This window comes from Mucilaginibacter sp. SMC90 (genome assembly GCF_022811725.1).
In the GTDB taxonomy this organism is placed as follows: domain Bacteria; phylum Bacteroidota; class Bacteroidia; order Sphingobacteriales; family Sphingobacteriaceae; genus Mucilaginibacter.
On sequence record NZ_CP094527.1, the window covers coordinates 1729815 to 2191187 of the forward strand.

At 44.0% G+C, this 461373-nt stretch carries 348 protein-coding genes, 2 tRNA genes, 3 pseudogenes and 2 riboswitches (2 of these 355 running past the window's edge); of the genes and pseudogenes, 251 read left to right on the top strand and 102 right to left on the bottom strand.

Features of this window, described 5'->3' with window-relative positions; genetic code table 11:
• Together MTO98_RS07575 and MTO98_RS07580 are read left to right on the top strand one after the other, a co-directional pair.
• Positions 1–246: the 3' portion of a hypothetical protein gene (locus MTO98_RS07575; RefSeq protein ID WP_243485999.1), read on the top strand. The gene continues 183 nt to the left of window position 1, outside the view; 246 of the gene's 429 nt are visible here — the last part of the coding sequence; the start codon falls outside the window, past its left edge; it ends in the stop codon at positions 244–246.
• A gap of 132 nt (positions 247–378) precedes the next feature.
• On the top strand, positions 379–990 hold the full coding sequence (locus MTO98_RS07580) for an SOS response-associated peptidase (RefSeq protein WP_243486000.1): 612 nt from the start codon (positions 379–381) through the stop codon (positions 988–990).
• Between the two features lie 326 nt (positions 991–1316).
• On the opposite strand, the gene MTO98_RS07585 is transcribed toward MTO98_RS07580, so the two are convergent.
• The 3 genes from MTO98_RS07585 to MTO98_RS07595 all read right to left on the bottom strand — a co-directional run bounded on the left by MTO98_RS07585 (position 1317) and on the right by MTO98_RS07595 (position 4289).
• Positions 1317–1748: a DUF1003 domain-containing protein gene (locus tag MTO98_RS07585; RefSeq protein WP_243486001.1), complete on the bottom strand. Its 432-nt coding sequence runs from the start codon at positions 1746–1748 to the stop codon at positions 1317–1319.
• A 52-nt stretch (positions 1749–1800) separates the two neighbouring features.
• On the bottom strand, positions 1801–3765 hold the full coding sequence (locus tag MTO98_RS07590; protein ID WP_243486002.1) for a PAS domain-containing protein: 1965 nt from the start codon (positions 3763–3765) through the stop codon (positions 1801–1803).
• 116 nt (positions 3766–3881) lie between these two features.
• Complete coding sequence (locus tag MTO98_RS07595; protein ID WP_243486003.1) at positions 3882–4289, bottom strand: PleD family two-component system response regulator; 408 nt, start codon at positions 4287–4289, stop codon at positions 3882–3884.
• Positions 4290–4599: 310 nt separating this feature from the next.
• Between MTO98_RS07595 and MTO98_RS07600 the strand changes: the two genes are divergently transcribed.
• The 5 genes from MTO98_RS07600 (at position 4600) to MTO98_RS34420 (ending at position 6966) form a co-directional block, all read left to right on the top strand.
• A complete protein-coding gene (locus MTO98_RS07600; protein WP_243486004.1) occupies positions 4600–5151 on the top strand; it encodes a lipocalin family protein in 552 nt (183 codons plus the stop codon).
• Positions 5152–5212: 61 nt separating this feature from the next.
• Positions 5213–5599, top strand: a complete 387-nt coding sequence (locus MTO98_RS07605) for a TraR/DksA C4-type zinc finger protein (protein WP_243486005.1) — start codon at positions 5213–5215, stop codon at positions 5597–5599.
• Positions 5600–5823: 224 nt separating this feature from the next.
• Positions 5824–6264 carry an Hsp20/alpha crystallin family protein gene (locus tag MTO98_RS07610; protein ID WP_243486006.1) on the top strand — a complete coding sequence of 147 codons (441 nt, stop codon included), beginning with the start codon at positions 5824–5826 and terminating at the stop codon, positions 6262–6264.
• 71 nt (positions 6265–6335) lie between these two features.
• Entirely contained in the window at positions 6336–6629 is a 294-nt protein-coding gene (locus tag MTO98_RS07615; RefSeq protein ID WP_243486007.1) for a hypothetical protein, read from the top strand.
• Positions 6622–6966, top strand: coding sequence for a hypothetical protein (locus MTO98_RS34420; RefSeq protein ID WP_371825443.1), 345 nt, complete (start codon positions 6622–6624; stop codon positions 6964–6966). Before MTO98_RS07615 ends, MTO98_RS34420 begins: the two co-directional genes overlap by 8 nt.
• On the opposite strand, the gene MTO98_RS34425 is transcribed toward MTO98_RS34420, so the two are convergent.
• The gene (locus tag MTO98_RS34425; protein ID WP_371825411.1) at positions 6856–7125 is read right to left on the bottom strand and encodes a DUF3072 domain-containing protein; all 270 of its coding nucleotides are present in this window, start codon (positions 7123–7125) and stop codon (positions 6856–6858) included. The genes MTO98_RS34420 and MTO98_RS34425 overlap by 111 nt on opposite strands.
• Before the next feature lie 291 nt (positions 7126–7416).
• Here MTO98_RS34425 and MTO98_RS07625 point away from each other — a divergent pair, with 291 nt between their 5' ends.
• The 4 genes from MTO98_RS07625 (at position 7417) to MTO98_RS07640 (ending at position 11512) form a co-directional block, all read left to right on the top strand.
• Positions 7417–7866 carry a PA2169 family four-helix-bundle protein gene (locus MTO98_RS07625; protein ID WP_243486008.1) on the top strand — a complete coding sequence of 150 codons (450 nt, stop codon included), beginning with the start codon at positions 7417–7419 and terminating at the stop codon, positions 7864–7866.
• 78 nt (positions 7867–7944) lie between these two features.
• Positions 7945–9954, top strand: coding sequence for a hypothetical protein (locus MTO98_RS07630; RefSeq protein WP_243486009.1), 2010 nt, complete (start codon positions 7945–7947; stop codon positions 9952–9954).
• A 115-nt stretch (positions 9955–10069) separates the two neighbouring features.
• On the top strand, positions 10070–10912 hold the full coding sequence (locus tag MTO98_RS07635; protein ID WP_243487920.1) for an inorganic diphosphatase: 843 nt from the start codon (positions 10070–10072) through the stop codon (positions 10910–10912).
• A gap of 57 nt (positions 10913–10969) precedes the next feature.
• A complete protein-coding gene (locus MTO98_RS07640; RefSeq protein ID WP_243486010.1) occupies positions 10970–11512 on the top strand; it encodes a ferritin-like domain-containing protein in 543 nt (180 codons plus the stop codon).
• Between the two features lie 858 nt (positions 11513–12370).
• Here MTO98_RS07640 and MTO98_RS07645 read toward each other — a convergent pair.
• The 4 genes from MTO98_RS07645 to MTO98_RS07660 are packed head-to-tail and all read right to left on the bottom strand — an operon-like array spanning position 12371 to position 15342.
• Positions 12371–12745, bottom strand: a complete 375-nt coding sequence (locus MTO98_RS07645; RefSeq protein WP_243486011.1) for a two-component system response regulator — start codon at positions 12743–12745, stop codon at positions 12371–12373.
• 41 nt (positions 12746–12786) lie between these two features.
• Positions 12787–13863 carry a spore photoproduct lyase family protein gene (locus MTO98_RS07650; RefSeq protein WP_243486012.1) on the bottom strand — a complete coding sequence of 359 codons (1077 nt, stop codon included), beginning with the start codon at positions 13861–13863 and terminating at the stop codon, positions 12787–12789.
• A gap of 19 nt (positions 13864–13882) precedes the next feature.
• Complete coding sequence (locus MTO98_RS07655; RefSeq protein WP_243486013.1) at positions 13883–15163, bottom strand: Gfo/Idh/MocA family protein; 1281 nt, start codon at positions 15161–15163, stop codon at positions 13883–13885.
• On the bottom strand, positions 15163–15342 hold the full coding sequence (locus MTO98_RS07660) for a hypothetical protein (protein ID WP_243486014.1): 180 nt from the start codon (positions 15340–15342) through the stop codon (positions 15163–15165). The genes MTO98_RS07655 and MTO98_RS07660 overlap by 1 nt, the downstream gene beginning before the upstream one ends.
• A 395-nt stretch (positions 15343–15737) precedes the next feature.
• Between MTO98_RS07660 and MTO98_RS07665 the strand changes: the two genes are divergently transcribed.
• Entirely contained in the window at positions 15738–15908 is a 171-nt protein-coding gene (locus MTO98_RS07665; RefSeq protein WP_243486015.1) for a DUF4142 domain-containing protein, read from the top strand.
• 31 nt (positions 15909–15939) lie between these two features.
• Here the strand turns inward: MTO98_RS07665 and MTO98_RS07670 are convergent, their stop codons facing one another.
• Genes MTO98_RS07670 through MTO98_RS07685 form a run of 4 tightly spaced genes read right to left on the bottom strand, consistent with a single transcriptional unit; the run spans position 15940 to position 19946 of the window.
• Entirely contained in the window at positions 15940–16929 is a 990-nt protein-coding gene (locus MTO98_RS07670; RefSeq protein WP_243486016.1) for an SDR family oxidoreductase, read from the bottom strand.
• A gap of 5 nt (positions 16930–16934) precedes the next feature.
• Positions 16935–17981: a glycoside hydrolase family 130 protein gene (locus MTO98_RS07675; RefSeq protein WP_243486017.1), complete on the bottom strand. Its 1047-nt coding sequence runs from the start codon at positions 17979–17981 to the stop codon at positions 16935–16937.
• Positions 17978–18421, bottom strand: coding sequence for a DUF2938 domain-containing protein (locus tag MTO98_RS07680; protein ID WP_243486018.1), 444 nt, complete (start codon positions 18419–18421; stop codon positions 17978–17980). Before MTO98_RS07680 ends, MTO98_RS07675 begins: the two co-directional genes overlap by 4 nt.
• Positions 18411–19946 (bottom strand): FAD-dependent oxidoreductase, encoded by a 1536-nt coding sequence (locus MTO98_RS07685; RefSeq protein WP_243486019.1) that lies wholly within the window; start codon positions 19944–19946, stop codon positions 18411–18413. Before MTO98_RS07685 ends, MTO98_RS07680 begins: the two co-directional genes overlap by 11 nt.
• 111 nt (positions 19947–20057) lie before the next feature.
• Between MTO98_RS07685 and MTO98_RS07690 the strand changes: the two genes are divergently transcribed.
• From MTO98_RS07690 to MTO98_RS07725, 8 genes are read left to right on the top strand one after another with little or no spacing between them, the layout of a single operon-like run.
• A complete protein-coding gene (locus tag MTO98_RS07690; protein ID WP_243486020.1) occupies positions 20058–21266 on the top strand; it encodes a zinc-dependent alcohol dehydrogenase in 1209 nt (402 codons plus the stop codon).
• Complete coding sequence (locus tag MTO98_RS07695; RefSeq protein WP_243486021.1) at positions 21266–22075, top strand: SDR family oxidoreductase; 810 nt, start codon at positions 21266–21268, stop codon at positions 22073–22075. Before MTO98_RS07690 ends, MTO98_RS07695 begins: the two co-directional genes overlap by 1 nt.
• On the top strand, positions 22075–22920 hold the full coding sequence (locus MTO98_RS07700) for an SDR family oxidoreductase (RefSeq protein WP_243486022.1): 846 nt from the start codon (positions 22075–22077) through the stop codon (positions 22918–22920). Before MTO98_RS07695 ends, MTO98_RS07700 begins: the two co-directional genes overlap by 1 nt.
• A gap of 30 nt (positions 22921–22950) precedes the next feature.
• Positions 22951–23127 carry a DUF6496 domain-containing protein gene (locus MTO98_RS07705; protein ID WP_243486023.1) on the top strand — a complete coding sequence of 59 codons (177 nt, stop codon included), beginning with the start codon at positions 22951–22953 and terminating at the stop codon, positions 23125–23127.
• Positions 23128–23148: 21 nt separating this feature from the next.
• Positions 23149–24153: an SDR family oxidoreductase gene (locus MTO98_RS07710; RefSeq protein WP_243486024.1), complete on the top strand. Its 1005-nt coding sequence runs from the start codon at positions 23149–23151 to the stop codon at positions 24151–24153.
• Positions 24150–24650, top strand: coding sequence for a DUF4142 domain-containing protein (locus tag MTO98_RS07715; protein ID WP_243486025.1), 501 nt, complete (start codon positions 24150–24152; stop codon positions 24648–24650). The genes MTO98_RS07710 and MTO98_RS07715 overlap by 4 nt, the downstream gene beginning before the upstream one ends.
• A 5-nt stretch (positions 24651–24655) precedes the next feature.
• Complete coding sequence (locus MTO98_RS07720; protein ID WP_243486026.1) at positions 24656–25603, top strand: amidohydrolase family protein; 948 nt, start codon at positions 24656–24658, stop codon at positions 25601–25603.
• Positions 25600–26346, top strand: coding sequence for an STAS/SEC14 domain-containing protein (locus MTO98_RS07725; RefSeq protein ID WP_243486027.1), 747 nt, complete (start codon positions 25600–25602; stop codon positions 26344–26346). Before MTO98_RS07720 ends, MTO98_RS07725 begins: the two co-directional genes overlap by 4 nt.
• A 179-nt stretch (positions 26347–26525) precedes the next feature.
• Here the strand turns inward: MTO98_RS07725 and MTO98_RS07730 are convergent, their stop codons facing one another.
• The 8 genes and pseudogenes from MTO98_RS07730 to MTO98_RS07765 all read right to left on the bottom strand — a co-directional run bounded on the left by MTO98_RS07730 (position 26526) and on the right by MTO98_RS07765 (position 33614).
• Positions 26526–26951: a DUF1810 domain-containing protein gene (locus MTO98_RS07730; protein ID WP_243486028.1), complete on the bottom strand. Its 426-nt coding sequence runs from the start codon at positions 26949–26951 to the stop codon at positions 26526–26528.
• The gene (locus MTO98_RS07735) at positions 26948–27391 is read right to left on the bottom strand and encodes a hypothetical protein (RefSeq protein ID WP_243486029.1); all 444 of its coding nucleotides are present in this window, start codon (positions 27389–27391) and stop codon (positions 26948–26950) included. The genes MTO98_RS07730 and MTO98_RS07735 overlap by 4 nt, the downstream gene beginning before the upstream one ends.
• A gap of 112 nt (positions 27392–27503) precedes the next feature.
• The gene (locus MTO98_RS07740) at positions 27504–28673 is read right to left on the bottom strand and encodes a GAF domain-containing sensor histidine kinase (protein ID WP_243486030.1); all 1170 of its coding nucleotides are present in this window, start codon (positions 28671–28673) and stop codon (positions 27504–27506) included.
• A 19-nt stretch (positions 28674–28692) separates the two neighbouring features.
• The gene (locus MTO98_RS07745; protein ID WP_243486031.1) at positions 28693–29481 is read right to left on the bottom strand and encodes an HAD-IIA family hydrolase; all 789 of its coding nucleotides are present in this window, start codon (positions 29479–29481) and stop codon (positions 28693–28695) included.
• A gap of 29 nt (positions 29482–29510) precedes the next feature.
• Positions 29511–32033: an excinuclease ABC subunit UvrA gene (uvrA, locus tag MTO98_RS07750; RefSeq protein ID WP_243486032.1), complete on the bottom strand. Its 2523-nt coding sequence runs from the start codon at positions 32031–32033 to the stop codon at positions 29511–29513.
• Positions 32034–32190: 157 nt separating this feature from the next.
• Positions 32191–32511 carry a hypothetical protein gene (locus MTO98_RS07755; RefSeq protein WP_243486033.1) on the bottom strand — a complete coding sequence of 107 codons (321 nt, stop codon included), beginning with the start codon at positions 32509–32511 and terminating at the stop codon, positions 32191–32193.
• 5 nt (positions 32512–32516) lie between these two features.
• Positions 32517–33251 (bottom strand): acyl-CoA desaturase, encoded by a 735-nt coding sequence (locus MTO98_RS07760; protein WP_243486034.1) that lies wholly within the window; start codon positions 33249–33251, stop codon positions 32517–32519.
• 165 nt (positions 33252–33416) lie between these two features.
• Positions 33417–33614 (bottom strand): annotated as a pseudogene (locus MTO98_RS07765) (cold-shock protein).
• Positions 33615–33744: 130 nt separating this feature from the next.
• Here MTO98_RS07765 and tal point away from each other — a divergent pair.
• Together tal and MTO98_RS07775 are read left to right on the top strand one after the other, a co-directional pair.
• Positions 33745–34851: a transaldolase gene (gene tal, locus MTO98_RS07770; protein ID WP_243486035.1), complete on the top strand. Its 1107-nt coding sequence runs from the start codon at positions 33745–33747 to the stop codon at positions 34849–34851.
• A gap of 17 nt (positions 34852–34868) precedes the next feature.
• Positions 34869–35642 (top strand): DNA-formamidopyrimidine glycosylase family protein, encoded by a 774-nt coding sequence (locus MTO98_RS07775; protein ID WP_243486036.1) that lies wholly within the window; start codon positions 34869–34871, stop codon positions 35640–35642.
• A 124-nt stretch (positions 35643–35766) separates the two neighbouring features.
• Here the strand turns inward: MTO98_RS07775 and MTO98_RS07780 are convergent, their stop codons facing one another.
• The gene (locus tag MTO98_RS07780) at positions 35767–36126 is read right to left on the bottom strand and encodes a DUF4385 family protein (protein WP_243486037.1); all 360 of its coding nucleotides are present in this window, start codon (positions 36124–36126) and stop codon (positions 35767–35769) included.
• A 156-nt stretch (positions 36127–36282) separates the two neighbouring features.
• Here MTO98_RS07780 and MTO98_RS07785 point away from each other — a divergent pair, with 156 nt between their 5' ends.
• The 4 genes from MTO98_RS07785 (at position 36283) to MTO98_RS07800 (ending at position 37411) form a co-directional block, all read left to right on the top strand.
• On the top strand, positions 36283–36444 hold the full coding sequence (locus MTO98_RS07785) for a DUF3606 domain-containing protein (protein ID WP_243486038.1): 162 nt from the start codon (positions 36283–36285) through the stop codon (positions 36442–36444).
• 60 nt (positions 36445–36504) lie between these two features.
• Positions 36505–36726: a hypothetical protein gene (locus MTO98_RS07790; protein WP_243486039.1), complete on the top strand. Its 222-nt coding sequence runs from the start codon at positions 36505–36507 to the stop codon at positions 36724–36726.
• A gap of 82 nt (positions 36727–36808) precedes the next feature.
• Positions 36809–36997 (top strand): hypothetical protein, encoded by a 189-nt coding sequence (locus MTO98_RS07795; RefSeq protein WP_243486040.1) that lies wholly within the window; start codon positions 36809–36811, stop codon positions 36995–36997.
• 93 nt (positions 36998–37090) lie between these two features.
• On the top strand, positions 37091–37411 hold the full coding sequence (locus MTO98_RS07800; RefSeq protein WP_243486041.1) for a DUF1810 family protein: 321 nt from the start codon (positions 37091–37093) through the stop codon (positions 37409–37411).
• 21 nt (positions 37412–37432) lie between these two features.
• Here the strand turns inward: MTO98_RS07800 and xth are convergent, their stop codons facing one another.
• The 6 genes from xth to MTO98_RS07830 all read right to left on the bottom strand — a co-directional run bounded on the left by xth (position 37433) and on the right by MTO98_RS07830 (position 40705).
• Positions 37433–38206: an exodeoxyribonuclease III gene (gene xth, locus MTO98_RS07805; RefSeq protein ID WP_243486042.1), complete on the bottom strand. Its 774-nt coding sequence runs from the start codon at positions 38204–38206 to the stop codon at positions 37433–37435.
• Between the two features lie 5 nt (positions 38207–38211).
• Entirely contained in the window at positions 38212–38637 is a 426-nt protein-coding gene (locus MTO98_RS07810; protein WP_243486043.1) for a hypothetical protein, read from the bottom strand.
• 1 nt (position 38638) lies between these two features.
• Positions 38639–39409, bottom strand: a complete 771-nt coding sequence (locus tag MTO98_RS07815; protein ID WP_243486044.1) for a Ku protein — start codon at positions 39407–39409, stop codon at positions 38639–38641.
• Entirely contained in the window at positions 39406–39678 is a 273-nt protein-coding gene (locus tag MTO98_RS07820) for a hypothetical protein (protein ID WP_243486045.1), read from the bottom strand. Before MTO98_RS07820 ends, MTO98_RS07815 begins: the two co-directional genes overlap by 4 nt.
• Before the next feature lie 15 nt (positions 39679–39693).
• A complete protein-coding gene (locus tag MTO98_RS07825; protein WP_243486046.1) occupies positions 39694–39960 on the bottom strand; it encodes a hypothetical protein in 267 nt (88 codons plus the stop codon).
• Positions 39961–40243: 283 nt separating this feature from the next.
• Complete coding sequence (locus MTO98_RS07830; RefSeq protein ID WP_243486047.1) at positions 40244–40705, bottom strand: GNAT family N-acetyltransferase; 462 nt, start codon at positions 40703–40705, stop codon at positions 40244–40246.
• Positions 40706–41009: 304 nt separating this feature from the next.
• On the opposite strand from MTO98_RS07830, the gene MTO98_RS07835 reads away from it, so the two are divergent.
• From MTO98_RS07835 to MTO98_RS07870, 8 genes are all read left to right on the top strand, one after another.
• Positions 41010–41795, top strand: coding sequence for a serine aminopeptidase domain-containing protein (locus tag MTO98_RS07835; protein ID WP_243486048.1), 786 nt, complete (start codon positions 41010–41012; stop codon positions 41793–41795).
• Positions 41796–42832: 1037 nt separating this feature from the next.
• The gene (locus MTO98_RS07840; RefSeq protein WP_243486049.1) at positions 42833–43384 is read left to right on the top strand and encodes a ferritin-like domain-containing protein; all 552 of its coding nucleotides are present in this window, start codon (positions 42833–42835) and stop codon (positions 43382–43384) included.
• A 2-nt stretch (positions 43385–43386) separates the two neighbouring features.
• A complete protein-coding gene (locus MTO98_RS07845; RefSeq protein ID WP_243486050.1) occupies positions 43387–45588 on the top strand; it encodes a catalase in 2202 nt (733 codons plus the stop codon).
• A 134-nt stretch (positions 45589–45722) separates the two neighbouring features.
• On the top strand, positions 45723–46073 hold the full coding sequence (locus tag MTO98_RS07850) for a hypothetical protein (RefSeq protein ID WP_243486051.1): 351 nt from the start codon (positions 45723–45725) through the stop codon (positions 46071–46073).
• A 45-nt stretch (positions 46074–46118) separates the two neighbouring features.
• The gene (locus tag MTO98_RS07855; RefSeq protein WP_243486052.1) at positions 46119–47825 is read left to right on the top strand and encodes an FAD/NAD(P)-binding protein; all 1707 of its coding nucleotides are present in this window, start codon (positions 46119–46121) and stop codon (positions 47823–47825) included.
• Positions 47822–48379: a DUF1543 domain-containing protein gene (locus MTO98_RS07860; protein WP_243486054.1), complete on the top strand. Its 558-nt coding sequence runs from the start codon at positions 47822–47824 to the stop codon at positions 48377–48379. The genes MTO98_RS07855 and MTO98_RS07860 overlap by 4 nt, the downstream gene beginning before the upstream one ends.
• A complete protein-coding gene (locus MTO98_RS07865; RefSeq protein ID WP_243486056.1) occupies positions 48376–48921 on the top strand; it encodes a hypothetical protein in 546 nt (181 codons plus the stop codon). The genes MTO98_RS07860 and MTO98_RS07865 overlap by 4 nt, the downstream gene beginning before the upstream one ends.
• A 214-nt stretch (positions 48922–49135) precedes the next feature.
• Positions 49136–49624 carry a hypothetical protein gene (locus MTO98_RS07870; protein WP_243486057.1) on the top strand — a complete coding sequence of 163 codons (489 nt, stop codon included), beginning with the start codon at positions 49136–49138 and terminating at the stop codon, positions 49622–49624.
• Positions 49625–49739: 115 nt separating this feature from the next.
• Here MTO98_RS07870 and MTO98_RS07875 read toward each other — a convergent pair whose 3' ends face one another.
• The 4 genes from MTO98_RS07875 to MTO98_RS07890 form a co-directional block, all read right to left on the bottom strand.
• Positions 49740–50192, bottom strand: coding sequence for a cold-shock protein (locus tag MTO98_RS07875; protein WP_243486059.1), 453 nt, complete (start codon positions 50190–50192; stop codon positions 49740–49742).
• Positions 50193–50515: 323 nt separating this feature from the next.
• Positions 50516–50989, bottom strand: coding sequence for an ankyrin repeat domain-containing protein (locus MTO98_RS07880; RefSeq protein ID WP_243486060.1), 474 nt, complete (start codon positions 50987–50989; stop codon positions 50516–50518).
• A gap of 259 nt (positions 50990–51248) precedes the next feature.
• Complete coding sequence (locus MTO98_RS07885; RefSeq protein WP_243486061.1) at positions 51249–51404, bottom strand: lmo0937 family membrane protein; 156 nt, start codon at positions 51402–51404, stop codon at positions 51249–51251.
• Positions 51405–51745: 341 nt separating this feature from the next.
• The gene (locus tag MTO98_RS07890; protein ID WP_243486062.1) at positions 51746–51982 is read right to left on the bottom strand and encodes a helix-turn-helix domain-containing protein; all 237 of its coding nucleotides are present in this window, start codon (positions 51980–51982) and stop codon (positions 51746–51748) included.
• 184 nt (positions 51983–52166) lie between these two features.
• Between MTO98_RS07890 and MTO98_RS07895 the strand changes: the two genes are divergently transcribed.
• The 3 genes and pseudogenes from MTO98_RS07895 (at position 52167) to MTO98_RS07905 (ending at position 54221) form a co-directional block, all read left to right on the top strand.
• On the top strand, positions 52167–52400 hold the full coding sequence (locus MTO98_RS07895) for a helix-turn-helix transcriptional regulator (RefSeq protein WP_243486063.1): 234 nt from the start codon (positions 52167–52169) through the stop codon (positions 52398–52400).
• A gap of 531 nt (positions 52401–52931) precedes the next feature.
• Entirely contained in the window at positions 52932–53387 is a 456-nt protein-coding gene (locus MTO98_RS07900) for an alcohol dehydrogenase catalytic domain-containing protein (RefSeq protein ID WP_243486065.1), read from the top strand.
• Between the two features lie 111 nt (positions 53388–53498).
• A pseudogene (locus tag MTO98_RS07905) lies at positions 53499–54221 on the top strand (SDR family NAD(P)-dependent oxidoreductase).
• 472 nt (positions 54222–54693) lie between these two features.
• Here MTO98_RS07905 and MTO98_RS07910 read toward each other — a convergent pair.
• From MTO98_RS07910 to MTO98_RS07930, 5 genes are all read right to left on the bottom strand, one after another.
• A complete protein-coding gene (locus MTO98_RS07910; protein WP_243486066.1) occupies positions 54694–54900 on the bottom strand; it encodes an Arm DNA-binding domain-containing protein in 207 nt (68 codons plus the stop codon).
• A gap of 435 nt (positions 54901–55335) precedes the next feature.
• The gene (locus MTO98_RS07915; RefSeq protein WP_243486068.1) at positions 55336–56100 is read right to left on the bottom strand and encodes a retropepsin-like aspartic protease; all 765 of its coding nucleotides are present in this window, start codon (positions 56098–56100) and stop codon (positions 55336–55338) included.
• Positions 56101–56784: 684 nt separating this feature from the next.
• Positions 56785–58341 (bottom strand): phosphoenolpyruvate carboxykinase (ATP), encoded by a 1557-nt coding sequence (gene pckA, locus MTO98_RS07920; protein ID WP_243486069.1) that lies wholly within the window; start codon positions 58339–58341, stop codon positions 56785–56787.
• Between the two features lie 4 nt (positions 58342–58345).
• Positions 58346–59188: an RNA polymerase sigma factor RpoD/SigA gene (locus tag MTO98_RS07925; protein WP_243486071.1), complete on the bottom strand. Its 843-nt coding sequence runs from the start codon at positions 59186–59188 to the stop codon at positions 58346–58348.
• A complete protein-coding gene (locus MTO98_RS07930; RefSeq protein ID WP_371825412.1) occupies positions 59185–60237 on the bottom strand; it encodes an NAD-dependent epimerase/dehydratase family protein in 1053 nt (350 codons plus the stop codon). Before MTO98_RS07930 ends, MTO98_RS07925 begins: the two co-directional genes overlap by 4 nt.
• A 347-nt stretch (positions 60238–60584) precedes the next feature.
• On the opposite strand from MTO98_RS07930, the gene fbp (MTO98_RS07935) reads away from it, so the two are divergent.
• Both fbp (MTO98_RS07935) and MTO98_RS07940 read left to right on the top strand, forming a co-directional pair.
• Entirely contained in the window at positions 60585–61631 is a 1047-nt protein-coding gene (fbp, locus tag MTO98_RS07935; RefSeq protein WP_243486075.1) for a class 1 fructose-bisphosphatase, read from the top strand.
• A gap of 1 nt (position 61632) precedes the next feature.
• Positions 61633–62103 carry an Lrp/AsnC family transcriptional regulator gene (locus MTO98_RS07940; RefSeq protein ID WP_243486076.1) on the top strand — a complete coding sequence of 157 codons (471 nt, stop codon included), beginning with the start codon at positions 61633–61635 and terminating at the stop codon, positions 62101–62103.
• Between the two features lie 660 nt (positions 62104–62763).
• On the opposite strand, the gene MTO98_RS07945 is transcribed toward MTO98_RS07940, so the two are convergent.
• The 5 genes from MTO98_RS07945 to MTO98_RS07965 form a co-directional block, all read right to left on the bottom strand.
• Positions 62764–64044: a site-specific integrase gene (locus MTO98_RS07945; protein ID WP_243486078.1), complete on the bottom strand. Its 1281-nt coding sequence runs from the start codon at positions 64042–64044 to the stop codon at positions 62764–62766.
• A gap of 184 nt (positions 64045–64228) precedes the next feature.
• A tRNA-Arg gene (locus tag MTO98_RS07950) sits at positions 64229–64302 on the bottom strand.
• 141 nt (positions 64303–64443) lie between these two features.
• Positions 64444–65250, bottom strand: coding sequence for a polysaccharide deacetylase family protein (locus MTO98_RS07955; protein ID WP_243486080.1), 807 nt, complete (start codon positions 65248–65250; stop codon positions 64444–64446).
• Positions 65231–66199: a glycosyltransferase family 2 protein gene (locus MTO98_RS07960; protein ID WP_243486081.1), complete on the bottom strand. Its 969-nt coding sequence runs from the start codon at positions 66197–66199 to the stop codon at positions 65231–65233. The genes MTO98_RS07955 and MTO98_RS07960 overlap by 20 nt, the downstream gene beginning before the upstream one ends.
• Before the next feature lie 253 nt (positions 66200–66452).
• Complete coding sequence (locus tag MTO98_RS07965) at positions 66453–67634, bottom strand: glycosyltransferase family 87 protein (protein ID WP_243486082.1); 1182 nt, start codon at positions 67632–67634, stop codon at positions 66453–66455.
• 111 nt (positions 67635–67745) lie between these two features.
• On the opposite strand from MTO98_RS07965, the gene MTO98_RS07970 reads away from it, so the two are divergent.
• A complete protein-coding gene (locus MTO98_RS07970) occupies positions 67746–68675 on the top strand; it encodes a Nif3-like dinuclear metal center hexameric protein (protein WP_243486083.1) in 930 nt (309 codons plus the stop codon).
• 329 nt (positions 68676–69004) lie between these two features.
• Positions 69005–69865 (top strand): N-acetylglucosamine kinase, encoded by an 861-nt coding sequence (locus MTO98_RS07975; protein ID WP_243486085.1) that lies wholly within the window; start codon positions 69005–69007, stop codon positions 69863–69865.
• Between the two features lie 381 nt (positions 69866–70246).
• On the opposite strand, the gene MTO98_RS07980 is transcribed toward MTO98_RS07975, so the two are convergent.
• Entirely contained in the window at positions 70247–70939 is a 693-nt protein-coding gene (locus tag MTO98_RS07980; protein ID WP_371328320.1) for an NUDIX domain-containing protein, read from the bottom strand.
• Between the two features lie 129 nt (positions 70940–71068).
• On the opposite strand from MTO98_RS07980, the gene pfkA reads away from it, so the two are divergent.
• The 5 genes from pfkA (at position 71069) to MTO98_RS08005 (ending at position 77879) form a co-directional block, all read left to right on the top strand.
• Positions 71069–72055: a 6-phosphofructokinase gene (gene pfkA, locus MTO98_RS07985; RefSeq protein WP_243486086.1), complete on the top strand. Its 987-nt coding sequence runs from the start codon at positions 71069–71071 to the stop codon at positions 72053–72055.
• Between the two features lie 7 nt (positions 72056–72062).
• Positions 72063–72911: a hypothetical protein gene (locus MTO98_RS07990; RefSeq protein ID WP_243486087.1), complete on the top strand. Its 849-nt coding sequence runs from the start codon at positions 72063–72065 to the stop codon at positions 72909–72911.
• A 6-nt stretch (positions 72912–72917) separates the two neighbouring features.
• Positions 72918–73913 carry a type I glyceraldehyde-3-phosphate dehydrogenase gene (gap, locus tag MTO98_RS07995; RefSeq protein WP_243486089.1) on the top strand — a complete coding sequence of 332 codons (996 nt, stop codon included), beginning with the start codon at positions 72918–72920 and terminating at the stop codon, positions 73911–73913.
• A gap of 386 nt (positions 73914–74299) precedes the next feature.
• Positions 74300–76537 (top strand): ATP-binding protein, encoded by a 2238-nt coding sequence (locus MTO98_RS08000; protein ID WP_243486091.1) that lies wholly within the window; start codon positions 74300–74302, stop codon positions 76535–76537.
• A gap of 667 nt (positions 76538–77204) precedes the next feature.
• A complete protein-coding gene (locus MTO98_RS08005) occupies positions 77205–77879 on the top strand; it encodes a class I SAM-dependent methyltransferase (protein WP_243486093.1) in 675 nt (224 codons plus the stop codon).
• Between the two features lie 182 nt (positions 77880–78061).
• Here the strand turns inward: MTO98_RS08005 and MTO98_RS08010 are convergent, their stop codons facing one another.
• Together MTO98_RS08010 and MTO98_RS08015 are read right to left on the bottom strand one after the other, a co-directional pair.
• Positions 78062–78262, bottom strand: coding sequence for a YqaE/Pmp3 family membrane protein (locus MTO98_RS08010; RefSeq protein WP_243486094.1), 201 nt, complete (start codon positions 78260–78262; stop codon positions 78062–78064).
• A 52-nt stretch (positions 78263–78314) separates the two neighbouring features.
• Positions 78315–78866: an acyl-CoA thioesterase gene (locus MTO98_RS08015; RefSeq protein ID WP_243486096.1), complete on the bottom strand. Its 552-nt coding sequence runs from the start codon at positions 78864–78866 to the stop codon at positions 78315–78317.
• Positions 78867–79423: 557 nt separating this feature from the next.
• Between MTO98_RS08015 and MTO98_RS08020 the strand changes: the two genes are divergently transcribed.
• The 17 genes from MTO98_RS08020 to MTO98_RS08100 all read left to right on the top strand — a co-directional run bounded on the left by MTO98_RS08020 (position 79424) and on the right by MTO98_RS08100 (position 100692).
• The gene (locus MTO98_RS08020; protein ID WP_243486097.1) at positions 79424–80002 is read left to right on the top strand and encodes an RNA polymerase sigma factor; all 579 of its coding nucleotides are present in this window, start codon (positions 79424–79426) and stop codon (positions 80000–80002) included.
• 174 nt (positions 80003–80176) lie between these two features.
• On the top strand, positions 80177–81343 hold the full coding sequence (locus tag MTO98_RS08025) for a FecR family protein (RefSeq protein ID WP_243486099.1): 1167 nt from the start codon (positions 80177–80179) through the stop codon (positions 81341–81343).
• 223 nt (positions 81344–81566) lie between these two features.
• Positions 81567–85001, top strand: a complete 3435-nt coding sequence (locus tag MTO98_RS08030) for a SusC/RagA family TonB-linked outer membrane protein (RefSeq protein WP_243486100.1) — start codon at positions 81567–81569, stop codon at positions 84999–85001.
• Positions 85002–85010: 9 nt separating this feature from the next.
• Positions 85011–86504 (top strand): RagB/SusD family nutrient uptake outer membrane protein, encoded by a 1494-nt coding sequence (locus tag MTO98_RS08035; protein WP_243486101.1) that lies wholly within the window; start codon positions 85011–85013, stop codon positions 86502–86504.
• A 20-nt stretch (positions 86505–86524) separates the two neighbouring features.
• Positions 86525–87379 carry a DUF4843 domain-containing protein gene (locus MTO98_RS08040; protein WP_243486102.1) on the top strand — a complete coding sequence of 285 codons (855 nt, stop codon included), beginning with the start codon at positions 86525–86527 and terminating at the stop codon, positions 87377–87379.
• Between the two features lie 11 nt (positions 87380–87390).
• On the top strand, positions 87391–88827 hold the full coding sequence (locus MTO98_RS08045; protein WP_243486103.1) for a PKD-like family lipoprotein: 1437 nt from the start codon (positions 87391–87393) through the stop codon (positions 88825–88827).
• 22 nt (positions 88828–88849) lie between these two features.
• A complete protein-coding gene (locus MTO98_RS08050) occupies positions 88850–89602 on the top strand; it encodes a basic secretory family protein (protein WP_243486104.1) in 753 nt (250 codons plus the stop codon).
• Between the two features lie 71 nt (positions 89603–89673).
• Positions 89674–89904, top strand: a complete 231-nt coding sequence (locus MTO98_RS08055; protein WP_243486105.1) for a hypothetical protein — start codon at positions 89674–89676, stop codon at positions 89902–89904.
• Between the two features lie 6 nt (positions 89905–89910).
• A complete protein-coding gene (locus MTO98_RS08060; RefSeq protein ID WP_243486106.1) occupies positions 89911–91788 on the top strand; it encodes a protein-disulfide reductase DsbD domain-containing protein in 1878 nt (625 codons plus the stop codon).
• Positions 91789–91800: 12 nt separating this feature from the next.
• Positions 91801–92346 (top strand): TlpA disulfide reductase family protein, encoded by a 546-nt coding sequence (locus MTO98_RS08065; protein ID WP_243486108.1) that lies wholly within the window; start codon positions 91801–91803, stop codon positions 92344–92346.
• Positions 92347–92736: 390 nt separating this feature from the next.
• On the top strand, positions 92737–93555 hold the full coding sequence (locus MTO98_RS08070; RefSeq protein WP_243486110.1) for a sugar phosphate isomerase/epimerase: 819 nt from the start codon (positions 92737–92739) through the stop codon (positions 93553–93555).
• Between the two features lie 18 nt (positions 93556–93573).
• Complete coding sequence (locus tag MTO98_RS08075; protein ID WP_243486111.1) at positions 93574–94407, top strand: phosphogluconate dehydrogenase C-terminal domain-containing protein; 834 nt, start codon at positions 93574–93576, stop codon at positions 94405–94407.
• 69 nt (positions 94408–94476) lie between these two features.
• The gene (locus MTO98_RS08080; protein ID WP_243486114.1) at positions 94477–95514 is read left to right on the top strand and encodes a Gfo/Idh/MocA family protein; all 1038 of its coding nucleotides are present in this window, start codon (positions 94477–94479) and stop codon (positions 95512–95514) included.
• A 1-nt stretch (position 95515) separates the two neighbouring features.
• Positions 95516–96988, top strand: coding sequence for a sugar ABC transporter ATP-binding protein (locus MTO98_RS08085; protein ID WP_243486115.1), 1473 nt, complete (start codon positions 95516–95518; stop codon positions 96986–96988).
• Positions 96989–96993: 5 nt separating this feature from the next.
• A complete protein-coding gene (locus MTO98_RS08090; RefSeq protein WP_243486116.1) occupies positions 96994–97938 on the top strand; it encodes an ABC transporter permease in 945 nt (314 codons plus the stop codon).
• The gene (locus MTO98_RS08095) at positions 97928–98959 is read left to right on the top strand and encodes a substrate-binding domain-containing protein (RefSeq protein ID WP_243486118.1); all 1032 of its coding nucleotides are present in this window, start codon (positions 97928–97930) and stop codon (positions 98957–98959) included. The genes MTO98_RS08090 and MTO98_RS08095 overlap by 11 nt, the downstream gene beginning before the upstream one ends.
• Positions 98959–100692, top strand: a complete 1734-nt coding sequence (locus MTO98_RS08100; protein WP_243486120.1) for a hypothetical protein — start codon at positions 98959–98961, stop codon at positions 100690–100692. Before MTO98_RS08095 ends, MTO98_RS08100 begins: the two co-directional genes overlap by 1 nt.
• Here MTO98_RS08100 and MTO98_RS08105 read toward each other — a convergent pair.
• A complete protein-coding gene (locus MTO98_RS08105) occupies positions 100669–101586 on the bottom strand; it encodes an AraC family transcriptional regulator (protein WP_243486121.1) in 918 nt (305 codons plus the stop codon). The genes MTO98_RS08100 and MTO98_RS08105 overlap by 24 nt on opposite strands.
• Positions 101587–102191: 605 nt before the next feature.
• On the opposite strand from MTO98_RS08105, the gene MTO98_RS08110 reads away from it, so the two are divergent.
• The 7 genes from MTO98_RS08110 (at position 102192) to MTO98_RS08140 (ending at position 112740) form a co-directional block, all read left to right on the top strand.
• Positions 102192–105287: a TonB-dependent receptor gene (locus MTO98_RS08110; RefSeq protein WP_243486123.1), complete on the top strand. Its 3096-nt coding sequence runs from the start codon at positions 102192–102194 to the stop codon at positions 105285–105287.
• 20 nt (positions 105288–105307) lie between these two features.
• Entirely contained in the window at positions 105308–106771 is a 1464-nt protein-coding gene (locus MTO98_RS08115) for a RagB/SusD family nutrient uptake outer membrane protein (RefSeq protein WP_243486125.1), read from the top strand.
• Between the two features lie 66 nt (positions 106772–106837).
• On the top strand, positions 106838–108196 hold the full coding sequence (locus tag MTO98_RS08120; protein ID WP_243486126.1) for a glycoside hydrolase family 140 protein: 1359 nt from the start codon (positions 106838–106840) through the stop codon (positions 108194–108196).
• A 7-nt stretch (positions 108197–108203) separates the two neighbouring features.
• On the top strand, positions 108204–109514 hold the full coding sequence (locus tag MTO98_RS08125; protein ID WP_243486128.1) for a glycoside hydrolase family 140 protein: 1311 nt from the start codon (positions 108204–108206) through the stop codon (positions 109512–109514).
• A gap of 7 nt (positions 109515–109521) precedes the next feature.
• Positions 109522–110538, top strand: a complete 1017-nt coding sequence (locus tag MTO98_RS08130; RefSeq protein WP_243486129.1) for a nucleoside hydrolase — start codon at positions 109522–109524, stop codon at positions 110536–110538.
• Positions 110539–110682: 144 nt separating this feature from the next.
• Positions 110683–111672, top strand: a complete 990-nt coding sequence (locus tag MTO98_RS08135) for a glycosyl hydrolase (RefSeq protein ID WP_243486131.1) — start codon at positions 110683–110685, stop codon at positions 111670–111672.
• A gap of 270 nt (positions 111673–111942) precedes the next feature.
• Entirely contained in the window at positions 111943–112740 is a 798-nt protein-coding gene (locus tag MTO98_RS08140) for a carboxypeptidase-like regulatory domain-containing protein (protein WP_243486133.1), read from the top strand.
• A 312-nt stretch (positions 112741–113052) separates the two neighbouring features.
• Here the strand turns inward: MTO98_RS08140 and MTO98_RS08145 are convergent, their stop codons facing one another.
• Positions 113053–113280 carry a hypothetical protein gene (locus MTO98_RS08145; RefSeq protein ID WP_243486134.1) on the bottom strand — a complete coding sequence of 76 codons (228 nt, stop codon included), beginning with the start codon at positions 113278–113280 and terminating at the stop codon, positions 113053–113055.
• 291 nt (positions 113281–113571) lie between these two features.
• Here MTO98_RS08145 and MTO98_RS08150 point away from each other — a divergent pair, with 291 nt between their 5' ends.
• On the top strand, positions 113572–115716 hold the full coding sequence (locus MTO98_RS08150; RefSeq protein WP_243486136.1) for an alpha-L-fucosidase: 2145 nt from the start codon (positions 113572–113574) through the stop codon (positions 115714–115716).
• A 68-nt stretch (positions 115717–115784) separates the two neighbouring features.
• Positions 115785–117440 (top strand): alpha-L-fucosidase, encoded by a 1656-nt coding sequence (locus tag MTO98_RS08155; RefSeq protein ID WP_243486138.1) that lies wholly within the window; start codon positions 115785–115787, stop codon positions 117438–117440.
• Between the two features lie 70 nt (positions 117441–117510).
• On the opposite strand, the gene MTO98_RS08160 is transcribed toward MTO98_RS08155, so the two are convergent.
• Positions 117511–118461: a Smr/MutS family protein gene (locus tag MTO98_RS08160; protein WP_243486140.1), complete on the bottom strand. Its 951-nt coding sequence runs from the start codon at positions 118459–118461 to the stop codon at positions 117511–117513.
• Positions 118462–118615: 154 nt separating this feature from the next.
• Between MTO98_RS08160 and MTO98_RS08165 the strand changes: the two genes are divergently transcribed.
• Together MTO98_RS08165 and MTO98_RS08170 are read left to right on the top strand one after the other, a co-directional pair.
• Positions 118616–119122: a DUF892 family protein gene (locus tag MTO98_RS08165; protein WP_243486142.1), complete on the top strand. Its 507-nt coding sequence runs from the start codon at positions 118616–118618 to the stop codon at positions 119120–119122.
• A gap of 278 nt (positions 119123–119400) precedes the next feature.
• Positions 119401–121266, top strand: coding sequence for a M1 family metallopeptidase (locus tag MTO98_RS08170; protein ID WP_243486143.1), 1866 nt, complete (start codon positions 119401–119403; stop codon positions 121264–121266).
• 71 nt (positions 121267–121337) lie between these two features.
• Here the strand turns inward: MTO98_RS08170 and MTO98_RS08175 are convergent, their stop codons facing one another.
• Together MTO98_RS08175 and MTO98_RS08180 are read right to left on the bottom strand one after the other, a co-directional pair.
• Positions 121338–121724, bottom strand: a complete 387-nt coding sequence (locus tag MTO98_RS08175; protein WP_243486144.1) for a YtxH domain-containing protein — start codon at positions 121722–121724, stop codon at positions 121338–121340.
• A 187-nt stretch (positions 121725–121911) separates the two neighbouring features.
• Positions 121912–122106 (bottom strand): cold-shock protein, encoded by a 195-nt coding sequence (locus MTO98_RS08180; RefSeq protein WP_090533335.1) that lies wholly within the window; start codon positions 122104–122106, stop codon positions 121912–121914.
• 412 nt (positions 122107–122518) lie between these two features.
• On the opposite strand from MTO98_RS08180, the gene MTO98_RS08185 reads away from it, so the two are divergent.
• Together MTO98_RS08185 and MTO98_RS08190 are read left to right on the top strand one after the other, a co-directional pair.
• Complete coding sequence (locus tag MTO98_RS08185) at positions 122519–123172, top strand: HAD family phosphatase (protein WP_243486146.1); 654 nt, start codon at positions 122519–122521, stop codon at positions 123170–123172.
• Between the two features lie 86 nt (positions 123173–123258).
• On the top strand, positions 123259–124023 hold the full coding sequence (locus tag MTO98_RS08190; RefSeq protein ID WP_243486149.1) for a hypothetical protein: 765 nt from the start codon (positions 123259–123261) through the stop codon (positions 124021–124023).
• A 1-nt stretch (position 124024) separates the two neighbouring features.
• On the opposite strand, the gene lysA is transcribed toward MTO98_RS08190, so the two are convergent.
• Together lysA and MTO98_RS08200 are read right to left on the bottom strand one after the other, a co-directional pair.
• Complete coding sequence (gene lysA / locus MTO98_RS08195) at positions 124025–125185, bottom strand: diaminopimelate decarboxylase (protein WP_243486150.1); 1161 nt, start codon at positions 125183–125185, stop codon at positions 124025–124027.
• A gap of 122 nt (positions 125186–125307) precedes the next feature.
• Positions 125308–126618 carry an aspartate kinase gene (locus MTO98_RS08200; RefSeq protein ID WP_243486152.1) on the bottom strand — a complete coding sequence of 437 codons (1311 nt, stop codon included), beginning with the start codon at positions 126616–126618 and terminating at the stop codon, positions 125308–125310.
• A gap of 283 nt (positions 126619–126901) precedes the next feature.
• Between MTO98_RS08200 and MTO98_RS08205 the strand changes: the two genes are divergently transcribed.
• Genes MTO98_RS08205 through MTO98_RS08215 form a run of 3 tightly spaced genes read left to right on the top strand, consistent with a single transcriptional unit; the run spans position 126902 to position 128408 of the window.
• Positions 126902–127447, top strand: a complete 546-nt coding sequence (locus MTO98_RS08205; RefSeq protein ID WP_243486154.1) for an RNA polymerase sigma factor — start codon at positions 126902–126904, stop codon at positions 127445–127447.
• Complete coding sequence (locus MTO98_RS08210; protein ID WP_243486155.1) at positions 127428–127700, top strand: hypothetical protein; 273 nt, start codon at positions 127428–127430, stop codon at positions 127698–127700. The genes MTO98_RS08205 and MTO98_RS08210 overlap by 20 nt, the downstream gene beginning before the upstream one ends.
• 12 nt (positions 127701–127712) lie before the next feature.
• The gene (locus MTO98_RS08215; protein WP_305852741.1) at positions 127713–128408 is read left to right on the top strand and encodes a ClpP family protease; all 696 of its coding nucleotides are present in this window, start codon (positions 127713–127715) and stop codon (positions 128406–128408) included.
• A gap of 112 nt (positions 128409–128520) precedes the next feature.
• On the opposite strand, the gene MTO98_RS08220 is transcribed toward MTO98_RS08215, so the two are convergent.
• The 5 genes from MTO98_RS08220 to MTO98_RS08240 form a co-directional block, all read right to left on the bottom strand.
• Positions 128521–129393, bottom strand: coding sequence for a creatininase family protein (locus tag MTO98_RS08220; protein WP_243486156.1), 873 nt, complete (start codon positions 129391–129393; stop codon positions 128521–128523).
• Positions 129394–129499: 106 nt separating this feature from the next.
• Complete coding sequence (locus tag MTO98_RS08225; RefSeq protein ID WP_243486158.1) at positions 129500–131365, bottom strand: ATP-binding protein; 1866 nt, start codon at positions 131363–131365, stop codon at positions 129500–129502.
• Between the two features lie 215 nt (positions 131366–131580).
• Entirely contained in the window at positions 131581–132282 is a 702-nt protein-coding gene (locus tag MTO98_RS08230) for an NUDIX domain-containing protein (RefSeq protein WP_112567744.1), read from the bottom strand.
• A 168-nt stretch (positions 132283–132450) separates the two neighbouring features.
• Positions 132451–132873 carry a secondary thiamine-phosphate synthase enzyme YjbQ gene (locus tag MTO98_RS08235; RefSeq protein ID WP_243486159.1) on the bottom strand — a complete coding sequence of 141 codons (423 nt, stop codon included), beginning with the start codon at positions 132871–132873 and terminating at the stop codon, positions 132451–132453.
• Positions 132874–132981: 108 nt separating this feature from the next.
• Complete coding sequence (locus tag MTO98_RS08240) at positions 132982–133299, bottom strand: hypothetical protein (RefSeq protein WP_243486160.1); 318 nt, start codon at positions 133297–133299, stop codon at positions 132982–132984.
• A 176-nt stretch (positions 133300–133475) separates the two neighbouring features.
• On the opposite strand from MTO98_RS08240, the gene MTO98_RS08245 reads away from it, so the two are divergent.
• Positions 133476–133886 carry a VOC family protein gene (locus tag MTO98_RS08245; protein ID WP_243486161.1) on the top strand — a complete coding sequence of 137 codons (411 nt, stop codon included), beginning with the start codon at positions 133476–133478 and terminating at the stop codon, positions 133884–133886.
• Between the two features lie 2 nt (positions 133887–133888).
• Here the strand turns inward: MTO98_RS08245 and MTO98_RS08250 are convergent, their stop codons facing one another.
• Positions 133889–134281 carry a hypothetical protein gene (locus MTO98_RS08250; protein WP_243486163.1) on the bottom strand — a complete coding sequence of 131 codons (393 nt, stop codon included), beginning with the start codon at positions 134279–134281 and terminating at the stop codon, positions 133889–133891.
• A 208-nt stretch (positions 134282–134489) separates the two neighbouring features.
• On the opposite strand from MTO98_RS08250, the gene MTO98_RS08255 reads away from it, so the two are divergent.
• From MTO98_RS08255 to MTO98_RS08265, 3 genes are all read left to right on the top strand, one after another.
• On the top strand, positions 134490–135362 hold the full coding sequence (locus MTO98_RS08255) for a sugar phosphate isomerase/epimerase (RefSeq protein ID WP_243486164.1): 873 nt from the start codon (positions 134490–134492) through the stop codon (positions 135360–135362).
• A 241-nt stretch (positions 135363–135603) separates the two neighbouring features.
• A complete protein-coding gene (locus tag MTO98_RS08260; protein ID WP_243486165.1) occupies positions 135604–135777 on the top strand; it encodes a hypothetical protein in 174 nt (57 codons plus the stop codon).
• A gap of 45 nt (positions 135778–135822) precedes the next feature.
• Positions 135823–136074: a hypothetical protein gene (locus MTO98_RS08265; protein WP_243486166.1), complete on the top strand. Its 252-nt coding sequence runs from the start codon at positions 135823–135825 to the stop codon at positions 136072–136074.
• Between the two features lie 29 nt (positions 136075–136103).
• On the opposite strand, the gene MTO98_RS08270 is transcribed toward MTO98_RS08265, so the two are convergent.
• Entirely contained in the window at positions 136104–136493 is a 390-nt protein-coding gene (locus MTO98_RS08270; RefSeq protein WP_243486167.1) for a response regulator, read from the bottom strand.
• A 407-nt stretch (positions 136494–136900) separates the two neighbouring features.
• On the opposite strand from MTO98_RS08270, the gene MTO98_RS08275 reads away from it, so the two are divergent.
• Positions 136901–137845, top strand: a complete 945-nt coding sequence (locus tag MTO98_RS08275; protein ID WP_371825413.1) for an acyltransferase family protein — start codon at positions 136901–136903, stop codon at positions 137843–137845.
• Positions 137846–138357: 512 nt separating this feature from the next.
• Positions 138358–138939 carry an RNA polymerase sigma factor gene (locus MTO98_RS08280; RefSeq protein ID WP_243486168.1) on the top strand — a complete coding sequence of 194 codons (582 nt, stop codon included), beginning with the start codon at positions 138358–138360 and terminating at the stop codon, positions 138937–138939.
• A gap of 25 nt (positions 138940–138964) precedes the next feature.
• Here MTO98_RS08280 and MTO98_RS08285 read toward each other — a convergent pair whose 3' ends face one another.
• Entirely contained in the window at positions 138965–139765 is an 801-nt protein-coding gene (locus MTO98_RS08285) for an SDR family NAD(P)-dependent oxidoreductase (RefSeq protein ID WP_243486170.1), read from the bottom strand.
• Positions 139766–139936: 171 nt separating this feature from the next.
• The gene (locus MTO98_RS08290; protein WP_243486171.1) at positions 139937–143317 is read right to left on the bottom strand and encodes an ABC transporter permease; all 3381 of its coding nucleotides are present in this window, start codon (positions 143315–143317) and stop codon (positions 139937–139939) included.
• A gap of 389 nt (positions 143318–143706) precedes the next feature.
• On the opposite strand from MTO98_RS08290, the gene MTO98_RS08295 reads away from it, so the two are divergent.
• The 6 genes from MTO98_RS08295 to MTO98_RS08320 all read left to right on the top strand — a co-directional run bounded on the left by MTO98_RS08295 (position 143707) and on the right by MTO98_RS08320 (position 156245).
• Entirely contained in the window at positions 143707–144918 is a 1212-nt protein-coding gene (locus MTO98_RS08295; protein WP_243486173.1) for a FecR family protein, read from the top strand.
• Positions 144919–145146: 228 nt separating this feature from the next.
• On the top strand, positions 145147–148677 hold the full coding sequence (locus MTO98_RS08300; protein WP_243486175.1) for a TonB-dependent receptor: 3531 nt from the start codon (positions 145147–145149) through the stop codon (positions 148675–148677).
• A 15-nt stretch (positions 148678–148692) separates the two neighbouring features.
• Entirely contained in the window at positions 148693–150552 is a 1860-nt protein-coding gene (locus MTO98_RS08305; RefSeq protein WP_243486176.1) for a RagB/SusD family nutrient uptake outer membrane protein, read from the top strand.
• Between the two features lie 34 nt (positions 150553–150586).
• Positions 150587–153427, top strand: coding sequence for a SusC/RagA family TonB-linked outer membrane protein (locus MTO98_RS08310; RefSeq protein WP_243486177.1), 2841 nt, complete (start codon positions 150587–150589; stop codon positions 153425–153427).
• A gap of 24 nt (positions 153428–153451) precedes the next feature.
• Positions 153452–155137, top strand: coding sequence for a RagB/SusD family nutrient uptake outer membrane protein (locus MTO98_RS08315; RefSeq protein ID WP_243486178.1), 1686 nt, complete (start codon positions 153452–153454; stop codon positions 155135–155137).
• Between the two features lie 76 nt (positions 155138–155213).
• A complete protein-coding gene (locus tag MTO98_RS08320; RefSeq protein WP_243486179.1) occupies positions 155214–156245 on the top strand; it encodes a DUF1735 domain-containing protein in 1032 nt (343 codons plus the stop codon).
• Positions 156246–156964: 719 nt separating this feature from the next.
• Here the strand turns inward: MTO98_RS08320 and MTO98_RS34430 are convergent.
• From MTO98_RS34430 to MTO98_RS08330, 3 genes are all read right to left on the bottom strand, one after another.
• A complete protein-coding gene (locus tag MTO98_RS34430) occupies positions 156965–157276 on the bottom strand; it encodes a hypothetical protein (RefSeq protein ID WP_371825425.1) in 312 nt (103 codons plus the stop codon).
• 62 nt (positions 157277–157338) lie between these two features.
• On the bottom strand, positions 157339–157707 hold the full coding sequence (locus MTO98_RS08325; RefSeq protein ID WP_243486181.1) for a hypothetical protein: 369 nt from the start codon (positions 157705–157707) through the stop codon (positions 157339–157341).
• Positions 157708–158342: 635 nt separating this feature from the next.
• Positions 158343–159713: a hypothetical protein gene (locus MTO98_RS08330; RefSeq protein WP_243486182.1), complete on the bottom strand. Its 1371-nt coding sequence runs from the start codon at positions 159711–159713 to the stop codon at positions 158343–158345.
• Between the two features lie 326 nt (positions 159714–160039).
• On the opposite strand from MTO98_RS08330, the gene MTO98_RS08335 reads away from it, so the two are divergent.
• Entirely contained in the window at positions 160040–160261 is a 222-nt protein-coding gene (locus MTO98_RS08335; protein ID WP_243486183.1) for a hypothetical protein, read from the top strand.
• Between the two features lie 9 nt (positions 160262–160270).
• Here MTO98_RS08335 and MTO98_RS08340 read toward each other — a convergent pair whose 3' ends face one another.
• On the bottom strand, positions 160271–162376 hold the full coding sequence (locus tag MTO98_RS08340; protein WP_243486184.1) for an AAA family ATPase: 2106 nt from the start codon (positions 162374–162376) through the stop codon (positions 160271–160273).
• Between the two features lie 281 nt (positions 162377–162657).
• On the bottom strand, positions 162658–164940 hold the full coding sequence (locus MTO98_RS08345) for a glycoside hydrolase family 3 N-terminal domain-containing protein (RefSeq protein WP_243486186.1): 2283 nt from the start codon (positions 164938–164940) through the stop codon (positions 162658–162660).
• 534 nt (positions 164941–165474) lie between these two features.
• On the opposite strand from MTO98_RS08345, the gene MTO98_RS08350 reads away from it, so the two are divergent.
• A tRNA-Gly gene (locus MTO98_RS08350) sits at positions 165475–165547 on the top strand.
• Between the two features lie 36 nt (positions 165548–165583).
• Here MTO98_RS08350 and MTO98_RS08355 read toward each other — a convergent pair.
• The 3 genes from MTO98_RS08355 to MTO98_RS08365 form a co-directional block, all read right to left on the bottom strand.
• Positions 165584–166384, bottom strand: coding sequence for an AraC family transcriptional regulator (locus MTO98_RS08355; RefSeq protein WP_243486187.1), 801 nt, complete (start codon positions 166382–166384; stop codon positions 165584–165586).
• A 43-nt stretch (positions 166385–166427) separates the two neighbouring features.
• Entirely contained in the window at positions 166428–167453 is a 1026-nt protein-coding gene (locus tag MTO98_RS08360; RefSeq protein WP_243486188.1) for an SDR family NAD(P)-dependent oxidoreductase, read from the bottom strand.
• A gap of 265 nt (positions 167454–167718) precedes the next feature.
• Positions 167719–167961: a hypothetical protein gene (locus MTO98_RS08365; protein ID WP_243486190.1), complete on the bottom strand. Its 243-nt coding sequence runs from the start codon at positions 167959–167961 to the stop codon at positions 167719–167721.
• Positions 167962–168095: 134 nt separating this feature from the next.
• Here MTO98_RS08365 and MTO98_RS08370 point away from each other — a divergent pair, with 134 nt between their 5' ends.
• Positions 168096–169166: a YncE family protein gene (locus MTO98_RS08370; RefSeq protein WP_243486192.1), complete on the top strand. Its 1071-nt coding sequence runs from the start codon at positions 168096–168098 to the stop codon at positions 169164–169166.
• A gap of 306 nt (positions 169167–169472) precedes the next feature.
• Positions 169473–173114 (top strand): family 78 glycoside hydrolase catalytic domain, encoded by a 3642-nt coding sequence (locus tag MTO98_RS08375; protein ID WP_243486193.1) that lies wholly within the window; start codon positions 169473–169475, stop codon positions 173112–173114.
• Between the two features lie 73 nt (positions 173115–173187).
• Here the strand turns inward: MTO98_RS08375 and MTO98_RS08380 are convergent, their stop codons facing one another.
• Positions 173188–173598 carry a cupin domain-containing protein gene (locus MTO98_RS08380; protein ID WP_243486195.1) on the bottom strand — a complete coding sequence of 137 codons (411 nt, stop codon included), beginning with the start codon at positions 173596–173598 and terminating at the stop codon, positions 173188–173190.
• Between the two features lie 153 nt (positions 173599–173751).
• Positions 173752–176199, bottom strand: a complete 2448-nt coding sequence (locus tag MTO98_RS08385; RefSeq protein WP_243486196.1) for an outer membrane beta-barrel protein — start codon at positions 176197–176199, stop codon at positions 173752–173754.
• 223 nt (positions 176200–176422) lie between these two features.
• On the opposite strand from MTO98_RS08385, the gene MTO98_RS08390 reads away from it, so the two are divergent.
• The 3 genes from MTO98_RS08390 (at position 176423) to MTO98_RS08400 (ending at position 177759) form a co-directional block, all read left to right on the top strand.
• Positions 176423–176695 carry a hypothetical protein gene (locus tag MTO98_RS08390; RefSeq protein ID WP_243486197.1) on the top strand — a complete coding sequence of 91 codons (273 nt, stop codon included), beginning with the start codon at positions 176423–176425 and terminating at the stop codon, positions 176693–176695.
• A gap of 15 nt (positions 176696–176710) precedes the next feature.
• Positions 176711–177322 carry an alpha-ketoglutarate-dependent dioxygenase AlkB gene (locus MTO98_RS08395; RefSeq protein WP_243486198.1) on the top strand — a complete coding sequence of 204 codons (612 nt, stop codon included), beginning with the start codon at positions 176711–176713 and terminating at the stop codon, positions 177320–177322.
• Positions 177323–177384: 62 nt separating this feature from the next.
• The gene (locus MTO98_RS08400; protein WP_243486200.1) at positions 177385–177759 is read left to right on the top strand and encodes a hypothetical protein; all 375 of its coding nucleotides are present in this window, start codon (positions 177385–177387) and stop codon (positions 177757–177759) included.
• Between the two features lie 206 nt (positions 177760–177965).
• Here MTO98_RS08400 and MTO98_RS08405 read toward each other — a convergent pair whose 3' ends face one another.
• On the bottom strand, positions 177966–179153 hold the full coding sequence (locus MTO98_RS08405) for a VCBS repeat-containing protein (RefSeq protein ID WP_243486201.1): 1188 nt from the start codon (positions 179151–179153) through the stop codon (positions 177966–177968).
• A 292-nt stretch (positions 179154–179445) separates the two neighbouring features.
• On the opposite strand from MTO98_RS08405, the gene MTO98_RS08410 reads away from it, so the two are divergent.
• The 3 genes from MTO98_RS08410 to MTO98_RS08420 all read left to right on the top strand — a co-directional run bounded on the left by MTO98_RS08410 (position 179446) and on the right by MTO98_RS08420 (position 184041).
• Positions 179446–180234: an alpha/beta hydrolase gene (locus tag MTO98_RS08410; protein ID WP_243486202.1), complete on the top strand. Its 789-nt coding sequence runs from the start codon at positions 179446–179448 to the stop codon at positions 180232–180234.
• 245 nt (positions 180235–180479) lie between these two features.
• Positions 180480–183341: an ATP-binding protein gene (locus tag MTO98_RS08415; protein ID WP_243486203.1), complete on the top strand. Its 2862-nt coding sequence runs from the start codon at positions 180480–180482 to the stop codon at positions 183339–183341.
• 70 nt (positions 183342–183411) lie between these two features.
• Positions 183412–184041, top strand: a complete 630-nt coding sequence (locus tag MTO98_RS08420) for a response regulator transcription factor (RefSeq protein WP_243486204.1) — start codon at positions 183412–183414, stop codon at positions 184039–184041.
• 272 nt (positions 184042–184313) lie between these two features.
• Here MTO98_RS08420 and MTO98_RS08425 read toward each other — a convergent pair whose 3' ends face one another.
• Positions 184314–185042, bottom strand: coding sequence for a GntR family transcriptional regulator (locus MTO98_RS08425; protein WP_243486205.1), 729 nt, complete (start codon positions 185040–185042; stop codon positions 184314–184316).
• A gap of 256 nt (positions 185043–185298) precedes the next feature.
• On the opposite strand from MTO98_RS08425, the gene MTO98_RS08430 reads away from it, so the two are divergent.
• From MTO98_RS08430 to MTO98_RS08515, 18 genes are all read left to right on the top strand, one after another.
• Positions 185299–187110 carry a class I mannose-6-phosphate isomerase gene (locus MTO98_RS08430; RefSeq protein ID WP_243486206.1) on the top strand — a complete coding sequence of 604 codons (1812 nt, stop codon included), beginning with the start codon at positions 185299–185301 and terminating at the stop codon, positions 187108–187110.
• Positions 187111–187115: 5 nt separating this feature from the next.
• Positions 187116–188561 carry a sugar porter family MFS transporter gene (locus MTO98_RS08435; RefSeq protein WP_243486207.1) on the top strand — a complete coding sequence of 482 codons (1446 nt, stop codon included), beginning with the start codon at positions 187116–187118 and terminating at the stop codon, positions 188559–188561.
• A gap of 61 nt (positions 188562–188622) precedes the next feature.
• On the top strand, positions 188623–191799 hold the full coding sequence (locus tag MTO98_RS08440) for a TonB-dependent receptor (RefSeq protein WP_243486208.1): 3177 nt from the start codon (positions 188623–188625) through the stop codon (positions 191797–191799).
• Between the two features lie 18 nt (positions 191800–191817).
• Positions 191818–193449, top strand: coding sequence for a RagB/SusD family nutrient uptake outer membrane protein (locus MTO98_RS08445; protein WP_243486209.1), 1632 nt, complete (start codon positions 191818–191820; stop codon positions 193447–193449).
• Between the two features lie 30 nt (positions 193450–193479).
• Positions 193480–194607, top strand: a complete 1128-nt coding sequence (locus MTO98_RS08450) for a SusE domain-containing protein (protein ID WP_243486210.1) — start codon at positions 193480–193482, stop codon at positions 194605–194607.
• A gap of 94 nt (positions 194608–194701) precedes the next feature.
• Positions 194702–195922: a glycoside hydrolase family 76 protein gene (locus MTO98_RS08455; protein ID WP_243486211.1), complete on the top strand. Its 1221-nt coding sequence runs from the start codon at positions 194702–194704 to the stop codon at positions 195920–195922.
• 40 nt (positions 195923–195962) lie between these two features.
• Positions 195963–198329, top strand: a complete 2367-nt coding sequence (locus MTO98_RS08460) for a GH92 family glycosyl hydrolase (protein ID WP_243486212.1) — start codon at positions 195963–195965, stop codon at positions 198327–198329.
• Positions 198330–198394: 65 nt separating this feature from the next.
• A complete protein-coding gene (locus MTO98_RS08465) occupies positions 198395–199576 on the top strand; it encodes a glycoside hydrolase family 76 protein (protein WP_243486213.1) in 1182 nt (393 codons plus the stop codon).
• A gap of 238 nt (positions 199577–199814) precedes the next feature.
• Positions 199815–200408 (top strand): HD family hydrolase, encoded by a 594-nt coding sequence (locus MTO98_RS08470; protein WP_243486214.1) that lies wholly within the window; start codon positions 199815–199817, stop codon positions 200406–200408.
• A 47-nt stretch (positions 200409–200455) separates the two neighbouring features.
• Positions 200456–200962 carry a hypothetical protein gene (locus MTO98_RS08475; RefSeq protein WP_243486215.1) on the top strand — a complete coding sequence of 169 codons (507 nt, stop codon included), beginning with the start codon at positions 200456–200458 and terminating at the stop codon, positions 200960–200962.
• A gap of 221 nt (positions 200963–201183) precedes the next feature.
• Positions 201184–201906: an SDR family NAD(P)-dependent oxidoreductase gene (locus MTO98_RS08480; protein WP_243486216.1), complete on the top strand. Its 723-nt coding sequence runs from the start codon at positions 201184–201186 to the stop codon at positions 201904–201906.
• Positions 201907–202146: 240 nt separating this feature from the next.
• Entirely contained in the window at positions 202147–203163 is a 1017-nt protein-coding gene (locus MTO98_RS08485) for a LacI family DNA-binding transcriptional regulator (protein WP_243486217.1), read from the top strand.
• A gap of 189 nt (positions 203164–203352) precedes the next feature.
• The gene (locus MTO98_RS08490; RefSeq protein WP_243486218.1) at positions 203353–206430 is read left to right on the top strand and encodes a TonB-dependent receptor; all 3078 of its coding nucleotides are present in this window, start codon (positions 203353–203355) and stop codon (positions 206428–206430) included.
• An 18-nt stretch (positions 206431–206448) separates the two neighbouring features.
• Entirely contained in the window at positions 206449–208164 is a 1716-nt protein-coding gene (locus MTO98_RS08495; protein WP_243486219.1) for a RagB/SusD family nutrient uptake outer membrane protein, read from the top strand.
• Between the two features lie 10 nt (positions 208165–208174).
• Positions 208175–209548, top strand: coding sequence for a sugar porter family MFS transporter (locus tag MTO98_RS08500; protein WP_243486220.1), 1374 nt, complete (start codon positions 208175–208177; stop codon positions 209546–209548).
• A 30-nt stretch (positions 209549–209578) separates the two neighbouring features.
• Positions 209579–211054, top strand: coding sequence for a family 43 glycosylhydrolase (locus MTO98_RS08505; RefSeq protein ID WP_243486221.1), 1476 nt, complete (start codon positions 209579–209581; stop codon positions 211052–211054).
• 6 nt (positions 211055–211060) lie between these two features.
• Positions 211061–212029 (top strand): ROK family protein, encoded by a 969-nt coding sequence (locus MTO98_RS08510; RefSeq protein ID WP_243486222.1) that lies wholly within the window; start codon positions 211061–211063, stop codon positions 212027–212029.
• A 352-nt stretch (positions 212030–212381) separates the two neighbouring features.
• Positions 212382–213506, top strand: coding sequence for a glycosyltransferase family 4 protein (locus tag MTO98_RS08515; RefSeq protein WP_243486223.1), 1125 nt, complete (start codon positions 212382–212384; stop codon positions 213504–213506).
• Positions 213507–213531: 25 nt separating this feature from the next.
• Here MTO98_RS08515 and MTO98_RS08520 read toward each other — a convergent pair whose 3' ends face one another.
• Entirely contained in the window at positions 213532–213993 is a 462-nt protein-coding gene (locus MTO98_RS08520) for an Lrp/AsnC family transcriptional regulator (protein WP_243486224.1), read from the bottom strand.
• A gap of 176 nt (positions 213994–214169) precedes the next feature.
• Positions 214170–214353, top strand: a riboswitch (cobalamin riboswitch).
• Positions 214354–214537: 184 nt separating this feature from the next.
• Between MTO98_RS08520 and metE the strand changes: the two genes are divergently transcribed.
• A complete protein-coding gene (metE, locus tag MTO98_RS08525) occupies positions 214538–216844 on the top strand; it encodes a 5-methyltetrahydropteroyltriglutamate--homocysteine S-methyltransferase (protein ID WP_243486225.1) in 2307 nt (768 codons plus the stop codon).
• Positions 216845–216998: 154 nt separating this feature from the next.
• Here metE and MTO98_RS08530 read toward each other — a convergent pair whose 3' ends face one another.
• The gene (locus MTO98_RS08530) at positions 216999–217223 is read right to left on the bottom strand and encodes a hypothetical protein (RefSeq protein ID WP_243486226.1); all 225 of its coding nucleotides are present in this window, start codon (positions 217221–217223) and stop codon (positions 216999–217001) included.
• Positions 217224–217937: 714 nt separating this feature from the next.
• Here MTO98_RS08530 and MTO98_RS08535 point away from each other — a divergent pair.
• Entirely contained in the window at positions 217938–218945 is a 1008-nt protein-coding gene (locus MTO98_RS08535; protein WP_243486227.1) for a substrate-binding domain-containing protein, read from the top strand.
• On the opposite strand, the gene MTO98_RS08540 is transcribed toward MTO98_RS08535, so the two are convergent.
• The gene (locus MTO98_RS08540; RefSeq protein ID WP_243486228.1) at positions 218940–219971 is read right to left on the bottom strand and encodes a GntR family transcriptional regulator; all 1032 of its coding nucleotides are present in this window, start codon (positions 219969–219971) and stop codon (positions 218940–218942) included. The two genes, MTO98_RS08535 and MTO98_RS08540, sit on opposite strands and share 6 nt — an antisense overlap.
• A 214-nt stretch (positions 219972–220185) precedes the next feature.
• Here MTO98_RS08540 and rhaM point away from each other — a divergent pair, with 214 nt between their 5' ends.
• The 16 genes from rhaM to MTO98_RS08620 all read left to right on the top strand — a co-directional run bounded on the left by rhaM (position 220186) and on the right by MTO98_RS08620 (position 249467).
• Entirely contained in the window at positions 220186–220500 is a 315-nt protein-coding gene (gene rhaM, locus MTO98_RS08545; RefSeq protein ID WP_243486229.1) for an L-rhamnose mutarotase, read from the top strand.
• A gap of 92 nt (positions 220501–220592) precedes the next feature.
• Positions 220593–224252 carry a DUF4450 domain-containing protein gene (locus tag MTO98_RS08550; protein WP_243486230.1) on the top strand — a complete coding sequence of 1220 codons (3660 nt, stop codon included), beginning with the start codon at positions 220593–220595 and terminating at the stop codon, positions 224250–224252.
• A 173-nt stretch (positions 224253–224425) separates the two neighbouring features.
• Positions 224426–225769 (top strand): rhamnogalacturonan acetylesterase, encoded by a 1344-nt coding sequence (locus MTO98_RS08555; RefSeq protein WP_243486231.1) that lies wholly within the window; start codon positions 224426–224428, stop codon positions 225767–225769.
• A 38-nt stretch (positions 225770–225807) separates the two neighbouring features.
• Entirely contained in the window at positions 225808–227028 is a 1221-nt protein-coding gene (locus tag MTO98_RS08560; protein ID WP_243486232.1) for an oligogalacturonate lyase family protein, read from the top strand.
• 13 nt (positions 227029–227041) lie between these two features.
• Positions 227042–229900, top strand: a complete 2859-nt coding sequence (locus MTO98_RS08565; RefSeq protein WP_243486233.1) for a glycosyl hydrolase — start codon at positions 227042–227044, stop codon at positions 229898–229900.
• Between the two features lie 171 nt (positions 229901–230071).
• On the top strand, positions 230072–233287 hold the full coding sequence (locus tag MTO98_RS08570; protein WP_243486234.1) for a TonB-dependent receptor: 3216 nt from the start codon (positions 230072–230074) through the stop codon (positions 233285–233287).
• 19 nt (positions 233288–233306) lie between these two features.
• Positions 233307–234830 carry a RagB/SusD family nutrient uptake outer membrane protein gene (locus MTO98_RS08575; RefSeq protein WP_243486235.1) on the top strand — a complete coding sequence of 508 codons (1524 nt, stop codon included), beginning with the start codon at positions 233307–233309 and terminating at the stop codon, positions 234828–234830.
• Positions 234831–235019: 189 nt separating this feature from the next.
• A complete protein-coding gene (locus MTO98_RS08580; RefSeq protein ID WP_243486236.1) occupies positions 235020–236429 on the top strand; it encodes a glycoside hydrolase family 28 protein in 1410 nt (469 codons plus the stop codon).
• Positions 236416–239343 carry a sugar-binding domain-containing protein gene (locus MTO98_RS08585; RefSeq protein WP_243486237.1) on the top strand — a complete coding sequence of 976 codons (2928 nt, stop codon included), beginning with the start codon at positions 236416–236418 and terminating at the stop codon, positions 239341–239343. Before MTO98_RS08580 ends, MTO98_RS08585 begins: the two co-directional genes overlap by 14 nt.
• 1 nt (position 239344) lies before the next feature.
• A complete protein-coding gene (locus MTO98_RS08590; RefSeq protein WP_243486238.1) occupies positions 239345–240112 on the top strand; it encodes a rhamnogalacturonan acetylesterase in 768 nt (255 codons plus the stop codon).
• Positions 240113–240125: 13 nt separating this feature from the next.
• Positions 240126–240935 carry a rhamnogalacturonan acetylesterase gene (locus MTO98_RS08595; protein WP_243486239.1) on the top strand — a complete coding sequence of 270 codons (810 nt, stop codon included), beginning with the start codon at positions 240126–240128 and terminating at the stop codon, positions 240933–240935.
• A gap of 16 nt (positions 240936–240951) precedes the next feature.
• The gene (locus MTO98_RS08600; RefSeq protein WP_243486240.1) at positions 240952–242025 is read left to right on the top strand and encodes a glycoside hydrolase family protein; all 1074 of its coding nucleotides are present in this window, start codon (positions 240952–240954) and stop codon (positions 242023–242025) included.
• Positions 242026–242035: 10 nt separating this feature from the next.
• The gene (locus tag MTO98_RS08605; RefSeq protein ID WP_243486241.1) at positions 242036–244177 is read left to right on the top strand and encodes a hypothetical protein; all 2142 of its coding nucleotides are present in this window, start codon (positions 242036–242038) and stop codon (positions 244175–244177) included.
• Between the two features lie 45 nt (positions 244178–244222).
• Positions 244223–245368, top strand: a complete 1146-nt coding sequence (locus tag MTO98_RS08610; protein WP_243486242.1) for a glycoside hydrolase family 88 protein — start codon at positions 244223–244225, stop codon at positions 245366–245368.
• Positions 245368–247839, top strand: a complete 2472-nt coding sequence (locus MTO98_RS08615; protein WP_243486243.1) for a glycoside hydrolase family 31 protein — start codon at positions 245368–245370, stop codon at positions 247837–247839. The genes MTO98_RS08610 and MTO98_RS08615 overlap by 1 nt, the downstream gene beginning before the upstream one ends.
• 20 nt (positions 247840–247859) lie before the next feature.
• The gene (locus tag MTO98_RS08620; protein ID WP_243486244.1) at positions 247860–249467 is read left to right on the top strand and encodes an arylsulfatase; all 1608 of its coding nucleotides are present in this window, start codon (positions 247860–247862) and stop codon (positions 249465–249467) included.
• A 52-nt stretch (positions 249468–249519) separates the two neighbouring features.
• Here MTO98_RS08620 and MTO98_RS08625 read toward each other — a convergent pair whose 3' ends face one another.
• Complete coding sequence (locus tag MTO98_RS08625) at positions 249520–249858, bottom strand: hypothetical protein (protein ID WP_243486245.1); 339 nt, start codon at positions 249856–249858, stop codon at positions 249520–249522.
• A 543-nt stretch (positions 249859–250401) separates the two neighbouring features.
• Between MTO98_RS08625 and MTO98_RS08630 the strand changes: the two genes are divergently transcribed.
• From MTO98_RS08630 to MTO98_RS08700, 15 genes are all read left to right on the top strand, one after another.
• Positions 250402–252057, top strand: coding sequence for a glycoside hydrolase family 28 protein (locus MTO98_RS08630; protein WP_243486246.1), 1656 nt, complete (start codon positions 250402–250404; stop codon positions 252055–252057).
• Entirely contained in the window at positions 252057–253049 is a 993-nt protein-coding gene (locus MTO98_RS08635) for a pectinesterase family protein (protein ID WP_243486247.1), read from the top strand. Before MTO98_RS08630 ends, MTO98_RS08635 begins: the two co-directional genes overlap by 1 nt.
• Positions 253050–253054: 5 nt before the next feature.
• On the top strand, positions 253055–254956 hold the full coding sequence (locus MTO98_RS08640; RefSeq protein WP_243486248.1) for a glycoside hydrolase family 88 protein: 1902 nt from the start codon (positions 253055–253057) through the stop codon (positions 254954–254956).
• A gap of 25 nt (positions 254957–254981) precedes the next feature.
• A complete protein-coding gene (locus MTO98_RS08645) occupies positions 254982–256475 on the top strand; it encodes a tagaturonate reductase (protein ID WP_243486249.1) in 1494 nt (497 codons plus the stop codon).
• 12 nt (positions 256476–256487) lie between these two features.
• Entirely contained in the window at positions 256488–258140 is a 1653-nt protein-coding gene (locus MTO98_RS08650) for a UxaA family hydrolase (protein ID WP_243486250.1), read from the top strand.
• 173 nt (positions 258141–258313) lie between these two features.
• Positions 258314–259327, top strand: coding sequence for a zinc-binding alcohol dehydrogenase family protein (locus MTO98_RS08655; protein ID WP_243486251.1), 1014 nt, complete (start codon positions 258314–258316; stop codon positions 259325–259327).
• Positions 259328–259533: 206 nt separating this feature from the next.
• Positions 259534–261081, top strand: a complete 1548-nt coding sequence (locus tag MTO98_RS08660; protein ID WP_243486252.1) for a glycosyl hydrolase family 65 protein — start codon at positions 259534–259536, stop codon at positions 261079–261081.
• 221 nt (positions 261082–261302) lie between these two features.
• Positions 261303–264050: a hypothetical protein gene (locus MTO98_RS08665; RefSeq protein WP_243486253.1), complete on the top strand. Its 2748-nt coding sequence runs from the start codon at positions 261303–261305 to the stop codon at positions 264048–264050.
• 5 nt (positions 264051–264055) lie between these two features.
• Positions 264056–266920 (top strand): glycoside hydrolase N-terminal domain-containing protein, encoded by a 2865-nt coding sequence (locus MTO98_RS08670; protein WP_243486254.1) that lies wholly within the window; start codon positions 264056–264058, stop codon positions 266918–266920.
• Positions 266921–267262: 342 nt separating this feature from the next.
• Positions 267263–270745: a malectin domain-containing carbohydrate-binding protein gene (locus tag MTO98_RS08675; protein WP_243486255.1), complete on the top strand. Its 3483-nt coding sequence runs from the start codon at positions 267263–267265 to the stop codon at positions 270743–270745.
• Between the two features lie 9 nt (positions 270746–270754).
• Positions 270755–273517: an alpha-L-rhamnosidase gene (locus MTO98_RS08680; protein WP_243486256.1), complete on the top strand. Its 2763-nt coding sequence runs from the start codon at positions 270755–270757 to the stop codon at positions 273515–273517.
• A gap of 320 nt (positions 273518–273837) precedes the next feature.
• Positions 273838–274959 (top strand): glycosylase, encoded by a 1122-nt coding sequence (locus MTO98_RS08685; RefSeq protein ID WP_243486257.1) that lies wholly within the window; start codon positions 273838–273840, stop codon positions 274957–274959.
• On the top strand, positions 274960–277359 hold the full coding sequence (gene galB / locus MTO98_RS08690; RefSeq protein ID WP_243486258.1) for a beta-galactosidase GalB: 2400 nt from the start codon (positions 274960–274962) through the stop codon (positions 277357–277359).
• A 313-nt stretch (positions 277360–277672) separates the two neighbouring features.
• A complete protein-coding gene (locus MTO98_RS08695; RefSeq protein ID WP_243486259.1) occupies positions 277673–279229 on the top strand; it encodes a sodium:solute symporter in 1557 nt (518 codons plus the stop codon).
• 12 nt (positions 279230–279241) lie between these two features.
• Positions 279242–280165 carry a dihydrodipicolinate synthase family protein gene (locus MTO98_RS08700; RefSeq protein WP_243486260.1) on the top strand — a complete coding sequence of 308 codons (924 nt, stop codon included), beginning with the start codon at positions 279242–279244 and terminating at the stop codon, positions 280163–280165.
• A gap of 89 nt (positions 280166–280254) precedes the next feature.
• On the opposite strand, the gene MTO98_RS08705 is transcribed toward MTO98_RS08700, so the two are convergent.
• A complete protein-coding gene (locus tag MTO98_RS08705) occupies positions 280255–281148 on the bottom strand; it encodes an AraC family transcriptional regulator (protein WP_243486261.1) in 894 nt (297 codons plus the stop codon).
• 436 nt (positions 281149–281584) lie between these two features.
• Between MTO98_RS08705 and MTO98_RS08710 the strand changes: the two genes are divergently transcribed.
• The 24 genes from MTO98_RS08710 to MTO98_RS08820 all read left to right on the top strand — a co-directional run bounded on the left by MTO98_RS08710 (position 281585) and on the right by MTO98_RS08820 (position 324510).
• A complete protein-coding gene (locus MTO98_RS08710; RefSeq protein WP_243486262.1) occupies positions 281585–282250 on the top strand; it encodes a DUF3826 domain-containing protein in 666 nt (221 codons plus the stop codon).
• Between the two features lie 106 nt (positions 282251–282356).
• Positions 282357–285554: a TonB-dependent receptor gene (locus MTO98_RS08715; RefSeq protein WP_243486263.1), complete on the top strand. Its 3198-nt coding sequence runs from the start codon at positions 282357–282359 to the stop codon at positions 285552–285554.
• A gap of 13 nt (positions 285555–285567) precedes the next feature.
• Positions 285568–287397 carry a RagB/SusD family nutrient uptake outer membrane protein gene (locus MTO98_RS08720; RefSeq protein WP_243486264.1) on the top strand — a complete coding sequence of 610 codons (1830 nt, stop codon included), beginning with the start codon at positions 285568–285570 and terminating at the stop codon, positions 287395–287397.
• Positions 287398–287456: 59 nt separating this feature from the next.
• The gene (locus tag MTO98_RS08725) at positions 287457–289118 is read left to right on the top strand and encodes a polysaccharide lyase family 1 protein (RefSeq protein ID WP_243486265.1); all 1662 of its coding nucleotides are present in this window, start codon (positions 287457–287459) and stop codon (positions 289116–289118) included.
• A 171-nt stretch (positions 289119–289289) separates the two neighbouring features.
• Positions 289290–289415, top strand: coding sequence for a hypothetical protein (locus tag MTO98_RS34245; RefSeq protein ID WP_256464368.1), 126 nt, complete (start codon positions 289290–289292; stop codon positions 289413–289415).
• Positions 289381–292500: a DUF6298 domain-containing protein gene (locus tag MTO98_RS08730; RefSeq protein ID WP_243486266.1), complete on the top strand. Its 3120-nt coding sequence runs from the start codon at positions 289381–289383 to the stop codon at positions 292498–292500. Before MTO98_RS34245 ends, MTO98_RS08730 begins: the two co-directional genes overlap by 35 nt.
• A 322-nt stretch (positions 292501–292822) precedes the next feature.
• Positions 292823–294208, top strand: a complete 1386-nt coding sequence (locus MTO98_RS08735) for a glycoside hydrolase family 140 protein (RefSeq protein ID WP_243486267.1) — start codon at positions 292823–292825, stop codon at positions 294206–294208.
• A complete protein-coding gene (locus tag MTO98_RS08740) occupies positions 294209–295159 on the top strand; it encodes a glycoside hydrolase family 43 protein (protein WP_243486268.1) in 951 nt (316 codons plus the stop codon). It begins immediately after the preceding gene.
• Positions 295152–296987 (top strand): exo-alpha-sialidase, encoded by a 1836-nt coding sequence (locus MTO98_RS08745; protein ID WP_243486269.1) that lies wholly within the window; start codon positions 295152–295154, stop codon positions 296985–296987. Before MTO98_RS08740 ends, MTO98_RS08745 begins: the two co-directional genes overlap by 8 nt.
• A gap of 2 nt (positions 296988–296989) precedes the next feature.
• Positions 296990–298444 carry a sialate O-acetylesterase gene (locus tag MTO98_RS08750; protein WP_243486270.1) on the top strand — a complete coding sequence of 485 codons (1455 nt, stop codon included), beginning with the start codon at positions 296990–296992 and terminating at the stop codon, positions 298442–298444.
• Positions 298445–298452: 8 nt separating this feature from the next.
• Positions 298453–301239 (top strand): glycoside hydrolase family 2 TIM barrel-domain containing protein, encoded by a 2787-nt coding sequence (locus MTO98_RS08755; RefSeq protein ID WP_243486271.1) that lies wholly within the window; start codon positions 298453–298455, stop codon positions 301237–301239.
• Positions 301240–301242: 3 nt separating this feature from the next.
• Entirely contained in the window at positions 301243–303999 is a 2757-nt protein-coding gene (locus tag MTO98_RS08760; protein ID WP_243486272.1) for an alpha-L-rhamnosidase, read from the top strand.
• A gap of 12 nt (positions 304000–304011) precedes the next feature.
• Positions 304012–304737 (top strand): DUF3826 domain-containing protein, encoded by a 726-nt coding sequence (locus MTO98_RS08765; protein ID WP_243486273.1) that lies wholly within the window; start codon positions 304012–304014, stop codon positions 304735–304737.
• Between the two features lie 7 nt (positions 304738–304744).
• Complete coding sequence (locus tag MTO98_RS08770) at positions 304745–305875, top strand: exo-alpha-sialidase (RefSeq protein ID WP_243486274.1); 1131 nt, start codon at positions 304745–304747, stop codon at positions 305873–305875.
• 134 nt (positions 305876–306009) lie between these two features.
• Complete coding sequence (locus MTO98_RS08775; RefSeq protein ID WP_243486275.1) at positions 306010–307410, top strand: S9 family peptidase; 1401 nt, start codon at positions 306010–306012, stop codon at positions 307408–307410.
• A 4-nt stretch (positions 307411–307414) separates the two neighbouring features.
• The gene (locus tag MTO98_RS08780; protein WP_243486276.1) at positions 307415–308299 is read left to right on the top strand and encodes a sugar phosphate isomerase/epimerase; all 885 of its coding nucleotides are present in this window, start codon (positions 307415–307417) and stop codon (positions 308297–308299) included.
• A 10-nt stretch (positions 308300–308309) separates the two neighbouring features.
• Positions 308310–310232: a hypothetical protein gene (locus MTO98_RS08785; RefSeq protein WP_243486277.1), complete on the top strand. Its 1923-nt coding sequence runs from the start codon at positions 308310–308312 to the stop codon at positions 310230–310232.
• Complete coding sequence (locus MTO98_RS08790) at positions 310229–310942, top strand: L-rhamnose mutarotase (RefSeq protein WP_243486278.1); 714 nt, start codon at positions 310229–310231, stop codon at positions 310940–310942. Before MTO98_RS08785 ends, MTO98_RS08790 begins: the two co-directional genes overlap by 4 nt.
• Position 310943: 1 nt before the next feature.
• A complete protein-coding gene (locus tag MTO98_RS08795) occupies positions 310944–312023 on the top strand; it encodes a Gfo/Idh/MocA family protein (RefSeq protein WP_243486279.1) in 1080 nt (359 codons plus the stop codon).
• 8 nt (positions 312024–312031) lie between these two features.
• Positions 312032–313621: a sodium/solute symporter gene (locus tag MTO98_RS08800; RefSeq protein ID WP_243486280.1), complete on the top strand. Its 1590-nt coding sequence runs from the start codon at positions 312032–312034 to the stop codon at positions 313619–313621.
• Positions 313622–313624: 3 nt separating this feature from the next.
• Positions 313625–315823: an alpha-L-rhamnosidase C-terminal domain-containing protein gene (locus MTO98_RS08805; protein WP_243486281.1), complete on the top strand. Its 2199-nt coding sequence runs from the start codon at positions 313625–313627 to the stop codon at positions 315821–315823.
• Positions 315820–319131 carry a glycoside hydrolase family 2 TIM barrel-domain containing protein gene (locus MTO98_RS08810; protein ID WP_243486282.1) on the top strand — a complete coding sequence of 1104 codons (3312 nt, stop codon included), beginning with the start codon at positions 315820–315822 and terminating at the stop codon, positions 319129–319131. The genes MTO98_RS08805 and MTO98_RS08810 overlap by 4 nt, the downstream gene beginning before the upstream one ends.
• The gene (locus tag MTO98_RS08815) at positions 319128–322463 is read left to right on the top strand and encodes a glycosyl hydrolase (protein WP_243486283.1); all 3336 of its coding nucleotides are present in this window, start codon (positions 319128–319130) and stop codon (positions 322461–322463) included. The genes MTO98_RS08810 and MTO98_RS08815 overlap by 4 nt, the downstream gene beginning before the upstream one ends.
• Before the next feature lie 4 nt (positions 322464–322467).
• Positions 322468–324510 (top strand): glycoside hydrolase family 127 protein, encoded by a 2043-nt coding sequence (locus tag MTO98_RS08820; RefSeq protein WP_243486284.1) that lies wholly within the window; start codon positions 322468–322470, stop codon positions 324508–324510.
• A gap of 212 nt (positions 324511–324722) precedes the next feature.
• Here MTO98_RS08820 and MTO98_RS08825 read toward each other — a convergent pair whose 3' ends face one another.
• From MTO98_RS08825 to MTO98_RS08855, 7 genes are read right to left on the bottom strand one after another with little or no spacing between them, the layout of a single operon-like run.
• The gene (locus tag MTO98_RS08825; protein WP_243486285.1) at positions 324723–327035 is read right to left on the bottom strand and encodes a DUF5703 domain-containing protein; all 2313 of its coding nucleotides are present in this window, start codon (positions 327033–327035) and stop codon (positions 324723–324725) included.
• A 1-nt stretch (position 327036) separates the two neighbouring features.
• Positions 327037–328458 (bottom strand): sialate O-acetylesterase, encoded by a 1422-nt coding sequence (locus tag MTO98_RS08830; protein ID WP_243486286.1) that lies wholly within the window; start codon positions 328456–328458, stop codon positions 327037–327039.
• Between the two features lie 9 nt (positions 328459–328467).
• Entirely contained in the window at positions 328468–330033 is a 1566-nt protein-coding gene (locus tag MTO98_RS08835) for a sodium:solute symporter (RefSeq protein WP_243486287.1), read from the bottom strand.
• Entirely contained in the window at positions 330030–331196 is a 1167-nt protein-coding gene (locus tag MTO98_RS08840) for a four-carbon acid sugar kinase family protein (protein WP_243486288.1), read from the bottom strand. The genes MTO98_RS08835 and MTO98_RS08840 overlap by 4 nt, the downstream gene beginning before the upstream one ends.
• Positions 331197–331200: 4 nt before the next feature.
• On the bottom strand, positions 331201–332241 hold the full coding sequence (gene pdxA / locus MTO98_RS08845) for a 4-hydroxythreonine-4-phosphate dehydrogenase PdxA (RefSeq protein ID WP_243486289.1): 1041 nt from the start codon (positions 332239–332241) through the stop codon (positions 331201–331203).
• Positions 332238–333170, bottom strand: a complete 933-nt coding sequence (locus MTO98_RS08850) for a dihydrodipicolinate synthase family protein (RefSeq protein ID WP_243486290.1) — start codon at positions 333168–333170, stop codon at positions 332238–332240. Before MTO98_RS08850 ends, pdxA begins: the two co-directional genes overlap by 4 nt.
• 9 nt (positions 333171–333179) lie before the next feature.
• Entirely contained in the window at positions 333180–334346 is a 1167-nt protein-coding gene (locus MTO98_RS08855; RefSeq protein ID WP_243486291.1) for an iron-containing alcohol dehydrogenase, read from the bottom strand.
• Between the two features lie 420 nt (positions 334347–334766).
• On the opposite strand from MTO98_RS08855, the gene fbp (MTO98_RS08860) reads away from it, so the two are divergent.
• The 22 genes from fbp (MTO98_RS08860) to MTO98_RS08965 all read left to right on the top strand — a co-directional run bounded on the left by fbp (MTO98_RS08860) (position 334767) and on the right by MTO98_RS08965 (position 375705).
• On the top strand, positions 334767–335810 hold the full coding sequence (gene fbp, locus MTO98_RS08860; RefSeq protein WP_243486292.1) for a class 1 fructose-bisphosphatase: 1044 nt from the start codon (positions 334767–334769) through the stop codon (positions 335808–335810).
• Between the two features lie 139 nt (positions 335811–335949).
• Complete coding sequence (locus MTO98_RS08865) at positions 335950–338415, top strand: TonB-dependent receptor (protein ID WP_243486293.1); 2466 nt, start codon at positions 335950–335952, stop codon at positions 338413–338415.
• Between the two features lie 647 nt (positions 338416–339062).
• Positions 339063–341276 (top strand): alpha-N-acetylglucosaminidase, encoded by a 2214-nt coding sequence (locus MTO98_RS08870; RefSeq protein ID WP_243486294.1) that lies wholly within the window; start codon positions 339063–339065, stop codon positions 341274–341276.
• Positions 341276–342448, top strand: a complete 1173-nt coding sequence (locus tag MTO98_RS08875; protein WP_243486295.1) for an acyltransferase family protein — start codon at positions 341276–341278, stop codon at positions 342446–342448. Before MTO98_RS08870 ends, MTO98_RS08875 begins: the two co-directional genes overlap by 1 nt.
• A 503-nt stretch (positions 342449–342951) precedes the next feature.
• On the top strand, positions 342952–343911 hold the full coding sequence (locus MTO98_RS08880; RefSeq protein WP_243486296.1) for a family 43 glycosylhydrolase: 960 nt from the start codon (positions 342952–342954) through the stop codon (positions 343909–343911).
• A 14-nt stretch (positions 343912–343925) separates the two neighbouring features.
• On the top strand, positions 343926–345908 hold the full coding sequence (locus tag MTO98_RS08885) for an alpha-L-arabinofuranosidase C-terminal domain-containing protein (RefSeq protein WP_243486297.1): 1983 nt from the start codon (positions 343926–343928) through the stop codon (positions 345906–345908).
• A 37-nt stretch (positions 345909–345945) separates the two neighbouring features.
• Positions 345946–348087, top strand: a complete 2142-nt coding sequence (locus tag MTO98_RS08890; RefSeq protein WP_243486298.1) for a family 43 glycosylhydrolase — start codon at positions 345946–345948, stop codon at positions 348085–348087.
• Between the two features lie 343 nt (positions 348088–348430).
• Positions 348431–349246: an AraC family transcriptional regulator gene (locus MTO98_RS08895; RefSeq protein WP_243486299.1), complete on the top strand. Its 816-nt coding sequence runs from the start codon at positions 348431–348433 to the stop codon at positions 349244–349246.
• A gap of 72 nt (positions 349247–349318) precedes the next feature.
• Entirely contained in the window at positions 349319–349699 is a 381-nt protein-coding gene (locus MTO98_RS08900) for a nuclear transport factor 2 family protein (RefSeq protein ID WP_243486300.1), read from the top strand.
• Between the two features lie 148 nt (positions 349700–349847).
• Complete coding sequence (locus tag MTO98_RS08905; protein ID WP_243486301.1) at positions 349848–350624, top strand: isocitrate lyase/phosphoenolpyruvate mutase family protein; 777 nt, start codon at positions 349848–349850, stop codon at positions 350622–350624.
• A 395-nt stretch (positions 350625–351019) separates the two neighbouring features.
• A riboswitch (SAM riboswitch) is annotated at positions 351020–351132 on the top strand.
• 109 nt (positions 351133–351241) lie between these two features.
• Positions 351242–351808, top strand: a complete 567-nt coding sequence (locus MTO98_RS08910; protein WP_243486302.1) for a TlpA disulfide reductase family protein — start codon at positions 351242–351244, stop codon at positions 351806–351808.
• Between the two features lie 373 nt (positions 351809–352181).
• Complete coding sequence (locus MTO98_RS08915; protein ID WP_243486303.1) at positions 352182–355364, top strand: SusC/RagA family TonB-linked outer membrane protein; 3183 nt, start codon at positions 352182–352184, stop codon at positions 355362–355364.
• 6 nt (positions 355365–355370) lie between these two features.
• Positions 355371–356807 (top strand): SusD/RagB family nutrient-binding outer membrane lipoprotein, encoded by a 1437-nt coding sequence (locus MTO98_RS08920; protein WP_243486304.1) that lies wholly within the window; start codon positions 355371–355373, stop codon positions 356805–356807.
• Positions 356808–356884: 77 nt separating this feature from the next.
• Positions 356885–357829: a bestrophin family protein gene (locus MTO98_RS08925; RefSeq protein ID WP_243486305.1), complete on the top strand. Its 945-nt coding sequence runs from the start codon at positions 356885–356887 to the stop codon at positions 357827–357829.
• Between the two features lie 86 nt (positions 357830–357915).
• Positions 357916–358458, top strand: a complete 543-nt coding sequence (gene idi / locus MTO98_RS08930) for an isopentenyl-diphosphate Delta-isomerase (RefSeq protein ID WP_243486306.1) — start codon at positions 357916–357918, stop codon at positions 358456–358458.
• 159 nt (positions 358459–358617) lie between these two features.
• Positions 358618–362805: a two-component regulator propeller domain-containing protein gene (locus MTO98_RS08935; RefSeq protein WP_243486307.1), complete on the top strand. Its 4188-nt coding sequence runs from the start codon at positions 358618–358620 to the stop codon at positions 362803–362805.
• 479 nt (positions 362806–363284) lie between these two features.
• Positions 363285–366482: a TonB-dependent receptor gene (locus tag MTO98_RS08940; protein WP_243486308.1), complete on the top strand. Its 3198-nt coding sequence runs from the start codon at positions 363285–363287 to the stop codon at positions 366480–366482.
• Between the two features lie 13 nt (positions 366483–366495).
• Complete coding sequence (locus MTO98_RS08945; protein ID WP_243486309.1) at positions 366496–368202, top strand: RagB/SusD family nutrient uptake outer membrane protein; 1707 nt, start codon at positions 366496–366498, stop codon at positions 368200–368202.
• Positions 368203–368277: 75 nt separating this feature from the next.
• Positions 368278–369780 carry an RICIN domain-containing protein gene (locus MTO98_RS08950; protein ID WP_243486310.1) on the top strand — a complete coding sequence of 501 codons (1503 nt, stop codon included), beginning with the start codon at positions 368278–368280 and terminating at the stop codon, positions 369778–369780.
• A 54-nt stretch (positions 369781–369834) separates the two neighbouring features.
• Positions 369835–371370, top strand: a complete 1536-nt coding sequence (locus tag MTO98_RS08955; protein WP_243486311.1) for a glycoside hydrolase — start codon at positions 369835–369837, stop codon at positions 371368–371370.
• 21 nt (positions 371371–371391) lie between these two features.
• Positions 371392–373824, top strand: coding sequence for a glycoside hydrolase family 2 TIM barrel-domain containing protein (locus tag MTO98_RS08960; protein ID WP_243486312.1), 2433 nt, complete (start codon positions 371392–371394; stop codon positions 373822–373824).
• A 45-nt stretch (positions 373825–373869) separates the two neighbouring features.
• Positions 373870–375705, top strand: a complete 1836-nt coding sequence (locus MTO98_RS08965) for a beta-galactosidase (protein WP_243486313.1) — start codon at positions 373870–373872, stop codon at positions 375703–375705.
• A gap of 104 nt (positions 375706–375809) precedes the next feature.
• Here MTO98_RS08965 and MTO98_RS08970 read toward each other — a convergent pair whose 3' ends face one another.
• From MTO98_RS08970 to MTO98_RS08990, 5 genes are all read right to left on the bottom strand, one after another.
• Positions 375810–376652 (bottom strand): hypothetical protein, encoded by an 843-nt coding sequence (locus tag MTO98_RS08970; RefSeq protein ID WP_243486314.1) that lies wholly within the window; start codon positions 376650–376652, stop codon positions 375810–375812.
• A gap of 355 nt (positions 376653–377007) precedes the next feature.
• A complete protein-coding gene (locus MTO98_RS08975) occupies positions 377008–379953 on the bottom strand; it encodes an ATP-binding protein (protein ID WP_243486315.1) in 2946 nt (981 codons plus the stop codon).
• A 220-nt stretch (positions 379954–380173) separates the two neighbouring features.
• Positions 380174–380353 carry a histone H1 gene (locus MTO98_RS08980; protein ID WP_243486316.1) on the bottom strand — a complete coding sequence of 60 codons (180 nt, stop codon included), beginning with the start codon at positions 380351–380353 and terminating at the stop codon, positions 380174–380176.
• A 151-nt stretch (positions 380354–380504) separates the two neighbouring features.
• Positions 380505–382907: a beta-L-arabinofuranosidase domain-containing protein gene (locus MTO98_RS08985; RefSeq protein ID WP_243486317.1), complete on the bottom strand. Its 2403-nt coding sequence runs from the start codon at positions 382905–382907 to the stop codon at positions 380505–380507.
• 26 nt (positions 382908–382933) lie between these two features.
• A complete protein-coding gene (locus MTO98_RS08990) occupies positions 382934–385303 on the bottom strand; it encodes a glycoside hydrolase family 127 protein (protein WP_243486318.1) in 2370 nt (789 codons plus the stop codon).
• A gap of 347 nt (positions 385304–385650) precedes the next feature.
• Between MTO98_RS08990 and MTO98_RS08995 the strand changes: the two genes are divergently transcribed.
• The 14 genes from MTO98_RS08995 to MTO98_RS09060 all read left to right on the top strand — a co-directional run bounded on the left by MTO98_RS08995 (position 385651) and on the right by MTO98_RS09060 (position 410742).
• Positions 385651–388677 (top strand): SusC/RagA family TonB-linked outer membrane protein, encoded by a 3027-nt coding sequence (locus MTO98_RS08995; RefSeq protein ID WP_243486319.1) that lies wholly within the window; start codon positions 385651–385653, stop codon positions 388675–388677.
• A 26-nt stretch (positions 388678–388703) separates the two neighbouring features.
• Entirely contained in the window at positions 388704–390101 is a 1398-nt protein-coding gene (locus tag MTO98_RS09000; protein ID WP_243486320.1) for a SusD/RagB family nutrient-binding outer membrane lipoprotein, read from the top strand.
• A gap of 121 nt (positions 390102–390222) precedes the next feature.
• Positions 390223–391161 carry a dihydrodipicolinate synthase family protein gene (locus tag MTO98_RS09005; protein WP_243486321.1) on the top strand — a complete coding sequence of 313 codons (939 nt, stop codon included), beginning with the start codon at positions 390223–390225 and terminating at the stop codon, positions 391159–391161.
• Between the two features lie 6 nt (positions 391162–391167).
• Entirely contained in the window at positions 391168–392169 is a 1002-nt protein-coding gene (locus MTO98_RS09010) for a 4-hydroxyproline epimerase (RefSeq protein ID WP_243486322.1), read from the top strand.
• A gap of 172 nt (positions 392170–392341) precedes the next feature.
• A complete protein-coding gene (locus MTO98_RS09015; RefSeq protein ID WP_243486323.1) occupies positions 392342–393586 on the top strand; it encodes an FAD-binding oxidoreductase in 1245 nt (414 codons plus the stop codon).
• Between the two features lie 427 nt (positions 393587–394013).
• Positions 394014–394916 carry an AraC family transcriptional regulator gene (locus MTO98_RS09020; protein WP_243486324.1) on the top strand — a complete coding sequence of 301 codons (903 nt, stop codon included), beginning with the start codon at positions 394014–394016 and terminating at the stop codon, positions 394914–394916.
• 36 nt (positions 394917–394952) lie between these two features.
• Positions 394953–396752, top strand: coding sequence for a DUF885 family protein (locus MTO98_RS09025; protein WP_243486325.1), 1800 nt, complete (start codon positions 394953–394955; stop codon positions 396750–396752).
• Between the two features lie 66 nt (positions 396753–396818).
• Positions 396819–398252 (top strand): APC family permease, encoded by a 1434-nt coding sequence (locus MTO98_RS09030; RefSeq protein ID WP_091210983.1) that lies wholly within the window; start codon positions 396819–396821, stop codon positions 398250–398252.
• Positions 398253–398262: 10 nt separating this feature from the next.
• A complete protein-coding gene (locus MTO98_RS09035; protein ID WP_243486326.1) occupies positions 398263–400485 on the top strand; it encodes a putative Ig domain-containing protein in 2223 nt (740 codons plus the stop codon).
• Positions 400486–400680: 195 nt separating this feature from the next.
• Positions 400681–402162, top strand: a complete 1482-nt coding sequence (locus tag MTO98_RS09040; RefSeq protein ID WP_243486327.1) for an aldehyde dehydrogenase (NADP(+)) — start codon at positions 400681–400683, stop codon at positions 402160–402162.
• Between the two features lie 90 nt (positions 402163–402252).
• A complete protein-coding gene (locus MTO98_RS09045; RefSeq protein WP_243486328.1) occupies positions 402253–403653 on the top strand; it encodes an aminopeptidase P family protein in 1401 nt (466 codons plus the stop codon).
• Between the two features lie 324 nt (positions 403654–403977).
• On the top strand, positions 403978–406275 hold the full coding sequence (locus MTO98_RS09050) for a S9 family peptidase (RefSeq protein WP_243486329.1): 2298 nt from the start codon (positions 403978–403980) through the stop codon (positions 406273–406275).
• 15 nt (positions 406276–406290) lie between these two features.
• The gene (locus MTO98_RS09055; protein ID WP_243486330.1) at positions 406291–409893 is read left to right on the top strand and encodes a family 43 glycosylhydrolase; all 3603 of its coding nucleotides are present in this window, start codon (positions 406291–406293) and stop codon (positions 409891–409893) included.
• Between the two features lie 237 nt (positions 409894–410130).
• Complete coding sequence (locus MTO98_RS09060) at positions 410131–410742, top strand: hypothetical protein (protein WP_243486331.1); 612 nt, start codon at positions 410131–410133, stop codon at positions 410740–410742.
• A gap of 373 nt (positions 410743–411115) precedes the next feature.
• Here the strand turns inward: MTO98_RS09060 and MTO98_RS09065 are convergent, their stop codons facing one another.
• Positions 411116–411253 (bottom strand): hypothetical protein, encoded by a 138-nt coding sequence (locus tag MTO98_RS09065; RefSeq protein WP_243486332.1) that lies wholly within the window; start codon positions 411251–411253, stop codon positions 411116–411118.
• A 117-nt stretch (positions 411254–411370) separates the two neighbouring features.
• Between MTO98_RS09065 and MTO98_RS09070 the strand changes: the two genes are divergently transcribed.
• The 14 genes from MTO98_RS09070 (at position 411371) to MTO98_RS09130 (ending at position 423124) form a co-directional block, all read left to right on the top strand.
• Positions 411371–412543, top strand: a complete 1173-nt coding sequence (locus MTO98_RS09070; RefSeq protein ID WP_243486333.1) for a sensor histidine kinase — start codon at positions 411371–411373, stop codon at positions 412541–412543.
• An 11-nt stretch (positions 412544–412554) separates the two neighbouring features.
• On the top strand, positions 412555–413250 hold the full coding sequence (locus MTO98_RS09075; RefSeq protein WP_243486334.1) for a LytTR family DNA-binding domain-containing protein: 696 nt from the start codon (positions 412555–412557) through the stop codon (positions 413248–413250).
• A gap of 101 nt (positions 413251–413351) precedes the next feature.
• Positions 413352–413729 (top strand): response regulator, encoded by a 378-nt coding sequence (locus MTO98_RS09080; RefSeq protein ID WP_243486335.1) that lies wholly within the window; start codon positions 413352–413354, stop codon positions 413727–413729.
• 71 nt (positions 413730–413800) lie between these two features.
• Entirely contained in the window at positions 413801–414043 is a 243-nt protein-coding gene (locus MTO98_RS09085) for a PqqD family protein (protein ID WP_243486336.1), read from the top strand.
• A gap of 5 nt (positions 414044–414048) precedes the next feature.
• On the top strand, positions 414049–415101 hold the full coding sequence (locus MTO98_RS09090; RefSeq protein ID WP_243486337.1) for an ATP-grasp domain-containing protein: 1053 nt from the start codon (positions 414049–414051) through the stop codon (positions 415099–415101).
• 9 nt (positions 415102–415110) lie between these two features.
• A complete protein-coding gene (locus MTO98_RS09095; RefSeq protein ID WP_243486338.1) occupies positions 415111–416469 on the top strand; it encodes a hypothetical protein in 1359 nt (452 codons plus the stop codon).
• Positions 416466–418622: an urea transporter gene (locus MTO98_RS09100; protein ID WP_243486339.1), complete on the top strand. Its 2157-nt coding sequence runs from the start codon at positions 416466–416468 to the stop codon at positions 418620–418622. The genes MTO98_RS09095 and MTO98_RS09100 overlap by 4 nt, the downstream gene beginning before the upstream one ends.
• Positions 418604–419782, top strand: a complete 1179-nt coding sequence (locus MTO98_RS09105; protein ID WP_243486340.1) for a M48 family metallopeptidase — start codon at positions 418604–418606, stop codon at positions 419780–419782. The genes MTO98_RS09100 and MTO98_RS09105 overlap by 19 nt, the downstream gene beginning before the upstream one ends.
• Positions 419770–420390, top strand: coding sequence for a tetratricopeptide repeat protein (locus tag MTO98_RS09110; RefSeq protein WP_243486341.1), 621 nt, complete (start codon positions 419770–419772; stop codon positions 420388–420390). The genes MTO98_RS09105 and MTO98_RS09110 overlap by 13 nt, the downstream gene beginning before the upstream one ends.
• 15 nt (positions 420391–420405) lie before the next feature.
• A complete protein-coding gene (locus MTO98_RS34250) occupies positions 420406–420531 on the top strand; it encodes a hypothetical protein (protein ID WP_256464369.1) in 126 nt (41 codons plus the stop codon).
• A 151-nt stretch (positions 420532–420682) separates the two neighbouring features.
• Entirely contained in the window at positions 420683–421036 is a 354-nt protein-coding gene (locus MTO98_RS09115; RefSeq protein WP_243486342.1) for a DUF488 domain-containing protein, read from the top strand.
• Between the two features lie 100 nt (positions 421037–421136).
• On the top strand, positions 421137–421988 hold the full coding sequence (locus tag MTO98_RS09120) for a methylated-DNA--[protein]-cysteine S-methyltransferase (protein ID WP_243486343.1): 852 nt from the start codon (positions 421137–421139) through the stop codon (positions 421986–421988).
• A gap of 405 nt (positions 421989–422393) precedes the next feature.
• Positions 422394–422576, top strand: coding sequence for a hypothetical protein (locus tag MTO98_RS09125; RefSeq protein ID WP_243486344.1), 183 nt, complete (start codon positions 422394–422396; stop codon positions 422574–422576).
• A gap of 122 nt (positions 422577–422698) precedes the next feature.
• On the top strand, positions 422699–423124 hold the full coding sequence (locus MTO98_RS09130; RefSeq protein WP_243486345.1) for a hypothetical protein: 426 nt from the start codon (positions 422699–422701) through the stop codon (positions 423122–423124).
• A gap of 64 nt (positions 423125–423188) precedes the next feature.
• Here the strand turns inward: MTO98_RS09130 and MTO98_RS09135 are convergent, their stop codons facing one another.
• Positions 423189–423548, bottom strand: a complete 360-nt coding sequence (locus MTO98_RS09135; RefSeq protein WP_243486346.1) for a nuclear transport factor 2 family protein — start codon at positions 423546–423548, stop codon at positions 423189–423191.
• Between the two features lie 345 nt (positions 423549–423893).
• Here MTO98_RS09135 and MTO98_RS09140 point away from each other — a divergent pair, with 345 nt between their 5' ends.
• The 3 genes from MTO98_RS09140 to MTO98_RS09150 all read left to right on the top strand — a co-directional run bounded on the left by MTO98_RS09140 (position 423894) and on the right by MTO98_RS09150 (position 426445).
• Positions 423894–424310: a hypothetical protein gene (locus MTO98_RS09140; protein ID WP_243486347.1), complete on the top strand. Its 417-nt coding sequence runs from the start codon at positions 423894–423896 to the stop codon at positions 424308–424310.
• A 53-nt stretch (positions 424311–424363) separates the two neighbouring features.
• Complete coding sequence (locus MTO98_RS09145) at positions 424364–424957, top strand: penicillin-binding protein activator LpoB (RefSeq protein ID WP_091210957.1); 594 nt, start codon at positions 424364–424366, stop codon at positions 424955–424957.
• Positions 424958–425020: 63 nt separating this feature from the next.
• Positions 425021–426445, top strand: coding sequence for a COG3014 family protein (locus MTO98_RS09150; RefSeq protein ID WP_243486348.1), 1425 nt, complete (start codon positions 425021–425023; stop codon positions 426443–426445).
• A gap of 285 nt (positions 426446–426730) precedes the next feature.
• Here the strand turns inward: MTO98_RS09150 and phnN are convergent, their stop codons facing one another.
• Positions 426731–427288 carry a phosphonate metabolism protein/1,5-bisphosphokinase (PRPP-forming) PhnN gene (phnN, locus tag MTO98_RS09155; RefSeq protein ID WP_243486349.1) on the bottom strand — a complete coding sequence of 186 codons (558 nt, stop codon included), beginning with the start codon at positions 427286–427288 and terminating at the stop codon, positions 426731–426733.
• A 92-nt stretch (positions 427289–427380) separates the two neighbouring features.
• Positions 427381–428178, bottom strand: coding sequence for an endonuclease/exonuclease/phosphatase family protein (locus MTO98_RS09160; RefSeq protein ID WP_243486350.1), 798 nt, complete (start codon positions 428176–428178; stop codon positions 427381–427383).
• 221 nt (positions 428179–428399) lie between these two features.
• Between MTO98_RS09160 and MTO98_RS09165 the strand changes: the two genes are divergently transcribed.
• From MTO98_RS09165 to MTO98_RS09185, 5 genes are all read left to right on the top strand, one after another.
• On the top strand, positions 428400–429065 hold the full coding sequence (locus MTO98_RS09165; protein ID WP_243486351.1) for an O-methyltransferase: 666 nt from the start codon (positions 428400–428402) through the stop codon (positions 429063–429065).
• Positions 429066–429329: 264 nt separating this feature from the next.
• The gene (locus MTO98_RS09170) at positions 429330–430355 is read left to right on the top strand and encodes a LacI family DNA-binding transcriptional regulator (RefSeq protein WP_243486352.1); all 1026 of its coding nucleotides are present in this window, start codon (positions 429330–429332) and stop codon (positions 430353–430355) included.
• 117 nt (positions 430356–430472) lie between these two features.
• Complete coding sequence (locus tag MTO98_RS09175) at positions 430473–431522, top strand: family 43 glycosylhydrolase (protein WP_243486353.1); 1050 nt, start codon at positions 430473–430475, stop codon at positions 431520–431522.
• 181 nt (positions 431523–431703) lie between these two features.
• Positions 431704–432561 (top strand): SDR family oxidoreductase, encoded by an 858-nt coding sequence (locus MTO98_RS09180; protein ID WP_243486354.1) that lies wholly within the window; start codon positions 431704–431706, stop codon positions 432559–432561.
• Between the two features lie 67 nt (positions 432562–432628).
• Entirely contained in the window at positions 432629–433210 is a 582-nt protein-coding gene (locus tag MTO98_RS09185; protein WP_243486355.1) for a Crp/Fnr family transcriptional regulator, read from the top strand.
• Here MTO98_RS09185 and MTO98_RS09190 read toward each other — a convergent pair.
• Positions 433207–433797, bottom strand: a complete 591-nt coding sequence (locus tag MTO98_RS09190) for an HD domain-containing protein (protein WP_243486356.1) — start codon at positions 433795–433797, stop codon at positions 433207–433209. The two genes, MTO98_RS09185 and MTO98_RS09190, sit on opposite strands and share 4 nt — an antisense overlap.
• A gap of 165 nt (positions 433798–433962) precedes the next feature.
• Between MTO98_RS09190 and MTO98_RS09195 the strand changes: the two genes are divergently transcribed.
• Together MTO98_RS09195 and MTO98_RS09200 are read left to right on the top strand one after the other, a co-directional pair.
• Positions 433963–434403 (top strand): DoxX family protein, encoded by a 441-nt coding sequence (locus MTO98_RS09195; protein ID WP_243486357.1) that lies wholly within the window; start codon positions 433963–433965, stop codon positions 434401–434403.
• A 26-nt stretch (positions 434404–434429) separates the two neighbouring features.
• On the top strand, positions 434430–434870 hold the full coding sequence (locus MTO98_RS09200; RefSeq protein WP_243486358.1) for a carboxymuconolactone decarboxylase family protein: 441 nt from the start codon (positions 434430–434432) through the stop codon (positions 434868–434870).
• 26 nt (positions 434871–434896) lie between these two features.
• Here the strand turns inward: MTO98_RS09200 and MTO98_RS09205 are convergent, their stop codons facing one another.
• The 3 genes from MTO98_RS09205 to MTO98_RS09215 are packed head-to-tail and all read right to left on the bottom strand — an operon-like array spanning position 434897 to position 437661.
• Entirely contained in the window at positions 434897–436447 is a 1551-nt protein-coding gene (locus tag MTO98_RS09205; RefSeq protein WP_243486359.1) for an FAD-dependent monooxygenase, read from the bottom strand.
• Positions 436448–436503: 56 nt separating this feature from the next.
• Positions 436504–436743, bottom strand: a complete 240-nt coding sequence (locus MTO98_RS09210) for a hexameric tyrosine-coordinated heme protein (RefSeq protein WP_243486360.1) — start codon at positions 436741–436743, stop codon at positions 436504–436506.
• 45 nt (positions 436744–436788) lie between these two features.
• On the bottom strand, positions 436789–437661 hold the full coding sequence (locus tag MTO98_RS09215) for a helix-turn-helix domain-containing protein (protein WP_243486361.1): 873 nt from the start codon (positions 437659–437661) through the stop codon (positions 436789–436791).
• 590 nt (positions 437662–438251) lie between these two features.
• Between MTO98_RS09215 and MTO98_RS09220 the strand changes: the two genes are divergently transcribed.
• The 14 genes and pseudogenes from MTO98_RS09220 (at position 438252) to hmpA (ending at position 448606) form a co-directional block, all read left to right on the top strand.
• Positions 438252–439217 carry a sensor histidine kinase gene (locus MTO98_RS09220; RefSeq protein WP_243486362.1) on the top strand — a complete coding sequence of 322 codons (966 nt, stop codon included), beginning with the start codon at positions 438252–438254 and terminating at the stop codon, positions 439215–439217.
• Between the two features lie 162 nt (positions 439218–439379).
• Positions 439380–439793, top strand: a complete 414-nt coding sequence (locus MTO98_RS09225; protein WP_243486363.1) for a hypothetical protein — start codon at positions 439380–439382, stop codon at positions 439791–439793.
• On the top strand, positions 439793–440140 hold the full coding sequence (locus tag MTO98_RS09230) for a hypothetical protein (RefSeq protein ID WP_243486364.1): 348 nt from the start codon (positions 439793–439795) through the stop codon (positions 440138–440140). The genes MTO98_RS09225 and MTO98_RS09230 overlap by 1 nt, the downstream gene beginning before the upstream one ends.
• 20 nt (positions 440141–440160) lie before the next feature.
• Positions 440161–441279 carry an ATP-binding protein gene (locus MTO98_RS09235; RefSeq protein ID WP_243486365.1) on the top strand — a complete coding sequence of 373 codons (1119 nt, stop codon included), beginning with the start codon at positions 440161–440163 and terminating at the stop codon, positions 441277–441279.
• An 85-nt stretch (positions 441280–441364) separates the two neighbouring features.
• On the top strand, positions 441365–441802 hold the full coding sequence (locus MTO98_RS09240) for an Rrf2 family transcriptional regulator (RefSeq protein WP_243486366.1): 438 nt from the start codon (positions 441365–441367) through the stop codon (positions 441800–441802).
• Positions 441803–441921: 119 nt separating this feature from the next.
• A complete protein-coding gene (locus MTO98_RS09245) occupies positions 441922–444072 on the top strand; it encodes a cbb3-type cytochrome c oxidase subunit I (protein WP_243486367.1) in 2151 nt (716 codons plus the stop codon).
• 5 nt (positions 444073–444077) lie between these two features.
• A pseudogene (locus tag MTO98_RS34435) lies at positions 444078–444519 on the top strand (cbb3-type cytochrome c oxidase subunit II); the annotation flags it as partial.
• Positions 444504–445124 carry a cytochrome c gene (locus MTO98_RS34440; RefSeq protein ID WP_371825426.1) on the top strand — a complete coding sequence of 207 codons (621 nt, stop codon included), beginning with the start codon at positions 444504–444506 and terminating at the stop codon, positions 445122–445124. The pseudogene MTO98_RS34435 and the gene MTO98_RS34440, both read left to right, overlap by 16 nt.
• 19 nt (positions 445125–445143) lie before the next feature.
• On the top strand, positions 445144–445410 hold the full coding sequence (locus tag MTO98_RS09255; protein WP_243486369.1) for a hypothetical protein: 267 nt from the start codon (positions 445144–445146) through the stop codon (positions 445408–445410).
• Positions 445407–445814: a cytochrome C gene (locus tag MTO98_RS09260; protein ID WP_243486370.1), complete on the top strand. Its 408-nt coding sequence runs from the start codon at positions 445407–445409 to the stop codon at positions 445812–445814. The genes MTO98_RS09255 and MTO98_RS09260 overlap by 4 nt, the downstream gene beginning before the upstream one ends.
• Before the next feature lie 362 nt (positions 445815–446176).
• Positions 446177–446563, top strand: coding sequence for a group III truncated hemoglobin (locus tag MTO98_RS09265; RefSeq protein WP_243486371.1), 387 nt, complete (start codon positions 446177–446179; stop codon positions 446561–446563).
• 198 nt (positions 446564–446761) lie between these two features.
• On the top strand, positions 446762–447055 hold the full coding sequence (locus MTO98_RS09270) for a cupin domain-containing protein (RefSeq protein ID WP_243486372.1): 294 nt from the start codon (positions 446762–446764) through the stop codon (positions 447053–447055).
• Position 447056: 1 nt separating this feature from the next.
• Positions 447057–447353: a hypothetical protein gene (locus tag MTO98_RS09275; RefSeq protein ID WP_243486373.1), complete on the top strand. Its 297-nt coding sequence runs from the start codon at positions 447057–447059 to the stop codon at positions 447351–447353.
• 38 nt (positions 447354–447391) lie between these two features.
• Positions 447392–448606, top strand: a complete 1215-nt coding sequence (gene hmpA, locus MTO98_RS09280) for an NO-inducible flavohemoprotein (protein ID WP_243486374.1) — start codon at positions 447392–447394, stop codon at positions 448604–448606.
• A 351-nt stretch (positions 448607–448957) separates the two neighbouring features.
• Here the strand turns inward: hmpA and MTO98_RS09285 are convergent, their stop codons facing one another.
• Entirely contained in the window at positions 448958–450298 is a 1341-nt protein-coding gene (locus MTO98_RS09285; protein ID WP_243486375.1) for a polysaccharide deacetylase family protein, read from the bottom strand.
• A gap of 382 nt (positions 450299–450680) precedes the next feature.
• On the opposite strand from MTO98_RS09285, the gene MTO98_RS09290 reads away from it, so the two are divergent.
• Positions 450681–457148, top strand: coding sequence for an alpha-2-macroglobulin (locus MTO98_RS09290; RefSeq protein WP_243486376.1), 6468 nt, complete (start codon positions 450681–450683; stop codon positions 457146–457148).
• A gap of 212 nt (positions 457149–457360) precedes the next feature.
• Here MTO98_RS09290 and MTO98_RS09295 read toward each other — a convergent pair whose 3' ends face one another.
• The 4 genes in view from MTO98_RS09295 to MTO98_RS09310 are tightly spaced (at most 46 nt apart) and all read right to left on the bottom strand, a layout consistent with a single transcriptional unit that may run on beyond the window.
• On the bottom strand, positions 457361–457915 hold the full coding sequence (locus tag MTO98_RS09295; protein ID WP_243486377.1) for a carboxymuconolactone decarboxylase family protein: 555 nt from the start codon (positions 457913–457915) through the stop codon (positions 457361–457363).
• A gap of 16 nt (positions 457916–457931) precedes the next feature.
• Positions 457932–458477, bottom strand: a complete 546-nt coding sequence (locus MTO98_RS09300; protein ID WP_243486378.1) for a carboxymuconolactone decarboxylase family protein — start codon at positions 458475–458477, stop codon at positions 457932–457934.
• 46 nt (positions 458478–458523) lie between these two features.
• Positions 458524–459777 (bottom strand): MFS transporter, encoded by a 1254-nt coding sequence (locus MTO98_RS09305; protein ID WP_243486379.1) that lies wholly within the window; start codon positions 459775–459777, stop codon positions 458524–458526.
• A 5-nt stretch (positions 459778–459782) separates the two neighbouring features.
• Positions 459783–461373, bottom strand: partial view of a TonB-dependent receptor gene (locus tag MTO98_RS09310; protein WP_243486380.1) — the 3' portion only. Its footprint extends 1178 nt past the window's final position; the window shows 1591 of its 2769 coding nt (coding positions 1179–2769); its start codon lies off the right edge, out of view; it ends in the stop codon at positions 459783–459785.

Sequence of the window (461373 nt, forward strand, 5' to 3'; positions counted from 1 at the left end):
ACTTTTTACCCACCCGATGAGAAGAAGCAGCATATTGATGAATTTGTACGCAAGGTTTGTAAGGTGATCCACCAAAACATGACTAGTTCGGGGCGGAATGATCTCACCATTACCATCACGGTTAGGCACATGATCTCGGAGGTTAGCCATTGGCATACGTTCTTTATAAGTGAAACCTTTAATACGGATAAGGTTATACCGCTTGCTAAGAAAGAAACGGATTGGCATTATAAGCTTAGTAAATAGGTACTGCGCTCCTTAGTTACTGGCGTGCTTTCGCATGGCGACGATGCCACAGGTAACGGATATGATCGTTTGAGTTAAATTATTAAGTTAATTGCTAAAATATTTAGTATTTTTGATCGTTATTTATTGATTATGTGTGGACACGTAGAAATAGGCGAACAAAAAGATTTGAAGATCATTAAGCGTGATGGTAGCGCTTACAATGTAAAATCAAATACTTCAGGTAACCCGGGCAGCATGCTTCCTGTGGTTACCGATGCAATACCTAACAAGGTACAGCAGTATAGATGGGGATTATTGTCGTTAGATGATAATCGAATGCACAGCAAGAATAAACACGCCCGCATTGAATCTCTGTTTTTAGTACCGCTTTGGAAAGAATTAATCGGTCGGCATCATTGTGCTGTACGTATTCAGGCATTCTTTGAGTATAACCCGGAACATCAGAAAACTTATAAGATTGAACGCGTGGACGGTCAGCCGTTTTATATTGCCGGGCTATGGGATATTTGGATGGATATTAAAACAAACATTCTAATTCCCAATTTTGCAATGATCACCGTACCACCAAATTCTGCAATGTCGAATATACACGATCGTATGCCTGCCATTTTAGAGCGCAAAGATGTGAAGCTATGGATTAATCGCAACCTGACCGGCGCGGAGCGGGTGAATTATTTGCGTATCAACCGTTGTCCTGCGGAAAACCTAAAGATCAGCGTATACAAAGATCATCGAGTTTAATAGCTATACGCTCCTAAGAAAGCTGCACAACTATCTCGTAAACAGGTTGATTGGCTTTGAATTGTCAAATCAATTGATCAGGTTATAACCAACCTGAACAATCATGAAAAAACCTCTCGTTATTCTATTCCTGGCTGCTGGAACTCTTATGAGTACAACCAACTTTAATCCTTCTACGCCATCAATAAACAAAACTTTGCTACCTGTAAAGTTGAAAATCCTTGTCGAGCTTGCAAAAACTGATCATTGAAAAGCATGGCGGCGAGATAGGTGCTAAAAACGTATTGGGTGAAGCAGCACCTTTTGGTTTACCCTGCCTGCCTGATTTAATCTTTTTTGGCTTCGCGGTGCAAGTTTTCCAGGTCGGTGTTTTTTTTCATTTGTTCCAGTTCGACATCCGGCTCGTCAACACCCAGTTTTTTTTGAATGACCTCCAGCATATGAAGGATTTTGGTGATCTCGCTTTCCGCGCGGACATTGATCTCAAATTCCACTGCCTCTCGCACTTTTTCTATTTGCCGCTGTCGGTGCTGGCTGATCAGTACGGTAACGGAAAGAAAGATCGCAAAGATGGAGACCCCCAGCTCCAGGCCGCCAAAAGGATAATGTTCGATCGGCTGCAGTCCGAGCAGGCCCGCATTCCAAAGAAAATACAGCAGAATAAAAGCAAAGCAAGCGCCTAAAAAACGCAGGCTGCCCAACAGGTCGGTGATGTGCGCACTTAGCCGGTCCTGGGGTGAGATTGTAGATTTTTTCATGGTCGTCGATTTGATACGCTAAAGCAAATAAATACCATGCCGCAATTGTTGCTTATAGCGGCAACGTGAACCAAAAGCTGCTACCTTGACCCACGGTACTTTCTACGCCGATCTCCCCGCCATGCTTTTCAATGATCTCGGCGCAAATGTATAAACCGAGACCCAGGCCGGAAAGCTCACCACCGCTGCGGTCGGCCTGGTAATAGCGTTCAAAAATATGGCTGGTCTGGTCAGCGGGGATGCCCGGTCCCTGGTCGGTCACGGTTATTTTAACCGCTTTAATTTGCCGTTCGACATTGATGATGATCCGGCGGGATTGCGGGGCGTATTTGACCGCGTTATTTAGCAGGTTAACCAATACCTGGTCGATTTGCTGTTCATCTGCGGTAATTTGCATTTCCAGGTCACCTTGCCGGATAATTTCATGGCTGCCCGCTGATAAAATATGTTGGCAACAATCCTGGAGCAACGCACTAATAGGAAAAGTGGTTTTATTGACCAGAAAACGTCCCTGGCTAATACGGTTGCTATTAAGTAAACTAGTGATCAGGTCGCTGAGTTTATTTAAACTCCGGTTGGCCTGTGCCAATAATTTGGCCAGTACCTCCGGTGTGATATTGCCCTGCATGCGGTCCAGCAATTGCAAGGCGGCTTTCAGGGACGTGACCGGCGTACGTAGTTCATGACTGGCCACGCTGATAAAATCTTCCTTTTGCTGTAATAGTTTACGCCGGGCGGTTACATCTGTAAAGCTGATGATTCCCCCGTTGATCTGCCCCTCCAGGCCAGTCAGCGGTGCGGCATTGACGGAAATGAAGATCTTTTCCCCGTCCGGCCAAACAATACCGATCTCCTGGTCGAATACCGCCAGACCGGTTCGCATGACTACGTACATCGGGTGCTCTTCACGGGGCAGCGGCGTACCGTCGATGCGTTCGTTATGCCATTTGGTGTCGTTATAAGTGCGGTCATGAAATTGTTCTTCGGAAATACCCATGATCTGCTGCGCCATTGTGTTGGCATAGGTAGGCTGGCCGGAAGCGTTGACAATCACTACGCCTTCCGCCATCGTATCTAGAATGCTTTGCAAACGTTGTTCGTTGGCTTCCAGATTTTTCCTTGCTAAAACTTGTGCGGTCACTTCAACGGCTACATCCATCACCCCAATTATCTTTCCCTTCTCCAGCAACGGACGATAGCTGAAATTGAAATAACGGGTTTCGATAACGCCGTTGGTCATGATCGGGACCGGCTCTTCGTTACCGTCGGATGCTTCACCAGTTTGGAAGACGTGGAACAACTGATCGACCGCCGGCGCGCCTTTGATCTCCGGTAAACCTTCGAGCAGGGGTTTGCCTATAATGGAAGCATCATGACCCAGGATCTCCAGCATGGCCAGGTTGACCAGGTCGATCACCATATCCGGCCCGCGGAATACCAATATCGCTACGGGCGCCTGTTCCACCAGCCGCTTGAAATCCGTTTCGGATTCCTGCAATCGCAGGTTCAGTAAATGAATATTTTTATTGGAAAGAAGTAGTTCGCTGTTTAATAGCGATAAGTCTGTGTTCGCAGTTTGCATTTCGCGATTAGCGCCAGTCAACCGGTCATTTAATGCACCGATCTCGTTCCGAGCCCTGGCCTGCAGGGTATTTTCGACCACCCAGACCGCGATCTTCACGACCTTACCCGAATCATCTTTGATAGGATTATAAACAAAGGTTACGACCACCTGCTCTTCGCTGCCATGACGGATCAAGACCATTTCTACCTCGTTGGCATGATAGGCCTCACCTGTCAGCGCTACGTTTTTCAAGGCATCCTCATACAGTTCCCGAACCTCGGCAAAGGGTTCCCAGTAGAACTTACCGATGATCGCTTCCCTGGGCTTTCCCGCTACTTCCAGGAATTTATCATTCAGCAGCTCGGTAACCATCGTCTTGGCATCCAGCAGGCAAATGCCGATGGGTGCCTGCAGCACCATATTTTGAAGGTTTTGGAATTCGGTTGGGTGCATTCAGAACTTTGCTTGGGGTACCCTCAAAGTTAAAAAAATCTATTAAAAGTAGAATGCCTGCGTTATTTATTTGACCTGTTTTCGTCCGGTAACGAATCATTGCCTTAAAAACAGGGCTACACCAGCTGCGCTTTTATTTTAGCCAATAAAATATCTAAGTCAAAAGGCTTGGCCATAAAATCATTCGGTGCCCCCTGCTGGTGCAGGGTAGCAGCCAGGTCATGCGTACCCGAGATCAGGATCACCGGTATATGACTGGTTTCCAGCGTATCCTTTAAGTGCCTGCAAATCACCCGTCCATCCAGGTCGGCCAGCATCACATCCATCAAAACCAGCGCAGGATCAAACTGCTGAATGGCCGCTGCGACCTGGTGACCGTCAGCAAGCACCTTCACTTCGTAACCATCTTCCGTTAAAATGTAAGTTACGATATCTAAAATATCCTGATCATCATCCAGCACCAATATCCGCTTGCCCATAGTTTTCTTATCAATTCCTAACAGTTCTGACGAATACAGTGCCACAAAGCTTTACAAAGACTACATCTATCATGGATAGGACATCTTTCACAGACTTCTACCGGTTTTGGGTTGACCATTTCGGCAAGCGTATCGTTATTCCACTTTCCCAGCAGCATATAGATTACCACAAAGATCACAATAGTAGACAAACAGCCCCCGCCCAGTTTTTTGGCGCCACAGGCGGCAATTAAACCACGAAAAATTATTCATCGGACTCTTGGTTTTGGTGCTTCGTAGGTTGTGAACCGAACGAGGAACAACTATTTCACCACCAGAAAGGGAAACATCCCAACGCTTCAACCGTTATTTATATATGAAACTAAAAAATTGGGAGGTCGGCCTCGCTGCCGGCCTAGCCGCAGCTACCGTTGCGGTATTATTAAATTCCTGCGTTACTATTCCAAAGGACGCTAAAGCCGTACGGCCCTTTAACCAGCAGCGTTATCTCGGAACCTGGTACGAGGTCGCGCGTATGGACTTTAAATTCGAGAAGAACCTGTCGGATGTGAGCGCAACCTATTCGCTGAACGCTGACGGCTCGATCCGGGTGGATAATAAAGGCTATAATTACGTCCAGCAAAAATGGAAGGAAAGTATCGGCAAAGCCAAGCCTGTGAAAGACGCCGGGACAGGCCGTTTAAAAGTATCTTTTTTCGGTCCGTTCTATGCCGGTTATAACGTGATCGCGGTCGATCTGGATTATCGCTACGCGCTGGTGGCCGGAAATAACCTGAACTATTTATGGCTATTGTCCCGTGAAAAAAGTATTCCGACCGCCATCCAAACTGCCTATCTTAAACAGGCCCAAGCCTTAGGCTACGATGTCTCCAAGTTGGTGTGGACGAAGCATGAACATGTTAATTAAAAGATTATCAGTTGACCATCACTATCAGCAAACTATCTGGCTTTTCTGTTGTTGAAAGCACATGCAAAACGAATACAACAAGACCCGTTACAGTGATAGCGAGCTGCAGGAATTTCAGCAGCTTATAGAAAATAAGATTAGGATGGCCCGGGAAGAACTGGCCGAATTGACTGCCGCTTTAAGTTCATCTAACAGCAATGGCGATGATGCGGCTATTGCCGGGAAAACACTGGAAGACGGTTCGGCGACCTACGAAAAGGAACAAACGAATCAACTGGCGGCCAGGCAGAAAAAGTTTATTGAACAGCTGGAAGCCGCGCTGGTCCGCATCCAAAACAAAACCTATGGTATTTGCAAGGTGACAGGAACATTGATCCCGGCAGAACGCCTGCGCGCCGTACCTCATACCACCATGAGCATGGAAGCGAAAATGAAACAGGCCTCCTGAGATCGGTCATCATAACGATCATCGATTCCACTCTGGGTGAATGCAGGATGTCTTGGTTTACGCTTCCTGTTTAAATGTCATTTTGAGGCTGTAATTTTTTCAGTTGCGGTGAAATTTTTTCAGTTATTTCGGTCTGTTTTGGCTGTGGCCCAGGTTTTGAAATAAGCTGACCAGTTTAATTAATTATAAGTTTTAATCATTATTAAATTAAGGAGGACAGACCTATGACACTGGTTAAATTCGATCCCGCTCAAAAAAACAACACATTATTGCCAGGCTTTAATGATGTATTTGATTCCATTTTTAATGACACCTTTTTTAACGACCGGATGGTTGCCCGGGTTCCCGCTGTAAACATCAGCGAATCTGAGAACAACTATCACGTTGAGTTAGCGGCCCCAGGTTTGAAAAAGGAAGATTTTAAGATCAGCCTCGACCGCAACGTGCTTCATGTTTCGGTTGAACAACAAACCGAAAATACGAAGGAAGAAAAAAATTACAGCAAACGGGAGTATGCCTATAATTCATTTGTGCGTTCGTTCACGCTGCCTGAAAGTGCCAATGCGGAAAGTATCGAAGCGACCTATACCGATGGTGTGCTGAAGATTGATATCGCTAAGCGCGAAGAAGCGAAAATGGTGCGTCGTCAAATCGAGGTCAAATAAATTTAAGTGTATTAGTTTTGAAAAGAGGCCCTGCTGTGCGGGGCCTTTTAGGCTTAGCGAGATTTGATGGTATGGAAGACCGCTTTTCCTTATTGCTCAGCTTGAAAACGCCGACCGGCTTTGAAGTGTTCGGCGAGTTTGGCATCGGCGATGACCGGGTGGCCGCGGCCGCATTATTTGACAGTCTAAAGGGTAGTGAGCGACTGGCGGAAACGGCTGTGCTACACGTTGACCTGATGGAAACAGATGGCTTATTGCCGGCCAAAGTGCGTACTAAATGCTGCCGCCTGGATGAATTGGCCGCCAACTGCAAACTGATCACGCGGGAAGTATTCCGCCGAAGAAACCTGAAGAGCTATGAATAATAAAACGATCGTGCTACAAGCATTATTGATTGTTCTCGTCATCATAGCCATTGTCTGGGAGGTGACGCGATATATCACGGAACATCGCTTTGCTGAGATGCCCAAACAATTGATGGGTGCGGTGTTTCTCTGTTGGCTGGTTTATATCTTATCCCGCACGCCGCAGGACGATGATGACTGGGCAGGTCAGTATCAAAAAAAAGCAGCCAATAATGGCTGCTTTTTTTTAATCATTTTCCAGACCACGGCCGGTTTTGTGCTGCAGTTCCTCTATACGTTTGGAGGCTTCAGCCTTGGTCAGGTTCTCATCGAACGCTTCACCGGCTTCAGTGCTTAAAGTCGTTAAATAGGAATGTTGGGCACCGGTCATCTTTTCATCACCGGTTGTCCAGTTATCCGGATCTTTGACGGTATTTGAACCTTTATTTTCCGTCTCACTGCTGAGGTTTTCGTCTCCCCGAAAAAGTTTTTCCTCATTATCGTTGCTTGGTATCATACATTTACTAATTTATTTAGCAACAATTAAAATTACCATTGGGTTTTAAAAGAATGATCAATTAATGGCCGAGCTTGTACAGTTTCATATACGCGTGTTCGCTCGAGCATCCAGCCGTAACGATCATTTTTAGATGTTTCCAAGAATACTTCTGAGCACTCTATGTTATCGGGATGGTAATTTACTCATTATTAACTATGTGTAAGTGGTCTGCCTCGTTTTTATAAGTTTAATTCGTTACTGGCATAGAATTGGTTTACAGTTTAGCCTATCTAAATAAAGAGAAACATTATGGAAACTACACAAGCAACAGGCGTATTGAACGACCTGATCGAAATCAACAATGATCGCGTAGCGGGTTTTGAAAAAGCTATCGCTGATATCAAAGATGAGAATATTGACCTGAAAGAGATTTTTCAGGGTTACGCCGAACAAAGCCGCAAAAACGGCCAGGAACTGGCTGCTTTGGTTGGCGATGCGGGCGAAGTGGAAACCGGAAATAGCGTGAGCGGTACCCTGCACCGCGCGTGGATCGACGTGAAATCATTATTCGGCGGCAGCGACCGGGAAAGTATTTTGTCTGAGGCGGAACGCGGCGAAGATGCCATTAAAAAAGCGTACCAGGATGCATTGTCGAACGAGGACCTTGGCGCTGATGCCATCGCCGTGGTACAAAATCAAGCGCAGGAGATCAATGCTGCCCACGACCGTATCAAAGCACTGCGCGACATTTCAAAATAATTTAAGCTTCACTAAAAAAAGCTGTCCGGTTGGGCAGCTTTTTTTCTTTTACGCCCAGCTTATTCGCCCAACGACCATTTGGAGCTGGGTAAACTCAAACCAGACGATAAAGGGATCACGATCAATCTCCAGGCCGGCATCGGTCTTTATCAAGTCCGCCTGGAATTTCCGGCAAAGGATAAACCGTTGCTCCGCTATACCACGACGCTGACGGCCAGCGAACCTATACTGATACCTTTCTGGCCGCGGGATATGGTGATCACCGGACCGGATAGCAGCAACCGCGATACAAAAGGCACTATCCTGGTAAGCCAGGTTGGTACCCGTTCCGGTCTGCAATACCTCACGCTGGATGAACCAAAAGCAGGAGCATTATTGTACTTCCAGAACCTGACGGCATTGAACGCTTATGCCCAGGCGACCGAAACTTCTTTAGGCAATTCCGTCGGCGGCAACTGGCCGGAACTGGGTTTTGCCCTGCCGCCAACGCTTAAAGACAAACCTATGCCGGCACACCAGGAGATCACTATTTCCGATGCCTTTATCGCTTTTAGCCCGGAACATCCTAAAAACGAAGCGGCGCAGGCCAAACAATTTTTGAATTTACTGGCGGAAGTTTACCTGGTTTTGCCAAAACCCGGAACCAACTATTATGCCTGGCCGGAAATGGTCGATAAAGGGTTACATGACCTGGAGTTTAGCCACGGCTGCTGGTCGCATGGCGCGGAACAGGATTACCTGAACGCCTATGTGGCCGATTACCAGACTCCGCCCGAACTCATGGTGCAGCTGGCCGTACTAATGCCCCTGACCGATTACTACGACTGGTGCAAAACCGAACTGCCCGCCATTCAAAAGATACAAAACGGCCTCGATTCCTTTTATAATCAGGACCTGCAAACCGTTGTGCGTTTCCTGCCCGCCCTGGCCAAAGACCTAAGCGGCGATGAAGAACAGCTACAGCCCAATGTGATGGATTCCTGGTACCTCCACCACCCCTTATTAAACCTCGGTCGGCTGGCTATCCGCGGTGATAAACAGGGAAAAAAACTGTTCCTCGATTCGCTGGACTTTACTATTCGGGTAGCTCGTCGTTTTAATTACGAATGGCCGGTGCTCTACAACATGGAAACGCTGGAACCGGTGAAAGCAGAAACACAGCCTGGTAAAGGCGGCGAAAAAGACGTGGCAGGGCTTTATGCTTCTGTCATACTGCATGCCTGGGAACTGACCAGAGAAAATAAATATTTATTGGAGGCAAAAAAAGCCGCCAAAACCCTACACGGGAAAGGCTTTGACCTGTTCTACCAGGCTAATAATACGGCTTTTGGTGCCAATGCTATGCTTTGGCTCTATAAAGAAACCAAAGACCGTCAATACCTCGATCTGGCTTACTTATGCCTGGCTGGCATATTTAAGAACACCCAGCTTTGGGAATGCGAGTATGGCTATGCCAAAAATTACCCGACCTTTTTTGCGATGTTCCCTTTAAATGATGCGCCCTATACGGCGGCTTACGAGGAACAGGAAGTATTTGCCGCTTTACATAATTTTTTATTGTACGCTGAGGACGAAAATATTTTACCATCGGTCAGTTTACTGATTCCCGAGTTCCTGAAATACATCGTCAACCGCGCACCTTTTTATTACCCGCCAAACTTGCCGAGGGAAATGCTGTCCGACGAGGTCAAGACCGGGCAGGTCGATCACCAGCTCTGGATCGCCATTGAAGACATCCATGATGGCTGGGAACAATCGGGTACCGTCGGCCAGGAAGTTTACGGCGCCGGCGTCGCCTTTGGTATTATCCCGAGGCATTTTTACCGGGTACCGAACGAAGATTTCTGGATCTTTCTGGATTACCCGACGGCCGATTACCGGCATCGTAAGGGACAGGTTAGTTTAAATGTTAAAGGCGACGATCGGCTAAACTGTCGGATGCTGATCCTGAAAAACGGCAGCAAGGCCTTACCCGACTTTAAGGTTAAAACGCCAACCATCGAGATCACCGGCAAAAAGGTCAAAGACGGCAATCTGGAATTCGAGGTCAGCGGCAATCAGGAAATCAAAATCAACTGGCAACGATGAAAGCAGCAAAAACAATTACCGTCCTGATTGAAAGCCCCAAAGGCTATGGTCAAAAATTTGACTATGACGAAAAGAAAACCGTTTTCGTCTCAACAAGATCCTACCCGCCGGCCTGATATTTCCCTTTGACTTTGGCATGATCCCCGGCACAAAAGGCGAGGATGGCGATCCGCTGGATATCATCGTGTTAGCCGAACACGGCACCTTTCCGGGCTGCCTGATCGATTGCCGCATTATCGGCGCTTTTCAGTGCGAGCAAACCGAACGCGATGGCCAAAAAATCTGTAATGACCGGTTGGTCGGTTTCCCGGATGTTTCGCAATTGTTTCCGGATGTCAAAGAATTGAGCGATCTGCCAGAAAGTATCCTTAATCAGCTGGAGCATTTTTTTAAGAATTATAATGAACAGGCCGATAAAGTTTTCGAAGTCACTGCAAGACTGAAAGCGGCACCGCCCCTAAAACTGATTGCAATGGAACTCTTCCTTAAACTTTTTGGCGAAGGCGAACACCTGGATAACTTACAGATGAGCTGCCGCGGCGCGGCGATGTTTCTCATCATGTTGGTACTGATCCGCATTTCAGGACGGCGCTCTTTCGGCGTTCGTACTGCGCTGGATAACATAATCGCCGTGTCACTCGGCGCCATCATGAGCCGCGCCGTCGTCGGTGCCTCACCCTTTGTACCTGTGGTTTGCCGCTGTTTCGTGATCGTCCTGCTGCACCGCGGCACCGGCCGGCTGATCGCCGGCAACAAGAAGTTCAGCCGGGTAATCGAGGGACAAGAGATTTTGCTGTTCGAGGACGGTGTGTTTATTAAAGCGCACATGAAAAGAGCGCTGGTCTGCGAGGAGGATGTGATGCAGGGGGGCCGCGAAACGGCTTTGACAGAAGATATGAACCAGATCCAAAAGGTTTATATCGAACGCAACGGAGAAATCAGCGTGGTCAAAAAATAAACAACTTTTCGGAATGGTAATTGCAAGGCTTGAGTACATCATTAAAATCTAAAGACTATGAAAACTAAAACAAGCAAAAACACCAACCGCACACCCAAAGAGGAAAGCGCTTTAAAAGAACTGTTTGTAGATGAATTAAAAGACATCTATTGGGCGGAAAAACATTTAGCAACTGCTTTGCCTAAAATGATTAAAGGCGCGACTTCAGAAGATTTGAAAAATACCATTTCAACTCACCTGGAAGAAACCAAAGGTCAGATTACCCGCCTGGAAAGCGTATTTGAATCCATCGGTGAAAAAGCCGCTGCCAAGAAATGTTTAGCCATGGAAGGCCTGCTGAAAGAAGCCACCGAATTACTGGAAGATACCGATAAAGGCACCGAAGTACGTGACGTAGCGATTATCTCAGCAGCCCAGAAAGTGGAGCATTACGAGATCGCTTCATATGGTACGCTGCGTACCTTAGCCGGAACATTGGGTTTTACGGAAGCGCAAAAATTATTGGACGAAACCTTGGGCGAAGAGAAAAATGCGGATTCCCTGTTGACCCAGGTCGCCGAGAATTACGTGAACGAAGCTGCCGCGGCAGAAGTAGAATAATTAAAATAAACAAATTGTGATGAAAGGGACGCTGCAAGGCGTCCCTTTTAATTCAAAAGAAACGTTCAGTCCTTTTTTTCAGCACTTTTAACGCAGTTCGGCACGGTCTTCCCGTCCTTCTTTTTCATCCCTTCTTTTTTATAACCCGACCAGCAGGGGTCTTTTTTCTTTTTGATTGCCATAAAAATCTGTTTTAGATGAACTGTAGCGCAAGTATCATTCCAGCCGGACCAATGCGCTGTAATTAACGCTGAGGACGTTAACCGCGGTTTTCCCGCACACGCTGCACCGATTTGGCATCGGCAAAACAGACCGTTATTCTGGCCCTGTATGATACTGTCGTCCAACGCTTTGATCGCGCGTTAAGCTCCGGCCTGATCGGGCATCGTCACACGTCATAGCCTTTGGGCTGGCCGGTTACCTAATTGGTGATCAGGGTCAGGGTGTTCACCGTGCCGTACAGGCTAAACATTTCCACCAGCGCGATCTGCTGGAAATGTTTGGGAAACCCGACAATAAATAGTTTGGCCATTAGGAGTAAATATAGGATTGACAGTCCTTTAATCAGGTCAGGCCGCCTGGCGGGTAAAGGCCTGAACCCACTGGCATAGTAATTGAACTCTGTCAATTATGAAAATAGTCGCCTTAAAAACTGCCGCCCCAATTAAAAATTCAATAAGTATCAGAAATCTGTTGACTGAGCTGTTGAAGAAAGACCTGGATGCCTTTAAAACGACCAATCTGCGTTTTCTGCAGAATAATCCCGATTATTATTACGAGACTCGTAACGGTCTGATCGCTTGATAGCAGCTATTTATGACCAATTAAAAGATCAGATGGCACTCATCATTACGTCAATTAAGTTATGTGTGTTTGCCCAGTCAATTCACTGATTTTTGAGGCCAGTTCTGCCAGGTCAAAAGGCTTGGCAATAAAAGCATCCCAGCCGTAATGGCCCAGAGATTCGATTACTCTTTGATGCGCAGAGAGCATGATCACCGGGATATGCTGCGTTCCCCCGTTCTTTTTGAGCTGGGCGCAATATTCGCCGCCATTGATGCCGCCCAGTAAATAATCCAGTAAAACCAGATTAGGTCGCACTTCCTCCGCCAGCTTAACAATATCATCTACCTGTTGACAAGTGATAACCTCGTAACTTATGGCGCTTAGCCAATCCGTCAGCACTTCGGTGATGTCGGCGTTATCTTCTAGTATTAAAATCTTAAGCTTCACGTTATTTGTTTCTTTTCGTTTTAAACTAATTGATGCGCACTCTAAAACGCATAACGAATCTGGCAATGCGGTATCATTTGAGTACACAGGTTGATTAATTCATCAACCAGTTCCCGTTTTAAATTGTTTTTGTAACGCACATTACGCTGACCCGTCTGGCTGTATTTTACCTGCTGGATATCCGGCCGCCAAAGTACTTCTTCAGCTTTCGGGTGCCAAAGCATATTTACGTTATGTAGCGGTTCATTATGTGTCAAAAAGATAATCTCCGTCGCCAGTTGTTGTTTCACCTCATCGTTCAGCACCTCGTTCATTTCTGAAAATAACTTGCGCCAGTCATCCAGCCAACCCTCATAATAAATCACCGGGGCAAAACTTACATTAACCTCATAACCCGCCTCGTAAAATTCATTTATGACCGCTATACGGTCGCTGATTGGGGTCGTCCGCACATCCACGAGTTTGGACATCGCGTGCGGCATCAGGCTGAACCGTATTCGCGTTTTGCGCTGCGGTTCATAACTCAGCATATCCCGGTTAACGAATTTCGTAGCGAAAGTCAGTTTGGCGTTAGGCAAGTCCCTAAACAAGCCTATCAGGTCTTTCACATTATTGCAAATCGCTGCATCGGCCGAGCAATCCCCGTTTTCTCCGATCTCGTAGACCCAGTATTCCGGATCAATTGCGTCCGGCAATAACTTTTTGCCCTGCCTGCCTGCATGGCGCGACAGGTAGCCCATAATCTGCTCGATGTTGACGAAAGTTGTAATCGGGTTGGCATAGCCTTTTCTCCGCGGCACGTAACAGTACGAGCAGGACATCGTGCATCCATTGGACTGCGAAGGCGCTACCCAATGTGAACTACGTGTATTTGGCCGGGCGCTTAAGGCTTTTTTGGTTCCTAATATCAGCACATTTTTCTTGTTCCACAGCCAGTCCTCCACCGAACCCTCGAAGCCAAACAATTCGGGTATCTGGTTGTGCGAAACAACCTCGATCAGTTTAGCATCCTGGTATCGCTCCAAAATTTCATGACCACGCGCATATTCGCGTACATTGGGTTCATGGTAGATCTCGTGGATCGTTAATAAATGGTCAATCGTCTTTTCGTGCAGCATATCCTAATATGGTTTCAGTCTAAGCATCTTCTTTGGGCGGCGTGCCGCGAAAAGTATCCAGCGAAGTGATAGCCTGTAATTTTACCGGCCTGCCGGCTTTAGCAGATTCGTAAATTGCTTCCATGATTTTTTGGTCCTGTAAACCTTCTTCTCCGGGTGTATAGGGTTGCTTGTTTTCCAGGATACACTGTGCAAAATGGTCCAGTTCCAGTGCGAACTGCTGCGCTTCTTTGATCGAAGGTGACACTTTCACTTCCTGTTTGCCGTCCGCATGCGAACCTTCCATCTGTAATCGCTGGTATTCAAAAGCCGGGTCCAGGCCGAACCAACCGCCCTTATCGGCATAACAACGATAGCGCCGGGATTGATGAACCCCGTAGCTACTGGAGGCATTTACCATAACGCCGCTTGGGAACTGCAGCTGCCAGAGCACCGTTTCTTCCACTTCGTTGAAACGCTCGTCATTCGGTGTGCTGTAAATGCTGGCCGTTACCGTATGCGGTTCTTCGCCCAGAACAAAGCGGGCCGTATTTAAACAGTACAAACCAATATCGGGTAAAGAACCGCCGCCCGACAATGCTTTTTTTAATCGCCATTGTGAAGGGTCGCCGATATTCTGCGAGTTATGCAGCTCCATGAACTTTACCTTACCGAACTTCTGCTCGCGCGCCCATTGCATCGCTAAACGGTTATGGGGTTCATATTGAATACGGTAAGCGACCATCAGTTTTTTACCGGCTTGTTTGCAGGCATCGATCATGTTCTGGCAAGCCTTAACGCTGGGCGCCATTGGTTTTTCGCATAATACATGCTTGCCCGCTTTGGCCGCCCTTACCACAAACTCTTCATGCATGCTATTGGGTAGCACAATGTAGACCGCATCAATCTCGGGATTGCTTCGGATGTTATCGAAATTCTGGTAATTATAAATATTTTTAGGATCTATACCATATTGCGCAGCCACTTTTCTGGCTTTATCGGCATTGCCGCTGACCAGCGCCACCGGCTTGGCATATTTGCTGGCACCGAAGCCCGGCAGGATTTGCCCTAAGGTCAAATTCCCCAGGCCTACGATGGCGTAACCTATACGTTTATCCTTCGGCATGGCTATAGATGAAACTGCCTGCTCTTTTTCAGTCGGCTGCTCCAGCGGCGGCAGCTTGATCGTAATCAGGTCGCCCATATTTTTGTCTGTTAAATCACCTGTACTCATGCTTTTACCGCTTAAGGGCAGGCCGCTCACCAAAGCCGCACCCGCCAGGCCCGTACCGGCCTTATTGATAAATTCTCTGCGTTCCATCACTGTTGGTTTAAAATGACCTGCATGCCTTTCGGGCAAGTCACCGCGATCCAAAGCGAATTGCCTAAACGGTGCACCCGGAAAGTGTAGCCGGCCATCTCCCGGGTATAAAGCGCCGGCAGGTCCTGCCCGTGAAAAAACTGTTTGACGGCCGCAGCCCAGGGTGAAATTCCGCTCATTGTATGCTTAGGCGTTAAGGTTGATCATTGCGTAGGATAACTCCTCCCTTATTTTTTTGTTTTGAATTTTACTGTCACTTAAAAATCTCAATTCAAAACATAGCGGCCCGGTTCGGTTGAACAAACACGATCCTTCTTGATTCAGCCCTTTCCGCACTCTGTTTCAATCCACAATATTATCTACCATTTAATTGCTTACCTATATTTTACAATTCAACGTGCGTGTAACCCGCCCTGACCCACGCTTTGCCAACTTATTATTTAAAACAGTTTGGTGGCGAGAACGGCGAGCTGGCTGCGGCCATGTAGTACTTCACCCAGGCTTTCGGCGCTAAAGTGCCGCAACCGGACAAATACGATATGCTTGCAATACGGCCGAAGTAGTTTTAGGCAAAATGGCCACTGCCAAAGACAGCAGTAAAGAAGTCAAAGATTTCAGTAATATGATGCAGTCGGAAGCCGCTAATGGTAAAGATGCGAAATTGAAAGCTCTCGCAGCTAAAACCGCGCCTGTGGTACAGCATCAGTTGGATGAAATTACCAAAATTCAGGCTGGTCTAAAATAATTTTTAAACTAACGACATTTTCAAGCCGTTCTCAGGAGCGGCTTTTTTGTTGACTGATAAACAGGCAGCCTAACGCCAACCCGGTCAACAATGCACCCGCAATATATTTGCGGTGTGCTTTGGGCTCCCCGGGCAGGCCGAAACCGCCATGGGTGCTCATGCCATAATCAACGGTGCTGAACACATTGCCGTCGCTCAGGGCGATGGGGTCGGCGGTTTTAAAATATTCGCGCATGACCAGGCCGGTCATTTTGGTCATGAGTTCCGGGAAGACAGCATGCCCTAATTTGAGTAACATCGAAACACTGCCAACATAGGTATTTGCGCTGGGATAAGCCGCCACTTTAACCATGGCCTGCGCCACTCTTACCGGATCATAAACAGGCGGCGCAGGCTTCAATACTTTACCTGTATAATTGCCGGCATGCTGGATGCCCGGCGTATCCAGAAAGGCGGGGAAGACGTCGCATACGTAGATGTTTTTCCAGGTACTTAGTTCACCTTTTAATGCTTCCGACCACCCGCGCAAACCGAATTTGGCGGCGGTATAACCCGCGCCATAAGGCACCGGCAGGAAACCGCCCATGGATATATTATTGATAAGAGTGCCGTAGCCCTGCGCTTTGAAGATCGGCATCACGGCATGTGCGCCATTCATATAGCCCAACAGGTTGGTTTTGATGACCTGCTCGTGCACGGCCATTGGCGTTTTATCAAAATCACCCGCTGCGAGTACGCCGGCATTGTTGACCCAGACATCGATCAAGCCCTGCCAGTCGTTGGCGGCATTGGCCAGCGCGATCATGGCTTTGGCATCGCTGGTATCGGTGGGTACCACCAGCGCCTGCGCGCCCAATGCTTCGCATTCGGCTTTAACTTCCTGGAGCACGGCCTCATTACGCGCAGCCAGCACCAGTTTCGTTTGATATTTGGCAAACTCCAGTGCCGCTGCCCGGCCCGCACCGCTGGACGCCCCGGTAATAACGATGGTTTTACCTTGTATTTTTTCTGCTTTGGTCATGTTGTTTAACTTAAAAGGTTAAGGATCTCCTGAAGGGAAAAATGCGCGCCGCAGACGAATTCATCGGCTGCGCCATAATAAATCGTTAACTGATCGCCATTGACGATATGGCCGTTGGTGAAAACCACGTAGCCAAAGAAACCGCTGAGTTCGTACGCTTCGGTGGGTACCATGATTGGGTTTTTAGTGCGTCCGATAATCTTGGACGGGTCGTTGAGGTCCATCAAAAAAGCGCCCAAGCAATATTGATCTTCGGCGTTCGCACCGTGATAAATTTCCAGCCAGCCGCGTTCGGTACGGATGGGCGCGGCACCGGCACCGACTCTGGTGCTATCCCACATTCCCGGACGGGTCTTGATGAGGCACTGGTGATTGCCCCATTGCCGGGTATCGGAGGACTCGGCCAGCCAGATATAGTTGCCGCCGATCTCCTTGCTGCTGGGGCGGTGCAGGCAGTAATATTTATCATTCACCTTTTTCTCAAAGATGGCGCAGTCTTTATTGTGCGGCGGCAGGATCATCCCGAAACTTTCAAAATGCTGCCAGTCGGTGGTCGTCAGTAGACTCACGCCGACACCGCTGTCGGAAACTGCGGTATAGGTCAGGTGATAGGTATTGTCGATCTGGGTCACCCGGCAGTCTTCGATGCCGAAGCGTTCCAGGTAACCTTTGCCGAATAAAGCAGGATAATCCGGGTCATCGCTGAAATGGATGCCGTCGCTACTGGAAAGCAAACGCAGGTGGGATACGGTGGTCAGGTAGTCCAGCCCGTTATAATTGATTACTCTTGCATCGGTAGCGATCAGGTCAGGGTCGTTCAGCGGTACTTCGATGATCTCGGTATTGCCAGTGGAATTCAATGCGGGGAAGAACAGAACGCCTTCCTTTTGAGCCACGCCTTCAGCAACCCGTACGATCAGCCAGGTTTTATCATGAAAGCGGAAAACGCCAGGATTGAGCAGGCTGATGATCTGCAGGCCGTCGCGGCTGGGCGGCAAATCTTTGGGCAATAGTAAGGGATTTTCGGGGAAACGCTGGGCGATGTCTTTCATTTGCTGCGGGTCAACTGGTAACCGATACCTGAGAATACCGCGAATACGATATGCGCAGGCACCAGTTGTATGTAGTATTTGTCAAAACTGAGTTTGGGCGGTAGCGGATGCATTTTGAAGGTGGCTTTCCAGATGGCTACGGCGACCAGGCCGCTGATGCCGCCCAACCAAAGGTTGGTTCTCCAGTCGGGTTTCAGTTTTCCTTTGCGCCACAGTTCAACATACACCAATGCGAAGAGCAGACCGATGCCGTAATGACCCAGCCAGCCTAATGCCTGGCTTTGAGTCTTGTCCAGCTTGGGGATGAGGCGGTGCGCCAGCTGGCCTAAACGTTCGGATTCGCTGAAATTCTCTCCGTCCGCTACAGAAACCAAATAGCTGAACAATGTCATGAATGTGGTGCCGGTCACGCCGGCTAAGAGTAGTTCCTTAGTTTTCATCGGCATTAATCTTTAATAGATCTTTGGTAGCGGGGCCGGTCAAGACTTTGCCGTCAATATCGAAGCGTGCGCCGTGGCAGGGACAGTCCCAGCTTTTTTCCTGGCCGTTCCAGTTAATGATACAGCCGGCATGGGTACACACAGGGTTCAGCGCATGGATCTCGCCGGTCTCGTCCTTATAGGCGGCGATTTTCTCGCCGTCTATCTCCACTACCTTCCCGGTACCGGGCTGTAACCTTTTCAGCGAATCGCTTTTGTGGATACCGAAGCGGTCGGCGACAAAATGGTAAGCCACATCGGCGTTTTCTTTGATAAATTCGGAAAAGCCGTCCACAGGTTTAATGCGTCCGGGACTGAAGACTTTTTCATATTTCGATTTCTTTCCCAAGATCAGGTCGGCCAATATTTTGGCGGAGATGCTGCCCAGCATCATACCGTTGCCGTTGAACCCGGTAGCGCAGTAAATGCCGTCGATATGGCCGATGTAAGGAAAGCCGTCGACGGGGATGTAATATTGAGATGACCATTTATAGCCTACTTCGGCGACCTTGTAATATTTGCGCACGTATTTTTCCAAATCGGCAAATTGTTTTTCAGGATCGTCATGACCGGTCTTGTGGTCGTTTCCGCCAACGATCAGGTATTTTTGATTGTCAATGGTATGCGTCCGGAAGTAATGGTAAGGTTCCTGCAGGTCGTAAATTAGCGCATCGGGGTAATTGTCATCTTTGAGTTTTACGCCCAGCACATAACTGCGGTATGGCGCGCAGCGGAAACTAAAAATGGTGATGCCCGGCGGCACGTGGGTAGCATAGATGACTTTGACCGCCTTAAAGGTCTGTTCACCGGCTTTGGCCAGGTGGATCTTGTTTTCGATTTTAACAGATTCGATGCGTGTATGGGTGAGCAATGCGCCACCGGCTTGGAGGTACGCTTTTTCCAGGCCCTGTAAGTATTTCAGGGGCTGGAACTGCGCCTGCTTCTCCATCACAACCGCGGCCTGGTGCGGTACGGGAACCGGGATATCTTCATTATAGTTACAATCCAGCCCGACATCCAGCATTCCTTTACACAGCTCATCCAGTTGTTTGACCTGTTCCGGGTCTTCCGCATAAACATATCCCTTTTTGAATTCGAAATCGCAAGCGATCTTATAGGTATTTATATTTTCTTTAATGAGTGCAAAACCTTCATTGACGGCATCGGCGAATAATTTCGCGCCCTCCCTTCCAAACGCGCTTTGCGCCTCCGCGTAGGTAGTATCGGCAAAAGTATTGATATGGGCGCTTGTGCCGCCGGTGGTGCCGAAGCCGGGTGTTTCAGCTTCTACCACGAGACATTCTTTGCCGGCTTTTTGTAAAAGCAGGGCGGCCGTCAGCCCGGTAATGCCGGCGCCGATGATTACGACATCATAGACCTTTCCGGGTGCGTGTTTTTCCGTGTGATGTGCTGGATTGATACCGGCCTGCCAGGGGCTTTTAAGAGCACCGTCACGGGAACTGATTGGAGTAGAATGTTTTGCCATGGTATTACTACAAATGCCCGGGCATCTGTGTTTGAAACTATCTCACTTATTATTAAACAAAAAAATTTACTTCAAGTTAAATAGATATATCAAAACTTAATAAATCTACTTATGAAAGCAGCAGTATTTCACAAACCCGGCGACATCCGCTATGATACGGTCGAAGACCCGCGTCTCCTCGAAGATTCGGACGTTATTTTAAAAGTTACCTCCACCGCGATCTGCGGTTCCGATCTCCACATTTTGAGCGGCGGCGTGCCCCAACCCAAACCTATGGTGATGGGCCATGAGTTCATGGGCATTGTCGAAGAGGTTGGCAAGGGCGTCAAAAATCTGAAGAAAGGCGACCGCGTGGTGGTGCCCTTCCCAATTTCCTGCGGGCATTGTTTTTTCTGCCAGCATGATGCGTCGCCCGCCTGCGAAAATTCCAATTACAAACATTACGGACCGAATGGCGATATGGCCGACCAAAAAGGCGCAGCCCTTTTCGGTTATACCGACCTCTATGGCGGTTATTCAGGCGGCCAAGCCGAGTATGTGCGTGTACCCTATGCCGACATCAGCCCTCGTGTGGTGCCTGATAACATGACTGATGAACAGGTCTTATTCCTGACCGATATTTTCCCTACCGGCTGGTCGGCCATCGACTGGGCGCAGTTAAAGGGCGGCGAAGTAGTTGCCATTTTTGGATCAGGCCCTGTCGGCCTGATGGCCCAGAAAGCGGCCTGGCTGAACGGTGCCAGCCGCGTGGTCGCGATCGATCCGCTCAACTACCGCCTGGAAAAAGCCAAAGCAGTAAATAAGGTCGATACGCTGAACCCGCATGAAGTAGATGTGGTGGAAGCCATCCGCGAAATGACCGGCGGCCGCGGCGCGGATGTTTGCGTGGATGCGGTGGGTTTCGAGCCGGAACGAGATTTATTAGACAAAGCGAAAGCGATGTTCAATTTTGAGGTTGGTAGTATGAAGGTTTTGGATATGGCCTTTAAAGCTGTACGCCGCATGGGCACGGTTTCCATCATGGGCGTCTATGGCTCGACCTATGATAATTTCCCGCTGCACCGGGTATTTGATAAAGGCATTACCCTTAAAATGGGCCAGGCGCCGGTGTTGAACTATATCGATCACCTGATCGAACTGGTGAAAACCGAAAAGGTAGTGCTGGATGACATCATTACCCATACTTTACCATTAAGCGAAGTAACCCATGGCTATGAGATATTCAACAAGAAAGAGGAAGACTGCGTGAAAGTGGTACTCAAACCCTGGGAACAACGCAAGGAAACTGAAAATAAGGAACCTGTAAAAATCGAGAACTAATGGAAAATCAACGGAAAACAGCTTTGATCACCGGCGGAACGAGCGGGATCGGCAAAGAACTGGCGAAACTATTCGCCAAGGACAATTATAATTTGATCATCGTGGCGCGTGAACAGGACGAACTTGACAGTACCAAATCGGAACTGGAAGCCTCCGGCATCCAGGTTCAAACCATTGTCAAAGACCTGTCGGACATGGAGCAGGCTAAAGCGCTCTGCAATGAGATCACTACCCCGGTAGACGTGTTGGTCAACGATGCGGGACAGGGCGTTTACGGTTTGTTTAAAGACAATGAGCTGGAACGTGAACTGGGCATCATTCACCTGAATATCTGCGCCACGGTGATACTAACGAAACACTTTGTTAAACAGATGGCCGAACGCGGCGAGGGCAAAATATTGAACCTGGGTTCTGTTGCAGGCAAACTACCCGGGCCGTGGCAGGCAGTTTATCATGCGACCAAGGCATTTGTTCTATCATTCACCACTGCCATCCGCGAAGAACTGAAAGATTCGGGCGTCACTTTTACGGCATTGATGCCGGGCGCTACCGATACGGATTTCTTTAACAAAGCTGGTATGCTTGACAGCAAGATCGCGCAGGATAAAAAAGCGCTGGCGGATGCTGCTGACGTAGCGAAAGAAGGCTACGAAGCTTTAATGGCGGGTAAGGACCGGGTGATCGCCGGCTGGAAGAACAGCCTGGAGGTGCACGCCGCTAACCTGATGCCGGACAGCGCTGTAGCGCACACGATGTACGAACAGCAGCAACCAGTTGAACAGGAACAGCAAAAACAATCCGGCAGCTAATGGCAAAGACACCCGCAAAACAAAACCGGCAGCCCGGCATTGAGGCTAAAATGGACCCTGCGCCGGAATATATCAAAAGCAGCTATATCGGTTCCGGTAAGCTGCTTGATGAAGTAGCATTGATCACTGGTGGTGATTCCGGCATTGGCCGCGCGGTCAGTATTCATTTTGCCCGCGAAGGCGCGGATATAGCCATTGTTTATTTAGACGAAGATATCGACGCAAAAGAGACCAAACGTTTAGTGGAAGCGGAAGGCCGTAAATGCCTGTTGATTAAAGGTGATGTCAAACGGGCCGCTTTTTGTAAAAAGGCAGTGGCCGATACTGTAAAGAAACTGGGAAAACTGAATATCCTGGTAAATAACGCCGGTATGCAGTTCCCGCAAAAAGATCCCAAAGAGATCGACGAAAAACAACTGGAAAATACTTTCCGCACAAACATCTTCGCTTATTTCCATTTTGCCAATGAAGCGCTGGAGCACCTGGGTGAAGGCGATTGCATCATCAACACGACCTCGGTAACCGCTTACCGTTCCTCACCCAATCTGATAGACTATTCATCGACTAAAGGTGCAATTACGAGTTTCACGCGTTCACTGGCAACCAACCTGACCGATAAAAAGATCCGGGTAAATGCCGTAGCGCCGGGCCCTGTTTGGACGCCGCTGATCGTGGCCACTTTCGATGAAGAAAAGATCAAAACTTTCGGTAGTGAAACCGCGATGAAACGCGCTGGCCAGCCCTCGGAACTGGGTCCGGCTTACGTGTTCCTGGCTTCGGATGATGCTTCATTTATTACCGGGCAGGTGATCCACGTTAACGGCGGGGAGGTCGTTAACGGTTAATCCAATAGTGAAATCAAATTATCATATACCATGTCAAAATACTCAGAAAAAGCACAAGACAAGGTTCACAAGGCTTTACACGAAGAAAAAGAAGGCACGCTGAAAAGCGGCAGCGGTAAAAAAGTAACCAGTAAAAAACAGGCGGTGGCGATCGGTTTATCGGAAGCCCGCAAAGAAGGCGCGAAAGTGCCGAAGAAAAAATCATAATTCAATCTATCTACACTATCTATGGAAAACGAACATAAAATGACCCGGCGGCAGGCTGTCGCCGGTTTAGGCACTACACTGGCAGCTGTTGCGGTATCGCCAGTATTGGGTGCTTCCAATAAGCCGTCCGTCGCCGACGGCGCTGCAAAAATCAGTGATCCGACCAAACTTTACCCAAAACCGCCATTCAAAAGCCAGCCGCAACCCTGGCCGGGCCTGCAAAGCAAAATGGATCCGGTTCCTGATTGCGGGGAAACAAGCTATAAGGGCTCCGGCCGTTTGATGGGCCGCAAGGCGCTGATCACCGGCGGGGATTCGGGTATGGGACGGGCAGCAGCCATTGCTTACGCCCGCGAAGGTGCGGATGTAGCGATCAACTATTATCCGACTGAAGAACAGGACGCGCAGGAAGTTATTGCGCTGATCAAAAAGGAAGGACGAAAAGCTATTGCCATTCCCGGCGACCTGCGCAGCGAAGACTTCTGCAAGTCTCTGGTGCAAAAGGCTATTGCCGGTTTGGGCGGGCTGGATATTATCGTCAGTAATGCAGGCCGTCAGCAATCGATCAATTCAATTGTCGATGTGACTACGGAAGAATTTGATTCGACCATGAAAACCAATATTTATGCGCCTTTCTGGATCATCCGGGAAGCGTTGCCGCATTTGCAGCCGGGTTCGGCCATTATCGGCACAACGTCAGAGCAAGCTTATGATCCTTCACCGGATCTGTATGCTTATGCGCAGACCAAGGCAGCGACCATGAACTATGTGAAATCACTGGCGAAACAGTTGGGGCCGAAAGGCATCCGTGTTAATGGCGTAGCGCCGGGCCCGATCTGGACGGCCTTACAGATCAGCGGCGGAGCGCAGCCGGAAAAACAGCAGATGTTTGGTAGCTGGACCGTGCTGGGCCGGCCGGGACAGCCAGCCGAACTGGCTTCGATTTATGTGCAGTTGGCTGCGGCCGATGCCAGTTTTGCCAGCGGTCAGGTTTACGGTTCATCGGGAGGTGTGGGTCAGCCATGAGAAAGCTATTGCTATTCGCTTTGCTGGGTTTTGGGACGGTTGCCAAAGCCCAGATCCCCCAGCCCGATCCGGATACCACGGCCAAACATTTTCTGATCGTGGCCAGCATCAAGAATTTGCAGGAGGTTAGTTCGGGGCAGTTAGCTGCGCAGAAGGCCACCCGCGCCGATGTAAAAATGTTCGGCCAGATGATGGTGAAAGATCATGGCGATGCGGAACAAAAGCTGCTGGCTTTAGCTAAAAGCCACGGTATTGCCTTGCCGCCCGCTGCAACCGGCGGGATCAAACCTGATCTGGCATTGGTCAACGCAGGCGCTAATTTTGACAAGCTGTATGTACACGGTATGGTTAGCGGCCATGAAAATACGGTGCAGGTGTTCGAAAATTATGCGACAGTAGGTAAAGACCCGGCGGTAAAAGCATTTGCCCAGCAAATGCTACCTACACTAAAACATCACCTTATGGAGATCAAAGCCATTGACGAAAAACTCAAATAAAAATTATGCGCACCATCACGTTAGAAGAACATTTTGCCACGCTACTCTTTATCGCGGGTCCCGGCCAGGCTATTAATAAACAACCTGAGATCGCAGCGCAGCTGTTAGAACTGGGCGAAAAGCGTATCGCAGAAATGGACAACGCAGGTATTGACCTGCAAGTGCTGTCCATCAATGCGCCGGGCGCGGAACAAAGCCCCGCCGCCGAAGCGGTAACTTTAGCCAAGGAAAGCAATGACCGGCTGGCGCTTGCCATCCAAACATACCCGGAACGTTTCGCCGGATTGGCGGCCATTCCTACAGCTAATCCTAAAACCGCAGTAGAAGAAATGGAGCGAACAATTCAATTGGGTTTTAAAGGCGCGGTCATCAATGGTCATGTTCACGGCCGCTACTTAGATGACTCTTATTTTCAGCCCATTTTTGAAGCGGCGCAAAAACTGAAGGTGCCCATTTACCTGCACCCGACCAAACCGCCCGAAGCGGTCAGCAAAATTTACTACAGTGGGTTCTCGCCGCAGGTAGATGATTTGTTCGCCCGCGCGGGCTATGGCTGGCATATCGAAACGGGCGTGCATGTGCTGCGTCTTATCCTCGGTGGGGTATTCGACCGCTTCCCGGAACTGCAAATCATCATTGGTCATTTGGGCGAATCATTGCCATATATGCAGGAACGCCTGGATAAGGTATTAGTTCCTAGAGCGACAGGGCTACAACATGAAATCAGTTATTATCTGAAAAAGAATATTTACTACACGATCAGCGGCTTTAACTTCCAGTCACCATTTCAAACCATGCTGGCGGAAGTTGGCGCAACAAGAATTATGTTCTCCGCCGATTATCCTTATGCACCAATGGATGCCGCCAGGAAATTCCTGGATCAATTACCGGTTAGCGAGGCTGACCGTCACCTTATCGCGCATGGTAACGCGGAAAAACTGTTAAACTTATGATCTCCCTCATTAACGACTTACCTGCTCATGTGCTGGGCGTGCGCGCCAGCGGCGAAGTAACCAAAAACGATATGAAAACGGTATTGCTGCCGGCACTGGATGAAGTGGCCGGCCGCACCGGCCAGTTGAATTATTTACTGGTACTGGACACGGATGTCCAAAACTTTACGGCGGCGGCCTGGTGGCAGGACATGATCGCCGGCCTGAAACATTTTACCGACTGGAACCGCATTGCGGTGGTGACCGATCAAAAAGCGGTAGAAATTTTTACGGATCTCTTTGAACTCGGCGTACCGGGAAAATCCAAAGGTTTTTTACCAGATCAATTAGCGCAAGCCAAGACTTGGGTAAGCGAAACCTGCAAGACCTCCACGATCAAAAAAGTTGCCCGTATCGCTTTAGGTGCAAACCTGGTCATCGCCGGAATCAGTCATTTGACCTTTGCCCGTAAGACGTTTCGTGCGCAGGTGCCCGATTGGGTACCATTGTCCAAAGATGATACGGTCATTTATTCCGGGCTAGCCGAGATCGCTCTGGGGAGTGCCCTGATCATCTCACCAAAAGCCGGTAAAATGGCGGCTGGTTTTTTTGCCGCGGTATTCCCCGGCAACATTTCTCAATACGCTCATCACCGCAGCGCCTTTGGACTGGATACGGATAAAAAAAGACTTGCGCGTTTATTTTTCCAGCCCGTGCTGATTGCCTGGGCTTTGGCCAGTACATCGACCTCCAAAAAATCATAAGCGGAAAGAAAGGTGTTTTAGACTGCCAAGAACTGTACAGATAGATTCAAAGTTGCAGTCCAAGCTCCGTTACAAAAAAAGGCCTGAAGCAGTATGCAATTCCGCCAACAAAACAATCGACTGTTCGACCGTGGTTTTGTTCATGATGGTCATACGAGGCCGGTAAACTGCCCGGTTCGTTAGCGGCTTTGTTTTAACAATTCAAGTGCGAGCTGATCCGTTTTGCCGTCAAAAAACTTATCCAACACCTGGCTGAAAACAGGAAAGGTTGCCGGTACTGCATCAAAGAGGGTCATAGAAGAATGAAGTTTAAGATCGTCAGGACTGCCGAATATGGTATGAGCATCATTAGTATCCAGCTGTAACAAGGCTTTGCAGATGTTTACCAATTTCATTCCGAGTTCTTTATCCAACAGGAACGCCTCAGCTTCGCTAATGCCCTCTATGGCATAATGACGGGATGTGTCGGTCTTTCCCAAACCTGCAACCTGCGGAAAAATATACCACATCCAATGTCCGCATTTTTGTCCTGCCTGGATTTCGGTTAGGGCGATATCGTAATCGCGTGTCTGAGCGTCAGTAAAGCGTTTCAGGTTGTAACTCATGATTTTTTTCTTAAGGCGTACATAACTGATCCGGCTACCAAACCGCCAATGGTGTACCAGGCAACTGTCATCAATTTTGTTGGGATGGTGCGTGTTACTGGGGCATCGCTTAAGCCCAGGGGTTTAGTCAGTTTTACTGCGCCGATACCTGCGGCCAGTCCGCTGGCAGCCCCTGCCAGTAAAAGGTTTTTCTTTTTGCCAAAACCTATCAGGCCGTAATAAGCGGCGTTGCTAATGAGGTCAGCGGCCATCGTTGTGGAGAACAAGGCATTGCCGGTAGGCGGCTCAACGCCGATCTTTTCCAATCCTTTGGAAAGTGCTTCTTCACCGACGAAGTCTACACGGGGCGCATCATGCGCAAATTGCTTCACCGCCTGGTGTAATATATTCAGGGCGGCCGCACCGGCCAGGCCACCTATCAGGCTTGAAATCATTTTCATATGACTGATGGTGCTATAATCGTACCACGATTCTCCGAATCCGTTTAAATGCTAGGCTTGGATACAATAATTTACCACAATAGCAAAGGCAGTGTTTAGGTAAGGTCTTATTTTAAACGGCTACTGGCAAGGTCAACCAAAAAATACAGCCTTGCCTAAATTCGGATATCACACCGATTTCGCCACCATGTTGCTTAACAATCTCAGCGGCGATATACAGGCCCAGGCCAAGACCCGTTTGAATTCCCTTAGGATCCAGGCGGTAATAGCGTCTAAAGATGAGGGGAAGTTTGTCGGCAGGGATACCCGGCCCCTCGTCAATAGTACTCAATTTTACATAACCTGGCAAAGTCTCTGTTTGTAAAATGATTGGTGAGCTTGGGGCATATTTCAGAGCGTTCTGAATCAGGTTGATCAGAACCCGTTCTACCTTTTCACGATCAGCGCTTAATTTGATCTGATTGTCGCCTTCAATGATCAGTTCTTTTTTGCCAACGAGCCGGATGTGGTCCCGGCAATCTTTAATGAGTGATTCAAGTATGAACGAAGTGCGATTGAGGTCAAAGCTGGTTTTGGTCAGACGCATGGTATCGAACATGTCGTTGACCATACCGGATAGTTTTTGGACACTTTTATCGATCTGCGCAACCATGCCTGTACCTTCCGGGTATTTCTTTCCCAAGATCTGGGCGGATGCTTTTAAGGCAGTGAGCGGTGTACGCATTTCGTGGCTGGCGATCTCAATAAACCGGTCGCGCTGTTCTACCAGGTTAATATTGTCATTGCGAAGTTCTGTCTGTTCCATGACAACCCTGGCCAAGTGTTGCAGCAACTCGCGCTCCTTGTCATTTAGTTTGCGTGGTGTGCGGTCGATCAGGCATAGGGTACCAATGATAAAACCGTCAGGTGTAATGACCGGTGCAGCGGCATAAAAACGGATCATGGTCTCGCCGCTTACATACGGGTGATTGGCAAATACCGGGTTCTCACTGGCATCTTCGATGAGCATCACTTCAGGCTGAAGAATCGCCAGGGCGCAAAATCCTTCGGCTCTGCCAATTCGCTCTAAACCATCCATTCCCACTTCGGCTTTGACATATTCCGTATCAGCATCGAGAAATGAGATATGACTGATGGGAACGGAAAATAGTTCGCAGGCTAACCTGCATATGCTGTCGAACGCAGTTTCCTTCTGCGACCCGGCGATCTGGTAGCGTTCCAGTGCGGCGATGCGCTCAGGGTCGTTCTCAGGAATAATGTTAATGCCTCCGATAGTATCCATTGTAGACGCTAAGCTACGATTACTTCCACCATTTCAAAGGAAACTCAATTTCTCCTACCGAACGAACAACCAGGTCCGGCTTATAGCCATAACGGATCAAACCATCTTCATCCGCTATCCCTGATAGCGCCAAAATAGTCCGGAAGCCCATATAGATGCCGCCAATGATATCCGTTTCCATGGTATCGCCGATGATGGTGACCTGTTCCGGCTGCAAGTCCATATAAGCTGCTGCCGAGCGCATCATCACGGGGCTGGGTTTACCAATTACGAATGGTTCCCGCCCGGTAGCTTCTTCGATCATAGCTGCCGTAGCGGCAATGCCCAGGTTATTCCAGCCCTCGCGCCGTGGCGAAGGATCGCGGTTTGTAGCAATAAAACGCGCACCGGCCAGGATCATATCGACCGCCTGGTGTACCTTATTCAGACTGAACTCGTGGCCCTCACCGAGAATGACCAGGTCCGGTTTTTTGTCGACCATACGGATGCCGGCATTTTTCAGGCTTTTCAATAAGCCGCCTTCGCCCAGCACATGAACGCTGCTATCGGGATAATGCTCGGTCAGAAAAGTAGCCGTCGCCATGGCACTGGTATAGATATGTTTTTCCGTAACCTTTATCCCCAGCTTCGCGAGTTTTTCTACGGCATCGGCGCGGCTCTTGGAACTGTTATTAGACAGAAAGGTAAAGGGTATCTTGTCTTTCAGCAGACGCTTTATAAAAACGTCGGCCCCCTTGATCAGATCCTCGCCGGCGTAGATCACGCCGTCCATATCGATCATTAAACCATGCTTTATTTTACTTCCCATATTGTAAATACAATGTCAGGCCCTGATTGTTATTTCAGATGTTTAGCCAGATAAGGTGCGGTGCGGCTGGCGGTATGCCGGGCAATTGCCGGGGGTATCCCGGTGGCGACGATCTTTCCCCCGTCTTCACCGGCTTCAGGGCCGATATCGATCACCCAGTCACTGGCCGCGATCACCTGCATATCATGCTCTACCAGAATAACCGTGTTGCCGGCATCAACCAATCGGTTCAGTTGCAGCATCAGCCGTTCGACATCCGAAGGGTGCAGCCCGGTGGTTGGTTCGTCTAGGATATATAGCGTTTGCCCGTGCTGCGCGCGCTGCAATTCGGTGGCCAGCTTGATGCGCTGCGCCTCGCCGCCGGACAGTTCGGTTGCCGGCTGCCCTAAGCGCAGGTAGCCGAGTCCTACTTCGCGCACGACTTCCAGCGCCCGGCTAATGGCGGATTCTTCATCAAAGAAATTGGCTGCCTCGTCAACGGTCAGGGCCAGCACTTCGGCAATGTGTTTGTCCTTATATTTAACTTCAAGTGTTTTGGGATCATAGCGTGTACCACCGCAGGTCGGGCAGGGCGTGTAAACGCTGGGCAGGAACAGCAGTTCGACCATTACAAAGCCTTCGCCTTCGCAGTGCGGGCAGCGGCCTTTAGCCACGTTAAAGGAGAAGCGACCGGCATCGTATTTCTTAGCTTTCGCCATCGGGGTAGCGGCGAACAGTTTCCTGACATGGTCGAATAGGCCGGTGTAAGTGGCAAGGTTGGATCGCGGCGTGCGGCCGATGGGTTTTTGGTCGACCACGACCAGCCATTTGAGGTCATCCATGCCGGAGCTGATCTTTCCCCCAAGCGTTTGGACTTCGGTTTGTTCGAGCGGGTCAGCATCGGTTTCACCGGTGATATTCACCTGTACGCCTAAATGCGCGGCGACCAGTTCCACCAGTACCTGGCTGACCAGGCTGCTTTTACCAGAACCGGATACGCCAGTCACGCTGGTCAGTACCCCCAGCGGAAATTCTGCATTTAATTGGTTGAGGTTGTTCCGGGTGACGCCTTCCAGTTTTAACCAGCCTTTGGGTTCCCGGGGATCACTAGCCGCTTTGGCTGTTTCCCCGTAAATATAGTGCCGGGTCACCGACGCTTCAACCTTTTTTAATCCTTCCGGTAAACCGCTGTATAAAATGTGCCCGCCTTTTTCGCCCGCAGCGGGGCCGACATCGATGATCCAGTCGGCATGGCGGATCACATCGATCTCATGTTCGACGACAAAGAGCGAATTACCGGAAGCCTTTAACTTATCCAGCGCGCGGAGCAAAGCTTCCGTATCGGCGGGATGCAGACCTGCTGAAGGCTCGTCCAGCACATAGACCACACCAAACAGATTGGAGCGCACCTGTGTGGCCAGTCTCAACCGCTGCAGCTCACCCGGAGATAAGGTCGGCGTACTCCGTTCGATCGTCAGGTAGCCCAAGCCAAGATCCAGCATAACCTGCAGCCGTGCCAGAAAATCTTCGGCGATACGTTTGGCGACGATCACTTTTTCCGGGTTTTTCGCCTCCAGTTTTTTCAGTGCCAGTGCATCGCCCTTGGCATATGGCCGGAAGATGGTCGACAGTTTATTGAGAGCCAGGCCGGAAAGTTCGGCGATATCATAACCGGCAAATTTGATGTTCAGTGATTCCTGCTTCAGTCTTTTGCCCTGGCAAAGCGGGCACTCGCTGCTAAGCATATATTGACTGACGCGCTTTTTCATCAGCGCGCTTTGGCTGTTGGCAAAAGTATGGCGCACATAACGGCGGGCCCCGGTAAAAGTGCCCATGTAATCCGGCTGGTGCTTGTTTTTGATGAAACGCTGGATCTCTTCATAGCTGTAGCCCGAATAGACCGGCACCACCGGTTGCTCCTCGGTGAACAGGATCCAGTCCCGGTCTTTTTGGGGGATGTCCTTCCAGGGGATATCGATATCGTAACCCAGTGTAGTAAGGATGTCGCGCTGGTTTTGTCCTTGCCAGGCGGAGGGCCAGGCGGCGATCGCCTTTTCCCGGATGGTCAGCGTGTCATCCGGCACCATGGTTTGCTCAGTGATCTCGTAAACCCTGCCGAGCCCGTGGCATTCCGGACACGCGCCTTCGGGTGTATTGGGTGAAAAGGATTCGGCATAAATAATGCCCTGTCCCTCGGGATAATCACCTGCACGGGAATAGAGCATACGCAAAAGATTGGATAAGGTAGTTACGCTGCCGACCGAGGAGCGAGTACTCGCCGAACCCCGTTGCTGCTGCAGAGCCACTGCCGGCGGCAATCCCTCGATCTCATCCACTTCGGGGATAGCCATCTGGTTGAACAGGCGGCGGGCATATGGGGACACCGATTCAAGGTAACGGCGCTGCGCCTCGGCATATAAGGTGCCAAAGGCCAGCGATGATTTGCCGGAACCGGAGATGCCGGTGAATACCACCAGCGCATCACGGGGAATTTCCAGGCTGACATTTTTTAAATTATGCTCCCTGGCACCATGGACCCGGACAAATCCGTTAAACTGATCTTTTTCACGCATGTAAAAGGAACAGGGTGACAGAATCATTGTTTCAAGCGGCCTAAACTAACCTCGCGCCGAAGGAAGCCGAAGATTGTCCATCATTGTGTTGGCCCGATATGCAGGTAAGTTATTGTGACAAGTAATGTAAAGCGATGTCCAAATTCTTAGTGCCAAATTAATTGCGCCGACGGCCGGCACTGAAAGCGACGACGTATTGCAGCTCTTGCTGACGGATCATTTTTGCATTTGGTGCGGTTTCTTTATTAATTTTTTGATGTAGTTTCAGCCTAATCAGGCCAAGCAATTCCACGAGACTATCGGGCATCGTTTTTAATGACACCGCCGGGAAGTATTGTTTTTCCAGTAATGTTTTTTCACGCGCCGAAGCCAGTGTAACTTCCCAGTTTTCATCAGTTTTGAAACCGAATTCGCGTGCGCAATTCTGTAGGTCGTAAACGTAAATGCGGGCCTGGAATTCTATCGTTTGTTCTGCCATAATTTTTAGTAAGCCTTTCGAATTTTAATAATGCGCAGCCAATGCATCATTTTCATTACCGGGTATACGGGGTCGATCTCAAACCAGCGTTTGCCAAAGTTGGCGCTATTGGGATGCTTATGGTGGTTGTTCTGAAAAAGTTCGCCCAGCATCAGGAAGTCGAAGGGTGTGGTGTTTTTAGATTTATCGTTATTATCAAAATTCTGATAGCCGTACTTGTGTCCGCACCAGTTAACGATCGCCCCATGGATCGGACCCATCATAAAATGGACAGGTAATAACAGGAACAGCCACCAGTGCGTGGCAAAAAAGATATAGAATGTAGTATAAGCTGCACCAAAAAGAACCCTGGATAAAATAGAAGAACCCATTCGGTCTATCAGCGGCCATTCCGGGTAATGCCCGGGAAACTGTGCCTCCGGATCCTTTACCCGTTTGACATAATCGCTAAATGTGCTGATGGTATGTTTCATCATCTGAAAAACATCCACGAAAAAATGCGGCGAATGCGGATCATGCTCGGTATCACTATACGCATGATGCGCGCGGTGCATGAGCGCGTAAGCGCGCGGATTTAAAAACGAGGCGCCTTCGAACAGGTAGGCCAATAAATAAAACACGCGCTCCCAGGCCTTGCTGGTGGTGAACATGCGGTGCGAGGCATAGCGGTGCTGGAAAAAGGTCTGGAAAAACAAAGAGCCGAACCAGTGAGCTATAAAGAAGATGAATATGATGAACATAAAATTTGCATTAATGGTAAAATAACAGGCATGGCTTTTCCAGTCTGTTGAAGTAAAATTGGGAAGGGAATGGGTGAGGGCAGTTGCCGGCGTTGGCGGTAGCCGGTAAAAGAAAAGCACCCGTCCTCGAACGGATGCTTTTACGATAATTTTATAGCAGGCTAATTAGATTACTTTAACATTGATCGCGTTAAGACCTTTACGGCCTTCTTCGGTATCAAATTGAACCTGATCGTTCTCATGGATCTCGTCAATTAAACCGGTTGAGTGTACAAAAAAATGTCACTCCTGTCATTAGATTGTGACATAAATCCAAAAGCCTTTCTCGGCATTAAAAAATTTTACGGTTCCTTCTTTTTGCATTATATGTTTTTAATATGTCTGCAAGGTACGATTAATACTTGATAGATTTTACTAATTGTTAAAATATATAAATTATAGGTTAAATGGAACAAGCCATGCCGTCACTTGTTACCATAGAAAAAGAAATGACATGGCTGACAATAAAGTAAAAGAAATATATGAATTTAGACAAAGCATCTGGCTGGATTTTATAGACCGCGCCATTATGCGCACGGGTAAGCTGCAGCAGATGATCGATCAGGACGGCTTACGGGGTGTAACCTCCAACCCGGCAATATTTGAAAAGGCATTCGCTTCCAGTGCCGATTACGATGAGGATATAGCTGCCCGTGCGGACAGCGAACTGAGTGATGAGCAAGTATTTTACGAATTGGCCATCAGCGATATTCAAAAGGCGGCTGATCTGTTTGACGGCGTTTACAATGACAAAGTGGTGGGTGCCGATGGATTTGTGAGCTTGGAAGTATCACCTGAACTGGCGCTGGAGACAGAGAACACGATCCGCCAGGCACTGGACCTTTGGAAAAGAGTTGACCGGAAAAATGTTATGATCAAAATCCCGGGCACCAAACCCTGTTTGCCTGCGATCCGCAAAGCTATTGCTTCGGGTCTGAACGTCAACGTAACATTGTTATTCGGATTAGAGCGCTACAAAGCCGTGACTGATGCCTATATTAGCGGACTGGAAGACAGGCTGACAAAAGGAGAAACCATTAACGGGATTGCCTCGGTCGCGAGTTTCTTTTTAAGCCGTATCGATATTCTGGTAGATCCGATGCTGGAAGAAAAGGGATTTAAAGATTTGAAGGGAGAGACAGCCATTGCCTTGGCAAAAGCAGCTTACGCTATTTATAAGCGCGTGTTTAGCGGGGAACGCTGGCAGAGATTGGCTGAACAGGGAGCTAAACCACAGCGCTTGCTTTGGGCTAGCACCGGCGTGAAGGATCCTGCGGTTAAAGACACCAAATATATTGAGGCACTGATAGGTCCGGACACCGTTGACACTGCGCCATTGGATACCATCAATGCTTTCCGCGATCATGGCATCGTAAATCCCACTCTGGAAAGCGGATTAGAAACTGCAGGCAACACGTTGCGCCAAGTAAAAAATGCAGGGATTGACCTGGAGGTCATAAGTCAGCAATTAGAGTCCGAAGGCATACAAAAATTTAAGGAGCCGTATCAAAAAATGCTGCAGGCTATTGCAACAAAAAGGAAGAAGAAACAGGAAGTATAATTTAAAAACAAGTCATTATGCCCGAAATACCTGACCTGAATATATTCTGTGATAATTTAGGCAAACGCCTGGTGGGCAAAAAGCTCACAAGCATCCGCATCCTAGTAGACCGCAGGCTTAAACTGCCGGGAACTGCGTTTATAGAGGCGCTGGAAGGAAGGGAGCTAACTGCGATCAACCGCATAGGCAAGCAGTTGTACTTCGTCTTTGGAAAAGCGCATACGTTAAGTGTTCAATTGATGCTGTACGGCTCGATGCATTGGTATGAGGGTAAGAACGAAAATAAGTTTACCCTCGCTGAGTTTGTGTTCTCCGATGAAATCGGACTGGCCATTACGGACTGGCAGAAAGCAGTGATCCTAACACTTGATCCGGAGATATCGGAGGTGCCGGACGCAATGCATTTACCTGGTGATCATCTTACCAAGGCGTTAAAGGAGATCAACAAACCAATCAAAACTGTACTACAGGAGGGGAAGTTGGTCCAGGGAATAGGCAATGCCTATGTCGACGAAATCCTTTACGAAGCCAACATCTCTCCATTTTCCATAGCCGGCAAGATCCCTGAAAAGAATATTCATATCCTGACGAAAGCCATCGGAAAAGTGCTTACCGATGCTGAAACGCATATTCGCAAGAACTTTCCGGAAACCATTACCGAAAAAGAACGCGACTTTTTAAAGGTACACCTGCCCAGACATAAGGTCACACCGAAAGGCGAAGATATCCTGGTGACGGAGATTGCCAAACGGAAAACATATTACACGGCAGGCCAGGAACTGTTTGAATAAAGATATCAACGGCGTCGTTCCCAATGCTCATCAGCCGATACGTCAGTTGTACACAGGTCAGCGCATTTTAAAGTTCATGAGTATGTACTTCCGCGGCTATATCTTCCGGGGTGTATAGTATTCTTCAAGGAGGCGTATTTTCCGTTTGCTTCTGCGGTTTTCCAAAGTCGAAAAAATACACTGTCTGCTTCCGCTTTTCGTGTTCACCCGTACCCCGCTCTAGTACAGCATAATCATGCGTCGCATCATATTTCTCACAACCTCTATAATTTGCGTAACGCCGGGCCCGGGTATAGCATATCTGCAAGTATTTCCGTGCCATATCCGCGCCTACAAAATTACCATTGTCAAGATATTGCTCAAATAGATCAAAAATAAGTTGACTGCTTTTTTCGGCTATAGTCTTTGTGCGGAACCCGCCAATGGTGTCCGACATCACTTTGTATGGTTCACAGATCAAAACACCCTGTTCTCCTTTGCCCACCTGATATGGTTCAGGATGCTTCTGGTCATCAACGCCGGCCTTCCATGGATTATTTGTACCATCAAAATCAACAGCTAAATCAAGGCCCTGTTTCGGTTTAGCAAACTTGTTGGAATAAAATTTGTTAAGTTTTAAGAAAACATAAAAGCATTACCTATGAGCACACGAGGAAGTAAAGTGGAAAGAAATTCGGTATCGGATCAGCCACACGAAATCAAGTATGAAGCAAATAAAGAAGGGACAAGCCGGCAGACAATAAAGGATGCTAAAAAATCTGCTGGTAATCAGCGGGGTGCTATCGAAAAGAAAATTATATAACTTACGTTTTAAACTAACGCAAAGCCCCGTTCTAAGCGGCTTTGCCGCCTATACAAAAAAATGAGTAGTGCATTTGTGAAAGAGGGTGACTCCGAACAGTTAAAGGACATCGCGCCGAACATGGCCTCATTGTTGATATTTTTAAAGCGCGAATACGGCGGGCCAATGCATGAGTTACGTGCCCATGTTCATGAAAAATTCCGGAAGGAAGTACACGAAATGAGCGATGGTTTGGGCTATATGATCAATGACGACAACCAATGGCAAATTGTTTTTGACTAGTAATATGCAAAATGACGTGTTTTAAGCGATCTCAGCTAACACAAATTTAGTCAATCACTTGTTGATGGTGAAAAGGAGTATTATGCCATGGTATAACGGGGATTATCCGCCATCTTATAAGAACCAGCCTAAGAAGATCAGGGAAAAGGCTACAGAAATTGCCAATGAGGTGTTGAAAACAACGGGAAACGAAGGCGAAGCCATCGCCACGGGGCTTAAGCAGGCCCGGAAACATTTTGCAAACGAAAAGAAAGCAAAATCCGATGATTAAGGTGACCGGTCTTGAAAAGTTTCTGGAAGCGCAGGAACGGGATTACCATATGCTTTTGCCGAAATTAAAACAGGGCGTAAACGCAGCCATTGGATGTGGTATATCTTTCCGCAGATCGAACGGCTCGGGGGTAGTAGTATGTCCCGGCGTTTCGCGATTGGGGATTTGAATGAAGCTACGGCTTACCTGGCACACCCTGTACTTGGACGCAGGTTGATCGACATCAGCAATGCACTATTGGATTTACCCGGTTATAACGCGACTGAGGTCATGGGAAGCCCTGATGACGTGAAACTTAGATCTTCCATGACCTTGTTTGCCCTTGTTCCCGGCACAAACCAGGTATTTGAAGCAGTGCTCCAAAAATACTTTCATGGCGAAAAGGATAAGGCGACTTTAGAATTGGTAAAATAGTAGTTAGCCAAAGAGAATTGATCAGTCCTCAAGTGTTACCCACACAGGTGCGTGATCACTGCTGTGCTCCAATCCGCGTATATGCCGATCGATTCCCGCTGATGATACCCTGGCAAGCACTTGCTCATTCATTAGAAAATGATCCAGGCGAAGCCCTGCATCCCGATTATAGGCGTTACGAAGATAATCCCAAAAAGTGTAAACCCGATCATCCGGATATAGTTTGCGGATAACGTCCGTCCAGCCTTGTTTTAACAGCGTCTCGAATAGCTTACGTACTTCAGGCCTGAACAAGGCATTGTTCCTGTACTTTTCCGGCTTATAAGTATCCAAGTCTGTTGGTATGATATTAAAATCCCCAATCAGGGCAACAGGCAATCCAAAACTTAGCAGTTTTTTAGTATGAACTATCAGTCGATTGATCCACTTTAGTTTATAATCAAATTTGGGCCCTGGATAGGGGTTGCCGTTAGGAAGGTACAGGCAACCAATAACAACGCCGTTGATAAAAGCTTCGATGTACCTGCTATGTGTATCTTCAGTGTCGTTGTCCAGCCCCCGCCTTGTTTCTTTGATTTCGCCGTATTTCGAAAGGATAGCCACCCCGTTCCAGTTTTGCTGACCCAGCCAGATCGCATGGTAGCCAGCCTCAAGCAGGGCTTGCCTTGGAAACCGGTCGCCCGGAGTTTTCAGCTCCTGCAGGCAGACTACGTCAGGTCTTGCTTCCGCAAGCCAATACAACAGGTTCGGTAGTCGCCCATTGATACCGTTGATATTATAAGTTGCGATCTTCAAAGACCTTAACTTAAACTTCCGGGATTTAAAGGCAGATCTTCAGGCGGATTAGCGCTTTCGGGAAATTCATCATGGAGAATATGATTTTTCTGCTCCTGGTCCGGAGACCGGTAATTCGTAATAAATTCCACTAATGCAACCTGCTCATGATGCGAAAGCAGGCTGCCTTCATATTTCCATGCAGTGGCTGATAGCTGGATCTTTCCTAAATAATCAGGATTCCGGTCATCCGGAAGATCATCAGCCTGACCCTCGTTTTCTGCCGGTTCCGTAAACAGATGCGTTTCATCAGCAAAAGCGTCTTTATAAATTTTGAAAAGCCCGGTAGGATGAAGCTTTCCCTTAGCGTCTTTGTGCAATGCCGGTTCGATGATCACATAACGGTCACTGCCGTCAGCGAGGGGAATATGAGTTTGGACTGGGTTGATCATATTAAGCTTGTTTTTTACTTTGCAGACTGTTCATCAGTTGTTCGTAAAGGTCATCATTTTTAGAAGCTTTCGGTTTCAACTTTTTGATGGTTGGTCGTTTGCCTTTTGCTTTGGCTTCAATGATCTTTAATAATTCCGTATGATACTCATCTTTATATTTGGAAAGGTCCAGCTTTTCGGCATATTGGTTGATCAGCGCCAGTCCCATGTCTAGTTCTTTTTTTGTCACTTCGATCTTATCATCAAGATTCAGTTCGCTTTGGTCTCGGATCTGCTGCTGGAAACGGATTCGGGTAACGACAATATCTTTTTCAACAGGGTGAACGATGCAAAGGCTTTCGGTGCTTCGCAGCACGAATCGCGCTAAACCCGCCTTTTTAGATTTTTTAAGCGCTTCCAGCAGCAACGCGTATGCCTTGTTTTTTTTTGTGGCAGGCTCTGTATAATAGGAGGATTCGTAATACATCGGGTTAACCGAATCAATATCAACGAAACTTTCGATCTCGATCACTTTGCTTTTCTCTGGGGCTGCCGCCTGGAAGTCGGCATCTTCAACGATCACATAATCATCATCATATTTATAACCTTTCACAATCTTATCATAGGGGACTTCTTTTTTGGTATGTTCGTTTACCCGCATAAATTTGATGTTCGCATGGTCCCGGCTGTCCAGCATATCCAGGTCTAAAGAAGAAGTTTGCACGGCCGAAAATAGTTTAATGGGAATGCTCACCAGCCCGAAGCCAATCGAGCCTGTCCAGATTGATCTCATAACTTTATTTTTTTAATGTTATCGTTAACGCCGTAAGGATGGTGAGATTCTATCTGCTCCGCCAACAAGTGGAGAAAAGCTTCCTCTATGCGGCTGGGGTTTTGACAGATGTGCAGGAACTGGTGATCGTCAGGTTCGAAACTGGCTACAAATTTCCCTTCCTCAAAAACTTTAAACTTGCAGTTTTCGCCGTCATGATGGAGGTATTCACCAACCTCGAACTGCCTTACTTCTTTGTTTTTACGGATAGTTATCAAATAATTTTCCATTGTCCTTCTCTGATATTAAGCGGCAGGTTTTAGCCGATGAATAGCAGTAACCTGATCCAAAAGCATGTAGGCACTGGTATGCTCAATCCTTTTCAAAACGTCGCGGATAACAGGGTCGATGATATCGCCTGACCCGGCATACGTCCAGCTATGACTGTTCTCCCTTCGGGCCAATACGACTTCGGAACCTTCTCTGATCAGAAAGTATAACTCTTCTTTGTCGGCAAGTGCGGTTATCTCGAACTCATGCCTTTTATTTTTATAAACGGTTTGTAATAACATGATGATAATAATTATGGTGTATTAATATGGTGCATTAAAAGGATACTAATAATGTGCCATAGCCTCCGGCTTACGTGTAAGAAGTTATTAATAAAAGATTTATGGTATCATTAGTGGTCAGGTCGCCCACATTTGACTACACAGTACATCGGTAAATAAAAAATTGAGTTAGCAATTGATGAAAACTGTTTTAGTAGTGGTCATGAACCGCAATTGTAACCAGCCTATACAAGCATCAGTAATTATTATTGACTATGAAGGCGATGGCCGTCAGGAAAGCAAGCTATTGAAAACCGGTTCGGGTAAGCACCTTTATCGCAGCAATATTTCGACGGTTGACCACAGCACCTAACTCAATGATCTCACGGTTCCCAAGCTTTCCGATCAGATCAGGCAATATGCTGGACATGATCTTTTTACCTCTTTCTGTTCCTGAAAGATAAAACTCAATGAAATATGGATAATTGTCCAGCCGATAATTATCCATAGCCACTTCCGGCGATAAAATATCTATTATTCCAAGTAGCTTACCGGATATTCTATCAGTTATAAAATGGATAAAGTTACGGCCGCAGTGAAAATTTAGAATAGCTGCCTTAAGCCACGTTTCAGCATCAGCCAGCGCGTTTATCCTTTTTTCCGGGATATAATACAGGGTATCATCATCTGATAGCAGCTGATAAATTTCCTTAACCAGCTTATCATACGTTTCATGTCTTCCGATCCGAACGGATGGATAAGGCAATTTTTGTTTTCAAGGCAAACAGGTTGAAGCATGGGTGCAAAATAAACAGGGCAAATATACTGAGCAAGTTATTTTACTCACATTCGATATTTTGTATCGGTCATATAAATTGAAAATCATTCTCCGCAAAAATGCGGAGAATAATGCCGTTTTTCACCGCAGGGCATAGAAAGGGCGTCTCATCGTTAAATTGTTCTTCTGCGGATGTTCAGGCTTTTAGCTCTAATTTACAGTTCGCTTTTTCTATTAATTTGCATAACTTTATAAAACACGCTAACTTATCGCAGCCTGATTTGCCACAGCTATGAAAACGACGACATTTCTTTTTTTGCTCTCCCTAAGCTGTCATTTTACTCAGGCGCAAGATTTCGATCGATATAAAAAAGCCACCTTTATCAAAGGTGCTGATACCTTACGTTACCGAATCCTGTATCCTGAAAATTATGATCCTGCAAGATCATATCCTTTGGTGATGTTCCTGCATGGCGCAGGGGAAAGGGGGCGGGATAACGGGCAGCAACTGAATAACCTCAGTGCTTTGTTTTTGAAGGATTCGACACAAAAAAAATATCCGGCCATTGTGGTTTTTCCGCAATGTCCTCCGGATAGTTTGTGGAATAGGTTTCCCGCTCCAAGGCCTGACACAACGACCGCTTATAACCGGGGTATGAATAAACTGGGGCTTTCTACGCCCGAACGTTTGGTAAAACTGCTAATGGATAGCCTGGTCAAAGCTAAAATCGCTGATAAAAGAAGGATTTATATCGGTGGCTTGTCTATGGGAGGCTTCGGAACCTATGATCTTATTGTCCATTACCCAACATACTTTGCTGCTGCAATTTCAATTTGCGGGCAAACCAATGTCCAATTATACCCCGAAAAAGCTGCTGGTGTACCATTGTGGATCTTTCATGGTGGAGATGATAATGTGATCGATCCGGGCCCGAACCGTCAGTTGGTCAAAGCCCTAAAAGCCACAGGTGCAAAAAATGTCAGATACACTGAATATCCGGGAGTCATGCATAACAGCTGGAATAATGCTTTTGAGGAACCGGGTTTGCTGCCTTGGTTATTTTCCTTTAAAAAATGAAGCGGCTATAGGTTTATCTGTGATCGGTCAGCTAAACTGTCCGCGGCTTGAATTGGTCTGATCGAAGGGAATAATAAAAGTTGTCACTTTTGATCAGGTGCCAGCCGTTTGAGATGTCCAGCGTCCAGCCGTCGCCTGAATTTCGGTTAAAAATTTTGTTTCTAATTTGGTATTAATATCTCATAACTTAACTGAAATCAGCTATACATCACTTTTTGGATGCATAAGTTAGTTCCCTAGATATCCCATTCATACAACTCTACCTACTGGATATCCAGAGGCCCCAGTTCCAAACTGCTATGTTCAATTTCCTGAACAGCTGTCGCGCCACTGATCAATTTATAACACGGTTGCGTTTGCCATTGCCATCGAAGCATACTTAAGGATTTCGTTAACAAGTAATTGTGACGTTGAAGTTTTATGACAACTGGTCTAATATTTCGTTGTAAGTCAAAACCACAAAATTACTATTGCTATTGGATATCCCTTTAATGGTAAATTGAGCCTGAGTCGCAAATAGCTGTGCGGTCTTATTAGTGACGCGGTGCCCTTCTAAATAATTAACAAAATTTTCAAATTCTTTCTGTAGAAGGGGAACGACATAAATTTTCATTTTAGCTCCCGATAGGTAATGATTGCCGGAAGTTTCGCTTTTTTTATTACCGCCTCGTCAAATGTCATTGAACAACTAAGTTAAATTTTTGAATTCGCCTCTTACAATGGCTTCTTCGAATAAAAAGCTAAAACACGTCAGGGGAATGCAAATCGCAAGGCACGTTTATTTTGCCAATAATGATCAGCCGATATCGTATACTTCTCGTTCACATTCAACTTTCATTCTAATTGTGTTTGATGGATCTTAAAAGGATAGTCGATTCGTGCACATGCGTAACACGCTTGTTTAGGTCGCTCTCTTTTTCTCTTTATTCAATATTGTGAAGTAATTTAAAAATTAAACTAAAAATTAAAACAAGTCGAGGTTTTATAACTTATTAATTTGATTGATTCTATCATCAATACACAATCATTTACCTGTTATGAAGAACGAAACCAATACTGAACCCGGGTTTAGTACAAAAACTTCTGCCAAGGAGGAACCAGCTTTACTGGAACTTTTTAAAGATGGCATTATGGACATTTACTGGGCCGAAAACCACCTGGTCAAAAACCTGCCGAAAATGATTCGGGCCGCTACTTCGGCCGAACTTGTCAAAACCATTGAGGATCATCTCGAACAAACCAAAGGTCATGTAAGCCGCCTGGAACAGGTATTTGGATTACTGGATGAAAAACCACTGGCAAAAAAATGCGATGCGATGGAAGGTCTGACCAAAGAAGGTGAAGGTATTATAGAAAGCACGGAGTCTGGGACCTCTACCCGTGATGTAGGTATTATCCTGGCCTCACAAAAAGTCGAACATTACGAGATTGCCACCTACGGCGGATTAACACAACTGGCCCAAACGCTCGGACTGGATGATGTAGCGCAACTGCTGTATCAAACACTTGCAGAAGAAAAAGCAGCCGATCAGTTGTTAACTGTTGTGGCGGAAAATAATATTAATTACAAAGCATCTGAAGAAGCGTAACCATGGCAAGCAAAAAAATTACTGAAAAAGGAAAAGACGCTACAGGCGATACCAAGAATTTAGATAAGGGTGTTCAGGGCGATAATGCCAAAACAGAGAACCTGGCGCCGCATACCGCTGATTCGACCGGTGAGTTCTTGACCACCAATACCGGGCTGAAGATCAACGACGATCAGAATTCCCTGAAAGCAGGTGATCGGGGAGCTACCCTGTTGGAAGATTTTATTCTCCGTGAAAAGATCACGCATTTTGACCACGAGCGGATTCCCGAGCGGGTAGTGCATGCCCGCGGATCCGGTGCTCATGGCGTATTCAAGTTATATGATTCTTTAGCGCCCGTTACCAAAGCGCTATTCCTGAATGATACTAAAACGGAAACGCCGGTTTTCGTGCGTTTCTCGACAGTCGCCGGATCAAAAGGATCGACAGACCTGGCCCGTGATGTGCGAGGTTTCGCTGTGCGCTTTTACACGCAGGAAGGGAATTTCGACTTGGTTGGCAACAATATGCCGGTATTTTTTATACAGGATGCTATTAAGTTCCCTGATTTGATCCATGCTGTCAAGCCCGAGCCGGATAACGAGATCCCGCAGGCTGCTTCAGCCCATGATACTTTCTGGGATTTTATCTCGCTGACACCGGAATCTTCACACATGATCATGTGGGCCATGAGCGACAGGGCCATTCCGCGCAGCTTGCGCATGATGGAAGGCTTCGGCGTCCATACTTTCCGCTTCGTCAACGCTGAAGGTGTGGCCAGTTTTGTTAAATTTCACTGGAAGCCCTTATTAGGCGTACATTCCGTGGCCTGGGATGAGGCGCAGAATATCTCCGGTAAAGATCCCGACTTTCACCGCCGCGATCTTTGGGATGCCATCGACAGCGGTGCTTTCCCTGAATGGGAATTGGGCGTTCAGATCGTTCCGGAAAAAGATGAGTTTAAATTTGAATTTGACCTGCTGGACCCGACCAAACTCATTCCAGAGGAACTGGTGCCTGTACAACGAATAGGTAAAATGACCCTGAACCGCAACCCGGATAACTTCTTTGCGGAAACCGAGCAGATAGCTTTTCACTTAGGCCATGTGGTACCGGGCATCGACTTTAGCAACGACCCGCTGCTCCAGGGCAGGTTATTCTCTTACACCGACACACAGCTACTGCGCCTGGGCGGTCCCAATTTCCAGGAAATCCCAATCAACCGGCCGCTTGTACCTGTGCACAATAACCAGCGCGATGGCCACATGCGCCAAACGATCAACAAAGGGAAAACGAGTTATTCGCCTAATTTCATTGGCGGCAATGATCCGCGGCAGGCCAAAGAAGCAGAAGGCGGGTTTGTTACTTACCCGGAAAGGATCTCGGCCAGTAAAGTAAGGGCCAGGAGCAAAAGTTTTTTTGACCATTTTAGCCAGGCCAGATTGTTCTTTAACAGCCAGTCTGATCCGGAAAAAAATCACATTACCGATGCATTAAGTTTTGAATTGGGGAAAGTGAAAACAGTTGCCATCCGCGAAAGGATGCTTGCTGTTTTGGCTCAGATTGATAAGGGGCTGGCGGCAGAAGTAGCGTATTCGCTCGGCCTCCATATCCCTGAAAATATCGGCGAACAACTTAACCAAAACATCCCGGCCGATGGTGATCCTGCCGATTACGCTTCGTTACAGGTAGAAGGTTCGTTATCCAAATCCGACGCCTTAAGTATGGCCAACACCATTAAAAACAGTATCAAAACCCGTAAAGTGGCCATATTGGCCGCCGACGGTGTTGACGGCAAGACCTTGAATACCCTGAAATCTGCTATTGAGGCTGAAGGTGGAATAGTGGAAGTGATTGCCCCAAGATTAGGTTTCCTCACTTCGGTGAACGATGAAAAGATCCATGTGGACGAAAGTTTACTGGGTGCGGCTTCTGTACTGTTTGATGCGGTGTATGTTCCGGGTGGTACCAATAGCGTAGCCACTTTAGCTGCGGATGCTGACGCCGTGCATTTTTTGAATGAAGCCTTTAAGCATTGTAAAGCAATCGCAGCAGATGGGGATGCCATTCAGGTTTTGGAAGCAACGTATTTCAGTAAAAAAATAGAAAACGATGAGGGGGTGATTGTACGCAAGAATATCAGAGATTTATCTGCCCAATTTATAGCAGCGATCAAACAACATCGTTTTTGGGAGAGGGAAAAGCCGAGAAAGATTCCTGCATAACCAGGTAATGAAATTTAAGATTATGCCTCCTGCGATTGCAGGAGGCTTTTTTGGCAAATTTTTGCACGCACGAAGTTTTGTTTAACAGGCAAACTAAAGAAAAGCATTTGTAGAAAATCTATAATATTATAGGCATGAAACCCTTATTTTTTCAACTCGAACAAGGTTATCCCTTGATGGTTATCCCGGATACCGCTGCCCATTTGGATGGCCACACCATCATTACCCATACCTACAGTATTTTTCTGGATATAGGTGCAGGCAATCCGCTGTTAAGCAGAAGCAAGGAAAGCACCCTGCACCTGGAACGAATTAAGGATCCCGAGTATTTCGGTTATATCACCTTTGAATTGCCCGGCAAGCTTTTTACATATACAGCAGATGGCCAGCGGGAATTAAATAATGATGAAGTTCATGAGCTTATTGAACACCTGAGTAATATCCGCGATAATCCTGCACTTTGGAACCAAATGAAAGATAATTAGCCGCGAGTTTAACTAACCTTATCTATTTCCATAAACCTGAGTAAATTGGAAAATAAAAAACACATCGCCATACTGGGCGGAGGCCCGAGCGGCTTGTTCATGTTCAAACGCCTGGTAAATACCGGGAATACGGATCTCAGTATCACCATCTTCGAGCGGAAAAATAAATTAGGGGCCGGAATGCCATATAGTTCTGAAGGGGCTAATGATGAGCACATTACCAATGTATCAGGTAACGAGATCCCGGTTTTAGTTACTTCTTTGAATGATTGGGTTAAAACCGTCTCCAAAGACACGCTCGATAAATACCACATAGATGCCTCGCGCTTTAACGAGTACAAGGTGCTGCCACGCTTATTGTTCGGCCAATACCTTACCGCGCAATTTGACCTGCTGCAAAAACAAGCCCGGGAAATGGGTATTGCTTATACGGTCTGTTATAACACAACCGTAACCGACATTATTGATCAGCCTGAAAAAGGCCTGGTGATTGTAGAAACCAGCGACGGTGAACAAACCGAATTTGATCATGTGATCATTTGTACCGGACATAACTGGCCGCGAAAGCATGAGGGTAGGGTAGCTAACTACTTCGAATCTCCATATCCTCCTGTCAAGCTGGCCCTGGAACTAAACCACCCGGTTGCCATTAAAGGTTCATCACTCACCGCGGTTGACGCTATCCGGACGCTGGCCCGGCATAACGGAACCTTTGATAAGGATGAGGCCGGCAGGTTGTTCTATACACCTTACTCCGGACGTCCTGACTTTAAAATGGTGATGCATACCCGGAATGGCATGCTGCCCGCGGTTCGGTTCCACCTGGAAGATTCCCATTTATCAAACGATAGCCTGTTGAGTAAAGAGCAGATCAAAGCCCACATCAAAGCCAACAATGGTTTTTTGTCGCTGGATTATATTTTTGAACGGGATTTTAAATTGCCAATACAGGCTAAAGAACCGGAATTTTACGAAAAGATCAAAGACATGCGGCTGGAAGAATTTGTGGATGCGATGATGGCTTTGCGCGAAGAACTTGATCCTTTTCAATTGTTAAAGGCAGAATATGCCGAAGCAGAACAGTCCATTAAACGGAAAAAATCTGTTTACTGGAAGGAAATGCTCGGTGTATTAAGTTTTGCTTTAAACTATCCTGCCAAACATTTATCTGCTGAAGACATGCAGCGTTTGCAGCAATCCCTTACGCCGCTGATCTCTATCGTAATTGCTTATATTCCGCAGAGTTCCAGCGAAGAATTATTGGCCTTGCACCAGGCGGGTGTACTGGAACTGGTCCCTGTTGGCGACGAAAGCAGGGTGGAACCACATGAAGATGGCGGCGCTGTATATCATTATACAGATGAAACCGAGAACGCGCAAAGCGTACATTACCAAACCTATGTTGATTGTGTTGGTCAACCTCATTTAGCCTTTGAAGAACTTCCTTTCCAAAGCCTGATCGATGGGCGTACTGTCACACCGGCCAAACTCAAATTCAGCTCTGCAGACGAAGGGCTCAAGGCTATGAATGGCGGTAAGCCGGTATCAAGGGACGAACATGGCGATTATTACCTGAAGGTTTCCGGCATCACCATTAATGACCATTTTCAGGTGGTGGATGCCTACGGTGCTTATAATGAACGTATCTATATGATGGCAGTTCCGTATATCGGTGGTTATAACCCCGATTATTCCGGCCTCGATTTTAGTGAGGAGGCATCTGGTATCATTATTGAAAGATTAATGGCATGAAGTTATACCTGTTATTATTAGGTGCCGAAGCCCCCGGCAGGGTAGTTGAACAACATGATTATTTCTTTGGCATCGCTGAAAACTTGTCCGACTTAGTTCCCGAAGTAAAGTCATTCTGGCCGGAAGCGGGTGGCAGCCTGCACATTGACGGCTGGCGGGAGGTGACTAAAGCAGGTGATTTTGCGGTGCGGGTTGTACCCCTGTATGATGAAAGTCCTGTCTCAGACAATAAACTCTTCTTTTTAAACCTGGGCGGCTACACCGGCGGGAAACTGGAAGAACAGCACTATACGGTGCTTACGGTGCAAAACAGTCGTCAAGCCGCTATCCAATCCGCAAAGAAAAGCCTTTTCTTTAAAACCAATTCGCTAAAGGGGATCGCTACTGCGCACATCGATGAGAAATACGGCGTTGACGTAGATAGTGTGCACCACATTGAAGATCTGCTTTCCCCGGCCCTGAAGGCGCAATACCGTATTGTGTTCAGTAGCGGAAAGGATATGCCGGAGGACGAGATCCACTTAGGTTATTTTAAACTGGATAAGCTTAAATGAACCGCGCCGGCAAACTACTTCACTGGATAGGGCAGCGGCACGAAGATCAACTGATCAGGCGTACGGCCGAGCCCTACATCAACCATCTGGTTGCGGTTGCCGAATTGGCATCGGTCAGTCCTTTGGGTTACGAGACCGGCTTATGCCATGATCTTTTTGAGGAGACCGAAACAACGAAAAACGAACTACATTCAGCACTGACCGGATTTGGTTATAAAGATCAGGAAGCGAACCTGATCGTTGATTGCTGCATCGAACTGACCGATGTATTCACCAAGAAAAACTATCCTGATTTAAAGAAAAAAAAACGGAAAAAGAAAGAAGCGGAGCGATTGGCCACGATCAGTCCTGTTTCGCAAACTGTAAAATATGGCGATGTGATCTATAATGTCGGTTGGGTTTTAAAATACGATCTCAAACACGCCAGAAAATACCTGCGAAAAAAACAATTGCTATTAGCATCCATGAAAAACGGCCAGCAGGATCTGCATCAGCAGGCTGTCCAGACGGTCGGTGACGCGCTTTGTTACGTGAAGCGTTAATGTAATAATATTTGCTGTGAACAGGAATAGATGGCCTTAAGGTAACATCAGGAAAATAGAACGTTGATCATTAAATTATGGATATTTGGCAGCTCTGCCGGATGTTTGACGGATTGCGAGTATCGGATTTAATCTTCATGCTGAAACAAAGTACGCTTGTACGAGTTTTCCCAATGGCCATCTTTGATAAAAGCCTTAAACTGAAAGCAAAATAATGTGCAAACCTGAAAAAATACTGTTGAGTGGGTTTATGGGTACGAACTTCATGACCGCTTCCAGCTACCTGATGTCGGTGCTTGCTGCTGAAAACTTCCGGGAACCCGAGCACCTGGCAACCATGATTGGAAGGCTTGCACCCGGTTTGTCAAAACATGCTAAGGTTATCGCTGGTTGGGCGGCCCATTATGGTATGGGCATAATTTTCGCTGCTGTATATGTGGAGCTTTGGGAAAGCGGCAAGATCAAACATACCATCGGGAACGGGATAATGCTGGGTGCCGTCAGCGGCTTTTTCGGCTTCCTGATCTGGAAGATGACGTTTAAAGTTCATCCCCTGCCGCCCCGGGTCGACTTCGGAAAATATTACCTGCAGCGCATCCCAGCACATATCGTATTTGCTGTTTTTGCTACGATTACTTACCGTTTGATCCGCGCGCATGAAGATTCGCTAATACAGGAAAGTCCATACGGCAAATCGTTATAATACTTTTCCAATCAAACTATTCGTGAATCCGGTACCCGCAGTTTGGAACTTTGAAATAACTCAAGCAGGTCTCGTCGATATAAGCTACAAGCGATTAATAGGGTGGGTAATCTATTTATAGCTTTTTAACATTAATCGCATTTAGTCCTTTAGCTCCCTGCTCGGTTTCGAAAGTCACTTTATCGTTCTCCTGAATGGCTTGTGTCAGACCATTGGCATGTACGAAAATACTTTCCTGGCTGGCAAAATCTTTGATAAATCCATAACCTTTCGATTCGTTGTAAAAAGTAACGATGCCGTTTCGCAGAGAATCAGCAAATGCCGGGCTTTCCTTCTTAGGAATGCCAATCTGGATATTTTCGGCATTCATTATTTTCCTTTTATTCGGATCAGGAGGGCTCGAAGAAATGTCGCCGTTCTCATCAATATAAGCCATCATGTCTTCAAGGCTTTTTCCTTTGTTTGAATTTGCCTTTCTGTCTTCTGCTTTGTCTTTTTTATCGAGTTGTTTCTTGAATTTTTTCTTTTCTCGTTCCTTTTTACTGAATGTTTCTATTGGTTTGCCCATGAACGTTAATATACGAGAAAAAACGGATAAAAATAGCCATTTTGAAATTTCATTTTTAGAAGATGATTATATCCGCGGCTTGCAACATAAAAATCGAGAGCTTCGTAAAACAGCGTAAGTAACTAAGCATATGACTAAACAGAGCACGGCGATATTATGGCAGGTAATAATAGCTGTTGCCATAATTGTGCTGTTAATAGTATTGGGATTTTATCGCAAAGCTTAACCAGCTGATCTTTTGGAATTGTTGTTCGAAATAAGGTTGGGTACAGATCGTGCTTTTATGCATAATTGTTTTCTTTAAATACAGCAGTCTTTGAAAATTAATCGGCAAGCAAGCCGATAGCTTCTTCATTCCCCTGTTGTATGGCGAGATCAAGTACCGTTAAACCTCTCGAATCCAGGATGCTTTTATCCGCCCCTTTATCTAAAAGTAATTTGACCATTGCATTGCGACCAAACATGGTTGCAAACATCAACGCGGAGCCACCGTTCCCGTGCTGAAGGTCTATATCGGCACCATGATTCAATAACAGTTCCGCAATATCAGTGTGTCCTTTAAAAGCCGCGCCCATCAGCGCCGTATTACCCCCAAAATCAGCGGCATTCACGTCGGCACCAAGATCCAATAAAAGTTTGGCTGCTTCGGGCTGGTGGTTGTAACAGGCAATAACTAAGGGTGTATATCCTTTCACGTCTTTGCTGTTCACGTCTGCGCCTTGTTTAATGGCTTCCTGTAAAACTTCGATATTGCCCTGGCGGGCAGCTACGGTCAGCACCTGGTTCAGTTGCGTCATTATCTAATTGATTAAAGTTTGGGTTTTGCTTAAAACCTGTTCATATCCCTTAATAAACTACCGCTAACCGGCTTTTACTTCAAGATCATATTTTTCGGCATATGCACCAATAATGGTTGCCATTCTTCCGATTTGCCAAAAGTGATCAGGCCGTCGATTATACAGTAGCCCCGAATGCCAATGCTGCATGGTTGCAGGGGGCTGTTGACCTGGCCATTTCGCCGGTAATAAACCTTATTTAACTTTATTTGGCTGTTTTTTACACCACTGTGTCACGACGCAAAAATCCTAATACAACCGATATGATAGCAATGACCAGCAGAATATGGATCAAACCGCCTGCATTGTATGCAAATTCTCCTATTGCCCAACTGATTACCAGAATCACGGCTACGATATACAATAATGATCTCATGTTTATCTTTTTAAGGTAAATAATACAACACCATTTCAATTAACATACCAAAATGTTTTCCGCTTAGGATTCTATTACTCTAATGATAAATTGTTCCGAAAAACAGATAAAGTGACTATATAAATGAATTATGCTGACGCGAAAAGCAATCGCGATATGACTGGAGTAGGTTGACTTTAATGGATTTCTACAATTCTTTATGCTATGAGCTTAAGCGAACAATATGTGTTGTCGTTTTTTATTGCCTCACCGCCGTATTTCAAACTTGGCAAATGACGAGATAAATATGAAAAGCCTGCCGAAACTAAGGCCCGGTTAACATGCAAAAAATCGTAACTTTGTTAATTTACTGCAGCGAGGTCATGCAATGCTTTATCGTCGAGCAGTTCGGAAGGAGGGATTTCCAGGACTTTAGCAATTTCGAGGAATCTGCCAAGTGTCAATTTTACATAGCCTAATTCGATTTTACTAAAAGTATTCTGTGAAATATTTAATTTATAGGCTATGTAAAACTGGCTGTAGTTTTTGGCTTCTCTTATGGTCCTGATACGGCCGGCAACAACTTTTTCGTTAAGCATGATTTTAATTAAGGTGTTCTATATTAACGAAAAATGTATGTCAGCAGATTCCAAAAGTCACTAATTAGATGAAGGTGTTTAATCTATGTATAATGGATATGAAATTTTCACATGTTTTGCGATTCAATCGCTACGATCCAAGACATAATAAAACTTTGGCTATCGAAAATCGTATGTATATGATATGATCGCTACCTCTGTTTTTCGAGTTATCAATAATATTCGGGTTATTCGGGAGCATAGAAATGTTTCAAAGCTTGCCTTAAGCGAAAAATTAGGTTTGAGTGAATTTGCCTATGACCTTATTGAGCAGGGTGAACGAAAACTGACTCTGGAGGAACTGTTCATGATCGCGTACATACTCGATGTTGATTATACATTATTGCTGGAAAATAATTTAGTCATGTTGTTGACGTAATACGGATGTACAAAGTTTTGTAGGGTTGGTTTTTGTTGAAGCATTTTGACGTTCACTACCGTAACTTTATTACAGATGGATATTTATCTATATGAAAAATAAGTAGTGCAATTACTTAATGTAATCTTTGCTAATTCATCAGTAAGCGTCCAGCCGGGGATAAAAATAATGGCGTCGGCCCAACGATCACCCGCAGACGTAGAACTCCGGGAAGCCCAGACAGATTTTATATGTTTTAAGCCATTGTCCATCGCTTAACACTTTCAGCCGAAATGTATGGATGCAAGGATGGATTTGATCCTTGCCCGGCAAAATCGAGGGCAGCAGGCATTCCTGCGCCATTCAATCTGCATTAATATAATAACAGTTTTTTCTGTAAAAAATAGTCCCTTTACAGGCAATCGAGCTTTGCAGGAAAGCGAATTTTACATTAGTGAGTTTTAAAATTAATTAAAAGATATTAACTATAATTTAAAAATTCAAACCTTAAAAGTAGTCCGCTGTTGATCTAATACATCATACCATCTACTTATGAAAGCAGCGGTATTCCAGAATCCCGGCCAGAATGCTTATGATACGATCGAAGAGCCGTGCATCGAATTTGCAATGGAGGTTATTTTAAAAGTTACAGCGTCTGCAAGCTGCGGATCCGGGCTGCATAACCTAAGCAGCGCAGTACCGCAAAAAGAACCGATGACCATAAGGCACAAGGTTACTGGCATAGTTGAAGAAGCCGGCAAGAAGGCGAGGAATACCAAAAGAGGCGACTTGGAACGATTGTTTGATAAAGGCAGTACTTTAAAGATGGGGCAGGCACCGGTATTAAATTATATCGATCACCTGATCGAGATAGTAAAAACTGAGAAAGTTAAACTATACGATATTATAACCTACTGCCTGCTGCTGACTCAGGTAGAACATGCCTATAAAATATTCAATGAAAAAGAAGAAGACTTTGTGAAGGTCATCCTTGATCCCCTCAGTTAAATAGATATTATAATTAAATGATAACGGCGCTATCCTAAAATTCCTAATAACTTAAGAATCATGGCAAAAAAACCCGCAAAACAAAAGAGGCAACCAGGTATCGAGGCTAAAATGGACCCGGCACCAGAGTATATCAAGCGGAGCTATGCCGGCTCCGGTAAACTGAAAGATAAAGTAGCACTGATCACTGGCGGTGATTCGGGTATCGGCCGCGCGGTAAGTATTCATTTCGCACGGGAGGGCGCCGATGTGGCTATCGTTTATTTGAATGAGGACATAGATGCCAAAGCGACGAAGGCACTGGTGGAAGCCGAGGGCAGAAAATGTATGCTGATCAAAGGTGACGTCAAAATAGCCGGATTCTGTTAAGAGGCGATCAAAAATACGGTAGATAAGCTCGGTAAACTGAACATCTTGGTCAATAATGCCGGAATGCAGTTCCCCCAGAAGGATCCGAAGGCAATTGACGAAAAGCAGCTTGAAGATACATTTCGCACCAATATCTTCGCCTATTTTCATTTCGCGAACGAAGCGCTGGATTATTTAAAAGAGGGGGATTGTATCATCAATACCACTTCGGTAACGGCTTACCGTTCTTCGCCCAACCTAATCGATTACTCGTCTACAAAAGGTGCAATCACCAGTTTTACCAGGTCGCTGGCCACGAACCTGACGGATAAAAAGATCAGGGTGAACGCCATCGCACCTGGGCCGGTCTGGACGCCGCTGATCGTAGCGACTTTCGATGAGGAAAAGATCAAATCGTTCGGCACTGAAACGGCCATGAAACGCGCCGGACAACCGAGCCTGTTTTTTAAGAATTTATTCAGATGAACAGCATTAAAAAATGGAACTCTGGGCATCATCAAAATAAAACAATAAACATTTAAATATTTTTGATGTGTAATAGATTTGGCGTTGTAAACGCATTCGAATATTTATTTTAACTTAAGAAACACTTGTGTTTTGAGTCAATCACCTATCTATGAGCGTAGCATATTTTAAACCCTGTGATCGCTTCGATTTTACAAAGGATACTTTTTGGATATCGGCAATCCCTTACAATGGGACAGATCGCATTTTTTAAAACACTTTTTTAAAAGAGTGTTTGCCATTCCAGAAGACCGCATAGAAGAATTTTATCAGCGCCACTGGCCTATTATTTATCCCGACGTACCGATGGTACAGAGGAAATCTTCTTTAAATATTTCTCGTCGCTCATTGAACGGCAATTAAAAGCGCAGCAATAGATGTATTCCGGCGGACTAAGGATGTTTATATGGTGCAGAAGATAATGGGATACTCTTCAGTGGTATTTTGTTCCAGCGGTTTGCGATTGTTGTTGAAATACGCGGGCGCCGTTCATTTTCTGGTCATCACCGTTCCTGCGTTCAGGTTTGATATACCTGCGGGTGGTGAACTCAACACGGTCCCCGGCAACAGTTAACCTGAGATAAATAGGAGCGGTTCCGTCGTTTAGGTTTTGCTTTTTTTCAAAGAAAAGTTTATGCAAACAGTTCTGATCATCGCTTTAACAATTAGAGGTTAATAAATAAACATTTAGCGGTTTAGTGGAAATTCCGGACTCGTTGACCAATGCGTTCCGGAAAAGAGTTCGGAGCGTTCTGCAACACTTTGACCATGCTATCTACTTGAAGTAGATATTTTAATTTAATATTCATCAACACAACTCGATGCTCAAATGGGCACGGAAGAGCATGGTGAAGCATACCGGAATATCCAGTTAAGCACTTCATTCATTTGAGCATCTAACATCGTTGTATAATGGGCTGATGTAAGCCCCCTGAAGTCGTTGCGTAGAAAAAAAACGCCAGAAATGTGCTCTGATGCCGGATCACTAAATACACTATCGGAATGGTCAAATCATTTCCAGGCTAATTAACTGTAAAGGCAGGGATACAAGTGACTAAGTTATTTGGGGGGGCATTTACATAACAATCATCTCCTGTTTCTTCAGGTCAAAAGTAATTTGTTTTCCTATCCAGTTTAATGATAATATTCCGTCATAGATCAGGCCGCCGATAAACGAGGTTTTTATGTTCTGTATCTGTATAGCCGGACAAGCTGTTGCTGTTATGGATTTGACATTGGTTTGGTAGATGACAGATTTAAGCCGGGGATTGAATTCACTTGGGATGACAATTTTATTGGCCTTTGACGTATCAATTCCCAATGCCGGAATGTATTTTGCATTAATGCGGTAGACGTCACTGCCCGCGCCGCTGTCAATACAAAATTGTAATGTTAGTTTATTGTTTACTGTAAAATAAGTAAATATGGTTAGTGACTTGTCTCTTGATTGTTCTAACTGCAATGGGATCTGGTGCCCTGTCTTCCGGATAGCAGACATGCTTTTAGCTGTTTCAAAAATTATTTTTTTACGGGTGTAATCAATCGTAAAAGGATGTTCTTTAAAAGTCATGAGGGAGACCAGCCCATCATAAACGCCAAGGTTAGCATCAAAAATTGTTAATTCGGGGTTAGACGCGGTAAAGCTTCCTATGGTTAATGCGTCTGCATTATATAATTCGGCTGTCAATTGCTCTCCTGTGGCGCGAAAAGCGGTGTAGCTGCCGTCCTGTTTATGCAGCATGCCCAATTTTTCCGAAAAGGTTTTTGTAATAAGGGTTAACCCTGCGCCGGTATCAAATATAAAGTTACCCTCAACTCCGTTAATTTTTGCCTTTATCATTATATGGCCTTGCGGTGTGAGTTCAAAAGGTATGAATGATTGGGCATTGCTTGTAACAGGTATGAGCAATATGAATAGGAATAAAAACTTTAATAAGGGTTGGGTAGCAGACAGCATGTTATGTTTAATATTTGTGCAGCTAATAATAGAGAATGTTTCTTAAAAAAGAAAAGTTACTTCTGAAATAGCGGTATTTCGTTATTGCGTGTGTTGTGATCCGATGACTGCCGCAATGTTGTTACCATATTACCTGAACTCTTTTATAAAGGTTTTATAGTTAGAGGTAGCTTTGATTTAAGTTATTGATTTTTAATGTTATAATAAGTTTGGCCCGGAAGTCTGGCCCGCAAAGGCGGTATGCTCAACGATGGATGTGTCCCCGCAGCTTTCATGCAATAATGCCGGGGAATGCTCATTGTCAGTGACCACTGGCTGAAAGGCGCCAAAGCCGACGCTTCGCCAACTTTTTTATACGTTTGCTGTAAACCGGAGTTCTTCCTGTAACCAGGGAGATACCCCGGTGTCTTATGAACTGAAATGTGTTTATAACACGTTTAAACATAGGTTTTTAATCCGTCGCTGCCTTGTACTTGTTGCTCCACTGGTTTTATAAACAAACTTCAACGATAGTTGCTACGGTTCTTCAGGGGTTGTATTTTCCTGAAAAGCAGTTGTTGGTAATTCTTACACGGTTACTCCCGGACTATGCTTTTCTTTAAACTGCAGGAAGTTGCTGCTGAATTTTTCCTGCAGTTTACTGGCTGCGAGGTCGTAATCGCCGGGGTTGGTCCATGTTTTTTTAGGGTCGAGTAATTCGGCGGCGACTTCCGGGCAGCGTTGCGGTATGAGCAGGCCGAAAGGTTCATGGGTATGGTAAGGGACGGCATCCAGTTTGTCGCTGAGTACCGCGGTGATCATGGCCCTGGTATGGCTTAACTTGATCCGGGTGCCGGTTCCGTACGGCCCGCCGGTCCAGCCGGTATTGATCATCCATACGCTGGTCCCGTATCTGGTGATTTTTTCCAGGAGCAGCCTGGCGTAGACTTTTGGTGCAAGTGGCAGGAAAGGCGCGCCGAAACAGGTGCTGAAGGTGGCCTGCGGTTCGAGGACGCCGGCTTCGGTGCCTGCAACCTTGGCGATGTAGCCGTTCAGAAAGTAATAGGTGGCCTGTTCGGGGCTGAGTTTACTGAGGGGCGGCAGAACACCGTACGCGTCGCAGGTCAGGAAAAAGATATGCCGGGGTATGCCGGAAACAGCAGGCTTTTTGGCCTGGGGAATGAAATCAAGCGGGTAACTTACCCTGGTGTTTTCGGTGATGGTGCCGTCGCTGAAATCTATCCGGTTTGTCCCCTGGATAAAGCGGGTGTTCTCTATGAGCGCACCGGGGCGTATGGCGCGGAAAATGGCCGGCTCCTGCGCCTCGGAAAGGTTGATCACTTTGGCATAACAGCCGCCTTCAAAGTTAAAAATGCCGGTATCGTGCCAGCCGTGTTCGTCATCACCGATGAGCCTGCGTACGGGATCGGAACTAAGCGTGGTCTTCCCTGTGCCGCTTAAGCCGAAGAAGAGGGCGCAGTCGCCGTCAGTGCCTTCGTTCGCACTGCAATGCATGCTCAGGACGTTGTGCTCCAGGGGCAGCAGGTAGTTGAGTATGGTAAATACGGCTTTTTTAAGTTCTCCGGTATAACCGGTGCCGCCGATCAGGATGGTATTATGGCTGAAAGAGACGACTGTGAAATTTCCCTGCCGGGTGCCATGCGTACCTGGATCGGCATGGAAGCCTGGGGCATGCAGCAGGTGCCAGTCCGGCGCAAACCCTTTCAGTTCCCCGGCTTCGGGCGGGATGAACATATTGGCTGCGAAATGACTGGCGGCCGGTGTTTCGGCGATCGTTCTTAGCCGGATGCGGAGGGCCGGGTCATCACAGGCATAAGCATCCCGTGCCCATAGTTCCGGCAGGTGGCCGAGGTATTTGGTCATGTCCTGCAAAAGCCTGTCAAACTGGTTTTCAGCAATGGGGTTATTGAAACGGTTCCAGTCGACGGTTTCATCCGTAAGGCTGTCCCTGACGATGAATTTATCAGCGGGACTTCGGCCGGTGAACTTACCGGTTTGGATCACAAGGGCACCGGTATCGCTGAGTTCGCCTTCTTTTCGCGAAAGTATTTGTTTTCTTAGTTGTTCGGCGGAAAGCTGGTAATTGGCACCGGCTTTCAAAAATAGGTCTTCGTGGATGTACATGTGTTCAGTCAATTTGTTTGCTGTTGCGCAGTTTCCGGATGGCTGCTTTCCTGATTTGCCTGACCCTTTCCCGGGTCAGTCCGAGCCTGACGGCGATATCTTCCGGGGGGATTTCGCTGCCACCTGTCAGGCCGAAGGACATATCGATCACGGAGCGTTCCCGTTCGTTCAGCTTTTGGAGGATCAGCCGGATCTCCAGCTGTGCATCTTCGGCCATCAATGCCCCGTCCGTTGGCTCTCCATGGAGGCAGAGGCGGTCATAAGGGGAATAATCATCGTCTTCACCAAATGGGTTGTCAAGCGAACTGACCCTGGGTGCCGCTGCTAAAATTCCGTCCACTTTTTCTGTGGTCATCCGGAGGAAGCCGGCCAGCTGCGCTGCCGACGGCCGGTGGCAGAGTTCCTGTTCCATTTCGGCAACGGCCTTGTTCAGCTTTGAAATATCATTGATCTTATTCATTGGCAGGCGGATCATCCGGGAATGTTCCGTTAATGCGGCAAGGATGCTCTGCCTGATCCACCAGACCGCGTAGGAGATGAACTTGAACCCGCGTGTTTCATCGAATTTGCGGGCGGCCTGGATCAGGCCGAGGTTGCCTTCGCTGATCAGGTCGCTGAGGGGGATCCCCTGGTGCTGGTATTTCTTGGCGACTGATACGACAAAGCGCAGGTTGGCCTGCACGAGGCGGTCCAGGGCGGCATGGTCGCCCTGCCGGATGCGTTTCGCCAGGTCGATCTCTTCGTCTGCGCTGATCAGGCGCAGCCTGCCCAGTTCCCCCAGGTAGGCCTCTACGGCCCTGCTTTCTTTATTGGTAATGTTCTGGGTGATGTTCAGGTCTCTCATCATGCCTCATCGATCCTGGTAAAACAATATTGATCATCAAATGAAAATGCAGGTACCGGCTCCGGTACCTTTTGCAGGGGATGGCCTTGTTTCAGCATATCGGCAACCATTGTGCTTAGGCTGAAAGCGGGCCTCCATAGCCAGTCACGTCTTGCAGCCTGGTCGTCGACGCTGACCGGCAGGTTGTTGGCCAGGGCCTGCCGGCTGTCCGGTTCATAGCCCGGCCTGAAGCCCGGGAGATATTTCCTGATCTCCGCAGCCAGGTCGCAGGGTGAAAAGCTCATGCCGGCAAGGTTATAAGCTGTTCTGACACGGAGTTTGGATGCCGGTGCATCCATCAGCATGAGCACTGCGCGGACGGTATCAGGCAGGTAGATCGCGGGAAGGCAGGTGTCCTCCCGGAGGTAGCAGGTATAAGGTTTGTCATCGAGTGCATGCCGGATCATCTCAGCTGCATAGCTGCTGAGGTCTCCGGGGGATGTTACGGATGGAAAAATCAGGCCGGGAAGACGGATGCTGCGGACATCCAGGCCGTGTTTTTCAAAATAATGGTTGCACCAGTATTCGCCGGTAAGCTTACTGATACCGCAGACGGAGACAGGCCTGTTCGCGGTGTCTTGCGGGCAGGAGTGCCTGGGCTGGCCTGGTCCGAATACTTCATTACTGCTCGGCCAGAAGACTTTGTCCAGTGCATGTTCCGATGCTGCCTGAAGCACATGAACGAGGCTGGTCACATGCTGTTCCCAATCCGAAGGGCCGCCTTGTCCCGGGCCGCCTGCGCAGTTACCCGGGAGCAGGCAGATCTGTGTGATCTGTTCCTGCCGGATAAGGTCGCTCAGCATGGTCTTATGGAGCAGGTCCAGCTGCCGGCATGGGCCTTGCCCGCTGGCCAGGGAGCGTTCATCGGCTGCGATGACGCTGTCCTGTCCGTACAGGGAACGCAGGGCTATGGTTAATCCGGGGCCTATACCTCCACAGGCACCGGTCACCAGAATTTTGGGTTTTGGGCTCATTGGTTTAAAGGGGTTGCGGGTGACGGGCACCCTAGTCATTGGTTGTTATTGGTTGCTGCAAAGGTTGCTTTATTTGGTTTTGGAAGCTATAGGGTAGCTGTTATTTGGGAAACAGAACCGGCAAATGCCTTATTTATGGTGCGTTGGACTGTTGGTCGGTGTTTTGCGCTGCTTTTTTAGAAAAAACTTCTTTTTTACGGCTTTTTTTTGTTCCGGAAGAAGGGGTTTGGTAGGTGTTATTTTACACTTAGTCTATTTTTTCAGATAAGGGGTGTTTGGTGCTGTTTTTTATATTTATAGCTGAATATTTGTTATTTAGCTATAAATCTGTTTAACTTGGCCGCACCAATTATTGTTTATTTTGCTGTAAACTATACACTAAGCCTATGCCGAAAGTAAAGACTTTAGGACAATTTATCATTGAAAAACAGGCTGACTTTCCTTATGCGAAGGGGGAACTTTCCAGGTTGCTCCGGGATATCGGGATCGCCGCGAAGATCGTAAACCGGGAGGTCAATAAAGCAGGACTGGCGGATATCCTCGGGCAGGCCGGGAGTACGAATATCCAGGGGGAGGGCCAGCAGAAGCTGGACATCTTCGCCAACGATCAGTTCATATCCGCATTGAAAGCGGGAGGTGAGTGCTGTATTATCGCCTCAGAGGAAAACGAGGATATTATCCGGGTCAGTTCCGGTGTGTCAAAAAACGCGAAGTATATCGTAGCGATCGATCCGCTGGACGGTTCTTCCAATATCGATGTCAATGTTCCGGTCGGAACGATCTTTTCCATTTACCGCAGGTTACCGGGCGAAGGTCCTGCGGGCCTTTCAGATGTCCTGCAAAAAGGTACGGAACAGGTCGCGGCGGGTTATATCGTCTACGGTTCATCGACCATGCTGGTTTATACGACCGGCCGGGGGGTGAACGGGTTTACGCTCGATCCTTCCATCGGCGAGTTTTGTTTGTCCCACCCGGAGATGAAGATCCCTGCTGTGGGGAGCATCTATTCCGTGAATGAGGGGAATTATGTCCATTTTCCGAAGGGGGTCAAACAGTATATTAAGTACTGCCAGGCAGAAGACGGGCAAACCGGGCGGCCGTACACGTCCCGTTATATCGGTTCGATGGTGGCCGACCTGCACCGTAACCTGATCAAAGGAGGTATTTTTATTTACCCGGTTACGGCCTCCGCGCCGAAGGGCAAGCTCCGGCTGGTATACGAATGTAACCCGATGGCTTTTATCGTGGAACAGGCAGGGGGAAGGGCGACCGATGGTTGTGCGCGTGTTCTGGAGTTGGCCGTGAATGGCCTGCACCAGCGCTCACCTATATTTATCGGCTCGGAACAGATGGTACTTAAGGCGGAATACTTCATGCAGGAGGCAGGGGAACTGTCATTTCAGGACGCAGAACCTTTTTTAACAAATTCGTAAAATGCTGAACAACAAACTGGACAAGGAAGACCTGGTGATCCTGGAAATGCTGCAGGAGGATGCCCGGGTTACACACAAGGAAATCGGGAACAGGCTGCATAAAAGCGTGACGCCGATCCACGTAAGGGTGAAGCGGCTGGAGGAGGAGGGGTATATTAAAAAATATGTGGCCATCGTTGATCCGGTCAAGGTTGGACGCGGATTGATCGCCTATACACAGGTGCAGCTTAAAGAACACTCCCAGGCGGCGCTGGCGTCATTTCAGCAGGAGGTGGTGAAGTTACCGGAAGTACTGGAATGCTGTCACATGTCCGGAATATTCGATTTCCTGCTCCGGATCGCGATAAGTGACATGAATGCGTATAACGAATTGCTGATGACGAAACTATCCAGGCTGCCGGATGTGGGCAACATGCAAAGCTTTTTTGTGCTGTCGGCAGCGAAGCAGGAGACGGCCTACCCGGTTGGCTGACCGGTCGTTGGTCTCGCGTCGTTTACGGCCGGTGGCAACTCCGTGGGGCCGGGACCCGGAAATTCTGCCATTTTTAGTTCGTAAATGATATTCAGGCGGGCGAAGGCAGAATGCTACTGAGGTGGATAGCATTTTTTTAAATTTTAAAGCTTTAGGGTGATCATGTCTCTGCGCCGGAAAAACCGGTTCACCTGTGCTTTGCGCGCTCTGCTACGGTTCGCCCGTTTTTCCGGCTGCTGCAACAGCCGCGGTTTTGGTTACGCTTCGCCGGTGCAGGCGGCTGAAGCGCTGCCTGCGCCGACCAAAACAACGGCAGTTGCTGTTCTGTTTTTTTGAGTTGATTTTGAGGTTTTAGCAGAAGGTTTCGCTGCTGCGTTCCTCAATATACACCCTGCCCTGGGATGTAACATGGTAGCCGTAATCAAAGCAGAATTTGAATAACAGGCCGCCAATTTCGCATTCTCTGTGCGGAAATTTTTCAGGAGCCCTTATTTGAAGGAATTCGATTCAGTATTCAAAGCAAATGCAAGTTTTTAATAAATCAGGATATATCTAACAACACCAAAAATGGGTCGGAAATTAACTACAACATTGGAATATAAGTACTGAAATCTTTACATATGCGAATCTAAAAGAATTGGCATCAATCTTTAAAAATGATTAACCGCCATTCAAAACAACTTTCTTGCTTTTTGATAAATTTCGATTTAAAAGCTTCATAACATTCAATTGCACCTCATCCACTATTTTCCAATCTTTGGCAATATAAATATCTGTAGTTCTATGTCCATTGTCAACATGGTTAAGTGCAAGTGCGATATCATCCTTGCTGATTCGGCAATCGTTGCGGGCGCAATTTGCGAACGAATGCCTGGCCCAGTAATACGTAATTTCAGGAATTCCTGTAATCTCACGCAATTTTTTCATGCCTTTGCTTAAAGCCCCGTCAAAACCTTTGCTTGATGAATAGCGATTCCGTAATTTTTCGATGTACTTTTCTAGTAAAGGAGCAGCGTCATTGATAATCTTAATACTTATAAAAGCATTGTCCTTACGTTTCCCTTTTGTTTTTGACCGATTATATTCAAGCCGTCCCTTTTTTACATTAGCTTTAGTAATATGGTATAGGTCAACTGCATTGATTCCACAAAGATAGAATGATAATAAAAACAACTCCTTTGCCAATTCTGCTCTACTGTTTTTAGGAACTTTGCATTCAAGAATTTTAACGAGAAGCATCATTGAAATATTCCTTTTCCTTGTATCTGGAGGTGTGCCTACTTTATATTTAGTAAATGGATAATGGGTAATTCTTATTATTCCCAGATCTTCGTCATTGTATTTTTCCCTCGCAGCGTTAAATAAGGTTCTTAAATCCCTCATGTAGTTATACAAACCGGCATCAGTAACTCCGTCGCATTTTGTTACAACTACCCTTCTTAATTGATTCGCTCTTGAGATTATTCGGGCGCTACGTAAAAACTTCTCAAAAGATTTAAGCATTGACGCTGTGATTTCAGTCACCATTACTTTTTCCCTCCCAAAATAATCAACCAAACTATTTCGAACCGTTGTGTGATTTCCTGCAGTACCTTTTCGGTTAGACTCTTTCAATTGCAGGATGTGACTATCACAAAATTCAATAAAATCAATTTCCTTTTTATTTGTTAAAAGAAAATCTCTGATCCCGTCTGCATCGAAAAAGTCTAGCTTTTCGCTTATACTGCTTATGGCAAGCCGATACTCGTCTATTTTTAAATTGACAACTCGGTTGATGAAGGCGTCTTTTACGGCAAAGCTTTTCGAAAGCTGTTTTGACGTGACAAAATGCTCCGTGTCAATGTACCTCTTTTCCTTTTTATGAGTAATCCTAATTTTTACGTTGTAAGTTCCATCATTTTTTAAATGGTGTTTTAAAACCATTGCACAAATAGTTGCCATACTAATTTTTTAGCACCAAAAAGTTTGTACCATATTTGTACCACCTTTTAGTGAAATTCAACAAAAAAACGTGTAAAACTTGACGATACGACGGTTGTCGATTCAAGATCTGGCGAGCCCTCAAAAGTGCCCTCATGCAAAGGAAAAGCCGTTTCTTGGTGTATGAAACGGCTTTTTTTCTTAGTGATCCCATTTGGATTCGAACCAAAGACCTACAGATTAGAAATCTGTTGCTCTATCCAGCTGAGCTATAGGACCATCGCATTCTCATTACAAATATACACATGGTTTCGAACCCATGGCATACCACATAATTTTTTGCGGTGCAAATATGCAAAATTATGCTGAAAATAACAATCAATTTGATAATTGAATTGCTATCAACTGTTTAACAGTATGTTAATGCGAAATAAGTTCCTGCTTATTCCTGTTTTTGATCCTTTCACAAAAGGCGTCCGTTCGTTCAAATGTGTAATGCTTGTCCGTAGCCCAGTCGATAAAATCAGCTATCCGGGCGGCAAAAGCTTCGCCTGAGTTTTTTGAAACATAGGCCGGGAAACCAAATTTCTCTTTATCATGCAGATCTGTGAACTCCCAGGGGTGGAAATACAAATTCAGGTAGCCATCTTTTTTGTGTGCTGCCGAAGCTATTCTTTTTAACAGCGATAGTGGTAGATTATGAAAACTTAACCAAAACAGCGGAAAACGGATCAATGGCGAAACAGAAGCAGGGATCTGGAGCACATCGTGATCGTAAAACCAACTGCGTGGTTTATTAAAATTGTTGTATCTCCCCGGCAGCCACGTTGGGTTTATGGATGAGTTATAGTCATAACCAGCCTTTGCTATCTCAGCCTCATCTACCGGCATCATCCGGGCCATACGGAAGCCTGTTACCCTGGTTCCTGATATCGCCTCCAGTGCCAGCTTTGACTGCCTTAAATGCTCGGTTTTGAAATCAGAATGATAATATCCGTGAGATGCTATCTCATGCCCTTCGGATACCATCCTTTTGATGATGTCTGGCTTGTTGTTAGCATAGTTAGCAGTGCAAAAAAAAGTAACTTTTACACCTTTTGCTTTCAGTAAATTGAGGATAATATTAGTACCCCTTGTTGAAATCTCAAGCTGCTCATTAAACGATATCGATTTACCGTACTCAAACGGCATATCAAACTCCTCAACATCAAACCCTAATAAAATCATTATCTACAATAACAACGTTTGATGAACGGATAATGTAATGCGGGCGATGTTTAGACTGCATAAATATTTTGCCCACGTACACGCCTATAACACTCATTACAAGCAACTGCAAACCGCCAAAAAAGGCTATGGTAGCAACAATTGACGCCCAGCCCGAAACCGCATAACCTAAAAAATAACTTACCAGCACGTACGGGATGTACAAAATAGCCAGTGAGGAAAAAAACAAGCCGATTAATGATACGATATAAAGCGGCCTCGCACTAAATGCTACAATGCTGCCCACGGCAAGTTTAACCAGTTTGGGAAAAGAATAGCTTGCCTCGCCGGTATGCCGTTTGGATGGTACGTAAGGGATGCCTATTTGCTTATAACCGGCCCACTTAATTATCCCCCTGAAAAATATCTCGTATTCGTCAATAAGCTTAAGTTGCTTCACTACCTTCTCATCAATAAGCCTGAAATCGGCAGTACCGTTTTCCATCTTGATATCCGAAAGCATGTTAAGACCTTTATAAAACAGCCTTGAAGTAACCTTTTGATAACCTTTGCCATGTGGGTTTTCGCCTTCGCGATAGGTATAAATAATATCGTTGCCGTTTTCCCACAGTTTTAACATCTTCAGGATCAGCTGCGGCGGGTGCTGCAAATCAGCATCCATGGTTATAACTGCGTTACCATGAGCCATGGCAATCCCCGCTTTAAGGGCATAATCTTTGCCAAAATTGCGCGATAGCTCAACATAAAAAACGTTAGGGTGCAGCTCGGCATTGATCTTGAGCTCATTCAGTGTATTATCACGGCTGCCATCGTCAACAAAAATCAGCTCATAGGCGTATCCTGTGGGTGAAAGTGTTTCGCGAAGTTGCTCAATTAAATAACTAATGTTTTTTTCCTCGTTATGGGAAGGTATAACAATAGATATTTTTTTACCGGCAAAGTATGTCATAGTTATACTATGGAAATTTTAATTGTAACAGGTGGTGTTTAGTAATTAAAGTTTATATTTGAATGCTTTTCAGCTCTTACTTTCTTTACTTAAAAAACCTTACGTTAACTCTTTACAAAACGTAACTTTAACAACCAGTTTTAGTTAAAAAAAGCAGAATATTTCAAATGTAACTTTCTTGTTACAAACATAAATAATAATTATTTATCTAGCTCCAAATCTTTCTGTTTATTGAAGAAATAATTCTTTGAATTTATACCATCTTCGGTTTCAATATAACTTCATCTTGCTTAACAAAATTTCTGGTTAGTGTTTCGTAAACTATTTTGAGCCAGATCAAAAAGCAGGGTATCGATTTTAATTTATAAGGAACTATATATTGGGTGCGGATGTAAGACGGAAAAAGATCTGAAGGCGAAAGGCTTGTTATCAATAGTGCCAAAACAAGCATTGAAATATCGAAGCCGGTAACAGGGCGGTTCAAATTCATGAACCAAACGGCTACGCCAACAAAAGCAATGATATAGGTTGACGATTCGGCCGAGCTGCTGAATATAACTGCGAAGATCAGTACCGATGAAAGGATTAGCAGCTGATATTCCAAAACCTTATAAGCGCTGATGCGGAGGTATGACAAACCGAAAAGCACCAATGCCGGCCCTATTACATACATGTTTTTAAGGTCATCAATATGAAAAGCCTTGCGGATAAAACCTGTAACACAAATTTCCTGCATTACCGAATGTTGATTCCCCGAATTTTTCATCACCAGGTCGGCATACCAATCATGATAGGTTTGTATAATAAATGAAGGAGATGAAATGGCCATTGGCAATACAAATAACACTGCCGACCAAAATATAAAGCTCAGCACAAACTTTGGTTTGTTTGTTGAAAACACAAAGAACGCCAAGCCAACTATTCCATACAATTTTATAAACGCGCCAAGGGCTATCATGAGCGCGGCCCAAAAATCCTGCTCCCGCTTTATAAAATTAAAGCTTAAAATAATCAGCGCCGCTATCATTGGGTTGCTTTGTACGTTGGCCGATGCTGTCATTAATTCGTGGGCGCAAAGCAGTAATACTATAACGTACTGATCTTTTTTAAGCGGCAGTAGCTCAATGGCCTTAAACAGGATAAACGCGTTAAACAGCACCCACAAAATAACGCCTATACTATCGGGCAGGATAGAGAATGGTGCCATGATTATTGAAAATATTGGCCCGTAGTGGTTCAGGTCGTAATAATGCCCGGGCTGAAAAGCATACAGGTTATGCTGATGGATGGTATTTAAAAAGTTATATTTAAATATGGTGTAGTTGTTAAACCCCTGATGGGCCAATACGCCTTTAATTACCAAAAATAGACTTAAACCAAACCATAAAGAATAAACAAAAGGTTTGTTAGTGATAAGCTTAGCAAGTTTTTGCAACGTTTAGGGGATTTATAAATTTACGCGAAGATATAAATACGTCACACAATTATTACAAACCATTAAAATTAACTTGAGCTATGGTATCTTTGACAAAACCCAATCATGACCATGAATACAAACCCCTTCTCCGTTAATCATAATACCAATCGCCGTAAATTTATTGGCCAAATAAGTGCTCTGGCAGGTACTGCGGCATTATTATCAACTCCCTTTGCTGCCGATGCCATAGCGCTTACAAAGCCCGCTGAAAACGTTACCGTGGGCCAAATCATCGACTTGTTTATGAAACAGGTACCCGGTGCTCCGTTTCCAAATACTGTTGATACCTTAAAATCGGGCAACCGCGACATTGTTGTAACCGGCATTGTTACCACCATGTTTGCTACCATCAATGTTATTGAAAAGGCTATAAGTTTAGGTGCCAATTTTATAATAGCACATGAGCCAACTTTTTATAACCATGCCGATGAAACAACTTGGCTTGCAGGTGACGATGTATATCAATATAAAAAGCAACTGCTGGATAAGCATAATATAGCCGTTTGGCGTAATCATGATACCATACATAGCCTTAAACCCGATGGCGTTGGCATAGGTTTGTTAAAACAGCTTGATTGGGTGAGCTATTACAAACCCGAAACCGGTAACCTGCTAAACATCCCATCAACATCATTAAGTTCACTTATTGAAACCCTTAAAAAGAAACTGAAGATTGAAAAGGTACGCTACATCGGCAATCCATCGCAAAGCTGCCAGAAGGTATTGCTGTTACCCGGGGCTGCAGGCGGCAAAAGGCAGATCACCGAAATGAGCACCAAAAAGCCCGATGTGCTGATCTGCGGTGAAATTTCGGAATGGGAAACTGCCGAATACGTTAGGGATGCCCAGGCTAAAGGCGATAAGCTTTCGCTCATTGTATTAGGCCATATTGCCAGTGAGGAACCGGGCTCTGAGTTTATGATTGGCTGGTTGCAGCAAAATATACCCGGCATTAAAGCCACGCACATCCATCCGGGCAATTCCTTATCGTTTATGTGATATATTGTGATACAAAATCCACGTTTTAGCATTAATTAAAGTCAATATTTTGCTAAATATGGTAACATTACGTACAATTGTAAATTACTCTGTTTTTAAGTTGTAGAGTACAGGGCTTATCTGTAAACTTTACATTTAAAAAATGGTATAATTTGCCTGATTAATTATTGATAGTGTTGGAACGAAAGTGTCATTAAAAGTTTAATTTATATTAAAAAGTAGGCTTAAAGTAAGTAAAAATCGCAATTTTCATTTTTTGAATTACTAAGTGTTTTTTTTACAATAAGTAAATCCTACTTTTAACCGATTTTTAAAAAAAACAAAAATTTATGATCATAATTGCTGACGGTGGCTCAACCAAAACAAATTGGTGCCTGGTTACCGAAGAGGGAAAAAAAGTTTACTTTAATACCGAGGGGTACAACCCATACTTTTCAAGTACAGAGTATATTATACAGTCACTGAACGAGAGCCTGCCAACCGATCTTGAAAAAAATCAGATCACAGAGGTAAATTATTACGGTGCAGGTTGTTCAACCCCCGAAATGCGCAAAATTGTTGAGGAAGCTATGAAAGTGGTTTTCACCGGCGCTAAAGTTAATATTGGCCATGACCTGCTTGCTGCCGCCCGCGCCCTGCTTGGCAACACCGAAGGTTTTGCTGCGATATTAGGTACCGGAACCAATACCTGCATTTATGATGGTAAAGAAGTAGTTCAAAATATTGATTCAGGTGCTTATATCCTTGGTGATGAAGGCAGCGGTTGCTACATCGGCAAAAAGCTGTTAACTGATTACCTGCGCGGATACATGCCGGAGCCTGTGCGTAACCTTTTCTGGGAAACATATAAGCTTACACCAGATGATATCAATGAGCAGGTTTATACCCAGCCCCGTGCAAACCGCTTTTGCGCAAGCTTTAGCAAATTTGTTTACGATAACAACGTACACCTTGAATATTCACGTAACCTGGTACGCACTTCGTTCGAAGATTTTTTCCGTAACCTGGTAACCCACTATCCTGATTATCAAAAATATACTTTCAATTGCATTGGTTCGGTAGGTTATAACTTCCGCAACGTGCTTGAAGAAGTAGTTACCGAAAATGGTATGGTTGTTGGCAACATCATCCGCTCACCTATAGATAACCTGGTGAAATACCATTTGGAATTAGCACCTTCTTCTTTATAAGAGCGAGAGAGAGTCAAGACGTCAAGAATCAAGACCTAAGACCTTAAGATTTTAAGATAAATGAAGGGCTGGAAGATTTTCCGGCCCTTTTCTTTTTAGTATTCTCTAACAAATCATCACATAACATTGTCGTCCGTCCGTATACCTGCCACCGTACTTACGGACAATGTACGGACGCGGCTCTCCTCCCCGTCATTATAAGGTACGAAGCAATCGCGAACTATGCATAGCCGCTCTGTAAGTAGGGGATTGCTTCGTACCTCGCAATGACGGGGTGAAGAAGATGTAAAAAAGAAAAGGGTTGGAAAATCTCCCAACCCTTTCTTTTATCTCAAAAGAACTTCCTGACTCTTGAATCTTGACTTCTTGCCTCTCTAAAAGCTACACCAAATTCATCTCTCCCTGAAAAATCTTGCCGTACTTGCGTTTATCAAATTTGTAAAGCTTGGCAGCGCGGTATGAAACACCTTTTTGCTTCTCGTCCAGCTCTTTCAAAAAGCCGTAGCTGAGCATCTTTTTTCGGAAATTTCGTTTATCAAGTTTTTTATCCAACACCGCCTCGTACAGCGACTGCAGTTGTGTTAACGTGAATTTTTCCGGTAGCAGTTCAAACGCAATTGGCTGGTAGTGCAGCCTGCGTTTTATTTTATTAAAGCCAGTTTTGAAGATCTCACTATGGTCAAAGGCCAGTTTGGGTAATTCGCTAACGGGATGCCAGAACGCTTTTTTTGCATATTGCGTTACCGGGCGTAATTCCTTTTGTCCGTTTATACGGATCAGCGCGTAGTAGGCAACTGTAATTACACGGCCCTGCGGGTGACGGTTTACCTCGCCAAAGGTATGGAACTGCTGCATGTGCAAATCGCGTAAACCTGTAAGTTCATACAAAATACGCTCGGCGGCATCATCAATGCTTTCGTCCTGCTCAACAATGTAGCCGGGCAGTGCCAGCCAGTCTTTGTAGGGCTCCTCATTCCTCTCAATAAGCAAAATTTTAAGCTCGCCGGCTTCAAAGCCGAATATCACGCAGTCAATTGAGAATACGGAATCAAACTTGGGTAACATTAGTTCCAAACTATTAGTGAGATTTAGTTAATAAGTTTAAATATATAGCCTTAATCTCTAATCCAAAAAAAAATAAATAAAATTTAATGGTGTAATTTACACACAGTATCTTCGTAGCGTAAAATTAAGGAGTGAAAGATGCGTAAAATATCAAAAATAGGGGTTTTAACTTCAGGTGGTGATGCCCCCGGAATGAACCCTTGTATACGTGCCGTAGTTAGGACTGCACTATATAACGGACTGGAAGTTGTGGGTGTAAGGCAGGGTTATAAAGGTCTTATTGACAACGACATGTACGAGATGGACAGGCGCTCGGTAAGTAACATCCTTAACCTTGGTGGTACCATTTTAAAAACCGCCCGCTGCCTGCCCTTCAAAACAGATGAAGGTATGGAGCTGGCTTATAAAAACGCTAAAGCCCGCGGTATTGACGCCCTGGTAGTTATCGGCGGCGACGGTACCTTTACCGGTGCTCTGCGTTTTTCGCGCAAATACCCGGATATTGCCGTAATGGGCGTACCAGGTACAATTGATAATGACCTTTGCGGCTCAACCTATACCCTTGGCTTTGATACGGCCACCAATACTGTTATTCAGGCTATCGATAAAATCCGCGATACTGCCGATGCGCACGACCGCCTTTTCTTTATTGAAGTAATGGGCCGCGATTCGGGAGCTATTGCTTTGCGTGCCGGTATTTCATGCGGGGCCGAAGCTATTTTACTGCCCGAGCGTGCTACAGCAATTACCGATCTTATCGCCAACCTGAAAGAAGGGCACATGAATAAAAAGTCATCGAGCATTGTAATTGTTGCCGAAGGTGATAAAAATGGCGGTGTTTATGACGTGGCAAAAGCTGTACAACAGGAAGTTAAAAATTACGATATAAAAGTTACTATCTTAGGCCACTTGCAAAGGGGCGGTGCGCCATCAAGCTTTGACCGTATTTTGGGCAGCAGGCTTGGCTTTGCAGCAGTTAACGCTTTAGTTGCCGGCGAGTCGCAAAAAATGGTAGGTTTGCAAGCCAATCATATTTTGCTAACAGACCTTGAAGCAGCACTTAACCAGCATGAGTTTAAGCTTGAGGACGACCTTTTACAAATGATGAATATATTATCGATATAGATTATTAATGATTGCAGTTGTTTATAGCGGATCGTACTTTGCACATTGGAGGCTTACTGATAAAGGAAGAACTGTTGCTTCCTTTAAAACCAATGGCATAAATCCCTATTTTAACGACGAGAAGCATATCCTTCAGCTCCTCAATAAAAACATCAATCTTATTCATCATGCCGAAGAAATAAAACGCATTTATTTTTTCGGTGCCGGTGCTTCGTCAGACGAGCGGAAGAATATTGTACACAAGGCATTTTCAACGTTTTTTAAATTCGGCAAAGTTTCTGTTGAGCATGATATTGCAGGGGCTGCTATAGCCTGTTGTAAAAATGAGCCGGGCATTATCAGTATTTGCGGCAGTGGTACCAACGCTGCCTGGTATGATGGCAAACGCGTTTGGCCTAACAATTATGGTTTAGGGTATATCCTGGCCGATGAAGGCTCAGGCAACTGGCTGGGGCGCCAGCTCATTAAGGAATTCATGAACGATACCCTGCCTCCATCTATCCGTAAAAAGTTTATCCATAAGTATGATGCCGACCGTAAAAACCTGCTCGAAAAGGTTTACCGGCAAAAGCAGCCAGCTTTATTTTTAAGCTCATTTACCGATTTTTATCTCGATAACAAAAACGATCATCATCTGCAAAACGTCATAAAAAAAGGATTTAGCAAGCTAATTTCCACATATTTGTTACCTTTATATCAGCAACACCCGGGTACGTCTGTGCACTTTGCAGGATCTGTTGCTTTTAATTTTCAGGAACACTTGTATGAAGCCGCCGCCGAAGCTGATCTGCAAATCACTAACATAATTAAAGAACCCATAAATAATTTATTAACCTACTATTCAAGTAAAAATTAAAAAATCATGAAAATAGGAATTAACGGTTTCGGCCGTATTGGCCGCCTGGCATTCAGGGCTGCAATTGAAAGACCAGACATTGAAGTTGTTGGTATTAATGACCTTGTTGAGCCAGATTACATGGCTTACATGTTAAAATACGATTCAACCCATGGTCAGTTCAAAGGTACTATTGCTGTTGAAGGCGGTCATTTGGTTGTTAACGGTAAAACCATCCGCGTTACTGCCGAAAAAGATCCTGCTAACCTTAAATGGAATGAAGTAGGTGCTGAGGTAGTTATCGAATCAACCGGTTTGTTCTTAACTCAGGAAACTGCTCAAAAACACATCGACGCCGGTGCTAAAAAAGTAGTAATGAGCGCCCCTGCAAAAGATGATACCCCTACATTTGTAATGGGTGTTAACCATAAAGAACTGAAAGCCGATCAAAGCATCGTTTCAAACGCTTCATGTACCACCAACTGTTTAGCACCTATCGCTAAAGTATTGGATGATAACTTTGGTATCGAAGAAGGTTTGATGACTACTGTACACGCTGTTACTGCAACTCAAAAAACAGTTGACGGCCCATCTGCAAAAGATTGGAGAGGTGGTCGTGGTGCTTACCAAAACATCATCCCTTCATCAACAGGTGCCGCTAAAGCAGTTGGTTTAGTTTTACCTCAGTTAAAAGGTAAATTAACAGGTATGTCATTACGTGTACCGGTTGCCGACGTATCTGTAGTTGACTTAACTGTACGTTTGAAAAAAGGTGCATCTTACGAAGCCATCAAAGCAGCTATGAAAGCAGCATCAGAAGGCGAATTAAAAGGCATCCTTGGTTACACTGAAGACGAAGTTGTATCGGAAGACTTTAAAGGCGATGCACGTACATCAATTTTTGATGCTAAAGCAGGTATCGGTTTAAATGATAACTTTGTTAAAGTTGTTTCTTGGTACGATAACGAGTGGGGTTACTCAAACAAACTGATCGACCTTGTTCAGGAACTTGGCAAATTATAATTGCTGATTTTATCAGATATAAAAGCGCCCTTCGGTTAGCCGGAGGGCGTTTTTTTGTTTGAAGGGCATTAGGCCATCGTCCCCCATGTCATTGCGAGCGCAGCGTGGCAACCGCATGCTATACAGAGCCGCCGTTGCTTCGCCACCGTTCACCTAACCTCTCAATACGGGCGTTCCCGTTAGCCAACGGGCCGGGCTTTACGTTGCAGGTCCTCGCCTTGCCTGCCCGCAATGCCTGCACACGCTGTGGGTTTTACACTGCAATCCCTAACGCGGTCTGTGCGCAAGGCTTGGTGTACGTCCGTCCGTAGAGTTGGGTTACTGTGTTTACGGCAAGAAGGTAAGGCAGTGTTGTAATAAGTTCATTAATCCTATCTTTAAGGTTTATGAATAATTTCGATTTTTCAACGCTTAATAGTTCCGACCTGGAAGATCTCGTTTGCGATTTGCTAAACGCTGAACAGCATGCACTACAGACTCGTATTCGTTATAAAACATTTAAAGAAGGCAAAGATCAGGGCATCGATTTTATGTACGACGCAGGGATGGCTACCGGCATTTTGGTCATCGGTCAGGTCAAACACTTTTTTCAAAGTGGTTACAAGGCGTTGCTGAATAAACTGAAAGAAGAGAAATTTAAAGTCGATAAATTAAAGCCAACAAGTTATATTGTAGCTACGTCAGTTAACCTTACTGTAAAACAATGTAAAGAGATTTTCGACCTTTTTAACCCTTACATCAAATCGCTGAACAATATTTACGGCAAGAAAGATCTTAACCGTTTATTAGATGAATATCCGGAAGTTCTGAAGGCGAGTTATAAGTTATGGTTTTCAGGTACGGCAGTCCTCGAAAAATTGATCCGGTATCACCTGCACGGTCGATCTGAAGAATTTGTAGAAGAGGAATTGAAAAGACGGTTGCGGCTGTATGTGAAGACCCCCATTTTTGACAGTTGCCGGTTTACGCTGCTGAAGAATAAGTTCATCATCATTACGGGGGAACCTGGCGCGGGTAAAACGACCTTGGCTGAATTGCTTTTATATAATTTCATAAAGGATGATTACCAACTAACCTACATCTACGACAATATTAAGGAAGCGGAAGAAGTACTCAAAGATGATGATAGCAAGCAGGTTTTTTATTTCGACGACTTTCTTGGGCATAACGAAATAGAGATTATTCGTGCCAAAGGGTTGGAAACGTCTTTAACAAAGGTTTTGCAGCGGATCAGTCGTGGGCGTAATAAGTTCTTCATTCTCACAACGAGGACTTTCATTCTGAGCGCCGCGATATTGGAGTCGGAGCGCCTCCGCCTCTTCAACTTGAAGGCGAAAGAAAGCATCCTTAAACTGAGTGAATATTCCTTACCGGTACGCCAGCAATTGTTGCGTAACCATATTGAAGAATCGACTATCCGTGATGAGTTGAAACAGGTGTTAGAAAAGCCATCGATTCAAAAATTCATCACTAGGCATCAAAACTTTTCTCCAAGGTCGGTACAGTTCATTACGACTCCGGATAAGGTCGAGTTGTTTGGCCCTAACGAGTTTGAAAACTTTATCATCGGAAACTTTGAGAGTCCTTCCGAAATCTGGCGGCATGCCTATGAACGGCAGATCAATGATTACGACCGCTTTTTAGTAAATACGCTGCTTAGCTTCGGCGATCACGCAGAATTAAAGGAACTGGAAACGGCCTTCAATGCGAGGCTGGATTACGAAATTAAAACCAATAATTACCCCAGGCCAATGCACGCATTCAAAAATGCGTTTACCCGGCTAGAAGGAGGATTTATTATTGAGGACTATGAATATAACGAGCTGGAAAGTCAACGGTTTTTCACTTTCATCAACCCATCATTAATGGACTTCCTAATCGGTTTGCTAAGGGAAGATCAGGACGAGGTTAAACGTATCGCATTGTCGGCAACTTATCTGATTCAACTAACCAAACGACTTTACCGTTTACTGGAGACCCCGGATAAAATAAGTATGTCGGCTGAACTGTTGGACAAGCTTATTAATTTACCCGGTCATTTCATTAAATTAACAACAGAGAATGCCGATCACATAACGCTGGCTATAATGCTTCACAAGTATGCGCCTGCAAAGACAGGTCTTTGTTTTGAACATTTGAATGCTGTGAATGATTGGGGTGTCTCCGACGATCTTGCTTTTCAGCTTAACGCTTACGCTGAAGAAATACGGGATATTAAATCAGTCGAACATTTTTCCCAGCTTGGCTACGGGCCGTTTGCGGCAATCTTACAAACAAAGGATGAATTTGGTGATGCTTTTTTATGTCTGGAATTTTTGGAGCAGAAATTCGGCATTAAGCCGGCATTTATATTTGCAAATGACGCAGTCCATGACTGGAGCGAACGCTTTACGATTCTTTTGGAAGAAAAGATCACAAAAGACGGTGAATATTGGGTCGCAAATCATGGTGGTGATGAAGATGAACTGGAAAAAATTGTAAGAGAAAATATCGATCTAAAACGAAAACTTGAAAACCTCGGACTCACCATTTCGGTAAGTTTCTATGAAATGAATAACTTGGATGCGGCTCAAGTCAAAACGAGCCTACGTTGGGAAGACAAGGGCATGCCTCCGGTGGATTAACAACGAGCAGAACAACAACTCATTTAAGGTGGTGAGGGGTTTGCGAGACCGCCCTGTATAGTTCCTGATTGCTTCGTACCTTATAATGACGAGGTGGTGACCGGCCCCCCGCTGCCGCAAGCGTCCTCGCTTGTGGCCTGCGTTTAGGTATACAACCTGATGAGCCGCTCGCATAGCTTGGCATGATGCCCACAAGCGAGGACGCTTGCGGTAGCGATGGAAGCTAAAAGCTTCGATCATACTCAACCACGGGTTACGCTGCGCTAAACCCGCGGCAGATGAGAAACCGGAATTTACAGGATTCCCCAACTGGCTCGAATATGTAACGTAGGGAAAAAGCATAGCGTATTCGTGACTTTTTAACCTGCCAGATACTAAAACCATGCGTTAATTATCTATGAACTGATTTTGTTGTTTATTCATCTCCAAAAAGGGGAGTGCCCTTAAATTGTGAAATAAGCGGATGAGATAGTTAGTTAAATTTTAACCACTTATTAATACCCGGATTTCACAATTAAGAACGGTTATCATAGCGGAAATAAGCGGTTTATTAACCTGCCTGCACAATTTTTACACTTTTTGTGAATTTTTTTGTAAATCATATTGTACCTCATTTTAAACTGTAAATTAAGTAATTGCAGTACATTCGATGTAATAAAATGACTGTATGAAAAAGGTTAACAATAAAACAATAATTGCCTGGGACGTAGAAAACTGGTCAAGAGCACTCACTTTTTGGGAAGAGCATTGTCCTGTTACCAACAAAGAATTTAACTGCCTTGAACTGGGTTCGAGCAAAGGGGGCTTATCACTATGGCTTGCATTAAAAGGCAACAATGTTTATTGCACAGATCTTAACGGCCCCGAACAAGCCGCACATGACATTCATAATGCATATGATTGCGGATCGAGGATTACCTATGGTAATGTTGATGCTACTAATATCCCGTTCGAAAACAGCTTTGACATCATCGTTTTTAAATCGATCATGGGCGGTATCAGCTTCACCGACCCCGAAAACAAACAGCGCATTATTGATCAGATTTATAAGGCATTAAAACCGAACGGCCGATTGCTTTTTGCTGAAAACCTGGAATCGACTTTTATGCACAGGTTTTTTAGAAAGAAATTTGGCACACGTGGCTGGAATTACTTAACGATAGACGAAGTAGATGGGATTTTTTCATCCTTTAAAAGCTTTAACTATACCACTACCGGCTTTTTCGGTTGCTTTGGCCGTAACGAATGGCAGCGCAATGTTCTGGGTAAAATTGATAAGGCTTTTGAATACTTTATCCCCTTTAAAAATAGGTATATCATTGTAGGGCAGGCTGTGAAATAGTGAAGCAAGCGTGTAAATAAAGCTGTTATTAACGGTTTTTAACCGAACCCCGAAAACTAAATTTTAATTGTTTTAATTATAGAAAATGCCCTTCGGATATCCGGAGGGCATTTTGTTTTATAAATAATATCCTTGATTTTTAACCACCTTTTAAAAAAATGTGATGGCAAAAAAGTTATAGGTTACCACCTTGCGCGCCTTGTTGCCCGCATCAGCTGGCGATGGCGTTTGGCATCATAATAATCGCTGGTTACAAGTATGGAGTGGATCACGCCTGGAATCCAGAAAAAAAGTGTTAAAAATATATTCAATATAAATGCGCCTATCCTGCCTGTGGTTAGTATGGCAAGCGGCGGCAGTAAAAAGCACAAAAAATATCTCATGGCTGTAGTCTTAATGTTTAACTATTATTTAGACTATAGGCGGGTAAATTTGTTACTGTTTTATTTCTTCACCCAAGTTTGGCGGCAGCTGGTCGCCATAAAACAGGGCTTTAAGTTCGGTAGCATCGTTGGGGTTCATCTTTCCACCCAATATCAATCGCAGTTGACGGCGGCGAAGCGCACCTTCAAACAGGGATATTTCCTTTTCGGTTTCGGGTATCAATTCGGCAACTGCCGTTTTTTGCCCGTCGTTATCCAAAGCAACAAAGGTGTAATAAGCCTCGTTACTTTTTACTTTGGTTCCGGAAGGTATGTTTTGGGCCCAAACATCCATTCTCACCTCTACCGAAGTAGTGAAGGCCCGTGTAACCTTAGCCTCAATGCTTATCACATCGCCCAGTTTTATTGGTGCTTTAAATGATACATTATCTACCGAAGCGGTTACCACAATGCGGTTGCAATGTTTCTGTGCCGAAATAGCCGCTGCAATATCCATCCAATGCAGCAGGCGGCCCCCCATGAGGTTATTTAATGTATTGGTATCATTGGGTAATACCAGTTCGTTCATGATGGTGTATGATTCCTGCGGCGATTTTCCGGTCATAAGTCAGTCGTTATTTGGGGTAAAGATAAGAAGCCCCCTTGAAACGGCGTAGCCGTAATCAGCACAAAAGCAAATTAACAGCAGATGCCGTGCTGAAAATCGACTAAACAGGATGTGTTTAATAATCAATAACATAATTAAGATAGGGGTAAGCTGAGCTTGTCGAAGCATAATGGGCAAGCCTTTACGCATGAGTCTTAGACAGACCCAGACCGACCGGCCCTCTTTTGTCATTTCACCCCCAGATTCAAATACTCACAATAGCTGCTTTTATATGTTTTTAAACAGCTGTTAAATAAAATGTTCAAAAATGCTATTGAGCCCAATTGTGCAGGCGGATTTGGGCTGAAGCCTGCTTATCGCTTCTCATTATTCCATTGGTTTCAACCAACGGCAATGAAGTTTTATGTACCTGTAAACGATATCTATCAATTTTAAACAGCTGCTAAGCTTTTTGCAAGAAATTTTTATCTTTGGATTGATACATAAGCTAAAAGCATACAACCACCATGATGTTTGTGTAGTTAACCTGATTGATATAGGATTTGAAATAACACATGGCCCCCTTAAACTTGTTGGCAGATGATGCTGAACTACTGAGTCTTATTAGTGAAGGTTGCAAACCCGCTTTCGACGCTATATATAACAGGTATTGGAAACATGTTTATAATACAGCATATCAACGGCTCAATGATACCGAACGCGCGCAGGATATAGCGCAGGATGTATTTGTGCAGTTGTGGATACGTGGATCAAAAGCGCCAATTGAAAACCTGCCTGCTTATTTGCTTGTTGCTGCCCGTAACGGTGTTTTCAAGTTTATGGAAAAGGAATCGCGCTATGCGGCCCTGCCTGATGCGGCCCAGGAAATTGAAAGTACTTTAGGCCGCGCCGATGCCAATGTGCTTCATGACGAATTTTTGAAAGCTTTTCATGAACTGATAGATACTTTACCTCCACAGCAGCGCATTATATTCCATTTGCGCTTTGATGAAGGCCTCTCAAGTCAGCAAATTGCCGATCAGCTGCAAATCTCTCCTAAAACTGTACGAAACCAAATGGGCAAAACTCTTGCTACACTTCGTAAGTCACTTTTCCTGCTCCATATAGTGCTTTATTTTTATCAAAAGGGTTGATGTAGCATTTTTTATTTGATGTTACCGCGTTATTTTTATCAGCTATGCTAACTTATTGCAGCTATTTTATCGCCCAACTTTAAACGTGTGTTATTTTTAAATAAAACATTAAAAATATTTTCAATTAACATGGGCTATTTACATTTTGCCGACTCATAGGTATAAAGGATGTAAATGGACGAGGCGAACAAACAATATTTTGTACAAATATTAAAAAGATACAGGCTTGGTGAGGCAACTCAGGAAGAAATTAAGTTCCTTGAGTCGTACTATAACCTGTTTGATTTAAATGATGCCCTCATCACCGATGAAAACGAGGCCGACTATGCGCACCTGAAAGATGCTATTAAAGCTACGGTTGATCAAAGAATAGCGCAGTACGAAAAAAAGCCCGTTACGTTGCCTTCAAGGTCTGGCTGGATCAGGTATGCCGTGGCAGCCTCAATTTTGTTGTTTATTTCGGTTGGTGCTTACTTTCTTATCCGGAGCAATCATAAGGCCGATAATTTAACGGTAAATACTTATAAAGGGATAGTGCCCGGTACTAATAAGGCTACCCTTACTTTAGCTAACGGCGCAACCATATTGCTTGACGATGCTAATAACGGGCAGATAGCTAAGCAGGCGGGCGTGAAGATCACTAAAACTGCCGACGGACAGATTGTTTACCAGGCCGATACTGACGCACAGCAGCAGGCTGTACAAAATACGGTTACAACACCTAAAGGCGGCCAGTATAAGATCATCCTGCCCGATGGCACTAATGTTTGGCTCAACGCAGCTTCATCAATAACCTATCCAACGGTTTTTAAAGGAGCACAGCGCGAAGTAACACTTAATGGCGAAGGCTACTTTGAAGTGGCTAAGAATAAGGCAATGCCTTTCAGGGTAAAATCGACCCTGCAAACTGTTGAGGTGCTGGGTACTCATTTCAATATAAACGCTTATGCAGACGAAGCGCTGGTTAAAACCACGTTGCTGGAAGGCTCGGTAAAGGTGATATCGGCAGCAAACTCAACGCTTATTGTTCCGGGCGAGCAGGCCGTAATAAACCGCGGGGGCAATGGTGCTATCAGCAGGCAACAAGTAAACATTGATAAAGAAGTGGCCTGGAAAAACGGTGTATTCTCATTTGCAGATGAGGATATTCGTGAAGTAATGCGCCAAATAAGCCGCTGGTATGATATTGATGTGATTTACGAAGGTGATATGCCCAACGAAAAGTTCTTCGGCGAAATTTCAAGAAGCAGCAACCTGGCTGATGTTTTCAAGATCCTGGAACTTAACAACATGAAATTTACGGCAGAAGGCAAAACGGTAAAGGTATCTTACAGCAAATAATATTTAACCTTAAACTTTATACTAACAACTAAACAAAACTAAATGCTAATCACTAAAAAAATGCTTGATGGATAAACTACTACGATAAACCTCAGACAGATCTCATATTAACAGACCAAAATTAACCGGAAGCCTCTCACCGCTTCCGGTCTTAAATAGGTCAGGCAGCACAAGATGTCGAAGCCCTGGGCTGCATTTTATTAACCCAATCTTATTCAAAAATATGAAATTAACTTTTCTTTACAACGCCGTATGCGCTATACGGGGGGTAAAGTTCAAATTCTTATTAGTATTGAAACTCACCACTATACTGTTGCTTGTCGGCGCGTTACATTTATCCGCAGCAAGTTATTCTCAAACGGTAACTATATCCGGTAAAAACAAAAGCCTCGAGTCGGTTTTTAAGGATATAAAGCGTCAAACCGGCTATTTGTTTTTTTATAGCGGGAAAGTGAATTTAAAAGGCAAAACAATTGATGCCGATTTTCATGATACACAGCTTGTTGATGCGCTTAACGCGTGCCTTAAAGACTTTGATCTGAGTTTTACCATCGTGTCTAAAACCATTGTAATTCAGAATAAAATACCCGAACCGAGACCTTCGCCGGTTGTTTCGATGAGCAAAATTCCGGTAAGTGGCCGCGTGCTGGATTCGGTAAGTAAAACCACTTTACCGGGCGTAAATATTGCCGTTAAAGGCGGTAGGGGTGTAATTGGCCAAACTAATGATAAAGGCGAATTTAATGTACAGGCCGATGCAGGGCAAACATTAGTATTCTCATTTATGGGCTACAAATCGGTAGAAGCTAAGGTGGTAGCAGGCCAATCGATTGTAGTAAAGCTTTTGCCTGATATTAATAACATTAAAGATGTTGTTGTAACCGGGTACCAGGTTATCAAAAAAGATAACTATACGGGCAACGCCATTACGGTGAGCGGTGCCGATCTGAAGCGTAATAATCCGCAAAATGTGATCAAGAGTATCGCCTCATTTGATCCGTCGTTTAAAGTGCTTGATAATAACTTTGCAGGTTCTGATCCAAATAGGCTGCCAAAGATAAATGTAAGGGGCGCTACAGCCATTCCTTCCATCAATGATAATATACTTGACCGTAATAACCTTTCAAGCAATTATAACCTGCCGGCTTTTATTCTTGATGGTTTTGAGGTATCGCTTCAAAAAGTGGTTGACCTTGATATCAATCGTATCGAATCGGTTACGTTGTTGAAAGATGGTGCCGCTACAGCGGTTTATGGTTCAAGGGCTGCCAACGGAGTAATGGTTATCACCACCAAAGCGCCGGTTGCCGGAAAGCTGCAGCTGTCATACAATTATGAGCTTACTTTTAACGGGCCCGATTTGTCAGATTATCATGTGCTTAATGCCAAACAAAAAGTTGCCTATGAGCAGTTGGTTGGCCTTTATGATACCAAAACATCCACCAGCGGTGATACCAAGCAGGACGATCTTAATGCCCAGCTGTTTACCCGGTTGAAAAATGTGGCAAGTGGTGTTAATACCTACTGGTTATCGCAACCGCTAAGAAATGCCTATCAGCAAAAACATTCAGTATATGCCCAGGGCGGCGATCAGTCATTCAGGTATGGCATCGATTTGCGTTATCAAACTCAACCCGGTGTTATGAAGGGGTCTGACAATACGCGTTATAGTGGTGGCGTAAATTTTACATATAACCCAAGCTCAAGGCTTATCATCAGGAATGATCTTACCATTACGCAGGTTAACCAGGCAAACTCCCCGTATGGTGATTTTTCTACTTATGTAAATGCCAATCCATATTTTCCGATACGGGATAGTACAGGCAGGCTGGTGCAGGAACTTGCTAACTGGCGTGTAAACACTGGTCGCCTGGGAACCGATCAGTACGTTACCGAAAATGTATTTAACCCGTTGTATGAAGCCAGCCTGAGCAGCTTTGATAAAGATGCATATACAGAAATACTGGAGTCATTCTCGGCCGATTATAAAATATCAAAAAGCCTGCGGTTAAGGGCTTTGATGAGCGTAAATAAAAACAATTCAACATCTGATAAGTATGTATCACCGTTGAGCAGTGTCTTCTACAACACTGCATCTGATCAGTTAAATAACCGGGGTACTTATGACTATGGTACCAACGCCAGCCTTAATCTCGACGGAAACGTAACCATCAGCTACAATAAACAGCTGGGTGGGCACTATTTCAACCTTGTTTTGGGTGCCAATATTTTGGCTTCAAAAGCTGATATTAAATCTTTTTCGGCCCAGGGCTTTTCAAATGATAGGTTTACCAACATAGGCTTTGCCCGTACCTATAAAGAAAACTCGGCCCCGTATGGCGATGTAACCAAGTCAAGAACGGCAGGTACTTTCTTTTCTGGTAACTATGCATTCCAAAACAAATATCTTTTAGATGCTTCGGTAAGGGTAGACGGGTCATCCGCTTTCGGGGCCGACAGGCGTTATGCGCCCTTTGGCTCGTTGGGTATTGGCTGGAACATTCATAAGGAAAGCTTTTTTCAGGGTTCAAACGTAATAAGCCAGCTGCGCCTTAAAGGAAGTATCGCTACACTGGGCTCTATCAGTTTCCCGGCATACCAGTCTCGTTCAATTTATTTGTATGATACACAACACTGGTATTCAACAGGTATTGGTGCTACCATACTGGGTTATGGAAACAGCAACCTTGAGTGGCAAAAAACCCGCACAACTGATGTGGGAATGGATATTGGTTTGTTTAAAGACAGGATAGTAATATCGCCAAGATACTATTACAAGCTTACCAAAGGGCTTATCACCGATATTAACCTTGCGCCATCAACAGGTTTTAATACCTATAAAGATAACCTTGGCGATATGTCAAATAAAGGATATGAACTTTATCTCGTAGCGCAGGTTTTCCGCACAACCGACTGGAACATAAACCTGACCGGTAATCTTGCTCATAACGTTAACAAAATAGTTAGTATATCTGATGCATTGAAGGCCTTCAATAACAACATCGATAATTTCCAAACCGATAAAACTAAAAATGCTTTTTCAACACCGTTAACCCGGTATGTTGAAGGTAAATCGTTGAATACAATTTATGCCGTAAAATCATTAGGTATCGACCCCGAAAACGGTAAAGAGATACTTGTGAAAAAAGATGGCAGCCTGACTTATATATGGGATGTTAAGGATGTACAGGATGTAGGCAATACCACACCAAAGGCCGAAGGCTTTTTTGGCAGCACAGTATCATACAAACGGTTTATGATGAGCTTTAGTTTCCACTACCGTTTTGGTGGGCAGGCGTATAATCAAACCCTTATCGACAGGGTTGAAAACGCCGACCCGCGCTTTAACGTTGACAGCCGGGTATTGGAACAAAGGTGGAAACAACCAGGTGATCACACGTTTTTCAAAAACATTACCGACCTCACTGATACTTACGTGTCATCACGGTTCATACAAAAAGATAACCTGATCGAACTACAGTCACTATACTTTTCATATGATTTTAATCCGAAAGCTATCCGCCGTTTGGGGCTTCAAAACCTGCGCCTGGCAACCACAGCAAACGATGTTTTCAGGGCTTCAACAATTCAGGCAGAGCGGGGTATCAGTTATCCCTTCGCCCGCAGCATAACATTTTCATTACTGGGTTCATTTTAATACATAACCATGAAGAGATATTTAATTTTTATAATCCCGTTGCTGGTGTTTACCTCATGCAAAAAGTTTTTGGATGTACAGCCAGAATCTGATGTGGCTAAAGAACAGCTGTTTACCACCGAGGATGGTTTTGAGGAGGCGTTAAATGGTGTTTACACCAGGTGCACAAAGGCGGATTTGTATGCCGGAAACCTTACGTTCAGCAACCTTGATATCATGGCGCAGAACTATTCATTCTCCAATACAGATTTTCAGAAGATAGCGTCATTTCAATACAAGGAAAGTATTTTAAAAGATAAGAACAGCCAGATCTGGTCGGCAGTTTATAATGCTATCGGCAATTGTAATGAGATATTGCAGGTAATAGATAAGCAAAAGGCGGTGTTTTCGGGCAACAACTATGCTATCATTAAAGGAGAAGCGCTTGCCCTGCGTGCGTACCTGCATTTTGATCTTTTGCGCATGTTTGGTGCTTCGTACAAATACAACCCAAATGCCAAAGGCATTCCGTACGTAACTAATGTTAGCATTAAAAGCACACCTTTTTCATCAGTAGCTGATGTAATTAACTATGCCATAATTGATCTGCGCAATGCACGTACGCTGCTAAGTAATACAGATCCTATTATTTCAGCCGGTTATATTGTAGGATACCCTAATAAAAGATACCCTGATGGTTATACCGGACCAAAGCAAACAGAAACTACAAGCAATACATTGTTTCTGCAAAACCGCAGGCACCGGCTTAATTATTATGCAGTATGCGGCGAGCTTGCAAGGATCTACCTGTACAAAAATGATTACCAGAATGCCCTTTCCAACGCTAATGATGTAATAAACGCCAATAAATTTCCCTGGACTCAAAAAGATGATGCCTTTAATAACAACGTAGAGCAGAAAGACAGGGTATTTTATAACGAGTTGGTATTTGGCTGGTATGCGCCGCTTGCTAATGATGACAATGCACTTGTTACCTTGTTTAGTGCGGTCAATACCGCGCAGTATCAGCCCACACCCTTACAGTTAGATAATATTTATGAAAAAAGCACTGTAGGTGCCGAGGACTGGCGCTACAGGCAATGGTTTTTTACAGCTACAGATGTAACGCCTAATCGCAGCTATTTGGTTAAATATTTAGTTAACAGCTCGCCGCAGGTAAACTTGCACCCGATAATGGCACCCGCGTTTCGTTTAGCCGAAGCATATTACATAGCGGCAGAGGCAAGTTACGACAGCAACCCAACCAAAGCCATTGAATATTTAAATACCGTACGTACGCACCGCGGTATTATTGACCCGTTGCCGACCACTTTAGGCAAAACAGCTTTTTTGAATGAGCTGGTTAAAGAAGCCCGTAAAGAGTTTTACGGTGAGAGCCAGATATTTTACATGTATAAGCGGTTAAATCTTGATATAGTGGCCCCCAGTGGCCAGATCTATCCGGCATCAAATAGTATTTACGTGTTCCCGGTTCCTGACGACGAAATAGCTTACAATAATTGATCTCAATACCATTTATAACAATGAAAAGAAATTTATTTTATGTTTTAGTGGTCGTTGCAGTTCTTTTTGGCTGCAAAAAAGACCAGTTACTCACATATGGCTCCAGGGATAATATCTATCTGAATTATAAGGATAAAGACAAAAATCAGGATACCTCGGTATTAACTTATTCTTTTGCTTATAATCCTACCCTGGCCCAGGATACCATCTGGTTACCGGTAATAATTTCAGGGCAAAGGTCAAAAACTGAACGGAAGTTTGCAATAAACGTAGTTGACACGGCTACCACAGCCAAAGCCGGTTTGCATTATGAAGCACTTAAGCCATCTTACATAATGCCTGCAGATTCGGGCACAGTAAAAATACCGGTCATCATTAAAAACAGCGACCCTGAACTGGCAAATAAATCTGTGATGCTCACTATCCAGGTTTCGGGGGGACAGGATTTCAACTCATCGTTACCGGCAAATTTAAGGACAAAATCTATCCTTTACTCTGCACGTTTGGAGCAGCCGGCATGGTGGATCTACTGGATGGGTAACCTTGGCCCTTACAGCAGGGTAAAGCACGAGTTGTTCCTGATCTCTTCAGGTACTACCGATCTGGTTGACATGTCAAAGCCAAATGCTTACCTCCAGATCCCGCGTACGTTGTATTACATTGACAACGTAAGGACATTTATTAACGACCCATTTGCCTGGGTAGCGCGATACCCGGAAAAAGGTTATGTGCTTACCCAAAGGGCCGGTGGAAGTAAGGATTATGATTTTTATAATTCTTCCTCGCCCGATAAGAAGTTTTACCTCAAGTATTACGATCAGGCAGACAGGTATTTTTTTGTTGATGAAAATGGTCAACAGGTTATTATCAATTAAACACTTAGGTCATGAAATTTAAATCGATAGCTATATTGGCGCTCATAACGGTACTTTATACTTCATGTAAAAAAGACCTGGGCAATTATGTATACTCGCCACCTTCTGAACCGGTAGTTGCCGGTATTAATAACGCCACAATTGCAGCCCTGTTGGGTGATACCCTTATTATAAACCCCAAAGTTACTCTTGCCGGTGCCGATCCGCTTAAGGATCTTGATTTTGAATGGCATATCACAGTTCAGGAGGAGCTCCGGGAAGCGGTTTACAAAGGTTACCCGCTTAAAATGGTTTACAATTTAGGCCCTGGCGATCGTGCCTGCAAGCTTATAATTACTGATAAGCGGAATGGGTTGTTTTACAATTTTCCTTTCAAAATAGAGGGTACAACCCAGTTTTCGGCGGGTAGTATAGTGTTGAGTAATGATAACGGGGTTACTAAACTGTCATTTGTAAAACCCGATAAAACGATATTGGGTGATATCTATAAAGCGCTTAACAAGGATGACCTGCCTATCAATCCGGTTGAACTGTATTACTCAAAACCACTGACTTACCAACCCAATACCAAAGAGGAATACTGGGTATTAAGTAATGATCCTAATAAAAGCGGGGTAGTGCTTGATGCCAGTACATTATTGAAGCGGACAGATTTTTCAGCACAATTCTTCTCGCCACCTGCAGTGGTCAGCGCAGGATATCTTGAACCGTTTTTGGGCCCGGTACAAATGGGGACAATACCAACAGGCGTAATTAACGGTAAGCTATACGTTGGTGTTTCATCAACGGCCCCGTTTGCTGATGACTACGGTAAGTTTGCAAATGCGCAAGCCGGCGACTATACGATGTCGAAATATTTTACGCATGGCAGCTCGTTTTTTATTGGTTACGATCTTAAGGGAAAAGTATTTATCACATTTGGTGCCGATGGTACTTACTCGGGTACTAACTACAAAACTGATACTGCAAGCACCGGTTTTGATCCCAAAAATGTAGGGTACGATAATCTTTTGTTCATGAAACCTGTAGAGGGCGGCGCATCTTATGCTTTCTTTAAAACGGCAACAGGCACCATAACCGAACTGAGTTTCAGCTATCCTATGGGGGGCGACAGAACCTTTAGGGGTTTGGGTAAACGCACATTTAAAGGCAGCGCCTTAGTTGATGACGATACCAAATGGGTGGTTAATAGCTTGAACGTGTTCTATTTTTCATCAAAAGGAAAAATATACCGCTATAATCCTATAAACGAAGATATAAGACAGCTTGATGCAGATTTTGGCGGCAAAAAAATATCGATGATCAAGATCAGTTTGGATGATAATACGCTTACCGTTGGTGCAAGCGGAGCCGTTTATACCCTTGATGTGAGCGTTTCCAAAACGGGCAATATCACCAAAACAATAAGTGGAATACCCGGCGAACCAATTGACATTGTGAGCAGATAAAAAATTAACCTATCAAAACTGTATGAAAAAAGTGAATAACTGCATGAAAGTTTTTATGCTGATGGCCACAACCATGGTTTTAACCAGCGCCTGCTATAAAAATAAACTGGCTGAAGATCAGGGCCAACCGCAGGTTAAGCCGGTTTTTCATGATTACCTGTCGCAGGATTCGGTAACCAAAGGGCCGTATACCCTGATATTTACTAACTACTCGCCTGATTTTGCTACCGATGCGGGAAATAAAGTTAAAGAAAGGATGATGGATGCATTTTTTAAGGTTTATCCTGAAGAAGCATCAATTTATAATCCCCAAACAGCTAAAAAGGTTCATTTCAACATTGATCCGTCCTATACCGGTGCAGCCGAAACAGCAAATGCCATCACCCGTTTTAACCCAAAATTGATGCTTGCTATTCCTACTGATGTGGATGTGGTTACCCATGAAGTAATGCACATTGTACAATCCTATAACGGCAATAATCCTGCCTGGCTGGTTGAGGGAATAGCCGACTATGCCCGCTATACGCTTGGGGTTGATAACGCTGCTGCCGGCTGGTACTTGCCCGAATATAGTGCAGATCAAAACTATACCGGTAGTTATAAAGTAACAGCCCGCTTTTTAGCTTGGCTTGATAAGCATGTTAAGGCCGGGATAGTAAAGCAACTGGATGCTGCCTGCCGCGATAATACCTATTCAGAACAAACCTGGAAAACATTGACCGGCAAAACGGTTGATGACCTTTGGGCTGCTTATAGTAATAATCCGGCCCTTTAATATCAGCGCCCGGAGCGGTCCTGGCTCCGGGTATAATTCGGTTAAGTGCTTTAAAGCTCAAAAAATAGAAAATGAAACTAAAATTATCAATGCTGACTTTGCTGTTGCCGTTCGCAGCATCAGCTCAGAAAATCAGCTTTTGCGTTGCCGGCCATATAGGTAAGCTGTACAAACCCGGCAAAGTATGTATTGATTACACGGATAATGGCACAAGCCATGAATACTCATGTGTGGTGAACATCATTGGCAATACCCTGTGTTATGAATCCCTGAACATCAAACTTGCTGAAATTTTTAATTAAGTGGATATGAAGAAGATTACTTTGACCTTGCTGCTTTTTTGTGCGTTTAGCGCAGTAACATTTGGCGGTGTAGTAACAAACGGAGCTGGTAAAATAGCGCTCCACGTTTTATACGTAGGCTATGATCCGGCAAAACCTAAGCCGGAACACGTAAACTATTACAGTACGGCAGCCGCTGCCATTGACGATGCCTGGAAAACCCGCATGGCCGATTTTAAGGCATTTTTAGAGCAAAGATTTGAAAAGGCGGATGTTGTGGATGTAAGGGATTACGATGCTGTTATGTCTGAAAAGGTAGATGTTACCATTCTCGATGCTGGGCCTGTAAAATTGCCTGCCGGCTTTGACCGCCCAATGATCCTGATGCACGAGATGGCCCCTAATGTAGGTTTGCCTATAGGCCTTAAGTTTGATTGGTATTGCCAGTGTTTGGAGGATGACGCGCTGAACATTAAAACAAGTCATGCCATATTTAATACGCCAGTAAAAGTTAAGCTAACGTTGGTTAACAGGCCTACACCCGGATCGTTTTTTAATGGTTATCAGGGAGCAACCACGCCAAAGGAGCTGCCTATGTGGAAGGTGATTAAAGAGGATCCCGCTGCAAAAGATAAGTATATTATAGGCATGGTAGCCCACGGCGAGGGTTTTAATGATTCGCCGGATGCCGAGGCTATAAGCGGTGGTGTTTGTTTAAAAAACGCCGAAGCGGTGGCTTTGGGTCGCCAGGGTAATTATTTTATGTGGGGGTTTTCAGGCTCACCTAACCACATGACTGATGAGGCTAAGGATGTTTTGGTGAACACTGTTTGCTACATCAAAAAATTTGATCATCAGAAACCTATCATGAAAAAGGTGCAGATCGAGAACCGTGAATGGGTAAATGAGATGATCTACCGCACCGATAAAACTTTGTATGAACAGGCGCTCATATCGCGCAGGGAAGGAAATATTCGCCTGCAAAAAATGCAGCAGGAGCTTAAAGACCGCAAGGCTAAAGGAGAGGATATTGGCCGTGGAAACGAAATGTTTTTGAAAATGCCGGTTACCAACGATACGCAAAGCTTTGACGATTATCTGAAAGGCTGGGCCGGTAGTGGTATGTATGATATGTTTGGAACCAATACGGCAGCTTACCATAAATATTACCTTGCCAACCTTGAATACTTCTATCCGCTGGATGCATACTCGTTACAGGTTGATGAAGATGCCAAAAAGCTGGGGATCTCTAACCGTAAAGTTGAGTTACTTGAAAAATGTATCAAAATGCTCGAAAAGGGGGAGGAGACAGTATTGGCCCAAAGAGTACTGGAAAGATATACCAGCGAGAAATTTTTATCGGCTAAGGAATGGCGCGATTGGTTCATCAAAAACAAGGCTAATCTTTATTATACTGAATCGGGCGGTTTCAAATTTATGGTGAATACTTATAAAACCGAAACAGCGGCGATAGCCCCGGCAGCATCCGGCGGGATCAAAACAGCAAATACGGCTATACCAACTCTTTCCGATCCTGTAGCGATCAGCGCTAAGCTGATTGATGGCGCGGCCGGGAAAAAGGAAGTGGTGATTGATGCTGCTATTTTAAACGGATGGCATATATACGCTTATGTACCTAAAGATAGCCCGTTTATACCAACCCAGGCAGTTATTGAGTTACCAACCGGTTTAACAAACAGCGACTGGCAAAGTTCGGCAGGTATACCGTTTACCGGGGGCGAAGGCATGTTTGTATGGGAAAACAAAGCCACTTTCAAAACCGAGATAGATGCGGCCTCGCTAAAACCGGGCATGGTGATTAAATGCGGCCTTTATTACCAGGTTTGTGACAATAACAAATGCTTTCCGCCAAAAAGGAAACTGGTTGAACTGCAGGTTCTATAGCGTATGGTTGTTATGAAAAAAAAGATATTAATTATATGTGCAGCAGCAATGTTGAATATAGCAGCAACAAAACAAGCGTACGCCTTTGTTTCACAACTTGCAGATACGGTAGCAGTTAATCCCAATTTGGTAACCGGCAAAACGTTACCCCAATTTACGGTGCAAACCGATGCTGGCAACGCATTAAAACTATCGTCATTAAAAGGGCGCGTGTTACTCATTGATTTCTGGGCGTCATGGTGTATGCCCTGCCGGGCGGCTATTCCCCATCTTAAAGAGTTGTACAAAAAGTATCATGCCGAAGGTTTTGAGATTTTAAGTATTTCGATAGATCAGAATAGTAAGGCCTGGAAAAACGCCATGCTTAAAGAAGGGATGCCCTGGCAGCAGGCAATTGATAAGTACGATGAAGGTAAAGACGCTTCAGTAATAATGGAGGCTTTGTCTATCCAGTCTGTGCCATTTGCCATCGTACTTAATGCCGATGGTAAAGTTGCACTGATCAACCCGGCAAGTGCCGATGTAGACAGGCATCTGAAAAAGGTGTTTAATAAATAAAAGATATTAGGAGGATAGCATTTAGCGAACCTCAAAGAAGCTTTCGGGCGTTTTTATCAGTTTAGTTAAGTTAACCCGACGAGCCGGCTTATTGCCGGCTTTTCGTTTTAATAATGACGGGGAAGGTTGCACATAGCAAGCAAATTACTGGTTGATCATAATGGCTTACATCCAGATAAAGCTGTATTATTGAAATTTTAAATGCCACAGCAAGCCGGATCTGCCGATATACATCGTACTGTCGCTTGGTGAGCGCGATTTTTCAGGCCGATGCTCACCAAAATGGCAATATTCTCTCAGCAAAATAACGGAGATATTTAGCAATATACAGGAATGATATGGAGCCATTAACAATTAATATTGCTTAAACCGATTATTAATTGCTTCATCATGATTCTTGGGATTAGCAGCTTTACTTATGGGTGGTCTGTAGGCGGCCGTTCGGAAGACGGTGCCGCTATTGTAGATGAAAATATCCTGATTGACCGGGTTTTGCAATTTGCATTGCGCTGCCTGCAGATAGGGGATAATTTGCCGTTACATCTGTTTGATAAAGAACGGATTGGACGGTTCTGTCAAAGGCTTCGGAAAAATGATATACGTACGGAGCTGGGGGCCCGCGGACTTACCGAAGGGCATCTTGATCGGTATATCTCACTTGCCGAAAAATTGAATGCACCGTTGTTGCGGTTTGTAATTGACGCGCCTGGGTTTGAGCCGGATAGCGGCACTGTCATTGCGACCGTTAAAAACGTGGTTTCAACGCTAAAAAGTAAAGGTATAGCCCTCGGTATAGAAAACCACGATAGGTTTAAAGCACGCGAACTTGCCGGTATTATTGACGCAGTTGGGGACACCAGTGTAGGTATATGCCTCGATTGTGTCAATTCAATAGGTGCGGGCGAAGGGTTGGAGCACGTTTTGCAGGTACTTGCACCTTACACAGTCAACCTTCACATTAAAGACTTTTTGATAAAGAGACTGCCGCATCAGATGGGCTTTACTGTTACCGGCAGCCCAGCCGGAAAAGGTATGCTGGATGTTGACACTCTGGTAGATACGTTGAGTCGCTACAGCCTGTGCCAAAGCGCGATACTGGAACAGTGGGTAGTACCCGAAGACACAGTTAAGGCCACCATGTTAAAAGAGCAGCAATGGGCAGAAGCAGGTATTGACTTCTTAAAAAGCACAAAATATTTTTCTATATAAATAAAAGCTAAATAAATTATGGCATTAAAAATTGTATTGGTTGGGGCCGGAGGTAAAATGGGGCTTCGTATTACAGATAACTTTTTAAAAAGCCCGCATTACGAGGTTATGTACCTGGAAGTAAGCCAGCAAGGTAAGGATGCGTTGGCGCAAAAAGGTATCAGCATTGCACAGCAAACAGAAGCAATACCAGAGGCTGATGCGGTGATCCTCGCACTCCCTGATATTGCCATCGGGAAGCTGTCGGAGGAGATGATTCCGCTCATGAAGCCGGGTGCGTTAGTGCTCACACTTGACCCTGCTGCCCCTCTTGATGGTGTTATCCATCATCGCGATGATCTGGGTTATGTTATTGCACACCCATGCCATCCTTCAGTGTTTAACTGGGAACCTGCCGAGGCAGCTTTTAAAGATTTTTATGGGGGTATAAGTGCAAAGCAATCTATTGTAGTAACATTGATGGCAGGCGCCGAGCATTACTACAATTTGGGAGAGCAGATAGCCAAAGATATGTACCAGCCTGTTAAAGATGCGCACCGCATTACGCTGGAGCAGATGGCTATTCTGGAGCCTGCCATGGTAGAAACCCTTGCCCAAACCTGCATGGAAGTTGTGAAAGAAGGCTATGACAAAATTATTGAGCTTGGCGTGCCCGAAGCAGCTGCTCGCGACTTTGTATTAGGGCACCTGCGTATACAAATAGCTGTATTATTTAAGGAAGTAAACGGCACTTTTTCTGATGCTGCTTACAAAATAAGCAAACGTGCCAGACCTATCCTTTTTAAGGAAGGTTGGGAACGGATATTTGACATGGATGATATAAAACAGCAAGTGCGGGACATCACAAATTAATTGGTTAAACAAATATATTTCAATTTACATCATAAGTTCTAACTTGCAAAAAAGCCTTGTTTATCCCTCATGAAGAAATTTAAATTTGCTGTTATCGGCACGGGTTTTTGGGCCAATTATCAGATACCCGCATGGCTGGAACTTGACAATGTTGAGCTTGTGGCGGTTTATAACCGTACGCAGGCTAAAGCAGAAGCACTGGCACAAAAGTATGGCATCCCATCTGTATATGATAGTGTAGAGCAATTGCTTGAGCAGGAAGAGCTTGATTTTGTAGATATCATCACCGATGTAGATACACATGCTATTTTTACTACCCTGGCAGCCAGTAAAGGGGTAGCGGTGATTTGCCAGAAACCCATGGCACCTGCATTGGATACCGCCGGTAAAATGGTCAAGGTATGTGAAGCTGCCGGGGTACCATTATTTATTCATGAAAACTGGCGCTGGCAAACTCCTTTACGCAAATTAAAATCGTTATTGAACGAAGGGATTATTGGCAAAGTATTTAAGGCCCGCGTTACTTTTTGCTCAGCGTTCCCAGTTTTTGATAACCAGCCCTTTCTTGCAGACCTGGAGCAATTTATCCTTACAGACATAGGTTCGCATATTTTAGATACCTGCCGTTTCCTTTTTGGAGAGGTGAGTACGCTTTATTGTCAAACAGCATCAATTAACCCGCTTATTAAGGGAGAGGATGTGGCTAACGTGATGATGAGTATGCAGAACGGTATTACCTGCTATGCGGAAATGTCATACGCGTCCGTTTTAGAGCATGAATCATTTCCGCAAACCTATGTACTGGTTGAGGGGGCAGCAGGGAGCATTCAGCTAACCAGCAATTATGAGATCCGGATCACCACACGTAACGGTACAAGTTCGATAACTGCAGATCCACCTGTATATTCATGGGCCGATCCTGATTATCTGCTAATTCACTCCAGTATAGTTGATTGTAACCGTGAGATATTGGCATCATTAACAGATGGTACGGTATCTGAAAATGCCGGTGCATCAAACTTTGAAACAGTAAAACTGGTACACGCATCTTATGCTTCTGCTAAAGAAAATAAACTGATTGATATGCCATCATTTTACGCTGGTTGATATGAATACAGATCTGCGGTTAAGTTTACAGGATATTACCAGGGAATTTCCGGGCGTAAAGGCGCTTGATGCAGTAAGCCTTGACTTGTACCGTGGAGAAGTGCTTGCCCTTTGCGGCGAAAATGGTGCCGGCAAAAGTACGCTCATGAATGTCCTTTCGGGTAACCTGCAACCAGATAAAGGGCATATTTTGCTTAATGGCCGGCAAATCAACATAACTCATCCTCAGCAGGCTTTTGAGCATGGTATCGCTATTGTTTACCAGCATCTCAGTTTAATAGAAAGCCTAAGCATTGCCGAAAATATATATGCCAATCAGCAGCCTTGTAATAAAGCCGGATTTATAGATTTTAAAAAGTTGATCAGTAATACGGCCGGTCTTCTAAAACGCCTACGCATCGATCTTGACCCGAAAGTACCTGTAGGCAGGCTTTCTGCAGCGCAAAAACAAATGGTTGAAATAGCCAAGGCATTGGTTAAGGAACCCCAGATAATGATACTTGACGAGCCCACCGCATCTTTAACCGAAAGGGAAACTGCTATCCTGTTTGATATTATTGCGGGGCTTAAAGCAAAAGGAGTTTCAGTGATTTACATATCGCACCGCCTTGACGAGATCTTTTCTATCGCCGATAGGGTAGCCGTTCTTAAAGATGGCAAAATGCAGGGCGCTTTTACCCGAAGTGAACTTTCCCGCAACCAGCTGATCAAACTGATGGTTGGCCGTGAAATTAGGCAAATTGAAAGGCAGTCGTTTATCAGCAAGGATGTGCTTTTAGAAACGGTGCATTTAACCGGTAAAGGTTTTACTGATATCGGCTTTAAGCTGCACGGCGGAGAAATACTTGGTTTTGCCGGGTTGGCCGGTGCAGGCAGAACAGAACTGGCAAGGGCGATATTCGGTGCTGATGAAAAGAAGGGCGTTGTAAGGCTAAAAGGGACAGAAGTAAATATCAGTCATCCCCTCGGGGCCATAAAACACGGGATAGCTTATGTACCTGAAGACAGGAAGCAACTGGGCCTGTTCCTTGATATGTCTGTTACAGATAATATTGGATGTTTGTTATCCTGCGCAAATAATGCCTGGACATTTAACCGTGACGAAGCCACCAAAACGGCCAAAAAGTTTATTGAAAAGCTTCACATTGTCCCCGCTAATGAAAAAAGAAAAGTGCTAAACCTAAGTGGCGGTAACCAGCAAAAAGTGGTGCTTTCCAAATGGCTCAATACCAATCCGGAGATATTTATTGTGGATGAGCCAACGCATGGTATCGATGTCGGCGCAAAATTCGAGATATATAGCATCCTTGCTTCCCTGGCCCAAGAGGGTAAGGGCGTCATGATCATATCAAGCGACATTCCCGAACTACTTGGCGTTTGTGACCGCATCATAGTACTTCGCGAAGGTGTAATAGCCGGAGAGCTATTAGCCGGCGATGCATCCGAAGAAAAAATACTTGCCTTAGCTACCTGATTGTTATGTTAAAAAAACTATTTGAAAACCGGCTATATTCATTTGCAGTGATATTAGTGATCATTGTTGCCATGGCAAGTATGGTTTATCCTGCAATATTCCCCACGTTTGATAATTTTTCGCAAATATTATTAAACCTCTCCACTGATACCATCGTGGCCGTTGGTATGATGATGTTGCTCATTTCGGGTACGTTTGACCTGTCTGTAGGTTCAACCGTAGCTTTTACGGGTTGTTTTACGTCATACCTCATGTTCTTCGGCCATGTTCCGGTACCTATTGCCATAGCCGCAGGGCTTGCGTGCGCATTACTTATCGGGTTTATAAATGGTTATCTTATCGCTTATCAAAAAATCAATGCCATGATACAAACCCTGGCTATGATGGGCATTGTACGGGGTGCTGCGCTTATGGTAAGCGGTTCGGGCATTCAGGGGCTGCCATACTGGTTCAATGCCATTGGCCAGTCGCGGCTGTTGGGCTTGCAAATGCCGGTTTGGTATATGCTGATAACCGTGGCATTGTTTACAGTTCTTTTTAGTCGCACGGTGATTTTCAGACGATATTATTACATCGGCGGAAACGAAAAGGCGGCAGAGCTTTCCGGAATCCGTGTAAAACGCATGAAGATGCTGAGCTTTGTTTTATCGTCTTTTTTAGCGGGCGTTGCAGGGATACTCCTAACATCGCGCATGGGGGCCGCCTTGCCCACCATGGGGCGGGGGCTGGAGCTAAAGGTAATTACAGCTGTAATACTTGGCGGTGCCAGTTTAAGCGGCGGCACAGGCAAAATGCCCGGCGCTTTGCTTGGTGCCTTGTTTATGGGTGTTATTGGTAACATCATGGTGATCTCAAGGGTTTCGGGTTACTGGCAGGATATTATATTAGGTTTAATATTGATAGCTATTTTATGGCTCGATAAATCATTGCAAAAGAAATATGCGTTATAATTTCAAACCCCGCCACAATATTTTTATTGTCTGTTTATTGGCAATGGTTTCATCGTGCCAGTTACCCGCCCGCAATGAGGCGCAGTCGGCCCGGTTAACTTACGATGACGGGCCTACAGATACAAAGCTCAGCAACGAGGAGTATGTGATGGTAACAACCTCAGTTACGATGCCCATGTACGTTAATCATGATCAGGCCGCATTTTTAAAATGGGGAAAGGAGAAGGGCGTAAAAGTATCCATCCTCGGCCCGGCCGAGTGGGATGTAGCCGGACAGATCAATACTATTGAAGAAGTGATCAACTCCAGGCCCACGGGGCTGTTGATAAATGGAACCGATCCTTCGTTGGCTCATGCCATAAATAAAGCTGTTGAGGCAGGCATACCTACAGTAGTTTATGATTCAGATATTCCCAACTCAAAACGGAATGCCTTTTTGGGTACCGATTGGTATGAAATTGGTAAAATGCAGGGCGAAGAGATCGTAAAATTACTGCACGGCAAAGGCAAGGTAGCCTATATGGGGATACTTGGATTAAACAATATGGAAGCCGGCTTCAGCGGGTTGTTGGATGTGTTCAAAAAATACCCGGGGATACAAGTTGTCGGCAAGTTTGATGATAAGGCCAATGTTGAGGAAGCCGCTAAGATCACTTCCGACTTATTGGCCGCACACCCTGATATAGCCGCGTTTGCCGGCTTTGATTCCAATTCGGGGCCTGGTATAGCTTTGGCCGTGAAAGAGGCTGGTAAGGCAGGGAAAATCAAAATTACCACGGTAGACAGGGAGCCTGAGCATCTTGCCCTTGTGAAACAGGGGGTGATACAAATGCTTGCCGGGCAAAAAAGAGAACTTTTTACCTGGTACGGCGCTCAGTTTTTGTATGATATGGCACATCATACCAACAAGCTTTCGGGTAATGACAGGAAGGCTGGCATAACAGATGTTCCTTATACTGTAAATACCGGCTTATTAAAGATAACGAGTGAAAATATAGATCAGTTCATTAACGTTCATTAATGGAGATGCAGCTAAAAGCAGGAGAGATATCAGTACGTTATGAAAATGGCTTTTTGCGTTACATTAATTATGGTAATGCAGAGGTGCTTCGTATGATCTACTTTGCTCTGCGCGACGGTAACTGGGGGACACTGGATGCTGTGATCAGCAATGAACATATCGTATCGGGAGATAGATCATTTACCATTCATTATGATTGCAAGCATCGCTATCAAAACACGGATATCTGCGAATGGAAGGTGAGTATTACAGGCAAAGAAAATGGCGAAATAGCATACGGAATCTCAGGGCAATACCTTGTTGATTTTAAAAAGAACAGGACAGGCCTTTGTGTTCTTCACCCTGCAGATGGAGAACAAGCGCAGGAGATCATAATTATCCATACCGATGGCTCTTATGAACACACTTTTCTGCCTCAATTTATAGCTCCTCAGGATCTTTTTAAACAGATAAGATCGTTGAGGGTAAAAAAAGACGAACATTGGTACAGGGTAGATTTTGAAGGCGATATATTTGAAACGGAAGACCAGCGAAACTGGACTGATGCGTCTTTCAAAACTTTCTGTACACCGCTTGATCTGCCTTTCCCGGTTTCTGTTAAAGCGGGAGACAAGGTACATCAAAAAGTAACCTTCGTTCCCGAAACTGTTTTGCCGGGGTTAAATAAAGATGCATCTGATACTCTGATCATAACTTTTTCAGATTATTTGAGGGCAATGCCTGAGATTGGTGTCGGCAAATCAACAACAATTGATCATATACTTTCTGTCGAATCTGTTGACCTGTTAAAAAAGCTTCAGTTACAACACTATCAAACCGATGTGGATATGACTATACCACATTGGGCCAATGTTTTTGAGGTTGATGTTGCAAACGCCCGGTATTTACACTTACCGCTAACGGTAAGCCTGGTCCTTAGCGATGATTTTGAAAAGGATTACGATGATTTTATCCGTTTTTGTACCAAATATCAGGTCAATCTTCACGCTGTATTATTACTATCCGCCGGTAAGCTGGTAACCAGTAGCGGAGTAGCTGCTTCCGCAGCAGCGTTTTCGAAACAATTAATGGATGTGGATACCGGTATTGGTTCTCATTATAATTTTACGGAGATCAACCGGCATTGCTTAACGCCGGTTGATGGACAGTTTATCAGCTATGCTATACATCCCCAGGAGCATGCATTCGATGACCTGACAATGGTAGAGAATATTGCGGGCCAGGCAGCAACGGTGAAAACCGTCAAACATGCTTTTGGTGAAAGTGTGCCGGTTCACATTACCCCACTTACCTTACGCCGCAGGTTTAACCCTTATGCTAATGATCCGGCTGCTAAACTATGGTCATCTGAGCAACGTGCAGATCCCAGACAAAAAAACGCGCTTGGTGCACTATTCCTGCTGGGTAGTTTAAAGGGCTTGTCAATATCCGGTGCTAAAAGCGTTACCTGTTTCCAAACAATAGGAGATGAAGGGCTGATAACTGCAGATTTAAAAGCTTTCCCAGTTTATGATGCTTTGCGTGCTCTTGTGCAAATTGGCTCAAAACAAATAGTTGATACACGCTCAAGCCATCCCTTAATGGTTGATTGCATGTTATTTGATAATGGCAATATGCTGGTATGGAATTATACCAACGAGGAACAACGGGTGCAGTTTCCTGGCCACCGCCTTATCAGCCTGCAGCCGCAGCAGATTCTGTCGTTGCCATCAGGCTTTGCGCAATACCTCTGATATCTTTTTCTTCCCTTTTTCGCGGTACGCACTTGGCGTCAGTTTTACTATTCTTTTAAACAATTTATGAAAATTGGACAAACTGTTAAACCCACTGGAGAAACATATTTCGCTAATATCTAAATGGTTCTCCATCAACAACTCGCAGGCATATGAAATTCTTACTTCTGATAGATAATCGAAATAGCTTTTGCGGGTGTGCATTTTAAAATACCGGCAAAAGGCAGATGGTGTAAGGTTAATAAGGTCGGCTACGGATGCAAGTGACACCGGTTCTTTAAAATGTTGTGCGGTGTAAACGTATACAGTATTTACCTTCCATGAATGCAGATCGCTCACCTGTTTCATGTTCACCACCGGATTGAGCAGGATAAAATCATCAGATCGGGCAATCGTATCTAATACCGATAATAGCTCGATAATGGCTGTTGTTTCGTTAAGGTTAGCCATCTCTGTTAATTTTCGTTTTATTTCATCAAGCAGGCTGCCCTTTAATTTTATACCTTGTTGCGCCCTGTCAAGCAATTGCCTTATATGCGCAAATTCTCTTACTGAAAAAAAATCGTCACCTAAAAAATTCTCTTTAAACTGGATAACTATCGTCCTTATATTTTCATCAGGATGGGCGCGGTAATAGTCCTTATCTCTTTGCCGTGTGTGCGGCAGGTTTTTGCCCAGCAATAATATTTCTCCTTCTTCAATAGGGTTAATATAGTTACCAATAAAATTTGTCCCTTTTGCGGTGATGCAATAAAGCAGTTCAATTTCCGGATGAAAATGCCATGGATTGTTCCACACGATCTCATCGCCTTTTATGATGATCGAATTGCCCGGCGAGGGTATGATTTTTAATAAATGAGGTTTTTGCGCAATGCGCGATTGTGCTAAAGCCATCTTATGTACAAATTCAGGTTATTAATTGGAGCCGATATCCTAAAGTAAGGAAAGTTAAATCAAAAACAAAAACCTTCAATTGAACACATGATGATGTAAAGTTGCAGAATGCGGGCCTATAACCCCGGTTGGGTTTATAGGGGCAAAAAGGGGCTTGCAATTGGCTAAAATAGCATCTACAATGACCAATATAACGGATGTGCATTTCTGTGCCCCGGCTTAATTTTATCTAATCGCGGGTAGGCCGCTTTTTATAACCAATTGAACAAGTGTACGGTAGCCAATATCAGATAACACAGGCCGCTTTAGGGCTAAAGGAATAATTGTACTGCCCGATGAGGTTCTGCTACAGATGGTTGTTGTAAGCGACCTGGTTTTTAAATATTTGCTTAAATCAAAAGTTATGGGAAAATTCTATAAAACAATTATCGGTCATAAAACAACATTATACTTCAATAAAAACTCCGGCATAAGTGATTATCCGTACCGGTAGAATTGCTGCCGGATATTAAATAATGAAACGCCCGGCCTGACCTTCAAATACCAGGTGACCTTACGGGCTAATTATATAAACCCAACATACCAATTAAATCAATTTAAAGATCATGAGAAGATTAAAGATCACGACATGTTCATGCATTCTTTTGTGCAATTTTATTGCACACGCGAGTGATGGACGGGCGTCTGCGCCGGGAATAACAACCGGCTGGACTAACAGGCCCGAAGCTAACTATCCACTTTCTGCCACGGCAATAATAAAAATTACCGGCAAGGTAACAGATAGCAAGGGAGCACCCTTACCGGGTGTTAATGTTATTGTAAAAGGTGTTGCCGGTGGTACGGTTACCGATGTAAATGGCAGCTTTAATATCGATGTGCCTAATCAGTCTGCTGTGCTGGTGTTCAGTTTTGTAGGTTTTAAATCGCAGGAAGTGACAGTTGGCACGCAAACTGCAATTAATGTTCAACTCACCGAAACCAATAATTCGCTCGATGAAGTGGTTGTGATAGGTTACGGAACACAACGGAAAACCGATCTTACAGGTTCAATAGCGTCTGTTTCATCTAAAGACTTCGCGCAGCAGCCTGTTAGTCGTATTGACCAGGTACTTAGCGGGCGTGCTTCGGGCGTACAGGTTACCAATGCCAGTGGTGCCCCCGGTGCCGACGTCAGGATCCGGGTACGCGGATCAAATTCTGTTTTGGGTGATAACAGCCCGCTTTATGTTATAGACGGTTTTGTGGGCGGTGATTTTAGCATTATTAATCCTAATGATATTGAAAATATACAAATACTAAAAGACGCGGCTTCTACCGCTATATATGGCAGCCGGGGTGCCAACGGCGTGGTAATTGTGACCACAAAAAAAGGGATCAACGGTTTCAAAGTCACTTACGAGGCTCAGGGCTCAACCTCTTCTGTTCCCAAAAAATGGAATGTGCTTAATGCCTATGATTATGCAACTATTGCCAATGAACGTGCTGCGGCGCTTAATAGCGGTGCATTGTTTACTGAAGATCAGTTGAATTCATTTAAGAATAACCCCGGAACGGATTGGCAAAGCCTTGTGTTCCGGCAAGCTTACGGGCAGCAGCACCAGCTTACTTTTTCGGGTGGCAGCGATAAAACAACCTATCTGGTGTCTGCCAACTATTTAAATCAAAATGGTATAGTTGAAAACACCGGTTTTAAACGCTACAATTTTAAAACCAACCTTAATGCCCGTCCATCGGATAAATTTACTCTTCGTTTTAACGTTACAGGCTCAAGAATTGAGAACCATAACAATAATTTAAAATCAGGAAGCGGTAACCCTATTGTACAGGCGCTTTCATGGGCGCCAACAACCCCTGCCCGCGACGGAAATGGCGATTATATCACCCAGGATCCAACAGGTTCTGTAGGTATAAGCCCGCTGGTGCAATTATATGATGCCGTAAATGATGATAACCGTAATTTACTGAATACAATAGGCGGAGTAAACTATAAACTCCCGGTTGAAGGTTTGGCCCTTGACCTGCAGTACGGTATTAATTACCTGGGCTTACAGGATGGTTCATGGGGAGGCAGCTATGTTACTTTAGGGAATCCTTTTGCTAACAGGAGCACCCTCGAAGAGATTACCCAGCAAAGCACCAGTCAATTAAGTTACGACCGTATATTCAACAAAGATCATCATCTTAGTGCCGTACTGGTGTTTGAGACGCAAAAAACAGTAGATAACAGTTTTTCGGCTACAGGCAACACGTTGTTTTTTCCTAATCTTGGTTATTATAACCTGTCGCTTGCTAATTCCTTTGCAGTGGGTGCAGGTTACAGCAAATATTCATTAACATCTTATTTAGGTCGTGTTAACTATTCCTATAAGGATAAATACCTGTTATCCTTGGCGGTAAGGAGAGATGGTTCTTCGAAATTTGCGCCGGGCAACAAGTACAGCACCTTTCCATCTGTGAGCCTGGGTTATAACCTGGCGCAGGAGAGCTTTGTTAAGGATATGAATTTCTTTAATACCTTGAAAATAAGAGGAAGCTGGGGTAAAACAGGTAGTCAGGCTATAGGTCCTTATGCTACGCTGTCTACTTATACAACAGGGGTTCCCGGAGCGTTCAATTATTCGGGGGTTATATATGGTATTCAGCTCGGAAACCCGGGTAACCCTAACCTGCGGTGGGAAACAACCAAGCAAACAGATATTGGGCTTGAATTTTCGGTGCTTGACGGACGCCTGTCTTTTGAAGGTGATTATTTCGTAAAAAATACCAGCGATCTTTTGCTTAACCAGGCACTGCCCGAGTACGTAGGCGGTGGTGTACAAACCAAAAACGTTGGCGCTGTACGCAATAATGGCTTCGACCTGAATTTAACTGCCAACCTGATGAAAAGCAGTGGTTTTAACTGGACAAGCGGTATCAATTTTTCTTATGTAAAAAACAGGGTGACAAGCCTGGGCGGCATTGCACCAAGACTTGCTTACGGTACAGGTGTTGGTGGTGGGATGTCAACCACTAACGAATTTGAGGTGCAGCCAGGCTACTCACTGGGTTCATACTGGGGGCTTAAATATTTAGGTACCTGGAAGCCGGGCGAGGCTGCTGAAGCTGCAAAATACAATGCCAAACCAGGTGATTCACGTTACCAGGACCTGAATGGCGACGGCCAGATCAATGGCGATGACTTTCAGATCATTGGTACTGGGATCCCTACTACTACAGCCGGTTGGAACAACACATTTACCTATAATCGTTTCACGCTGAACATATTTTTGCAAGCAGTTTTTGGTGTTGATAAACTGGATTATACACGTGCAGTGGCAATGTCGGGCAGTGGGGATGCCCGGCAGTATATCCTGTCGGAAATTAAGGACCGCTATATTCCCGGAACAAACGAAAGTTCAGATATTCCCGCATTCAGCAGTACTAACCAAACGTTTACGCAATCGAGCAGGTTTCTGGAAAACGGCAGTTTTGTCCGTGTAAAAAATGTTAGCTTGTCTTACAACTTTCCGCATGTTGTAAATAATAAAGGCAACATCAGGTTATTTGTAAGCGGTACCAACCTGTTCACCTTCACTAAGTATAAAGGGCTCGATCCGGAAGCAAATAATATCGGCTCCGGAACAGATACTGCACAGGGTATTGATTATGGTGCTTATCCCAACGCAAGGATTTATACAGCCGGTATCTCTTTATCATATTAATTTTAGTAATCAAGAAGGACATGAAAAAACTATTCATATATACATTAACGCTGACTGCACTTTTTGGGGCAGGCTGTAAGAAATTCCTGAATGAGGATGTGAAAGGCGCACTGCTCGGGGCCGATGCGTTAAAAAGCCAGGCCGGACTTGAAGCCGCACTTACCGGTGCTTATGCCGGTTGGCAAAGTTCCTTTAATACCGGTTTCATACATGCAACCGCTATTGGTGCCACCATGGGCGGCGATGATGTGACTACACATAAGGCCAGTAACAAGGCAGATTTTCGCGAATTTGATCAATTCAACGTTTCTGCTACTAACCAGCGTACGCAAGCATTATATGCAGGATGCTATAAAGCAATACAAGGGGCCAATAACATTATTGCCAATTACAAAAATACCACGGGTGATGCCGCTACAATTACAGCAATAGCCGGCGAAGCTTATTTTGTGCGCGCGGTTTCGTACTATTGGCTTGTCCGTTTATACGGTAAGATCCCGCTCATAACAGATCCTAACTTTAATGAATCGCAGCTGACCATGAAATCATCGGAGGCTGCTGATATTTACAAACTGATAGAAGCCGACCTGGCTGCAGCGGAAGGTATGGTGCCCGATACAAAACGTGACCCCGGCAGGCCCAACAAGGGTAGCGTTAAGGCTTACCTGGCCGATGTTTATCTTACAGAAGCCGGGTGGCCGCTTAAGCAAACCGCCAAGTATGCCCAGGCCGCTGCAAAAGCAAAAGAGGTTATTGACGGCAAAGCAACCTGGGGATTTCAGCTACTGGACACCTATGCGCAGGTTTGGGCCAATGACCCTACTGCCAATGGTACAGCAGAAACCGTTTTCCAGATATCCACTTCAAAAAGCTCGGGCCCTACAACCAGCGCCAACTATGGCTGGTCGGCCATGCCGGGAGAAGAAGGTGGTTGGGACGATTTCTTCTCAGAGCTGAAGTTTTACAAAACATTCCCTCCGGGCCCGCGTAAAGATGCAACATTTGATACCCTGTTTACCCAAAGCAACGGCACCAAGGTTTTTTACGCGCAAAGCCAAACCCAACATCCTTATTACCGTAAATACTACATCAAAGGAAACGAGGGTAATTATCAGTCGTCGGTGCCTGAGTCAATGATGCGTTATGCCTATGTGCTTACAGTATATGCAGAAGCTGAGGCCAGGGCAACAGGCACGCCCGATCAGCTTGCTTATGATTGTATCAATGCTATCCGCAAAAGGGCAGGGTTACCGGTTTTAAACGGCTTGTCGGGTGCGGCGTTTGCAAATGCCGTAGTACAGGAACGTGCCTGGGAATTTGCGGCCGAGCGTACGCGCTGGTTTGACCTTGTTCGTTTGGAAATGGTAGAATCAGCTAACGCGAATAAAGATCCCAATGACCTGCAACCGATAGGTACAATTACAAAGGCAAAATACGTTTTTCCGTTGCCTTACAGCGAAACTTCAGTTAACCCAAATCTCTGATTTTAGAAAAATGCAATTTACCGCTGCAGAAGAGGTGGTAAATTGCATTTTCTTATATGATACTATATGCCAATGATAAGTATGCACAGGTTCGCTATTTTCCTGCTGGTCCTTTTCTGCACACAGCAGGTAAAAGCACAGTTTAGGGTAAGCGAGAACCAACATTACATCCTTAAAAATAACAAGCCGTTCTTTTGGATGGGGGATACCGCCTGGGAGTTATTTGCACGCCTTAACCGGGAAGATGCGGATAAATACCTTAAAATGCGGAGCGAGCAGGGCTTTACCGTGATACAGGCTGTTGCACTTGCAGAGCTTGATGGCTTGCATGACCCTAACCCTTATGGCGATAAGCCCCTGATAGATGATGACCCGGCAAAACCGAATGATAAGTATTTTCAGCATGTAGATTATATTATTGACAGGGCCGAAAGCTATCATCTCAATATAGCCCTGCTGCCAACCTGGGGTGATAAGCTGTTCAAAAATAGCTGGGGTACCGGTCCTGAGATTTTCAATGCACAAAATGCAGCTATCTATGCTACATGGCTGGCAAAGCGTTATAAGAATAAGACCAATATTATCTGGATCCTCGGCGGCGACCGTAATCCGCGGGATGAGAAGGATATTGCCGTATGGCGTGCTATGGGCAAAGCCATCATGAAAGCAACCGACAATAAAGCGCTTATCAGTTATCATTGCCAGCCTAATGAGTTAGGTTCGGCACAATGGTTCAGGAATGAAGACTGGTTCAGTTTCAATTGCTTTCAGAACGGACATTGCCGTAATGAACCCATTTATGATAAAATGACAGCATCTTACAAGGCTTTGCCGTTAAAGCCCTCTATTGATGCTGAACCTATTTACGAGGACCATCCGGTATGTTTTAATGCTCAGGACCTGGGTACTTCAAGCTCATATGATGTCCGTAAATATGCTTATCTCGATCTGTTTTCCGGGGCCTTTGGTCATACTTATGGCTGCCATGATGTATGGCAGATGTACTCTGCTAAACATGAAGGGGTTAACGGCCCGCATTTTTATTGGTATGACGCCTTAAAGCTGCCGGGAGCAAGCCAGATGCAATATGTGCGTAATTTAATGGAATCGCATCCGCTTACAGACCGCATTCCCGATCAATCTGTCATTAAAGAGAATAGCCTGGCCGCGGCAGAGCGAATACAGGCCACGAGAGGTACTGACTACATTTTTGTTTACTCGTCGGCGGGGTTGCCGTTCACGGTTTTACCGGCAAAAATTAAAGCGGCGCAACTTAAGGCCCGCTGGTACAACCCGCGCGATGGTAAGGTAAGTCCGATAGGTATCATATCAAACGCACCTAAAAAGTTTAACCCGCCTACCAGGGGCTACGGCAGAGATTGGGTATTGATACTGGATGACGCTACCAAACAATATAACTTATAAACGCAATATGAGAAAAATCATTTTTTTCGCCGTTTTGGTAATGATGGTTAGCAGTGCGGGTGCTCAATTTAGTGTGAGCACCGATAAACGCTACCTTTTAAAAGATAATAAGCCCTTTTTTTGGATGGGGGATACTGCCTGGCAGTTGTTTAACACCCTTACCCGGGAAGAGGCCGATAAATATTTGCATATACGAAGCGAACAAGGCTTTACTGTTATACAGGCCGTAGCAGCCAGTATGCACAGTGGTGGTAGTGTAAATGCTTATGGCGATTCTTTATTGATCGATAATGATCCCGCTAAGCCTAACGATAAGTATTTTAAGATGGTGGATGATGTGATTGACCGGGCTGCATTTTATCATTTAAACATTGCATTATTTATTACATGGGCCTCTGGCCCGCAGACCTATACGGTTGAAAATGCGGCCGCTTATGCAACCTGGGTAGCAAAGCGTTATAGGAATAAAACAAATCTGATATGGATGCTGGGCGGCGATAACACACCTCCTAAAGAAGACTTGCCATTTTGGAACGCAATGGGAAATGCCATCATGAAAGAGACAGGTGGCAAAGCTGTTATAAGCTATCACTGTAAGCCAAACGACAAAGGCTCGGCAGAGTGGTTCAGGAACGAGCCTTGGTTTAGCTTCAATTCCTTTCAAAATGGCCATTGCCGCGACCAGCCGCTTTATGACAAAATGAGCACATCATACAATGCCTTGCCCGTTAAACCGCAGATAGATACAGAACCCATTTACGAGGATCACCCGGTTTGTTTTGATGCAGAAAACGAAGGCACATCCAATGCTTATGATGTTCGTCAATATGCTTATATCGAGTTGTTTGCAGGTGCTTTTGGGCATACCTACGGCTGCCATGACGTATGGCAAATGTATTCGCCCAAACGCCCGGCCATTAACGGTGCACACTTTTACTGGTACGATGCACTTGAATTGCCCGGTGCCAGGCAAATGAAATTTGTTCGCCGTTTAATGGAGTCGCACCCTATATTGGATAGAGTGCCTGATCAATCCCTGATTGCAGAACGTAATAATTGCGCTGCCGAGCGCGTTCAGGCCACGCGCGGGAAGGATTACATTTTTGTTTATACCACTGCGGGTAAGTCGTTTACCGTAAACCCTGCAAAATTAAAAGCCAGTAAGTTGAAGGCCAGTTGGTACGACCCGCGCAATGGCGATGTAAAAGACGTCGGTATCATCCCCAATAAAGCAAAGCGTTTTACGCCGCCTTCGCAAGGTTACGGTAAAGACTGGGTGCTGGTGTTGGATGATGCCGCCAGAAACTACAAGATATAACCCTCAAATGCAGAAACATATGCCGAAACCATTGCCACTACTGATGTTCATAGTATGCACAGGTTTGCTGATCAGTAGTTTTTCGCAGGAAAAAAGGCCGGTGAAAAGTAAGTTTAAGTTGCCCTATGATCATACCAACCCGGTTATTTATGACAATGATTACGCTAATGATGAGGTAGACTGGTATTTGATGGCGGTTGCCAGTTTAGGCCAGCTTAAATATGAAGGTATTACTACTTCATCTGCGGTTGCTCCTTTTGTGCCGGGGCTGGCTTTGGATACATTTAAAAGGTGTATAAGCGGCCGCAGCAGGATAGTGAAAATTGGTAGGGCATCAGGATTTAGGAATGTTCCTGATCCGGTACAGGGCGTTATTGGTAACCTGGTACCACCCGCATCGGGCAAAATAGATGATACTGCACCCATTAATTCATCGGGCACGCAGCTAATTCTTGAAGCTGCCCGAAGGGCCACAGCAAAGAAGCCACTGGTGATCTGTATGGGAGGCCCCCTGACCATTGCTGTTGATGCTTATCTTAAAGATCATTCCATTGCAGATAAAATGGTTATTGCCTGGACAGGCGGCCGATACGATAGTATGAAAGATTACAACGGCTGGGTTGACCCATGGGCTGCCTATATTGCTTTGTCGCGTTTGCGGTTAATACAGTTTCCTGTAGATCCTCCCTTGTTTCCCGGGGTGTCAAAAAAATGGATAAAAGATAATTTTCCCGATAATCCGGCAAAGGCATTTCTGGTACCCCTAAAGCTTGATGTGATCAATGGTGATGATCTTGACGGCGATGGAATGCCGGCCATATCCGTAACAACACCGGGCTATGTTGAGCAAGCAAAACATGTATCCTTTGCAGGGTGGGAAACCTATAACGGTCATCAGATGCCAACTTTTAAAGATGACCCGAAGGGGAAAGCTGTTGTCATTACAAAAGTGAACAGCGAGCTTGCGCATTCGGCTTACAAAAAAGTGTTTTCAAACCCGGCTATATGGGCCGGTAAGAATTAAAGGCACAGCAACCATTACAGCATTGATTGATTAGTTGATTTCCGAATCGCGTTCCGGAGTGAGATCCGGAGCGCTTTTATAAGGGCCAGCAATCAGCCAGGTCATTTAAAATCATAAAATATATAGCTATTAACATAAAAGGGTATGAATAAGCTTTCGCATAAAATAATTGGTACGCTCATTTTATCGATAATTGTATCGTTTTCATGGCTTTCTGTATATGCGCAACCGCGTATGCTGGTTGGCTGCAGCGGAAAGTCTATTGAGGAGTATGGTATCAAAAGAGAGGTTTATGGCACCTGGATGGCAAGATCATCATGGGATGATTTAAAAAAGGGGAACTGGCTGTGGGCAGAGGTAAGTGGTTTACCTCAATGGAAAAAGGAACATTTTGATCGTGCTACGGATGTTGGTGTGCCGCTTATACCTACAGACGGCGGGCGCAATCTGGATTCATTGCTGAAGGAAGTTATTAACGGGAGCCAGGATAGTGTTTATTTCCAACTTGGGCGTATGCTTGCAGTACATGGCACAAAAACTGTATTTGCCAGGTTATGGTGGGAGTTTAATATGTATCCCGTAAAGCAAGATCCAAAACTGTTTACAGCAGCCTGGAAGCACGCTGTGCCATTAATTCGGCAAGGGTTTTCTACAAAGGCCGTAAAAGGGCAAACAATGGAAGTTGTTTGGTGCACAAATTCCGGGGTACCAAACCCTGTACCTTTTTACCCCGGCGATGATGTTGTCGATATTATCGGTTCTGACACCTACGGAATGGTTTGGGGTAAAAGTAACCCCACCAAAGCGCAAATTTTACGGCGAATATTTAAAGATCCGTATATGTTGGAATGGCAGTCTGCCTTCGCCCTTAAACATAAAAAGCCGGTTTGTATCGGCGAATGGGCTAATGTTGCTTCTAAGCCCGCCGGAAATGATGATACACGCGGAGCACGTGATTTTCCTGAATATATTGACGCGATATTTGACTGGGCAAAATCAAACAAGTATGGCTGCCGCTATTTAAACTATTTTAACCTGGTAGATGGAGGCATACTTATTTCCCTAGATGATACACCAAAGTCTTTGGCAAGACTGAAATCAAGATGCGCATTATTAAGCAGCGTGGCAAAATAATAAGTTTGGATGTATTGAAAGGTGATGTTGAAGGTTTAAGAAATTTGTCAGAAGCTGTTTTAATAAATGTAGAGACGCATCACATGCGTCTCTACAATAAACTTTCATTCGTTTTTAAACAGTTTCTCCGCAATTTTATAAATATTCAACTTCGGTAAGTTAAAAAAAAAGGCGCGATTGGCAGCAAGTGTTAATGTTTGTTAAAAACATATAGCTTAATATTTTATATGTATATTTAGTTAACCTACTTACCTGTTAACTGAACCCGTCATGAAAACATTGAAACTTACCTTTACAGTGATATTGATGCTCCTGTCAATAAACTTGTTTGCTCAGCGTGTTAAAGGGATTGTGATTGATAAAACTACTTACCTGCCGGTGGCAAATGCTTTTATTGGCACTCCGGCATCAAAAAGTATAAGTAATGCCGAAGGAAAATTTACCTTAACCAATGTGAAGCCCGGTGACACTTTAAGAATCAGCAGTATAGGTTACAAGCCATTTAAACTTGTTGTTAGTTTTTTAAAGCTTGACACTTTAAGATGTTACATTTCACCTGATGCAACTGTTTTAAGCGAGGTAAAAATCAGGGCCAAACGTAATGCCAAGGCCGATTCATTACGCAACAGGAGAGAATTTGCCTCTGTTTTTGCCTATCACGGGGCAACCATAAAGGATATGTTTATAACACGTTCGCCCGACCTTGATTTTGGTAAACCCAGCGATCATATACATGCAGATAAAAGTACCGCAAGTATTTTAAGCATCAACCTGCTTTCGGTAATTGACATGCTGGGTAAAAACAAAGCTCCTCAATCAAAGCTGCAAAAAATATTGCTCAAGGATGAAGATGAGGAATATGTGGATAGATTTTTTTCGCCGGAAAGGGTAAGCTCAATAACCAATCTTAAAGGTGATTCACTCCAAAACTTTATGAACCAATATCATCCCGATATTAAGAAAGTGAAAAAGATGAGTGATTATGATATGGTTAGCTACATTAAAAAAAGCTATGCCGAATATGTAAAATCAGGAAGTAAACAAACAACACCACTTTTCGGAAAATAGTAATGTGCCTGCCTGATTATTGATTTTTTTACCTTTCCAATACCAGGTACTTTTTGTTGCAGTTGTAGCAAAAATACCTTTTAACCGGTAGCCAAAAGGTCAATAACTTTAACAGGCGCGGCCTATGGATCCTTTGACCTGTGTTGGTTTGGCATGTTGGACAAAGCGTGCGTCTATGCCTTTTTTTTGAAAGTTCATTTTCAGTATCTACAATGTGCATAATATGAATACAATTAGATCCATTGTATCCTCATAGCCGGTTTTATTGATTAACACCCAAATAAAAAATGTATTCCTTTCTTGGGAAAGCTTTTATGAGGCTTTGCTGTTATATGGAGTACTTGTAAGTACAGGCGATTTTTTATTAAACCTATTCCATTCGTCAATATTTACCAGGCCAGGAGCAGTTGCATAATGCTTTTTACTCGTAGGACAAGCAACTATAAAGCCTTTACGGCTTTGTTCAATTACCGGACGGGCACCGCATTCTTTGCAAGGCTCACAATGGATATTCGACTGGATTTGTATAGGTTCTGCCATTTCTTTTTTTAAAGGTTAAGTAAACTCCTGTCGCCCGACAAGATTTTTTTCATTATGAATTAGGGCTTTGGTCGCGTTGTTACAAAGGTGCAAATAATATTTTTATTAAAAAAATACGACCTGATAGGAGGATTTCACAATTATATTACACATTTATTGATAAAAGTGTAAAGTTTATAAGTGAATGTGTGAAAATGTGTGCAATTGTCAGTTTACAACAGGCTGCTTTAAATTTTGATTTTTTTGTTTATTAACAACTTTTTTACACTTTAAACCATCGAAATCTTTACCATGAAAAAAATTATATACTTCCTGTCGTTAGTGATTTTTGCCCATCCTGCGTTTGCTCAACCATCCACATCTTCTGTAAAACAATGGCAGGATCAAAAATTTTCGATGTTTATTCATTTCGGAGGTATTTACTCGGTATTGGGAGGTGTTTGGGATGGTAAACCCGTTACCCGTGGTTTAAGCGAACAGATTCAGGCCCACGCCGGTATTTACAGTGATACATACGCCAACCTGGCTAAAAATTTTAACCCTGCAAACTGGAATGCCGATAGTATTGCCCTGCTGGCTAAGGCTGCAGGGATGCGCTCAGTTGTGCTTACCTCAAAGCACCATGATGGATTTTGCATGTTTAAAACAGCAACAACAGATTTTAACGTGGTAGATGCAACGCCATTTAAGCGCGATGTGGTAAAGGAAATGGCCGAAGCCTGTAAAAGGCATGGCTTAAGGTTTGGTTTATATTTTTCGCTTATAGACTGGCATTATCCGCAGGCATCGCCCATATCAAGCCATAACTCAGATTATGTAACGTCTGAGCATCACGAGTACAATAAAAAACAGGTAACAGAACTGCTGTCAAACTATGGTACCATATCCGAACTTTGGTTTGATATGGGGTCGCAAAGTCCTACGCAAAGCCGGGAACTCTACCAGCTGGTACATCGCCTGCAGCCTGATTGTATGGTGAGCAGCCGTTTGGGTAATGATCAGGGTGATTTTGCTGTTATGGGCGATAATCAGTATCCTGATTATTCTATTGGTGTGCCATGGCAGTCGCCGGCTTCTTTTTTTGATGAAACATGGGGCTACAGATCATGGCAAAAGCGCGGCAGTGAGGACGAAAAATACAAAGAGAAACTGGAAAGCCTGATCCGCGTAATTAGCAGGGGAGGTAATTATCTGCTCAATATCGGCCCCAAAGGTGATGGCTCTGTAGTTAGTTTTGAAAAAGATATATTGTTAAAAATAGGCACCTGGCTCAACAAAAATGCAGAAGCAGTTTATGGTACCACTGCCGATCCGTTTTTTACCGCCTTTAAATGGGGTAACATAACCAGTAAACCCAACAAACTTTATCTTTTTGTAACCTCGGTTCCGGCTGATGGCCTGATCACTTTACCAGGCCTCGAAGGTAAAATAAGTAAGGTATCTGTTTTGGGCGAGCAGCAATCTCTTAACTTTAAGCAAGTTGCCGATGCCGCTGTAATAACCTTGCCTGCAGGTTTTGATAATGAAAAACAGATTAAAGTAGTGGCTGTAGATATTGCTGAGGGTTATAAAGTACAGCCTGTTTATATTATTAAAAGTAGTTACGGCCACATGGAACTGGATGAGCATAACGCTTATAATTATTACAGCTCTTCGGGCATCGATTACAACAGTAACTACCAAAGTACGGTAAAGCAGGCCTGGACAATTAAACCAACTGCAACGGGTAAATACCGCAGCTCTATCAATTACACCAACGAAGAAAAAGGTAGTGTAATTGATCTTACCGTTAACAATGTAACTACTACGCTCACACTTGATGGCGATAGGTTGATGAAGTATAAATCCGATACTGCTAAATTAAAGTGGGGGCCGCTTTACATTACCGGGCCGTATTCAGCAGGTTTGGGTGGTTTAAATGGAAATACCGATAAAATTGATATAACCAAACCCTACACTGCCGATCCAGATAAACACTGGCAGCCCATAGATGGCTATAAAAATGGCCAGCTTATTAACTTGCCTGCCAGTATGGATAATGCTTATTATATTTTGCAAAACATCAATGTGAAGCAAGGTTTAATTTACGCGCAGGTTAAAATTACAAGTGGTGATGGAATAATTATCATTTTTAACGGGAGGCAAATGCTTATCAACAACAATCCGGCTAAGGCCGAATCTGTAGATCATGTTATTGGTTTAAATTTGATGCCGGGCAATAATCAGTTATTGATAAAGGTGTTCAACAACTTCAAAAAAAGTATCCCTTTTGCTATCAGCCATAGCATTCCGCAAAGTATCTATATAAAAGATCTTGATGTGAAAATTTTTGAGGCAAATAAACTATACCCTGTGAGTTTAAAGCTGCATAGCCCGGCATCGCCGCATCAAACTTTAAAGCTGCCCAACCTTGAAGTTTGGTTTGCAAAAAAATAAAAAAGTAAAAAGATTATCTCTTAAATTGCATCTTATTAAGTGTTTAAATAACAATTAATTATAAACCTATGAGGAGAAGAGATCTGTTAAAGGGTATGGCGGCAGCTGTACCTGCTTTTTACTTGTCAAAAGCTTTTAGTGCACTTGCGGACAATCGCGCTCCCCGCATTGCTGATGGCCCGTTTAAGCCTGATTGGGAGTCGCTTAAGCAGTATGCTGTGCCCGATTGGTTCAGGGATGCCAAATTTGGTTTGTGGGCGCACTGGGGCCCGCAATGTCAGCCCGAGCGGGGCGATTGGTACGCCCGCGGCATGTACCAGGAGGGCAGCGATCAATATAGCTATCACATTGAAAAATACGGGCATCCTTCAAAGTTTGGCTTTAAGGATGTTATAAATGAATGGAAGGCCGAAAACTGGCAGCCGGGCGAGTTGCTTGATTTATATAAGCGCGCCGGAGCTAAATATTTCATGGCATTGGCCAACCATCACGATGGTTTTGATTTGTACAATAGTACCTATCAGTCATGGAACTCTACCAAAATGGGGCCTAAAAAGGATCTGATAGGTGGATGGGCAAAAGCGGCAAAAGAACGCGGCTTACCTTTTGGTGTAACCGTACATGCCGCCCACACCTGGACCTGGCTGGAAGTTGCCCAACGCGCCGACAAAGCAGGGCCAATGAAAGGAGTTCCGTATGATGGTAAACTTACCAAAGCCGATGGGGCCGGTAAATGGTGGAGCGGCTATGATCCGCAGGAACTGTATGCTCAAAACCATGAACTGAGCAAAGATAGTTTGGATGACCATGCCATACACCGCGAATGGAACTGGGGGAATGGAGCTTCTGTTCCGAGCAAAGCCTATTGCGATAAATTTTTAAACCGTACTATTGAGCTCATTGATAAATACGGCCCCGATCTGATATATTTTGATGACACTGCGCTGCCGCTTTGGCCCGTTAATGATGCCGGGTTGAAAATAGCTGCCCACATGTATAACACCAGCATTAAAAAACACGGTAAATTAAATGCTGCCCTGTTTGGAAAGATATTGGACGAGCAACAGCGTAAATGTATGATCTGGGATATTGAACGTGGGCAAAGCAACCAGATTGAGCCCGAACCATGGCAAACGGATACTTGTATTGGGGGCTGGCATTATGACCGCCGCATTTTTGATAACAAGGGTTATAAAAGTGCGAAAACAGTTATTCACACCCTTGCGGATGTGGTAAGCAAGAATGGTAACCTGTTGCTTAACATCCCGGTAAAAGGTGATGGTACTATTGACAGCGAGGAACGTAAAATTGTAGAAGGTATAGCCGCCTGGATGCAGGTTAACAGTCAGTCTATTTATGGTACCCGCCCCTGGACGGTATTCGGTGAAGGCCCGGCAATTGAATCGGCGGCCCCCTTGAGTGCACAGGGCTTTAATGAAGGTAAAGGCAAGCCTTTTACAGCCGACGATATTCGGTTTACTAAAAAGGGTAACACACTTTATGCTTTAGCCTTAGGCTGGCCAGGCGAAAAAGGCAGCGTAATTAAAGCGCTCGCGAGTGCATCACCACAATTATCTGGCAAAAAGATCAGTGACGTAAGTATGGTAGGCTATCCAGGTAAATTAACCTGGGAACAAACTGGCGAGGGGCTAAAGATCAAAACTCCGGCTACGAAGCCGGATGAAATTGCTGTAGTTTATAAAATTGAAGGGGCAATAGGGTAGAGGGCTTGCATTCCTGATTATAAGCCTTACGAGGTTTTCAAAACTTCGTAAGGCTTATAGCTATAAGAAGTTATTTCAGCAGTACCTTAGTAGCGCCATAGCCAAATTTCTCTTTACGCGCATCCATAAACGTTTGTACTTTTTTATGCCGGCCCAGTTGCTTATGCAACTCATTGCGTAGCGTGCCGTTGCCTGCGCCATGTATAAAAGTAATATCGGGCAGTTGATGCACAATAGCCGCGTCCAATGCCTTGTGGAAATGTGCCAGCTGAATCTCCATGATCTCCGAACTGCTTAAAAACTGGTAATCATCCCGTAGTTTTTCTATGTGCAGGTCAACCTCGCTAACGGGTTTTTCAATCACTATTTTTTCGGTGGGGCTTTCAAAAAAGCTCTCTTTTAATTTTTGAGCATCTATAACCAGTTCAGGTTCATCAAGTCTGATAAGCCAGCCCGGTTGATTAAGTAATGGTATGTTCTTTTTAGTGGTCGAAAAATCCTTCGCCTTAAACTTTTCGTGTATGGCTAAAGGTGCAGGCGGTTCAATATTTTGTTTGGTGCTATATAAAACGCTGAAAATAAACTTAGGCCAAACCTGCAAATCGGCCAGTTGTGCCGAATACATGTTTTCTGTTGATTTTGGCGCTATTATCCCGGCGAACTCGCCTTTAAATACCTGCTGCTTATCGGTTGTTAAAGTAACTAATAACTGAAACGATGTTTCGTTAATGAGGTGAAAATGAACAACGGAGCTGGCTCGTGTATCGGTAATTACGCCTATATAAACACCTTTTTGCACAAACTCGCCTGCTGTTAAAGGTTTCTCGCTGGTAGTATTGTTGCTTTTTGTTGTTCCGGCCGGCTGGTAGCCATGAACATAAGTTACTTTACTGGCCAATACCGGAATCTCAAAATCATCATCTCCGGTAACGCCTATCATTTGCTCATCGATGATGCGGGTTACAAAACCTTCCATTTTTTCATCAACAAACCGAACAAAATCGCCTAATTTATATTTCATAGCATTATGTTATTACCGTGCAAAGTTAATTTATCCGTGCACATCTGCCCTGATAATAAAACTTACTTATTTTTAACGTAAGTTTAATAGGTAATTATATGATTAATAGCTTTTAAGAAATATCAATTTTAACTATAAACATTTAAATCATACCATGAGCAACAGTACCCCTAAAAAATTGGACAGCGATTTGTTAAAACAGGTATTTGTCCACAATCTGAACCGTATTTATTTTGGAAAGTGCTATCTCGATAAACACCTTCAACATTTAAAAGGCCTTGCTTCGTTTACAGCATTGCAGCAGGCAATACAGGAGTTTTGGGACGATATCAAAAAACAAATAGCACGGATGGACAAGGTTTACACTTTGATCAATGAAATTCCGTCAGATAAAAACTGTAACCCAATAAAATCCATTATTAAGGATGAGTTTTGCCTTGATGAAGAGCAGGCTATACCGGTATTACTGGATATGGATATTATGATGTATCTGCAACTGCTTGAGCATATTAATATAACCTCGTGCCATATGCTTATCATGGCCGCTAAGGAGTTGGATTATACCGAAGCCGAGCAATTGCTTACCGAATGTAAAGACGAATCAATTGATAATGACGAGCTTTTTAGGCTCATTACCAAAGAGTATGTTGTTGCCGATTAGGTTTTTATCAAAAAAGAAAGCCATCCGCATAGCGCAGATGGCTTAAATGTTAGTTATTTAATACCCCTATTAAAATAACTGATAACAAAGTAAAAAAAATATATCCGATAGCACAAAATATTTATTCATAAATAATCTTTGTGACAGCTTTGTTACATATGGCGTGATGCTATAACGATTTATCATTGAAGTTTTTTAATCAGATGTATCGATAAATGTTTCCCGCATATCGTTATTTAGTCCAATTGATTTAAATTGGCTGCTGAAATTTAAGACGAATGATCAGACCCATTATTTTATCTGCCTTATCCTGCATGGTATTTGCACAGGTTAAGGCTCAAACTTTGTATATGCCGCGCGATATACAAAAGGCATTTAAAAACGAAACCCGCTCGCCAGATGGCCGTCCCGGGAAAAACTATTGGCAAAATCACGGACGCTACGTTATCAGTATCACAGCCGTGCCCCAAAACCGTACTGTGAAAGGCTCAGAGCAGATCACTTATGTGAACAATAGCCCGGATACTTTGAAAAGGCTCAACATGAAGCTTATTCTGAATATTCATAAGCCCGGTGCTGCCCGTTTTGGCGATGCCGCGGCAGATTATCTTACGCCCGGGATACAGTTCGATAGCTTTTTGATCAATGGCGAAGCAAAAAAAGTTCAGTCGGCATCAACAAATCAATTGGTGAGCCTGAGCAAACCCTTAATGCCGCATGATTCGGTTAAACTTGATATTGGCTGGCATTTTGAAATTTCCAAACAAAGCGGCCGCGAGGGAATGATAGATTCCACTACCTGTTACCTGGCTTATTTTTACCCGCGTGTATCTGTATATGATGATTATAACGGCTGGGACAGGTTGCCTTTCTTAGACGCACAAGAGTTTTATAACGACTTTAACGATTATACCCTGCACGTAACGGCGCCTAAAAACTACGTAGTTTGGGCTACAGGCACTTTGCAAAACCCTAACGAAGTTTTGCAACCCGAGTATGCAAAACGATTGAAAGCGTCATTCACCAGCGATTCTACCATTCACGTTGCTTCGGCGGCCGAAATGGCCGCGCAGAAGGTAACCGCTCAAAAGGACATGAACACCTGGACCTGGACTGCTAACGATATCAGCGACATGGCTGTAGGTATTAGCGATCATTATGTATGGGATGCTGCCAGTGTTGTTGTTGACGATGCTACAAACAGGAGGGCCAGCATGCAAGCTGCTTTTTTAGATAGTTCGGAAGATTTTCATCATGCTGTACAGGCTGGCCGTAACTCATTGGGCTGGCTTTCGCATAACTGGCCGGGTGTTCCTTATCCGTTCCCAAAAATGACATCGTTTCAGGGTTTTGCGGATATGGAATACCCAATGATGGTTAATGATAGCCATACTAATGATATTCACTTTTCGCAATTTGTGCAGGATCATGAAATAGCGCATACCTATTTCCCATTTTATATGGGTATTAACGAAAGCCGCTATGCCTTTATGGACGAAGGTTGGGCTACCACTTTTGAATTATTGATAGGAGCATCTGAAGTTGGCAAAGAAAAAGCCGAAGCGTTGTATAAAGACTTTCGTGTTGACAGATGGATCCACGATGCCTCAACAGCCGAGGATCAGCCGGTTATTACGCCATCGAGCGAGTTAAGGGGCGGTTATGGCAATAACTCATATGGTAAACCTTCATTAAGTTATTTCGCCCTGAAAGATATGTTGGGCGACGTATTGTTCAAAAAAGCTTTACACGGTTATATGGACCGCTGGCATGGTAAGCACCCAATACCATGGGATTATTTTAACTCCATGAGTAATATCACCGGTAAAAACCTCGATTGGTTTTTCAATAACTGGTTTTTCACCAATTACTATATTGATCTGTCGTTAAAAAGCGTAACCAAAACAGCAGGAGGCTACACAGCAACTATAAAAAACGTAGGGGGCTTTGTTGTACCATTTGATGTAAAGGTTACTTATGCAGATGACTCAAAAGAAAGTATGCATCAAACCCCGGCAGTTTGGGAAAAAAATCAAAAGCAAATTACGGTAGATATTAAAACGACTAAAGCCATTAAATCGGTTACTTTAGACGGCGGTATATTTATGGATGCCGACGAAAGCAATAATACCTGGAACAAATAATTAAAAAATGTTTATAAATAATAAAACCCGGCCATTGGTCGGGTTTTATTATTTTATGATAGTACTAAATATTATGCATTTTGTACAGAATTGTTCCAATCATCGGCGGTTGCCTTAACTTTAGCTTTAGCATCGCTGGCAGCGTCGCCGGCTTTATGTGCAATATCATCTGCTTTTGATTTAGCGGCATCAACAACTTTATCTTTAGCATCCCAAAGATCACTAACAGTACCACTAAATTTGGTTTTTGCTTTATCAATTACATTATTGCTGTAATCTTTGATTTCTCCGGCTGTGTTTTGTGCTTTGGTTTTGGCTGTATCAACCAGGTCATTTATATAGTCAGCAATATCGCCTCTTAACTCAGTGCCTTTTTCAGGAGCTAACAATAAACCCAAAGCCGCGCCCGCTGCTGCACCTACCAATAGTGCTGCTATAATTTTTGCTTGATCTTTCATGTTCTTTCTTTGTTTTATGTGTAGTCGATTTATGATATTATAGTTTAAACAACAACAATGCCAGTTTTATTTGAAAGTAGCATTCAAATATTAAGTTGAAGTATGAGGCAGATTAACAAAAAAATAAGGCAACAAAAAAGGCACTCAAAAAATTGAGTGCCTTGTAGGCTTAATGATTATATTATAATTATATAACTTTTACATTTACCGCGTTAAGACCTTTACGGCCGTTTTCAACTTCGTATTCAACGGTATCGTTTTCACGAACTTCGTCAATAAGGCCTGTTGAATGAACAAAAATATCCGGACCACCATTGCTTGGTACTATAAATCCGAAACCTTTTGTTTCATTAAAAAATTTTACTGTTCCTTGATTTTGCATTATTTTATTTATTAATGCGGCCAAGTTAGCTATAATTTACCATAATAAAGCAATACCATGGGTGTAATTTAGCTGGGGGATGAACAGGTTTACCGCTGGCCGAACCAACAAATGGTTAGGCTTCAAGACGCTATAGCTAAATGCAACTCATGTAAATGTTTTTTAAATAACAAAGCATGGGGGGATCTACACAAGCTCCTTACATCGATATACTTACTAAAAAGGTGATCTCAATAAATAGCCTCAAATGCATGTCTGATTTTTTAGCCACTTGTTTTCTATCAAAAGTTATCTGCCGATGTGTTAAATGAATAATATCTGGCTGCACAGGATTTTTAGTTTTTAAAAAGTTTAAGTTTGCAACAGTAACCGCGATTGTGGTTGGTACCCTTATAAAAATAGAATAATACAGATGAAGGCCTTTATATTTGACCTTAACGGCACCATGATCAATGATATGCCGTTCCATACCAAAGCCTGGCAATACCTTTTAAATACCGACCTGGGTGCTAATTTTACCTGGGATGAAGTAAAACCACAGATGTACGGTAAAAACCAGGAAGTACTGGTACGTATGTTTGGTCCCAGCCGTTTTACCACCGAAGAAATGGATAGGCTCTCCCTTCTTAAAGAACAGCGTTACCAGGACGAGTTTTTGCCCCACCTGGCGCTTTTACCCGGATTGCAGGAGTTTTTGGAGAAAGCTTATCAAGCCGGGATCCCGATGGCCATAGGCTCGGCGGCGATTCCTTTTAATATTGATTTTGTGCTGGATAATCTTAACATCAGGCATTATTTTAAGGCAATAGTAAGCGCCGATGACGTAGTATTAAGTAAGCCGCATCCCGAAACTTTTTTAAAGGCTGCCGAATTGCTGAATACTTTACCTGTTGATTGCCTGGTATTTGAAGATGTACCCAAAGGTGCCGAAGCTGCTGCTAATGCCGGTATGAAGGCTGTGGTACTCACCACCACCCATCAGCAGGATGAATTCGAAGCGCTGCAAAACATTATTCATTTTGCCGGTGATTTCACCGATGATTTTATTGGTAGTTTGGTGCAATAAATCAGTTGGCTTTGTTATTTTATTGTTTGTTTTAACGTATTATTGTTCAGTATCCTGTTTATAAACCAATTCTGAACCTTTTTGCGATGAAACTTAAATTTAGCTTGCTTTTACTATTGGGCGGCATGATCATCGGCTCATGCAGTGATCATATTTACGCGCCGGCCATGCACCACAGCGATATTGCCTATCTCCCTAAACCTGTATCTGCTGATGCTGTTAAAGCTGCAAACTATATTTCGGGGGCATTGGTAGTTGATGAAAGCCCTAATTACCAGGACGAGCTGGTAAGTGCACAACTGAATTTTAGCCGCGGACATGTATTCGATCATTTTAACCTTGCTTACGGCGCTTTCGGCGCATTAGGAAATTATCATAATAGCGAATTACAGCCGCAAGACCCCAACTATTTTAAAAATAAGTTTTTTGGAGCAGCGGGAGGGAGGCTATCTGGCAACTTTTTTGTGAGCGGCAAGCATATTGATTTTCGTTTTATCGGCTTCGAAGCGGCTTACAGCCATGAATTTGGCGATTATCTTAACTTCAGGAGGGCTGTTACCGATAAACCTGGTTTTTATACCGATCCTCGTGCTGATCTGTTTACTTTAGGAGGCACAAGCGAGATCATATTTCACACCAACAGGGTTGCCAACCAGTTTGGGTTCCGGCTTTTTTGGGGCGGTACGTTTGGCAATGATAATATATACCGAAATAAAAACAGCGATTACAATTACAGGGTTTATAATCCTGGTATTGTAACCGCTGCGTATTTTATGCAGATCAAAAACTTTATAGGCATTGTTGAAGCCGGTAACTATGTGCAGTTAAGACTTGGCTACAGGCTTAAATAGCTTATTCAGAATAAACGCTGCCAACCCTGTCCCGCAGGTTATAGCCAGATGCCATTACTTCGCCATAAGCGCCCGCTGTACGTACAGCTATCAGGTCGCCACGGAATGATTCTGGTAATGCTACATCTTTCTGAAAACAATCAGTGCTTTCGCATATCGGGCCTACAACATCGTATTTCAAACTTTCAGACTTGCTCACTTCAGACTTCCGGCTTAGGTTTTCTATCTGATGGTAAGCCTGGTAAAGCATCGGACGAATCAGTTCGGTCATGCCGGCATCAAGTATCAGGAAATTCTTTTTCTGCCCGTTCTTAACGTACAGTACCCGCGATATCAATGAGGCGCTTTGCGCTACCAATGCGCGGCCAAGTTCAAAGTGTACTTCCTGGCCGGGCTTAACGTTCAGGAAGCTTTTAAATACCTGGAAGTAAGCTTCAAAATCGGCAATATTGGTGTCGGGATTATAATAATCAACGCCTAAACCGCCGCCTGTGTTCAGTACTTTTACCGGGAAACCACGATCCTCAAACCAGTCCTGCATTTCGTTTATGCGGGTACAAAGATTTTTGTAAACTTCCAGGTCGGTAATTTGTGAACCGATATGGAAATGGATGCCTAAAAACTGCAGGTTATCACATTTACGCAAAGCCGCAGCCACATCGGGTAATTGCCAGGTATTGATCCCGAACTTATTTTCATCAAGACCGGTGGTGATAAAGTGATGGGTATGGGCATCAACATTAGGGTTAATGCGGATAGCTACACCCGCTTTTTTATTTTTTGCTTTGGCAAGACCATCAATAATAAACAGCTCCTGAATTGATTCCACATTGAAGCAGAAAATATCGGCATCAAGCGCCAGGTTTATTTCCCGGTCAGATTTACCTACACCGGCAAACACCACTTTGCCTTTATCAAAGCCATGCTCAATAGCCGCTTTAACCTCGCCGCCACTCACGCAATCGGCACCAAAGCCGTAGGTTTGGATAGTATCAATAACCTTTGAGTTAAAGTTGGCCTTCATAGCATAATGCACATGAAAGCCATGCTTTGCAGAAGCATCGCGGCAGGCGCTCAAAGTATTTTTCAATACCTCAAGATCGTAGTAATAAAACGGGGTATCTAAGCCGTTAAATTTATCTATAGTTTTACTTGTGAACATTGTAGTATATCATCAAATCATGCTGAACTATGTATCTTGTGAATTGCTTCGTTCGCGCAATGATGTTTAAATTTAAAATCTCAAATAAATTAATTCCAAAATCGAAAGTCCCAGATCCGAAATTAAAATAACCTGTTATGTAAGCTCCTTAAAGTTTCAACCTTATCTTCGGTTTTCACCAGTAATGACAGGTTGTGATCGCTGCCGCCGTATGATATCATCCTTAACGGGATATGTTTAACAGCTTCCAGCACACGGGCAGCATAGCCATGTTTTTCGGCACCAAAATCACCTACTACACAAATGATGGTTTGATTCACATCAATCTCTACCGAACCGTAAGTATTCAGCTCTTTGGTGATATCACCGAGATAAGTAGTATCATCGATGGTTACAGATACGCCCACTTCGGATGTAGTGATCATATCGATAGATGTTTTATAGCGCTCAAACACTTCAAACACTTTGCGTAAAAAGCCGTGTGCCAAAAGCATCCTGCTCGATTGGATCTTGATAGCAGTAATGGCATCTTTGGCGGCGATTGATTTGATCTTATCCTTTTCGCTGGTATTGGTGATCAGCGTGCCTTGTGCTTTTGGATCCATGGTGTTCAATAAGCGAACCGGGATCTTATATTTTTGCGCAGGGAACACACTTTGCGGGTGCAGGATCTTAGCACCAAAATAGGCAAGCTCGGCAGCCTCGTCAAATGATAACTGGGCAATTGGCTGTGTGCCTTTAACTATACGCGGATCGTTATTGTGCATCCCGTCAATGTCCGTCCATATCTGTACTTCCTCGCTACGGATGCCGGCACCAATTAATGATGCGGTATAATCGCTGCCGCCACGGCGCAGGTTATCTATTTCGCCATAAGCATTGCGGCAAATATAGCCCTGGGTAATAAACAGGTTTACTTCGGGATGTTTGTCAAGCAGTGGAAGCAGGTTTTCGGTAATGTGGTCAACAATAGGTTCGTTGTCCTCATCAGTCTTCATGAAATCCAAAGCGGGCAGCAGTACCGATGGTACGCCAATCTCCTTTAAATAAACATGATAAAGGGTAGTTGAAAGCAACTCACCCTGTGCCACAATGATCTTATCTTCAATATTGGTAAACAGATCATTGGCCAGGTTGCTCAGCAGCGAAAAATGATAGTCGATAACTTCTTTGCCCTGGGCTAAAAACTCGGGCTTGACAAACAATTCCTTAATAAAAATTTCGTACTTATCCTTCAGGATAGTAATAAGCTGAGCCGCCTTCTTTTTATCTCCGGCGAGGTATGCTTGTCCAATTTCTACGAGGCTGTTTGTTGTGCCTGACACTGCCGACAGCACCACCACCTGGCGCTCGGCCGGGTTAATGATGTCAAGCAGCGCTTTCATCCGGGCGGGGCTACCTACTGATGTCCCACCAAATTTTAAAACTTTCATTTTTATGTTGCTGTTAACCTTGTTTGAACTGATGTTGAGCTATCATTTTGCTGATTTTCAAGCATCAATATTTGAGGCGCTAAAAATAGTGTTTTATAATGCTTATCTGTAATATGAACTGAATTAAAATTTGCAAACCGAGTTATGATATTTGTCATTTGTCATCCTGAGCGATAGCGAAGGATGGCAACCTTTTTACATATATCCATCATCAAATAATTTTTTTCTAACTTCACGGTGATATATCATCCGTTTTTCGCACTTACTATTAAACGCATTGATCATGGTACATGAAATAGTTTTTGATGGTCCTGCAGCACAAAGGGAAAAGCTTATTGCATCGCTCTACAAAAGCGCTTTCCCCGCGGTAGCGAAATATGTAAGTAAAATGGGTGGCTCTTTTGATGACGCAAAGGATGTTTTTCAGGATGCGCTTGTTATTTATTACGAGAAGGCTGTTAACGGCGGGCTCTTTTTAAACACCGGCGAAAAAGCTTACTTGTTAGGTATTGCCAAGCACCTTTGGTTTAAAAAATTCAGGGATGGTAGTAATAACCTGCCATTTGATAGTTGCGAATTTGATATTGCGGATGAAGCCGACGAACAGCCATCTGCCAATAAACTGATGCACTACCTGGAAACGGCTGGTAAAAAATGCATGGAGCTGCTGAGTGCCTTTTACTATCATAAACTGACGATGAAGGAGGCTGCAAGCTTGTTTGGCTATGCTGGCGAGCGCTCGGCCACTGTGCAAAAGTATAAATGCATTGAAAAAGTAAGGGAAACTGTTAAAGAACAATCATTGGCTTATGAGGACTTCATTGAATGAGATAAAGGCAATTGATGATCATGTTTTGAAACAGGCAGCACCTGACGAGGCGTTACTATTTGAGGCTAAACTGATCATTAATCCCGGGCTTAAACAACAGGTGGCCTGGCATGAGCAAACCCTTAGCCTGGTGCGGCAGTACGGGCGTAATAATTTCAGGGCCGAGATCGAGGCCGTGCATCAAAAACTATTCAGCCAGCCCGAACATGAGGGTTTCAGGCAAAAGATCATGCGTTTATTTCGCAAACGCTAAAAGCAAAATTTTATGAATATCAATCAAAATGAGTTCCGCAAATACGCGGTGGGGCATCGCCGTGTGCAAAGTTTATATGTCGACAGGTTTATCGGGCAGGTAAATAACAGCAAAATAAATATGGGTATGACGCCCTATATTATGGAAGAGCGCCAAATGAACATTTCACAAATGGATGTTTTTTCGAGGCTGATGATGGACAGGATTATTTTTCTGGGGACGGCTGTTGATGACAATATAGCCAATATCATACAGGCACAATTGCTGTTCCTGCAATCGGCCGATGCCAAAAAGGATATCCAGATCTACATCAATTCGCCGGGAGGTTCAGTATATGCGGGCCTGGGTATCTATGACACCATGCAGTTCATTTCGCCCGATGTGGCTACCATATGTACCGGGCTGGCGGCCTCTATGGCTGCTACATTGCTTTGTGCCGGGGCTAAAGGCAAAAGGGCGGCGTTATCGCACTCGCGGGTGATGATGCACCAACCATTGGGAGGGGCGCAGGGGCAGGCTTCGGATATTGAAATAGCCGCCATACAGATAGCCAAAATGAAAAAAGAACTTTATGATATAGCAGCTAAGCATACAGGTCAAAGCTATGAACGAATTCATGAAGTATCCGATCGTGACTATTGGATGATAGCCAAAGAAGCCAAAGCTTTCGGTATGATTGATGAGGTTTTGGGAAGTAAGGAGGATTAAAAAAAAAATGTCATTGCGAGGAGGGACGACGAAGCAATCGCATGTTATACAGGGCGGATATGCTTCCGTGCGATTGCCACGCTATCGCTCGCAATGACATTTTTTTATTTATTTACTTATTCAACGCATCCACCTTGTCAAAAAACTCGTTTTGTAATTTGATCGTGCTGGTATCGGCCTTGATAGCTTTGAGCGCCTGTATAAAAGAGGCTATTTCGTGCTCTGCTATAAATTTGCCAAATTCGGGTGTGGCTTTAGCTCCTTCGCCGGCGTAGTGGTTAGAATAAGCAGCGTACCACCATATAGGGGTATAAACATTGGTTAGGTTTAAACGGTGCTGGTTATCGCCAGATTGCGATGCCGCCCTGTCCATCTTCATTAGATCCGGGCGATAGTAGAGCATTGACGCGGTTTCACTTTCGCCTGCATGCTGGTCATTTTCCATGGCTGATTTATGCATTTTGCGGTATTGGGTATTGTATTCCTTATCACGATCTTCAGGATTGTAAAAGTACACTGCATAATTGTGCCGTTTGTTAAGCAGCGATTGCATAAAGAATTGGATAAACTCGGGGTTTCCGCCATGCCCGTTCAGGATCACAATTTTATCAAACCCGTTGCGGGCAATTTCATCGCAGGTGGCTTCCAGCAAATCCCATATTACCTTACTTGGCAAGGCGAAGGTGCCGGGTTGGTGACGGGCTTCATTGATCTGCCCGTAAAAATAATCAGGAAATACAACAGCATATTCCGACTTAACAGCATGGGCAGCCCACTCACGTACATGGATCAGGTCGGTGCCAAGAGGCGAGTGCGGGCCATGCTTCTCGAGGATACCAATGGGGAGGATACAGGTTTTTGATGATTTTTCGAGCGCCGCCGGAAAATCCGATGCAACAAGCTCATCCCAGCGGGCAGGTATTTGCTGGGCAAAAGAATAAGCAGAAAGCAGCAGCGCTGCAAGCAGTAACAGGTAAGTTTTCATAAATTAAAGGTTTGGTAACAGGTTTATAGCAAGCTGTATTTGCCTTGAAATTTACGAACTTAAGCTGTTGTTTTTCAACTGATAATTTAAAAGTTACAATAAATTATCAGCGCATGTTGGGTAGTGAGTAGCAGAAAGCCGCTCCCTTTACCCGGTTGTTTTCAACCCAGATGCGGCCATTCATCTTTTCGGTGAAATCTTTGCAAATCATAAGTGCAACGCCTGCCCCTTTTTCTTTTTCATTACTGTACTGCATATTAGCTTTGAAGTTAAATAGCAGCTGAAGTTTATCGGGTGAGATGCCTTTGCCTTCGTCCTGTACGCAAACAGTTACATCTTTACCACTTGATGCGCTTATGGTAACGGTTGAATTATCGGGCGAGAACTTGATGGCATTATGTATGAAATTTCGGTGTATGAACTGAACCAGTTCTTTATCGGCATAAATTATAATAGCCGGATCAATCGTATTGATAAACTTAAGGCCACGATCTTTACCTAATAAGGTGAATGGTTGCAAAGCCTCCTCAATAAGTTCATTTAAAGGCAACGGAACAGCTTTATAATCAAAGCCCGAAAGTTGTTGTTTGATCCACTGCAATATGTTTTCAAAAATTTCCAGCGAGATATTTGAAGAATGCTCCATGGTATCTACCAGGTCCATTAACTCTTCGCGCGTAAAAGAATCAGCATCTTTAAGCACAGTTGCCAGTGTTTTAAGTGCGCCTATCGGCTGCCTGAAATCATGCGCAAGGATGGATACCAGCCGGTTGTTAAATTCGTGATCTATTTCCAGTTTATCATTTCGTAACTGTACAGTACGGTTTAGTTCTTCAAGTGTAAGACCATGCTTTTTCTTGAGATTATAAAGCCGGTAAGTAAATATTACGGTTATGGCTGTTATGATAAATAAAATACCCAGTACAATGGCCAGTATCTGCCTGTTTTGGCTTCGGATGGTGATGGCCTCAAGTTGTTGATCTTTCAGGGCATAGTCTATGTAGTCAAAGCCCGATGTATTGGTGTATTTTTCTTCGTCGTCATACAGTTTCAGCAGCTTTTCGCTGTAACGCTGCACCTCACTAAGATTGTTCTGAGCGATGTAGATATCATACAATTTTTTTCCAAAGATCTTTTGATAATAATGGTAACCGCTTTTTTCGGCAATGGAAAGGCCTTGTTTATAATAAGCAGTGGATTTTGCCGTATCGTTACCCATATACAGATCGCCAAGGTTCATAACAATGTCGAGGCTCAAATAATAAAGCTCCATGGCTAAGCCGTTGCTGGCAGCCTGTTGTAATAACGCAGCGCCTTTTTCGCGTTCGTTATTTTGAAGGTACAATAATCCCTGAACCTGATCAGCTTCAATCAGCGTGCGCTTATCTTTAAATCGGGTACCTATTTCGCGGGCTTTATTTAGATAAATTTCAACGGAGTCTTTTGGCACCTGATCGGGGTACAGGAGGAGGTAATTACATAATGCCAGCGACATGATGGAGTCGCGATGCAAGGTTTTACCAATGTTTATAGCACGTTTAAAAAAATCTATCGCTTTTTTATCCTCATTGTTTTCATTAAACACCAGGCCTATGTTCATTAGTCCCTGCACAACATTTGAGGTGTCTTTCAATTCCTGGTACAGGTTATAAGCCTCGTTGTAATAACGTAATGAAAGCTGCAAATTACCTTTCAGATCGTAAACAATTCCTATTGCGTTAAGTGCATCAGCTTTACCTGCCTTGTAGTTAAGCCGCTCGGCTATAGTTCTGGCTTTTTTTGCATAGTAAAAAGCACTGTCGATGTTTTGCTCATACATGAGCATGCCCAGCCGGTTTAGTGTATTTACATATTGTATACTATCGCGAAGGGATGGCAGAACTTTTTTTAAGTTACTAAGCTCTTTTGACTGACCGAAACATACGGATACAGCAAGCAAAAGCAGTATTAAGAAGCTTACGGTTTTTTTCATTAACTGATGTCAGCAAACAGGTTTTGTAGTTGAAAATTTAGCCTAAAGCCGTTATACGTATGAAAAAACAGTATTGTTGGAAAATATTAAATAAAAATATGCCGGCTACCGATGGCTCACACTGTGTTTAGTACGATATTAAGCTTATTTATAATAATACCTGTTATTTGATAAAGGTTTGGTTATTTTCAGTTGAACGTTTTACCTCGTATTCATTATAATGAATCGGGGTTGGGTATAAAATTCATAAACGCCTGGAACTTGGCATAATAGTTTTGCATGTTTAGCTGATAATAATAGGCACCACGTTTTGAACCTGCTTTATCTTTATCGGCCAGTTTAATAAGCAAACCGGTTGCCAGTACCCTTTTACTGAAATTACGCTTATCAATAGTAGTATTAAATACAGATTCGTAAAGCGTTTGCAATTGTGGTATGGTAAACTTGGTAGGCAAAAGCTCAAATAAAATAGGGTGCATGGCCGCTTTGTAGCGGATGCGCTTGCGGGCCTGTTCAACCATTTCCTGCTGATCAAATATCAATTTAGGTGCGCGCTTAAGCTGAAACCACTCGGCCTGGTAATCATCACTGATCTGGGCTTCATACTTATGGATGTCAACCAGTGCAAAGTATGCCACGGATACGGTACGCTCAATAGGGTCGCGCTGGGGTTGCCCAAAAGTATATAACTGTTCAAGGTACACGCCCTCCAGTCCGGTTAGTTGCTTCAGGATACGGTTGGCGCTCTGGTCAAGGCTTTCATCGGGCTGAACAAATCCACCCATCAAACTCCAGTTTCCCTTTTCGGGCTGGAAACCTCTTTTTATAAGTAAAATTTTTAAAACCTCGCCATCAAAGCCAAAAATGATACAATCAACAGCTAATAATAACCTTGTTTGCTTAGAGTACTTGAGCATTTATAAACAGTAATAATTTTATGGTAGAAACAAATATAGAATAACAATTGATATAAGCAGACAAATTTGCTATGTTATCCCGGTTAAAAAAGTATTAATTTACAATAGTTAGTCAAATGTGTAAATTAATTGTGCTTTTTACAATAATAGTTGCCGATTATTCATTATTTATTCTCCCCAGGCTGATATTACAAGCATACGGTTTCCACCATAGTTGCGGTGCTCGCACAAATAAATTCCCTGCCACATGCCTAAAGCCAGTCGCCCGTTGCGGATTGGGATGGTTACCGAACTGCCAAGCATTGCAGCTTTTAAATGGGCCGGCATATCATCAGAGCCCTCGTCATCATGTAAATAATCAGGATCATTTTCGGGCACAGCTTTGTTGAAATACATCTCAAAATCCAGCCTTACGGTTGGGTCGGCATTTTCATTGATAGTTAACGATGCCGATGTATGCTGGATAAATACCTGGCAAATACCTGCTTTTAACTCCTGTATTTGAGGCAGTGCGTTAGTTACTTCGGCTGTGATAAGGTGAAACCCTCTTTTTCGTTCCCTGAGCTGAAGCGTTTGCTGAAATATTTTCATAAATAGTTTGCGTTATAGCATTACTGCAAACATATCTATAAAGATTGTTTGGTTTTTGTTTTTGCAGGGCTTACAATATTTAAAGTTGTTTAACGCTTTTGTAAAGTTTTATCCAATAATAGCGGGGTTTAGTTGTGTGCCGGGAGTAGTGAACAACCTGTTGATGAATGCTTTTATTTTTTCGATAAAGCTCTTTCTGGTTGATTTTTGAATAGCTTGAATTTGATCATCATCCGGAGGCTTTGGGTTATCTGCATCCTGCATTTCTTCCAAAACAATCTCACGAATGTCGGGGTCACGGTTCACGATCTCATCCAGTTCGCTAAGCTCGTTGAAGGTAGCAGTGCCATTTTTTTGCCGCTTTATAAGTATTTCAAAACGGTCCTGATTGAAAGTACGCCTTTCCAGTTGCTTGCCGTGTTTCATAACATTTATAGTATCTTTTTTATAAACTCAAATTAAGTGCCATGTATTTATTGTGTTGATTTACAGTATTTTGATTTTGTTTTTGATTTTTGAATTTGCATCATTTTGACACACGGATCGTTCGTTTTCGTGCAGTGGGAATGTGTAACTTTATAATAAATCAGGCTGATAAATGAATGGATAATCTCACAAAACAGATCCAGGGCTTAGCTCCCTTACTCCAAGTTTTTGATATGCCTGTCGCTATAGGCTTTTACCGCGACGTGCTGGGCTTTGAAGTAGTACAAGCATCGGGTAAAGGGGATGATGTTGACTGGGTTTTAATCAAACTCAACAATATAGAACTGATGCTCAACACGGCCTATGAAAAGCCGGACCGACCTCCCGAACCTGATGAGCAACGCACAGCAGCCCATACTGATACTTCTCTATATTTTGGCCATCCGGATATTGATCAATTATATAGCTATTTATTGGGTAAGGGAATGCACCTTAAAGAGCCCCAAATTACAGGCTACGGCTGGAAGGCTATTTATTTGCTTGATCCTGACGGTTACCTGTTATGTTTTCACTGGCCCATGAAATAGTGTTATAACTTTTCGTAATGGTCTTCAGGCCCGTCGGCCGCCACGGGTACCGTGCCATAAAATGTAAGTATTTGGCCTTCTATCCTAAAAAATGTGGTATTACCGGTTGAAGTATCATTATCAAACATGATCTGTTCATGTGTATTATCGAACCTGCGGGTGCGATAAGTGCCGCTTTTTATCAGGGTATCCTTATGCGTCCGTTTGTAGGTATTGGTAGTGAAGGTTATAATATTGCCATTGCCAGGTTTTACCAGATTGGGATTAGGAGGTGTGCAGTAGCAGCTGGTGCCACGGTATTCCCATTTGCCAATCAATTGGTCATTATTAGGGGTTTTATCCTTTTTACAGCTTAATAAAACGGCGAGTACGCCGAATAAAAATAGCTTTTTCATACCTTAAGGTTTATTATACTTTACGGTGCTGCAAGGCTAAACGCTACAAGTAAACCGTTATTGGTAACAGTTTCAATACACAATTTGCGGGCATCAATTAATTGACTACTTTGGTGTAAACCAATCTATTCTCCTATAAATCACGAAACAGCATAACTTATCAAGGCGCAGGTTTATCAGCAGCGCAGCACTCGCCTCGGCCGGATTTTTGGCATTTTCAAAATCATCATTTGCAGGCGCAATTTTAACCAAGGCTAATAAACCTAATTCGCTTATTAACGGTGTACAAATAGGGGTTATTACTTATTCGTTCAGAAGCATGCCCGATACTATTGATGACTTGCTGAAGTATTGTATCGACTGTAACATCAATGCAATTGAACTCATGGGCGATGCTGCCGAAATTTATGCGGGCGCTCCTAAACGTGAAGCCGGCGAAGACTGGGCAGTATTTGGTAAAAAAATAGCCGAATGGCGTGCCACTGCCCCGATAGATAAGTTTAAGGAGATCCGCAAAAAATATAATGATGCGGGAGTAAGTATTTATGCCTGGAAACCTAATGCACTCGGCTCTAAAAACAGTGATGCCGAAATTGATTATGCCTTTAACGCAGGTAAGGCCCTTGGTGTAAACCACGTAACGGTTGAGCTACCCGACGAGGCACAAACAAAACGCCTGGGTGATATTGCTGCCAGGCATAAAATGATGGTTGGTTATCATGCCCATACCCAGGCCACACCAACCCTTTGGGATACAGCCTTAAGTCAGTCAAAATATAATGGTATTAACCTTGATGTTGGTCATTATGTGGCAGGTACCAGCAGCAGTCCGATACCGTTTATTGAAAAATATCATGATCGCATAACAAGCATGCATATCAAGGACCGTAAGTTTCATGACGGGCCTAACCAGCCCTGGGGGCAGGGCGATACCCCAATAAAAGAAGTGCTGCAGCTTTTAAAAAACAATCACTATAAATTCCCGGCTACTATAGAGTTGGAGTACAAAATTCCGGATGGATCAGACGCGGTGAAAGAAGTAAAAGTTTGCCGCCAGTTTGCTGCGGATGCGCTGGCGTAGATTAGGGCAATAATCCGGAGGAATGGTGTTTAAATAATTCGATCTGTTTTATTAAATCACATACTGAAAAATTTCTACACTGATGCTTTGCGAACTCTCGATACGTAAAAATTAGTGTGGGGATTTTTCAATTACCGTTTTCTATTTGCATTTGGTTGAAAACGATTTCCCCGGGCAGTAATTCAGTATGCTGTTATTTGCGGGTTGTGTTTTGTAAATTTATATTTATTAAAAAACAGATATGGATAACTCATGCAAACTGAAGCTGGAATGGATTCCTGCTGCTTATAGTGCAATAGGCAAAGATGGTAGTGATACACCAGTTGGCAAACCGAAACAGGTGCAGCCTGTAAACGGGATTTATCAGGGCGGCAGTGGTTTTGCAAAACATAGGGCTTATAAAAAGAAACATTAAAATGGTATTTTGCCCTGGGTTGGTATAATGGCCTATCTTTATAAAATGGAATCAAAAATATTTTCGTACAAGGTAGACGGCATCGCGCTTAAACCTGTTAGCGACCAGCTAAATATTAGCCCGGTGTTTGATCGTAAAGAGCTGCTGAGTAAATTGAAAGATCTTTTTAAAGACGAAGAGTACAAAGTAGACGAGCGTACCCTCGACTATAAAATTAAAGACGGACAACTTTATATTGAAGGAGTGGTTACTAAACAGGAAGCTGCCAAATCGATAGGGTTTATGAGCGGGAAATAGGCCGCAAACTTTATAAATTATGCTGCCTGTTAATTAATCTTAAAACTCGTAAACGTTTCCCTGGTAACAGGTTTTGTATAGTATGATTTTACCTGCTGATACTGCTTTGAACGTATCAGATCTTTTGGAAGTATCGAAAAGCTAACAATATAGATCTCAATGGTTTTCCCAATCAGGTGTTGTATTTTCATAAACTCATCCAGGAATTCCCATCCGCTAAAAGGGTTCATATAAATATCAAGAAAAATGACATCAGGAAGTTCATCCTCATTTTGCAGATGTTCCCTAATATAGCGGATAGAATACTCGGCATCGGTACTGTAAGTAACAGCATCAAAAGCCAGGTATTTGTCCTGCATCCCTTTCATAATGGCAATATCTATTTGATTGTCATCAATGTATAAAAGCGTTTTGGCCATTTAGGTTAGATTTAGATTATACTAATATATAGCTAAAAGCTATATTGATAGCTTGGGAGCGGGCATACATCAACGTATTTGTGTAGAGTTGAGAAAGGTGTGGTATTCTTAATTATCTGATTTTTAATTTTTTATATTCCTGTTTTGGGGGGATTTCTCATTTTTGTACAATTTTATATTTGAATAAAGCAAGGTGCCGTCGGTTATTTGCAAAATCTATCGGCCAGGTCTTTAAGCTCTCGCCGAAAGAACGCTGTTTTTATCGTAATAGCCGTAAATCGTATCATTTTTTCTTCAATTCATCTCAAAGTGGTAGCCGGGTAAAATGCTGCATAAAAATTTTATGATGTTTGCCATTGCACCAACCCGCAGCTTCTGTCAAGCTGCGGAGTTTGAATAAATAACCAATGGAATTAGCAGAACCTGTAGTATCAACACCAATATTAAAAACTAAACAACATTTCGAAATTTTAGATGGCCTTCGTGGTATTGCAGCCATTGCCGTTGTAATATTTCATTTTATGGAGTTTGTTGTGCCTGATTACAGCAAAAGTTTTATTGCTCATGCGTATCTCGCCGTCGACTTCTTTTTCTGTTTGTCGGGGTTTGTAATAGCTTATGCTTATGATAACAAACTGAAGGGCTTGGGTAATAAATCGTTTTTTAAATTGCGGCTCATTCGCCTGCATCCGTTGGTCGTTATCGGTTCGGTTATCGGCTTGCTTGCGTTTGTATTTGATCCGTTCAGTAACCTTTACGCTACCTATGGCGCAGGGCAAACTTTGCTTATGTTTTTGAGCTCATGCCTGCTTATCCCGTATCCTATCGTACATGAGCGCTATTTTAACCTGTTCCATCTCAATCCGCCAACATGGTCGTTGTTTTGGGAATACGTTGCCAATATTGTTTATGCGCTGGTGCTGGTTAAACTTCGTAATAAAATGTTGTGGCTGCTAACCGCAATTGCTGCCGGGTTACTTGGTTACGAAGCTTTAAAGGCGGGTTACCTTGGGGTGGGCTGGGGAGGAGACAGTTTTGGCGGCGGTGCAATCCGTGTTTCCTTTTCGTTTTTAGCCGGAATCTTAGTGTTCCGTTCAAATTGGATAATTAAGTCGCGCCTGGGTTTTTTAGTTATTGGTCTGTTACTGTTAATTGCGTTTCTTGTACCTTTCTCTGATAAGGCAAATCATATAACCGACCCGCTTATAGTGATCTTTTATTTCCCGTTTTTGGTAGCGTTAGGGGCGGGGGCGGGGTTGCATACCCGGTTTGCTAAACTTTGTAAGTTTTTGGGCGATATTTCATATCCGCTTTACGTTATTCATTATCCGTTTTTTTGTGGCTGTTTTTGAGCTACCTTGAAGCTAAAAAGCCTTCGATGGCTGAAATGATAATCATGATCCCTGTTGGCGTGTTGTTACTAACCGCTTTAGCTTATGTAATTATGATTTATCTCGATCTTCCAATCCGTAACTATCTGAAAAATAAAATGCGGAAAGGGCGGGGGATTAGTAAAGTTAAAGCTTAGGCTGCTACGCCACTCTGGGCTGCCGGATGTTTATGTAAAATTACTGTTGCATGTTGATTTTTGGATAAATTATGATGGTTTTTTTACTGATTGGGCAATAAAAACTAATTGGTTACGTTAATAGTTTTCCACAAAGCGCAGTATCATGCACCAAGATGTGCCGTTTTTCGATACGCTAAATTAATGTCTTTTGCGTTGATAATCAGTTGTTAAAGTATAATGTGTTGTTAAGAAAGTACCACTACAACAACACTACTTCAATTTATTGTCGTGTTTTAGCTGTGTTAAATTAGAATTTACTTTTTACTTTTATCTCACCAATTATATTAAACTACAGTGGGTAAGAGTATTAACAGCAGTCATATCCAACAATTGATAGCGGGCGATGAAGCCGCTTTCGATTTGATTTATGAAGTGTACAGCAGCAAAGTTTACCGGCTGGCATTCCGGTTTCTGAAGGATGCACAGCAGAGCGAGGAGATTGTGCAGGAGTGTTTTATAAACCTTTGGACAAGCCGCGAAAAATTGAATGCCTCAGGCGATATCTGGCTGTACCTTTACGTTATCGCAAAACGCTTATCGTTGAATTCATTAAGGCAGGTGTTCCAATCGCGGGAGCTTTCAGATAAACTGGCTAACCACATCGCCACCGCTCATAATGATACCGAAGAGGATTTGCTGGTTAGCGACCTGGAACAATTTACAGAACGGATAATTAATAAGCTTCCACGCCAGCAGCAGCTTATTTTTAGGTTGAGCAGGGTTGAACACCTTACTCACAAAGAAATTGCTGATCAGTTGCAGATTTCGCCCAATACGGTAAAAAATCATATGGTTGAGGCGCTGAAAACCCTCAAATCGCAACTGCAGTATTCCGACCTTATTTTTATGCTTGCCTTATTCTTCTGGATCAATTAAAGGCGATCCTCTTTCCTAAACCTTTTCAATCAAGTCTGCTTACCCTGTAATTTAATGCCGCCGTTGTGCCGCCGGTTACATCGATGGTTACGCCTGTTATTTGACCTGCAAGGTCTGATGCCAGGAAAACCGCTGTGTTAGCGATATCGGCCATTAGTGGAAGCTTTTTAAGCATAGTATCAGCTTCCATTTTTTTTAAGATGGGATCCATAATATCAGGCATGGTATCAATGGCATTTTTAAATATCCGTGAATCGGGCGAGCCTCCCGAACGGATATTTACAACACGGATGCCGTAAGCGCCCAATTCAGACGCAAGTGTACGTGAAAAACTTTCAACCGCACTGCATGCTGGGCCAAAGCCGCCTGTATGCGGGTAACCGATACCGCCTGGCGTAGCAGTGAGTGACAAAATTACACCCGATTTTTGTTTCATCATTACCCTTGCGGCAGCAATAGCCGTCATGAAGCGGGTTTGCATGGTTAGGGTAATGGGTTTTACAAAATCTTCGGCTGATATTTCGGCAAGGGGAATGTTTTGCACTACATCAACACCAACGGCATTAAAGGAAATATCAACGGTTCCTGCATGATCTGTAATTTGCTGCAAATGCCCGTCGATTGCTGTTTCGTTAAATGCATCCACAATAGCTATTTCGGCCCGGCCGCCTGCAACAATAATTTCATCAGCTACTTTTTTTATTGTTTCCTGATTAGGGCCGGTTAAAAATACCGTTGCACCGGCAGCAGACATTGCCTTTGCTACCGCGCCGCCCAATGAGCCTCCTGCTCCGTATATTACCGCATTTTTGTTTTGCAAAATCATATGCTTTTTTGACTAAAGATAATATCTCAAATGCCAGATTACATAGCAAACATACTGGTAAATATTACTTTAGTTCACAGCTTAAAGGTGACAAGCAGAGAAGGAATGATCTGGAGGGTATGGAACCAACCGGCTAAAACCAGTATATGCCGCGCAACCCGGAGATCATGACTACTCGCTTCGTAAGCTTTTTACCGGATTGGCCAGAGCAACTTTAATGATCTGAAAGCTGATGGTGATCAGCGCGATAAAAATGATCACACCAGCCGAAAGTGCAAACAGCCACCATTGCAGCGGTACACGGTAAGCAAAACTTTGCAGAAAGCCGTTAGTGGCATACCAGGCCAGCGGCATGGCAATGGCGATGGCTATAACGATCAGCACAATAAACTCGCGTGATAAAAGGATAAATAAGGTGTTTACACCTGCGCCAAGCACCTTGCGGATACCGATCTCCTTAAACCTTTGTTCGGCGGAGAACATAACGAGGCCGAGTAGCCCGAGGCAGGAAATGAAGATGGCAAGTATCGCGAAGGTATCAGCCAGCCGGTTAATGATCTGGTCATTTTGGTATAAATGTGCATATAGCTGGTCTGTAAAGTAAATGACCGGCGGGAAAGCCGGGTTCAGCCGTTTGCTCAACTGCTGAATTTCTGCCAGCACGATTGGTGTTTTACCGGGTTGTATCCTGATCAATATTACACCACCCTTTTGGTTTTCGCCAGAGGCCAGCACCATTGGGCTTACGGTTTCATGGAGGGAGTGAAAATGAAAATCCTTGACAACGCCCACAATCATGCGCTTTTTGCCCAGCCAGGTAAATGGCTGACCTACCGGATGCTTATATCCTGTAAGCTTAACAGCCGTTTCGTTCAGGATATAGCCCGAGGTATCTGCCGGATCATCAGCAGCAAACTCATGGCCGGACAGCAGCGTCAATTTCATCGTTTTGAAGTAATCATAACCGATAGCCGCATGGGTAAACAGCGTGTTCATCGTTTGATCATGACCGATCCAGTCTACCGCCGCACTGCTGCCATAAATATCGACCGGTGCCATGTTGATGCGGCTGACTGCCTGTATGCCGGGCTGGTTTAACAGTTCATTTTTAAAGACCGCGTATTTGGCGTCAAGTTCACCCTCGACTGGCAGATAGACCACGTTCTCGCGGCTATAGCCCAGGTCTTTCGACTCCATATAGCGCATTTGACGGGAAACGATGACCGTGCTGGTAATCAGGAGGACAGCAAGTATAAACTGGAATACGACCAGTCCTTTACGCAGCAGTAAGGTGCCGGTATCCAGTTTGATGGTACTTTTTAATACCTTGACCGGTTTAAAAGCGGACAGGAACAAAGCAGGGTATAAGCCTGATAGCAGGCCGGTGACCACCGTGATACCCAATAGCTGCAACCAAAAGAGGGGCTGGCCGAAAGGTAGCCCGATCTGTTTCTGTACCAATCCATTAAACCAGGGCCGCGCCAGCATTAACAAGGGCAAAGCCAAGGCCACCGCCAACGCGGTCACGATCAGGGCTTCCCAAATAAACTGGCTGACAAGTGCAGGTCGCAAGGCACCTATCGCCTTGCGTACGCCGACTTCCTTCGCTCTTTTTATCGACCTTGCCGTCATCAGGTTCATGAAATTGATACAGGCGATCAGCAGAATAAAAACGGCGATGAGGCTGAAAAGGCGCACATATCGGATACGACCACCATCGGGCTTGCCGTTTTGAATGTTGTTGTTTAAATAGGCATCGGCATAGGGTTGCAGCGCCAGGTCGGTGTAAGCGATAGCCGTTTTCCGGTTGATATGCCAGTACAGGTCAAAGAAGCGGGCGATCTTGGCGTTTACGGCTTCTGCATTCGCCTGCTGTCGCAACATCACATAAGCGTTAGGCCCGTTATTGCCCATTTCTTTGGCCCAGGGATTATTCTCCAGGAAGGTGTCCCAGTTGAGCAAAAAATCAAAGCTTTGCGATACGTTCGGTGGCAGGTCGTCGAACACAGCGCTGACTTTGAAATTCTTCCGGTTCTGGTAGCGAATCATTTGGCCTATGGCCTGTTCAGGGCTACCGTAAAATATCCCGGCCATTTTTCTGGATATCGCAATAGATGATGGTGAATTCAGAGCGGTTTGTGCGGTACCGGCCAGCAAGCGGTAACTGAACATGTTAAAGAAATCTGCACCTGCTGAATTGCCGATCATTTTAACGACTTTATCACCGGTCTGGAAAGTGCTCGTTTCAACAAAACCCATATTGGTGGCATATTGGATGTCCGGATAACTCCTTTTTAATTCATCGGCCAGGATGCCTGGCATTTCATAACTGCCGGTTTCCGCCTTGTTATAAAAATCACTTTTGTACACTTTAAACAAACGTTCGCTACCTGCAAAGAAAGCATCCGTGCTGTACTCGTTCTGTACCCATAACAGGATCAAAAGGCTACAGGCCAGCCCGACAGCGAGCCCTGAAATATTAATGACACTTTGCGATTTATTCCTTAGTAAACCGCGCCAGGCGGTTTTGATATAATTCCTGATCATAAAATAGCGTTTGATTTCTGAACGCAATGATACCTGCTTAAGCCGCTGCGGAAGGCCCGGATTATAACCTGGGCGCTGTTTTTCCAACTCATTTTTGTATTCGGCGGCGCTTTTCCTGGTCACAGCTCTAAAAACCCGGTTAAAAGTTGTCTTAGAATTGAACCCCGATTCGTAGGCTATCCCCAGCAGGGTGAGCTGGTCATAAGCGGGCTGACGCATTTTCCGGGATACTTCCTGTACCCTCAATTCATTGATAAAATCGTTGAAGTTCTTTTTGAGTCCCAGATTGATGATGCGTGATAACTCATGTACCGGAACGGTCAGTTCGGCGGCCAGCGCTGGCAGGTTCAGTTCGGGGTCTTCATAAAGTCGTCGTTCCTTTACGGTTTGCTTCAGCCATCGGCCTTTTTCACGCAGGTCGTCCCGATTCCGATTTGGCTGCGGTGTAGCAATAACAGCGCCCGGCTTTACAATCACCTGCGCTGCCATAACAACAAGTACAGCGGCGGAAGTTACCACGAAAGCCTCGCTAAACAACCATAACAAAACGCTAAAAGCAAACAAATACAAAAACGTTTCCAGCCGCCGGAACGCAAAACGTGGCCTGTCCATTAATATGGGCTGCATGCGATTGTAAAATTGCTGTACTGCCCGGTGAGAAAGATATAGGTAAACGAGGATAGAAACGGATACCAACCAGGCGGGCACCAGCGGGCTGATGAACACGACACCGAAATGAGCCCAGTCTTTGCTGCGGAAAAGCTGCTCGGGCCGCACTGTTTTGCGTGTAAAAAAATAGAGCAAGGGACCCAATGTCAGTGAAAGGTTTACTGATAACTGCGCCAAATGCAGGGCAACGACCACAAGGGCGGCGCTTAACCACAGGCCGGCAGCCGGCACTTGCTTTCTGGCAAATACTAACAATAAGGCCAGCGTAAGTGCGCTGACTATAGCCGCCAGGCCAAGCAGGTCATAAACGCCGATATGAAATATGAAGGAATGCAAGTGCGTTTATAAGTCAATTTTTATTCCAAACCTATAAATAATTGACCGATAGTGAATTACTTTAATAAGAATTACAAACTGTAACAGAAGCGAACGCCTGTATGTACGGTTTTAGTCATTCCCGTCATTCGCCAAAACACTATTGAAAGGTGCAACACTATTTGGTTTCGATATAGCCTGCCGGGTTTGAGTTGCATTAACGAGCGTTGAATGACCAACGACGATCATCCAACCGCTGATTACACCATTATGATAGAAATAGTGCGCCACCAGAAGAAGAAAAATACATTTTTTTTAAAATATTTCACATTCGGGTAGTCCTATGCTTTGAGTTGTGTGTTCTATACACAAATGCCCCTATCTGGGAGATTTGTATATAAACCAAAAACATGAATAACAAAAGGCTCAGGAGTTTACTTGAACAGTATTTTAACGATGCTATAAGCGATACAGATCGTACGGAGCTGCTCAGTTATCTGAACGACAATCCCGGCGAAGTATTTAGCAGTGTTGATGAAGAAATGCTGAACCTTGAAGGCGCTCCTGAGTTTGATAATGTCCGTGCACAAAAGGTACTTGCCGATATCAAGGCTGATTCACGATTTAAAGATGAGGCTATTGTTCCGCTGCCTGTTATCCGCAAAAGCAATATTATAAAATTATATGCCGGTTGGGTAAAGGTTGCAGCTGCTGTTTTAATTTTCGCGTCGGTAGGGTTTTACTTTGTGCACCGCCAAAAAATGGGGACAGCTAAAAACCAGGTTGCTGCCAATGTCTCTGCCAAAATTGTTCCGGGGAGTAATAAAGCTATACTTACGCTGGCTACCGGTAAAAGTATAGTATTAGATAGTGCTGCTAACGGCGCACTTGCCAATTCGGGAAAAAGCCAGGTAAATAAAGTGGGGGATGGCAAACTGGTTTACGATGTATTGCCAAATGCCACTCATGCAGGTGTTAATGCTGTTTTATACAATACACTCACTATCCCGCCGGGTGGCCAGTACCAGGTGGTGCTGCCTGATGGTACACAGGTATGGTTAAACTCATCATCGTCATTAAGCTATCCAACCGAATTTGCCGGTAACAGCCGTACAGTAAAACTTACGGGTGAGGCTTACTTTGAAGTAGCAAAAAATAAAGACAAGCCTTTTTATGTAGAGATGAACAACGTGCAGGTAAAAGTACTGGGTACGCATTTCAATATTTCGGCTTATGCCGATGATAATGATTTGACCACCACACTGCTTGAAGGCTCGGTGCAAATCAGCAAAAATGGTAGCCTGGCTTTATTGAAACCGGGCCAGCAGGCTGTGATTGGTAATAGCGCTAATGCCATTACGGTTTCAAAAGCACACATCAATGAGGCTATGGCCTGGAAAAACGGTTACTTCATGTTTAATGATGATAACATCGTTGACATCATGAAAAAGGTATCGCGCTGGTATGATGCCGATGTTGAATACAAGGGCAATTTTGCTGATCAGCGTTTCGGCGGCATGTTTACCCGCTCAAAAAGTATAAATGACCTGCTGAAAAATCTTGAACAAATAGGTAATGTGCATTTTAAAATTACAGGAAGGAGGATCACCGTTATGCAATAGATCTACATTCCTCATTATCCCAACCAATTATCTATCAGCATAAAAAATAAAAGCCAGGAGCGTTTCGGACCGCCCCTGACCTAAGCCATGTTATGGCAATGCCAGATAGTAAAACTAATTGCAGCGATTACAACCACTTATTAATAAACTGACATTCAAATGTATAAAAATTTTACTGCATTTACTTGCGGCAAACATCGTGGGCGCCTATATAAACCTGTGCTTATTATGAAACTGACACTTATCTTGCTAACAGTTACCTTTTTACAGGTGTCTGCCGCAACTTATGCACAGAAAGTTACTTTAAAGGTTAAACAAACAACTTTAAAAGAAGTTTTTGAACAGATCAGAAATCAAACAAATTATGATTTCCTGTACAATTCTGACGATATTAAGTTAGCTAAACCTGTAACTGTTGATCTTACCAATGCATCCATAACCCAGGTTATGGATCAGTGTTTAAGCAACCAGTCGTTGACTTACACTATTGATAACAAAACCATCCTCATCCGTAAAAAAACAGCGGCCGAGAGCAATGCTCCTAAAAAGATCGGCGGTAAAGTTATTGATAGTAAAGGTTTGCCTTTACCTGGTGTAACTGTTAAACAGAAGGGCGCTGCTGCTGCCGCTATAACCGATTTAAATGGTAATTATACCATTAATGTAACGGAGGCAAATGCTACCCTGGTTTTCACCTTTGTTGGCTTCAGATCAAAAGAAGTTGCTGTTAACGGCCGCTCGGAGGTGAATGTTACGCTTGAAGATGCGCCGCAAGATCTTAACGAGGTTGTTGTTGTGGCCTATGGCGTGCAAAAGAAAGAAACGGTAACCGGTTCTATATCTTCTATCGGCACTAAAGACCTGGTACAGTCGCCGGTTGCTAACCTGAGCAATGCACTTGCCGGTCGTTTATCTGGCTTAACCGTAACACAAACCAGCGGTAAACCGGGGTCGGACGGGGCAACACTGTACGTACGCGGTGTTGGTACTTATACCGGCCAAACAGCCCCGTTGATCATGGTTGATGGTATTGCCCGCGATAGCTATAATGATATTGACCCTAACGAGGTTGAATCTATCAGTATCCTTAAGGATGCTTCGGCTACAGCCGTGTATGGTGTGCGTGGTGCAAACGGTGTAATCCTGATCACCACCAAGCGTGGTAAAGAGGGAGCGCCAAAAGTCAGTGCCACGTTCCAAACGGCTATTTCGCAGTTTTCGAGCATGCCTAACTTTGTTAACTCTTATCAATATGCTACGTTGCTCAATGAGCAGAGCTACGAAACCTACTGGATCCAGCATTCAAGAGATGCCGACGTGCATACCTGGAGCGACTTTGTGACCAAACGTGATGCCAACTGGGTCAAGGATGCTACTATATATTATTCGCCCGAGGATCTGAAATATTATCAAAACGCACATACACCAACTATTAACGGGCAAAAAAATCCTTATTATGACCCTTACGGCCACCCCGATCAGGACTGGAAAAAACAGATCTTCAATAAGTTTGCCCCTCAAACACAGGTAAATGCCAACATTACCGGCGGTACTAAGGCTACCAAATACTTTGTTTCGTTAGGTTACCTGGCACAGGGAGGCTTGTTCAATACAGATTACATGCCTTTTTCAGATGAGATGCAGTTTAAAAAGAAGCGTTATAACCTGCGCTCGAATCTGGATTTTGACGTAAACAGCGATTTCAGGGTATCGGTAGATGTATCTACCCAATATGTAACCATTACCGGTATGGATAATGACGGTTATACCTGGGAAAAACGTATTTTATGGTCATCTCCGCTTGGTTCGCCGGGTTTGATAAATGGCAAGTTCGTAGTGCCTTTCAGCAACCAGAACGATCAGCTTAACCCGTTATACGCAATTGCAAACAGCAATAACTATAATATTACCACTAACAGTACTTTAAACTCGGCCATCAAGTTAACCTATAAACTTGATGATATTACGCCCGGTTTATCGATAAATGCACGTGGCGCGTATGACAGCTATTTCCAAAGCCGTACAGGTGGTAAATATACCCCCTTGCTTTATGGTTTAAGGCCAAACCCCAATGGTGATAAACTTGATCCCATCCTGGTTCAGCTAACCAATGATGTGGCCCCTGCCCGCTGGACAGACTTTTACACCGAAAAATGGCGTAAAGTATATGGTGAGTTCTCACTCAACTATAACCGCGTTTTCGGGAAAAAGCATACTGTTACCGGTTTGATCCTGGCCAATGCCGAGAAAAAATATGATCCCAAATTGTTGTATGATCTTCCGCACGCCTATGAAGGTGTATCCGGCAGGGTAACTTATAACTACGGGGACCGTTACCTGGCCGAGTATGATATGGGTTATAACGGTTCAGAAAACTTTCCGGAAGGTAAAAGGTTTGGTTTCCTGCCGGCTTATTCATTAGGATGGATTGCCAGCAATGAATCCTTTTTTCCTAAACAGGATTATATCACTTATTTAAAAGTGCGTGGTTCGTTAGGTAAAGTTGGTAACGATGGTATCAATATTCCTAATTCAGATGTAGCTGCCCGTTACCTTTACCTGCCCGATACCTGGCAATACGTACAAGGTTATAATGCCGGTGGTGGTTATACATTTGGTACCCTGAATGATCGTAATACCATACAGGGAGCCCGCGAAAATGTTTTGGGTAACCCTAATGTAACCTGGGAAACAGCCACCAAATCAAACATTGGTTTGGAAACACACCTGCTTAACGACCGTCTTTCGCTTACTTATGACCACTACAATGAGCATCGCAGAAACATCCTTTCATACAAGGGCAGTGTTCCCGGTATAGTGCAGGCAACCTTGCCGCCTTATAACCTGGGCGAGGTTAAAAACTGGGGAGATGAAATTGAGTTGAGCTATAATAGTGTTCCGGGTAAGTTTACCTGGTGGATTAAAGGCAATGCTTCAACAAACCACAATAAAATCATTTTCCAGGACGAGGCAATTGCTCCGGGCTTAGAGTACCAGGCATCAACCGGTCGGCCTATTAGCCAGGGTTCATACCTGCAGGCCGACGGGCTTTACACATCATGGTCGCAGCTTTATAAAATTGATGGAAGCGGTAACCCGATATTATCACAGCCCGTGTTGGCCGTTGGTAAGGATGGAAAACCATATACCAATGCTGCGGGCAACCCGGTATACCAAAAAGACCTGGGTTTTGCGGGCGCTCCCGTACAGCCCGGCGAGGTTAGGTTAAAAGACATTAATGGCGATGGTGTAGTAAACGAAAAAGATTACATGCGTTCGGGCAAAACCAGCCTGCCAACCTTAAGCTACGGCTTTTCTTTCGGCTTCAATACCCATGGTTTTGATTTCTCGGCTTTATTACAAGGGCAATCAGGTGTGGCTAAATATGCCATGCAGGAGCTTCACTTCAACAAACAACAATCATTGTTTGATGTGGATTTGAACAGGTTTACCCAAGAGCGGTATGACAACGGCGAACGCATTGATTTCCCTATTGCTGCTTACAACCAGGATGCTGCTTACAATACCTTCTTTTTAAAGAGTACAGCTTTTGTAAGGTTAAAAAACATGGAAATAGGCTATACGCTGAAACCAGAATTTCTGAAAAAGATAGGCGTTCGCACGGCCCGCTTTTATATCAACGGATATAACCTGTATACATGGTCGCCAAATAAGATCTGGGGCGATCCTGAAAACCTGGGTTATATCGGTTATCCGCTTACCCGCACCTATAACGTAGGCGTTAATGTTAATTTTTAATCATAAAATATAGCAATGATGAAAAGAACGAATATTATTTTACTGCTTGTGGCTTGTTTCATAGGTGGTATGCTTTCAACAAGCTGTAAAAAAACTTTTCTTGAAAAGCCTAAAGGCGGTGCGGTAACGGTTGATACCATTTTTGATTCGCGCAACCAGGCTCAATATGCGGTGGCCCAAATGTATATGTTATGTATCAGGGGATATTTTCCTCAAACATATGATGGCTGCCGCCCCGAAGCATTGACCGATCAGCTTTATATCATCCATCCGGCTTATGACTGGGCATCAAATACAGTTAACACTGGCTCATACATAACCGGCAACATGAGCGCCGATAATAACTGCGATTATGGTTTTGGCCAGGATAATGGTGCTGGTTTTTACTGGCACTACAAAGGCATAAGACAAGCCAACCTGGTGTTGAAAAACATTGATAAAGTGCTTGATGCCGATAATGCTTGGAAAACCGATGTTAAAGGCCAGGCTTTATTTTGTCGCGCTATGCAGCATTATGAATTATTCAGGTATTATGGTGGTGTGCCTATTGTAACCAAGCCGCTTGATGGTACTGTGAAAATTGCAATCCCGCGCAGCTCGGTACAATCAGTAGTTGATAGCGTGGTTAAATGGTGCGATCAGGCTGCATCAATGTTGCCGGCTACGCGTCCAAGTGCAGATTTTGGCCGCATTACCAAATTAGCAGCAATGGCTTTAAAGGCAAGGATCTTATTATATGCTGCAAGCCCGCTTTACAATACTCCCGCAGGAATGAAAGGCGAAGTATCCGGAGCAAGGTTTAATGACACCCGTGATACCGTATTGGCTTATGCCAGTTACGACAAGGAGCGCTGGAACAAGGCGGCCAAGGCAGCTAAAGATGTAATTGATAACGCTGCTGCAGGCGGTGTTTCCTTATTAAATACCGGTAAACCCGAAACAACCGGCGAAACTTATGCAACCTTAGGCGATTATGAATCGGTATGGAACGTGTTTGCCAACCAGGAGCTGATATTGGTGAATACCTCAAACCAGGTTCCGGGAGCTGGCGGCGGCTGGGGCGATGGATCGGCATGGGGCCAGTACCTGTCGTCAAAATTGCGTTTGGCACAGTGGGGTGTTAAAAACAATGTACCTGTTGAGTTTATACAGCAATATGAAAAACGCGACGGTACTAAATGGACCATACCCGCAAACGGTGCCGATTTACCTGCTGATGTTGAAGGGTGGAAGCTTGACCCCCGCTTTTACCAAACCATTGCTTATGATGGTAAATACTACAGCAGCCAGCGTGGTATCCTCGCTTACTACAAAAAAGGTGATTACAGTACAGATGGCAACCTGGCCAGCAGTGATGCCGGCGTGGATGGTTACGCTACCGAAACCTACAAATTTGTTGCAAGGGTTGATAACATGACAGATAACCACTTTGCATGGCCTGTGTTTCGCCTTGCTGAGTTTTATCTGGGTTATGCCGAAGCACTTAATGAGTACCAGGGCCCAAGTGCCGAAGCCTCAAATTATCTGAACAAGATAAGGCAGCGTGCCGGGATGCCTGATAAAAATCCGGCCACTATTGATGCGTTCAGAGATGCGGTTCAAAATGAGGAAACTATTGAGTTTGCTTATGAGGGACACCGCTATAACGATCTGAACCGATGGTTAAAAGCCAAAACTGTATTGAATACGGTGCTGCACGGTATTCAAACCACCGCCAGGAATGTTGGCGGAGTGCTAAAACGCACATGGACAACTGTCCCATTTGTTACAAGGGTATTCCCTGCCAAATATTACTATGTGCCATTTCCAAGTACCGAGATCAGTTTAAGGTATTTAGGCAACAGTAGCTGGGACGGACAAAATCCAGGTTGGTAACAGGCTTTTAAACATTAACAATTAGTGAAAAACAATGAAAAAAGATTATAAAAACTTTTTGGCCTGGATGCTTGCGTTCTGCAGTTTTTCGGCGGCTAACGCCCAAACCGCAGGTACGGCACCGGCCGATACTATAAAAAAGGCAAGCTCATATAAAGACTTTGCCGACGGCGGTTTAAGAATAGATAAATCATGGCGCAACACCGGCGCGGTTTTTACGCTTTCGGGCGAAGACCTGACCCGCATGACTTCGGGTAACCTGCTTAATACGCTGCAAGGCCGGATCCCTGGCTTAACGGTAATTACCGGATCGGGCGAACCCGGCTATGATAACCCAACCTTTTATATGAGGGGGGTGAGCAGCTGGAACCTTCAGGGTAACCAGGTGTTGATATACCTTGATGGTTTTCAGGTTGATATGGGTGCAATCAGCGGCCTTTCGGCCTATGAAATTGAATCGGTTACCTTACTAAAGGACGCCGCTGCACTGGCAGTTTACGGCCTTGAAGGTGGCTCGGGTGTATTGAGTATCCGCACTAAAAAAGGCGCGGTGTTAAATAAAACTCAGGTATTTGTAAATGGTAAATATGGTATACTAAGCCCTATCGACCTGCCGAAGGTAATGGACGCTTATGGTTATACCACAAACTATAACAACGCACTTACTAACGACGGTTTGCCCATCAAATACGCAAATCCCGAATTGTATAAAGCGGCCAATGATCCTTTTCATCCTAATGTGAACTGGTATGATGAGCTGCTTAAGAAAACCTCGGCTATTCAGGATTATAATTTCGGTTTCCGCGGCGGTAACAACACCGCTAAGTTTTTTGTGCTGATGAACTATACCAACTTTGAAGGTTTGTATAAAAATGCCGATATCATTGATAAGGATTTTGGTACTAACGCTAAATACACCAAGTTGAATTTAAGGGCAAACATTGAGTTGCAGCTTAACAAAAACCTGGTGGTAACGGCTAACATAAGCGGCATTACTGAGGATAGGAATACACCATCCGGCTTCACCGCAGACCAGGTGTTTAACAATATTATGGCTATTCCGGCTGCTGCTTTCCCGGTTAAAAATCCTAATGGCACATGGGGTAACAGTTCGGTGTATAAATTTAATCCTGTTCAGCTTTTACAGCAAAATGGTGTTTACCAATCGCATACCCGTAACCTGCAAACCAACTTTAGCTTTGTGCAAAAGTTAGATATGATAACCAAAGGTCTCGACCTTAAAGGCGAAGTATCATTTGCCAACCAGTATGTAGGTATTTATCAGAAACAATTTTCGGTAAACTCATACGAAATTACTGGTCAGGATGCCCAGGGCAATGCCATTTATGGAACAACACCGGTAACGCCAATCAGCCAATCGAGCAGCGACGGTGGTGGTGCACACTGGAACCGTACAACCGTAAGGGCAGGTTTTGATTATGACCGTACTTTTGGCAAATCAACTTTTACCGGCATGATCCAGGCCCGCAGGCAGGGATACACGCATGACGGTATTGTTTACCAGGTACGCACACAAGGCGTTGCCGGCAACGTAACTTATGATTACGATAAAAAATATATTGTTGATCTGTCCGGTTCATACAGCGGCTCTGCTGATTTTGCCCCCGGTCACCGTTACGGCTGGTTCCCTGCTTTGGGTTTAGGCTGGATAGCTTCGAAAGAGGATTTCCTGAAGGATAATTCCACTATTAATTTCCTTAAAGTTCGTGCATCATACGGTACTGTTGGTAATATCAATGAGGCTTATCGTTTCCTTTATCAACAGTTTGCTTTGCAAACGTTACCTGGTTGGATCACCGGCACCGGTAATACGCTTCACACCGGTTTGGTTGAAGGGCCGTTTGCTAATCTTGATTTTTCATGGGAGAAAAAGACAACCCTTAACATTGGTTTAGATTTCACCTTATGGAAAAATCTTTCCGGTACTTTAGATGTGTTTACCGAAAAACGCACAGGTATTCTTGAGGTGCCAACAGCAAGTGTACCCGATTATACGGGCTTCCTCCTGCAATATGCCAACACCGGCGAAGTACATAACAAAGGCTTGGAAGCATCATTGAAGTATGAGCAAAATGATAATAAATTCAAATATTACGTAGGTGGCTCAATTGCATATGCCCGTAACAAAATAGTTAAGCGCTCAGAAGATCCGCAGCCATATAACTATTTATATACCCAGGGATATCCTATTGGCCAGATGAAGGGCCTCGTGTACACGGGTTTTTACCAACAGTCGGATTTTGATGCCAATGGAAATTTAAAATCGGGTATTGTTGCCTCATCATACACCAACGTAAAACCCGGCGACCTGAAATTTAAAGATCAGGACGGCAACGGGATCATCAATGATTATGATAAGGTGCCGATGAAATATTCAATACTACCCGAAATTACCTTAGGTTTTAACCTTGGTTTTAAATATGCCGGTTTTGATTTTGATGCTTACCTGCAGGGCGTATTGCACCGTACCGTAAGCTTGCTTAATTCTGCCTATACTTATACTCACCCGTTTGTATTCAATAATAATATCTCTGAGTTTTCGGCAAATAGCTGGACACCTCAAAACGCTGCAACAGCTACCTCGCCGCGGCTATCAACCCTGGCAAATCCAAATAACGATCAGCAATCTGATTTTTGGATGCGCAATGGCAACTTCCTGAAATTACGCAGTGTTGAGTTAGGTTATACTTTACCACAGCGTGGTTTTTTGAAAAAGCTTGACGCCATAAGGGTTTTTGTGAATGGCACCAACTTGTTTACCTGGGATAAAATAGAAGGGCTTGAGGCCGAGCGCCTTTCAATGGGCTATCCTTTAGTAAAAGCAGTAACATTTGGGATGAAAGTGAAATTGTAGTATTAAAATTTGATTTACAAGGAAATGAAAAGAAATCGATATATCATAACAATGCTGGCCCTGGGTACGCTGCTTTACTCATCATGTAAACATGATTACCTTGAGGTGCAAACCATTAAGGCCGACATTACCACCGATAAGCTGTACTCAAACTATACCTATGTACAGCAACAGATGTGGACAACATACAGCATCCTGCCTGATGGTTTCGGAGATCTCGACCTTGATGCTGCTACCGACGAAGCGGAAGCTACAAACTCGGTTGAGCGTGTGCAAGCTTTCAACTATGGTACCTGGAACCAGTACAATAACCCGAATGATGTTTGGGCCCGTAACTTTGAAGGCATCCGGCAGGCAAATCTTTATCTTAAAAACAAGAATAAGGTTGATATCAACTACATCAAGGATAAAATTACATCAACAGATTCAACAACTTATTACAACGCCCGCAACAACGTTAAGTTTATGGAAGGCGAAGCCCTGTTTTTAAAGGCTTACTTTTATTTTGAATTGGTGAAGCGTTATGGCGGCGTGCCTATTTTTGAACAGCCGCTTGATTATAATGACCCCAATTCATGGAAAAATGTACAGCGTAACTCGGTTGATGAGTGCGTAAAGTATATTGCTTCGTTGTGTGATAAGGCAGCTGCTATTATCCCGGCCGATCTTTCGCCCTATTCGTGGTATGATGCTGGCCGCATTACCAACGGCGCTATTAAAACGTTAAAGGCAAAAGCATTACTTTATGGCGCAAGCCCATTGTTTGTAGCTAATGGTTCAACAACTACCTGGGCACAGGCTGCGGCTGCGGCGCATGACGTTATTGCTTCTGGCAGCTATTCGCTTGATGCCAATTATTCTAACCTGTTCGGTGCCAATAATACTACCTCAGGCGAGGTGATCTTTTATCGCCGTTACGCAGCTATAAACGCTCTTGAGTATAATGAGTTTCCTATTGTGTTTCAAAACAGCAATGGTAACAGCACTACTCCAACCGAAAACCTGGTTAGCGATTACGAGGTGCTTGTGAAATCAGGAAGCACCGTTACCGGTTCTGTTCCGTTTGATTGGAATAACCCGGCCCACGCCGCCACCCCTTACGCCAACCGCGATCCACGTTTTGCAGCAACAATAGTTTACAATGGCGCAAATTTTAAAGGTACTGCCATCCAAACTTATTTTGGTGGTAACAGCGGCTTGCCAAAGCAAAATGCCACAAAGACCGGCTATTACCTGTCAAAATGGATCAACCAGTCTGTCGATTTGATCAACAACACAACCACCAATCACGCTTGGGTATATTTCAGGTATGCCGATGTATTGCTGGGCTATGCCGAGGCCATGTTTAACGCTTACGGTGCAGATGCTGATCCGCAAGGGTACGGCATGACAGCCCTTCAGGCCATTAACAGGGTAAGGCAGCGTGTACAAATGCCTGTGCTTACAGGCGCGCAGTTAAACCAGCAGGCTATTGAACATGAGCGTAATATTGAGCTCAGCTTTGAGAATAACCGCTTATGGGATGTGCGCAGGTGGAAAAAGGGTGTAAGTTATTTCAGCAAACCGGTTAACCGTATTGATATAACCAGTGCAGGTGTTTATACCGTGAAAAAATTGGAAGACAGGGTATTTACAGCCAAAATGGAATGGTACCCTATACCACAGGCCGAAATTTCAAAAACAGGCTGGACACAAAATCCGGGCTGGTAATACAAGCACACCCATCGCTTTATTATAAGGCGATGGGTGTTGAATGATTTAAATTAATAATGTAAAAAATATTTTCATGAAAATTAATGCATCATTAGTAAGGCTTTCGGCAGCATGCCTGTTGCTGGGGATAGCTGGTTGTAAACAGGAGCACCTTAACGGCGTTAAGTCAGATCCTGCCGTAAAAGTATATCTGCCCGATTCTGAAAAACCCAATGGGCTGGTTGATGTGATGGCCGGGAACTCGCTCAAAGTTGACAGCGCGGCAAGCACCGTAAACTTTTCAATACCGGTGTATCGTGGCGGCGAATCAAATTTTGAAACATTAACGGTTGATGTAAGTGCTGATAACAGTGCAATTGCCGGTTTGATCACTGCCGGAACATTGCCGGCCAATACCGTAATTCTTGATCCGGCGGATTATACCCTGGACGCAAAAGATACCGTGGCTTTGAACAATAACATCATGAAAGGCAAGATAACGCCTAAGATAAAAATTGCAAGTCTGGATAAATATGCGGGTAAAGTAGCGGCGCTCGGCATTAAAATATCTAACGCTTCAAAGCGCGAGGTAAATGCGGATATGAGCAAAGCAATCATTTACTTTAGCGTAGAAGACCTGATTGATGCCATTACACCCAAAACCAATATGATTGACAATACCAAGTGGCAAATTTATCACCGTGGCGACGGGGTAACTTTCACTGTAAATGCCGATGGCAGCGTATTGGCAACCGGCGGCAACTGGGGGCAGCAAGGTATTGTACAGGCTGTTGAGGTTAGGGCCAACAAAAGCTACAAAATTGACATGAACGTAGCCGGATCCGGAGCTTCCGATTGTTGGTTTGAGGTTTATGTAGGGCAGGCTGTTCCATCTGAGGCTGATGACTATAAGGACGGTGATACACGTATAGCCTTGAACACATGGAATGGTTGCGGCAAATCACCGTTTAACGGCCTGCTTTCGTCATTATCGTGCGCAGGCAAAGGAAATGTAGTATCATTTCCAACAGCAGGTAAAGCTTATGTGCTTATCCGCTCCGGCGGTTCCTCTTTGGGTACAAAGGGAATCAAAATCACTAATATTGATTTCAGAAGAGTAGACTAAAACCGCCGTAAGAAACAACAACCGATTCTCAATCATAAATTGAGATTTAGTTGATTAGTATATTTCTATACTATTAAACGCCCCGGGATGAGATCCGGGGCGTTGTTTTTTGGAAAAGGCACAAAAAAAGGGTCTTCGCTCATTGGGAAATTGGATAAACATGGCGAATTATAAAAGTTGAATTTTGATACGGATGCCGAAAATTAACTTTCACCATATCGAAATAATGTATTGGTAAGCAAAGAATTCGTCACTATCAATATACTCAGCTACTGTTTCAAATCTTAGCTAAATAATTGTATTTTAAAGGTGCCACGAGCATTGTTCTATTTTTTAATAATTATCGTATAATAAAGTATGAAAAATTCGATAGGTTATATAGTGCTGGCGACTTTACTGATGATAAAATACGCAGCGTTTTGATGGGCAAATCGATAGTTACAACCATACTGAACCAAACTTGATAGTTTTTATCAGATAATTTCAATAGACACGTCAAAATTAATTCCTCGTCATCATATCAAGGAGTAAAAAATCCAATGTTAATCGAGGATAAATTAGATGTGTTACTACATCGATCAAAAATTGGTAATTACTTATCTCTTCTGAGCAGAGCAAGACCGCCAGAGAGGATCACCAACAATATTACGAGCCATAATGGGCCTTCGATTCTCATTAGATAAATACCGATGAGGCTTAAATTTAGTAAAATCATATTGTTAAATCTTATTAGTTATTTTATCAGAAATTTCTTTTATCGCTTTGTTTAGTACGTCCTTATTATCAATTTTTGAAAGTAAAAAATTTACAAAGTGTAAATGATTAGTAGAGACCAGTTTGTAATGAAAACTTGTGAAAGACTTCGTGGTTTCAGAATACATTTTGAGGTAAATTACCGCGACAAAATTTGTTAATATTCCCGAAGATGTTCCTAATATTCCAATTAAGATTTTTTCACGGAATAGGCTATTATCTTTTTCATTAAAAATAAAGTAGAAGCTTAATCCAATAAAAATGAAACCAACTACCATACAAAAAATCCCAATTATAAATATTATTTTAGTTTGACTTAAGGCTTGGTCATAATACCTTCTCAACCCAACATCGTGTGATTAAATAGTCTTTCTGCTCTTTCTTCTTTTGCCTCAACTCCTGTTAGACTTAAAGATAATTCACTTTCCAGAGAATCGATTTCATTAGTTATGGGATCACTTAATCTAAAGAGAGGATATATAAGTGCAACGCCAAAATAAAATATGCCAATTACTAATGCGATTATACTTTTGAAAAAAAAATAAACAATCAACATTATAACGAATATTAGGATCCCCGTTATTGGTACAAATTTTCTGGTATCATCAATTTTTCTTTTTTGCTGTTTTAGTATATTGATATCCTTTCTTAATTGATCAATATTGATGTCAATTCCGATTGAGTTTACAGGATTTTCTGTATTTTTCATAAAAAGTGACGGTTAAAACTAATATGAGATAATCAATTTAATATAGTATTCCTTTGTTAAGGTTCTGATGATCAAATGTATATAAGTAGTTGATTACGTGAATGGATTATTCTTTATTTTGATATTAATATGTTAAATAATAACAATTTTGTGCATTTTATCTAAATGCATATTGCCATATTGCATAATAAGTTTAATTATTTTATTTAGTTGTGTAGACCAAGCGGTGAATACCTATGTATCATAGCTTAGCCTTAACCAAAAGGCTCTGACCACACCCAAGTAGAATACGTAAACCATCGGACGTATGAAGTATGTTACTATTGTCGGGAGGTCTTGCTGTAGGTGAGAGGTATATGATATTCTTTATTGCCGATTGTCTGGTCGGCATGCATTTGGGTTCTCGAAATTTTTATTCATTGCCTTGCAGTCATCGTCAATTTATCTGTTTTTATACTCTGGGCCAGGGTAAATTTTATATGGCTAAGAACCTACTGAATAAAACTTTGCACGAGATATTAAAGATATGGAGAGAGTGCGCGTGACTTTAGACTGGATAAATCAAGATTTGAGAGTTTCATATGGCGAGCAAAAGAGCGGTGTTAATGAGCCGCCGCCTTTAAAGCGTTATTCACTTAAGCTCCCGATTTTTTCCTGATCCTTAACAAACCGTTGGCTGTAGTGGCATAAATAATACCTTTTGAATCCTGCACCATCTGGTAAATGGTAAAACCAGGCAGCGGCGAATTGGTATTGTGGTAATTTTCCCAGCCATTGTTCATGTCAAACCTAACTATGCCCGATTCATCTGTGCCCAGCCATAAAACATGCTCAAACTTGTCGTACAACATGGTATTAACATGATTAGCAGGCATACCCGAGTTTTGATCATTATAATGCAGCCAGGTGCCGTTGAACTTTAATACAGCTACACCTTCTTTATCGCTGTTAACTTCGCCTGGCTGCTTATTGCAATCAACCAGTGAGAAGTAAACATTTCCTTTCTCATCCTCAACAGCGCCTGAAATAGTGGCGTTCTTTAACGGTGTATTATTAAGGCTGTTAAACGAAGTTATAACACTTTTATCAATCATGATTGTACCTTTCGAGGTACCGATCCAAAGCCGTTTCTGACCATCTACGTAGGCAAAAAGCACATTGCTTGAAGGCATTTCAGGCATTGATTTTTTGTTTATCACTACAACCTTATCTTTCCTTTTTACAACAAGGCCATTTTGGGTAGTGAAAAGCAATTCGCCGTTGCGGCTGTTCAGTACCTGGTTAACACCGCCTGCCAAAAACTGTTTAAAATCAAATAATTGCCAGCCGCCGCTGCCGTACATAAATATTTTGTTATCGTAATAAACCCATTTGTTGTTGTCCCTGTCAATGGTAACTTCCTTTATATTGGCATCTGACGGGAATGGTGAATTATATTCATTAACCGGTATAAATGTGGTTCCTTCAAAGCGGGTCATGCCTTTTTCAGTAGCATACCACAACAGGTCTGATTGATCCATAGCTGCCGATTTGCTGATGTTATCAATGAGCGGCGAGTTGTATTTTGTCCAAACTGTAAAGTCGTAGTTTTTCAGCGATGGGTTAACGTAGGTATAAGTTTTATTGTAAATGATGGGGTCGCCGGGAGGTTTCATCTCGCTAAGGTCAAGCCTTTGTACCTGCCCGTAAACACCGCCGCTTATAAAACGAAAGATCACGTTTACAGATGAGGCCACTGGTTTGCCGTCCACTTTGGCCGGTTTCCAGATACAACCGTTCAAATAGGTTATCAACTCGTTGGTGAGGGCACTTTTGGTGGCATCATTGTGGCTGAGCACACAGCTAAAACCCCGCTCATCAACCAAAACCTGAAACGTTATAGAGCCCGTTGCATCTTTAAGCAGGTAGCGGTTATTGATCCTTGCAGACACAAAGTCAATGGAAAGTTGATCACAGCTGGCCTTGGGGTCGCCGCAGTCCATGCAATAATTAGTGATATTGCACATCTCTACCTTTTGCAAAAAAAGATTCTGAGCCGATAGGGCTGAAGGTAAAATAAAGATAAACAGGCAGATAAATAAAACTCTGCGGATTTTAGTTGGGAATAACAATGCCAGCATTACGCTTATAAATAAAAGAAAGCAAACCCGAAACTCCAAGCGAATGATAGTTAAATAATGTTAAACAAAGATACACATCCTAAATGAGGATAATATGAAGCCAATTGCATTTGATCTATTTTCCTTTTGATGCTTTGATCATGGCTGCTGGCAACGAGCTTTTTCAATGAAATATACAAAGTTTGTTTTTTAAAATCTTTTACTTTTGCATCATGAGCTACGAAGAATTGAGTGAATACTTTAATAATGTTACTTTACCCCAGGAATTAAGGTTGGACCGCGCTTCAACTCAGCTCCATGTTGCCGATTTTGTTAAGCAACTATTGAAGAACATGAAAAATTATCCTGATAACTGGCGTCACCAATACCAGTTAATGAGGATTAAGAATGCGCTTGAAAATCCCTACAATGGCCCCGAAATCCCAAGGTTTTGAGTTAACAGTTTAGGAAAACAGGTCGTTTTCGCCCAAATAGCTTCTGATCATTTTCAGGATAGGTTCGCCCAGATCTGTTGCTTTTGCATCACCAAAACTTTTTAACTGCGATAGTTGGTTTAGTGAACGCGGCAGCTTTGCGGTGATATCGCGCAGCATGTTTTCTGATACTAATGTATGTTCAGGTATTTTACGTTCAAGGCTGGTGGCCTTACGCCAGTTTAACAACTGCTTGTAAAGTTCAGGATTAACAATTTCTTTTTCTTTCGGCAGCGATTTAGGGTTCCAGTTTTTATAAACAGGCTTATAACTAATTCCTGCTTCCTGCACCGATGATAAAATATCCCGGCCCGATGTAGCAATAGGCAAGCGTATAAATGCCGCTGTTTTCGCTTTCAGGTTAACCAGTAAATGATTTAAGCTATCGTAAAACTCGGCAGGAGGGTTGGTGCTATTTATAGCAGTATAAAAACTATTAACAGCCTCAATAAAAGCGTTTAGTTTGGGCAGGAAATAGTTGGCTGCGTTTTTTAACCTGGTGATAAAAGGTGCGTTATCCCAGATAAGCTGATCATCAGGTAAAGCTGCAAGTTCCTTGCGGATGAAGCGGTCGCCAATACTTTTGATCTCTGTATCCCAGCTTTGATCTGTTTTGTTAATGTTATCAGATAAGAGGCTGTTTCTGATTTCAGCAGCCAGCATGATGGTTTTTAGCTGTTTCCATGCGCCGGTAAGCACAGAAAAATCAAAGAGATCCTTCATTTCTTCGAGCGCTATTTGCCGGACAGTGCTTTCCAGCAGGCTTATATCGGGTATGGAGATGGCAGCATTTTGCATAAAACCGATAATTTCCGGATCGGTGCGGATATTTTCGGGGCGTACAGGTGATTTCAGGATCATGCCCTCGAGCGACCGGCAACGGCTTAGCGCCACATAGGCCTGTCCAAACGCAAAGGCGGCGTCAACATCAATAACCGCCTTTTCAAATGTTAGCCCCTGGCTTTTGTGTATGGTGATAGCCCAGGCCAACCTCAAGGGATATTGGCTAAACGAGCCATTGTTTTGTTCATTTACCTTTTGCTCATCTTCGGCCAATGCATATTTAACGTTTTGCCAGCTTTCGGGGATCACCTCGAACTCTGTACCGTCATCCAGAAAACTTAAGCGGATATTACCCGGCCCCATAGCAACGATGCGCCCTGTGCGGCCGTTATAATACTGCTTTTTGCCCGAACTGTCATTTTTGATGAACATTACCTGTGCGCCTACCTTTAATACCAGCTCTTCTTCGGCAGGGTATGCATCTTTCGGGAAATCGCCGGTTATTGTTGCTTTAAAAGTTTGCGCTTCGCCGTCAAGCTCTGTTAAGCGTTGCTGGTTAATTTCGTTAATCAGTTGGTTATGGGTTGATAGGGTTACATAATCCTTAAGCCAGTTGGCGTTTAGGTTAGGGTTGTAATGTGCATTTAGTTTGTCAAGCATTTCGCCGTTGGCATAACCGTTCCTGATACTGTTGAGTATCTCCACAAATACCGGATCTTTTTGGCGGTAGACCTGCGTAAGCTCAAATGTTAAAACCGGAAATTTTTGAAATGCCAGACTATCAAAAAAATAAGGGCCCTTATAAAAATTCCTGAGTACCGGCCAGTCCTTTTCGTACACTGGGGGTAACTGGAACAAATCACCTATCATCAGTAACTGAACACCGCCAAATGGCCTTGCCGATCCTTTTACCTGACGCAGCACGGTATCTATATAGTCGAGTGTATCGGCCCGCACCATACTTATCTCGTCTATAATAAGCAGGTCGAGGCATTTTAATATGTTTGATTTTTCGAGGCTTACCTGTCTTAAAAGGGTGCTTTGATTATTATGATCAGTTACAGGTACCTGCGGGCCGAATGGTACCTGGAAAAATGAATGAATGGTAACGCCACCAGCATTAATGGCGGCAACGGCGGTAGGGGCTACCACAGCCAGGTTCTTGTTGATGTTTGCCCTTATCCAGCGCAGGAAAGTGGTTTTACCTGTACCTGCCTTACCTGTTAAAAATATTGGCCGGTTTGTATTTTCAATAAATTTAAGGACGAGTTCATGAAAAGGCTCCAACACCATACGCTTGTTATTATATCTCCGCTTTCCAATTAAGAAAGCATTTTCAAATTTAATGATTCGGTATGAGAGTGGGGGATTCGGGTTATCAACAGTGTTGATTTATGCTTTTTGAAATGTAGATACAAAGGCCTTTCATTGCCGTGAAAATAAATAAACAAAGAAGGGCTTTAGCCAAAATCTTGAAGCAAAGTTTTGGCTAAAGCCCTTCTATTTATCTGCATTATTTAGTTGGTTAAACCAATGGCAATGAATTAAAAAGTAGTTTTTCAATATAAAAACGCTTATTCCTTTACAGTAATCGTCTTAGTAAAACTAATATTATCCGATGCGCTTCCTACCAAAATTTCAAATTCGCCGGGTTCTACTACGTATTGCATCTTATCGTTATATAAGCCCAGTTCTGAAACTGGTACTTCAAGGGTTACTGTGGCACGCTTACCTGCTTTGATCAATACTTTACTGAAAGCTTTAAGCTGTTTTACAGGTGTGGCAACCGAGCTAAATTTATCGTGAATATAAAGCTGTACTACTTCCTTACCATCCCGTAGCCCGGTGTTTTCTACATCGACAGATACTTTGATAGTTCCGCCCGGGGCAGAAAAAACAGAATCGGCCAAAGTACAATTGCTGTATTTAAAACTGGTATAGCTTAAGCCGTAGCCAAAATTCCAAACTGGCTCGGGCTTATCAAAAATATAGTGCATTTTGGGATCTTCTGGTGTACCAGGCTGATCAAATGGTTCTTCGCGGTCGGTAACATAATGATTGTAAAAGCAAGGTGTGTTGCCGGTACTGCGCGGGAACGATACATTTAACCTGCCCGATGGATTTACAGCTCCGGTAATAATATCGGCAAGTGTGCGGCCCTGTTTTTCACCACCGTACCATTGCACAAGCACAGCATCGGCATTGTCTTTAACCCACGGCATAGCCAGCGGCTTACCTGCAATAAATACTACTATCATTGGTTTACCGGTTGCTTTTATGGCTTTCAGCAAATCCATTTGTACGCCGGGCAGCTCCAGTGATGAAAGATCAAAGCCTTCGCCCGATGTTGAATATTTAGGGCTGCGGCCTAAAAATGTACTGCGTGTGCCTATAGCAACTATGGCGATGTCGCTTGCCTCAACTGCTTTAACAGCTTCCTGAATGTGAGTTTTATCCTGGCTCCACCAGTCGCAACCTTCGGCATTATTAATGATCGCCTTGTTGCCGATAACCTCTTTAAGACCCTGCAATAAGGTTGTCCCTTCTTTGGGGTTGCGCTGTGTCCAGGAATAATCGCCAAAAATGGTTTGGTTGCTGTTAGGTCCAACAACTGCTATTGATTTGTATTTGGATAAATTCAACGGCAAAATATTATTGCTGTTTTTCACAAGCACTGCGCTTTCGTCGGCCACTTCTTTGGATATGGCGATGTTTGCAGCACTGTGTACCACTTTATCCACCTTTGCAGGATTGCCAAAGGGGGCATCGAACAAGCCCAAAGCAAATTTAACAGTCAGCACCCGGCGCACTGCCAGGTCAATATATTTCAGATCAAGTTTGCCGCTTTCAACTAATTTGGGCAGGTGTTGATAGGCATCATCAATATCAAGGTCAATACCGGCAATGAGCGCCATTTTTGCTGCATCTTCCTGGGTAGCAACAGCATGGTGAAAAGTCAGCAGGCGATCAACAGATCCCCAGTCTGAATATACATAACCTTTAAAACCAAGCTCATTGCGCAGTATATCGGTCATATAATAATGTGAGCCACTAAGCGCTATCCCGTCATACGAGCTATAGCACGACATAACCGCCAGCGGATTGGTTTCGGCAATAATCCTTTTAAACGGATACATATACAGGCTGCGCAGTTCGCGCTCGCCGCCGCTAACGTTGGCACAATTTAAACCTCCCGAAGGTGAGCCATGGGCCATAAAATGTTTTGGTGTGCAGGTAATATTATATTTTTGATAACCATTTATAAAGGCAATCCCCATTTGGGCTATCAGATAGGGGTCTTCGCCAAAAGTTTCTTCAACGCGGCCCCACCTTAGTTCGCGGGCAATATCCAATACCGGCGAGAGGATCTGGTGAATGCCGATCACATCAGCTTCGGCACCTGCCGCCTCAGTCATTTTACGAACCAATGCAGGATTAAAAGTGCTGCCCTGTGCAAGCTCCTGGGGAAATAAGGTACAACCATTTTGAAGTACACCTTCAATGCCTTCGGCCGCGGTAAGTATGGGTATACCCAACCTTGTTTTTGTTAACATATAGGTTTGCAGCTTTTGGTACATTTCGGCACAATCAGCAGCTTTTGTGTTCATCTCGTGTGTACAACCATAGCTTTCGCCTTTAAAAATATTTTCAATTTCATCGGCCCGGCCCGAAGCCCTGTTTTGTAATTGCTCAACTTTTTCTTTTAAGGTCATCCGTGCCAGCAGGTCGTCAACCCGGGCATTCACCGGGGCTTTTTTATTTTTATATAGCGGTGTATCCACTGCTGTATGTAAAGCACCAAAGGTTTTTATGGTAATTAAAAGGAGTAAGGAGATTAAAACGGAGGCTTTTTTCATTGAATGTTAATTATGTATTAGGCGTGTTTGATTTTTGATTAATGCTTATTGAATAATATTCGCAATCGATTGCGAATATTATTGCGAAGATAAAACGTTTTACTATTTGAACAAGTGACCTGATGTTTAATTTACGGCTATAGATTTGGGGGTTGGACTCACCATTATTTCACGGATATGAAAAGGCAAGGTAGTTTTTTATCATAGTTATAAAAATGGACAAACCTAAATTAAATGATGGAGTAAAATACCGGTGTTAACAGCTTAAAAAATGGCTGAATCAACAAATAAGGCGATGGTATTTTGTATGATGATTTTGTTAAAGCTTATAAAAGCGGACAAAAATGGGAGGGTAAGTCTTTTTTTAGGCTCTTTTTAAATGCTTGTTTGCAGTTTAAATTGAAAAATGGCAGCAATGTTGCGGTATGTTGCTGATGTAAATATTTGATTAAAAGTGTGTTAATTTTAATGTATAAAATTTAAAAAAATATTTTGCCAGCATATGCCTGAAGTTATATATTTGCGGCCACCAACGCGAAAGTAGCTCAGTTGGTAGAGCACGACCTTGCCAAGGTCGGGGTCGCGAGTTCGAATCTCGTCTTTCGCTCAAAGCCTTTCTCTGAAAAGAGAAAGGCTTTTTTTATTACATGCCGGTAGGCGAATAATTGAAATGTTTCTTAAACGCATAAGTAAAATGCGATAGGTTTTCAAATCCTACCTCTGCATAAACATCCGAAGGCTTTCTGTTTTGTTCCCTGATGCGGTAATGCGCCAGTTCCAGCCGTTTTTGGGTAAGCCATTTTTGAGGGGTAGTATCAAAACTTTTCTTAAAATCCCTCTTAAATGTAGTAAGGCTGCGCCCTGTTAAGTAGCCAAACTTTTCCATCGGCATATTGAACATGAAGTTTCGCTCCATAAAATTGGTCAGGTCAATTTTGCCCGGCTCCTGGAAATTGGCCAGTATGCCATCTATATTGCTATCAATTACCCTCAAAATGTTAATAGCTTCTTCAATTTTAAGTGAAGCCAGTTTTTCGGGTAATCCATCTTTAAGATCAAAATACGGGATCAATGAAGCCAGGCAGCTTTCCAGTAGTGGATGCTTGCCGAAGTTCCGTATTCCGGGCAAATGCTGCTGGCGTACCTTAGGAGGGTTTTTGGCATAAAACTCCTTCAATACCGGCGTGGTGAGGTGCATGGCTACGGTTTTATGAGGCAAACCATCTTTAGGATAATTAATCACCGTGGTTAGCTGGTTCCTGGGGATCAGGAAAATATCACCTGCGCCAAAAATATGTATCGAATCGGCCTGCACTATTTTTGTTTCGCCAGAAATAAACCAGATGAGCATGTGGTGCTCAAACAACACTTCTGTTCTAAATGGCTTATCCTCAAACAGGGAAAGTTTAATATCAGGGCTTAAATAATGCGTTTTAAATTCCATAATTCATTAAAGCGGCCAATTAACGATAAAGCTACAATGCATATTAGTTTGCCGCAAATTTTAAGCCCGTCATTTCTTCGCTTAAGGCCCATAGCTTTTGAGCATTTTCGGCATCAACCGAATAAGGCTTTACTCCGCGTAAGGTAAGTGGCTCATCATATTTATGTTCGATATCTCCCAGGTCCAGGCTTGCCACATCGGCATTTTCACAGTAGATGCCACCAATGTTATTAAGCTGCGGACTGGTGGCGCACCACACGGAAGTTGCGGCACCCTGTTCTACAGTTTTAAGCCTGGCTGCCACTTCCTGAAAAATATTGCCATCGGCATCAAACATGCCCATTTGCTGAAATAATTCTATTGGTGCAGCCCTGCCCAGATCGGTGCCATTTACAGATCCGGGATGCAATGAATAAGAACGTACATTGAAATCTTTACCGCGATGATCTAATTCAACAGTAAAAAGGTTGTTGGCTGTTTTTGATTGACCGTAAGCCGATAAAGTTTCGTAATTGCGGTGAAGAAAATTGGGATCGTCAAAGTTAAAAGGCGAGATCTGGTGACCGAATGAAGATACATTAACTACCCTTGCGCCCTGACCCTTTTTAAGGGCCGGCCAGAGGCGTGCCGTAAGCTGAAAATGCCCCAGGTGATTAGTAGCCAGTTGCGATTCATAACCGCGGGCGTCGCGCTGAAGGGGTACCCACATAATGCCGGCATTATTGATCAAAAGATGCAGCGGTTTTGCTGTTTTAAGGTAATCAACCGCAAAGGCATCAATAGATGCCGGATCCATCAGGTCCATCACTTTGATATCGACGTTAGGTATCCCTTCCAGGTTGTTTGCCGCTTTGTTGTAGTCACGTGCGGGGACAATAACCTTTGCCCCGGCTGATACTAATGCTTTTACGGTTTCTAAGCCAATACCGGCATAACCACCGGTTACTACTGCTGTTTTGCCGGAGAGGTCAATTCCATTAATAACATCAGCGGTGGTTGATTTGGAGTCAAATCCCGAATTCAGTGGTTTTTGTAATGCGCCATTATAATTATCTTTTATCTGTTCCATTTTTTTAATGTTTTAATGAAACAAAAGTATAGGAGGCTGGCTACATCGGTTTTGTTTTAAAGGCCGATGTTTTTTGTTTTAAAGACCATTTTTTAAATTGTATATATGTAACAAAGCAGATACAATTAAATGGGCTGAAAAGAATGTGCGAGGTAGCAATTGCGGACGGGTGAATTCTTCCCCGGTTCGGGAAAGTTTGTATACGCCTGTTTTACCTGTTTAATGGTAAAAAGGTTTGTTTGCTGGCGTAAATTGGCTGTAATATTCAGGAGAACGTTTTTCGGTAGCTATACCAGCGAATAACTTTGAGCAATTCCTCTTCTGAAATTGTACTGCCTCCCGTTGGCTGAAAAGCCAGTTCTTTATCCAGGATAGTGGCCCGTAGCGGTTGCGGCAAGCCCGGATTGGTTTGCACATCCGGTTCAAATACGCATACGCTGCTGCCTGAACCCGGAATTAAAATAACGTCGACCCCATCTATGGAGTTCAGTAAATAATTTTGATCCATGCTTTATCAGTTGCAAAAAGTGTTCCTGTTAGCAATTGGTTCAGTATATTTGTTTTAAGGAGAGGTCAATTCTTATGATCGGCTTCATGATGTCTTCAACCGAATTATAAACAGTTCTCCAATCTGTAAACTCCATGAATAAAACTGCATGCATCAAAGTCTTTAAAGCCGCCATGCTCGGCCCGGGCAAATTGTTTACTTTAAGCATTTTGCTGATAGTTTTTACTGCAGCCAGCTGTAAGGCGCAGTCAACGCCATTGCGTTCGCTGCTTGCGCTTTCCAAAAGCGATCACACCCTTTCAATTATTGACCCGGTTACACTAAAGGTTATAGCCAGTGTTCCTGTAGGTTCAGATCCGCATGAGGTTATTGCTTCGGCAGATGGAAAAACAGCATATGTTTCCATCTATGGGGGCGGGAGCCTGCACGAGCTTAGCGTGATTGATCTTGTTGCGCAAAAACCTTTACCTGCTCTTGATACCAGGCCGTTGATGGGGCCGCACGGCTTGACATTTGCAGTTGGCAAAGTGTGGTTTTCGGCCGAAGGGGCTAAAGCTGTAGGCCGCTATGACCCTGCTACAAATAAGTTTGATTGGGCGATGGGAACGGGTCAGGACAGAACGCACATGATTTATGTAGCTGCAGATGGAAAAAAGGTGTACACCACAAATGTATCGTCGGCAACGGTGAGCATTTTGGTGGATAGCCCGGCTAAACCGACAGGCCCTCCCGGTGGTGCTGGGGCTCCGGCACATCATGAATGGGTACAAACCGTTATTCCGGTGGCTAAAAGTTCTGAAGGATTTGATGTATCACCCGATGGCCGCGAGTTGTGGACCGCCGGCGCTGATGACGGAACTATTTCCATCATCAATATCGCAGCCCAAAAAGTAAGCGATAAAATTGATGCGAAGGCAGTAGGCGCTAACAGGCTTCAATTTACTCCGGATGGCAAGCGCGTACTGGTTACAAGCCTGCGAACAGGCGACCTGTTTATTTACGATGCAGTATCGCACCAGGAAATAAAACGTTTGAATACCGGCCGTGGGGCAGCAGGCATCCTGATAGATGATGACGGGTCACGAGCATTTATCGGCTGCACTGCCGATAACTATGTGGCGGTAGTGGACCTCAAAAAATTAGAGGTGAGCGGACATATCGACATCCGGGGGGCTGATGGTTTGGCCTGGGCAATCAGGCGCTAATGTTGTAGATAGCTGCGCTGAAACTCTTGTTTGCAAACACAACCGGTTTAATAAAATATTGAGATCAATGCTGAATGTTTCCTGTTTTTATAAACATTCAAAACCGGTAACAAGGGAGAAATTCCACCTTTTGCTGGGCGGAACGTGGTAATGTGTTCGGGTAAACGCAAGCATTCGGGTTGGTTATTGTATCAAGCCTGTTTATTGGTGTTTAAAATATTTAGCGGCGGGGTAAGTAGGGGACAGTTAAGTGCTATTTAATATGCATATTGCTTTAACCAATTATTTTTTACTGTAAACCCAACTATGATAAAAAATCGCCTTTTGATGGCCCCATCGGCTGCATTTATTTTATTGCTGTTTTTTTCGTTTACACAAACAAACCTGTATGCTGCTGCAAAAGAAACCAGGATTGTTAACCTGCAGGTGGAGTATACAGAGCACCCTATTGGTATTGATGTTAAGCTTCCGAGGTTTAGTTGGCAAATGCTTGCCCCCGAAGGGCTGAGGGGATACACCCAGTCAGCCTACCAGATCACCGTAAAGGACCCGCAGGGAAAAGTAGTTTGGAATAGCGCCAAAATAAAAAGTGGGGCTGCCCTTGCCGTGGTTTACGCAGGGACAGCACTTAAAGCCACAACGCGCTATAATTGGACAGTGAATATATGGGATCAAACCGGCGGTGTTTCAACAGCAAGCTCCTGGTTTGAAACCGGGCTGATGGACACCGGCATGTCTGCCTGGGATGGCGCGCAATGGATAGGTGGGAACGATAATGACCTGGTGCTTTATGCGCATTACCTGCCGCTGTATAATCTGAAGTATAAAGTTGCTATTGCTCAGGGCAGCTCAAAGGCAGGTATTGTTTTCGCTGCAAATGATCCGCGTTTAATGGATAGCAACAAAAATATTTTTCAGCTCGCTAATAAAAAGAACCAGTCATATTTTAAAGTGGAATTGGATATTTCAGGGCTTGAACAGGGAGGTAATGCACGGATCAATGTATATCGTGCCGGATATTCGGATAAGGATACTTCAGGCAAGGTTTTCAAGAGCTTCCCGGTAAAAACCACCTTGATTGGCAGCGGCAATAAGAATAAGCCGCATGCTATTCTCATCCATAACGAGTTTGGCACACTTACCTTTGCCGTTGATGATGATAATACATTTATAGCTGATGAAAAAAGCGGAACAGCTGTTGCCAAACCGGTGCCTGCAAACCGCGGAGTAGTAATAACACTGAACCCGCTGGGGCCGGGGCATGATGTAATCTCTTATGGAATGTTGGGCGAAATAGGTTTCTCTGCAGATCAGGGTCAGAAAGCAGAATTTTCGGATCTTACCGTATCAAATGCCAGGTCGCCGCGAAATACTTTGTTCAGCGAAAATCTTGAAGGAAATAATTACGACGGGATCTTTAAAGAAGCTGCAGTTAATTCAGCATCGGGATTAGTGATAAAAAATGGCAAGTATGAAGTGAACGGCGGGAGCGCAGGAGCGTTTGTCCTTGCCGACCCAAGCCGTAACGCTATGCCTATGCTGCGGTCGGTATTTAATGCCGGTAAAGCAATCTCCAAAGCAAGGCTTTATGTAACTGCAAGGGGGATCTATGAAGTTTATCTTAACGGTAAAAGGGTTGGGAATGATTATTATAATCCCGGCCTAACCCAATATAACAAAACACACCTTTACCAAACCTATGATGTAACCGCTATGATAGGCAAAGGGAAAAATGCTATTGGCGCTATGCTTGGCGAAGGCTGGTGGAGCGGTTTGCTAAGTTATGGCTCCGTTTGGAACCACTTTGGCGACAGGCAATCATTGCTGGCCAAACTGGTAATTACTTATGCCGATGGATCAGAGGAAGTGATCAGGACAAACGAAAAAAACTGGAAGTACTTTAACCATGGCGCTGTGGTTTATAGCAGCCTGGATATGGGCGAGGTTGATGATGCTACACGCGATGCCGCTGTTAAAAACTGGAACACCGTAACTTACAATGATCATGACTGGCAACAGGCGCGGGAAATCTCTTTAAAAGGAACAACTTATACCGGGGACGAGCGTGATTACGGCGGAAAGAATATTACCCTTGATTTTGACCATATTTTGATGACAGGGCAGATCGGGACATCTGCCGGGATCTATAAAACGCTTACTGCAAAAGCGATAAAAGAAGTAAGGAAAGGTGTATATGTTTATGATATGGGGCAAAACTTTGTGGGTGTGCCCAGGATCAGCATTAAAAACGGTGTAGCCGGTAAAAAGCTGACTTTCCGCTATGCCGAGATCCTGTACCCTGATCTCAAAGAATCCGGTAAAAATGTAGGTATGATCATGACCGAAAATTATCGCGCAGCCTTAAGCCAGGATATTTTTATCATGAAGGATGGAGAGCAGGTATTTCAGCCGCATTTTACTTCGCATGGATATCAATATATTGAAATTACCGGTATTGATAGCCCGTTGCCTCTTGATGATGTGCAGGGGCTGGCAATTAGTTCGGTTAAAAAGCTTACAGCCGATTATGCTACTTCTAATCTCAAGGTTAACAAACTTTGGTCAAACCTGACCTGGTCAAACATTGATAACTTTTTGACCATTCCAACCGATTGCCCGCAGAGGAATGAGCGGATGGGCTGGTCGGGCGATATCAGTATATTTTCACATACCGCCACTTATGTGTCCAATGCTGATCAGTTTTTGCGCAGGCATATGCTGGCTATGCGTGATTTACAGACAGAACAGGGCCGGTTTACCGACATTGCCCCTGTTGGCGGCGGCTTTGGCGGTATAATATGGGGAAGCGCAGGCATCACTGTGGCCTGGGAAACCTATCAGCAATATAATGATGCAGCCCTGCTTGCCGAACATTATGAGGCTATGTGCAGGTACATGGATTATATCGACACAACTATCGATCCTAAAACCGGCTTTAGTACCGACGGCGTACTTGGCGATTGGCTTGGCCCGCAATACATGCAGTTGGGCACTGTATTCCCGGTTACGGCTTATCATGTTTATGATTTGGGCATTATGGCTAAGGTTGCAGCTATCTTAGGCAAAAAAGCTGATGCTGAAAAGTTTAGCAAAAAATATAATGAGCGAAAAGCTTTCTTTAACAAAACCTTTGTAAATGCCGATAAAAAGGCATTGGGCCTCATTGGCGGCGGCATGTTTGGTGAGCCGGGCAATAAAGAGTTTAAAGTTTCGGATACGCAAACTGCCTATGCCACAGGTTTGGCGCTTGGTGTATTCAGTGATGAAAATATCGGCTCTATGGCGAAAAACCTGCAGGCTGCCGTTGAACGGGAAAGTAAAGACGACCAGGGAATCGTTCGTCCGGCGTATTCGCTTATGACGGGATTTGTAGGGACGGCAGGGATCAGCAAAGCACTCTCTGACCACGGCCATTCAGACCTGGCTTATAAACTATTGCAAAATGAGCATTATCCATCCTGGTTATATGCTATTGACCAGGGGGCAACAACAATTTGGGAAAGGCTGAATGGTTATACTGTAGAAAATGGTTTTGGCGGGAATAACAGTATGAATTCATTTAACCATTACTCGTTTGGCGCTATCGGGCAATGGATGCTGGCTTATTCTCTCGGTATCCAGCGCGATGAACCTGGTTTTAAGAAATTTATTCTGCAGCCCGAACCTGATCCAACCGGAAAAATGACCTGGGCTAAAGGATCTTATGATTCGCCATATGGAAAAATAAGCAGCAGCTGGTCGGTAAGTGGAAAAACATTGACTTATAATGCTACAGTTCCGGCAAATACTACGGCTACCCTGTTTTTGCCGGCAACTGCTGTTAAGCAGGTAACCGAAGGCGGTAAACCTGTTGCCGGAGTAAGAGGCATCAGTTTTATAAGGTTTGAGGGAAATAAAGCAGTTTACCGTTTGGCAGCAGGTGCTTACCAGTTTAAATCAAAACTGTAACGCTGAGTTAAAGGGATTTCGGAAGTATTAATTACAATTATTGTAATCAATACTTCCAAAATTGCTGATTGAATCACTTGATCAACGTAACAAGCGGCTTACCTTTTTCAACAATATAAGTAGCAAGCTCACTCGCTTTGGTTGTACCCACGTTTTTTACCGAATGCACGGTTCCGTAGGGGATAAATAAAACCCCGCCGGCTTTGAGTGTTACGGGTGCTTTACCCTCCACCTGGTATTCCAATATCCCTTCAAGTACATAAATAATTTCTTCGCCGGGGTGTTTATGCTGCGGATAGGCTTGTCCTTTTTCAACATCTACACGTACCTGTATCATTTCGCGGCCGGGGCTACTGAGGTCATGCCGCTGCAACTCTGTACGGCCGCCTGGTTTTTGCTGGGCCACAACAGCACAAGGAAGAGTAAAAACTCCAAGGGCGGCAATAATGATGGCAGTAGCCAGTTTGTTTTTATTAGTTTTCATAGCTTTTGGTTTTAATTTTTAGTAAAGCTACAGTTCAAAACAGCCCTCTCAATAACAGCAAATTAATGAAGTGGACTAAATCATCCTCCAAACAGACAATCACAATCCCGAAATAGTCGGGGTATTAAATGCGTACCTGATATCCTGAGTTTATTAATGTGCCCTGCCTTGTTCGCTCTCGGCCCCGCCTGTATTGCGTTTGGCCGGTACATTGGTTAGTTTGCCAAAGCTGTATGTAAATGTGAGGGTTGCAACCTGCGTATCAACAAAGTTGTGGTAGGTTGCCGTTGCGCCTGCTATATTGGTAATGGTGCCGCTCGGGCTAAAGGATTTAAAGATATCCCGCATATTTAACTTGATTGAGCCCTTGTTGTTCAATACCTTTTTTTGAATAGCAGCATTTAACATGCCTGTGGGGATAGATACAAACTGTCCGTAAGCGCCGCTTGTATTATAAAAACCGCTTAGCTCGGCACTCCAGGTTTTTGATAAGGTGAACTGGTTATTACCGTTGGCACTAAAAGTAGTTTTTGACTGGTTAAGGTAACCCGAGTAAAATGCCCCCTGGTAGGCGTTATTATAAACTTCGGCATAGAGGTTAACCGACCACCACTTGGCCGGCTGTAAGTTGCTGCTGACAGAAAAATCCAATGTTTTTTGCTGACCTATGTTACCAGTGGTACTGATAAATGTATTACCTACTTTTTGAATGGTTTCATTTTGAACATCGGTTGTACGGTTATAAGCAAGGGCTACGGTAAACAGGCTTTTGAAACTGTAAGCCAGTTTATAATCGTCGGTAAATTGCGGTTTCAGGAAAGGGTTGCCCGAAAAATAAGTAAACTTGTCTACAAAAAAAGTAAAAGGGTTTAAGCTGCCATAATTGGGCCTGCCAATCCTGCGTCCATAGGAAACAACCAATACATTATGGCCGGCAGTGTCAAGGTTGTAGGAAAAATAAGCAGTTGGGAAGAGATTTGTGTAATGTTTAAGAAATGACGAATCGGATTTGTGGGCATTGCCAAGCTGATGTCCGTTGCCATTGGTGTTTTCCAGGCGCAGCCCCGTTTGCAGGGAGAACCGGCCGAAGGTTTTATTGAAATTTACATAGCCGGCATTGATATTCTCTTTGTATAAAAAGCGGTTGGTATTATTGTAATCAATAGTGCTTACGTTATCAATCACATTAAAATAGTTGGCGGCGTTATCGGTATTCACATAACTGCTCTTAACGCCGGCTTCCAGCTTGGCTTTGCCTTTAAGCGGATGCGAATAATCAACCTTTGCAGAGTAGATATTGATGGTAGCGGGCAGGTTATTGCTGATTGTTTGTGAATTTGTTAAGGTGCCATCGGGCAAAAAAGTATTGTTAACAAAAAATTGATTACTGCCCGATATATCGCTGATGTAATCCAAATCAAAAGTAAGCGCCCTGCCGGTACTGTCGAACTTATGGGTGTAGTTAACGTTAATGCCTTTGCTATCAAACTTGTTTTTAGAGGTATTGAGGGTGTTAATGGTTGAATCCAGTCCGCCGGTTTTATCATACAATAAACTGTACACCGGGCTGCTGTCATGATCGCGGGATAGGGTGCCGGTAAATACAATGCCCCAGGTTGTTTTAGGTGAGGTAAAGTAATCTAAGCCTGCCTTGATATTGGTATTGTTGCTTGAGGGCCTGAAATAGGAGATATCCTGCAGGGAGGAAGCCAGTTCACCATTTGCATCAAAATAATGCCTGTCAATTTCAAGCCTCCTGAAGGTTTTTTGTTTGTTGTAAGCCACGTTGGCAAAAAAGTTAACTTTATCTAACCGGTAATTGAAGTTGATGCTTTCATCTGTACGGCCATAAAAACCCTGGGCTAAATTCACCGATGCTACTGCATTAAATCCCCTGGCGGTGTTTTTTTTAGTTTTGATATTGATTACACCTGCATTTCCTGCTGCATCATATTTTGCCGGCGGGTTATCCATCAACTCTATTTGATCTAAAGCCGAAGACGGTAATGAACGCAGATAAGTTGCCAGGTTTGCTGCCGAAAGGTAGGTAGGTTTATCATCAATCATCACCAAAACACCACTTTTCCCTTTAAAAGTAATATTGCCGTCGGCATCTATTTGTACGCCGGGCGTTTTTGACAGCACTTCAAGTGCGTTGGCTCCTGTATTTGATATAAGCGCCCCTACATTAACAACTGTGCGATCGATCTTTTGCTGTACATAGGATTTTTTGGCAGTTATGGCTACTTCATTCAACGTTTTTCCGATGGGGAACAGGACAATAGCGGGTAAATTAACAGGCTTGTCCTGGCTTACTGTTACCGGCTGGCTTGAGTAGTTTTTGTAGCCAATATAAGTAGCCTTAATGATATAAGTATTGTTTTTTAAATTTAGAAAGGCGAAACTGCCATCCGGTTTGGCCAGGCTGGTGCTAATCACTGCAGAATCTTTTGCAGCAAGTAAAACCAGGGTTGCGCCGTCAAGTGGTTTCTTTGTATCATCTGATATTGTACCCGAAATACTGCCGCGGGTGGTTTGTGCATGGGCAAAATTGAAAGTAATGAGTGTGAGTAAGGTCAGTAATGTTTGCAATTGTCTCATAACTATGAGACCGCTTTTTGGTTAATATAGTTACATGAAATTTGATGATTTAACATTGTTAATTGCTTTTTGCAACTTAAACCAACAGATCAGACCCCATTGCATGTTACGTTTTCATCAGATAAGGTATTTGCCAATAACAGAATATAATTTAAGCAAGCTGATAAAATACTAAAAATGTTAGTAAATTATTATCTTTGAGAAAGATTACAACGTTTAGGATATGAACATGCATAGCTATCTGACCAGGGAGGCTAAGGCCTTTGTAAAACGCAGGAATGGCCCGGATGAGGTTATTAGAGTAGTGCCCGACCTTTTGTATAACAATACAGGCCAGTGTTACCAGCTATATACCGCTTTTGAAGAAGATCCGGATGATCTTGGCCGTATTTTATTTGATGAAAATGGTTTCTGGATTTATGATGGTAACCTGCTATCTGTAACTGAGCAGGAGCAGCTTGCAGATTTTATTATCAATTACATTGAAAGGTTGTGAAAAACCACGGAATCAATGATGGAACAATTAAGTTTTTTTGCGGAAGCAGGACAGAGCAGGGGATTACCAAAAGAACTACTGGAATACCACGCAAATTTTATTGATCAGGAAACAGGCAATAAATTGCTTCAAAAATTCATAGCCGAATGCCCCTGGAAGCAAACAACTCAAAAAATGTGGGACAAAGAGTACCTTACGCCCAGGCTCACTGCCTGGCATGGAGATGTTGGTACAGATTATTCCGTATCCGGTAGAATCTCCAATCCAAATCCCTGGACACCGGAATTACTGATGCTGAAGGAAAAGGTGGAAGCCATGGCCGGGATCAGGTTCAATAGCGTGTTGCTGAATTATTACCGGGATGGCAATGACTCTGTGGCCTGGCATAGTGACCGGGAAAGTGCATTGGGCAAAAACCCTGTTATAGCCTCAGTCAGTTTCGGACAGGTGCGCTGCTTTGATATCCGTAACAAGGTTAATCATCAGGAGCATTATACCGTAAAACTGGAGCACGGTTCATTCCTGTTAATGAAAGCTGGTTTGCAGGAACATTGGGAGCATCGCATTGCCAAATCGCTCAGGCCAATGAAAGCCAGGGTTAACCTAACCTTTCGGGTAGTGATCTGATTAGCGACGTGGCCGCGTTAAAATCGCATCGGTTAAGTATATTGCATATTATTTGAGCAAACATGGATAAAACAATTCCTTTTGATTATCTGCTCGATTACCTGCCCGCCGGTATCGTTGTTAAGCCGGCTATAGGCATGTTTTATATTTATTTCGATCAAAAGATCGTACTGATTTTCAGGAAAGTGAATAAAAACCCGCAGCATAATGGCATTTGGATTTCTACCAAACGGGAGGATCATGCCAGTTTGAAAACGGAGATTCCGGCCATTACTGATTTTGAGTTAGAAGAGGGGTTTGATACCACCTGGTTATTGCTTAGCGATAGCCATGATGATTTTGAAAACGCAGCAATACAACTCTGCGAACTTGTTTTGCGCAAGGATAAAAGGATTGGCAAAGTAACAGCTAAAAGCAAAGCCATATTTGGAAATTGAGCCTGTTGACTGATGTTTTAAAGATAACAGGGTTTTGCTTACCGCATTTCTATTCTGCTGTGGATGTTTGGGATAGAGGGCTGTTAGCAATTATTATTGCCTTATTAATGTTTAGTTATCATGCTTGAATGCTGCAATCACTAACCCGGTGCAAAATTTAGGAAGCGGATAGATGGTTTTCAGTAGTCGATAATTTACCTGTTATTTTATTTCCGGCTTTTTAGCGTGGTATTACCAAAGTATAAAATATTCGGAGCGTCTGAGCGTGCTGCAGCAATGTCAGGTGTTCCGTCTTCATTAAAGTCGCCAATTGCAAAGCCATACACAGTCCCTTTTGAATCGCCAAAAGTAACCGGTTTAAAGTGCCCCGTACCTTCGTTATAAAATATTGTCGACGGTGCTTCTATATGCCCTACTATGATATCAATTTTTTTGTCATTATTCAGATCAGCAATCGTAAGTGCATAAGGAACTATTTTCCGGTCTGCCAATGAAATACCTTCCGAAAATGTTTGATCTTTTTGGCCTAAGTAAAGGTACACTCCTTTGTTTTCGTCTATGGTCACAATATCAAGCAATTTATCGCTATTGAAATCGGCTACCGCTGCCATTCGAATGGTAGCATCAGGCGGGCCGAAGGGTACGCGATGAGCATCGGAATAAGACATGTCCGAACTTCCGAAATATATGTAACTCTGACCGCCGTCACGATGTGGGGCAACCAGATCAATAAAGCCATCATTGTTAAAGTCTGCAGGGGTAATTGTTGTGGTAGGGTAGGGTGCAAACGGGATACAATTACTGCCGAACTGTCCTTTTCCGGTATTTAAGCAGATATAGTTTGAAGTTTTCGATTCACCCCTGTTAGCCAAAATTATATCGGGCAACCCGTCGCGATTAATATCGGCTATAGAGATATTCCGGGTTGACCATTCCGGACGCCCAAATTCCGATGCTACTTTAAAATTGCCTTTCCCATCATTAAAATAAATTATTTTATGGTCGGGGTCATCATTACTTACAGCAATATCAAGGGAGCCATCGCCATTAAAATCCGCCAAAGCGCCGGTGTATGAACGATCTGATATGTTCCCAAGGTTATACGCTTTTCGTATTTTGCCAGTGCCATCACCAAGCAAAACCCGGTCATGAATAGGCCAATGTCTTCCCTTTACTAACAAGATATCAAGGTGTCCGTCTCCGTCCAGATCGCCTAAACTTACATTAGCGGTTGTATCGGCTTTTTCCTCTAATAGCATACTATGGTCAAAATGGAGAAAGCCATTAATATCGTTTCCACCTTTTTTGTGTTTTGGGGTACGCGCGTTTTGCTGGCTTAATCCACTTTGAGCAACAGCTATGAGGAGGCACACAGTTAAAAAGCAAATTTTCATATACTTTATTTAAAAGTTTTTGTAGAAGATTTGAATAACCTGAAATGGTTAGCTTGTGCTGAAATTGCATGAAATTTTCGCATAAGCTATCCTGTAAATTTAATTAATTATCAGTGTTTCATAGTGATTTAGTAATTATAACTAATGTTGATGGCTGCTCTTTTACTGCGAAGATACTTCGATAGATAAAATGTCCGGTTCGAAGGCTGCTTTGCCGGGTTGGCCGAATTTAGATGCTCTTTGACTGTAACGGATCATAGTTTTGAGTATAAATCAAGAAAAACACAACGAAATGAAAACTCAAATTAACTTTATCAAACCACTTTTAGCAGTTGCAGCAGCATATTTATTTGCTTTCAGTCCAATAAGCGGTATAGCACAAACTGCGCCTGTTGTAAAAAATATTGTTATCGTGCACGGCGCTTTTGCCGATGCATCAGGCTGGGAGGGGGTATATAAAATTTTGAAAAAGGATGGTTATAATGTAACGCTTGTTCAAAATCCGCTAACTTCATTAAATGACGATGTTGCGGCTACCAACCGTGCTTTGGAGAAACAGGATGGCCCGGCTGTATTGGTAGGGCACTCATGGGGTGGTTCGGTAATTACCGAAGCAGGCGTATCATCAAAAGTAGCAAGCCTGGTATATGTGGCGGCATTTGCTCCTGAGGCAGGTCAATCAACGCTCGACGTTTATCAATCAGGCCCTCCACTTGCGAAAAACGGAATTTTGCCTGCTGATAAAAACGGGTTCGCGTATTTTGATAAAGCGCTTTTTCATGAATGTTTTGCTGCTGATCTGAGCGTAGAAAAAGCAGCTTTCATGTTCGACTCACAACAGCCCATTATCGGTTCAAGCTTTGTTGCCCGTTTAACACGGGCTGCATGGAAAAACAAACCAACTTATGCAGTTGTAGCTACCGAAGATAAAGCCATTAACCCCGAACTTGAACGTGCTATGTATAAACGCGCCGGTGCCATAGTAACGGAAGTGAAGGGGAGCCACGTTGTATTTATTTCAAAGCCCGAGGCCGTGGCGCGTGTAATTGAAACAGCGGCCAAAAACGCTGGTAAAAAATAATTCTTTCATCCACATCGGGTTAAGAAAAGTGTAAGGACGGTCCGTTTAAAACTGTTCTTACGCTTTTTTGGTTATTAGGTTTGTTAAAAAAAAACATATATAATCCTAATCACGATAAAGCTCTTTAATTACATAGCATTTCTTTTTACATTTATCAGGCGGTATAATTGTGCAAAACCGTACGCTTCCTATCATTGTTGTATATTGTTAAAAAGCAGCGATGTTAAATTGATACAAATTATAAAATGCCGCTAAAAAGCTCTTTTTTAAAACTTTTAATATTAACACTGTTTTTATTCGCGGGCCGGCTATATGCAGGCACTCCCTATCAGGTAGTTTACTTAAAAAACTACAGCGCAACTGATGGTCTGCTGAGTTCACGGGTTAATTATTTAATGCAGGATAGTAAGGGCTTTATCTGGATTGCTACGGATAAGGGGGTAAGCAGGTTTGATGGCCAGCGCTTTAAAAATTTCACATCGGCCGATGGTTTGGAAAGCAACGAGTGTTTTCGGATAGCAGAAGATAATTACCACCGGATTTTTTTTTACTGTAATAATTATCGGGTTTGCTATTATGAAAACGGGCTGATACATAAGCTTAGTTCGGCTCAAAAAGTAGTGGTATTACCTTTTGCCAATTTCTTTTTTAACCGTTACAATGAACTTTGCGTAAATTACAGGCTAAGTACCAAAGTATATCATTTTGATGAATTGAATTCAAAGCGGCATCCCATCAAGCACTTAAGCGGATATATTTATGGTGAAGCAGGGGAAGAGGTAGTTCTGTCCGGTAATGACCTTAATATCCTTGAAAATGAGTTATCAGAAGGGCAGTTAAATTATCAAACAGCTAACACCAATACCAAACCTTACCGGTTGGCTATACAGCAAAATAATTTGTTGTTGATAACCAAAGATTGGGTGCATGTTTATGAATATCAAAGAAGTGGAATTGTGCCGCTTAATAAAATCTATTTTACCGGTAATGTAACTTCAGTTTACCTAACCGGTAAAAATACTTTTGCCGTTACAACTGTAAAGCAAGGCACTTACATTATCAACTATATCAGTAATGAGCGGAGAAATTATCTTAATGATCACATCACCACTTCAACCCTTATAGACAGGGAAAATAATTTGTGGTTTGGCAGTTATGATAAAGGGTTTTTTCTAAGCACCAATCCCGAAGTGAGGGTTATTAACCAGGAAAGCGGCCTGGCAAATGAGGATGTTTTAAAACTAAGCATTGCAGGCGGCTACCTTTTTACGGGGCACGTTTTAAGCACACTGAATTATATAAAGCTTGGTACAAGTCAAGCGCCGCCTATAGGTACTATTACTTTAAATCAAAACCGGTCTGATTTTAATCGGATAACCAATCTGCTTACAATTCCGGGTAACAGGCTCATTATCGGTACTGATAACGGCATATTCGGATTGGATGTTTCCAATACCAATCCGTCATCCTGGCGTTCCGAAAATTATTTTGACGGCCCTATAAAGGGCATTACTCAAACGGCCGATACAGTGTATTTTCTTTCGCAAAATGCAGTTATCGTAATGTCAAATCACCTTAAACATCTAAAAGGTTATAGGTTTAAGCCCATACGCATGACCTCTGTTGCCTGGTATAAAAACAAGTTGCTCATAGGTTCGCTTTATGGGTTATACCAGTTCAAGCCAACTGCTACAGATATTACCTACGTACGAACGTTAGCTAATAAAGGAATAAATGTTGTTAAATGCCTGGCAACAAATAACGACATATGCGCAATAGGTACAGAGGCACAGGGCGTATTTTTACTGGCCGGAAAAAAGATCCTTCAACTTAACTCGCCAGACATCTCTTCGGGCGATATTCGTAAACTGGTATGGACAGATGCTAATACACTATGGGCATGCACGGCAAATGGCGTAAGCGTTATCAGCTTCACTAATAATTATCAAAATTACGAGGTGAGTTTGATAAATACCAGTAACGGACTTCCGTCAGATAACGTTGCAGATGTGGTACAATACGGCCGTAATTATTATATAGCCACAGATCAGGGCATAGCAGTTACCCAAAATTTGGGTAACAGGAACCTCCCCAGGCCAGTATTGATTAATGATGGTCCATCCGGAACTCAAAGCCGTTTCACTTACGGTCAGCCTGTGGTATTTGATTGCGTTGCGATATCCTACAAAAGCATGGGGAAAATACAGTACCGGTTCAGGCTTAAGGGTGTTGATAAAAACTGGAGCATTGCCCCCTCGGGCGAAAAGCGGTTTGACCTGTTGCCACCCGGAAACTATGAGTTAGAAGCAGTGGCTGCCGACCGCTTTAACCAATTGAGCCAAACACTTATTTTTCAATTTACCGTAATGCCTTTATGGTATCAGCGGCTTTGGCTGCAGGCAATGGCTGTAGTGGGTGCTTTAATTATAGTTTTCTTACTGGTACGGAAATATTATCAGTCCATCATCGGTTTGCAAAAAAAGGACTACGAAAATGCGCTTGCCCTGCAACGCGAACGCCAGCGGATCAGCAGCGAGGTACATGACGATTTGGGTGCAAGTATATCTGGCATCAAGCTGCGAACCGAATTGTTAAGCCGGAAAGTTGCCGATCAGCCTGATTTTAAGGAAATAGATGCCATTCATGAAGGCATTACGGATATATCTACCCAGATGAGATTAATTATCTGGAGCCTTGACGCCGAAAACGATGAAGTGAGCAACCTGGTCAATTTTATTCATAAACAGGCTGTCAAGATATTTGAATTCAGTAATGTTCGCTTGCATGAAAGTACCTCGGTTGGCGAAGCCATAATTCCGATCAATGGCGAAAGAAGACGGCAGGTATACCTGCTTGTGAGGGAAGTTTTAAACAATATCATTAAACATTCGGATGCGCAAAACGCTTATCTGGATATTAGCCTTTACAAAAACCGGTTGCTTATTAGTATCCGTGACGACGGCCGGGGCTTTGACCCGGATCTTCGCAAACATGAAACGATGGGTCTTCGTAATATTTACGCGCGTACAAAACGATTGAATGCTGAGCTAAAGATCAACACAGCTCCCGGCAAAGGTACATCCATAAGTCTTAAACTGCACCTTTAGACTACCCCATAATAGGTATAAACAAAATCGGAATAATTTAAGATATTAGCATTTTACATTTACCGTAAGCATGCTTCAGATAGTTTTATTAGAGGATAATTTACATTACCGGCGTGGGCTGGAACAGATTATTCATGATATGAGCGGCGTAAATTTGATGGGGTCATTTGCTAATGCCGAATCCGTATTAAAAAAGATAGACCAATTTAAGCCGGATGTTTTTATAGTTGACATAAACCTTGAAGGAATGTCGGGCATTGAATTTATACGACGGGCCAAACCCTTTTTACCCAATACCGAATTTTTGATGTGTACCATAAACGATGATAATACCAATATTTTTGAGTCGTTAAAGAGTGGTGCAACAGGCTATATGCTCAAAGAATCGTCGGCCGATGAGATCAGAAATGCAATCACAGAAATTGCGGCGGGCGGCTCGCCCATGAGCGCCTACATTTCGCGCAGGGTAATAGCATCGTTTAACACGGCTGCTGCCCAGCCCGCCAACCATGCCGCCGAAAACCTTACAGAGCGGGAAATTGAAGTACTTAATCATCTGGCGCGCGGCCTGCAATACAAAGAAATTGCAGATCGGCTTGAAATTACTACTGGTACCGTTAAAAAACACATTCGCAATACCTATGTTAAGCTGCAGGTACAGAACAAAGTAGAGGCTATTAATAAATTTCGCGCAATTTGATATACCACTTTTTCAGTATTGCAGAGGTTAAAGGTTAAAACTAATTTAGCATCATTAAAGAAACTGAGGGGCGGTCTTAAAATTAGCTACCTATTAGTGATTTTAAAACCTAAACCTTATCATATTTTAAGTTTATTTATAATTTAGAATAACATTAACAACAGCCAGATAACTTAAAAAAGTTTGGCTGTTTTTGTTTTAATGAATCAGTAAAGCTATCCTGACTTTAATATCAAGCTTATTTTTGAAAAACAGGTGTGAACTTTAGGTGGTTATCGCCTGCTTTCTACTGTGTAAACAAAGCTATCTGCTTTATAGTAACCAAGGTTGTATTCCATCGGCCGGTCTCCCTGGTCAAATACAAACCGTTTCCTGAACAACACAGGGTCTCCGGTTGCAATCTGTAGTTTATCTGCTATTAATGTATCTGCAGCGTGGGCGCTGATCTCCTCTTTTGAAAGCGATGCGATTGTTGAATGCTCGTGTTCAAGCATTTCATATAATGGTTGTTTAAAATCTTCATCTCCGGTTAAACCTATCCGCGGATGGAAATAGGACACGAAGTATACGAATGGGCCATCGGGCTTTCCGCGTACCCTTTCCATTTTCAATACCTTTTTATCGGCTTTGATCTCAAAAAAAATAGCAAGTTGTTCATCCGGCTCCACCCAGGTAACATGCAGTTCAAAGTTTTTGATAGTTATTCCCCGCAATTTCATTTCCTGCGAAAAACTTAGCCAATTATTTGATTTTGAACTAACTGTAGACTGGTTGACCCTGGTGCCCATTCTCTTTTTACGAATAAGCAGACCTTCAAAAACAAGCTTGTTGATTGCCTGGCGAAGTGTGCTGCGGGATATAGCCAGCAACTTCGCAAGTTCCACCTCGTTGGGCAGCAGCTTGCCATTCTGATATGCTTCTTCAGCAATTAATTTTCTTAAAAGTTCTTCGGCCTGGGCGTGCAGCGGTACCGGGCTTCTGTGGTTGATTGAATACTTCATTTCAGGAGGTTGCCACAATGATAGCAATTTTGGCCAATTGTGTCAAATGTTCATACATATTAATTGGTTTAATTTGTTGATTTGTAACAGCAAACTTTTGTTATAGAAAAATTGAAAATCTATTTGTAAAAATAATAATTGTTTATATGTTTGTACATATCTTTTATAAATCATCGATACTTTTAAATTAAAGAATCGACTTTAATACCTAAATATCGATTTTCTTTGCGATTTAATATGTACATACATTATTACAATGATAGAAATTGACCAGACAAGTTTTAATTCTTACACAGGCCTGAGCTCCGAATTAAGGAAAACTCAGCAATTTTTGATGCCGGCGCAATTAACCGCACCATTCAGGCAGGCAGAAGGGTACAATATTTATCCCACCGCCGTGCTGGAAACCGGAAAGATTTTTAGCGGTTTTGACTCCCTTGTTGCTTTTATTGCCGGTCACAAAGCAATATTGATTGATGGCTATGTAGGCGTGTTTTGGGAACGTATTAAAGAAGGCTTGCAGCAATGCCTGGCAGATCGGGGCTTAAATGTTAACTGGATTTATACGGCCGATTACCTGAAAGATTCTGATGAAATTGATCGCCTTGTTGGGCCATTCCTGGGGGAGTATTCATCTGTTTGGGGTACAAGGACGACTTTGTCTTTAGCCGATTTGTTTACGGAGGGGCTTAACACGCAGAAACCGGATGCAAATAGCGATGTAAATATCATTATAGGTCCGGGTGCCGCACTGGCTGACTGGGAGGCTCCCGTGATCTATCTGGATATTCCTAAAAATGAGATACAGTTCAGAATGCGTGCAGGCAGCATCACAAACCTGGGCGCGAAAGCCCCTGATGAGCCCTTTCAAATGTACAAGCGCTTCTATTTTGTTGATTGGGTAATTCTGAACAATCACAAAAAGGCAATTCTTGACAGGCTTTCGATCATAGCCGATGCGCAATGGCCAGAAACCATCAATTGGATGCAGCAATCAGATCTTGTAGCAGGGCTCAGCAAATTGAGTGCCTCTGTATTTCGGGTAAGGCCGTGGTTTGAACCTGGTGCATGGGGCGGACAATGGATGAAGGAGCGCATCAGTAATTTGAATAACGATGTTGTTAATCTGGCCTGGTCATTTGAGTTGATCGTTCCGGAAAACGGGCTGGTATTTGAAAGCGACGGCAATCTTCTTGAAGTATCCTTCGATACCATTATGTTCGCCAATTGCCAAAACATTCTGGGTAAACATGCTGCACGTTTTGGCGACGAATTCCCGATCCGTTTCGATTTTCTTGATACTTACAAAGGTGGGAACCTATCTATACAATGTCATCCAAAATTAAAATACATCCAGGAGCAATTTGGCGAAACGATTACCCAGGATGAAACCTATTATATTTTGGATTGTGATGATAATGCTTCCGTTTATCTCGGTTTCCAGGAAGATATTGATCCGGTTGTATATAAAGAGGCCCTTGAAGGCAGCCAGGCAACCGGTAAACCTGTGGATATCGAACAATACGTGCAGGTACACTCGGCCAAAAAGCACGATCTGTTTCTTATACCTAACGGTACAGTTCACAGCGCAGGGGCTGGTAACCTGGTACTTGAAATAAGCGCCACACCTTACATTTTTACTTTTAAGATGTATGACTGGGTACGTTTGGACCTTGACGGCAAACCACGCCCTATTAATATTGACCATGCCTTTAACAACCTTGATTTTGAGCGCAAAGGTGAACGTGTGCAACAGGAATTGATTTCGCACCCCCAGGTTATTGAAGAAACCCCGGGATATCGCCTGGTCCATTTGCCCACACACAAAGAACATTTTTATGATGTGCACAGGCTTGAGTTTGACAACTCAGTTGAAATTAATACTGATAACTGCTGCCATGTGCTGATGCTGGTAGAAGGTAACTCCCTCACGGTTGAAACAGCTGATGGTGTAAAAATGGATTTTGCCTATGCAGAAACATTTGTGATACCGGCTGCTGCGGGTACCTATCGACTTACCAATCAAGGTAAGCAACGTGCAAAAGTGATCAAAGCATTTTTAAAATAATGGAAATGACATCTGAAATTCAACAAGCTGATACAAAGAAGAGCGGTGCTTTTCTGTACCTGGTATGCCTTGTGGCTGCCCTGGGAGGTTTTCTTTTTGGCTTTGACACTGCTGTGATTTCCGGTACGGTTAACCTGGTTCGGCATGATTTTAATTTAAACGCTGTAACTGAGGGATGGTTTGTGAGCTGCGCTTTGCTGGGTTGTATAGTAGGCGTGGCGGCATCCGGGGCATTAAGTGATAAGTATGGGCGTAAAATAGTGCTCATCTTATCGGCTGTTCTTTTTCTTGCCTCTGCGCTTGGCTGCATGTGGTCCGGTTCGTTTACAGCGTTAATCGTGTTCCGGCTTATCGGCGGCCTGGGCATTGGTGTAGCCTCCATGGTTTCGCCGCTGTATATCTCCGAATTTGCGCCATCGCGTTACCGGGGTATGATGGTATCGCTGTATCAGTTAGCACTTACGGTGGGTATAGTTGTGGCCTACTTTGCTAATGCCTATCTTTTAAGTAATGCAGGAGGCAATTTTTCAGGAGCCGGTTTAAAACTAATCCTGTCAGATCAGGTATGGAGGGCCATGCTTGGCTTAGGTGCTTTGCCCGCAGCAATTTTCCTGCTTTCGCTTTTGGCCGTGCCAGAATCACCAAGGTGGTTACTGTTAAAAAAACGGGTTTCGGAAGCCAAAGCGATATTGATCAGGATTGATGGCATAAAGGCAGCAGAAAACGAAATGGCTGCGTTTCAGGCAGGCCAGGACAGGCAGGATGAGCAAGGTTTTAAGGAACTTTTGCGGCCTGTATACCGGCGGCCGCTCCTGATCGGGTTGTTACTGCCTCTTTTTTCGCAATTGTGCGGTATCAACGCAGTTATCTACTACGGGCCTAAAATTTTAGAGCAGGCCGGCTTTGCGCTCAACAATGCGCTTGGCGGTCAGGTTACTATCGGGCTTGTAAATGTTGTGTTTACGTTTGTTGCCATTTTTACCATTGATCGCTGGGGCCGTAAGCCGCTGCTGTTTGCAGGGGTAGGCGGTGCTGTTGCAGCATTGATCCTGATCGGTATCCTTTTCTTCGCCGGGGTCACATCAGGTCCCTGGATCTTGGCTGGTATCCTGATTTTTATAGCCTGTTTTGCTTTCTCCTTCGGCCCGGTATGCTGGGTTGTTGTAGGAGAGATATTCCCGGGAGCCGTGCGCGGTAAAGCCATGTCATTAGCAACACTCTCTTTGTGGATCGGGAATTTTCTGGTCGGCCAGCTCACCCCCGCATTTCTTGAAGGTTTGGGCGCGGCGTGGACCTTTTGGATCTTCGCGGGCTGCTGTGCTCCGGCGCTGCTGCTCACACACAAACTAATTCCCGAAACCAAGGGGAAATCATTAGAAAGTATTGAAACCTATTGGGCCGAATCATTTGATCGTGCATCATCAAAAGCGCCCGTAAACCAGGAGCGTTGATACAGCCCTTAATAAAAATGCCAATTTATAGACAATGAATTAACCAATTAAAACCAAACAAATGAGATTTAAACTTTTACCCAAAACAGGAAAAATGCAAAGGCATGCATACCGGGCAATTATCCCGGCGCTGTTGCCTGCTGTGTTTCTCTGCTGGAACGCGCCGGTTGCTGGTGCGGCTGTTCCGGTGATTACCCGTGCCGATTTGAGAAACGCCGCTAATATCGTTATTACAGGGCAGGTAACTGATGAACAGGGCCGCCCACTGCCGGGAGTAAGCATCCGTTTGCTCAATTCAGGTTCGGGCACAGTTACCGATATCAACGGGAACTACAAACTTTCTGTACCTGAGGCAAGTGCAAATGGCACGCTGACGTTTTCTTTTATCGGTTTCGTTACCCAAACGGTATCTATTAATAATAAAACGCAGTTTAATATCAGCCTGAAACCGGATACAACCAAGGCACTGAATGAAGTAGTGGTAGTGGGTTATGGTACACAACGCAGGGCGACTATCAATAGCGCCATCGGTACAGTTGGTGCTAAGGATATCAATGACAAGCCTGTGCTGAACCCCGCTCAGGCGCTGCAGGGGCAATCTCCCAACCTTATTATCCAGCAAAGTACGCTGGATCCCGGAGCCAGCCCCAGTATCAATATCCGTGGTGTGGCAACAACAGGTAATAATGACCCGCTTTTGGTTATCGACGGTATCGTTTCACAATCTGTTGGTGATCTTAACCTGATCAATCCAAATGATATTGCAAGCGTTACTGTGCTTAAAGATGCGGGTTCTGCCGCTATATATGGTTCACGTGGTGCAAATGGCGTTTTACTGGTAACTACTAAAAGCGGTAAACTGAACCAAAAGGCATCCGTTACCTACAATGGCAACTTTGGCTGGCAAAAACCGGATATCCTGGTAAAAAAGGTAAGCGGAGCCGATAATGCTTATTACAAAAATGAAGCACTGGCAAATTCAGGGCTTCCACCTGCATTCACGCCCGAACAAATCCAGCAGCTTGCTGCCCAGGGCGATGGAAACTGGGATATCAATCATGTGCTTTATAACGCGCCCCAAACCTCTCAGAACGTAAGTGTGAGCGGCGGTGCTGCAACTAATACCTATTTTATTTCTGCCGGATACCTTAACCAGCTGAGTAATTTTATAGGTGACGGTGGCTCGGGCAGCAAATTCGGGTATCAAAAATATAACCTTCGCATGAATCAGTCTACGATCATCGGACGTTTCAAATTATCCGGAATACTTGAGTATACCAAATCCCGTAACAAAACCAACAGCGTTGGCGATAACAATATTTTTGCTGATGCCAACCGCGTACCGCATAACTATAGCTGGACAGATGCCAACGGCAACTACCTGACCAATCCCATAGCTTCTCAATACAACGAGTATGGGGTATTAGAAAAAGGCGGTTTTAACCAGGCAGACAATGACCGGATTTTTGGTAACCTGAATGGTACCCTGAGTATCACCAACGAATTGAGTTTAACCGGCGTATTTGGTGGTACCCTTCAAAACAACGGAAACTTTTTCAGGCGTGCGCAGGTAAATTATGTCCCTGCAGGCGTATACGGAAATGACCTGACCACTTTTGATAACAATTCAAAGTCCAGTTCATTTAACACGCAGGTATACCTGGGTTATAACAAAGCCTTCGGCGCGCATAATATCAGTGCTACATTAGGTGTTTCGAGCGAATTGAACAGTCAGCGCGGCTTTCAGTTAATGAAAACATTAACCGATCCGGTATTTGGTAATGCCACCACCGGAACGCTGATAGATGCCACAAACTCTTATAACAGTGTCACCATCCAGGCAAACAGCCTGCAATCGGCTTTTGGCAGGATCAGCTATGATTACAATAACCGTTATTTTCTTGATTTTGTATTCCGTGATGATGCCTCATCAAAATTTGCCAAAGGGCAGCGCAATGGCTTTTTCCCTTCAGTAAACGCCGGTTATGTAATTACCGAGGAGAGCTTTATGGAGCCGCTAAAAAATACGCTGAACAATTTGAAGATAAGGGGCAGCTATGGTGTAGTCGGCAACAATCAATCGGCAGGTAACTATACTTATTTAACAACATACTTTAACTATCCCGGCGCTTATGGCTACAATGGTGTTATCCAGGGCGGTGCAGGTACTAACCTGTCAAACCCACTGCTTACCTGGGAGCGGGCACATACGTTAAACGTAGGTTTGGATTTTGGACTTTTCCATAACAAGCTAACCGGCTCTTTTGATTATTTTAATAAAGTAACCAGCAATATTCAGCAAACCCCGCTTGATGTTCCTACCATCTTCGGTGCGGCGCCGCCTGTAGCCAACGTGGCAAAGGTTCGTGACATGGGCTGGGAACTTGAACTTACTTATACCTTGAAAACAGCTAAGGTTACACAAAGCTTTAGCGCCAACATAGGTAACACACAAAATAAGTTAATGCAGCTTACGGGCAATACCAAGCAAATAATCTATAATCAGGATGTTTATCAGCTAATCCGTCGCGTTGGCGAACCTATTACACAGTATTACGGCTATGTTACCAACGGATACTTCCAGAACGAAGCTGACGTAAACAACTATCCTAAGCCGGCAGGTGCAGTTGTTGGCCCCGGCGATGTGAAGTTCAAGGATTTAAATGGCGATGGCAAAATAGATGATAACGATAAGAAAGTTATCGGAAATCCTTTCCCTCATTACACTTTTGGCTTTAATTACCGGATTGCAGTTGCAGGTTTTGATGTATCGTTATTTGTTCAGGGGGTTGGCCAGCGCGACGAGTTTTTGCGCGGCGAACTGGTAGAGCCTTTCCATTATAATTATGGTGCTACCCTGTATGAACATATGACCGATTATTGGACCCCTAATAATCCCAACGCCCGTTATCCGAGGCTGGCAACCATTGGCTCGCCATCCAATACTAACAACTGGCGCTCCGGCTCCGATCTGTACCGCTTTAATGCAGCTTATGCCCGCCTTAAAAACGTAAATATTGGCTATACCTTGCCTCAGGAGCTTACCCGCAGGGCAGGAATGGAGCGCGTAAGGATATCGCTCATCGGTCAAAACCTGATAACGCTTTCAAAACTCAAGTTCATCGATCCTGAAACTACCGAATTTGGTAACAACGTAAGCCCTAATTCGGCTTCAAACAGTGCGAGAAATTACCTGCTTCCCATTTTTTACGGTGCAGGCCTGGACATCACCTTTTAACCCATTTACTGAAAGGACATGAAAATTTTAAATAAATATTTTGCCATTACCGCACTGGTGCTGGCGAGCGGGTGCCGTAAATTAGATATCGCACCAACGGATGCATACTCTGTTCTTAATTTTTGGACTGCAGATGCCAACGTATATAATGCACTGAATAATAACTACAGCCTGATGTATAACAGCGGTCTCTATTTTGCGGCCGAAGGATTATCAGATAACGCTTATTCGCAAACAAATACAGACCTTATTCAGATAGCAAGCGGCAACGCCAATGCACAAACCCCCAAATTTGCGGGCGATTGGGCATATTATTATTCTACCATCAAATCCTGTAACCAATTCCTGGCAAATATTGACAAAAATACCACGCTTGGTGCGGCTACGCTTGATCGCTTAAAGGCTGAGACCCGCTTTATCAGGGCTTTTGAAGATTTTAACCTCACCAAATGGTACGGCGATATCCCGCTGGTAAGCACAGATATCTCCCAGGACGATGCGAAAACCATTGCGCGTACCCCTAAAGCCGAAGTTATAAACTTCATATTGAGTGAATTAAATGCAATTGTACCGTTGCTGCCCTCAAAAGATCAATTACCGGCGGCAGAAAATGGCCGTATCACCAAAGGGGCGGCGCTTGCTTTACAGGCGCGCGTGCTCCTGTACCAGGGGAACCGTATGGCCGATGTGGCTACAGTATGCGAAAGTTTGATGAATAGCACCACCAATGGCACCTATTCTCTTAATCCAAACTATAGCAATCTTTTTAGCGACCCATCAACCAACAGAAACAACCCTGAATCGATATTATCGCTGCAGTATGTTCCGGCAACCACCCGTACCTGGACAGACTTTTGGGATTTTGCGCCAAACAGCGTGGGCGGACGCGTGAATGCACTTGCTCCAAGCCAGGAGTTGGTTAATGACTATATCATGCTTAATGGCAAGGCTATCACCGATGCCGGATCGGGTTATGATGAAAACAATCCATATACAAACCGCGACCCAAGACTTACCGCAACTGTAGTTTATGATCGTTACAACTGGAATAGCGGCGGTGGTGTAAATGGCACAACAAAGGTGATTTATATCAAGCCTGGCAGTGATCCAACCCGGCCCGGTCCTGATGAATATTCTTCTGGCCGTCAAAGTTCATCGCCAACAGGTTATTACTGGCGAAAGTATTTTGATCCTTCGGCACTGGCCAATTTCACATCTGGTAACAATATCCACTTGTTTCGCTACGCCGAAATCCTGCTTGACTATGCAGAGGCTAAAAGCAGCCTTGGGCAGATGGATGCAACGGTGTGGAATAAAACCATTGGGGCGCTTCGTACAAGGGCTGGTTTTAGCGACCCTGCTGCATTAAACTATCCGGGCGGCGATGTTACCAACGCTATCCGTCGCGAACGCCGGGTGGAATTAGCTATGGAAGGCACCCGTATCGATGATATTCGCAGATGGAAGACAGCCGAAACTGTATTAAACGGCTATGTTCACGGAGCAAAATTCTCGGGCGATCCGGCTACAGACAACGGCTATATCCGCGCGCAGCTGCGAAGGTTCAATACCAACCGTGATTACCTTTGGGCTATTCCAAGCGGTGACCTGAGTTTAGATTCAAAGCTGACACAAAATCCAGGTTATTAACTATAAAATCACCAATTATTCCTGAATAATATGAAAAGATTATTTGTATTTGCAGCAATAGCTTTATCTGTAGCTTTTGTTGTAAGCTCCTGTAAAAAAGACAAGCGGGCGCTGGATACCAACGTTAGTGCAGTTGGTACACTCTCAGCACCTCTTAATGCCAGCAGCCTGAGCCTGCAGCCCGGCGGGCCTGGTGTAACATTTAAATGGAGCGCCGCTACAGCCAATGATGGCGGTTTAATTATGTACGAGGTTGCTTTTGATAAAGCAAACGGCGATTTTAATAAACCTGTTTACCGGGTTTTATCTGATGGTTCTGGCGTGCAAGCGCAGGCAACCATCCCGCAGGATACGCTTAATAAGATCGCATCTTTGGCCGGCATAGCTTCATCAAGCGCCGGTACATTGAAATGGACAGTGATTGCTTCAAAAGCTACAAACCTTCAAATAAGCAAGGTTTCTAATACATTGCAGGTAAGCAGGCCTGCAGGGTTTGCAGTGCCGCCAACCTCATTATATATAACCGGTACTGCTACAGAAGCCGGTGGGGGTGATATATCTAAAGCCATACCTTTTAAACAGATTTCGGCAGGTGTGTTTGAACTGTACACTTCGCTTGCTCCCGGTAGTTATGAGTTTACCGACAAAGCAAACAGTAGTGGAACCAAGTATTATATAGATGATAAAGGCATTGTTCAGCAAGGCAGTGGCTCAACTACAGTTAGCGGAGCAAAAGCAACCTATCGCCTGCGCCTTAATTTCAATGTAGCCACCAGCAATGTAGTAGGTATTCAGTCGTTGGGGCTATTTATGTCGGCTTATAATACCGAGATCGGGCAATTGAATTATATTGGTAACAGCACCTGGGAAAACCCTAAAATTCCGGTTACCTTTTACCAGTTTTCGTGGGGACGGGATGAACGTTATAAGTTTGCGCTTCATACCTCCAACGGTATCGAGTATTTAGGCAGTTCAAACGTCAACAATATTGCACCGGCGGGCCAACCGGCAAGTTATTTTTATCTGTTGCCTGTAACCGATGCGCAATGGGATAATACGTACAAATTCGATCCTTCGATAGATACGCATAACGCCAGGGTTGATGTTTACTTCGGTGCTTCCGGGCCGTATACGCACACGGCAACTGCGGTTAATTAACTGCAATAGCTTGTGTTGAATATACCCCTATACTTATGTTTATACCGCCTGCAGTTTAATACAAACTGCAGGCTATTTTAACAGAATCAAAGTTATGAAGATGCAATTTTGCTGCGGGATAGCAGCGCTTACGTTAGTACTGGCTTCCTGCGGAAAATCTAAGGTTGACCCTGGCAATGGTGGTAATAACAACAATTCGGGTGGTAATAATGGCGGAGATAATGGTGGCACTACTACCGAATCTGTTTATTTAACCAATGCAAAAGCAACCCATGCTTTTATAGCATCTGGCTATGCAACGTCTTATGGCAGCTACCGGGTAAATACAACAACAAATACCGGCGGGGCTTTTGAATGGTACGTTGCAAGCCAGTTGTATGCTGATGCTGCAATGGTTAACCTTGGCGATAAGAGTTACAAATCTTCTATGAACAATACCCTAACATGGTTGAACAAACTTGTTGATAAAACCGATGCTAACGGCGGGCTTTTTGCCGCCGCCGGTTTAGACGGATCAGGTGCAGGTGGCGGAAAATATGTAGATGACAATGCCCTTACCGGCATGGCTTTCCTGGCTGGTTATGACGTTACCAGCGGAACAGATCGTGACGCCTACCTTACAGCAGCTCAGGGCTGCGCTAAATGGCTAATGAACAGCGGGCAGTGGGATAACGACCTCGGCGGCGGCTTTTGGTGGTCGACCGATAAAACGGTTAAGCCCAGCCAGTCTAATGGGTTGGCAATGCAGTTATTTTGTCGCCTTTATAAAATTACCGGGAACGCTGATTATAAAAACTGGGCAACTTTGGTTAATAACTGGCTCAATGGCCAGATGTATGACAGTACTACCGGCCTGTACATCTGGCAAATCGAAAAAAATGGTACTAAAGACACCTATAAATTTACTTATGACAATGCAATTATCGTAGAAGCACAATTGCTTTACGCAGATGCTATGCAGGATGCCACATACCAAACCAAAGCGCAGGCTTTAGGTAATGCAATGATCAAAACGCTTTGGGATAAAGGGCATAACGTATTCATTTTTAACACTAACGACCCAAGGATAAACCCTTGTTACAGTGGCTGGGCTACACAAGCAATGATCAGGCTTTATGAGTTGGATAACAACAGCAACTGGTTGGTTTACGCAAAGGGCAACGTGGACGCAATTAACGTGGTCCTTAAAAATCCGGCGCTTAACGGTTATTACCAATATGCAGCACTGGATGGAGCCGGAAGATATTCAAACTTAGAGGGTGTGGATCAGGCCTGGATGCAGCGGATTCAAACACTGTTATCAAAATATAAGTAGGCAAGCCAACATAAACTTAGGAATAAATTAATTAGTTATAATGAGATATTTATCAAAATCAGGGGCTTTATTGTTGCTGGTACTGCCGTGCTGGAGCAGGGTATCAGCACAGGATATATTAAAATATGTAGACCCCAACATTGGTACGGCACACAGCAGATGGTTTTTTTATACCCCGGCTGCTGTGCCTTATGGTATGGCAAAGCTGGCCCCCTCAACAAACGGGCATTTTGGTAACCCGTCAGGCTGGGAAGCCGTTGGGTATGATACCCGTGAAAACTCGATAGAAGGTTTTGTCCATTTTCATGAATGGCAGGTAGGAGGGGTGAGCTATATGCCTACAACAGGCAAACTGATCACCCGGCCAGGCGACCTTGAGCGTAAAACGCCGGGTTACAGGTCGGGCTTTAACAGGAAAAACCAGGTGGCCGAACCGGGTTACTACAAAGTTAAGCTGGATGATTATGCCATTACTGCCGAACTTACAGCCACTAAAAGAGTTGGTTTTCAGCGTTACACCTTCCCTAAAAACAGCCAATCGCATATCATCCTGGATATCGGTAATAAACAAGGCGAAAGTGATACTGTGACAGATGCAGGTATTAAAATGCTTGATGATAAACACTTTGAAGGTTATGTTTATACTTATCCCAAGTATGTAAAAATCTATGACCCGGCAGGCAAAGTTGCGATGTATTTTTATGGTGAGATCAGCAAAAAGCCGGCAACCGTAACCGCATTTTCCACGGGGCATGTTTATGATAATAAACGCGATATTAAAGGCCATGGTGCAGGATTGGCTTTGAATTACAACACCTCGGCAAATGAAATAATTGAGGTAAAAACCGGTTTATCTTATACATCAGTTGAAAACGCCCGTAAAAATTTCGTAGCAGAAGCTAACGGCCTTACGTTTGCGCAGGCTAAGGAGCAGGCGCAAAAAACATGGCGGCAGGAGTTAGGTAAGATAATGGTAGAAGATACCAGCATCACCAACAAAACAAAATTTTATACAGGCCTTTTTCATGCCCTTTTGGGCAGGGGAATAGCCAGTGATGTTGATGGCACCTATCCAAAACATGCGGGGCTTATTGGCCGGTTGCCGGTAGCAAAAAATCAGCAGCTGAAAGCCGAATTCATCAATACCGATGCCATTTGGGGCGGCTTTTGGAATATCACACAATTATGGGCGCTGTCATACCCGCAATGGTATGGAAGCTTTGTAAACACGCAACTGCAGCTTTATAAAGATAAGGGCTGGTTTGGTGATGGAATAGCCAACAGTGAATATGTATCGGGCGTGGGGACAAACTTTGTAGGCCTCGCCATTGCCGGTGCTTATAACGCAGGCATCCGAAACTATGATGTAAACCTGGCATACAAGGCAGTAAAGGATAATGAACTGAAGTATCAAAACCGACCGGTAGGGCCGGGTAAATTGGACATCAAGGCGTTTGTTGATCACGGCTTTGTGCCATTCTTTGATCAAACAGGGCGGGACTTTGTAACTGATTCTACAGGTTCCAATTTTGCCGGTTCACATACATTAGAATATAGTTACAGCGCTTTTGCCGCAGCCCAAATGGCTAAAGCTTTAGGCAAAAACAATGATTATGATCAGCTCATTAAACTATCAAACGGCTGGCGGCAGATATTTAACCCTCAAAATAAGTTGATGCAGCCTAAACGGCTTAATGGAAACTTTATTGAAAAGTTTGATCCTTATCAGCCATGGCGCGGTTTCCAGGAAGGTAACTCCGTGCAATATTCATTCTATGTACCTCAAAACCCAGCCGGCTTGATTGAGGCTATTGGTAAAGATAATTTTAACAAAAGACTTGACAGTATCTTTACTGTATCAGAAAAACAAGGTTTTGGTGGTGGAAAAACCATTGATGCCTTTGCCGGGATCAACTCGATATATAACCATGGTAATCAGCCAAACCTGCACATCAGCTGGCTTTTCAATTTCTCGGGCCGCCCGTGGCTCACTCAAAAATGGACAAGACTTATAGGCGAAGAGTTTTATGGCACCGAGCCGATTCATGGCTATGGTTATGGCCAGGATGAAGACCAGGGACAATTGGGGTCATGGTACGTTATCAACGCGTTAGGATTATTTGATGTTAAAGGACTTACAGATCTGCGTCCCATTATCGAACTGGGAAGCCCACTGTTCACAAAAGCGACAATAAAGCTGGGTACCGGTAAGGTACTGATCATCCAAACTCAAAATAACTCTGCAGAAAATGTTTATATCCAGTCCGCACAGTTCAACAACAAGCGGCTTGACAACTGCTGGATGTACCGTGATGAGTTGATGAAAGGCGGCACCCTGACCTTGGTTATGGGCAAGGAACCTAATAAACAATGGGGTACTAAAGTACCTCCGCCGTCGGCTCAATAGCCATCATTTGCAAGTTGGATGGGAGAGGAACGGATATCAGACCGGAATTTAAAATATCATTAGCAATGTATAAAAAAACTATAATAATTATCGCTGCGCTTATACTTGCCGTAATTCCCCGGCCTTCAACAGCACAGGATAAACTTCGTGATACATATCGGGAGCGGGCCGAAAGTATGTTCGGCAACATATGGATGCGATACCGCGTACATTCAGAAACCGGTTTATTCCTTGAAAGCTACCCTGCCGGGAAAAACGATTCGCTTAATTATTTTCAAGGCGACGCTGTAAAAGAAAAAAAGGTTAGTTTTTTATGGCCTTTTTCGGGCATGTTTTCGGCCGCGAATATGCTTATGCACGTTCCGGGGCTTAAAGAAAAGTACAGGATTTACCAGGATAGCTTAATAGCCGGAATTGAGCAGTATAAAGACTCGGTAAGAAAGCCGGTAGGATACCAGGCGTACCCTGTTAAATTTGAAAAAGCAGATCGTTACTATGATGATAACGGGTTAGTTGGCGTTGATTATATGGAAAGTTATTTCAACACAAAAAATCCACTGTACCTGCAACGGGCCAAAGATGTTTTTAAATTTATCATAAGTGGCTGGAACAATGATGTTGGCGGAGGTATAACCTGGCTGGAAGGGCATAACGACCAGAAGCCGGCCTGCAGCAACGGCATGGCTTTACTTACCGCTTTGAAGATTTACAAGGGAAGCCAGGAAAAATATTACCTGGAGCAGGGTGAACGAATTTATACCTGGATGTACAATTCATTGCGTGATAGTACCACTGGTATTATCAGCAATGACATTAAACTGAATGGAAAGCAAAATCGCACCTTTTGGACGTATAACACCGGTTCGATGATCGAAGCTGCAGTTTTGCTTTACCAATTTACCGGTAAGCAGCAGTTTTTGCAGCAAGCTAAAGCTTTATCGTTGGCAAGTTATAAGCATTTTAAAGCTACATCGGGCGGAGAGGGATTGATGATGCATATCGATGTTCCGTGGTTTGTTACTGTGCTGTTTAGGGGATATGAGGCTTTGTATAGGGTAGATAAGGATGACAGGTATATCGCCGCGATAGAACATGATCTGAATTATGCCTGGGAAAACTCAAAAGACAAATTTGGGCTCACCACTCATAGCTGGTTACCGAAGCCCGGAGAACTGACGAAGCCAAAATGGCTGCTGGATGAAGCTTGTATTGCCGAATTATATGCCCGTTTAAGCGTATTACGCTAACAAGCTTAGCAGTAATAATTAGTTGATTGATATAGCCGCCGGGTTTCAACCCAGCGGCTTTTTAATTTGCTGAAAGATATTTGATAATGTGATTTATTGGGGTACTAAATCAATTTGAATACTTACTCAACCCTGAGTTAAATGATTTGTACGGTGTTTATAAAGTTACTCCCGCCGGAATACTATGTTTACAGTTTCTTAAATTTGCGGTGCAATGCGGTAGATTAAAAGTAAAGGAATGGACTTCGGAGAACTTCAAAAACAGGTAGATTTCATTCATGAAATTGATAAAGTAAAGTACATACAGCGTAAAACCAGGCTGTTTAACAGCGATCGCGCGGAGAATGATGCCGAACATAGCTGGCACCTGGCATTAATGGCCATTGTTTTATCCGGACACAGCAACCAGGATATTGATCTTTTTAAAGTGATCAAGATGTTGCTGATACATGATGTGGTTGAAATAGATTCAGGTGATATCTTTTTATATGATAACGTTGTTAGCCATTCCAATACGGAAGCAGAAACAATAGCAGCCAGGCGGATCTTCGGCCTGCTCCCGCAAAATCAGGCCGAAGAGCTCATAGCAATATGGGAGGAGTTTGAAGCTGGAGATACAGCTGAAGCTAAGTTTGCCCGCGCGATGGACCGTTTTGAACCGCTGCTGCAAAACAGATCAAATAAGGGCGGCACCTGGAAGGAATTCAATGTAACCTACGACAGGGTTGTTCAGAAAAAAAGCGTCATTAAAGAAGGATCTGATTTATTATGGGGCTATTCAAAAATGTTGATTGATAAAAGTGTTGAGGAAGGCATTCTGACCAAAGATTAACGTAGGTTGATAGATGTTAGTTGGGGGCTTTAGTAAAAGTAATTTTTATGAAAAAGGTATTATTTGAAGAATCTCAAAAAAACGTACAGATACTTGCTGTTGTTCCAGCAGTGATTACAACAATCCTTTTTGGTGTTTTAAGTTTTTTACAGGTTTTATTACATAAACCCGTAGGAAATAACCCGGCCCCCGATTGGTTATTGCTGGTATTTTTTTTCGGGAGTATCATTGGGTTCATTGTTTTCAGTTCTCAAAAACTGAAAACCCAAATAAGGGAAGATGAAATTACAGTTAGCTTCGGTTTTTTTGCCAGGAAAAAGGTCATAAATATCAGTGAAGTAAAAAGCATTTCAATCCGCAAATACGATGCTATAAAAGAATTTTTAGGTTGGGGAGTCCGCTTTAATTTAAGTGAAAGATGTTACACTGTAGCAGGGAGTGACGGAATAGAAATAGAGTTAGTTAACGGAAAGCGGATATTAGTTGGGACACAGAAACCCCTTGATGCAGACCTTGCAATTTTAAACTATTTACCAAATAAAATTATCGCCTGATTAGTTTAAACCTCACTACCTGATCCACCGGGCGGTAATTTAATTCGTATTTCAGCAATTAACTTTTGCCTGTTATTATCACTTCTACAAACATTTTTATTCAGGTTTGTTAGTCAGTTAAATATAGTTGTACCGCAAATAATCCAATCTCTTCCATTATTCGTTTATTGTATGTTATTGGCTGGTACGCTTATTTTTGTGGCTTCTTAAAACTATTTATCATGAAAACAGTATTAATAACCGGCGCAAATAAGGGGATCGGTTTTGAAACCGCCAGGCAACTGGCCGCTTTGGGTTATTTCGTATACCTTGGCAGCAGAAACGCAGCCAATGGATTTGAAGCAATTCAAAAGCTGAATACTTTGGGTATTACCAATGCAGAAAGCCTGACCATTGATGTTGCCAATCCCGATTCCGTTAAGCTGGCCAGCCATGAGTTGCAGAAAAAGATCGCCTCTTTGGATATATTGATCAATAACGCAGGTATTTCGGGCGTTATGCCGCAAAACCTTGCCGAAGGTGGTTTGCAAAACCTCCGCGATATATTCGATGTGAACTTTTTTGGGGCTGTTCAAACCACGCAGGAGTTTTTGCCATTGTTAAAAAGATCACCAAAGGCAGCTATCATTAACGTTTCCAGCGAAATTGGTTCGCTTGCCGTTCATACCGCACCGGAAAGGAACCCCAACCGTTCAAGGTACCACGCATATGGCGTATCTAAAACCGCTTTAAATGCTTTTACTGTAATGTTGGCCAATGAACTGCGCGATACGGGCATCAGTGTAAATAGCGTTACGCCGGGATATACTGCAACTGATCTCAATCAATTTGAAGGTACAAAAACAGCTGAGCAAGGCGCATTGCCTATTGTGAAATTGGCTACCGAAGCCGATGAAACTGTAACGGCCAAATTCTTTAAAGATGGCGGCGAGGTTACATGGTAGTGCTTTTGTTTAAAACAGTGAGGTATGCGTGAAGATCTGTTTCACGCATACTAAATAAGTTGATGCCCCAGTCCGCAAGTTAACAGCAAGTATATGTGCTAATTGGGGTGCGGAAAGGCAGGGAGGAGATTTATGAGGTTACAGTCATAAAAAAGTAAGAATTTATTTGCTTTAATCGTTTAAAGAGTTAGATTTGTTTCTATATCTCAATTTAACCGAAGTCTGTAACCAGTTATAGCAGTGAAAAAAGTTGTCCTTAAAGATATTGCGCAACACGTTGGTGTATCCACCGCGCTGGTTTCGTATGTGCTTAACGGGCAGGCCGAAGAAAAACAGGTAAGCAAGGAAAACGCCGAAAAAATCAAATTAGCAGCTATTGAGCTGAATTATCAGCCCAACCAGGTAGCCAAAAGCCTCCGGATGCGAAAAACGCATACCATTGGCCTGGTTGTAGCAGATATTAATTATCGTTTCAGTACAGGTATTACCCGGGCTATAGAAGCAGAGGCCAAGAGGCTCAACTTTACGGTGATTTTTGGCAGCACCAATGAAAATCCTGAAAAATTTACCGAACTAACTAATGTGCTGGTGAACCGTCAGGTTGACGGCCTTATCCTGGTGCCGGGCGAACAGTCTCAGGAGCAAATTATCCATTTGCAAAACTCAGGTACCCCATTTGTCCTTATCGACCGTTATTTTCCGGAGATAGATACTAACTACGTAGCTTTAGACAACTATAAGGCAGCGTATGATGCGGTGACGTACCTGGCGGCTTCGGGCCATAAAAAAATTAGCTTTATTAATTTGGAAACGAGCATGTTCCATTTGCAGGAACGGGATAGGGGATATTTAGATGCGCTAAAAGACCATCATTTGGAAAGCCGCCCGGAATGGCTGGTACATATAAATGGGGATGATTTAGCAAGTGGGATAGGAGCTGCCATTTCTCCGTTGATTAATTCGGCCGACAGGTGTGATGCCATTTTTTTAGCGACAGATCGTTTAACTATCGAGGCTTTAAAGCGACTAAACGCGTTAGGGGTCAAGATACCCGGAGAACTTTCTGTATTAAGTTTTGATGAATCGGATGCCTTTGATCTTTTTTATTGCCCTGTAACACACGGACGCCAACCATTGGAAGAAATGGGTGAGGCTGCGGTAAAAACGCTTGTAAACCTGATCAATAATCAAAAGATAAAAAAGAAGCTGACCTTCCAGGCGGGATTTGTCCCGGGAAAGTCATGTCGTGAACAATAGAATTTTTTTTTAACCCTTTACTTTAATCGATTAAAGTAAAGATGAACCTGAATAAATAACATTTTAAAAAACAGATTATAACACATGAGCCATTTTACAATCTTTTACTTTAATCGATTAAAGTGCATGCCGCCTTAGTCAATTCCCTTTTTAAGCGATTATCAAACCAACATTTAAACCAAATGAATTATGAAAAAAATTTTAACGATCATGCTCATATTCTGTTACGCGGCCTTGTTCGGCCAGCAAAAAACAGTAACAGGAACAGTAACCGAAAAAGAACGGGGGACACCCCTTGCCGGTGTTACTGTAAAATCGGCCACAGCAAGTACCGTAACAGATGTTAATGGTAAATTTAGCGTTACGGCCAATTTAAATACCAATATTACTTTCTCGTATGTAGGGATGCAGTCTTTTAACTACACAGTTAAGGCCGGTATCGAACCTTTGATCATTGCGCTTGAATATCAATCCGGTAACCTGAATGAGGTAGTGGTAACCGGGTACCAAAGCCAGAAAAAAGCAGATTTGACCGGTGCGGTATCTGTTGTAAAAATGACCGACATTAAAGATATTCCCCAGGGCAACGCCACAAAAGCATTACAGGGCAGGGTACCGGGTGTTTACATTACCACCAATGGTTCGCCCGAAGGCGGGGCCACCGTCAGGATTCGTGGTATTGGAACGCTTAACAATAATGATCCGCTTTATGTTATCGACGGCGTACCAACCACGCGCGGATTAGAGGAGATCAACCAGGCAGATATTGAATCATTGCAGGTATTGAAGGATGCATCATCGGCAACTATCTATGGTTCAAGGGCAGCGAACGGCGTTATCATCGTAACAACAAAACGTGGTAAAAAGGGGATCAGCCGTATTGATGTCAATGCGTCATCATCGCTGCAATACTACAATTCAAAGCTTAAAGTGCTTAACACCCAACAACATGGTGAAGCATACTTTAAAGCATCAGTTAATGACGGTACCGACCCCAACAATAACCAGATCTACCAGTTTGACTGGAACAAGGATTTTAATAACCCGGTGCTCAATAAAATAATCCTGCCCGAGTTTATTGACGGTGCCAAAACCATGAAACCTGCCGATACCAGGTGGTTTGATGAAATTGGTCAAACTTCATTATTACAGAATTATAACGTTTCTGTTAGCAACGGCGGCGAAAAGGGAAACAGCTTTCTTTCTGTTGGTTATTATGATAATAAAGGTATAGTTAAGGAAACCCACACCCGTAAAGCAACCATCAGGCTAAATACCGATTACAACTTCTTTAACGGGCGTTTAAAAATTGGCGAAAACCTTAACGTATCCTTTATCAACGACAGGCTTATTGATGTAAACAGTGTGTTATTCACTGCATTGGTTCAAAATCCAATTGTTCCGGTTTATACAGTTAACGGTGGATGGGGCGGCCCGGCAGCAGGCATGACCGATCGTCAAAACCCGGTGCGGCTGATCATGGATAACAAGCAAAACCAAAGTTATTTCGGCCGTATCACCGGCAATGTTTTTGCCGATTTAACTGTTATTCCCGGCCTGCACCTTAAAACCACCTATGGGGTTGATTATGATGGCCTTTATGAACGTACCTTACGTAAATCATATGTTTCGGGCTTTTTGGTTGATCCATCCAACCTTGCAGCTAACTCACAAAACTTTGATGGCAACCTCATCTGGCAAAATACCTTGACTTATGATCTTAACCTGAAAAAACACCAGATCAATGTTTTGGCCGGCCAGGAGTCTATCCATTATATGAACCAAAACTTTTTTGGCAGCAGGCAGGGTTATGCTTTGGAGGATATCAACTACGCCTATCTTGATGCCGGTTCGTCAAATATTCTTAACGGCGGCAATGGGGGGGCTTACTCACTATTGTCTTTCTTCGGAAAGGTGAACTATACCTTTGATAACAAGTATTTGGCATCCGTTACTGTTCGTCGCGACGGTTCTTCGCGTTTTGGTGCTAATAACCGCTATGGTACTTTTCCTTCAGCAACGGTAGCCTGGAGGTTAAGTCAGGAAGATTTCATTAAAAAAATTCCGGCAATCTCTGATTTGAAACTGCGCTATGGCTACGGTCGTACGGGTAACCAAACCATAGGTAACTATGCTACCAACTCATTATATGCAGCCATTTATGGTACCGATCCTACGTTTACCGCCGATAGGGGAACAGCCTATGATATAACCGGTGCAGGTACCGGTACACTTCCTTCGGGCTTTGTTAAGATCCAGGAAGGTAACAATTCATTGAAATGGGAAGGGACCAAAGAGTCGAACTTTGGTATTGATTTCGGCTTGTTCAACCAAAAGCTTTCGGGCTCGGTTGATTATTTTATCAAGAAAACTTCCGACATCCTTATCACTCCCGGCTACCTTGCTGTTATAGGCGAGGGCGGTACAACTACCTTTAATGGTGCATCGATGCAAAATAAAGGTATTGAGGCCTTGCTTACTTACGATGGGCAAATTAACAAAGACCTGAATTTTACAGTGAGCGGCAACATTGCCACTTTCAGAAACAAGGTTACTTATATCCCTTCTGAAGTGATCACTGCCTATCCTGGTAACGGAACCACACAAACTATTATTGGCCATTCCATTAATTCGATATATGGCTACGTAGCCGATGGTTTGTTTACCTCGCAGGATCAGGTGACTAATTCGGCTGCGCAACCGGGCAAAGGTATCGGCAGGATCAGGTACAAAGATCTGAATGGCGATGGTGTGATAGATAACAAGGACATGGATTATATCTCCAATGGCAACCCCAATTTTACCTATGGTTTGAATGTAAACCTTTCTTACAAAAACTTTGACCTCGCGTTGTTCTTCCAGGGTGTACAGGGCATCAAGGTTTACAACTCTTATAAAAACTACACAGACTTCACCTCAATATGGCCGGGTACCAACTGGGGAACCAGGACTTTGAACGCATGGTCGCCAACAAATACCGGCTCAACTATACCTGCGTTGACTTTGGTTGACAGGAACAATGAAGCACGTACATCAACCTATTATTTGGAGAATGGCTCATATATGAAGCTTCGTAACGCGCAGATCGGGTATAATTTAAAAGATGCCTTACGGAAAATAAAAGTTCAGCGGGCCCGGATCTATGTGCAGGCCAATAACCTGTTCACGGTAAAAAGTAAATCATTTACGGCCACCGACCCGGAAAATCCATCAGGCGCTTACCCAATCCCAACAATTACCTCCATTGGTCTCGACCTGTCATTTTAACCCTAAAATTTTAATGAGATGAAAAAATATTTATTACTGATAATTTGCCTGATAGGAACGCTGGGTTCCTGTAAAAAGGCACTTGATGAGCAGCCGCAGGGCGTTATAGCCAGCGATCAGCTAAACACCCCGGAGAATATAGAAAAAATGGTTGTTGCCGCATATGCAGCATTAGGCAACGAAAACCTGCATACATCCAATAGCTTATGGCCCTGGGGTAGTATGCGCAGTGGTGATGCATACAAAGGTGGCGACGGTGTTGGCGATAACAGCGAGTGGAATGATTACGAAACATTTGTAACCAACCAAAATACCAATAGCCTAACCGACCAGATGTGGGCGCAGATCTATAATAACATTGCAAGGGCTAATAACGCCCTGCTGCGCCTTGACAATATAGCGCCATCTGATTTTTCGCTTAAAACAAGCAGGCAGGGCGAAATGCGGTTTTTAAGAGGCAATCATTATTTTATGGCGAAAATATTATGGAACCGGGTGCCATATATTGACGAGAATGTGCCAACTGCAGAGTATATCAAGGTTTCAAATACCGCCATGACCAGCGATCAGTTATGGGATAAGATAGCGGCAGATTTCAGATATGCTGCCAATGTTTTACCCGCAAAACAGGCAGACGCAGGCCGGCCTAATAAATACACAGCATTAGCTTTTCTGGCGAAAACCCTGCTTTACCAGGCGTATAAACAGGATGATAATCATAACATGACCGGTATTGATCAGGCTAAACTAAATCAGGTGGTAGGTCTTTGCGATAGCGTCATCAACTTCAGCGGATATGCACTTGCCCCCGATTTTGGAGATAACTTTTTGGAGGCTACCGAAAACGGCCCTGAATCGGTATTTGCCATCCAGTATTCAAAAAATGATGGTACGCAGTTTGGCCGCATTGATATGGGGCACTCGCTTACCTATCCTATGAACCCCGAATATGGTTGCTGCTGGCAGCATATCCCGAGTCAGGACCTGGTAAACAACTTTAAAACGGATGCCAGCGGCCTGCCCATGTTTACAGGTTATAACAATACAGATGCCACCAAGGTAGCCGATTTTCTGAACCAAACTTTTGATCCAAGGCTTGATCATACTGTGGGGATTCCCGGTCACCCATTTAAATATGTACCTACTTTTGTTTACCAAACCTCCTGGGCACGCGCACCTGCTATTTACGGTTATTTCACCAGTATGAAAGATGATGCCGCCGCCAACGACCCATCATTTCAAAAGATCCCGCCATTTATGTCGAGCTCAAAAAACTGGGAGCTGATCCGTTTTGCCGATGTGTTGCTTTGGAAAGCTGAGGCGCTTATTGAACTAAACAGGCCGAATGAAGCCCTGCCGCTCATCAACATGATCAGGCAGCGTGCCGGCAACAGTACTGCAAGGTTAAAACAGGCCGACGGTAGTTTCACTTCCAATTACAAGGTTAGCTTATATCAGCCCGGCGTAAACTGTGTTTGGACGCAGGATTACGCGCGCCAGGCCTTGCGCCGCGAACGCAGGCTTGAGTTTGCTATGGAAGGTAACCGTTTCTTTGATTTGGTAAGGTGGGGTATTGCCGATACTTACCTAAATAGTTATTTTACGAGTGAGTCAACCAAGCGTACTTATCTCAAAACTGCTAAATTTACGAAGGGGCGGGATGAGTATTTGCCGATCCCGCTTAACCAAATCAATTATAGCAAGGGCTTGTACAAACAAAACCCAGGATTCTAACTAAAAAATTATGAAATTAAAACCTAATGTGCTGCTCATCGCAGTTATTGCGGCAACCGGTGGCCTTTTATTTGGCTTTGATACCGGCGTTATCTCAGGGGCATTACCATTTTTAAAACAGTACTGGCATCTTAGCGATGCCAGTATTGAATGGATCACCACAACAGTGCTTGTTGGTGCAGTTGTTGGCGCTTTAACAAGCGGCAAACTATCTGACATCATCGGCCGCAAAAAAATGATCATTATCAATGCGGTAATTTTCACTGTTGGTGCCCTGGGGTGTGCTTATGCACCTAACGTAACTGTATTGATGATTATGCGCGTTATTATCGGTTTTGCCATTGGTATCACATCATATGTGGTGCCAATGTATATTTCAGAGATTTCGCCTGCCAGGGTTAGGGGGGCGCTGGTAACATTAAATCAGCTGATGATCACTTTAGGGATCCTGCTTTCGTACATTACCGATTACTGGTTATCAAACGATACCAACAACGAAAGCTGGCGCTGGATGTTCCTGGTTGGTTTTGTACCGGCAGCCATTTTGCTTTTAGGCATGTTCTTTTTGCCCGAAACGCCACGCTGGCTTATCAGCAAAAACCGCTGGGAAGACGGGAAGAAAATTATCCTGAAACTGGAAGATCCTGATATGGTAGAAAGTACCTTAGCCGGTCTTCAGGAAGAAATTGCTTTATCAGCACAGCACAAGGTTTCATCGGCCGAGATCCTGAAGCCCTGGCTGCGTGCCCCGTTGATCATCACCGTTGGCATTTTCTTTTTTCAGCAGTTTTCGGGTGTTAATACTATCATTTATTATTCGCCAATCATCTTCAAAATAGCTGGGATAGTAAGTAATACGGCAAGTATAATCCCGGCCATTATCATTGGTGGGGTAAATGTATTGGCCTGCCTGCTTTCGGTATTCCTGCTTGATAAAGTAGGCCGGCGTAAGTTGTACTTTGTAGGCATTTGGGGTATGATCCCTTCATTGGCATTATTGGGTGCATGCTTTCATTTCAAAGAAGCGCTTGGCTCAAGCCTGCCGGTTTTTGCGGTTTTAAGCATTGTATGCTATATTATTTTTATAGCCATCAGTCTTGCCCCACTGGGCTGGCTGCTTATTTCAGAGGTATTTCCACTTAGCGTACGTGGTGTGGGTATGAGTATTGGCTCACTGGCCCATTGGGGCTTTAACGCTATCATAGCATTCACGTTCCTAAAGCTGGTTAATAACCTGGGTATTGATTATACCTTCTGGAGCTATGCCATTATCTGTATTATCGGTGCCGTATGGGGATACTATTACATCCCTGAAACCAAGGGGAAATCGCTGGAAGCTATTGAAAGCCACTGGCGCAACGGCGATGCGCCAAAAGATATCTGATCCGTTTACTTTTTACTTATTTAACATTATATGAAAAAACTAACACTTGCCTGCTTACTATCTGTCATGGCATTTATGGCTAAAGCTCAATTGGGCGTTAAGTACGACCCGACTGTCCAATCGACAAAGAGCATGCAATACTTTAAACCTAAAGGCAACCTTTTTGTGGGCGATTGCATCCCATTCTCAAAAGACGGAACCTATTATTATTACTGGCTGCTGGATTCGGCGCATCACAAAAGCCTGAACGGGCTTGGCGGGCACCAATGGGCTTTGAGCAAATCTACCGATTTGAAGCACTGGGAACAATTTCCGCTGGTGCTTAAAATTGACGAGCCATGGGAAAAATCCATCTGTACAGGATCGGTAGTATACCATAAAGGCAAATACTATGCGTTTTATGCTACCCGCCTGCTCAATGATGGCAAAGTGAACGAGCAACTGAGCTATGCTATCAGCAATGATGGCGTGAACTTTGAAAAGCAAAAACCAAACCCTTTCTACACTTCGGCACCAGGCTACAGTAAAAGAGATTTTAGAGATCCCAAGGTTTTTGTAGACGAAAAAACAGGAGAGTTTCATTTGTTTGTTTCCAGCTGGCAGGAAAACCCGGTAATGAAAAACAATGGTGGCGCGCTGGTTCATCTTTCGTCAAAAGACCTGAAAAACTGGACTGTTCATGAACCCATATTAACCGGCCAGCCCTCTACACCCGAATGTCCTGATTACTTTTTTTGGAAAGGCTGGTATTATCTTGTTTACAGTGACGGCAGTAACACGTCTTACGTAAAATCAAAAAATCCTTATGGCCCATGGGAAGCACCGCGTTACCAGGCCCTGAATGAAGATTGGTCTAACGTGGTTAAAACAGCCGAGTTTAAAAATGGCAGACGGATAGCGGCCGCATGGGTGCCAAACCGCTTTGAAAGCAAAGATGAAAACCATGAAATATTTGGCGGTAACTCATTGTTCAGGGAAGTTTTCCAGGAGGCCGACGGTACATTAGATACCAGCTTCCCGCAAGAAATGATTCCGGAAACAGGAGATGCTTTAAACCTGAAAATTTCAACCGACTTGCAGGCTTCACCGCTTGGCAATAATGGTGCTGCCATTAATTCACCGGGAGGTGTAGGTTCTGCACATATCGAAAATGTGCCGCTTAATGGCCGCATTACGCTTGAAATTGAGCCAATAGGGGCCAATGAAGAATTCGGGCTTTACCTGCGTTCGGGCGAGGGAGCTGCCGGTGGTTACAGGCTTAATTTCTCGGCAGGTAATAAAACGGTTAGGTTAGGTAATACTGTAATAGAAGGCGTTGACGGTTTGGATAAACCTTTCAAAGTGGATATTGTGATGAAAGATGGTATCATAGATGTAGATGTTAACCATAAACGTACCATTGTTAACCGCACCTATGAACAAAACGGAAACTTCGCCTGGTTTTACGCTAAACACGGTAAAGTGAATTTTAAATCGATTTCGGTAAGCCCACTTAAAGAAAATTAAAAATATATGCTGTTAGGATTTGACATTGGAGGCACAAAATGCGCGGTAATATTAGGTAAGGCTGCTGCCGATGGAGAGATCGTTATTGTGGATAAACAAGCCATGCCCACAAACAGGCCGGTTTATGAAATGATTGAACTGCTGTTTACCACGGCCGAGGAACTGTTGTCACAACATAACGTACGTACAGAACAACTGGATGGGATTGGTATTAGTTGTGGAGGCCCCTTAAGCAGTAAAAAGGGTTTGATCCTTTCTCCGCCAAATTTATTGGGTTGGGATGAGGTACCTATTGTAAAAATGGCTGAAGCCAGGTTTAAGATAAAAACCCTGCTGCAAAATGATGCCAATGCCTGTGCTGTTGCCGAGTGGAAATATGGGGCAGGTAAAGGTGTTGATAACCTCATCTTTTTAACATTTGGCACCGGGATGGGCGCAGGGCTCATTCTTGACGGTCGCCTGTATTCGGGGCCGTCTGATTTGGCCGGCGAGGTAGGGCATATGCGACTTGCCGATATGGGGCCGGTTGGCTTTGGTAAAGCAGGGTCATTTGAGGGATATTGCAGCGGTGGCGGCATCGCCCAGTTAGGGCAAATTAAGGCCCGGGAAAAACTGCAGGTGGGTGAGCTGGTAAGTTTTTGTAAAAGCATTGATGACTTGCCTGCCATTACTGCCAAATCTATTGCCGATGCAGCCTTTGACGGTGATCCTGTTGCTATAGAAGTGTACCGGACCTGTGCAGAATATCTTGGCAGGGGGCTTGCCCTGCTGATTGATACGCTTAACCCCGAAATGATCATTCTTGGCAGCATATATGAACGTGCCCGGCAACTGCTTGAGCCGGTTATGCTTGAGGTGATTAACAGGGAGGCTTACAAAGAATCGGTGAGTGCCTGCAGAATTGTGCCTGCCGGTCTCTCCGAAAATATAGGTGATATTGCCGCGTTGTCATTAGCGCTGATCAGTAAAGCATAAATACACTGTCACAATTCGCTTCGTTCTTTATACTATATTAATTGGTTAATGTATTTCGTAAACTCAGTGAAACCGCCGGGCGACGGTAGCTGAGTTTACAAAAAACTTTGATCAGTGCAATAAATGGAGCAATAACAAGGGTTTTTCTATCTCATTAAGTTAAGCCCCAATAGTTTTTAATGGCGTTACTCAACGCTATTATGTTTTAGGCTGTAAAAATATCCTTTAATTCTATGTTATCTGCCTGGTGCTGCGAGGCAACTTTACATAAGGCTAATTCGTAACTATTATTAAATACAACCGGTGTGCTGAGAAAAATAAGTGTAACCGACGCCGGTAACAAGCCTGCTGCATGAAAAATAAAACAAAAGCGTTAGTTATACTAAGCCCTGGTTTCCCGGCAAATGAAACTGATAGTACCTGTATCCCGCCGCAGCAGGTATTTGTAAAAGCGCTGAACGATGTTGATCCTGCATTGCAAATTATTGTGTTGACTTTTCAGTATCCTTTTTTTTCAAGTGAGTATTACTGGCATGGCATAAAAGTAATATCCTTTGGTAACCGGTTTAATAGCCGTATAATTCGCCGTTTTACCGGTTTAAGGGTTTGGTTTACGCTGCTTGCAATTTATAACGATTATCATATTGTTGGTTTACTAAGCTTTTGGCTGGGTAAATGCGCATACCTGGGAAGTTTATTTGCCCGGAAGAAAAAGCTGAAACATTTTACCTGGTTACTGGGCCAGGATGCTAAAATCGGGAATAAATATTTTACTAAGGCAAAACCAACCGGAGATTCTCTAATTGCACTGTCTGATTTCCTGGTGCGGGAGTTTCATAAAAACTATGGCATCAGGCCTGCACATATCATACCTGTTGGCATCGACACTAATATGTTTGGTAATAAAACTTTTGACCGGGACATTGATATTATAGGTGCCGGTAATTTGATTCCGCTAAAACAATATGATGTTTTTTTAGAGGTTATCAGCGAAATGAAGAAAATGTTTCCTTCAATTAAAGCCGTTTTGTGCGGTGACGGCCCTGAACGCAGCCGGTTGAAGGAAAAAGCTGCCATGCTTTCACTTGAAGAGAATATAACATTTGCCGGGAGGTTAGCCCACACCCAGGTTTTAGCTTTGATGCAACGGTCTAAAATATTTTTACACACATCAGATTATGAGGGATTTGGGGCTGTGTGTGTTGAAGCGCTGTATGCGGGCAACCAGGTTGTGAGTTTTGTAAGGCCAATGGATGGAGATATAACAAACTGGCATATTGCACATGATCAGGCTCATATGATAACATTGCTGAAGCATCTGTTATCAACTAACCAGCAAATGTACCAGGCAGTATTACCTTTTCCCGTGCAGGAAAATGCTAAAGCCATGTTGCAGATTTTCAACCAAAACGAGGGGGTAACCTCACCGGTTGTTCCTGCTATGGCTTTAAGGGAAAAGGATGCAGTTGCCGGGTAAGTTATTGGCAGCCTTAGCTAACATCTTAAAAGTTAATATTATGCACGTTTTTTATTTCGGCCATAACAAACGTGCTATGGGTACTACCGATGCTTTCAACCGAACCTAATTTATTAAAAACAAAATCCTGGTAATGCTTCATATCCCTGGCAAAAACCTTAAGGATAAAGTCATAATCGCCAGATACATTATAGCATTCTGTTACCTCGTCGATATTTAGGATATCTTTTACAAATTGATTGCCTATTTTTTTATCATGCCGTTTGAGCTTGATGTTGCAAAATACAATGAATCCCTGGCTAAACTTCTCGGGGTTTAGCAACGCTATGTATTTTTTTATATATCCATTATTTTCCAGTCTTTTTACACGCTGTAAAACAGGTGTTGGCGATAGGTTTACCTGTGTGGCCAACTCCTTAATGGTATAACTCGAATTATTTCCCAATATCCTTAATAACCGTAAATCAATGTCATCCAATCCTTCCATAGCATAAAATTTTTTCAGCGCGGTAAAAGTAGTGTATGAAAAGTATTATTAGCTATAAAAAGTATATATTTTAGCTTTTTTATCCTTTTATTTTATTTCTGTAGATTTTAAATTGTTGGTTGATACCTTTGTAAGGAATTTAAAACTTCTGTTGTAAACAATAAAGTTCTTTACATATTTCACCGATCAGAATAGGTTTTGCTTAACTGCAGATTAATAGGGAACCGTGTGCAAATCACGGACTGTCGCGCAACTGTAAGTAACACAAAAGGTTTTTATTAAACATATCCACTGCTAAAGCGGGAAGGATGATAAAAATTGTTACAAGTCAGGATACCTGCCTTTTCTGTATTGACGATGCTTTCGCGATTAGAAGCTCAGGTCGGGATGAGGTGTATACAAAAGGGGCAATCTCCCAATTGAGGTGTTGTGCCCTGTTTTTGTGTGTACATATTTCTTCTTTTCCAATAAATTTCAGCGCGTTGCATCCCGAAATGGTTCAGGATTTTTTACAAAGATTATTAACCATTTAAAGTTGAACACGATGCAAACGCACAACCTGGGGTACCCGCGGATTGGTAACCAACGACAACTAAAAAAAGCCTCTGAACAGTACTGGAGCGGCAAAATCGACCTGGACGAACTGAAACTTGTTGCCCGAACGCTTAAGGAAGATAATTGGCAAACTCAACTGGATACCGGCATTGACCTCATTCCCTGCAATGATTTTAGTTTTTATGATCAAATGCTTGATATGAGCCTGATGCTGGGGGTAATTCCGGAACGCTACAGCCCGGTATTAACACAGGTAAAGGGGAACCTGGAACTTGATCTTTATTTCGCCATGGCCCGCGGCTACCAAAAGGATGGATTGGATATAACGGCAATGGAAATGACCAAGTGGCTGGATACCAACTATCATTATATAGTGCCTGAATTTACTGCCAAACAGCAGTTTAAGATATTTTCTGAAAAGGTATTTGGCGAATATAACGCAGCTAAGCAGGCGCTTGGGGAAAAAGCCAAGCCTGTGTTGATTGGTCCGGTGAGTTATTTGCTGCTGGGTAAAGAAAAAGAACAGGGTTTTGAACGCATTGACCATATCAAAGATCTGATTCCGGTTTATGTGGAGATCATAAACCGCCTGAAACAACAAGGTGCAGAATGGATCCAGTTTGATGAACCAACCCTGGCACTCGATCTGTCAAAAAAAGAAAAAGAAGCCTTTGATTATGCTTATCGGGCTATCGCTAACCGCGTAAGCGGTGTTAAACTTTTAGTGGCTACTTATTTTGAGGCGCTGCTTGATAATACAGCCTTGGCGGTAAACTTACCGGTTTCAGCATTGCATATCGATCTGGTACGGGCACCTGAACAATTAGATGAGGTACTGGCCCTGATCCCGGCCAATCTGCAGCTTTCGCTGGGCGTGGTTGATGGCCGTAACGTATGGAAAAACGATTATGAAAAATCGCTGGGCCTGATCAATAAAGCCGTTGAAAAATTAGGGGCAGATCGTGTGTTTATCGCGCCATCATGCTCACTTTTGCATAGCCCGATTGATCTTGAATTTGAAACGGCTATTGACCCGGAAATCAAAAACTGGATGGCCTTTGCCAAACAGAAACTCATCGAAGTGAGCGAGCTAAAACAAATAGCCGAAGGAAATCATGATTTGCTAAGGTTGAACAAAGAAGCTGCCGAAAGCCGCCGCACATCACAGAAAGTACACAAGCAAGCTGTAAAAGATCGTGTAGCTGCAATTACCGAAGCTGATGCCACGCGCAACAGTGCTTTCCCGGTGCGGCAGCAATTACACCACGAACGCTTCAACCTGCCTGCTTTCCCTACAACTACCATTGGGTCGTTTCCGCAAACTGACGATATCCGTCAGTTACGTGCCAGGCTTAAGAAAGGCGAGTTAACCATTGCGCAGTATGAAAAGGCTATTGAGGATGCCACGGTTGAAGTGATTCGCTGGCAGGAAGAAATTGGCCTTGATGTATTGGTACACGGCGAATTTGAGCGGAATGATATGGTGGAATATTTCGGTGAGCAACTGGATGGCTATTTGTTCACTAAAAATGGCTGGGTGCAAAGTTATGGCAGCCGCTGTGTAAAGCCGCCTGTAATTTATGGCGACATAAGCCGCCCCGCAGATATGACTGTACGCTGGATCACCTTTGCTGCGCAGCAGACAAATAAGCCGATGAAAGGTATGCTGACAGGGCCGGTTACCATTCTGCAGTGGTCGTTTGTTCGTGATGACCAACCTCGTGATGTTACTACTAACCAGATCGCCCTTGCTATCCGTGATGAAGTTGCAGCGTTGGAAAAAGCCGGGATTGGTATCATCCAGATTGACGAAGCCGCCATTCGTGAAGGCTTGCCGCTGCGTAAAGCCAAACAACCTCATTACCTTGATTGGGCCGTGAAAGCTTTCCGCATTACTGCAAGCGGCGTTGAAGACAAGACACAGATCCACACGCATATGTGTTACAGCGAATTCAATAATATTATCGAACATATTGCGGCGATGGACGCTGATGTGATCACTATCGAAACTTCGCGGTCGCAAATGGAGTTGTTACATGCTTTTGCTCATTTTGAATATCCTAATGAGATAGGCCCGGGTGTTTATGATATTCACTCGCCGCGTGTTCCGGCCACAGATGAAATGGTATCGCTACTGACTAAAGCTGCGGAGCTACTGCCTGCGCAAAACCTTTGGGTAAACCCCGACTGTGGCTTAAAAACCCGTAAATGGCCTGAAACTAAAGCTGCATTAATAAACATGGTATCTGCGGCCAGGCAAGCACGCGAGCAGATCAGCGTTGAGGGGATCGTTTAAATTTTATTACAAATAATGATAAACTGCGGGCAAAAAGTTCGCAGTTTTCGTTTTTTAGCTTTTGTAGAACGTTCTGTTGAGATTGTTTATCGCCCTGATATAAAGTTTTCGAAAATGAACTGGCCGGGTGATTGGACGAACTGTGGTAGTACCATCATTGACGTTGCCAAACACCTTTTACAGATTCGATTGATTTAATATCCTTCGCACTTACACTTATTTGATTAATATCTTTAATAAAAGAAAAAAAGAGCAGGCCATCGGCGTAACCCTGAAAAATGACAATAGATTTAAATTTATTCAATTGTATGTTGATAAGGCTGATGTTTGGCATCAAATCGCAATTTTCAATAAACTCTGAGATCGTGGGAGTTTCCATATTTTAAGGTCAAAACATTTTTAACTGGTTCATTTTCAATGTGTATATAAACGGATTAACATTTATTGTTAAGCATTGTTTCGCATTAAAACGGCTGTTTATGCTTGTTGATATCCTGTTTGCGAAAAAACTTTGCAACAAGTTTGTTATATTTTGATAATGATAGCTTAACTATGGCTTAATTTAATTCGGTAGAGTCCGTATTTTTTTAGTTCACAGGGCTTTACGCTATAACGTGCTAACTGCCTTTTGAAAACTCTGCAGTAAATGCTTTGTTGTGTCAAATGCAGCCTGAGCAGCCGGTTTAAGCAAAAAACATCAATAATTTTATGTTAATGAAAAGCATATGTAAAGTTGATACCCTTCGCCGCACTACAATAAGGGTTCACCCTGCCCGGTCATGAACATCTTTTTTCTGTTAGTGGCATCACTTATTTTTGTTGGATTTTTTACCTGAAACCGTAAAATCTGATGTTTTTAAAAACGTCTGAATTTAAGTATCCGTAACAATACTTTTAAATGACCTTAATTATCATAAATTTACCGAAAAGAGGTCTCCGGTTTCTGATAAAAGAAAATAACCGGCACCGTCTCATAATCCCAATATTTTAGTTTAATAACATATTTTATATTTTCATTGCTTTATAGCCGGCTTTGAACAATTTAGAGGATTAGCCAAAACGGCTGTTGTAAACCAATTATAAACAAAGCAGAATGCAAACAAAGCAAAGAGCTAATTACGGAGTAAAATCCCTGGTACAGCAAATTGTCGGATCTATCAGTAAAAATATAGATAAGGGGGTTTACCGGAAAAATGAAAAGCTGCTATCAATAAATACATACAGCAAACAACACGGTGTAGCAAGGGATACCATTGAAAAAGCTTATTTGATACTTAAGAACAATGGTTACATCCGTTCGGTTTCTGGCAAAGGCTATTTTGTAGTTGGCAAGCCCGATGTGAGGATAAAAGTACTTTTGCTGTTCAATAAGTTGAGTTCTTATAAAAAAACAGTTTATGATACCATAGTACGTACTCTGGGGGATAAGGCTAAAGTTGACCTTCATATTCATCATTACAATCCTGCTTTACTTGAAGAAAGTATAGATGCTAATTTGGGCAACTACCACTATTATGTTGTTATGCCGCATTTTTTTGATTATAGTAATGAACAGGAATATTTGGCTATTTTAAAAAAGATCCCAATTGACCAGTTAATTTTGCTGGATAAAGACTTGCCAAAGTTAGCCAAGCAATCGGCTGTTTTTCAGGATTTTCGTAACGATATTTACGGCGCGTTGAAGGTGGTGACCGACCTCATTGCCAAATACGAAAAATTAATTATTATATACCCTTTAGACCGCCACCATCCACCCGAAATTAAGGATGGCATTATGCAGTTTTGCGAAGAAAACAACAAAAAATTTGAAGTAATTGACGCATTTAAAGCAGAAGATCTCAAAAAGAGTGCTGTTTACATTGTGCTTACCGAAAATGACCTTGCCGATTTGATTAAAGGCGCACGGGCAAGCGGTTATGAATTAGGTAAAGACGTTGGCGTAATATCTTTTAACGAAACCGTATTTAAAGAATTATTGGATATTACTGTTATCACAACCGATTTTGAAGAAATGGGCCGAAAAACGGCAGAGTTGATGCTGCAAAATAAAGCGGCTGTTATAAAAAATGCGTTTAAAATAATTATCAGAAAATCATTATAAAGAAGCCCTGAGTGTAAGGTAAAAAGGCACCTCATATCGTCCTGTTGAGCCGTTTTTAATAATATTTGCAGTCATTTTTCCCATTTCTTCAAAATCGGTTGATATGGTGGTTAAACCATTCAGGATGATCTTTTTTAACGGGGTTTCATTGTAAGATATTACGCCAACGTCTTTGCCTATCTTCAACTCTGTAGCCAGGATCCTTTCAATCAAAACCACCAGGTCGTTTTCCATAAGGTTAATGAATACATCGCCTTCATTTATCGGTTCTCCATGTATGTCATGAACAACCTTGTAAGTAAATGCATATTGAATACAGAAGCTAAAAAAGCCTTTCAAAATTTCACCCGGAAAATAAGTGTATTCCGGGAAGATGATCTTTAGGGTGTGATAATTTCTTAGTTGCGGTAAAGCTTCTTCCAGTGCCTGGAAAATATCTTTTTCAAAATTTTCGTATACCGCAGCAAAATCACCTTTTATGCCAGGTACCAATTTATCGAGTATTATAAGTTTTTCTTTCGGCAGCGTATTAATAATGTCATGAACGTTTTCACCGCCGTCCATAAAGTGCGGCAGGATCACGTAATGGGTATAATCGTTGCTATTGTTTTGGAGTAATTTCTTGAAAAACTCAAAGTCGTTATTGTATATATAGAAATCGATTGCAGCCTCATGTCCAAGGCCGTCAACTATGGCATCATAAACCAGCTTTTTATGGGTACTTAATTTATTAAATATTAAAAATACCTTGAATTGTTGCCCGGCCTCAGTGTTTTTGATGTAGTACCCCTTGCCGGGTACTGAGCCAAGCAGGCCTATTGATTTCAGGTGTTTATAAGCCTTTTCAGCGGTATCACGTGATATTTCAAAATTGCAGTTTAACTCATTGATTGAAGGCAGCGTTTCGTTGATGATCAACTTTCCCTCACGTACGCTTTTGATTATCGAGTTAGCTAACTGAACGTATTTGGGGGTAGATGAATAATAATCAATGTAGATGTATTCTAAAAATCGTGAAGACTTCATAACTATTAATTATAAATGAGAACTGGCCACCGGCAAAAAATTTAAAGTTATTAAAATTCAGTCTTTTTATTAGCAACTTCATGACACTACAGGATGGTTATTTGATGAAAGCGATCTTATTTTGATGAATAAGAAATTTCATGAATGCAAATGAACGCTTTCTCCGGAATTTACTTATGACCAATTATCTAACTAATCTTTTATAGAGTTTATTATGGAGCGGGTTGCATTTAAGATGAAGCTCTTTGCTGGCTTTGAGCAGGAGTATAAAAAACGTCATGACGAAATATGGCCCGAGTTGTCGGCCTTGTTAAAAAGTACGGGAATAACCGATTATGCAATATTTCTCGACGAAGAAACCAATGTACTTATCGGTGTTTTAAAAATTGCCGAAAAAACGGCTATGGATATGCTGCCAGCCAACCCGGTTATGCAGAAATGGTGGGCTTATATGAGCGATATTATGGAAAGTAACCCGGATGGATCGCCGGTGAGTACGCCATTAAAAGAGGTTTTTTATTTACCGTAGATGAATAACTGATGCTGTTGGTGCCCAAATACATAAGCCCTTGTTTAAAAGCTGTCCGCAATATAATAGGATATATATGTTTCCTGGTGCTCATGCTGCTGTTATCAGTGATGAGGGGACATGGGCAAACGCAAACAAAGCTTTGGCATAATGCAGCGCGCGAATTGCGTTATCATCCTGATGGGCAGGATTTTGTGATCCTGAACGGGAAGCATCGTTTTAACAGGGGATTGTATGGCACCAATACCGCATTCAGGGTTGAAGCCGGCGATTTACCCGAGTTTGCCCTTTACCTGCCCGGAATGGGGGGCAATCTTAAATTCGGAATTGTAAAGAGCCATCAAAGCAAATGGCTGATTAACGCCCGGTATATCGAGGCTCGGTATCGTCCGGGGAGCATGATCTATACTATTAAAGACAGTTTGTTGGGTATACATGGTGTTGTTACAATAAAAGTATTGGCGGGTTCAGCGTCTGAATGTATGTTGGTAAAGGTCGGTTTTCATGGTGTTGACAAACAGGTGAAACTATTTTGGGCCTTCGGAGGTGCCACCGGGAAAAAGTTTTCGAGAGATGGCGATATCGGGGCCGACCCGGAGTCAAGCTTTTACATGCGGCCGGATTATTGTAAGGGCAATGAGTTTTCATTTAATGACAGGCATTTTACCCTCAATTTTAGCGGTAAAAGTATAAGTGAAGCCGGACGTTATGAAAATGACCAGGTTAAATCAGCCACTCAGAAAGCCGAAATGACTACTAAAAATGTGCTATACGGCGTTTATCCCGAGTCGGCAAATGTTCATCTCGTCAATGCCGATACGCAAAGTTCGCCAGCAGCGATGTTAGGTTCCGGATCGGAAGAAAAACCTGTTATTGCAGGTTTAACAGCATTTACATCGGGGGGAAATAAATACTGGATGATCATTAACGGGCAGAAACCTGGTGAGGCTGATGTTGAAAAGCTTTTTAACCAAGCGGAAGCTTCGGTAAAAAAAATATCCTCAAGGGTTGTTGTTCATACGCCCGATCCTTTTATCAATACTATAGGAGGGGCGCTTAGTATAGCAGCTGATGGCATTTGGGAAGAACCTTCATACCTGCATGGGGCAGTGGCCTGGCGTATGCGCCTGCCGGCCTGGCGGGGCCCTTATGTGGCCGATCCGTTGGGATGGCATGACCGCGCATGGTCGCATTTTAGCAGTTATGCGCTATCGCAGATTACGGAGCCTGCAACTGGGCCTGTTGTAGCGGATACCGCCCTTCACATAGCAAGGCAACTTGAAAAGCTGGGCACGTCCATGTTCAGCAGCGGTTATATCAGTCGTAACCCGGGAGGTGATATCCGTCCGCACCATTATGATATGAACCTGGTATTTGTTGATGAGTTGCTTAATCATTTTAAATGGACAGGTGATTTAAATGAAGTAAGAAAGATGTGGCCGGTCATTGAGCGGCACCTGGCCTGGGAAAAACGCAATTTTGATGCTGATGGCGATGGATTGTATGATGCCTATTGCGCTATATGGGCCAGCGATGCCTTGCAATATAGTGGAGGCGGGGTAACGCATTCATCGGCTTATAATTACCGGGCAAATAAAACGGCAGCTTACCTGGCCGGGCTGATCGGTAAAGATCCAGCACCTTATGAGCTGGAGGCCAATAAAATTCTTTCAGCTATCAACACAGCATTATGGATGCCGGCCACGGGAAGCTACGCAGAATACAAGGATCTACTTGGATTACGCCAATTGCATCCTTCGGCAGGTTTGTGGACTATTTATCACGCCATTGATTCAGACGTGCCTAACGCTTTGCAAGCTTATCAGGCGTTAAGATATGTGGATACACAAATGCCGCATATTCCTATATTGGCCAAAGGGCTGTTGGGGAATAACTATTTACTGTCAACCACAAATTGGCTGCCTTATGATTGGTCGCTTAATAACGTAGTAATGGCCGAAAACCTGCACACAGCCTTAGCCTATTGGCAGGGCAACAGGCAGCAGGATGCCTACACGCTTTGGAAGAGCGCAATACTGGAAAGTATGTATTTAGGTACCAGCCCCGGTAATTTTCAGCAAATCTCATTTTACGACGCGCACCGGGGCGAGCTGTATCGTGATTTTGCTGATCCCATAGGCATGGCAGCACGGTCGCTGGTAGAAGGTTTATTCGGTATCAGGCCGGATATGTTAAAAGATACACTGACCATAAAGCCTGGTTTACCCCAGGAATGGAACTACGCATTGTTATCAGTGCCCGATCTGAAATTCGATTATAAACGGGAGGGGGAAATTGATAACTATGTCATCAGCCCATCTTTCAATAAAGCTTCTGTACTGAAATTTCAGGTAGCTGCCAGATCTGTTTCCTTATTGTCGGTTACTTTAAATGGCCGCAAAATCAGGTGGACATCTGTAATAAACGCAACCGGGACGCCTGTTTTGCAAATAATAGCAGGAAGGCAAAAGACATATCGTTTCAAGTTAGTATGGGGTAAAGACCGGCCCCTGGAAATCCAGCCGTCAATTACCTGTATTCCTGATAGTGCACTACATGTTCCACTCCATAAGGCTAAGATTTTGCAGGTCATTGACCCGCAAAAGGTATTAAGCAAGGTCATTATCTCTGGCCAGCAGATCAATCTAACAACAGAGCATTCGCAAGGCGACCATACCTTTTTCGTAAAGCTGAAGCAGGGCAGCTTTACCTGGTGGCACCCGCTGAATTTGAAAATTGTAGCTCCCCTTATTGTAACGGCCGACACGCTGCAAACAGGCAATGGTTTGCAGTTTAAAATAAAAAGTAATTCGGGCAGAAATAATCCTGTATCCGTATCAATTAATCCTGAATTAAAAATAGCTTATAATACGCAGGTTATATTAGATCCATCCCGGAAATCTGCCGATTTAGTGATTCCGGCAGCTAACCTGCTACCTGGCAGCAATCATATTCGTTTATCAGATGGCAAAAACATAACAGATACCAATCTTGTAAACTGGAATATTAATAAACCCGCAGGTTTTAAGGCAGAAATGATTGACCTCAAACCGCATTTTAACGATAAGCTAACGCAGATATTTAAGAACAAATACCTTTCTCCAAGGCCAAACTCAACTACGCTTCAATTGCCCTGGCAGGGAATAGGCAACTGGGCATATCCGTTGGTAACAGCTAATATTGATGATAGCGGATTGAAAAAGGTTGCAGGAGAAAATAGCGGGGCTTTTAGCCTGCCGGACAAGGTGCCATTTGCTACAATAACTGATGATGGTAAAAATATCGTATTCACATCCCATTGGGATAATTATCCTCATGAAATAAGCATTCCGTTAGCCGGAAAAGCGGTTCATATGTATTTATTGATGGCTGGCTCAACAAACCCCATGCAAACACGCATCAACAATGCCGTAATTACTGTCAATTACCAGGATGGTACTCAAACCCTTTTAAACATTAAAAACCCCGAAAACTGGTGGCCTATTGAGCAGGATGACGATTATGATGATTTTGCTTTTAAAACAGGTGGGCCAAGGCCATTACGTGTATATTTCAAAACCGGCGAAGTAACTACCAATCAAGCTAAACATGCAGTTATTAAAGGGTATAGCAACAATGCTGTTGATGGCGGTGCGGGCACCGTACTTGATTTACCCTTAGATAATACAAAGCAATTAAAAAGCCTGCAACTAAAAACAGTTGCCAACGATGTGGTGATAGGTTTGATGGGTATTACCCTTTTACGCGAGTAACGATTACAATAAAATAAGCGGCCAAAACACCTTAAAGTGATGAATTTGTTACAAGAACACCCGCTTCAATCAGGATGGTGCAGGACGCCGTTCGTATAAGCTTGCTATAACTTTATCTATTATAAACCATGGCTCATATAAGCCGGCCAATAACCAGATAAAGTATATCCATAATGATCAAGCTGCCTTACAAGATCTTGCTGTGCGCTGTTTGCGTTTCGTTGCGGCTCATTTTACCCGCACCTCTTTTTGCGCAGGTGGTGAAACCCAGTTTTAAGTTTGACTTTAGCAGCGGGAAAGCAGCGACAGGCTATCAAAAGGTTGGTCCGGACGAGGTTTTTAATGATGCTAAAGGTTATGGCTTTGATTTCGATTCAAAAGTAACAGCTGTAACACGCGATGGCGGAAAGAAACTTACAGGAGGGTATGTAACCGGTGATCAGCCTTTTTATTTTTCGGTAAATGTGCCTGAAGGAAATTACAAGGTTACCTTAACGGTGGGTGATATCAAGGGAGAGGGCAATATCACGGTGCGCGCCGAGTCGCGCAGGTTGATGCTGGAACAGGTAAAGACCAGTAACGGAATTGAAAAGCGGAGCTTTATCGTGAACATCCGTAAGCCCGGTATCAGCAATGGCGGCAAAGTAGCACTTAAACCCCGGGAGTTTGGAAAGTACGATTGGGATGATAAGCTCAGCTTGGAATTTAATGGCGCAAAGCCCTGTGTTGATGCACTGGAAATAGAAAAAGTGGATGACCAGGTAACCGTTTACCTCGCCGGAAATTCAACTGTGGTTGACCAGGACGATGAGCCCTGGTGTTCATGGGGGCAAATGATCACCCGGTTTTTCAAACCCGGTGTGGCCATTGCCGATCATGCCGAATCGGGTCTTAGTCTCGGTAGTTTTTTAAATAGCCACCGCTTGGATAAAGTGCTGAGTGTAATTAAACCGGGCGATTATCTTTTTATAGAGTTCGGGCATAATGATCAGAAAGAAAAAGGCCCGGAGGATGGCGCTTATAAATCATATACAGATCGTTTTAAGTTATTTATTAATAAAATACGGGAGAAAAAAGCTATCCCCGTAATTGTAACCTCCACCAGTCGCCGGGCTTTTGATGATAGCGGTAAAGTAGTGAATACCCTTGGTGACTATCCCGACGCTGCAAGAAAAGTTGCCGCAGAATTAAATGTACCCCTGATAGATCTCAATGTCATGACTGCCAGGTTTTATGAGGCGCTGGGTAACGAGGGATCTAAAAAAGCTTTTGTGTGGTATCCTGCAAATTCATTTCCAAACCAGCCAAAGGACCTGGCCGACAACACCCATTTTAATAGTTATGGTGCCTATGAACTTGCAAAATGCGTTATAGAAGGGATCAAAAGTAATCATCTGGCCATTGAGAGGTATATTATTGATGCGCCGCCTTTTGATCCTGCTCGTCCTGATCCGGCAGAAACATTCAGCCTGCCGGCCAGCCCTAAAAATAGCACTGTAAAACCCGATGGAAATTAACTTTTAATAGACGTTATATAAATCTTGATAAAATGATAATGAACAAAAGACTGTTAGTATTGGCGCTCGTAATTTTACAAGCCGGTACAGCTACTTTAAAAGCCCAGGAAGCAATGGAAACAGGGGGCACCAAATCGATGCCTGCACAATGGATCGATAGCGAAACCGGTCATAAAGTGATCCGCCTGGTGAACCGTGAAAATGACAACGGTAGCTTTTATTTCAACAATACGCCCTTTGTTCCGCAAATAAAGAACGAAGGCGATCTGATGGTATTTTATGGTAAAACGGATAAGGGGGAACAGCTATTCACGGTTAATTTAAAAACGCAAAAAATAGCGCAGTTAACGAACCGGGCAAAAGTATCAGGCGAAATGGTTTGCGCCAAAACCCGCGAAGCTTTTTATCAAAGCGGCGACAGCGTATTCGCTGTAAATGTGAATACCCATAAAACAAGATTTATTTATGCATTTGCACCCGACTTTAAAGGTAGGGTAGGTACTGTAAATGCCGACGGAACGTACATGGCCTGTGTTAAGGCTACCGGCGAACAGGAACGCGAAATACTTGCAAAATACCCCGAAAAGCACGATTTCTTTAACCGGATCTATGATGCGCATATTCAGCATACTCTGTATGTGCTTGATGTTAAGCATAAAACATTAAAACAAATACACCAGGAAAATGAGTGGACAAATCACCTGCTTTTTTCGCCAACAGATCCAGATAATCTTTCCTATTGCCATGAAGGTCCCTGGGAAAAGGTTGACCGGATCTGGAATATCAATATAAAAACCGGCGAAAATAAGCTGTTGCATAAGCGTACTATGGTAAATGAAATAGCCGGTCATGAGTTTTTTTCGCCGCTGGGCAATACCGAATGGTTTGATCTGCAGAAACCCAAGGGACAAACCTTTTTCCTTGCAGGTATCAATATGAAAACAGGAAAAGAAGACCGTGTTTACCAAATGGACAGGAATGAATGGTCGATCCATTTTAATGTAACTAAGGATGAGCAAACATTCGCCGGCGACGGAGGCAATTCCGGGCAAGTGGCTAAAGCACCCGATGGCATGTGGATCTATCTGTTTAAGCCAAACGGCGACCGTTTTAAATCTGAAAAACTGGTAAATATGAAACATCATAATTATCATCTGGAACCCAATGTGCATTTCTCGCCCGATGAAAAATGGATTATCTTCAGGGCTAATTTTGAAGGTCATGAGGGAGTTTACGCTGTAGAAATTGCCAAACATTAATACCCCAAACAGGATGTCATTGATCAAACATAATTTTAAAATAGCTATTGTACTTGCCCTGTTAACAGGTGCTCAAACAGCATCTGCACAGGTTGGCTGGCCCGCGGCTACCGAACAAACCAAGCCCTGGGCCCGTTGGTGGTGGGAGGGCAGCGCGGTAAATAAAAAAGACCTTACCTGGAACATGGAAAGCTACCACAATGCTGGTTTAGGTGGGTTGGAAATTACACCGATTTATGGCGTAAAAGGGGCCGAAAAACAGTTTATACAATACCTGTCGCCGCAATGGGTTGATATGTTAAAGTATACACTGACCGAGGCCAAACGCTTAAATATGGGAATTGATTTGGCTAATGCTACCGGCTGGCCTTTCGGTGGCCCATGGGTTACCAATGAAGATGCCAGTAAAGAGCTGTTCTGGAAAAACTACGATGTTAACGGCGGTGAAAAACTGAATGAACCTGTTGTATTTGTGCAGCAGCCTTTAGTGAGGGCTGATGGCCAGGCCCCAAAAATCACAGACCTGGTAGAACCTATTAGCAGCAATAAAAACCTGCAACTGATGGCCCTTGACCAGGTACGGTTTGAGAAACGGATCCCTTTAACTGTTTTAATGGCTTACGACGGCAAGGGGCAGGCGCTTAACCTTACAAACAAAGTTGATGCAGCCGGCAACCTTAGCTGGACAGCTCCCGCCGGCCAATGGAAGCTATACGCGCTTTTCCAGGGCTGGCATGGTAAAATGGTAGAGCGTGCCGCTCCCGGTGGTGAAGGTTATGTTATCGACCATTTTTCAAAACCGGCCCTTGGTCATTACCTTGCCCGGTTTGATGAGGCATTTAAAGGCCAGGATTTAAGTGGGATCAGAGCATATTTTAATGATTCGTACGAGGTGGATGACGCGCGCGGGCAATCAAACTTTACCCCGTTGTTTTTTGACGAATTTATTAAACGCCGCGGCTATGACCTACGCGATCATTTGCCTGCTCTATTTGGTAACGATAGCAAAGAAAAAAATAACCGCATATTATGCGATTACCGCGAAACCATATCCGATCTTTTACTTGACGATTTTACTAAACCATGGCATGACTGGGCCAAAACAAAGGGCGCATTGATCCGTAATCAATCACATGGTTCGCCATCAAATATACTGGATCTGTATGCCGCTATTGATATTCCTGAAACGGAAGGGGATGACGTGCTGCGATTTAAATTTGCTACCTCGGCAGCGCACGTAATGGGTAAGCCTCTTGCATCGTCCGAGTCGGCAACATGGCTTAATGATCATTTTTTGTCGTCGTTGGGAGATGTTAAACAGGCCATCGATAAGTATTTTGTAGGTGGTGTAAACCATATTTTTTATCATGGTATCAGTTATTCGCCTCAAAATGCTCAATGGCCGGGCTGGTTATTTTATGCGGCGGTTCATTTTAATCAAACCAACCCGTTCTGGAATGACTTTTCGACCTTAAATCAGTATATAACCAATTGCCAGTCGTTTTTGCAGCAAGGAAAGCCCAACAATGATGTGTTGGTTTACTACCCGTTATTTGACAGTTTCTCTGAACCGGGGGATAGGGGCTTGCTCAAGCATTATGATGCCATGAAGCCGGATTTCAAGGGTACAGGGTTTGAGTCATCAACCGAAGAAATGCTTAAAAAGGGCTATACATTTGATTTTATATCAGATAAGCAGATAATGGGCCTGCAAAGTTCAGGCAACCAGATTTTAACCGCTGGTCTTGATTATAAAACCATCCTTTTGCCCGATAATAAATACATCCCGCTTGAAACCTTCAATAAAATGGTGGAGCTGGCAAAGGCAGGGGCAACAATAGTGGCGTACAAAAAACTTCCGTCGGATGTACCGGGATATTCCGGATTGCAGGAACGTGAAAAAGCATTTAATGATTTACTTTCCTCACTTAAGTTTACCACTAAAAATAATGGTGTTAAAGTTGCCGCAATTGGTAAAGGTCGTTTCTTGATTGCTGATGATGTTTCCTCATTACTTGATGCAGCAGGCATCAGCAGGGAGCAAATGACAGATAATGGTTTACAGTTTGTACGCCGTACTTATAAAAACGGTAACAGCTATTTTATATCAAATACTGGCGGCAGCCCGGTTAATGGCTGGGTAGATCTATCGGTCAATGCAGCATCTGTAGTGGTATTTGATCCCATGACTAAAGTTTACGGATCGGCAAAGATCAGGAAACAGGCCGGCGGCAAAACCGGTGTGTACCTGCAATTGCTGCCCGGAGAGAGCTGTATTTTACAAACCTTACCGGTAAAAATTAAAACGGCTGACTACACCTATTACCAGGCCGCGGGCAAATCAATACCTGTAAGCGGTACATGGGCGCTAAACTTTACCCAAGGCGGCCCAACGTTACCGCAGCCAATAAAAACGGAACAGCTTAAATCATGGACAGAATTAGGCGGTGATGACCTTAAAGCTTTTTCCGGAACGGGTAGTTATACTATCAGCTTTAAAAAGCCGGCTCAAAATACCTTTGCCTGGAAGCTTAACCTGGGCAAGGTTAACGAAAATGCGGAGGTTTATCTCAATGGTAAAAAGCTGGCTACATTGATAGGGCCGGAGTACGTAGTTACAATACCTTCAGCACAGTTAAGGACGGTTAACCAACTGCAGATCCGGGTAGCTAACCTTATGGCCAACAGGATCATTGATATGGACAAAAAGCATGTCCTTTACCGCATCTTCTATAACACCAATTTTCAATCGCATAGTGCGGGTTCCAAAGGGCCGGACGGCCTTTTTACGGCTATAAATTGGGAGCCGAAGTCATCCGGTTTGATTGGGCCGGTAACGCTTGAGCCGGTTAAACAGCTGTTTATTAAATAATTATTTAATGGGTTTATTTAAAAAAGGAGGCCGGAACGGGCCTCCTTTTTTTGTGTTTTTAACGCTGTTAAGCAGGACACTACAGGATGGTGTTATTGAAATTAACTTTTATGTTCGTATATACAATTATAACCCAGGCTGTACCAACAGTAAACCCCTTAACTTGATTTTATGAAAAGAATTTTTATTCATTCTTGTAAAATGCTATTGCTATTACTGCTCTTTAATATGGCAGGAGCAGACAGTGTTTTTGCACAACAGCTTAGCATTACGGGTACCATTACAGATAGTAAGCACCAACCGGTTTCGGCTGCTTCTGTGCAAATAAAAGGCACAAAATCGGGTACCACTTCCGACCTTGACGGAAAATATAATATCAAGGCTGCTGCAGGGCAGGTGCTGATATTTAAATCGATGGGTTTTGACGCCAAAGAAGTTACCGTAGGCACAAGCAATACCATCAACGTTACCTTAACCGAAGCCGAATCGCAATTGAACGAAGTAGTAGTTATTGGCTACGGCGCTCAAAAGCGGGCCAATGTTACCGGCTCGCAGGCCACATTTAAGGCAGATAACTTAAACGAGCGGGCTATAACACGTGTTGACCAGGCACTTGTAGGTCAAATGGCAGGTGTAACCGTTAAACAAACAACAGGTGTACCGGGTAAAGCATTTAGTGTTAACGTACGCGGCAGCGGCTCTATAAGTGCCGGTAATGAACCACTTTACGTAATAGATGGCTTTCCTTTGTCTGTATCAGCTATAGGCAGTGGTGGCAGCTTTGGATCAGGGAACCCGCTCGATAATATCAATCCAAACGATATCGAAGATATCCAGGTTTTAAAGGATGCGGCGGCAGCGGCAATTTACGGTTCGCGGGCGTCAAACGGCGTTGTTTTGATCACCACTAAAAAAGGAAAATCGGGCAAGGCTAAAATTAGTTACAGTGCTTATTACGGTTACAACGCGGCAGCCAAGTATTTGCCAATGCTCAACGGCGATCAATGGATTGACAGGGCTACAGAAATGATCAACGCTGCTTATGTGCTCAAATTTGGAGCGCAAGGGGCAACTGCAAGTGATGATAATGCAACACGCCAGGCACTTAATGGCGGTGCTTTTAGCTCGGCCTATATGCTTGATCCCAGATGGGCTATGCCAGGACATCCGGGTTTACAATATATAGATTGGGAGAAAGCGATTGAGCAAAAAGGAGCTATGCAAAACCAGGCGCTGAGTGCAAGCGGCGGCAATGAATTTGTAAATTATTTTATTTCAGGAAACTACGCCAATCAGGATGGTTTTGTGAAAGGCCTGGGTTATAAAGCATATTCGGCAAGGGCTAATGTGGAAGTGCATGCTGCTAAAAATTTAAAATTAGGTTTAAACATTGCGCCTACCTACTCCATTTCGCAGGATCCGGGTGTTGAGGGAAAAGATAATATTTTTCACCAGGCCATAAGCTATAGCCCAATACAGGAAGATACGGTAGGTTTATATCCAAATGCGTTTAAAAACGGGCAATATACCTGGGGCAACTCGGCAAACAGCCCTATAGCCAAATTGGAGAACAAAGTAGGGCAAACCAAAAAATATCGCACACTGGGCAGCATATTTGCCGAATACGAAATTATAAAAGGCTTAACATTAAGGAGCTCACTAAACCTTGATAATGTTGATAACGCATCTAACAGTTACACGCCGTACACTATTGCAGGTACTTTGGCATCCAGAACGTTTAACGCGGCTACCAATGCCAACCTAACCGCTAACACTTCGGGTTCGTACAGTACTTTTAAAAGACAAACATTTGTTAATGAAAATACGCTTACCTATAATACCACCATTCACGCAAACCACAGCCTGAGTATATTATTAGGTCAGTCTTACAACACTGATCGTTTAGACCAATCCACGCTATCATCTGTTGGCGGTTATACCAGCAGTGTTATCCAAACCTTAAATGCTGCTGCCAATGTAACAGGCAACACAACCGGAACCAAAAGTGTTTTGGTATCATACTTTAGCCGTGCACAATATGCCTATAAAAACAAATACCTTTTATCTGCAAGCTTGCGTGAAGACGGATCGTCAAGATTTGGCGGCAATACCAAATATGGTGTTTTCCCTTCAGCATCGGTAGGCTGGCGCATCATCCAGGAAGATTTTATGAAAAGGCTGCCTGTAATGAGCGATTTGAAACTGCGCTTTAGCTATGGTGTAAACGGTAACAATAGCATTGCCGACTACGGAAGTATTTCACAAATAGGTTCATACGGATATGTTTTAGGCTCGCCACAGGCATTAGCTATTGGTCAGGCCCCAAGCAACTTACCAAACCCTGATATCAAATGGGAAAAATCGCAAACCTATGATGTGGGTCTCGACTTCGGATTTTTCAGCAACCGTTTAACAGGTTCATTTGATTACTATAATAAATTAAATACCGACTTATTGCTGAATGTACCTATCCTCCAATCCACTGGTTTTAGCAGCCAGCTGCGCAACGCCGGTTCGGTGCGTAACATTGGTCAGGAGCTGGAGTTAACCAGCCGTAATTTAGTAGGCAAGGTTCAGTGGAGCACATCAATTAATATCAGCCATTATAAAAATAAGATCGTTAGCCTTTATGGTAACCAGCAACAAATTATAATCCCAAATTCATTTGATGTTTCTGATGCTATTTTGCGCGTAGGGCAGCCGATAAACAGTATTTATGTTGTAAAACAAATAGGTTTCCTTACCCAGGCAGATCTTGATAACCATGTGGCAACCTATGGTACAGGCGAAACCGTTGGTGATCCCAAATACCAGGACCTGAATGGTGATGGTGTAATAACCGAAGCCGATAAGCAAATTGTTGGTCATCCAAACCCTACTTATACCTGGGGTATCACCAATACCGTACGCTGGAAAGGTTTTGACCTTACTGTTTTAGTGCAGGGCCAAAACGGCGGATCAATTTATTCCTTACTGGGCAGGGCTATCACCCGTACAGGTCAGGGCTTTACTGATAACGCTCCTGCATTTTATGATAACCGCTGGAGATCACCTGAAAACCAGGGTGCAGGCCGGGTTAGCAAAGCCTACTCTACATTTGGTTTCGTAGCCAATACCGATTGGTTGTATTCTTCAGATTATGTGAGGGTTAGAAATATCACGTTAGGGTACGATCTTAAAAATATATTTAAAACCAAAGTTTTAGGAGCAGCACGCCTGTATGTTACCGCCGAAAACTTCTTTGGGCATGATAAATATTATGGAGGTTTCAATCCCGAGGCGCAAAATACAGCCATCAGTTCTGACAGTAACTACCCCGAAGCAGGTGATTACGGAGGCTTGCCATTAGCTAAATCATTGATCTTCGGGCTAAATGTTACTTTTTAATTATTTCAACATTATCAAAATGAAAAAGATATTTTTTCTATCAACCATATCAGCTGTGTTTTTAATGGCCTCCTGTAATAAGGATTTAAACCAGGTGCCTATATCCAGCTCAACAACGGCAACTTTTTACAGGTCGCCGAGTGATTTTTTGCAGGCTACAAACGCTATTTATGCCGATCTGCACAATTACCCGGTACGATTGGCCAATATGTCCGAGATCCGTTCGGATAATATTTATGGCGTTTCGGTTACCGTGCGTGACTGGGACCCGGTGAATGATTTCTCGCCATCGTTAGCTGCAAACGCGTATGTTACCGAAGCCTGGGGAACCGATTTTAACGGTATTTTCAGGGCTAATACCCTGCTTGACCAGGTTGCTAAAAATGGCAGTTATATAGGCTCTGCATCATTAGCCACGAGGTTGCAGGCCGAAGCCAAATTTCTGCGGGCATTTTATTATTTCGACCTGGTGAGGTATTATGGTAAGCTTCCTGTTATTGACCATCCGGTTACTGCACCCGAGGCCAATGCAATAGGCCGTAGTTCTGTAGCAGATGTGTACAAACTGATCATAGCCGATCTGCAATCGGCGATAACTGATTTGCCTGTAAGCTATACCGGGGTAGATGTAGGCCGTGCTACCAAATACGCAGCAGAAGCTTTGCTGGCACAGGTTTATATGGCTAAATCGGCACCGAATTATGGTATAGAAGGTCCCGGAACAGGATCAAACGAATGGAATTTGGCTTTGCCATTACTACAGGATATTATCAGCAGCGGAAAGTTTGCTTTTGAACCCACCTATAGCAACATTTTTTCATATACCAACCAAAGTCCTGCTGTTAATAAAGAGGCTGTTTTTGATGTAATGTATACAAGTGGCATCAGTGGCTCAAGCGACCTTTACGGAGCATCGTTTCCGTGGGTGCTTGCTCCAAATACCTACTTTTTATCTATTAAGGATACCAAATCAAACGGAAGCCTGGAAATTATCCCGGTATCAAACGATCTGGCAAACAGTTATGATGCTGCCGACGTACGGAAGGCATTTAGTATAAATACCGCAGGTTACACCAACGCGGGCAGTACAGAAATTCGTCCGTTCTTTAAAAAATGGCTTGATATAACCAAAATTCCAACTGCCAGCCGTTTTGATTGGGGAATTAACTTTATTGCCATCAGGTATACCGATGTTTTAATGCTTAAAGCCGAGTGTATCTTGAACGGCGCAACAGGAGGCTCACAGGCTGATGTTGATGCTATTGTTAACCAGGTACGTACAAGGGCCGGGCTGCCGTCAGTAACAGGCGTAACGCTTGCCCAGTTGTTTGATGAGCGCCGCAGGGAATTTGCCGATGAGGGCTCGCGCTGGTTCGACCTGCAAAGGAGCGGTAACCTGCTAACCATTATGAATAGCTGGATTGCCAAGGAAGATGCTCAGAAAGCTATCAAACCGGTTATAGCTAATTACGTTATTTACCCTGTACCGCAAACACAACTTGATGCTGCACCAGGGTTATATACACAAAACCCGGGGTATTGATCAGGATAATTCATCAATTATCCTGATCGTCATAAAAATGGTTTATTCTTCGTGTTTCGGAGAGTAAACCATTTTTATAAAGTTTATCGGGTGATTTGTATGCAATAGTTAATACGTGTTGATATCGGTTTATTAGCCTTAGGGTTTGTGCGTTCCGCTTTCAGCTTTATTTTAAGAATAAACTTACCTATGAAATTATTATGTTATTCTGTTTTCCTGATGGTTATTACCGCAAATGTTGTAAACGGGCAAACTAACCTGGATTGGGCCAAAAAGGTCGGTGCCAGGCAATCTCCCCAAAAAACAACGGTGTGGTATGTAAATGATAATGGTGCGGCTAATGATGGCAACACCATAAATACAACTGCCATACAAAAAACTATCGATCAATGTTCGGCAAAAGGTGGTGGTATAGTTACATTTAAGCCCGGCAAATATTTAACAGGCTCCATTTTTTTGAAGAAAAACGTTTGCCTGAATATTGATCAAGGTGTGGAGCTATTGGGCAGCCAGGATATAAAGGACTACCCAGAAATTGATACCCGTGTTGCCGGTATTGAAATGAAATGGCCTGCCGCGCTGATCAACATAGCCGGGCAAACCAACGTGGCAATTACCGGAAAAGGATTGGTAAATGCGCAGGGTAAGCCGTTTTGGGATATTTACCGCAAAATGCGATCCGAATATGATCCCAAAGGCTTGCGCTGGATAGTTGATTATGATGCCAAACGTCCCCGTACGCTGCTGGTTTCCAACTCTCAGGATGTTACCATCAAAAATATTACGCTACAGCAGGCCGGGTTCTGGACGGTGCAGCTGCTTTACTCCGGTTATGTTACTGTTGATGGTATTACCATCCGCAACAACGTTGACGGTCATGGGCCCTCGACAGATGGTATAGATATAGATTCGTCCAGCTGGATCCTGGTGCAAAACTGCGATATTGACTGTAACGATGATGATTTTTGCCTTAAAGCCGGTCGCGATTGGGACGGGTTGAGGGTAAACAGGCCAACCGAGTATGTTGTGATCCGCAAGTGCATCTCAAGGGCAGGAGCGGGCTTGCTTACCTGCGGCAGTGAAACATCGGGAGGGATCAGGCACGTGCTTGCTACCGACCTCATAGGTAATGGAACCAGTAACGGCCTGAACATTAAATCGGCCATAACGAGGGGCGGCACGGTGGAGGATATTCACTTTACCAATATAACCATGAATGGCGTGGGTACAGCTTTTCAAATCACCATGAACTGGAACCCAACCTATAGCTATTCCAAATTACCCGACGGGTATAATGAGGCTACGCTGCCCGATCATTGGAAAAAGATCCTGCATAAAGTGGAGCCTGCCGAAAAGGGGATCCCGCATTTTAAGGATGTTTATATTTCAAACATTAAAGTAACGGGTGCAAAAAAAGCCATTAATGCCATAGGGCTTAAAGAATCAACCATGCAAGATTTTCATTTTGATGGGGTTAATATTGAGTCGGGCACCGCGGGCGATGTGCAGTTTGCGCAGGCATGGGAGTGGAAAAACTCACAGATCGTTACCCAGGACAATACTAAACTTAATTTAACTGACGCCGGTGCTGCTCAATAATAAATACAAGACTTTAAAAAGGCCCCTGCTTTGCATAATTGCGGGTTTGGGAATGCTTTTTTGTGCCTGGTCAGTTCCTCCTGTGCAAAAGAATGGTAACGTTATTTCACTGGCAGGGCAATGGCAGTTTCAAATGGATCCGGTTGATAGGGGGATAACAGAAAAGTGGTTCTTAAGGTCGCTGACAGATACTATTCATTTGCCGGGCTCCATGACGCAAAACTTAAAGGGGGATGATATAACCCTTAAAACAAAATGGACAGGCAGTATTTACGATAGTTCGTGGTTTTACAACCCGCGTTTGGCAAAGTACAGGGTACCCGGCAACCTCAAAATACCTTTCTGGCTTACACCGCCCAAGCACTATACAGGTGCGGCATGGTATAAAAAGGAAGTAATTATTCCCGCGGATTGGAAAGATAAACATCTTGTACTTTTCCTGGAGCGGGCCCATACCGAAACCAGGCTATGGGTTGATGATACTGAAATCGGTATGCAAAACAGCCTGGTGGCCCCGCATCAGTTTGATCTGGGAGACAAACTATCACCCGGAAAGCATCAGATCACACTTTGTATTGATAACCGCGTTAAAGCCATCAATGTAGGGCCCGATTCTCATAGTATTACCGATCATACACAGGGCAGCTGGAATGGTGTGATCGGCAAAATGGAGCTGAGAGCCGGAGACCAAACCTGGTTTGACGATATACAGGTTTACCCTGATCTGAAACAAAAAACAGCTCATATCAAAATACGGGTAAAAACAGAACGGACATCTGTTGCCGGCACTATTACCCTTTCGGCCAAGGCATTTAATACCACAATTTCACAGCTTATACCGGCTGTTAGCAAACCTGTTAATATCAAAGATACTGTGGCCGAGTTTAGCATCGATTTGCCAACGGGGACTAAAATGCAAACCTGGGATGAGTTTACCCCGGTTTTATATCAGCTTACCGCTACTTTGCGTACCGCCGCCGGGGCAACCGATACCAGGAAACTGATTTTCGGTATGCATGAGTTTAAGGCTGATGGAAAGACATTTACCATAAACGGCAAACCCGTTTTTCTGCGCGGTACGGTGAACAACTGCGAGTTCCCGCTCACCGGTTACCCGCCCACTACCGAAGCAGAATGGGACAGGATCTTCAAGATTTGCAGAGAACATGGACTTAACCACATGCGGTTTCACTCCTGGTGCCCGCCCGAGGCCGCTTTTGATGCAGCTGATAAAGCCGGCTTCTACTTGCATGTAGAAGGGCCTTCATGGGCAAATCACGGCAGCGGTTTAGGTTTGGGGAGGCCAATTGACCAGTATATTTATGACGAAACCAACCGCATGGTTAAATGGTATGGCAATCATCCTTCATTTTGCATGATGGCTTATGGCAATGAGCCCAGCGGCAAACAAGTAGAATACCTTACCAAATTTGTTGACTATTGGAAAGCCAAAGACCCCCGCAGGCTATACACAGGGGCAGCGGTAGGCGGCAGCTGGCCGGTGATCCCCAATAATGAATATATGGCCCGCGCAGGGGCAAGAGGCCTGGCCTGGAACCAACGCCCCGAGAGCTATTCGGACTATAGCAAGCAGATAGCGCAGTTTAATGTACCCTTTGTAGCCCACGAAATGGGACAGTATTGCGCCTTCCCCGATTTTAAGGAGATTGAAAAGTATACCGGGATCTACAAGGCCAAAAATTTTGAACTTTTTCAGGAAGACCTTAAAGACCACGGCATGGCCGATGAAGCCGAAAAATTCCTGATGGCGTCCGGAAAATTACAGGCTTTATGTTATAAGCATGAAATTGAAAAAGCCATGCGTACGCCCGGGTATTCGGGATTTCAGTTGCTTTCACTCAATGATTATCCGGGGCAGGGGACGGCCCTGGTGGGGGTACTGAATGCCTTTTGGGATAGCAAGGGCTATATTACAGCAAAACAGTTTGCCCGGTTTTGCAATGCCACCGTACCACTTATCCGTACCGAAAAGTTTGTATATCAAAACAATGAAATGCTGAAAGCGCAGGTTGAACTGTTTAACTACAGCAAACCTATAACCGCTGCGCTGAGCTGGAAATTAACCGATGCACAGCATAAGGTGATCAGCCAGGGTGTTTTGGATAAAAAAAGTTATGTAATGGGTAACTGCCAGCAGGCGGGGATAATCAATGTGCCGCTATCAAAAATAAAATCACCCGAAAAACTGAATCTCGAAGTATCCGTGCCCAATACCCAATACATAAACGACTGGGATTTTTGGGTGTATCCGGCAACCTTGCCCGAGGTGAAAGCCGACGTGTACTACACCACAGTGCTGGATGATAAGGCAAAAGAGGTACTCAATAATGGCGGCAAAGTATTTCTGAATACCTCGGGTAAGGTAGTCAAGGGTAAGGAAATTATACAATCTTTCACGCCGGTTTTCTGGAATACTTCCTGGTTTAAGATGCGGCCTCCGCACACGCTGGGTTTTGTTTGCGATCCTAAGCATCCTGCATTTAATGATTTTCCAACATCATCGTACAGTGAGATACAATGGTGGGATATCCTGTCGAATGCGCAGGTAATGCACCTGGAAGATTTCCCGGCAGCATTCAGGCCTGTTATCCAGCCTATTGATACCTGGTTCATGAACCGCCGTTTAGCATTATTATTTGAAGCGAGGGTAGGTAAGGGGAGCCTGATGGTAAGCAGCGCCGATCTTTCGCCAACAACCGGCGATGACAGGCCGGCGGCGAAGCAATTATATTACAGTATTTTAAAATATATGTCTTCACCGCAGTTTAAACCTGCTGATATGATAGCGATGGAGACTATTGAAAATCTTTTTAAAACGGCTTCAAAGGAGGTGTTTGTGTCATATACCAATGGCGCGCCTGACGAACTGAAGCCCAAAAACATCAAAAAATAATATGAAAGGATTAAAACCGGTTTTAGCTTTATTAATAATAGCCTTTGCAGGCCAGGCTTTTATCAATCAGCAAAAGCCAACCATTTATCTGATAGGTGATTCAACTACGCATAATAACGATAAGGAAACATGGGGCTGGGGAAGCATTATCCCCTACTATTTTGACCTCTCAAAAACCAATATTGAAAACCATGCCATGGCCGGTCGCAGCACCCGCACATTTATAAAGGAAGGCAGGTGGAACAAGGTTGATTCGCTTTTAAAGCCGGGAGATTACGTGATGATGGTATTTGGTCATAATGAAGGCAGTAAACCTGATACCACCAAAGCGGGGTATCGTGGGGTATTAAAAGGTACCAGTAATGAAACTGTGGAGCTTACCTGGCCTAACGGCACTAAAGAAACGGTACATACTTATGGCTGGTATTTCCGCAAATTTATCAGGGATACCAAAGCTAAAGGAGCAACACCTATCGTACTATCTATGATTCCCCGGAATGAATTTCGTGATGCTAAAGTTATCCGTGCCAATGATGATTACGGCAAATGGGCGCAGGAAATAGCGCTGCAGGAAGGCGTTATCTTTATCGATATGAACCGTATAACGGCCGATAAATATGATAAATGGGGGGCTGATTCGGTTAAAAAGTTTTTCCCCGGAGATCATACCCATACCAATAAAATGGGGGCTACAGTGAACGCCGAATCGGTAGTTGACGGCATTAAAGCTGATCCTGCAAATCCCCTAAATAAATATCTTAAAAACTAAATTTTAGGTTGCTATGAAAAAAATGATGCGTACACATGCAGGTTTAGGCTTACTGTTGATGCTGGTTATACTGTTATCTTCTTTTATGCTGATGAAACCGGCAGATAAACCAACTTTTTACCTGATAGGCGATTCGACTGTAAAAAATGGCAAAGGTAAGGGCGACGGCGGTTTATGGGGATGGGGGAATTATATAGCACCATATTTTGATACCACAAAAGTCGCGGTTGAAAATGACGCGCTTGGTGGTACCAGCAGCCGCACCTTCCAAACCATGGGTTTGTGGGATAAGGTGTTGGTGAAAATCAAACCCGGCGATTTTGTGATCATGCAGTTTGGGCATAACGACGCCGGTGCGCTGGATGATACGGCCCGTGCCCGGGGAACTATCAAAGGCATCGGCGATGAGCAGCAGGAAATATACAACCCGATACGGAAAATAAAAGAGGTGGTACATACCTACGGTTGGTATATGCGCAAGTTTGTTGCTGATATTAAGGCGAAAGGCGCAACTCCGATCATCTGTTCGCCAATACCCCGTAATACCTGGAAAGATGGCAAATCTGCAGGACGAAACAATGAAAACAATTACGGGCAATGGGCCCGCGAGATCAGCGAGCAAACCGGAGCCTTTTTTATCGACTTAAACAAACTGATTGCCGACGACTACGACCAGGAGGGCGAGGCAAAGGTAAAATCAACCTATTTCGGCACTGATGCCACACATACGCTTGAGCCGGGTGCACAGCTAAATGCCAAATTTGTTATCCATGGCATCAGGTCATATAATCAACTGGGGCTCAATAAATATCTAAAGCAATAGTTCAATAAATGTTCAAATGATGAAAAGAAGGGATTTTATTGAACGGTTAAGTATGGTTTCGGCGATGGCCTTATTGCCTGGTTTGGCTTTTGGTAGCACAGATGATCATGTTTCTGCTTTTGCCAAAAAACTTAAGCCTATTGGTCGTGCGCTGGAAATGGAGGGCTATTACGTATGGTGTAACAGCCCGATAGAGGGGCCAGATGGCCGGATCCACGTATTTTTTTCAAGATGGGTGGCTTCAAAAAAAATGGGCGGATGGATCAATGGATCCGAAATATGCCATGCTGTGGCCGATACGCCCGAAAGCGAGTTTAAGTTTCTGGGAACTATTCTTGCTCCGCGCGGTCCCGGTTATTGGGATGCTACTACCTGCCATAATCCATCCATAAAAAAGGTGGATGGTAAATACTGTCTGTTCTTTATGGGCAATTCCAACGGTAAAACCAATACCAAACGGATAGGCTTGGCTACGGCCGATTCTTTGGATGGCCCCTGGGCCCGCCCAGATGCCCCGTTGCTTTTACCGGGCGCCGAAGGGGCATGGGATGATCATTGCACTACCAACCCCGCATTTATTAAACATCCCAACGGGCAATACTGGCTGTTTTATAAATCATGGAATACCAAAGAGTATGAAACCTCAACCGACCCATTGGTAAAGGGTAACCGTAAATACGGGTTAGCCATTTCCGATAAACTGGAGGGGCCTTATATCAAATATGACGGCAACCCAGTGATAGATTTTTCGGGGCGGGGAAACAACACTCAACTGGAAGATGCTTTTGTTTGGTTGGATAAAGGCCGTTTTAAAATGCTGGCGCGGGATATGGGCGTATTTAATCACCAGTATGGTTTGTACATGGAATCAAAAACCGGTAAAAAATGGAGCGAACCGGAGATAGGTTATTTTAACGCCGAATATTATCATATTGATCAACCGCCGCCTCCCAAATACCTGAACAAATACGGCCGGTTTGAAAGGCCCCAACTCTTATTTCAAAATGGGAAAGCAACCTATATGTTCACTACCTCGCAGGGTGGTAAGTACATGACGGCATCACCATTTATATTTAAAATAGAATCATAGCGCCGTCGACATGAAAAAAATACTGCCTGTATATTTTGCATTTTTTACTGTTGTTTGGCCGGTTGTACTAAGGGCGCAAAATAAAATAGACCGTAAGGCTTTGGTGCAAAGACATAATGTAATCAATAACGGCACCGATACGCTTTCTTCCCTGTCTGTTGGTAATGGTCGTTTTGCTTTTACGGTTGATGCTACGGGCTTGCAAACCTTTCCTGAGCACTATGATAAAGGCATTCCGCTGGGTACACAGTCTGAATGGGGCTGGCACAGCTTTAAAGATACAGCAGGCTATAAGTTTGATGAAACATTAAAAACCTATAGGCTCAATGGCCGTGATGTAAGCTACTCGGTGCAATGGAACCAGCCTGGGCGTAACCGGAATGCTGCTAACTGGTTCCGGGAAAATGTACATCGCCTGCAATTAGGTAATCTTGGTTTTTTGTTATTACATAAAGATGGGAGCGAGGCTCAAATAAGTGATCTCCAAAATATCCGGCAGGAACTTAATTTGTGGACAGGAGCTATTACCAGCTCGTTCACTTTTGATGGTGAGCAGGTAATAGTCCAAACCTATGCGCACCAGGGTAAGGACCTGATAGGGGTGAAAGTACAGTCGCCGTTGTTAGCTCAGGGCAGGCTTAAAGTACGGTTGCGTTTCCCTTTTCCCACGAATCAATTTGCCGATTATGGCGATAACTGGAAAGATCCGCAAAAGCATTATTCGGCTGTTGTTAGTTCCGGCACCGGCCAGGCTACCATTATTCATCGTTTAGATACCAATCAGTATTTTGTACGCCTTGCCTGGAACGGCGCTGCATCCGTTAAGAATACAGCTGCTCATCAGTTTGTGTTATCCCCGCAAGGTAAAACTGGTGAACTGACATTTATCTGTTTGTTTGCGCCGCAGAAAACCACAGCGCCTTTGCCCGGTTTTGTCCAAACACAAACAAACAGCATACAGCAATGGAAAGCGTTCTGGCAAAGCGGCGGCGCGGTTGATTTTAGCGGCAGTACCGATCCCCGGGCAAAAGAACTGGAACGCAGGGTGGTGCTGTCCCAATACCTTACCAAAATTCAATGTTCAGGCCACCAGCCCCCGCAGGAAACAGGTTTAACTTATAATAGCTGGTACGGTAAACCGCACCTGGAAATGCACTGGTGGCATGGGATCCATTTTGCGTTATGGGGCCGGGAGCAACTGCTCGAAAACAGTTTGGGTTGGTACCAACATGTAAAAGCCAATGCAAGGGCTATTGCTAAAAGACAAGGATATGACGGTGTCCGCTGGCAAAAAATGACCGACCCGGATGGTAACGAAAGTCCATCGTCGGTAGGGGCATTCCTGATCTGGCAGCAACCGCACTTTATTTATTTTGCCGAACTGGATTATCGTGCCCATCCAAATAAACAAACCCTGGATAAGTATAAAAACCTCGTACTGGCCGACGCGGATTTTATGGCCTCATTCCCAACTTATGATAAGGAGCGTGACCGCTATAACTTAGGTAAGGGTATTATCCTGGCACAGGAACGTTATAAACCCGAAGAAACATATAATCCAACTTACGAGCTGCAATACTGGCGCTGGGCTTTAAATACCGCTCAGCAATGGCGTAAACGCCTGGGCTTGCGGCCGGATAATAAATATGCCATCATCCTTAAAAAACTGGCTGCCTTACCTCAAAAAGATGGCGTTTATCTCGCTGCGGAAAGTTCGCCCGATGCGTATACCAATCCTAAATTAAAAACGGATCATCCGGCGGTATTAGCGGCTTATGGTATGCTGCCCTACAATGCTCAACTGGATACCGCGGTAATGAAGAAAACCTTTAACCTGGTTTGGGACGTATGGGATTGGAAGGATACCTGGGGCTGGGATTTCCCGATGACCGCCATGACCGCAGCCCGTTTAAATATGCCAGAAAAAGCCATCGATGCTTTATTTATGCCAATAAAAACCAACACTTACTTGGCCAATGGCCATAACTACCAGGACGGGCGATTGCGGATGTACCTGCCGGGCAATGGTGGTTTACTGGCCGCTGTAGCTATGATGTGTGCCGGCTGGGATGGCTCGACCATTACTAATCCGGGTTTTCCTAAAAATGGAAAATGGAAAGTAAGGTGGGAGGGGCTTAAAAAGATGCCATAATAATGAGTATATATTTTGTGAACCCGATCTGATAAAAATCTACATATGAATCAATTATTTATAAGGATAAAAACGGTCTTGTGCGCCGGTGTCATCATGGCAGTGGCGGGCAGTGTTAATGCGCAACAACCGGTAAAAAGTAAGGTATTGGCCGATATGGCCCTCGCCAACAATTATTTTATGCAGAAATGGCCTGATCCGGGCGCTTCTGTTACCGTAAAGGGCACAACCCGTACCAGTAATTTATGGACAAGGGCTGTTTATTACGAAGGACTGATGGCAATGTACAAGATCGACCCTCAAAAAAAGTACTATGACTACGCGGTTGACTGGAGCGAGAAACACCAATGGGCTCCCCGTGGCGCTGTTGATACCCGCAATGCGGATAACCAATGCTGCGGACAAACCTATATCGATCTTTATCTCATAGATAAAAAGCCCGAGCGCATTGAAAAAATAAAGCAAAGTATCGACCTGATGGTGAACAGCGAGAAAAAGGATGACTGGAATTGGATAGACGCGCTGCAAATGGCCATGCCTGTTTATGCAAGGCTTGGCGAAATATACAATGACAATAGGTATTATGAAAAGATGTTCGACATTTACAACTACTCTAAAACTGTTCACGGCGGCAAAGGGTTGTATAATACTGCAGATCATCTTTGGTGGCGCGATAAAGATTTTGTCCCTCCTTACAAGGAGCCCAACGGAGCAGATTGTTACTGGTCGCGCGGTAATGGTTGGGTAGTGGCCGCTATGCTGCGTGTATTGGAAGTTATGCCTAAAAACGCGCCTCACCGCAATGAGTATTTATCGGTATATAAAGAAATGATTGAGGCACTGGTGCCTTTACAGCGTGAGGATGGCTATTGGAACGTGAGCCTGAAAGATTCGACTAATTTCGGCGGGAAGGAACTTTCGGGTACGGCCTTATTTACTTACGGCATGGCCTGGGGTATTAATCATGGCATCCTGAAAAAGAAAACCTATTTACCCATCATTATCAAAGCATGGAATGCCATGTCAACAGAGTGCCTGCACCCGGATGGTATGCTCGGCTTTGTACAGGGAACTGGCAAAGAGCCTAAAGATGGTCAGCCTGTTGGTTATAACAATGTACCCGATTTTGAAGATTATGGTTTGGGCTGTTTCCTGCTGGCCGGGAGCGAAGTTTATAAACTGAGTAAGTAATGAAGAAGGTATCCCTGTTTTTGGCCTTTGTTTTATTAGTTGTGGTGAATGCCTTCGCCCAAACGGGTATTGGCAGCAATAAGTCCGGCTATAAAAAACAAGGCAATACATTGTATTTTAACAATGCCAATGGCGATGTTAAAATTGAATTTTGTTCGCCTTCCATGTTCCGTGTAAGGGCAAGCTGGAGCCGTAAATTTGCACCTGATGAACATTTAATGCAGGAAAATTATAAATGGCCTGCTGTTGATTATAAGGTAACTGACGCACAGTCGGCATATATTATTCAAACTTCTGCATTGATCATTACGGTACTTAAATCTCCCTTTATTATCAACGTGGCCGATAGTAAAGGTGTAATGTTATCATCAGAATATGTACCGAACAGCAAGCGAAACGGCGGCTTGCATCATATGGGTGATACGGTAATGTGCACAAAAGACTTGTTACCCAATGAGCATTTCTTTGGTTTTGGCGAACGTATGGATTTTACCGACCAGCGCAGTAAGCTGGTAAAACTCAATGTAGGCAGGGGGAAAAGCAAAAATAATTTGCTTGGCGCTTATAACATCAACGAGGCCAATTATTGCCCGGTGCCATTTTTTATGAGCACCAAGGGATACGGCATCTACCTGCATAATTCATCTGCTACCGAATGGGATATGGGCAGCAAAACCGATGATGAATACAGCTTTAAAGCAAATGATGGCGAACTGGATTACTACTTTATTTATGGGCCGACATTTCCGGCTATTTTAAACAGTTATTTAACCATTACAGGCAAATCGCCATTGCTGCCACGGTTTGCTTTTGGCTTGCATATGGGTACTTATAGCGGCGGTACCTGGGGGCATGAGGAACTTACCTCGGATAAATATGTAATTGAACTGGCCCGTAAAATGCGTGAAATGGGGATCCCTGTTGATATTCTCTTCCTTGATTCTACCTGGCGGCTGTTTGGTAAAAATGGGGGCAAAGGAGCTACCACCTTTGAATGGCGCGAAACATTTAAGGACCCCAAAGCCATGTTTGACAGCTTGTATGCCATGAACTTTAAAATGGTGGGGCTGCATATCCGCCCAAGGTTTGATAATGCCAAAAACCTGAACCTGCTTGACCAGGCACAGGCCAAAGGTTTTACGTACCCGGAAAACGGAAAACCGGGCGAGTTTGTAAACTTCTTTGATCAGCAGGCTGCAAACTGGTGGTGGGATAATGGCGTTATGAAAGTTGCCTCCATTGGTGCCAAATTCCTGAAAACGGACGAGGGCAGTGCATTTGGTTCATTGGCCAATGAAAGTGAAAAGGTTGGGCCTACAGGTAAGGAAATAACCCAGCTGCATAATGTATTCCCCATTGCTTATGCTAAAGCGCCATATTTAAAGTTCCAGGAATATAATGGCATTCGCGGTCTAAATCAAACCCGTGAGGGTTATTCCGGTATTCAGCGGTATCCGTTCATTTTTGCCGGCGACTGGCCAAGCGAATGGCAGTACTTTGCACCTGTTATAAAAGCCGGGTTAAATATCGGTTTGTCGGGTGTTGGTTATTGGGCGCATTGCATGGGGGGCTTTGAGCATGCTGCCGATCCGGAATTATACATGCGCTGGGTACAGTTTGGAATGTTTAGCCCGGTGGCTATGGTATTTGGTATGGATCACCCAGGCTATAAAGAACCCTGGAACTATGGGGCCGAGGCTTTAGCCAACTTTAAAAAATATGACGACCTCCGTTACAGATTGATCCCCTACATTTATAGCAACGCATATACGCAATATCAAACTGGCATGCCGCTTATGCGCACTTTAGTACTGGAATACCAGGATGATCCTAATACCTACAATATAGCCGACCAATACCTGTTTGGCGATAACATGATGGTTTGCCCGGTAACCATAAAAGGCGCACAAACACGTACTATTTATTTACCAAAGGGAGTTTGGTTTGATTACTGGACAGGTGAAAAATATGCCGGGAAGCAGTACATACATATCCTAACCCCGGCCGATCATTTGCCCATTTTTGTAAAAGCAGGCAGTATCATCCCGATGCAGCCTGCCATGAAATATATGGATGAAAAACCGGTAGCTGTGATCACGCTGGATGTGTTTCCGGGACAGGCATCTGAGTTCAAACTGTATGAAGACGATGGTGTCAGCTTAAAATACCAAAAGGGCGATAAGGCGATCACTCAAATAGCAATCGCAGAAGCCGCCGGTGGATGGGAATTGCAGATCAAAAAGCCTGTGGGTAGCTTTATTCCGGCGCGGCATACCTATCTGGCAAAAATACATTGGCCTCATGATCAGGAACCATCTTTGATCACCGAAAACAATGCAACATTGAAGGCGCTTGATAATGCTGATGCATTAGCTAAAACGGCAGGCTGGTATTATGATAAAACAACTCATTTGCTTTGGATAAAAACATCGCATAGCAATCATGAGGATATTACGCTTAGTGTTAAATAGATCACGTTTATAACTTTCCTATGAAAAAGTTACTCAGTATAATTTTTGTTTTTTCTGCAGTAAGTAATCCAATATTTGCTCAGCATAAGGCTGCCGCTAAGCGGCCAAATATCATTATTATCCTGGCCGATGATATGGGTTATTCAGATATTGGCTGTTTTGGATCCGAAACCCAAACGCCAAACATCGACGCTATGGCCAAAGGCGGTTTGCGCATGACGCAGTTTTACAATGCATCACGCTGCTGCCCAACCCGGGCATCATTGCTCACCGGCCTTTATCAGCACCAGGCCGGCGTTGGCGATATGGTAAATCATAGGGATGTGCCGGCTTACCAGGGCTACCTGAACCAAAATTGCGTAACCATAGCCGAGGCGCTTAAGCAAGATGGCTATAATACGCTGATGGCTGGCAAATGGCATGTTGGCACAGATCCCTCGCACTGGCCGGTGAAACGCGGGTTTGATCATTATTTTGGTTTGATAGATGGTGCAAGCAGTTATTTTACTCCAACAATGCCTTATCGCCCTAACCAGAAACTTACCATTGCTTTAGATGATAAGGAGTATACACCAGGGCCAAACTGGTATTCAACCAACGCCTATGCCGATTATGCCATTAAGTTTATTGAAGGTAATAAAAGTACCAACAAGCCATTCTTTTTGTATATGGCATTTACCAGTCCCCACTGGCCAATCCAGGCGCTGCCCGAAGATATTGCCAAATACAAAGGCAAGTACCTGGCAGGATGGGATAAACTCAGGCAGCAACGGTTGGAACGCCAAAAACAGTTAGGGATCATCAGCAAAGATGAAAAACTCTCGCCCAGGGATAAGAGCGTGCCTGAATGGGATAGCCTCAGCCCGGAAGAAAAAGAACAGTTTGATACCAAGATGGCCGTATACGCCGCCATGGTCGACCGGATGGATCAGAATATAGGCCGGATCAGGAAAAAGCTTCAGGAGTTAGGTGAGGATAAAAATACAGTGATCATGTTTCTGTCAGATAATGGTGCCAGTAATGAAACCATTGCGGGGCCAGGCTTTACTCCCGAAGTATTGGCTGCAAACGGGAAGCCTGCAAGCGATCCAACATCTTTTACATCATACGGGTCATTAGGGGCTAATGTAAGTGATACTCCCTTTCGTTTATTTAAGCACTGGGAATATGAGGGAGGTACCGCCACGCCTTTTATAGCTTATTACCCGGATGTTATCAAACCGGGTGCTATCGTCAGTAAGCCTGCCCATATTATTGACCTGATGGCAACCTGCCTTGATCTGGCCGGGGCAACTTATCCCAAAGTTTATCATGGCAATAGCATTCCGCCAACGGAAGGTATAAGCCTTGTTCCGGTATTTAAGGGGCAAAGCTGGAAAGGACATAACGGATTGTTTTTTGAGCACGAAGGTAACCGTGCTGTAAGGCAAGGCGACTGGAAACTGGTATCGCAACGCCCCGAAAGTAAATGGGAGCTTTACAATATCAGCACCGACCGCTCCGAATTAAATGACCTGAGCGCCCAATACCCTCAAAAAGTAGCCGAACTCGAAGCAATGTACAGCGCCTGGGCGACGCGGGCCGGTGTAGTTGACTTTGATAAATTACCAAAATCCAAAGGCGAGTAGTAGTTTAAGAAAGTATATAAGTTTGAGGATGAACCTTAGCTGTTGAACGGGCTCAATTCCACAAAGTTCCATCTAACCCTAATACAATACCTAACCATAGTGCAATGATGAATAGAATAAGGCTCAGCAGTTGAAATAATACTTTGTTCCAACTTCTCATACGGCGAAGTTGATCCATGAAATAGTAAATCCCTCCGCCTGCAGCACCTGCTAACGGGGTTATAATGAGCGGTCTGATCATCCATAGTTTTCCCCAGGCCGGATTTGGCTCGTTAACCTGGAAAAGAAACACGCTGATCAGGATCAACCCGATCCCCCATCCTAACAACATGTTTTTGCCTAAGGAAATGGGAGCTATTGGCGGTACAATTGAATTGCTTATTGTTTTCATATTCATTATTGGATAAGTGAAGAGTTATTTTCTGAAGTAAAGTTAAATAAAAGTACTTTGTATTTCAAAGTAATTATAAAAATAATTTGACAAGATGAAATCGGGGCATCAATAATTAGGCAAATCGCTTTTAAAACAAACAGGCGATACGGGGCACCTATGGAGCCGGTTGCGAAACGTAATATGTTGCTATAAACACGATACTCCTAACGGAGTTATGAGATTCAGGGGGGCCACCCCGGGGGGATAGCGTGTTTATAGGGAAAATTAAACGAGTTTCAAGGCTCCGTAGGAGCCTCGTGTTCCAAAAGCGATTTCCCTGCTTCAATAGTGATGTTTTATGAAGGGTAGTCCTCGCGATTAAACGGAAACCTGTTACTTCTTCCAGTCTGCTCAAAATTTACGCAAACGTTTCTGGGAACGTTTGCGCGGTTTTAGTTGGGCAAATCCTTTTTTTTATTGCTGTCAGCCTTTAATCTTGTTTAGGATTTAAGGGTCCTTCACCAATTATAAGGCGATAAATAGCTGTTTTAAAATAAAAACATGTCGGTAATAAAAACAAGGTTTGGAGTAGCGGTTCTGCTTTTGGCGGGTTGTTTTACATCGCGGGCGCAGGTTCGGCAGTATTCCTGGCAGCATTTGCCGCAGGTAAGCAAGCCCTCATTTAAAAAAGATACAATTAACATTTTAAAATACGGTGCTAAAGCCGATGGAATTACATTAAACACTACAAGTATTAATAAAGCGATAGCTGCTTGCAGTGCCAAAGGTGGAGGGGTAGTGCTTATTCCACAGGGATTGTGGTTAACTGGCCCGCTGGTGATGAAAAGCAATGTGAACCTGCATGTGAGCCGTGCAGCGTTGCTTCAGTTTACCGATGATAAAAGCCAGTATAAACTGGTTGAAGGCAATTATGAAGGCCATGCTGCGGTGCGTAACCAATCGCCAATATCAGGTACCGATCTTACCAATATAGCTATTACCGGCGAAGGGATCATAGATGGCCATGGCGAGGTTTGGCGGGCGATAAGCAAAGAAAGGCTTACCGAAGCCGAATGGACAAAACTGGTAGCATCGGGCGGTGTAGTGAGCGAAAACGGTAAGTCCTGGTACCCATCTGAAAGTTATGTCAGCGGACTAAAAACTCCGGGAGCAGGTGTGATAGGCAATGGCAAAACCCTCAGGGATAATGAACCCTTTAAAGATTTTTTCCGGCCAAACATGTTCGTGCTTACCAACTGTAAAAAAGTATTGCTGCAGGGTGTTACGCTGCAAAATTCGCCTGCCTGGGATATCCATACTTTATTATGCGAAGACCTTACGGTACAGAATGCAAGGGTTAGAAACCCCTGGAATGCGCAGAATGGTGATGGCATTGATGTAGAATCGTGCCGGAATGTTTTGATTGAAGGCAGCACTTTTGATGCCGGCGATGATGGCATCTGCATTAAATCGGGCAGGGACGAAGAAGGGCGTAAACGCGGCAAGCCAACCGAAAATGTTGTAGTACGTAATAACGTGGTTTACCGTGCCCATGGTGGTTTTGTGATAGGCAGCGAAATGTCAGGCGGAGCGCGTAATATTTTCGTGTCTAACTGTACGTTTATTGGAACTGATATCGGTCTGCGTTTTAAAACCACGCGCGGCAGGGGCGGGGTGGTTGAAAATATTTTTATCAAGGATATTGCCATGAAGGATATTCTTCATGAGGCCATCCTGTTTGATATGTACTATGGCGGCAAATCGCCCGGCGAAGATGATAATGTAAACGACCAGGCTGTTGTGCCCGTGACCGAAGCTACACCTTCATTCCGAAAATTCTATGTTGATAATGTGGTATGTAATGGTGCCGAAAAGGCGCTCATGATCAGGGGACTGCCCGAGATGGGGATCAAAGATATCCACATCGAAAACAGCACTTTCAAAACCGTTAAAGGCGCAGACGTTATAGAGGCGCAGGATGTTTTCTTAAAGAACATTCACCTCGAAAGCAAAGAAACCAGTCCGCTTATTAACGTTCAAAACAGTAGCAGCATTACGTTTGATCATATTACCTATGGCGATACGCAGCTGTTGTTTAAGATCAGCGGTAAAAAATCGCAGCAAATAAAATTACTGAATACAGATGCCTCAAAGGCGAAAAATAAAGTTGAGTTTGGTTCGGGTGCGGCAGAAAATTCATTAACCGGTTTAAAATAATGAAGAAGGTCGCGTTGTTGATATGGATCGTTTTTGTACCGGCACTACTGCTGGCGCAGGCGGTTGTATACCCAAAGCGCTTTACCGTGGCCCAGGATGGTAGCGGCGATTTTAAAACTATTCAGCAGGCTGTAAATGCCGTTCGCGATCTGTCGCAGCAAATGGTTAGTATTTACATAAAAGCCGGTGTTTACCAGGAAAAACTGGTGATCCCTTCCTGGAAATGTAATATCGAGCTGATTGGAGAGGACTCAAACAAAACCATTATAACCAACAGCGATTTTTCGGGCAAACCGAACCCTCAGGGAAAAGATACCTTTGGGAAAACTGAGTTTACAACCTATACTTCCTACACCATTTTGGTACAGGGGAATGATTTTACCGCGAGGAATTTAACTATAGCAAACACAGCCGGGCCGGTAGGGCAGGCAGTAGCTTTGCATGTTGAGGGCGACAGGTGCGCCGTGATTAATTGCCGTTTGCTGGGCAACCAGGATACGCTGTATGCCGGCACCGAAAACAGCCGCCAGTTTTATAAAGACTGCTACATTGAAGGTACTACCGATTTTATTTTCGGCGAAGCAACTTCAGTGTTCCAAAGCTGTGTGATTAAGAGCTTGAAAAATTCCTTTATAACGGCCCCGGCAACTACACCGCGGCAACAGTTTGGCTTTGTTTTTTTGGATTGTAAACTGATACCCGCAGATACTTCTGTTAAAAAAGTTTTCCTTGGCAGGCCATGGCGACCATATGCCAGGTCAGTTTTTATCAATACCACAATGGATAAGCACATTTATGCCATTGGATGGGACAACTGGCGTAATCCCGAAAACGAAAAGACCGCCTTTTTTGCCGAATATAAAAGCAAGGGTACAGATATGAGTAAACGTGTGCCATGGTCGCACCAGCTAACTGAAGCCGAAGTGAAGAAATATACTTTGAATAACATCTTTGCCGGGAATGACCACTGGGATGTAACGCAGATAAAATGAGTTGTATGAAGAAAATATTATTGTTGAGTGTATTCCTGTTTGCGGGTTGGGGGCTTAAAGCGCAAACGCTGCCCTGGTCGCAGCGGATGGCCAATACCGCTATTCATATCTGGAAGGATTCGTTGCCGGGCACTAACTGGTCGTACGATCAGGGGATTGTTTTGCAGGGCTTGCAAAGCGTTTGGCAGCAATCGGCCAAAAACGAATATTTTGGTTATATCCAAAAATCGATGGACAGGTACGTAGGCACAGATGGAAGCATTCGCACTTACAAAGCCAAAGATTATACGCTGGATAATATCCTTTCAGGGCGAAGTCTGTTATTTCTGAACCAGGTGTTAGGTGCCGGAAAATATTATAAAGCGGCTTCCTTACTGCGCAAACAATTAGACGAACAACCCAAAACGCCTGAAGGCGGTTTCTGGCATAAAAAAAGATATGCTAATCAAATGTGGCTGGATGGCCTGTACATGGCCGAGCCATTTTATGCCGAATATGCTTCCGTTTACCATGAAGATGCAGATTTTGACCAGATAGCTGATCAGTTTATCTGGATGGAGCAACATGCACGCGATAGCAAAACAGGTTTGCTGTACCATGCCTGGGATCAAAGGAAAAAGGAACGCTGGGCTAATCCTCAAACTGGTCTGTCGGCAAGTTTATGGGCCCGTGCCGATGGCTGGTATGCTATGGCATTGGTTGATGTGTTGCCATATTTTCCAGTTAGTCATCCTAAACGTGCGGCGTTAATGGCCATTTTGAACCGCCTGGCTGTGGCGATACAAGGCAGTCAGGATTCGGGTTCGGGTTTGTGGTACCAGGTACTTGATAAGGGCGGCAAGAATGGTAACTATCTGGAAGCATCGGCATCGTGCATGTTTGTTTATACGCTGGCTAAAGGTGTAAGGGAAGGCTATTTGTCTCAAAAATATTTGCCGGTAGCGCAAAAAGCTTACGACGCCATCCTCAAAAATTTCATCGAAACGGATGCTGACGGACAGGTAAACATTAAAGGCACCGCAGGTGCGGTAGGTGTTGGCGGCGAACCATATCGCGACGGCAGTTACGAGTACTACACCGGTGTAAAAACTGTCGTTAACGAAACCAAAGGTGTTGGTTCATTTATGCTGGCCAGTGTGGAGATGGAGCGTTTAGCCAATCTCAATTTAGGCAAAGGCAAAACTGTACTTTTAGACAGCTATTTCAATAATGAGTTCCATAAAGATGTTACTGGTAAAAATATCCCGTTCCATTACAAATGGGAGGAGCAGGATAATAATGGTTTTTCGTTTTTTGGACAGATCTTTAACAATTACGGTCTGCACACCAAAACTTTAAATGAAGCGCCGGATACAGAGAACCTCAAAAAGGCAGCAGCCTATGTTATTGTTGACCCCGATATCCCGAAGGAAAACCCAGATGCAAAATATATTGAGGAGCCGCATATCAATGCCATCAGTAATTGGGTAAAAGATGGCGGTGTACTGGTTGTATTAAACAATGACACCGGCAATGCCGAGTTTGTGCACTTGAACAAACTGATGGCGAAATTTGGCATCAGCTTCAACCTAAATAGTGTTAACCGGGTGGTAGGGCGTAACTTTGAGCAAGGTGCAATTAATATCCCAAAAGATAATGCCATCTTTAAAACGGCCCGAAAAATTTACATCAAAGAGTTGAGCACCCTGCAGCTAACCAATCCGACGGTTGCGCAATTAGTTAACGGCAAGGATGTCATTGTAGCTACTGCCAAATATGGTAAAGGCACCGTGTTTGCCGTTGGTGATCCCTGGTTTTATAACGAATATACAGACGGTCGCAAGCTGCCTCCTGATTATGATAATTTTAAAGCAGCTAACGATCTAGTAAGCTGGCTGGTTAAGCAAATTCCTCAAACAAAAAAATAGTAACCTATTACAATTTAGAAAGAGCATGATATTATCAAGATATAACCTCAACAAAACAACTGTACCGGCAACTGAATTGCCTCCTGTGAATGTATTTGACTTGCCTGAGAAGGTGCTTCAGTTTGGCACGGGCGTATTGTTGCGTGGCCTGCCCGATTATTTCATCGATAAAGCTAATCGCAGCGGGATCTTCAACGGCAGGGTAGCTGTTGTTAAATCTACTGACAAAGGTTCAACTACTGATTTTGATATGCAGGATGGTTTGTATACCATTTATTCAAAAGGAATTGAAGATGGCATGGAAGTTAATGAGCAGGTGATCTGTTCAGCAATCAGTCGCGTACTTTCGGCATCAAGCGAGTGGGAAGATATTTTGGAGATAGCCAGGAACAAGGATTTACAGGTCGTGATCTCTAATACAACCGAAGTCGGCATTCAATTGGTAAAGGAGGATGTACGCAAACACCCGCCGGCGTCGTTCCCCGGCAAATTGCTGGCTATTTTATATGAGCGTTACAGGGCCTTTAACGGCAGACCAGATACCGGACTGGTGATCATCCCAACCGAACTGATCATTGATAACGGTAAAAAACTGGAATCCATTGTATTGGAACTTGCCCATCTGAATAAACTGGAGCCAGCCTTTATGGATTGGCTGGAAAGCAGCAATAGCTTCTGCAATTCATTGGTGGACAGGATTGTGCCCGGCAGACCAGATCAGCAAATGAGCGACGCCATGGAAACTGAACGTGGTTATACTGATAACCTCAGTATCATGTCCGAAACTTATAGTCTCTGGGCTATCCAGGGCGATGAAAAAATAGCCGAAGTATTATCTTTTGCCCAGGCAGATAAGGGCGTGGTGATTACCCCTGATATTGAACTGTTCAGAGAGTTGAAACTCCGCTTGCTTAATGGTACGCATACATTGAGCTGTGCTGTAGCCTACTTATCAGGCTTTAAAACGGTTAAGGAAGCCATGGATGATGTACATTTTACAAAGTTCATTACGCAGTTGATGTTCACCGAGATCATGCCATCTATTCCTTACCAAATTGATGAAGATGTAGCCCGCGATTTTGGCAATAAGGTGCTCGACAGGTTCCGCAACCCAAACATCAGGCATGAGTGGTTAAGTATTTCGGTACAGTACGCTACTAAAATTAAAATGCGTGTTATTCCGTTATTATTAAACTACTATAAACAAAACAATAAGGCACCGCAGATGATGGCCCTTGGTTTTGCAGCTTTTATTCGCTTTATGCAGATCACGGAAACAGCTGAAGGCAAGTATGTCGGAACAGCCCATTCAGATAGCTATGCGATAACCGATGACCAGGCAGCGACTTTAGGCAAAGCGTGGAGCGGGGCTGATGCTGAAACTGCGATAGTTGCTATTCTCAAAAACAAAAACCTTTGGGATTCGGATTTGACAACTTTACCCGGCTTTACCGAGGCAGTAACACGTCAGTTTAAGCTGATTAACGAACAGGGAGAATTAGCGATAAGCGCAATTTAAACAGAACGAGCAATGAAACAGAATATATTAAAAGTACACCCCGCCGATAACGTGCTTGTAGCATTGACTGATTTACAGGCTAATGAGCAGGTTACTTATAAAGGTGACACTTATACAGTAAAGGAACTGATCCCGGCCAAACATAAATTCGCTATCGTAGATATTCCTGAAGGCGGCGAGATCATCATGTACGGCGTATTGGTGGGTAAGGCCCAGAGCCCGATAGCGGTTGGAGGTTTACTAAGTACTACCAATGTAAAACATGCGGCTAACAGCTTTTTAACAGGCCAAAGCCATACCGATTGGCACAAGCCTGATATCAGCAAATGGGAAGGTAAAACATTCAACGGTTATCACCGTGAAGATGGTAGCGTGGGCACCGCAAACTATTGGTTGGTTGTACCGATGGTGTTTTGCGAAAACCGCAATATTGAAGTATTGCAGGAAGCATTGGTTAAACCTTTGGGCTATGGCCGCAAAAAAACATACGAGATCAAGGCACAGGAACTGATTGGCAAAATAAAGGCAGGTGCGCAGATAGATGAGGTTTTATATACCGAAATAGGCAGCGATACCGCTCAAAGTGCAGGTAACAAAGTTTTCCCTAATGTTGATGGCATTAAGTTTTTAACCCATACAGGTGGCTGCGGCGGTACTCGCCAGGATTCAACTGCGCTTTGTGGTTTGCTGGCCGGGTATATTACGCACCCTAACGTAGCGGGGGCAACAGTTTTAAGCTTAGGCTGCCAGAATGCCGAAGTGAAAACCTTGCAGGAAGAGATCAATAAACGCTCGCCTCAATTTAACAAACCTTTGTATATTTTAGATCAACAGAAAACAGGTAAAGAAGCTGATTTGATGGAACAGGGCATCAGGCAAACGCTGGCAGGTTTAATGCAGGCTAACCAATACACCCGTAAACCGGCCCCTTTAAGCAAACTGACTATTGGGTTAGAATGTGGCGGCTCTGACGGCTTTTCTGGTATTTCAGCAAACCCGGCTATCGGTTACACTTCCGATCTGCTGGTGGCAATGGGTGGTTCGGTTATTTTAGCCGAGTTTCCGGAGCTATGTGGCGTAGAGCAAAACCTGATAGACCGTTGTGTAGACAAATCTAAAGCAGATCGCTTTGCCGATCTCGTGCGCACTTATAGTCAACGTGCTGAGGAAGCCGGTTCAGGCTTTTACATGAACCCATCGCCGGGGAATATTAAGGATGGATTGATCACTGATGCTATCAAATCTGCCGGTGCTGCCAAAAAAGGCGGTACCTCGCCGGTGGCGGACGTGCTGGATTACCCTGAAAGAGTGACAAAGCCAGGCCTTAACTTGCTATGCACGCCAGGTAATGATGTGGAATCGACCACTGCCGAAGTTGGCTCGGGCGCGAATATTGTTCTGTTTACCACTGGTTTAGGAACGCCTACCGGCAACCCGATAGCCCCCGTTGTAAAAATTGCCACCAACACCGCGTTATTTAACCGCATGAGCGATATTATCGATATTAATACCGGTACTATTGTTGAAGGCGATGAAACCATTGAACAGGCCGGCGAACGCATCCTGGACTACGTGGTAAAAGTTGCAAGCGGAGAGATCGAAGTCCACGCTGTGCGCCACGGCCAGGATGATTTTATACCGTGGAAAAGAGGGGTTTCGCTTTAATATTGTTCTCGTGTTCGTTCTTTTTACCCCGTGTTCGTGTCCTCACGAACACCCGCAGACAGGTATAAGGGATGCATAGAACGAAAAGGATGAACATTAATAGTGAATTGTAAAAAGACACCCTGTTTCCGTGAGGACACGGAAACGGGAGAGAAAAACATGACGAAAAACTAATGAAAATACTAACCTGCACCACACCCGGTCAACTGGAATACGGCACTGCCGAAACTCCGCAATTAAAACCGGGTTATTCGCTGCTTAAAATAAAACGCATAGGCATTTGCGGTACCGATCTGCATGCCTTTGAAGGTACGCAGCCCTTTTTTAGCTATCCAAGAATTTTAGGCCATGAGCTTGCAGCCGAACTGGTTGAAGCCGGCGATGCCGAAAGTTTTCAAAAAGGAGAAGCTGTTACTTTTATCCCGTATTTCAATTGCGGGCATTGTATCGCCTGTCGTTCGGGCAAACCAAATTGCTGTGTAAATATCCAGGTTTGCGGTGTGCATACTGATGGCGGCATGGCCGAATACCTGCAGGTGCCATCACATTTACTGGTTCACGGTGAGGGATTAAGTTTTGACGAACTGGCATTGGTTGAGCCTTTGGCTATCGGTGCCCACGGCGTGCGGCGAGCCGACGTAAAGCCGGGCGAATTTGTGCTGGTCATCGGCGCGGGACCTATTGGCTTAGGTATTATGGAATTTGCCCACATTGCCGGAGCAAAGGTCATTGCTGCTGACGTAAACGAACAGCGTCTTAATTTTTGCCGGGAAAACCTGAAGGTTGATCACACCATCAACGTAAAAAATGAAGATGTAACTGAACGTTTGAAAGAGATCACCAACGGTGATATGCCAACTGTGATCATCGATGCTACCGGTAACCAAAGGGCCATCAATGGTGCGTTTTTGTATCTGGCCCATGGCGGCAGGTATGTGTTGGTTGGCTTGCAGCGGGATGAGATCATTGTAAGTCACCCCGAATTTCATAAACGCGAATCTACCTTGATGAGCAGCCGTAACGCTACCCGTGAGGATTTTGAGCATGTGATCGGGTCTATGAAAAGCGGACTGGTAAACCCGCAAACGTATATCACCCACCGGGTAACTTTTGACGAAGTAAAAGATCAGTTTGAGAGCTGGCTTAACCCGGCTAACGGAGTTATTAAAGCTATTGTGGAGGTATAAGAAGCTGTTTAATGACTGTAGAGACGCATAATTGCGTCTCTACAGTCATTAACATATAAAAGCCGTCATTGCGAGGTACGAAGCAATCCCCAATAGGCAGAGGGGCTATGTAAGTCCGCCCTGTAGAGTAGGGGATTGCTTCGTACCTCGCAATGACGGGCGGGATATAGCAGTTTTATTTAATCGTTTTTAACAGCTTCTAAGAGATGATAAAAAGGGCATTTTTGATCGGCTTATTTTTTTGTGCAGCAGGCAATGCTTTTGCTCAGCAAAAGCACGTTTTGGGTTTTGAAAAGCTGAAAACATATGTAAACAGCTTTAACAAAGCCGATACCGAAACGGTTAAAAACTACATCACGAATGACCATGCTTACGACTGGCTTGCCAAAAATATCCCTTTGTTTGAGTGCCCGGATTCGGCCATTCAAAAGATCTATTATTACCGCTGGTGGACGTTCAGGAAACATTTGAAACAAACACCCGATGGCTTTATTTTTACCGAATTTATTACTCCCGTTAGTTTCACCGGCGTTTACAATAGTTCAAGTAGTGCCCTCGGACACCAGGTATATGAAGGGCGCTGGTTGCACGATCCGCAATATATTAACCAGTATATTAATTTTTGGCTTTACGTTGATCCAAAACAAAAGAAGCCGCACCTGCATGCTTTCAGCAGCTGGATTGATGACGCGGTGTATAACTACTACCTTGTAAACCTTAATAAAAAATTTGTTGAACAGGCGCTGCCCTTGCTCAACACCGACTATCGTGTATGGGAAACGGAAAAGCAACTACCTTCCAAATTGTTTTGGCAGTTTGATGTACGCGACGCCATGGAGGAAAGTATCAGCGGGGGGCGTAAAGTCAAAAACATCCGGCCTACCATTAACAGCTACATGTATAGCAATGCGGTGGCGCTATCAAAAATGGCGGCCTTAACCGGCAATGATTCGCTGAAAACAAAATACACACAAAAAGCTATCGACCTGAAAAAACTGGTGCAGGATAGCCTTTGGAGCGATAGCGCCTCCTTTTTTGAAGTGCGTAAACCCGACGGCAATTTTGCCGGTGCCCGCGAGGAGTTAGGCTTTATCCCCTGGTATTTCAACCTGCCCGATGATAAACCGGCATACGCCAAACAATGGGATCAGCTAACCGACACTAAAGGTTTCAATGCGCCATGGGGCATTACCACAGCCGAGCGCAGACACCCGCTGTTCCGTACCCATGGTACCGGGCATGGCTGCGAGTGGGACGGCGCGGTATGGCCTTTTGCTACCACCCAAACCTTGAAGGGATTGGCCAACCTGCTTACTGCTTATCAAAATAAAGGCACCATGACGCCGGGTGTTTTTTATAATGAATTGCATAAATATGCCCTTTCGCATATCAAACGCGGGCAGCCTTATTTAGGTGAATACCAGGATGAAAAAACTGGCTACTGGCTTAAAGGCGATAATCCGAGGAGCAGCTACTACAACCATTCCGGTTTTTGTGATTTGGTCATCAGCGATCTTGTTGGCCTGAAACCGCGTGAAGATAATATACTCGAAATCTTCCCACTGATCCCTCAAAACCAATGGAAATGGTTTGCACTGGATAATGTGCTTTATCACGGGCACACGATCAGCGTGGTTTGGGATAAAACCGGCACAAAATACCACAAAGGCAACGGCTTTATCATTTATGCCGACGGTAAGGTAATTTCCCGGAGCATACAGCTAAAACATGTACTGGTAAAACTTCCGGCTTAATCCTGACTCATTTTCTCTCTTTTATTAGCTTGGTGGCTTTAATGATGATAATATCGTATAGTAGATAGAGAAAATATCAGATGAAATTGCAGCAGCGTACTGATATTTTTGAATACTATACAACCAATTAAGTTTACAACCAAAGGTATCGTTTGAGATACTAAAGCCTTCGTTTAAATCAAAGAAACGGGCTTTGGTAAGCCTGTTTAATACGAATGAAAATGAAGATATCTAATCGTTTCCTGTTGCTGTTATTTACGCTGATCTTTTGTTTTTATTCAAACTTACACGCTCAAAACCAATCAAAAAAAATTACCATTGTTACCTTGCCTCAGCATCACGCGAGGATAAGTTATGGTGTACAAAAGTTAACGCTGGCCCTGCAACACGCCGGGTATTCAGTTACCGAACAACCTTACAAAGGCGTAATGCCTTCAGGTAATGCCATAGTTGTTGGTTTACTTGCGGATGCCCCGGTTAAGAAACTGACTGGCGCTGCAAATAATCGCCCGGGAAAAGAAGGTTTTATCATTAGTGATAACGGCCTCAAAAATAGACTGCTGATAGCAGGTGCCGATAATTCCGGCGCATTATACGGCTGCCTTGAACTGGCGGACAGGATCAGTCTGAACAAAAGCCTGCCCATAAACATTAACCTGCACGACCAGCCCGAAATGGTTTTGCGGGGTACATGTATCGGTGTACAGAAGCCCGCCTTGCTGCCCGGTCGCGGTACTTATGAATATCCTTATACGCCGCAAAATTTCCCCTGGTTTTATGATAAAGCTTTATGGATCCGTTATTTGGATTCGCTGGCCCATAACCGAATGAACTCATTGTATTTGTGGAATGGTCACCCTTTTGCATCATTGGTAAGGGTTAAAGAATATCCTTACGCTGTGGAGGTTGATGATGCCACCTTTAAGAAAAACGAAGAGATTTACAGTTTTTTGGCTGATGAAGCCGATAAACGCGGCATCTGGCTTATCCAGGGATTTTACAACATCATCGTATCCAAACCATTCGCCGAAAAAAAAAGCCTGAAAACGCAGGACAGGAACCGGCACATCGTACCCATCATTGCCGATTATACCCGTAAATCTATCGCTGCTTTTGTGCAAAAATACCCTAACGTAGGTTTATTGGTTACGCTTGGAGAGGCCATGGAGGGTGTTGGCCAGGATGATGTCGACTGGTTTACCCAAACGATAATTCCGGGGGTAAAGGATGGCTTGAAAGCTTTAGGCCGTACAGATGAACCGCCGATCGTGCTTCGCGCGCATGATACCGACGCACCCAATGTGATGAAATACGCCAAACAACTTTATTCAAATCTATATACCGAAGCAAAATACAACGGCGAAGCGCTAACCACCTACGAGCCGCATGGCCCCTGGGCCGATCTGCACCGTACGCTGAGCAGCATTGGCACTGTACAGATTGAGAATGTGCATATCATGGCCAACCTGGAGCCTTTCCGTTATGGCTCGGCCGATTTTATCCAGAAATGCGTACAGGCTATGCATTCCATTTATGGGGCAAACGCGTTGCATTTATACCCGCAGGCGTCTTATTGGGATTGGCCTTACACCGCTGATAACATAGGCGGAAAGCGCTTGTTACAGTTGGACAGGGATTGGATCTGGTACAAAGCCTGGTCGCGCTATGCGTGGAATAGTAAGCGTGACAGGGCTGGTGAAATCCGTTACTGGGCAAAGCAACTGGCCGATAAATATGGATGCGATCAGGCTAATGGCGAGGCAATCTTAAAAGCTTATGAGCAATCGGGCAATATTTCGCCCGAGCTATTGCGCCGTTTCGGGATCACCGATGGTAACCGCCAAACCATGACTTTGGGCATGTTGATGAGCCAATTGGTTAATCCCGAAAAATACGGTCTGTTTTCTTTGTTGTATAATTCGGAAGGGCCCGTTGGTGAAATGATGAGTGAGTATGCCGAAAAGGAGTGGAAGCATCAACCGCACACCGGCGAAACACCGGTTAAGGTTATCGACAGTGTGATAATACAAGGGAAAAAGGCGGTTGAGGCTATCGATAAAGCTTCTACGCGAGTAAGTAAAAATAAAGCGGAGTTTGACCGTTTAAAAAATGATATGTATTGCTATAACGCTATGGCTAATAGCTATGCTTACAAGGCAAAGGCAGGTTTGTGGGTACTGCGTTATAAATATTCGGATAATGTTGCTGATCTGGAAAAGGCTTTGCCCGAGTTGCAAATCAGTCTGGGGTATTATAAACAACTGGTGAAGTTAACCGAAAATACTTACCTGTATGCCAACAGCATGCAGACCAAGCAACGGAAAATTCCGGTTGGTGGCAATGACGCCAAAATGAAAACCTGGGTCGAGCTTTTGCCTGTTTATCAAAAGGAACTGGACAATTTTAAACGGAATATCGATTCGCTGAAATCGCCTCAAGCGCAGCAAAAACAAAAAGAGGTTACGGTTTTGAAGGATGCGCCAGTAAGTCTCAATGCATATAATTATCAATTACAAACCGGAGAGCAGGTGTACACGGATACTGTCGCCGTTATAAAAAATATAGCCAAAGAATTGGCAGGTTTAAAAGGGATCAAGCTATCTAAGGCAGATCAGCAAAAGAACGGAACAACCATCAACTTTAAAAATGATAAGCCGGTAAAAGTGCTGGTCGGTTTTTTCAATAGCAAGCTGCCACAATACCTGCCCGAGCCGCAACTGGAAACAGATGCCAGTGCCAATGATTATGGCCAGGCCGATATTAAGATTGCCAATGCTATTCAAATTGATGGCTTGCCGCCCGTAAATATCCATACGTACACTTTTAAAGCCGGGTCAAATACCCTTACATTAGGTAAAGGCGCAGCACTGGTTTTGGGTATCGTTGATGCAGATGCCAATGTGCCGGTTTACGATGCGGGCCTAAGTAATGAAGGTAATATCAAAGATTTACGCTGGCTTTTTAATTGAAACCTATGAAAAGCAGGAAGAATTTAGTTGTCATAATACTCATGTTTGGGGTTGTACAGGCTTTTGCCCAGCAGCCCTTGAAGCTTTGGTATAAACAACCCGCCCAAAAATGGACTGATGCCTTACCCATTGGCAATGGCCGTATAGGGGGGATGATCTATGGCGGCGCTGAAGAAGACCATCTCCAATACAACGAACAAACCCTATGGACAGGCGGCCCTCGCGACTATAACCGTAAAGGAGCGGTGAAATATTTGGAGCCTATCCGTAAGCTACTTTCCGAAGGTAAACAAGCCGAAGCGGAAGCAATGGCCCAGCAGCATTTTATGGGGATGAAAAGCAATGAGTTGAGCTATGCTGCCGATTCGGCAAAGTGGTTTAACGCTATGAAGGCCAGTCGCCCGCCGCTTGAGAGTAAGGAATGGACACCCATTACACTACCAACAGAGCAGGGTTGGGAAACAACATCAGGTTTAGAAGGCCTGGATGGCGCGGTTTGGTTCACAACAAGTTTTGAAGTGCCTACCAATTGGAATGGTAAAAATCTTACTGTGAGCCTTGGTCGCATCCGTGACGTAGATTTTACTTACATTAATGGGAAGCGTATCGGCACTACTAATGGTACCGCCTACCGCAAATACACTATCCCTGCCGCCGACTTGCATTTCGGCAGTAATCAGCTATCGGTTATGGTGGTTAACTTTTATGACAAGGGTGGTTTTACCAGTAATGCCAAAGAATTGATGATCTATCCCGAAGGAATAGAGATCAACAATTATAAAGGCGGCATAACAAGCAGAGAGATCTCAATTGGGGTTGATAAGGACGGTAATATCATTAAGCCCGTTAAACTGAATGGGCAGTGGAAATATTGGATACAGGATGATAACCCTCCGGTATACCCCCGTTACAATGGAGATTACCAGCCTTTTGCCGATCTGTACCTGCAATTTCCAAAGCAGGAAATAACAGATTACAAACGTGATCTCGATCTTACCAATGCCACGGCTCATGTAACCTACAAAGCCGATGGCGTTAACTATACCCGCGAATATTTCAGCAGTGCCCCCGATCAGGTAATGGCCGTACATCTCACCGCTGATAAACCGGGCAAAATTACGGTGAAAGCCTTGCTTAATAGTCTGCATAAAAGCTATGTCATCCGTAAAATTGATGATCACACGCTGGCGATATCTTTAAAAGTAAAAGACGGTGTTTTACGTGGCGTAAGTTATCTGCATGTGCAATCTATAGGTGGCAAGGTTGTAGTAAGCCCGAAAAGTATATCGGTTACCGGAGCTAATGAAGCGACGTTTTATCTCACAGCCGCTACCAATTTTAAAAACTATCACGATGTATCGGGCAACCCAGAGGCCATCTGTAAAAAACAAATTGCAGCTATAACTACTAAGAGCTATGCAACTATCAAAGCTGCTCATATAAGGGATTATCAAAAGTATTTCAATACGTTTTCTATCGATTTAGGAAAGGGCGAAAATGCTGATCTGCCTACAGATGAACGCATTTTGAAGTTTGGAAAATCTCCTGATCCTTCATTTATTAGCCTGTATATGCAATACGGCAGGTATTTGCTGATTTCGTCGTCAAGGCCTGGCGGTGGCCCGGCAAATTTGCAGGGTTTATGGAATAACTTGTTAACACCTCCATGGGGCAGCAAGTTCACCGCCAATATCAACCTCGAAATGAATTACTGGCCTGCCGAGTTGCTTAACTTATCAGCTTGCAGCGGGCCGTTTTTTAGTATCGTTGATGACCTCACTAAAACCGGGCATGAAACAGCGGTTGAGCATTACGGCGCGCCGGGTTGGGTGCTACACCATAACACAGACCTATGGCGCGGCACTGCGCCTGTTAATGCTTCCAATCACGGCATTTGGGTAAGCGGGGCAGCCTGGCTTTGCCACCAGTTATGGGAACATTATTTGTATAGCGGCGATAAGGACTTTTTGCAAAAGCGGGCATACCCTGAAATGAAAGGTGCTGCCGAATTTTTTGTACACTTTTTAGTAAAAGATCCTAAAATCGGCTACCTCATCAGTACCCCAACCAACTCGCCCGAGCATGGCGGTTTGGTTGCCGGGCCGACTATGGATCACCAGATCATCCGTGATCTGTTTAAGAATTGCATTGAAGCCGCCAAAGTGCTAAATATTGATCAGGCTTTTGCCGATACGCTGAAACTCAAATACAGCCAGATAGCACCCAATAAAATAGGTAAATATGGTCAGTTACAGGAGTGGCTGGAAGATAAAGACGATACTACGGATACCCACCGCCATGTTTCGCATATGTGGGGCGTTTATCCTGGAACGGATATCACTTTTAAAACTCCTGAATTGATGAAGGCGGCCGAACAATCCATGAAATACCGGGGCGATGAAGGTACCGGCTGGAGCATTGCCTGGAAGGTAAATATCTGGGCGCGGATGCACCAGGGAGATCATGCTTATCTCATGTTAACCAAACTGCTTTCACCTGCCGATGTAAGTTCCGGCAAGGAAAAGGGTGGGGTTTACCATAATTTATTTGATGCACATCCGCCCTTCCAGATCGATGGCAACTTTGGCGGTGCGGCAGGTTTAGCCGAAATGCTACTCCAAAGCCAGGGCGATGCGATTGAGTTATTGCCCGCTTTACCAACCGCGTTGCCGCAGGGAAATATTAAAGGTATTTGTGCAAGAGGTGGTTTTGTGCTGGATTTTGAATGGCAAAATGGGCGCTTGAAAAACTTGCAAGTGTTTTCAAAGCTGGGTAAAACATGTCGCTTAAATTATAGCGGAAGAACAGTTGATATCGAAACTCAAAAAGGTAAAAGCTATCGCCTCGATGCTGATCTGAAACAATTGTAAAAGATGGGCGAAACGCAAACATACCACAGCGAAATCGCAGGAAAAGAACAATGGGTTTTGGGGCTGTGCGATTCCCATGTTGAGAAAGTTATAGCCCATAAAAAGACAATAGAGGAGTTTAAGGCGTGGGGGACTGCGCGATTCCCTCCCTTGGGAGGGTGTAGGGAGGGGTTTCAGCGAAATGCCTTGTCGTTACAAAGGCGTATAAACCCCTCCCTGCTACTACGCAATCCTGACGCGCCCCTCCCAGGGGAGGGAATTGTAAATTCATGGGCTATTACTTTTAAGAGGGAAGGATGGGTGTGTTTCCCTTTTTTTAAACTGATAACCTCACTGCTGCTTTTGCTCCTTTTTTCCAGCAGTTATCTTTTTGCACAGCGTAATGAAACCTCATTAAACACCAATTGGAAAAGTATTGCTGATGATAATAACTCCAAGGCTAATATAGGTTTTGAACAAGCTGGCTTTAACGATGCTAAATGGCAAACGGTAAACGTCCCTCATAATTGGGATACCTATGGTGGCTATCGCCGTCTGAAACATGGCAACAGGCACGGTACCGCCTGGTACCGCGAGATATTCGCGCTTGAAAACAAGCAAAACGATAAACGCTATTTTCTGTGGTTTGAAGGCGTGGGCTCTTATGCTACGGTTTGGCTTAACGGTAAGCAGGTGGGCTATCATGCAGGTGGGCGCACGTCTTTTACTTTAGATGTAACAGAAGCTATTAAAGCAGGCAAGAAAAACCTGATGTGTGTAAAAGCAGATCATCCCTCGTTCATCAAAGACCTGCCTTGGGTTTGTGGTGCCTGCTCCGATGATCCGGGGTTTTCGGAGGGTTCGCAGCCGATGGGAATTTTCAGGCCGGTTCATCTCATTGTTACAAATAATATTCGTGTTGCCCCTTTTGGTGTACACATCTGGAATGATACTACCGTTCGAGAAAAAACCGCTACGCTTAATCTCGAAACCGAAGTTAAAAACTACGGTGGTAAGCCATCTAAAGTAATCGTCACCAATAGTCTGATTGATGTTAACGGTAAAACTATTGCCCAAGCAAAAACAAATAAAACACTAAGTGCGGGGGAAACTAATGTAATAAGTCAACAATTTGCCGATATTAAAAATGTGCATTTATGGTCGCTGGAACAGCCTTACTTGTATAATGTAACTACAGAGGTTTGGGTTGATGGAAAATTGATCGACAGAACGCAAACCCCTTATGGTATCCGCTGGATCAGTTGGCCAATTGGCAGGAATAATAATGATAATCGTTTTTACCTCAACGGGAAACCTGTTTTTATCAACGGCATTGCCGAATATGAACACCTGATGGGCAAAAGCCAGGCTTTTGAAGCCCAGGAAATTAAAGCACGGGTGATGCAGGTAAAAGCTGCCGGTTTTAATGCGTTCAGGGATGCACATCAGCCACATAACCTGGCTTATCAGCAGTATTGGGATAAGTTGGGTGTTTTATGGTGGCCGCAATATTCGGCTCATATCTGGTATGATTCGCCGGAGTTCAGGGCCAATTACAAGACTTTACTGGTTGATTGGGTAAAGGAACGCCGCAATAGTCCCTCGGTTATATTATGGGGCTTACAGAACGAAAGCAAACTGCCTGCCGATTTTGCCCGTGAATGCAGCGAGATCATTCGTAAGCTTGACCCGACGGCTTCATCGCAACGCAAAATAACCACCTGTAATGGCGGCGAAGGTACCGACTGGGATGTGCCTCAAAACTGGACGGGCACCTACGGCGGCAACCCGCTTACTTATGGCGATGACCTGAAAAAGCAAATATTAGTAGGCGAGTATGGCGCATGGCGAAGCCTTGGTTTACATACCGAAGGCCCTTTCAATGCAAACGGTCCGCTAAGTGAAGACCGCATGACCCAGCTTATGGAAACTAAAGTCCGCCTGGCTGAAGCTGTAAAAGACCAGGTTGCCGGGCATTTTCAATGGCTGCTTTACTCGCATGAAAACCCCGGCCGCACACAAGGTGGTGAAGGCCAGCGTGAGCTCGATAGGGTAGGCCCTGTCAATTACAAAGGGCTGTTTACACCATGGGGCCAACCTACCGATGCTTTTTACATGTACAGGGCCAACTATGCGCTAAAGGATAAGGAGCCGATGGTTTACATCGTGTCGCATACCTGGCCAAACCGTTGGCTTGCCCAGGGTCAAAAGGACAGTATCATTATTTACTCTAATTGCGATGAGGTTGAGCTATTTAATGATATTAACCATGAATCATTAGGCAAAAGAAAACGACAGGGCATCGGCACACATTTTCAGTGGGATGGCGCGGATATTAAATACAATGTGTTATACGCAGTGGGATATGTAAACGGCAAACCGGTAAGTAAGGATGAGGTGATATTGAACCACCTGCCACCGGCACCTCATTTATCAAAAGAAAATCCCGCTATCCTGAAACCACAAGTAGGTTACAACTATTTATACAGGCTCAATTGCGGCGGCCCGGATTTCACCGACAGCTACGGAAACAAATGGATGGCAGATAAGCATCAGGATAATAAGCAACAACCCGGCTCCACCTCGTGGACGGATGATTACCCTGGTATGCCATCCTTCTTCGCCAGCCAGCAACGTACTTTTGATAGCATTGGCGGAACAGTTGATGGAGAACTTTTCCAGACTTTTAGGTATGGTTTAGATAAATTAAAATTCAATTTCCCGGTATTGGATGGGGATTACCGTATTGAATTATATTTTACCGAACCCTGGTATGGCACGGGCGGCGGAATGGACTGCTCGGGCTGGCGTTTATTTGATGTAGCCGTGAATAATAGAACCATGATCCGCAATCTGGACATCTGGAAGGAAGCAGGCTATGCTAAGGCGCTTAAGAAAAGTATCACTGCTCATGTTACCGGCGGGATGCTAACCATATCTTTTCCGAATGCAGCGGCCGGCGAAGCTATCATATCAGGCATTGCTATAAGTACTTTAAATAAAGCGGCCAAGCCAAATCAGTCGGGCAAAGGGATAATCGGCCAATTGCAAGGCAATAATAAGTGGGCGATAAAAAGTTGGATGGATATCGGCCAAAAACAATACACCGATGCTAAGGTAACTTTTAATGATCTGCCGCCCATATTTTATGGTGCCGATTGGATAAGTACGGCCAGCTCGGCGCAGGCTCAAACTGGTTCGTTTACTTTAAATGCCGATGCTGATGTTTACGTTGCCATGGATAAATCGGGATTGGAAAGGACAGATTGGGTTGCCGATTATGAAAATACCGGCTTATTTGTAAAAACCGATACCGCTGGTGGGCATCAATTACCTGTTTACAGAAAGCGCTTCAAAAAAGCGGATGCAGTCGCTTTAGGCGAAAATAAAGGTAAGTTGATATACACCGTGGTAGTACTGCCTGTTACTTCACTGCAACCCGCAACTGATCTTCGCAAAACCGTGAGCTGTAAAGCCGAGACTGCTGAAATAAATGGCGATGGCTTAAAGCCCGATACCTTAAACGGGAAAAAAGTGATTAAATTTAGCAGCGAAGCGGGCGGCAGTGTAGCATTCGCGATAACCCCGGGAGTCGCCGATTTGTACGCCTTGCGCATCAAATATTATAACCAAAGCAATCAAACTTTTACAGCTAAAATGCAGTTACTGGCTGCCGATGGTACGGTGATGAAGGAGGAAGAACTGAGTTTTAAACCGGTTGCCAAAAATAAATCGGGCACGGTTGCAACCAATTCGGGCACGAGTATCAACGCTGGGAATTATAAACTGGTGATCACGGGCATTAAAGCTGATGGTTTGGCTATTTCGGGCATTGAAATGCAATAAAATATTAACATGAAAAGAAAGATCTGCCTGTTATTTCTAATGCTGCCCTTCGGCGCTTTTGCTCAAAACCTGAAGGTGCTTAATCTGCAATGCGAGTACAAAACAAACCCATTAGGTATCGAATCGGCTAAGCCGAAGCTTAGCTGGCAAATGCAAAGCGATGCCCGTAATACAACGCAAAGGGCGTACCGGATTTTGGTTGCTGATGACGCTGCCAAGCTCACAAATAACAATGCCGATATCTGGGATTCGGGAAAGGTACCATCCAACAGATCATTACAAATAGCGTGCAATGGCAAGGCGATGCAAGCTGCCAAAACCTATTATTGGAAGGTAATGGTTTGGGATAACCATGGCAGCGCATCTGCATGGAGCAGTGTTGCCAGCTGGCAAATGGGCTTGCTCACAAAAGCCGACTGGCACGGTGCCGACTGGATAGCCTACGATAAGTTGCCCGATTCGTCGGCAATTGTGCCGTTTTATCATGGCAAGGGGCCTAAAAAGCTGGGTGCTGCTAATGATGTTTTGCCTTTGATGCGTAAGGCATTTAATGTGGAGGGTAAGCTAAAAAAAGCCACACTTTATTTATGCGGATTAGGTCATTTTGAATTGAGCTTGAATGGTAAAAAAGTAGGCGATCATTTCCTTGATCCCGGCTGGACAAAATATGATAAGCAAGCCTTATATGTACCTTTTGATGTGACGAGTCAACTCATCGCCGGTAAAAATACCGTTGGCATAATGTTGGGCAACGGCTTTTACTACATCCCGCGCGATAGGCGTTACCGCAAACTTACCGGTGCTTTTGGTTATCCTAAAATGATCTGTCGTTTATTATTGGAGTATGATAACGGCCAGGTGGATAATGTGGTGAGTGACGGATCCTGGAAAACTGCTCCTTCGCCGGTTACTTTCAGTAGTATTTATGGGGGCGAGGATTATAATGCCAACCTTGAACAACCGGATTGGGATACCAACAACTTTGATGATTCAAAATGGCGGAGTGTGGTTAAGGTAGATGGTGTGCCGCAGCTTAACGCGCAAATGGCCGAGCCTTTAAAGATCATGCAGGAGCTTGCTCCAAAAAGCAAAAAACAGCTCACTAATCGGGCATGGGTATATGATCTTGGTCAAAATTTTTCGGGAATCCCGCAGATTACTGTGCGTGGTAAAAAGGGTGATACCATACGTATTATCCCTGCCGAATTGGTAAATGAGGATGGTAGCGCCAATCAGAAGGCCTCGGGCAGTCCGCATTATTATGATTACGTTTTAAAGGGTGAGGGTGTTGAAATATGGCATCCATTGTTTACTTACTACGGCTTCCGGTATTTGCAGGTACAGGGTGCGGTTCCAACAAATGAAGCCAACAACCAGCATCTGCCGGTAATTGTTGACATCAAAGGCTTGCACACCCGTAACGCTGCCGAAACAGTGGGGGATTTTGCCTGTTCGAATGAATTGTTCAACAAAACCTTTAAACTGATTGACTGGGCCATGAAAAGCAATATGGCCAGCGTGTTTACCGATTGTCCTCACCGCGAAAAATTGGGCTGGCTGGAAGAAGCGCACCTGGTTGGCAGTTCCCTGCATTATAACTATGACATCGTGGGCCTGGCGCGCAAGTGCATCAATGATATGCGCATTTCCCAAACAGAGGATGGACTGATCCCCGAGATCTCGCCCGAATATGTAAAGTTTGATGAGCCTTTCCGCGATTCGCCAGAGTGGGGAAGCAACGCGGTGATCTTACCCTGGTATGTATACCAATGGTATGGCGACAAAGAGGTGCTTGCTCAAAACTATGAGATGATCAAACGGTACCTGGCCTACCTTGATAAAAAATCTCAAAACCATTTATTGTACCAGGGCCTGGGCGATTGGTATGACCTCGGTCCAAATCCACCCGGTGTTTCGCAATTAACTCCGCAGGGTATTACGGCTACTTCGCTTTACTATTATGACCTTGATATAGCAGGAAAAATAGCAAGCCTTCTCGGCAAAAATAATGATGCTGCATCATACAAAAAGCTCGCTGCCGAAGTTAAACAGGCTTACAATCAAAAGTTTTTTAATGCCGAAACCAAACAATACGGTACTGGCAGCCAGGCCGCTAATGCCATGTCTGTTTATGCCGGATTGGTTGATCCGCAATACAAAGCGGCCGTAGTGAACAATATTGTAAAAGACATTCGCGACCGTGGTAATGCCCTTACCGCCGGTGATATTGGTTACCGTTACCTGCTGCGTGTGCTGGATGATGAGGGCCGCTCGGATGTGATCTATGACATGAACAGCCGTGCCGATGTACCGGGTTATGGTTACCAGCTTGCTCATGGTGCTACTGCCTTAACCGAATCATGGGCGGCGCTTACTTCCGTATCCAATAATCACTTTATGTTAGGTCATTTGATGGAATGGTTTTACAGCGGTTTGGCTGGCATCCGCCCTGCGGATGATGCTATTGCTTTTAATAAAATAGAGATCAGGCCCGAAACCGTGGGGGATGTAACCTGGGCAAAGGCTAACTACAAATCGCCGTATGGCAATATCCTAAGCAGCTGGAAAAAAGATAAGGGGCAGTTTAAACTCGAGGTAAGTATCCCCGCTAATACTACGGCAAGTATCTATTTGCCTGTTAACAGTAATGCTGCCATTACGGTGGATGGGCAAAACATCAAAGCAAGGCATGATCTTAAATTCGTCGGTTATCACGATGGGAAAGCCGAAATAAAAGCAGGATCGGGTAATTATACATTCATCGCCAAATAAAATATTATATGAACAAGCTAAAAGCAAAATGCATAAAACTGAAACAGGAAAAACGCTTTTAAAAAGGAGGCACCTACGGAGCCAATTCTCTTGATTTTCATTTCTACAAACATGTTACTCCTACGGAGTTTAAAAAGTGTATGATTATAACTCCGTAGGAGTAACATGTTTATAGAAAAACAAGATATATGTATTGGCTCCGTAGGTGCCCCCTGTTTACTACCGATTTTAAAAGCAATTTTCCTGAAATCTAATGAATTGGTTTTCAGTTTTATAATAGCTTAATCAGTAGACTTATTAATGGACTATATATACAAACCATGAAATACATTTTCAAATCATCAACATTCTTAGTTTGTGTTTTTTTAATGCTGAAGGTGCAGGCACAGGAGGTGCCCGAAAAGGTGATGAAAGACATTTATGAGCAAGTAAAAACCCCTCATAAATATGGCCTGGTGATAGCGCCCGATGATAATAGCCAGAAGGCCGATTGTCCTATGGTTTTTCGGCAGGGGGATATCTGGTATATGAGCTATATTATTTTTAACGGTCGTGGTTATGAAACATGGCTGGCCGATAGCAAAGATCTGCTGCACTGGAAAACCCGCGGCCGGATCCTCTCATTTTCTGATGATACCACACGCTGGGATAATAACCAAAAGGCTGGTTATGTTGGCTTGCAGGATTATAAATGGGGAGGCTCGTACAAATTACAGCAATATGATGGCAAGTATTGGCTGTCATATTTCGGCGGACAAAGTAAGGGGTATGAGAAAGGTTTGCTGTCGATAAGTGTGGCTTCCACCGATCAGGATCCGGGTACTGCGCATGAATGGCAGGGATTGGATCATCCTGTGCTGTCGAGCATCGATAAAGATGTAAGCTGGTGGGATAACCATACGCAATACAAGCAAACGGTTATCTGGGATAAAAAGAAGCTGACCGGTCACCCGTTTATTATGTATTACAATGCCAATGGCGATAGTGTAAACAAAAAACGCGGTGCCGAACGGATTGGTATGGCCGTATCTGACGATATGCTGCATTGGAAACGTTTCGGCAAAGACCCTGTATTAAATCATGGCGATGGCATTACCGGCGATCCGTACATCCAACAGATAGGAAACGTGTATGTCATGTTTTATTTCGGAGCATTTTGGAAAACCGGCGATTCTGGTGTGTTTAACCGCTTTGCCTGCTCTTATGACTTAGTACACTGGACGGATTGGACAGGGGAGAAGCTCATCCAATCATCTGAGCCTTATGATAATATGTTTGCTCACAAATCATGCGTGGTGAAGTATAAAGACATAGTTTATCACTTTTATTGCGCCGTAAACAAAGCCGATCAGCGCGGTATAGCGGTTGCTGTGTCAAAAGAACTGGGTAAAAGCGAGTTGAACTTTGTTGCCCCGCCGGTTAAAAAAAGCAAATCTAAATAAATGAGGCTCCGTTACTTATATACGCTGTGTTTAGCACTTTTTGTGGCTGGATTTGCATCCGCCCAAAACGTACGCAAAACAAAAAGTTTTAACACCGGCTGGAAGTTTTTTTTAGGCGATGATGCAGCTGCGAACCAGGTGAAATTTGATGACAATCGTTGGCGAAAACTTGATCTTCCGCATGATTGGAGTATCGAGGGGAAATTCGATAGTAAAAATCCTACCACGCAGGCTGAGGGTGGGCTGCCTGCCGGTATCGGCTGGTATCGTAAAAGTTTTATAATCCCGGCATCGTCAAAAACTAAAATTACTCTCATTGATTTTGACGGCGTTTTTCACAACAGCGAAGTTTGGATCAATGGACGTTATTTAGGCAAACGACCTAACGGTTATATCTCTTTCAGGTATGATTTGACGCCTTACCTCAAATTTGGAGCGCAGCAAAATGTGATTGCAGTTAGGGTTGACAACAGCGATCAGCCTAATTCACGCTGGTACACCGGGTCGGGCATTTACCGCAATGTATGGTTAACCACTGCCAATAAAATCCATCTGCCGCAATGGTCGTCATTTATAACCACACCGCAGGTTGATCAGCAAAAAGCAGCGATCAATATTCGTACAGTATTACCGGGTTTGGCAAGTTCAAAATTGAAACTCAAAGCTTCGGTTTTGGATGATCAGGAGAAGGTTGTGGGTACAATTACATCTTCAGTAATTGATACTGCAATTCAGCAGAACATTAGGGTTATGAACCCTAAGCTATGGTCAATAAATCATCCTAACCTGTACAAAGTAAAGCTGCAGTTAATTGCTGGTAATAAAGTTATAGATGATTATACCACCACCACAGGTATCCGTTATTTCAACTTCGATGCCGATAAAGGATTCAGACTGAATGGCGAGCCGATGAAAATTCTTGGCGTGTGCCTGCACCATGACCAGGGTGCTTTAGGTACGGCTGTAAATACACGGGCCATCGAACGCCAATTGCAGATCTTAAAAGATATGGGCTGTAACGCTATCCGCACCTCACACAATCCACCGGCACCCGAACTGCTTGACCTGTGCGATAAAATGGGTTTCCTGGTGATGGACGAGGCTTTTGATATGTGGAAGAAGAAAAAGAGCAAGCACGATTACCATGAGGACTGGGACGAGTGGCACGTGAAAGACCTGCAAGACCAAATTCTGCGTGACCGGAACCACCCGTCCGTTTTTGCCTGGAGCATTGGCAACGAGATCCGGGAGCAGTTTGATACTACGGGTGTAAGCATCGGTCGCGAATTGGTAAAAATTGTAAAGCAACTGGACAACACACGGCAAGTTACATCGGCCCTGAGCGACGCCGACCCTAAAAAGAACTTCATTTACCAGTCGGGCGCACTTGATCTGGTTGGCTTAAATTACCACCAGGAAGTATACGCCGATTTTCAGAAAAACTACCCCGGTCAAAAGTTTATCGGCACCGAAAATATGTCGGCACTGGCAACAAGAGGACATTACGATATGCCGTCGGATAGTATCAGGCGCTGGCCAAAGGATGGCAAAACGCCGTTAAAGGATGGCAATGCCGATTTTACGGTATCATCATACGATAACGTATCTGCCTACTGGGGCTCAACGCATGAGGAAACCTGGAAGATCATCAAGAAATATGATTTCCTTTCAGGGCTTTTCGTTTGGACAGGCTTCGACTACATTGGTGAACCCACCCCGTACCTGTGGCCGGCCCGCAGCTCATACTTTGGTATTGTTGATTTGGCCGGTTTCCCCAAGGATGTTTATTACATGTACCAAAGCGAGTGGACAAGCAAACCCGTTTTGCACCTGCTGCCGCATTGGAACTGGAAACCGGGGCAGCTGATTGACGTTTGGGCGTATTACAACAATGCCGACGAGGTAGAAGCTTTTTTAAACGGCAAATCGATAGGCGTTAAGAAAAAGAACGGCGATGACCTGCATGTCATGTGGCGTGTTAAATATGAACCGGGAGTGTTAAAAGCGGTATCCCGCCGTAACGGTAAAGTGGTTATGACCACGCAGGTAGTTACAGCCGGCGAGCCTTACAAAATACAGCTTAAGGCCGATAGGAGTAAAATTAAAGCCGATGGTAAAGACCTGTCGTATATCACCGTATCTGTTTTGGATAAAAACAATGTGCCTGTGCCAGATGCTAACCAGTTAGTGAAATTTAAAGTAACCGGGCAAGGGGTATTGAAAGCTGTGGATAATGGTTCGCAGACAGATCTCGATCCGTTTGTATCTGATCAGCACCATTTGTTTAATGGTTTAGGGCTGGCTATTATTCAATCTAAAGCTGTTGGCGGGAAGATTACTGTTAGCGCTGCTGCCGACGGGCTGCAGGCGGCTCATTTAATTATTGAAAGCGCACGTTGATGAGTTTTTAACTTACAAAAAAAAGCGCGGGCTCGCGCGATTCCCCTCTTGAGAGGGGCGGAGGGGTGTGTTTCTGCGTTTTGCTTGTCGATCGCAGAAACACACCCCTGCTGCCGCTCTTTCCGCCGCGCCCCTTCTCAAGAGGGGATTTTTAAAATCTCTTGTTTAATTAATCCCGCCGCCGCTCGGCTCTGAAGATAATATCCTACAATAGCAAGCGAAAATATTACAGTAAAGGCTAACCACGGTACGTTACATTTGTTATACAATTTTAAACCATAATACTAAATTTACTGTACCACCCGATTAACGCATGAAAGTGTTGCCTGTGTTAGATTTTACCATTATAGGTATTTACCTTATAGCCATGGTGCTGGTTGGATTTTATTTTTCGCGTAAAAATAAAAATGCCGAGCAGTTCACCGTTGCATCTGGGTTGATACCGGGCTGGGCCATCGGATTATCCATTTATGCCACTTTTTTAAGCAGTAACACCTTTTTAGGCGTACCGGGTAAAGCCTACGGCGGCAACTGGAACGCTTTTGTATTTAGCTTATCCATGCCATTTGCAGCCTGGATAGCGGTTAAATATTTTATACCATTTTACCGCAATACCGGCAACATCTCCGCTTATACGCACTTTGAAAAACGCTTTGGTCCCTGGGCAAGGGTTTATGCGGTTATATGCTTTTTGCTTACGCAGATTGCCCGCATGGGATCTGTATTTTTCGGCATCGCGCTGAGCCTGCAGGCACTTACCGGCTTGTCTATGAAGACCATCATGATAGTAATGGGCATCTCCATTATCCTGTATACCGTATCCGGCGGCATCAAAGCCGTGATCTGGACAGAGGTGGTACAGGCCATTATCAAAACTTTAGGAGCCTTGCTCATCATTTATTTGGTGGTAAGCAGCATTCCCGGCGGCTTTGATAAGATCGTAGAAATTGGTAAAGCCGATCATAAATTCAGCCTGGGCAGTTTCTCGCTTAATTTAACTGAGCCAACATTTTGGGTGATCTTGTTCTATGGTTTTTTCATCAATCTCAACAACTTCGGGATGGATCAGAACTATATTCAGCGTTATCATGCGGCTACATCTACCAAACAGGCTGCCAAATCGGTATGGCTTTGCGTTGGTATTTATGTGCCTGCATCTTTCCTTTTTTTTGTAATAGGCTCATGCTTATATGCTTACTACAGCCAGCACCCCGATCTGATATTAAGCCTTAAACATCAGGTAGCTGTTGAACGTTTGCCTGCAACGGCTTCGGCAAATGAGGTTGCAGCATTCATGGGTAAACTTACACCTGCCGATTATGGTGATAAGATCATGCCGCATTTTATAGTCACCAAAATTCCCGCAGGCCTGGTTGGTATTATCGTTGCAGCCATTTTATCTGCAGCCATGAGCACCATTAGTTCGGGCATGAATTCATCGGCTACCGTTTTCACTATCGATATCTACAAAAGATATTTTAAACCGCAGCTCAACGAAAAAAATACATTGAATGCCTTGCATATAGGCACTGTGCTTTTCGGGTTTGCAGGCATGGCGGCAGGCATAGCTATGATAGGGGTAAAAAGCATCCTCGATTTATGGTGGCAGCTTTCGGGGATTTTCGCTGCCGGTATGCTCGGCCTATTTTTGCTTGGTATCATCAGCAGGCAAACCCGTAACCACGAGGCTATTATTGCCAGCATTATAGGTGTTTTGGTGATCCTTTGGCTTACTTTTCCGGCCATCATCCCCGAACAATACGCCGCTCTTCGTAGTACGCTGAATACTAATATGATCATTGTTGCAGGTACACTCGCTATATTTTTAACAGGGATCTTTTTAACCAAAACAAGGCAGTTAACAGTTTAATTTAATCATCAAATGGAACAATCAAAAAAGGGTTTTATCCCGGTAATGTTAACGCCTTTTAAAGATAACGGTGCGGTTGATTATGTAGCACTTACCCGTCTTACTGAGATGTACCTGCATGCCGGTGCCGCCGGTGTATTTGCCAATTGCCTGTCGAGCGAAATGTTTGAACTGAGCGGCGAAGAGCGCCTGGCAATAATTAAACACGTGGTTGAAACTGTCGACGGTGCTGTTCCGGTTGTGGCCACCGGTACCTTTGGCGGGCCGATTGAAAAGCAAGCCGATTTTATAAAGAGGGTATATGATACAGGCACTTCGGCGGTAATAGCCATTACAAGTTTACTGGCCGATGTCAATGAGCCGAATACTGCACTTAACGATCGCGTATTTGACCTTTTCGATCAAACTGAAAATATCCCTTTAGGTTTTTACGAATGCCCCGTGCCATACAAAAGGTTATTATCTCCAGAACAGCTTCATCATTTTGCAGCAACCGGCAGGGTAATATATCATAAAGATACTTGCCTTAACCTGGAGGTAGTAAAACAGAAACTGGAGGCAAGCAAAATTAATCCGGCGTTTGGTTTGTACGATGCTTACATGGTTCATGCGGTTGAATCGTTAAAAGCTGGTTCGGCAGGATTGTCATGTATTCAGGGTAATTTTTTCCCGGAGCTTATTGTTTGGTTATGTGATCATTATGCCGATGCATCGCGCCAGCATGAGGTGGCAATGGTACAGGAGTTTTTAACTGAAAATATGGATGTTATGCATAATGTTTATCCGGTTATTGCTAAATATTATCTTACCAAACGGGGGTTGAAAATAAATACCACAACCCGCCGTGATGTTGGCTATTTTTCGCCGGCCATCCGCAATAAAATAGAAGATCTGTACATCAATTATACCACGCTTCAAAGCGAGATAGGTATTTAATTAGTCTTAAGTCGAAAGTCTAAGGTAAGAAGTCATGCTTTTCTATTTTTACTTTAGACTTCAGGCTAAAAACTTAAGACTTAGTAAAATCAAGCAGAAATTGCCTGCTTTTGTCCTTTAATATAGCGACGTTTATATTCAAGAGGGGTCATGCCGGTCACTCTTTTAAAGTGGCGGTAAAAATTTGAAATGTTGTTATAGCCGCATTCAAAGCACAAAACTTCGGTAGGCAACTTATCTTCAATCAAAAATCGGCAGGCATGACTGATCCTGATCTCGGTTAAAAAATCAAAGTATGTTTTCTTGGTCATCAGCTTAAAATACCGGCAAAATGAAGTAACACTCAGGTTGCCGATTGCCGCTATTTTTTCGAGACTGATCTCCTGTTTGTAGTTGGCCAGTGTGTATGAACATACATTATTTAAGCGAATTGTATCCGATTCGTTGGATTGATGAAAATCGCTGTGCGATAACGTAATTGGTTCAAAATCTTCATTTTCGGCTAACACTTTCAATATTGAAAGCAGGATAATGATCCTGTCGAGGTTGGTAGCTTCTGCCGCCTGGCGCATCAGTTTGGCAAGTTCGGTTTTTGCTTCGCCTTTAATTACCATTCCGCTTTTGGCCTTTTCAAAAAGCTTGGGCAACATGAAAGCTTCGGGTAAATTTAACAAATAACGGCCAAGGCAGTCGGGCAAAAAATGGATCACGATTACCTCAACATTCAATCCCGAATCGGGTAAAAAATATTCATCCTTGCATCGCCAGCAGTGTGGAAGCGCCTCTCCAAGCAGTGTAATTTCGCCGGGCGAAAAATTGCTGATATTATCACCAATAAACCTAACCCCTTCGCCCTTTATTACGTAGTGTAATTCAAGCTCAGGATGGTAATGCCAGATGCCGCGGAAGGTGGGCAAAATATCATGCCGTATACTGAATGAATTTTGCGGTTTTACCGCAACCTTGAGAAAATGGGGCTTCATTTTGCAAAAATCAATAAAGGTTAGCAGGTGAGCGGACAATTAAGTATGCGCCGCGCTGGTTTATATTTTTAAAAGTAACAATTTTTAATCAAACCCAATTTGCGGTAATGTAATTTTCTTTTGACAGAAATTTAGCTTTACAGGAAAAATGGGTTATGGTAAGATTGTATAATAAATAGATAAATACAAATAGGAAACGCAAAGGCTAACCATTGATATTTGTTAAAGCAACTTGTAAATCGGGCTGCGGGATACCAGGAAATATAAACCAATAAAATTAATTACACTTTTTATCAGGCTTTTAGAACTGACATGATTTTAACATTTAATTAATTGTGATGTAAACAATTAATTGCTTAAAAAAACGGCAGGATACTATAAAATTTAGAAGCACTTTTTATAAGCTGTGAAAATAATTTAACCAATTGAACTAACCATGAAGCATCTAAAATACATAGCGATATTATTATTATCAGTTGCAGGAAATGCCGCTTTTGCACAAGCACCTGCCGATAACAATTATATAAAGGTGATAACCGACCGCTCAAGCAAAATTGTTACGGCGGCTGGTATTACCGATTCGGTGAAATTTAAGAAAGTTCGTGACATTTTGGTTGCCCAATACAGCGATTTGAATACCATTTATGATGCCCGTAAAACAAAAGTAAACGATATTAAAACGCAATTGCAGGATGATAAAGCAGGTGCCAATGCAAAAATTGCCATTATAGATAGTGACGTAGTAAAGCAGGTTAAAGTTTTGCATGTATCATATATCAACAAGCTGAACAAAGAATTAAATGCAGATCAGGTTGATAAAATAAAAGACGGGATGACCTACCGCATTTATCCTATCACCTATACCGCCTATCAGGACGAGATACCCAACCTAACCGAAGAGCAAAAAGGTAAGATCAAAGGATGGCTGCTCGAAGCACGTGAAAATGCTATAGATGCCGAATCTGCCGAAAAAAAACATGCCTGGTTTGGCAAGTTTAAAGGCCGCATTAATAATTATCTGTCTGCACAGGGCTATGATATGAAAAAGGAGGGTGAAGAATGGCAAAAACGGATCAAAGAGCGGCAGGCCGCTAAACAATAATAGTACTAACCTAATATCCTCCTGGTAAAATGTGAGAAGTTAAACCAGGAAAACCAATTTATAACCAATTAATTAACCTGATCATGAAATTTAATTTATCACGTTTATGAGAAAAATTTTCCTCTTATTTTCGGTGCTGTTTTTAATAAGCGCTGCGCTAAAGGCCCAGGACCGGACCATAACCGGTACGGTGACGGATGAAAAGGGTATTTCCCTGCCCGGAGTTTCTATCCAGGTAAAGGGCGGTACCTCCGGCACTGTCACTAATGCCGACGGTAAGTATTCTATTAAAGCAACAAACCTGCAAACTATAGTAATTGGGGCAAAATTTCTGGGGTATAATTACCAGGAAAAGGCCTTACGGATTGGCGAAATGAATGCCGATTTTAAAATGGTTCCTGCACAAAATAGTCTCGACGAAGTTGTTGTAGTTGGTTACGGTACCCAAAAGAAGGTACATTTAACCGGTGCGGTGGCTCCCGTTGATATGAAGGCTATCCAGGATATTCCAACCACCAATCTTGCGGCTGCTTTAAGGGGCCAGTTACCCAACGTAAGTGTTACAGGAGGTACAGCACGCCCGGGTGAAAACGCAACTATCCAGATCCGTAATCCAGTGTTTTTTGCTAAAGACGGTAAAACAGATCCTTTATATATCATTGATGATATACAAAGAACAATAACTGATTTTAACCTGCTTGATCAAAGCGAAGTAGAAAGCATTACGGTTTTAAAAGATGCCGCTGCCGCTATCTACGGTATTTTGGGCGCAAACGGCGTTATCATCGTTAAAACAAAACGTGGCCAGGCTGGTGCTCCAAAAGTTACTTACAGTGGTTCATACGGTATCTCTGATGCGGTTGAACTGCCTAAAATGATGTCGGGGTTACAACAGGCTACATACCTTAACGATTACGAGCAAACTAAAAATAATTATACCTTATCACCAACAGGCGTAATAGGCACCGGCACTGTAAAGGACGCTGCTTATTACAGCCCTGATGAGCTTGATTATTTTTCAAAAAACAGCTCCGATCACTTAAAAGAGGCCTGGAAATCATCATATATTACCCGCCATGCTTTATCGGTAAGCGGTGGTAATGATAAAGCTACCTATTTTGCAGGCGGTACTTATACTCAGCAAAACTCAAACTTTAAGGGGGCCAATACCAACAAGCTAACATTCAGGGCAAGTACTGATGCCCGTGTAGCCAACGGTTTAAAAGTAGGCTTGTCGGTTAGCGGTGCTACCTATTACAGCAAAAGATATTATTTTAAACAAGGTTCAGAGAGTTTAGATAATGACTTTAAATCGTTGCTGTCTATTCCGGAATTTCAACCTATGTATTACAACGGTTTACCCGTGCTGCAATCGTCAAATACAGGATCTTACGAAGGTGCCAATTTCTTCGAGGTGCAAAAACTTAACAACTACACTTCACAAAACACTACAACATTAAATATACTTGCTAACGCCGAGTATACCGTTCCTTTTATTAAAGGTTTGAAAGCTGTGGTGAGCTATAACCGAAATGTTAATAATGATTTCAGCAAACAATACGGTACTAAATACAACCTTTATTCATTCACCAATCTTGGCGAAAACAAACATATTGTTGGCGGTGATGTGCAAAGCATTATCTCTGCAAAAAATGGCGATATAGTAAGGTTTACACCCGGTTATACCAATGTTTACCAGGTAAACGGCTCATTAAACTATGCCAATAAATTTGGTAAGCATGATATATCGGCCATCGTATTGTTTGAGCAAAAACATGATTCGGCCGAAAGTTTAGCTGCTTCTCGTGAAAATACGCTTATTGGCGGGTTGGACAATATGCAGTTTGCTACAGGTGTACAGGCAACCGACCAGGCAAATGGTAAGGTTAACAAATTTGGCCGGTTGGCTTATGCAGGCCGTATCAATTACGCTTATGCCGATAAATACCTGCTTGAATTTTCTTTACGTGCAGATGCTAATAACAACTTTGCGCCCGGTCATCAATGGGGATACTTCCCTTCGGGCTCTTTGGGTTGGGTAATGTCTGAAGAAGGTTTCTTCAAAAATAATGTGAAGTTTGTCAACTTTCTGAAATTCCGCGGCTCTGTTGGTTTATTAGGTAACGACAGCTCAAAACCTTACCTGTACCAGGAAAACTATAAACTGGAAACAGGCAAAGGTGCTGTATTTGGAGGCAATAATGACAGGGGCAATACCTATGCGCCAAACATTGTAATTGCCAATGCCAACACTACCTGGGATAGTAACCTGAGCACTAACTTTGGTATTGACGCCCAGTTTTTGGATAGCCGCCTGTCATTAACTGCCGACGGATATTTTTCTCATCGTTACAACATGCTGTCTGCATTAACATCTTCGGTTTCGGTACTGATTGGTACTGCGCCGCCAACAGAAAATTTTGCATCAGTTAACACCTTTGGTTACGAAATTTCATTGGCCTGGAGAGACCATATCGGCAAAGACTTTACTTATAGTTTTAGCCCATTCCTGTCATGGTTTGATGATAAATATCTTAAAGTAGATCAGCCGCTGGGAAATGTTGGTACTTACCTTGATGCAAATGGCCAGCCGAGCGACCGCGGTGTATTTGGTTACCATTACCTCGGTATGATCCGCACACAAGAGCAGGCCGATCAGATCAAGGCATCTATGGCGGCCGCCGCGGGCGTTCAGCCGGATGCTGTGAGGATCAACGGTTTGGTGCCTGCTCCGGGTATGCTTTATTACCAGGACGTTCGCGGGCCAAAGGTTAACGGCCAATACACCGGCCCTGATGGCAAAATTGGCGAGGAAGATCAGGATTATCTGACTAATAAATCGGGCAACCACTACAGCTTAGGTTTAAATTTTGGTGGCGGTTACAAAGGTTTAAATCTTACCGTTACCATGGGGATGTCATTTGGCGGGCAGGCTTTGGTTGAAGGCGACGCAAGGGCGCTTGCAAAATCTACAGATAACCGCCCGGCATTTTGGGCCGATCATTGGACCCCGGATAACATAAATGCCGCTTATCCTGCGCCATATTATTCAGATTCTTATACGTTAACATCATCATTCTGGTACAGAAGTGCGTTTACTTTTAGGGTGAGCAATGCAAATCTGTCATATACATTTCCGGCTACTATTACCAAAAAAATGGGTATAGGAAGCTTGAAAGCATTTGTTGTGGCAACAAATCCATTCAATTTCTATAATCCGTTTGATTACAGGGATAATGCAACGGCTTATAACGTTTACCCTACGCTAAAAACAGTATCCTTTGGTTTAAATGTTGGTTTTTAATAATTGAAGCAAAATGAAGATCTATAAAATATTAATACCGGCGTTATGTTTAGCAACGGTATTCACCAGTTGTAAAAAAGTACTTAATAACGTTGATCAGGGTAATGCCGTAGCAGACCAGATATTTAACGATTCGACGTTGGCGGTGCTAAACTTAAACTATATCTACAATTCAAACATGCCTGATTGGGGCGGTGTTACCGGTGGCGCAATAAGCAGCCCTAACAGCTTATCTGAAGAGTCATATTCAGATACCAAATTTTTCAGGGGCACCCTTACTGTTGATGATGTGGGCGATATAGCAACATCTGTTAACATTGCAAACAACTATGGTAAAATCCGTTTTATCAACACCTTTATCCGTGACGTAAACGCAGGTACATTGCCCGTTGGAACAAAAAGGCGTTTGGTTGCTCAAGCCTTATTTTTACGCGCTTTCCGTTATTTTGACCTGGTGAGGTTATATGGCGGTGTGCCGCTTGTATTAACACCATTACAGGCAGTTGGCCAGGAAGCTAAAGATGCAGCCCTGCTGCCCCGCAACAAAACATCAGAATGTATCAAGCAGATTTCGGCCGATTTAGATAGCGGTATCATGTACCTGCCAAAAAAATGGGCATCCACTGCAGACTGGGGACGTATTACTGCAGGTGGTGCAGCTGCTTTTAAAGGCCGTGTACTTTTAACCTACGCCAGCCCTCAATTTGTAACTGCCGATGCAAGCGATCCTAACAATCCGGCATCAATCCCCGAACGTTGGGAAGCTGCTTATAATGCCAATGCACAGGCCATGAGTTTATTGCAGGCCGGGGGCTTTGGTTTGAATGCTTCATATGATAACATGTGGTTTACTGAAGTAAATAATCCTGAAGCGGTTATTGTTACAGGGTACAACAACTTTAATACGGATACTAAAAAGAACAATGGGTATGATAATGCAACCAGGCCGTCATATTTAGGAACAGGCGGAGGAAGTAACCAACCTACCTGGGAGTTTGTAAAAGTATATCCAATGAAGGATGGCAAGCTTCCTGCCGATTCGAAATACAGCTATTCAGACCAAACCTATTACCAAAACCGCGATCCGCGTTTTGATAAAACCATCGGTTACAATGGCTGTACATGGAATATCATCGGCAATCAGAATTACAGGTTGTGGACCTACTATTATAATGCTAACCTAAGCAAGCCAACCACATTTACAACTGTGGAGCCTAAGGCTTCTAATACAGGTTTTTATTGCCGTAAAGCAATTGATCCAAGCGTACTGCAAAGCAATGTACAATACTCTGGTACCGATTGGATGGAAATGAGGTATTCAGAAGTGATATTAAACCAGGCCGAATGTGCTGCTGCAACAAACCGCACTTCCGAAGCTTATGATTATTTAGTTCAGATCCGTAAACGTGCTGGTATTGAAGCAGGGGCGGATAATTTATACGGTTTAAAATCAGGTATGAGTGGTGCCGAGCTAATAAAAGCTATCATGTTTGAACGCGAAATTGAATTTGCGTTTGAAGGTAAACGTTTCTGGGACCTGCGCCGCCGCAAGTTATTTGCTACTACATTAAACGGCACTATCAGAACAGGGGTACAATGGAATATCAATTCGGCTACGGCACCCGTAAGTCTTACTACTTCGCCTTTTGTAGGCAGGGATGGTGTAACGGTAGACGATGCTTATCAATACCTTACTTTTAACAGTAAAAGCCTTGATAATGGTTACACCATTAACTGGCAAAACCAATATTATTTTTTCGGAATCCCAACATCATCAATTACCAATAATCCAAAACTGCAACAAAATGTAGGTTGGGGTGGTACGTTTGATCCGTTACAATAACAATTAACCGGACGACGGGCTATCCTGAATTTTACAAAAGAAGATTACCAATATAGAATATGAAAAAACACACAGCTTTATTTTTAGTAGCAGCGGCATTGGGTTTAGCTAAACCAGCTTTTGCCCAATACCCAGAGATACCGGAGAAGGTTAAAGCAGAGAGTGAAGCTTTGATTAAAGAGGCTACCCGTCGTTCAGATTCAGCATGGGCTGTTGCCCTGCCTATTATCCAGGCCGATCAGCGTCGCGGCAAGGTATATGTGCCGTGGGCTGCGCGTCCTACCGATTTGCCGCAGGCTAAGATCCCCGCATTCCCTGGTGCAGAAGGTGGTGGTAAATTTACTTTTGGCGGTCGTGGAGGTAAGGTATACGTAGTTACCAGTTTGGAAGATAACGGCCCTGGTACCCTGCGGGAAGCCTGCGAAAAAGGCGGAGCTCGGATCGTAGTATTTAACGTGGCGGGTATCATCAGGATCAAAACACCGATCATTGTAAGGGCTCCATATATTACCATTGAGGGGCAAACTGCCCCGGGCGATGGCGTTTGTATTGCCGGCGAGTCATTTTGGGTGAACACGCATGACGTTGTGATCCGCTACATGCGTTTCCGCCGTGGTGAAACCAATGTCGGTCGCCGTGATGATGCGTTAGGTGGTAATCCTGTTGGTAATATCATTGCCGATCACGTATCTGCAAGCTGGGGTTTGGACGAAAACTTTTCGATGTACCGCCACATGTTTGATCCGGGCGATGGCTCAAAAGAAGAGAAATTGGGTACTGTGAATATCACCATTCAAAACTGTATCTACTCCGAATCATTGGATTACTGGAACCACGCTTTCGGTTCAACTACCGGTGGCGAAAACAGCTCATTGATGCGTAACCTTTGGGCAGATAACACTGGCCGTAACCCATCTGTAGGTTGGAACGGTGTATACAACTTTGTAAATAACGTGGTATTTAACTGGCATCACCGCTCAATGGATGGCGGCGATTATACCACCAATTACAACGTGATCAATAACTACTTTAAACCCGGACCGGTTACGCCTAAAGACGAACCGGTGGGTCACCGCATCCTGAAACCGGAATCGGGTAGGAGCAAGCTGAAAGAAAAATTCTTTGGTCGTGTTTATGCATCAGGCAATATCATGGAAGGTTATCCTGAAGTTACCAAAGATGCATGGAACGGCGGCATCCAGGTTGAAGGCCCGGGTGGTAAAGAATTGCCCGATGCTGGCCAGTACAAGGATTACATGAAATCTAATGAGCCGTTCCCTATGCCTTCAATGACTATCCTATCGGCAAAAGATGCCTTTAAATTTGTTGTTGCAAATGCAGGTGCAACCTTGCCAAAACGCGATGCTGTTGATGTGCGCATCACCGAACAGGTACGTACCGGTAAGATCACCTACAAGGATATGGAAACCGATACTGCTTACCAGTTTAAAGTGCGTAAATTACCTAAAGACTCGTACAAACTGGGGATCATCACTGCCCCATGGCAGGTTGGCGGTTATCCTGAATACAAAGGCACACCTTACAAAGATTCGGACAAAGATGGTTTGCCTGATGATTGGGAAACAGCTCATGGCCTTAACCCTAAAGATGGCAAAGACTCGGCCCTGCCTGCAAAAAATGGTGGTGGTTATACCAATATCGAAGTATATTTAAATACAATAGCCGCTAAAGGCGAAAAGAAACTGGCTACTTTAAAATAAAGAAATATTAGAAGCTCGAAGTCATTAGTACCGTTTATAAAAATCGTTGCCGTTGGTTTTAACCAACGGAATAATAAACGGAACCAAGGGGCTTTAGCCCAAATGCCGCTTGAATAATTAGGCTAAAGCCCGGGTTTTTGCTTCTATAACCGTTGGTTAAAACCAACGGCAATGAAAAAAATAACATTTTTAACAACTGCTAATAATGCGGGGATTGAGGTTTACAAGGATTTATATTTGGGTTGGTTTAATGACTGGGGGGATGCTTATGCATTCCCCCTTATTTGCACAGGATAAGAAAAAAGCCCCTAAGCCACAGCCTCCTGTTGCTGCCGATAAAAACGGCAAGCTAAAATACGCGGTAGCCCCCAATGGCGACCGCATTCCTGATTATTCATATTGCGGGTATATGGCTTCTGAAAAGCCTATCCCATTTGTGCCTGTAAAAGTTGTGGTGCCTGTAAAAGCCGGTGATGCTACATTAAGGATCCAGGCCGCTTTAGATTATGTGGCCGGTTTACCCGCCGATAAAGATGGTTTTCGTGGAGCAGTATTGCTCAATAAAGGCAAATACCAGGTTAATGGTAGCCTCAAAATAAATGGTTCAGGCGTGGTTTTACGCGGGAATGGGGTGGGAGCTAATGGTACCATCTTATTTGCCGCCGGAACGGACAGGGAAACATTTATCCATGTTGCTGGTAAAAACGACCGGCAAACATCCAAAGAAATTAAAATTGCCGATGCTTATGTACCGGTAAATGCCAATACCCTGCATATAGCAGACGGCGCAAATATTAAAACCGGCGATCTGGTTTTAATTCACCGCCCAAGTACACAGGCATGGATCAATGCCATTAAAACCGACCATTTTGGCGGAGATTTAACCGCTTTAGCCTGGAAACCAGGCGAGCGTGATATTTACTGGGACAGGAAAGTAATTGCTGTGGATGGTAACTCGGTGACCCTTGATGCACCGCTTACCACAGCTTTAGATACAGCCTATGGGGGCGGCTTAATAGCCTCTTACCAATGGCCCGGCAGGATTGCACATGTTGGTATCGAAAACTTAAAACTCCAATCTGCTTATAATACCGCTAATGCTGCTTATAATACCGCTAATGCTAAAGATGAGGCCCACCGCTGGATGGCTATCACCATGGAAAACGTGAGTGATGCCTGGGTACGCCAGGTAACATTTGAGCATTTCGCAGGTTCGGCGGTATTTGCTGGTACTACGGCTAATCGTGTTACGGTTGAGGATTGTAAATCGCTTGCGCCGGTTTCGGAAATAGGGGGGCAGCGCCGTAATACATTCCTTACTATGGGCGGACAAAATCTTTTTCAGCGTTTGTATTCTGAGCAGGGTTTTCATGATTTTGCAACCGGCTATTGCGCACCGGGGCCAAATGCCTTTGTACAATGTATGTCGGTAGGTTCGTTGGGCTTTAGCGGTGGTATAGATAGCTGGGCATCTGGTGTTTTGTTCGATATTGCTAACATCGACGGCCAACCGTTGAGCTATATGAATCGCGGACAGGACGGGCAGGGTGCCGGATGGAGCGCTGCCAACAGCCTGTTCTGGAATTGTACCGCAGCGCGGGTTGATAATTACCAGCCGCCAACTGCTCAAAACTGGGCCTTCGGTACCTGGGCGCAATTTGCCGGCGATGGCTATTGGAGCACACCAAACAGCACCATAAGCCCAAGAAGTTTTTACTATGCGCAACTGGCTAACCGATTAAATAAAGATGTAAGCAAACAAGCCGATATCTTATATCCGGCTACTGAACCTTCAAGCAGCCCGACTGTTGAACAGGCAGCCGAGCTAATGGCCGCTGCACGTAAACCCGCAGTAACTATCAGCAACTGGATAGATCAAGCATCTAAAAGAAATTCGATTAGCGTATCATCTGCAAATGCTAAAACCATTGATGAAATAGGATATAAAAATGCAGCAACTGTGGCATTAGCTCCAAAGATGGCCGTTACCAACGGTTGGTTAACCCGTGGCAATGTGGTATTAACAGGCAGGCATTTTGAAACCCCGTGGTGGAGCGGCACTGTACATCCCGATTATACCGAAAAGGAAGCCAAACCGGCCATCTCCCGCTGGGTACCCGGTCAAACAGGTACCGGTTTAACTGACGATTTAAATTCAGTTACCGATTGGATGAGGAAAGATAATATCGTGGTATTTGAGCATAATTACGGCTTGTGGTATGATCGCCGTCGAGATGATCACGAGCGCATCCGCAGGATGGATGGCGATGTTTGGGCACCATTTTATGAACTGCCATTCGCCCGTAGCGGTAAGGAACTGGCTTACGATGGATTGAGCAAATACGATTTGACCAAATATAACACCTGGTACTGGAACCGCCTTAAACAGTTTGCCGACCTGGCCGATCAGAAAGGCCTGGTGCTGGTCCACCAAAACTATTTTCAGCATAACATTATTGAAGCAGGTGCGCATTACACCGATTTTCCATGGCGCACGGCAAACAATATCAACGGCACGGGTTTCCCCGAGCCTGTACCTTACGCCGGCGATAAACGCCAGTTTATGGCCGAGCAGTTTTATGACGAAACCGACCCGGCAAGGCGTAAGCTTCACATTGCCTACATCAATAAATGTATGGACAATTTCGCCGGCAATACCGGGGTGATCCAGCAGATAGGGGCAGAATTTACCGGTCCGCTGCATTTTATGAAGTTTTGGGTTGAAACCATTAAACAGTGGGAGACCACCCATAAAAAGAAACAGATAATAGCCCTGAGCGCTACTAAAGACGTACAGGATGCTATTCTTGCTAACCCTGCAACGGCTTCGGTTATTAACTTAATAGATATCCGTTATTGGTACTACCAGGCCAACGGAACGGCTTATGAACCAATCGGTGGCCAAAGTCTGGCTCCGCGCCAGCAAGCACGCATCTTTAAACCAAAGGCGTCGTCGTTTGAACAGGTTTACCGTGCAGTACATGAGTATCGTACCAAATACCCGGATAAGGCGGTGTTGTTTTCTGCCGATGATTATGACCATTTTGGCTGGGCGGTATTCATAGCCGGGGGATCATTACCCGTGCTGCCTGCCACAACCAATAAAGCTTTCCTGACTGATGCAAGCAGTATGAAACCGGTTGATCTGCCCGGTTCGCCTAAAGATCAATGGGCTTTGGCTTCATCAAAAGGATACATAGTTTACAGCAACGGCGGTGGGATTCATCTTGATCTATCAACTGGTATCAGCTACAAAGCACAATGGGTCGACCCGAAAACCGGTGAGCTTTTACCTGGTGACGAAACGATAAAAGGTGCTGCTAATACAGAAATTAAAGGACAACGGAACGGGGCTGCTATTTTGTGGCTGAGCCGGAATTGATGCCGCGCATGGTCAAGCGTCCACGCTTGAGTGTTGGCTTAATCTGAGCGTCCACACTCCTGTAAAATATATGGAATGTAAGCGTGGACGCTTACTTTGGGTATAGTTCAAGCGAAGGACGCTTTAACTTGCGAGATGTATAAGAAAATGTCATTTCGATAGAGCAGAGGGGGCAGAGTGCAGGGGCGAAAGAGAAATCTTATACGCCACGCAAATTTGTAATGGATGGTGTAAGGCAGGACGTAAAAGATTTCTCCTCACGCAGCTGCACATTCCTAATTGTTCGTCGAAATGACAATTGATTTTTAATTGTTACTATTTTATGCTTAAAAAATCTACCATACTAATTGCCATTGCCTGTTTGTTTTTTGCATTCAAAAGCAATGAGACAACCATGCCCCATTTAAGCATATCCAACAACCACCGCTATTTCATGGCTGGCGATAAACCATTTTTTTGGCTTGGTGATACCGGTTGGCTGCTGTTCTCCAAATTGAAAAGGGAAGAAGCCGAGCAATATCTTGATATCCGCAGCAAACAGGGCTTTAATGTGATCCAGGTGATGGTAGTGCACAGCATTAAAGAAACCAATGCCTACGGCGATTCGGCCCTGAGCAATAAAAATATCACTCAACCAAAAACAACTCCCGGCAGCACTTTTGGTAAAGGAAATGAGTATGATTATTGGGATCATATCGACTGGATCATTACCAAAGCCGCCGAAAAAGGATTATACGTTGCACTGGTACCCGTTTGGGGATCGGTTGTAAAAGAAAGCCATATCGGTGCTGAAAAAGCGAAAGCATACGCCGAATTTTTAGCGAAAAGATACCGTGACCGTCTGAATGTGATCTGGATGAATGGCGGTGATATAGCCGGTTCAGATTCATTAAAAACCTGGAATGCTATTGGTAATACGCTGCATGATGTGGATGGAACGCACCTCATTACCTATCATCCACGTGGGCGTACACAATCATCCAAATGGTTTCATAATGAAAGCTGGTTAGATTTTAATTGCTTCCAGTCCGGCCATCGTACCTACGTGCAGGATACCTCGAAAAAAGATTTAAAATACGGCGAAGACAACTGGCGCTATGTGGAAACAGATTACAACCTATCGCCCGCAAAGCCAACGCTTGATGCCGAGCCATCCTACGAAAAAATCCCTCACGGCCTGCACGATATAAAACTACCCCGCTGGACAGCCGCCGATGTAAGGCGTTATGGCTACTGGTCGGTTTTTGCCGGGGCCTGCGGATATACTTATGGGGATAACGACGTAATGCAAATGCACAAGCCAACAGATAAAGGCAGCGCGTACGGCTCAAAAGGCTACTGGTATAATTCGGTTAACGACCCCGGTGCAAAGCAGATGGTTTATTTGAAAAAACTGATGCTATCGCGCCCTTATCTGGATCGTGTGCCTGATCAATCATTAATTGCAGGTAACAATGGCGAAAAGTATAAGAGGTTGATCGCCACCCGAGGCAAAAACTACGCGTTTGTATATACCTATACCGGTGTGCAGATCAATATTAATGCCGATAAACTGGAGGGTTCAAAACTAAAAGCATCCTGGTACAACCCGCGCAATGGGCAAACTACCGCTATCGGAACCTTCGCGAAAGCAAAAACAATCAAATTTAAACCACCCGGCAAAGTATCAAACGGTAACGACTGGGTGCTCATTATTGATGCGATATAAGTGAACAGGATAATTAAACATATCACCCTATTATTAGCCATTGCGTTGATGTTTTCATGCAGGGTCAGTAAAAGCGTATACCTTTTTACATCGTTTCATGAGCCGGCCGATGAAGGTCTGCGCTTCTTGTACAGCTATGACGCTTATCACTGGAATGCAATAGACCACATTTTCATTAAACCCGAAGTTGGCGATGCGAAGATCATGCGCGACCTATCCATCGCCCAGGGACCTGATGGTACATATCATTTGGTATGGACAACCGGGTGGAAAAACGATAAAGGTATTGGTTATGCCAGTTCAAAAGACCTGATCCACTGGTCGGCCGAAGAGCATATTGAAGTAATGGCTAACGAGCCAACCGCGGTGAATGCCTGGGCCCCGGAGCTGTTTTATGATGATGAAAATAAGTATTTCATTATCGTTTGGGCTTCTACTGTACCGTTCCGCTTTCCGAAAGGGCAGGAAGATGAGAACAATAACCATCGCCTGTACTACACTGTAACCAAAGATTTTAAAACTTTCAGTCCCTCAAAGCTTTTCCTTGATCCGGGTTTTAGTGTGATTGATGCAGAGATCGTAAAGCGGGCCAAAAATGATTATGCGCTGGTGATGAAAGATAACACCCGGCCAAACCGCAATATTCTTGTGGCGTTTAGCAACAATCCTTTAGGGCCTTACAGTAACTATACGCCAAGGTTTACCGAACCCTTCAGCGAAGGCCCCAGCATGACCAAAGCAGGCGATAACTGGCTCATCTATTATGATTCGTACCGCTTAAAAAGATATGGCGCTATGCGCACAACTGATTTTAAAACTTTTACCGACCTGGCCGATAGCGTAAGCGTACCCGTAGGGCACAAGCACGGTACCATATTTAAAGTCACCAAAAAACAGCTTGCGCAGCTTTTACAGGCGGTCGGGCAAAGCAAAGGAGCTAAACATGAATAAGTTCATCATCATATTGTTTTTTATATCGATGGCCGGGGTAGCCAATGCACAGGATACTGTGCATTACAGCGGCAATACGGTTGCTAATGTCGATTATCATCACGGGCAGTTAACCCCGGTGATAGGTGCGCACAGCAAACAGATTTTTAGGGCCAATCGTGAGCACCCTGAACTGGCCGATGGCTTTGGTTTTACCTACAACCATGCCCCAATGCTGGCTTATTGGAACAATACATTTTATGTTGAGTACCTGAGCGATAAAGTGGGCGAAAGCGTGCCACCAGGCCAAACCCTGCTCATGACGTCAAAAGATGGAGAAGTATGGTCGAAACCTACCGTGGTTTTTCCTCAATATAAAATACCTGATGGTACTACTAAAGAGGGACATCCCAGCGTGGCGAAAGACCTATATTCGGTGATGCATCAGCGTATGGGCTTTTACACTTCTAAGTCAAAACGCCTGTTGGTTTTGGGTTTTTATGGTATTTGTTTAGATGGTCATGATGATCCGAATGATGGCTTAGGCATTGGTCGTGTGGTACGTGAAGTATTACCGAATGGCAAATTCGGGCCGGTCTACTTCATCCACTATAACCCAAAATGGAACGAAAAGAATACCTCATATCCTTTTTACAAAACCAGTAAGGACAAAGGTTTTGTGCAGGCCTGCGATGAGTTGATGGCCAACCCGCTGATGATGATGCAATGGGTTGAGGAAACCGACCGGAAAGATCCGTTAATCCCGTTACATAAGGATTATAAAGCATTTAACTTTTATCACCTGCCCGATGGCCGCGTGGTTGGTTTATGGAAATACGCGCTTACTGCCATCAGTACCGATAACGGCAAAACATGGCCGACAAATGCTTCCCGTGCACCGCGTTTTGTAACTGCCAATGCCAAGATCTGGGGGCAGCGTACATCCGACGGTAAATATGCTACGGTTTACAACCCTTCGGAGTTTCGCTGGCCGCTGGCATTATCGGTAAGCAAGGATGGATTGGATTATACCAACCTGCTGCTGGTTAACGGTGAGATCACCACCATGCGTTACGGCGGTGCTTATAAATCATATGGCCCGCAATATACACGGGGCATTGAAGAAGGGAACGGTATCCCGCCGGATGGCAAACTTTGGGTAACCTACAGCATGAACAAGGAGGATATCTGGGTATCATCGATCCCGGTACCGGTCACCGAAAAAGCGGATGCGCATGCTAATGAGGTTTTTAATCAGCTGACTGCCGGCAAAGAATTGGAGAAATGGAACACCTACAGCCCGCAATGGGCTCCCGCAGGTATCGATAAAGCCCCAGATGGTGAACGTGCTTTGACGCTAAAAGACGGCGACCCTTTTGATTTTGCCAAAGCTGAGCGGATTGTGCCTGTTTCAAAAAAATTAATGACCGATTTTACCATCACCACCGGGCAAAACAACACCGGTATGCTGGATATTGAATTTCAGGATGAAAAAGGTACTGCCGCTATCAGGCTTACGCTGGATTCGGTAGGGCAATTCAGGACGAAGGCCGGGTATCGCAACAAAAACTTTATGAAATATGAAGCCGGTACCCAATATCATGTGGTGATCAAACTGAATACCGATACCCGTTTTTATACTGTAAATGTAAACGGCAAGGACGTGCTTACCGGGCTATTTTTTGCGCCGGTGCTGAGCGTAAACCGGGTGGTATTCCGTACCGGGGATATCAGAAGGTTCCCGGATGCCGATACACCTACCGACCAGGATTTCGACCGGCCAAATGCCGGGGAAGCCGCAAAGCAAGCTGTTTTCTATATCAAATCATTTAAAACAAGTAATTATTAATAATGCTGCGCCTTATAAAATATGGTTGGTTGACGATCTGCCTGCTGAGCTCCGGAATTGCCGGGGCGCAGGTAGTTTTGCCTAAAGTGTTAGGCAACAATATGGTATTGCAGCGCAATGCAACTGTACCTGTTTGGGGCACCGCATCCCCCGGCGAAAAGGTAACGGTAAAATTTGGTAAACAAACCAAATCAACTACGGCGGATGCAGTGGGCAAATGGATGGTAAAACTGGATGCCATGCCGGCATCCGCCAAATCCACAACGCTGACCATATCGGGTAAAAACACTATTCAACTGCAAAATATCCTGGTAGGAGAGGTGTGGCTCTGCTCCGGCCAATCGAACATGCAGTACGAAATGCGCAAGAACAGTAAAGTGAAAAAGCCGGATACCAGCACTACAAACTCGCCGGTTGATGAACTTGACCGCGCGCATAACCCACAGATCAGGATTTTTCTTACTACGCAGAAAAATCTGCTCAAGCCTGATTCTACCCATTCGGGTTGGAGCGTGGCTGAAGATTCGGCTTTGCGGGCTTTTTCGGCAGCGGGGTATTTCTTTGCTAAAAATCTGCAGCATGATCTTAAAGTACCCGTAGGTATTATTTCATCGGCAGTAAGTGGCAGCCGGATTGAGCCCTGGGTATCGCAGGAATGTTTTGATGCTATTCCGTATTTCAAGGCGAACAATATTAAGATCGACGGTGACCCTGGTAAGTTTTATGCCAAAATGATTGAGCCGGTTGCCCCGTTTGCGCTTAAAGGTTTTTTATGGTACCAGGGCGAAAGCAATTGCTTTTTAGGCGAAGCCATCAGCTATACCTACAAAATGGAAGCGCTGATAAACAACTGGCGTAAGCTCTGGGGCGATAAAACGCTGCCATTTTATTATGTACAGATAGCGCCCTATTACTACACGCAAGGCAAAGGCCCGGTAACATATACACCGTTCACCGAGCCCGAATTGCGCGAGGCCCAGGCTGGCGCCTTGCAGATCCCCTATACGGGCATGATCATCACTACTGATCTGAACGATGATCTTAAAAATATCCATCCGCCATTTAAATGGGAGATAGGTCGGCGTTTAGAACTACAGGCCCTGGCAAATACCTACAAACAACCGGTAGTTTTTTCGGGCCCGGTGTATAAAAGCATGAAAATAAGCGGCAATAAGATCATCCTTAAGTTTGATCACGTAGGAGCCGGATTAGTAAGCCATGATCATAAACCGCTTACTGATTTTACCATTGCCGGTGCCGATGGAAATTTTGTTGCTGCCGATGCCACCATCAAAGGCAATACCATTGAAGTATCTGCCGCATCGGTTGCCAAACCAGTAGCCGCGCGTTTTGCCTGGTCGGAAACCGCACAGCCTAATTTTTATAACAAAGATGGTTTGCCTGCCGCCCCCTTCCGTACAGATAACCCTCTGAAATTTACTTTAACTGCTAACTGAATATACTAATGAGATCTGCCTGCTTTAAAATATGGATTGTTTTGCTGTTTGTGATAAGCGGGCTGATAACCCGTGCCCAGGAAACACAAAAGCTATTCCTGTCGGGCACAGGGAGCGACCATACTGTGAACTGGCAATTCTTTTGTACTGCGGGTAATAATTCGGGTAAATGGACAACCATCCCGGTGCCATCAAACTGGGAATTTCAGGGCTTTGGTAAATACAATTACGGTCTTGCAAAGGATAGTTTAAAGGGTAAAGAACAAGGGCTTTATAAATACGAGTTTAATGTACCTGCATCATGGCAGGGCAAGGCTATCAATATTGTTTTTGATGGCTCCATGACCGATACCGAGGTGAAGCTAAATGGCAAATCGGCCGGGCCAATTCACCAGGGTTCATTTTACCGTTTTAAGTATGATGTTAGCGCTTTACTCAACTACGGAAAAGTGAACCTGTTGGAGGTAACAGTATCCAAACACTCTGCCAATGCATCCGTAAACGCAGCCGAACGCAAAGGGGATTTCTGGGTCTTCGGCGGGATTTTCAGACCGGTATTTTTGGAGGCATCGCCTAAATCTCATATCAGTTATTATGCGGTTGATGCCAAGGCCAATGGTAGTTTTAAGGCCCAACTAAAGTTGGCATCTGTAAAAAGCGGCACCATAACAGGGCAGGTTTATACGCTGGCCGGGCAAAAATTTGGCACCGCGTTTTCTGTGAAGATTAATGCCGGGGATAGCGTTGCTAATATCAGTACGCATATTACTTCGCCCAAATTATGGTCGCCGGAGTTTCCTAACCTTTATCATGTGGTGTTTACGCTGATTGAGAATGGAAAAGCTGTTCACACGGTAAAACAACGCATCGGTTTCCGCACGGTTGAGTTAAGGGAGCATGACGGAATTTATGTAAACAATGCAAAGATCAAATTCAAAGGGGTAAACCGTCATTCGTTTTGGCCAACCACAGGCAGGGCGCTCAATAAAAAGATCAGTATTGAAGATGTGCAGCTGATGAAGGATATGAACATGAACGCGGTGCGCATGTCGCATTACCCGCCCGATGATCATTTCCTGGACGTATGCGACTCATTAGGTCTTTTTGTATTGGACGAGCTCACCGGCTGGCATCATGCTTATGATGATGTGGTAGGCTCAAAATTAACTAAGGAACTGATTGAAAAAGATCTCAATCACCCATCCATTGTGATCTGGGATAATGGCAACGAGGGCGGTTTTAACTTTAACCTCGATCATTGGTTTGATGAATTAGACATTCAAAAGCGCCCGCTCATCCATCCATGGGGCATCTTCCGGGGGACAAATACACAGCACTACATTAACTACGATTACGGTACCAATACCGGCATCAACGGGCATGACATATTTTTCCCAACCGAGTTTTTACACGGTTTATATGATGGTGGTGGCGGTGCCGGACTGGATGATTTCTGGAAACAGATGTGGCACACCCCGATCTCGGCGGGTGGTTTTATCTGGGATTTTGCAGATGAAGCCGTGGTTCGTACCGATAAAAACGGAGAATTGGACAGTGATGGCGACCATGGCCCCGACGGTATCATCGGCCCTTATCACGAAAAAGAAGGCAGCTATTATGCCATCAAAGAGATCTGGAGCCCGGTTTACCTGGAACCGCGTGAAATTACGCCTGTATTTAACGGCTCACTGCGTTTAGAGAACAGGTTCTCCTATACCAATCTCAAACAATGCACTTTCAGCTATAAGCTGGCTACGCTCAATGGGGCTGGTTCAAAAACTAAAACCGGCACTATTGCTTCGCCGGATGTTGCGCCGGGACAGTATGGGAACCTGCAGTTGCAACTGCCTAAAGACTGGCAAAATTATGATGTGCTATATATATCGGCATTTGATGTAAATAAGCATGAGTTGTTTACCTGGAGTTTCCCGGTAAGCAGTCATGATCAGATCACTAACCGGATTATTGCCAAAACAGGAGGAAGCAAAGCTGTAGGCACAGAAACCGACTCATTGTACAATGTTAAAACGGGTAACGGAATTGAGCTTGCTTTTAACCATAACTCCGGCATATTGGTTAGTGTGAAAAATGCAAAAGGGAATATTCCTTTTGACAACGGGCCAATATTAGTTGAAGGGCAGGATCAAACAGGTTTTCAAAAGCTTACTTATCGTTATGAGGGCGATAACCTGGTTGTTGAAGCGGTATTCCCGCCCAAAAAATCGGAGCCTTTATTAAAGTGGACGATCTATCCATCCGGCTGGGTACAGCTTGATGTTAAATACTGGCCTATTGGCGAGGAAGCGACCTTGATGGGTGTCAATTTCTCTTTCCCCGAAAAAGAGATCAAAGGCGTTACTTATATGGGCGATGGCCCTTACCGGGTATGGAAAAACCGGATGAAGGGTACTTCGCTGGGTGTGTGGGATAAAACTTATAACAATACCATAACCGGGCAGGGTAAGGTTGTTTACCCGGAGTTTAAGGGTTATTACTCCAACCTGTACTGGATGAAACTGCAAACCACCGGGCAGCCGGTAACCATTGTTTGTAACAGCCGGGACGTGTTTATGCGCCTGTTTACCCCGGCTAATCCCAAAAATGTATATAATACTGCTCCGCTCTTTCCTTCGGGCGATATCTCGTTTATGCATGGCATAACCCCGATCGGGACCAAATCGCAAAAGCCTGAAAAGCTTGGGCCCGGCGGGCAAAAGAACCAATATTTTAATTACGACAGAAATATAGAAGATGCACTGACGCTGAACCTGTATTTCGATTTTTCGGGTAAATAAAGGATGAAGAGGCTGTTCACATATCTCATTTTGTTAGCGGGCTTTATTTTAAACTGCTCCGTCAACTGCTATGCAGATGCCCGCATCGGTTTACAAAATCTGAAATGCGAAATGCTGGATAATCCTTCAGGTATCGGCACAACAAAGCCCCGGCTAAGCTGGCAGATCACGAGTGATATCCGGAATACCAACCAGGTAGCCTATCAAATTATGGCGGCTTCAACTCCCGAAAAGTTAACAGCAGGGCAGGGTGATCTGTGGGATTCGCACAAAGTCAATTCTACTGAATCCATTATGATCAACTACATGGGTAAACCACTGGGCAGCCGTGCAGCATATTACTGGAAAGTTAGGGTGTGGACTAACAACGGTGCAACAACCTGGAGCAAACCCGCAACATGGAGCGTAGGCCTTTTAAACCCTACAGATTGGAAAGCCAAATGGATAGGTTGTGATCGTGGTTTTGCCTGGGATAGTGTTTCTAAATTTTCCCGGCTTTCTGCGCGTTACTATCGCCACCAGTTTGATTTGAAGCCGGGTATAAAAAAAGCTACGGTTTACATCGTTGGCCTCGGTCATTATGAACTATATGTGAACGGCCAACCCATTGGCGACCAGGTTTTGGCGCAGCCTCCTACCGATTATACCCAATCAGTTAAATACAACACTTTTGATGTTACCGGTTACCTTAAGCAGGGCGATAATGCCATTGGAACAGTGTTGGGTAACGGCCGGTATTTTACTATGCGGCCAAAATACAAGCCTAAAAAGATCAGGGAATTTGGCTTTCCAAAAATGCTGCTGCAACTGGAGATTGAATATACTAATGGTACAAAGCAAACCATCATAAGCGATAACAACTGGCATTTTACAGCCGACGGCCCTATCCGTACCAATAACGAATACGACGGGGAGGAGTATGACGCTACCAAAGAGTTTCCGGGATGGAACAAGCCTGGTTTTGACGACAGTCAATGGCTTAAGGCTGAATTAGTACAAGCGCCCGGCGGTAAGCTTGACGCGCAGATGAACGAGCCCATCAGGGTGATGGATACCATCAAACCTGTCAGCATCAATCAATTGAAGAAGGATGTATGGATCCTGGATCTGGGGCAAAATATGGCCGGTTGGTTGCAGATGCGGGTGAAAGGAAGCAAGGGTGATAAAGTAACCCTTCGTTATGCCGAGACTTTGCAGCCCAACAATGAACTTTATGTAGCCAACCTACGCGATGCCAAGGTAACCGATGTGTATACACTGAAAGGCGGGACAGAAGAGACCTGGCACCCGGTATTTGTTTATCATGGTTTTCGGTATGTGGAGATCAGCGGTTATCCCGGCAAGCCCGAATTAGCAGATTTTGAGGGACAGGTGGTTTACGATGCCTTGCCAACCATTGGCCATTTTGAAACATCCAACGATATCGTCAACAAGATCTATCATAATGCATACTGGGGCATCCTGAGCAACTATAAAGGCATGCCGGTCGACTGCCCACAGCGTAACGAACGGATGCCATGGCTGGGCGACCGCGCCGTAGGCTCGCTTGGCGAAAGTTTTGTGTTTGCCAACGGTAATTTCTACGCCAAATGGCTGGATGATATCGCGCAATCGCAAAAAGCCGACGGTTCTATCCCGGATGTTGCTCCGGCTTATTGGAATTACTACAGCGATAACATGACCTGGCCCGGTACGTATATCCTGGCGGCCGATATGCTTTACCGTCAGTTTGCAAATCAGGCACCCATTGAAAAGCATTATGCTTCCATGAAAAAATGGATGGATTACATGCGTGTCAAATACATGAAAAACAACATCGTCACCAAAGATAAATATGGCGACTGGTGTGTGCCCCCCGAATCGCCGGAACTGATCCACGCTAAAGATTCTTCATTGAATACCGACGGACAACTAATCGCCACTGCTTACTATTACCACCTTTCGGGCCTGATGGAAAAGTTCGCTGCCATGTTGCACAAACCTGCTGATGCGCAATTTTTCGCTACGACAAGGCAGAATATTGGTAAAGCATTTAATGATAAGTATTTTGATAAAAGCACCTCGAAATACAGCAACAATACAGTAACGGCCAATCTGCTGCCATTGTATTTCGGGATCACGCCATCTGCCCAAAAACAAGCAGTATTCAAAAACATAGTCGCTAAGATCAACGAAGCTCATGACCATATCAGTACGGGCGTAATCGGTACCCAATGGCTCATGCGGGGGCTCACTGAATTTGGCAGGCCTGACCTGGCCTGGAAAATAGCCTCCAATATAACTTACCCAAGCTGGGGTTATATGGCTAACCGGGGCGCCACCACTATCTGGGAATTATGGAATGGCGATACCGCCAACCCCGCCATGAATTCCCGCAACCACATCATGCTATTGGGCGATCTGATTGCCTGGTTTTACCAGGACATAGCCGGGATAAAAACGGTTAATGTAGGTTTTAAGCAATTGATTATGCAGCCGGCAATTATTAAAGGGCTGGATAGTGTTAACGCTTCGTACCAAACAGCCTATGGCATTGTAAAAAGCAGTTACACTAATACTAAGGGCAGTTTTAACTGGCATGTTACTGTACCGCCAAACAGTTCGGCACTGGTTTATGTACCGACAAAAAACATGGATGAAGTAACCGAGGGCGGGAAGAAAATATCAGCCATAAAAGATATCAAGCCGGTGAAAATGGACGGCGGGAGAGCGGTGCTCAGCATTGGTTCGGGTGATTATGATTTTGAAGTAAAATATTAAAGCAACATTGATATGAAAAAAATAAACATGGCGGGTGCTATGCTGATAGCCTTACTATCGCTGTCAGGCACGTTGAAAGCCCAGGAACAACAGGCGACTAAATCAGTTCCAACGCCTGAGGCGCAGGCCAAAGCTGATGCCGAAGTGGATAAAAAAGCTACGGATTGGGTTGCTTCCTTATCCCTTACCGATACTGCAAAAGCTACCCGTGTAAAAAATGTGATAGCAACCCACCTCAAGGCCATCCGCGATTGGAACAACAGCCATTCATACGAATCAGTTCCGGCAGGTATCGACCCGGCAACGGGTAAAGCTTTGAGTACAATGGACAGGCAGATCATCATCAACTCATCGCTGCCAAAATCGGTACACGAAAACCTGATGACCGGTTTACGGAATGACCTGAGTGAAGAGCAGGTTGAAACCGTGCTTGATAAATACACCATCGGCAAGGTGGCCTTTACACTGGCCGGTTATAAATCTATTATCCCTGATCTTACCCCAGTTGAAGAAGCAGCAATCCTTGCTAACCTGAAACTGGCCCGCGAACAGGCTGTAGATTTTAAAAACATCAAACAGGTATCGGCCATTTTCGAGATCTACAAAACCAAAAACGAGCAATACCTCAACAGCAACGGCCGCAACTGGCATAAGCTATATGGCGATTATACCAAAGCCATCATCGCAAAAAAGGCCGCTGATAAGGCGGCAAAGGACAAGGCTGCTACTCAAAAATAATACTACGATGTTAAAAAAGATCTTGTTTACCTGTGCTGCCGCTTGCTTATTCATAGCTAATGTCTTTGCCCAAAATCTATGGCGCAAGGGCATTATCAAAGATGAGTTTATTTATGACAAAGCGCCTTACCCCGAATGTCACGCTGCAACCATCGCCGAAACACCAACAGGCCTTGTAGCCTCATGGTTTGGCGGCACTAAGGAGCGCAACCCCGATGTATGTATCTGGGTAAGCCGTTTTGTTAACGGCAAATGGACAGAAGGGGTTAATGTTGCTAATGGCATCCAGAACGATACTTTACGCTATGCCTGCTGGAATCCGGTACTGTACAAGGTGCCCAAGGGCGAATTGCAGCTTTACTATAAAATAGGCCCGAGCCCGGCAAAATGGAAAGGTTTTGTAAAAACATCTAAAGACGGCGGCATTAGCTGGTCGGAGCAAAAAGCTTTGCCTGAGGGGTTTTTAGGTCCGATCAAAAATAAACCTGTGTTATTGAAAGATGGCACCCTGCTAAGCCCGGTAAGTACCGAAGGCAAAGCCTGGCAGGTGCATTTTGAAGCCACGAAAGATTTTGGTAAAAACTGGACAATGATCGGCCCTATTAGCGATGGTAAGGACATGAAAGCCATACAGCCGAGCATTTTAACTTATAAAGATGGCAGGCTGCAGGCACTTTGCCGCAGCCAGAACAGGGCGATATTAAGCACATGGTCGAAGGATGGTGGGCAAACCTGGTCTGCTTTGGAGAAAACTTCATTGCCCAATAATAACTCTGGTACCGATGCGGTGACTTTAAAAGATGGTCGCCAGTTGCTGGTTTATAACCATGTTTTGCCTCCGGGAAATTTAGCCAAGGGCGCGCGTACACCATTGAATGTGGCTGTTTCTAAAGATGGTATTACCTGGTATGCGGCTTTGATTTTGGAGGATTCGCCTATTAGCCAGTATTCTTATCCATCGGTTATTCAATCGGCAGATGGTTTGGTGCATGTGGTGTATACCTGGCGCAGGCAAAAGATTAAACATGTGGTGATTGATCCTTCAAAATTGGAGTTGAAAGAAATAAAGGATGGTGTTTGGCCGAAGGTGGAGGGGTATACGCCGCCTGTGCCAACTGGGGAGACTAAAGATTTGTAAAGACGCTTCCTTTTTGTTTTATGTAGAGACGCATAATTGCGTCTCCCGTAGGACAAGCCGGTTGCAAGACTCTAAACGGCTTAATTTGCATGCGGGAGACGCAATTATGCGTCTCTACAAAGAGAAATAAAACAATGAAAAAACTGATCTACATACTGATAACCTGCCTCACAGCGATGAGTTTTGCCGCCCGTGCGCAGCAAACTACCGATGCTATGTACAGGAAAACCCTGAAGGAGGTATTTGATGAGGTACAGGACAAATACCACGTAAAGATCAAGTACACCGCTGCCCAGGTTGAGGGTAAATGGGTCAACTACGCACAATGGCGGTTCAGGCCCAATGTAGATACCACGCTGGCCAACATTCTTACCCCGCTTGATTTGAAGGTGAATAAAGAAGCTCCCGGTCGGTATAAACTCAAAGAATATGAATATTTCCGCTGGTCGGTAAGTGATGGCTGGAAGGAGCTTGACAGGATAGCCGCCCAATACCACGACCGTGATACCTGGGAACAACGCAAGGCCATACTAAAGCCAGAGCTTTACAAAGCACTGGAATTATCGCCTTTGCCTGCTAAACCTGCTTCTAAACCAATCATCACCCCCAAACGGACTTATGACGGTTATACAGTTGAGAATATTGCTATTGAAATTTTGCCCGGCTTGTACATCAACGGTTCGTTGTATAAACCATCCAAAATAAAAGGGAAGATCCCGGTGATCTTAAGTCCCGATGGACACTGGGAACACCAACGTTACCGTGCCGATTGCCAGATCCGTTGTGCTTCGCTGGCGCGGATGGGGGCGATGGCCTACAGTTATGACCTTTTTGCCTGGGGCGAATCCTTGCTGCAATTTAAGGATGAAGATCATCGCCGTAGCCTGGCACAAACTATCCAGGTGCTTGGTGCTATCCGGATCCTGGATTATGTGCTTTCGCTTAAAGAAACCGATCCTGAAAGGGTAGGCATCAGCGGAGGATCAGGTGGCGGGAGCCATACCGTTTTGATGACTGCCATGGATGACCGGATCAAACTCAGCGCCCCGGTGGTGTCGGTGTCATCTTATTTTTATGGGGGATGCCCTTGCGAAAGCGGGATGCCCATCCACCAATGCGGCAACGGAACAGATAATGTAGAACTGGCTGCCATGGCCGCACCGCGGCCTCAGCTACTGATCTCCGACGGGCAGGACTGGACAGCCAATATGCCGGAGCACGATTTTCCTTATCTCCAAAAAATGTATGGCTATTACGGTGCCACCGATAAGGTAGAGAATGTGCATCTACCCAACGAAGGCCATGATTTCGGTACTTCAAAAAGGGCTGCATTGTACGCCTTTATTGCTAAAAACTTTCATCTTGATATCAATAAAATTAAAGACAGTAAGGGCGGTTTCGATGATGGAAAAGTAACCATCGAAAAGGAGCCGGCTATGTATGTGTTTGGTGACAAGGGCGAAAAGCTCCCGGCCAATGCCATAAAAGGTTTTGAACAATTAGAGAAAGTATTTGCGCAGGCAACAAAAAAATAGGTTTATGAAATACAGGTTGATCTCAGGTTTTTGGATAGTGTTAATGGCATGTGCTTTTGGCGCGCCGTCGGTTGCTCAAACCGCATCAAAGCAGCGCTATAAAGTAGCGGTGGTTGATCTGATGATCCTTAAACGGCAGAAGTTGGGCGCGTTTCAGTTGGCTAAGGAAATCGGTGCTGATGGTGTTGAGGTAGATATGGGCGGCCTTGGGGACCGGGAGACTTTTGATAACCAACTGGCCAATGATTCGATAAGGAATGTGTTCCTGAACAAGGCAAAAGAGCTGAACCTCGAAATCCCATCCATGGGCATGACCGGCTTTTTCGCCCAATCATTTGCCGAACGCCCGACAGCGGTTAAGGCCGTTACTGATTGCATCAATACCATGAAACAAATGGGCGTTAAAGTTGGCTTTTTACCCATGGGCGTAAAAGGAGACCTGGTAAAATACCCTGAATTACGCCCGGCCATTGTTTCCCGCTTAAAAGATGTTGGTAAAATAGCCGAAAAGGCCGGTGTAGTGATAGGTATTGAAACGGCGTTGGATGCCAAAGGAGAGTTGCAGTTATTGAAGGATATTGGCTCGCCTGCGATTAAAAGCTATTTCAATTTTGAAAACGCCATCAGGAACGGGCGCGATTTGGATGGCGAGCTTAAAACTTTGGGCAAAAATTATATCGTTCAGATTCACTGTACCAATGATGATGGTGTTTGGCTGCAAAACGATCCTAAAATAAACATGAAACAGGTAAAGGCCACATTGGATAAAATGGGCTGGACAGGCTGGCTGGTCATTGAACGCTCGCGCGATGCCAAAGATCCACGCAATGTAAAGTGGAATTTCAGCGCTAATACCACATACGTAAAATCAATTTTTCAGGCTAACTAATAAAACGTAAATGAACATCCGCCGCATAGTTGTTTTGTTGATGCTGTTAAATGTTATTTTGACAGGCGGCGTTTTTGCGGCCGAGATTTGGGTATCGCCAAAGGGCTCCGATAAAAATACAGGAACCCAGCAACAACCACTGGCAACCATAGGTATGGCAATCAGAAAAGCCCGTGAACTGAGGCGGTTAAATGATGCATCGATAAAAGGCGGCATCCATATCAAAGTATTAGCGGGAGTTTACCAGTTAGCAGAGCCATTATTTATCCGCCCCGAAGATTCAGGTACGGCCGATAGCCCGACCATTATTGAGGGTGAAGGTATAGGTAAAACTATTTTAAGCGGCGGCGTTACTGTAACAGGATGGCGTAAATCAACTTCAGTGATTCCCGGTTTACCGGCAGAGGCCAAAGGCAAAGTCTGGGAAGCAGATGCGCCGATAATTGGCGATGAACCTTTACAATTCAGGCAGCTGTGGGTGAACAACGAAAAGGCGGTTTGTGCCCGGGATACCGATGCACCGCTCATGAACCGCATCCTATCCTGGGATCACAAAACCGAAAGTTGTGTAATTCCGTGGCTGGCTTCGCAGGATACTGCGCAGATCAAGGGTATGGAGATGTTTATTCACCAATGGTGGGCAATTGCCATTTTACGGGTTAAAGCTGTTAAAACGATGGGAGATAGCGCCCGCTTATCCTTTTATCAACCCGAAAGCCGCATCCAGTCCGAGCATCCATGGCCAGCGCCCTGGATTTCCAAAAAAACAGGTAACTCAGCGTTCTATCTCAGCAATGCGATCAGTTTTTTAAATCATCCCGGTGAGTGGTTTCGTGACCGCATCGCTAATAAGATCTATTATATCCCACGCAAGGGCGAGGATCTGCAAACAGCCACGGTTATTGTTCCACAACTGGAAACATTGATAAAAATGAAAGGCACTCTTGATCGCCCGGTAAATTTTATCAGTTTTAAAAATATCAGTTTTGAGCACAGCAACTGGCTTCGTCCGTCAAAAGAAGGTTTGGTCCCGCACCAGGCCGGGATGTACATGCTGGATGCTTACAAGTTAAAAATCCCTGGCACGCCGGATAAAAAAGGACTGGAAAACCAGGCATGGGTGGGCAGACCGAAAGCTGCGGTTGAGGTAGCTTACGCGTCGCATATCGCATTTGATGGTTGCGGTTTTGAACACATGGCCTCAACCGGGCTGGATTTTCAGCGTGGCACGCATGATAATGTGATTAAAGGCAGCCTGTTTAAAGATATCGGCGGCACAGCAATTCTCGACGGCGTATATTCAGACGAAGCACAGGAAGTTCACCTGCCTTATAACCCAACCGACAAACGGGAGATCTGCACCAATGATACCATCGCCAATAATCTGATCACCGATGCCACCAACGAAGATTGGGGATGTGTTGGTATTGGCGCAGGTTATGTAAAAGGCATCAGCATAACGCATAACGAGGTTTGCGATGTAAACTACACAGGCATCAGCATGGGCTGGGGCTGGACAAAGACCGCCAACGCCATGAGCGATAACCGCATCACGGCCAACAAAATTCATCACTACGCCCGCAATATGTATGATGTGGCCGGCATCTATACGCTATCCGCACAGCCCGGTTCGGTGATCAGCAATAACTATGTCGATAGTATTTATAAAGCCCCTTACGCGCATGATCCGCAGCATTGGTTTTACCTGTACACTGATGAGGGATCGTCATACATCACGATAAAAAACAACTGGTGCCCGGCAGATAAATTCCTGAAAAACGCCAATGGCCCAGGTAATGTTTGGGAAAATAACGGTCCGCAGGTTGATGATGGTATAAAGCTGTCAGCAGGTATCGAACGGCCTTATAATTATCTGTTTCAATATCGTAAGGTAAACCCGGATAACCGGCCCATCAATCATAAAACAGAATGAAAATATTAAAAGCATATATAGTTTGGCTCACGGTGGCTTTATTGTTGCCTGCATTTCATTTAAAGGCCGCTTCAAACCCTTTCGCCATTGTTGAAGTGACCGGTCCGCAAGGCAAGCAACTCAATTATGCTGCATTGTTGAATATCGCCCGTAAGCAGGGGCTACCTGCTTCGGCTGTTTACCGTTGGGATAATCATCTCATTGTTTACGGTAAGCATTTAGACGCAACGTCCATCCAAAAAACTGCTCAGGCAGCATATCCCTCATGCCAGGTTACAGTTTATAACGGTCCGTTTTATGATTTTAACCGCAAACAGCGTTGCGGGGCAAATGGTCTTGCTAAGCAATGGGATAACATTATACTAACGGCAAACCTGGTTGCCGATGAGCGCTTGCAGCAGGAATATATCGATTACCACGCCAACCAGTTTAAAAACTGGCCCGAGGTTTCTAAGGGTTTTTGTAATGCCGGTTTTCAGCAATTACTGGTGTTTAGGAACGGGCGCCGCCTGATGCTGGTGATCAGTATCCCGAAAGGCAAAAAACTTGACGACCTCAATCCTAAAACCATCGAAAATAATCCGCGGGTAAACGATTGGAACAGGTTGATGAAAAAATACCAGGAAGGTGTGCCCGGCACGCGAAAGGGTGAAGTATGGGTGTTTTTTAAACAGGTAACAGACAACAGCGACACTAAACGATCATTATAAAATGAAAATAGGAATATTAGGATTAGGCGAAGGGCGCAGCACCATGTCGGCAGTATTGAAAAGCGATAAGCTTGAACTGAAAATGGTGTGCGACAGGAATATTGAATTGTGCAAACACCGCGCGGAGGAGTTCAACTTTCATAGTTATACAACCAATTACGAGGATCTGCTCAATGATGCTGAAATAGATATCATTGCCATTTATACGCCCGATCATCTGCATGCTGAGCACGTTAAGCAAGCTTTACTGCATGGCAAACATGTGGTATGTACCAAACCATTTATTGATGATTTAAGTAAAGCCGCCGAACTGCTTGAACTGGTTGAGCAAAGTGGCAAAAAAGTATTTGTAGGCCAAAGCTCCCGCTTTTTTGAGCCAATGAAAAAACAGCGTAAAGATTATGAGGCCGGTTTGATAGGGGATTTGATCACTGTCGAAGCCTACTATCATGCAGACCATCGCTGGTTTTTAGAGAAACCCTGGTCGTTACAGCAGGCTTTTAAATGGCTTTATGGGGGCTTAAGCCATCCGGTAGATTTTATCCGCTGGTATCTGCCCGATATTGAAGAGGTAATGGGCTACGGTATGCTGAGCTCCAACGGTGCTAAAGGAGGCCTGAAAAACCCAGATACGATGCATTTTATTTTCAAAGCTAAGGATGGTCGCATTGCACGTGTGAGCGGTTGTTATACTGGTCCGGTGCAGCCCGTTACCCGCGACAGTGAAATGAGCTGCATTTTACGCGGCACCGAGGGCTGCAGCCAGGGCGATTATATGGACCTGCGCTATGCAATCACCGATAATACCGGCGAAGAACGTATCATCACCTGGGAACATAAATTGAAACACTATTTCAGGTTTGAAGGCAAAAGCCACCATGCCGGCGAGTATCAAAATTACCTCGAATACTTTGCGGATAGCATAACAGAAGGCTATACAGCTTATCCCGACATTAAAGAAGGCATCGGTACTATCGCTTTGCTTCAGGCTATGGATCGTTCATTACAAAGCGGTAAACCTGTAAAGGTTGATGATATTTTTACTGAATTTAATTTAACCGTAAACGAATTAAGCGCATGATATTGGGCATGAGCAATATCGTATCGCGCCTTACGCTGCTGGATTACTCGGTTGTGGCCGTGTACCTGATTGTTTTAATGGTGATCGGTTACCGCGCCAGTTTCGGCAATAAAAACAAAACGGACGAAACGCTTTTCCTGGCCAATAAATCATTGGGTTGGGCAAGCATCGGTTTCAATATGTGGGGCACCAACGTGGGGCCGTCCATGTTGCTGGCTTTTGCCAGTATCGGTTATAGCACAGGCATCGTGGCTGTTAATTTCGACTGGTATGCCTTTGTGTTCCTGATGCTGCTGGCGCTGGTTTTCGCTCCAAAATACATCGCGGCTAAGGTATCAACCATGCCCGAGTTTATGGGCAACCGCTACGGTGATTCTACCCGCAATATCCTTGCTTGGTATGCATTGATCAAAATGCTGATTTCATGGTTGTCACTGGGACTGTTTGCCGGTGGATTTTTAGTACGGCAGATTCTCGGGATCCCCATGTGGCAATCGGTTATTGTACTGGTATCGTTCGCCGGGCTCTTTGCCTTTACAGGCGGCTTAAAAGCTATAGCTAAAGTGAATGTTTTCCAGATGCTGTTACTCATTGGCGTCTCATTAACCTTGACTGTGCTGGGCGTAAACAAAGCGGGCGGGTTATCAGCTGTATTTCATCAAACACCCTCAAATTACTGGAATTTGATTCACCCGGCAAGGGATATAAAATATCCGTGGTATGCTATTCTGTTGGGTTACCCGGTATCGGCCGTGGCTTTTTTCTGTACAGATCAGGCCATGGTACAATCGGTACTGGGCGCTAAAAACCTGGAGCAGGGGCAGCTCGGCGTTAACTTTATCGGCTGGCTTAAAATACTGTCGCTCCCTTTGTTTATCCTCACCGGTATACTGTGTTTTATCCTCTATCCGCATTTGAGTGACCCGGCGCTGGCCTATATGACTATGGTTACCAACCTTTTCCCACCGGGGATGAATGGGTTGGTCATTGTGGTATTGATAGCCGTTTTGGTAGGTACTATCGGCTCATCTTTAAACTCACTAAGCACGGTTTTTACCATGGATATTTATGCGGAAAAGATCAACCCAAATGCTACCAACAAAGACCTCATCAGGGTTGGGCGTTATACCATAATTGCCGGCTGCCTGTTTGCCATAGGTATGGCGCTGGCTATCGACAGTATTAAAGGGCTTAACTTGTTCGATGTATTTCAATCGGTACTGGGCTTCATCGCGCCGCCGCTGGCTGTGGTTTTCCTGCTTACGGTTTACTGGAAACGCACTACCCGCAAGGCGGTAAATGTCATCTTATCAGCTGGCTCGGCTTTTAGTTTGGGTACGGGCGTGGTTTATCTGTGGGTGTTACCACCTGCTAAGTACAGCTTTTGGCCGCATTACCTGATGCTATCGTTTTTCATATTTGTTTTCCTGGCCGTGTCGGCGGTTTTGATCTCGCTGCTCGATAGGACGCCAATCGTACATGTTGCTCAGAAATCCGAAACAGAACCTGCTTCAAAACCTACGCGACGCGTAAAAGTAGCCTGGGTGCTACTTTCATTAGTAATGATTGCTTTATACCTCATTTTCAACGGACATTAAAATATGCATAGATTATCTACCCATATAAATCTCAACAAGCATTACGTATTGATCTTGCTGCTCAGCCTGATGTTTTTTGCCGATGTCGCCAAAGCGCAAAAGGCAACCTGGATCTGGTATCCAGGCGATTATGAAGTATGGCTAAGTAACAAAATGCAAAACCGCCGCACCGAGCGAGGGGCTTTCTTTCCGCCGTTCTGGAAGCTGGACAGCCATTATGTACTGGTGGATTTTCATAAGGATTTTACGCTTGCAATCCCTGAAAATGTTGAGCTGGCCGTTGAAGGACAATATAACGTAAAGCTCGATGGTAAGGCTTTAGCCGGTTATCCTAAAAATATTCATGTGCCGGCTGGCAGGCACAGGCTTAGTCTCAAAGTTTATAACCAGGCTGCTGCTCCCGCCATATTTGTAAAGGGGCAGCAACTGGTGTCAGATACCTCCTGGCTGGTAACTTATGAGGATAAGGAATGGATTGATGAATCGGGCAAAACCTCTGACGTATCGGCCACCAAATACGTAAATGCTGGTAACTGGAACTTTGATTCGGCGGATAAATTGCCTTCGGCGTTTCGTTTGCCAACAGAGGAACACAAGCCGGCAAAAACCGAACGAAAAGAACACGCTATTTTGGTTGATTTTGGTAAAGAAACTTTTGGCTATGCAAAACTCATCGGCTTAAAAGGTAAGGGCAATGTTAAACTTTGTTACGGCGAATCCAAAGAAGAGGCTTTGGCAACCGCAACCTGCGAACTGCTGGATAGCATCTCCATAGATCAGCCTCAAAAAGCTGATCATACCATGGAGGGTTCGCGCGCATTTCGCTACATCAATGTATTGTTTGATGACAATGTAAATGCCGACGATGTAGCCGTGCTTTACGAATATTCGCCGGTTGAGCAGCGGGGGAGTTTCAGATGTTCGGATGAGCAGGTGAATAAGATCTGGGATGTTTCGGCTTATACCCTGCACCTGAACACACGCGAGTTTTTTATTGATGGGATCAAGAGGGATAGGTGGATCTGGTCGGGCGATGCTTATCAGAGCTACCTCATGAATTATTACCTGTATTTTGATTCGCCTACAGTAATGCGCACGCTGTATGCCCTGCGCGGTAAAGACCCGGTAACCAGCCATATCAATACCATTATGGATTATACCTTTTACTGGTTTATGGGTATTTATGATTATTACCAGTACACCGGCGATAAAAGTTTCATCAAACAAATGTACCCGCGCATGCAAAGCCTGATGAGCTACTGCCTGCAGCGCCGCGATAAAAACGGACTAATGGAAGGCCTCCCCGGCGACTGGGTATTCATCGACTGGGCCGACAAACTCAGCAAAAAAGGCGAAGTAAGCTTTGAACAATTGTTGCTATGCCGCAGCCTGGAAACCATGGCCCTGTGTGCCGATATTATGCAGGATGGCACAAGCAAAACACAGTATGAGGAGCTATCAGCCAATTTGAAATCAAAGATCTTCGACCTGTATTGGAATAAGGATAAACATGCCTTTGTGCACAGTATAGTTGATGGGAAGCAAAGCGACAATGTGACCCGTTACACCAACATGTTTTCGATATTTTTCAATTACCTCAACCCAAGCCAACAACAGGAGGTTAAAAAATATGTGCTGCTGAACGATAAGATCCAAAAGATAACCACTCCCTACATGCGCTTTTACGAGCTGGAAGCACTTTGTGCAATGGGCGAGCAAAGTTATGTGCTCAAGGAAATGAAAGATTATTGGGGTGGGATGCTGAATTTGGGGGCTACCTCATTTTGGGAGGAATATAATCCAACTAAAGCGGGTGCGGATCACTACGCCATGTACGGGCGGCCGTTTGGCAAAAGCCTGTGCCATGCCTGGGGAGCGAGTCCGATATACCTGTTGGGTAAATATTATCTCGGCGTAAAACCAACAGCGCCGGGTTATCAGCAATATGTGATCGAGCCCCAATTGGGCGGCTTGCAATGGATGGAAGGCAGCGTACCAACTGCCAATGGCGATATCAAGGTATCATGCAGCACCAAACAAATTAAAGTAAGCAGCAACACAGGAACTGGCCTCCTGCGATTTGCCAGTACCTCCAAACCGGTTTGTAAGGAGGGTGAAATAACCGCTAAAGGAAACGGAACCTATGAACTTACCATTCAAAAACAAAAGCAATACACTATAAACTACAGCGCGAAGAAATGATGAAGAAGCTATTATCTATCCTGCTTTTAACGGCATTTTCATCAACCGGGCTTTACGCGCAGCTGGTTGATAAAACGCCTGCGCCTATCCCCAATGTACCCACGGTTTATGATGCTGAGCCTTGGGAAAATCCCTTGGTTGATGGCATCAACCGCGATCCTGCCCGGGCTACCGGGTATTCATATAGCAGCATTAAAGATGCGCTGGCAGGTGTCCGGGAAAAATCGGGCAGGATGTTATCCCTGACTGGTTACTGGAATTTTAGCTACGCCGCCAAACCGGCCGATGCACCTAAGGATTTTTATAAAAGCAGGGTAAGCGGCTGGAAAAAGATCGTCGTGCCCTCAAGCATCGAAATGCAGGGGTACGATAAGCCTATCTACAAAAGCGCGGTTTACCCGTTCAGGCCGGTTAATCCGCCACATGTACCGCAGGATTATAACGGTGTTGGCAGCTATCAGCGTACGTTTACATTGCCTGCCGGTTGGAAAGATATGAACATTACCCTGCATTTCGGCGGGGTAAGCTCGGGTTTTAAAGTTTGGTTGAATGGTAAGTTTTTAGGTTATGGTGAAGATAGTTTTTTGCCGTCGGAGTTCAACATTACCCCATACCTGCAAGCGGGCGAAAACGTGGTATCGGTACAGGTGATCCGCTGGAGTGATGGTTATTTCCTGGAAGACCAGGATCAATGGCGAATGAGCGGCATTCACCGGGAGGTAATGCTGTTGGCTGAGCCTAAACTGCGGATAGCTGATTTTCAATGGCAGGCCAAACTGGATAAACAATATAAAGACGCAGTTTTCAGTATCCGTCCGAGGATAGAAAACCTGACCGGCAAAGCTGTTCCCGGTTATAAAATTGAAGCAAGGCTTTTCGATAGGAATAATAAAGAAGTGCTGCAAAAGCCATTAGAGCGAAGCGTGGAAAGTATCATCAATGAGATCTACCCACGATTGGATAATGTAAAGTTCGGTCTGCTGGAAACTACGCTGAAAAAACCCGATAAATGGAGCGACGAAAAGCCTAACCTATATACACTTACTTTATCATTAGTTGATAGCACCGGCCAAACATTGGAGGTGAAAAGCTGTAAGGTTGGCATCAGGAGCATTGAATTTAACAAAGAAGATAGCAAGCTGCTCATCAATGGAAAAGTAACCTACCTGTACGGCGTAAACCGTCCCGATCATGACCCGGTAAAAGGAAAAGCATTATCTCGTGAGGATATTCTGAATGATGTACGCACCATCAAACGCTTTAATTTTAACTGCATCCGCACCAGTCATTACCCAATGGATCCATACCTGTATGATTTGTGCGACGAGTATGGCATCCTGGTTATTGACGAAGCCAACTTGGAAACCCACGGTCTCGGCTCAAAACTAAGCAATGACCCCATGTGGACCGGCGCTTACCTCGATAGGGCAACCCGCATGGTGATGCGCGATAAAAACCATCCAAGTGTGATCATCTGGAGTTTGGGCAACGAGGCCGGTCGCGGGCCAAACCATGCGGCTATGGCGGGCTGGATCCATGATTTTGATATTACCCGACCGGTTCATTATGAGCCTGCCCAGGGCACACCGCAGGCCGAAGGCTATATCGACCCAACCGATCCCCGCTATCCTAAAACTAATGATCATTCGCACAGGTTGCAAAATCCTATCGATCAGCCTTATGTAGATATTGTGAGCCGAATGTATCCCGGCATTTATACTGCGCCTTTATTAGCCAATCAGCAAAATGACGATAATCGCCCGATATTTTTTGTGGAGTATTCGCATGCGATGGGTAACTCCAACGGAAACTTAAAAGAGTTTTGGGATCAGTGGCGGTCGACCAAACGCGTTATCGGTGGGGCGATATGGGAATTTAAAGACCAGGGATTATTGAAACATGATTCAACAGGAAAGGCTTACTATGCCTACGGCGGTGATTACGGCGAACGCTATTTTGATAATTTCACCATCAAAGGCATCGTAGCATCCGACGGGAGACCAAAGCCCGCTATTTATGAATGTAAGCACGTTTTTCAGCCCGCGGTTTGCGAGTTGGTTGATGCTGATAAGGAAACGATCCACATCAAAAACTGGCACAGTGTGGCTTCACTGGCCGATTATGATGTTACTTTGCAGTTGAGGGAAGAGGGTAATATTATTTTAAAAAAAAAGCAAATGCCGCACATTAACCTTGCTGCGGGGCATGATACCATCATCAGCATTAAACAATACCTGCCCAATTTAAAAGCAAACCATGAATACCTGGCCGATATCCATTTTACCCTTACTGAAGATAAGCCATGGGCAGTTAAAGGTTATGAAATAGCAAGCGATCAGTTTCAGCTAACTAAGCCTGAAACATCGGCTGCAAATGCTGATGATAAGCATTATCCCGAAGCAAAATTGTCTGAAGATGATAAGGCATATCATATCAATGTGAAAGATTTTGAGATCGGCATCAGTAAAGATAACGGGGCTTTAACCTCGTACTTGTACAAGGGCAATCAGCAGGTATTTGCGCCGCTATTGCCTCATTTCACTCGCCCGGTTACGGATAATGATCATCGTGGATGGAAGATGGAAAAGAAACTGGCAGCATGGATCAAGGCAGTGCCCGTTTTGAAAAAGATTTCAAGCCAAAAAGCCGGGGATGGTTCGATAGTGATCACAAGCGTTTATTCGATGCTTCATGATAGCGCAACGGTCGGCGTAGATTACACCATTCGTGGTGATGGGTTGTTGAAAGTTTCTTATTCCCTTGATGTTAAACCCGGTTTGCCAAACCTGCCCAAAATTGGGATGCAGATGGGGATAGCACAGGCCGACAGCAATATCAGCTACTATGGCCGGGGGCCTTATGAAAACTATATCGACAGGCGTACGGGCTCGGAGGCAGGGATCTATTCGCAAACCATCAACCAGTTTATGGAACCTTATGTTGTGCCCCAGGAAAACGGCAACCGCACGGATGTACGCTGGATGCTGCTACACCACAAAACAGGTGGCTTGCTGATCACTGCCGATAGCCTGCTGAGTATGAGCGCCTGGCCTTATACCGAAGATAATATTCAAAAGGCAAAACACACCAATAAACTACAGGACGCGGGTTTTATAACCATGAATATAGACCTGATACAAATGGGCGTAGGAGGCAATGATAGCTGGTCGGAAGTGGCCGAGCCTTTGGAGCAGTACCGCATCCCTGCCAAAAAGTATCATTACAGTTTTTACCTGAAACCTTATGAGGGTAAACCTGAGAGTGCAGGCAACGCGGCATATCAAATAAAATTTAACAAAACGCCATGAGGAAGTACGTTTTTATAATTTGCATTTGCTGCTTGTTTTTACCGGGAATAGCCCAGGAACATAAACTCTCGGCCTCAAAAAAAGATTTGGAGCAGATTTTTCTGCACCCGCCCGAATCGGCAAAGCCATGGGTATTTTGGTACTGGATGCAGGGTGCGGTAAGCCGGGAGGGTATCACGGCCGATCTGCAGGCGATGAAACAGGCCGGGATTGCCGGAGCGTATTTAATGCCTATCAAGGGACCAGCTAATCCGCCTTTTATCACCCCGTCAATTAACCAGTTAAGCCCCGAATGGTGGGCGATGGTGAAATTTACCATGCAGGAAGCGGATAGGATAGGTGTAAAACTGGCTATGCACGACAGCGATGGTTTCGCGCTCGCAGGCGGGCCATGGATAACGCCCGAACTTTCTATGCAAAAAGTGGTATGGTCAAAAATTGAGGTTGAAGGCGGCAAAACTTATCATGATACTTTACCTGTACCAAAGCACTATAAAAACTATTATAAAGACATCGAAATATTGGCCTATCCATCGCTCCCTGGCGAGGGGCAGAGCAGTTACGACGAGCATCCGAAGGTAACTACCAGTCTGCCGAATACGGATGTTCAATACCTTGCCGAAAGGGGAAATCCCAAAAGCTTTACCAGTAATGAGCCCTGCTGGCTGCAACTGGAATTTACTAAACCTTTTACCTGCCGTTCGCTCATGATATATACTTCGGCAAGCAATTACCAGTCGCAACGATTGTTGCTTGAGGTAAGTGATGATGGTAAAAACTTTCGCTCGCTGGGCAGGTTGGAGCCGCCCCGCCATGGCTGGCAGGATGGTGATGCAGAAATTACCAATGCCATTGAACCAACTACAGCAAGATATTTCAGGTTTACATATAATAAAGAAGATTCAGAGCCGGGAGCCGAAGATCTTGATTTTGCTAAATGGAAGCCTACTTTAAAACTTTCGGGGATTGAATTGTTAGCTGAACCCCGCGTCCATCAATATGAAAGTAAAACTGGTGAGGTTTGGCGTTTAAGCAAGCAGACCACAGATGTTCAATTATCTAAAAATCTTTGTATCGATAAAAGTAAGGTCATTAACCTTACTGATAAATTAGGGGCAGATGATAAACTGAACTGGGTTGCTCCAGCCGGTAAATGGACCATCATTCGTATTGGTCGCACTTCAACCGGGCATACCAACGCTACGGGTGGCGGAGGCATTGGTTTGGAGTGTGATAAGTTTAACCCCGAGGCTGCCAAAATCCAGTTTGAGAACTGGTTTGGTGAGGCTATCAAACAGGTTGGGCCTGAGTTGGCTAAACGGGTTTTAAAGATTTTTCATGTGGATAGCTGGGAGTGCGGAAGCCAAAACTGGTCGCCGGTTTTTGCTGCTGAGTTTGGAAAACGACGCGGGTATGATCTGTTGCCATATCTTCCGCTGATGGCCGGTGTGCCGATGGAGAGCGCCGAAAGATCTGAAAAGGTTTTGGCCGACGTGCGTCAAACCATAGCCGAATTACTGGTAGATAATTTCTATGGTACAATGGCTAAGCTGGCGCACGAAAAAGGCTGCACATTTACTGCCGAAAGCGTTGCCCCAACCATGATGAGCGACGGGATGCTGCATTATCAAAACGCTGATATCCCGATGGGCGAGTTTTGGTTCAGGAGCCCTACGCATGATAAGCCGAATGATATGCTCGATGCTATATCGGGCGGGCATATCTACGGCAAAAATATTATCCAGGCCGAGGCTTTTACCGAATTGAGGCTTTTATGGGATGAACACCCCGGTATGCTCAAAACCACTGCCGACAGGAATTTTGCCCTCGGCATCAATCGTTATGTTTTTCACGTAAATGTACATAACCCCTGGCTCGACCGTAAACCGGGAATGACGCTCGATGGGATCGGCCTGTTTTTTCAGCGCGATCAAACCTGGTGGCAGCCCGGTAAAACCTGGTTTGATTATATCAGCCGCTGCCAATCGATGCTGCAACAAGGCCATCCGGTTACCGATATCGCTGTTTTTACCGGCGAGGAAACACCACGCCGTGCCATTTTACCTGACAGATTGGTTAGCACCCTGCCGGGTATCTTCGGAGCCGAACGGGTAAAGCAAGAAGCTGAACGTTGGGCCAATAAAGATGTGCCGATCATTAATTCGGTTGAAGATGCAAGTCATTCGGCTAATATGGCTTTGCCTGAAAACTGGATCGATCCCTTGCGTGGTTATGCCTATGATTCTTTTAATAAAGACGCGCTGCTGCGTTTATCCACTGTAAAAAATGGTAGGATAGTTTTGCCGGGAGGGGCCAGCTATGCTATGCTGGTTGTGCCGGGCGTGAGCCAAATGTCACCTCAGCCATGGCAGTTATCGGCAGAGGTTATTAAAAAACTTCAGCAATTGGTGAACGAGGGGGCTACCGTTTTATTGGGCGATCAGCGAATGAAGGCCTCTTTGACGGGTAAAAGAAAACTGCTTATAGGCCCTTACCAAAAAGATACCTTTGATGAACTGGGTATCTCCCGCGATTTGATCGCTACGGATTCGGTTAATCGACCGGCAAAAGATCTCGCATGGACGCATCGCAGTGCTGATAATCTTGATCTCTATTTCATCTCCAATCAACAGGCTTTAAACCGGACTGTTAATTTATCACTAAGAGTATCCCGCCGTGTTCCCGAGTTGTGGGATCCTTTAACGGGGGAGATAAAACGTTTACAGAGCAGCACTAAATCGGCACGTACAAACCTACGTCTTGATCTTGCTGCAAATGGTTCGGCTTTTATCGTTTTCAGAAACAACCATCCGGGCGCAAAGCTTGAGTTGGATAAAGCGGTGCATTTTAAAACAGTACAGACTTTTACAAAATGGCAGGTGCAGTTTGATCCTGCGTATGGTGGCCCTGCAAAGCCCGTTAAATTTGATAGACCAGATGACTGGTCGCTTAATAATAATGACAGCGTGAAGTACTATTCAGGTACAGCGATTTACAGTCGTACATTTCAGTTTGCCGGAAAACCAGGGGGCAAGCTATATCTTGATCTGCGTAAGGTTGCTAACATGGGCGAAGTATACCTGAACGGTATTAACTGCGGTACGGCATGGACATATCCTTATCGTGTAAACATCAGCAAGGCGGTTAAACCCGGCGAAAACAAGCTAATAATTAAAGTAACCAATACCTGGGCCAACCGCCTCATGGGTGATCATGCCCTCCCGGAAAATAAACGCATTACATGGACAAACGCGCCTTACCGGTTGGAAGGCCGCCCGCTTTTGCCGGCTGGGTTGCTGAGCCCGGTTAGGCTACTCACTTATATCCCTTAATAGTATGAAAAGGATTTTTAAATACATTGGAATTGCATTGTTGTTAAGCTGCACTGTTAAACTTTCGGCCCAAAACAAGGCCCTGGTAAATACCAGCAAAAGTAATTACGCCAAACTCAGCAGCCTTGACATGGGGGCAGTACAATGGACAGGTGGCTTTTGGGCCGACAGGTTCAAGGTTTGTCGTGATACCATGATCCCAAACTTGTGGCGTGTTTATACCGATCCAAAGATCAGTCACGCTTACCGCAATTTTGAAATAGCTGCCGGACTGGATACCGGTTCGCACGAAGGGCCACCTTTTCATGATGGTGATTTTTATAAATTGTTTGAAGCTGTGGCCAGCATGTACGCCGCCACACATGACCCAGCGCTTGACAGGTTGATGGATAAAACCATAGCCGTTATCGCCAAAGCGCAACGGGCCGACGGCTATATCCATACACCAACCAATATCGAGGAACGTAAAAAGAGCGGCAAGGAAAAGGCATTTAACGACCGCCTCAACTTTGAAACTTATAATCTTGGTCACCTCATGACCACCGCCTGTGTGCATTACCGCGTAACAGGCAAAACAACTTTGCTGAAAGTAGCTATCAAGGCTACCGACTATCTCTATAAGTTTTATAAAACAGCTTCGCCCGAACTGGCGCGCAATGCCATTTGCCCATCGCATTATATGGGCGTGGTGGAGATGTACCGTACCACCCGCGATCCCAAATATCTCGAACTGGCTAAAAACCTGATCGATATCCGGGGTTTGATGAAAGATGGAACGGATGACAACCAGGACCGGGTACCCTTCCGTCAGCAAACGCAAGCTATGGGCCATGCGGTACGTGCCAACTACCTGTTCGCGGGCGCTGCTGATGTTTATGCCGAAACCGGTGACACTACACTTATGCATACCTTAAACCAGATGTGGAATGATGTGGTGAACCGCAAAATGTATATCACGGGTGGCTGCGGATCGTTGTATGACGGCGTTTCGCCCGACGGTACGTCTTACAACCCTAACGATGTACAGAAAGTACACCAGGCTTACGGACGCGATTACCAACTGCCAAGTTTCACAGCCCATAACGAAACTTGCGCCAATATAGGCAATGTGCTCTGGAACTGGCGCATGCTGCAAATAACCGGCGACGCCAAATATGCCGATGTGATGGAGCTGGCGCTATACAATAGTGTGCTTTCGGGCGTCAGCTTAAGTGGTCGTGATTTTTTGTATACCAATCCGCTGGCTTATTCGGATAGTTTACCGTTTAAGCAGCGTTGGTCTAAAGATAGGGTCGGGTACATTAAATTATCTAACTGCTGTCCGCCGAATGTAGTACGTACCATTGCCGAGGTGAGCGATTATGCTTACAGCGTATCGGATAAAGGTTTGTGGTTTAACCTGTATGGCAGCAATACCATAACGGCTAAACTAAAAGATGGTACGCCGATAAAAATGACCCAAACTACCAATTACCCATGGGATGGAAAGATCCGCATCCGGTTTGATGAAGTGCCGGGCAATAAAGCATTCTCTGTATTTCTGAGAATTCCGGGCTGGTGTAAGGGTGCGAGTATAAAAATGGCAGGTCAGTCGGTTCCCCAGTTAGATACTACTCCCGGAGCCTACACCCAATTGAATGCCGTTTGGCAAAAGAGAATGACTATTGACCTTGATTTGCCGATGCCGGTTACTATGATGGAAGCTAATCCGCTGGTTGAGGAAACCCGTAACCAGGTAGCGGTTAAACGTGGTCCGGTGGTATATTGTCTTGAATCAGCAGATCTGGCGAAGGGGCAAAAGATCTTCAATGTTGCTTTGTCGGCAGGCAGCAAACTTAAACCCGAAATGATCAAAATAGATAACAGCGAGATCATGAGCCTCACAGGTAAAGCCGACTTGCGGGATGAGAATAATTGGAGTAACCTGCTTTATAAAGAAGTATCCGCACCGAAACAAAACGCCGTTGAGATCAGGCTCATTCCTTATTATGCATGGGGTAATCGCGGGCATGTGGATATGGAGACGTGGATGCCGTTGGATTTTTGAGGGGAAAGGTTAAAGGCGAAAGGTCGGAATTAAAAAGCTCCGCCGCCGCTCGGCTCCAGCCGAGTGGCTATTATCATGGCGGCCTCTGGCCGCCGGGGATAGAATCTTAACATGTAACGTTAGTTTGGCACGCGTCATTTCGGCGGCCAGAGGCCGCGTAATAGTTACCACTCGGCTGGAGCCGAGCGGTGGCGTAGGAATGACGGGTAATTTTATTGCCCCAAAATCACCGTAATATCTTTCTTCCTCTCTTCCGACAAAACCTTCATGTCAACCACTTTTCCATCCCTCATGGTAGCTTCAATAGTAGTATTATAAGGCGCATGAAGTTTAAAATGAACATCCCAGTCCTTTGGCCAGGCCGGGAACAGCATGATCTTTTTATCGTCAACCTGCATCAACATTTCCTGCAAACCGATCATGCCCGAGCTGCCCCAGTTATGATCGGGTGTCCAGTCGAAACCGGGGCCCCAAAAGGCCGGGAAGCGCCTGCCGGAGTTTTTGAGTTTGAAGGTGGTTAGTTTGGCCGCTTCATCAGTAAGACCTAATCGGGCAGCAAAAATGTTATCCTGTTTCCAGCCAATGCCACTCCTGAATTTGGCTACAAGGGTATCCAGTTTCCAGGTGTTCAAAGCGGTATCCAATCCCGGTTTGCCTAAGCCAAATATGCCCCATGGAAATACCGGGTAAAATTGAGTGTTCTCTTCGTTATTCACCCGCTCCCATGATTTTGCCGGAGTAAGGGTTTTGTGACCGTCGATTTCCGCAAATGTTAATGGGGGAATCCGTTTCAGCAAGGCGGTCAATTTCAAGCGCTCGTCGCTTGTTAAATAGTTATCCGGCAAGGCCAGCATTCGTTTGGTAATGGTTTGCAAGGCCGCTATGGTTGAGTTGGAGTTGTTAGCCATTTTAAAAGTTTCGGCAGATGAGCCGGGGTACAAAACAAGGTGCCCGTTGCCGTCAAGCGCTTTGGCGCTTCGTTTGCGTGACAGGTATTGGTAATGCTCATCAAAAAACGTGAGGCAGCTTTCAATAAAGGGAATGTATTGATGGATGTCATCGCTTTTGTACCGCTCCGTTTCCAGCATCATGAGGCAAAATTCAAAAACGGTATCCCAGGTGTATTCCAGCCAGGCATTGTACTCAAGTCCTTTGTCAAAATCGGCAGGTCGTTTCCAGGTATATTCAGCACTATTGGGCAGACCGAAATTCTCCACCTGCTCCGTAAAGCAGGCACCATTATGACCCCAGTAAACCTTGCTGCGCAACTCGGCGTTTTTCAGGGAACGGAGATAGAAATCGAACTCCGGTTTCATCATATCAATATCGCCGCTTTTGAGCATCGGGAAATAAACCAACCGTTGGTTTTGAGCCGTCATTAAACCTCCGCCCCAATTACGGAAATCGGGTGTAAAGGCATATTGCGGGTTTACGAAAACCGGATCGTAAGTGAACAATCCGCCGTTAAATTTAGTGGGCGCTTGTCCGTAAGCATTGCAACCCAGCATGTACCTGAACAGCTGATAGTTTTTACCGCTTTGCCATGCTGAAGTATCATTGGCTGGCTTATCGGCGTTGATGTAGATAAAGCTTCTGTCCCAATATTGTTTCCACCAGTCGGCTGTTTTTTGCCATGAGGTTTTAGTTTTAGCTTCAGCTTCCTGAACTACTTTTTGCAGGCCTTGCTGCCATTCATTTACCGATGCTGTTTGTAGAGTATTGAGGTAAATCTCGATATCCTGGTTGGCAGTAGGTTTGATGCTTTCCAGTTTCCATCCTTCAAAATCTGTATTAAGATATTGCCCTTTTGTAGTACCTGCTGTTTTTAGATTTTTACCCTGCATCAGCCCGCCAAAGGTTAGGTTTTTAAGCGGGTTGTACATTTGATCCTTTACCGCATCCATGCCTTGCTGCTTTACAGTAACATCAAATATGGTGGAGTCGAGGTTGTGGTGACAGAACTGAATGGTGTTGTCTTTAAATGCGATATTGTCCTTTAGCGTTTTGACATCATTGCGCGGGGCAAATTTCCATGAGCCTTCATTTTTTTCGAGGCCTTTAACTTCTCTGTCGCGGTAGCGCCAGCTTTCAAAAATGGCTTCGGTTTTAACGGCTTTATTACTGGTGATGTTAACGTGGATCACTGGGCGGTAAACGTCGACCCAAAGTTTTACTTCGGTTTTTAAATCACCGTTTTTTCCGCTGATGAGTACCGAACCATTTTGGAGTTTCAGTTCCTGTTTAAAATCGTTGCCATCAAAAGGGTTGGGCGATAGTTTAACCCTCACCCGGCCGGGTTTGAGCATGGCATTATTTTCATCAAAAGTGCCGCTTCGGGCTATATAAAAAAGCAGCTCGCCCTTTTCAACCCACACGTTCAACCCAATATCGCCGCCGCCGCAGGGCATCGATTGGCCCGAGTTTTGGCTTTGGCTTGTCCACACTTCATTGTATTGTTCGATGCCCTTGTTTTGGGCTAATGCGATATTGCAGTACAGGAAGCAGAGCAGCAGGAGTTTTTTCATATTACCAATCGTCGGTTCTGAATGAGGAAACGGGGAGCCCGTTGGTGCCGAACAGATCGCCTACAACAAAATCTTTGAAGGCATAACGCACGGCCACGGGCTCTTTTACCAAAGGTGAAGATACAATAATTACACTGCCCGATATCATGGCTTGCGCCGGGTAAAACATTTTATCTTTACCGGCAACCTCAAAGTTTTGAATGGGCTTGTTGAAGGAGGTTAGCCCGTTATCGGCATGCTCAAACCTGATGGTAGCGCGGTTGCCATCAACAGTCATTTCTTTATACAGCGGGCTCGCATAGTCAAATCCTTTATTGCCGTAGGTTTGAGCTAAGGCAATATAAGCCAGCCGCGTACCTACGGGTTCTTTACGTGGAGGATGAATGGTAACCTGGTCGCCAATATCCAGTAATACAGCCATGCCGCTATTAGGGATCACTTTAAGTGATTTACGCTGAGCATCGCGCAGGTAAGCCGAATTGTATTTGCCTCCCGCATTGTATGGGGGCAATTGGGTATAATCGTAAGGGGCTATTTGTGCGTAATAAAAGGGGAAGTCGCCTTGCTGCCAAAGCTCGCGCCAGCGTTTCACCATGGCCGGGAATAGTTTTTCGTATTGATCGGGGCGGTCGTAATTTGATTCGCCCTGGTACCAGATACAGCCTTTGATGCCGTAGCCGATCACCGGGTTCAGCATACCGTTGAACAAAGTAGTTGGCGTGCGGGATACTGCTTTAATGGAATCGGTTTTAGCCGGAATTTTGATCTCCGGGAAACCTTTTAACCCTTCTGGGTCCATCCAGGCTTCGGCACTTGAACCACCGTAACAATCACTGATGAGGCCGATAGGCACGTGCAGCATTTCGTTCAGTAACCTGCCAAAATAATAACCTGTAGCACTAAAATTGGCAACAAACTCAGGCGAAGCCACATGCCACTCCGACGGTTTGCTGTTTTCCTGAACCTCGGTTACCGATGAATGCGGTACCGTATAAATGTGGATATTGCTATTGGCCGATTTCAGGATCGCATCAACGGATCCGGTTATCGGCTGACTTTTATAGCCTTTCATCGGAATCTCCATATTTGATTGCCCGGTGCAAAGCCAAACTTCGCCAATAAGCACGTTGTTTAGTTTAATGGTATTACCATCGCTGATGGTGATAGTATATGGCCCACCGTATACCGGGGTAGCAACTTTAACAAGCCATTTGCCGGCGGCATTTACTTTGGCTTTATAGCTTTTTTTATTCCACGAGGTGTTGATGGTAACAGTTGAGCCTGCTTTGTCCCATCCCCAGATCGGGGCTTCGCTTTGCTGCTGAAGCACCATGTTATCGGTAAAAATGGAAGCCGGTTTCATCTGCGCTTGCGAAGATATGAACAGGAACAAACCAAGGCCTGATGCCAGTAACTTTTTCATTGCTGTAAATTATTTGGTAAGCTTTCCGGCGCGCTTAGCCTCAAGCCACCCGCTGAAAAGGAGGTTTTTATTCAATTCGGGTTTGGGGAAAAACAGGCTGGCCAGAGAGCCAACTATGATCACCACTAAATGACTATACACGCCCAGCATGTATTTATGTTGGGTGAAATTGTATTTACCCAGATCGAGCAGGATATGTTTATCAGCACCAAGGCCAATTTTGGCAGAAGTTAAAAAGGCATAACCGGTAAAAAGAATACAGGCTATGATGCCGATATTCAAGCCCTGACGGTTAGCCCGGCTGCTGAATAGGCCCAGCAAAAAGATGCCCGCTATACCACCCGAAAAAATGGCGTACAGGGTAAAAACTATGCCCAATGCGCCCTCATCACCGGCCAGCAGGTATAGGGTGGCTATGCCCATCGCCCCTAAGCCGGCCAACACCACTATCCATCTTCCGGCTTTCAAATATTCTTTATCAGACCTGTTAGGCCTGAACTTTTTGTAATAATCCTCCACACCAATGGCCGACAGGCAATTGAGGTCGGCCCCTAAACTGGAGATGGCTGCTGAGATCAGCGCCGCCAGTATCAGCCCTACAACGCCGGTAGGCAGTTTGCTCATTATAAAATAAGGGAACACTGCATCGGCTTTGATACCTGCAGGCAATGGGTTTTGCTGGTAGAAAGCAAACAAAGCAGTACCGATAAACATAAACAATGCCCAAAGCGGTACGGTAAGCGCAACGCCTAATATCGACGCCCTGATGGCAGCCTTATCGGTTTTGGCGGTAAGATAACGCTGTACCATGGTTTGATCGGTACCGTATTTTTGAATAGCGTAAAAAACACCGTTAATAGCCATTACGATGAAGGTGAGTTTTTTGAAATCCCAGGAATAAGGTCCGAAGTTATTTTTATGGTTCACGCTGGCAATGTGCCAAAGCTCGGGGAAGCCACCTTTGATGGAGCAGATGAGAATGATGAACGAAGCAATCCCACCGGCTATCAGCAAAAAGCCCTGTACCACATCGGCCCAGATCACGGCTTCGATACCGCCTATAAGGGTAATAACAATGATCACCACACCAATTATCCAGATGATCACGAAGGTATTGGTGTTGGTCATGTTGGAGAGCGCCAGTGCCAGCAAAAAAAATACCGTGCCCATTTTTGAAAAATGGGTTAACACAAAGCTTATGGAGCTATAAAACCGGGCAAACAGACCGAACCGTTTTTCAAAATATTCGTAAGTGCTTACGCCTATCACTTCGCGGTAAAGCGGCACAATAAACCATACCATTAACAATAATACGATTGGCACCATCAACCCTTGCACCAGCAGGATCCAGTTAGATGCAAAACCTTCGCCGGGATAGGCCAGGAAGGTTACGCTGCTGATAAGCGTAGCCATTAACGACATGCCTATGGCCCATGCGGGGATAGAGCCGCGAGATACGAAATATTTTTTAGTGGAGTTTTGTCCTTTTGAAAACCTGAGACCGATGGTTAATGAAATGGCCAGTGCCAGTGCTATGATGATATAATCTGCCAGGTGCAGGGTTTCATGTTTCATATGCAGGTATAGTTATTGGTTTCCCAAACGGGGGCTGGCCAGGGGTAGCTGCCGGGTTTTAAAGTTAAACATAATTGGTTATTGCCCGCTATGCGCATATGAATAACTCCGGGAGCTATTAGTTTTGAGGGATATAATTTTTCGATGTTTAAACGCTCAAGTATGGCCCAGGCGGTTGCGCCACCCTCTATCAGCAATTCGTGAAGGGAGGTGTGCTCAATAACCTGTTTTACAATAGCTGCCATTTTATGGCTCAGCAACACCGGGTCTACTTTAATGTCCTTGATAAAATCGGGGTTTATGGCAATGATGGCATTGTTTCCTGCTACAATACTGGATGCCACATGGCTGGCAAAAAGAGCATGTACATTGTCGCCGCTGGTTTCGGCACAAATGGTGGCCGCGGGTACATAATGCACCGGGATATTGTTATGCTTGCCATCGTTTAAGTTTAGCTTGCCCTGGTAAAAAGTGCTGCCAAATACAAATAAGCGCCTGCCTGTGGTTTCAGGATCGGGTGTTTCAATCTTTTGCGGTGACGTTAAGTGTTGAAGCAGGGTGGTAAACAAATTTGCCGAACCTGCCAGCAGCGTGTCCTTGCCTGTTTTTTCAATCCAATATTTCAGGTCGTCTTCGTTATCGGCAGCTCCAATAATGATTCCCGTTGATGGCAGTTTATCATCTTTTTTAACAAGGCGGATTTTTTCATCAGCTCTTAATAATTCAACAATATTCGAGCTTAAGGCCGGAAAGGTTGGATCATTGGCAAAATCACTGAGATGGATAGGCGCGCTATTGTAATAAAACGTATCGCCAATAAGTTTCTTTGAATGGTGAGGATTGCCGGGTACGATCAGCGCCCTTTTTAATCCGGACGCTGTAAGCTGGCTTTGCAGCTCCTCAATAATGTGCCCCCGTAAAACGGAATCTATTTTCTTGAAGATAAAGCGTGGCTGTAATTGCAAGAGTTGAACCGAGAGATCGTGCATGACCTCCTTCGCTGTGGTTACAGGAAGTGAGCGGGTATCGGTAGCTATGATCAACAGATCCGCATCGCAGCGTTCATCAACAGTGGTGCTCACCTCGGTTCTTAACCCGTGGTTGAGGCCAATTCCCGCAAGCTCGGCTGCCCCTGTTAAATCATCTGCAATTACAGCGATCATATATTTATACTTTTATCCTGTTTTTGCTCAACTGCACCGCCGACTCAATAGCCAGTATCATGGCATCACTGCTGGCAACGCCCTTCCCTGCAATTTCAAAAGCTGTACCGTGGTCAACCGAAGTGCGGATGATGGGCAAACCCATAGTAATGTTAACGCCTTTTACACTATCCATTTGCTGTTTTTCGGCATTCCATTTAAAGCCGGTAAGCTTAAAGGGGATATGCCCCTGATCGTGATACATGGCTACCACTCCGCCATAATAGCCGGTTGATGCCTTGGAGAATAAGGTATCGGCAGGTACAGGGCCTTCCACATCATAACCTAATTTTAAAGCTTCCTGTACAGCAGGCAGGATCTCCAAATCGTCTTCGGTACCGAATAAACCAGAATCTCCGGCATGGGGGTTAAGCCCGGCGATGCCGATCTTCAGGTTTTTCTCGCCTAAAGAGATGAGGCCATCCTGTAAAAGTTCAACTACTTCTACTATCCGGTCTTTTTTAACCAGATCGCAGGCCTGCCTTAATGATACATGGGTTGATACATGGATCACCTTCATATTATGCTCAACCAGCAGCATAGCATATTTTTTTGTGCCGGTGTAATGCGCGTAAATTTCAGTATGCCCGGCAAAATGGTGCCCGGCTTCGTTAATTGATTTTTTGTTGATAGGGCCGGTTACGGTAGCGTCAACTTCGCCGTCAATTGCCAGTTCAATAGCTTTTTTAACGGCTTCAAATGAGGCATTGCCTGCCATGGCCGAGATTTCGCCAAAGCGCAGTTGTTCCATATCTACATTTTGCAGATCAAACACATCCGGCTTGCCGAAAACAAACTGTGCGTTACGGATATCTTTTATAGAATTGATAGTGGCGTTTAAGCTCAATCTTTTTACGATATCAAAAAATACACCTGTATCGCCAATGATCACCGGGCGGCAGATGTCATACAGCCTTTCGGTAAGCAGGGCTTTAACGGCTATCTCGGGGCCAATACTGGCCGGATCGCCCATGGTTATCGCTATGATCGGTCGCTCGGCTATCATTGGTATATTGGTAAGCTAAGGTTTTCAACATTAAGCATGCGCTGCAGTTTTATTTGAAGATCTGCTGCTTCGGCTTCGCTAACCTGCAATAAAGGCGGCATCATGTAAGTACGGCATAGTCCTGCGCTTTGCATTAATGATTTTAATGCGGCCAATGACTCGCCCAACAGGCGTTTGCCCTGGTAAATATCGCCAACTAAGTTGGAATGCCTTTGTAATTGCAGGGCAGCGGCTTCGTCATTGTTATCGGCAGCTACTATCATTTTATAATAAATATCCGGGAACAGGTTGCCGGTGCTTGGCACCAGGCCGTCACTGCCGGTAAACAGGGCATGGGCAGATTGTGCGCCCCAGCCCAAAAAGTGGCTGAAATCGGCCCTGCCAGCCCATAGTTTAAGGGAATCCTTTAAACGGTCATGGTTCCGTTCAGAATCTTTAGTGCCCACAATATTATCGTGATAACTTAATTCGTCGAGAAGGTTCAGGTTTATAGATACATTGGTGGTGGCCGGGATATTATAAACTATCAGCGGGATAGGTACCTCGTTGGCCAGTGTTTCAAAGTATGTTTTAATTTCATATTCGGTTAAGGTAAAATAGGCAGGCAGGTGTGCTACAGCAACGTCAATACCTTCATCTGCACAGCGTTTGGCCAGTTCAATTGAGTCGGCCAGGCAGTTTGATGAAATTCCTGCATAAAGCAACCGGCCCGGTTGTCTTACTGATGTTGCCAGCTTAACAAAATCAAGCTTGACATCGTTTGGCAATGAAGCAGATTCGCCGGTAGTGCCCAGGATAAATGGTACACCGCCATAGTTGAAAATATTATCAAATATTTTTTCAACCGCTTCGTGGTCAAGTTTGTAGCTATCGGTAAGTGGTGTAATTGATGGCACTACCAGGCCATTATATTTCTTTTTTAGTTTCATTAGTATGTATTAATAAGCAGCCTCGTAAATGGTAACAGCGTCATCAATGTTTATCGGTCGCGGGTTGTTTTTAAGCAAGCGTGTAATTTTCATGGCGTCGGCCGCCATTTGCGGTATGGTATTTTTATCTATATCTATTTCTTTTAAGCTTGCCGGAATGCCGCATTCTTTAATCAACTGGCGGATCTTTTCTACACCGGCGTACGCTGTTTCAAAATCATTGATACTGCTATTACAGGCCAATGCACGGGCAACTGCGGCATAACGTTCCGGCGCTGCAGGGATGTTATACTCCATTACAAAAGGAAGTAACAACGCATTTGACAAGCCATGTGCAATATGATACAGGCTGCCCAATGGGTAGGAGAGCGCATGCACGCCGGCTGTATTAACCGGGCCCAAACAAAAACCACCCATTAAACTGCCAATGGCCAATTGTGTACGAGCGTCCTCATCAGTACCATCGTTTACAGCTTTAACCAAATTAGCAGCGATGAGCCTGATGCCTTCAAGTGCGTACATATCAATAAAGGGATGAGCATATAAATTGGTATAAGCTTCAAGGCAATGGGTTAAGGCATCAAGACCTGTAGCTGCAGTAACCTCTGCCGGGAGACTGATCATCAAAGCTGGATCAATGATCACTACATCCGGCACCAGGTAGGGGCTAATAATGCCTTTTTTCTGGTTATCAGCATCATCAATCAATATAGCGTTGGGCGATGCCTCGCTGCCAGTACCAGCTGTTGTTGGTACGCAGATTAGCTTTTTAGTGCGGCTTTTAAGCAAGCCGATGCCTGTTATCTCCGCCAGTGTTTGGTGATTATTAATCTGAGCGGCTATGAGTTTGGCTACATCAAGTACGCTACCGCCGCCAATGCCTATGATCACATCGGCTTCGGTACCTTTTACCGATGCAAGCAGATCTTCAAAGTCCTTGAATGAAGGCTCACGTACTATTGAGGTATCGATATGAACAGCAATCCCGGCTTGTTTAAGCTGAGCTAAAAGCGGTTCAAGCTTTCCTGATAGCGGACTGATGGCAATGATCAAAGCCGATTTATACTCTTGACCAATAATCTCATCAGTGAGTTTAAAAAGCGAGTTTTTACCAACAATTACCTGGCCCGGAAACCGGATAGTGATGTCGCGGTAAGAATGTTCAGTTTGCGGCATATACTTATATATAAATGATAGCAGGCCCTTAATTAATTGGTTTTGATATAAAACAAAGATGGATAATGCCATCTCCCGTTTTTATCCAACCGTTATCAAATTATTGTACGATATTATCAAAAGGTATATCTGCCAATGCCTTATTATGATATGATCTGCCTGTAATTGGCTTTTATGGATGACAATGGTGGTAAATGATCACCAAAATGCCGGGAGACGGGGCATGACAGTTCGGTAATAAAAGGCCGGTAACTTAGCAAAAAGGTGATTATGAGATAATAGGGCAAAGTTTTAGCTGTTTAAATAGCTGCCAATGCGCTGCCTTATGATTTATCAACCCATCAAATTATAATTATAAACCAGCCGGCCAGATACCGGTACTTTTTTAATATTTCTGTTAACCAATAAATGCACATGCCCATGAAAGTAGTAAAAACGTTAGGACAATTTATTATAGAGAAACAGGCAGATTTCCCTTTTGCTAAAGGCGAGCTGTCAAGGCTTTTGCGGGATATAGGTATTGCCGCTAAAATTGTGAACCGTGAGATAAGCAAAGCAGGGCTTATTGATATTATTGGAGAAACGGATTCGGTAAACTCGCATGGTGAACGACAGAAAAAGATGGACGTTTATGCCAATGAGCAATTTATTTCTGCGTTACGGAGTGGGGGGGAGTGCTGCGTTGTGGCTTCTGAAGAAAATGACGAACCTGTTCTGATTGAATCGGAGATCTCAAAACATGCTAAATACATCGTTGCTATTGACCCGCTGGATGGTTCATCAAATATAGACGTGAATGTGAGCGTGGGGACTATATTTTCTATTTATCGCCGTAAATCCACCAACGGTGCTGCTACTCTTGAAGATGTGCTGCAAAAAGGTACCGAACAGGTTGCAGCAGGCTATGTGATCTACGGTTCATCAACCATGCTGGTTTATACCACGGGTAAAGGTGTTAATGGCTTTACACTTGATCCGTCGATAGGTGAATTTTGCCTGTCGCTCCCCGATATTAAGATGCCCAAAGAAGGCTACATCTATTCTATAAATGAGGGGTATTATACACACTTTCCTTTGGGCGTAAAAAAATACATTAAATATTGCCAAGTTGAGGATAGCGCAACCAGCCGTCCGTATACATCAAGGTATACGGGTTCGATGATTGCTGATATTCACAGAAACCTGATCAAAGGAGGGGTTTTTCTATATCCAACTACAGCACAATATCCAAACGGGAAATTGAGATTAGTATATGAATGCAATCCAATGGCTTTTATCATTGAACAGGCAGGAGGAGCGGCATCTACAGGTTATGATCGCATACTTGATCTGGATGTTAATGAGCTTCACCAGCGTTCGGCCATTTTTATCGGTTCGGAAAATATGGTTAAACGTGCAGAAGAGTTTATGCTGGCCTTTTCTCCGCAGCAGCCGTCTATTACTCAACACAAACAGGTTATTTAATTAACGGATAGCCCCAATATGTAATTTAGCTGCTATTTGGGCTGTCATGGTCGGTATTTTTATATTCTTTAATTTAAAAATTAGGTAAGACTAATTTTTTTTATTTGTTTTGTATATTGTTTATGATATGCAAAAACGAATGAAGAAATTATGTACGATATATTTTTTATTGATCTCGGTTGCGGTTTGCGCACAGCAAGGCTCTCTTAAAGGAAAATTAACGGCCGGCAGCGAACCGCTCTCTTTTGCCACTGTTACCCTAACCGGAACATCTATTGGTAGTACTACAAATGATAAAGGTTATTACCATTTAAAAAATGTTCCGGCAGGTACGTATACGGTGGTTTTTTCCAATATCGGTTATGTTACCGGGCGATATAAGGTGAGCGTAAAACCTGATGAGGCCACTTTGTTGAATGGCAATCTCCAGGAAAGCAGTTCCAAATTAAATGAAGTAACGGTAACCGGTGTTTCAAGGAAAACCGAGCTTCGGAGTAATCCTATCCCTATTGCAGTAATGACTAAGAAGGAGATGGATCAGAATGTAAACAACAATGTTATTGATGCCATTGTGAAAGGAGTGCCGGGTGTTAACGCGGTTACTACAGGGCCTAATATTTCCAAGCCATTTATCAGGGGATTAGGCTACAACCGGGTTTTAACCCTATATGATGGTGTGCGCCAGGAAGGGCAGCAATGGGGCGATGAGCATGGTATTGAAATAGATCAATATGGTATTGGCCGTGCCGAGGTAGTGAAAGGGCCGGCAAGTTTAACCTATGGCTCGGATGCATTGGCGGGAGTGATCAACATGATCCCATACCTGCCGGTTGGCGAAAACAATGTTTTACATGGAGATTATATTGCCGATTATCATACCAATAACGGCATGATCGGCACCTCGCTGGGCTTATCCTACAAAAAGAACGATTGGCGTTATGCCTTCAGGGCAACGGCGAAGGCTGCACATGATTACCACAACAGCATTGACGGCTATGTATACAATACCGGTTTTCGCGAATACAACTTATCGGGCATGGCCAGGATTGATAAAAATTGGGGCTATTCGCAGATAGCAGCAACTGTTTATGACAACCGGCAGGAAATTCCCGATGGCAGCAGGGATTCGCTTACAAGACAATTTACCAAACAAATAGCCGAAAGCAGTACTGATAATATCAGGAACAGGCCAATTGTAAGTGATGATGAGTTAAGATCGTACAGTATAACCCCGCTGCATCAGCGTATTCAGCATTACCGGATCTATTCGCACAATGAGTTTAAACTGGGCGAAGGCAGTAGTATCAATGCGTCGCTCGGCTTGCAGCAGAGCATCCGCAGGGAATATAACCACCCTACACTGGCAACTCAACCGGGATTGTATGTGGTGCTTAATACCCTTAATTACGATCTGAAATATAATTTGCCAACCATAGCAGGCATAGAGAGTACCCTCGGCGTAAATGGTATGTATCAGACCAATCGCAGCAAGGCGGCAACAGATTTTCCGATCCCGGATTATAACCTGTTTGATGCCGGGACATTCCTGTTCGCCAAAAAAACTATTGGAAAAGTTGATATCTCGGGCGGGATCAGGTATGATAACCGGCACATCCGTTGGAATGATTTTTATGTGGGGCCAAACTCCAAAAATGGGTTTGAACAGCATGTGAAATTGCCGGATACGTCAGGTGCGCATTTGCAATTTCCTTCTTTCAGGCATGTTTATCAGGGTGTTTCGGGTAGTTTGGGCATAACCTACAATATCAGTGAACGCTTACTGTTCAAGGCCAACATCGCTCGGGGATACCGTGCACCTAATATTACCGAAATCGGTTCAAACGGACTTGATCCCGGTGCGCATATCGTATATTTAGGCAACCGAAGCTTTAACCCCGAATTTAGCTTGCAGGAGGACCTGGGTTTCATAGCTTACCTGAAAGATGTTGATCTGATTGCCGAGCTGTTTAATAACCATATCAACAATTACATTTACCAGGCTAAACTAACCGACGCCAGTGGCAACCCTGTGGTAATTGTGCCGGGTAACAGCACCTATCAGTATCAACAAAGCAGCGCCCGTTTATATGGCGCCGAGTTTACCGTGAATGTGCATCCGCAAAATGTGAAGTGGTTGGCTTTTAATAACAGCCTGGCTTATGTAACCGGAATCAACGGCAACAAACAGCTCATTGATGAATCTGACGGTGCAGCTAAATATTTGCCTTTTATCCCTCCGCTGCATATCCGGTCGGAGTTTAAGGCAAGCTTGCAGCAGGCCTATGGCGCATTTTCAAAAATTTATTTCAAGGCCGAAATGGATGCCTATACTACGCAAAACCGCTTTTATGCTTTGGATAATACAGAGACAGCCACACTCGGCTATGCTTTGTTTAATATCGGGGCAGGTGCGTCTGTCAAGAATAAAGCGGACAAAACCATTTGTGAGCTTTTTTTGCAGGTAGATAATTTGTTTGATAAGGCTTACCAATCTAACCTAAACCGTTTAAAGTATTTTGAATACTACCAGTCGTCGCCAAACGGGCACCTTGGCATTTATAACATTGGTCGAAACATCAGCTTTAAGGCGATTTTCCCTTTTTGATTATTTGAAATATTTGCAATAACGTACCATCAGGGTCTCTCGCAGAGGACCCTGATGTATACGCCACGCAGGTTCGGTGTTCTGATTATCCCTGTAGATGTTTGGAACGTGGTTGAACCTCAGGGGCCTCTGCGAGTTTAAGTTAACCCACAAAATTGTTTTGCCGTTTAATCAGCAAGGCGTTTTGTTTTGCCCCTCTGGGGCAAAGGGTATTTCTATACTTTTTATGCTACAAACCTTTTGCACCTCTGGTGCATCTGGCCTTAAGCATCTCAATCAATACCTGATTATGTTGTAAAACCTTGTCGGCCCCAGCGGGGCCACGTGTTTATAGCATTAAAAGAAGGCATTTTTTGGCTCCGTAGGTGCCTCCTATTGAAATTTCAGGTTGCTGAATTTTGTGGGTAAACTTAAACCTGCGAGAGACCCTGAGGGGACACGACAACTCATCACCAAACGGACACCTTGGTATTTATAACATTTGGCGAAAATCAACTGTGATTATTTGAAGTATTTGCAATGAAATATGCCTTTTTTTGTTTTTATTGCCCTGATATTGTACATCATGTGAGTGCGCGGTAAAAAATTCAAAAATCATCGGTCGATGTTCATAAAAACTCAGTGATTTTATAAAATATTCAAAGTAAATGACAGGTAAAACAAAAGTTTTCATTTGCATGCTGCTGTGCGGTGTACTCGGTGGAATAATCAGTACCCAGGCACAGTTGCATGTACCATCTTCTTATGCTTTAATTAAACGGGTGGTGCCCGGTTATGCGCAAAATTTTGTTGTACAGCCACTCGCTGAAAGTGAAGCCAAAGACGTTTTTGAAGTAGAAGGAAATAAAGGGAAAATTATATTAAGGGGTAATAATGGTGTTGCGGTGGCATCGGCCTTATATTATTACCTCACCGAATATGCACATTGCCAGATCACATGGAACGGAACTAACCTTAATTTGCCATCACGCTTGCCAGTACCCGCCAAAAAGATCCATAAAACTACTCCTTACCAATACCGGTACTACCTTAACTATTGTACCTATAGCTACAGCATGAGCTGGTGGGACTGGAAACGATGGGAAAAAGAAATTGACTGGATGGCCCTTCATGGAATCAACATGCCGCTGGCCATAACCGGGCAGGAGTATGTATGGGATAAAGTTTATAAAAGCATGGGCTTTAGTAATAAAGACATGCAGGACTTTTTTACCGGGCCAGCCTATTTTGGCTGGTTTTATATGGGTAACATAGATAAATGGGACGGCCCGCTACCCGCAAGCTGGATAAGCGGTCATAAGGATTTACAGGTTAAAATATTGCAGCGCGAGCGCGAGCTTGGAATAAAACCCGTGCTTCCTGCATTTACAGGACATGTGCCGGCATCGTTTAAAACACATTTTCCTAATGCCAAACTGAAACAAACCAGCTGGAACAACGGCTTTGCCGACACTTACATCCTTGATTCGGAAGATCCGTTATTTGCAGAGATCGGCAAGAAATTTATACAGGAGCAAACCAAGGTTTATGGAACTGACCATTTGTATTCTGCCGATACTTTTAACGAGAATGAGCCCCCTTCAAATGATCCGAAATTTTTGTCGGAACTGAGCGCGAGGATCTATGACGGCATGAAAGAGGCCGATCCAAAAGCTGTTTGGGTGATGCAGGGCTGGTTGTTTTTCAGCGACCGTAAATTTTGGCAAAACGAACAGATCAAGGCATTATTGAATGCGGTGCCTGATGATCATATGATCGTACTTGACCTCAATACCGATTATGAACCGATCTGGAAGCGAACCGAGGCATTTTATGGTAAACCATGGATCTGGAACATGCTGCATAACTATGGTGGTAACAATAGTTTATTTGGCAGGATAGAGGCAGTGGCAACACAGCCGGCTCAGGCCCTTAACGATCCAAAATCGGGGCGTATGGTGGGTATTGGCTTAACCATGGAAGCCATTGAACAAACCCCTGTGCTTTATGAATTAATGACGCAAAATACCTGGCAAAACAAGCCAATTGATCTTGATCAATGGCTGCCGGAGTACTTATTTAACCGTTATGGTGTAAAAAGCAAGGATGCACTTGATGCCTGGCAAACGCTCAGGACCACTGTTTTCAATGGTAAGGATATCCGCGATGGAGCAGAGTCAATCGTCACCGGCCGGCCAACGCTTGATTCGGCTGCAGTATGGACCCGCACCCGCTTAAACTATAACCGGAAAGACCTGCTGCCCGCCTGGGATAAAATGGTAGCCGCTATACCCGCATGTAAACAAAGCAGTGGTTTTAATTATGACCTGGTTGATATTACCCGCCAGGTGCTGGCTAACTACGGCAGGCCAATTCAATTAAAATGGATCAAAGCCTATCATGATAAGGATGAAAAAGCTTTCGGCAAGTATACTGTTGAATATATTAACCTGATAGCCGATATGGATAAACTACTGGCTACCCAAAAGGATTTTATGTTGGGCCCTTGGATAGCCGACGCCCGTAGCTGGGGAACTAATCCAAGCGAAAAAGCACTTTACGAAAAAAATGCCCGCAACCTGATAACACTTTGGGGCAATGCCGATAGTCCGCTGCACGAATATTCCTGCCGGCAATGGAGCGGTTTGCTCAATGATTTTTATAAGGTACGCTGGCAAAAATTCTTTGAGCTGCTGAAAGGATCAATAGAAACAGGTAAAGAACCCGACTTTAAACTATTTGATAAATCAATAAGCAACTGGGAATGGCAATGGGTTAATTCATCCAAGACTTATCCTGTTGTTCCTGCAGGTAGCAGTACAGTTGTTGCACAACAGTTATATGAAAAGTACAGAACAATCATGGGTAACGATCTTAAATAATGGATACATCAGCAGTTAAACCTGGAAATACTGTTACTAAGCCGGCGCGGTTACTATCGTTAGATGCACTTCGTGGTTTTGATATGTTTTGGATCATGAGCGGGGAAGGGGTAGTGCATGCCCTTGCTAAAGCCACCGGCTGGCCGCTCATGGTGTGGATGTCGGGGCAATTGCATCATACTGAGTGGAACGGGATCACCTTTTATGATATGATCTTTCCTTTGTTCTTGTTTATTGCAGGTGTTTCCATGCCTTATTCAATGGGAGGTAAAGCTGGCAAATACGGCGTGGCTTACCCATACCTATTACCGTCTACCGCAAAACGGGAGATTTACGGCTCCATGATCAGGCGTACCATTACCCTGCTTTTTTTAGGGATGGTTGTTAATGGCTTGTTTAAGTTTAACGGTTTGGAGAATACCCGGTTTGCAAGCGTGCTGGGACGTATCGGCCTTGCGTGGTTCTTCGCAGGTGTCATTTATCTTAATTTTAACATCCGGAGGCAGGTTTTATGGTTCGGCATTTTGTTGTTGGGCTACTGGGCAGCTATGGAACTGATCCCGGTGCCCGGTTACGGAGCAGGGGTTTTAACAATGAACGGCAGCCTGGAATCATACATCGACCGTTTATTACTCCCGGGCAGGCTGCATGATAAAGTGCATGATCCTGAAGGCATATTATCCACTATCCCGGCTATCGGTACCGCCATGCTGGGCATTTTTACAGGCCAGTTCCTGAAGCTTGAATCTGCAAAATGGCCGATGTGGAAAAAAGGCATTGGGCTATTAGCAGCAGGTATTTTACTTATCGGGTTAGGCTTGCTGTGGAATATTGCTTTCCCTATCAACAAACGTTTATGGACGAGCTCGTTTGTATTGTTTGTAGGCGGATGGAGCCTGGTTTTCCTTTCGGTATTTTACCTGGTGATAGATGTTGCCGGGTACAGGAAGTGGGCATTCCCTTTTGTGCTGATCGGGGTAAACTCCATAGTGATCTATCTCGCAGCTGAAGGGATGGTTGATTTTCAGCATACAGCCAATTTTTTCTTCGGGGGAATTATCGGTCATCTCGCTCAAAGCTGGCAACCGGTATGGGCGGCTATTTCCATTGTTTTTGTGCAGCTTGCTTTGTTATACTTTTTATACCGCAATAAGATTTTCTTGAAGATATAAACTTATGGGCGCTTTAAATCATATGCGCAATTAGGAAGTCGATAAATGGAAAATCTTTACACTAACTTTTACGTATTAATCGAATTACACGAATTTTTTAATTGGAATTAATTAGAGATTCGTGTAATTCGATTAATTGTGGCAAGCCTGCAAAATATTGGTGTGAAAATTTTTCAGTGCGATTTATTCAAATAGATCCAATTATTTAGAACTCAATTTCTCAGCGGCGGCTTTTGTTCTAAGAAGCTGTTTAAAAACAAATGGAAAGTTTTTTGTAGAGACGCATCACATGCGTCTCCCGTTGGACAAGCCTATTCAAAAGTCTTCTAATTCCGTCGGAAATTGCACGCAGGAGACGCATGTGATGCGTCTCTACATCTAAAAGCAATTGTTTTTAAACAGTCTCTGAGAGAAAAACAGGGAAAATAATTGAGATAAAATCATGAAAAATTAGTTAATTGTTAAAATAACACTTAATATTGAAGTGTTTTTATTTCACCAATATGACCAAGCGCCTGTTTCTCCTTTTTATCCTTGTTTTGGCTGGCACAGTTTCGCGTGCGCAGAAGCAAATGATCCCCAATCCAATAACCGGCGGATACTTTGCCGATCCAACTATTGTAAAAGATAAGGGCCATTTTTTCATTTATGCCACAATTGATCCCTGGGGCGATAAGGAACTGGCCGTGCTGGAAACTACGGATTTTATCAAGTTTACGCGGCACCACATCAATTGGCCTACCAAACAAGCCTGTACCAGTCCAACGGCTCTTAACGAAATGGTTTGGGCGCCATCGGTAGTAAAAGGAAAAGATAATAAGTTTTACATGTATGTAGCCGTAGGGGGCGAGGTTTGGGGAGGCGTGAGCAATACACCGCTTGGTCCCTGGAAAAACTTAAAGAGTGACAATACACCTATGGTTAAATCTACCGATTACCCCAACGTGCATAATATCGATCCTGATTGCTTTATTGATACTGATGGCAGTGTATACCTGTATTGGGGATCGGGCTATAAATGGATCAACGGGCATTGCATGGCCGTAAAGCTGAAGAATGATATGGTTTCGTTTGACGGAGCACCAAAAGACATCACCACCCCGCATTTTTTTGAAGGTGCACATATGGTTAAACGCAATCAAATCTATTACCTCATGTTTTCGGAAGGTAAAGCGATTGATGCCACCTACCAGGTAGGTTACGCGAAAGGTGCGGGCCCGCTTGGCCCTTTCCAGGAAGATGAGCACAGGGTTATATTAAATACTTCTGCCGATAGCATCGTGATTGGCCCCGGTCACCACACCACCTTTGTTGAAAAAAGACAACGCTATATTTTATATCACCGCATTTTTCCGCAAAAGGAATCATTTGTGTTGAGGCAACTGTGCCTTGACAGTTTAAATTTTGACGCGGATGGTAATATCAAAAAGGTGAGCACCAAAGGAGTACAAAAGTTCAATTAACCTTATAACCTGTTATGATGAGAAAAATGCGCTACACAACGCTGGTGTTAATGTTGGCATTTACCTGGTTGGGAGCCTCTGCCCAGCAAAAAGCAAATGCGGCAAAACCAAAAAAGATCAGTCCTGATCTTTTCGGGATCTTTTTTGAAGACTTAAGTTATGCTGCTGATGGAGGGCTTTATGCCGAACTTATTCAAAACCGATCGTTTGAATATAGCCCGGCAGATAACCGCGACTGGAATTCGATGACTGCCTGGAAATATGAGACCGATGGTTTTGGTTATGGTACCATTTCGGTTGAGACTGCTGCTCCTGTTCATCCCAATAACCCGCATTATATTTTGCTTGATATTCAGGATGAAGGGCAAAAAGGGGTAGGGCTTGAAAATTCAGGGTTTGATGGTATCCCCGTTAAGGCAGGTAAAAACTATAATTTTTCGGTTTTTTTGAATGTATTGTCGAGGCAATCTTTGCCTGTAAAAGTGGCTCTTATTGACCGGAAGGGTAAAGAATTAGGCTCTTCCTCATTTACAACAGCCAATAAAGGCTGGAAAAAATATGCCGAACAGATTCACGTGAATTTTGATAATGACAGCGCCAAACTGGTATTGTTGATCAAGGCAAAAGGGAAAGTTGGCATTGATATGGTGTCTTTGTTTCCTGAGGAAACGTTTAAAAATCATCAAAATGGATTACGGGCCGATCTGGCGCAGGTTATTGCCGATATAAAGCCAAAGTTTATGCGTTTCCCTGGCGGCTGCCTTACTCACGGTGATGGTATTGCCAATATTTACCGTTGGAAAAATACCATCGGCCCGGTTGAGCAACGTGTAGAACAACGTAATATCTGGAATTATCATCAGTCGGTAGGCTTGGGATATTTTGAATATTTTCAGTTTTGTGAGGATATAGGCGCAAAGCCGGTACCTGTGCTTGCGGCAGGCGTGAGCTGTCAAAATTCGGGCGGCACCTGGAAAATAGGCGGCACCGGGCAAAAGGGCATCCCTATGGAAGAAATGAGCGCCTATGTACAGGATGTGCTTGACCTCATTGAATATGCCAACGGACCGGCCACCTCTACATGGGGTGCAAAACGTGCCGCGGCAGGACATCCTGCACCTTTCAATTTGGAATACCTTGGTATAGGTAATGAAGATAAGATCACCGGTGTATTTGAAGAACGTTTCCGGATGATCTATGATGCTGTGCACAAGGCCCATCCCGAAATTAAGATCATCGGTACTGTTGGGCCAAGCCCTAACGGGGAAGATTTTGATAAGGGATGGAAACTGGCCGATCAGCTTTCGGTTGGTATTGTTGATGAACATTATTATGAAAAATCGCAGTGGTTTTTAAAAAATACCGCGCGTTATGATTCATATAACAGGCTAAGATCAAAAGTATATATAGGCGAATATGCTTCGTGGAGCAATACCTTGTTCAATGCCCTGGCAGAAGCTGTATACATGACCAATTTAGAGCGTAATGGTGATGTTGTAAGGATGGCGTCATACGCTCCGCTTATCGCCAGGATAGGTCATACTTCATGGAACCCGAACCTGATATATTTTAATGGCACTAAGGTTTTCCCAACGGTAAACTATTATGTTCAGCAGCAGTTTTCCGCTAATTCAGGCAATGAGTATTTGCCAGGTATAATAAAGCTGAAAGGCGAGAAAGCAACAATTGACACTACGGCGGGCACATCAGTTGTAAGCGATTCTACAACCGGGGATATCATCCTGAAAATAGCTAATGCGGGCAATACCGAGCTTTCGGGAGAAGCCGATCTGTCAAAAATTGGTCAACTGCCTAAATCCGCGACGCTTACTGTAATTACAGGAAAGCCGGAAGTGAAAAACTCGCCCGACAATACGCAAGCCATTCTTCCACAATCCTCCGTAATAAAACTGCGAAAAAGGTGGGTTTTCACTGTACCTGCTCATTCGTTGACCGTAGTAAGAATTAGCAGTGCAAATGCGAAAAAGAGCAAATAATTATCCTGAACATTTGAAAAAGACAAACCAATTATACATGAAGAAAATAGTTTTACTGGGCGTTTTAGTTGGCTTATATACAGCGGCTATAGCGCAGTCGCAGCAAAAATATAGTGCCTACCTCTTTACTTATTTTACAGGTGGAAAAGGCGGAGAAGAAATTCGTTTTGCCCTTAGCAACGATGGTTATCATTTCCGCGCGTTGAATAACAACCGCCCTGTTTTAAACTCGGCTGATATCAGTATTACAGGAGGCGTACGCGATCCTCATATTATGCGTACTGCCGACGGTAAAACTTTTTACATGGTGGCAACTGATATGAACACCGAAAAATACGGCTGGGGGCCGGATTATTCGATGGTGTTGCTAAAATCAACCGACCTGGTTCACTGGACCTCAAAAACAATTGATATCACCAAACTTTATGAAAAATTTGCGGGTGTAAACAGGGTATGGGCCCCGCAAACTATTTATGATCCGCAGGCTAAAAAATATATGATCTATTGGTCGATGCGTTTTGGCGAAGAGGCTGATAAAATCTATTATGCTTATGCCAATAAGGATTTTACAGGCCTGGAAACTGAGCCTAAACAGCTTTTCTTTAAGCCAGATGGCGGCGCCTGTATCGATGGGGATATCGTTTATAAAAACAATAAATATTACCTGTTCTTTAAAACAGAAGGATCGGGAGCGGGTATAAAAATAGCTGTATCGGATAAACTAACCTCGGGATATGTATTGCGCGATAAGTATGTACAACAAACCAAGGACCCGGTAGAAGGGGCGGGTACTTTCAAATTAAACGACGGCAGCGGGTATATTTTGATGTATGATATGTATACCCAAGGTAAATACCAGTTTACCAGGACAACCGATCTTGAAAATTTTAAACTGATCGATGACGAGGTATCTATGAATTTTCACCCGCGCCATGGCACGGTAATGCCAATAACTTCAAAAGAAACGGCCGCGTTGACAGCCAAATGGGAAACACCCGAAGATGTGATACTTTCTCCCATTAACAAGCAGATAAAAACCATCAATATCGTTTTGGATACCGCAGCCGGTAAGGTTCACCTGCCTGTAAAACCGGGTACTGACTTAAAATCGTTTGATCCTCGTTTTACTTTGTTTCCTGGCGTTACTATCAGCCCTGCAAAGCCGCAGGATTTTACGAAAGGGGCGGTTAAATATTCAGTGACCATAGCAGGTAAAAGAGCGCAGGTTTTTGAGGTTACCGCTCAGGAAACCCATAACCCGGCTATAGCAGGATATTATGCTGATCCGGAGATCTTGTATGCCGAAAAAACAGGCAAATTTTACATCTATCCAACCAGCGATGGTTTTGACGGTTGGTCGGGCAAATATTTTAAGGCGTTTTTTTCGGATGATATGGTAAACTGGAAAGATGAGGGTAAGATCCTTGATTTGCCGCAGGATGTGAGCTGGGCGAAAAAGAATGCCTGGGCACCTTGCATCATCGAAAAAAAGATTGGCAACGAGTATAAATACTTCTATTATTTTGCTGCTGCGCAAAAAATAGGGGTTGCAACCGCAAATGACCCTGCTGGGCCGTTCACCGACTCGGGTAAACCTTTGGTAGCACAACTACCAGAAGGTGTTAAAGGTGGGCAACAGATCGATGCGGATGTTTTTGCAGATCCGCAAACAGGTAAAAACTATCTGTACTGGGGCAATGGTTATATGGCCGTAGCCGAATTAAACGATGATATGGTTTCGTTGAAGCCGGGCACCACTAAAATCCTAACGCCGTATGCTCATTATAACGAAGGTACCTACGTGTTTTACCGTAATGGTACCTACTACTTCATGTGGTCGGAAAATGATACCCGCAGCCCTAATTACAGTGTGCATTACGGCACTTCAAAATCTCCTTTGGGGCCAATCGAAATCCCTCAACAAAACACGGTTATTGCCAAAGATGCTGCCAAAGGTATTTATGGTACAGGTCATAATTCAGTGATCCAAATCCCGGGTACCGACGAATGGTATATCGTTTACCACCGCTTTAACTATCCTAAGGGAATTACCATGGGCGATGCTGCGGGATATAACCGTGAAGTGTGTATCGATAAAATGGAATTTGATGATAAAGGACTGATCAAACAGGTTACGCCTACGCATGAAGGTATAAAACCGGTACATGTAAAAAAGTAAACCATGATTATCGGATACCGGTAAGGTTCTTTAAACTACCACACGGATCTGCTTAGAAACTATTTGAAGATTAAATCTTTATTCATTGCCGTTGACTTTAGTCAACGGTTAAAGAAATTAACAAAACGGCTTTAGCCCCAATATCCGAGCGGTATTTTGGCTAAAGCCGTTTGTTTTACTATCATTATTCCGTTGACTAAAGTCAACGGCAGTGAACTTTATGTGTAGTCAATAAATCTATCCCGTTTTTAAACGGTTACTTAGCAGTTCGCAAGCCGGCTTTTTATTTTTTGTTCCGTTTTTTACAATTCAGGAGGCTGTGTAGTATCCTATATTTGTATTAATGGTTTTCAAAGAAATCCTTCCGGGCCCAAGGCTACAGCCTTATATCAAGTGCTTCTACCTGTACGAATCCGATTCGGACAGAAGCTACGATGATATCGTGTTTCCGAGCGGAACCATGGAAGTGATCTTTAACCTCGGTGCTGGGAACTGGAAATCAAAAAAAGGCGACGAGTTTTTTACCACTCCGCCTGTTGAACTTTGGGGGCAGATCACCAAGCCATTGGCTATACAGTCGGTAGGGAGAAATACGATGCTTGGATTTCGTTTCTACCCGCATTCGGCGGCTTATTTCTTTGACGAAAATGTATCAGAATTTAATGACGAAATTGTTGATGCCACGCACGTATTCGGCCCTAAATTGAGAACGCTTTATTTAAAATTATTAGAAACTGCCGACCTGAACACAAAGGTGGTCATGATTGAAGATTATTTATGGAGCCGCTTATCTGTTACTGAAAAAAAACATTCAAAGATCAAATTCATCGGGGATATCGTCAGCAATCTTAAAAAGAACTACAGCGACGATAATATCCTCTCCATTTCCAGTCGTTATAATATCTCCTCAAGGCATTTAAATACCCTTTTTTCTCAGTACACCGGTTTGCCGCCAAAATTGTTTTATAAGATAAACCGCTTTCAGCATAGCCTTAACCTGGTAAGCGCTAACGAAGAAAAGCTGACCAACGTAGCCTATAGCGCCGGTTATTTTGATCAGGCCCACTTTATAAAAGAATTTAAACTTTTTACAGGTTTTACACCCAACTCTTTTGCCGCGCATGCATCGCCTATAAACCAGGTATTGGCAGGCAGTTAATATCGCTTCCGTTTTATACAATTTTGGGCTATTTAAGCCATATAGTTTTGCTGTTAATAAAAATACAACAAAATGAAATCAGCAAAAACACCACAGGAAGTGCACGCAGTACTTGCGGCAGCTTTTAACACCAAAGATGTAAATGTAGTTATGAATGTATATGATGCCAACGGCATCATTTTTCCTGAACCGGGAAAAGAAGTATCAGGCAGGGCCCAGTTTGAAGAAGCTGTAAAAAGCATCTGCGCTGTTCCCGGAGTAATGGAAATTAAAACCGTTTACTGCCTGCAATCGGGCGATGTGGCCGTAGGCCGGTCGGAGTGGAGCGTAACGGATAATGGGAAAACACAAGTAGCTGCAAAGGGCATCGAGCTGATGAAACAGGAACCCGACGGCAGCTGGAAAATTATCATCGATCACGCCTTCGGAGCAGAGGCTAATCTCGTAGCCTGATTTAAATTCAGAAACAACAATGGCCGGGTTTACCCTGCCATTGTTGTTTCACCTTTCACCTTTCACCTTTCACCTCAATCTCTTCCGTTTTATACAATTTTCGAGAAAAAAGTAGCGCTACTTTTGAGGTATAAATTAAAATACGATCATGAAAAATAGATTTAAAGAATTTTTGGCCCTGCACCATAAAACCGAACTTTTTCAAATTGGCAATGTATGGAACGCGCAAAGCGCACAGGTTTATGATAAGTTAAATTTTGAAGCAATTGGCACATCAAGCGCTGCTGTTGCCGCAACATTAGGTTTTGCCGATGGCGAGGAGATGAGTTTTGACGACTACTTTTTTGTTGTCAAACACATCGCTGCAAAAGCATCCGCTATTTTATCGGTTGATCTTGAGGCTGGTTACGGTAATACGCCCGAAGAAATCTGCAACAATATCATCCGTTTGCATAGCATTGGAGTGGCGGGTATTAACATCGAAGATTCAATTGTAATTGAAGGCAACAGGAGTATCGCTGATGCAAATGAGTTTGCCGCAAAGCTTAAGCAGCTTACCGATCTACTGGCTAAAGCAGGAGTAGAAGTATTTATAAATGTACGTTCAGATTCATTTTTACTTGGTTTGCCCAATGCGCTTGAAGATGCCCTGAACCGCACTAAACTTTACCAGGGATCCGGCGTGCATGGTTTGTTTTTTCCCTGCATAACTCAAATAGCAGATATTGAAAAGATAACAGCCTTGTCTACCCTTCCTGTGAGTGTAATGTGTATGCCTGATCTTCCTGATTTTAAAAAATTACAGGATGCCGGGGTAAAGCGAATAAGTTCAGGCAACTTTTTAAATACTAACATCTATAATGTATTGGAAAATACAGTTGAAAAAATAGTTGCCGAAAACAGTTTTGCGAGTGTGTTTCATTAAGCCGCCGCGTCTCAACTACAGGTTGTAAAAAATTGAAAACCATACAACCCTGTTTTAAGTTACTTTAAGGTAGTTAATCTACAAATAAGTTTAGGTTAAAGGTCCCTGCGGCGAGCGTCAGGGACTTTTATTTTTTTACAGGAATAGTTTCAAAAGGTTTAGAGATAATCTAACCAGCGTATAATTAATTGCATTGACAATAAACCGATGCCGGTACACTTATTTGATTTTCCTGCGGCCTAAGCTATGTTTTCTAACTTAATAAAATCCTGACCTTAACATAACACTGCAAAACTTGCCAGCCTTAATTCATTTTATTGCAATAATTATATAATGTCTATGGTTTTAGTAGAAATTATATATATTTGCATTGTCAAAACGGTTCTTTGAATATTTTATTATCAAGAAAGACTGAGGGAAAGGCCCTGTGATGTCTTAGCAACCTGTAAGCCCATTGTTATAAAGGTGCTAATTCCTGTCTGCCCAAATAGGGTGGAAAAGATAATGTAATAAATTATTGTCCTGTATATACAGGGCTGTATCTGCTTCTTTTCTCCCTTCTATTCTTGCTGTTTAAAATATCGAAATATTACTGAGTTGATTTAACGTATATAGCAATGAAAATTAAACATTTACTTATTACCTGCTCGCTTTCAATAACAACATTGCTTGCTGCTGCACAAACAAAAACTACTGCAGACCCTAATGCAGATCGGGGTTATATTGTAAAGACGGGTGACGTGGCCCCCACCGATTTTGAGCTTGTACTAACCGATGGTACCAAAACATCACTGAAGCAATTACGTGGTAAAGTGGTTGTCCTGCAATTCACCGCAAGCTGGTGCAGCGTATGCCGGGAGGAAATGCCGCATCTGGAAAAAGAGATCTGGCAGGCTTATAAAGATAAAGGACTGGTTTTAATAGGAGTTGACCGCGATGAGCCGCTTGAAAAAGTAAAGGGCTTCCACCAGGTTATGCATATCAGTTACCCATTGGCCCTTGATCCCGGTGCTGATATATTCGGTCGCTTTGCCAATAAAAAAAGCGGTGTCACGCGTAATGTGGTTATCGACCGCGATGGCAAAATTGTTTACCTGACCCGTTTATACGATAAGCAGGAATTTGCCTCAATGCTAAAAGCTGTGGATGCTTTGGTAAACAATAAAACAGCATCTGTTAACTAAAAAATGCTGATGGTACGCCTGCTTGCCATCAATAAAAAGAGAATCTATCTGCACTTATTTAATATCGTTTTTATGAAAACAAAAACTACCCCCTTACACAAAAATGATTTCGCTTCGGTAAGCCTGTCAACCTGTAAATCCATCTATCCTGATATGCAAAGCATGCGTTGTTGCTGTTAATCTTTTACAGCTTGCATGATGTGTTTAAATGCGGACTTGCTGCAGCTTGCCGTAGTTAAACAGCTAACATCCCCTAATCAATTCTTTACAGTTACAATTGGTTTATGAGCCGGGCAAATTTTGCCTGCTAAGGCTATCGCCATGTTTCAGTATCTGTATCGGCATCAAAAATTAATTACAAACATTAATTATCATGTTAAAACTTTACAAGTTATTGCTGGCAGTTGTATTGCCATTTATCCTCACCCAAACGGTTGCTGCGCAATCTGTTAAAATAAGCGGAGTGGTAACCGCTAAATCTGACGGGCTGCCGCTGCCGGGCGTTAGCGTATCTGTTAAAGGTAAAACCACAGGTGCCCAAACCAATGTTGATGGTAAGTTTACCATCAGTGCCAATGTAAATGATGTGCTTAGGATAAGTTACATTGGCTTTACAACCCAGGAAGTGCCGGTTACTCAAAATTCATCAACGTTAAATATTGTGTTGGTTGAAGCCGCTAATTCATTAAATGAAGTAGTTATAACGGCGCTCAATATCTCAAAGGACAAAAAATCATTGGGTTATTCAGTACAGGGATTAAAATCAAAGGATATTTCTGAAGCCAAGGAAACCAATTTTGTAAACGCGCTTGCCGGTAAAGTTGCCGGTGTACAGGTTACAAACAGCCAGGGTGATATGGGCTCCTCACGCATCATCATCCGTGGCGAAACTTCTATAAATAAAGATAATCAGCCCTTGTTTGTGGTTGACGGGGTTATTGTTGACAATACTCAATTTTTAGGGACTAATGGCTCAAGAGATTTTGCCAATGCACTTTCTGATCTTAATTCGGAAGATATAGAGTCGGTAAGTGTATTGAAAGGGCCAAATGCGGCAGCCCTATACGGTTCACGCGCTGCAGCCGGTGTTGTGCTTATCCGTACCAAAACCGGTAAGGGGGCAAAAGGGCTTGGGATAACCATAAACTCAAACACCAGTTTTGCAAGTGTGCAGGTATTGCCCGATTATCAGAACCAGTATGGTCAGGGTTCGAACGGGAAGTTTAGCTATGTTGATGGTAAAGGCGGCGGCGTAAATGATGGCGTTGATGAAAGCTGGGGACCGGCGCTGGATGGTGCATTAATACCTCAGTTTAACTCTAATGGCAAGGCTGTTCCATTTGTAGCGCACCCCAATAATGTAAGAGACTTTTTTAATACAGGTGTTACGTTGAATAACGGTATCGCGTTTGCCGGCAGTAATGAAAAAAGCGATTTCAGGGTATCATATAATAACCTGCACCAAACAGGCATCGTTCCAAATACATCGCAGGGACGTAACTCATTCGCTTTAAATTCAAGCTACCGTTTCAACTCTAAATTAACGGTAAATACCACGGTTAATTATATTAAGGATGATGCCGACAACCTGCCTGGTGCATACGGAAAACGTGCAACCAGTACCATGCTTCAGTTTACGTGGTTTGGCCGCCAGGTTGATATCAGTCAGTTAAAAAATTATAAAGATGCCAATGGCAACACCTTTAACTGGAACAACAGCTATTACAGCAACCCTTATTGGCTGGCTTATGAAAACACGGTTGGCCAGCACAAAAATCACCTCATCGGAAGCGTTGAGTTGAATTATAAGATCGTTGATGGCTTATCTGCAAATTTCCGCTCAGGTACTGATTTTTATAACGATCGCCGTAAGATCAAAGTAGCGTACGGTACCAACGGAACTCCGTTTGGCTCGTATGAGGAAGATGCGTATAATGTAAATGAAAATAACACCGAAGGCAGGTTGCAATACAATAAAAAGCTGAACAATGATTTCTCGCTCGATGCATTTGTTGGTGGTAACATCTCTGTAAAAACAATCGAACAAAATGATCAGTTAGCGCCTAAGCTTGCAATTCCGGGGCTGTATAACATGAGTAATTCGCGCGATCCGCTGGTTTCAACAAATAATTATTATAAACTTAAAACTAACAGTGTATTTGGCTCGGCACAGGTTGGATTCAGGAACTACGCCTTCGTTAACGTAACTGCACGTAACGACTGGTCGTCATCATTGCCAATCGAAAACATGTCATACTTTTATCCATCAGTAAACGGAAGTTTAATATTATCTGAAGCGTTGGGTATTAAAAGCGATGTGCTTACCTATGCTAAATTAAGAGGTGGCTGGTCAAAAGTAGGTAAGGCCACTGATCCTTATTCGTTAAGAAACATATTTGCTTTAGGTGTCCTTTTAGGTTCCAATCCGCAGCAAAGTTTGCCGGCTATTGATGCCAATAACAAATTGAAGCCGGAAAGCACAACTTCGGCAGAAGCCGGTTTTGAACTTGGTTTTTTCCAGGATAGGCTTCATCTTGATGTAAGTGCATACAATACCAATAGCGTTAACCAGATAATTCCGGTGCAGGTTAGCTCGGCAACCGGTTTTAGCCAAAAAATTATCAATGGGGGGCGTATTAACAATAAAGGTATTGAGGTGCAATTGGGCATAACACCAATTAAATCAAAAGATTTTACCTGGGATATTACTACCAATTATTCGTTGAACCGCAGTAAGGTAGTTTCGCTTGATGCCGAAGGCCGTTTGCAGTCCCTTCCTATCGGGTCCGACCGGACAGTACAGGTAATGGCAGCAGTTGGCCAGCCTTACGGGGCACTTTATGGAACTGCTTATCAGCGTAATGCTACCGGACAGATCATTATTGACGCCAGCGGCATACCGGTACTTGATGCAACTAAACGTTACCTGGGTAAATTTACACCAAACTGGATGGGGAGCATCAATAATAGCTTTAGCTACAAGGGCATAAACCTGAGCTTTTTGGTCGACGCACGTTTTGGCGGATCTATTTACTCAAACACCAACCGCACCGGAACATACACCGGGGTATTGGCCTCAACTTTACCGGGCCGCGGTGCTGCTAACGGAGGCTTAAGCTATTACTATCCTGATAATAAAACATCGAACCCTGCTGTCCAGGTAACCGGCGCAGCCCCTGCGGGTGCAACTGTGTATAACGACGGTATGATATTCAAAGGCGTTAAGGCCGATGGATCGGCAAATAACACAATTATACCGGCACAATCATACTATAAAGGCTTTACCAATATTGATGAGGCTTTTGTGTATGACGCTACCTACATCAAACTTCGCGAGGTGAAACTGGGGTATTCCTTACCGGCTAAATGGGTAAATAAAATAGGTTTCCAGGGTGCTACATTTTCTGTAGTTGGCCGTAACCTTTGGATCATCCACAAAAATGCTCCGAATATTGATCCGGAAACGGCCTTTAACGCAGGTAATGGCCAGGGATTGGAAGATCTTACCCTGCCAACTGTACGCAACATTGGTTTTAACGTAAACCTTAAATTTTAAAACATCATGAAACTTAAATATATAACCATATTATCCGGCGCGGTTTTATTATCCATAACATCGTGCAAAAAGGAACTTGCCAAAACAAATATAAATCCTAACGGATCGGAGGTTGCACAGCCCGATTACCTTCTTACAGCAGCTACCAAAGCCACCTCTGATACTTATTGGGGGGTAGCCAATAACATGGATGCCAGTTTGCTTTTTGCGCAGTACTGGTCTAAAATTCAATATACTGATCCCGACCGTTACATTTTTACCAGCAGTTCTTTTGAAGAACTTTGGTCTACAGGTTATTCAAAAGGCATCGTGAATTTCAATGAGCTTATTAAACTTGCCGATGCCCAGGCCAATCCAAATTATAAAGGTGTTGCTTTGATACTTCGCTCGTGGACGTTTAGCTTACTTGCTGATTCGTATGGTAATGTACCCTACAAACAAGCAGGCAATATTGACCAGTATCTTACTCCAGCTTATGACAATCAAAAAGACGTTTATTTTGCTTTACTCGATGATTTAAAAGCGGCCCAGGCAGCACTTGATGCTTCGGGTAAAACCATTGCCGGCGACTTGATATATAGTGGCAGCATTACGTCATGGAAAAAGTTTGCCAACTCCTTAAGGCTTCGCATAGCCCTACGCATTGCAGATAGGGAACCGGCCAAAGCTAAACAAGTGCTGGCAGATATTCAGGCCGAGGGTGGCTCATACATCAGCTCAAATGCCGAAACTGCCCAGTTCACTTACTTGGATTCACCTAATCAAAACCCTGTAAGTAACCTGTTTGATACCCGGGATGATTATCGCATCAGCAAAACCATAGTTGATAAGCTGTTTGCGCTCAATGACCCCCGCTTAACGGTATACGCTGCTCAAACGCAGGATGCAACGCCTCAAAAGTATATTGGCCTGCCAAATGGTTTGTTAGTAGGCGATGCCAGCAATTATGGTTTTACCAAAACCTCAAAACCGGGTACTTATTTCAGGGCACCACATGCCCCGGCAGTAATTTTGAGTTATGCCGAAAGCTTGTTTGACAGGGCCGAGGCCGCTGCACGTGGTTTTAGCACCGAGGATGCGGCTTCGCTGTACCAGCAGGGTGTTACAGCAGCATTGGCTCAATATAGCGTTGCTTCAACAGATATTGCGACTTATATAGCGCAGCCGGCTGTTAAATACGATGCTTCTAATTACAAAAAATCAATTGGCGAGCAAAAATGGTTAGCCCTTTTTGGGCAGGGGCTTGAGGGCTGGACTGAATGGCGCAGGCTTGATTACCCGCAGTTACAGCCGGCAGTTGCTGGTACCCTGAATGGTAAAATACCGGTAAGATTTATTTACCCTGGCACGGAGCAAACTTTAAACAAAACCAATTATCAGTCGGCTGTTGCTGCACAAGGGGCTGATGCGCTCACAACTAAACTTTGGTTTGATGTAAATTAAACTTGTGTTCTGAAAATATCAGCGCATTGAAATAAAGTTATTAAACGGGTTTCCCTGAACGGGAAATCCGTTTTTTTATGAAAAATAAAACTGAAATTTGCAGCATGATTATCAGGAAGAAAGAGCATTGGTTCAGGATGCTGTTTATCTGGCATGGCTCTGTACTGCCGCGTTTACTGCCGCGCCTGGGTTTGTTGCTGGTATTATCGGTAATTATAGTATACCTGCATGGCTCTCTGTTTTCGTTCAAGGTGCCATTAAACCCTGCGCCGTTTACCTTGTTTGGCTTGGCGCTCGCCTTGTTTTTAGGCTTTAGGAATAACGCCAGTTATGATCGGTTTTGGGAAGGCCGAAAACTATGGGGCGCCTTGTTAAATGATACGCGTTCGCTTGCGCGGCAGGCTCTCTCTACCACTGGTTATCAAACAGGTAACCAGGAGCCACAAGATTTTATTCAATTGCTTATAGCTTTAACATACAGTCTTAAACATCAGCTTCGAGGTACAGATGCCAGGGCCGATCTGGAACAGCGGCTGCCGGCAGAATTGGCTGCACGCATAAACGGAGCTAAATATAAACCCATCATGCTCCTGAGTGAACTGGGTAACTGGGTATTTAATATTAAAAGGCAAGGGAAAATTGATTCTATCGTGCAGGTTGCATTTGAAGAAAATTTCAATAAAATATCAGACATTGTAGGCGGTTGCGAACGCATCGCGTCCACACCAATTCCGTATAGCTACCGGGTATTGCTTCACCGCACTGTTTACCTGTATTGCTTTATGCTGCCTTTTGGTTTGGTTGATAGCCTGGGTTGGCTTACGCCACTTATTGTGGTTTTTATAGCTTATACATTTGTGGCGTTTGAAGCAATTGCTGATGAAATTGAAGAACCTTTTGGCACAGAAGACAATGATTTGGCTTTAAATGCTATGTGCCTCATGATAGAAACCACATTACTTGAAATAGCAGGGAAGCCTTTACCCAACGTTAAAGAGGTTGAACGAAGGATCATAGATTAAGAGGTTAAACCTCAATATAAAAAGAAATAACACAAAATTCCGGGGATCAGCGTTTCTCATCAGGAAAGTAACAAAAAATATAGCGAGTGAAGATAGAAGAAACCGTGATTTTGGTTGATCGCGATGATCAGGAAACAGGTACTATGGAAAAAATGGAGGCGCACTTTCAGGGCAGGCTGCACCGCGCTTTTTCCGTTTTTATATTCAATAAAAAAGGCGAACTGCTATTACAGCAGCGAGCCAATGGCAAATATCACTCTGGTGGTAAATGGACAAACAGCTGCTGCAGCCACCCAAGGCCCGGCGAAACTACTATTGGGGCGGCGCATCGCAGGTTGCAGGAGGAAATGGGAATGACAAGTGAACTTGATTTCGTTTTTTCGTTCATATACTGCACAGCCATTCAGGATGACATTATCGAAAATGAGTACGATCATGTTTTTTTTGGTGTTACCGATAATTTACCCGTGCCTGCCGCCGACGAGGTATCATCGTTCAAATACATATCTATGGCGCAATTGGCTGCAGATTTGAAAGAAAACCCGGATAATTTTACCCGGTGGCTCGCCATTTGTTTTGAAGAAGTGTTGGCGCATTATAAGCTATTAACAGTAGCTGATGCACAATAACGCCGCCACAGCTATGACAATAATTTCTTAATAACCAGGGCGAGATAATATTTTGTAACGGGTATTTTACATTTTTGCAATATTGTTGTTTATTTTACAATTAATTAGGTAGCTTTAATCTTCCAATTATTTGTGTAATTCACAGCCTGCAATTTGTTAATGAAAAAGGGATCCTTCTGTTGTTTTGTTCTTTTTTTGATTATTTCTTCGGCCTATGCCCAGTCGCCCATCAAAAATAAGATTCTCAACTATTCTTTAAAAAATGGTCTTTCATTCGGCATTGTAAACAGCATAACGCAGGATGATAAAGGCTTTATGTGGTTTGCAACTAACGATGGGCTTAACCGTTTTGATGGTACAAGCTTTAAGGTTTTTAAATCACGCGCGGGCGACTCAACCGCTTTGGCCAGCAATTATGTACAGAAGGTTTTGTGCGATATACATGGCAATATCTGGGCATCATCGCGCAATGGCTTAAGCAAGCTTGATACCCGCACCGAAAAATTTGTGCACTACAAGCTAAAGCTAAACAGGGCAGTAAAAAGCGACATTGGCAATATCACACAAAGCCATGACGGTAACCTGTGGATCACATCTTATAACCTGGGTTTCTCTTACTTCGATATCAAAACCGCCAGCTTTAATAATTATACCCAGGTTAATTTACCTCATTTGGCAAGTAACCGGGTAATTTGCTTGTTTGAAGACTCGAAAGGCTTGCTGTGGGTAGGAACGCAGGAGGGTGGTATAAACATATTCAGGCATCAGGGCGGGGTAATTAACAAAAGTGAAGGTTTAACGCCACAGATAGCCAATCTGCCAGCCACCAGGATAAATGATATTTTTGAAGATCATTTTCATAACATCTGGATAGCAACCGGCAGCGGGCTTGTTTATTATAACCGCCAGGCCAATAAATTTACATTACTGCAAACCGATCAGCCTGGTGTTAAAAGCAAAAGGGATATTTCACTTAATGAAGATAATGATGATCAATTGCTTGTTGGCTTGCAGGATGGGGGGCTTTTTAAACTTAATATAGGCTCTAACCCAAACTTTAATACAGCTAATTACTTTTTACAGCCTGTAACCGGCGACGACGGTTTTTATCTTACCCAGCGCTCTGTACAAACACTTTTTATTGATAAGGATAAAAATGTTTGGGCCGGAACTTATGGCGATGGTATCTATATGATCAGCAGCATTAAAGAAAAGTTTTCGCTGATCACTAAAAAGAAATACGAAGTAAGCGGGGAAAGTCCGATAAGGTTTTATGGCATGTGCCAGGACCGCGACGGCTTTTTATGGCTTGGAACTGATGGCGAGGGGCTATTTAAAACAAGTCCCAACGGTACGCTTATTAAGCAATATAAGGCTGATGGCCGGGCCGGCAGTATTACAGACAATGCTATTTTATACGGTTATACCGATAAAGACGGAAATGTTTGGTTTGGCACCTATGCTAAAGGATTACTGCTTTATAGCAAAAAAACGGACTCATTTACGTCATATGCGCATAACGCCAATGATAATAAAAGCCTTGGGGGCAACGATGTCAGGGTAATTTACCAGGATAGCCGCAAAAATATTTGGGTTGGCACTAACGGCGGCGGTTTAAGCTTGTTTGATCCGGCTACTAAAACTTTCAGTAATTATACCCCTGCCAACAGCGGTATTACTGCTTATGATGTGCGGGCCATTACCGAAGACGATCAGGGTAACCTGTGGATAGGTACTTACGGCGGCGGTTTGGATTTTTATGATGCCCGGCAAAAAAAGTTCAGTAGGTATTTTAAGCCCGCCGATGAAAAAAATAACCTGCCGGGACAGGTGATATTTTCACTTTATGCCGATAAACAGCACCGCTTGTGGATAGCTACAGAGGGGGAGGGCCTCATAGCGTACAACCTTAAAAACAAATCATTTAATAAATTCAACGAAACCAATGGCCTTGCCAATAATACTGTTTCTGCTTTTAAGGAAGTTGCCGACGGTACATTGTGGATGAGCACTAACAAAGGCCTGTCAAATCTTAACCCTGCAACCGGTAAAATATTAAATTACGATCAATCCGACGGTTTGCAGGCAGGGCAGTTTAACGCGGGCTCTGTTTTGTTTGATGCCGATAATAGCCTCATGTATTTTGGAGGAACAGAGGGGCTTAATTTCTTCGATCCGGGAAAAGTAAATAAAAGCAATTATCAACCTAAAGTTATTATAACCGGTCTGCAGATATTTGGTAAGCAGGTTGAGGTTGGCGAGCAGGACAAAAACCGCACTGTTTTAACCCAGGCCATTAACGAAACCAGCCAGATCACGCTTGGGCCCGATCAATCAGTATTTTCAATTCAGTATGCTTCTTTGAACTATACCTATCCAAATAAAGGCGGCTTTGCCTATAAATTGGATGGTTTGGATAAAACCTGGAACTATGTTGGCGATCAGCGCCTGGCCACCTACCGGTATCTTGAGCCGGGCGTTTACACGTTTAAGGTAAAAGCATCTAACCAGGATGGTTTATGGTTTGATAATTATGCTACATTACAGGTTAAGATCCTGCCGCCATGGTATAAAACATGGTGGGCCTATTTAATTTACATAGCGGCGGCCGGCTTTGTTATCTACTACTATATGCTGTACAGGGCGCGCCAAACCCGGCTCAAATATGAAATCAAAGTGGCCCAGCTTTCGGCCGAAAAAGATAAGGAGCTTAATGAACGTAAACTTTCCTTTTTTACCAATATCTCGCATGAGTTCCGTACACCTTTAACGCTTATCATCAACCCTGTAAAAGATATGTTGTTTGGCAAAAGCGAAGCCACCGACGATGCCGGAAACCTTCATATTATTTATAAGAACGCGCGCCGTTTGCTGAGCCTGGTTGATCAGCTCCTGCTTTTCAGGAAAGCCGAAAGTGATACTGATAAGCTTAAAATTGTACGCCTTAATATCGTATCGCTTTGCCACGAGGTGTTTTTGTGTTTTAACCACCAGGCACGTACAAAGCATATCCAGTTTGATTTTATTAGCGAAAAAGATGCGATTGAAATTTATGCCGACAGGGAAAAAATGGAAATCGCCTTATTTAACCTGATCTCGAATGCATTGAAATTTACTCCCGAATATGGTTTGGTGAGTTGTACCATAACCGATCTAAATGATAAAGTTACCATCGAAATTAAAGATAGCGGCTGTGGTATAGCCGAGGGTACCGGCGATCAGCTATTTGGCAAGTTTTATCAGTTACAAAACTCGGCGCCATTGGCGGGCGGTTTTGGTATCGGGCTTTATCTTGTTAAAGCATTTATTGAAAACCATAAGGGAAATATCAGTTATACCAGTCAGCAGGGGCAGGGTACGGTGTTTCATGTGTCGCTGCTAAAAGGCAGGGAGCATTTTGGGCAGCAGTTTGTTTTTGAAGATGTTGCCGAAACATCGGTATTCCTGGATGAGCTGATGGAAAACAAAGGCGAACTGGTAGCAGTTGAAGCAGTGAATACGGTAACAGCTAAGAGTCCGGAGGGGTTAAGCTCTGATACTAAAACTATGCTGCTGATTGATGATAACCAGCAGATCCGCACCTATCTAAAACAGATATTTAGTGGCGAATTTGAAATTTTTGAGGCCGATAATGGTACCGATGGTCTTGAACTTGCTTATCACCTGGTGCCCGATATTGTGATAAGCGATGTGATGATGCAGGGTTTAAGCGGTATTGAGGTGTGCAGCCGCATTAAGGAGGACCCTGTTTTAAACCACATCCCGGTGATATTGCTTACTGCCAGTTCGTCGCCCGAAATAAAACTTAAAGGCATTGAGGGCGGGGCCGACGATTATATCAGTAAACCTTTTGAAAAAGAGATTCTGGTGGCCCGTGTAAACGGTATCCTGAAAAGCAGGAACAATCTGCAAAAGTATTTCTATAATGAAATAACGCTTAATAAATCCAACGACCTGAAAATTTCGCAGGAGTATAAGGAGTTTTTAGAAAAATGCCTGCAGATAGTTGAGCAGCATTTGACCGATCCTGATTTCAGTATTAAAACGCTTGCTGCCGAAATAGGCATGAGCCACTCTAATTTATATAAGCGCATCAAATCCATTTCGGGGCAATCGGCAAACAGTTTCATCCGTTTTATCCGCTTGCGTAAGGCTGCCGAAATCTTGCTCACAACAGACAGCACTGTTTATGAAACAGCGTATAAAGTGGGTTTAAATGATTTGAAATACTTCAGGGAGCAGTTCAATAAACTGTTTGGGATAAATCCGTCAGACTATATCAAAAAATATCGTAAGCCCTTTCACAATAACTACAACGTGAACCGCGACGTGATCAGGGAAAATTAATTGTTTATTATCCGATAGCTTACTCTCCCGGTCTGCACTTTTGCTGCATGACCGGCTTTTTTGCTTTGTCATAATGTAAAAGCTTATTAGCTTTTGTTATAATTCGGCCTCGTTTCGTAATGCGGCGATAGTGAGTACGGGCAAACTGATAGCGGAGTAGGTAAATGTGTTGATATGTTTTTTGTCCCCCTTGCAAGTATTAATTTACCCCCTCTCCAAAAAGCCTCAAAATCACTGTTTTTGAAGGTTTTTTATCAAATACCCCCTGTCATAATCAGAATTTACCCCTCACTCTTTTTTTGCTTTAAAACGCAATTTAGCCCTACCAATAACCAAGGTTTAAACCAAACTTTTGTACTGCACATAAAAGTTACCGGGGAAAAGGAGGCGGTAGTTATCGATACCAAATCTGCTTTCCTGATTTGTGCGGCCCGCAACCGTAAGGTTAAACCAATTTAAAAACCAATTTTAATAACCATATGAAACCAAATTTACTCGAAAAGGATTCTCCTCATCGGAAAAGGTCACCCCGCTTTTTCGTCGTTGCGGCCAGCATGGCCGTTGCTTGTTTCGCTACAGTCCAGATGCCGGTAATGGCTTTTGCGGGTACCATTAACGAGCAGCGCTTACCTGATGCCAGAATAACCGGTAAAGTTACCGACGAAAAAGGCGAAACATTGCCAGGTGTAAGTGTAGCTTTAAAAGGAACATCAACAGGTGTAGTTACCGATATTAACGGTAAGTTTAGCCTTAACGTTCCCAATGCCTCATCAGGTACGCTGGTGTTTAGCTACATTGGTTACACAGCCCAGGAGGTTATTCTGAATGGACAAACTACTATCAACGTACAATTAACAGCCGATTCAAAATCATTGAACGAGGTGGTTGTTGTAGGTTACGGTACCCAGAAAAAAGCAACTTTAACGGGGTCAATATCCCAGGTAAAAGGTGCAGAGCTGGTGAAAAGTCCTCAGCCCAACTTATCTAACTCAATAGCCGGCCGTTTCTCGGGCGTTATTGTTAACAACCGTAGCGGTGAGCCTGGTTATGACGGTTCAAATATCACCGTACGTGGTTTGGCTACAACAGGCAGCAACAACGTATTGATCGTTGTTGACGGTATTCCTGGTCAGATAGGTGGTTTGGAAAGGCTTGACCCTAACGATATCGAAAGCATGTCGGTATTAAAGGATGCATCTGCTGCTATTTACGGTAACCGTGCAGCAAACGGTGTTATCCTCATCACCACCAAACGTGGTAAAACAGGTAAGCCAACTATCAATTACAGCTTTAACCAGGGCTTTGCTTCTCCTACCCGTTTGCCAAAAATGGCCGATGCAGCAACTTACGCCCAGATCATGAACGAGATCAACCTTGATTCGAACCCGAATGGTGGCCCGAACCAGGCATATACTGCTGATCAGATCCAGAAATTTAAAGACGGATCAGACCCGTTAAACTATCCGAATACTGACTGGGAAAAACAAACCCTTAAAGGCTCTGCTCTGCAAAACCAGCATAGCCTTTCAGTTAACGGTGGTAGCGAAGATGTAAAATACTTTGTGTCGTTAGGTACATTATACCAGGACGGTATTTACAAAAGTGGTGTTACCAAATATCACCAGTACAATTTCCGCTCAAACATTGATGCTAATGTTACCAAACGTTTAAAAGTTGGTTTATCATTATCTGGCCGTCAGGAAGACAGACAGTTTCCGGTAACAGGTGCTGGTGATCTGTTCCGTTCTGTGTACAGGGCAAAGCCTATTGTTGCAGCGTATTATCCTAACGGAGACCCAACAACAGGTATCGAAAACAATAACCCTGCAGTACAGGTAACTGATTTGGGCGGTACCAACAATAATCCAACACAAGTTTTCAATGGTATTTTGAGAGGCAGTTACTCCATTCCGGGTATCGAAGGCCTTTCATTAGATGGCTTCTTTTCGGTAGATAAGTCTAATACCTTTGATAAAAACTTCAGCAAACCATATAATCTTTATAGTTACAGCGCCACTACAGATGTATATACACCTGTAATTGTTGGTGGTAACAATAACAAGGCAACGCTGTTTGAATCGCAGAATAACCAATCGCTTATTACCTCAAACATTAAGTTGAATTTTGTACGCAAGTATGGTTTACACGATATTAATGCATTTGTTGGCTATGAGCAAAGCAAAAACCATCTTGAATATTTTGATGCAACACGCTTCAACTACTTGTCATCGCAATTACCTGAACTTTCACAAGGTGGCGGTGCGGCAACCGATTATCTTAACTCAGGTTACAGTTCAAACTATAACCGCCGAAGCGTGATCAGCCGTTTGGCTTATGCTTACGATGAGAAGTATTTATTTGAAGGCCAGTTTCGTGCTGACGGCAGCTCAATTTTCCCTCCGGGAAAACAATGGGGCTATTTCCCTTCTGCATCGGTAGGTTGGAGAGTTTCAAAAGAAGACTGGTTTAAAAACAGCGTTAACTTTTTTGACGACTTAAAGATAAGGGCTTCATATGGTTCGTTAGGTAACGACAACGTGAGTGGTTTCCAGTATTTTGACAATTATGTTTTGGTTAATAATGGCTTGGTGGCAACTGCACCAGGAAGCGGTTCAAACACTGCACAGCCAAACGTTAATCTTGTAAAGCTTGCCAATCCTAACATCACCTGGGAAGTTGCTAAAAAACTGGATATTGGTATCAATGCCACTTTTCTGCACAACTTCACTATTGAGGCTATTTATTTCCAGCAAAAACGATCTGATATCCTAACAAACAGAAGCGCTTCGCTTCCGGGATCTTCAGGTATCGTGAACCCTTTCAATGATGGTTCTGCAACATATACTCCTTTAGTACCTTCAGAAAATATAGGTAAAGTAAACAGTAAGGGTTTTGAAGCAACTTTAAGTTATAACCATACAGGTCGTGAATTTAGCTGGGGCGTAAGCGGTAACATTACTTATGCTAAAAGCAAGATCATCTTTATTGATGAAGCAAGCGGTACTTTAGATTATCAGCGTCAAACCGGGTTGCCATTAGGTACATCACTGCTTTACGATGCCATCGGTATTTTCCGCACCCAGGCCGATCTTGATGCCTATCCGCACGTAACCGGAGCAAAAGTAGGCGACCTGAAATACCTCGATTATAATAAAGACGGACAAATCACTGCCGACGACCAAACCCGTACAAAATACGGCAACATCCCACAAATCACCTACGGATTTAACCTTAATGCTGCCTACAAAGGATTTGATTTATCGGTGCTGTTTGCAGGCCAGGCCCAGGTTAGCCAATATGTATTACCAGAGGCCGGTAGCGTAGGTAACTTTTACAGTAGCTGGGCCGATAACCGGTTTAGCGCTTCAAACACAAACGGCAGCTATCCAAGGGTAACCGACCGTGCTTCAAACGCTATTAGTGGTGGTTTATATAACAACACCTTTTGGCTTAATGATGCATCATTCCTGAGGTTAAAGAATGTGCAGTTAGGTTATAACTTCAATTCACCGTTCCTTTCAAAAATTAAGCTTGGTGGCTTAAGGGTGTACGCAAGCGCGTTTAACCTGTTCACCATTAGCAAAGTGAAAGATTATGACCCGGAAGGAATCAGCGGCAGCGGCCAGTTTTATCCGCAACAGCGAATTATTAACCTGGGTGTTAACGTGAAATTTTAATCAGTAAACAACAATGAAACTACAATATAAAACCCCATTATATATGATGATGATATGCGGTACTATGCTAAGTATCACATCATGTAAAAAAGATCTGTTGAATGTGCAGGCTACCGACAGGATCTCTACAGTTGCTGTAGAGACGGATACGGCCGTATTTGAGGCATTCGTAGCTAACCGTTACATAGGTGCAAGATTACAGGATAAAGAAGGCGATGGTTCAAACCCTGGTTTTGGCCGCGGCTTTGAGTATAGCATGTGGAGCTCCCTGACCGACGAATCTATTTATAATAATGATGACGCTACCTGGCTTATTCAAAGAGGGCAGCTGGCACCCGAAAACTTAGGTGGCGCAGGTGTACTTTGGGCACGCAGCTACCGGAGCATCAGGGAATGTAACTATGCTTTGAGCATTTTGCCGAAAATAACCATGAGCGCGCCGCGTAAAACACGGCTTGAAGGTGAACTTAAATTTATCAGGGCTTTCCGCTACCAGGATTTGATCCGTAACTATGGCGGCGTTGTTTTGATCGGCGATAAGGTTAGCGAGCTTACCGATAATTTACAAGACCCATCACTGTTTAAACGCGCTTCGATCAAAGAGAGTATTGACTACGCGGTTGCACAGCTTGATGATGCCGCTTCAAAATTACCGTTAGATAATGATGGCAGCTGGCTTTTAGGACGTGCTACAAAAGGCGCGGCGCTGGCTTTAAAATCGAGGTTGACCCTTTATGCAGCAAGTCCGCTATACGCTGCAGGTACCTGGGCTGATGCTGTTACAGCAGCGCAGGCCGTTATCAGTCTTAACAAGTATGGTATTTACACAGGCGGCTATGGCAACCTGTTTTTAACCAATGAAACCAATGAGGCTATTTTTGAGCGTTTATATACCAAAAATGCTAACCATACCCACCTGGAAATAGCTAACGGGCCAAACGGATACGGTGGCTGGGCAGGTAATACCCCGCTGCAAAATTTGGTTGATGATTATGAAATGGATAATGGTAAAGCCATTACCGATCCAACATCAGGCTATGACCCAACACACCCTTATGATCACCGCGACCCAAGGTTTGCTGCGACCGTTTTATATAATGGTGCTCTTTACCGCGGACAAACAGTTGATTCTTATATCCCGGGTGGTAAGGATAGCAAAGACGGACCTGATAACTGGAACACTACCAAAACAGGTTATTATCTTAAAAAATACATGAATGATGCGTATCCGCTGCAAAACCCATGGGGTAATGCCGGTTTCCAGCCGTGGATCTATTTCCGCTATGCTGAGATCCTGTTAAACTTTGCCGAGGCTGCTAATGAGGCTTACGGGCCGGATGTTGTTCCTTCAGGTTCATCGTTCTCTGCACGTGCAGCTATTAACCAGATCCGTTCGCGTCCGGGTGTTAATATGCCTGCTTTAGCGGGCGGGCTTTCACAATCGCAAATGCGTGATGCAGTACGTTATGAGCGCCGTGTTGAACTTGCTTTCGAAGAGCACCGTTTTTATGACGTACGCCGCTGGAAAATTGCCGACGTTACCGAAAATAAACCGGCAGCCGGTGTGATCATCACCAAGAACGCCAACGGCAGCTTTGTTTATACGCCGAAAGTAGCATTAGATGGTCGTATGTTTGCTACCAAACATTACTGGTTACCGATACCAAGGGCTGAAATCCAGGCATCAGGCGGTCAGCTACAACAAAACCCAGGTTACTAACAACCAATATTTCGGGGGAAGAGCATCTTTCTTCCCCCTTTTTTCTCCCCCCAATTATAACCTATATAGCAAATTATGAAGAACGTAAGATTTTTATTATTAGCGATGTGTTGTTTGGTGACCGGGTGTAAAAAGGATATCGTAGCTGTAAAGCAATCATTTGCTCCGGATGAAGTAAAAACAGGAGATAAGCCTGTCACTATGGATTCGACCCCGGCAAGTGCACTGAAAGGTGTTAACTGGGCAGCCGATGGTGATAATTTTAGTGATGGGATACTGGTATTAAGCGGTTTGACATCTGCCGATAGTTATGCCACGGTTTCGGCCAAAGCCGATGCTGTTTTATCAGGTATACAAACCAACACAGGGGCCAATACAGTACGGCTGCCTGTAAATTATTCAACCGTGTCACAAACCTGGTGGAACTCATACACCGGTGTTATTGATAAAGCCCTGAGCAAGGGAATGAACGTAATATTAGGTTACTGGGAAGCCAAATCATCTGAAGATGGTAAGATTGACAACACGACCGAGTTTTGGTCGATGTGGCAAACTATTGTTACTAAATACGGCAGCAATGCCCATGTGTACTTTGAAATTTTTAATGAACCGCACGGCTATTCATTAGCCGACTGGACAACTATTTGCGCCCAATGGTTAAGTAATTATCCGTCAGTTCCGCAGGGCCGGATCCTCATCAGTGGTACTTCCTATTCGCAGGATATTACCGGTGTAGGGGCCGACAGCCGTTTTTCAGGCTGCCTTTTATCTATACATGATTATACTTTTTTCAGTAACGGCACACTTACAACAGCGCTGCAATGGGAAAACCGCTTTAAAGCTAATATCGGCGCTTACAGCAGCCGCGCGGTGCTTACCGAGTTTGGCATCCCGATGACGGGCGGTAAAAACTATACCGGCGCTATTGGAGCTGACCAGGAAATAGCCTATATGCAAGGTTTAACCAACCAGGCACGTATTTATGGTATGGGGGCCGTTTACTGGCCTGGCGTACGCACCGGCGATAGTTATGCCATTCAGCAACTAAGCGGTACGGGTACAAGCCTTACCGTATCAACAACAAATGCATCGGGCTTAAGCCGTATCAAATATGCATGGGGCGTTGGTGCAGGTGGCACCGATACTTTTTATACTGGTGCTTACTACCGGTTTTTAAATGTTAACAGCGGCCAGGCGCTTGATGTTAACGGCGGTTCAACTGTTAACGGGGCGGGCATTATACAATGGCCTCAAAACGGGGGTAACAATCAGCAATGGATTATTGCAAACAACGGCGGTGGTTATTACAAGGTAACTAACCGCAACAGCGGCCAGTCGCTTGATGTTAATATGAGTTCGACAGCTAACGGCGCTGGCATTATACAATGGCCCTGGAACGGGGGTAACAACCAACAGTGGCAGCTTACTGCTACCAGTAATGGTATCTATAAAGTACTTAACCGCAACAGCGGGCTTGCGCTTGATGTTAACGGGGCTTCAACCGCCAACGGCGCGGGTATTATACAATGGCCTTATGGCGGTAGCACAAACCAGCAATGGCAAATTGTGCAACAATAATATTGCAATAAAACAGCGCTGTTTAGTGCTGTTTTATTTGTTGATTTAAATGAGATGATAATAAAAACTACTATAAGAAAAGTACTGTTTGCAGCCGCGGCTTTAGGGCTTAATATCCCTCTTGCAAGCAGCCAAACCAAAGAGGCTACTATTGATATTGATCTTTCCAAAACGTATCAAACTATCAGCAATTTTGGCGCGTCAGATGCATGGTCATGCCAGTTTGTTGGTAACTGGCCAGATGACAAGCGCAACAAAATTGCCGATTTGCTTTTTAGCCGGGATAACAATGCCGATGGTTCACCCAGGGGGATAGGTTTATCCATGTGGCGGTTTAATATCGGCGCAGGCAGTAGCCAGCAAGGGAATGATAGTGGTATTAAAGACGAGTGGCGCCGTGCCGAGTCGTTTTTAAATAGCGATGGTAGTTACAACTGGCAAAATCAGGCCGGGCAGGTGTGGTTTCTGAAAGCTGCTAAGCAACGCGGGGTTAAACAATTTTTAGGTTTTAATAATAGTCCGCCGGTGCAGTTTACTGTTAATGGTAAAGCTTATGCAAATGGCGGCAAAGTAAACATAGCTGCTGATAAATATGATGCTTATGCATTGTTTTTGGCCAAAGTGGTAAAAGGCGTTGAGCAGGTAAGTAACGTGAAGTTTAATTATATAAGCCCTATAAATGAACCGCAATGGGATTGGAGTGATGGCGGACAGGAGGGTGCTCCATATAACAACACAGAGATAGCCGGAGTGATAAAGGCTATTAATAAAGAGTTTGTAAATAATAAAGTGGGTTCAAAAATCCTGGTTGGTGAAGCAGGCAGCATTAACTATTTATTTACCAAAGGCGATAAGCCGGGTAAAGGCAGCCAAATAGCAGATTTTTTTAAACCGGGATCAGAGAATTACATAGGCGATCTGCCTTCGGTGGCCAAAACTATTTCGGCTCATAGCTATTTCACTACGTCGCCAATGGCATCATCAGTAAAAGCCCGTACGACACTGGCCGATAGTGTGGCAGTTGTAAAAGGGCTTGATTTTTGGCAATCGGAGTATTGCATTTTAGGCGATAACGCAGGTGAAATAAACGGCAACAAGCGTGATCTTGGTATTGACGCGGCGCTGTACCTGGCATCTGTGATCCATACCGATCTTACCGCAGCCAATGCCTCGGCCTGGCAATGGTGGACTTCCATATCTGCCTATGACTATAAGGATGGCCTCATCTACATTGATAAAAATAAAACTGACGGAAACTTTTACGCCAGTAAAATGCTTTGGGCCCTGGGCAACTACAGCAGGTTTGTTAACCCGGGCGCAGTAAGGGTTGACGCTGTGGTTTCAGTATCTGCCGAAGGAAAGCCTTTGCTTGCTTCGGCATTTAAAAATGGGAAAAACGTAACTGTGGTTGTGATCAATCCGGGAACAAGCGATGTAACTGCAGCCCTTAACATCAATAGTGCTAAAGTTCAGTTTACGTCATCGTACTTAACATCACAGGCCGATGAGCTTAAGGCCAATAAAATAACCGGCAGTAAAACTATTATTCCGGCCCGTTCTGTCATTACCATTACAGGTGTCATCAAATAGCATCTTTATTACTATCATAAAATGAAAAATAAAAATTATCTGCTTCTTATTTTACTCGGTATTGTATTGCTGCCCGGTGTGCTCAAAGCACAGGGGAGTGGCAAGCCGGCTTTATTTAATTCGGCCTGGGGTTTCCACAAAGGCGATATCAACGCAGGTATCAGCGGGATTGCAGCCGAAACACAATGGAAAACTGTTGATCTTCCGCATGACTGGAGCATTGAAGGCCCCTTCAGCAATGAGTGGGCAAGCGCCACCGGCTATTTGCCTGGTGGAATAGGCTGGTATAAAAAAACTTTTAATGGTAATGCCACCTGGAAAGGGAAGCAGGTGTATGTTTATTTTGATGGGGTATATAAAAACAGTGAGGTATGGATCAATGGGCATTCATTAGGAAAACGCCCAAATGGCTTTATCTCGTTTCAGTATGAGCTAAGCAAGTATTTAAATTTAAATAGTAAAAATACTATAGCTGTAAGGGTAGATCATAGCGAGTTTGCCGATTCGCGCTGGTATACAGGTTCGGGTATTTACCGTAATGTATACCTGATTGTTAAAGATCGTGTACACATTGCCCCCTGGGATGTTGCATTTACAACACCTGATGTTTCGGCAGAAAAAGCTACCGTAAAGGTTAAAGTGAGCGTTACCAATAGCAACGCAGCAGATGCAGCCGTATCAGTTAAAGTAAACCTGCTTGATGAAAAGGGAAAAGCGGCTGTTGCCCTGCAAAAGCAAATAAAAGTAAAACCGGGCACTCATGATGTTGAGTTTGAGCAGGAGGTTAAATCTCCGCAGCTATGGGATACCGAACAATCAAACCTCTACAAACTACAGGTATCGCTTAGCCGCAATGGTAAAGCATTTGACGAGGTAACGCAATCTGTAGGGATCAGAAGTATCCGTTTTGATAAGGATAAAGGTTTCTTTTTGAACGATAAAAGTACAAAGCTTAAAGGCGTTTGTATCCATGACGACGCAGGTGCGCTGGGTGTTGCCGTTCCTGAAGAAGTTTGGGTACGCAGGCTGAAAATATTGAAAGATGTGGGTGTAAACTCACTCAGGTTAAGCCACAACCCTCATGCCGATTATTTGTACGATCTGTGCGATAAAATGGGCTTTTTAGTGATGGATGAAGCCTTTGATGAGTGGGAGGCAGGAAAAAACAAATGGGTAGCCGGCTGGAATGTGGGCACGCCATCTAAAAATGGGTATCACGAATATTTTAAAGAATGGGCAGATAGGGATGTAGCGGATATGGTGCAGCGCTCGCGTAACCACCCATCAATTATCATGTGGAGTATCGGTAATGAGATCGATTATCCTAATGACCCTTATACACATGAAGTATTAAACACTGGCCGTAACCCGCAGATCTATGGGAAAGGCTACCTGCCGGATCATCCGCCAGCAAGTGAATTGACACCTATAGCCAAACAACTGGTTAAGGCCGTTAAAGCCGTTGATACTACCCGCCCGGTAACCGCTGCTTTAGCCGGTGTGGTAATGTCAAACGAGGTAGGCTATCCGGAAGTGCTTGACGTTGTTGGTTATAATTACCAGGAATACCGCTATCCGGAAGATCATAAAAAATATCCTAACCGTATTATTTACGGCAGCGAGAATGGTATGGCCCAGCAAGCCTGGAACGCTGTTGATAGTAATGAATACATTTCGGCCCAATACTTATGGACAGGTATCGACTACCTGGGCGAGGCCGGTAAATGGCCGCAACGCAGTAACGGTGCCGGTTTAATTGATTTAGCCGGTTTTAAGAAGCCGGAGTATTTTTTCAGGCAAAGTTTATGGTCGGTAAAGCCAATGGTTTATGTGGGCGCGCGTGCAATAACCAGTACCGAAGACAAAGGGATCTGGAGCCATCGTACCGCCGAGCCCGTTTGGAACTGGCAGCCAGGCAGCAAAATAAAAGTTGATTGCTTTACCAACTGCCAGGAAGCCGAATTATTCCTGAACGGTAAATCGCTTGGTAAACAATCGCGCAGCACTGCAAAAGGGCAGGTTCCGTCATGGCAGGTTGATTATGAACCCGGCGAACTTGTTGTAAAAGGCTATAACAACGGTATTGAAGTTTGCACCAACAATATAAAAACAACAGGGGATGCTTATCAGCTAAAGGCTGTAGCTGATAATACCACTTTTGGCAGCGGCACAAAAGGGTTAAGCCAAATTGAAATTTACATTACCGATAAAGATGGTAACCATGTGTTCAATGCTACTGACGAGGTAACGGTATCAGTAACCGGGCCCGCTAAGTTATTAGGCCTGGAAAGCGGGAGTACCAGCAGCCATGAAAACTATCAGGCTAATCAACGTAAGGTAGTGCATGGACATTTGTTAGCCTATATACAAACCACTGGTAACAAAGGCAATGTACAGTTGCAGTTTAGTGCCGGTAACCTTAAATCATCAACCATAACATTAACCGTAAAATAACCACCCCATATATCGATAAATATAATTCCTGCATTTTTTTAATTTATGAAGCTTATAAAACTATTGTTCCTGTTTGTTATCCTGTTTGCATCTTCAACGCTAAAGGCTCAAACCAATAAACACAATTTTGCCCTTGGCGATACCACGTTTCTGCTGGATGGTAAACCTTTACAGATCATCTCGGGCGAGATGCATTATACCCGTGTTCCGCGCGAAGCCTGGCGTCAACGTATGAAAATGGCCAAAGCAATGGGCTTAAATACCATTGGTACTTATGTTTTCTGGAATGTACACGAACCGCAAAAAGGACATTATGATTTTGCAGGCAATCATGACATAGCCGAATTTGTGAAGATAGCCAAAGAGGAAGGACTTTGGGTAATATTACGTCCCAGCCCTTATGTTTGTGCCGAATGGGAGTTTGGCGGCTATCCTTACTGGCTCGAAAAGGAGCAGGGTTTAGTTGTACGCAGCAAGGAGCCTAAATACCTGGAGGCTTATAAAAAATACCTTACTGAAGTAGGTAAGCAATTATCTCCGTTGCTGGTAAATCATGGCGGTAACATTTTAATGGTGCAGATTGAGAATGAATACGGTTCATACGGCAGCGATAAAGATTATCTTGCCCTTAACCGCAAAATGTTCGTCGATGCAGGTTTTGATTGCCAGCTTTATACCTGCGATCCGGAACCTGCCATTAAAGATGGCCATTTACCGGGTTTGTTACCTGCTATAAACGGCGTTGATGATGTAGCAAAAGTTAAAAAACTGATCAATGAAAATTATAATGGCAAAGGCCCTTATTTTATTGCCGAATGGTACCCTGCCTGGTTTGACTGGTGGGGTACGCCGCACCATACTATCCCTGCAGATAAGTATGTACCGAAACTTGATTCGGTATTAGCGGCAGGTATTTCTATCAATATGTACATGTTTCATGGTGGTACAACCCGTGGTTTCATGAATGGCGCAAACTATAACGATCAAAATCCTTATGAGCCGCAAATCAGTAGTTACGACTATGATGCGCCGCTTGATGAGGCCGGTAATGCCACCGATAAATTCATGAAATTCAGGGCCGTGATCAGTAAGCACCTGCCTGCAGGTGTAACCCTGCCCGAAGTTCCGGCAGCTAAGCCCGCCATGAATCTTCCGGCTATTAATTTTACCAAATCAACAAGTTTGTTTGATGTATTGCCGGCTGCTAAGATCAACAGTACGCCACTTACTTTTGAAGACCTGAACCAGGCATATGGCTTTGTATTGTACCGCACAACAATTGACGGCGGTAAATCGGGCCTGCTTAAACTTAAAGACCTGCGCGATTACGGAATGGTTTATGTAAACGGCAAACGTGTGGGTATTGTTGACAGGCGTAAATACCAGGACAGCCTGATGATCACTTTGCCTAAAGGAAAGGTGACATTAGATATCCTGGTTGAAAACCTTGGCCGCATTAATTTTGGCCCGTACCTGCTTAAAAACAAAAAAGGTATTACAGAAAAGGTGCTTTTTGCCGGCACAGAGGTTAAAAACTGGAAAATGTATTCGCTGCCATTTGATGATATCAGCAAAGTAAAAGCAAACTCCGCAGCTAAAAAGACTGCTAATAACTCGCCTCAATTAAAGAAAGCTACTTTTAAAGTTGATAAATTAGCCGATACTTACCTTGATATGAGCAAGTGGGGTAAAGGTATCGTTTGGATCAATGGGCACAACCTGGGCCGTTACTGGTATTACGGTCCGCAACAAACCGTGTATGTACCGGTTGAGTGGTTAAAGAAAGGCGATAATGAAATAACCGTGCTTGAACTGATAAAACCATCGGTAAATAAATTGAATGCTATTGATCATCCTATTCTGGATGTTTTAGGGAAATAGCTATGTGATACTTTGTAAACACAATAAAACTAAAAGAGGATGCCGCTTATGCAGTGGTATCCTCTTTTAGTTTTAATTAAAAATTGGGCTGTGGCAAATAAGCGTTAAGCTGCTTTTGTTTTCTTTAACAGATGAACTCCAATTAAATAAGGCATTATGAAGGCAATAGCAGGCACAGCCACGAGATAGCTCACCGTTTTGAAAGGCTCGGGCCATGAGGGTGGTAGTACAACCAGCACCATGCCTGTTAAACCAAAGAAAATATAATATCTACACACAACAGGATTAAAAAGCCCGGTGACTTTAAGTGAAACAGCAAAAAATACCGTACCGAGGTACATTAACAGCACCTCTGTTATGCTGATCATATAAAATAAACTTTTCACGGGCCCATACCAGTCGGGGCGTTTTGTAGCATCCAATTGTATAAAAATCCGGAATGCATCTGTCAGGTAATATCCCCAAAAAGCCATATTGATGACAAAAAGAGGTACTGCAAGGTTTATAGCCGCTGAAGCCATTACTGAATACAGGTTTTCGCCTGCAGCCTGCAGTTTTACTTTTAATAGTGCAGAACCAAATGCCAATAAAATACCGCCTGCAATGAGTATAGTATACCGTATCTGCTGCTCAGCAGCGCTGTTAACCCAGCCTTGCAATGTTGCAGGCGGCGGCCCCATGCCCGCGAATATTGAAAATAAGAGCCAGGGCGCAAACAGTAATAATGAAGTGGTTACCTGTTGCAGTATGCTGCGGTCGTTGCTTTTGAGTTGATAGCCGCCGAGGTTCCATGCAGCTACTATCATTAAACAGGCATTGATAAGCCAAACAGGCAAGTAAATTTGATAGCTTATATGCCCTATACCAAAACCAATAGCCGCCACTATCAATGGTATAAGGCATAAGTAAACGAGGCTTAGCTTTTGCGTAAATAAGAGTGATTTCATGGATGTTAGCAGGGTAGGATAGTTGAAACTTTTTGTAATAATCAAGCGGGGGGCCAACCCGTTCAAAGCCATGTTGTCTTTTCCCTGGTTTTGGATATGGTTTTGGCAATTCCTTCAAATGGTATAACCAATAGTGCCGTTGCACTTATCAAGGTGTGTACAAATGAGTTTCGTTTCATATGGATTTCTGTTGCGTTGTTTGAACCAATGTGCCGGAGGGAATACACAAAGCAAATAAACGCCATGCGGTATACAATCACTTTAGAGTTTGTTGCAAATACATTCGAGTTTGTGGCATTTTTAAACTTCCAGGCGAAAGCACAAAGAGGCCGGCTGCATAAATTAGTAACAGAAATTATATAGCACCAACTGTTTTAGGTGCAAAGCCAAAATGCCGGGAAAAGCTTGCCGAAAAGCTGGCAGGGCTGCTAAAGCCAACCATATAGGCTACTTCGGCTACTGTAGCGATGCGACGTTGAAGCAGGCCATGGGCATATTGCAACCTTACTATTCGGATCAGTTCGCCGGGCGATTGGTTTATGAGATCCTTTAATTTACGGTGCAATTGGGTACGGCTCAGGCCCATATCCCGCGCAAGCTGATCGGCACTGTAACCTTCCTCGTTCAAATGACTTTCTACCGCACTGCGCACGCGGGTAATAAAGTCACGTTCTATCGATGGCATGGAAAGTGCATCGGTAAACCATAGGTCCTGCCTGTTGTAATGTTCACGTAACTGGTCACGCACACTGATCAGGTTATCAATAAGTGCAAACAATTCGCGTTTTTCAAAGGGCTTGGCCAGATAAGCATCTGCACCGGTTTCAATGCCCTGTATCCGGCTGTTAACATCGGCCTTAGCAGTAAGGATGATGATGGGTATGTGGCTGGTTTTTACGTCCTTTTTTAGTGTTAAACTAACTTCATATCCATCAACGTGTGGCATCATCAGGTCGGTGATGATAAGGCTGGGAATATGCTCCAGGGCAAAATCGATACCTTCCCTTCCGTCGGCCGCAGTTAACACCCGGTAATTATCCTTAAGCGATTGAAAAATAAAATCCCGGAGTTCCTGATGATCTTCTATCAGCAATACCAACGGTTTATTTTCGTCGGTACTTGTTAGCGATGCACGATCAGCTACAGACGGGGTAACTCCGGCAGGCAATAGTTCTGGTACAGGTTCGGATACGGCATTTGCGGGCTGGTATGGCATATTGATACTGACCTTTGTAAACAAGCCTTCCTTACTTTCTATCCGGATTTGCCCGCCCATCAGTTCAACCAGTTCTTTGGTAATGGCAAGGCCAATACCTGTTCCCTCGGCCGAGCGGGTATCTGAAGGATCGGCCTGGTAAAACCTGTCGAACACATAATTTATTTTACTTTCCGGAATACCTTTTCCTGTATCTCTTATTGTTAAAGAAAAAGTATCCTCCGGTGCTTCATTGCCCTTTTTTAAAGTGATTTCCACCTCGCCCTTGTCGGTGAATTTTAAAGCATTTGATATTAAATTGATAATAATTGCATCCAGTTTGTCCCTGTCGCCAAATATCCAAAGCGTATTTTGGGATGAGGTAAAATGCAATGAGATCCCTTTTTGCTTTACTAATGACTCGTACGAAAGAATATGCATCCTGACAAGCGCAACCAGGTTCAGAGGGGCAAGGTTAACTTCCATTGATCTATTTTCAAGCTTGCTTAAATCCAATAATTGATTGATGAGTTGCAGCAGACGGGATGCGTTGTTGAGGATGAGGCGGCTATATTGTTGAACCTCTTCATTGGCAGTTTTAGCTATTAATTCCTTTGCCGGATTAATAATGAGCGTTAGGGGTGTTTTAAACTCGTGGGTAATGTTGGTGAAAAAGCGCGACTTTACTAAGTCCATTTCACGCAATTTATTGGTCTGTTCCCGGAGTTCGGCGGTACGCAGTGCTACAATTTCTTCAAGACGCCGGGCTTCACCTGCTATCAATTCCCTTTTTTCGGCTTCTTGTGCAAGGGCCCGGGCCGATAATTTTTTTACCTCCAGAAGTTTTGCGGTGAGGCTTTCATTAGTCCGGGCAAAGTTAAGGGCCAGGTAAAGCGATAAACAAAGCGGTAAAATTAATTCGCCGGTAGCCATAACCAATAAACGCAGGGAGTTGAGCTGATATGGCCACAAGCGAAATACATCATCCCAGGCAAAATAGTAAAGCAGTATAACTATAACTACACCGGCGCTTATGAGCCATACACCCTTTTGCCTTTTTTTAATAAGTCGAAATACCGACCAAAATCCATCTAATATGAAAATGAAGAACAACTGCGAGAAATAATCGGTCCAGGCCTCAATATGTTGTGAATACTTATAAATGTATGCGGCAAAATATAGCGTACTTACTGTAGTTAATACTATTATTCGCCAGCGGGGAATCCGGTTATAATCAAGTTTGTACAGCAGCATCACGGCAGCCCACAACATGATAACCTTGCCATCGTCTATTACTGTTTGAGCAATAAATTGTATTGCTGGGGTATTGGTGCGGTAAAACAGGTAGATGCCTATTTCGTTAATACCGATCAGCAACACAAAAAGTGCATAGTAAAGATTCAGTTTTTGCCTGGGATAAAAAAGGAACAATAAAAGATGTACAAGCCCTAAAATAAGCTGCGCCGCCGCGCACATAAGCATAAAATTGAAGCGCTGATTAGCTGTTTGTATTTTAGGCGCAAGCTGATCGTAGTTGCCTATCCATGTTTGGAAGCCATAAAAGTTAGCATATACCTCAAAAAAATTGGAATAGTGGATAGCGATGAGGTGCGGGCGGGTGTCTGCGAGCCATATAGGGATGAGTTCCCTTCTTGCGCTCATGGCCTGCATTTCTTTTGCCGAATTACCAACCTTGCCGTAACCGCCAATAGGTTTGCCATCTAAAAAGATCTCCGAAGCGCCGTCATGATTGATGCGTAGTGATAGTTTTTTGTTTACAAGGTCGCTGTCAACTCTGATCCAGGAGCCGAACCAGCCGACTCCCCGCCAGCCGTGCGGTGCATTTTGTTTTCCGAAAGCTGTGTAATGCAACGTGTCCCAACCTGTTGTACTTGCTGCGTTTTGCTGATGTGCAGACAGTTTGCCGGCATGAAAATACCAAAGCGAATCATTGAAATATATTTCGTTTTGTATCCCAAAATTTCTTGAATGTATCAGGGCGGTGTCTTGAGCATGTGCACTTTTAAAAGCACACAAAAACACAATGCACCATAAAAGCGCATACCAACGGATGAACATATTTGAAAAGATATTTCCGCGATACATGGGTTAACAACTCAATCTGTGATAGTCAAAAATAATGTTTTGACATGGGGTTACCAATCATGAACGCTATTAACTGCCTATGGTTTTGGTAATTAGTATAAATACTGAGAAGAGGATAGGGAAAAGTGAGAAGGGAACAGAAATGAATGGCCGGGGCGTCAAAAAACAAAGCGGGTACCTGGAAAAACAGGCCCCGCTTTATCTAAAAGATTTTTGACTGTTAGTTAGCAGCGTTTTTCTTTTCAGTAACTTCTTTACGGATATCCGTAGCAAGTACTTTTAATTGTTGCATTGCATTACGCAATCTTGTTCCGGCTGCTTTGTTGCCTTTTTCATAAAAGCTTGCTGCATCAGCTTCTGCTGCTGCAATTACTTCTTTCACTTTTTCAAAATTTACCATTTTTTTATTTTTTAAGGCCTCAAATGTATGGAATATAACTTTACAGACAAATGATAATACCTTCTCTTCTGCAAATTGACGGTTTAGTTGTTAGCCATAAGTTTTAAGTGTTTAAAATATAACAGATGACCTTTCACTTATTACTTCCGGTTTATTTAACGGCCCATTCATGTATTCCTGTTGAATTATCAACCGGCAATTGAATTTCCATCCGCAAAGCTGTAGTAGTTACGGGTTCAAATGAAACTACGTTGAAACTATCTTTACTTACGCTGTATGGTGTAGTGTTTTTAACAGGTACCCATTGGCCATCTTTTTTATACAATATCTTGTATGATACCGGGATGCGGCAACCGCCCCACGGCCCGTCATCATACCAGTAAACTTTTGATTCGCTAACTGTATGTTCGGCATCAAAATCATACTGAACAAATTCATTGGTGTTTTTAGCGGGCCACCAGTGCAGGTAGGGGTAATTGGTATCCTTTGAATCGGCAGGTTCGTACTGATCTTTTATGGCGGCGAACATCCGCACGTTTTTTAACGATGCGCTTACTTTACTGGTGCTGGCAATGGTAGGTGCCGGTTTTGGTCGTACTGCCGAAGCTTCGTATGGGATCCAAACAGTCATTTCGCTTGGCCCGCGGTTAGCCCAGGCGTAGTAGGGGATAGCCTTTACCATTTGATCGGTTTGTAAAATACTGTCGGTTTTAAGCTGGCGTTTAGCGCTTTTGCCTTCAGTGCTGATCACATCAACACCGTTGAGCAGGTCGGCATGGTAGTTAGCATCGGCAATGGCGTTTTTGTTGATCAGGATGTTTTGCACCAGGCTGTCCTTGTTATCTGGACCTTCAAGGCAATAAACAATGGGGCCGCGCTCAAAGGCAAACCTGCCGCGGTCGTCCTTAACTTGCTGGTTAGCCAATACTTTTTCAGTTTCCATCGGCAATAAAAGCGACACCTTATCGCCTTTTTTCCAGGTGCGTTTTAATACGGCATAGCCCTTTTCGGTTTCAAATGATTTTGCCTGCCCGTTGATCATCAGCGTAAGCGGGAAGGATTTTTTATCCATAAAAGTGTACAGATCGCCAGGTACAGGTTGTTGCTTTGCCCAGCCCGGGATACGTACCCGTAATGTAAATTCGCCGGTTTTATCAGGGTTAACGGTAATATCAACCCTGCCTTTCCACGGATAGTCTGTTTGCTGTACAATATTCACATTACCCCCGGCAAGTTTGATATTACTTGAGTTGCTCATGAACAGGTTAATGTACAGGTCGTTTTTGTTTTTAGCATAAACGTAGCCCGGCAATGATGGTAAAAAGCGGGTCATGTTGCTGATACAGCAGGCACAGCTGATCCAGGCGCTGCGCTGATGCTGGAACATAGACGCCAATGGATTAGGGTAAAAGAACCTGTTACCGCTTAGCGATACGCCTGAGAGCAGGCCGTTATAAAGCGTTCTTTCAAGTACGTCGATATATTTTGAATCGCCATGCAATAAAAACATCCTGTTGTTCCAGTAAACGTTACCAATGGCGGCACAGGTTTCGGCATAGGCCGACATGTTAGGCAGTTGATATGCATCGCCAAAAGCTTCGCCTGCACCGGTTGCGCCAATGCCGCCGGTTATATACAATTTTTTAGTTACCACATCGCTCCAGATATCGTCGATAGCTGCCAGGTATTGGGTGTTACCTGTGAGGGCAGCAATATCGGCCATGCCGGTATACATATAAGCGGCGCGTACTGCGTGACCTTCGGCCTCGTGCTGGTCAACTACTTTTTTATCGGCCTGGTTGTAGGCATCGCCTTTAGGGCCGCGAACATCTAAAAAGAATTTAGCCAGATCAAGGTATTGCTTGTTGCCGGTAACACGGTACATTTTTGACAGACCGATCTCCACTATCTGGTGACCCGGATATTCTTCAATTTTGCCTGGCCCGAAGGTTTTAACCAATAAGTCGGCATTTTTTATGGCAATGTTGAGCAGTGTGCGTTTGCCGGTTGCCTGGAAGTGGGCAACGGCTGCTTCATACAAATGGCCGCAATCATACAGCTCATGGCTCAGTATTTCTTCATTTACCCAACGTTTAGCGCCAATCCATTCATGTGGTTTTTTGGCGTTTACTGTGCGGAAGGTGTACAGGTAACCATCGGGCTCCTGAGCAGCGCCAATAATAGTGATCAGGCTATCTATAGCTTTATCAAGCTGAGGGTTCTTTTTATTTTGCATAGAGTAAGATGCCCCCTCAATGGCCTTGTACACATCTGTATCATCAAAAGGAAACTCACTTAACTTATCGCCATCAAGTTTTTTTGCTGCACGTAAAAAGTTGTCCATGCGGCCGTTGGCTTTGCATTGCGCCAGCACATACGGAATGGTAACCGTAGCGTTTACCTCCATTTTTGGCTGCCAGAAGTTGTCGTTTACATGTACGCTGGTAAAGGCAACCGGCTGAATTGGGTAATCCTTTTGCTGCGCCAATAACGGACTTGTAAGTGTTGCCAGCGACAACGCAAGCATGCCGGCAACTTTTTGTTTATTGATCATGATATTCAGTTTCTTTTAATTAAAAATTAGTTTTTAACCATGCGTGTGCCATAAACCGGGCCCGCGCTATTTTCTTTTTGAGGCAGCAGTTTTACAGTTACTTTTAGTTTGCCTTTAGTTAACTCGATAGGGAGGGTGTAGCTGATATCATAAAAACGGCTTTCCTTGTACTGGTTCAGGTCTTCGGTAGCCAGTTTTACGCCATCAATCATGATGTCAAATTTTCTGCCGCGGTTATCCATACCCCAGTAAGTATTAATGAGGGTATTTTGAGCGTTGGCGTCAACCTTCATTTCGTATTGCAGGTAGCCACCGTTCTCTGTCGATCTCCATTTCTTTTGGTGGTCTTCGCCGGTAGTGGCGTTTTCGCTTGTGAAGTTATGGTCGCGTTCAGGTTGCATTTCGCCTAAGCGCACAATATCCATGGTACGGGCTTCCAGTTCCTGTTGCTTTTTCCTTTGCTCCTCATAGGCTTTTTGTTGTACTACCCAGGTTTGCGGCGTAAACACATCCCAGTAAATAGAATAGTATTGGTTTTGAGTTTGATTGAATGGGATCAGGGTAACTTCTTCAGGTTTTGAAATATTCACCGTGCGGAAGCTTAACTGTTTTTTATCAATCATCTGCAGCCATTGGTTAGGGTCTGTTTCGCTGGTCACAAATACCGGAACGCCTTTTAACGGATCGGGCTCGGTGTTACCTAATACGCCCGCAAGCAATACCGGGCCGTAAAATACGGCACGCCTGTTGGCATTATCAGGCATGGCTTCGGTGTAAAGTTTTTCGGGCGTAGTGAATTCAATTTTGTCGTTGTTGTTCCATTTGCGGTTTAAAATTATGTAGCCCTGATCGTCCGTTGTTGCCGTTTGCGCTTTTCCGTTGATGCTGATGCTGGCATTTGCAGTCCATTTTGGTTTACGGATGCGGATAGCCAGCGTAACCGGTTTTTTGGTGTTTACACTAAATGAGATGTGATCATCATTAGGGAAACTGCTTTCCTGCTTTACCGATAGGCCTTTTGATGCCCAGTTAAGCACCGATGGGATGAACAGGTTCACATATAAACTACCATCAGCCCCTTTAAAATAAATGCTTTCGTTGTATTTAACGTGATTTTCCATGCCCGAGCCAACGCAGCAAGTAAAATCATCAAAAGGAGTACTGTAATGCTTGGTGCCGCCCATCCTTAAGGGCACAAAGTAGCACATCATGCCGTCAGCATGGTTTTGTGAGGCAAGGATGTGGTTATACAACGCTTTTTCATAATAATCCATCAGCATAGCCGAAGGCTCAACTGCAAACAAATGCCGGGTTAATTTCAGCATGTTGTAGGTGTTGCAGGTTTCAGTTGTGTTTTCGGTAAGCTTATCATTAAGCTTATCTGCATCGCTCAGGTACTCGTAATTGCTGTTACCGCCTGTAGCATAGGAGTGGTGGTTAACAATAGTTTCCCAAAAAAAATCGGCAATATCTTTGTCCTTTTTATCGCCGGTAAGCTCATACCTGCGGGCACTGGCTATAATTTTCGGGATCTGGGTGTTGGAGTGCTTGCCCGGCAAAATATCCTGCCGTTGTGAAAGGGGATCAAGGATCTTTTTATCGTAGAACTTATAAGATAGCCCGAGATATTTTTTATCACCTGTAATAGCATATAAATTGGCAAGCGTTTCGGCCATTCCTCCGTACTCGCACAGGAGCATTTTTTGCAGTTTTTCGTCATCAAGGTTCTTGATGGTTTCGCCCGTCCAATCGGCCATGCCTTTGCATACTTTCAGGGCCTCTGCATTATTGCAATATAAATAGGCATCCAGCAAGCCACCCATAACCTTATGTACAGTATACCACGGCGACCAGCCACCATTTAAATCAAAACCACGTGAACGGATATCGCCTTTGGCAACCTCGGCCCAAATGGTATCTTCTTTAGGGATGGCACCTACATAACCGGTTTTACGGGCTACCTGGCATTCATCAAGCTCTTTAACTATATAGTTTACACGTTTTAAAAATTCCGGATCGCGGGTTGATGCATAATGCATGGATATAGCCGACAGGTAATGGCCCAGCGTATGCCCTGCCAAACCCGATGATTCCCAGCCTTCATACATTTTACCCTTAGGCTTAAGGCCCGAGTGTGAGCGGAAAGCCGAAAGTAACCTGTCTGGTTCTATTGATAGTAAATATTTAACATCAGCATCCATTGCTTTTTTAAAAGGGCTCTCCAGTAATTGAACATCCTTTAAGTTAAAAGAGTAAGCTTTAACCGGCACTACTGGTTTTATTTTTATCCGGGCATCGTTCCATTCGGGTACGTATGATTGCGCCTGTATAGTTTGTGCCCCGGCTAAGCAGGCCGCGAGGCATAAGTTCAATTTAAACCACTTTTTTATTAGCATGATAATTTTGTGTAACTGTAAGAATAAGTTTCAACTAAATTAGTGTGCTTTGCACAATTATTTTGAATAATATTTTGCAGTTGATAGCAGGATTTTATCCGCTTTTTTAACGCAACGGCTTTTTAAAGTAAGTTTTTTAACAGCCTTGAAAGTTAACTGTCAGGATATTAACGTTCTGTCGGTTATTTATATAAATATAACAGCAAATTAATGCTATTGTAACAGGAATGTTAAGATATGGGTATTATTGGCAAATTTCATAAAAAAATAAGGGGAGGTGTCCGGATAGTTTTACGTGGCTGGAATACAGCGTGTAATACATAGTCATTAACCCCAAATTTTAATTTATGAAGTTTAAACAATTACTAAAGAGGTTTATGTTGCCTTTACTAAGTGTGTTTGTGTTTTGTTACAGCACGTATGCACAAACAGTAACACTAAAAGGAAAGGTAACCGACGAGAAGGGCGAGCCTATAGCCGGCGCTTCCGTTAAGATAAAAAATACAAACATAGGCTCCGTTACCGGTGGTAGCGGCATGTTTAGTATTAATTATACCGGGCAGGGTACATTAGTTGTTAGTGCTATCGGTTTTACCGCGCAGGAAATTAAGTTAACGGGCCAGGCGCAGGTTAATATAGCTTTAGCCGAGGATAATAAAGTACTGAACGAAGTAGTTGTTACCGCGCTGGGCATAAAACGCGATAAAAGGATCCTTACTTACAGTTCGCAGGAAATAAAAGGGGAGTCGCTTGCACAGTCAAAGGAGCCCAACCTGGTAAATGCCATTGCGGGTAAGGTTGCGGGTGTTCAGGTAACAAGCTCATCCGGAACGCCAGGCAGTTCGGCAAGGATCGTGATCAGGGGAGGTTCTTCATTTTATGGAACCAACGAACCTTTAATGGTTATTGATGGTATACCTGTAGATAACTCAGAAACTGGTAGCCTTAATTCGGGGCCGGGTACAAACAGGATTGCCGACATTGATCCATCGATCATTGCCAGCATGAACGTATTAAAGGGTGCAGCAGCTACAGCCTTATATGGTTCAAAAGGCGCTAATGGTGTTGTTATCATCACTACAAAAAATGGTGCCTTAAACAAAAAACCACTGATCACATTTTCTTCTGATTTTTCTTTTGAAAACCCGCTATTGCCGCAAATTCAAAGCAAGTATTCATTAGGTAACAACGGAATTTATTTTGACGGCGAAACTAATAAAACAAGTACCTCATGGGGGGCCGAGATGGATACCCTCAAAATAAACGGACAGCCGGCTAAAACATACAATCAATCTGATCTGTTTTTTAAAACCGGTCATACTTACAACAATACCGTAAACATAGGGGGGGGAGGCAGTAATTCTACTTACCTGGTATCCTACTCTAATTTTAACCAGCAGGGTACTGTGCCAACAACCCAGTTTTTACGCAATACATTTTTTGCAAAGTACAGTGCGCAGGTGCTCAAAAACCTGAATACAACATTTCAGTTAAATTACTCCAATTCACAAAACGACAGGCTGCCCGAAGGCTACGCGCTTGAAAGCCCGGTTTGGACAGTTTTTACAGCACCGGTTTCATACAACCTGCAACCGTATCTGAATGCCGATGGCTCTCAGCGTTTATTCCGTTTCTCCAGGAATAACCCGTACTGGGTTTTGGATAACATCAAAAACCATTCGGGCGTTAACAGATTTTTACCAACCTTCACTGCCGATTATAAACCTTTATCATGGTTAACAATTACTGAAAGGTTTGGTGCCGATGTTTATACCGAAATGGACAGGTACCATGAATCAACCGAATCGGTATCAAACCCTAATGGCAGGCTTGTAGATCAGAATATTAACTATCGCCAGTATAATAATGACCTGTTGATTAGTGCAAACAAACAATTTGGTGATTTTAATATAGACGTAGTATTAGGTAATAACCTGCTTTCAAGCTATTCAGAAAATACTTACGCAAACGGTGTGGGTTTAACCGTACCTGGTTTGTATAATATGGCTTCTGCATCAACGGTTACTTACAAAGAAGGCTCATCATTGCAGCGTAAGATCGGCTTCTATCTGCAATCAAATATCGAATACAAGCGCTTCCTGTTATTGTCGTTAACAGGCAGGTATAACGGAAACTCGGTGCTGTCAACAGCGCATAACTTTTACCCTTATGGCTCTGCAGCAGGCAGTTTCATATTCTCAGAGTTTTTTAGTCCCGAGTTATCAAAGGTGATGAACCTGGGTAAGGTAAGGGTATCATACGGTACGGTAGGTAATGATGGCAGCATTGGCGCGTATGGTTTGTTAACACCGTATAACATTGCTACTATACGAAACCTTGCTTTCCCTTACGGCGGGCAGGCGGGCTTTTTAATCAGCGATGTGCTTGGTAACCCAAATCTTAAAAATGAGCGTATCAATGAATTTGAAGCGGGTTTCGAAGCCGGTTTCTTTAACAACAGGATCAGTCTTGAGGCATCATTTTACAGTAAAAAAACAATTGATGGTATCATCCCGTCAGTAGCACTTGCCCCATCAACAGGGTATGCTTATACAAGCGTAAACTCTGCAGTAATGCGTAACAGGGGTATCGAAGTATTGTTAAGTGCTACCCCGATAAAAAGTCGCGATTTTAACTGGGACCTTACCTTGAACTTTACCCGTAACAGGAATAAAGTGCTGGCAATTTATAAAGACCTGAATCAGTTGGGCAACGGCTTTACCAACATTATTGTTGGCCAGCCGTACGGTGTTATCTATGGCACCCGTTATGCGCGCAACGCTGCAGGTAAATTACTTACAGATGACTCCGGTCTTCCGTATGCTGATGATAACCAAGGTATAATAGGTAATATCAATCCTAACTGGCTTGGCGGTATTAATAACAACTTCAGGTATAAGCAATTTAATTTCAGTTTCTTTTTTGATATCAAACGCGGCGGCGATATCCAGAATAATGTTGATGGGTACGGCTACTTTTATGGTACGCCAAAGGTTACAGAAAACCGTGGCTTACGAGTTGTAGATGGTGTAAATGCTACTACCGGTCAACCTAACACGGTGGCTGTTAATGGTCAGGCCTATTATCAGCGTGCAAACAGCGTATTGGAGTCTGTTATTCAGGATGGCAGCTATGTTAAACTGCGTAACGTTAGTTTAGGCTATACCTTAAAACCATCATGGTTAAGCAAAAGCCCATTCAAATCGGCAACATTTAGTGTAACCGGCCGTAACCTCTGGATCCATGCGCCGCACTTTACCGGCGGCGACCCGGAAGTTAGTTCATTTGGTTCATCAAACGGTTCGCAGGGTATTTACTCATTCTCAACCCCAACCTCAAGATCAATTGATTTTAGCCTGAAAGTTACCCTATAATTCAAAATCATTAATAAGAAATTGTCATGAAAAATAAATATATCACGTTAGTAACATGCGCGTTGGTAAGCTTCACGGGCTGTAAAAAATACATTGATGTAAACCAGGACCCTAACAGGCCTATAGATGTTAAAGAATCGCTGATTTTGGCCCCGGTTGAAGCTGCAATATCACAAAATATTAACGCTGCCGGCGGTGCCCAGCTTGCCACTGTATTACAACAATATCTGCAGGTAATTGCCTTAAACCAGGTGCCACCAAATTTTGGCACTTACCTCATGTACCACCAGGATATGGATGGCGACTGGTATAATTTTTATACCCAGGTAATGAACAACCTTGTTTTATTAAACAAAAAAGCAGAGGCTGATGGTAACGCCAATTATGCCGCCATATCAAAGATATTGCTTGCTTATACGCTTGGTTCGGCTACAGATGTTTGGGGTGATGTTCCGTTTTCAAAAGGTTTTGAAGGGATAGATAACCCTACTCCGGTTTATGATAGCCAGGAATCAGTTTATACACAAATACAAACCCTGCTTGATGGTGCTATTACCGATATTGCCAAAAACAGTACTACAGTACCAGCTGGTGATGATTATTACTATACCGGTGATATGAGCAAATGGAAAAAGGCCGCTTACACGCTTAAGGCGCGTTATTTTATGCACCTTACCAAAGCTCCCGGACATACGGCAGCTGCACAGGCCCAATTGGCCCTTACTGCGCTTGAAAATGGTATGGTAAGCAATGATGATGATATGAAAATGCCTTTTACCGGTGCGGCAGGGGCCGAAAACCCATGGCAGCAAAACTTCCTGCCAGGTTCAACACTGGTGCTTGCGTCAACATTTGTTGATGGCTTTAAAACCCGGAAAGATCCCCGCTTATCAAAAATGGTGGCTCCTGCGGCCGAAACCGGGCTATATACCGGCAGGCAAATAGGTTTGGAAGATATCGGCAGTTTGGAATCATATTCATTGGGTGGTTCTTTTTACGCCAGCGCAAGCTCAAATAACTACATTGTTACTTATTCGGAAGCCTTATTTTTAAAAGCCGAAGCTACATTTGTAATATCGGGTGCTGTTGCGGCGCAACCAGTTTATTTACTGGCTGTTAAATCGCATATGTCAAAACTGGGCATTGCCGATACCGATGTAAGTACATACCTGGCTTCAAGGGGTACTTTAACCAGTGCTAATGCTATGCAGCTGATCATTGAGGAAAAGGGTGTGGCTAATTTCCTGTCGATGGAAAATTATACCGATTGGAGGCGTACAGGCTTCCCTGCTTTAACCAAGGTGAAAAATGCCTTGTCGGATATTCCGCGCAGAGTATTGTATTCACAGTCAGAAATGACTGCAAACCCGCAGCCACAGCAAAGCGCCAAGCTTACCGACAGGGTTTGGTGGGATGCGCAATAGGCGTTATTTAGCAGGCATTATGCCCGTAGGTGGCATTATAGGTTAAAATACGGGCAATGTCTGCTAAATTGTTAAATATTCGTAATTAGTACTATTTTAATTTTGTGAAAAATAATATACAATGATAACTTTTGATTGGAAAGGTGTACTCCCTGCAGTAACTACTAAATTTACAGATAATGATGAACTTGACTTTGATGCTTTTGATATAAACCTGAACGCCCAGCTTGAGGCTGGTGTTGACGGTTTTATTTTAGGCGGCTCGCTGGGTGAAGCAAGCGTTTTAAGCGATGATGAAAAATTTGCACTGCTTGCCCATACCGTTGAGTTTGTTAACGGAAAAGTTCCCGTTATACTGAATATAGCTGAGCAAACCACTAAAGCGGCTGTTGCTTATGCTCAAAAAGCACTTGATAAGGGTGCCGACGGCCTGATGTTATTGCCGCCTATGCGTTATAACAGTGAAGCTCGTGAAACGGTTGCTTACCTTACAACTATTGCAAAAAGCACCGAATTGCCAATCATGATCTACAATAATCCTGTTGATTATAAAATAGAGGTTACTTTAGATATGTTTGAGCAACTGGCTGCATATGATAATATCCAGGCAGTAAAAGAATCAACCCGCGATGTATCAAACGTTACCCGTATGATCAACCGCTTTGGCGACAGGTTCAAGATCTTTACCGGTGTTGACCCGCTGGCTATGGAAAGCCTGGTAATGGGTGCAGATGGCTGGGTTGCCGGTTTGGTTGATGCTTTTCCTAAAGAAACTGTTGCTATTTACCGGTTAATAAAAGCTAAAAGGTATGATGAAGCACTGACTATCTACCGTTGGTTTTTACCTGTACTTGAGCTGGATATTCATCCTAAACTTGTACAGTACATTAAACTGGCCGAGGTTGCAACCGGTATAGGTACCGAAAATGTGCGCGCGCCGCGTTTACCGTTAATTGGTGCAGAGCGCGAAAAAGTTCAAAAAATCATCAATGACGCACTTGCTGCAAGGCCCGAATTACCTGTTGGAAGCTGGGGTAAATTAACCGAAGTAGCGTTATAATAACATATGGCAAGTAAAACTTTCTTTTGTGTTGATGCCCATACCTGCGGCAACCCTGTAAGGCTGGTGGCCGGTGGTGGTCCTACGCTTAAAGGCGATAACATGAGCCAGAAACGCCAGCACTTTTTAAAGGAGTACGACTGGATCAGGACAGGCTTAATGTTTGAACCCCGCGGGCATGATATGATGTCGGGCAGTATCCTGTATCCGCCTCATGATCCGGAAAACGATGTTGCTGTTTTGTTTATCGAAACCAGCGGTTGTTTGCCCATGTGTGGTCACGGAACTATCGGCACGATAACTATTGCTATTGAGGAAGGGCTGATCCAGCCTAAAACTCCGGGCATAGTACGCATGGAAGCACCGGCCGGTCTTGTGTTGATCGAGTACAAACAGGACGGCAAAAAAGTGACCTCTGTAAAACTCAGGAATGTGGCAGCTTACCTTGCCGCAACTGATTTACAGGTTGAATGCCCTGATTTGGGTATGCTTACTATTGATGTATCCTACGGCGGTAACTACTATGCCATCGTTGATCCTCAGCCTAATTTCAAAGGTATTGAAGATTATACTGCAGGGCAGCTGATAGCCTGGAGCCAGGTACTGCGTAAGCGCATTAACGAAAAATACCAGTTTGTGCATCCGCAGGATCCAACTATCAATACCTGTACCCACATTCTTTGGGCTGGTGCTACGCTGTCTGCAGATGCCACTGCCCGTAATGCGGTATTTTACGGCGATAAAGCGATTGACAGGTCGCCTTGCGGAACAGGTACATCTGCCCGTATGGCGCAATGGTTTGCCAAAGGTAAACTGAAAGTGGGTGAGCCTTTTATTCACGAAAGTATCATCGGCAGCAAGTTTATCGGTAAGGTTGAGGATGTGGTTAAGATCAATGATTTTGATGCCATTATACCAAGTGTAGAAGGCTGGGCCAAAGTTTACGGATACAACACCATCAAGATAGATGATGATGATCCTTATGCTCACGGTTTTCAGGTGATATAACGTGTCCCAAACGTCATTGCGAGGAACGAAGCAATCCCCGATCGGCAGGTCCGCCCTGTATAGTTTGGGATTGCTTCGTTCCTCGCAATGACGTTCTGGTTTAATAGATTTAAGAAAGAATTATTAACAAGCTTTCGGCGTTCAGCCTTAAGCTTTCAGCTTAAAATAAAAAATGGCAAAGGTGCTGATAATAGGAGGTGGGATAGTAGGGCTTAGTTCGGCTTATTATTTACAAAAGGCAGGGCATGAGGTTACTGTGCTTGATAAGGGCGACATGACCGATAGCTGCTCATACGGAAACGCCGGTATGATTGTGCCAAGCCATTTTATTCCGCTGGCAACTCCGGGTATGGTTTCGCAGGGTATTAAATGGATGTTTAACAGCAAAAGCCCGTTTTACGTAAAGCCTTCATTAAATCCCGAACTGATTTCATGGGGATTGAAGTTTTTAAAGAAAGCCAATGCCGCACATGTTGAAAAATCGGCGGTTCCGTTAACAGAGCTTTCATTGCTCAGCAAAAAACTTTATGAGGACCTGAGCAAAGAACCCGGCTTTGACTTTGACCTGGTTGAAAAAGGCATCCTGATGTTTTATAAAACCGAAAAGGCAGGCGAAGAAGAAGCACACATGGCCGAAAAGGGCAGGGAATTAGGTTTGGATATGGCAGTACTCAGCGTTGCTGACTGTAAAAAACTACAACCAAAGCTTGAGCTTGATGTGTTAGGCGCGGTACATTACCGTTGCGATGCGCACCTCTCGCCGAACAAACTAATGGCTGCTTTGATCAAACACTTGAAAGCTGTTGGTGTAAAGCTGGTTATCAATAAAGAGGTTACCAAAATTGAAACCAAAGGCGGTAAAGTGAGCCGGGTACTGGCAGGCAATGAAGAGTTTACTGCCGATGAATACATTATTGCGGGTGGCTCATGGTCGCCGGCTATTGGGAGGTTATTGGGTTTAAAGATCCTGCTGATGCCTGGCAAAGGTTATTCGTTTAATGTGAAGGACGACAGCGAAACCATGCATATCCCGGCATTGCTGGCCGAAGCCCGTGTTGCTATTACCCCAATGAACGGTGGCCTGCGCTACGGAGGTACTATGGAACTTGATAAGATCAACGACCGTATCAACATGAACCGCGTAAAAGGCATTGTTGAATCAGTGCCGAAGTATTTCCCGGGTTTAAAACCTGCTGTGCCTGAGCAAAAGGATATTTGGTTTGGTTTCCGGCCATCGTCTGCCGATGGCCTGCCTTATATCGGAAAAAGTAAACAGTATGGTAACCTTACTGTTGCAACCGGGCACGGCATGATGGGCTTAAGCCTTGGCGCTGCAACCGGTTTGCTGGCAAGTGAAATTATATCGGGCAAACCAACCACTATCAATATCAAAGAATTTGCTCCCGAAAGATCTTAATTTAAACAATTGATTACCCTTCCGGCTTGCCGGAAAAACAGGACCGTTCATCAATTATGATGGGCGGTTTTTTGTTTAAATGGGTAACTGTTTTATTACCTATATCATAAAAGGAAGCCTAAAAAAGCAATTTTCGGCGTAAATAAGCTGATTTTCGAGATTTGCATAATAGTTGTCTATAGTACAATTAAAGATATTTTATTCGGTTTAATTTCGGTAAAATCAACTATAGTTTTGATAATAAGTGTTTTAGTAACATTTGTTGAATGTTGTATTTTGTAGGTGAAATTTACTTTTTAGCCTCATTTTGACGTCTGTATCAACCATAAATTATCAAATATTGCCCGTATTTTACCCTTTTAACTTCATTTGTTAGCAAATTAAGTTAAGTAATTGTAAATTCAACAAGTAATAATCAAAGTAGCAGATGAAAGTTTTACAATTTACTATCCCCGTTCCGCACGATAAAAGTGTGATAGCAGAAAAGGTTTGTTTGCCTTATCATTACCCATACCTGCACCGTCATAAAGAAATTCAGCTCACCTGGATCCAGCAGGGTGAAGGTACTTTGATTGCCGGAAACAATATGCATGATTACTCTGCCGGTGATTTGTTTTTAATAGGCGCTAACCTGCCGCATGTTTTTAAAAGTAATCCAGAGTATTTTGCGCCAAATACTAACAAACAAATAGAAGCACTCACTATATTTTTTAATCCGGAAGATGCATTGGCCCCTTTGTTCAATTTGCCCGAGCTTAAGCCAAGCCTGATATTTATGCAGCAGCATCAGCAAGGTTTTAAAGTGCCGCATTCTGTTGTTGACAAAGTATCGCAGATCATGATCGCCCTGCAAAAGGCATCCGGCCCCGATCAGCTTATCCAGTTTTTTCATTTACTTAAAGGGCTTACCAATATCAAAACCAAGCTTGATCCTTTATCTACTTACGGCAACCTGCCGGGCATAACAGAAAATGAGGGGATCAGGATAGGTAATATCTACAACTATATCATGCAGCATTACAGCGAGCCTATTACACTTGAAGATGTTGCGAAGGTTGCATATATGACCCCCGAATCGTTTTGCCGGTATTTCAAAAAGCATACCGGTCATACGTTTATTTCATTCCTGAACGAGATCCGAATTAACGAGGCCTGCAAAAAGCTCATCGCGCATAAATTTGAAAGCATCAATACCGTAGCTTATAAATGTGGCTTTAAGAGCATCACCAACTTTAACCGCGTATTTAAATGCGTAATTGGCAACTCGCCGCGCGGCTATCTCGACTCCTACAACAACAATCTTATCAGCCTTAACAGGGCTGCCAGCTAATAACGGCTTATTCTTTTTACCTCAAACCAAACAATCGTGCTTATTAATACTAAAACAACCATAAAAGGTTTAGCCCTTTATGCCCTTACTTTTGGTGCCCTTACTGTAAACGCGCAGACCGGCCCTGCTGGCAATTTGTATGAACAAACCAGCGAAATTGCCGGTACCATTATCAGGTACGGGCAGGACATGGACGCCATACATGATTTTTATTCGCCATACAACGTTAACGACCGCGCCGAGGAGCAATACAAGCAGCGTGTCATCAACTCGCCCGAGCAACGCAAAAGGTTTGTAGAGGTTGATAACGATTACCTGAAGCAACTGGAACAAACCGACTTTAATGCCCTGAGTATTTATGGCAAGGTTGATTATATCCTGCTGAAAAAACGCATCAACTTTGATCTGAAAGATTTGAAGAAGGAAGAAGACCTGTATAGCCAGGCTGCAAAATACATTTCATTTGCCGATGAGATCTACGCGCTTGAACAAAAACGCCGTCGCGGAACATTTGTAGACGGAGAAAAGGTTGCAGGCGATTTGAACAAGATCCTGAAAGAGCTTAAGGCCGATACTACGGCTTTTCACAAACTCCCATCGTTGGATATGCCCGTGGCTAAAGTAACTAAAGCCGCTTTAGTAGGATTAAGAGGGCGTTTAAAAGATTTTTTTGGCTTTTATGACAAATACGATCCTTCATTTACATGGTGGGTACCCGAACCTTACAAGGCGCTTGATAGCGCGCTGGGCAGGTACAGCGAACTGGCTATCAGTAAAGGTAAGTTGAATACCAGCCAGAAAAGCGATAGCAGCGGTATCAAAGGTGTGCCAATTGGCAGGCAGGAGCTGATTAACCAGCTGCAGGCCGAAATGATCCCTTACACGCCCGAAGAGCTTATTAAACTGGCCAATAAAGAGTTTGCGTGGTGCGATAAGGAAATGCTGAAGGCATCGCAGGAAATGGGTTTTGGCAGCGATTGGAAAAAAGCCCTCGAAAAGGTAAAAAATAGTTATGTGCCTGTAGGCCATCAGCCCGAGTTGATTGTTAAATTATATAATGATGCTATCAGCTTTATTAAAGAGCGCGACCTGATCACCATACCTCCGCTGGCCGAAGAAACCTGGGGCATGGTGATGATGTCGCCTCGGAGACAATTGGTTAACCCGTTTTTTACAGGCGGCAAGGAGATCAGTATCTCGTACCCAACCAATACCATGCAGTATGACGACAGGCTGATGAGTATGCGCGGCAACAATCCTTACTTTTCAAGGGGCACCGTGCAGCATGAGCTGATTCCGGGCCATAATCTGCAATATTTTATGAATAGCCGTTATAAAGCCTATCGCCAGGATTTTGGTACCCCGTTCGCCATTGAGGGATGGTCTTTATACTGGGAGCTATTGTTATACGATAAAGGCTTTGCCAAAACACCCGAGGAACGCGTAGGTATGCTGTTTTGGCGCATGCACCGTTGTGCAAGGATCATATTTTCGCTTAACTATCATTTGGGTAACTGGACCCCGCAGCAATGCATCGATTTTTTGGTTGACCGCGTAGGCCATGAAAAAGCTAATGCCGAAGGCGAAGTAAGGCGCTCGTTTGAAGGAGGCTACAGTCCGCTTTACCAGGTGGCTTATTTATTAGGTGGTTTGCAATTGATGGAATTGAAAAAAGAATTGGTTGATAGTGGTAAAATGACCTATAAGCAATTCCATGATGCTGCCATTAAAGAAAACCTGATCCCGGTTGAGATGCTTCGTGCTACCTTAACCAACCAGGCATTAACCAAAGATTTTACAACAAGCTGGAAATTTTACGATTTCGGAAGCAAATAGTTAATAAAACAGCATTAATGGAAAGCTGAAAGCTTTATGCTTTCAGCTTTTAGCTATAACAAAATTATGGAGAACAGCACTTCTTTTAAGCCTTCGTTGCGGTTAATGGATGCCACCATGCTGGTGGCGGGCAGTATGATAGGCTCAGGTATTTTTATTGTGAGCGCAGATATTACCCGCAATGTGGGCAGTGCAGGCTGGCTGCTATTTGTTTGGCTTATAACCGGTTTCATGACCCTTACCGCCGCCCTGAGTTACGGCGAACTGAGTGCCATGTTCCCGAGGGCTGGAGGTCAGTACGTTTACCTGAAGGAAGCTTACAGCCCTTTGGTTGGCTTTTTGTACGGATGGAGCTTTTTTACTGTGATCCAAACGGCGACTATAGCGGCAGTAGGTGTGGCCTTTGCCAAGTTTACCGCGTACCTCATCCCGCAATTAAGTGAAAGTCTTGTTGCTGTCGATCTCGGTTTCGTGACCATATCACCGGCACAGTTGCTTTCCATTCTCGTGATCGTGTTCTTAACTTATATCAATACCCGCGGCGTTAACAGCGGTAAAATTGTGCAGACTATTTTTACTATGGCCAAGCTGCTGAGCTTGCTGGGTTTAATTGTGTTCGGCCTGTTTTCTTTAAAAGCTTCGGTATGGAATGAGAACTGGAAAAACGCCTGGAGCATGCATAGCCTCAGCGCAAATGGTTCCATTGCTTCGTACACTACCATTGCTGCCCTGGGTGCTATTGCATCGGCTATGGTTGGCTCTATATTCAGCAGTGATTCATGGAACAATGTAACTTTTATTGCAGGCGAGATCAAAAATCCGAAAAGGAATATCGGTTTAAGTTTGGCGCTGGGTACGCTGATCGTGACGGTGATCTATATTTTAACCAATGTGATGTATACAGGCGTACTTTCACTGCATGATATAGCCTCGGCTGATAAGGACAGGGTAGGTGTGGTTGCTTCGCAGCACATCTTTGGCAGTTCAGGCACAGTGATCATAGCATTGCTGATCATGGTATCCACCTTTGGTTGTAACAATGGGCTCATCATGTCGGGCGCGAGGGTTTACTATTCGATGGCTAAAGACAGGCTTTTCTTTAAAAAAGTAGGCACACTGAATAAAAATTCGGTGCCGGGTTTTGGTCTGTGGTTACAGTGTGTTTTTGCCTGCTTGTGGAGCCTGAGCGGTAAATATGGCGATCTGCTGGATATGATCTCGTTTGTGGTGGTGGTTTTTTACGTGCTTACCATTATCGGGATTTTTATCCTCCGCAAAAAAATGCCCAATGCCGAGCGACCTTACAAAGCATTCGGTTATCCGGTGTTACCGGTTATCTATATCATTATGGGGATAGCTTTTTGCCTGTTGCTCATTAAATATAAACCGGCCTATACTTATCCAGGCCTGATCATTACTTTAACCGGCATCCCGGTTTATTACCTGATAGGCGGCAGTAAACAGCGCAAAGCTGCCGAGCTCCCTGTTGAAAGTTTATAGACTATCATTCATGAAAAAGATCTTATCGCTGCTATGGCTTATCACAATGGGCATAGCAGCTCATGCTCAAAACGGAAACTTTGTTAAGCTAAGCACAGCTAAGTTTTCAACCGGTAATGATGCAACCTGGAAAGAAACCGGTTTTAACGATACACAGTGGAAAAGCATTAAAGTTGGCGATGTATGGCAAGAGCAGGGCTACCCCGATTATCACGGCTTTGCCTGGTATCGTATCCATGTGGTTATTCCATCTGCATTAAAAAAGCAATCGGTTTGGGGCGATAGCCTGCGCGTATTCCTTGCCCATGTTAATGATGTTGATGAAACTTATTTTAATGGCAAGCTGATCGGTAAAACAGGCGCGTTCCCTGAAGATAAGGGCGGTTATGTGAGCAAATGGCCTGCAGTACGTAATTATTGCGTTGCAGCAAATGATCCTGCTATTAAATGGGACGCGGAAAATATCATCGCTATTAAAGTGTACGATGGTGGCGGTTCGGGCGGTATTTTTATGGGTGCACCCTATATCGATATGCTCGAAAAATTTGACGGCATCGTTTTCACTCAAACCGAAATTAGCTTTTTACCCAATGCGCAGTCCGTACGTAAATTGACTGTAAGTAATAGTTTTAAAACTAATATCACAGGCAAATTTCATTACCGGATAGTTGACGAGGTTACTCAAAAAACGATTGCCGAAAAAACAGTAAACGCAAACCTGCCATCATTGGGCAAGGAAACTTATACGCTTGCTTTTCCGCATCGTGAGGGCATCAAGCTGTTTTATGAATTTACTGAAAACGCATCCGGCAAAACCAAAGCTTTTGCTGAGATTGCCCCGTACCTGCTCACTCCCAAAGCATCGCTTAAACCAATGATCAATGGTGCTGCAGTTTTAGGTGTACATCCCGGTTCGCCGGTACTTTTCAAGATTCCGGCAAGCGGGCAAAAGCCGTTAAAGTTTACAGTTAAAAATCTGCCGCAAGGTTTAAGCTTTGATCCTAAAACAGGCATCATAACCGGTAACGCACCCAAGGCCGGAAATTACCCGTTATCAGTTTCTGTAAGCAATGCTTTAGGGAAAAATGAAAAAACATTGACCATTAAATCGGGCAAACTGTTGGCACTTACCCCGCCCATGGGCTGGAACAGCTGGAACTGTTGGGGATTAAATGTAAGTGACGAAAAGGTAAGGCTTTCGGCCAAAGCCATGGTTGATAAAGGGCTCACCGAATACGGCTGGAATTACATCAACGTTGATGATGGCTGGCAGGCACCCGCAAGGCAACAGGATGGAGCAATAGCAGCAAATGAGAAATTTCCGGATATGAAAGCCCTTGGCGCGCACCTGCATCAACAGGGCCTAAAGTTTGGTGTTTATTCGTCACCGGGAGCTAAAACTTGCGGCGGATACCTTGGTTCATTAGGGCATGAGGGGCAGGACGCAAGTACTTATTTTAACTGGGGTGTTGATTATTTAAAGTACGACCTGTGCAGTTATTCAGATCAAACGGCAGGTGATACCACGTTGTTAGCCCAGCAAAAGCCGTACATGGTAATGCGCGATGAACTGGCAAAACAACAGCGGGATATTGTTTACAGTATTTGTCAGTACGGCATAAAAGATGTTTGGAAATGGGGCGCACAAATGAACGGCAACCTGTGGCGCACTACCGAGGATATTACCGATACCTGGGAAAGCCTTTACGGCATCGGCTTTAGCCAAACCAATAACGCGGCCTTTGCCGGGCCGGGAGGCTGGAATGACCCCGATATGCTCATATTAGGCAGGGTAGGCTGGGGCGAAAACCTTCATCAAACCAATTTGACACCCTATGAGCAGTATACCCACATGAGTTTGTGGAGCCTTTTATCAGCACCATTATTAATTGGCTGCGATATGGACAAGCTTGACGAGTTTACGCTCAATATGCTTAAAAACAGGGAAGTAATTGCTATAGATCAGGACGTGGCAGGCAAACAGGCTGTACGGGTGATCAACGATAAACAGATCCAGGTTTGGGTTAAGCAACTGGCCGATGGGAGCAAAGCTGTAGGCATCTTTAACCTCGGCGAAAAATATTCAAAGTATGATCTTGATCTGAAAAGCATAAAAATGGGCAAGGCCAAAGTGCTGCGCGATATCTGGCAGCAAAAAGATATCGCCAAAAATGTTGCTAAGGTATCCTGCAATATCCCGCCGCATGGGGTAAGGCTTTATAAAGTGATGTAAGCCGTTGATAGTTTGACTATTGATGGTTATTGTGGTTGACCATTTTTTAATCAATTTTGTGATTTTGGTAAAAAAATAAGATAAAATCCTGCTATAACTGGTTAGGAATCTTCAGCACACATCCTAAAAGGTTAAATATATTTGCTCTCGCATATTAATGGCGTAAGCCGTTCATTTTTTATTAAAATATCTGCTATGGCTAACTTTAAAGAAGCAAGTGTCGAAGAAATAAATATCATCATGCAGCAATCGCAAAGTGCGTTTGAGGCTTATCAAAAAACAAGTGCCGAAGAAAAAGCCCTGTTTTTAGAAGCTATTGCTGATGAAATAGAAGCGTTGGGCGATGCCCTGCTGCAAAAAGCAGCTGAAGAAACTAACCTTCCTTTACCCCGCTTAACAGGCGAGCGCGGCCGTACAACCGGTCAGCTGCGCATGTTTGCAGGCATGCTGCGCGAAGGAAGCTGGGTTGAAGCCAGCATTGATACCGAACTGCCAAACAGAACGCCACTGCCACGTCCGGATCTCCGTAAAATGCTTGTTCCCCTGGGGCCGGTAGTTGTTTTTGGTGCAAGTAATTTCCCGTTTGCATATTCAACAGCGGGTGGTGATACGGCCAGTGCTTTGGGCGCAGGTTGCTCGGTTGTCGTAAAGGCACACCCTGCCCACGCCGAAACTTCAGAATTGGTTTACCAGGCTATCAAAAAAGCGATAGTTAGCTGCAACATGCCCGAGCATGTTTTTCAACATGTACACGGTACTTCGTTTGAAAGTGGCAAAGCCTTGGTACAGGCAGATCATACAGCTGCTGTCGGCTTCACTGGTTCGACGGTTGGTGGTTTAGCTCTGTTAGATTACTCATCGAAACGGAAAAAGCCTATCCCTGTATTTTCGGAAATGGGGAGTATTAACCCGGTTATATTTTTACCGGATACCTTAAACAAAAACGCTGCCGACCTGGCTGCACAATATACAGGCTCCATTACTTTAGGCGTTGGCCAGTTTTGTACCAATCCCGGCTTAATGCTGGCTATTAAAGGCGAGGGCTTGCATAACTTTTTCACCCAGTTGGGGAATGGCATTGCGGGTGTTAAACCGGCTAAAATGCTGCATGCCGGTATCCATTCGGCTTACGAGAAAAAGAGCCATGCCGCTTTGGAGCAGGACGGCGTAACGAGCGTAGTAAAATCAGCAACAGAAGCTGTTGATATTGAAGCGCAGCCAACTATAGCACTGGTAAGTGCCGAAACTTTCCTTGAAAACCATTTGTTACACGAAGAGGTGTTCGGCCCATACTCATTAATGGTGAGCTGTGAAGATGAAAAGGAACTGATTAAAGTATTAAAATCCGTATCGGGTCAATTGACTACTACTGTTATGGGTACCGATGAAGATTTTGCAGGGCATTCAAACCTGTTACAATTATTGCCTTCGATAGCTGGTAGGGTGTTGTTTAATGGCGTACCAACAGGTGTTGAGGTTTGCGCAAGTATGGTGCATGGAGGTCCGTTCCCGGCCACTACCGATAGCCGTTTTACCGCTGTAGGTATCAACGCAGCTAAAAGGTGGGTACGCCCGGTTTGCTTTCAAAACTGCCCGGATGCATTGTTGCCGCTGGCTTTACAACAGGCTAACCCAACAAAGATCTGGCGCTTGTTTGACGGCGAATGGAAGAAATAGTACGGCGTTAAACGTCAACAGATAATCAAATTTCAATTATACTTGCACATGCCGGCAGCCTTAAGTTGCCGGCATGTTTAATTTTGTGTTATGAAACTTCAACTTTTTGATCAGCAGGTTTACGTACAGCGCCGCAATGTTTTAAAGCAAAGCATGGGCAGCAATGGCATCATCGTTTTGTTAGGGAACGAAGAGAGCAGCATGAACTATAAAGATAATACCTACCTGTTCAGGCAGGATAGCAGCTTTCTATATTACTTCGGACTTGATGTAGCCGGTTTGGCTGCCATTATTGATACGGATACAGGCGAAGAAGTGATCTTCGGGAATGATCTTACCATTGATGATATCATTTGGACAGGTACACTTCCCTCGGTTGGCGAAATGGCTGCACTGGTTGGCGTTACACAAACCAGGCCTTATGCCGAGATTAAGCATTACATTCATAAAGCAATTACCGGTAGCCGACCGGTTCATATCCTGCCGCCTTATCGCCCCGAAAACAAGATCAAGCTGGCCGATTGGTTAAACACCAGTCTGGAAGATGTTGCCGGTCGCGTTTCGTTACAGTTGGTAAAAGCTGTAATAGCTCAAAGAGTGATCAAAACCCCGCTGGAGGTTGCCGAAATAGAAAAGGCTGTATCCATTAGCGTTGATATGGAGCTGGCAGTTATGAAATATGCCCGCCCCGGTATCAGGGAATATGAGCTGGTTGCCAAAGCCCATGAGGTAGCTATCGCCAACGATTCACGTTTAGGTTATCCAGCTATCATCACCAAACATGGCCAAACTTTGCATACGCATTATTACGGGAATGTTTTGGAAGAGGGCGATATGGTTTTGAGCGATATCGGCGCAGAAAACGCGATGCACTATGGCGGTGATCTGACCCGTACTTTCCCCGTAGGCAAGCAGTTCAGCACCCGTCAAAGGGAGTTGTATGATGTGGTGTTAAATTCGATGGATCATGCCATCGGTATGCTTAAGCCGGGCGTCCGCTATAAAGATGTGCACATCCAAGCCTGTCAAAAACTGGCCGAGGGCCTTAAACAGGTAAACCTGATGAAAGGGGACCCCGCCGAGGCTGTTGCTGCCGGCGCTCATGCCATGTTTTTTCAATGCGGCTTAGGCCACATGCTGGGCATGGACACCCATGACATGGAAGACCTGGGCGAACAATACGTTGGTTATACCGATACGCTGAAGAAGGAAACTGTTTTCGGCCTAAAATCATTAAGGCTGGGCCGTGAGCTGGAGGCAGGTTATGTGCTTACCGTAGAGCCAGGTATCTATATCATCCCTGAGCTGATAGACCGCTGGCAGGCTGAAAAGAAATTCACTGAGTTTATTAATTACGATGTGCTGAACACTTACCGTGATTTCGGCGGCATCCGTATTGAGGATAACTTTTTAATAACCGATACCGGCAGCCAGCTATTGGGTAAATACCTGCCTAAAACCCGCCAGGAAATTGAGGCGTTAAGAGGATAGTTTAATAATTCATAGGAGGCTCCGCTGGAGCCTTTTTATGCAGTTTAATCGGGCTATAAACATGATACTCCTACGGAGTTTTATTAAGAGCAAACATTAAAAACTCCGTAGGAGTATCATGTTTATAGCAGAATAATAAAATTTGTATTTGACTCCATAGGAGTCTCCTGATTAAAAGCGATTTTTCCATCATTTAATAACGAAACAAATCGGCCCGCATCTGCAAAGATGCGGGCCGATTTTGCTAAATGCCTGCTATGATGTGTTAATTTATGGAAACATCATTTGGCCAATGTTGGGTACTTTTACGCAACACTATAACTTATGGCAAGGTATCACCAATATTTACTGTTAACTGTTTTTTTAGCAGCCGCGGGCAAATCAGCCGATGCACAACAAAAAGCTACTCCTTATTATCCCACTCATGCGGAAGTGCTGCAAAACTATAAAGCAGCGGATGCGCTTGATTCAGCATTAAAAAAGGTCGCCTACGTTACCAACGTGCGGCCTAACTGGCAGACCGGCAGTAACCAATTCTGGTACAGTAAAAGAATTGCCAATAATCAAACAGCGTACATTGTTGTTGAACCCGAAAAAGGGACTAAGAAAACGTTGTTTGAAAGCGGACAGCTAACTGCTGAGGTAAGCAAAGCAACAGGTAAACCCGTAAAAGATGGCGGCTTCCGGATTGAAGATATGTTTTTTAGTGCCGATAAAAAGCAGGCTACTTTTAAAACAAACAATACCTGGCTTAAGTGTGATCTGGCCACGCTTCAATGCAGTAAAACTACCGATACGGTACACCAAAGTTATGATAATGATAAACCTTTGCAGGTACACCATTACCGCTGGGAAGGCATAACTGCCGATTCTGTTTCACCTGATAAACAATGGACGGCTTTTGTAAAAGGCGGTAATATTATTGTTAAATCGCTTAAAGGTTCAACCGAGATCAAATTAACTACGGATGGCAATTTAGATAAGCCTTACGGTGAGCTTACCTGGTCGCCGGATAGTAAGCACCTGGTGGGTTACCGCATCGATCCCAAAAAAACAAAAGAGGTTTATTACCTGCTGAGCTCGGTACCGGGTACTACTCGCGCTGTGCTTAAATCGCATGAATATGATCAGCCGGGCGACGAATTTACCTCTTACCAGCAATACATATTTAACATTACTGATAAAAGCGCTGTAAAAACAGATGCTGAAAAGATTGATTTTTTTGGTGCTCCGCGGTTGCACTGGCGCGATGGTAACAGCCGTTACTTTACTTATGAAAAGGCAGATCGCGGGCATCAGCGTTTCAGGGTTATTGAAGTAGATATTACCAACGGTAAAACCCGTAATATCATTGATGAAAAAACAAATACTTTCATTTACGAGCAAAGAATTTATACTTATTACAGCGCTAAAACACACGAGATAGTTTGGGTAACCGAAAAAGACGGATGGCGTCATATTTACCTTGTTGATGAGCTAACCGGTAAAGAAAAACTGGTAACCAAAGGCGATTGGGTGGTACGTGATGTTGACAGCGTTGATGTTAAAAAAAGACAGATCTGGTTTAAAGGAAGCGGTAAAAATGAAGGTGAGGACCCTTATTTTATGCACTACTACCGGATCGGTTTCGATGGTAAAAACCTTACCGATCTTACGCCCGAAAAAGGCAACCACAGCGTAACCTTCTCGCCCGACAGGAAATACTACATCGATACTTATTCCGAAGTAAACATCGCTCCTAAAGTGCTGCTTAAAAACACTGCCGACCTGAAAACGGTAATGGAACTGGAACACACCGATTTGACAGGTCTTTTAGCTACAGGCGTAAAACTGCCTGAGGTATTTGTCGCTAAAGCGAGGGATGGCAAAACGGATATCTGGGGTGTGGTTTACCGCCCGGCCAATATGGATCCTAATAAGAGCTACCCTGTAATTGAAAATATTTATGCCGGTCCGCAGGATTCATTTGTGCCCAAAAGCTTTTCGGTTGTTAACGAGATGCAAAGTATAGCCCAGCTGGGTTTTATTGTGGTGCAGATGGATGGGATGGGTACAGCCAACCGCTCAAAGGCCTTTCATGACGTATGTTGGCATAACCTTGCCGATGCCGGTTTTGCAGATCGTATTTTGTGGATGCAGGCACTTGCCGCCAAGTATCCGCAGGTTGATATCAGCAGGATAGGCGTTTACGGAACATCGGCCGGCGGGCAAAATTCGGCAGGGGCATTGCTGTTCCACCCTGAGTTTTATAAAGCCGCGGTATCTGCCTGCGGTTGTCATGATAACCGGATAGATAAACAATGGTGGAATGAGCAATGGATGGGCTATCCGGTTGGACCGCATTATGAGCAGCAATCAAACATTACCAATGCAGGCAAATTACAGGGCGACCTGATGCTGATTGTAGGTGAGGCCGATAACAACGTGCCGCCCGAATCAACTTTTCGTTTTGCGGATGCGCTGATCAAAAACAATAAAATGTTTGATCTGCTGGTGGTTCCGGGCATGGGCCATAGCGATGGCGGGCCATACGGACGTAAAAAGAAACGCGACTTTTTTGTAAAGCACCTGCTTAACGCCGAGCCGCCTGCAAGGAATACAGATGAATTGGCGCATAATTAAAATTGTTTTATAGATATGAGGGGGAGGTTTCGGCTGATAGTATTTATTTCCTGGAGTTTATGTATAACCGCTTTAACGGGTTATTCCCAGCAACAGTCGGCCACAGCTCCGGGAAATGGCAACCCCATCATTCCTGGCTACTTTGCCGACCCAACTGTGCGCAAGTTTGGGGATACCTATTACATTTACGCAACTACCGATGGTAATGGCGGCGGACATGGCCCTTCGCAGGTTTGGACATCTAAGGATTTTGTAAACTGGACCATGCATGACATGAACTGGCCAACCTCCAATTACTACTGGGCTCCCGATGTCATTAACGGTAACGACGGCAAGTATTACATGTACTATTGCCAGCCGGTTGATATTTATGGAGCGTCGTCCACAAGCCCTACCGGGCCATGGACTCCCTTGCTGCCCGACGGCAAATCCATGATCCCCAATTATTTTATTCCCGGGGTGATCACGCTGGATGGGCAAACGTTTAAAGATGACGACGGTAAGATCTATATGTTTTGGGGTACCTGGGGCATCTACCCCGATCATGGTTGTGGTGTAGGTTTGCTAAACCCCGATATGCACACATTCGTCAAAACGGCAAAGATCCCCAATACCATCGCCAAAGATTTTTTTGAAGCACCTTTCATGTTTAAACGGAAAGGCATCTATTATTTCACCTACTCATCTGGCCTTTGCGAAGACTCCACCTACAGGGTGCAATATGCCATCAGCAAAACCGGGCCAATGGGGCCATTTGAGTTTGGTAAAAACAACCCGGTGTTGAGTACTAATAGTGATGGAACGATCCACGGACCGGGTCATGAGTCGGTAGTGCAGGTTGGGGATGATTTTTACATGGTATATCACCGGCACAACAACCCGCACTCCAACGGGGGCTATCACCGGCAGGTTTGCGCGGATAAGATCATATTTGATGCCGATGGCAATATCGAAAAGATCGTCCCGACACACCTTGGCGTTGGCTTCTTAGGGAAGAACAGTATTAATGCCCCTGATGAGGCCTATCAGAAAAAAGTTACCGCATCTTCTTTCTACAATGAAAGCTATAAACCATCCTTTGCGGTTGATAACAATAATGGCACACTTTGGAAACCTGCCGATAATGGCGCTAAACCCGCATGGCTTACCATTGATTTGGGAGCTGTGAAAACAGTACAACAAGTATTAACCCAGTTTGAATATGCCACCTGGTATTACCAATACCTGATAGAATCATCGGTAGATGGAAAAAGCTGGCAGGTGTTTTCTGACAGGAGAGAAAATCAACAGCACGGCTCGCCGATGGTAGATTCCGGGAATACTAAAGCGCGGTTCATCCGGTTAACCATAACAGGGACGGAATATCCCGGTTTGTATAAGGCAATTTGGAATGTAAAAGTTTATGGCGAACAGGTTGTAACAGGAACTGCCGCTGATGCAAGCAAAGAAGAATTATCTAAAACTATTTCACCAAAAGCCTCGAAAACTATCCCAGACGGTAAAGATGGCTTATTAGTAAACCTGGATGCCGCTAATTTCCAGGCTGGCGAAGCTGTAACCAAATGGAATAATAACGGCGCATTGGGCGGCAATTTTACAGCAACAGGTAAATCTCCGGTTGTTGATATCATCGCCGGCAAAAAGGCATTGGTATTCAACGGCACACAAGCGCTTGAATCATCAGTTGCTGTGCCCCGGTCGCTTGCAGGTAATAACAGCTATACGGTATCATATGTAGTTTATGCTGATCAGATCAAAGATGAGGATCCAGTATTAAGCTGGACGAATGGCGAATCGGATCATCGCAGTGCTACTTTTGGTTTCGGCAGTAACCGCACTGCAGGTGCGGTACAACACTTCGGTGTTTCCGATTTCCAATACAAAACAATGCCAACTGCCGGGAAATGGCACCAGGTGGTTGTTACTTTCGACGGCTCGTTTGAAAAACTATTTGTTGATGGCGAGATCAACAATACCGAAAATAAGATGCTGTTTTTGCAACCGGCAGATAAGTTCATTGTCGGCGCTAAAACAAACCGTTCGGCATATTTTTCGGGTGCTATCTCCTCCCTCAAAATTTACGACAGGCCATTGGCTGATAGTGTAATAAAACAATGGGCTTTACATCCCGCAAAATCTGATATCGCTGTTTACCTCGATGCGGCAAAACTTAACTATGGCCCGCTTCAAAAATGGACTAACAACGGCGATGCAGGCGGAGCTTTTCAGCCTGCTGATGGACAAGGCGCAGAAGTAATGGATATTGCAGGTAAAATAGCCGTTAACTTTGATGGCAAAAGCCCGCTTATGTTTAATAATGATATTGCTGTCAATGGTAAAGAAGGTTACAGCGTAGCATTAAGTGTTTACCTAAGTGCATCAGCGCAAAACGCCGCGATCCTGCGATCTCAATTGTTAAAAGAGTCTTTCATCAATGCGGGTAAATATTTGAGTGCGGGCCAATGGCATTACGTGATAAAAACTGTTAGCGGCAATGCAGCTAAATTATATGTAGATGGTGCTTTAATTTCAACAACATCAAATACAGATAAGCTCACAGGTAAGCTCTTTTTGGGCGATGGTTTTAATGGTGCAATAGCTAATCTTGTGTTCTTTAAACATGGTTTATCCTCGGCAGAAATTAAACAGCTAAGCCTTGGTTGGAAACAAAACTATCATCCACCTGTACCAGGTTCGTTTGTTTTCAAAACCATTCCCACGGCTGTAACACCGGGTATGGTTGAAATGAAGGCACCTGGTTATGCTTCGGTAAAGTCAAATCTTCAGTATGATTTTATTAACGAGGCAGACAGCAGTAAATCGAGCGGCTGGCAGGCTAATCCGCATTATATCAGTTATGGGCTTACGGCCGATAAAAATTATACTTACTCATTTAAGGTAAAAGATAATTACGGTAACGTAAGCTTAAAAGCTAAAGCGTTGCCTGTGAGTACATCATCAGCATTGTTTCATGTCGTTAAAGATCAGTTTACGGTTAACAGAGACTTTGCCGGTGACGGTACCGCAGGCACTATATGGGATGGAATAATTAGCAGCCCGGATAAACAGGCGTATAAAGTACTTAGTGGGGATAATATGCTCACACTGGAGTCAAAAGGCTCAAATTGGGATGGGATTCTGCCTTACGGCCCATTTTTGTACAGCAATGTTTCGGGCGATTTTGTGGCCGAAGTAGAAGTTGCTGAAGTAAGCGGCCTTAAAGAAAAGAAGGTAGCCGGTAACAGTGATATGGGCCTGATGGTACGGAAAGCCAAACAACCCGGCACTGAAGGCAGCGAGAACCTGATCCAGAACAGTATTTTCCCTGCCTGGAACTGCGGTAACATGCTCACCAATTATAAAACCGGCGACCGCATGCAAACCAACACTCAAACGGGCTGGAATTATAACCGCTACTTACAGATCCAAAAATCTGCCGACGTGTTTTACATCAGGAGCAGTAGCGACGGCATCCATTGGGCAGACCTGCCCGGAAGCCCGGTGTCAAGACCTGACTTAAACGTTGGTGATTTGCAGATCGGCCTTTATCACAGTACCTATGGCCCGCATCGTTCGTACGTTAAATTCAGCAATTTTAAACTGATAACAAGAAACTAACAGATGGAATTATTTATCGGTAATAATAACCGGTCTATCGATACTTAACATTTCTTAACACTTGGCCGCAGCATATTTGGGCTTTGTTTTACGCATGTTATAATTAGTAAGCCATGTTTTTTATTAAACATGGCTTACGTTTTTTTGGCACTACCGTATTTTACTGTTTAGTGGATACGATATCTGCACTTTCTTAAACAGATTGATGTAACTTTAACCCTTATCATTACCAAAAAGATGCTTCAAAACCGCGTAGATCCATTTGGACAGCTCATTAAAACGCCGGAGCGCGGCACCTGGCTTGGTAACCGCGGCGTAATTCATAATGACGACAAGGAAATTGTACGTGCCTTTAAAATTAAAGCATGGATAACCTGTGTTTTGGAGTTCAGGGGCCGTCATCGTGAAATTATGCAGCCCAACCGCTGGACGGAATTATTTTTCTTTGATGAAGCCACTGCTTTTTCGGCCGGGCACCGTCCCTGTTTTCAATGCCGCTTCAAAGATCATCAGCGGTTTAAAGAGTTTTGGCTAAAAGGGAACCCGCAATATGGTTTCGATATGAAAACGCCGGTATCCCAAATAGATGAGATCTTGCAAACCGAACGTATAGCTGCTGATAAATCAAAAGTTATTTATGAAGAAAAGCTAAGGAGCCTGCCTAACGGTGTCTTTGTAGTTTACAATGGGCATCCACATTTGCTCAAAGATGATCGGTTATATCTATGGAGCCCTGCCGGGTATAAAAAGGAAACTGCAATGCCTCATGTGGATATTGTTCAGGTATTAACGCCCCGGTCAATTGTTAATATGTTCCTTGCCGGGTATGTACCGCAAATGGGCACTTGAAGTTTATTGCCAACAGCAACAAACGTAAGGCATTGAATTCGATAACTCCCGGTTTTTGAGATACTATTAAAGATATCAAACTAAGAAGATGGTAAACAGGTCTTTGCTAATTGGCGCTACCGGGCTTGTTACCCCGCAACAGGCGATGGAATTATCTTTAATTGTCAGTGATTTATCTGCTTTAAAATAAGCGCCAGGGCTTTTACATCCGCTTCCATCCATTCAATTCCCCCATTCGTCGGTACAAAATTTCATTTTCCTGTCCTGAAGCTAACTTTATACCATCAAATAATAATTTGATCAGTGATAAGGTTTAGGTTAGAGCTTCCAAGCAGCGAGTGCAAGGAAGCTTCTTATTTTGCCCGTACCTGATCTAAAGATAAACATCCCTCATCCGGTTCATCCATACAATTTCCCAATTCACCGACACATGATTGTTAAAATCCCCGTTCATCATCACTTTTGATTTATAATTCAGGAGCAGGGACACTGAGTTATAGGTTTTTTTCATAAAGATGAAGCACCTGTGCGCAATGTACAGGTGCTTTTTTTAAATACTAAAAACCAGCTATTAATGTTTGCCGCCCGGCTGCTCCGGCATTGATAAGTAAAAAGAATCTTATTTTAAATGATCCGCTCAAAAGCAACCACTTTTTTTATTCATGCTGCCGGCTGGCTCGTGTTTTTAGGGTTTCCGCTTTTGTTCATGAACCGTACGCAGCAAAGCGGTGCGGCTTCATTTGCTATACTGTTTTCACCTTATTATTGGCTGTTTTGCCTCACTTACATATTTATGTTTTATCTGAACGCCTGGTACCTGGTACCTAAGTTTGTGTTCCGTAAAAGATATACATGGTATGGATTTATTGTTTTAATGCTTTCGGGCTGTGTTTACTTTTTACAGCCTTTTGATAACCTGCTGCTTCACAATATCAAAGGAAACAAACCCGCAACGGCTGCTATAGGGCCTCAGATTACGCCCGCCGGTATAGATACCCTGGCAACAGGCCAGCAAAATATGCCATTTGGCCCGCTGCCGCATGAAGACCTGCGGATGCAGGACCCAGGTCTTAAAGCTGCTAATCAAGTCATTTTCATTCACCAGTCGGGCAATATCGATATGGTGGGCTTGTTTATTTTCATCATTGTAATGGGCTTAAGCATTGCTATTGCAACTGTTCAAAAATGGCAGTTTGCCGAGCAGATGGTTACCCGTGCCGAGGCCGAAAAGGCGCACGCCGAGCTATCATTCCTGAAAGCACAGATCAATCCTCACTTCCTGTTCAATACGCTGAATAACATTTATGCATTATCGGTTACCAATAGTGAACATACCTCCGAAAGCATTATGAAGCTCTCCAACATTATGCGTTATGTAACCGACGAGGTAACTGAAGACTTTGTTTTACTACGGAACGAAATTGACTGCATTAACGACTATATTGACCTGCAGCGCTTGCGGCTGGGCAAAAAAACGAAACTTGATTTTGAGGTTTCGGGCGAAATCAATTATCAAAAAATCCCTCCCCTGGTGCTGATGACTTTTATTGAAAATGTTTTCAAATACGGAGTAAGCAAGCATCAGCCATCTGTTATTAATATTTGTCTGCGGGTAAGCGGTAACCAAATGCTGTTTATCTGCAGGAACACAATTTTCGAAAAACGATCTGAAACAGAGCGAAAAGGCATCGGTATAGCTAATAATCGCCAGCGCCTGCAGCATATTTATCCCAATAAACACCGGCTGGACATTAGCGCAGTCGATGGTAATTTTATTGTCGAACTGGAAATTAACGCTTAAAACTATTTATTATGCAATTGAAATGTGTAGCTATTGATGATGAGCCGCTGGCCCTTCAAATAATTGAGAGATACGTAGCCGGGTACCCTGCGTTAACTATGGTAAACACTTTTGAGGATGCCATATCCGGCGGCGAATATCTGAAACGGAACAACGTAGATGTGCTGTTCATAGACATTAACATGCCCGATATTACCGGTATTGATCTGGTAAAATCGCTTGCATATAAACCAATGGTAATTTTCACTACTGCCTACAAAAACTATGCATATGAAGGCTACGAGTTGGAAGCGGTTGATTATCTGCTAAAGCCTATCAATAATCTTCGTTTTGGTGCGGCGGTGCAAAAGGCCATTGGCTATCATCAGTACAAACATGCCGATACTTCAAGCCAGGATGATTTTCTTTATGTACATTCCGAATACAGGCTCATCAAAATCAACATTAACGATATCGAGTACATTGAAAGCATGCAGGATTATATTAAAATCCATATGCTGGGTGTAGCCAAACCAGTACTTACACTTATGCCGTTAAAAAGTGCAATTGAAAAGCTACCCGCTTCAAAGTTTATCCGCATCCATCGCAGTTTTGTGGTGGCGCGTAACCAGATCAGGTCAATCCATAACCGCAAAATCAAGCTAACTGAAATTGAACTGCCTGTGGGCACAAATTATACCGATTTTATCAAAGACTGGCACAAATAATCAATTCATCGGCACATTAAAGGTATTTAACGACACATTATTTTATTGCCCCGCAAATAGCATCAACTTTATATTAATAATTGATGCTAATCCTTACAGCAATGAAAAAAGCAGGTAACAAGAAAACCATTTTAGTGCTCGATAAAAACAGCAGGATGTTATCAGTAATTGATGACATTATGTATTACGGTGATTTTGATGTGCATTTAACCTATGATCCTAATGCTATATATGATAAGGCTAAGGTGATTAACCCCGACCTGATCATTCTGGATTATTTGCTGCTTGATACAGATTGTGAACTGGTGTGCCGTGATTTTAAAGATGATGACCTGCTGCGTAATGTGCCTATCATCATTGTGACTGCCTTTAAAACAAAAAGATCACAAGCCGACTCTTATAAATGCGATGCCCTGTTTGTAAAACCCCTGGATATGGAGGTACTTGCATCAAGAATTGAATACCTGATGGCTTCCTGAAACCGGTTTTGTAAACTCATATAAACCTGCTAAGTTTAGCTTTTATTACTTTAAACAAACTTGCAATATAAATGAAACTCAAGAGCAATATTGCCACCAGCGATAACGGGTTTATATTTAACCCTGCCACCGGCGATTCGTTTTCCGGCAATGACATGGCGGCACAATTGCTTGCGGCCATGAAAAGCGGTAAAACCGAAACTGAGATTAAACAGGACATTCTTAACAGGTTTGAAGTAAGCGAAAACCAGCTGAACAGGGATTGGGACGATTGGTTGCAGCAGCTAAAAGAGGCAAATTTGCTCGAAAACTAAGAAGAATGGCAAACAAGTACAATAACTTATGTATTGCCGTTACAGGGCTTAATGCCAATGATAACCCAGGCCCGGGCATGGCGGTTATCCGTTCTTTAAAAGCGTATTTTGGAGAAAGCTTGCGCATAGTAGGGCTATCATATGAATCATTAGAGCCGGGGATCTATCTGCGCGATCAGGTAAATAAAAGCTACCAGTTACCTTATCCAACCGAGGGGGCGGCAGCCCTGATTGAACGTTTGGCGTATATCAATCAGCATGAAAACCTTGATCTTATCATACCAAACTTTGATTCTGAACTATTTAATTTTATAAAAATAGCTCCGCAGTTACAGCAAATGGGTATTGCAACCTATCTCCCCACACACCAGCAACTTGCTTTAAGGGATAAAATACACCTGACGGGTTTGGGCACAAAGCATGGCTTTTATATACCTGCAGACCATAAGCTTTACACCGCCGAAGACCTGCAAAAAGCTGCAGCCGAGTTTAATTTTCCTATGGTGATTAAAGGGAAATTTTATGAAGCTTATGTGGTTTATACCATGGACCAGGCATTAAAAGCTTTTCATCAGCTTAACGCAACATGGGGCGTGCCTGTAATTGCACAACAATATATTAAAGGCACCGAGATAAATATAGCAGCCCTGGGCGATGGTAAAGGTCATAATATCAGTATAGTAGCCATGCGTAAGCTTTATATTACCGATAAAGGCAAGGCCTGGGCTGGTGTTACCATTAAAGATGACAAGCTTACCCAGCTGGCCGGTAACTTTACACTTGCTACCAATTGGAAAGGCGGTTACGAAATGGAGATCATGAGCACCGCCGAAGGGCATTTATACATATTAGAAATTAATCCGCGTTTTCCGGCATGGATTTATTTAACTGCCGCTGCAGGTCAAAACCAGCCTGCTGCCCTGGCTAAAATGGCTATGGGCGAAGTTGTTGAACCTTATACCGATTACCAGGCCGGCAAGTTATTTGTCAGGTATTCATGGGACCATATTGCCGATATAGCCGATTTTCAAAAAATCTCGGCCTTGGGCGAATTATAATTTATAGCAATGGAAAAGCTGCCATACCAAAAACCATACATAAAAAAATTACATGCAGGTGCCATGAACAAATTTGGTAGCCGCACCGGTGTGCAGCCCGTAAAAAGCATTGATGGTGTTTCGGTTAAAAGTTTAATTGAAAGTTATGGCTCACCGGTATTTGTGCTGTCAGAAAAACAAATTCGAAAAAACTACCGGGCGGCATATCGTGCATTCAGTACGCGCTACCCAAAGGTGCAATTTGCCTGGAGCTATAAAACCAATTACCTCAATGCTGTTTGCCAGATCTTTCACCAGGAAGGCAGCTGGGCCGAAGTTGTGTCGGGCTTTGAATACCGTAAAGCGCTGGGCAATGGTGTCCCCGGCAATAAGATCATTTTTAATGGTCCGGGCAAATCAAAAGCTGATCTACAGTTGGCTATTGAGCATGATTCGTTGATCCATATTGATCATTTCGATGAGCTTAACCTGTTGCTTGTACTAAGTAAAAATTTAGCCAACAAACCACGTGTGGCTATCCGGGTAAATATGGACACCGGCGTTTACCCCCTTTGGGACCGCTTTGGCTTTAACTATGAAAATGGTGAAGCGTGGTTGGCAATTACAAAGATTGCGGCTTCGGGAAGCTTGCATTTGGCAGGGCTGCACTGTCATATCGGTACCTACATGCTTTCAACCGATGCGTATGAAATTGCCGCCAATAAATTGGCCCAACTTGCAGTAAGCTGTCAAACTCAGTTAAACCATAAAATCGAGTATCTTGACATGGGCGGAGGTTTCCCATCAACCAATACATTAAAAGGAGCATACTTGCCGGGGAATGATACCGTACCAACGGTTGATGATTTTGCCGAAGTGATTACCTCGGCGCTCCTCAATTTCGGGTTTGCTAATGATGATTTGCCATTGCTGATATTGGAGAGTGGCCGTGTACTGATAGACGACGCAGGATACCTGCTGGGTACCGTTATAGCAAATAAACGGTTGGCCAATGGTAAAAGTGCTGCCATTGTTGATTTTGGCGTAAATATCCTGTTCACATCTTTTTGGTACGAGCATCAGATAAGCCCGGCGCAGGATTTTATGGCCAATAACGAAAACATGGCGATTTATGGCCCGCTTTGTATGAACATAGACGTGATCAGGGAAAGTATCAATCTGCCGCCGCTAAATCCCGGTGATCATGTGGTGGTTCACAAAGTTGGTGCCTACAACATGACCCAATGGATGCAGTTCATTACTTTACGACCAGCAGTTGTGCTTATCGATGAAAAGCTGCGCACGCACCTCATTCGCCAAAATGAAACAATGGAGTACACTGCCGAACCGGAGTTAATACCCGATCATTTAAACAACAACAGTAGGTGAAGCAAATTGCAGCATTTATAAAGCCGGTCCTCAATTCCTATTCGGTACTGTTTTTTTCGCAAAACCGGATATTGGGCGGCATTTTGTTGCTGGTTTCCTTCTTTAATCCGGTATCGGGGTTTGCAGGGCTGTGTTGTGTTGTGATATCGCTGCTGATAACAAAATCATTAAAACTCAAAGCCGAAGATTGCCGGACTGGTATCTACAGCTTTAACAGTTTGTTATTGGGGATAGCATTTGGTGCGTTTTTTCAACTTAACCTGATGTTTATATGCTGGCTTTTAGTTGCCTGTTGCATGGTTGTGATTACAACCGTCATCATATCGCAGCGGTTAGGCAAAATAGGGTTGCCTATGCTTTCGCTGCCATTTGTAATTACATTCTGGTTAGTATTACTTGCATCAAACAGTATTTTTAACACCGGGTTAATGCAAAAAAGTAGTTCTCTGCTCCAGGAAATCTACACCGGACCGGGTAACCTAGCCGGGGCCGAGGGGTACTTTGCAGCCACGCTGCCTAAGCTATTAAGCTTGTTTTTTCGGTCGTTAAGTGCTATATTATTTCAGGACCATATTATTGCCGGGATGCTTATCACAATAGGGATATTGATTCATTCGCGCATTGCGTTTAGTTTACTGGTAATTAGTTTTTTAGCTGCCTGCGGCTTCAATAGTATCACGCATACCTACCCTGAAGGGATCAGCTATTACCATTTGGGTGCCAATTTAATGATGGCTTCAATGGCTATCGGAAGTTTTTTTACTATTCCTTCGGTACGCTCTTACCTATTGGCTGTATTTTGCATCCCTCTTGGTTTTATAATTATCAACGCGCTCACCGCCCTTGCAAGCGTCCATGCGCTACCTGTTTTTTCGCTGCCGTTTTGCATACTCAATATTGGCCTGCTTTATTTTTTAATGCTAACAGGTAATCAGCCCGGGTTGCAGTTAACTACAGCACAGCATTACTCGCCCGAGAAAAACCTTTACCATGTTTTAAACCTGCAAAACAGGTTAAATGATCTGAAATACATGAGGCTCGGTTTACCTTTTATGGGCTATTGGACAGTTTCACAGGGCTACAACGGCAATATTACCCACAAAGGCGAATGGGGCCAGGCGCTTGATTTTGTGATCACCGATGATGAGCAGAAAACGTTTCAGTATCCGGGCACGCTTCCTGAGCACTTTTATTGTTTTAACAAACCTGTGTTGGCCTGTGCCGATGGTATTGTAGAACACATTGTAAACCATGTGGAAGATAATGATATTGGTGATGAAAACCTAAAAGAGAACTGGGGGAATACCGTTGTTATCCGCCATGCCGAAAGACTTTATTCAAAGCTCTCTCACCTGAAAAAAAACTCCATAAAAGTTAAGCCCGGCGATAGCGTAAAACAAGGAGACCTGCTGGGCTTTTGCGGCAATTCGGGCCGGTCACCTGAGCCGCATTTACATTTTCAGTTGCAGGCAACGCCTTATATAGGCTCCAAAACACTACGCTATCCGTTTGCGTACTACTTTAACAAAAAAGGCAATCAAAATAGCCTTGAAAGCTATGCTATTCCTGATGAAAATGATGTGGTATGCAATTTTGAGATCGACACATCACTTAAAAAAGCTTTCGACCTGCAACCGGGGTTTGTAGCTAAATTGATTACAGAAAATGGGATAACGGAAGATTGGGAGGTTTTTAAAGACACATTAAACCAATTGTTCATTTACAGTAAAACAACAGGAGCCGTAGCTTATTTCGTTAACAACGGCCCGATGTTTTACTTTACCAGTTTTTATGGCGACAGGACTTCATTGCTCTATTATTTTTACCTGGCGGCCTATAAAGTTATTTTTAATGATGCCGGGTACATCCAAGCCTGCGATGAATTGCCATTGCCGCTCACAAACAGTAAAATAATGCTTTGGCTGCAGGATTTTGCAGCCCCTTTTTACAGGTTTATCAGTGTAAAATACCAAAGCAGTATCCAGGCAAAAAAAACAGGATTAAATATAGTTTCTACACAATACCAGGAAATTGCCGGTAAGAAAAATCCACTTAGCGAAGCAACAGTTTTTGTTGATCATGGCAACCTGCAGGGCTTTGTCATAAATATAAACGGCCAGCATATTAAAGCACAATGGAGTACAGAAAATTAACTATCGTTTTTGTTCTTTTATTAGCGGCTGTTGTAACCTATGGGCAAGATAGCAACGTTGCTACACCAGATAGTACTGCCAATCAACTATACAATGCCGGCAACTGGAAACAACTCATCACTTTTGTAAATAAATCAGTTATTGATAGTGCCGAATCACCCGCCTTAAGGTTTAAAGTAGGGTATGCTTATATGCTTACAGGTAATTACAAAGCAGCTATTAGCCAGTTTAACCGGGTGTTGAGTACCGAACCTCATAATGTTACAGCGCGTTTGTACAATTACTACTGCAATACTTATATCAACAATAACAGCGCGGCGTTCTACAATGCATCATATGTAGATAGGGAAACCCTGCAGGGTATTAAACTATCCTCCCTGGGCGTAACAGATGCAGTTTTGGAAAGCGGCATAAAACTACCTGCCAATGATGAGCGCGATAACGGTTTTTTTGAACGTGCCGGTATCGGGCTGCGATTATCCTGGCGCTTACAACTTGACCAATCGTTTATATTCTTTAAACAAAATATTTTCCGGTCGGGCTTTATTGATTATAAGAACCAGGTAGGCAAAACCGACAAACAAACCGAATATTACGCCAAAGCAAAGTATTCACTGGCTAAAAATATGAGTGTTTTAGGAGCATATCATTATCTGCATACCAGTTACCGAAGCAATATCCATCAAAGTAACCTGGGTTTATTAGGAATAAAATATGACACCCGTTACATTGATTTGCAGGGAGATGTTAATTTTGGAAAACTGATTGACAAAACGCTAAAACAGTATGATGTTAAACTGGATTTTTATCCCCTGGGAAACCTGAATTTGTACACGATGAGCAAGGCTTCGGTACTCAGTTTAAGCGGAACTAATTCATTTATTTACAATCAATTGGTAGGGTTTAAAGTAATGAGTAAAATATGGCTGGAAACGAGTGCCACCTTTGGTAACCAGGACGATTACCTGGATGCCGACGGGCTTTATGTATATAATGCCATTGACCCTACAAAATTTAAATGCGGCGAAAACGTTTTTTACCAGTTAGGCAGACAGGTCTTACTGAATTTAAATTACTTTTATGAAAACAAAACAGACGTTTACCGCGCTGTTAACTATAAACAAAACTCTGTTACGTTAGGTATTACATGGAAATTTTAAAGAGGACGTTTACAGGACTATTTTTACTTGTATTTGCGGCACAACTGCAGGCACAAACAAACGCGGTGCTTCAAAAGGCCTTTCATAACAGTTATACTAACGAATTAAATAAAAACTACGTTGCAGCCATTGCCGATATATATCCATACTATTCGGAAAATAATTATGAAATAACTATCAGGCTGGGATGGCTTAATTACCTCATTAAAAACTATACAGCGTCGCAAACATATTATCAAAAAGCAATTGTCCTAAAGCCAAACTCCGTTGAGGCAAAATTTGGCTATGTGAAACCCCTTTCGTTTTTGCAAAGCTGGGATAAAGTACTGGAACAATACCTTGCTATCCTGAAAATAGATCCGCAAAATACCCAGGCCAATTATTGGGGCGGTGTAATTTATTATAACCGTAAGCAATATGAACCTGCCATTAAGCTTTTCCGTACAGTGATAACACTTTATCCCTTTGATTACGATGGTAATCATATGCTGGCCTGGTCAATGCTTATGGCCGGCAAAAAGGCAGAGGCGAAGCAGTTTTTTGAAAGAGCGCTGGTCATTAAACCTGCCGATGCTTCGAGCACAGATGGCTTAGCCCGGTGCAATTAATAGCCTTTACTTCCCATGGCCAATTTAAAGTTATTGGTAATTAAAAACTATATGGCCAATACCTGGTGTGAGTACATTTGCATGTGGGATCTGTTTGATGATCGTAAACTCGCCACCGGTATAATAGCCGATATCAATTAAGATTTTTAATCCGGTTTTTAGGTGTTGTTCCTGTATCATTTTTGTTATTTTGAGCCTTATCAAGGCTATAGTAGGAAGAGCCGGCAGCCAATCCGTTTCTTGCGGAGTTCGTTTTCGATCAGTCTGCCATAAATTATAAGGAGTTTATACCATGGATATAAAAGTTAAACGGGTTTATGAAACTTACGCCAAAGAAGATGGTGTAAGGATTTTGGTAGACCGCCTTTGGCCCCGCGGAATAAAAAAGGAAGATGCCCAAATTGATAAGTGGTTTAAAGAGATAGCGCCATCCAGCGAGTTAAGGAAATGGTATGATCACGATCCTGAAAAGTTTGAGGCTTTTAATCAAAAGTACCATGCCGAAATTGATGGGACAAAGGTGCTGGATGAATTGATTAATTATATCCGGGAACATAAAACTGTGACGCTGGTGTTTTCGTCAAAAGAGCTTAAACTAAATAATGCGATGGTGTTGAAGAATATAATTGATGAGCATACCGACTGAAAACTCAGCAAGAATCGGGTTGTTGAGGGCTGTTTGGGTCGGTAATTTTGTGTTATAAAACAATAAAAACACAATTGATTTATTGAATTAATAAAACATCATGAAAACCCAGCAAGAAATAGATTATACCCGCATAGCTGATGCGATAGGATTTTTCAGGGAGAATTTTAAGGCTCAGCCCAAACTGGAAGAAGTAGCAGATCATGTTAATTTAAGTCCGTTTCATTTTCAGCGAATGTTTAAGGATTGGGCAGGAGTAACGCCTAAACAATTTTTGCAATATTTAAGTATAGAGCATGCCAAAGAAATATTGAAACAGCAGGACGCTAATGTTTTTAATACCGCATTGGAAACCGGTCTTTCGGGAGGAGGCAGGTTACATGACCTGTTCATTAAGGTGGAAGGTATGACGCCCGGCGAATACCGAAATGGAGGTGCCTTGCTAAATATCAATTATTCGTTTGCCGATACACCCTTTGGTGAGGCGATAGTTGCATCAACTGCTAAAGGCATTTGCCACATGGCTTTTGTTGATGGCAATGAAGAACACGCTCTGGAACAACTGAAAATGAGTTTCCCTAATGCGGTATATAACCAACTGGTAGATAGGATCCAGCAGAATGCCTTGTTTATTTTTACACAGGACTGGAACCACCTGGATGAGATCAAACTGCATTTAAAAGGAACCGATTTTCAGATCAAGGTATGGGAAACATTATTAAAAGTACCTGCCGGGGGATTAACAACCTATGCCACGCTCGCCAAAAAAGCAGGCAGCGAAAACGCTTACCGGGCGGTAGGAACAGCGGTTGGCAGCAATCCGGTAGCATTCCTGATCCCATGTCACCGTGTGATTAAATCAACCGGCGAGATAGGACAGTACCATTGGGGAAGTACCCGCAAAAATGCGATCATAGGCTGGGAGGCAGCTTTGCAGGAGCGGGTTGATTAAGAGGGGGCTGAAAATATGTCATTGAAGAGCGAAACGGGAATGAGCACTGGGGCGACGCGGCAATCGCATACTATACAGAGCGGCTGTGCTTCCGTGCAACGACACGGTTTTTATCTTTCTGCAACTTGCTCTCGTTTGTAACGAGAGCTTAATATGGTTTGGCGATTGCATCGCCAGTCGCGTTATAAACGCTAACCCAAGTTACGCGCTCGTTACAAACGAACGCAAGAAGCGGTAAGTTAGATTTCTAATTTCCTTCCTTGGGGAGGGAGTTAGAAATTTAACCTGCACTTATTGTGAAAGTATGCTGATTCTAAATAGTTCTAAATTTTATTGAGATTATTAGATATCAATGCTTTAAAACTATCCTTGGGATTAAAAGTATTATTGTTTAATTTTGTAGTTATGACACGCAAACTTGTGAAAGTTACCCGCTCAAAAGGCGAAAGGCTCGGTTGGACACCTTTAGACCAAGTAAAGTATGTCACCTTAAAATCGGTGAACATACACGGCCGTAAAGTATCGGTTTGTCAGCGTCAGGAACTTCACCAGAATGAAGCAGCAGGGGCGAAATTTATTATCCCTTGATCTTTAATTCGATAGGCTACCCGCTTAAATTTATTCAAAGACGGCCGTGCCGCGATACCAGCGCTCATCTATTTACGTTAATTTATAAGTTCAAATCTCCCATAACGAGATATGCTTATATTTTGCATGCTGATTACCACGATGAAGATGTTTTTGCGTTGAAATTTTATGCACAAAAAGACAAGCAAGATGACTTTAAATATTCCCGGATCACTAATAAGGGCGATGTATTCAATATATTGATTACTTGTTTGCGGGTTATTCCTATCATTTTGGCGGATTACCCAACCGCTTCATTCGGTTTTATCGGTTCCAGAACTGTTGACCGGGCATCGGGAACCGTCGAAAATTATCAGAATACCCAACGCTTCCGGGTATATTGCGGTATAGTGGAAGGAACCATTGGGGAACAAACCTTCGCGCATTATGAGTATGAAGAAGTCAGCGGTTATCTGTTGATCAACCGTTCGGCTCCTGACATCGAAGCCAAAGAACAAGTGATTAACCGAATGTTTTCTGCAACATATAATGAGCTCCCTAATATCTGATCAAGCCGTAATCGGCAAATCTTCATGACAATTTTCGTTAGTTTGCGGGGGGGGTAAACAACCGTTAATGCCCCACACTCACCACCCTCGTTACTTTCCACTGTTCATCCTTATACTGCCAAACATGTACAAATTTCATTAAGCCTACGATCTCTTTCCCATTTTCGGTGTGAGTAAATTTGTGTGTGCCCATTTCAATGGCACCGAAGCCGGGCATAGGGTAAACCTCAAGCGTTTCTTTAAGCAGATCGCGGCGCAGGTCGGCAGCTTGTTTGTTTTCAAAAATGCCTTTGAAGCCTGCCATTGTTGCTTCATAGCCGGTTACACCTTTGCCATCGTTATAAAATTCAACATCAGGGGTAAACAGTGTTTTCATTACTTCAAGGTTGCGGCTATTAAAGGCGTTGAACATTACACTATCCATATGTGCTATGGTGTTGTATAGTTGCTGATCTTTGGGTTTAAAAGCAGTTGCTTGAGCGTTTGCAGCAGAGGCAAACAGCGTTGTAATTATAACCGTAATAAGTACGAGATAAGGTCATTTTTTCATGATATTAAAGGTGTTCAAATATATCATAATGACGCGCCAACCTGGCCTACAGTGACACCGTTAATCATAGTTTTTATAACCAAAACTGCACTAAGGCATCTCCGCAATTCATAATTAAGTAAAAAAGCTCCCGATTAACATATTTTAACGGCTTATGCTTAACGCTGGTGTAATATTTGGATACCATTTTACGTAACTTTACTTAACAAATTAAGCGCGATGAAAAAGAATATCTTCATTATGGCCTTGATGCTTTTAGGCGGTTTGTTTAGCGGTACTGTAAAAGCCCAGCAAACTGCAACATTAGTTGCCGATCAAAACCCCCGTTACGCGGAAAGCATGGCGAAATATCTCAGGAGTGCCGATACCCTGAACAGTTTGCACGGTACAACCATACAAAATACTTATAAAGCTTACGATTGGTACGAAGCCAAATTAGAACGCCGTCGTCAAAACCGCGAATGGCGGCATCAGGAACGTATGAACGGATACTACGATTATTCGCCTTCATGGGGTTTGTACGGTGGGTACTCATATTCACCATTTTTAAACTATGGCTGGGGTAACCGCTGGGGTGGTTATTATGGTGGCCGCTGGGGTGGCCGTACAAGCATTGGTGTCGGTTTTGGCTGGTAACAATTGGAGCAGCAATCAATCTAACATATCATAATTTATAATATATACTACAAATGAAATTTAACAGGATTTTAACAGTTGCTGCAATAGCAGTTTCAGGAATTTTCATAGCCTCATGCTCAAGGCAGGTTACACGCGTTAGCACCGATCAAACTATTGATGTTAGCGGCAACTGGAATAACAGTGATGCACGTATGGCTGCCGATGAGCTCACCGGCAAAATTTTAGGTGCTAACTGGATTGATACTCACCTTAATGAACATCAGGGCAAACGCCCGGTGGTTATAGTTGGTTTTGTGCAAAACAAAAGCCACGAGCACATTGATGCTGAAACGTTTTTAACTGATATTGAAAGCTCATTCATCCAGTCGCAAAAAGTACGTTTGGTTCAGGGCGGTAAAAAACGTGATGAATTACGTGCCGAAAAGGCCGATCAGCAAACAAATGCATCTGTATCGAGCATGAAAAAATTTGGTTTGGAAAACGGTGCCGATTATATACTCCAAGGCTCAATTAACTCAATTGTTGATGCACACAAACGTCAAAAAGTTGTTTACTACCAGGTTAATTTAGAGCTTACCAATATCCAGACAAATGAAGTGGTTTGGATAGGCGAAAAGAAAATTGCCAAATACGTTAAAAACTAAAGCTCGTATACATTATTGCCCTGAACATGGTACGCCTGTGTTCGGGGCAGTTTGCATTTAATAATGGTCAATCTACGTACGCATATTCTCCGGGTATTTTCTTTTATCGGGCTGATGCTTTTTTTATCGGCATGTTCCACCTATAATCAAAGCGTTGCGCCTTATTATAAAAACGTATCTGCCGGTAACTACCCTCAGGCCGAGAAGGAGCTTGATAAAAACGGCCTGATCCAGGCACCTCGAAATAAACTCCTGTACCTGATGGAGAAGGGGAGGATTTGCCATTTAAAAGGTGAATATGAAAACAGCAACAAGTACTTTAACCAGGCCGATCAGTTGCTTGACGAAGGGTTAACCAGCGCGTCTGACGCTGCTGTGGGGGTTTTGCTTAACTCGGCATCGCAAAAATATAAAGGCGAGGATTTTGAGAAGTTCATGATCCATTATTATAAGGCACTTAACTATTTGTACCTGAATAAAACGGAGGATGCCATTGTTGAAGCCCGCCGTATTACTTTACAGGCACAGGAGCAGGGGGATAAATACAACAATAAAGACAGCCGGTATTCAAACGATGCTTTTGCGTTAACGCTGCAGGGCATGTTGTATGAAAGTAATAACGATGTAAACAACGCTTTTATATCATACCGCAACGCGGCCGAAATTTATCTTAAAAGCCCCGATAAAACTTATTATGGTACCACCATGCCGGTTGAGTTAGAGGAAGATGTGATCCGCACAGCTAAGCTGAATGGATTTACAACAGAAGCCGACCAATTTGAAACAACATTTGGTATCAAATACGAGCCTGTAAAACCATCAGATGGCGGGGAACTGATCTTCTTTTGGGAAAACGGTCTTGCGCCTGTAAAAACGCAGGTGGACTTATTTTTTAGTCTGATCCGTAACAGCAACGGCGATCTTTTCTTTACCGATGCTGCCGGCGGCATCGTTGTTCCGTTTAATTATGATGGCGACAGGAACAGGGTGAATACTAAATCAGTTGAAAGCCTTCGGGTGGCGTTCCCTAAATATGTTGCCCAAACACCTTACTACTCAAGCGCAAGTATTTCCGTTAATGACCAGGATGCCCCGCTTGTAAAAGCCGAAGATATTAACGAATTGGCGTTTAAAACATTACAGCAGCGTGCTTTGAAAGAAATGAGCGGGATCCTGTCGCGCCTTGCAGTAAAAAAAATAGCCGAATATTCATTGCGGGCTGCTGCTAAAAGCGATGGCAAAACAAATGGTTTGCTGGAAGGTCTGGGTTACGGTATCCAACTCTATAGTTTATTATCTGAAAAGGCCGATACCCGTAATTGGCAAAGCTTGCCTGCTTATATTTCTTACACACGCGTGCCATTACAAAAAGGGGATAACCAGGTGCGCATTACCCTCAAAAATGCGCAGGGGGTTACCGAAACCAAAACTATTACTGTACAAGGTACCGGCAGGCTGCAATTTTATAACTATGCTACTTTACGATAATCAGCATCAGTTAAAACAGATCACTGATAAAATAAAAAAGCCATTTGCCGTTGAGGGCCGATGGCTGATTTATGTGATAGAGGCCGGCTATATATGCCTTTAAGAACTTTCCTTTTAATTGCTTAAAAGTAGGTTTAATATTTACAGCCCGAAATACCCTTTTTTAGGTATATTTTATCATGGCAATATCCTGTAATCAGGTCCTGCAGCCTGCTAACAGATAGTTCACGCTTTTTATCAAAAAATGGGTTGCTCTATTCAATCTTCCGGGTTTGTCAGGCAGGTTTAAGCCAATTGTTTTTCCGTTACCGATATCAGGCTTACCAATTCGTTCCCGGCAGCTTCAACGGCGGCATTGTTTTGTATTTCAATACAATTTTCAAGATTGGTATTGAGTTCGGCAGTCCGGGCTATGCGTTTGGCTATTTCCTCTGCATTTTCACGCCCGCGCACGGCTAAACGGCTGGCAATGATTTCGGCATTTGCAGTTATCAGTACCACTTTCAAATCGGGGTAAAGGCGCTGTGCAACAGGCAGGTATTCGCGCGAGCCATTAACTACCACGTTAAAACCTTTATTAAGCCAGCTGTTTATTTCCTGACCTATGCCATAATATTTATCATGGCTTCCCCAGCTTAACGCAAACATGCCGGCCCTGCTCCGTAACGCAAATTCCTCGTTGGTTAAGCTAACATGGTTTTCATTACCTGAAAACGGCGGACGGGTGATATACCTGTGCGCGAATACTACGTTTTCCGATCCGTTGATCTGTTTGCGGGCATAGTTCATCAGGGTATCCTTGCCGGCTCCTGATGCGCCGATAACATAAAATAGCTTACTCATGGTTAGTGGAATAATTTTTATTGTTGAAAGTGACAGGGGGGGCTCTATACTTTAAATAGTAAAATTACTGATAATTGTTAAGTGATTTGCAGTTAGGGTATTATGAGTGTAGTAGTGATGCCAAAATGATCGCTCGGATATAAACCGGTTTCTTCATCAGGTACATTTAATACAACTGCCGAATCGATAAACTGCGGGTAGCTATCTGTACCAGGTAAGGGCAACGTGAAGATCTGATCAACACATACCTGTTTGTTGGTTTTGTAATAAGCATCTGCAAGGCTGTACCTTGGTTCGCTGCCATCGCCTTCGGTATAACAATCTGCTGCTTTTGATAATTCTCTGAACGCTATAACCGCTTCTGAATCGGGTGTGGCATTAAAATCGCCGCAAATGATATGGTATGGATGTGCGGTGCTTGCGCTTACAAAACCGGCAAGGGCTTCGGCCTGGGCTTTTCTTAGATCTTTATGCTGTCCCAAATGTGTAAGATGGGTGGTGGTAATAGTAAGCGTTTGTCCCGATGGAAGTGTTACATTAGCCTGGAGAGCCTTACGGTCGTTATCCTCTGGTACCACAGGCAAATCAAAGCTGCCGGTTTCGGTAAGGGGATAAACAGATAATATGCCCAAGCCTGATGTACTATTAACCAGGTGCCCTTCAAAAAGACGTTTTTTGGAGCGGCCGGGTAAAAAACAATAGTTCATATCTAATTCCTTAGCCAAAAACTTCAGGGTATCGGCATTTGCTTGTTCACTGTAAAAGCATTCCTGGCAGGCTATAACATGAGGTTTTAAGTCGTTTAGCTGTTTGGCAAGTATGCCCATGCGCACACGGTATTCACCATCACATTTCCACGTATTTATGGTGATAATTTTAACATTTTCCACATCAGCAATATCAGCAATCTAAATTGTACAATCAACATTTAGCAATTATTAGCTGATGTTTTGTTTTGGGGTTAACTGGTTGACTCACTTTCAAACAGGGCAATGGTGGTTGGCTTCGAACCGTTGATTATTGAGGGGGGCTGCTGCTTGTTGTTTAACAAAAAGCTTACAATGCTTTTCGGTAAATAGTGTTTAATTTTATCACAACCAAAATAAACGTTATGGATACTTCACTTTTTGAATCGGTAGATCAGTATATAGGTAACCTGCTGGGCGATGAAGACGCAGTGCTGAAAGGTACTTTGAAATCTATGAAGGATGCCGGGATCCCGGGCATTAATGTATCGGCTAACCAGGGTAAGTTTTTACAGGTGCTGGCTAAGTTATGTAACGCAAAAAAAATTCTGGAAATAGGTACGCTTGGCGGTTACAGTACTATTTGGCTGGCCCGTGCGTTGCCTGCCGATGGCCAGCTCATCACCCTCGAGTTGGAACAAACTTATGCCGATGTTGCCCGCCAGAATATCATCAAAGCCGGTTTGGATCCAATTGTTGATATCAAAGTAGGCAAAGCGATGGACAGCCTTGCTACGCTTGATGCCGAAGACGAAGGGCCGTTTGATATGATATTTATTGATGCCGATAAACCTCCTTATACCGAATATTTTGAATGGGCGCTTAAGCTTTCACGGCCTGGTACCCTTATTGTTGCAGATAATGTAGTTCGCGAAGGTAAAGTACTTGATGATAAGTGTGATGATGAGCGCGTTAGGGGAGTACAGCGTTTTAATAAGGCCCTTGCTGATAATACCAAGGTAACGGCAACTATTATCCAAACCGTGGGCACTAAAGAGCATGACGGTATGGCTATAGTGGTTGTGAAGTAAAAAGGTCATAGTTTTTGTTCCCTCAGGGTCTCTCGCAGAGGATCCTGAGGGAACAGGAGCCGCTCCCTTCTACTACACATTCCAACGCACCCATCCCAAGGGAGGGAATTAATAAAAGCTAAGCTTATACAATAATTCTTGAATTTAATTGCATAGCTATCAATGCAATGGCGTGTACTTATGCCGGGTAGAACTTATTTTTCTTATGTTTACTATCCGATATACAACCGGATGTTAATTTTAGGATCATAAGCAGGGGACGAAATGAATTTTGGCGGAGTTACTATAAAGGATATTGCTAAAGAGCTGGGGATCTCACCCTCGGCGGTTTCCAAGGCGCTTAAAGACAGTCACGAAATAGGTGAAAAAACTAAAGCGCTTGTATTAGAGTGTGCCCAAAGGCTTAACTATCAGCCTAACCTTAATGCCCAAAGTCTTAAACGGGGCAATAGCAAATCTCTCGGTATCGTGGTTTCAACTATCGATAACCAGTTTTTTTCGCAGGTGATTAATGGTATCGAATCGGTAGCGCATAGCAAGGGGTACAATGTATTTATCACGCAAACCCATGAATCGTACGAGCTGGAAATGCAGAACGTGCGGCACCTCACTTTCCGCTCTATTGATGGTTTACTGATCTCCCTTTCAACCGAAACTAATAATATCGATCACCTTAAGAACCTTCATGAAAAGGGCCTGCCGATAGTTTTTTTCGACCGGGTAAGCGATGAGATTGATACCCACAAAGTAGTGGCCGATAACTTTGCCGGTGCTTATGACGCCACAACGCAATTAATTGGTGCGGGGTACCGTAAAATAGCACATATTACCAGTTCGGTAAACGTATCAATTACCGCCGAACGCTTAATAGGATATAAAAAGGCCCTCGAACAGCATGGCATACAGCCTGACGAGAAACTGATCAAATACTGCCCGCATGGCGGTAAGGACCTCGCAGAAATAGAGAATGCGCTAAGCGAACTGTTTTTGGATAGTAAACCCGATGCTATTTTTACAGCTTCCGACAGGATCACCACCACCACTTTGTCGCTCCTGCACAAATTAGGCTACCGGATCCCTGCTGATATTGCTTTGCTTGGCTTCACCAACACCCAATTAGCCGAAGTATTAAACCCGCCGCTGAGTGCCGTATATCAGCCTGGTTTTGAAATGGGGAAGAAGGCTACCGAAATGCTTATCAGTATTATTGAAAGCAAACGACCTGTCACTGAATTTGAAACTGCCGTATTGCCAACCCAGGTTTTCATCCGCAGTTCATCTCAACTCTAAAGAGTTAATACAGATCAGCTATTTTGATAATAAATGTATTTTTAACATTTGTTGTTTTTGTAAAATCTTTTGCAGACTTTTAGCGCATTATAAACCACGCTAATACCTTTCATCCCTATGAAAAAGATGCTCAATGCCTGTTTGCTGCTACTTATGTTTTGCAGTGTTGCTGTAGCGCAAAATGCTGGCGATAAAACTTTTACCAACCCGCTATTATCATCAGGTGCCGATCCCTGGGTTATTTATAAAGACGGGTTTTACTACTACACCAATTCAACCGGGGGCAATATCGCTATCTGGAAAACAAAGGATATTACCAAACTAAGCACTGCACCTAAGAAAGCTGTTTGGGCACCGCCATCGGGAACTGCTTATTCAAAAGAACTTTGGGCCCCCGAGCTGCATTTTATAAAAGGTAAATGGTACGTATATTTTGCAGCAGATAATGGCGATAATAACAATCACCGTATTTATGTGCTGGAAAATCCATCGGCAGACCCCACCGAGGGGGCTTGGGAGTTTAAGGGAAAAATAGCCGACAGTACAGATAAATGGGCTATTGACGCTTCGGTATTTGAAAATAACGGAAGCTGGTATATGATCTGGTCGGGCTGGGAAGGAGACCATAACGGGCAGCAGAATATCTACATAGCCAAGATGAAGGATGCTTTAACCATTGGCAGTGAACGGGTAAAGATTTCAAGTCCGGCTTACCAATGGGAAACCAATGGCGACCTGCACGATGCCGGCAACCCCGGGCATGTGAGTGTAAATGAAGGCCCGGAGATATTAAAACACGGCAATAAATTGTTCCTGATTTACTCGGCCAGCGGCTGCTGGACTGATTTTTATGCATTGGGAATGCTTACCGCCGCTAAAAACAGTGATTTGTTAAACCCTGCCTCATGGATAAAAACAGAGCAGCCGGTGTTTAAGCAATCGCCCGAAAATAGTGTTTACGCGCCCGGGCATAACTCCTTCTTCAAATCGCCCGATGGCCGAGAAGACTGGATCCTGTATCACGCCAATTCAAATCCCAACGAGGGCTGTGGCAATAAACGTTCGCCACGCGCACAAAAATTTACCTGGAACAAGGATGGTTCGCCAAATTTTGGTGTACCGCTGAAGGATGGACAGCCCTTGGCTGTACCTTCAGGAACGAAGTAGGATTAATTAAGAGGCTTTCCAACAACATGATTTAAAGGATCGTCATTGCGAGGAACGAAGCAATGACGATCCTTTATTGTTCTATCAATTTTCTTGATAAATATCAATTCCCTTCTTATCAAACATCAATGTGCAGGTTGTAGCGCTGCGGTAGATTTGTATCAACAAAAAACGATACAAAATGTCAAAAACAATTTTTATAACCGGAACAAGCACAGGCTTTGGTAAGTTAACCACAATAACCCTTGCAAACGCAGGCCATACTGTAATAGCTGGTATGCGCGGAATAAATGGCAAAAATCAAGCGGTAGCAAAAGAATTATCGGCTTTGCCAAATGTTGAAGTAGTTGAGGTAGATATTACCGATGATGCCTCAGTTAAAGCAGCTTTTGAATATACGCTAAACAAATACGGCCACATAGATGTGCTGGTGAACAATGCAGCCGTTTCGGGCTTTGGCTTATTGGAAGGCTATTCAATTGATCAGATCAAACAGATGTTTGAGGTGAATTTTTATGGCTCCCTGCGCACTATCTTCGCGGTTTTGCCGGGCATGCGTAAAGCTAAGAACGGGCTTATCATAAACATTACTTCAGGTGCAAGCGGCCATACCCTGCCGTTCATGATCCCTTACCTTGCTTCTAAATTTGGAGTAGAAAGTATTACCGAAGGCTTACAGGATGAACTTGCTGCATACAATATCGAAAACGTAAGCATCCAGCCGGGTGTATATCCAACCGAAATGAACAATGGCAGTAAAGCCAGTATCCATGCCGATAAGCCGGAAATTGTTGCCGAATATGGCGAGGCTTCGGCACAGCAATTCAACGCTATGGGTACTGCACTTTTCAGTAAAATGGCCGAGTTTAATATGGACCCGCAAACCATTGCCGACGGTATATTACGCTTGGTTGAAATGGAAAGAGGCAGTCGCCCGCTGCGTTACCCGCTTGATGCCGTGGCGCAAGGCACCGATCAGGAGTTTATTGATGCCCGCGCTGCCATCAAAACCAAATGGTTAAGCAAATACACCGCATAAATTGCTGGTAAAAATATGACCTGAGCAAAAGCAAATATCCACAGATAAAAGGGATATTTGCTTTTGTATGTTTGAGATATTTAAAGAGTACATCAGCCAAAAAACAACCCTCACCGATGCAGGATACGCTAAAATTGAGGCGGTTTGTATCTATAAAAAGCTTCGTAAAAGACAATACCTGTTGCAGGAGGGCGATGTTTGGAAATATAACGCATTTATAACCAAAGGCTTGTTGCGTTTTTACAGTGTTGATGAAAATGGCCGCGAAAACATAGTGAGTTTTGCCAAAGAAAACTGGTGGACGGGCGACCGCGCAAGCCTGCTTACCGGCGAACCATCCAAAAATAATATTGATGCCATTGAAGATACCGAACTGATACTGATCACCAAAGCAAACTTTGACGGGCTTTGCCGTGAAATACCGGCTTTTAACGATATGGTGAACGCCATCCTGAACAAGAGCTTTATTACCAGTCAAAATCGCATCCATTCGGCAATTGCTTTTACCGCCGAGCAAAAATACCTTGATTTTGTGCAGAAATATCCGGATTTATCAGTCAGGATACCACAGGCCATGATAGCATCTTATCTCGGCATTACACCTGAAACTTTAAGTCGCGTGCGCAAAGAAACCGTAAAGAAACATTAGCCTTCACGTTTCATCAAATCGATGTTTTGCTGTTTTGCGGCTTGTAACACCGTTTTACCGTATTCGGTAAAAAACTGATGCTGTTGTAGTACTGCTAAGTTTAAGCTGTGCCATTCGCCATCGCTGAAATGCTTTGCCAGGCGCACTTCCCATTCCTGTTTTAAATCCCGGGCTAAATCCAGGTAGTTTTCAGATGCAAAATGGCGCAAGTCGGCGTCGCAAATAATTTGCTGTATGAGATTTTTGGGCGATTGCGGAATTTTGGTAGCCTCAATACAGTCCCATACCTGTTGTATAAAATCACTATTGTAATGATGTTGCATTAAAAAAGTACCGGCAATGATCATGCTGGTATCTTCATGCCCCTTGTAATGATAAAGATAGCCGGTATCGTGAAACCATGCGGCTATTGTTAAAATAGTTAATTCCTGCTTTTTTAACTTACAGTGCCCGGCAATTTCAAGAGCCGCGTTTACCACCCTTTGTGTGTGTGCCTTGTTATGAAAGTACATGGTTGCCGGAAGGTTTTCTTCCATCAGTGAGGTTACGTAGGCAGCTGCCTTTTTTACTATACTTATTGCAGGCATAAGATTGATGCGATACTACCCTCACAATCTGTAGAAATTTTGGATAAACGTTGGCTTGCCTGCCATTCAACAAAAAGATGACACTTTTATCTTATTTGTGTAAACATCAAATTCGCTTTATTCAGCGAGGGTTTAAACCTGTATTTTAGAGTATAATTATCATAAATGAAAAATACGCTTCAAATAGCACAGCTTTATTTTCGCTTTGCTTTAGGTATCGGTTTTTTGCTGCCCGTGGCCGATAGGTTAGGATTTTTGGGGGCACCGGGCCAAAATTCAGTAAGTTGGGGCAGCTGGGATAATTTTGTGGTTTATACCAATACGTTAATGCCTTACCTGAGCCGCCCGCTGGCGGGCGTAATGGGTTTTTTAGCAACGGTTTGTGAGGTTTGTATCGCCATTATGTTTATGGTGGGTTTTAAAATAAGAACGGCTGCTTATGCAAGTTTCGCCCTTACATTCACTTTTGCTGTGTGTATGACCCTGTTTTTAGGTGTTAAAGCTCCTTTTAGTTATTCAGTTTGGGCCGATAGTGCAGCCAGTTTAATGTTGGCCAGCATCACTACCTATCGATGGAGCCTTGATTTTAAATATGACGAATCATAATATTAAAATTTAAAACCCTAAATAGCATGAAACCACGCTTTAACCTGTTGCAGGCGGTTCCGCAAGCCTACAAACCTCTTCTTGAACTTGATAAAATGCTGGCAGATACCCAGCTGGATAAAATTCAGCGCGAAATGATCAAGATTCGCACCTCTCAAATAAATGGTTGTGCTTACTGCCTTAATATGCACAGTAAGGACGCATTAAAATATGGCGAGAGGCAGGAGCGTATTTTTGTGATGAGTGCCTGGCGTGAAGCCCGCAATTGGTTCAGCGAGCAAGACCAGGTGATATTGGAACTTACCGAGCAGGTAACCTTAATATCGAAGCACGGCGTAAGCGATGAACTGTTTGAAAAGGCAGTTGCCACGTTTGGCGAGGTCACCGTAGCACAGATCATACTGGCCATAGTATCTATGAACGCATGGAACAGGCTGGGCATATCGTTCGGAAAACAACCCGAATAGCTATGTTTAATGTTTGAGCCCTGCTTTTAATCTTTACTTTTAAAGGTATCAAAATAGCCGGTTATTAAAGCAGGGCTCATTTCGTCGGTGAGTAAACCTATATAATTGTCGGGCCTTATCAAAAGAAACAGCCCGGTTTTGACACCTAACTTTTGCCAGCCTTCGTTAATCGGCAAACTGATTATTTTTATATAGGGTATTAAATGATCAGGGAGATTATTGTTATCCCAATTGCAACCAATGCACAGCAGGTGAAACTTTGCTTCGGTAAGCAAATGATAAACGCTTTGCAATTTACCGTCAACCGCTGTCATAACATACGGGCACCTGTCACCGGCGTTAAACCTGAGTTTTTGTTTAATAAATTGTACGGATAGCGGACTCTCTTTATACGAATACCAAATTTGCGATAAGATCCTGAAAATACGTTTTGTTATCCATTTCGTTGATAATATCAGGTGTAAAATATGGGGCATAAGGTAGGTTCTTAACAAATAAATAAACCAGTTACGACCCGTCATAAACGCAAAAATGTTATCCGTAAATTTCATGAGCCATTGGGCAAAAGGATATCGTTCGGCGTGGTAAGTGTCTGTCAGCTTTTCTCCGGCAACACCGTTCAGTACCAGGGCCAGTTTCCAGGCCAGGTTGTGGGCATCCTGCAAACCGGTATTCATGCCCTGTCCGCCTGCAGGGCTATGGATATGTGCAGCATCGCCCAGCAAAAAGCAACGGTTTACCCTGAACCGGTTAACACAACGGTGGTGCAGTTTGTAAACCGAAAACCAGTTGAGTTTTTCAACGGCTAACGGTACTTTTACATTAGTAGCGATCGCGTTTTTCAGATCATCAAAATTAACATCATCATTGTTGGCAAAACTATCGGTCAATGTGCCTAATATGCGGTAATTGTTATTGCCATACATCGGGAAAAAAGCGCAAAAATTGATGCGCGACAATGAGGCAATGAGCTTGTTTGCCGGTTGCTGCCAGTTAAGCTGCACATCGGCTACAAAAAACTTATTTTGGTAGGTACCGCCATTAAAATTTAATCCCAATTGCTGCCTCACAATGCTCGATGCACCGTCGCAGGCCAGCAGGTATGAGGCTTTGATGTTTATTTTCCTGAAGGGATCGCTTTTATCATAAAGATCGGCTAAAACATGATCTTCATGTTGTTCAAAACTTACCAAACTTGTTCGCCATAAAACATCATGCCCCGTAGCTTTTAGCTGTTGATAAAGCAGGTCTTCATTTTTAAACTGTTCAAATGCCTGTAAATTAGGGAAATCAGTGAGACCGCCGCCTGCTTCTGCAGTTTTGAGCACTGCTTTCTCCCTGCCATTCATATAAACAGCAAATTTACTTATCACTTGTCCCTGCTGTAAAACAGTATCAACAATACCCATTTGCTGGTAAATTTCCATACTGCGTGCCGTAACCAACATAGCCCGCGACTCTTGAGTAGGGGCGGGCTTGGTATCAATAATAACAAAATCAATGTTAAAGCGGGCCAGCTGACAAGCGGCCATTAAACCGGTTGGCCCCGCACCGATAATAATTACCTGTGTATACATGATATATTACCGGCTTAAAATATGTAATTGATTTGTACGGCCATAGGCAGTAAACGCTATCGCCAGTAATTATTAGCTGCTGCTATTGTGGCAAACTCCGTTGCCACTGTTTGCCCCACAGCTATGAGCATGGCGGCATCTTCGGCATACACATTTCTGAGCTTTCCGCGAATTTCGGCATCAGGCTGGGTTACTTTAATAATAAGCCTTGCCATTTTAATGGCAAGCTCGCGGCCCTCTTGCGGCGTGGCCGTGATTAAAGTGTTGCCCGGAATTAGTTGTACAGTTTCTGACATGGCGGTAATTTAATTAATTGGCTATTGGGTTGGTTAAATATTTTATTAAAAAACGGGCTGTAATATTGTGCCCCTTTTTTTAAAATCAGAAAAACTAATTCCGGCAGCATTTTTGAAAAACTTGCTGAAGTGGGCCATATCGTAAAAACCCAGGTCGTATGCCACCTTTTTCATGCAGTTATCAGGGTGTATGGCCTGGCGTTTAGCTTCTGTTGCAACCCGTTGCCTTATATGGTACCCGGCCGATTGGCCGGTAAGTTTTTTTACAACCTCGTTAAGGTAATTGGGGGTTACCGATAATCTGTCGGCATAATCAGAAACCATTTTACACTCTCTGAAATGCTTATCGAGCAAGGCCATGAAATTGTGAAGAATGGCGGTATTTCGCGATTGTTTTGGAGCCTGTTCCATTGACTCCAGCTGGCGTGAAAGATAGATCAGGAAGATCTTGAAATAACGCTTTAATATTTCGGTACGATAAAGATTATGCCTGCTGTATTCTTTCAGCATTATTTCGGTAATATCGTTCATGTCGTCAGCCAGCTCACTGTTTATAGCAACAATTTGAGTTTGGCTAAACATTTGAAAAATAGGACTATATAAAGGCTCCCTGCCATAATCATCTATATCCAAAAACGACTCGGTAAAAGATATTATATAGCCCTGTAATCCGTTGCTAAATTTAAGGTCATGCAACTGGCCCGGTTTTATCAGCAGCAACTGGTTTGTATCAACGGCTTCCTTTTGCAAATTGAGTTTGTAGTAACCGCTGCCTGCTGCTATCCATATCAGCATGAAATAGTCATTGGGAAGATCAATGCCGTTTTCGCTGATCCATTCAATAGTATGGATTTTAAAGGGAAGGCAACAGGATGCTTTCTCAACATGGATCGGTGCAAAGTCGTTAAATTGTTTCATGGCTGATTAGTTTAAGGCTTGAAAACAAATATGCCATGGCTAATTTCGTGCCGTTATGTTTAAATTATTGATAATCAATTTGTTGATTTGTTTTAGCGGAGTGTGTTTAACGAAATATCATTATATTTCTGATCGAGGTGCGAAATATCGCAGCTTCCTAACAAACTGCTCGCCATTATACAAACCATATACTACCGGCTATAGGCAGGTAGTTGAAAAGGCCAAAACTTAACTGAAGTATTAATTACACCAATACTATTTAAAATTAAGTTTGAATATACAAAAGGTGGCACCTGAATTTTTGACCATAGTAACTACCCTTACATCAAAGATTTGCAGCAGCCTAAGGTTAATGGGAGTTAATATTTAATAAGTTGAACTTTAATTATATAGCCTGATATTAGTTTTTGTTATATATAGGTATCTGCAATACATAATTTATACATCAAAATCCATATCTAATACATCGCCGGGGCATGCAAAATATATTATTTTTATTAGTTGAATTTAATTACAGGTTTATAGGTACAGGACTATAAGTAGCTAATCAAACCTGTTAGTTTTAGACTGATCACAAAATAAAATATCAAGTGAATATCAATATAAACTCGCCCCGGTTTGATTGTAAGCTGATACTTACAGGCATTTTGCTGTTGATATCTACAAGTGCGCTTGCACAGGAATATGAACATACTGCTACAGATATTTTATGGGTACGGAGCAGTTTACTTATTATTAAATGGGATTTAATAACTATAGGTATTGCTTTGCTGCTTTTACTTTCGGGCATTACTTATGTTAATTACCGCCAAAAACGGCAGTGCAGCCTGCAACTGCAGATAAAGCAAAAAGAAATTAACGATCAAAACCAAATAATGCAGCATTTAACTGCTGATAAAGAACGGTTAATTGATGAAAAGGACTGGCTTTTGAAAGAGGTGCATCACCGCGTGAAAAATAATCTGCAAATAGTAATGAGTTTACTCAATACCCAATCTGCATTTTTAAAGAATAACGCTGCGCTTACGGCCATTCGTGAAAGCCAGAACCGTGTGCAGGCTATTGCGCTTATTCACCAAAAATTGTACAGCAACTCAAATGTAGCTTATATAGATATTGCAGTTTACATCAGCGAACTTATTAATTATCTTGTAGATTGTTATGACGCACACGAACGTGGCATCAGGATTGAGCAGCAAATAGAGCCGGTTAAAATGGATGTTGCCCAGGCCGTGCCGGTTGGCCTCATGCTTAACGAAGCCATTACCAATGCTATTAAATATGCTTTTCCGCATAAGCAAGGTTATATCAACATTTCGCTTGGTGCGCTTAATGATAATAACATCATGCTGAATATTGCTGATGATGGTATTGGGTTGCCGCAGGGATTTGACCTTAAAGACGCCTCATCTTTAGGTATGGAAATGATGAAGGCCCTTAGCAAACAGCTTGATGGGAATTTTAATATTGAAAATAACCAGGGCGTAGTGATCACCTTTGTTTTCAGGGCCGAAAAGAAGTTTGGAAACATTGAAAATGAAAGCTTTCCTGTGTAGTATTGATGGTTTAGCAAACTTTGGCCATATGTAATTTATACTACTGAAACCATAATTAGTACATTGATTTAGGGTATCCCCAACCCGAACTTTACATTGTTAAAATAACAGTTAATAATTAAATATTGGTTAATTGACGTAATAACATGTAAAGCCTGTACTATGAAAAAGTTTAATTGTTTCGCCGTTGCTTTCCTTATAAGTGTACTCATGTTCGTAGTAACGGGTTTGTTTGTTAAGCTTAGTACAGGGATGATGGAGCCATTAATACCTGCTAAACATTTCATCATAGTATTATATGTTATTTGCGCCTTAAAATTCGCTTTGCTGATCATTATGCTCATGCCTGGCAAAACAGTACTTAAGCAAATGAGCACCGGTTTCATCCTGGCCGATGTAATATTGCTGCTGTTTTATGATAACACCAGTGCCGCGGGCAGTGTTTCTGTATCTATTGTTGTAGCGCAGGTTTTGCTGCTGCTTTTTTACATGACTTTACAGGGCCGCCTGTGGCTTTACAAAAGCGATACCGCTAATAATACAATCGAAAATGAACTGATAGCTTCACCTATTTAATGAATAATGATATGCACCACGATGATGAACAATTGGTAAATCTCATTATTGATCTGCAGGAGCGGGGCTTTAATCATGATTTTGTTATCGAAAACGAACATATCAGGTGTTTGCAATATAACGAGCTGATTTCACCCGATGATTTTGAGATCATCGAAACATATCATTGCAAATCAACAGGTAACAGTGGTGATTGCAGTTTGGTGTATGCTATCCGGCTAATGAACTACGATATGAAAGGCATATTGATGAGCAATTACAGATCGTACATTAAAGGAATGTCATTGCGCTTATGGTCGAAGTTTAATTGTGTGATCAGGTTAAATCTATCAGTAATAAATAAATAAGTTAAGAAAAACATATCCAAATGAACAGGGAAATTAAAAATATGGAAAGCCGGGCAGGTATAATACCTGAACACACCATAGGGGCAGCATACATCGGCAACTGGAAAATTCAGCTCAAATCAAATAAAGTTTCCTTTTGCCCCCGAATGCGCAAGATTCTTGAACTATCAAAAGGGTATGATGAAAAAATTGATGAACTTTTTCAACTGGTTAAACCGGCTCAGCTAAGCGGGCTGGTACATGAATTTAAGGTTGCCTGTTTTAACGGTACCAGGTTTGAAAAACAGGTGCAAATTGTTACTCCATCGGGTAACGAAAAGTGGGTTATGCTTACGGGCGTATTATACTCACGCAGATGGGGCACTGCCGAACAAATGATAGGCACTATTGAAGATGTTACTCAAAAAGTTAATGAAGAATGTTTGAGCATGGCCATTGTAAACCATGAGCTACGCGCGCCTTTAACCATTATTAAGCTCAATACCCAATTTTTGATCAATCACCTTGCACACAGTATCAATAAGCAGCCGGTAAAGCTGTTGAATATGGTGGATCAGCACATTAACGGAATGACTAAACTAATTGACGAATATTTGTCGCCCTCAACCAGCGAGGAGAGCCCGGCACAACTCAATTTTAGTTTGTTTGATATCAATGACCTGATAGATACCGTACTTGTAGAAATGAGGATTTTATATCCTGGTCATCGTTTTTGCAAATATCCCACCGCAGATAGCATTTTTATCAGGGGGGATAAATACAAAATTACACAGGTATTGATCAATTATATAACTAATGCGGCCAAGTTTTCGCCGCCATGCTCGCATATCAACGTCAATATCAATCGTAACGAAAACGATGTTGAAATATCTGTGCATGACGAAGGGGTTGGTATTAATGAAGAAAATAGCCAGGCACTGTTCCAGAAGTTTTATCAGTGTAATCAAAAATCTGTAAGACAGAAAAACAGCAAGGGCCTGGGTTTATATATTGTAAAAAGCATTATCCAAAAGCATGGCGGCACGGTAAAAGCCGAAAATGGGAAAAATGGTGGAGCTGTGTTTTCTTTTAGTCTGCCGCTTAGTCAGCAAAGCAAATTTAATACTACCGGGCAGGAGGCGGTTAAATTAATGGCTTAAACAGTCATATTTAAGTAATGAAATAATAAAAGATAAAAATGTCTTTTATTATTGATCGAAATAACTACTTTTGCTTTATAAAGCAATGGGAATATTTTCAAAAACATGTGAGTATGCGGTAAGGGCGGTGTTTTTTATAGCTCAGCAAACCGCGGATGGCAGTAGGGTAGGCATAAAGGAGATAGCTGTAAATATTGATTCGCCTGAACATTTCCTGGCCAAGATCCTTCAGGATCTGAGCAAAAGAGGTATCATTCAATCGGTAAAAGGGCCTAACGGTGGTTTTTACCTGGATGCGCAAAGCCTGTCCCGCCCACTGTCGGATGTAATAGAAGCCGTTGATGGCGGAGGCATATTCAGGGATTGTGGTTTAGGGTTAAAAGAATGCTCATCAAAAAATCCCTGTCCGCTTCATCATGATTTTTTAGACGTAAGGAACCGTTTGCAAAACATGCTTGAATCTATCACCATAGGCCAGTTCAACGAAGATCTGAACCTGGGAATTGTAGTACTTAAAAAATAACGCGGTCCGCCCAAAAGGTTAAAGGCGCGGTCAAAATCATCCTGATTTTTAATGAATCAAATTATAGAACGCACCGAAACAGTTAATTTAAAAGATAAAAAGGTATTAATATATTTTATATGAAACTCAAAATCTACTTAATCCTTCGCCTCATAGGCATGCTGATGCTCGCCCCCGGCACAGCAGCCAATGCTTCCGGTGTTTTAAAGCCCGACCCCGCTTTTAATACCGTTGCCTGTATCATTATTGCGGTTACCATTTTCTTTTTGTTATTGCTGCTGCTCTGGCTTATCCGGCTGGCACGCGGTCTTAAAGAAGATGAAGCAGCACGCGAGAGAAATGGCGATCAATGGATCGTAAGGCAAATAAACGGTTTGGATAGCCGGCAGCTTGATCAGCTGATCAGCCGTCGGAACAGTCGTAAAAAAACGATCAGCAAAGCAAGGGGCGGCAATAACGGTTTTACCACTGTAATGGTGTTATTGCTGGTGCTTTCATCATTAGCTGCCCGGGCCCAGGCACCGGCCGAAAGTAAAAATGTATTGACCAGCCCCGGTATGATCATCATGCTTACGCTGATTTTTATACCACTGGTGGTGACTGTATTTTTGATAGGATTAAAGATCCGTAATGTGGCAGCCAAAAGCCGCTATAACCGTGTAAAAAAAGAAACCAGTGACCTTGCCCATGTTGTTGATAATGATGATGCTATATACGAGGATCTTATTAAACGTAAACAAGCACTCGACTATCATTTAACCAACAATGAGCTTGCAGGTACTATTGAAGCGGAAGACACAAAAGGTATGCTGCTCAATGTTGACGAAGTTCATGGCCCGCGTTTTTTTGCGTCCAAACGGAAGGCCGCCCCTAAACATCAAACAGATCCTAAGCTGGTAAAACTAATTATGTGGTACCTGGGCAGCGCTGCCTTTTGGCTGGTGCTGGGTACCTCGGTAGGCGAGTATATCGGCATTAAATTCGTATCGCCCGATGCTGATCATATCAGCTGGCTGAGTTTTGGCCGCTTAAGGCCTGTACATACCAATATGGTTTTCTGGGGCTGGTCGTCCATGGCCATGCTGGGTCTTGGCTATTACGTGGTATCCACAGTTAGCAATACCGTGGTTTATAGTATTAAACGCGGGTATTACTCGCTGGTACTCATGAATGCCGCAATTGTGATAGGCAGCGGCATGCTGATGGCCGATATCAATAACGGTGGCGGCGAGTACCGCGAATATATCTGGCCGGTTATGGCGCTTTTTGCAGGAGGTATAGTTGTGAGCCTGGTTAATTATATCCAAACTATAGCGCAGCGCAAAACTAAAGAGATCTATATCTCTAACTGGTATATCGTTTCGGCTATGATGTTTTTAACGGTGATCGTAACCGTTGGTTATCTGCCTTTTTACCAGGATGGCCTTGGCGAAACCATTGTACAGGGTTATTACATGCACCAGGCCGTAGGCATGTGGTTTATGTTCTTTAACCTCGGGCTGGTTTATTACTTTCTGCCGCAGCAGTTAAATACACCAATTTACTCCTACAGTTTGGGGATCCTGGCGTTTTGGTCGCAGATATTGTTTTATACCTTGATAGGTACGCACCACTTTATATTCAGTTCGATACCGTGGTGGCTGCAAACGGTAGCTATAGTAGGCAGTATGGGGATGCTGATCCCGGTGTTTTCGGGCACCACCAATTTTATCATGACCTTCAGGGGGAATTTTAATAAGATAGGCCGGAGTTATACACTGCCGTTTTATATCGTCGGCATCCTGTTTTACTTCACCGGCTCAACACAGGGCACGGCCGAAGCTTTTAGGGAAACCAACCTCATCTGGCACTTTACTGATTTTACCACGGCACATTCGCATCTTACTATGTACGGTATCATCGCCTTTTTTCTCTGGGCCTGTATTTATACCATAGTACCAAGGCTTACAGGCAACGAACCTAAGCAAGGATTAGTTGGGGCTCATTTCTGGATGGCTTTAATAGGTTTGTTGTTTTACACCATCCCGCTCATGGTAGGCGGCACCCTTAAAGGCATGTCCTGGCGCGATGGAAAGCCATTTATAGATAGTGTGGTGCTTATGGCTCCCTACTGGTTATGGCGCGCCATAGGCGGTTCGCTGATGTGGGCATCGCACCTGGTTTTTGCCTGGAACATGTATGTAATGTTTTCGGGCCATAAAAGCGATCCCGATATCAGGAAGGAAGTTTTTGAGAAGTTAGATACTATACCTGTTAATGCCGAAATCTGATAGCCATGGAAATCTATAACAACCATAAAAAACTTTTTACTGCCGCGTTATGCTTTTTCCTGCTGCTCACATTTTTTGTGGCGATAGGGCCGGCATTTACCAGCCAGAATAATAATGCTCCGTTGCCGGGCAGTAAACCATTAACCCACCTTGAAACCGAAGGCAAGGCAGTATTTATTGCCGAAGGATGCGTGGCCTGCCATACCCAGCAGGTACGTAACGTAGAAATGGATAAAGTTTGGGGTGCACGCCCAAACATAGCTGCCGATTACGCCAATATTACCCGCACCGATGTTTGGCGAAATACGGCCACCCTGATGGGCTCCGAACGTACCGGGCCCGATTTAACCAACGTTGGCACCCGGCAGCCAAGTAACGACTGGCATTACCTGCATTTGTTTAACCCACGGTCGGTAGTGGCAGAGTCAGTTATGCCGTCATATGAATGGCTGTTTGATATCAAGGATTACGCCTGGCCCAATGATGTGGTGGTGAATGTGCCCGATGATTTTAAAAAAGGCATAAGCGGCAAAATTGTAGCATCGCACAAAGCAGTGGCGCTGGTAGCTTACCTGCGTTCGTTAAAAGAAGTTACCCTGCCCGATGGTAAACCGGTACCGATATTCCTGTACGGGAAAAGTGATGCTGAAAAGACCGCTGCTGCCACAACCTCGGGCAAAGGTGCAGCCGCCAAACCACAATTTGATGGTGAAGCACTTTACGCCACCAATTGCCAGTCATGTCATCAGGGAAATGGAGAAGGTTTGGTTGGTGCATTCCCTGCACTAAAAGGCAGCAAGGTTGTGCTTGACGATAATCCCGAGGTACAGGTAACCATTATTATGAAGGGCTACAATGGCCGTGCAAGCGAGGGTTACGGTGTAATGCCTGCCGTGGGCACCAACAATAACCTGAAACCCGAAGAGGTTGCGGCTATCGTAAACCATGAACGTAGCAGCTGGGGTAATAACTCCAAAAAGGTAACGGCCGAAGATGTGAAAAAGATCATAGCCACATTTGATAAACCCGAAACCGTAACAGCTAAAAAGTAAAAATCAAGACCCTCATAAAATGAAAAAATATATCATACTGCTGCTCATGCTCATCCTTAAGTTGGATGCTATAGCTTGCGAGGCCTGTAAAAAGCAACAACCTGCTGGTTTTGGAAACATAACCCATGGCGCGGGCCCCGATAGCAACTGGGATTACCTTATTGTATTGGTAATGGTGGTTATTACACTATACGTGCTGGTAGCAACCATCAAATGCTTTATAAAACCCGGCGAAAAGAACCAGGAACATATTAAACGGATGATTTTAAACGACCTGAAGCCATGAGAGATCAAAGTTTTGTAACCCTGTTTATTGATGAAGACCCGAAGCCGATAGGAGAGTTTCCTGCGCCTGTAACCTTTGATCTGGACACCCGCAAATTAACTGATGGTAGCCATGTGCTAAAGGTTGTAAGTAAAGATCACCAGGGCAAGGAGGGCATTAAGCTCATCCCTTTTGTGGTGCGTAATGGCCCGGCGATAGCTATTGAGGGTTTAAAGAAAGATGAAATTGTAGAAGGAGTGTTACCCCTCATGATCAATGCCTATGGCAAAGGTGATCAGAAAACCTTTATGCTGGCTGGCAGCGAAACCCCGCAAAGCATCCCCTGGTGGCTGGTGGTAGGGATCATCCTGTTTGTAGCTTGGACGGGGTATTTCATTATCACATCGCTGTCGGTGAAGCTGTAGTTTTAGAGATTAGTGATTGGAGGTTAGAGGTTAGAGGTTGGGAGAATTGAATGAATAGTTAAAAGTAAACTAATCTCTAACCACTCCCCCCCGCGTTAGGGATAGTAGCGGATACCGGCCATGAGCGTAATGCCTGCAGGCGTATGAGCGGATAGCCCGGGCCGCAGGTAACGCACTGGTAATTCGGATTTCGGATGTTCGATTTCGGATTTTTTGCCTTATTGGCTTAGAAATCGGGGTGCCTTGGAAATGGAAATATAAAAAATATAGAACGTCAATCCGAACTTGTTTCGGGGCCCCATAATGCAGGTGACGCGCATGAGGTACACTTGGCAAGTGGGATGAAACTGAATAAACAAAAAATGAACGATATACAAGATCTAACATCAATTAAAATACTGGTTGATGAATTTTATACCAGGGTGCGGCTTGACGGTTTATTGGGACCCGTTTTTGCCGACGTAATAAAAGACGACTGGCAGCCGCACCTTGATAAAATGTACGCTTTCTGGAATGCTGCCTTGTTTGGTGTGCCGGGGTTTAAGGGTAATCCATTTGCTAAACACGCGCCGCTACCAATCAGCGACGACCATTTTAGCCGCTGGCTGGAACTGTTTATCCAGACGGTTGATGATCACTTCGTTGGGCCGATGGCTGATGATGCCAAGAACAGGGCAAACCTGATGGCCGTAATGTTTATGAGTAAGCTGGCAAATATGAAAGGTGGGCCAGGCAGGGTAATCATGTAGTGGATGCCGATAAATAGATGCTTTTTCGAGTAGGGCATGTGCGATTCCCTCCCTCGGGAGGGTGTAGGGAGGGGTTGCACCGGAAAATTCGTCAGCCGACAATACGCATAACCCCTCCCTGCCACTGCACTTAACAACCGCACCCCTCCCAGGGGAGGGAATTAAAAAAAGCTATCAACACAAGAAAAATCAAATGTTATGAAACAGCTTCAAAGAAACGAGCACTTTCAGGTAGTTAAAATTGAACTTACCGCCGGCGCAAATATGAAAAGGCATATAGCCACATCAGATGCTTACCTGATTGTGGAAGACGGTAACGCGCTGCTTATTTATGCCGGCGAAACCTATGAATTGAGTAAAGGCGAAACTTTCCTGATTCCGGCCAATGAACAGCATATGCTTAAAATTATCAATGATTTTAAAGCGTGGATTGTGCTGGCCAACGGTGCGCAGATCAAATACCTGGAGCCTGATAACATTTACATTAATTAATATGATCATAGAGCAAGTGCGGGAACAAATGGCATTGGCCACTGGCCCGGTAGCTAAAATATTAAAGCAGGGGAATAGCTATAAAATGATGGCTATCGGCCTCAAAAAAGGAGCGATTTTAAAAGAGCATAAAACCGCTGTACCTGCCACGCTGATAGTAACCGAAGGGAACGTGTTGTATAAAGAACATGAACGGTCGGTTGATTTGAAGCGCGATGCTGATTTTGAAATACCAATAAACGTGCTGCACAGCCTGCTGGCCCTTGAGGATAGTATTTGCCTTTTAATACAAGGTTAAGCAGGTACAGCAATTAATTATAAATATATACTGTTAAAATGATGATTACTAAAGAACAAAAAGAGCTGGTTAAGGCCACGGTGCCTGTATTGAAGGAGCATGGAGTATTGTTAACAACTCATTTTTACAACCGGATGTTTACCCACAACCCCGAGCTTAAAAATGTGTTTAACATGGGCAACCAGCAAAACAGCAAACAACAAACGGCCCTTGCTATGGCCGTACTGGCTTACGCCGAACATATCGAAAATCCGGGAGTGTTGATGCCTGTACTTGATGGCATTGGTCAAAAGCACACAAGTTTGGATATAAGGCCCGAGCATTATGCTATTGTTGGCGGGCATCTCATTGCTTCAATTGGAGAAGTATTGGGTGATGCAGCAACACCCGAACTGCTGGAAGCCTGGACTGTGGCCTACAATCAGCTTGCGGCTCTTATGGCTGGTCATGAGCAAAACTTATACAGCAAACAGGTTGCAAAAAAAGGCGGCTGGACAGGCTGGAGGCCATTTGTGGTAAAGCAAAAAGTAAAGGAATCGGCAGAGATCACTTCATTTTACCTTTACCCTACGCATGGCGGTGCTGTGCCTGATTTTACTCCCGGTCAGTTTTTAAGTGTGCGTTTGTTTTTGCCCGAGCTTAATTTGTTGCAGCCCCGTCAATATAGCATTTCAAGTGCACCTAACGGCGAGTATTATCGTATCTCAGTTAAACGTGAAGCCGGAACGGAGCTGCTTGCCGATGGCATGATCAGCAACCGCCTGCATAATTTTGTTAATGAAGGTGATATCATTGAGGTATCGGCACCGGCAGGAGGTTTTGTATTAAGCGGTGATGGCGATCACCCGATAGTTTTCATTAGTGGAGGCGTTGGTCAAACTCCGTTGATGAGTATGATGGAAAGCCTGATCAAAAGCGGCAGCAAGCGACCTAAAACATGGATCCACGGTTGCCGCGATAAAAATGTGCACGCCTTTAAAGAAGTTATTGAACACTGGGAAGGTAAAAACGAAGGGGTTAAAAAGCACATTTTCTACAGCGAAGTGGAAGAGGGTATAGCTGATAATTTATATACTGGCTGGGTTGACCTTAACCAACTAAGCGATGAAATATTTGAACCAAATACCGAGTACTACATTTGCGGTCCGGCTGGCTTTATCGAACTGCATTACCGCGAACTGGTTAAAAAAGGTATCGATAAACAACTGATCCATTTTGAAGAGTTTGGCCCGCAAACTTTGCAGTTGAATTAAGAAGCTGTTTTAAATGTAGAGACGCATCACATGCGTCTCCCGCATCAAATTCTTGAAGTTAATGATTACGAAGCTGCTTGTCCTATGGGAGACGCATCACATGCGTCTCTACCAGAAAGCTTCATTGCCGTAGGTTTCAACCAACGGGATAATGAGTAGCAATAAGCGGGCTTCAGCCCAAATTCGCTTGTATAATTGGGCTAAAGCCAGGAATTTTTAGCTTTTTATTCTGTTGGTTGAAACCTACGGCAATGAGTGTTTTTAGGTAAGTTTAAAAAGTAGTAGTTATCCGTGCTGAAATAAGATGTTTTTTACATTGGTTGTTTCAGCACGAAATAACTATTCAACATATTATCCTTTTTTCAGCGTCACTACTGCTTCATTTGGTTGTGCCTGATATAGTACATAAGTGCCTTGATCATCTTTAGCTGTACTGATCTTTTTGCTTTTTGAGCCCTGGGTAACTGTTGCGCTTGTCCAGTTTGATGATACATAGGTTTTGAGGGTTAATGGCAGATAGTACATCTTGCCATCAAGGCTATGGCTTACCTTAACCTGTATTGTGTTTCCTATCGGAGAGGCTACAGCTTTACCATGTTCGCGTTCGCGCATGTACCGGGTTACATCGCCAAAAGTTGCTACCCATAGCTTGTCATTTTTGCTTTTGATGTACTGGAAATATTCGTCAAGCAGGTTACTTGGCAGGGCTTCGTAGCCCATCCCGTCAATACCATGGAACACCAGTACCAGCCAGGTATTGGTATGGTTAAGCGTAGTATCAACCCAAAGCTTCATCATTGGCAGCGGTGTTTTGGTGGTTGCGCCACGTTGCCATTGAATATAATCTTTATCGGTTGAGCCCGGCGTTTGCTTGCTGGCCCGGTCAATCTCTTTTAACCATGGCTCGGGCATGCGATTTCTTAAAGCCGGATAGATTTTGAGTGCATAGCCCATCACGCGGTCGTTTTCAAAACCGTAAGGGCACTCTGCCGAAAATGTATGTTTGGGACCAAGCTGGGCCAGGATATCCGCCTTGCTTTTTTCCAATTCCCAAAGCAGGTTAGGCTCGTCAAGCCCGGGCATACTTGGGTGAGTGATAGAGTGACTTGCAAACTCATAGCCCTCGGCCGCATCTTTCCTGAAATCATTCCAGGTTGAGCCGATGGATTGTTTAAACTCATCGTTGGGTTCGTAGCCTGGTTTCAATTCGCCGTTACGGGCTTTGGCGTAAATGTCATCTAATACTTTAAAAGCTTTTTCTTTTTTACCGCTGTCATACAAGCTACCGGCTTGTGTGTGGGCGGCAATGGTACCCATATAACCTAAGTACCCCGCAGCTGAGCATCGCTCAAAAAAGTTTTGATCATTAGTAGGTACCGTTGCCGATTCTTTAATGATATCCTTTACCGGGCGACCAATAAATTTTCCGTGGTATTTGGATGCGGGAATAGATCCTGTAATAATGAAAAATGTGGCCGGCATTTTCAGGCGCTCCATTACCGGGAGGGCTTTTCTGAACTGGTTCATGGAGCCGTCATCGTAAGTAAGGGAAACAGCGCCGGTTTTGCCGTATTGCCATTTGGTTATTTCGGTAGTACCGGGTTTGGTCTGGGCGTTGCCTTGCAAGCCTTGAATGCCAATGAGTGCTGTGAGCAGCAGGGTTTTAACTGGTTTATAAGTGGTGGTAAGCATGATTAAAATTAACTTTTTAAATTAATTTACAAAGTAATATTGCTGTTTCAATTGACTGGGGATCAACAGTTAAAATTGTTTTATGGAAAGTGGAGATATATTGCATCTTAATGTTATTGTGAACGCTCGCCGGATTTACTCACCCCGACATCGCTGCGCTTGTCACCCCTCTCTCCGCTTTGCGGAAAGAGGGGATTAATAAATGAATTTCTTACCCTCTTTGTGGCGTAGCCGGAGAGAGGGTGGTCCAGCGAAGCGTAGACCGGGTGAGTCAATTATACAAGCTGCATTCACCCAACTGTTAAAAAACACTAAATTTTAACCTGTGGATATTTTCTATCTTGTTTCACCGTTTAAGCATCAACCAAAACCACTATCCAGCATGTTATCACAACTTGCCAAAACATTGAAGTGCCTGCTTATTTTAAGCTTTCTTTTTTCTGTTAAAACAGTATCAGCACAAAATAAATACGATGCCATCAGTTTTCGGATCGATTCATTAGCTTCCGTAGGTTTGCCCAAGTCGGCTTTAAAGGAAGTTGACAGGCTTGACAAGCTGGCGCATGATGAGAAGAATTCCCCTCAGCAGGTACGCGCGGTAGTTTACCGGATGACATTTCAATCATACATTGAAGAAGAAGCGCTGGTGGCTATCATCGCCAGGCTAAAAACTGATATTGATAAAGCGCAGTATCCAGTAAAGCCGGTATTACAATCAATGCTGGCCGAAATGTATTGGAATTATTACCAACAAAACCGTTACCAGTACAGCCAGCGAAGCCGCGTTGAAAAACATGGCGACGATTATACACAGTGGGATTTACAAACCATCATTGCCGAAACAAGCAATCTTTACCGGCTTTCACTTGCAGGTGCCAAAGAGGAGCAAGCCACGCCAATTAGTGTGCTCGATGGTGTTTTAAAGGGCGATAAAACCATCCGCTACCTGCGGCCTACACTTTATGACCTTTTGGTACAGCGTGCGTTTGAATTTTTCCTGGCTGATGAACCTGGGATCACCAAGCCTAAAATGGCTTTCTCATTAAACAATCAGGCATTTTTTGCAGATGCCCGTTCATTTGTTAAAATAAACATCAATACTGCCGATACTGCTTCAACATGGTATCATGGGCTTAAATTACTACAGCAAGCAACTGCATTTCATCTGAAGGAAAATAACGAAGATGCACTTGCCGACCTTGAACTGCAGCGGCTCAAATTTTTACATAATAAATCTACTTTAAGCAATGCTGATTCTTTATACCTGCTTGGGTTAAAACAAATAGCCACCAGTTATGGCACAAAACCGATCAGTGCCGAAGCCTTGGTACTTAACGGCCTTTATTATCAGCAGCTCGACAGCCTTGTAACAGCGCATGGCTACTATGAAAAAGCTCAAGAGTTGTTCCCTAATAGCATAAGCGGTAAAAACGCGGCTATTTACATCCGGGAAATAGAAAGGCGGGTTTTATCGGCTCGGGTGGAGGAGGTATATGCTCCTGGCAAACCATTACTGACCAGTTTAGAATATAGTAATATTAAACAGGCAAAATTTGCTATTTACAGTATTACCGACGGGCAAATAGATCAGTTAAAAAAAGACGGGCAGCAGGATGACGAGCAGATGCTCATGATAACAACGAAGGTATATGATTTTGTAAGTAAATTAAAGCCTGTTGAAACCGGCGAACTTTCGCTGCCTGATCCGCATGATTACAGAAGCCACCGGGCCGAATTTAAGATAGCCCCGCTGCAGCCTGGTAATTATATTATTATGATTGGTGACTCCTTATCAAACAAATCGCTGTTAACAGGCCTGGCGCAGTTTAAAGTAAGCGGATTAGCATATGTCACCAGGCAAAGGCCTGATGGTGTAAAGGAGATCAGGGTGCTTGACCGTGACAGTGGCAAGCCATTGAAAGGCGTAAATGTTGATGTATACAATACTTATAACGATAAAGGGAAAATATTAAAGAACCCTATAAGTAAGGGTCCCTCTGATGCCAATGGTGTATTTACTTTTACATGCCGTGGGGACTATTATAATGTAAACCTTTCAACCGCTAACGATAAGTTTGCCAGCAAAAACAATTATGTAAACGGGGCCATAGAAACCTCGCAGCCTGTAGCCAAGCCCATTCAAGAAACCATGCTGTTTACCGACAGGCAGATCTATCGTCCCGGGCAAACGGTTTATTTTAAGGGATTGCAGATAAGCACGCTGAACAACAAAAGCAGCATTATGCCCAATGAACAGGTTGTTGTTAATTTAACGGACGATAACAGGGAAAAGCAAGGTAGCCTTAACCTTAAAACCAACGAGTATGGTACCGTAACAGGTTCTTTTGTTATACCTCAGCAAACACTTGCCGGAATTATGTTTGTGAATACAGATCACGGCGCAGCAATGATCCGCGTTGAGGAATATAAGCGGCCTACATTCCAGGTAACGTTTTTGCCGGTTAAGGAAACTTACCGGTTTAATGATTCGGTTCGTATTACCGGGAAAGTTACCGCGTTTTCGGGGTATGGCATTTCGGGTGCCAACGTAGCCTATCATATTAAACGAACCCCCGCTTACCGGCCTTATTATTTAAAGATGAGAGGCGATGATTACTTCAATAATTCGGGTGATGCTGAAATAGCCTCAGATACAATTAAGACCAGCAGTAATGGCGAATTTCAGCTTGCTTTTAAAGCTTCGCCTGGTAACGGGAAATTGCCCGATATGTATAATTATAACTTTACTGCCGATGTAACCGACGGCAGTGGCGAAACCCAGTCGGCAAATACGGATGTGAAAGTAAGTAATAATGTGCTTGATCTGGATGTATCAGTACCTGAACAGTTATCGGCAAAAGATAAAGCCCTGATACCTGTTAAGCTCAGCAATATAAATGGCCAGCCTCAAAACGGGGTACTTAATGTAAAGGTTTATTCATTAATTAAGCCTGATGGCGTATTCAAAAAAAGGCTTTGGCAGGTTCCTGATCAATACCTGTTGGGTGCCAGCGAGTTTAAAAAGCTATTTCCTGGTTATGCCTATAAAAATGAAGACGACCGTAACACCTGGCAGATAAATAAAACAGTTGTTGATGCCGATATCAAAGTTAGCGATACTACAAATAATCAGCTTGATCTGGCAGCGTTAAAGCTGCAGCCAACCGGTGTTTATAAACTGGTAATAAATGCGAAGAATAATAGAGGAGATACCACCACCCAATTCTATTATATTAAACTTCATGCAAATCCAGACAAAGCGCCTGATATGGATAGCTGGTTAACTACCATTGATGATGAAATAAACAAGGCCGGGGATACTGCTGAGTTTTGGCTGGGTATAAGCAGAGAAAGCCAAATCCTGGTTGAAAAGTACGAGGGCGCTAAAATGCTGTCGTCGGAGTGGCTTAACATTGGAGGCGATCATCAGCAAAGTTTAAAAATAAAAGTACCGGCAACGGCAAAAAATAACTTCACGGTGCAGTTTTTAATGGTAAACGATAACCGCCTGTACAGTTATTATAAACAGATCAAAATAAAAGATACTACTACTGCATTGAACATTCGTTTCCTCACTTTTAGAAACAAGCTGCAGCCCGGCGAAAAGGAACAGTGGAAAGTGCAGGTGTCTGAACCCGGTAAAGAAAAGGAGCAAGCCGAACTGCTGGCCGGTATGTACGATGCCTCACTTGATGACGTTGCGCTGCCTCAAACCTGGGATCACCAATTGCCAACCTATGGCTATGACCCCAACTATTTCAGCTGGCAAACTTTTAATGAGTTTGTGCAGGTCACAAACACATCTGCTTTTAATAGGGCTCCGTATTATGGAACAGGTATATCAAATTTTAATTATGAAACGCTCAACTGGTTTGGCTACAGCTATTTTGGCAGCAATAATTATGGTTATAATACTTATATCGAATCAGTAAAAAAATATAAAACAGAATCGGCTAAGGATAAGCAGATCGAAGCCACGTATCTTAAAAATTCCGCGCTTATAAAAAGTGGTACAGTAGTGAGTGGCAGGGTACTCAATCAATTTAATATGTCGCTCGCCGGCATTAAAATTGCCATTAAGGGTACAAATATTAGTACTACATCAAACTCATTGGGCTTTTACAAGATCAAAATACCGCGAAATGCCATATTGATATTTAGCGGTCAGCGCATGCTGACGAAATATATTAGCTCGCCGGCAAACGGATATGTGAGGATGAATTTTGAGAAACCAAATCTCATAAGAATTAATGGAAAGGACTATTTAAGTGTTGCCGATCCTGGCGAGAAATTAATGGCCGCTGATGTAGTTAATGAAATCAGGATTGATGAGCCAGTGGGCTATAGTGATGTAAAAGCGGTTGCTGCACCCGTTATGTTACAAGGTAGGGCTGCAGGGATGCAGGTTGCTTATGATGTAGCACCTCTGACAAACTCCTATAACGTTCAAATGCGTGAAGTTCAATATAAATCGGTTGGCATGCACTATGATGAACTCAGGTATGATCAGAAAACCATCACTACCCGTAAAAACTTTAACGAAACCGCTTTCTTTTATCCGCAACTTCGCACAAATGAAAAAGGACAGGTAATCATTGAGTTCACTATGCCTGAAGCCCTTACCAAATGGAAGTTCATGGCCTTTGCACATAACAAGCAATTGCAATTAGGTTATACAGAGGCGGAGGTTGTTACGCAAAAACAATTAAGTATCACTGCCAATATGCCCCGCTTCTTACGTGAGGGTGATACTGTAACCGTATCAGCACGGCTGGCTAATTTAAATACAGAACCATTGAAAGGCAAGGTTGAGTTGCAGCTCTTCAATGGCATCAACATGCAGCCTGTTTCTTTATTGATGAACAAGAGTGAGGCACAGCAAAAGTTTGAGATAGATGCTTCGGCAACCAGGGCCGTTTCTTTTAAACTGGTGATACCGCCAGGGCTTGACGCACTTACTTATCGTTTAACTGCCGACGCGGGTAAATATAGCGATGGCGAAGAAAATACCATTCCTGTGCTGCCTAACCGCATGCTGGTTACCGAAAGTATGCCAGTGATGGTGCGGGCTGGACAAAGCAAAACGTTCAATTTCGATAAGCTGATCAACAACAGCAGCACTACCCTCAAAAGTAAAACCCTTACGCTTGAATATAGCCAAAACCCGGCCTGGTATGCTGTGCAGGCTATCCCGTACATGATGGAGTTTCCGTATGAGTGCTCAGAAAAGTTATTTAGCCGGTACTATGCCAATAGCCTGTCGACAGATCTGATCAGTAAAATGCCACTTATTAAACAGGTATTTGATCGGTGGAAAAGCAGTGATAGTAAAGAATTGCTCTCTAACCTCGAAAAGAACCAGGAATTGAAAACCACCCTGCTTGAGGAAACTCCCTGGCTGCAGGATGCCCTTAGCGAATCGGAACAAAAGAAAAGGATAGCCCAGCTTTTTGACCTCAACAAAATGAGTTATGAAATGAAGGCCAATCTGGATAAGCTGAAACAAAAGCAATTGTCAAACGGGGCATTCCCGTGGTTTGGTGGTAATTATGCCGACGATTATATCACCCGCCATGTTTTGGAAGGGATAGGGCAGCTTTATCACCTCAAGATAGTTACTGCCGATGATAAAACCATAAAAGAGATCGCTGATAAGGCCCTTGATTACATGGATGCTGAACTGATAAGCGAGGATAAAGAAGCAAAAAAGCAAAAGAACTATCAATCGGGGGATGTTAATCAGAACGAGGTTCATGCGTGGTATGTGCGGAGTTATTATACCGATAAACCAATGGGGCCGGCGCTCAAATCCATCTTCAGTAACTATCTGAAACGTGCCGAAGATCAATGGGTAAGGCAGAGCATTTATGAGCAGGGGATGATAGCCTTTACTATGTTGCGCAACGGAAAACCGCTAATTGCAAATGCCATTATCAAATCGTTAAAGGAAACTGCACAAACATCGGATGAGATGGGGATGTACTGGGGTAAAAACATGGTGGGTTATTATTGGTATCAATCGCCCATTGAAACACAAAGTTTGATGATCGGGTTATTCACCGAGGCGGGTAATAATGCCAAAGCCGTTGAAGAAATGAAGATCTGGCTGATGCGTAACAAACAAGCTAATAACTGGAAAACCACCAAAGCAACTGCCGCTGCCGTATATGCTTTGCTGTTAAAGCAGCAGGATTGGCTAAACGGCGGCACTGCATCTGAAATTATACTGAACAACAAACCTCTTGCCGAATTAAAGCCGGATATTAAGGCTGATGCCGGCACAGGCTACATTAAAACCAGTTGGGTTGATGAACAAATAAAACCGTCATTAGGCAAAGTTGAGATCAAAAACAATGGAAAATCAATCAGCTATGGGGCTATGTATTGGCAGTATCTGGAGCAAATGGATAAGATCACGCCATCGCAAACAGATATCCACCTTGAGCGTAAATACTTTATCAAAAAACAAACCGATACCGGACCTATATTACAGGCGCTTGACGCCGCTCATCAGCCCAAAACCGGCGATTTGCTCAAAGTGGTGGTGTATTTGAAAGCCGGTCGCGATTATGAATATGTACAGCTTAAAGACCTTCGCCCGGCAGGTACAGAGCCTTTATCTGCTCTTTCCGAATATAAATACCAGGATGGCTTATCGTATTACCAGGTAACTAAAGATGTGGCGACAAATTTCTTCATCAGCAATTTAACCAAAGGCAGCTATGTGTTTGAGTACGAATTGCGGGTAGCCCAACCGGGTAATTTCTCAACCGGCATTACCAGTATTCAATGCATGTACGCGCCTGAGTTTAATGCGCATAGTGAGGGCAGCAGGGTGGTATTTAAATAGAATGATTATGTTACCCGTTGTCATTTCCGATGGAACAAGGGTAGGAATAAGCGCCGGGGGAGAAAGAGAGATCTTGTACGTCATGCTAAGTGGTTATGCAAAGTTCGCCGAGCATGGCGTATAAGATTTCTCCCTAAGGAAATGACAAGAGAAACGTAAAAAAAGCCCGGAACAAAATGCTCCGGGCTGCAGGTGTGATAAAGCAGTAGGTGTTAAACTTTCTTGAAAATGCTTGATATATAGCCAAGCTCGGCACGTTCAGGTGCGCGGTCAACGTAAATCTGCCTGTCTTGCGGGGCCCAGGTACCCAGCCCGTCAACATAGCGGTTAAACATGCAAAAAGCTGCTGCTATCAGTACGGTATCATGGATCTCTTTGTCGCTTGCACCTTCCTCACGGGCAGCTTCTATTTGCTGAGTTGTAACATTTTTGCCGCCTTTTTGTACACTGCCCGCAATTGCTAAAAGGGCCTTGATCCTGGGCGAAAGATCGGCTGATAAAAAGTTAGCTTTGATAGCATCAATTTCGTCAATATTGCAGCCAAGGTAATGGCCGGCCAATGCGCCGTGCACGTTCTGACAAAAAAAGCAATCATTAAGGTAAGATACATAAGTTGCTATCAGTTCGCGTTCACCGCGCGATAGGGAATTGTTATCATCGCGCAGCAGTTGCTCGGCAAGGGCGTTTAGCGGTGCTTCCGTTTCCGGGCTGTAAAACATCAGCCCACGGATGCCGGGCAAATCGTTATTTAATTCAATATGTGCCATAATATCTGGTTTTAAATTAATGTTGTGGTTGAGGCAATACATAGCCTTTAGCCATGCGTTTTCCCATTTCGGCATAAGCCTCCGGATCGGTAGGGGTAAGGCTGCCAAGGCCATCAACATAACGGTTAAACATGCTGAACGCTGCGGCTATCAATACCGCATCGTGAATTTCCCGGTCGGTAGCCCCCTGCCCGCGTGCAGCGTCAACATCTTCCTGCTTAACTTCCTTGCCTAATACCTGCACCTTACCTGCAATATTTAGCAGTGCTTTTAGTTTTGCGCTGATCGGTGCTTCTGTCATATCGCGCAGTACTTCGTCAACAATTAGTGCATCGTCTTCATACAAACAACGGGCAGCAGCAGCGTGACTGCTGTAACAAAATGTGCAGTTATTACGGTATGATACATAAGTGGCTATCAGTTCACGGTCAGCCGGACTCAGGGTTGATTCTCCGCGTAACAATACTTCGGCCAGTTCATACAAATACTGACCGGTTTCGGGCCTGAACATTACCAGCGAACGGATGCCCGGTACGCCTTCGGGTACATTGATGTGTGCCATATTTTAATTAGTGAATTAGTGAATTAGTGATTTGTTTTTTATGCTTTTAGCCTTCTGCTTTTTCCCGTACAAATAATACAACAAGCAATCCTATCACAAATACCAGTGAAAAGATAACCAGTGCATTGCCATATCCGCCCAGCGTTGATACCAGTACACCTACAAATAGTACTGCCGTGGCCGTAAAAATGCGCCCGATATTGAAGCAAAAGCCCGTTGCTGTAGCCCTTATACCGGTTGAGAACAATTGCGGGATAAAGGTTGATAATACTCCCTGGCTTGCACCAAAAAATAAGGCCAGTATTATGATCTCAACGTAAACTGCTGTACTGAAGGTGGTGTTAGTTTTAAACAGGATGAATGACATCCCCGCGCAAACCGCGAAACAGATAACCATAGAGCGCCTGATGGATAGCAGGTTAACCAGCCAGCCTGAAAAGAAGCCACCGGTTAGGCCACCCATACCCATGCACATCATACTGAGACCTCGTTCTTTCGCTGCATCATGATCGGTGATCAGGCTTTGCACCCAGGTAGGCAGCCATGAAAATATAGCCCATAAACCTATCAGCATGGTGCCAAAGGTTAGGGAGCCTACAATAAGCTCCCGGCGGTGGTTTTTAGACAGGAGTTTGTTTAAAGGGTTTTCGCGGTTAGCAATATCGTTGCGATAGGTGAGCCAGCTATCTGATTCATTTAAAACCCAGGCACCAATTAATGCGAGTGCAACAGGGATTACGCCAATTAAAAAGCCCGACCGCCATGATGATACAATAAAGTTGATAAGCCCGGCCGAAAAAATACCCACAGGGAAAGCTATTGAAATGATACCGATAATCACCGCCCTGCTTTTGGCAGGCCAAACTTCGCTCAATAGGGTAACTGAAGTTACCAGAACACCGCCAACTCCAAAACCGCTGAAAAAGCGGCAAAGCAGCACGCCCCACCAGGTAGGCATCAGTCCGGTTAAGATGGTGAATATGCCATAGCTGCCAATAGCCAGCAGCAAGGCTTTTTTGCGGCCCATTTTATCGCTGATAACGCCCCAGGTAAAACCGCCAAAAGCCCATCCAAAAATAAAGATGGCATTGATGTACCCGCTGATGGCATTGATCTCATCGGCAGGAACAGTGCCTTGCAGGTCTTTTACCACAACAGGGAGGTAAACCGACATCAGCGTTGAAACCGAACCGCCTAAAGCTGTGCTAAGAAAACAGATCACAAACAGCGCAGCCCTGCTTGCGGCGCTGAGGTTTGTTTGAGGTTGTGCAACCTGCCCGTCAATTGTTAAAGTGCTCATGTTGTTTATTTTAAAAGGTCATCAAATACTATCGATACATAATAAATGGCGCCAATTGCCGGCGAGCCATAAGATTGATAAATACGGTTATTGAAGATATTGCTGCCGCCCAGTTTAATGGTTGATTTGAATTTAGGTAATTTTTTGCTGAACTGCAGATCGACAACTGAATAGGCATCTACACGGCCCGGACGGGTACCGTTAAAGGTTCCATACCAGTCATAAGCTGTTTGCCAGTGCCATGCAGCATTAAAGCCAAAATCATTGATCACATTGCTGTTGCCAAATGTGGCGTTGGTGCTCCATTTGGGCGTATTGAAGGCCGCAATATTATTAGGGTTTGCATTGCGGAGGTTAAATACTGATAAGGTAGCATTGCCGCCCAAAGCGTAACCGCCATTAAGCAGGTAAGTAGCCCCTGCACTTGCCCCCTGGGCCGATACTTTATCAGGCGCGTTGGTATATAATTGAAACGCATGAACTTTTCCGCCAGGAATATCGCTTGCCGAAGCGGTGGTTACATTGCCGTCAGAACCAAGGATCGGATTGCTGGGCTGGATAACAACTGTATTCAGGATAAAGTTGGTGTAGCTGCTGTAGTAGTAGTTTAAATCGATCAGCAACTTATCCATAATTAAGCCTTTATAGCCAAGTTCAAACGCTTTTTGCTGCTCTGGCTTAATGTAGGCTACACTTGCTTTTTGAAGCAGGCCTTTGTTTTGTTCGATAGCTTGCGGGAAAGGCGTACCACTTTGTACAGCCTTGCCAAACGCCGCACCAAAAGCGCTTACCGATGATGAGGTGAATGAGTTTTCATAAACGTTTAAACCTTTGCTGTTATTTGGCGCACCGCCCAAAATAGTGATAGGGCCTACGTTAAGGTGTATGAACTGATCAACAGGGGTTGGGTTCCTGAAACCGGTTTGATATGATGCCCTGAAATTTGATGTTTTATCAACCGTATAAACTGCCGAAAAGCGGGGAGTGAAACTGCCTTTAAAGTTTTCGTTTTTATCGTAACGGATGGAGGCGGTAAGCTTCAGGTTATCATCAAACAGTTTTTTAGCTGCCTGTAAAAATGAGCCGTACTCTTTAATAGTTATGCGCTTATCTTTATCATCAAACAGGCTGCCATTGGTGAACATCCTGTAATCGCGGAAACTGCCTCCTGCTAAAAGTTCAAATACTTTTATGGCGCTTGTGAAATCGTACTGGCCTTCGGCATGGTAAAATTTACTGTTACTAAAAACACCTGCACCACTTAAGCCATAGTTATGGATAGATGCATCTTTTGCAGCGTTAAATTCGGCAGTGCCCGGTAAAAAGCGGCCCTGATCTGCAAAAGTCCTTGCGGCAGTATTGCTATTTGGTGTAACACCACTTACCGAACCATTAAATGCAGCGGCATAACGGGTAAACCAGGTATCGTCTGCCTTATCGGGTGTTACGGTATTGCCGTTAAGGTCTTTTACCCAGTCGCGGTTTATGAATTGTGCCAACGAGCGGGTGTTGTATGAATCGTGCGAGTTTTCACCAACTGAATAACCACGGATAAAGAAATTACTTCCTTTTAACTCAACGCGGTGTGTTTGCAAA

Bases quoted from the DNA above. Each gene is read 5' to 3' on its own strand.
- MTO98_RS08330 (WP_243486182.1), bottom strand. From the start codon at position 159,713: ATGTGCAATATCACTAATTATTGCATGGACTGCGGCGACCCCAAGGCC.
- MTO98_RS08145 (WP_243486134.1), bottom strand. From the start codon at position 113,280: ATGGCAGAACCTATACAAATCCAGTCGAATATCCATTGTGAGCCTTGC.
- MTO98_RS08425 (WP_243486205.1), bottom strand. From the start codon at position 185,042: ATGAAGTATTCAATCAACCACAGAAGCCCGGTACCGCTGCACGCCCAG.
- MTO98_RS09075 (WP_243486334.1), top strand. From the start codon at position 412,555: ATGCAATTGAAATGTGTAGCTATTGATGATGAGCCGCTGGCCCTTCAA.
- MTO98_RS09170 (WP_243486352.1), top strand. From the start codon at position 429,330: ATGAATTTTGGCGGAGTTACTATAAAGGATATTGCTAAAGAGCTGGGG.
- MTO98_RS08320 (WP_243486179.1), top strand. From the start codon at position 155,214: ATGAAAATTAATGCATCATTAGTAAGGCTTTCGGCAGCATGCCTGTTG.
- MTO98_RS08505 (WP_243486221.1), top strand. From the start codon at position 209,579: ATGAAAAAACTAACACTTGCCTGCTTACTATCTGTCATGGCATTTATG.
- MTO98_RS08260 (WP_243486165.1), top strand. From the start codon at position 135,604: ATGGATAACTCATGCAAACTGAAGCTGGAATGGATTCCTGCTGCTTAT.
- MTO98_RS09305 (WP_243486379.1), bottom strand. From the start codon at position 459,777: ATGAGCACTTTAACAATTGACGGGCAGGTTGCACAACCTCAAACAAAC.
- MTO98_RS07835 (WP_243486048.1), top strand. From the start codon at position 41,010: ATGAAAACGACGACATTTCTTTTTTTGCTCTCCCTAAGCTGTCATTTT.
- MTO98_RS08510 (WP_243486222.1), top strand. From the start codon at position 211,061: ATGCTGTTAGGATTTGACATTGGAGGCACAAAATGCGCGGTAATATTA.
- MTO98_RS08460 (WP_243486212.1), top strand. From the start codon at position 195,963: ATGAGATATTTATCAAAATCAGGGGCTTTATTGTTGCTGGTACTGCCG.
- MTO98_RS07915 (WP_243486068.1), bottom strand. From the start codon at position 56,100: ATGATAAAGGCAAAAATTAACGGAGTTGAGGGTAACTTTATATTTGAT.
- MTO98_RS08295 (WP_243486173.1), top strand. From the start codon at position 143,707: ATGAATAACAAAAGGCTCAGGAGTTTACTTGAACAGTATTTTAACGAT.
- MTO98_RS09035 (WP_243486326.1), top strand. From the start codon at position 398,263: ATGAAAAAGATCTTATCGCTGCTATGGCTTATCACAATGGGCATAGCA.
- MTO98_RS07895 (WP_243486063.1), top strand. From the start codon at position 52,167: ATGATCGCTACCTCTGTTTTTCGAGTTATCAATAATATTCGGGTTATT.
- MTO98_RS08695 (WP_243486259.1), top strand. From the start codon at position 277,673: ATGAAAGTGTTGCCTGTGTTAGATTTTACCATTATAGGTATTTACCTT.
- MTO98_RS07640 (WP_243486010.1), top strand. From the start codon at position 10,970: ATGAAAACTAAAACAAGCAAAAACACCAACCGCACACCCAAAGAGGAA.
- MTO98_RS08875 (WP_243486295.1), top strand. From the start codon at position 341,276: ATGGATACATCAGCAGTTAAACCTGGAAATACTGTTACTAAGCCGGCG.
- pdxA (WP_243486289.1), bottom strand. From the start codon at position 332,241: ATGATAGCCGAGCGACCGATCATAGCGATAACCATGGGCGATCCGGCC.
- MTO98_RS08305 (WP_243486176.1), top strand. From the start codon at position 148,693: ATGATGAAAAGAACGAATATTATTTTACTGCTTGTGGCTTGTTTCATA.
- MTO98_RS08950 (WP_243486310.1), top strand. From the start codon at position 368,278: ATGAAGAACGTAAGATTTTTATTATTAGCGATGTGTTGTTTGGTGACC.
- MTO98_RS09030 (WP_091210983.1), top strand. From the start codon at position 396,819: ATGGAGAACAGCACTTCTTTTAAGCCTTCGTTGCGGTTAATGGATGCC.
- MTO98_RS09200 (WP_243486358.1), top strand. From the start codon at position 434,430: ATGAAACCACGCTTTAACCTGTTGCAGGCGGTTCCGCAAGCCTACAAA.
- MTO98_RS07705 (WP_243486023.1), top strand. From the start codon at position 22,951: ATGTCAAAATACTCAGAAAAAGCACAAGACAAGGTTCACAAGGCTTTA.
- MTO98_RS08515 (WP_243486223.1), top strand. From the start codon at position 212,382: ATGAAAAATAAAACAAAAGCGTTAGTTATACTAAGCCCTGGTTTCCCG.
- MTO98_RS07970 (WP_243486083.1), top strand. From the start codon at position 67,746: ATGAATACAAACCCCTTCTCCGTTAATCATAATACCAATCGCCGTAAA.
- MTO98_RS08790 (WP_243486278.1), top strand. From the start codon at position 310,229: ATGAAAATATTAAAAGCATATATAGTTTGGCTCACGGTGGCTTTATTG.
- MTO98_RS07660 (WP_243486014.1), bottom strand. From the start codon at position 15,342: ATGAGCGGAATTTCACCCTGGGCTGCGGCCGTCAAACAGTTTTTTCAC.
- MTO98_RS09265 (WP_243486371.1), top strand. From the start codon at position 446,177: ATGAACGATATACAAGATCTAACATCAATTAAAATACTGGTTGATGAA.
- MTO98_RS08175 (WP_243486144.1), bottom strand. From the start codon at position 121,724: ATGAAAGATCAAGCAAAAATTATAGCAGCACTATTGGTAGGTGCAGCA.
- MTO98_RS09090 (WP_243486337.1), top strand. From the start codon at position 414,049: ATGGCAAACAAGTACAATAACTTATGTATTGCCGTTACAGGGCTTAAT.
- MTO98_RS08395 (WP_243486198.1), top strand. From the start codon at position 176,711: ATGATGGAACAATTAAGTTTTTTTGCGGAAGCAGGACAGAGCAGGGGA.
- MTO98_RS08560 (WP_243486232.1), top strand. From the start codon at position 225,808: ATGAACAAAAGACTGTTAGTATTGGCGCTCGTAATTTTACAAGCCGGT.
- MTO98_RS09225 (WP_243486363.1), top strand. From the start codon at position 439,380: ATGAAAAAGTTTAATTGTTTCGCCGTTGCTTTCCTTATAAGTGTACTC.
- MTO98_RS07725 (WP_243486027.1), top strand. From the start codon at position 25,600: ATGATCTCCCTCATTAACGACTTACCTGCTCATGTGCTGGGCGTGCGC.
- MTO98_RS08760 (WP_243486272.1), top strand. From the start codon at position 301,243: ATGAAGAGGCTGTTCACATATCTCATTTTGTTAGCGGGCTTTATTTTA.
- MTO98_RS09060 (WP_243486331.1), top strand. From the start codon at position 410,131: ATGCTTCAAAACCGCGTAGATCCATTTGGACAGCTCATTAAAACGCCG.
- MTO98_RS08480 (WP_243486216.1), top strand. From the start codon at position 201,184: ATGAAAACAGTATTAATAACCGGCGCAAATAAGGGGATCGGTTTTGAA.
- MTO98_RS08475 (WP_243486215.1), top strand. From the start codon at position 200,456: ATGAAAAAGGTATTATTTGAAGAATCTCAAAAAAACGTACAGATACTT.
- MTO98_RS08775 (WP_243486275.1), top strand. From the start codon at position 306,010: ATGAAAAAACTGATCTACATACTGATAACCTGCCTCACAGCGATGAGT.
- MTO98_RS09005 (WP_243486321.1), top strand. From the start codon at position 390,223: ATGATAACTTTTGATTGGAAAGGTGTACTCCCTGCAGTAACTACTAAA.
- MTO98_RS09045 (WP_243486328.1), top strand. From the start codon at position 402,253: ATGAAACTTCAACTTTTTGATCAGCAGGTTTACGTACAGCGCCGCAAT.
- MTO98_RS07580 (WP_243486000.1), top strand. From the start codon at position 379: ATGTGTGGACACGTAGAAATAGGCGAACAAAAAGATTTGAAGATCATT.
- MTO98_RS08245 (WP_243486161.1), top strand. From the start codon at position 133,476: ATGGATAATCTCACAAAACAGATCCAGGGCTTAGCTCCCTTACTCCAA.
- MTO98_RS08765 (WP_243486273.1), top strand. From the start codon at position 304,012: ATGAAAAAAATAAACATGGCGGGTGCTATGCTGATAGCCTTACTATCG.
- MTO98_RS08735 (WP_243486267.1), top strand. From the start codon at position 292,823: ATGCTTAAAAAATCTACCATACTAATTGCCATTGCCTGTTTGTTTTTT.
- MTO98_RS07710 (WP_243486024.1), top strand. From the start codon at position 23,149: ATGGAAAACGAACATAAAATGACCCGGCGGCAGGCTGTCGCCGGTTTA.
- MTO98_RS08730 (WP_243486266.1), top strand. From the start codon at position 289,381: ATGCTTATGCATTCCCCCTTATTTGCACAGGATAAGAAAAAAGCCCCT.
- MTO98_RS09110 (WP_243486341.1), top strand. From the start codon at position 419,770: ATGGAAATTTTAAAGAGGACGTTTACAGGACTATTTTTACTTGTATTT.
- MTO98_RS09080 (WP_243486335.1), top strand. From the start codon at position 413,352: ATGAAAAAAGCAGGTAACAAGAAAACCATTTTAGTGCTCGATAAAAAC.
- MTO98_RS07585 (WP_243486001.1), bottom strand. From the start codon at position 1,748: ATGAAAAAATCTACAATCTCACCCCAGGACCGGCTAAGTGCGCACATC.
- MTO98_RS08000 (WP_243486091.1), top strand. From the start codon at position 74,300: ATGAATAATTTCGATTTTTCAACGCTTAATAGTTCCGACCTGGAAGAT.
- MTO98_RS09235 (WP_243486365.1), top strand. From the start codon at position 440,161: ATGAACAGGGAAATTAAAAATATGGAAAGCCGGGCAGGTATAATACCT.
- MTO98_RS09015 (WP_243486323.1), top strand. From the start codon at position 392,342: ATGGCAAAGGTGCTGATAATAGGAGGTGGGATAGTAGGGCTTAGTTCG.
- MTO98_RS07820 (WP_243486045.1), bottom strand. From the start codon at position 39,678: ATGGAAAATTATTTGATAACTATCCGTAAAAACAAAGAAGTAAGGCAG.
- MTO98_RS08520 (WP_243486224.1), bottom strand. From the start codon at position 213,993: ATGGAAGGATTGGATGACATTGATTTACGGTTATTAAGGATATTGGGA.
- MTO98_RS09135 (WP_243486346.1), bottom strand. From the start codon at position 423,548: ATGGATAGTGTAATGTTCAACGCCTTTAATAGCCGCAACCTTGAAGTA.
- MTO98_RS09150 (WP_243486348.1), top strand. From the start codon at position 425,021: ATGGTCAATCTACGTACGCATATTCTCCGGGTATTTTCTTTTATCGGG.
- MTO98_RS07720 (WP_243486026.1), top strand. From the start codon at position 24,656: ATGCGCACCATCACGTTAGAAGAACATTTTGCCACGCTACTCTTTATC.
- MTO98_RS08820 (WP_243486284.1), top strand. From the start codon at position 322,468: ATGAAAAGGATTTTTAAATACATTGGAATTGCATTGTTGTTAAGCTGC.
- MTO98_RS08940 (WP_243486308.1), top strand. From the start codon at position 363,285: ATGAAACCAAATTTACTCGAAAAGGATTCTCCTCATCGGAAAAGGTCA.
- MTO98_RS08985 (WP_243486317.1), bottom strand. From the start codon at position 382,907: ATGATCAATAAACAAAAAGTTGCCGGCATGCTTGCGTTGTCGCTGGCA.
- MTO98_RS07955 (WP_243486080.1), bottom strand. From the start codon at position 65,250: ATGATTTTATTAGGGTTTGATGTTGAGGAGTTTGATATGCCGTTTGAG.
- MTO98_RS09125 (WP_243486344.1), top strand. From the start codon at position 422,394: ATGACACGCAAACTTGTGAAAGTTACCCGCTCAAAAGGCGAAAGGCTC.
- MTO98_RS08215 (WP_305852741.1), top strand. From the start codon at position 127,713: ATGAATATCAATCAAAATGAGTTCCGCAAATACGCGGTGGGGCATCGC.
- MTO98_RS08240 (WP_243486160.1), bottom strand. From the start codon at position 133,299: ATGAAACACGGCAAGCAACTGGAAAGGCGTACTTTCAATCAGGACCGT.
- MTO98_RS08070 (WP_243486110.1), top strand. From the start codon at position 92,737: ATGATTCTTGGGATTAGCAGCTTTACTTATGGGTGGTCTGTAGGCGGC.
- MTO98_RS08595 (WP_243486239.1), top strand. From the start codon at position 240,126: ATGAAAAAAATGATGCGTACACATGCAGGTTTAGGCTTACTGTTGATG.
- MTO98_RS08470 (WP_243486214.1), top strand. From the start codon at position 199,815: ATGGACTTCGGAGAACTTCAAAAACAGGTAGATTTCATTCATGAAATT.
- MTO98_RS08115 (WP_243486125.1), top strand. From the start codon at position 105,308: ATGAAAAAACTATTCATATATACATTAACGCTGACTGCACTTTTTGGG.
- MTO98_RS09205 (WP_243486359.1), bottom strand. From the start codon at position 436,447: ATGTATACACAGGTAATTATTATCGGTGCGGGGCCAACCGGTTTAATG.
- MTO98_RS07810 (WP_243486043.1), bottom strand. From the start codon at position 38,637: ATGATCAACCCAGTCCAAACTCATATTCCCCTCGCTGACGGCAGTGAC.
- MTO98_RS08655 (WP_243486251.1), top strand. From the start codon at position 258,314: ATGAAAATACTAACCTGCACCACACCCGGTCAACTGGAATACGGCACT.
- MTO98_RS08235 (WP_243486159.1), bottom strand. From the start codon at position 132,873: ATGAAAATATTTCAGCAAACGCTTCAGCTCAGGGAACGAAAAAGAGGG.
- MTO98_RS09000 (WP_243486320.1), top strand. From the start codon at position 388,704: ATGAAAAATAAATATATCACGTTAGTAACATGCGCGTTGGTAAGCTTC.
- MTO98_RS08575 (WP_243486235.1), top strand. From the start codon at position 233,307: ATGAAAAAGATATTTTTTCTATCAACCATATCAGCTGTGTTTTTAATG.
- MTO98_RS07930 (WP_371825412.1), bottom strand. From the start codon at position 60,237: ATGACTAGGGTGCCCGTCACCCGCAACCCCTTTAAACCAATGAGCCCA.
- MTO98_RS08405 (WP_243486201.1), bottom strand. From the start codon at position 179,153: ATGAAAATTTGCTTTTTAACTGTGTGCCTCCTCATAGCTGTTGCTCAA.
- MTO98_RS08410 (WP_243486202.1), top strand. From the start codon at position 179,446: ATGAAAACTCAAATTAACTTTATCAAACCACTTTTAGCAGTTGCAGCA.
- MTO98_RS08035 (WP_243486101.1), top strand. From the start codon at position 85,011: ATGAAGAGATATTTAATTTTTATAATCCCGTTGCTGGTGTTTACCTCA.
- MTO98_RS08880 (WP_243486296.1), top strand. From the start codon at position 342,952: ATGACCAAGCGCCTGTTTCTCCTTTTTATCCTTGTTTTGGCTGGCACA.
- MTO98_RS08040 (WP_243486102.1), top strand. From the start codon at position 86,525: ATGAAAAGAAATTTATTTTATGTTTTAGTGGTCGTTGCAGTTCTTTTT.
- uvrA (WP_243486032.1), bottom strand. From the start codon at position 32,033: ATGCGTGAAAAAGATCAGTTTAACGGATTTGTCCGGGTCCATGGTGCC.
- MTO98_RS08170 (WP_243486143.1), top strand. From the start codon at position 119,401: ATGATCAGACCCATTATTTTATCTGCCTTATCCTGCATGGTATTTGCA.
- MTO98_RS08205 (WP_243486154.1), top strand. From the start codon at position 126,902: ATGGTACATGAAATAGTTTTTGATGGTCCTGCAGCACAAAGGGAAAAG.
- MTO98_RS09050 (WP_243486329.1), top strand. From the start codon at position 403,978: ATGGCAAGGTATCACCAATATTTACTGTTAACTGTTTTTTTAGCAGCC.
- MTO98_RS07600 (WP_243486004.1), top strand. From the start codon at position 4,600: ATGAAACTAAAAAATTGGGAGGTCGGCCTCGCTGCCGGCCTAGCCGCA.
- MTO98_RS08370 (WP_243486192.1), top strand. From the start codon at position 168,096: ATGAATAAAACTGCATGCATCAAAGTCTTTAAAGCCGCCATGCTCGGC.
- MTO98_RS08905 (WP_243486301.1), top strand. From the start codon at position 349,848: ATGAAAAATAGATTTAAAGAATTTTTGGCCCTGCACCATAAAACCGAA.
- MTO98_RS08415 (WP_243486203.1), top strand. From the start codon at position 180,480: ATGCCGCTAAAAAGCTCTTTTTTAAAACTTTTAATATTAACACTGTTT.
- MTO98_RS07840 (WP_243486049.1), top strand. From the start codon at position 42,833: ATGAAGAACGAAACCAATACTGAACCCGGGTTTAGTACAAAAACTTCT.
- MTO98_RS09195 (WP_243486357.1), top strand. From the start codon at position 433,963: ATGAAAAATACGCTTCAAATAGCACAGCTTTATTTTCGCTTTGCTTTA.
- MTO98_RS08725 (WP_243486265.1), top strand. From the start codon at position 287,457: ATGAAAAAACACACAGCTTTATTTTTAGTAGCAGCGGCATTGGGTTTA.
- MTO98_RS08540 (WP_243486228.1), bottom strand. From the start codon at position 219,971: ATGAAGTCTTCACGATTTTTAGAATACATCTACATTGATTATTATTCA.
- MTO98_RS08955 (WP_243486311.1), top strand. From the start codon at position 369,835: ATGATAATAAAAACTACTATAAGAAAAGTACTGTTTGCAGCCGCGGCT.
- MTO98_RS07615 (WP_243486007.1), top strand. From the start codon at position 6,336: ATGGAAGACCGCTTTTCCTTATTGCTCAGCTTGAAAACGCCGACCGGC.
- MTO98_RS08900 (WP_243486300.1), top strand. From the start codon at position 349,319: ATGAAATCAGCAAAAACACCACAGGAAGTGCACGCAGTACTTGCGGCA.
- MTO98_RS08080 (WP_243486114.1), top strand. From the start codon at position 94,477: ATGAAGAAATTTAAATTTGCTGTTATCGGCACGGGTTTTTGGGCCAAT.
- lysA (WP_243486150.1), bottom strand. From the start codon at position 125,185: ATGTTCACAAGTAAAACTATAGATAAATTTAACGGCTTAGATACCCCG.
- MTO98_RS08435 (WP_243486207.1), top strand. From the start codon at position 187,116: ATGACATCTGAAATTCAACAAGCTGATACAAAGAAGAGCGGTGCTTTT.
- MTO98_RS08315 (WP_243486178.1), top strand. From the start codon at position 153,452: ATGAAAAGAAATCGATATATCATAACAATGCTGGCCCTGGGTACGCTG.
- MTO98_RS08635 (WP_243486247.1), top strand. From the start codon at position 252,057: ATGAAGAAGGTCGCGTTGTTGATATGGATCGTTTTTGTACCGGCACTA.
- MTO98_RS08335 (WP_243486183.1), top strand. From the start codon at position 160,040: ATGAGCTACGAAGAATTGAGTGAATACTTTAATAATGTTACTTTACCC.
- MTO98_RS08090 (WP_243486116.1), top strand. From the start codon at position 96,994: ATGTTAAAAAAACTATTTGAAAACCGGCTATATTCATTTGCAGTGATA.
- MTO98_RS08275 (WP_371825413.1), top strand. From the start codon at position 136,901: ATGGAATTAGCAGAACCTGTAGTATCAACACCAATATTAAAAACTAAA.
- MTO98_RS08430 (WP_243486206.1), top strand. From the start codon at position 185,299: ATGATAGAAATTGACCAGACAAGTTTTAATTCTTACACAGGCCTGAGC.
- MTO98_RS08965 (WP_243486313.1), top strand. From the start codon at position 373,870: ATGAAGCTTATAAAACTATTGTTCCTGTTTGTTATCCTGTTTGCATCT.
- pckA (WP_243486069.1), bottom strand. From the start codon at position 58,341: ATGTACATCCACGAAGACCTATTTTTGAAAGCCGGTGCCAATTACCAG.
- MTO98_RS07715 (WP_243486025.1), top strand. From the start codon at position 24,150: ATGAGAAAGCTATTGCTATTCGCTTTGCTGGGTTTTGGGACGGTTGCC.
- MTO98_RS07885 (WP_243486061.1), bottom strand. From the start codon at position 51,404: ATGAGATCATTATTGTATATCGTAGCCGTGATTCTGGTAATCAGTTGG.
- MTO98_RS08960 (WP_243486312.1), top strand. From the start codon at position 371,392: ATGAAAAATAAAAATTATCTGCTTCTTATTTTACTCGGTATTGTATTG.
- MTO98_RS09245 (WP_243486367.1), top strand. From the start codon at position 441,922: ATGAAACTCAAAATCTACTTAATCCTTCGCCTCATAGGCATGCTGATG.
- MTO98_RS08495 (WP_243486219.1), top strand. From the start codon at position 206,449: ATGAAAAAATATTTATTACTGATAATTTGCCTGATAGGAACGCTGGGT.
- MTO98_RS07700 (WP_243486022.1), top strand. From the start codon at position 22,075: ATGGCAAAGACACCCGCAAAACAAAACCGGCAGCCCGGCATTGAGGCT.
- MTO98_RS07860 (WP_243486054.1), top strand. From the start codon at position 47,822: ATGAAGTTATACCTGTTATTATTAGGTGCCGAAGCCCCCGGCAGGGTA.
- MTO98_RS08345 (WP_243486186.1), bottom strand. From the start codon at position 164,940: ATGAAAAAAGCCTCCGTTTTAATCTCCTTACTCCTTTTAATTACCATA.
- MTO98_RS08105 (WP_243486121.1), bottom strand. From the start codon at position 101,586: ATGGCTTTAGCACAATCGCGCATTGCGCAAAAACCTCATTTATTAAAA.
- MTO98_RS08710 (WP_243486262.1), top strand. From the start codon at position 281,585: ATGAAGCATCTAAAATACATAGCGATATTATTATTATCAGTTGCAGGA.
- MTO98_RS09175 (WP_243486353.1), top strand. From the start codon at position 430,473: ATGAAAAAGATGCTCAATGCCTGTTTGCTGCTACTTATGTTTTGCAGT.
- MTO98_RS07875 (WP_243486059.1), bottom strand. From the start codon at position 50,192: ATGGGCAAACCAATAGAAACATTCAGTAAAAAGGAACGAGAAAAGAAA.
- MTO98_RS07775 (WP_243486036.1), top strand. From the start codon at position 34,869: ATGCCCGAAATACCTGACCTGAATATATTCTGTGATAATTTAGGCAAA.
- MTO98_RS08300 (WP_243486175.1), top strand. From the start codon at position 145,147: ATGAAACTGACACTTATCTTGCTAACAGTTACCTTTTTACAGGTGTCT.
- MTO98_RS09190 (WP_243486356.1), bottom strand. From the start codon at position 433,797: ATGCCTGCAATAAGTATAGTAAAAAAGGCAGCTGCCTACGTAACCTCA.
- phnN (WP_243486349.1), bottom strand. From the start codon at position 427,288: ATGAGTAAGCTATTTTATGTTATCGGCGCATCAGGAGCCGGCAAGGAT.
- MTO98_RS07740 (WP_243486030.1), bottom strand. From the start codon at position 28,673: ATGGATACTATCGGAGGCATTAACATTATTCCTGAGAACGACCCTGAG.
- pfkA (WP_243486086.1), top strand. From the start codon at position 71,069: ATGCGTAAAATATCAAAAATAGGGGTTTTAACTTCAGGTGGTGATGCC.
- MTO98_RS08670 (WP_243486254.1), top strand. From the start codon at position 264,056: ATGAAAAGCAGGAAGAATTTAGTTGTCATAATACTCATGTTTGGGGTT.
- MTO98_RS09010 (WP_243486322.1), top strand. From the start codon at position 391,168: ATGGCAAGTAAAACTTTCTTTTGTGTTGATGCCCATACCTGCGGCAAC.
- MTO98_RS08500 (WP_243486220.1), top strand. From the start codon at position 208,175: ATGAAATTAAAACCTAATGTGCTGCTCATCGCAGTTATTGCGGCAACC.
- MTO98_RS07800 (WP_243486041.1), top strand. From the start codon at position 37,091: ATGTGGTATATCTTTCCGCAGATCGAACGGCTCGGGGGTAGTAGTATG.
- MTO98_RS08385 (WP_243486196.1), bottom strand. From the start codon at position 176,199: ATGAGACAATTGCAAACATTACTGACCTTACTCACACTCATTACTTTC.
- MTO98_RS08015 (WP_243486096.1), bottom strand. From the start codon at position 78,866: ATGACCGGAAAATCGCCGCAGGAATCATACACCATCATGAACGAACTG.
- MTO98_RS08605 (WP_243486241.1), top strand. From the start codon at position 242,036: ATGAAAAAAATACTGCCTGTATATTTTGCATTTTTTACTGTTGTTTGG.
- MTO98_RS08530 (WP_243486226.1), bottom strand. From the start codon at position 217,223: ATGGAAACTCCCACGATCTCAGAGTTTATTGAAAATTGCGATTTGATG.
- MTO98_RS08625 (WP_243486245.1), bottom strand. From the start codon at position 249,858: ATGAAAACAATAAGCAATTCAATTGTACCGCCAATAGCTCCCATTTCC.
- MTO98_RS08085 (WP_243486115.1), top strand. From the start codon at position 95,516: ATGAATACAGATCTGCGGTTAAGTTTACAGGATATTACCAGGGAATTT.
- MTO98_RS07655 (WP_243486013.1), bottom strand. From the start codon at position 15,163: ATGGAACGCAGAGAATTTATCAATAAGGCCGGTACGGGCCTGGCGGGT.
- MTO98_RS08135 (WP_243486131.1), top strand. From the start codon at position 110,683: ATGAATAAGCTTTCGCATAAAATAATTGGTACGCTCATTTTATCGATA.
- MTO98_RS08600 (WP_243486240.1), top strand. From the start codon at position 240,952: ATGATGAAAAGAAGGGATTTTATTGAACGGTTAAGTATGGTTTCGGCG.
- MTO98_RS08065 (WP_243486108.1), top strand. From the start codon at position 91,801: ATGAAAAAAAAGATATTAATTATATGTGCAGCAGCAATGTTGAATATA.
- MTO98_RS08060 (WP_243486106.1), top strand. From the start codon at position 89,911: ATGAAGAAGATTACTTTGACCTTGCTGCTTTTTTGTGCGTTTAGCGCA.
- MTO98_RS08180 (WP_090533335.1), bottom strand. From the start codon at position 122,106: ATGCAAAATCAAGGAACAGTAAAATTTTTTAATGAAACAAAAGGTTTC.
- MTO98_RS09300 (WP_243486378.1), bottom strand. From the start codon at position 458,477: ATGGCACACATCAATGTACCCGAAGGCGTACCGGGCATCCGTTCGCTG.
- MTO98_RS07815 (WP_243486044.1), bottom strand. From the start codon at position 39,409: ATGAGATCAATCTGGACAGGCTCGATTGGCTTCGGGCTGGTGAGCATT.
- MTO98_RS08555 (WP_243486231.1), top strand. From the start codon at position 224,426: ATGATCAAGCTGCCTTACAAGATCTTGCTGTGCGCTGTTTGCGTTTCG.
- MTO98_RS08045 (WP_243486103.1), top strand. From the start codon at position 87,391: ATGAAATTTAAATCGATAGCTATATTGGCGCTCATAACGGTACTTTAT.
- MTO98_RS08890 (WP_243486298.1), top strand. From the start codon at position 345,946: ATGAAGAAAATAGTTTTACTGGGCGTTTTAGTTGGCTTATATACAGCG.
- MTO98_RS08640 (WP_243486248.1), top strand. From the start codon at position 253,055: ATGAAGAAAATATTATTGTTGAGTGTATTCCTGTTTGCGGGTTGGGGG.
- MTO98_RS07735 (WP_243486029.1), bottom strand. From the start codon at position 27,391: ATGAAAATGATTTCAAGCCTGATAGGTGGCCTGGCCGGTGCGGCCGCC.
- MTO98_RS08850 (WP_243486290.1), bottom strand. From the start codon at position 333,170: ATGAAACTAAAAAAGAAATATAATGGCCTGGTAGTGCCATCAATTACA.
- MTO98_RS34440 (WP_371825426.1), top strand. From the start codon at position 444,504: ATGCCGTCATATGAATGGCTGTTTGATATCAAGGATTACGCCTGGCCC.
- MTO98_RS08970 (WP_243486314.1), bottom strand. From the start codon at position 376,652: ATGAAATCACTCTTATTTACGCAAAAGCTAAGCCTCGTTTACTTATGC.
- MTO98_RS09270 (WP_243486372.1), top strand. From the start codon at position 446,762: ATGAAACAGCTTCAAAGAAACGAGCACTTTCAGGTAGTTAAAATTGAA.
- MTO98_RS09285 (WP_243486375.1), bottom strand. From the start codon at position 450,298: ATGCTTACCACCACTTATAAACCAGTTAAAACCCTGCTGCTCACAGCA.
- MTO98_RS07610 (WP_243486006.1), top strand. From the start codon at position 5,824: ATGACACTGGTTAAATTCGATCCCGCTCAAAAAAACAACACATTATTG.
- MTO98_RS08650 (WP_243486250.1), top strand. From the start codon at position 256,488: ATGAAACAGAATATATTAAAAGTACACCCCGCCGATAACGTGCTTGTA.
- MTO98_RS08980 (WP_243486316.1), bottom strand. From the start codon at position 380,353: ATGGTAAATTTTGAAAAAGTGAAAGAAGTAATTGCAGCAGCAGAAGCT.
- MTO98_RS07850 (WP_243486051.1), top strand. From the start codon at position 45,723: ATGAAACCCTTATTTTTTCAACTCGAACAAGGTTATCCCTTGATGGTT.
- MTO98_RS07890 (WP_243486062.1), bottom strand. From the start codon at position 51,982: ATGCTTAACGAAAAAGTTGTTGCCGGCCGTATCAGGACCATAAGAGAA.
- MTO98_RS07665 (WP_243486015.1), top strand. From the start codon at position 15,738: ATGGCCACTGCCAAAGACAGCAGTAAAGAAGTCAAAGATTTCAGTAAT.
- MTO98_RS09115 (WP_243486342.1), top strand. From the start codon at position 420,683: ATGGATATAAAAGTTAAACGGGTTTATGAAACTTACGCCAAAGAAGAT.
- MTO98_RS08050 (WP_243486104.1), top strand. From the start codon at position 88,850: ATGAAAAAAGTGAATAACTGCATGAAAGTTTTTATGCTGATGGCCACA.
- MTO98_RS08700 (WP_243486260.1), top strand. From the start codon at position 279,242: ATGGAACAATCAAAAAAGGGTTTTATCCCGGTAATGTTAACGCCTTTT.
- MTO98_RS07975 (WP_243486085.1), top strand. From the start codon at position 69,005: ATGATCATAATTGCTGACGGTGGCTCAACCAAAACAAATTGGTGCCTG.
- MTO98_RS07865 (WP_243486056.1), top strand. From the start codon at position 48,376: ATGAACCGCGCCGGCAAACTACTTCACTGGATAGGGCAGCGGCACGAA.
- MTO98_RS07945 (WP_243486078.1), bottom strand. From the start codon at position 64,044: ATGGCAACTATTTGTGCAATGGTTTTAAAACACCATTTAAAAAATGAT.
- MTO98_RS08580 (WP_243486236.1), top strand. From the start codon at position 235,020: ATGAAATTATTATGTTATTCTGTTTTCCTGATGGTTATTACCGCAAAT.
- MTO98_RS08100 (WP_243486120.1), top strand. From the start codon at position 98,959: ATGGAGATGCAGCTAAAAGCAGGAGAGATATCAGTACGTTATGAAAAT.
- MTO98_RS07685 (WP_243486019.1), bottom strand. From the start codon at position 19,946: ATGGCAAAACATTCTACTCCAATCAGTTCCCGTGACGGTGCTCTTAAA.
- MTO98_RS08770 (WP_243486274.1), top strand. From the start codon at position 304,745: ATGTTAAAAAAGATCTTGTTTACCTGTGCTGCCGCTTGCTTATTCATA.
- MTO98_RS07760 (WP_243486034.1), bottom strand. From the start codon at position 33,251: ATGTTCATCATATTCATCTTCTTTATAGCTCACTGGTTCGGCTCTTTG.
- MTO98_RS08420 (WP_243486204.1), top strand. From the start codon at position 183,412: ATGCTTCAGATAGTTTTATTAGAGGATAATTTACATTACCGGCGTGGG.
- MTO98_RS09140 (WP_243486347.1), top strand. From the start codon at position 423,894: ATGAAAAAGAATATCTTCATTATGGCCTTGATGCTTTTAGGCGGTTTG.
- MTO98_RS08835 (WP_243486287.1), bottom strand. From the start codon at position 330,033: ATGAAACATGAAACCCTGCACCTGGCAGATTATATCATCATAGCACTG.
- MTO98_RS08270 (WP_243486167.1), bottom strand. From the start codon at position 136,493: ATGGCCAAAACGCTTTTATACATTGATGACAATCAAATAGATATTGCC.
- MTO98_RS08465 (WP_243486213.1), top strand. From the start codon at position 198,395: ATGTATAAAAAAACTATAATAATTATCGCTGCGCTTATACTTGCCGTA.
- MTO98_RS08660 (WP_243486252.1), top strand. From the start codon at position 259,534: ATGATAAAAAGGGCATTTTTGATCGGCTTATTTTTTTGTGCAGCAGGC.
- MTO98_RS07940 (WP_243486076.1), top strand. From the start codon at position 61,633: ATGCTGAACAACAAACTGGACAAGGAAGACCTGGTGATCCTGGAAATG.
- MTO98_RS07845 (WP_243486050.1), top strand. From the start codon at position 43,387: ATGGCAAGCAAAAAAATTACTGAAAAAGGAAAAGACGCTACAGGCGAT.
- MTO98_RS09290 (WP_243486376.1), top strand. From the start codon at position 450,681: ATGTTATCACAACTTGCCAAAACATTGAAGTGCCTGCTTATTTTAAGC.
- MTO98_RS08865 (WP_243486293.1), top strand. From the start codon at position 335,950: ATGAAGAAATTATGTACGATATATTTTTTATTGATCTCGGTTGCGGTT.
- MTO98_RS08285 (WP_243486170.1), bottom strand. From the start codon at position 139,765: ATGATTTTGCAAAACAAAAATGCGGTAATATACGGAGCAGGAGGCTCA.
- MTO98_RS08570 (WP_243486234.1), top strand. From the start codon at position 230,072: ATGAAAAGAATTTTTATTCATTCTTGTAAAATGCTATTGCTATTACTG.
- MTO98_RS08815 (WP_243486283.1), top strand. From the start codon at position 319,128: ATGAGGAAGTACGTTTTTATAATTTGCATTTGCTGCTTGTTTTTACCG.
- MTO98_RS09105 (WP_243486340.1), top strand. From the start codon at position 418,604: ATGGAGTACAGAAAATTAACTATCGTTTTTGTTCTTTTATTAGCGGCT.
- MTO98_RS09040 (WP_243486327.1), top strand. From the start codon at position 400,681: ATGGCTAACTTTAAAGAAGCAAGTGTCGAAGAAATAAATATCATCATG.
- MTO98_RS08855 (WP_243486291.1), bottom strand. From the start codon at position 334,346: ATGCCGCAAACTGAACATTCTTACCGCGACATCACTATCCGGTTTCCG.
- MTO98_RS08705 (WP_243486261.1), bottom strand. From the start codon at position 281,148: ATGAAGCCCCATTTTCTCAAGGTTGCGGTAAAACCGCAAAATTCATTC.
- MTO98_RS08220 (WP_243486156.1), bottom strand. From the start codon at position 129,393: ATGAAAACTTACCTGTTACTGCTTGCAGCGCTGCTGCTTTCTGCTTAT.
- MTO98_RS08590 (WP_243486238.1), top strand. From the start codon at position 239,345: ATGAAAGGATTAAAACCGGTTTTAGCTTTATTAATAATAGCCTTTGCA.
- MTO98_RS08130 (WP_243486129.1), top strand. From the start codon at position 109,522: ATGCAGAAACATATGCCGAAACCATTGCCACTACTGATGTTCATAGTA.
- MTO98_RS08155 (WP_243486138.1), top strand. From the start codon at position 115,785: ATGAGGAGAAGAGATCTGTTAAAGGGTATGGCGGCAGCTGTACCTGCT.
- MTO98_RS08440 (WP_243486208.1), top strand. From the start codon at position 188,623: ATGAGATTTAAACTTTTACCCAAAACAGGAAAAATGCAAAGGCATGCA.
- MTO98_RS08610 (WP_243486242.1), top strand. From the start codon at position 244,223: ATGAATCAATTATTTATAAGGATAAAAACGGTCTTGTGCGCCGGTGTC.
- MTO98_RS08830 (WP_243486286.1), bottom strand. From the start codon at position 328,458: ATGAAAAAGTTACTGGCATCAGGCCTTGGTTTGTTCCTGTTCATATCT.
- MTO98_RS08140 (WP_243486133.1), top strand. From the start codon at position 111,943: ATGAAAACATTGAAACTTACCTTTACAGTGATATTGATGCTCCTGTCA.
- MTO98_RS08995 (WP_243486319.1), top strand. From the start codon at position 385,651: ATGAAGTTTAAACAATTACTAAAGAGGTTTATGTTGCCTTTACTAAGT.
- MTO98_RS08355 (WP_243486187.1), bottom strand. From the start codon at position 166,384: ATGGAATTTAAAACGCATTATTTAAGCCCTGATATTAAACTTTCCCTG.
- MTO98_RS07670 (WP_243486016.1), bottom strand. From the start codon at position 16,929: ATGACCAAAGCAGAAAAAATACAAGGTAAAACCATCGTTATTACCGGG.
- fbp (WP_243486292.1), top strand. From the start codon at position 334,767: ATGAAAGTAGTAAAAACGTTAGGACAATTTATTATAGAGAAACAGGCA.
- MTO98_RS08680 (WP_243486256.1), top strand. From the start codon at position 270,755: ATGAAAAGAAAGATCTGCCTGTTATTTCTAATGCTGCCCTTCGGCGCT.
- MTO98_RS08810 (WP_243486282.1), top strand. From the start codon at position 315,820: ATGATGAAGAAGCTATTATCTATCCTGCTTTTAACGGCATTTTCATCA.
- MTO98_RS09070 (WP_243486333.1), top strand. From the start codon at position 411,371: ATGATCCGCTCAAAAGCAACCACTTTTTTTATTCATGCTGCCGGCTGG.
- MTO98_RS08615 (WP_243486243.1), top strand. From the start codon at position 245,368: ATGAAGAAGGTATCCCTGTTTTTGGCCTTTGTTTTATTAGTTGTGGTG.
- MTO98_RS08210 (WP_243486155.1), top strand. From the start codon at position 127,428: ATGAGGACTTCATTGAATGAGATAAAGGCAATTGATGATCATGTTTTG.
- MTO98_RS08550 (WP_243486230.1), top strand. From the start codon at position 220,593: ATGCTGCTGTTATCAGTGATGAGGGGACATGGGCAAACGCAAACAAAG.
- MTO98_RS08375 (WP_243486193.1), top strand. From the start codon at position 169,473: ATGATAAAAAATCGCCTTTTGATGGCCCCATCGGCTGCATTTATTTTA.
- MTO98_RS08925 (WP_243486305.1), top strand. From the start codon at position 356,885: ATGAAAAATAAAACTGAAATTTGCAGCATGATTATCAGGAAGAAAGAG.
- MTO98_RS08380 (WP_243486195.1), bottom strand. From the start codon at position 173,598: ATGAAAACTAATAAAAACAAACTGGCTACTGCCATCATTATTGCCGCC.
- MTO98_RS08400 (WP_243486200.1), top strand. From the start codon at position 177,385: ATGGATAAAACAATTCCTTTTGATTATCTGCTCGATTACCTGCCCGCC.
- MTO98_RS09020 (WP_243486324.1), top strand. From the start codon at position 394,014: ATGAAAGTTTTACAATTTACTATCCCCGTTCCGCACGATAAAAGTGTG.
- MTO98_RS08005 (WP_243486093.1), top strand. From the start codon at position 77,205: ATGAAAAAGGTTAACAATAAAACAATAATTGCCTGGGACGTAGAAAAC.
- MTO98_RS08490 (WP_243486218.1), top strand. From the start codon at position 203,353: ATGAAAAAAATTTTAACGATCATGCTCATATTCTGTTACGCGGCCTTG.
- MTO98_RS08630 (WP_243486246.1), top strand. From the start codon at position 250,402: ATGTCGGTAATAAAAACAAGGTTTGGAGTAGCGGTTCTGCTTTTGGCG.
- MTO98_RS34430 (WP_371825425.1), bottom strand. From the start codon at position 157,276: ATGGTAGTTGGTTTCATTTTTATTGGATTAAGCTTCTACTTTATTTTT.
- MTO98_RS08150 (WP_243486136.1), top strand. From the start codon at position 113,572: ATGAAAAAAATTATATACTTCCTGTCGTTAGTGATTTTTGCCCATCCT.
- hmpA (WP_243486374.1), top strand. From the start codon at position 447,392: ATGATGATTACTAAAGAACAAAAAGAGCTGGTTAAGGCCACGGTGCCT.
- fbp (WP_243486075.1), top strand. From the start codon at position 60,585: ATGCCGAAAGTAAAGACTTTAGGACAATTTATCATTGAAAAACAGGCT.
- MTO98_RS08110 (WP_243486123.1), top strand. From the start codon at position 102,192: ATGAGAAGATTAAAGATCACGACATGTTCATGCATTCTTTTGTGCAAT.
- MTO98_RS08020 (WP_243486097.1), top strand. From the start codon at position 79,424: ATGGCCCCCTTAAACTTGTTGGCAGATGATGCTGAACTACTGAGTCTT.
- MTO98_RS07730 (WP_243486028.1), bottom strand. From the start codon at position 26,951: ATGAGTTACAACCTGAAACGCTTTACTGACGCTCAGACACGCGATTAC.
- MTO98_RS08360 (WP_243486188.1), bottom strand. From the start codon at position 167,453: ATGGAACAGATAAAAGATAATTATAATGGCGCATTACAAAAACCACTG.
- MTO98_RS07960 (WP_243486081.1), bottom strand. From the start codon at position 66,199: ATGACATACTTTGCCGGTAAAAAAATATCTATTGTTATACCTTCCCAT.
- MTO98_RS08945 (WP_243486309.1), top strand. From the start codon at position 366,496: ATGAAACTACAATATAAAACCCCATTATATATGATGATGATATGCGGT.
- MTO98_RS08785 (WP_243486277.1), top strand. From the start codon at position 308,310: ATGAACATCCGCCGCATAGTTGTTTTGTTGATGCTGTTAAATGTTATT.
- MTO98_RS07590 (WP_243486002.1), bottom strand. From the start codon at position 3,765: ATGCACCCAACCGAATTCCAAAACCTTCAAAATATGGTGCTGCAGGCA.
- MTO98_RS07755 (WP_243486033.1), bottom strand. From the start codon at position 32,511: ATGGCAGAACAAACGATAGAATTCCAGGCCCGCATTTACGTTTACGAC.
- MTO98_RS09085 (WP_243486336.1), top strand. From the start codon at position 413,801: ATGAAACTCAAGAGCAATATTGCCACCAGCGATAACGGGTTTATATTT.
- MTO98_RS08885 (WP_243486297.1), top strand. From the start codon at position 343,926: ATGATGAGAAAAATGCGCTACACAACGCTGGTGTTAATGTTGGCATTT.
- MTO98_RS09185 (WP_243486355.1), top strand. From the start codon at position 432,629: ATGTTTGAGATATTTAAAGAGTACATCAGCCAAAAAACAACCCTCACC.
- MTO98_RS08825 (WP_243486285.1), bottom strand. From the start codon at position 327,035: ATGAAAAAACTCCTGCTGCTCTGCTTCCTGTACTGCAATATCGCATTA.
- MTO98_RS08225 (WP_243486158.1), bottom strand. From the start codon at position 131,365: ATGAAAAAAACCGTAAGCTTCTTAATACTGCTTTTGCTTGCTGTATCC.
- MTO98_RS08915 (WP_243486303.1), top strand. From the start codon at position 352,182: ATGTTAAAACTTTACAAGTTATTGCTGGCAGTTGTATTGCCATTTATC.
- MTO98_RS08365 (WP_243486190.1), bottom strand. From the start codon at position 167,961: ATGGATCAAAATTATTTACTGAACTCCATAGATGGGGTCGACGTTATT.
- MTO98_RS08445 (WP_243486209.1), top strand. From the start codon at position 191,818: ATGAAAATTTTAAATAAATATTTTGCCATTACCGCACTGGTGCTGGCG.
- MTO98_RS08310 (WP_243486177.1), top strand. From the start codon at position 150,587: ATGAAAAAAGATTATAAAAACTTTTTGGCCTGGATGCTTGCGTTCTGC.
- MTO98_RS07790 (WP_243486039.1), top strand. From the start codon at position 36,505: ATGAGTAGTGCATTTGTGAAAGAGGGTGACTCCGAACAGTTAAAGGAC.
- MTO98_RS09055 (WP_243486330.1), top strand. From the start codon at position 406,291: ATGAGGGGGAGGTTTCGGCTGATAGTATTTATTTCCTGGAGTTTATGT.
- MTO98_RS34425 (WP_371825411.1), bottom strand. From the start codon at position 7,125: ATGATACCAAGCAACGATAATGAGGAAAAACTTTTTCGGGGAGACGAA.
- MTO98_RS07880 (WP_243486060.1), bottom strand. From the start codon at position 50,989: ATGACGCAACTGAACCAGGTGCTGACCGTAGCTGCCCGCCAGGGCAAT.
- MTO98_RS09180 (WP_243486354.1), top strand. From the start codon at position 431,704: ATGTCAAAAACAATTTTTATAACCGGAACAAGCACAGGCTTTGGTAAG.
- MTO98_RS08010 (WP_243486094.1), bottom strand. From the start codon at position 78,262: ATGAGATATTTTTTGTGCTTTTTACTGCCGCCGCTTGCCATACTAACC.
- MTO98_RS09145 (WP_091210957.1), top strand. From the start codon at position 424,364: ATGAAATTTAACAGGATTTTAACAGTTGCTGCAATAGCAGTTTCAGGA.
- MTO98_RS08340 (WP_243486184.1), bottom strand. From the start codon at position 162,376: ATGGTGTTGGAGCCTTTTCATGAACTCGTCCTTAAATTTATTGAAAAT.
- MTO98_RS08265 (WP_243486166.1), top strand. From the start codon at position 135,823: ATGGAATCAAAAATATTTTCGTACAAGGTAGACGGCATCGCGCTTAAA.
- MTO98_RS09230 (WP_243486364.1), top strand. From the start codon at position 439,793: ATGAATAATGATATGCACCACGATGATGAACAATTGGTAAATCTCATT.
- galB (WP_243486258.1), top strand. From the start codon at position 274,960: ATGAGGCTCCGTTACTTATATACGCTGTGTTTAGCACTTTTTGTGGCT.
- MTO98_RS07695 (WP_243486021.1), top strand. From the start codon at position 21,266: ATGGAAAATCAACGGAAAACAGCTTTGATCACCGGCGGAACGAGCGGG.
- MTO98_RS08910 (WP_243486302.1), top strand. From the start codon at position 351,242: ATGAAAATTAAACATTTACTTATTACCTGCTCGCTTTCAATAACAACA.
- MTO98_RS07680 (WP_243486018.1), bottom strand. From the start codon at position 18,421: ATGAAAACTAAGGAACTACTCTTAGCCGGCGTGACCGGCACCACATTC.
- MTO98_RS34420 (WP_371825443.1), top strand. From the start codon at position 6,622: ATGAATAATAAAACGATCGTGCTACAAGCATTATTGATTGTTCTCGTC.
- MTO98_RS07870 (WP_243486057.1), top strand. From the start codon at position 49,136: ATGTGCAAACCTGAAAAAATACTGTTGAGTGGGTTTATGGGTACGAAC.
- MTO98_RS08535 (WP_243486227.1), top strand. From the start codon at position 217,938: ATGCAAACAAAGCAAAGAGCTAATTACGGAGTAAAATCCCTGGTACAG.
- MTO98_RS09295 (WP_243486377.1), bottom strand. From the start codon at position 457,915: ATGGCACATATTGAATTAAATAACGATTTGCCCGGCATCCGTGGGCTG.
- MTO98_RS08455 (WP_243486211.1), top strand. From the start codon at position 194,702: ATGAAGATGCAATTTTGCTGCGGGATAGCAGCGCTTACGTTAGTACTG.
- MTO98_RS08095 (WP_243486118.1), top strand. From the start codon at position 97,928: ATGCGTTATAATTTCAAACCCCGCCACAATATTTTTATTGTCTGTTTA.
- MTO98_RS08920 (WP_243486304.1), top strand. From the start codon at position 355,371: ATGAAACTTAAATATATAACCATATTATCCGGCGCGGTTTTATTATCC.
- MTO98_RS08780 (WP_243486276.1), top strand. From the start codon at position 307,415: ATGAAATACAGGTTGATCTCAGGTTTTTGGATAGTGTTAATGGCATGT.
- MTO98_RS07745 (WP_243486031.1), bottom strand. From the start codon at position 29,481: ATGGGAAGTAAAATAAAGCATGGTTTAATGATCGATATGGACGGCGTG.
- MTO98_RS09215 (WP_243486361.1), bottom strand. From the start codon at position 437,661: ATGAAACAATTTAACGACTTTGCACCGATCCATGTTGAGAAAGCATCC.
- MTO98_RS07690 (WP_243486020.1), top strand. From the start codon at position 20,058: ATGAAAGCAGCAGTATTTCACAAACCCGGCGACATCCGCTATGATACG.
- MTO98_RS08870 (WP_243486294.1), top strand. From the start codon at position 339,063: ATGACAGGTAAAACAAAAGTTTTCATTTGCATGCTGCTGTGCGGTGTA.
- MTO98_RS07925 (WP_243486071.1), bottom strand. From the start codon at position 59,188: ATGATGAGAGACCTGAACATCACCCAGAACATTACCAATAAAGAAAGC.
- MTO98_RS09240 (WP_243486366.1), top strand. From the start codon at position 441,365: ATGGGAATATTTTCAAAAACATGTGAGTATGCGGTAAGGGCGGTGTTT.
- MTO98_RS08165 (WP_243486142.1), top strand. From the start codon at position 118,616: ATGAGCAACAGTACCCCTAAAAAATTGGACAGCGATTTGTTAAAACAG.
- MTO98_RS08935 (WP_243486307.1), top strand. From the start codon at position 358,618: ATGAAAAAGGGATCCTTCTGTTGTTTTGTTCTTTTTTTGATTATTTCT.
- MTO98_RS08030 (WP_243486100.1), top strand. From the start codon at position 81,567: ATGAAATTAACTTTTCTTTACAACGCCGTATGCGCTATACGGGGGGTA.
- MTO98_RS34250 (WP_256464369.1), top strand. From the start codon at position 420,406: ATGGCCAATTTAAAGTTATTGGTAATTAAAAACTATATGGCCAATACC.
- MTO98_RS08200 (WP_243486152.1), bottom strand. From the start codon at position 126,618: ATGAAAGTTTTAAAATTTGGTGGGACATCAGTAGGTAGCCCCGCCCGG.
- MTO98_RS09065 (WP_243486332.1), bottom strand. From the start codon at position 411,253: ATGAAAAAAACCTATAACTCAGTGTCCCTGCTCCTGAATTATAAATCA.
- MTO98_RS08895 (WP_243486299.1), top strand. From the start codon at position 348,431: ATGGTTTTCAAAGAAATCCTTCCGGGCCCAAGGCTACAGCCTTATATC.
- MTO98_RS08125 (WP_243486128.1), top strand. From the start codon at position 108,204: ATGAGAAAAATCATTTTTTTCGCCGTTTTGGTAATGATGGTTAGCAGT.
- MTO98_RS08190 (WP_243486149.1), top strand. From the start codon at position 123,259: ATGAAACTTAAATTTAGCTTGCTTTTACTATTGGGCGGCATGATCATC.
- MTO98_RS07795 (WP_243486040.1), top strand. From the start codon at position 36,809: ATGCCATGGTATAACGGGGATTATCCGCCATCTTATAAGAACCAGCCT.
- MTO98_RS07900 (WP_243486065.1), top strand. From the start codon at position 52,932: ATGAAAGCAGCGGTATTCCAGAATCCCGGCCAGAATGCTTATGATACG.
- metE (WP_243486225.1), top strand. From the start codon at position 214,538: ATGCAAACGCACAACCTGGGGTACCCGCGGATTGGTAACCAACGACAA.
- MTO98_RS07650 (WP_243486012.1), bottom strand. From the start codon at position 13,863: ATGCTGCACGAAAAGACGATTGACCATTTATTAACGATCCACGAGATC.
- MTO98_RS08185 (WP_243486146.1), top strand. From the start codon at position 122,519: ATGAAGGCCTTTATATTTGACCTTAACGGCACCATGATCAATGATATG.
- MTO98_RS09275 (WP_243486373.1), top strand. From the start codon at position 447,057: ATGATCATAGAGCAAGTGCGGGAACAAATGGCATTGGCCACTGGCCCG.
- MTO98_RS08745 (WP_243486269.1), top strand. From the start codon at position 295,152: ATGAATAAGTTCATCATCATATTGTTTTTTATATCGATGGCCGGGGTA.
- MTO98_RS08805 (WP_243486281.1), top strand. From the start codon at position 313,625: ATGCATAGATTATCTACCCATATAAATCTCAACAAGCATTACGTATTG.
- MTO98_RS07605 (WP_243486005.1), top strand. From the start codon at position 5,213: ATGCAAAACGAATACAACAAGACCCGTTACAGTGATAGCGAGCTGCAG.
- MTO98_RS08795 (WP_243486279.1), top strand. From the start codon at position 310,944: ATGAAAATAGGAATATTAGGATTAGGCGAAGGGCGCAGCACCATGTCG.
- MTO98_RS07675 (WP_243486017.1), bottom strand. From the start codon at position 17,981: ATGAAAGACATCGCCCAGCGTTTCCCCGAAAATCCCTTACTATTGCCC.
- MTO98_RS08025 (WP_243486099.1), top strand. From the start codon at position 80,177: ATGGACGAGGCGAACAAACAATATTTTGTACAAATATTAAAAAGATAC.
- MTO98_RS08685 (WP_243486257.1), top strand. From the start codon at position 273,838: ATGAAATACATTTTCAAATCATCAACATTCTTAGTTTGTGTTTTTTTA.
- MTO98_RS08325 (WP_243486181.1), bottom strand. From the start codon at position 157,707: ATGAAAAATACAGAAAATCCTGTAAACTCAATCGGAATTGACATCAAT.
- tal (WP_243486035.1), top strand. From the start codon at position 33,745: ATGGCTGACAATAAAGTAAAAGAAATATATGAATTTAGACAAAGCATC.
- MTO98_RS09165 (WP_243486351.1), top strand. From the start codon at position 428,400: ATGGATACTTCACTTTTTGAATCGGTAGATCAGTATATAGGTAACCTG.
- MTO98_RS08715 (WP_243486263.1), top strand. From the start codon at position 282,357: ATGAGAAAAATTTTCCTCTTATTTTCGGTGCTGTTTTTAATAAGCGCT.
- MTO98_RS08390 (WP_243486197.1), top strand. From the start codon at position 176,423: ATGAACATGCATAGCTATCTGACCAGGGAGGCTAAGGCCTTTGTAAAA.
- MTO98_RS09255 (WP_243486369.1), top strand. From the start codon at position 445,144: ATGAAAAAATATATCATACTGCTGCTCATGCTCATCCTTAAGTTGGAT.
- MTO98_RS08565 (WP_243486233.1), top strand. From the start codon at position 227,042: ATGTCATTGATCAAACATAATTTTAAAATAGCTATTGTACTTGCCCTG.
- MTO98_RS08990 (WP_243486318.1), bottom strand. From the start codon at position 385,303: ATGCTAATAAAAAAGTGGTTTAAATTGAACTTATGCCTCGCGGCCTGC.
- MTO98_RS08665 (WP_243486253.1), top strand. From the start codon at position 261,303: ATGAAGATATCTAATCGTTTCCTGTTGCTGTTATTTACGCTGATCTTT.
- MTO98_RS08075 (WP_243486111.1), top strand. From the start codon at position 93,574: ATGGCATTAAAAATTGTATTGGTTGGGGCCGGAGGTAAAATGGGGCTT.
- MTO98_RS08750 (WP_243486270.1), top strand. From the start codon at position 296,990: ATGCTGCGCCTTATAAAATATGGTTGGTTGACGATCTGCCTGCTGAGC.
- MTO98_RS08230 (WP_112567744.1), bottom strand. From the start codon at position 132,282: ATGCTCAAGTACTCTAAGCAAACAAGGTTATTATTAGCTGTTGATTGT.
- MTO98_RS08975 (WP_243486315.1), bottom strand. From the start codon at position 379,953: ATGTATCGCGGAAATATCTTTTCAAATATGTTCATCCGTTGGTATGCG.
- MTO98_RS08800 (WP_243486280.1), top strand. From the start codon at position 312,032: ATGAGCAATATCGTATCGCGCCTTACGCTGCTGGATTACTCGGTTGTG.
- MTO98_RS09095 (WP_243486338.1), top strand. From the start codon at position 415,111: ATGGAAAAGCTGCCATACCAAAAACCATACATAAAAAAATTACATGCA.
- MTO98_RS08055 (WP_243486105.1), top strand. From the start codon at position 89,674: ATGAAACTAAAATTATCAATGCTGACTTTGCTGTTGCCGTTCGCAGCA.
- MTO98_RS07990 (WP_243486087.1), top strand. From the start codon at position 72,063: ATGATTGCAGTTGTTTATAGCGGATCGTACTTTGCACATTGGAGGCTT.
- MTO98_RS07825 (WP_243486046.1), bottom strand. From the start codon at position 39,960: ATGTTATTACAAACCGTTTATAAAAATAAAAGGCATGAGTTCGAGATA.
- MTO98_RS07625 (WP_243486008.1), top strand. From the start codon at position 7,417: ATGGAAACTACACAAGCAACAGGCGTATTGAACGACCTGATCGAAATC.
- MTO98_RS08620 (WP_243486244.1), top strand. From the start codon at position 247,860: ATGAAAAAGTTACTCAGTATAATTTTTGTTTTTTCTGCAGTAAGTAAT.
- MTO98_RS08720 (WP_243486264.1), top strand. From the start codon at position 285,568: ATGAAGATCTATAAAATATTAATACCGGCGTTATGTTTAGCAACGGTA.
- MTO98_RS07785 (WP_243486038.1), top strand. From the start codon at position 36,283: ATGAGCACACGAGGAAGTAAAGTGGAAAGAAATTCGGTATCGGATCAG.
- MTO98_RS09210 (WP_243486360.1), bottom strand. From the start codon at position 436,743: ATGTCAGAAACTGTACAACTAATTCCGGGCAACACTTTAATCACGGCC.
- MTO98_RS08250 (WP_243486163.1), bottom strand. From the start codon at position 134,281: ATGAAAAAGCTATTTTTATTCGGCGTACTCGCCGTTTTATTAAGCTGT.
- MTO98_RS08160 (WP_243486140.1), bottom strand. From the start codon at position 118,461: ATGAAATATAAATTAGGCGATTTTGTTCGGTTTGTTGATGAAAAAATG.
- MTO98_RS08645 (WP_243486249.1), top strand. From the start codon at position 254,982: ATGATATTATCAAGATATAACCTCAACAAAACAACTGTACCGGCAACT.
- rhaM (WP_243486229.1), top strand. From the start codon at position 220,186: ATGGAGCGGGTTGCATTTAAGATGAAGCTCTTTGCTGGCTTTGAGCAG.
- MTO98_RS09120 (WP_243486343.1), top strand. From the start codon at position 421,137: ATGAAAACCCAGCAAGAAATAGATTATACCCGCATAGCTGATGCGATA.
- MTO98_RS08840 (WP_243486288.1), bottom strand. From the start codon at position 331,196: ATGATCGCTGTAATTGCAGATGATTTAACAGGGGCAGCCGAGCTTGCG.
- MTO98_RS34245 (WP_256464368.1), top strand. From the start codon at position 289,290: ATGAAAAAAATAACATTTTTAACAACTGCTAATAATGCGGGGATTGAG.
- MTO98_RS08450 (WP_243486210.1), top strand. From the start codon at position 193,480: ATGAAAAGATTATTTGTATTTGCAGCAATAGCTTTATCTGTAGCTTTT.
- gap (WP_243486089.1), top strand. From the start codon at position 72,918: ATGAAAATAGGAATTAACGGTTTCGGCCGTATTGGCCGCCTGGCATTC.
- MTO98_RS08120 (WP_243486126.1), top strand. From the start codon at position 106,838: ATGCCAATGATAAGTATGCACAGGTTCGCTATTTTCCTGCTGGTCCTT.
- MTO98_RS09260 (WP_243486370.1), top strand. From the start codon at position 445,407: ATGAGAGATCAAAGTTTTGTAACCCTGTTTATTGATGAAGACCCGAAG.
- MTO98_RS08755 (WP_243486271.1), top strand. From the start codon at position 298,453: ATGAGATCTGCCTGCTTTAAAATATGGATTGTTTTGCTGTTTGTGATA.